At 64.4% G+C, this 455,140-nt stretch carries 425 protein-coding genes, 6 tRNA genes, 1 other RNA gene and 1 riboswitch (2 of these 433 running past the window's edge); of the genes, 254 read left to right on the forward strand and 178 right to left on the reverse strand.

What is annotated here, in order from left to right; all coding sequences use genetic code 11:
• From ftsA to recN, 5 genes are all read left to right on the forward strand, one after another.
• On the forward strand, positions 1-673 hold the 3' portion of the coding sequence (ftsA, locus tag H0S73_RS09410; RefSeq protein ID WP_181051922.1) for a cell division protein FtsA. It extends 650 nt beyond the left edge of the window; 673 of the gene's 1,323 nt are visible here — the last part of the coding sequence; its start codon lies off the left edge, out of view; its stop codon occupies positions 671-673.
• Positions 674-778: 105 nt separating this feature from the next.
• Complete coding sequence (ftsZ, locus tag H0S73_RS09415; protein WP_181051923.1) at positions 779-2,473, forward strand: cell division protein FtsZ; 1,695 nt, start codon at positions 779-781, stop codon at positions 2,471-2,473.
• A 293-nt stretch (positions 2,474-2,766) separates the two neighbouring features.
• A complete protein-coding gene (lpxC, locus tag H0S73_RS09420; protein ID WP_181051924.1) occupies positions 2,767-3,711 on the forward strand; it encodes a UDP-3-O-acyl-N-acetylglucosamine deacetylase in 945 nt (314 codons plus the stop codon).
• 287 nt (positions 3,712-3,998) lie between these two features.
• On the forward strand, positions 3,999-4,895 hold the full coding sequence (locus H0S73_RS09425; RefSeq protein ID WP_181051925.1) for an outer membrane protein assembly factor BamD: 897 nt from the start codon (positions 3,999-4,001) through the stop codon (positions 4,893-4,895).
• Positions 4,896-4,907: 12 nt separating this feature from the next.
• Complete coding sequence (gene recN, locus H0S73_RS09430) at positions 4,908-6,584, forward strand: DNA repair protein RecN (protein WP_181051926.1); 1,677 nt, start codon at positions 4,908-4,910, stop codon at positions 6,582-6,584.
• Positions 6,585-6,701: 117 nt separating this feature from the next.
• Here the strand turns inward: recN and H0S73_RS09435 are convergent, their stop codons facing one another.
• Entirely contained in the window at positions 6,702-7,145 is a 444-nt protein-coding gene (locus tag H0S73_RS09435; protein ID WP_202049789.1) for an ion channel, read from the reverse strand.
• A 417-nt stretch (positions 7,146-7,562) separates the two neighbouring features.
• A complete protein-coding gene (locus tag H0S73_RS09440; RefSeq protein ID WP_181051927.1) occupies positions 7,563-7,787 on the reverse strand; it encodes a hypothetical protein in 225 nt (74 codons plus the stop codon).
• A gap of 182 nt (positions 7,788-7,969) precedes the next feature.
• Here H0S73_RS09440 and H0S73_RS09445 point away from each other — a divergent pair, with 182 nt between their 5' ends.
• Both H0S73_RS09445 and H0S73_RS09450 read left to right on the forward strand, forming a co-directional pair.
• Positions 7,970-8,626, forward strand: coding sequence for a response regulator transcription factor (locus tag H0S73_RS09445; RefSeq protein ID WP_181051928.1), 657 nt, complete (start codon positions 7,970-7,972; stop codon positions 8,624-8,626).
• Positions 8,623-9,942: an ATP-binding protein gene (locus tag H0S73_RS09450; protein ID WP_181051929.1), complete on the forward strand. Its 1,320-nt coding sequence runs from the start codon at positions 8,623-8,625 to the stop codon at positions 9,940-9,942. Before H0S73_RS09445 ends, H0S73_RS09450 begins: the two co-directional genes overlap by 4 nt.
• 55 nt (positions 9,943-9,997) lie before the next feature.
• Here H0S73_RS09450 and H0S73_RS09455 read toward each other — a convergent pair whose 3' ends face one another.
• From H0S73_RS09455 to H0S73_RS09465, 3 genes are read right to left on the reverse strand one after another with little or no spacing between them, the layout of a single operon-like run.
• Complete coding sequence (locus tag H0S73_RS09455; RefSeq protein WP_181051930.1) at positions 9,998-10,654, reverse strand: glutathione S-transferase family protein; 657 nt, start codon at positions 10,652-10,654, stop codon at positions 9,998-10,000.
• 18 nt (positions 10,655-10,672) lie between these two features.
• Positions 10,673-11,449 carry a VOC family protein gene (locus H0S73_RS09460; protein ID WP_181051931.1) on the reverse strand — a complete coding sequence of 259 codons (777 nt, stop codon included), beginning with the start codon at positions 11,447-11,449 and terminating at the stop codon, positions 10,673-10,675.
• Between the two features lie 8 nt (positions 11,450-11,457).
• Entirely contained in the window at positions 11,458-11,811 is a 354-nt protein-coding gene (locus H0S73_RS09465; RefSeq protein ID WP_181051932.1) for a DUF1428 domain-containing protein, read from the reverse strand.
• A 105-nt stretch (positions 11,812-11,916) separates the two neighbouring features.
• On the opposite strand from H0S73_RS09465, the gene H0S73_RS09470 reads away from it, so the two are divergent.
• The 5 genes from H0S73_RS09470 to H0S73_RS09490 all read left to right on the forward strand — a co-directional run bounded on the left by H0S73_RS09470 (position 11,917) and on the right by H0S73_RS09490 (position 17,196).
• Positions 11,917-12,393 carry a MarR family winged helix-turn-helix transcriptional regulator gene (locus tag H0S73_RS09470; protein ID WP_181051933.1) on the forward strand — a complete coding sequence of 159 codons (477 nt, stop codon included), beginning with the start codon at positions 11,917-11,919 and terminating at the stop codon, positions 12,391-12,393.
• Positions 12,394-12,943: 550 nt separating this feature from the next.
• Entirely contained in the window at positions 12,944-15,103 is a 2,160-nt protein-coding gene (gene ligA, locus H0S73_RS09475; protein WP_181051934.1) for an NAD-dependent DNA ligase LigA, read from the forward strand.
• A gap of 46 nt (positions 15,104-15,149) precedes the next feature.
• Entirely contained in the window at positions 15,150-16,016 is an 867-nt protein-coding gene (locus H0S73_RS09480; RefSeq protein WP_181051935.1) for an AraC family transcriptional regulator, read from the forward strand.
• Between the two features lie 173 nt (positions 16,017-16,189).
• Positions 16,190-16,900 (forward strand): AzlC family ABC transporter permease, encoded by a 711-nt coding sequence (locus H0S73_RS09485; RefSeq protein ID WP_181051936.1) that lies wholly within the window; start codon positions 16,190-16,192, stop codon positions 16,898-16,900.
• Positions 16,897-17,196, forward strand: coding sequence for an AzlD family protein (locus H0S73_RS09490; protein WP_181051937.1), 300 nt, complete (start codon positions 16,897-16,899; stop codon positions 17,194-17,196). The genes H0S73_RS09485 and H0S73_RS09490 overlap by 4 nt, the downstream gene beginning before the upstream one ends.
• On the opposite strand, the gene H0S73_RS09495 is transcribed toward H0S73_RS09490, so the two are convergent.
• Positions 17,193-19,013 (reverse strand): aminopeptidase P family protein, encoded by a 1,821-nt coding sequence (locus tag H0S73_RS09495; protein WP_181051938.1) that lies wholly within the window; start codon positions 19,011-19,013, stop codon positions 17,193-17,195. The genes H0S73_RS09490 and H0S73_RS09495 overlap by 4 nt on opposite strands.
• Before the next feature lie 325 nt (positions 19,014-19,338).
• On the opposite strand from H0S73_RS09495, the gene H0S73_RS09500 reads away from it, so the two are divergent.
• Entirely contained in the window at positions 19,339-19,563 is a 225-nt protein-coding gene (locus H0S73_RS09500) for a hypothetical protein (protein WP_181051939.1), read from the forward strand.
• A 141-nt stretch (positions 19,564-19,704) separates the two neighbouring features.
• Here H0S73_RS09500 and H0S73_RS09505 read toward each other — a convergent pair whose 3' ends face one another.
• Positions 19,705-20,625 carry a 50S ribosomal protein L11 methyltransferase gene (locus tag H0S73_RS09505; protein ID WP_181051940.1) on the reverse strand — a complete coding sequence of 307 codons (921 nt, stop codon included), beginning with the start codon at positions 20,623-20,625 and terminating at the stop codon, positions 19,705-19,707.
• Between the two features lie 152 nt (positions 20,626-20,777).
• Here H0S73_RS09505 and H0S73_RS09510 point away from each other — a divergent pair, with 152 nt between their 5' ends.
• A complete protein-coding gene (locus H0S73_RS09510) occupies positions 20,778-21,653 on the forward strand; it encodes an SDR family NAD(P)-dependent oxidoreductase (protein ID WP_181051941.1) in 876 nt (291 codons plus the stop codon).
• A gap of 22 nt (positions 21,654-21,675) precedes the next feature.
• On the opposite strand, the gene H0S73_RS09515 is transcribed toward H0S73_RS09510, so the two are convergent.
• Entirely contained in the window at positions 21,676-22,950 is a 1,275-nt protein-coding gene (locus H0S73_RS09515; RefSeq protein ID WP_181051942.1) for an SAM-dependent methyltransferase, read from the reverse strand.
• A 201-nt stretch (positions 22,951-23,151) separates the two neighbouring features.
• On the opposite strand from H0S73_RS09515, the gene H0S73_RS09520 reads away from it, so the two are divergent.
• Positions 23,152-24,033: a manganese catalase gene (locus H0S73_RS09520; RefSeq protein WP_181051943.1), complete on the forward strand. Its 882-nt coding sequence runs from the start codon at positions 23,152-23,154 to the stop codon at positions 24,031-24,033.
• Positions 24,034-24,159: 126 nt separating this feature from the next.
• Here H0S73_RS09520 and H0S73_RS09525 read toward each other — a convergent pair whose 3' ends face one another.
• Positions 24,160-26,535, reverse strand: coding sequence for an ATP-dependent helicase (locus H0S73_RS09525; protein WP_181051944.1), 2,376 nt, complete (start codon positions 26,533-26,535; stop codon positions 24,160-24,162).
• 147 nt (positions 26,536-26,682) lie between these two features.
• Here H0S73_RS09525 and H0S73_RS09530 point away from each other — a divergent pair, with 147 nt between their 5' ends.
• Entirely contained in the window at positions 26,683-26,964 is a 282-nt protein-coding gene (locus H0S73_RS09530; protein ID WP_181051945.1) for a hypothetical protein, read from the forward strand.
• Here the strand turns inward: H0S73_RS09530 and H0S73_RS09535 are convergent.
• Complete coding sequence (locus tag H0S73_RS09535; RefSeq protein WP_181051946.1) at positions 26,961-27,503, reverse strand: thioesterase family protein; 543 nt, start codon at positions 27,501-27,503, stop codon at positions 26,961-26,963. The genes H0S73_RS09530 and H0S73_RS09535 overlap by 4 nt on opposite strands.
• 183 nt (positions 27,504-27,686) lie before the next feature.
• Between H0S73_RS09535 and H0S73_RS09540 the strand changes: the two genes are divergently transcribed.
• Positions 27,687-29,102, forward strand: a complete 1,416-nt coding sequence (locus tag H0S73_RS09540) for an FAD-binding oxidoreductase (protein WP_181051947.1) — start codon at positions 27,687-27,689, stop codon at positions 29,100-29,102.
• 99 nt (positions 29,103-29,201) lie between these two features.
• On the forward strand, positions 29,202-32,768 hold the full coding sequence (locus tag H0S73_RS09545) for an AsmA family protein (protein WP_181051948.1): 3,567 nt from the start codon (positions 29,202-29,204) through the stop codon (positions 32,766-32,768).
• A 150-nt stretch (positions 32,769-32,918) separates the two neighbouring features.
• Here H0S73_RS09545 and H0S73_RS09550 read toward each other — a convergent pair whose 3' ends face one another.
• From H0S73_RS09550 to fumC, 3 genes are read right to left on the reverse strand one after another with little or no spacing between them, the layout of a single operon-like run.
• Positions 32,919-33,170: a ribbon-helix-helix domain-containing protein gene (locus H0S73_RS09550; RefSeq protein WP_181051949.1), complete on the reverse strand. Its 252-nt coding sequence runs from the start codon at positions 33,168-33,170 to the stop codon at positions 32,919-32,921.
• A gap of 1 nt (position 33,171) precedes the next feature.
• Entirely contained in the window at positions 33,172-33,360 is a 189-nt protein-coding gene (locus H0S73_RS09555; protein ID WP_181051950.1) for a DUF4169 family protein, read from the reverse strand.
• Between the two features lie 15 nt (positions 33,361-33,375).
• Positions 33,376-34,770 carry a class II fumarate hydratase gene (gene fumC, locus H0S73_RS09560; RefSeq protein ID WP_181051951.1) on the reverse strand — a complete coding sequence of 465 codons (1,395 nt, stop codon included), beginning with the start codon at positions 34,768-34,770 and terminating at the stop codon, positions 33,376-33,378.
• 88 nt (positions 34,771-34,858) lie between these two features.
• On the opposite strand from fumC, the gene H0S73_RS09565 reads away from it, so the two are divergent.
• Positions 34,859-36,274 carry a cytochrome P450 gene (locus tag H0S73_RS09565; RefSeq protein WP_181051952.1) on the forward strand — a complete coding sequence of 472 codons (1,416 nt, stop codon included), beginning with the start codon at positions 34,859-34,861 and terminating at the stop codon, positions 36,272-36,274.
• Positions 36,275-36,287: 13 nt separating this feature from the next.
• On the opposite strand, the gene H0S73_RS09570 is transcribed toward H0S73_RS09565, so the two are convergent.
• Both H0S73_RS09570 and ssrA read right to left on the reverse strand, forming a co-directional pair.
• Positions 36,288-36,902 (reverse strand): SspB family protein, encoded by a 615-nt coding sequence (locus tag H0S73_RS09570; protein ID WP_181051953.1) that lies wholly within the window; start codon positions 36,900-36,902, stop codon positions 36,288-36,290.
• 23 nt (positions 36,903-36,925) lie between these two features.
• Positions 36,926-37,282, reverse strand: a transfer-messenger RNA (tmRNA) gene (gene ssrA / locus H0S73_RS09575).
• A gap of 154 nt (positions 37,283-37,436) precedes the next feature.
• Between ssrA and H0S73_RS09580 the strand changes: the two genes are divergently transcribed.
• The 9 genes from H0S73_RS09580 to acs all read left to right on the forward strand — a co-directional run bounded on the left by H0S73_RS09580 (position 37,437) and on the right by acs (position 45,827).
• Positions 37,437-38,231 carry a thymidylate synthase gene (locus H0S73_RS09580; protein ID WP_181051954.1) on the forward strand — a complete coding sequence of 265 codons (795 nt, stop codon included), beginning with the start codon at positions 37,437-37,439 and terminating at the stop codon, positions 38,229-38,231.
• 6 nt (positions 38,232-38,237) lie between these two features.
• Positions 38,238-38,543 (forward strand): DUF2293 domain-containing protein, encoded by a 306-nt coding sequence (locus H0S73_RS09585; RefSeq protein ID WP_181051955.1) that lies wholly within the window; start codon positions 38,238-38,240, stop codon positions 38,541-38,543.
• 37 nt (positions 38,544-38,580) lie between these two features.
• Positions 38,581-39,063, forward strand: a complete 483-nt coding sequence (locus H0S73_RS09590) for a GNAT family N-acetyltransferase (RefSeq protein WP_181051956.1) — start codon at positions 38,581-38,583, stop codon at positions 39,061-39,063.
• The gene (locus H0S73_RS09595; protein ID WP_181051957.1) at positions 39,060-39,572 is read left to right on the forward strand and encodes a dihydrofolate reductase; all 513 of its coding nucleotides are present in this window, start codon (positions 39,060-39,062) and stop codon (positions 39,570-39,572) included. The genes H0S73_RS09590 and H0S73_RS09595 overlap by 4 nt, the downstream gene beginning before the upstream one ends.
• Positions 39,573-39,707: 135 nt before the next feature.
• Positions 39,708-40,853, forward strand: a complete 1,146-nt coding sequence (hflK, locus tag H0S73_RS09600) for an FtsH protease activity modulator HflK (protein WP_181051958.1) — start codon at positions 39,708-39,710, stop codon at positions 40,851-40,853.
• On the forward strand, positions 40,850-41,785 hold the full coding sequence (gene hflC / locus H0S73_RS09605) for a protease modulator HflC (RefSeq protein WP_181051959.1): 936 nt from the start codon (positions 40,850-40,852) through the stop codon (positions 41,783-41,785). The genes hflK and hflC overlap by 4 nt, the downstream gene beginning before the upstream one ends.
• A gap of 7 nt (positions 41,786-41,792) precedes the next feature.
• On the forward strand, positions 41,793-41,984 hold the full coding sequence (locus H0S73_RS09610; RefSeq protein WP_181051960.1) for a DUF2065 domain-containing protein: 192 nt from the start codon (positions 41,793-41,795) through the stop codon (positions 41,982-41,984).
• Between the two features lie 190 nt (positions 41,985-42,174).
• Positions 42,175-43,695 (forward strand): DegQ family serine endoprotease, encoded by a 1,521-nt coding sequence (locus H0S73_RS09615; protein WP_181051961.1) that lies wholly within the window; start codon positions 42,175-42,177, stop codon positions 43,693-43,695.
• Positions 43,696-43,871: 176 nt separating this feature from the next.
• The gene (acs, locus tag H0S73_RS09620) at positions 43,872-45,827 is read left to right on the forward strand and encodes an acetate--CoA ligase (RefSeq protein WP_181051962.1); all 1,956 of its coding nucleotides are present in this window, start codon (positions 43,872-43,874) and stop codon (positions 45,825-45,827) included.
• Here acs and serB read toward each other — a convergent pair.
• A complete protein-coding gene (gene serB / locus H0S73_RS09625) occupies positions 45,797-46,705 on the reverse strand; it encodes a phosphoserine phosphatase SerB (protein ID WP_181051963.1) in 909 nt (302 codons plus the stop codon). The genes acs and serB overlap by 31 nt on opposite strands.
• Positions 46,706-46,719: 14 nt before the next feature.
• Between serB and miaA the strand changes: the two genes are divergently transcribed.
• Positions 46,720-47,670 carry a tRNA (adenosine(37)-N6)-dimethylallyltransferase MiaA gene (miaA, locus tag H0S73_RS09630; RefSeq protein ID WP_181051964.1) on the forward strand — a complete coding sequence of 317 codons (951 nt, stop codon included), beginning with the start codon at positions 46,720-46,722 and terminating at the stop codon, positions 47,668-47,670.
• On the opposite strand, the gene H0S73_RS09635 is transcribed toward miaA, so the two are convergent.
• The gene (locus H0S73_RS09635; protein ID WP_181051965.1) at positions 47,630-48,457 is read right to left on the reverse strand and encodes an RMD1 family protein; all 828 of its coding nucleotides are present in this window, start codon (positions 48,455-48,457) and stop codon (positions 47,630-47,632) included. The genes miaA and H0S73_RS09635 overlap by 41 nt on opposite strands.
• A gap of 276 nt (positions 48,458-48,733) precedes the next feature.
• On the opposite strand from H0S73_RS09635, the gene H0S73_RS09640 reads away from it, so the two are divergent.
• The 3 genes from H0S73_RS09640 to ilvN are packed head-to-tail and all read left to right on the forward strand — an operon-like array spanning position 48,734 to position 51,806.
• Entirely contained in the window at positions 48,734-50,506 is a 1,773-nt protein-coding gene (locus tag H0S73_RS09640; RefSeq protein ID WP_181051966.1) for an acetolactate synthase 3 large subunit, read from the forward strand.
• 44 nt (positions 50,507-50,550) lie between these two features.
• The gene (locus tag H0S73_RS09645) at positions 50,551-51,231 is read left to right on the forward strand and encodes a glutathione S-transferase family protein (RefSeq protein ID WP_181051967.1); all 681 of its coding nucleotides are present in this window, start codon (positions 50,551-50,553) and stop codon (positions 51,229-51,231) included.
• Between the two features lie 29 nt (positions 51,232-51,260).
• Entirely contained in the window at positions 51,261-51,806 is a 546-nt protein-coding gene (ilvN, locus tag H0S73_RS09650; protein WP_181051968.1) for an acetolactate synthase small subunit, read from the forward strand.
• A 2-nt stretch (positions 51,807-51,808) separates the two neighbouring features.
• On the opposite strand, the gene H0S73_RS09655 is transcribed toward ilvN, so the two are convergent.
• Positions 51,809-52,354 (reverse strand): DUF924 family protein, encoded by a 546-nt coding sequence (locus tag H0S73_RS09655; protein WP_181051969.1) that lies wholly within the window; start codon positions 52,352-52,354, stop codon positions 51,809-51,811.
• A 277-nt stretch (positions 52,355-52,631) separates the two neighbouring features.
• Here H0S73_RS09655 and ilvC point away from each other — a divergent pair, with 277 nt between their 5' ends.
• On the forward strand, positions 52,632-53,651 hold the full coding sequence (gene ilvC, locus H0S73_RS09660) for a ketol-acid reductoisomerase (protein WP_181051970.1): 1,020 nt from the start codon (positions 52,632-52,634) through the stop codon (positions 53,649-53,651).
• 185 nt (positions 53,652-53,836) lie between these two features.
• On the opposite strand, the gene H0S73_RS09665 is transcribed toward ilvC, so the two are convergent.
• The 3 genes from H0S73_RS09665 to H0S73_RS09675 form a co-directional block, all read right to left on the reverse strand.
• Positions 53,837-54,067 carry a hypothetical protein gene (locus H0S73_RS09665; protein WP_181051971.1) on the reverse strand — a complete coding sequence of 77 codons (231 nt, stop codon included), beginning with the start codon at positions 54,065-54,067 and terminating at the stop codon, positions 53,837-53,839.
• A 227-nt stretch (positions 54,068-54,294) separates the two neighbouring features.
• A complete protein-coding gene (locus H0S73_RS09670) occupies positions 54,295-54,450 on the reverse strand; it encodes a hypothetical protein (protein ID WP_181051972.1) in 156 nt (51 codons plus the stop codon).
• A gap of 64 nt (positions 54,451-54,514) precedes the next feature.
• Positions 54,515-55,036 (reverse strand): DedA family protein, encoded by a 522-nt coding sequence (locus H0S73_RS09675; RefSeq protein WP_181051973.1) that lies wholly within the window; start codon positions 55,034-55,036, stop codon positions 54,515-54,517.
• 153 nt (positions 55,037-55,189) lie between these two features.
• On the opposite strand from H0S73_RS09675, the gene pdxY reads away from it, so the two are divergent.
• The 3 genes from pdxY (at position 55,190) to H0S73_RS09690 (ending at position 57,796) form a co-directional block, all read left to right on the forward strand.
• Positions 55,190-56,038 carry a pyridoxal kinase PdxY gene (gene pdxY / locus H0S73_RS09680; RefSeq protein ID WP_181051974.1) on the forward strand — a complete coding sequence of 283 codons (849 nt, stop codon included), beginning with the start codon at positions 55,190-55,192 and terminating at the stop codon, positions 56,036-56,038.
• Between the two features lie 139 nt (positions 56,039-56,177).
• Positions 56,178-57,083 carry a PhzF family phenazine biosynthesis protein gene (locus H0S73_RS09685; RefSeq protein WP_181051975.1) on the forward strand — a complete coding sequence of 302 codons (906 nt, stop codon included), beginning with the start codon at positions 56,178-56,180 and terminating at the stop codon, positions 57,081-57,083.
• On the forward strand, positions 57,080-57,796 hold the full coding sequence (locus tag H0S73_RS09690) for an NUDIX hydrolase (RefSeq protein WP_181051976.1): 717 nt from the start codon (positions 57,080-57,082) through the stop codon (positions 57,794-57,796). Before H0S73_RS09685 ends, H0S73_RS09690 begins: the two co-directional genes overlap by 4 nt.
• Positions 57,797-57,832: 36 nt before the next feature.
• Here H0S73_RS09690 and H0S73_RS09695 read toward each other — a convergent pair whose 3' ends face one another.
• Entirely contained in the window at positions 57,833-58,156 is a 324-nt protein-coding gene (locus H0S73_RS09695) for a hypothetical protein (RefSeq protein ID WP_181051977.1), read from the reverse strand.
• 419 nt (positions 58,157-58,575) lie between these two features.
• On the opposite strand from H0S73_RS09695, the gene H0S73_RS09700 reads away from it, so the two are divergent.
• Positions 58,576-60,138: a 2-isopropylmalate synthase gene (locus H0S73_RS09700; RefSeq protein ID WP_181051978.1), complete on the forward strand. Its 1,563-nt coding sequence runs from the start codon at positions 58,576-58,578 to the stop codon at positions 60,136-60,138.
• A 213-nt stretch (positions 60,139-60,351) separates the two neighbouring features.
• On the opposite strand, the gene H0S73_RS09705 is transcribed toward H0S73_RS09700, so the two are convergent.
• Positions 60,352-60,427: transfer RNA gene (locus tag H0S73_RS09705), tRNA-Lys, on the reverse strand.
• A 258-nt stretch (positions 60,428-60,685) separates the two neighbouring features.
• Here H0S73_RS09705 and H0S73_RS09710 point away from each other — a divergent pair.
• The 7 genes from H0S73_RS09710 (at position 60,686) to H0S73_RS09740 (ending at position 70,000) form a co-directional block, all read left to right on the forward strand.
• Positions 60,686-62,998 (forward strand): FdhF/YdeP family oxidoreductase, encoded by a 2,313-nt coding sequence (locus tag H0S73_RS09710; RefSeq protein ID WP_181051979.1) that lies wholly within the window; start codon positions 60,686-60,688, stop codon positions 62,996-62,998.
• A 147-nt stretch (positions 62,999-63,145) separates the two neighbouring features.
• Positions 63,146-63,796, forward strand: coding sequence for a cytochrome c3 family protein (locus H0S73_RS09715; protein WP_181051980.1), 651 nt, complete (start codon positions 63,146-63,148; stop codon positions 63,794-63,796).
• A 5-nt stretch (positions 63,797-63,801) separates the two neighbouring features.
• Positions 63,802-66,714 carry a TAT-variant-translocated molybdopterin oxidoreductase gene (locus H0S73_RS09720; protein ID WP_181051981.1) on the forward strand — a complete coding sequence of 971 codons (2,913 nt, stop codon included), beginning with the start codon at positions 63,802-63,804 and terminating at the stop codon, positions 66,712-66,714.
• Positions 66,715-66,718: 4 nt separating this feature from the next.
• The gene (gene nrfD / locus H0S73_RS09725; protein ID WP_181051982.1) at positions 66,719-68,032 is read left to right on the forward strand and encodes an NrfD/PsrC family molybdoenzyme membrane anchor subunit; all 1,314 of its coding nucleotides are present in this window, start codon (positions 66,719-66,721) and stop codon (positions 68,030-68,032) included.
• Positions 68,029-68,565 (forward strand): DUF3341 domain-containing protein, encoded by a 537-nt coding sequence (locus H0S73_RS09730; protein WP_181051983.1) that lies wholly within the window; start codon positions 68,029-68,031, stop codon positions 68,563-68,565. Before nrfD ends, H0S73_RS09730 begins: the two co-directional genes overlap by 4 nt.
• A complete protein-coding gene (locus H0S73_RS09735) occupies positions 68,556-69,053 on the forward strand; it encodes a c-type cytochrome (protein WP_181051984.1) in 498 nt (165 codons plus the stop codon). Before H0S73_RS09730 ends, H0S73_RS09735 begins: the two co-directional genes overlap by 10 nt.
• Positions 69,050-70,000: a hypothetical protein gene (locus H0S73_RS09740; protein WP_181051985.1), complete on the forward strand. Its 951-nt coding sequence runs from the start codon at positions 69,050-69,052 to the stop codon at positions 69,998-70,000. Before H0S73_RS09735 ends, H0S73_RS09740 begins: the two co-directional genes overlap by 4 nt.
• Here H0S73_RS09740 and H0S73_RS09745 read toward each other — a convergent pair.
• Positions 69,997-70,542, reverse strand: a complete 546-nt coding sequence (locus H0S73_RS09745) for a c-type cytochrome (RefSeq protein WP_181051986.1) — start codon at positions 70,540-70,542, stop codon at positions 69,997-69,999. The two genes, H0S73_RS09740 and H0S73_RS09745, sit on opposite strands and share 4 nt — an antisense overlap.
• A 224-nt stretch (positions 70,543-70,766) precedes the next feature.
• Here H0S73_RS09745 and coxB point away from each other — a divergent pair, with 224 nt between their 5' ends.
• Genes coxB through H0S73_RS09765 form a run of 4 tightly spaced genes read left to right on the forward strand, consistent with a single transcriptional unit; the run spans position 70,767 to position 75,216 of the window.
• A complete protein-coding gene (coxB, locus tag H0S73_RS09750; RefSeq protein WP_246388794.1) occupies positions 70,767-71,741 on the forward strand; it encodes a cytochrome c oxidase subunit II in 975 nt (324 codons plus the stop codon).
• Positions 71,738-74,305, forward strand: coding sequence for a cbb3-type cytochrome c oxidase subunit I (locus tag H0S73_RS09755; RefSeq protein ID WP_181051988.1), 2,568 nt, complete (start codon positions 71,738-71,740; stop codon positions 74,303-74,305). Before coxB ends, H0S73_RS09755 begins: the two co-directional genes overlap by 4 nt.
• A 1-nt stretch (position 74,306) precedes the next feature.
• Positions 74,307-74,663 (forward strand): hypothetical protein, encoded by a 357-nt coding sequence (locus H0S73_RS09760; protein ID WP_181051989.1) that lies wholly within the window; start codon positions 74,307-74,309, stop codon positions 74,661-74,663.
• Between the two features lie 25 nt (positions 74,664-74,688).
• Complete coding sequence (locus H0S73_RS09765; RefSeq protein ID WP_181051990.1) at positions 74,689-75,216, forward strand: DUF421 domain-containing protein; 528 nt, start codon at positions 74,689-74,691, stop codon at positions 75,214-75,216.
• Positions 75,217-75,220: 4 nt separating this feature from the next.
• Here H0S73_RS09765 and rhaI read toward each other — a convergent pair whose 3' ends face one another.
• Together rhaI and H0S73_RS09775 are read right to left on the reverse strand one after the other, a co-directional pair.
• The gene (gene rhaI / locus H0S73_RS09770; protein WP_181051991.1) at positions 75,221-76,516 is read right to left on the reverse strand and encodes an L-rhamnose catabolism isomerase; all 1,296 of its coding nucleotides are present in this window, start codon (positions 76,514-76,516) and stop codon (positions 75,221-75,223) included.
• Between the two features lie 65 nt (positions 76,517-76,581).
• Positions 76,582-78,687 (reverse strand): bifunctional rhamnulose-1-phosphate aldolase/short-chain dehydrogenase, encoded by a 2,106-nt coding sequence (locus H0S73_RS09775; RefSeq protein ID WP_181051992.1) that lies wholly within the window; start codon positions 78,685-78,687, stop codon positions 76,582-76,584.
• A gap of 243 nt (positions 78,688-78,930) precedes the next feature.
• Between H0S73_RS09775 and H0S73_RS09780 the strand changes: the two genes are divergently transcribed.
• The 7 genes from H0S73_RS09780 to H0S73_RS09810 all read left to right on the forward strand — a co-directional run bounded on the left by H0S73_RS09780 (position 78,931) and on the right by H0S73_RS09810 (position 86,143).
• On the forward strand, positions 78,931-79,743 hold the full coding sequence (locus tag H0S73_RS09780; protein ID WP_181051993.1) for a DeoR/GlpR family DNA-binding transcription regulator: 813 nt from the start codon (positions 78,931-78,933) through the stop codon (positions 79,741-79,743).
• A 36-nt stretch (positions 79,744-79,779) separates the two neighbouring features.
• A complete protein-coding gene (rhaS, locus tag H0S73_RS09785) occupies positions 79,780-80,775 on the forward strand; it encodes a rhamnose ABC transporter substrate-binding protein (protein ID WP_181051994.1) in 996 nt (331 codons plus the stop codon).
• 76 nt (positions 80,776-80,851) lie between these two features.
• Positions 80,852-82,369: a sugar ABC transporter ATP-binding protein gene (locus H0S73_RS09790; protein ID WP_181051995.1), complete on the forward strand. Its 1,518-nt coding sequence runs from the start codon at positions 80,852-80,854 to the stop codon at positions 82,367-82,369.
• Positions 82,370-82,388: 19 nt separating this feature from the next.
• On the forward strand, positions 82,389-83,408 hold the full coding sequence (locus tag H0S73_RS09795) for an ABC transporter permease (protein WP_181051996.1): 1,020 nt from the start codon (positions 82,389-82,391) through the stop codon (positions 83,406-83,408).
• Positions 83,405-84,451, forward strand: a complete 1,047-nt coding sequence (locus H0S73_RS09800) for an ABC transporter permease (RefSeq protein WP_181051997.1) — start codon at positions 83,405-83,407, stop codon at positions 84,449-84,451. Before H0S73_RS09795 ends, H0S73_RS09800 begins: the two co-directional genes overlap by 4 nt.
• Positions 84,448-84,771: an L-rhamnose mutarotase gene (gene rhaM / locus H0S73_RS09805; RefSeq protein WP_181051998.1), complete on the forward strand. Its 324-nt coding sequence runs from the start codon at positions 84,448-84,450 to the stop codon at positions 84,769-84,771. The genes H0S73_RS09800 and rhaM overlap by 4 nt, the downstream gene beginning before the upstream one ends.
• A gap of 4 nt (positions 84,772-84,775) precedes the next feature.
• A complete protein-coding gene (locus H0S73_RS09810) occupies positions 84,776-86,143 on the forward strand; it encodes an FGGY-family carbohydrate kinase (RefSeq protein ID WP_181051999.1) in 1,368 nt (455 codons plus the stop codon).
• Between the two features lie 461 nt (positions 86,144-86,604).
• Here the strand turns inward: H0S73_RS09810 and tam are convergent, their stop codons facing one another.
• On the reverse strand, positions 86,605-87,378 hold the full coding sequence (tam, locus tag H0S73_RS09815) for a trans-aconitate 2-methyltransferase (protein WP_181054293.1): 774 nt from the start codon (positions 87,376-87,378) through the stop codon (positions 86,605-86,607).
• A gap of 265 nt (positions 87,379-87,643) precedes the next feature.
• Here tam and H0S73_RS09820 point away from each other — a divergent pair, with 265 nt between their 5' ends.
• Positions 87,644-88,468 carry a DUF2189 domain-containing protein gene (locus H0S73_RS09820; RefSeq protein WP_181052000.1) on the forward strand — a complete coding sequence of 275 codons (825 nt, stop codon included), beginning with the start codon at positions 87,644-87,646 and terminating at the stop codon, positions 88,466-88,468.
• A gap of 57 nt (positions 88,469-88,525) precedes the next feature.
• Here the strand turns inward: H0S73_RS09820 and H0S73_RS09825 are convergent, their stop codons facing one another.
• From H0S73_RS09825 to H0S73_RS09845, 5 genes are read right to left on the reverse strand one after another with little or no spacing between them, the layout of a single operon-like run.
• Positions 88,526-88,861 carry a cytochrome C oxidase subunit IV family protein gene (locus tag H0S73_RS09825; protein ID WP_181052001.1) on the reverse strand — a complete coding sequence of 112 codons (336 nt, stop codon included), beginning with the start codon at positions 88,859-88,861 and terminating at the stop codon, positions 88,526-88,528.
• A gap of 10 nt (positions 88,862-88,871) precedes the next feature.
• Entirely contained in the window at positions 88,872-89,594 is a 723-nt protein-coding gene (locus tag H0S73_RS09830) for a heme-copper oxidase subunit III family protein (RefSeq protein ID WP_181052002.1), read from the reverse strand.
• Between the two features lie 14 nt (positions 89,595-89,608).
• Positions 89,609-90,307, reverse strand: coding sequence for a cytochrome c oxidase subunit 3 (locus tag H0S73_RS09835; RefSeq protein WP_181052003.1), 699 nt, complete (start codon positions 90,305-90,307; stop codon positions 89,609-89,611).
• Positions 90,300-92,081 (reverse strand): cytochrome c oxidase subunit I, encoded by a 1,782-nt coding sequence (ctaD, locus tag H0S73_RS09840; protein WP_181052004.1) that lies wholly within the window; start codon positions 92,079-92,081, stop codon positions 90,300-90,302. Before ctaD ends, H0S73_RS09835 begins: the two co-directional genes overlap by 8 nt.
• Positions 92,082-92,117: 36 nt before the next feature.
• Entirely contained in the window at positions 92,118-92,933 is an 816-nt protein-coding gene (locus H0S73_RS09845; RefSeq protein ID WP_181052005.1) for a cytochrome c oxidase subunit II, read from the reverse strand.
• A 615-nt stretch (positions 92,934-93,548) separates the two neighbouring features.
• Between H0S73_RS09845 and H0S73_RS09850 the strand changes: the two genes are divergently transcribed.
• From H0S73_RS09850 to H0S73_RS09870, 4 genes are all read left to right on the forward strand, one after another.
• Positions 93,549-95,528 (forward strand): autotransporter assembly complex protein TamA, encoded by a 1,980-nt coding sequence (locus H0S73_RS09850; protein ID WP_181054294.1) that lies wholly within the window; start codon positions 93,549-93,551, stop codon positions 95,526-95,528.
• Complete coding sequence (locus H0S73_RS09855; RefSeq protein WP_181052006.1) at positions 95,528-99,826, forward strand: translocation/assembly module TamB domain-containing protein; 4,299 nt, start codon at positions 95,528-95,530, stop codon at positions 99,824-99,826. Before H0S73_RS09850 ends, H0S73_RS09855 begins: the two co-directional genes overlap by 1 nt.
• A 442-nt stretch (positions 99,827-100,268) precedes the next feature.
• On the forward strand, positions 100,269-106,121 hold the full coding sequence (locus H0S73_RS09865) for a HAMP domain-containing protein (RefSeq protein ID WP_181052007.1): 5,853 nt from the start codon (positions 100,269-100,271) through the stop codon (positions 106,119-106,121).
• The gene (locus H0S73_RS09870; RefSeq protein WP_181052008.1) at positions 106,118-108,229 is read left to right on the forward strand and encodes a response regulator; all 2,112 of its coding nucleotides are present in this window, start codon (positions 106,118-106,120) and stop codon (positions 108,227-108,229) included. The genes H0S73_RS09865 and H0S73_RS09870 overlap by 4 nt, the downstream gene beginning before the upstream one ends.
• Before the next feature lie 77 nt (positions 108,230-108,306).
• Here the strand turns inward: H0S73_RS09870 and H0S73_RS09875 are convergent, their stop codons facing one another.
• The 4 genes from H0S73_RS09875 to H0S73_RS09890 all read right to left on the reverse strand — a co-directional run bounded on the left by H0S73_RS09875 (position 108,307) and on the right by H0S73_RS09890 (position 112,146).
• A complete protein-coding gene (locus tag H0S73_RS09875; RefSeq protein ID WP_181052009.1) occupies positions 108,307-108,612 on the reverse strand; it encodes a hypothetical protein in 306 nt (101 codons plus the stop codon).
• 141 nt (positions 108,613-108,753) lie between these two features.
• Complete coding sequence (locus H0S73_RS09880) at positions 108,754-109,530, reverse strand: SDR family oxidoreductase (RefSeq protein ID WP_181052010.1); 777 nt, start codon at positions 109,528-109,530, stop codon at positions 108,754-108,756.
• A 10-nt stretch (positions 109,531-109,540) separates the two neighbouring features.
• The gene (locus tag H0S73_RS09885; protein WP_181052011.1) at positions 109,541-110,917 is read right to left on the reverse strand and encodes an FAD-binding oxidoreductase; all 1,377 of its coding nucleotides are present in this window, start codon (positions 110,915-110,917) and stop codon (positions 109,541-109,543) included.
• A gap of 26 nt (positions 110,918-110,943) precedes the next feature.
• On the reverse strand, positions 110,944-112,146 hold the full coding sequence (locus H0S73_RS09890; protein ID WP_181052012.1) for a mandelate racemase/muconate lactonizing enzyme family protein: 1,203 nt from the start codon (positions 112,144-112,146) through the stop codon (positions 110,944-110,946).
• 442 nt (positions 112,147-112,588) lie between these two features.
• Between H0S73_RS09890 and H0S73_RS09895 the strand changes: the two genes are divergently transcribed.
• From H0S73_RS09895 to denD, 4 genes are all read left to right on the forward strand, one after another.
• A complete protein-coding gene (locus tag H0S73_RS09895; RefSeq protein WP_343058301.1) occupies positions 112,589-113,131 on the forward strand; it encodes a TRAP transporter small permease in 543 nt (180 codons plus the stop codon).
• Positions 113,128-114,411 carry a TRAP transporter large permease subunit gene (locus H0S73_RS09900; RefSeq protein WP_181052013.1) on the forward strand — a complete coding sequence of 428 codons (1,284 nt, stop codon included), beginning with the start codon at positions 113,128-113,130 and terminating at the stop codon, positions 114,409-114,411. Before H0S73_RS09895 ends, H0S73_RS09900 begins: the two co-directional genes overlap by 4 nt.
• 42 nt (positions 114,412-114,453) lie before the next feature.
• A complete protein-coding gene (locus H0S73_RS09905) occupies positions 114,454-115,464 on the forward strand; it encodes a TRAP transporter substrate-binding protein (RefSeq protein ID WP_181052014.1) in 1,011 nt (336 codons plus the stop codon).
• A 128-nt stretch (positions 115,465-115,592) separates the two neighbouring features.
• Positions 115,593-116,573 carry a D-erythronate dehydrogenase gene (gene denD / locus H0S73_RS09910; RefSeq protein ID WP_181052015.1) on the forward strand — a complete coding sequence of 327 codons (981 nt, stop codon included), beginning with the start codon at positions 115,593-115,595 and terminating at the stop codon, positions 116,571-116,573.
• Positions 116,574-116,592: 19 nt separating this feature from the next.
• Here denD and H0S73_RS09915 read toward each other — a convergent pair whose 3' ends face one another.
• The gene (locus tag H0S73_RS09915; protein WP_181052016.1) at positions 116,593-116,919 is read right to left on the reverse strand and encodes a hypothetical protein; all 327 of its coding nucleotides are present in this window, start codon (positions 116,917-116,919) and stop codon (positions 116,593-116,595) included.
• A gap of 98 nt (positions 116,920-117,017) precedes the next feature.
• Positions 117,018-117,317, reverse strand: coding sequence for a hypothetical protein (locus tag H0S73_RS09920; protein ID WP_246388798.1), 300 nt, complete (start codon positions 117,315-117,317; stop codon positions 117,018-117,020).
• 156 nt (positions 117,318-117,473) lie between these two features.
• Here H0S73_RS09920 and H0S73_RS09925 point away from each other — a divergent pair, with 156 nt between their 5' ends.
• From H0S73_RS09925 to H0S73_RS09945, 5 genes are all read left to right on the forward strand, one after another.
• Positions 117,474-118,808 (forward strand): protoglobin domain-containing protein, encoded by a 1,335-nt coding sequence (locus H0S73_RS09925; protein WP_343058302.1) that lies wholly within the window; start codon positions 117,474-117,476, stop codon positions 118,806-118,808.
• 154 nt (positions 118,809-118,962) lie between these two features.
• Complete coding sequence (locus H0S73_RS09930) at positions 118,963-119,175, forward strand: hypothetical protein (RefSeq protein ID WP_181052017.1); 213 nt, start codon at positions 118,963-118,965, stop codon at positions 119,173-119,175.
• A gap of 173 nt (positions 119,176-119,348) precedes the next feature.
• Positions 119,349-120,329, forward strand: a complete 981-nt coding sequence (locus H0S73_RS09935; RefSeq protein WP_181052018.1) for a S1C family serine protease — start codon at positions 119,349-119,351, stop codon at positions 120,327-120,329.
• 95 nt (positions 120,330-120,424) lie between these two features.
• Positions 120,425-121,261 carry an aldo/keto reductase gene (locus H0S73_RS09940; RefSeq protein ID WP_181052019.1) on the forward strand — a complete coding sequence of 279 codons (837 nt, stop codon included), beginning with the start codon at positions 120,425-120,427 and terminating at the stop codon, positions 121,259-121,261.
• Positions 121,262-121,294: 33 nt separating this feature from the next.
• Complete coding sequence (locus H0S73_RS09945; protein WP_181052020.1) at positions 121,295-122,125, forward strand: inositol monophosphatase family protein; 831 nt, start codon at positions 121,295-121,297, stop codon at positions 122,123-122,125.
• Here H0S73_RS09945 and H0S73_RS09950 read toward each other — a convergent pair.
• Together H0S73_RS09950 and H0S73_RS09955 are read right to left on the reverse strand one after the other, a co-directional pair.
• Positions 122,116-122,757, reverse strand: coding sequence for a helix-turn-helix transcriptional regulator (locus tag H0S73_RS09950; protein WP_181052021.1), 642 nt, complete (start codon positions 122,755-122,757; stop codon positions 122,116-122,118). The genes H0S73_RS09945 and H0S73_RS09950 overlap by 10 nt on opposite strands.
• Positions 122,754-123,869 (reverse strand): aminotransferase class I/II-fold pyridoxal phosphate-dependent enzyme, encoded by a 1,116-nt coding sequence (locus H0S73_RS09955; RefSeq protein ID WP_181052022.1) that lies wholly within the window; start codon positions 123,867-123,869, stop codon positions 122,754-122,756. Before H0S73_RS09955 ends, H0S73_RS09950 begins: the two co-directional genes overlap by 4 nt.
• A gap of 188 nt (positions 123,870-124,057) precedes the next feature.
• Between H0S73_RS09955 and H0S73_RS09960 the strand changes: the two genes are divergently transcribed.
• The 4 genes from H0S73_RS09960 to H0S73_RS09975 are packed head-to-tail and all read left to right on the forward strand — an operon-like array spanning position 124,058 to position 128,499.
• A complete protein-coding gene (locus tag H0S73_RS09960) occupies positions 124,058-125,170 on the forward strand; it encodes an aminotransferase class I/II-fold pyridoxal phosphate-dependent enzyme (RefSeq protein ID WP_181052023.1) in 1,113 nt (370 codons plus the stop codon).
• Between the two features lie 12 nt (positions 125,171-125,182).
• Positions 125,183-126,568 (forward strand): M20/M25/M40 family metallo-hydrolase, encoded by a 1,386-nt coding sequence (locus H0S73_RS09965; protein ID WP_181052024.1) that lies wholly within the window; start codon positions 125,183-125,185, stop codon positions 126,566-126,568.
• Positions 126,565-127,527, forward strand: a complete 963-nt coding sequence (locus H0S73_RS09970) for a pyridoxal-phosphate dependent enzyme (protein ID WP_181052025.1) — start codon at positions 126,565-126,567, stop codon at positions 127,525-127,527. Before H0S73_RS09965 ends, H0S73_RS09970 begins: the two co-directional genes overlap by 4 nt.
• 18 nt (positions 127,528-127,545) lie before the next feature.
• Entirely contained in the window at positions 127,546-128,499 is a 954-nt protein-coding gene (locus H0S73_RS09975) for a Rossmann-fold NAD(P)-binding domain-containing protein (protein WP_181052026.1), read from the forward strand.
• Positions 128,500-128,505: 6 nt separating this feature from the next.
• On the opposite strand, the gene H0S73_RS09980 is transcribed toward H0S73_RS09975, so the two are convergent.
• From H0S73_RS09980 to serA, 3 genes are all read right to left on the reverse strand, one after another.
• Complete coding sequence (locus H0S73_RS09980) at positions 128,506-129,108, reverse strand: hypothetical protein (protein ID WP_181052027.1); 603 nt, start codon at positions 129,106-129,108, stop codon at positions 128,506-128,508.
• 160 nt (positions 129,109-129,268) lie between these two features.
• Entirely contained in the window at positions 129,269-129,574 is a 306-nt protein-coding gene (locus H0S73_RS09985) for a hypothetical protein (protein ID WP_181052028.1), read from the reverse strand.
• Positions 129,575-129,963: 389 nt separating this feature from the next.
• Positions 129,964-131,211 (reverse strand): phosphoglycerate dehydrogenase, encoded by a 1,248-nt coding sequence (gene serA, locus H0S73_RS09990; RefSeq protein WP_181052029.1) that lies wholly within the window; start codon positions 131,209-131,211, stop codon positions 129,964-129,966.
• Positions 131,212-131,813: 602 nt separating this feature from the next.
• On the opposite strand from serA, the gene H0S73_RS09995 reads away from it, so the two are divergent.
• From H0S73_RS09995 to H0S73_RS10005, 3 genes are all read left to right on the forward strand, one after another.
• Positions 131,814-133,115 carry an O-antigen ligase family protein gene (locus H0S73_RS09995; protein ID WP_181052030.1) on the forward strand — a complete coding sequence of 434 codons (1,302 nt, stop codon included), beginning with the start codon at positions 131,814-131,816 and terminating at the stop codon, positions 133,113-133,115.
• Between the two features lie 145 nt (positions 133,116-133,260).
• Entirely contained in the window at positions 133,261-134,034 is a 774-nt protein-coding gene (locus H0S73_RS10000) for an endonuclease/exonuclease/phosphatase family protein (RefSeq protein WP_181052031.1), read from the forward strand.
• Positions 134,035-134,139: 105 nt separating this feature from the next.
• Complete coding sequence (locus H0S73_RS10005; RefSeq protein ID WP_181052032.1) at positions 134,140-135,081, forward strand: putative bifunctional lysylphosphatidylglycerol flippase/synthetase; 942 nt, start codon at positions 134,140-134,142, stop codon at positions 135,079-135,081.
• 3 nt (positions 135,082-135,084) lie between these two features.
• Here H0S73_RS10005 and H0S73_RS10010 read toward each other — a convergent pair whose 3' ends face one another.
• Positions 135,085-136,551 (reverse strand): phospholipase D-like domain-containing protein, encoded by a 1,467-nt coding sequence (locus tag H0S73_RS10010; RefSeq protein WP_343058303.1) that lies wholly within the window; start codon positions 136,549-136,551, stop codon positions 135,085-135,087.
• Between the two features lie 189 nt (positions 136,552-136,740).
• On the opposite strand from H0S73_RS10010, the gene H0S73_RS10015 reads away from it, so the two are divergent.
• From H0S73_RS10015 to glgA (H0S73_RS10030), 4 genes are all read left to right on the forward strand, one after another.
• Positions 136,741-137,346, forward strand: a complete 606-nt coding sequence (locus H0S73_RS10015) for a VTT domain-containing protein (protein ID WP_181052034.1) — start codon at positions 136,741-136,743, stop codon at positions 137,344-137,346.
• A 211-nt stretch (positions 137,347-137,557) separates the two neighbouring features.
• Positions 137,558-137,899, forward strand: a complete 342-nt coding sequence (locus H0S73_RS10020; protein ID WP_181052035.1) for a DUF2934 domain-containing protein — start codon at positions 137,558-137,560, stop codon at positions 137,897-137,899.
• A 154-nt stretch (positions 137,900-138,053) separates the two neighbouring features.
• A complete protein-coding gene (gene glgC, locus H0S73_RS10025) occupies positions 138,054-139,337 on the forward strand; it encodes a glucose-1-phosphate adenylyltransferase (protein ID WP_202049792.1) in 1,284 nt (427 codons plus the stop codon).
• Positions 139,334-140,779 (forward strand): glycogen synthase GlgA, encoded by a 1,446-nt coding sequence (gene glgA / locus H0S73_RS10030; protein ID WP_181052036.1) that lies wholly within the window; start codon positions 139,334-139,336, stop codon positions 140,777-140,779. Before glgC ends, glgA (H0S73_RS10030) begins: the two co-directional genes overlap by 4 nt.
• A 668-nt stretch (positions 140,780-141,447) precedes the next feature.
• On the opposite strand, the gene glgX is transcribed toward glgA (H0S73_RS10030), so the two are convergent.
• From glgX to treZ, 4 genes are all read right to left on the reverse strand, one after another.
• The gene (gene glgX, locus H0S73_RS10035) at positions 141,448-143,655 is read right to left on the reverse strand and encodes a glycogen debranching protein GlgX (RefSeq protein WP_181052037.1); all 2,208 of its coding nucleotides are present in this window, start codon (positions 143,653-143,655) and stop codon (positions 141,448-141,450) included.
• An 81-nt stretch (positions 143,656-143,736) separates the two neighbouring features.
• Entirely contained in the window at positions 143,737-146,001 is a 2,265-nt protein-coding gene (glgB, locus tag H0S73_RS10040) for a 1,4-alpha-glucan branching protein GlgB (protein ID WP_425488219.1), read from the reverse strand.
• Between the two features lie 126 nt (positions 146,002-146,127).
• Positions 146,128-150,975, reverse strand: coding sequence for a malto-oligosyltrehalose synthase (locus H0S73_RS10045; RefSeq protein WP_181052039.1), 4,848 nt, complete (start codon positions 150,973-150,975; stop codon positions 146,128-146,130).
• A complete protein-coding gene (gene treZ / locus H0S73_RS10050; RefSeq protein WP_181052040.1) occupies positions 150,972-152,792 on the reverse strand; it encodes a malto-oligosyltrehalose trehalohydrolase in 1,821 nt (606 codons plus the stop codon). The genes H0S73_RS10045 and treZ overlap by 4 nt, the downstream gene beginning before the upstream one ends.
• A 254-nt stretch (positions 152,793-153,046) precedes the next feature.
• Between treZ and glgA (H0S73_RS10055) the strand changes: the two genes are divergently transcribed.
• From glgA (H0S73_RS10055) to H0S73_RS10115, 13 genes are all read left to right on the forward strand, one after another.
• The gene (gene glgA / locus H0S73_RS10055; protein WP_181052041.1) at positions 153,047-154,573 is read left to right on the forward strand and encodes a glycogen synthase GlgA; all 1,527 of its coding nucleotides are present in this window, start codon (positions 153,047-153,049) and stop codon (positions 154,571-154,573) included.
• Between the two features lie 311 nt (positions 154,574-154,884).
• Positions 154,885-156,141 (forward strand): urea ABC transporter substrate-binding protein, encoded by a 1,257-nt coding sequence (gene urtA / locus H0S73_RS10060; protein ID WP_202049941.1) that lies wholly within the window; start codon positions 154,885-154,887, stop codon positions 156,139-156,141.
• Positions 156,142-156,211: 70 nt separating this feature from the next.
• Positions 156,212-157,801 carry an urea ABC transporter permease subunit UrtB gene (gene urtB, locus H0S73_RS10065; protein WP_181052042.1) on the forward strand — a complete coding sequence of 530 codons (1,590 nt, stop codon included), beginning with the start codon at positions 156,212-156,214 and terminating at the stop codon, positions 157,799-157,801.
• Positions 157,798-158,934 (forward strand): urea ABC transporter permease subunit UrtC, encoded by a 1,137-nt coding sequence (gene urtC / locus H0S73_RS10070; protein ID WP_181052043.1) that lies wholly within the window; start codon positions 157,798-157,800, stop codon positions 158,932-158,934. Before urtB ends, urtC begins: the two co-directional genes overlap by 4 nt.
• A gap of 4 nt (positions 158,935-158,938) precedes the next feature.
• Positions 158,939-159,691 carry an urea ABC transporter ATP-binding protein UrtD gene (gene urtD / locus H0S73_RS10075; protein WP_181052044.1) on the forward strand — a complete coding sequence of 251 codons (753 nt, stop codon included), beginning with the start codon at positions 158,939-158,941 and terminating at the stop codon, positions 159,689-159,691.
• A 2-nt stretch (positions 159,692-159,693) separates the two neighbouring features.
• Positions 159,694-160,389 (forward strand): urea ABC transporter ATP-binding subunit UrtE, encoded by a 696-nt coding sequence (urtE, locus tag H0S73_RS10080; protein ID WP_181052045.1) that lies wholly within the window; start codon positions 159,694-159,696, stop codon positions 160,387-160,389.
• Complete coding sequence (locus tag H0S73_RS10085) at positions 160,364-161,221, forward strand: urease accessory protein UreD (RefSeq protein ID WP_181052046.1); 858 nt, start codon at positions 160,364-160,366, stop codon at positions 161,219-161,221. The genes urtE and H0S73_RS10085 overlap by 26 nt, the downstream gene beginning before the upstream one ends.
• A 9-nt stretch (positions 161,222-161,230) precedes the next feature.
• On the forward strand, positions 161,231-161,851 hold the full coding sequence (locus H0S73_RS10090; RefSeq protein ID WP_181052047.1) for an urease subunit gamma: 621 nt from the start codon (positions 161,231-161,233) through the stop codon (positions 161,849-161,851).
• Complete coding sequence (ureC, locus tag H0S73_RS10095) at positions 161,851-163,578, forward strand: urease subunit alpha (protein WP_181052048.1); 1,728 nt, start codon at positions 161,851-161,853, stop codon at positions 163,576-163,578. Before H0S73_RS10090 ends, ureC begins: the two co-directional genes overlap by 1 nt.
• A 1-nt stretch (position 163,579) precedes the next feature.
• Positions 163,580-164,059: an urease accessory protein UreE gene (locus H0S73_RS10100; protein WP_181052049.1), complete on the forward strand. Its 480-nt coding sequence runs from the start codon at positions 163,580-163,582 to the stop codon at positions 164,057-164,059.
• Entirely contained in the window at positions 164,019-164,753 is a 735-nt protein-coding gene (locus H0S73_RS10105) for an urease accessory protein UreF (RefSeq protein WP_425488185.1), read from the forward strand. Before H0S73_RS10100 ends, H0S73_RS10105 begins: the two co-directional genes overlap by 41 nt.
• Entirely contained in the window at positions 164,750-165,373 is a 624-nt protein-coding gene (ureG, locus tag H0S73_RS10110) for an urease accessory protein UreG (protein ID WP_181052050.1), read from the forward strand. Before H0S73_RS10105 ends, ureG begins: the two co-directional genes overlap by 4 nt.
• Before the next feature lie 14 nt (positions 165,374-165,387).
• A complete protein-coding gene (locus H0S73_RS10115; RefSeq protein WP_181052051.1) occupies positions 165,388-165,957 on the forward strand; it encodes a HupE/UreJ family protein in 570 nt (189 codons plus the stop codon).
• A gap of 1,050 nt (positions 165,958-167,007) precedes the next feature.
• Here the strand turns inward: H0S73_RS10115 and H0S73_RS10120 are convergent.
• On the reverse strand, positions 167,008-168,453 hold the full coding sequence (locus H0S73_RS10120) for a protein adenylyltransferase SelO (RefSeq protein WP_181052052.1): 1,446 nt from the start codon (positions 168,451-168,453) through the stop codon (positions 167,008-167,010).
• Between the two features lie 365 nt (positions 168,454-168,818).
• Here H0S73_RS10120 and H0S73_RS10125 point away from each other — a divergent pair, with 365 nt between their 5' ends.
• Complete coding sequence (locus H0S73_RS10125; protein WP_181052053.1) at positions 168,819-169,019, forward strand: hypothetical protein; 201 nt, start codon at positions 168,819-168,821, stop codon at positions 169,017-169,019.
• Positions 169,020-169,158: 139 nt separating this feature from the next.
• Positions 169,159-169,473: a hypothetical protein gene (locus H0S73_RS10130; RefSeq protein ID WP_181052054.1), complete on the forward strand. Its 315-nt coding sequence runs from the start codon at positions 169,159-169,161 to the stop codon at positions 169,471-169,473.
• Positions 169,474-169,603: 130 nt separating this feature from the next.
• Here H0S73_RS10130 and H0S73_RS10135 read toward each other — a convergent pair whose 3' ends face one another.
• Positions 169,604-171,016 carry a L,D-transpeptidase family protein gene (locus H0S73_RS10135; protein ID WP_181052055.1) on the reverse strand — a complete coding sequence of 471 codons (1,413 nt, stop codon included), beginning with the start codon at positions 171,014-171,016 and terminating at the stop codon, positions 169,604-169,606.
• 122 nt (positions 171,017-171,138) lie between these two features.
• On the opposite strand from H0S73_RS10135, the gene H0S73_RS10140 reads away from it, so the two are divergent.
• The gene (locus H0S73_RS10140; protein WP_181052056.1) at positions 171,139-174,471 is read left to right on the forward strand and encodes a transcription-repair coupling factor; all 3,333 of its coding nucleotides are present in this window, start codon (positions 171,139-171,141) and stop codon (positions 174,469-174,471) included.
• A 102-nt stretch (positions 174,472-174,573) separates the two neighbouring features.
• The gene (locus H0S73_RS10145; RefSeq protein ID WP_181052057.1) at positions 174,574-174,801 is read left to right on the forward strand and encodes a hypothetical protein; all 228 of its coding nucleotides are present in this window, start codon (positions 174,574-174,576) and stop codon (positions 174,799-174,801) included.
• 3 nt (positions 174,802-174,804) lie between these two features.
• On the opposite strand, the gene H0S73_RS10150 is transcribed toward H0S73_RS10145, so the two are convergent.
• The 7 genes from H0S73_RS10150 to H0S73_RS10180 all read right to left on the reverse strand — a co-directional run bounded on the left by H0S73_RS10150 (position 174,805) and on the right by H0S73_RS10180 (position 180,647).
• Positions 174,805-175,626, reverse strand: coding sequence for an alpha/beta hydrolase (locus H0S73_RS10150; RefSeq protein WP_181052058.1), 822 nt, complete (start codon positions 175,624-175,626; stop codon positions 174,805-174,807).
• A gap of 11 nt (positions 175,627-175,637) precedes the next feature.
• Complete coding sequence (locus tag H0S73_RS10155) at positions 175,638-176,336, reverse strand: ABC transporter ATP-binding protein (RefSeq protein ID WP_181052059.1); 699 nt, start codon at positions 176,334-176,336, stop codon at positions 175,638-175,640.
• Entirely contained in the window at positions 176,336-177,091 is a 756-nt protein-coding gene (locus H0S73_RS10160) for an ABC transporter ATP-binding protein (protein WP_181052060.1), read from the reverse strand. Before H0S73_RS10160 ends, H0S73_RS10155 begins: the two co-directional genes overlap by 1 nt.
• A complete protein-coding gene (locus tag H0S73_RS10165; protein WP_181052061.1) occupies positions 177,084-178,115 on the reverse strand; it encodes a branched-chain amino acid ABC transporter permease in 1,032 nt (343 codons plus the stop codon). The genes H0S73_RS10160 and H0S73_RS10165 overlap by 8 nt, the downstream gene beginning before the upstream one ends.
• A 7-nt stretch (positions 178,116-178,122) precedes the next feature.
• Positions 178,123-179,043 (reverse strand): branched-chain amino acid ABC transporter permease, encoded by a 921-nt coding sequence (locus tag H0S73_RS10170; RefSeq protein ID WP_181052062.1) that lies wholly within the window; start codon positions 179,041-179,043, stop codon positions 178,123-178,125.
• 119 nt (positions 179,044-179,162) lie between these two features.
• On the reverse strand, positions 179,163-180,338 hold the full coding sequence (locus tag H0S73_RS10175; protein ID WP_181052063.1) for an ABC transporter substrate-binding protein: 1,176 nt from the start codon (positions 180,336-180,338) through the stop codon (positions 179,163-179,165).
• 111 nt (positions 180,339-180,449) lie between these two features.
• Positions 180,450-180,647: a hypothetical protein gene (locus H0S73_RS10180; RefSeq protein WP_181052064.1), complete on the reverse strand. Its 198-nt coding sequence runs from the start codon at positions 180,645-180,647 to the stop codon at positions 180,450-180,452.
• An 89-nt stretch (positions 180,648-180,736) separates the two neighbouring features.
• Between H0S73_RS10180 and H0S73_RS10185 the strand changes: the two genes are divergently transcribed.
• The 8 genes from H0S73_RS10185 to H0S73_RS10220 all read left to right on the forward strand — a co-directional run bounded on the left by H0S73_RS10185 (position 180,737) and on the right by H0S73_RS10220 (position 190,262).
• Positions 180,737-182,386 (forward strand): benzoate-CoA ligase family protein, encoded by a 1,650-nt coding sequence (locus tag H0S73_RS10185; protein ID WP_181052065.1) that lies wholly within the window; start codon positions 180,737-180,739, stop codon positions 182,384-182,386.
• Between the two features lie 71 nt (positions 182,387-182,457).
• Complete coding sequence (locus tag H0S73_RS10190; protein WP_181052066.1) at positions 182,458-184,812, forward strand: bifunctional salicylyl-CoA 5-hydroxylase/oxidoreductase; 2,355 nt, start codon at positions 182,458-182,460, stop codon at positions 184,810-184,812.
• A gap of 1 nt (position 184,813) precedes the next feature.
• Positions 184,814-185,581, forward strand: coding sequence for an SDR family NAD(P)-dependent oxidoreductase (locus tag H0S73_RS10195; protein ID WP_181052067.1), 768 nt, complete (start codon positions 184,814-184,816; stop codon positions 185,579-185,581).
• Between the two features lie 2 nt (positions 185,582-185,583).
• Positions 185,584-186,093, forward strand: a complete 510-nt coding sequence (locus H0S73_RS10200) for a MarR family winged helix-turn-helix transcriptional regulator (protein ID WP_181052068.1) — start codon at positions 185,584-185,586, stop codon at positions 186,091-186,093.
• On the forward strand, positions 186,090-186,926 hold the full coding sequence (locus tag H0S73_RS10205) for an enoyl-CoA hydratase family protein (RefSeq protein WP_181052069.1): 837 nt from the start codon (positions 186,090-186,092) through the stop codon (positions 186,924-186,926). Before H0S73_RS10200 ends, H0S73_RS10205 begins: the two co-directional genes overlap by 4 nt.
• Position 186,927: 1 nt before the next feature.
• Positions 186,928-188,136, forward strand: a complete 1,209-nt coding sequence (locus H0S73_RS10210; RefSeq protein WP_181052070.1) for an acyl-CoA dehydrogenase family protein — start codon at positions 186,928-186,930, stop codon at positions 188,134-188,136.
• Between the two features lie 13 nt (positions 188,137-188,149).
• Complete coding sequence (locus tag H0S73_RS10215; RefSeq protein ID WP_181052071.1) at positions 188,150-188,581, forward strand: RidA family protein; 432 nt, start codon at positions 188,150-188,152, stop codon at positions 188,579-188,581.
• Between the two features lie 205 nt (positions 188,582-188,786).
• A complete protein-coding gene (locus H0S73_RS10220) occupies positions 188,787-190,262 on the forward strand; it encodes a sensor domain-containing diguanylate cyclase (RefSeq protein ID WP_181052072.1) in 1,476 nt (491 codons plus the stop codon).
• A gap of 344 nt (positions 190,263-190,606) precedes the next feature.
• Here H0S73_RS10220 and greA read toward each other — a convergent pair whose 3' ends face one another.
• The 9 genes from greA to H0S73_RS10265 form a co-directional block, all read right to left on the reverse strand.
• Positions 190,607-191,074, reverse strand: a complete 468-nt coding sequence (greA, locus tag H0S73_RS10225; protein ID WP_181052073.1) for a transcription elongation factor GreA — start codon at positions 191,072-191,074, stop codon at positions 190,607-190,609.
• Between the two features lie 63 nt (positions 191,075-191,137).
• Positions 191,138-192,262, reverse strand: coding sequence for a branched-chain amino acid ABC transporter permease (locus H0S73_RS10230; RefSeq protein ID WP_246388812.1), 1,125 nt, complete (start codon positions 192,260-192,262; stop codon positions 191,138-191,140).
• Positions 192,259-193,269, reverse strand: coding sequence for a branched-chain amino acid ABC transporter permease (locus H0S73_RS10235; RefSeq protein ID WP_425488220.1), 1,011 nt, complete (start codon positions 193,267-193,269; stop codon positions 192,259-192,261). The genes H0S73_RS10230 and H0S73_RS10235 overlap by 4 nt, the downstream gene beginning before the upstream one ends.
• An 8-nt stretch (positions 193,270-193,277) precedes the next feature.
• Positions 193,278-194,003: an ATP-binding cassette domain-containing protein gene (locus tag H0S73_RS10240; protein WP_181052075.1), complete on the reverse strand. Its 726-nt coding sequence runs from the start codon at positions 194,001-194,003 to the stop codon at positions 193,278-193,280.
• A complete protein-coding gene (locus H0S73_RS10245) occupies positions 193,996-194,763 on the reverse strand; it encodes an ABC transporter ATP-binding protein (protein ID WP_181052076.1) in 768 nt (255 codons plus the stop codon). The genes H0S73_RS10240 and H0S73_RS10245 overlap by 8 nt, the downstream gene beginning before the upstream one ends.
• A gap of 18 nt (positions 194,764-194,781) precedes the next feature.
• A complete protein-coding gene (locus H0S73_RS10250; RefSeq protein WP_181052077.1) occupies positions 194,782-195,972 on the reverse strand; it encodes a substrate-binding domain-containing protein in 1,191 nt (396 codons plus the stop codon).
• A 110-nt stretch (positions 195,973-196,082) separates the two neighbouring features.
• Positions 196,083-197,018, reverse strand: coding sequence for a DMT family transporter (locus H0S73_RS10255; protein WP_181052078.1), 936 nt, complete (start codon positions 197,016-197,018; stop codon positions 196,083-196,085).
• 372 nt (positions 197,019-197,390) lie between these two features.
• Complete coding sequence (locus H0S73_RS10260) at positions 197,391-198,305, reverse strand: SMP-30/gluconolactonase/LRE family protein (protein WP_181052079.1); 915 nt, start codon at positions 198,303-198,305, stop codon at positions 197,391-197,393.
• A 16-nt stretch (positions 198,306-198,321) separates the two neighbouring features.
• On the reverse strand, positions 198,322-199,158 hold the full coding sequence (locus H0S73_RS10265; RefSeq protein WP_181052080.1) for a universal stress protein: 837 nt from the start codon (positions 199,156-199,158) through the stop codon (positions 198,322-198,324).
• Positions 199,159-199,298: 140 nt separating this feature from the next.
• Between H0S73_RS10265 and H0S73_RS10270 the strand changes: the two genes are divergently transcribed.
• Positions 199,299-200,351, forward strand: coding sequence for a YdcF family protein (locus H0S73_RS10270; RefSeq protein ID WP_181052081.1), 1,053 nt, complete (start codon positions 199,299-199,301; stop codon positions 200,349-200,351).
• A 6-nt stretch (positions 200,352-200,357) separates the two neighbouring features.
• Here the strand turns inward: H0S73_RS10270 and H0S73_RS10275 are convergent, their stop codons facing one another.
• On the reverse strand, positions 200,358-201,182 hold the full coding sequence (locus H0S73_RS10275; protein WP_181052082.1) for a polyphosphate kinase 2 family protein: 825 nt from the start codon (positions 201,180-201,182) through the stop codon (positions 200,358-200,360).
• A gap of 138 nt (positions 201,183-201,320) precedes the next feature.
• Here H0S73_RS10275 and H0S73_RS10280 point away from each other — a divergent pair, with 138 nt between their 5' ends.
• Positions 201,321-201,956 (forward strand): glutathione S-transferase family protein, encoded by a 636-nt coding sequence (locus H0S73_RS10280; protein WP_181052083.1) that lies wholly within the window; start codon positions 201,321-201,323, stop codon positions 201,954-201,956.
• 3 nt (positions 201,957-201,959) lie between these two features.
• On the opposite strand, the gene ligD is transcribed toward H0S73_RS10280, so the two are convergent.
• The 7 genes from ligD to H0S73_RS10315 all read right to left on the reverse strand — a co-directional run bounded on the left by ligD (position 201,960) and on the right by H0S73_RS10315 (position 211,094).
• Positions 201,960-203,525 (reverse strand): non-homologous end-joining DNA ligase, encoded by a 1,566-nt coding sequence (gene ligD, locus H0S73_RS10285; RefSeq protein ID WP_181052084.1) that lies wholly within the window; start codon positions 203,523-203,525, stop codon positions 201,960-201,962.
• 207 nt (positions 203,526-203,732) lie between these two features.
• Positions 203,733-205,367: an ABC transporter ATP-binding protein gene (locus tag H0S73_RS10290; protein WP_181052085.1), complete on the reverse strand. Its 1,635-nt coding sequence runs from the start codon at positions 205,365-205,367 to the stop codon at positions 203,733-203,735.
• Between the two features lies 1 nt (position 205,368).
• Complete coding sequence (locus tag H0S73_RS10295; RefSeq protein ID WP_181052086.1) at positions 205,369-206,511, reverse strand: ABC transporter permease subunit; 1,143 nt, start codon at positions 206,509-206,511, stop codon at positions 205,369-205,371.
• Between the two features lie 8 nt (positions 206,512-206,519).
• A complete protein-coding gene (locus H0S73_RS10300) occupies positions 206,520-207,440 on the reverse strand; it encodes an ABC transporter permease subunit (protein ID WP_181052087.1) in 921 nt (306 codons plus the stop codon).
• An 85-nt stretch (positions 207,441-207,525) separates the two neighbouring features.
• Positions 207,526-209,112 carry a peptide ABC transporter substrate-binding protein gene (locus H0S73_RS10305; RefSeq protein ID WP_181052088.1) on the reverse strand — a complete coding sequence of 529 codons (1,587 nt, stop codon included), beginning with the start codon at positions 209,110-209,112 and terminating at the stop codon, positions 207,526-207,528.
• Positions 209,113-209,284: 172 nt separating this feature from the next.
• Positions 209,285-209,719 carry a heme-binding protein gene (locus H0S73_RS10310; protein ID WP_181052089.1) on the reverse strand — a complete coding sequence of 145 codons (435 nt, stop codon included), beginning with the start codon at positions 209,717-209,719 and terminating at the stop codon, positions 209,285-209,287.
• Positions 209,720-209,867: 148 nt separating this feature from the next.
• On the reverse strand, positions 209,868-211,094 hold the full coding sequence (locus tag H0S73_RS10315; protein ID WP_181052090.1) for a urate hydroxylase PuuD: 1,227 nt from the start codon (positions 211,092-211,094) through the stop codon (positions 209,868-209,870).
• 206 nt (positions 211,095-211,300) lie between these two features.
• On the opposite strand from H0S73_RS10315, the gene uraH reads away from it, so the two are divergent.
• From uraH to H0S73_RS10340, 5 genes are all read left to right on the forward strand, one after another.
• The gene (gene uraH / locus H0S73_RS10320) at positions 211,301-211,654 is read left to right on the forward strand and encodes a hydroxyisourate hydrolase (RefSeq protein ID WP_181052091.1); all 354 of its coding nucleotides are present in this window, start codon (positions 211,301-211,303) and stop codon (positions 211,652-211,654) included.
• A gap of 2 nt (positions 211,655-211,656) precedes the next feature.
• Positions 211,657-213,099, forward strand: a complete 1,443-nt coding sequence (puuE, locus tag H0S73_RS10325) for an allantoinase PuuE (RefSeq protein WP_181052092.1) — start codon at positions 211,657-211,659, stop codon at positions 213,097-213,099.
• Between the two features lie 75 nt (positions 213,100-213,174).
• Positions 213,175-213,621, forward strand: a complete 447-nt coding sequence (gene lysM / locus H0S73_RS10330) for a peptidoglycan-binding protein LysM (RefSeq protein WP_181052093.1) — start codon at positions 213,175-213,177, stop codon at positions 213,619-213,621.
• 66 nt (positions 213,622-213,687) lie between these two features.
• Entirely contained in the window at positions 213,688-214,005 is a 318-nt protein-coding gene (locus H0S73_RS10335; protein WP_181052094.1) for a rhodanese-like domain-containing protein, read from the forward strand.
• A 135-nt stretch (positions 214,006-214,140) separates the two neighbouring features.
• On the forward strand, positions 214,141-214,578 hold the full coding sequence (locus H0S73_RS10340) for a c-type cytochrome (RefSeq protein ID WP_181052095.1): 438 nt from the start codon (positions 214,141-214,143) through the stop codon (positions 214,576-214,578).
• Positions 214,579-214,672: 94 nt separating this feature from the next.
• Here the strand turns inward: H0S73_RS10340 and H0S73_RS10345 are convergent, their stop codons facing one another.
• Positions 214,673-217,348, reverse strand: coding sequence for an AMP-binding protein (locus tag H0S73_RS10345; RefSeq protein ID WP_343058309.1), 2,676 nt, complete (start codon positions 217,346-217,348; stop codon positions 214,673-214,675).
• A gap of 331 nt (positions 217,349-217,679) precedes the next feature.
• Here H0S73_RS10345 and H0S73_RS10350 point away from each other — a divergent pair, with 331 nt between their 5' ends.
• The gene (locus H0S73_RS10350) at positions 217,680-218,648 is read left to right on the forward strand and encodes a c-type cytochrome (RefSeq protein WP_181052097.1); all 969 of its coding nucleotides are present in this window, start codon (positions 217,680-217,682) and stop codon (positions 218,646-218,648) included.
• Between the two features lie 627 nt (positions 218,649-219,275).
• Here the strand turns inward: H0S73_RS10350 and H0S73_RS10355 are convergent.
• Both H0S73_RS10355 and H0S73_RS10360 read right to left on the reverse strand, forming a co-directional pair.
• Positions 219,276-219,893 carry a helix-turn-helix domain-containing protein gene (locus H0S73_RS10355; protein WP_181052098.1) on the reverse strand — a complete coding sequence of 206 codons (618 nt, stop codon included), beginning with the start codon at positions 219,891-219,893 and terminating at the stop codon, positions 219,276-219,278.
• A 106-nt stretch (positions 219,894-219,999) separates the two neighbouring features.
• Positions 220,000-220,932 carry an EamA family transporter gene (locus H0S73_RS10360; RefSeq protein ID WP_181052099.1) on the reverse strand — a complete coding sequence of 311 codons (933 nt, stop codon included), beginning with the start codon at positions 220,930-220,932 and terminating at the stop codon, positions 220,000-220,002.
• Positions 220,933-221,136: 204 nt separating this feature from the next.
• On the opposite strand from H0S73_RS10360, the gene H0S73_RS10365 reads away from it, so the two are divergent.
• Both H0S73_RS10365 and H0S73_RS10370 read left to right on the forward strand, forming a co-directional pair.
• Positions 221,137-221,949, forward strand: a complete 813-nt coding sequence (locus H0S73_RS10365) for a UDP-2,3-diacylglucosamine diphosphatase (protein ID WP_181052100.1) — start codon at positions 221,137-221,139, stop codon at positions 221,947-221,949.
• The gene (locus H0S73_RS10370; protein WP_181052101.1) at positions 221,949-222,956 is read left to right on the forward strand and encodes a glycosyltransferase family 4 protein; all 1,008 of its coding nucleotides are present in this window, start codon (positions 221,949-221,951) and stop codon (positions 222,954-222,956) included. The genes H0S73_RS10365 and H0S73_RS10370 overlap by 1 nt, the downstream gene beginning before the upstream one ends.
• Before the next feature lie 5 nt (positions 222,957-222,961).
• Here H0S73_RS10370 and H0S73_RS10375 read toward each other — a convergent pair whose 3' ends face one another.
• A complete protein-coding gene (locus H0S73_RS10375; RefSeq protein WP_181052102.1) occupies positions 222,962-223,462 on the reverse strand; it encodes a hypothetical protein in 501 nt (166 codons plus the stop codon).
• Positions 223,463-223,617: 155 nt separating this feature from the next.
• Between H0S73_RS10375 and H0S73_RS10380 the strand changes: the two genes are divergently transcribed.
• A complete protein-coding gene (locus H0S73_RS10380) occupies positions 223,618-224,799 on the forward strand; it encodes an MFS transporter (protein ID WP_181052103.1) in 1,182 nt (393 codons plus the stop codon).
• On the opposite strand, the gene dgcA is transcribed toward H0S73_RS10380, so the two are convergent.
• Positions 224,769-225,752: an N-acetyl-D-Glu racemase DgcA gene (gene dgcA / locus H0S73_RS10385; RefSeq protein WP_181052104.1), complete on the reverse strand. Its 984-nt coding sequence runs from the start codon at positions 225,750-225,752 to the stop codon at positions 224,769-224,771. The genes H0S73_RS10380 and dgcA overlap by 31 nt on opposite strands.
• Positions 225,753-225,832: 80 nt before the next feature.
• Between dgcA and H0S73_RS10390 the strand changes: the two genes are divergently transcribed.
• Genes H0S73_RS10390 through H0S73_RS10405 form a run of 4 tightly spaced genes read left to right on the forward strand, consistent with a single transcriptional unit; the run spans position 225,833 to position 229,831 of the window.
• Positions 225,833-226,981, forward strand: coding sequence for an ABC transporter permease (locus tag H0S73_RS10390; protein WP_281369156.1), 1,149 nt, complete (start codon positions 225,833-225,835; stop codon positions 226,979-226,981).
• Positions 226,982-226,985: 4 nt separating this feature from the next.
• Entirely contained in the window at positions 226,986-227,786 is an 801-nt protein-coding gene (locus H0S73_RS10395; RefSeq protein ID WP_181054302.1) for an ABC transporter ATP-binding protein, read from the forward strand.
• 8 nt (positions 227,787-227,794) lie between these two features.
• The gene (locus H0S73_RS10400) at positions 227,795-229,132 is read left to right on the forward strand and encodes an MlaD family protein (protein WP_181052106.1); all 1,338 of its coding nucleotides are present in this window, start codon (positions 227,795-227,797) and stop codon (positions 229,130-229,132) included.
• A 24-nt stretch (positions 229,133-229,156) separates the two neighbouring features.
• Positions 229,157-229,831, forward strand: a complete 675-nt coding sequence (locus tag H0S73_RS10405) for an ABC-type transport auxiliary lipoprotein family protein (protein WP_343058310.1) — start codon at positions 229,157-229,159, stop codon at positions 229,829-229,831.
• A 359-nt stretch (positions 229,832-230,190) separates the two neighbouring features.
• Here H0S73_RS10405 and H0S73_RS26345 read toward each other — a convergent pair whose 3' ends face one another.
• From H0S73_RS26345 to H0S73_RS10425, 5 genes are all read right to left on the reverse strand, one after another.
• Entirely contained in the window at positions 230,191-230,559 is a 369-nt protein-coding gene (locus H0S73_RS26345; RefSeq protein ID WP_425488186.1) for a transposase, read from the reverse strand.
• 154 nt (positions 230,560-230,713) lie between these two features.
• Entirely contained in the window at positions 230,714-230,941 is a 228-nt protein-coding gene (locus H0S73_RS26350) for a transposase (protein ID WP_425488221.1), read from the reverse strand.
• Between the two features lie 205 nt (positions 230,942-231,146).
• Positions 231,147-232,336, reverse strand: a protein-coding gene (locus tag H0S73_RS10415) for an IS3 family transposase (protein ID WP_425488187.1) whose coding sequence is annotated in 2 segments (ribosomal slippage) — positions 231,147-232,084 and positions 232,084-232,336 — 1,191 coding nt in all. Because the reading frame shifts where the segments join, the coding sequence is not laid out codon by codon here.
• 152 nt (positions 232,337-232,488) lie between these two features.
• Positions 232,489-235,116 (reverse strand): hybrid sensor histidine kinase/response regulator, encoded by a 2,628-nt coding sequence (locus tag H0S73_RS10420; RefSeq protein WP_181052109.1) that lies wholly within the window; start codon positions 235,114-235,116, stop codon positions 232,489-232,491.
• A 48-nt stretch (positions 235,117-235,164) separates the two neighbouring features.
• A complete protein-coding gene (locus H0S73_RS10425) occupies positions 235,165-235,848 on the reverse strand; it encodes a response regulator transcription factor (protein WP_181052110.1) in 684 nt (227 codons plus the stop codon).
• Positions 235,849-236,702: 854 nt separating this feature from the next.
• Here H0S73_RS10425 and H0S73_RS10430 point away from each other — a divergent pair.
• On the forward strand, positions 236,703-237,461 hold the full coding sequence (locus tag H0S73_RS10430; RefSeq protein WP_181052111.1) for an outer membrane protein: 759 nt from the start codon (positions 236,703-236,705) through the stop codon (positions 237,459-237,461).
• A 241-nt stretch (positions 237,462-237,702) separates the two neighbouring features.
• On the opposite strand, the gene H0S73_RS10435 is transcribed toward H0S73_RS10430, so the two are convergent.
• From H0S73_RS10435 to H0S73_RS10445, 3 genes are read right to left on the reverse strand one after another with little or no spacing between them, the layout of a single operon-like run.
• On the reverse strand, positions 237,703-238,578 hold the full coding sequence (locus H0S73_RS10435; RefSeq protein WP_181052112.1) for an HpcH/HpaI aldolase/citrate lyase family protein: 876 nt from the start codon (positions 238,576-238,578) through the stop codon (positions 237,703-237,705).
• Complete coding sequence (locus tag H0S73_RS10440; RefSeq protein WP_181052113.1) at positions 238,578-239,057, reverse strand: MaoC family dehydratase; 480 nt, start codon at positions 239,055-239,057, stop codon at positions 238,578-238,580. The genes H0S73_RS10435 and H0S73_RS10440 overlap by 1 nt, the downstream gene beginning before the upstream one ends.
• Before the next feature lie 52 nt (positions 239,058-239,109).
• On the reverse strand, positions 239,110-239,883 hold the full coding sequence (locus H0S73_RS10445; protein WP_181052114.1) for an NAD kinase: 774 nt from the start codon (positions 239,881-239,883) through the stop codon (positions 239,110-239,112).
• 49 nt (positions 239,884-239,932) lie between these two features.
• On the opposite strand from H0S73_RS10445, the gene cutA reads away from it, so the two are divergent.
• Positions 239,933-240,262 (forward strand): divalent-cation tolerance protein CutA, encoded by a 330-nt coding sequence (cutA, locus tag H0S73_RS10450; RefSeq protein ID WP_181052115.1) that lies wholly within the window; start codon positions 239,933-239,935, stop codon positions 240,260-240,262.
• Here cutA and H0S73_RS10455 read toward each other — a convergent pair.
• On the reverse strand, positions 240,259-241,239 hold the full coding sequence (locus H0S73_RS10455; RefSeq protein WP_181052116.1) for an MBL fold metallo-hydrolase: 981 nt from the start codon (positions 241,237-241,239) through the stop codon (positions 240,259-240,261). The genes cutA and H0S73_RS10455 overlap by 4 nt on opposite strands.
• A gap of 77 nt (positions 241,240-241,316) precedes the next feature.
• Positions 241,317-242,129, reverse strand: a complete 813-nt coding sequence (locus H0S73_RS10460; protein ID WP_181052117.1) for a TrmH family RNA methyltransferase — start codon at positions 242,127-242,129, stop codon at positions 241,317-241,319.
• A gap of 161 nt (positions 242,130-242,290) precedes the next feature.
• Between H0S73_RS10460 and H0S73_RS10465 the strand changes: the two genes are divergently transcribed.
• A complete protein-coding gene (locus H0S73_RS10465; RefSeq protein WP_181052118.1) occupies positions 242,291-242,467 on the forward strand; it encodes a hypothetical protein in 177 nt (58 codons plus the stop codon).
• A gap of 392 nt (positions 242,468-242,859) precedes the next feature.
• On the forward strand, positions 242,860-243,129 hold the full coding sequence (locus H0S73_RS10470) for a hypothetical protein (protein WP_181052119.1): 270 nt from the start codon (positions 242,860-242,862) through the stop codon (positions 243,127-243,129).
• Positions 243,130-243,431: 302 nt separating this feature from the next.
• On the opposite strand, the gene H0S73_RS10475 is transcribed toward H0S73_RS10470, so the two are convergent.
• A tRNA-Thr gene (locus H0S73_RS10475) sits at positions 243,432-243,506 on the reverse strand.
• A 175-nt stretch (positions 243,507-243,681) separates the two neighbouring features.
• Here H0S73_RS10475 and H0S73_RS10480 point away from each other — a divergent pair.
• Positions 243,682-243,951 (forward strand): hypothetical protein, encoded by a 270-nt coding sequence (locus H0S73_RS10480; RefSeq protein WP_246388815.1) that lies wholly within the window; start codon positions 243,682-243,684, stop codon positions 243,949-243,951.
• A gap of 80 nt (positions 243,952-244,031) precedes the next feature.
• On the opposite strand, the gene H0S73_RS10485 is transcribed toward H0S73_RS10480, so the two are convergent.
• Both H0S73_RS10485 and H0S73_RS10490 read right to left on the reverse strand, forming a co-directional pair.
• Positions 244,032-245,750: an MFS transporter gene (locus tag H0S73_RS10485; RefSeq protein ID WP_181052121.1), complete on the reverse strand. Its 1,719-nt coding sequence runs from the start codon at positions 245,748-245,750 to the stop codon at positions 244,032-244,034.
• Between the two features lie 235 nt (positions 245,751-245,985).
• Positions 245,986-246,810 (reverse strand): TrmH family RNA methyltransferase, encoded by an 825-nt coding sequence (locus tag H0S73_RS10490; protein WP_181052122.1) that lies wholly within the window; start codon positions 246,808-246,810, stop codon positions 245,986-245,988.
• 190 nt (positions 246,811-247,000) lie between these two features.
• Here H0S73_RS10490 and H0S73_RS10495 point away from each other — a divergent pair.
• From H0S73_RS10495 to ftsH, 58 genes are all read left to right on the forward strand, one after another.
• Positions 247,001-247,085: transfer RNA gene (locus tag H0S73_RS10495), tRNA-Tyr, on the forward strand.
• Between the two features lie 17 nt (positions 247,086-247,102).
• Positions 247,103-247,176 (forward strand) — tRNA-Gly (locus H0S73_RS10500).
• A 230-nt stretch (positions 247,177-247,406) separates the two neighbouring features.
• Positions 247,407-248,597 (forward strand): elongation factor Tu, encoded by a 1,191-nt coding sequence (gene tuf / locus H0S73_RS10505; RefSeq protein ID WP_181052123.1) that lies wholly within the window; start codon positions 247,407-247,409, stop codon positions 248,595-248,597.
• A gap of 43 nt (positions 248,598-248,640) precedes the next feature.
• Positions 248,641-248,717, forward strand: a tRNA-Trp gene (locus H0S73_RS10510).
• Between the two features lie 164 nt (positions 248,718-248,881).
• Complete coding sequence (secE, locus tag H0S73_RS10515) at positions 248,882-249,082, forward strand: preprotein translocase subunit SecE (protein WP_181052124.1); 201 nt, start codon at positions 248,882-248,884, stop codon at positions 249,080-249,082.
• 12 nt (positions 249,083-249,094) lie between these two features.
• Positions 249,095-249,628: a transcription termination/antitermination protein NusG gene (gene nusG / locus H0S73_RS10520; RefSeq protein WP_181052125.1), complete on the forward strand. Its 534-nt coding sequence runs from the start codon at positions 249,095-249,097 to the stop codon at positions 249,626-249,628.
• A 170-nt stretch (positions 249,629-249,798) separates the two neighbouring features.
• The gene (rplK, locus tag H0S73_RS10525) at positions 249,799-250,227 is read left to right on the forward strand and encodes a 50S ribosomal protein L11 (RefSeq protein ID WP_009764285.1); all 429 of its coding nucleotides are present in this window, start codon (positions 249,799-249,801) and stop codon (positions 250,225-250,227) included.
• A 10-nt stretch (positions 250,228-250,237) separates the two neighbouring features.
• Positions 250,238-250,939, forward strand: a complete 702-nt coding sequence (gene rplA / locus H0S73_RS10530; protein ID WP_181052126.1) for a 50S ribosomal protein L1 — start codon at positions 250,238-250,240, stop codon at positions 250,937-250,939.
• Positions 250,940-251,122: 183 nt separating this feature from the next.
• Positions 251,123-251,554, forward strand: coding sequence for a YciI family protein (locus H0S73_RS10535; RefSeq protein WP_181052127.1), 432 nt, complete (start codon positions 251,123-251,125; stop codon positions 251,552-251,554).
• Between the two features lie 30 nt (positions 251,555-251,584).
• Positions 251,585-252,862 (forward strand): sigma-70 family RNA polymerase sigma factor, encoded by a 1,278-nt coding sequence (locus H0S73_RS10540; protein ID WP_181052128.1) that lies wholly within the window; start codon positions 251,585-251,587, stop codon positions 252,860-252,862.
• A 111-nt stretch (positions 252,863-252,973) separates the two neighbouring features.
• A complete protein-coding gene (locus tag H0S73_RS10545; protein WP_181052129.1) occupies positions 252,974-253,114 on the forward strand; it encodes a hypothetical protein in 141 nt (46 codons plus the stop codon).
• Between the two features lie 443 nt (positions 253,115-253,557).
• The gene (gene rplJ / locus H0S73_RS10550) at positions 253,558-254,076 is read left to right on the forward strand and encodes a 50S ribosomal protein L10 (protein WP_181052130.1); all 519 of its coding nucleotides are present in this window, start codon (positions 253,558-253,560) and stop codon (positions 254,074-254,076) included.
• Positions 254,077-254,128: 52 nt separating this feature from the next.
• On the forward strand, positions 254,129-254,506 hold the full coding sequence (gene rplL / locus H0S73_RS10555) for a 50S ribosomal protein L7/L12 (RefSeq protein WP_114947861.1): 378 nt from the start codon (positions 254,129-254,131) through the stop codon (positions 254,504-254,506).
• Between the two features lie 247 nt (positions 254,507-254,753).
• On the forward strand, positions 254,754-258,884 hold the full coding sequence (gene rpoB, locus H0S73_RS10560) for a DNA-directed RNA polymerase subunit beta (protein WP_181052131.1): 4,131 nt from the start codon (positions 254,754-254,756) through the stop codon (positions 258,882-258,884).
• A 110-nt stretch (positions 258,885-258,994) separates the two neighbouring features.
• A complete protein-coding gene (gene rpoC / locus H0S73_RS10565; protein WP_181052132.1) occupies positions 258,995-263,170 on the forward strand; it encodes a DNA-directed RNA polymerase subunit beta' in 4,176 nt (1,391 codons plus the stop codon).
• 214 nt (positions 263,171-263,384) lie between these two features.
• The gene (locus tag H0S73_RS26085; protein ID WP_181052133.1) at positions 263,385-266,450 is read left to right on the forward strand and encodes a hypothetical protein; all 3,066 of its coding nucleotides are present in this window, start codon (positions 263,385-263,387) and stop codon (positions 266,448-266,450) included.
• Between the two features lie 469 nt (positions 266,451-266,919).
• A complete protein-coding gene (gene rpsL / locus H0S73_RS10575; RefSeq protein WP_009764294.1) occupies positions 266,920-267,291 on the forward strand; it encodes a 30S ribosomal protein S12 in 372 nt (123 codons plus the stop codon).
• A gap of 27 nt (positions 267,292-267,318) precedes the next feature.
• Entirely contained in the window at positions 267,319-267,789 is a 471-nt protein-coding gene (gene rpsG / locus H0S73_RS10580) for a 30S ribosomal protein S7 (protein ID WP_036358330.1), read from the forward strand.
• Positions 267,790-267,808: 19 nt separating this feature from the next.
• Complete coding sequence (gene fusA, locus H0S73_RS10585; RefSeq protein ID WP_181052134.1) at positions 267,809-269,884, forward strand: elongation factor G; 2,076 nt, start codon at positions 267,809-267,811, stop codon at positions 269,882-269,884.
• Positions 269,885-269,929: 45 nt separating this feature from the next.
• Positions 269,930-271,120 (forward strand): elongation factor Tu, encoded by a 1,191-nt coding sequence (gene tuf, locus H0S73_RS10590; protein WP_181052123.1) that lies wholly within the window; start codon positions 269,930-269,932, stop codon positions 271,118-271,120.
• 66 nt (positions 271,121-271,186) lie between these two features.
• Entirely contained in the window at positions 271,187-271,495 is a 309-nt protein-coding gene (gene rpsJ, locus H0S73_RS10595; RefSeq protein ID WP_009764298.1) for a 30S ribosomal protein S10, read from the forward strand.
• 47 nt (positions 271,496-271,542) lie between these two features.
• Positions 271,543-272,271, forward strand: a complete 729-nt coding sequence (gene rplC / locus H0S73_RS10600) for a 50S ribosomal protein L3 (protein WP_181052135.1) — start codon at positions 271,543-271,545, stop codon at positions 272,269-272,271.
• Complete coding sequence (gene rplD / locus H0S73_RS10605; RefSeq protein ID WP_181052136.1) at positions 272,271-272,891, forward strand: 50S ribosomal protein L4; 621 nt, start codon at positions 272,271-272,273, stop codon at positions 272,889-272,891. Before rplC ends, rplD begins: the two co-directional genes overlap by 1 nt.
• Positions 272,888-273,184 carry a 50S ribosomal protein L23 gene (locus H0S73_RS10610; protein ID WP_009764301.1) on the forward strand — a complete coding sequence of 99 codons (297 nt, stop codon included), beginning with the start codon at positions 272,888-272,890 and terminating at the stop codon, positions 273,182-273,184. Before rplD ends, H0S73_RS10610 begins: the two co-directional genes overlap by 4 nt.
• A gap of 20 nt (positions 273,185-273,204) precedes the next feature.
• Positions 273,205-274,041, forward strand: coding sequence for a 50S ribosomal protein L2 (rplB, locus tag H0S73_RS10615; RefSeq protein ID WP_181052137.1), 837 nt, complete (start codon positions 273,205-273,207; stop codon positions 274,039-274,041).
• 15 nt (positions 274,042-274,056) lie between these two features.
• Positions 274,057-274,335 carry a 30S ribosomal protein S19 gene (gene rpsS, locus H0S73_RS10620; RefSeq protein ID WP_009764303.1) on the forward strand — a complete coding sequence of 93 codons (279 nt, stop codon included), beginning with the start codon at positions 274,057-274,059 and terminating at the stop codon, positions 274,333-274,335.
• A gap of 1 nt (position 274,336) precedes the next feature.
• A complete protein-coding gene (gene rplV, locus H0S73_RS10625; protein ID WP_009764304.1) occupies positions 274,337-274,717 on the forward strand; it encodes a 50S ribosomal protein L22 in 381 nt (126 codons plus the stop codon).
• An 11-nt stretch (positions 274,718-274,728) separates the two neighbouring features.
• Complete coding sequence (gene rpsC, locus H0S73_RS10630) at positions 274,729-275,433, forward strand: 30S ribosomal protein S3 (RefSeq protein ID WP_009764305.1); 705 nt, start codon at positions 274,729-274,731, stop codon at positions 275,431-275,433.
• Between the two features lie 24 nt (positions 275,434-275,457).
• Positions 275,458-275,871 carry a 50S ribosomal protein L16 gene (gene rplP, locus H0S73_RS10635; RefSeq protein ID WP_009764306.1) on the forward strand — a complete coding sequence of 138 codons (414 nt, stop codon included), beginning with the start codon at positions 275,458-275,460 and terminating at the stop codon, positions 275,869-275,871.
• Positions 275,872-275,882: 11 nt separating this feature from the next.
• Positions 275,883-276,095 (forward strand): 50S ribosomal protein L29, encoded by a 213-nt coding sequence (gene rpmC / locus H0S73_RS10640; RefSeq protein ID WP_036358360.1) that lies wholly within the window; start codon positions 275,883-275,885, stop codon positions 276,093-276,095.
• 12 nt (positions 276,096-276,107) lie between these two features.
• Entirely contained in the window at positions 276,108-276,347 is a 240-nt protein-coding gene (gene rpsQ, locus H0S73_RS10645; RefSeq protein WP_009764308.1) for a 30S ribosomal protein S17, read from the forward strand.
• Positions 276,348-276,509: 162 nt separating this feature from the next.
• On the forward strand, positions 276,510-276,878 hold the full coding sequence (rplN, locus tag H0S73_RS10650; RefSeq protein ID WP_009764309.1) for a 50S ribosomal protein L14: 369 nt from the start codon (positions 276,510-276,512) through the stop codon (positions 276,876-276,878).
• Entirely contained in the window at positions 276,878-277,195 is a 318-nt protein-coding gene (gene rplX / locus H0S73_RS10655) for a 50S ribosomal protein L24 (RefSeq protein ID WP_009764310.1), read from the forward strand. The genes rplN and rplX overlap by 1 nt, the downstream gene beginning before the upstream one ends.
• The gene (gene rplE / locus H0S73_RS10660; RefSeq protein WP_114947416.1) at positions 277,188-277,754 is read left to right on the forward strand and encodes a 50S ribosomal protein L5; all 567 of its coding nucleotides are present in this window, start codon (positions 277,188-277,190) and stop codon (positions 277,752-277,754) included. Before rplX ends, rplE begins: the two co-directional genes overlap by 8 nt.
• 39 nt (positions 277,755-277,793) lie before the next feature.
• A complete protein-coding gene (gene rpsN, locus H0S73_RS10665; RefSeq protein WP_036358373.1) occupies positions 277,794-278,099 on the forward strand; it encodes a 30S ribosomal protein S14 in 306 nt (101 codons plus the stop codon).
• A 14-nt stretch (positions 278,100-278,113) separates the two neighbouring features.
• On the forward strand, positions 278,114-278,509 hold the full coding sequence (rpsH, locus tag H0S73_RS10670; protein WP_009764313.1) for a 30S ribosomal protein S8: 396 nt from the start codon (positions 278,114-278,116) through the stop codon (positions 278,507-278,509).
• A gap of 36 nt (positions 278,510-278,545) precedes the next feature.
• The gene (gene rplF / locus H0S73_RS10675) at positions 278,546-279,079 is read left to right on the forward strand and encodes a 50S ribosomal protein L6 (RefSeq protein WP_181052138.1); all 534 of its coding nucleotides are present in this window, start codon (positions 278,546-278,548) and stop codon (positions 279,077-279,079) included.
• Positions 279,080-279,091: 12 nt separating this feature from the next.
• The gene (rplR, locus tag H0S73_RS10680; protein ID WP_009764315.1) at positions 279,092-279,454 is read left to right on the forward strand and encodes a 50S ribosomal protein L18; all 363 of its coding nucleotides are present in this window, start codon (positions 279,092-279,094) and stop codon (positions 279,452-279,454) included.
• A 64-nt stretch (positions 279,455-279,518) separates the two neighbouring features.
• Complete coding sequence (gene rpsE / locus H0S73_RS10685; protein WP_009764316.1) at positions 279,519-280,088, forward strand: 30S ribosomal protein S5; 570 nt, start codon at positions 279,519-279,521, stop codon at positions 280,086-280,088.
• Between the two features lie 14 nt (positions 280,089-280,102).
• The gene (gene rpmD / locus H0S73_RS10690) at positions 280,103-280,309 is read left to right on the forward strand and encodes a 50S ribosomal protein L30 (protein WP_009764317.1); all 207 of its coding nucleotides are present in this window, start codon (positions 280,103-280,105) and stop codon (positions 280,307-280,309) included.
• Between the two features lie 10 nt (positions 280,310-280,319).
• Complete coding sequence (gene rplO / locus H0S73_RS10695; RefSeq protein ID WP_181052139.1) at positions 280,320-280,793, forward strand: 50S ribosomal protein L15; 474 nt, start codon at positions 280,320-280,322, stop codon at positions 280,791-280,793.
• A 105-nt stretch (positions 280,794-280,898) separates the two neighbouring features.
• Positions 280,899-282,236 (forward strand): preprotein translocase subunit SecY, encoded by a 1,338-nt coding sequence (secY, locus tag H0S73_RS10700; protein WP_181052140.1) that lies wholly within the window; start codon positions 280,899-280,901, stop codon positions 282,234-282,236.
• A 145-nt stretch (positions 282,237-282,381) separates the two neighbouring features.
• Positions 282,382-282,963 carry an adenylate kinase gene (locus tag H0S73_RS10705; RefSeq protein ID WP_181052141.1) on the forward strand — a complete coding sequence of 194 codons (582 nt, stop codon included), beginning with the start codon at positions 282,382-282,384 and terminating at the stop codon, positions 282,961-282,963.
• Positions 282,964-283,155: 192 nt separating this feature from the next.
• Positions 283,156-283,524, forward strand: a complete 369-nt coding sequence (rpsM, locus tag H0S73_RS10710; RefSeq protein ID WP_009764322.1) for a 30S ribosomal protein S13 — start codon at positions 283,156-283,158, stop codon at positions 283,522-283,524.
• Between the two features lie 78 nt (positions 283,525-283,602).
• The gene (gene rpsK / locus H0S73_RS10715; RefSeq protein WP_009764323.1) at positions 283,603-283,992 is read left to right on the forward strand and encodes a 30S ribosomal protein S11; all 390 of its coding nucleotides are present in this window, start codon (positions 283,603-283,605) and stop codon (positions 283,990-283,992) included.
• Positions 283,993-284,081: 89 nt separating this feature from the next.
• Entirely contained in the window at positions 284,082-285,104 is a 1,023-nt protein-coding gene (locus tag H0S73_RS10720) for a DNA-directed RNA polymerase subunit alpha (RefSeq protein ID WP_170316116.1), read from the forward strand.
• 124 nt (positions 285,105-285,228) lie between these two features.
• The gene (gene rplQ / locus H0S73_RS10725) at positions 285,229-285,651 is read left to right on the forward strand and encodes a 50S ribosomal protein L17 (protein WP_181052142.1); all 423 of its coding nucleotides are present in this window, start codon (positions 285,229-285,231) and stop codon (positions 285,649-285,651) included.
• Between the two features lie 175 nt (positions 285,652-285,826).
• Entirely contained in the window at positions 285,827-286,726 is a 900-nt protein-coding gene (locus H0S73_RS10730) for a LysR substrate-binding domain-containing protein (protein ID WP_181052143.1), read from the forward strand.
• An 83-nt stretch (positions 286,727-286,809) separates the two neighbouring features.
• Positions 286,810-287,280, forward strand: a complete 471-nt coding sequence (locus H0S73_RS10735) for a RidA family protein (RefSeq protein ID WP_181052144.1) — start codon at positions 286,810-286,812, stop codon at positions 287,278-287,280.
• Between the two features lie 10 nt (positions 287,281-287,290).
• Positions 287,291-288,469, forward strand: a complete 1,179-nt coding sequence (locus tag H0S73_RS10740) for an aminotransferase class V-fold PLP-dependent enzyme (RefSeq protein WP_202049794.1) — start codon at positions 287,291-287,293, stop codon at positions 288,467-288,469.
• A gap of 114 nt (positions 288,470-288,583) precedes the next feature.
• A complete protein-coding gene (locus tag H0S73_RS10745; protein WP_181052146.1) occupies positions 288,584-289,990 on the forward strand; it encodes a Do family serine endopeptidase in 1,407 nt (468 codons plus the stop codon).
• Positions 289,991-290,053: 63 nt separating this feature from the next.
• Positions 290,054-291,376 carry a replication-associated recombination protein A gene (locus H0S73_RS10750; RefSeq protein WP_181052147.1) on the forward strand — a complete coding sequence of 441 codons (1,323 nt, stop codon included), beginning with the start codon at positions 290,054-290,056 and terminating at the stop codon, positions 291,374-291,376.
• A gap of 3 nt (positions 291,377-291,379) precedes the next feature.
• A complete protein-coding gene (gene crcB / locus H0S73_RS10755; protein WP_181052148.1) occupies positions 291,380-291,766 on the forward strand; it encodes a fluoride efflux transporter CrcB in 387 nt (128 codons plus the stop codon).
• Between the two features lie 145 nt (positions 291,767-291,911).
• Positions 291,912-293,216 (forward strand): RluA family pseudouridine synthase, encoded by a 1,305-nt coding sequence (locus H0S73_RS10760; protein WP_181052149.1) that lies wholly within the window; start codon positions 291,912-291,914, stop codon positions 293,214-293,216.
• A gap of 111 nt (positions 293,217-293,327) precedes the next feature.
• Positions 293,328-293,789, forward strand: coding sequence for a hypothetical protein (locus tag H0S73_RS10765; protein WP_181052150.1), 462 nt, complete (start codon positions 293,328-293,330; stop codon positions 293,787-293,789).
• A gap of 328 nt (positions 293,790-294,117) precedes the next feature.
• Entirely contained in the window at positions 294,118-294,702 is a 585-nt protein-coding gene (locus H0S73_RS10770) for a GNAT family N-acetyltransferase (RefSeq protein WP_181052151.1), read from the forward strand.
• A 240-nt stretch (positions 294,703-294,942) separates the two neighbouring features.
• The gene (locus tag H0S73_RS10775) at positions 294,943-295,218 is read left to right on the forward strand and encodes a GNAT family N-acetyltransferase (protein ID WP_181052152.1); all 276 of its coding nucleotides are present in this window, start codon (positions 294,943-294,945) and stop codon (positions 295,216-295,218) included.
• 160 nt (positions 295,219-295,378) lie between these two features.
• Positions 295,379-297,103, forward strand: a complete 1,725-nt coding sequence (gene ftsH / locus H0S73_RS10780) for an ATP-dependent zinc metalloprotease FtsH (RefSeq protein ID WP_343058317.1) — start codon at positions 295,379-295,381, stop codon at positions 297,101-297,103.
• Positions 297,104-297,115: 12 nt separating this feature from the next.
• On the opposite strand, the gene H0S73_RS10785 is transcribed toward ftsH, so the two are convergent.
• Both H0S73_RS10785 and H0S73_RS10790 read right to left on the reverse strand, forming a co-directional pair.
• Positions 297,116-298,663, reverse strand: a complete 1,548-nt coding sequence (locus H0S73_RS10785; RefSeq protein ID WP_181052153.1) for a sensor histidine kinase — start codon at positions 298,661-298,663, stop codon at positions 297,116-297,118.
• Positions 298,664-298,900 carry a hypothetical protein gene (locus H0S73_RS10790; RefSeq protein WP_181052154.1) on the reverse strand — a complete coding sequence of 79 codons (237 nt, stop codon included), beginning with the start codon at positions 298,898-298,900 and terminating at the stop codon, positions 298,664-298,666.
• A 28-nt stretch (positions 298,901-298,928) separates the two neighbouring features.
• On the opposite strand from H0S73_RS10790, the gene H0S73_RS26090 reads away from it, so the two are divergent.
• Genes H0S73_RS26090 through H0S73_RS10800 form a run of 3 tightly spaced genes read left to right on the forward strand, consistent with a single transcriptional unit; the run spans position 298,929 to position 300,565 of the window.
• Positions 298,929-299,054 (forward strand): hypothetical protein, encoded by a 126-nt coding sequence (locus tag H0S73_RS26090; RefSeq protein WP_262029944.1) that lies wholly within the window; start codon positions 298,929-298,931, stop codon positions 299,052-299,054.
• A gap of 33 nt (positions 299,055-299,087) precedes the next feature.
• Entirely contained in the window at positions 299,088-299,765 is a 678-nt protein-coding gene (locus H0S73_RS10795; protein ID WP_181052155.1) for an HAD-IA family hydrolase, read from the forward strand.
• A gap of 11 nt (positions 299,766-299,776) precedes the next feature.
• Positions 299,777-300,565 (forward strand): ATP12 family chaperone protein, encoded by a 789-nt coding sequence (locus H0S73_RS10800; RefSeq protein WP_425488188.1) that lies wholly within the window; start codon positions 299,777-299,779, stop codon positions 300,563-300,565.
• A 53-nt stretch (positions 300,566-300,618) separates the two neighbouring features.
• Here H0S73_RS10800 and H0S73_RS10805 read toward each other — a convergent pair whose 3' ends face one another.
• Complete coding sequence (locus H0S73_RS10805; protein WP_181052157.1) at positions 300,619-300,996, reverse strand: hypothetical protein; 378 nt, start codon at positions 300,994-300,996, stop codon at positions 300,619-300,621.
• Between the two features lie 155 nt (positions 300,997-301,151).
• Between H0S73_RS10805 and H0S73_RS10810 the strand changes: the two genes are divergently transcribed.
• On the forward strand, positions 301,152-302,684 hold the full coding sequence (locus H0S73_RS10810; RefSeq protein ID WP_181052158.1) for an acyl-CoA carboxylase subunit beta: 1,533 nt from the start codon (positions 301,152-301,154) through the stop codon (positions 302,682-302,684).
• 2 nt (positions 302,685-302,686) lie between these two features.
• Complete coding sequence (locus tag H0S73_RS10815) at positions 302,687-303,766, forward strand: PLP-dependent cysteine synthase family protein (RefSeq protein WP_181052159.1); 1,080 nt, start codon at positions 302,687-302,689, stop codon at positions 303,764-303,766.
• Positions 303,767-303,908: 142 nt separating this feature from the next.
• On the opposite strand, the gene H0S73_RS10820 is transcribed toward H0S73_RS10815, so the two are convergent.
• The gene (locus H0S73_RS10820; protein WP_181052160.1) at positions 303,909-304,526 is read right to left on the reverse strand and encodes an alpha/beta hydrolase; all 618 of its coding nucleotides are present in this window, start codon (positions 304,524-304,526) and stop codon (positions 303,909-303,911) included.
• Positions 304,527-304,793: 267 nt separating this feature from the next.
• Entirely contained in the window at positions 304,794-305,723 is a 930-nt protein-coding gene (locus H0S73_RS10825; protein ID WP_181052161.1) for a ring-cleaving dioxygenase, read from the reverse strand.
• Positions 305,724-306,040: 317 nt separating this feature from the next.
• On the opposite strand from H0S73_RS10825, the gene H0S73_RS10830 reads away from it, so the two are divergent.
• Entirely contained in the window at positions 306,041-306,454 is a 414-nt protein-coding gene (locus H0S73_RS10830; protein WP_181052162.1) for a hypothetical protein, read from the forward strand.
• A gap of 258 nt (positions 306,455-306,712) precedes the next feature.
• On the opposite strand, the gene H0S73_RS10835 is transcribed toward H0S73_RS10830, so the two are convergent.
• The 3 genes from H0S73_RS10835 to H0S73_RS10845 all read right to left on the reverse strand — a co-directional run bounded on the left by H0S73_RS10835 (position 306,713) and on the right by H0S73_RS10845 (position 308,371).
• Positions 306,713-306,928, reverse strand: a complete 216-nt coding sequence (locus tag H0S73_RS10835) for a dodecin (protein ID WP_181052163.1) — start codon at positions 306,926-306,928, stop codon at positions 306,713-306,715.
• Between the two features lie 61 nt (positions 306,929-306,989).
• The gene (locus tag H0S73_RS10840; protein WP_202049795.1) at positions 306,990-307,352 is read right to left on the reverse strand and encodes a VOC family protein; all 363 of its coding nucleotides are present in this window, start codon (positions 307,350-307,352) and stop codon (positions 306,990-306,992) included.
• Positions 307,352-308,371, reverse strand: coding sequence for a fumarylacetoacetate hydrolase family protein (locus tag H0S73_RS10845; RefSeq protein WP_181052164.1), 1,020 nt, complete (start codon positions 308,369-308,371; stop codon positions 307,352-307,354). The genes H0S73_RS10840 and H0S73_RS10845 overlap by 1 nt, the downstream gene beginning before the upstream one ends.
• A gap of 73 nt (positions 308,372-308,444) precedes the next feature.
• Between H0S73_RS10845 and H0S73_RS10850 the strand changes: the two genes are divergently transcribed.
• The 5 genes from H0S73_RS10850 (at position 308,445) to H0S73_RS10870 (ending at position 313,771) form a co-directional block, all read left to right on the forward strand.
• Positions 308,445-309,533 (forward strand): TRAP transporter substrate-binding protein, encoded by a 1,089-nt coding sequence (locus H0S73_RS10850; protein WP_181054305.1) that lies wholly within the window; start codon positions 308,445-308,447, stop codon positions 309,531-309,533.
• A 157-nt stretch (positions 309,534-309,690) separates the two neighbouring features.
• Entirely contained in the window at positions 309,691-310,194 is a 504-nt protein-coding gene (locus H0S73_RS10855) for a MarR family winged helix-turn-helix transcriptional regulator (protein WP_181052165.1), read from the forward strand.
• Positions 310,191-310,817, forward strand: a complete 627-nt coding sequence (maiA, locus tag H0S73_RS10860; protein ID WP_181052166.1) for a maleylacetoacetate isomerase — start codon at positions 310,191-310,193, stop codon at positions 310,815-310,817. Before H0S73_RS10855 ends, maiA begins: the two co-directional genes overlap by 4 nt.
• Positions 310,818-310,903: 86 nt before the next feature.
• Complete coding sequence (gene hppD / locus H0S73_RS10865; RefSeq protein WP_181052167.1) at positions 310,904-312,019, forward strand: 4-hydroxyphenylpyruvate dioxygenase; 1,116 nt, start codon at positions 310,904-310,906, stop codon at positions 312,017-312,019.
• Between the two features lie 498 nt (positions 312,020-312,517).
• Complete coding sequence (locus H0S73_RS10870; RefSeq protein ID WP_181052168.1) at positions 312,518-313,771, forward strand: porin; 1,254 nt, start codon at positions 312,518-312,520, stop codon at positions 313,769-313,771.
• 355 nt (positions 313,772-314,126) lie between these two features.
• Here H0S73_RS10870 and H0S73_RS10875 read toward each other — a convergent pair whose 3' ends face one another.
• A complete protein-coding gene (locus H0S73_RS10875) occupies positions 314,127-315,008 on the reverse strand; it encodes an alpha/beta fold hydrolase (RefSeq protein WP_181052169.1) in 882 nt (293 codons plus the stop codon).
• Between the two features lie 43 nt (positions 315,009-315,051).
• On the reverse strand, positions 315,052-317,094 hold the full coding sequence (locus H0S73_RS10880) for a lytic transglycosylase domain-containing protein (RefSeq protein ID WP_181052170.1): 2,043 nt from the start codon (positions 317,092-317,094) through the stop codon (positions 315,052-315,054).
• 190 nt (positions 317,095-317,284) lie between these two features.
• On the opposite strand from H0S73_RS10880, the gene dapA reads away from it, so the two are divergent.
• Genes dapA through H0S73_RS10895 form a run of 3 tightly spaced genes read left to right on the forward strand, consistent with a single transcriptional unit; the run spans position 317,285 to position 319,231 of the window.
• Complete coding sequence (dapA, locus tag H0S73_RS10885; RefSeq protein WP_181052171.1) at positions 317,285-318,169, forward strand: 4-hydroxy-tetrahydrodipicolinate synthase; 885 nt, start codon at positions 317,285-317,287, stop codon at positions 318,167-318,169.
• An 8-nt stretch (positions 318,170-318,177) separates the two neighbouring features.
• Complete coding sequence (smpB, locus tag H0S73_RS10890; RefSeq protein ID WP_099511742.1) at positions 318,178-318,651, forward strand: SsrA-binding protein SmpB; 474 nt, start codon at positions 318,178-318,180, stop codon at positions 318,649-318,651.
• A gap of 49 nt (positions 318,652-318,700) precedes the next feature.
• Complete coding sequence (locus H0S73_RS10895) at positions 318,701-319,231, forward strand: glycine cleavage system transcriptional repressor (protein WP_181052172.1); 531 nt, start codon at positions 318,701-318,703, stop codon at positions 319,229-319,231.
• 56 nt (positions 319,232-319,287) lie between these two features.
• On the opposite strand, the gene H0S73_RS10900 is transcribed toward H0S73_RS10895, so the two are convergent.
• The 5 genes from H0S73_RS10900 to rpoZ all read right to left on the reverse strand — a co-directional run bounded on the left by H0S73_RS10900 (position 319,288) and on the right by rpoZ (position 324,366).
• Complete coding sequence (locus H0S73_RS10900; RefSeq protein ID WP_181052173.1) at positions 319,288-319,932, reverse strand: LabA-like NYN domain-containing protein; 645 nt, start codon at positions 319,930-319,932, stop codon at positions 319,288-319,290.
• 241 nt (positions 319,933-320,173) lie between these two features.
• Positions 320,174-320,758, reverse strand: coding sequence for an orotate phosphoribosyltransferase (gene pyrE / locus H0S73_RS10905; protein ID WP_181052174.1), 585 nt, complete (start codon positions 320,756-320,758; stop codon positions 320,174-320,176).
• Positions 320,759-320,869: 111 nt separating this feature from the next.
• Positions 320,870-321,562 (reverse strand): gamma-glutamyl-gamma-aminobutyrate hydrolase family protein, encoded by a 693-nt coding sequence (locus tag H0S73_RS10910; protein WP_181052175.1) that lies wholly within the window; start codon positions 321,560-321,562, stop codon positions 320,870-320,872.
• A 42-nt stretch (positions 321,563-321,604) separates the two neighbouring features.
• Complete coding sequence (locus H0S73_RS10915) at positions 321,605-323,776, reverse strand: RelA/SpoT family protein (RefSeq protein WP_181052176.1); 2,172 nt, start codon at positions 323,774-323,776, stop codon at positions 321,605-321,607.
• Positions 323,777-323,958: 182 nt separating this feature from the next.
• Positions 323,959-324,366 carry a DNA-directed RNA polymerase subunit omega gene (gene rpoZ, locus H0S73_RS10920; RefSeq protein ID WP_181052177.1) on the reverse strand — a complete coding sequence of 136 codons (408 nt, stop codon included), beginning with the start codon at positions 324,364-324,366 and terminating at the stop codon, positions 323,959-323,961.
• A 403-nt stretch (positions 324,367-324,769) separates the two neighbouring features.
• Here rpoZ and fabD point away from each other — a divergent pair, with 403 nt between their 5' ends.
• The 7 genes from fabD (at position 324,770) to gmk (ending at position 331,446) form a co-directional block, all read left to right on the forward strand.
• Positions 324,770-325,717, forward strand: a complete 948-nt coding sequence (fabD, locus tag H0S73_RS10925) for an ACP S-malonyltransferase (RefSeq protein WP_181052178.1) — start codon at positions 324,770-324,772, stop codon at positions 325,715-325,717.
• Between the two features lie 10 nt (positions 325,718-325,727).
• Positions 325,728-326,465 carry a 3-oxoacyl-[acyl-carrier-protein] reductase gene (fabG, locus tag H0S73_RS10930; protein ID WP_181052179.1) on the forward strand — a complete coding sequence of 246 codons (738 nt, stop codon included), beginning with the start codon at positions 325,728-325,730 and terminating at the stop codon, positions 326,463-326,465.
• 234 nt (positions 326,466-326,699) lie between these two features.
• Positions 326,700-326,936, forward strand: coding sequence for an acyl carrier protein (locus H0S73_RS10935; RefSeq protein WP_009764365.1), 237 nt, complete (start codon positions 326,700-326,702; stop codon positions 326,934-326,936).
• 69 nt (positions 326,937-327,005) lie between these two features.
• Positions 327,006-328,268, forward strand: a complete 1,263-nt coding sequence (gene fabF, locus H0S73_RS10940) for a beta-ketoacyl-ACP synthase II (protein WP_181052180.1) — start codon at positions 327,006-327,008, stop codon at positions 328,266-328,268.
• A gap of 182 nt (positions 328,269-328,450) precedes the next feature.
• Positions 328,451-329,812 (forward strand): endolytic transglycosylase MltG, encoded by a 1,362-nt coding sequence (gene mltG / locus H0S73_RS10945; RefSeq protein WP_181054306.1) that lies wholly within the window; start codon positions 328,451-328,453, stop codon positions 329,810-329,812.
• A 91-nt stretch (positions 329,813-329,903) separates the two neighbouring features.
• Positions 329,904-330,791 carry a YicC/YloC family endoribonuclease gene (locus H0S73_RS10950; RefSeq protein ID WP_181052181.1) on the forward strand — a complete coding sequence of 296 codons (888 nt, stop codon included), beginning with the start codon at positions 329,904-329,906 and terminating at the stop codon, positions 330,789-330,791.
• On the forward strand, positions 330,781-331,446 hold the full coding sequence (gene gmk / locus H0S73_RS10955; RefSeq protein ID WP_181052182.1) for a guanylate kinase: 666 nt from the start codon (positions 330,781-330,783) through the stop codon (positions 331,444-331,446). The genes H0S73_RS10950 and gmk overlap by 11 nt, the downstream gene beginning before the upstream one ends.
• Positions 331,447-331,457: 11 nt before the next feature.
• Here gmk and H0S73_RS10960 read toward each other — a convergent pair whose 3' ends face one another.
• From H0S73_RS10960 to lptF, 7 genes are all read right to left on the reverse strand, one after another.
• Positions 331,458-332,570 carry a D-alanine--D-alanine ligase family protein gene (locus tag H0S73_RS10960; RefSeq protein WP_181052183.1) on the reverse strand — a complete coding sequence of 371 codons (1,113 nt, stop codon included), beginning with the start codon at positions 332,568-332,570 and terminating at the stop codon, positions 331,458-331,460.
• A 190-nt stretch (positions 332,571-332,760) separates the two neighbouring features.
• On the reverse strand, positions 332,761-333,420 hold the full coding sequence (locus H0S73_RS10965; RefSeq protein ID WP_181052184.1) for a DUF3885 domain-containing protein: 660 nt from the start codon (positions 333,418-333,420) through the stop codon (positions 332,761-332,763).
• A gap of 24 nt (positions 333,421-333,444) precedes the next feature.
• Entirely contained in the window at positions 333,445-334,290 is an 846-nt protein-coding gene (gene rsmA, locus H0S73_RS10970; RefSeq protein WP_181052185.1) for a 16S rRNA (adenine(1518)-N(6)/adenine(1519)-N(6))-dimethyltransferase RsmA, read from the reverse strand.
• Positions 334,287-335,297: a 4-hydroxythreonine-4-phosphate dehydrogenase PdxA gene (gene pdxA, locus H0S73_RS10975; protein ID WP_181052186.1), complete on the reverse strand. Its 1,011-nt coding sequence runs from the start codon at positions 335,295-335,297 to the stop codon at positions 334,287-334,289. The genes rsmA and pdxA overlap by 4 nt, the downstream gene beginning before the upstream one ends.
• The gene (locus H0S73_RS10980) at positions 335,297-337,843 is read right to left on the reverse strand and encodes an LPS-assembly protein LptD (protein WP_181052187.1); all 2,547 of its coding nucleotides are present in this window, start codon (positions 337,841-337,843) and stop codon (positions 335,297-335,299) included. Before H0S73_RS10980 ends, pdxA begins: the two co-directional genes overlap by 1 nt.
• A 35-nt stretch (positions 337,844-337,878) precedes the next feature.
• Positions 337,879-338,964, reverse strand: coding sequence for an LPS export ABC transporter permease LptG (lptG, locus tag H0S73_RS10985; protein WP_181052188.1), 1,086 nt, complete (start codon positions 338,962-338,964; stop codon positions 337,879-337,881).
• 2 nt (positions 338,965-338,966) lie between these two features.
• Positions 338,967-340,127, reverse strand: coding sequence for an LPS export ABC transporter permease LptF (gene lptF, locus H0S73_RS10990; protein ID WP_181052189.1), 1,161 nt, complete (start codon positions 340,125-340,127; stop codon positions 338,967-338,969).
• A 203-nt stretch (positions 340,128-340,330) separates the two neighbouring features.
• Here lptF and H0S73_RS10995 point away from each other — a divergent pair, with 203 nt between their 5' ends.
• From H0S73_RS10995 to H0S73_RS11015, 5 genes are all read left to right on the forward strand, one after another.
• A complete protein-coding gene (locus H0S73_RS10995; protein WP_181052190.1) occupies positions 340,331-341,821 on the forward strand; it encodes a leucyl aminopeptidase in 1,491 nt (496 codons plus the stop codon).
• 67 nt (positions 341,822-341,888) lie between these two features.
• A complete protein-coding gene (locus tag H0S73_RS11000) occupies positions 341,889-342,341 on the forward strand; it encodes a DNA polymerase III subunit chi (protein WP_181052191.1) in 453 nt (150 codons plus the stop codon).
• A 707-nt stretch (positions 342,342-343,048) separates the two neighbouring features.
• Positions 343,049-344,620 carry a S10 family peptidase gene (locus tag H0S73_RS11005; protein WP_181052192.1) on the forward strand — a complete coding sequence of 524 codons (1,572 nt, stop codon included), beginning with the start codon at positions 343,049-343,051 and terminating at the stop codon, positions 344,618-344,620.
• Complete coding sequence (locus H0S73_RS11010; protein ID WP_181052193.1) at positions 344,620-345,006, forward strand: hypothetical protein; 387 nt, start codon at positions 344,620-344,622, stop codon at positions 345,004-345,006. Before H0S73_RS11005 ends, H0S73_RS11010 begins: the two co-directional genes overlap by 1 nt.
• 9 nt (positions 345,007-345,015) lie before the next feature.
• Complete coding sequence (locus H0S73_RS11015) at positions 345,016-345,522, forward strand: hypothetical protein (protein ID WP_181052194.1); 507 nt, start codon at positions 345,016-345,018, stop codon at positions 345,520-345,522.
• Between the two features lie 130 nt (positions 345,523-345,652).
• Here H0S73_RS11015 and H0S73_RS11020 read toward each other — a convergent pair whose 3' ends face one another.
• From H0S73_RS11020 to H0S73_RS11040, 5 genes are all read right to left on the reverse strand, one after another.
• The gene (locus H0S73_RS11020) at positions 345,653-345,790 is read right to left on the reverse strand and encodes a hypothetical protein (RefSeq protein ID WP_181052195.1); all 138 of its coding nucleotides are present in this window, start codon (positions 345,788-345,790) and stop codon (positions 345,653-345,655) included.
• Positions 345,791-345,935: 145 nt separating this feature from the next.
• Positions 345,936-346,223 carry a hypothetical protein gene (locus tag H0S73_RS11025; RefSeq protein ID WP_246388821.1) on the reverse strand — a complete coding sequence of 96 codons (288 nt, stop codon included), beginning with the start codon at positions 346,221-346,223 and terminating at the stop codon, positions 345,936-345,938.
• 153 nt (positions 346,224-346,376) lie between these two features.
• Positions 346,377-346,514 (reverse strand): hypothetical protein, encoded by a 138-nt coding sequence (locus H0S73_RS11030; RefSeq protein WP_181052197.1) that lies wholly within the window; start codon positions 346,512-346,514, stop codon positions 346,377-346,379.
• A 470-nt stretch (positions 346,515-346,984) separates the two neighbouring features.
• On the reverse strand, positions 346,985-347,368 hold the full coding sequence (locus H0S73_RS11035; RefSeq protein ID WP_181052198.1) for a hypothetical protein: 384 nt from the start codon (positions 347,366-347,368) through the stop codon (positions 346,985-346,987).
• A gap of 123 nt (positions 347,369-347,491) precedes the next feature.
• Positions 347,492-349,369 carry an ABC-F family ATP-binding cassette domain-containing protein gene (locus tag H0S73_RS11040; protein ID WP_181052199.1) on the reverse strand — a complete coding sequence of 626 codons (1,878 nt, stop codon included), beginning with the start codon at positions 349,367-349,369 and terminating at the stop codon, positions 347,492-347,494.
• Between the two features lie 174 nt (positions 349,370-349,543).
• On the opposite strand from H0S73_RS11040, the gene H0S73_RS11045 reads away from it, so the two are divergent.
• Positions 349,544-350,230 carry a Crp/Fnr family transcriptional regulator gene (locus H0S73_RS11045; RefSeq protein WP_181052200.1) on the forward strand — a complete coding sequence of 229 codons (687 nt, stop codon included), beginning with the start codon at positions 349,544-349,546 and terminating at the stop codon, positions 350,228-350,230.
• On the opposite strand, the gene H0S73_RS11050 is transcribed toward H0S73_RS11045, so the two are convergent.
• Positions 350,190-350,891, reverse strand: a complete 702-nt coding sequence (locus H0S73_RS11050) for a TetR/AcrR family transcriptional regulator (RefSeq protein WP_181052201.1) — start codon at positions 350,889-350,891, stop codon at positions 350,190-350,192. The genes H0S73_RS11045 and H0S73_RS11050 overlap by 41 nt on opposite strands.
• Positions 350,892-351,040: 149 nt before the next feature.
• Between H0S73_RS11050 and H0S73_RS11055 the strand changes: the two genes are divergently transcribed.
• A complete protein-coding gene (locus tag H0S73_RS11055) occupies positions 351,041-352,237 on the forward strand; it encodes an HlyD family secretion protein (protein ID WP_181052202.1) in 1,197 nt (398 codons plus the stop codon).
• 6 nt (positions 352,238-352,243) lie between these two features.
• Entirely contained in the window at positions 352,244-353,839 is a 1,596-nt protein-coding gene (locus H0S73_RS11060) for a DHA2 family efflux MFS transporter permease subunit (protein WP_181052203.1), read from the forward strand.
• A 230-nt stretch (positions 353,840-354,069) separates the two neighbouring features.
• Here H0S73_RS11060 and H0S73_RS11065 read toward each other — a convergent pair whose 3' ends face one another.
• From H0S73_RS11065 to H0S73_RS11075, 3 genes are all read right to left on the reverse strand, one after another.
• A complete protein-coding gene (locus H0S73_RS11065; RefSeq protein ID WP_181052204.1) occupies positions 354,070-355,185 on the reverse strand; it encodes an HlyD family secretion protein in 1,116 nt (371 codons plus the stop codon).
• A gap of 7 nt (positions 355,186-355,192) precedes the next feature.
• Complete coding sequence (locus H0S73_RS11070) at positions 355,193-356,761, reverse strand: efflux MFS transporter permease (protein ID WP_181054307.1); 1,569 nt, start codon at positions 356,759-356,761, stop codon at positions 355,193-355,195.
• A 143-nt stretch (positions 356,762-356,904) separates the two neighbouring features.
• Entirely contained in the window at positions 356,905-357,336 is a 432-nt protein-coding gene (locus H0S73_RS11075; protein WP_181052205.1) for a MarR family winged helix-turn-helix transcriptional regulator, read from the reverse strand.
• A gap of 230 nt (positions 357,337-357,566) precedes the next feature.
• On the opposite strand from H0S73_RS11075, the gene H0S73_RS11080 reads away from it, so the two are divergent.
• The 3 genes from H0S73_RS11080 to H0S73_RS11090 are packed head-to-tail and all read left to right on the forward strand — an operon-like array spanning position 357,567 to position 360,437.
• Complete coding sequence (locus H0S73_RS11080; protein ID WP_181052206.1) at positions 357,567-358,736, forward strand: ABC transporter ATP-binding protein; 1,170 nt, start codon at positions 357,567-357,569, stop codon at positions 358,734-358,736.
• Positions 358,737-358,740: 4 nt separating this feature from the next.
• Positions 358,741-359,646 (forward strand): ABC transporter permease, encoded by a 906-nt coding sequence (locus H0S73_RS11085; RefSeq protein ID WP_181052207.1) that lies wholly within the window; start codon positions 358,741-358,743, stop codon positions 359,644-359,646.
• Positions 359,643-360,437 (forward strand): ABC transporter permease, encoded by a 795-nt coding sequence (locus H0S73_RS11090; RefSeq protein WP_181052208.1) that lies wholly within the window; start codon positions 359,643-359,645, stop codon positions 360,435-360,437. Before H0S73_RS11085 ends, H0S73_RS11090 begins: the two co-directional genes overlap by 4 nt.
• On the opposite strand, the gene H0S73_RS11095 is transcribed toward H0S73_RS11090, so the two are convergent.
• A complete protein-coding gene (locus H0S73_RS11095; RefSeq protein ID WP_181052209.1) occupies positions 360,431-362,242 on the reverse strand; it encodes an AsmA family protein in 1,812 nt (603 codons plus the stop codon). The genes H0S73_RS11090 and H0S73_RS11095 overlap by 7 nt on opposite strands.
• Before the next feature lie 383 nt (positions 362,243-362,625).
• Here H0S73_RS11095 and H0S73_RS11100 point away from each other — a divergent pair, with 383 nt between their 5' ends.
• The 3 genes from H0S73_RS11100 to H0S73_RS11110 all read left to right on the forward strand — a co-directional run bounded on the left by H0S73_RS11100 (position 362,626) and on the right by H0S73_RS11110 (position 364,753).
• Positions 362,626-363,360 (forward strand): CoA transferase subunit A, encoded by a 735-nt coding sequence (locus H0S73_RS11100; protein WP_181052210.1) that lies wholly within the window; start codon positions 362,626-362,628, stop codon positions 363,358-363,360.
• Positions 363,360-364,040 (forward strand): 3-oxoacid CoA-transferase subunit B, encoded by a 681-nt coding sequence (locus tag H0S73_RS11105; RefSeq protein WP_181052211.1) that lies wholly within the window; start codon positions 363,360-363,362, stop codon positions 364,038-364,040. Before H0S73_RS11100 ends, H0S73_RS11105 begins: the two co-directional genes overlap by 1 nt.
• A 116-nt stretch (positions 364,041-364,156) precedes the next feature.
• Positions 364,157-364,753: a cysteine hydrolase family protein gene (locus H0S73_RS11110; RefSeq protein WP_246389263.1), complete on the forward strand. Its 597-nt coding sequence runs from the start codon at positions 364,157-364,159 to the stop codon at positions 364,751-364,753.
• Positions 364,754-364,763: 10 nt separating this feature from the next.
• Here H0S73_RS11110 and H0S73_RS11115 read toward each other — a convergent pair whose 3' ends face one another.
• The 5 genes from H0S73_RS11115 to H0S73_RS11135 all read right to left on the reverse strand — a co-directional run bounded on the left by H0S73_RS11115 (position 364,764) and on the right by H0S73_RS11135 (position 370,102).
• Complete coding sequence (locus H0S73_RS11115) at positions 364,764-365,900, reverse strand: DJ-1/PfpI family protein (RefSeq protein WP_181052212.1); 1,137 nt, start codon at positions 365,898-365,900, stop codon at positions 364,764-364,766.
• Positions 365,901-366,089: 189 nt separating this feature from the next.
• Positions 366,090-367,814, reverse strand: coding sequence for an ABC transporter permease (locus H0S73_RS11120; RefSeq protein WP_343058322.1), 1,725 nt, complete (start codon positions 367,812-367,814; stop codon positions 366,090-366,092).
• A gap of 81 nt (positions 367,815-367,895) precedes the next feature.
• Complete coding sequence (locus H0S73_RS11125; protein WP_181052213.1) at positions 367,896-368,936, reverse strand: Fe(3+) ABC transporter substrate-binding protein; 1,041 nt, start codon at positions 368,934-368,936, stop codon at positions 367,896-367,898.
• A gap of 148 nt (positions 368,937-369,084) precedes the next feature.
• Positions 369,085-369,747: a Crp/Fnr family transcriptional regulator gene (locus tag H0S73_RS11130; protein ID WP_181052214.1), complete on the reverse strand. Its 663-nt coding sequence runs from the start codon at positions 369,745-369,747 to the stop codon at positions 369,085-369,087.
• Positions 369,748-369,874: 127 nt separating this feature from the next.
• Complete coding sequence (locus H0S73_RS11135; RefSeq protein ID WP_181052215.1) at positions 369,875-370,102, reverse strand: hypothetical protein; 228 nt, start codon at positions 370,100-370,102, stop codon at positions 369,875-369,877.
• Positions 370,103-370,330: 228 nt separating this feature from the next.
• Here H0S73_RS11135 and H0S73_RS11140 point away from each other — a divergent pair, with 228 nt between their 5' ends.
• From H0S73_RS11140 to H0S73_RS11160, 5 genes are all read left to right on the forward strand, one after another.
• Positions 370,331-371,068: a pentapeptide repeat-containing protein gene (locus tag H0S73_RS11140; protein WP_181052216.1), complete on the forward strand. Its 738-nt coding sequence runs from the start codon at positions 370,331-370,333 to the stop codon at positions 371,066-371,068.
• Between the two features lie 105 nt (positions 371,069-371,173).
• A complete protein-coding gene (locus H0S73_RS11145; protein ID WP_181052217.1) occupies positions 371,174-371,623 on the forward strand; it encodes a sigma factor-like helix-turn-helix DNA-binding protein in 450 nt (149 codons plus the stop codon).
• Between the two features lie 361 nt (positions 371,624-371,984).
• Entirely contained in the window at positions 371,985-372,731 is a 747-nt protein-coding gene (locus tag H0S73_RS11150; RefSeq protein WP_343058323.1) for an outer membrane protein, read from the forward strand.
• Between the two features lie 183 nt (positions 372,732-372,914).
• Complete coding sequence (locus tag H0S73_RS11155; protein ID WP_181052219.1) at positions 372,915-374,363, forward strand: DUF1800 domain-containing protein; 1,449 nt, start codon at positions 372,915-372,917, stop codon at positions 374,361-374,363.
• Positions 374,364-374,385: 22 nt separating this feature from the next.
• Positions 374,386-375,612, forward strand: a complete 1,227-nt coding sequence (locus H0S73_RS11160; protein WP_181052220.1) for a DUF1501 domain-containing protein — start codon at positions 374,386-374,388, stop codon at positions 375,610-375,612.
• 459 nt (positions 375,613-376,071) lie between these two features.
• Here H0S73_RS11160 and H0S73_RS11165 read toward each other — a convergent pair whose 3' ends face one another.
• The 11 genes from H0S73_RS11165 to cobA all read right to left on the reverse strand — a co-directional run bounded on the left by H0S73_RS11165 (position 376,072) and on the right by cobA (position 387,915).
• The gene (locus H0S73_RS11165; RefSeq protein WP_181052221.1) at positions 376,072-377,304 is read right to left on the reverse strand and encodes a phenylacetate--CoA ligase family protein; all 1,233 of its coding nucleotides are present in this window, start codon (positions 377,302-377,304) and stop codon (positions 376,072-376,074) included.
• A 115-nt stretch (positions 377,305-377,419) separates the two neighbouring features.
• Entirely contained in the window at positions 377,420-377,821 is a 402-nt protein-coding gene (locus H0S73_RS11170) for a DUF805 domain-containing protein (protein ID WP_181052222.1), read from the reverse strand.
• 118 nt (positions 377,822-377,939) lie between these two features.
• A complete protein-coding gene (locus H0S73_RS11175; RefSeq protein WP_181052223.1) occupies positions 377,940-378,788 on the reverse strand; it encodes an ABC transporter ATP-binding protein in 849 nt (282 codons plus the stop codon).
• Positions 378,789-378,929: 141 nt separating this feature from the next.
• Positions 378,930-380,252, reverse strand: a complete 1,323-nt coding sequence (locus tag H0S73_RS11180) for an ABC transporter substrate-binding protein (protein ID WP_181052224.1) — start codon at positions 380,250-380,252, stop codon at positions 378,930-378,932.
• Positions 380,253-380,328: 76 nt separating this feature from the next.
• Entirely contained in the window at positions 380,329-381,414 is a 1,086-nt protein-coding gene (locus H0S73_RS11185; RefSeq protein WP_181052225.1) for a branched-chain amino acid ABC transporter permease, read from the reverse strand.
• A 12-nt stretch (positions 381,415-381,426) separates the two neighbouring features.
• Positions 381,427-382,383, reverse strand: coding sequence for a branched-chain amino acid ABC transporter permease (locus H0S73_RS11190; RefSeq protein ID WP_202049796.1), 957 nt, complete (start codon positions 382,381-382,383; stop codon positions 381,427-381,429).
• 13 nt (positions 382,384-382,396) lie between these two features.
• Entirely contained in the window at positions 382,397-383,197 is an 801-nt protein-coding gene (locus tag H0S73_RS11195) for an ABC transporter ATP-binding protein (RefSeq protein WP_181052226.1), read from the reverse strand.
• Positions 383,194-385,173 carry an AMP-dependent synthetase/ligase gene (locus H0S73_RS11200; protein WP_425488189.1) on the reverse strand — a complete coding sequence of 660 codons (1,980 nt, stop codon included), beginning with the start codon at positions 385,171-385,173 and terminating at the stop codon, positions 383,194-383,196. The genes H0S73_RS11195 and H0S73_RS11200 overlap by 4 nt, the downstream gene beginning before the upstream one ends.
• Before the next feature lie 229 nt (positions 385,174-385,402).
• Positions 385,403-385,606, reverse strand: a complete 204-nt coding sequence (locus H0S73_RS11205; protein ID WP_181052227.1) for a hypothetical protein — start codon at positions 385,604-385,606, stop codon at positions 385,403-385,405.
• Between the two features lie 195 nt (positions 385,607-385,801).
• The gene (locus H0S73_RS11210; protein WP_181052228.1) at positions 385,802-387,124 is read right to left on the reverse strand and encodes a cobyrinic acid a,c-diamide synthase CobB; all 1,323 of its coding nucleotides are present in this window, start codon (positions 387,122-387,124) and stop codon (positions 385,802-385,804) included.
• Entirely contained in the window at positions 387,121-387,915 is a 795-nt protein-coding gene (gene cobA, locus H0S73_RS11215) for a uroporphyrinogen-III C-methyltransferase (RefSeq protein ID WP_181052229.1), read from the reverse strand. Before cobA ends, H0S73_RS11210 begins: the two co-directional genes overlap by 4 nt.
• Positions 387,916-387,986: 71 nt before the next feature.
• Here cobA and H0S73_RS11220 point away from each other — a divergent pair, with 71 nt between their 5' ends.
• The gene (locus H0S73_RS11220) at positions 387,987-389,090 is read left to right on the forward strand and encodes a cobalt-precorrin-5B (C(1))-methyltransferase (RefSeq protein ID WP_181052230.1); all 1,104 of its coding nucleotides are present in this window, start codon (positions 387,987-387,989) and stop codon (positions 389,088-389,090) included.
• Between the two features lie 11 nt (positions 389,091-389,101).
• Here H0S73_RS11220 and cobM read toward each other — a convergent pair whose 3' ends face one another.
• Genes cobM through cbiE form a run of 3 tightly spaced genes read right to left on the reverse strand, consistent with a single transcriptional unit; the run spans position 389,102 to position 391,469 of the window.
• A complete protein-coding gene (gene cobM, locus H0S73_RS11225) occupies positions 389,102-389,875 on the reverse strand; it encodes a precorrin-4 C(11)-methyltransferase (protein WP_181052231.1) in 774 nt (257 codons plus the stop codon).
• A complete protein-coding gene (locus tag H0S73_RS11230; RefSeq protein ID WP_246388827.1) occupies positions 389,872-390,258 on the reverse strand; it encodes a cobalamin biosynthesis protein in 387 nt (128 codons plus the stop codon). The genes cobM and H0S73_RS11230 overlap by 4 nt, the downstream gene beginning before the upstream one ends.
• A complete protein-coding gene (gene cbiE, locus H0S73_RS11235; RefSeq protein WP_181052233.1) occupies positions 390,255-391,469 on the reverse strand; it encodes a precorrin-6y C5,15-methyltransferase (decarboxylating) subunit CbiE in 1,215 nt (404 codons plus the stop codon). Before cbiE ends, H0S73_RS11230 begins: the two co-directional genes overlap by 4 nt.
• A gap of 37 nt (positions 391,470-391,506) precedes the next feature.
• Between cbiE and H0S73_RS11240 the strand changes: the two genes are divergently transcribed.
• Complete coding sequence (locus H0S73_RS11240; RefSeq protein ID WP_181052234.1) at positions 391,507-392,259, forward strand: cobalt-precorrin-6A reductase; 753 nt, start codon at positions 391,507-391,509, stop codon at positions 392,257-392,259.
• On the opposite strand, the gene cobJ is transcribed toward H0S73_RS11240, so the two are convergent.
• Genes cobJ through H0S73_RS11285 form a run of 9 tightly spaced genes read right to left on the reverse strand, consistent with a single transcriptional unit; the run spans position 392,241 to position 401,593 of the window.
• Entirely contained in the window at positions 392,241-393,005 is a 765-nt protein-coding gene (cobJ, locus tag H0S73_RS11245) for a precorrin-3B C(17)-methyltransferase (protein WP_181052235.1), read from the reverse strand. The two genes, H0S73_RS11240 and cobJ, sit on opposite strands and share 19 nt — an antisense overlap.
• Positions 393,002-393,745 carry a precorrin-2 C(20)-methyltransferase gene (locus H0S73_RS11250; RefSeq protein ID WP_181052236.1) on the reverse strand — a complete coding sequence of 248 codons (744 nt, stop codon included), beginning with the start codon at positions 393,743-393,745 and terminating at the stop codon, positions 393,002-393,004. The genes cobJ and H0S73_RS11250 overlap by 4 nt, the downstream gene beginning before the upstream one ends.
• A 4-nt stretch (positions 393,746-393,749) precedes the next feature.
• Positions 393,750-394,379 (reverse strand): precorrin-8X methylmutase, encoded by a 630-nt coding sequence (locus H0S73_RS11255; protein ID WP_181052237.1) that lies wholly within the window; start codon positions 394,377-394,379, stop codon positions 393,750-393,752.
• A complete protein-coding gene (gene cobG, locus H0S73_RS11260; RefSeq protein WP_181052238.1) occupies positions 394,376-395,671 on the reverse strand; it encodes a precorrin-3B synthase in 1,296 nt (431 codons plus the stop codon). The genes H0S73_RS11255 and cobG overlap by 4 nt, the downstream gene beginning before the upstream one ends.
• On the reverse strand, positions 395,668-399,162 hold the full coding sequence (gene cobN, locus H0S73_RS11265; RefSeq protein WP_181052239.1) for a cobaltochelatase subunit CobN: 3,495 nt from the start codon (positions 399,160-399,162) through the stop codon (positions 395,668-395,670). The genes cobG and cobN overlap by 4 nt, the downstream gene beginning before the upstream one ends.
• A 1-nt stretch (position 399,163) precedes the next feature.
• Positions 399,164-400,201, reverse strand: coding sequence for a cobalamin biosynthesis protein CobW (cobW, locus tag H0S73_RS11270; protein WP_181052240.1), 1,038 nt, complete (start codon positions 400,199-400,201; stop codon positions 399,164-399,166).
• A gap of 27 nt (positions 400,202-400,228) precedes the next feature.
• Entirely contained in the window at positions 400,229-400,624 is a 396-nt protein-coding gene (locus tag H0S73_RS11275; RefSeq protein WP_181052241.1) for a DUF1636 family protein, read from the reverse strand.
• Positions 400,625-400,627: 3 nt separating this feature from the next.
• Positions 400,628-401,404 carry a CbtA family protein gene (locus tag H0S73_RS11280; protein WP_181052242.1) on the reverse strand — a complete coding sequence of 259 codons (777 nt, stop codon included), beginning with the start codon at positions 401,402-401,404 and terminating at the stop codon, positions 400,628-400,630.
• 12 nt (positions 401,405-401,416) lie between these two features.
• A complete protein-coding gene (locus tag H0S73_RS11285) occupies positions 401,417-401,593 on the reverse strand; it encodes a CbtB domain-containing protein (RefSeq protein WP_009764486.1) in 177 nt (58 codons plus the stop codon).
• Between the two features lie 31 nt (positions 401,594-401,624).
• Positions 401,625-401,811: riboswitch (cobalamin riboswitch) on the reverse strand.
• Positions 401,812-401,918: 107 nt separating this feature from the next.
• On the opposite strand from H0S73_RS11285, the gene cobO reads away from it, so the two are divergent.
• Together cobO and H0S73_RS11295 are read left to right on the forward strand one after the other, a co-directional pair.
• Positions 401,919-402,524 carry a cob(I)yrinic acid a,c-diamide adenosyltransferase gene (gene cobO, locus H0S73_RS11290; protein WP_181052243.1) on the forward strand — a complete coding sequence of 202 codons (606 nt, stop codon included), beginning with the start codon at positions 401,919-401,921 and terminating at the stop codon, positions 402,522-402,524.
• A gap of 11 nt (positions 402,525-402,535) precedes the next feature.
• Positions 402,536-403,981 (forward strand): cobyric acid synthase, encoded by a 1,446-nt coding sequence (locus H0S73_RS11295; protein WP_181054312.1) that lies wholly within the window; start codon positions 402,536-402,538, stop codon positions 403,979-403,981.
• Here H0S73_RS11295 and cbiB read toward each other — a convergent pair.
• Positions 403,968-404,954: an adenosylcobinamide-phosphate synthase CbiB gene (gene cbiB, locus H0S73_RS11300; protein ID WP_181052244.1), complete on the reverse strand. Its 987-nt coding sequence runs from the start codon at positions 404,952-404,954 to the stop codon at positions 403,968-403,970. The genes H0S73_RS11295 and cbiB overlap by 14 nt on opposite strands.
• Positions 404,955-404,964: 10 nt before the next feature.
• Between cbiB and cobD the strand changes: the two genes are divergently transcribed.
• On the forward strand, positions 404,965-405,969 hold the full coding sequence (cobD, locus tag H0S73_RS11305; protein WP_181052245.1) for a threonine-phosphate decarboxylase CobD: 1,005 nt from the start codon (positions 404,965-404,967) through the stop codon (positions 405,967-405,969).
• A gap of 226 nt (positions 405,970-406,195) precedes the next feature.
• Here the strand turns inward: cobD and H0S73_RS11310 are convergent, their stop codons facing one another.
• The gene (locus tag H0S73_RS11310; protein WP_181052246.1) at positions 406,196-406,450 is read right to left on the reverse strand and encodes a hypothetical protein; all 255 of its coding nucleotides are present in this window, start codon (positions 406,448-406,450) and stop codon (positions 406,196-406,198) included.
• Positions 406,451-406,622: 172 nt separating this feature from the next.
• Here H0S73_RS11310 and H0S73_RS11315 point away from each other — a divergent pair, with 172 nt between their 5' ends.
• Positions 406,623-406,853 (forward strand): DUF6894 family protein, encoded by a 231-nt coding sequence (locus H0S73_RS11315; RefSeq protein ID WP_181052247.1) that lies wholly within the window; start codon positions 406,623-406,625, stop codon positions 406,851-406,853.
• 259 nt (positions 406,854-407,112) lie between these two features.
• Here the strand turns inward: H0S73_RS11315 and H0S73_RS11320 are convergent, their stop codons facing one another.
• The 4 genes from H0S73_RS11320 to H0S73_RS11335 all read right to left on the reverse strand — a co-directional run bounded on the left by H0S73_RS11320 (position 407,113) and on the right by H0S73_RS11335 (position 410,280).
• Positions 407,113-407,838 carry a Crp/Fnr family transcriptional regulator gene (locus H0S73_RS11320; protein WP_181052248.1) on the reverse strand — a complete coding sequence of 242 codons (726 nt, stop codon included), beginning with the start codon at positions 407,836-407,838 and terminating at the stop codon, positions 407,113-407,115.
• Between the two features lie 102 nt (positions 407,839-407,940).
• Entirely contained in the window at positions 407,941-408,936 is a 996-nt protein-coding gene (locus H0S73_RS11325) for an HAD family hydrolase (RefSeq protein WP_246388830.1), read from the reverse strand.
• Between the two features lie 94 nt (positions 408,937-409,030).
• A complete protein-coding gene (locus H0S73_RS11330; RefSeq protein WP_181052250.1) occupies positions 409,031-409,294 on the reverse strand; it encodes a hypothetical protein in 264 nt (87 codons plus the stop codon).
• An 89-nt stretch (positions 409,295-409,383) separates the two neighbouring features.
• Entirely contained in the window at positions 409,384-410,280 is an 897-nt protein-coding gene (locus H0S73_RS11335; protein WP_181052251.1) for a hypothetical protein, read from the reverse strand.
• 543 nt (positions 410,281-410,823) lie between these two features.
• Between H0S73_RS11335 and H0S73_RS11340 the strand changes: the two genes are divergently transcribed.
• Both H0S73_RS11340 and H0S73_RS11345 read left to right on the forward strand, forming a co-directional pair.
• Positions 410,824-411,258, forward strand: coding sequence for a hypothetical protein (locus H0S73_RS11340; protein ID WP_181052252.1), 435 nt, complete (start codon positions 410,824-410,826; stop codon positions 411,256-411,258).
• A 493-nt stretch (positions 411,259-411,751) separates the two neighbouring features.
• Positions 411,752-412,075 (forward strand): hypothetical protein, encoded by a 324-nt coding sequence (locus H0S73_RS11345; RefSeq protein ID WP_181052253.1) that lies wholly within the window; start codon positions 411,752-411,754, stop codon positions 412,073-412,075.
• A 227-nt stretch (positions 412,076-412,302) separates the two neighbouring features.
• On the opposite strand, the gene H0S73_RS11350 is transcribed toward H0S73_RS11345, so the two are convergent.
• The 9 genes from H0S73_RS11350 to H0S73_RS11390 form a co-directional block, all read right to left on the reverse strand.
• The gene (locus H0S73_RS11350; RefSeq protein ID WP_181052254.1) at positions 412,303-412,872 is read right to left on the reverse strand and encodes a peptidoglycan-binding domain-containing protein; all 570 of its coding nucleotides are present in this window, start codon (positions 412,870-412,872) and stop codon (positions 412,303-412,305) included.
• Between the two features lie 248 nt (positions 412,873-413,120).
• Complete coding sequence (locus tag H0S73_RS11355; RefSeq protein ID WP_181052255.1) at positions 413,121-413,465, reverse strand: VanZ family protein; 345 nt, start codon at positions 413,463-413,465, stop codon at positions 413,121-413,123.
• Between the two features lie 169 nt (positions 413,466-413,634).
• A complete protein-coding gene (locus H0S73_RS11360; RefSeq protein WP_181052256.1) occupies positions 413,635-413,868 on the reverse strand; it encodes a hypothetical protein in 234 nt (77 codons plus the stop codon).
• 324 nt (positions 413,869-414,192) lie between these two features.
• Positions 414,193-414,266: transfer RNA gene (locus H0S73_RS11365), tRNA-Gln, on the reverse strand.
• 146 nt (positions 414,267-414,412) lie between these two features.
• Positions 414,413-414,973: a Holliday junction resolvase RuvX gene (gene ruvX / locus H0S73_RS11370; protein ID WP_181052257.1), complete on the reverse strand. Its 561-nt coding sequence runs from the start codon at positions 414,971-414,973 to the stop codon at positions 414,413-414,415.
• A 192-nt stretch (positions 414,974-415,165) separates the two neighbouring features.
• Complete coding sequence (locus H0S73_RS11375) at positions 415,166-416,299, reverse strand: ABC transporter ATP-binding protein (protein ID WP_181052258.1); 1,134 nt, start codon at positions 416,297-416,299, stop codon at positions 415,166-415,168.
• Positions 416,300-416,316: 17 nt separating this feature from the next.
• On the reverse strand, positions 416,317-417,141 hold the full coding sequence (locus H0S73_RS11380) for a carbohydrate ABC transporter permease (RefSeq protein ID WP_181052259.1): 825 nt from the start codon (positions 417,139-417,141) through the stop codon (positions 416,317-416,319).
• Positions 417,138-418,109 (reverse strand): carbohydrate ABC transporter permease, encoded by a 972-nt coding sequence (locus tag H0S73_RS11385; protein WP_425488190.1) that lies wholly within the window; start codon positions 418,107-418,109, stop codon positions 417,138-417,140. Before H0S73_RS11385 ends, H0S73_RS11380 begins: the two co-directional genes overlap by 4 nt.
• A 2-nt stretch (positions 418,110-418,111) precedes the next feature.
• The gene (locus tag H0S73_RS11390) at positions 418,112-419,377 is read right to left on the reverse strand and encodes an ABC transporter substrate-binding protein (RefSeq protein ID WP_181052261.1); all 1,266 of its coding nucleotides are present in this window, start codon (positions 419,375-419,377) and stop codon (positions 418,112-418,114) included.
• Between the two features lie 131 nt (positions 419,378-419,508).
• Here H0S73_RS11390 and H0S73_RS11395 point away from each other — a divergent pair, with 131 nt between their 5' ends.
• The 4 genes from H0S73_RS11395 (at position 419,509) to H0S73_RS11410 (ending at position 422,641) form a co-directional block, all read left to right on the forward strand.
• Positions 419,509-420,210, forward strand: a complete 702-nt coding sequence (locus tag H0S73_RS11395) for a metal-dependent hydrolase (protein ID WP_181052262.1) — start codon at positions 419,509-419,511, stop codon at positions 420,208-420,210.
• Positions 420,211-420,407: 197 nt separating this feature from the next.
• Positions 420,408-420,695, forward strand: coding sequence for an Asp-tRNA(Asn)/Glu-tRNA(Gln) amidotransferase subunit GatC (gene gatC, locus H0S73_RS11400; protein WP_009764521.1), 288 nt, complete (start codon positions 420,408-420,410; stop codon positions 420,693-420,695).
• Between the two features lie 126 nt (positions 420,696-420,821).
• The gene (gene gatA / locus H0S73_RS11405; RefSeq protein ID WP_181052263.1) at positions 420,822-422,336 is read left to right on the forward strand and encodes an Asp-tRNA(Asn)/Glu-tRNA(Gln) amidotransferase subunit GatA; all 1,515 of its coding nucleotides are present in this window, start codon (positions 420,822-420,824) and stop codon (positions 422,334-422,336) included.
• Entirely contained in the window at positions 422,333-422,641 is a 309-nt protein-coding gene (locus H0S73_RS11410; protein WP_181052264.1) for a hypothetical protein, read from the forward strand. Before gatA ends, H0S73_RS11410 begins: the two co-directional genes overlap by 4 nt.
• 116 nt (positions 422,642-422,757) lie before the next feature.
• On the opposite strand, the gene H0S73_RS11415 is transcribed toward H0S73_RS11410, so the two are convergent.
• Positions 422,758-423,009: a hypothetical protein gene (locus H0S73_RS11415; protein ID WP_181052265.1), complete on the reverse strand. Its 252-nt coding sequence runs from the start codon at positions 423,007-423,009 to the stop codon at positions 422,758-422,760.
• A gap of 184 nt (positions 423,010-423,193) precedes the next feature.
• Between H0S73_RS11415 and H0S73_RS11420 the strand changes: the two genes are divergently transcribed.
• Positions 423,194-423,901: a glutathione S-transferase N-terminal domain-containing protein gene (locus H0S73_RS11420; RefSeq protein WP_181052266.1), complete on the forward strand. Its 708-nt coding sequence runs from the start codon at positions 423,194-423,196 to the stop codon at positions 423,899-423,901.
• A gap of 169 nt (positions 423,902-424,070) precedes the next feature.
• Here the strand turns inward: H0S73_RS11420 and H0S73_RS11425 are convergent, their stop codons facing one another.
• A complete protein-coding gene (locus tag H0S73_RS11425; RefSeq protein ID WP_181052267.1) occupies positions 424,071-424,475 on the reverse strand; it encodes a DUF2147 domain-containing protein in 405 nt (134 codons plus the stop codon).
• A 168-nt stretch (positions 424,476-424,643) separates the two neighbouring features.
• Here H0S73_RS11425 and ndk point away from each other — a divergent pair, with 168 nt between their 5' ends.
• From ndk to H0S73_RS11440, 3 genes are all read left to right on the forward strand, one after another.
• Entirely contained in the window at positions 424,644-425,066 is a 423-nt protein-coding gene (ndk, locus tag H0S73_RS11430) for a nucleoside-diphosphate kinase (RefSeq protein WP_181052268.1), read from the forward strand.
• Positions 425,067-425,150: 84 nt separating this feature from the next.
• The gene (locus tag H0S73_RS11435) at positions 425,151-427,301 is read left to right on the forward strand and encodes a molybdopterin-containing oxidoreductase family protein (RefSeq protein WP_181052269.1); all 2,151 of its coding nucleotides are present in this window, start codon (positions 425,151-425,153) and stop codon (positions 427,299-427,301) included.
• A gap of 263 nt (positions 427,302-427,564) precedes the next feature.
• Complete coding sequence (locus H0S73_RS11440; protein ID WP_181052270.1) at positions 427,565-427,930, forward strand: hypothetical protein; 366 nt, start codon at positions 427,565-427,567, stop codon at positions 427,928-427,930.
• Positions 427,931-427,978: 48 nt separating this feature from the next.
• Here the strand turns inward: H0S73_RS11440 and H0S73_RS11445 are convergent, their stop codons facing one another.
• The 4 genes from H0S73_RS11445 to purM all read right to left on the reverse strand — a co-directional run bounded on the left by H0S73_RS11445 (position 427,979) and on the right by purM (position 430,944).
• Positions 427,979-428,275 (reverse strand): hypothetical protein, encoded by a 297-nt coding sequence (locus H0S73_RS11445; protein WP_181052271.1) that lies wholly within the window; start codon positions 428,273-428,275, stop codon positions 427,979-427,981.
• Between the two features lie 32 nt (positions 428,276-428,307).
• Positions 428,308-428,970, reverse strand: coding sequence for an RNase A-like domain-containing protein (locus H0S73_RS11450; protein ID WP_181052272.1), 663 nt, complete (start codon positions 428,968-428,970; stop codon positions 428,308-428,310).
• 256 nt (positions 428,971-429,226) lie between these two features.
• Positions 429,227-429,874, reverse strand: coding sequence for a phosphoribosylglycinamide formyltransferase (gene purN, locus H0S73_RS11455; RefSeq protein WP_181052273.1), 648 nt, complete (start codon positions 429,872-429,874; stop codon positions 429,227-429,229).
• Positions 429,874-430,944, reverse strand: a complete 1,071-nt coding sequence (purM, locus tag H0S73_RS11460; protein ID WP_181052274.1) for a phosphoribosylformylglycinamidine cyclo-ligase — start codon at positions 430,942-430,944, stop codon at positions 429,874-429,876. Before purM ends, purN begins: the two co-directional genes overlap by 1 nt.
• Positions 430,945-431,157: 213 nt before the next feature.
• On the opposite strand from purM, the gene H0S73_RS11465 reads away from it, so the two are divergent.
• From H0S73_RS11465 to H0S73_RS11500, 8 genes are all read left to right on the forward strand, one after another.
• Positions 431,158-431,688: a CDP-alcohol phosphatidyltransferase family protein gene (locus tag H0S73_RS11465; RefSeq protein ID WP_181052275.1), complete on the forward strand. Its 531-nt coding sequence runs from the start codon at positions 431,158-431,160 to the stop codon at positions 431,686-431,688.
• A gap of 29 nt (positions 431,689-431,717) precedes the next feature.
• The gene (locus tag H0S73_RS11470; RefSeq protein ID WP_181052276.1) at positions 431,718-432,833 is read left to right on the forward strand and encodes an AI-2E family transporter; all 1,116 of its coding nucleotides are present in this window, start codon (positions 431,718-431,720) and stop codon (positions 432,831-432,833) included.
• Complete coding sequence (locus tag H0S73_RS11475) at positions 432,826-433,518, forward strand: P-loop NTPase family protein (protein ID WP_181052277.1); 693 nt, start codon at positions 432,826-432,828, stop codon at positions 433,516-433,518. Before H0S73_RS11470 ends, H0S73_RS11475 begins: the two co-directional genes overlap by 8 nt.
• A 146-nt stretch (positions 433,519-433,664) precedes the next feature.
• Complete coding sequence (locus H0S73_RS11480; protein WP_246389265.1) at positions 433,665-435,833, forward strand: RNA degradosome polyphosphate kinase; 2,169 nt, start codon at positions 433,665-433,667, stop codon at positions 435,831-435,833.
• A gap of 1 nt (position 435,834) precedes the next feature.
• A complete protein-coding gene (gene ppx / locus H0S73_RS11485; RefSeq protein ID WP_181052279.1) occupies positions 435,835-437,355 on the forward strand; it encodes an exopolyphosphatase in 1,521 nt (506 codons plus the stop codon).
• A gap of 129 nt (positions 437,356-437,484) precedes the next feature.
• The gene (locus tag H0S73_RS11490; protein ID WP_181052280.1) at positions 437,485-438,108 is read left to right on the forward strand and encodes a 2OG-Fe(II) oxygenase; all 624 of its coding nucleotides are present in this window, start codon (positions 437,485-437,487) and stop codon (positions 438,106-438,108) included.
• 70 nt (positions 438,109-438,178) lie between these two features.
• Positions 438,179-438,721 carry an NUDIX domain-containing protein gene (locus H0S73_RS11495; RefSeq protein ID WP_181052281.1) on the forward strand — a complete coding sequence of 181 codons (543 nt, stop codon included), beginning with the start codon at positions 438,179-438,181 and terminating at the stop codon, positions 438,719-438,721.
• A 251-nt stretch (positions 438,722-438,972) separates the two neighbouring features.
• A complete protein-coding gene (locus H0S73_RS11500; protein WP_181052282.1) occupies positions 438,973-439,284 on the forward strand; it encodes a hypothetical protein in 312 nt (103 codons plus the stop codon).
• A gap of 17 nt (positions 439,285-439,301) precedes the next feature.
• Here H0S73_RS11500 and rnd read toward each other — a convergent pair whose 3' ends face one another.
• Both rnd and H0S73_RS11510 read right to left on the reverse strand, forming a co-directional pair.
• Complete coding sequence (gene rnd / locus H0S73_RS11505; RefSeq protein WP_181052283.1) at positions 439,302-440,456, reverse strand: ribonuclease D; 1,155 nt, start codon at positions 440,454-440,456, stop codon at positions 439,302-439,304.
• 120 nt (positions 440,457-440,576) lie between these two features.
• Entirely contained in the window at positions 440,577-440,942 is a 366-nt protein-coding gene (locus tag H0S73_RS11510; RefSeq protein ID WP_202049797.1) for a hypothetical protein, read from the reverse strand.
• Positions 440,943-441,967: 1,025 nt separating this feature from the next.
• Between H0S73_RS11510 and aspS the strand changes: the two genes are divergently transcribed.
• From aspS to H0S73_RS11525, 3 genes are all read left to right on the forward strand, one after another.
• On the forward strand, positions 441,968-443,776 hold the full coding sequence (gene aspS, locus H0S73_RS11515) for an aspartate--tRNA ligase (RefSeq protein WP_181054314.1): 1,809 nt from the start codon (positions 441,968-441,970) through the stop codon (positions 443,774-443,776).
• Positions 443,773-444,627, forward strand: a complete 855-nt coding sequence (locus tag H0S73_RS11520) for a glycosyltransferase family 2 protein (RefSeq protein ID WP_181052284.1) — start codon at positions 443,773-443,775, stop codon at positions 444,625-444,627. The genes aspS and H0S73_RS11520 overlap by 4 nt, the downstream gene beginning before the upstream one ends.
• Positions 444,628-444,738: 111 nt before the next feature.
• Positions 444,739-445,833, forward strand: coding sequence for an acyltransferase family protein (locus H0S73_RS11525; protein ID WP_181052285.1), 1,095 nt, complete (start codon positions 444,739-444,741; stop codon positions 445,831-445,833).
• On the opposite strand, the gene H0S73_RS11530 is transcribed toward H0S73_RS11525, so the two are convergent.
• Positions 445,805-446,425, reverse strand: coding sequence for a CatB-related O-acetyltransferase (locus tag H0S73_RS11530; protein ID WP_181052286.1), 621 nt, complete (start codon positions 446,423-446,425; stop codon positions 445,805-445,807). The two genes, H0S73_RS11525 and H0S73_RS11530, sit on opposite strands and share 29 nt — an antisense overlap.
• Before the next feature lie 99 nt (positions 446,426-446,524).
• Here H0S73_RS11530 and H0S73_RS11535 point away from each other — a divergent pair, with 99 nt between their 5' ends.
• Positions 446,525-448,828, forward strand: coding sequence for an NADP-dependent malic enzyme (locus tag H0S73_RS11535; RefSeq protein WP_181052287.1), 2,304 nt, complete (start codon positions 446,525-446,527; stop codon positions 448,826-448,828).
• A gap of 112 nt (positions 448,829-448,940) precedes the next feature.
• Here H0S73_RS11535 and H0S73_RS11540 read toward each other — a convergent pair whose 3' ends face one another.
• Together H0S73_RS11540 and erpA are read right to left on the reverse strand one after the other, a co-directional pair.
• Positions 448,941-450,815, reverse strand: coding sequence for a hypothetical protein (locus tag H0S73_RS11540; RefSeq protein ID WP_181052288.1), 1,875 nt, complete (start codon positions 450,813-450,815; stop codon positions 448,941-448,943).
• Between the two features lie 80 nt (positions 450,816-450,895).
• Positions 450,896-451,222, reverse strand: coding sequence for an iron-sulfur cluster insertion protein ErpA (gene erpA / locus H0S73_RS11545; protein ID WP_181052289.1), 327 nt, complete (start codon positions 451,220-451,222; stop codon positions 450,896-450,898).
• Between the two features lie 88 nt (positions 451,223-451,310).
• Between erpA and H0S73_RS11550 the strand changes: the two genes are divergently transcribed.
• From H0S73_RS11550 to H0S73_RS11560, 3 genes are all read left to right on the forward strand, one after another.
• Positions 451,311-452,525: a deoxyguanosinetriphosphate triphosphohydrolase gene (locus H0S73_RS11550; protein WP_181052290.1), complete on the forward strand. Its 1,215-nt coding sequence runs from the start codon at positions 451,311-451,313 to the stop codon at positions 452,523-452,525.
• 50 nt (positions 452,526-452,575) lie between these two features.
• Positions 452,576-454,336: an arginine--tRNA ligase gene (gene argS / locus H0S73_RS11555; RefSeq protein WP_181052291.1), complete on the forward strand. Its 1,761-nt coding sequence runs from the start codon at positions 452,576-452,578 to the stop codon at positions 454,334-454,336.
• A gap of 106 nt (positions 454,337-454,442) precedes the next feature.
• Positions 454,443-455,140, forward strand: the 5' portion of a protein-coding gene (locus H0S73_RS11560) for an SPOR domain-containing protein (RefSeq protein WP_181052292.1). Its footprint extends 700 nt past the window's final position; the window shows 698 of its 1,398 coding nt (coding positions 1-698); its start codon is at positions 454,443-454,445; the stop codon falls past the right edge of the window.

Consider the following 455,140-nt stretch of genomic DNA (forward strand, 5'->3'; position numbering starts at 1 on the left):
CGCTCTCGTCGACGACGAGGCCGACATGGGCTGCGCCGTGGTCGACATGGGCGGCGGCACCACGAGCGTCGGCATCTTTTCCAACGGGCATCTGGTTCATTCGGATGCCATCGCGGTCGGCGGTCACCACGTGACCATGGATATCGCGCGCGGTCTCACGACCCGCGTGTCCGCGGCCGAACGGCTCAAGACCCTCTACGGCTCCGCCATCACGTCGAGCGCGGATGACCGGGACATGATCGCGGTGCCGCAGGTCGACGAGGACGAACGCGACGTTCCGAATCATCTGCCGAAATCGCACCTCGTTCGCATCATCAAGCCGCGGGTCGAGGAAGTTCTCGAACTCGTGCGCGACCGGTTGAAAGGCGCGGGCTTTGCGGCCCAGGCCGGACGGCGGGTCGTGCTGACGGGCGGCGCGAGCCAGCTCGTCGGGCTGCCGGAAACGGCGCGCCGCATCTTGCAGGGTCAGGTTCGTGTCGGGCGTCCGCTCGGCATCAAGGGCTTGCCTGAAGCGGCAAAGGGCCCTGCCTTTTCGGCAGTGGTCGGCCTCCTGGTTTATCCGCAGGTGGCGCATATCGAGTATTTCGAGCCGCGCTCCAGCGGCTTGTTTCAGAGTACGGGAACCGACGGCTACTTCTCGCGAGTGGGCCGCTGGATTCGCGAGAGTTTTTAAACCGAGTAACGCGTTGGCGCGGCGGGCCATCGTGATGAGTTCAAGTTAACAAGGGTCAGCGTCCGCCAAACGCTCATCAGTACAAGGCCAGAAGAGGCACAGGTCATGGCTATCAATCAGCAAGCTCCGGATATCCGGGAACTCAGGCCGCACATCACGGTTTTCGGCGTCGGCGGTGCCGGCGGCAATGCCGTGAACAACATGATTGAATCCGGTCTGGAGGGCGTCGAGTTCGTGGTGTCGAACACCGACGCGCAGGCACTGGCCTCGTCCAAGGCGCAGCGCGTGGTCCAGATGGGCATTCAGGTGACGGAAGGCCTCGGCGCCGGCTCGCAGCCGGAAGTGGGCCGCGCGGCCGCCGAAGAGGTGATCGACGAGATCCGCGATCAGCTCGCCGGCTCGCACATGGTGTTCATCACCGCCGGCATGGGCGGCGGCACCGGCACGGGCGCTGCTCCCGTCGTGGCACGGGCGGCCCGCGAGCTCGGTATACTGACTGTCGGCGTCGTCACGAAGCCGTTCCAGTTCGAAGGCGTGCGCCGCATGCGTCTGGCCGAGGCCGGCATCAACGAGCTGCAGCAGGCGGTGGACACGCTCATCGTGATCCCGAACCAGAACCTGTTCCGCGTCGCCACCGAGAAGACGACCTTCGCGGATGCCTTCGCCATGGCCGACCAGGTGCTCTATTCCGGCGTCGCCTGCATCACCGACCTGATGGTGAAGGAAGGCCTCATCAACCTCGACTTCGCCGACGTGCGCTCCGTCATGCGCGGCATGGGCAAGGCCATGATGGGCACGGGCGAGGCTTCCGGCGAGAAGCGCGCCATCCGGGCGGCCGAGGCGGCCATCGCCAACCCGCTCCTCGACGACGTGTCGATGAAGGGCGCGCGCGGCCTGCTGATCTCGATCACGGGCGGCAACGACCTCACCCTCTATGAACTCGACGAAGCCGCGACCCGCATCCGCGAGGAAGTGGACCAGGATGCCAACATCATCCTCGGCGCGACCTTCGACGAGAGCCTGGAAGGCATCATCCGCGTGTCCGTCGTGGCGACCGGCATCGACCATGCCATGCTGGAGAACGGCGGCGACCTGACCGCCACCGAGCAGCGCATCTCCGAGGTGGCCGAGCGCCTGCGCGCCGAGGCCCGGGCCCGCGCCACCACCCCCCAGGCCACGCCGACCTTTCGCTCCGCCGCCCAAGCCGAACCGGTGAAGGCGGCTCCGATCCTGAACCAGGGCACGCCCGTCATGGCTTCGACCCCGGCTCCGGCGCCCATCGCCGCCCAGCCGCTCGAGCCCGCGCCGCAGCCCATGATTCGCGACGACGTGGTCCTCACGCCGGCCCAGCCCCGTCAGGCGGTCGCCTACGAGGCTCCGGCCCCGCAGGCCCCGGTCTACGAGGAGCCGATGGACCAGGGCGCCTTCATCCCGCCGCAGGCGGAACGCGCCATGCGTCCGGCCCGGATGCCGCGAATCGACGAGCTGCCGATGCCGGCGCAGAATCAGATCCGCGCCAGCCGTGGGGAGGAGCCCTCCCACGAGCATAAGCCGTCGCTGATCCAGCGCCTCGCGACCATCGGCTTCGGCCGCCGCGAGGAGGCCCAGCACGCTCCCGCCGAGCCGCGCCAGGAAGCGCCGCGCCAGGCCATGTCGTCGGTCCACGCCGAGTACGCCCGTCGGCCTATGCCGGCCCAGGCGCAGCGTCCCCAGCAGGCTCCGATGGCGCCGGCGCCCCGGGGGCACTCGGAAGACGACCAGCTGGAGATTCCCGCCTTCCTGCGTCGTCAGGCCAACTGATTTGACCTGACAGGCCTGTAAGAGCTGTTACAGAAAGGCCCCCAGCCGGATCCGGCTGGGGGCCTTATTCATTAAAAATCCATTAATTTCAACGGGTTGAGAGTTATCCAAATTGTAACACAAAGTAAGAAAGCGTGATTTGGCCTAGCCTGACCGGAGGACTAATGTGCCTCAACGTTTTAAGGGGCAGCGCTAATGAGAAGCCTGCCGGTCGGAAGTCACAAGCAGCAACTGCACCTTCCCCGGCGAAATCGGCTCAGTTTGGCGACAAGGGTAGTTGAGGTTCAGGACTAATGAAGCAAAGCCAGCAAACCACGCTTCGCGCTGCCGTGACCCTCGTTGGAACCGGAGTTCATTCCGGGGATGAAGTGAAGATGATCCTTCACCCGGCTGAAGCGAACCATGGTATTGCTTTCCTGCGCACCGGCTTGGCCGGCGGCCTGGATCGGCTGATCGACGCCCGCCACCTGGCGGTGACCGCAACCGAGCTCTGCACCGTGATCGGTGATCGCGACACGGGCGCGGTGGCCACGATCGAGCACCTGATGGCGGCCCTGTCCGGCCTCGGGATCGACAACGTCCTCGTCGAGATCGACGGGCCGGAAGTTCCGATCCTGGACGGCAGCTCGGCTCCCTTCATCGACGCCATCGACCAGGTCGGCGTCGCGGTTCAAAGCGCCACCCGCCGTTATCTCAAGGTTCTCAAGCCGGTCCGCATCACACAGGGCAAGGCCTTCGCCGAGCTTCTTCCCAACGACCGCGCGTTCCGCCTGGACGTGGAGATCGATTTCCCCACTCCGGTGATCGGCCGCCAGCGCAAGGTCGTCGATCTTTCGCCCTCCGTCTTCCGCCGTGAAATCTCCCGCGCCCGCACCTTCGGCTTCATGCGCGACGTGGAGAAGCTCTGGAGCGCCGGCTTCGCCCTCGGCGCCTCCCTGGAGAATACGGTCGCCATCGGCGACGACGGCGTCATGAACCCCGAGGGCCTGCGCTACTCGGACGAGTTCGTCCGCCACAAGCTGCTCGACGCGGTCGGCGATCTGTCCCTCGCTGGGTTGCCCCTGCTCGGCACCTACCGGTCCTATTGCGGCGGCCATCGCATGAATTTCTCGGTGCTCGAGGCCCTGTTCTCGAACCGCTCCAACTACGCGATCGTGGACGCCGTTCCCCGCCGCGAGCCGGCCTATGCCGATCTCGGCAGCGTGGCGGCTTCCGTTCTCTCCCCCGAGATGCACTGAGCGGCGGTCCCGGAACGGGACTTTCGCCTTTCGACGTCGCTCGATGCTTCCTCCTCCGGCTGGAGCACCGCTCGGCCGCCGGCCTGAAGAATAATCTCAGGCGCCAAGGCGGCTCCCGCCCTGGCCGAATATCCAAGCGCCCATTGGCCGCATGATTTCATGCAGGCTTTCTTAATTCCTATTGGGTAAACCCTCATGTATGGGCTTGGCTCTGGCCCCATGCTTGGGCTAAAGAACCCTGGTGCACCGTTAAAACATCGGGCACGATTTTTGGAGGACCGCGAGGCATGTCGTTCGCGAAGGCTTATTCAGGTATGAAAGGCGCGTCGGCCCGCGCCCTGATCCTCGGCGTTTGCGCCCTGGGGCTCGCGGGCTGCGAATCCCTTTCGTCGCTGAACCCGTTCGACAAGGGCGAAACCTACAAGCCCGAGATCGTGGCGAACGCTCCTGCGGAAGAGATCTACAACGACGGTCTTGCCCGGGTGCAGAAGGGCGATTTCGACGGCGCCGTGAAGAAGTTCGGCAGCCTCGACAAGCAGTATCCCTATTCCGAATGGTCCCGTAAGGGGCTGATCATGGAGGCCTATGCCAATTACGAGGGCGGCTTCTACGAGGAATCGATCACCGCTTCCAGGCGCTATCTGCAGAGCTATCCCAACACGTCGGATGCGGCCTACGCCCAGTACCTGATGGCGTCGTCCTATTACGACCAGATCCCGGACATCACCCGCGATCAGGAGAAGTCCGAGCGCGCCATCCTGGCGCTGCAGGAGCTGATCCAGCGCTACCCGAGTTCAGAATACGTGGCCGATGCCAAGAAGAAGCTCCAGGTCGCCAGCGATCAGCTCGCCGGCAAGGAGCTTGAAGTCGGCCGCTTCTACCTCCAGAAGCGCAACTACGCGGGCGCCATCAACCGCTTCCGCACCGTGGTCTCGCGCTACCAGACGACCCGCCACGTGGAAGAGGCGCTCGAGCGCCTCACCGAAGCCTACATGGCCATGGGCATCGTCAACGAGGCGCAGACCGCCGCAGCCGTTCTCGGTCACAACTTCCCTGACAGTCCTTGGTACAAGGACGCCCATGCTCTGCTGACCAAGGGCGGCGTCGAGCCGCGCGAGGATTCCCAGTCCTGGATCAGCAAGGCCTTCCGTGGCGTTCCGCAGGTCAGTCAGCGTACGGGCTAAGCCTCACCCTCCATGCTCATCCAGCTGACGATCCGCGATATCGTCCTCATCGACAGGCTTGAGCTGCACTTCCATGAGGGGCTGAGCGTCCTCACGGGCGAGACGGGCGCAGGCAAATCCATCCTGCTCGATGCCTTCGCCCTGGCCCTCGGCGGCCGCGGCGACGGCTCTCTCGTGCGCCATGGCGAAGCCCAGGGCCAGGTGACGGCCGTCTTCGACTGCCCCCTCGATCATCCGGCCCGCCGCATCGCGGCCGATGCGGATATCGACGTCGAGGGCGACCTGATCCTGCGCAGGGTCCAGGTGGCGGACGGGCGCACACGCGCCTTCGTCAACGACCAGCCCGTCAGCGTGCAGGTGCTCAAGGCCATCGGCGCGACCCTGGTCGAGATCCACGGCCAGCACGACGACCGCGCCCTGGTCGATCCGGCCACGCACCGGGCGATCCTCGATGCCTTCGGGGGCCTGTCGGATGAAATCCAGGCCGTGGGCGATGCCTCGCGGCGGGTTCGCGAAGCGCGGCATGCCTTGCACGAGCACCGCAACCGGATCGAGAAGGCCCGCAAGGAGGCTGATTTCCTGCGCCACGCGGTGGAGGAGCTGACAAAGCTCAATCCATTGGCCGGGGAGGAGGAGACGCTCGCCGGGCGCCGGGGCGTCATGATGCAGTCGGAGAAGGTGGCCCAGGACCTCAATGAAGCCTATGAGGTCGTCGCCGGCAACACGTCCCCGGTCAGCGAACTCTCGGCGGCCGTGCGCAAGCTGGAGCGCCGCGGGGCCCAGGCGCCGTCGCTCGTGGAGCCCAGCGTCAAGGCCCTGGATGCTGCGCTCGTCGCCATCGACGAGGCGAGGGAAGCCCTGGAGGAGGCCATCCGCGCCACCGAATACGACCCGCGCGAGCTGGAGCAGACGGAGGAACGCCTCTTTGCCTTGCGCGCCGCTGCCCGCAAATACGACGTTCCGGCGGATGAGCTCGCAGCCCTGCGGACGCGTTTCGAGGACGATGTCGCCGCCATCGATGCCGGTGAGGAGCAGCTCGGCGGCCTGGAGAAGGCCCTCAAGGAAGCCGACGCGGCCTATGTGAAGGCCGCGAAGGCGCTCTCCTCGGGCCGGAAGAAGGCCGCGCAGGCGCTCGATACCGCCGTTCAGGCGGAGTTGCCGCCTCTCAAGCTGGAGCGGGCCCGGTTCATCACGGACATCCAAATCGACGAGACCAGCCGCGATCCCAGCGGTTTCGAGCGCGTCGAGTTCTGGGCGCAGACAAATCCCGGCACCCGTCCGGGCCCCCTGATGAAGGTGGCTTCCGGAGGCGAATTGTCCCGCTTCATGCTGGCCCTCAAGGTCGTCCTAGCCGACAAGGGTTCGGCCCCGACCCTGGTCTTCGACGAGATCGACACCGGCGTCGGCGGCGCGGTGGCGGATGCCATCGGCCAACGCCTCGCGCGTCTCGCAGGCAAGGTGCAGGTCATGGCCGTGACCCATGCGCCGCAGGTCGCGGCAAAGGCCGGCAGCCATTTCCTCATCGCCAAGGAGGGCGTGCGCGGCGCCGAGGACCGGGTCGCGACCCGCGTGATCCCGCTCGAAGCCACGCCACGCCGCGAGGAGATCGCCCGGATGCTCGCCGGCGCGACCATCACCGAGGAAGCTCGCGCGGCCGCCGCGCGGCTGCTCGAAGCGGCAACGCGTTAAAGCATCGGACGCAAAAGTGGACACCGGTTTTGCGTGGAAAGATGCGCAAGACCAAAGCATCGGACGCAGAAGTGGACACCGGTTTTGCGAGCGAAGATGCTCGCAGCCTGCCTCGTTTCATTCGAGTGAATTGCCCGCCCAGTAATGGGACATGGTCAGATACGTGAACGACGTCGACCATCCGATGAGAACGATGCCGTTCAGGGATTCAAGGCTGGCGATCAGGCGCATCATCCCGAGTGGGAAGATGTCCCCGATGCCGAGCGTACTGAAGGTTTCCGCTGAAAAGAACAGGTAATCGGCGAAATTGACGGCCCTGTTGCCGCCGAAATCGCCGATGTTCAGGCCTGCATCGGCGATCCAGTATGTCAGCGCATAAATGGTGATTTCCGTGAAATGCGCCGTGATGACGCCGAACACCACGACGAGAACCTTCGGGCGCGATTGGATCGTCGACTTCTGCAATATCCTCGAGAGACCGCTGAGCGCTTCGTAATGGACGACGACGGTCAGCATCAGGGGAGTGAACGTCAGGGCGATCGTGGCAATCATTGTTTCCATGACGATTGCCCACGGAGGTTTGAGCCTTCTTCGGCGACGTGGATCCGGCTCACCGTCAAAATCATGCGACCCGGCAAAGAGCAGAGATGATTCCACGCAAGCGGCAACAGTTCTAGCCAGTAACGGGGTTTATATCCTCACGGGTGAGCACTGAAAAAGGGTGCCCCCGAAGAGGGAGGCTTCAGGGAGCACCATGCGTACACCAGCGGAGGAACGAGACTGGTGACGTTTTCGGCTACGCGTGAGCAACGCTCACTTTTCCTTCGCGCATCGTCCGGCGAACCGGGTCCCTTTCGCCGAAACATGCTTTGAAGCATCGGGCGCCGCAGGCGCTTGCCGCCCTCGGGATCAGCCCGATGCCGCCGACCGGCGCATCGCCTGGGGCCTCGCGATGCGCTCGTAGGCGAACCACCGGTTCTAGCGGACCGAGCCCGTCGATGACGGATGGCAGGCCGGGTTGGTCGATCCGGCCGGGCACGAGACTTTGTTCTTCGCCTGGTTCATATGGCTCTTCTTCGACGCCGTATGATGCCGGACGGTGGAGTGCTTGGGATGGGTCGTCGACGATGTCGCCGCCTGTGCGGCCAGCGGGGCGCCGGCGAGGAAAGCCAGGGTCGACACGGCAATCAGCAGATGTTTCATGGATCTTCTCCATTCAATGGCAGTACCTGCGGGTACCTGTCATGGATCCTACGGCGCTTGAATTAGGGGAGAATGAGGGCCGGAGCGTCCTGCCTCTCCGCGGGCCGCCTCAAGCGGCAAATTGCGTGATTGCCTTTCGCCGCCCGGCGGATTGAACTCGTTCCGCATCGAGATCGGTCATCATGCGGGTTCTGCTGATTGAAGACGATCCCTTGATCGGACGCAGTCTGACACGGGCTTTCGAGGGATCGGGAGCCGCGGTCGACTGGGCGCGGACGGGAGACGACGCGCTCGCCGCCCTGAGCACGAGCCGCTATGCCATCGTCCTGCTCGATCTCGGCTTGCCCGACAAGGCCGGCCTGGACGTGCTGAAGGAGATGCGCGGCGGCAAGGATGCGACGCCGGTGCTGATCGTCACGGCGCGCGACGACATCGAGACCCGCGTGGCCGGCCTGGATCTCGGGGCGGACGATTTCATCGTGAAGCCCTTCGACTTCGACGAGCTTGCGGCGCGGATGCGTGCGGTCATCCGCCGCCATGCGGGGCATGCGACATCGCAGATCAGCTCCTCCGAGATCGTCCTCGATCTCGCGGCCCACGAGGTCACCTACAAGGGCGCCACGCAGCTTCTTCCGGCGCGGGAATTCGCCCTCCTGCAGGCCCTGCTCGAACGGCCGGGAACGATCCTGTCGCGCCAGCAGCTCGAAGATGCGCTCTACGGCTGGGGCGAGGAGGTCGAAAGCAACGCGGTGGACGTGCTGATCCACTACATCCGCCGCAAATTCGGCAACGAGATCATCCGCAACGTCCGGGGCGTCGGGTGGATGGTGATGAGATGAAGCACCGCAATTCGCTCCGCAAGCGCCTCACGGTCTGGTTCACCGCCTTGCTGATCCTCGTCGGACTGCTCGGAGGCCTGGGGGCCTACATGGCGGCCCAGCAGGACCCGGACAGTCTCCTCGACAATCAGATGCGGGAGATCGCGTTCAATGTGGTCAGCTCCGTGGACGACCTGGCGCAGATGCCCGCGCCGCCCCTCGATGCCGACGACATGCTCGTGGTCCAGGCATGGGATACCGACGGGCGTCTGCTCAAATCCTTTCCGTCGGGGCTCGACCTGCCGCGCCAGGAGGAAACCGGATTCGCCAATGTCCATACGCCCAGCGGGCAGTGGCGCAGCTACACCTGGGTGTTGGACGACGGCACCATCCAGGTTTCTCAAAGAACGAGCGTCCGCCGGGGCCTCGCCCTGATGGCAGCGTTGCCCGCGATCGTCACAACGCTGCTCCTCATTCCCATATCGGCCCTGCTGGTGCGCTGGCTCGTGGGCCGGATCCTCGCTCCGGTCGACGAGCTGGCTCGCCAGCTCATGGCCCGTCAACCGGACAGCACGCGGCAGCTCGCCCTATCGGAGGTGCCGGACGAAATCGTCCCGCTGATCCAGGCGATGAACAAGGCGCTCGAGCGGGTCGCGGACATGCTCGCATCGCAGCGGCGCTTCGTCTCCAACGCGGCTCACCAGCTGCGCACGCCTCTCACGGCCCTTCGGATCCAGGCGAGCAATCTGCGTCATGTCGCCAACCCTGCGGCGGCGGCCGAAGTTCTCGACGACATGGATCTCGGGTTCCGGCGGATGTCGGCTCTGACGAGCCAGCTCCTCGCCCTGGCGCGGGCCGAGGCACCCTTGCCGGAGCAGATTCCGCAGCCGGTGGAGCTGGCCGATATCCTGCAGGAGGCTGCGCGCGGCGTCGCGCCACTGGCCGAAAGCAAGTCCATCGCACTCGCGTTCGGGCCTTTGCCGAGGGTGCAGGTGCGCGCCGAGCGGCACGATCTCGAGACGATCTTCTCCAACCTTCTCGACAACGCCATCCGCTACACGCCTCCAGGCGGGCGGATCGTCGTCACGGCGCATGGTGCGGCGGAGCGGGTGCAGGTCGAGATCGCCGATACCGGTCCCGGGCTTCCCGACGAGCTGCTCGAACGGGTGTGCGATCCCTTCGTACGGGGAACTCACGATCAGGAAGGAACGGGCCTCGGTCTTTCCATCGTCAAGGCCCTCGCGTTCCGAGCCGGAGGGCGCCTTTCGCTCAGCAACAGGCCTGATCGCGGCGGCCTCATCGCAAAGGTCGATCTGCCCGCCTTCGCGATGTCCTAGGCATTTGCATCGCATCCTTTCACGCAAAACCGGTTCCCACTTTTGCGTCCGATGCTTAGATCGCCGTCGGTTCGTTCTCCCGGAAGGGCTTCAACTGGGCCTCCAGGGCCCGCCGGAAGGCGGGGCGGTCGGTGCATCGGCGCACATAGGCTCCCAGATTGGCATAGCGCTCCAGCAGTCCCGTATTGGCAAGCTCGCGCAGGACCATGGTCATCATCAGGTCGCCGGCCGTGAAGCGGTCTTCGAGAAACTCCCGCTCGCCCAGCCATGCCCCGAGGGCGGCGAGGTGCTTGCACAGCATGGCCTCGGCCTGCGGTCGGCGTTCCACCGTCCATGCCTCGCCGGCATGGAAGACATCGAGCTGCACCAGGTTCTGCACGAACGGCTCGATCGAGTTCAGGGCGGAGATCACCCAGGTCATCATCCGGGCGCGGCCTGCCTCGTCGGCAGGGGCGAGGGCCTCGGATCGCGCGGCGAGATACAGCACGATCGCTCCGGATTCGAAGATCTCGACCGCGTCGTCCCTGAAGGCGGGCACCTGGCCGAAAGGCTGCCATTCCCGGTAGGCCTCCGAGGCCTGGACGTCCGGGTCGATCAGCGTCGCCTCATAGGGAAGCCCCGCTTCCTCGAGAGCCCATCGCACGCGCAGATCACGGACATAGCCCTGCGCGAAGGGCGGCACCCACCGGAAGGCCGAAACATGGATATTCATGGGAAATCCTCCCGAGATTCACGCCTTGCGCGGGCCGACGAGGCCGAACATGGCCCCCTGCGGATCGCTGGCGACGATGATGAAGACGCTGCCCGGCACTTCGGCCGGTCCGTAATGGATGGTGCCGCCGTTGCCCGTTACGGCCTTCGCGGCAACATCGATGTCCTCGACGCTGAAGTAGAAGGTCCAGGCCGGAGGAGGGCCGTCGGGCACGCGCCTCATCACGGCGCCGATGGTCTGTCCGCGATGGTTGATGAACCTGTATTCGCCCATCTCGCCCATCGGCATCGCGTCGCCCTTCTCCCAGCCGAACTGGGCCTTGTAGAACGCGAGCGCCGCCGCCGGGTCCGAGGTGGCGAGTTCGTTCCAGTTGCAATGGGCGAACTGGCTTTGGTCGAAGGCCGTGCTCGTCCCGTCCCTTGCACCGCGCATCACGTAGAAGGTGACGCCCTGCGGATCCGCGAGCATCGCGAAGCGTCCCACGCCGGGAATGTCGGCGGGCGGCATGTGCTGCTTGCCGCCCGCCCTGACGATTGCGTCCGCCGTCGCGTCGACGTCGTCGACCGCCACATAGCCGAGCCATGTGGGGCGCATGCCCGCACGTTCGGCGCTCGCCGGCAGGGCCATCAGCCCGCCGACGTCCTCGTTGTCGATTCCGAAGATCCTGTAATCGCGATCGGAGCCTTCCGCCGCCCGGGTCTGCCATCCGATCACCGCGCCGTAGAAATGCGCGGCCGCGTCGGCATCGCTCGTCAGGAGTTCATACCAGAGGAAGTCGCCGTGATGATTGGCCATGACGCACCTCAGACGTCGAGGATCGGCATGAAGCCGCCGAAGATCATGCGCTTGCCATCGAAGGGCATCATCTCGCCCATGGCCTGCATGCGCGGATCGCTCATCATTTTCTGGTTGGCCACATCCCGGACGTCCTTCGATGGATACTCGATCCAGCTGAACACCACGGTCTCATTGTCCTTGGCGTCCACGGCGCGGCGGAAATCCGTGACCTTGCCGTTCGGCACGTCGTCGCCCCAGCACTCGACCATGCGGGTCGCGCCGAATTCCTTGAACAGGGGCGCGGCCTCGGCGGAGAGCTTGCGGTATTCGTCCTTCTTGTCCGCCGGCACGGCAAGCACGAAGCCATCGACATACTTCATCGGGTATCTCCCTTGGGGGGTGTTTCAGGTCGGGCGGGCTCGATCGCAGCGCTTGGCGTGCCCGTTCTTCTTGACAATTTAAGTTGATATCAACATAATTAGACCATGTCAAACCCCCGAGACGTTCCCTACGAGACAACCCATCTGGTGCGCGACACCTGCCTGTGCCTGCATGTCCAGCGCGCCGCCCGCACCCTGTCGCGCCTGTTCGACGAGGCGCTGCGGCCGGTGGGGCTCACGTCCGGGCAGTTCTCCCTGCTCAACGCTCTCAACCGTCCCGCGCCGCCCTCCATCGCTCCGGTGGCGCAACTTCTCGCCATGGACCGGACCACCCTGACCGCCGCCCTGAAACCGCTGGAGCGCGACGGCCTGGTGGCCATCGCCAAGGACCCCGACGACCGCCGCAACCGCCTCCTGAGCCTCACCGGGAAAGGCCGGAGAATCCTCGCTTCCGCCATCCCGATCTGGCGCGACCTCCACGGCGCCATCGAGGCCGGAATGGCAGGCCTCGAACCCGACGACCTGCGCGGCGCGCTGACGGGCCTTTCGAAAGCGAAGCCGACGGCTTCGGCTTCGGCGTGAGAAGAGGGCAGGGTGCGAGAAGCGATGTTATGTTCTCACTTTGTTCTTGACAGGGCGAATAACCTTGGCTATATCGTTGCTCTAGATCTGCTCTGACGAGGGGCGCGCTCGCGAGGCGTCGCAAGAGTGAGAGCAGGCACGGTCCCGCCGCAGGCCTCGCACGCCTGTGGTCGCGGGAGGTCGACCTTGGGGGCTCCCCAGCTGGTCCACCTGAAAAGAACCGTGCGTGACGAGCAGTTCGGCTCTCACATTCACCCCTAGAGAGCGAGCCGGGCTGCCCGACGCGCCACCCTCGAACCCGAAAGGCTCGCAGCGCAAGCTGCGGGCCCAAAGGTGCTGGAATTTTGACAAGCGCTACCACACCCGCGGCGTCATGACCGACGAGGCAGACCGCGTCGTCACGCCAGCGGCCTTCCGCCCGGAGTCCAACAGTTCCCGATCCCCACCTGCGCGGAGATGACCGTGGACGAGAGGGGCGAATGGCGGCGCGGGCCCTGGAGAGTCTTTTTCAGAGCGCTATGGTTCAAGCACCCTCAAACACGATTCGACCATGCCCCCACGCAGCACATCCTCCGAGACACCCGTCGACCACCTGACGCCCGACGAGGCGCGGATCGAGCACGAGAGGCTCGGTGCCGAAATCAGGGAGCATGACAGGCGCTATTACGAAGAGGATGCGCCGAGCGTCTCGGATGCCGAGTACGACGCCCTGCGCAAGCGCTACGAGGCGCTGGAGGACCAGTTCCCCGAGCTGAAGACCCCTGAGAGCCTGACCCAGAAGGTCGGCTCCAAGGTGTCGGAGAAGTTCGGGAAGATCCGCCACCGCGTGCCGATGCTCTCGCTCGCCAACGGCTTCGCCGACGAGGAGGTGGAGGAATTCGTCGAGCGCATTCGCCGCTTCCTGCAATGGAAGGCCGATGCGCCGCTCGCCTTCACGGCCGAGCCGAAGATCGACGGCCTGTCCTTGAGCCTGCGCTATGAGGGCGGCAGGCTCGTGTCCGCCGCGACCCGAGGCGACGGCGCGGTGGGCGAGGACGTGACCAACAACGCTCGCACGGTGGGCGACATCCCGCACCGGCTTAAAGGATCGAGCGTTCCCGAGACCTTGGAGGTTCGCGGCGAGGTGTATCTCTCGCACGAGGATTTCGCCGCCATCAACGCGCGCCAGGAGGCCGCCGGAAAGGCGCTCTTCGCCAATCCGCGCAATGCGGCGGCGGGCAGCCTGCGCCAGCTCGATTCCTCGATCACCGCCTCGCGCCCCTTGCGCTTCTTCGCCTATGCCTGGGGCGACGTGAGCGAGATGCCGGCGGATACGCAACACGGCATGATGGAGTGCTTCCGGAGCTTCGGACTCAAGGTCAATCCGCTCACCCGCCGCTGCACGAGCGTCGCGGAGATGCTGGAGCATTATCACGCCATCGAGACCGATCGCGCCAATCTCGGCTACGACATCGACGGCGTCGTCTACAAGGTCGACGACCTGAACCTCCAGCAGCGCCTCGGCTTCGTGTCGCGCTCGCCGCGCTGGGCGCTCGCGCACAAATTCCCGGCGCAGAAAGCCGTCACGGTGCTGGAAGGCATCGAGATCAATGTCGGCCGCACCGGCTCGCTCAATCCCATCGCGCGCCTGAAGCCCGTCACCGTGGGCGGCGTCGTCGTGTCCAACGCGACCCTGCACAATGAGGATTACATCAAGGGCATCGGCGGCAACGGCGAGAAGATCCGCAATGGCGTCGACATCCGCATCGGCGACACGGTGATCATCAACCGGGCCGGCGACGTGATCCCGAAGGTGCTCGACGTGGTGCTGGAGAAGAGGCCCGCCGATGCGAAGCCTTATGAATTTCCGACCACATGTCCGGCCTGCGGCAGCCACGCGGTGCGCGAGGTCAATCCGCGCACGGGCAAGGAGGATGCGGTGCGCCGCTGCACCGGCGGCCTCATCTGCCCGGCCCAGGCCCGCGAGCGCCTGAAGCATTTCGTGTCGCGCAACGCCTTCGACATCGAGGGCATGGGAGAGCAGCGCATCGACGAATTCTACGAGGAAGGTCTCGTCCAGCGCCCGCAGGACATCTTCACCCTGCAGGCGCGCAATGCACGGAGCCTCAAGCGCCTGGAGAACCGGGAAGGGTGGGGCGAGACGAGCGCGAGGAATCTCTTCGCCGCCATCGAGGCACGCCGCTCGATCGCCCTGAACCGCCTCATCTTCGCCCTCGGCATTCCGCATGTCGGCGAGACATCGGCGCGGCTGCTCGCGCGCCATTTCGGCACTTTCGAGCACCTGCGCGAAACCGCGAAGGCGGCCGCCGATCCCGCGTCGGAGGCCCACGCGGAGTTGACCGCCATCGGCGGCATCGGGCCGGTGGTGGCGGAAGCCATCGTCGAGTTCTTCAAGGAACAGCACAACGAGGAGATGCTCGACGCGCTCCTCGCCGAGGTTACGGTCGAGGCGATGGAAGCGCCCGCTGCCGCGAACTCGCCCGTGGCAGGCAAGACCGTCGTGTTCACGGGCTCGCTCGAGCAGATGACCCGCGAGGAGGCGAAGGCCATGGCCGAACGGCTCGGGGCCAAGGTGGCCGGCTCGGTGTCGAAGAAGACGGACATCGTGGTGGCGGGGCCGGGCGCCGGTTCCAAGCTCGCCAAGGCGGCCGAGCTCGGCCTCCAGGTCATGGACGAGGACGGCTGGTTCGCCCTCGTCGGGCGAAAGTGAGACTCCCGTCCAAGACTTGGACGGGAGGGTGTGGCATGGTGGCCCCATGACGGTGATCGCCCCCGAGGTCTCGCTCGATCCGGAACTGGTCGGAGCGGGTGACGTGACGCATTTCTGGCGTGTGCCGCGCTATCGCGGCCTCGACTGCCTGCGCGCGACCTTCCGGCGTCACGCCTATGCCCGGCACAGCCACGACACCTATGCCATCGCGGCGGTTCTGGCGGGCTGCGAGACCTTCTTTCATCGCGGCGAGCAGCATTATGTACCGGCGGGCTGCGTCGCCGTCGTCTGCCCGGACGAGATCCATGACGGCGAGCCCTATGGCGGTGGGTTCGAGTACCGGACGTTCTATCCCTCGCCGGAGCTGATGCAGGAGATCGCCGAGGACGTGGCAGGGCGTCCGCTCTCCCGCCCGCCCTGGTTCCCGCGTTCGGTGATCAACGATCCCGCCTTGTTTCAGGCCCAGGTCCGGCTCCATGCCTGCCTCTGCCGGGACGAAAGCTGGTCCTCCGAGATGGAACAGGACACCCGGCTCATCGATTTCCTGAGCCGCCTGATCGCCCGCTGGGCCGATCTCGATGCCCTGCCGACCCTGCGCTACGGCTCGAAGGGCATCCTGCGGGCGCGGGACTATCTCGACGCCCATATGAGCGAGGAGGCAGACCTGGCCGATCTCGCCACCATGGCCGGGCTGTCCCGCAGCCATTTCATCCGCGCCTTCGCCAAGGAAACGGGACTGACGCCCCATGCCTACCTGCTCGACCGGCGCTTCCGCGCGGCCACGAAACTGCTGAGCCAGGGGCAGGCCCCGGGCGACGTGGCGGCGGCCTGCGGGTTTTTCGACCAGAGCCATCTCAACCGCATCTTCAAGGCCCGCATGGGCGTGACGCCTGGGGCCTACCGCGCGGCCTAGCATCGTGCGGAAAAGTGGATCCGGTTTTCCGACCCGGACGATGCGTTCTTCAACGAGTGGAGCCTCGAACCCAAAAGTGCAAATCCACTTTTGGGTTCGAGGCTCTAGCACAGCACTTTCATCCAAGACGGCTCCGCATCGAGCGCCCATAAGGTGCGGAAAACGAGCATGCCATGGATCAACCGAACCCCTTCACCGCAGATTACCGCCGCGAAATCCGGGCGGGCCTTCGCGACATCGCCCCGGTGGTCGTAGCGGCGATTCCCATCAGCCTGCTCTTCGGCGCGGTGGCCTCGGCCAAGGGGCTGTCGCCGCTGGAGGTCACATTCATGTCGGCCCTGGTGTTCGCCGGCGGGGCCCAGTTCGCCGCCATCGAGACCTGGATCCACCCCGCGCCGATCTTGACGCTGGCCTTCGCGACGCTGCTGATCAATGCGCGCCATGTGCTGATGGGAGCGTCCCTGGCGCCCAAGGTGCAGATGTCGCGGGTCCAGACGTTCCTGTCCTTCTTCTTCCTGACGGACGAGGCCTGGGCTCTGTCCGAGCGCCGGGCCCTGGACCGTCCGGTGACGGGGGCCTATTGGGCCGCCATGGGCATTGCCCTGTGGGCCAACTGGACATTCTTCTCCAGCCTCGGGGCCGTCCTCGGCTCGTTCCTCGGCGACCCGGCGCGCATCGGCGCCGACTTCGCCTTCACGGCCCTGTTCATCGGCCTCGTGGCAGGCTTCGGGCGCAGCCGGGTGACGCTGGTCACCGTGGGCGTCAGCGCCGGTGTCGCGGCCCTCGTTCATCACTTCATCGGTGCGCCCTGGCATGTGGCCTCGGGCGCATTGGCGGGTATCGCCGCCGCCTATCTGGCCGCTCCCGAGGAGGCGCGCTCATGACGCTGGATACGACGACCCTGCTCGCCATCCTGGCCATGGCGGTCGTGACCTATTTCACCCGCATCGCGGGCCTGTTCGTGGCCGACCGCCTCGTGCTCACCGGCCGCGCCAAGGCCGCCTTCGACGCCATTCCCCCGGCCGTGCTGGTCGCCGTCATCGCCCCGACGGCGCTCACGACCGGCTGGGCGGAAGCCCTTGCGGCCGCCATCACGGCGGTGGCGGCCTTCAGGCTGCCGCTGCTCGGAACGGTCGCAGTCGGCGTAGTGTCCGTCGTGGCGCTGCGGAGCGTGCTTTAACCGATCGCCCGCGTGGCGTTCTCCAGCCATGTGCGCGTCTCGGCATCGAGCTTCGGGCCGATTTTTTCGCGCACTGCCGCGTGATAGGCGTCGAGCCACGCGATCTCGTCGGCCGTCATCAGGGCGGGTTCGACGAGGCGCAGATCGATGGGCGTGAAGGTCAGCGTCTCGAAGCCCATCATTTCCCGGTCGCCACCGGGGATGCTGCGCGGTTCCACGAGGATCAGGTTCTCGATGCGGATGCCGTAAGCGCCCGGCTTGTAGAAGCCCGGCTCGTTGGAGAGCATCATGCCCACCTCGAGCGGCGTATGCCCTGTCTTGGCGATGCGCTGCGGTCCTTCGTGCACCGAAAGATAGCTGCCGATGCCGTGGCCCGTGCCGTGGTCGAAATCGAGGCCGGCGTCCCACAACGGCTTGCGCGCGAAGGCGTCGATCTGTGCGCCCGTCGTGCCTTTCGGGAACACGGCCTGCGCGATGGCGATATGGCCCTTGAGAACGCGGGTGAAGCGGTCCTTCATCTCGTCCGTCGGCTTCCCCACGATAATGGTGCGGGTGATATCGGTCGTACCGTCCTCGTATTGCGCGCCGGAATCGATCAGGAAGATCTGGTTCGGCTCGAGGGTGCGGTTGCTCGAACTCGTGACGCGGTAATGGGGCAGGGCGGCATTGGGACCGGCCCCCGAGATGCTCGGGAAGGAGATGTTCTTCAAGGCGCCCGTCTCGGCCCGGAAGGCCTCCAGAGACTCGACGACGTCGATTTCCGTGAGCTTGCCCGAAGGGGCCTCGCGGTCGAGCCACGCAAGAAAGCGGGCGACCGCCACGCCGTCGCGCAGATGCGCCGCATGGGAGCCCTCGATTTCAGCCTCGTTCTTGACGGCCTTCATCAGGGCGATCGGGTCGGCTCCCACATCGACCGTGCCACCCGCCGCCTCGATCCGCCGGATCAGGGCGACCGCGCCGGTGGCGGAATCGATGCGGATCTTGCCGCCTGTCTCGCCCAGGGTGTCGAGAGCACTCTGGAAGGTTGCGATGGGAGCGAAATCGGCGAGATCGCCCACCGCCGCACCGGCCTCGTTCGTCACCTTCGCCGGATCGAAAAAGAGGCTCGCGCGGCCTTCCTTGGGAAGGACCGCATAGCCAAGCGGCAGGGGCGTGTGTCCCACGTCGCCGCCGCGCAGGTTGAAGGCCCAGGCGAGATTGTGCGGATCGGAGATGACCAATGCGTCGAGCTTCGCCTCCGCCATCTTCTTGCGGATACGCTCCAGCTTCTCGGTGGCCGTCTCGCCCGCATATTCGAGCGGGTGCGGCCTGACGGGCGCCTGCGGCGGGGCCGGGCGGTCGATCCAGATCACGTCGACCAGGTTGAGATCGACCGGGCAGAGTTTGCCGCCGGCACGGCTCACGGCCTGCTCGAGCTTCTTCAGCCCGTCGCTAGTATGGAGCCACGGGTCATAGGCCATGATGCCGCCCGGCGGCAGGTGATCGGCGATCCAGTCCTCCGGAGTGAAATCGGCCAGCTGCACCGGCGTGATGACGGAGGTGTCCACCTGCTCGGCGGCCTGGACCGTGTAGCGCCCGTCAACCACCAGGGCTGCCTCGTTCTGGAGGATCACGGCGGTGCCGGCCGAACCTGTGAAGCCGGTGAGCCACGACAGACGCTCTGCGCTCTTCGGCACGTACTCGCCCTGATGCTCGTCGGCGCGGGGAACGATGAATCCGTCGAAGCCGCGACGGGCCATCTCGGTCCGCAGCTTGGCGATGTGCTTCGGTCCTTGAGCGGGGGAGGTCGTGTCGTCGAAGAACTGGAACTGAGCCATGGGAAATGGTCACCGAAAGTCGAGCGTGGAAACGGCGCCACGCTAGAGCATCGGACCAGAAGGGGAAACCACTTTTCGGATCGAACCGTCTGGAATGGCGGCTGTCGATATCAGCGACATATGCCGCTGAACTCCGCAGCAGCCCGCCTAAGAAATATGCGTCGGGCGCCTGGAGATTGAATTTTCATGATGGCGCCCTGCAATGGATGCATGACCCGCATGTGATCCTGTGACTTCAACTAAAGTCGGAGCGAGCTTATCTTCCTGTCAACGATAACAGAGGAACGCTGAAGGGTCTCAGCACCAATCTGTTGGAGATGAGCCCATGATCACAGCCGTTGTATCTTCCGCCCTCGTCGGTCGCGAAAAAGCCCCGTCCAGGCTCTCGCAGCTGGCCACCCGCTTCATGAGCGCGCTCGTCGAGAGCCGCGCCAGAAGCGCCGCCCGGGAACTGCATCGCCACGAGGCGTTCATCAGCAACCTGGGCCGCCGTCAGGACCATTCGGCAGAGTTCCTCGATCAGGCCGACCTGTTGCCCGCCAAAATCTGACCGCCACATTTTTCAAAGCGAGACAATACCATGATCATCATCACCGCCGTGAAGGCTATCCGCGACATCTGGGCCGAAAGCATCGAGCTGCGCCGCGAACTCGCCAAGCGCTATCCTGGCCTCCTGGCCGAGTAAGATCGACTACTGGCGGGGCTGCGGACGTGCGCTGCCCCGCTTCAGGACCAGCGCGGCCCATCCGTCGAGGTCGTAGCGCCGCTGCAGGTACCAGCCCTGATGAGCGTAGGTCGACAACACGCCGGGAACGTCCCGGGCCAGCAGCCCTGACAGAATGATCGTACCGTCCGGGCTTGCCACGCGCGCCAGCGACGGCGCGAGCATCCGCAGGGGCTTCGCCAGGATATTGGCAAAGACCAGGTCGAAATGGCCTGCACGGTCCGCTTCCGCATGACGGATTCCGGGCCCCACATACAGCTTCATGAAGGCCCCGATCCCGTTCAGCCGCGCATTCTCGCGCGCCACGCGCACGGCTTCCGGGTCGATATCGCCCGCCACGACGGGCCGCTTCAGGACCTTCGCGGCCGCGAAGGCCAGGATGCCCGTTCCGGTGCCGACATCGAGCACATGGCGAGGCGTGCGCGTCTTCAACTCGTCCACGAATGCGAGCAGGCAACCCTTCGTCGTGCCATGATGGCCCGTGCCGAAGGCCAAGCCTGCCTCGATCTCGATGGCGACGTCGCTCGTGCGTCGCTCGTGACGGTCGTGCGAGCCGTGGACGAAGATCCGGCCCGCGCGGACGGGCTTGAGACCCTCCAGCGAAGCTTTCACCCAATCTTTCTGCTCGAGGGGCAGGAAGACGCCCTTGTCCGCCTCCGCGCCGACGATGGGGCGCAGCAGGCTGCGGATCGCCGCCTCGTCGGGCTGGTGAGCGAAATAGGCCTCCAGCATCCAGGGCCCGCCATCCTCCGTCTCGAAGGAGGCGACCGCCGTCTCGGCCGGATCGAAGATCTCGCCGATCATGTCGGTCATGGCGCGCGCGGAGCGTTCGTCCGTGGTGATGCGGAACACGTGAGTGGGGCGGTTGGGGTGCAGACCTTCAAGCATGCCGTCGCCTTAGCATTCCTCGTGCCCGAGGTCACCTGTCCGTGAGATCGTGCTTTGCCCGGAACCGCCGTGGATGCGCCCCGTTGTGCCCTCACCTGATACCGGCCGCGATCCAGGACCGGCGGCTGCGATTGCTCTTCCAGGAGATCCCCATGCCCGGACGTCTTTTCGACAAGGTTGCCATCGTGACGGGTGCCGGCACCGGCATCGGCGAAGCCATTGCGCTCAAGTTCGCCCAGGAAGGCGCGCGTCTTCTCCTCGTCGGCCTGCCGGACGATCCGGTCGAGGATGTGGCGCGGACGATCAACGGGGCTGGCGGGTTCGCGGAAATCTACCTCGGCGATATCGCCGAAGAGCGCCATGCCCAGGCGGCCGTCGAAGCCTGCGTGAGCGCCTATGGACGCATCGACGTGCTCGTCAACAACGCGGGCGTGTTTCTCGCCGTCGCCGAGACGCAGGACTATCCCATCGACAAGTTCGACGAGACGTTTCGCTCGAACGTGCGCTCGGTCTTCCTGATGACGAGGTTCGCTTTGCCGCATCTTCAGGAAACGCACGGCAACATCATCGCCACCGGGTCGGAGGCTGGAATTCTCGGCCATCCGAAGAACACACCCTATGGCGGCACGAAGGCCTTCATCCATTCCTTCATCCGGGGTGTCGCGGCGGAGCAGGTGCCTTACGGCGTGCGCGCCAACTGCGTATGTCCCGGCCCCATCGACACCGCCTGGACGCATCAATCCACGGGGCCGATGGATTCGGAACTCGCCACGATGATCACGCAGGCCACGCCCATGGGCCGGCGCGGCACGCCCGAGGAAGTCGCGAACGTGTTCTGCTTCCTGGCCTCGGACGAGGCGAGCTTCGTCACGGGTGCCCTCTATATGGTGGATGGCGGCATCACGATCTCCAAGGGGCCGGTGGGCACGAAGGCTGCATCGAACTTCAAGAAGCAGCCGCAGGGCAAGCTGCCGACGCGCCATTCCCATGACGGCCTGAAGAACAAGGATTACGAGACCCTGACCTGATCGGGCGCTATCGCCAACGGCCTCAGCCGTTCTGCAGGACCTTCTCCGCAGGGGCGAGCACGTTCAGCCTCTCGGATTCCTCGGCCTTGTAGAGGCGCTGGGTATCCGTGATGTAATCGCGCACGATGGGCGCGGCGTCGCGCTTGCGGGCCAGCTGCATATGGAAGACGAGCTGGCTGCCTGTCGTGAACATGGTCTCGGCGCTGATGAGATAGAACTCGAACATGCGGCAGAAGCGTTCGTCGTACATCGCGGCGATCTTCTCCCGGTTCGCCTCGAAGCGCCGATGCCAATGGTTGAGCGTCTTGGCATAGTGCAGGCGCAGGAACTCGAGATCCGTCACCCATAACTGGTTCTGTTCGACGACGGGGAACACCTCCGACAGGGCAGGGGAGTATGCGCCCGGGAAGATGTACTTGCGCAGCCAGGGGCTCGCGGTGCCGGGCGGGCTCATCTTGCCGATGGAGTGCAGCACCATCAATCCGTCATCGTCGAGCAGCGCGTTGACCTTCTTGAAGAACTCGCCGTAATGGTGAACGCCCACATGCTCGAACATGCCAACAGACACGATGCGGTCGAACTTCTTCTCGGCCTTTCGATAATCGAGAAGTTCGAAGCGTACGCGGTTCGAGAGGCCCGCGCGACGGGCCTTTTCGTTGGACAATTCGTACTGCTCCTTCGACAGCGTGACGCCCGTTACGTCCACGTCCTCCATCGCGGCGAGATAGAGGGCGAGATCACCCCAGCCGCTGCCGATGTCGAGAATCTTCAAGCCGGGCTTGAGCTGCAGCTTCGAGGCGATGAGCCGGAGCTTGTTCTGCTGCGCCTCCTCCAGCGTGTCGTCATCATTGATGAAATAGGCGCAGGAATACTGCATGCCCTTGTCGAGGAAGAGTCTGTAGAAGTCGTTCCCAAGGTCGTAATGGTGCGCCACGTTCTGTTGCGCCTTGCCGACGGGGTTCGCCTGCTGGAAGCGTTTCACGGTCCGTGAGATGCGCTTCAGCACATTCTGGAGCGGGTAGTTCGCCAGGGTCGAACGGTTCATCGAAAAGAGATTGAGGAAGTCCCGCAAGGTCGAGCCGTCCTCGAAGCTCATGCGCCCGTCCATATAGGCTTCGCCCGCATGCAGTTCCGGGTTGAGGAAGAGCTTGTGATAAAGCGAGCGGTCCGTCAGGCGCATGGTGACGCTCGGTCCCGGCTTCGTGCCACCGAAGACGTGCACGCCGCCCTCCGCATCGACCACCTTCAGGGTCCCGGTGCGAATGAAGGATTTCAGCATATGGGACAACGGGAACATCGGCACCTCTGGTGATTGTTCGTCGGACCGGATGGTTCCACAGTTGCGCGCGGGTGGCTAGAGGCTAAACGGCCAGATCAGAATGAGTCTAAAGTGCAGGAATGACAGCCGAATTCGGGAACAACCCGGAATCGCTCTTGTTGGAAGGCTGACGCTCGTGGGGTGAGCGTCGCCCCACCATCCATCGAACAGGAGCAGCCGATGTTCTTCCGTCAGAAGCAGATGGCCTATCATGCCAAGCCTGAAAGACCTGATCCGCTCTTCGCCAAGATGCTTCAGGAGCCCCTCGGCGGCCAATGGGGCGAGATGAGCGTGATGATGACCTACCTGTTTCAGGGATGGAATTGCCGCGGTCCGCAGAAGTACAAAGACATGATCATGGATATCGGCACCGAGGAAATCGGCCATGTGGAAATGCTCGCCACCATGATCGCACGCCTGCTCGAAACCTCGCCGATCGAGCAGCAGGAGGAAATGGCCAAGAACTCCGTGGTCGGCGCCGTCATGGGCGGAGCCCGTGTGGAGGATGCGATCGTGGCCGGCATGAATCCCCAGCAATACATCGTGGCGGGCCTCGGCTCCCGCCCGTCGGACAGCGTCGGAAACCCCTGGAACGCGGCCTATACCATCGCGAGCGGCAACCTCCTCGCCGATTTCCGCTTCAACGTCACGGCCGAGAGCCTGGGCCGCCTGCAGGTGGCCCGCCTCTACAACATGACCAACGACACGGGCGTGCGCGACATGCTCTCGTTCATGCTCGCCCGCGATACCATGCACCAGAACCAGTGGCTCGCGGCGATCAAGGAGCTGGAGGAGGACGGCCTGGAAACGACTCCGGTGCCGTCGAACTTCCCGCAGAACCTGGAGAAGACGGAGGTTGCCTACCAATTCCTCAACCATTCGGAAGGTGTGGAGAGCCAGCAGGGCCGTTGGGCGCAGGGTCCCGCGCCGGATGGGAAGGGCACCTTCACTTATGTCGACCGTCCGCCGGCCTACACGGAAGACGAAGGGCAGCTCAGCCCGATCGATCCGCGCACCTACGGCACACCGGCCGCGCCGGTGCCGCCGGCTGCCGCGGAGTGATTACTTGTAAGATCGAGTATTCGACGTCATGCCCGGCCCTGTGCCGGGCATCCACGTCTTGCGAGCCGCAACGGTGCAAAAGACGTAGATGGCCGGGACGAGCCCGGCCATGACGCATAGCGGTTTTTATCCCAAGGCCTCGACGAAGCTGTCCAGCACCATCTTCCGGCCCGCCTTGTCGAACTCGACGGTGAGCTTGTTGCCGTCCACAGCCTCGATGGTTCCCGGGCCGAACTTGGTGTGGAGGACGCGTCCTCCCACGGCGAAGCCCGAGCCGCCGGTGGATTTGGCCACCAACTCGCCCTCGATCAGCATCGGCCCGCGCCTGTCGCCCGAGCGGCGGGCGGAATAGCCGCCGTCTTCGCTTGAGGCGCGATGCGCCTGGGCGCGCTGCCAGCCGGGCGTCTGGTAGGAGGAGCCGCTGAACGGCTGCATGCGGTCGAAGCGGGATCCACCGCCATAGCCGCCATAGGAGAAGTTCGCCGGCGCTTCGACGATCTCCACGTTGGTCTCGGGAAGGTCGTCGACGAAGCGGCTCGGAACGGTCGAGTTCCACAGGCCGTGGATGCGACGGTTGGAGGCGAAGTAGATCTTGGCCCGGCGTCGCGCGCGGGTGAGGCCCACATGTGCGAGGCGACGCTCTTCCTCGAGGCCGGCGCGGCCGCTCTCGTCGAGCGCGCGCTGGTTCGGGAACAGGCCTTCCTCCCATCCGGGCAGGAAGACCGTGTCGAATTCCAGGCCCTTGGCCGCATGAAGCGTCATGAGGCTCACGCGCTCGGCCGTGTCGCTTTCGTTGGCCTCCATGACCAGGGATACATGCTCGAGGAAGCTCTGCAGATCGGGGAACTCCTCCATGGAGCGCACGAGTTCCTTGAGGTTCTCCAGGCGTCCCGCAGCATCGGCCGATTTGTCCTTCTGCCACATGTCGGTGTAGCCGGATTCCTCAAGCACGGTCTGCGCGACCTCCGACTGCGTCATGGTCTCGGAGAGCTTCGACCAGCGGCCGAAGGAGATCAGGAGATCGCGCAGCGTGGCGCGGGGTTTGGGCTTCAGCTCGTCGGTCTCGACGATGAAGCGCGCGGCTTCCGTCAAAGGGACGCGGGCCGCGCGGGCGTGGTTGTGCAGCACCTGGATCGTGGCATCGCCCAGGCCGCGCTTGGGCGTGTTCACGATCCGCTCGAAGGCGAGATCGTCCGCCGGCTGGTTGACGACGCGAAGATAGGCCAGGGCATCGCGGATTTCCGCGCGCTCGTAGAAGCGTGGGCCGCCGATGACGCGGTAGGGCACGCCGAGCGTCACCAGCCGGTCTTCGATCTCGCGCATCTGGGCCGAGATGCGCACCAGGATGGCGATCTCGGAGAGAGGGTGCTTCTTGGCGTGAAAAGCCTCGATCTCCTCGCCGATGAGGCGGGCTTCGTCTTCGGAATCCCAGGCGCCGGTGATCGTCACCTTTTCGCCCGGCTCGTCCTCCGTTCGCAGGGTCTTGCCGAGCCGGCCCTGGTTCTTGGCGATGAGGCCGGAGGCGGCGGAGAGGATGTGACCGGTGGAGCGATAATTGCGCTCCAGGCGGATCACGGTCGCGCCGGGGAAGTCGTGTTCGAAGCGCAGGATGTTGTCGACCTCGGCACCGCGCCAGCCATAGATCGACTGGTCGTCGTCGCCGACGCAGCACAGGTTCTTGCGCGCCTGGGCGAGCAGCCTCAGCCAGAGATACTGGGCGACGTTGGTGTCCTGGTACTCGTCCACCAGCATGTAGCGGAACCGGTTCTGGTACTGTTCCAGGATGTCCGGATGCTCGCGCCACAGGCGCAGGCATTCGAGCAGGAGGTCTCCGAAATCGACCGCGTTGAGGACCTTCAGCCGCTCCTGGTAGGCGCGGTAGAGCCGCCCGCCCTTGCCGTTCGCGAAGGCGCCGGCTTCACCGGCCGGCACCTGGTCGGGTCCCAGCCCCCGGTTCTTCCAGCCGTCGATATGGGATGCGAGCTGGCGCGCGGGCCACCGCTTTTCGTCGATCCCCTCCGCCTCGATCACCTGCTTCATCAGGCGCAGCTGATCGTCCGTGCCGAGAATGGTGAAGTCGGAGCGCAGACCGACCAGCTCCGCATGGCGGCGCAGGATCTTGGTGCCGATGGAGTGGAAGGTGCCGAGCCATTGCATGCCCTCGGCCACCTCACCGATAACATGGCTGATGCGTTCGCGCATTTCCCGCGCCGCCTTGTTCGTGAAGGTCACGGCGAGGATTTGCCACGGCTGGGCCTTACCGGTGGCAATCAGGTGCGCGATCCGGGTGGTCAGCACGCGGGTCTTGCCGGTGCCGGCGCCCGCCAGCACCAGAACGGGTCCTTCCGTGGCTTCGACGGCGGCGCGCTGCTCCGGGTTCAGCCCGTTCAAATAGGGCGATTGCGGCGCGACGGCCGCACGGGCGCGGGCGCTCAAGGAGCCGGCTGCCGGTTCGTGAGCGAGGCTGTCCTGCGGGTCGGGGCGGTTATCGGAGTGATTCATCGGCGGGACCATGGATCAAAAGGCGAACGGCGTCGAGCCTGAAGTCCTGTCGATCCTGCCGCAGGCGCGAACTTCCAGGCTCGGCCTCATTGTCGAAAAGGGCGCTCATCGCCATATGGGGTAAGTAGGCCTGAAGAGGAATGACCCATGCGTTTCATGGTGGCCGTCGCCATCGTCTCGAGCCTTTCCCTGCCTCTGGCCGCATCGGCCTGGGCGCAGACCCGTCTGCCGCGCACGAGCCCGGCGGAGCGGAGCACGGACCAGATCAACCGGCGGATTCAACAGGATCAGCAGATCCTGGGGGTTGAGCAGGACGTCCAGAGCAAAAGCAACCAGATCCGGCAGAATATAGACCGGGACCGTCTTTTCGCTCCCCGGTATGTCCCGCCGATGCCGCGCTCCGGCTGCGGACCCGGCAGAGGGTGCTAATGGCGTGTGCCTGAGGCCGATAGGGCGTCCTGAAACTCGGGTTTGTGCGGGATGCCGATGATGCGGCCCAGGGCCTGAGGCCGTGTCAGCCGGGCATGCGTAGTCTTCATGACGGCGAGATTGGCTGCGATCTCGTCCGGGAAGGGGCAGACCTTCCTGGTTTCCAGATCTACATGGAGAGACAGGCCTTCCATGGCGGCGGCAACCCAGCCCTCGTTGGCGTGACGAATCTCCAGGTAGTAGTGGATCCGCTTTTCGTCGAAATCGACCAGCTGCAGCGTTACCCGCACCTGGTCGTGCAGCTTCAGTTCGCGCTTGTAGGTGGTGTGGATCTCGGCCGCGAAGAAGGATGCCCTGCGCTTCTCCATGTATTCGTGACCCAGGCCGACCAGGCTGAAGCCTTCCTCCACGGCCCGGTCGAAGAGCACATGGTAATAGGCCATGTTCATGTGGCCGTTATAATCGATCCATGCAGGCTCGACCCGCATCGTGGAGGACACGAAGGGTGCGAAGAAAAAGACGGGCGTCCGCTTCTCCATGGTCAGGCTTGTCCTTCAATGCCGCTCAGGTGACTGTCCCTTCCTCCGACAGGAATAAATGTTAGCACGTTCGTTTCGCTTGTGCAGCAGGGGTGCGGCATCTTTCTCATCCGGAGTGTTGCCTTTGCAACGGTTCTGGTAGCTATGAACGGAACAAGCATCATAACCGGATCTGAAGCCTCCATGAATGCCACGCAAGCGAATGCCCGCCTGAAAACGACGGATGCCGCCATTGCCGCCCTGACGAGCGAACTGTCGCAGCATTTCGGCGACCGGGTCGCGACCTCGGCTGCCGTGCGGGAGCAGCATGGGCATACCCTGACCTGGGTGAAGAACCAGCCGCCGGACATCGTGGTCTATCCGCGGACGACGGGAGAAGTGTCGGAGATCGTCAAACTCTGCGCTGCTCATGGGGTTCCGGTCATTCCCTATGGAACCGGCACATCGCTGGAAGGGCATATCAATGCGCCGTACGGTGGAGTTACCATCGATCTCAGCCTGATGAAGCGCATCATCGCCGTCCACGACGAGGATCTGGACTGCGTGGTTGAGGCAGGGGTGACCCGCAAGGAGCTGAACGAGTATCTTCGCGACAAGGGCCTGTTCTTCCCCATCGATCCGGGCGCGGATGCCTCCATCGGCGGCATGGTCGCGACCAGGGCCTCCGGCACCAACGCGGTCCGCTACGGAACCATGAAGGACGTGGTCCTGGCCCTGACCGTCGTGCTGCCCAACGGCGAGATCGTGAAGACGGCGAGCCGAGCCAAGAAGAGCTCGGCGGGTTACGACCTGACCCGGCTTATGATCGGTTCGGAGGGAACGCTCGGGATCGTCACCGAGATCACCCTGAAGCTCCATGGGATCCCGGAGGCGATTTCGGCCGGGATCTGCCCATTCCCCTCGGTTAAGGCAGCCTGCGACGCGGTGATCATGACGATCCAGACCGGCATCCCGGTGGCGCGCATCGAGCTGCTCGACGAAGTCCAAGTGCGGGCGGTCAACCTTCACTCCAAGCTGACCCTGCCGGAGAGCCCGCTGCTGCTGTTGGAATTCCACGGTTCCGAGGCGGGCGTGCAGGAGCAGGCGGAGCGCTTCGGCGAGATCGCGACCGAGTTCGGCGGCGGGCCGTTCGAATGGGCGACGAAGCCCGAGGACCGCTCGCGCCTCTGGCAGGCCCGGCACGATGCCTATTGGGCGGCCAAGGGCCTGCGGCCGGGCGCCCAATCGGTGGCGACCGACGTCTGCGTGCCGATCTCCCGCCTGGCCGAATGCGTTGACGCCACCAAGCAGGACATCCTGGAAAGCGGCCTCGTGGCGCCCATCGTAGGCCATGTGGGCGATGGCAATTTCCACGTCCAGCCGCTGGTGAACGCGGACGATCCGGCCGAGGTCGAAGCCTGCGAGGCCTTCGTCGACCGGCTGGTGCGCCGGGCGGTCGCCATGGAGGGGACCTGCACGGGCGAGCATGGCGTAGGCCAGAAGAAGATGAAGTACCTGGAAGTGGAGCATGGGCCGGCCGCGCTCGACCTCATGCGCGTCTTGAAACAGGCCATCGATCCCCACAACATCATGAACCCGGGCAAGATCGTCGTGCTGTGACGGTGGAACACTTTGACGGTGGAACACACGGATCAGCGCTCCCGGTTCCCATCATCATGGGATAAGGACGTGTCACCGTAACGGAGAGAAGGCGGCCTCTTGCGCGATATCCTGACGATCATCGCCTCCATCGTGATCCTGATCCTGGCGGTCGCCGTGGCGGCGCCTCCCTTTATCAGCTGGGAGGCTTACCGCGACACGATCGACGGGATGATCTCGCGCGCTTCCGGTACGGAGGCCCGGACCGAGGGCGATATCGGCATCCGCCTTCTACCCGCCCCGAAGGTTACCCTCGGGCGCCTGCGGCTCGGCGGCAAAACGCCGGATTCTCCCGTCCTGACAGCCGATGGCGTCCGAGCGGAGGGGGCTCTGACGCCGCTCCTGAAGGGTGACGTGCGCTTTACGGAAACGCGGGTCGCCCGGGCCGATATCCGCATTCCGGTTGCCGGAGACGGCGAATGGCGCTTGCCGCCGGATCTGGTGTCGGGCAGCGGCCGGGCCCGCGAATGGGCCATCGAGAATCTTAGCGTGGCCCAGCTCCTCGTCACGACCCAAAGCGCGAGCACGGGGCGCACGAACCAGGCCTTCGCCGAGAACGTCTCCATCGAAGGCCAGAAGCTGATCGGCCCCTGGCGGGTCGAGGGCACGACCTCCGGCGTTCCCTTCCGCTTGGTCACGGGAGAGCTTGCCGAGGACAAGAGCGTCCAGGTCAAGCTGTCGGGCGGGGGCGACATCTATCCCCGCTTCGATCTCGATGCCCGGCTCGGGCTTGCCGAGGGAACCGGCGAGGCCACGACGCCGCAGGTTTCCGGCAAGGCCAAGGTCCTGTTCGGCCCGCCGGCGCAGATCGCCGCCGCCGGCATTCCGATCCCCATCGTGGTCGAGACCGAGTTCAAGACGGCGCCGGGCGCCGTCGAGCTCGGTCCGGTGAGCCTGGAGGCAGGGGAGGGCGGGGCGGGCCTGCGCATGACCGGCGAGGGACGGATCGGGCTCAACGACCCGCGCATCTCCCTGAAGCTCGAAGGCCGCCGGCTCGATGCGGACAGTTTCATCCTGTCCGGAAACGGACAGGATTTTAAGAGCAGGCTCGCCCAATGGTCGCTCCCCCTGGTCCGAGTGCCGATCGATCTCGACCTCAAGATCGACAGCATCGGCCTCGGCCAGGAGGACCTGTCGAATGCCGCCCTGCGCCTGTCGCTCGACACGGGCCGGGCGATTCTCGACCGGATCGAGTTCAATGCCCCGGGCGAGACGCGGGTCGCCCTCGAGGGCGAGCTCGGCCTGACGACCCAGGGCGGCATCAACGGCAAGGTGGCGCTGGCCTCCAACGCATCCGACCGCCTGGCCCGGTATCTCGACCGCATCGGCATCAAGTCGCCCCTGCTCAGGGCGTTCGACGGACGTCCGCTCGAAGCATCGTCGGAAGTCGCCTTCTCGAACCCCGTGCTCTCCTTCAACCGCCTGCGGCTGAAGACGGGCGAGTCGGTCCTGACCGGGAATGCCCGCTATACCGCGCCCGAGGCCGACGAGCGCGGCAAGCTGGAGGCCCAGGTCGCGATCCAGAGCCTGAATCTCGACGACCTGCCGCAGGTCTCCAGCGTCTTCCAGGCCACCGAGAATCTCGATGTCGGCTTTATCCTCGACGCGCGCGGGGTCAGCGCCGGGAAGAGCCCTCCCACCGGCCGGATCTCGGCCAGGATCCTGTCCGACGGGCCGGCGCTTCTCGTCGAAACCCTCGATATCGTCGATCTCGCCGGGGCCAACGCCCGAGTGAGGGGCCGCATTGCGCCGGACGGCTCGGGACAGATCACCGGCAAGGTAACAGCCCAGCGCGCCAGCCCTCTGGTCGACCTGATGGGACGCGTATGGATCGGCGGGATCTCCAAACTCGTGCCCACGTTCGTGCGCGAGGGCGCGCTCGATCTGGATGTCACGTCGGAGCGGGTCGTGCCGCCTCCGGGCTCGACCGAATTGCGGCTGCGCACGACCGCCAAGGGACGCCTGGCCGGCGGGCCGTTCGAGGGCCAGGTGGAATCCGTCGACGGGCGGACCCAGAGCCTCACCATGGCCTTGTCCGCCGACAATACGGGGCGCTGGGTCAACCGGGCGAACATGGCGGGCCTCAACCGGCTCTCAAGGGTCGATCTGCGCGGGGTCCGCGTCGGTTCCGGCCTGTTCAACGTCACTCTCGCCGGCGACATCGCCGGCGCCAAGGTGGCAACGACGCGCCCCTTTGCCCTGAGTGAGGCGGACGATGTGGTGGACAGCGGCGAGGTCGAGGTGTCGACGCCGGACATCACCCCCTTTCTGCTCCTGTTGGGCGATGGCGCGGGCGTCGCGCCGCCGGTCCCCGTAACCGGACGCGTCTCTCTCGGCCGGGAGCGCGGCGCGACCCTCCTCGACGTCAACGGCAAGGTGTCGAACGACAACGTGCAGGCGCGCCTCGTGATGGCGTCCCGGTCTGACATCAGCGGCGAGGTGTCCCTGGGACGGTTGTCCCTGCCATGGCTCGTGGCGGCCCTGTCGCTGAACGTGCCGGGCGATGCCAACGCCACGGCCATCTGGTCCACGGCCCGCTTCGGCCAGAGCGGACGCCTCGTTACCGGCGGGCAGGTCAATGTCCGGGTTGGAACGCTCGAACTCGGGCGCGGTCTCCAGGCTAGCCGCGCGTCCTTCGTGGTCGGAGCGCAGGCAGACGGCATTTCCATCCGCAACCTCGATGCCGTGATCGGTTCCGGACGGATGACCGGCTCGGCCACCATCACCCGGCAGGAGGGAACGGCAACCATCGTCGGCGACGGCACCCTGGAGAAGGTGCCTCTGTGGACACTCACCGGCGCCTCGCCCTTCGAGGCGGTCCTGTCCGGTCCGCTGCGGTTCGGGTCTGTGGGCACGAGCCTGTCCGAACTCGTAGCCAATCTCGGCGGCGCCGGCGAGTGGCAGGTCACGAATCTTCGCCTTCCCGCAGCCGATCCGTCCGTGTTCGACCGGGCGCTCAAGCGGGCGCTGGCCGAGAACGATCCTCTGGCCGAGGGCAAGACGGAAGCGATTTTCGGGATCGAGCTCGGGCGGGGGCCGCTCAACGCCGCCCCGGTCAAAACTTCGGCGGCGCTCGTCGGCGGCCTGCTGCGCCTCTCGCCTTTCGTGGCCGAGAGCGGGGCGGCCAGCTGGCAGGGCGCGGTCACCTATGACCTGAAGACCCTGCAGCTCGACGCGCGCGGGGCCCTCGTGGCCAAGTCCTCGCCGCCCGAATGGGTTGGGGCGCCGCCCTCTGTCGGCCTCAACTGGCAGGGCTCCCTGTCGGCGCCCGTCCGCCAAATCGATGCGGGACCGTTCCGCAACGGCCTTGCGGCCATCGTGCTCAAGCGCGAGCTGGAAAAGATCGAAGCGTTCGAGCGGGCGGCCGCCGAGCGCCAGCGCCAGCTCGATACGCAGCGGGAGGCCGAGAGGCAGAGGGCCAAGGCGGCCGAGGAGGAGGCGCTTCGCCAGGAGCGGGCCAGGACCGAGGCCGAGCGCGCCCGCCGGGATGCGGAGCGCCTGCAATCCGAGCAGCAGAACCAGCCGGAGGAGGAGCCTGCCCCGTCGCCGACCTCCGCGCCGCCCTTGAACCCGCCGGTCCGGATCGGCCCGCCACCCTCGGTCTACGGGGCTCCGCCGGTCCGGTGAGGGTAACCTCCGTTCGTTCGTTAGGGACGACACCCTCACTGTCATCACCGGCCTTGTGCCGGTGATCTCGATTGTTTGAAGCTCAGCGCTCAACCGTATCAGGATGGCCGGGACGAGCCCGGGCATGACATTGGAGCAGATGACCGGCGCCTAAGCCGACACGGCACGATCCGGGGACGCCGTCTCCAGCCGTTGGCGCAGGTCGGTCAGGACGAAGACCCGGATCGCGGAGGAGAGGTTCTGGTCGCCCCGCTCCGCGTCGATGCGCCCTATCAGCGCCTGGACGGACATCCTGTCCCGCTCGGCGATTTCCCGCAGCGAGGCCCAGAAAGGGTCTTCGAGAGAAATGCTCGTCCGGTGGCCGGCGATGGAGACGGAGCGCTTCACGACGGCGAAGCCCATGTCACGGCTTCTCGGGTTCGTCGCGCCTGTGCTGGTCGAGGCGGCTCTTCGCCAGATCCTGCTCGGCTTTGGTCAGGTTCTTCTCGGCCTTGGTGCGGCCGAACGCGACGCGGTTTTCGTTGGCGCGGACCTCTTTCTCGGTCCGCGCCTTCTGCTTGCGCGCCTGGCGCAGATTGATGATCTCGGCCATGGCGCCTCTTGTCGCTTACTCGCCCGGCTGAAGCATGGTCTCCGGGCGCACGACCGCGTGGAAGTGGTCTTCCGCGACGCCGGCCTTGAGAGCCTCTTCCTTCAGGGTCGTGCCGTTCTTGTGCGCCGACTTGGCGATGGCGGCCGCCTTGTCGTAGCCGATGGACGGAGCCAGCGCCGTCACGAGCATCAGCGAGCGCTGCATCAGCTCGCTGAGGCGCTCCCGGTTCGGCTCGATGCCGACGACGCAGTTGTCGGTGAAGCTGATCGCACCGTCCGCGAGCAGGCGGATCGACTGCAGGACGGCATTCGCCATCACCGGCTTGAACACGTTGAGCTCGAAATGGCCCTGGCTGCCGGCGAAGGTCACCGTGGTCTGGTTGCCTGCCACCTGACAGCACAGCATCGTCAAGGCTTCCGCCTGGGTCGGGTTCACCTTGCCGGGCATGATCGACGAGCCGGGCTCGTTCTCGGGAAGGGAAATCTCACCGATGCCCGAGCGCGGGCCCGAACCCATGAGACGGATGTCGTTGGCGATCTTGAACAGGCCGGCGGCGAGGCTCGACAGGGCACCATGGGTGTAGACGAGCGCATCGTGGGCGGCGAGCGCCTCGAACTTGTTGGCGGCCGAAGTGAAGGGCAGGGCCGTCAGCTCCACCACCTTCGAGGCGAAGCGATCCGCGAATTCCGGATGGGCGTTCAGGCCCGTGCCGACAGCCGTGCCGCCCTGGGCAAGCGCATAGATGCCGGGGAGCGTCTGCTCGATGCGGGCGATGCCGAGCTGCACCTGGGCGGCATAGCCGGAGAATTCCTGGCCGAGGGTGACGGGCGTCGCATCCTGCAGGTGCGTGCGGCCGATCTTCACGATGTCCTTGTAGGCTTCCGCCTTGTCGTTCAGCGCCTTGTGCAGGTGCTTGAGGGCGGGGATCAGCCGGTCGTGAATCTCGCGGGCGACCGCGATGTGCATGGCGGTGGGGAACGAGTCGTTCGACGACTGTCCCATGTTCACGTGATCGTTCGGGTGAACCGGCTTCTTGCTGCCGCGCTCGCCGCCGAGGCGCTCGATGGCGAGGTTCGAGAGAACCTCGTTCATGTTCATGTTGGACTGGGTGCCCGACCCGGTCTGGTAGATCACGAGCGGGAATTCGTCGTCATACTTGCCCTGCACCACGTCGGCGGCGGCGCTCGCGATCGCATCGGCGAGGCGCGGCTCCAGCTTGCCCAGATCCTTGTTCACGAGGGCGGCGGCCTGCTTCACGATGGCCAGCGCATGAACGAGCGGAATCGGCATCCTGTCCGTCCCGATGCGGAAGTTCTGAAGCGAACGCTGCGTCTGGGCACCCCAGAGCTTGTCGGCGGGAACGTCGATGGGGCCGAAGGTATCTGTTTCGATGCGGGTTGAGGGCGACATCCTGACCTCTTTCGATGGAGTTGCGTGTTCTTATCTCAAATGGTGGCGCTCGCAACTGCGAACGCGCATGGAGGCCTTGTAAAATCGCATGAGCGACACCCTGGAAGCCCCCTCGTTCCACCCGCCTCATCCGAGGCCCCGCACCGAGCCACTCGGCACTCTGGCGTTCCTGCGGGCCGTGCGCGAGAACCCCCTGAACACCTGGATGGAGGCCCATTTCGAGGAGCCGATCATCACCGGGGACGGGGCCCTCGGCCGCATGACCGTGGTGAGCGATCCGGCGGCCATCCGCCATATCCTCGTGGACAACGCCGCCAACTACCGGAAGGACGATCTCCAGCTCCGGATTCTCGCGCCCGGCCGGGGGCGCGGTCTCGTCACCGCCGAGGGCGAGGAATGGCGGCTCCAGCGCCGCACCATCGCGCCGCTCTTCACCCCTCGCCATGTGGCGGGCTTCTTCCCGGCCATGGTCGAGGCGGCGGAGCGCCTCACGCGGCGCTGGCAGCGCCGTCCGGCAGGACGGGTGGTCGATGCCTCGCTGGAAATGACCCGGGTGACCCTCGATGTGCTGGAGCGGACGATCTTCACGCAAGGGGTGCCGAAGGACCCCGACGCCCTCGGGCGCGCCATCACCCGCTACTTCAACAGCCTGGGCAGGGTCGATCCACTCGACATCTTCGGGTTCCCCGATTGGATCCCGAGGATCGGGCGCCTGCGTGCGAGGCCGTCCATCCGGTTCTTCGAGGAGACGGTCAACGAGCTGATCGATGCCCGCAGGCGATTGCTCGCCCGGGGCGAGCAGGCGCCCCGCGACCTGCTGACCCTTCTGCTGGAGGCCGCCGACCCCGAGACCGGAAAGGGCCTCAGCGACATCGATGTCCGCACCAACATCGTCACTTTCATCGGCGCCGGCCACGAGACCACGGCCAATGCGCTCTCCTGGTCGCTTTACCTGCTGTCCCAGGACGAGCGGGCCCGCGCCCATGTGGAGCGGGAGGTGGACGAAGTGCTGGGGGAGGGGACGCTCGAGCCGCATCATCTGGAGAAGCTCGTCTACACCCGCGCCGTCATCGACGAGGCGATCCGGCTCTATCCGCCGGCGCCGTACATGAGCCGGGCGGCCATCGACGACGACCGGATCGGCGATCTGGAGATCCCGGCGGGCTCCATGGTGGCGATCGTGCCTTACCTGCTCCACCGCCACCGCAGGCTCTGGGACGAGCCGGACGCCTTCCGGCCGGAACGGTTCCTGCCCGAGAACCGCGGCCGGATCGACCGCTTTGCCTATCTTCCGTTCGGGGCCGGGCCCCGGGTCTGCATCGGGGCGAGCTTCTCCCTTCAGGAGGCCGTGATCGTCTTGGCGACCATCGCCCGCTCCGTGCGGCTCGATCTCGTGGAAGGGCACGCGGTCGCGCCCGTGCAGCGGATCACCCTGCGGCCGCAGGGCGGCCTGCCCATGCGCCTGACGCAACGCGCTCCGAAGGGGGCGTTGGCGACGGCGTGAAAGAGGGAAGGGCTCAGTTCTTCTTGCGGAACGCGTCGAGGCTGACGACCTCGGCGCTGCCGGCAGCGCCTTCGGCCGCATCGGCCTTGTCGTCCTCCGCCGGCTCCTCCGTCTCGGCCTTGGCCGCCGGAGCCTTCTCGGGAGCGGACTTCCGCTCCGGGACGGGCTGGGGCTTGCGGGGCTGCTTCAGCTCGACGGGTTCCGAGGCGTTGCCGCGGATCGGCTGGGGCGCCGGAGGAGCCTCCTCGTCCGCGTCCTCCTCACCCTCGTCCTGGCTGTCGAACTTCAGGCCGAACTGGACGGAGGGGTCGAAGAAGCCGGTCAATGCATCGAAGGGGATGAGCAGCCGCTCGGGAATCCCCGAGAAGGACAGCCCGACCTCGAAGGTATGCTCGGTGACGTTGAGGTCCCAGAACTGGTGCTGGAGGACGATGGTCATCTCCTGCGGGTATTTTTCGCGCAGGCGGTTCGAGAGGCGAACACCGGGAAAATCCGTCTGGAAGGAGATGTAGAAATGGTGCTCGCCCGGCAGCCCGTCCTTGCAATCGATCAGCACCTTGCGCACGACGCCCTTGAGCGCGTCCTGCACCAGAAGATCGTAACGGATCAGGTCTTTACCACCGGCCATAAGCGAGCCCTTGCAGAAACAAAAGTGGAGGCTTCTGTTGCCAGGTGCCTCCGGACCCCGCCTTACGGTGCTACCCGCAAGGGCTTTGATTCGGCTTTAGGGACCGCTTACGCAGCCACTGCAACCGGAGCATAGTTGTCGTTGGCAACTATAGATTCGGCCCGATAACGGCGGAACCATGCCGAGCGAAAGTCCACCCTTTACGCCCTCGTCGATCCTATTTCGCCCCCGCCAAAACCCAAGCGTAGCTTGGGTTTTGGTGGAGGCGCCGGGTACCGCCCCCGGGTCCGATGGGTTTATTCCGATAGCCGTTTATCGCCATAGTCGATCTTGCGACCGACATGGCCAATATAGGTGGCGCGGACGGATTTTGGAAGGGCGGAGGCCGTCCGGATTCCCATGAAAAAGGCCCGGCGTCCGTCTTATCGCCCTGTTCCGATGTGACTTTCGAGCGGTTAACCGATTCACAGGAATGGAGAAGTCGCGACTCGGCTCATCGGGGCGGCTGCCCTATGATGAGGTCAGGAGCACCGCATGCAAGCTTATCACGATCTGATCCGCCGCATCATGGATGAGGGCGTCCGCAAGGACGACCGGACGGGGACCGGGACGATCTCCGTCTTCGGTCACCAGATGCGCTTCGATCTCAGCCAGGGCTTTCCGCTCGTCACCACGAAGAAGCTGCACCTGCGCTCCATCGTCCACGAGCTTCTGTGGTTCCTGAAGGGCGACACCAACATCCGCTATCTCAAGGAGAACGGCGTTTCGATCTGGGACGAGTGGGCCGACGAGAACGGCGACCTCGGCCCCGTCTATGGCAAGCAGTGGCGGTCCTGGGAAAAGCCCGACGGCGGCACCGTGGACCAGATCCGCTGGGTGCTCGACGAGATCCGCCGCAACCCGGACAGCCGCCGCCTGATTGTCTCCGCCTGGAACCCGGCCGATCTCGACAGGATGGCGCTCGCGCCCTGCCACTGCCTGTTTCAGTTCTACGTGGCCGAAGGGCGGCTCTCCTGCCAGCTCTACCAGCGCTCGGCGGACGTTTTTCTCGGCGTTCCGTTCAACATCGCGTCCTATGCGCTGCTCACGCACATGATGGCGCAGGCGACCGGGCTGCAGCCGGGCGACTTCGTCCATTCCTTCGGGGATGCGCACCTCTACCTCAACCACCTGGAGCAGGCGCGCCTTCAGCTGTCGCGCGAGCCGCGCCCGCTGCCGAAGCTGCGGCTCAATCCGGCGGTGCGCTCGCTCTTCGATTTCACCTACGACGACATCGCCATCGAAGATTACGATCCGCATCCGGCCATCAAGGCGCCCGTCGCGGTCTGACGCGGGATGAACAGGCGCGAAGCCATCGAAAGTGCCGTCCGCGTTCTGGCCCCGCGCATCCCGCGGCATGAATTCGAGGCGGTGACCGATCATGCCCTCGGCAGCCGTGGCCTGCACACCGCCTCGCCCGAGACCGCCGCCTGGCTGTCCCTCACGGCGTATATCCGGCACCGGCTGACGGATTACGACGATCTGCTGAATGACGGCTACGACATGGAGAGCGCCCGCTTCTTCGTCCTCGACGACATGAATGGGATTCTCGAGGAATGGGGCTCGCCGCGACGGGTCCAGGCCGAAGACGAGCCTGAATAGGCTCGACAGCAGGGCTTACATCCGACACAAAAGCCGTATGAATCTTGTCATCCGCAAAGCCGAAGAGCGCGACGCTTCGGTGATCTTCAGCTTCATCCGCGAACTCGCCGAGTACGAGCGGCTGGCCCATGAGGTCGATGCCACCGAGCACGATATCGCCAAGGCGCTTTTCGGCGAGAACCCGCGGGTGTTCGCGGATATCGCCGAATGGGACGGTGAGCCCGTCGGCTTCGCTCTCTGGTTCTACAACTTCTCGACCTTCCGCGGGCGGCATGGGATCTACCTGGAAGACCTTTTCGTCACGCCTGCTTTCCGGTCCAAGGGGATCGGTAAAGCCCTGCTGAGGCACCTCGCCCGCCGCTGCCTCGACGAGGGCCTGACCCGCCTCGAATGGTGGGTGCTCGACTGGAACGAACCGGCCCTCGGTGTCTACCGCTCCATCGGCGCCATCCCGATGGACGAATGGACGGTGCAAAGGATGACGGGCGCCGCTCTGGAACAACTGGCGGAGGAGCCATGACCCTACCCCTCATCCTCGTCGTCGCGGTCGCCGAGAACGGCGTCATCGGCCGTGACAACCAGCTGCTTTGGCGCCTCAAGACCGATCTCGGGCGCTTCCGCAGGCTGACCATGGGCAAGCCGATGATCATGGGTCGCAAGACCTTTCAGTCCATTGGCAAGCCCCTGCCGGGACGGGAGACGGTCGTGCTGACCCGCGATTCCGGCTTTGCGGCCGAGGGTGTGCACGTGGTCCATACCTGGGACGAGGCGGTCGCCAAGGGGGAGGAGCTTGCCGGCCGGATAGGAGCCGCTTCCGTTGCCGTCGCAGGCGGGGCGGAAATCTATGCCCTGGCGCTGCCGCATGTCCAAAGCATCTTTATGACGAAGGTTCAGGTTGCCCCGGAGGGCGATGCGGTCTTTCCTGATTTCGACCGGTCACAGTTTCGTGAGACAAAGCGGGAGGATCATTCCAAAGGGCCCGATGACGAGCATCCGTTTACCTTTATTGATCTCGAAAGGCGCCCCTGACCTTGTTCACGGTTGACGAAGGCTCGCACAATCCCCAAGTCGCAGGCTTGACAGGCGGAAGAGACAACACCCACAACCGTCTGATCTCTCTACGGCCGTCCGGGCCGATTATGAAAAAGCGAGGAACGGCGTCTAATGCCTTGGAGTAACCAAAGCGGCGGCGGTGGCCCCTGGGGTCAGCGTGGCGGATCGGGAGGCGGCAAGAGCCCATGGGGCTCCGGTGGCCCACAGGGCAACGGAAATCCCCCCGACCTTGAAGATATCCTGCGCCGCAGCCAGGATCGCCTGAAGGATTTCATTCCCGGCGGTTCCATGGGAGGCAGAGGGCTCATCATCCTCGTCCTGGGCGTCATTGCCGTCTGGCTTCTGACCGGCTTCTACACGGTGCGGCCCAACGAGGTCGGCATCAACATGATCTTCGGCAAGTATACCGGGACCGCCGGCGAAGGCCTGCGCTACAACCTGCCTTACCCGATCGGCCGGGTGATGAAGCCCAACGTCACCGCTCAGCAACGGGTCGAGGTCGGCTATCGTTCCACGCCGACGGGGCAGGGGCGTGCCCGCGACGTGCTCGAGGAAAGCCTGATGCTGACCGCCGACGAGAACATCGTCGACATCGATTTCGATGCGGTCTGGCAGATCAATCCCGCCCGTCCGCAGGATTACGTCTTCAATCTCCAGAACCCCGAAGGCACCATCAAGTCCGTGGCCGAAAGCGCCATGCGCGAGGTGATCGGCCGCCGCAACATCCAGGCGATCCTGACGACCGAACAGGCCAGCATCGCCCAGGAAGTGCGCCAGATCATGCAGGAAGCCCTGGACGCCTACGGCGCTGGCGTCCTGATCAACGTGGTCCAGCTCCAGGCGGCCCAGCCTCCCGCCGATGTCCGCCAGGCCTTCTTCGACGTGAACGCCGCCCAGCAGGATGCGGTCCGCGTCCAGAACGAGGCCGGCGCCTTCGCCAGCCGCGTCGTTCCGGAAGCCCGAGGCGAGGCGGCCCGCACGGTGCAGCAGGCCGAGGCCTATCGCGAGCAGTCGGTCGCCGACGCGACCGGTCAGGCGGCCCGCTTCCGCCAGGTCTATGAGGAATACCGCAAGGCTCCGGCCATCAGCCGCGAGCGCATCTTCCTCGAGACGATGGAGCGCGTCTACGGCGGCGTCGACAAGATCATCGTCGACCAGAACGGCCAGGGTGTCGTGCCCTTCCTGCCACTCACCCAGCAAACCCAGCGCCCGCAGCCGCAGGGCAATGCCGCGAACCCGCAGGGAGCTACGCGATGAACGGTTCGACTCTTCGCACGGGCCTCCTGATCCTCGTCGGTCTGGTCGCCATCGTGCTCTACAGCTCGGTCTTCATCGTCCAGCAGACCCAGTATGCCCTGGTGCTGCGCTTCGGTGCCGTCCAATCCGCCATCTCGGAGCCCGGCCTGAAGTTCAAGATGCCGCTGGTCGACACCGTGACCTACTTCGAGAAGCGCGTGCTCGACCTCGACCTGCCGGTTCAGACCCTTCTGTCCGCGGACCGGCAGAACCTGGAGGTCGATGCCTTCACCCGCTATCGGATCATCGATCCGCTGCGCTTCTATCAGGCGGTCGGCAACATCGCGCTGGCCAACCAGCGCCTGCAGAGCTTCACGAACTCGGTCATGCGTAACACGCTGGCCAGCGCGTCCCGCGATGCCATCGTCCGCACCGAGCGCGCGGATCTGATGAACCGCATCCAGGCCGACGTGAACCGGCAGGCGGCGAGCCTGGGCATCGAGATGATCGACGTGCGCCTCACCCGCGTCGACCTGCCCGCGGCGAACAGCCAGGCGGTCTACCAGCGCATGCGCACCGAGCGTGAGCGCGAGGCGGCGGATCTCCGCGCCAACGGTCAGCAGCAGGCGCAGACCATCCGGGCCAAGGCAGAGCGCGAGGCCACGATCATCCGGGCCGAGGCCAATCAGCGGGCCGAGGAACTGCGCGGTCAGGGGGATGCTGACCGGAACCGCATTCTCGCCGAGGCCTTCGGGCAGGATCCGGAATTCTTCGCCTTCTACCGCTCGATGCAGGCTTACGAATCCGGCCTCAAGGGGGGCGATACCCGCCTCGTGCTGAGCCCGGATTCCGATTTCTTCCGCTATTTCAATGATCCGACGGGTCAAAGAAACCGTGGAACGGCTCCCGCCCAACCTGCTCCAGCGCCGGCTCAACCGGCTCCAGCCCAATAAGCGCCTGATGTTGGATTTGATTGCAGCCCTCGGCCTCGCTCTCGCGGTCGAGGGCATTTTGTTTGCCGCCTTCCCGGACGGCATGCGCCGGGCCATGTACGAGGCGGCCCACAGCCCGAGCGATCAGATGAGGATCGTCGGGATCATCTCCGCGCTGATCGGAGTTGGCGTGATCTGGCTGGTGCGGCACTTCGGCTGACACCGTCTCGTGCGGCCTTCCGGATCCGACCGGACGCTGCTCTCTTCAAGCCATGGCGGGGCGGCCTGGATCCCAAGAGTGCGATCCACTTTTGGGTCCGATGCTCTCCGCCAAGCTTCCGCCGCAATATCCGCTTGAATGGCGCGGCCAGATACCAATCTATATGCGTATTCTCCGAGAGAGGTTTTCGATGAACACAGCCACGAATGCGCTGGAGCCTTCCAAGACGGCGCTGCCCCAGCGTCCCCTGCGCCGCCGGCTGGCCGCGTCCTGCTTCGCGGTCTTCACAATCGTCGCAACAGCCGCCGTGCCGCTGCCGGTCCTGGCCCGTTCCACGCCCGAATCCTTCGCCGATCTGGCCGCGGAGGTCACACCGGCCGTGGTCAACATTTCGGCCTCGACGACCGTCGAGGCCCGCAACCGAACCCTGCCTCAGCTGCCGCCGGGCACTCCGTTCGAGGACCTGTTCGAGGAGTTCTTCAACCGTCGCGGCCAGGGTGGCGGCGGCGGAGATAGCGCGCCTTCGCGGCCGCGCAGCTCGAACTCTCTCGGCTCCGGTTTCGTGATCGATCCGTCGGGTATCGTAGTGACGAACAACCACGTGATCGGCGACGCCAACGACATCAGCGTGATCTTCCCTGACGGCACGCGCCTGAAGGCCGAGATCGTCGGCAAGGATTCGAAGGTCGATCTGGCCGTCCTGAAGGTGAAGTCCGACAAGCCGCTCAAGGCGGTGAAGTTCGGCGATTCCGAGTCCATCCGCCCCGGCGACTGGGTGATGGCCATCGGCAATCCCTTCGGCCTCGGCGGCTCGGTGACGGCCGGTATCGTGTCGGCCCGCGGCCGCAATATCGAGTCCGGTCCCTACGACAACTACATCCAGACCGACGCCTCCATCAACAAGGGCAATTCCGGCGGGCCGTTGTTCAACATGAACGGCGAGGTCATCGGCATCAACACCGCCATCCTGTCGCCCACGGGCGGCTCGGTCGGCATCGGCTTCGCGGTTCCGGCTTCCACGGCCGTCCCGGTCATCGACCAGCTGCGTCAGTTCGGTGAGACCCGCCGCGGATGGCTCGGCGTGCGCATCCAGAACGTGGATGACGCGACAGCGGAGGCCTTGAACCTCGGCACGGCGCGCGGCGCCCTGATCGCCGGCATCGACGACAAGGGCCCGGCCAAGCCGGCCGGCCTCGAAGTCGGAGACGTGATCGTTCGATTCGACGGCAAGGAGGTCAAGGATTCCCGCGACCTGCCGCGTATCGTGGCTTCGTCACCCGTCGGCAAGGCCGTCGACGTGGCCATCGTCCGCAAGGGACAGGAGATGACCAAGCAGGTGACCCTGGGCCGCCTCGAGGATACCGAGAAGCAGGCCAGCCTGCAGCAGCCTTCGACCGAAACACCGACGGCAACCCGTCAGGCCCTCGGCCTCAACATGTCCGGCATGACGGACGAGCTGCGTCGGCGCTTCAGCCTGAAGGACGACTTGAAGGGCGTGGTCATCACCCGGGTGGACCCGAACTCGAACGCCTCCGACAAGCGCATCCAGGCCGGCGAGGTGATCGTCGAGGTCAACCAGGAGCCGGTGACGAGCCCGGCGGACGTGACCAAGAAGATCGACGATCTCAAGTCGCAGGGCCGCAAGTCCGCCCTGCTGCTGGTGGCAAACGCCCAGGGCGAGGTGCGCTTCGTCGCCCTCTCGATCGAGTGAGTCACCCATATGGTTGGCGAGAGGGCGGTCCTTCGGGCCGCCCTTTTCATTTCTGCGTAACGTTCGTTATTAAGAACAATACGGTTGACATAAAGACCTGATCTGGAGGATTGAGGACCTGCACCCTCACGAAGCGGGGTTCCGATGGGGCCTCGCCCCTAAGATCACAGAGCATCATGACCCAGCACGTCTTTCCCATCCCGTCAGCCTTGGCAGCGACAGCCCATGTGGATCGGCAGACCTATCAGGATCTCTACCAGCGCTCTCTCGACGATCCGGATGGCTTCTGGCGCGAGCAGGCGCAGATCCTCGACTGGGTGAAGCCGTTCACGAGCGTGAAGAACACCCGGTATTCGCCCGATGCCGTGACCATCGAGTGGTTCGCGGACGGGACCCTGAACGCCTCCTTCAATTGCCTGGACCGTCATGCCCAGGGCCGGGGCAACGAGGCGGCGATCCTGTGGGAGGGCGACACGCCGGGCGATACGCGCAAGGTCACCTGGAATGACCTTCGACAGCAGGTCATCCGCCTCGCCAATGCCCTGAAGAAGCTCGGGGTCAGGAAGGGCGATTTCGTCAGCATCTACCTTCCCGTAGTGCCGGAGGCCATCGCGGCCATGCTGGCCTGCGCCCGGATCGGCGCGGTGCATTCGGTGGTCTTCAGCGGCTTCTCGGCCGATGCCCTGGCTGGGCGGATCGAGGATTGCCGCTCGCGGGTGCTGATCACGGCCGACGAGGGGCTTCGGGCGGGCAAGCACGTGCCGCTCAAGAAGAACGTGGATGCCGCGTTGGAGAACCTGCCCTTCGTCGAGCACGTCCTCGTCGTGCGCCGCACGGGCCGGGACGTTCCCATGAGGGCTGGCCGCGACCGCTGGTACGACGAGGCCCTGGCCGAGGTGCCGGACGAGTGCGCGCCTGTGGCGGTCGGCGCCGAGGATCCGCTCTTCGTGCTCTATACGTCGGGCTCGACGGGCAAGCCGAAGGGCATGCTCCACACCACCGGCGGCTACCTCGTCCATGCGGCGGCGAGCTTCCGGGCAATGTTCGACTACCGCCCAGGCGACATCCACTTCTGCACGGCGGATGTGGGCTGGGTGACGGCGCACACCTACCTGATCTACGGCCCCCTCGCGAACGGCGCCACCATCGTGCTGTTCGAGGGCGTCCCCACCTGGCCGGATTCCTCGCGCTGGTGGCAGATCGTCGAGACGTACAAGGTCAACATCTTCTACACCGCGCCGACCGCCATCCGGTCGCTGATGCGCGACGGCGAGGGGCCGGTGCGCCAGCACGATCTCTCGTCCCTGCGCGTCCTGGGCTCCGTGGGCGAGCCTATCAACCCGGAGGCCTGGCTCTGGTACCACGAGGTCGTCGGGGGAGGGCGCTGCCCGATCGTCGACACCTATTGGCAGACGGAGACCGGAGCCGTGCTCCTATGCCCGCTGCCCGGCGCCACGAACCTCAAGCCGGGCTCGGCCACGAAGCCGTTCTTCGGCGTGAGGCCCGCCTTGCTCGGCAGCGACGGGACCTTGGTCGAAGGCGAGGGAGCGGGCAACCTGTGCTTCGCCGATTCCTGGCCAGGGCAGGCCCGCACCATCCTGGGCGACCGGGAGCGCTTCCTGAACACCTATTTCAGCACTTTTCCGGGCTACTACTTCACCGGCGACGGCGCGCGGCGGGATGCGGACGGGGATTACTGGATCACCGGGCGCCTGGACGACGTGATCAACGTGTCGGGCCACCGGCTCGGCACCGTGGAGGTCGAGTCCGCCCTGGCCTCGCACCCGTCGGTGGCGGAAGCCGCCGTGGTGGGCATGCCGCACGAGATCAAAGGGCAGGGCATCTTCGCTTTCGTGACGCTGAAAGAGGGCATCGCGGAGAACGACGACCTCCGCCGCGACCTGATCCAGGTCGTGCGCACCCGCATCGGTCCGATCGCCACGCCGGACCGGATCGAATGGGCGCCGCAACTGCCCAAGAACCGCTCAGGTAAGATTCTTCGCCGCATCCTCACGCGTATCGCCGCCGGCGATTACGAGAACCACGGCGATACCTCGACGGTCGCCGATCCGGCGGTGGTGGCAGAGATCGTCAGGCGGGTTCAGGAATCGACGAACTCGTCCGCCCTGTAACCCTGCACGTAGAGCAGCGCCGACAGGTCCGCATGGTCGATGCGGGCGTGGGCGGCCGCCGCGACGGCGGGCTTGGCGTGGAAGGCAACGCCGAGCCCGGCTTCTTCCAGCATGGCGAGGTCGTTGGCGCCATCGCCCACGGCCATCGTCTCATGCGGTGCCAAACCGAAGCGGGCCCGGAGCTCGACCAGGGTCGCGAGCTTCGCCTCTCGGCCGAGGATCGGCTCCTCGACTTGGCCTGCGAGTTTCTCGCCGTCCAGGATCAGGTGGTTGGAGCGGTGCTCGTTGAAGCCGATCTTGGCCGCGACCGGACCGGTGAACAGGGTGAAGCCGCCCGACACGAGGCAGGCATAGGCGCCGTTGGCGCGCATGGTCCGGACCAGGGCCAGCCCCCCGGGCGTCAGGGTGATACGCTTCTCGATGATCTCGTCGACCACGTTGACCGGCAGGTTCCGGAGCAGCGCCACGCGCTCGCGCAGGGCGGGCTCGAAGGCGATCTCGCCGCGCATGGCCCTTTCGGTGATCTCGGAGACCTCCCGTTTCAGGCCCACGTAATCGGCCAGCTCGTCGATGCATTCCTGGCCGATCATGGTGGAATCCATGTCCGCCAGGAACAGGCGCTTGCGGCGGCTGCCTAAGGGCTGCACGACGATGTCGATGGGCTGGCCGGCCAGAGCCTTGCGCAGAGCCGCCTCGACGGACTTGGGCTGAGCCGCCCCTGTGACGATCAGATCGGCGGCGATTCCCCTTGCCAGGACGGAGCGTTCCGTCTCATGTCCGAGCGACGTCGCGGCCATGGCCACGATCTCGTCCGTGAGAACCGGCCGAGACGGGGCGGCGATGAGGGTCGCGACGAGGGAATTTTGGGAAGACGCCATTGGGAGACCGGGCTGTGAAGGAGTTTGGGATCGGCGCGGTTCTCATCGCAGGGCCGACCGCATCAGGCAAGTCCGCATTGGGCATCAGACTGGCCCGGGACCTCGACGGTGTCGTGATCAATGCCGATTCCATGCAGGTCTACCGGGACCTGCGGGTCATCACGGCCCGTCCCACGCCCGAGGAGGAGGGTGAGGCTCCCCATCGGCTCTACGGCCATGTGGATGCCGCCGTGAACTTCTCCGTGGGGCGCTATGTGGCCGATGCGGTCGAGATTTTGCGGGAGCTTCAAGGCCGGAAGCTGCCGATCTTCGTGGGCGGGACCGGGCTCTACTTCAAGGCCCTGACGGAAGGCCTGTCCGACATGCCTTCCGTTCCGGACGAGGTGCGCGAGCAGGTGCGCCGGGACAGCGAAGGACTGGAAACGCCGGAGCTCCATCGCCTCCTGTCAGAGCGCGATCCCGAAACGGCCCGGACCCTGCGCCCCTCCGACCGCCTGCGGGTTCAGCGGGCGCTCGAGATCTTCGCGGCGACCGGCCAGCCGCTCGTTTCCTTCCATGGCGTCCGCCAGCCGGGTCCATTGGCCGATGTGCCCGTCATCAAGCTCTTTCTCGCGCCCGACCGGGATGAGCTGCGCCGGCGGATCGATGCCCGGTTCCTCGCCATGATGGACCGGGGCGCCCTCGACGAGGTGAGGGCCCTTGGCGAGCGGAACCTCGATCCCATGCTCCCGGCCATGCGGGCCCACGGCGTTCCCGGCCTTCTGGCCTACCTGCGGGGCGAGATCCCGCTCGACGAGGCCATCGTCAAGGGGCAGGGCGACACGCGGCGTTATGCCAAGCGCCAGTTCACATGGTTTCGCCACCAGTTGCCCGACTGGCAATGGGTCGCGCCGGAACAGGGCTTCGAGGCCGCCATGGAGCGCCTCAATGCCCCGGCGCTCCCGTCCACATCTGGTAGAAGGTGATGAAGATCTCGAACATGATCAGCAGGACGATGATCAGTTCGAGTCGCTGGGACCGTTCTGTGTCGATGATGTCGGTGAGAGCCTGGGCCGTATCGCCCAGCACCTCGAGCTTGCGGTGGAGGGCCGTGGCCCGCTCCTTCAGCTCATATTCGTCCTCCAGGCGGGCATAGAGGCGTTCCAGGTCCGGGCGGTCCCAAAGGACGTCCGGTTTCTCCTCCACGGCGACGCCGCCCGACATGCGCTGGCGGACCAGGAGGGCCTGGCCGACCTGCTTGAGGATTCGGCGGCGATCCCTTGGGCGCCGGCCATTGGCGGCGAGATGCTGCACGGACGGCTCCACCAGCTCGAAGGCTGCAGAGGCCTCTCGCTCGTCGCGCGCGAGGGTTGCGCTCTTGGACAGGGCATCGGCGATGACGATCAGGCGCTCGGTCGAGAGCTGCTTGATGAAGATCGGCCCCCCCGGCGGGATCTGGTCGTCCCGGTCCGGCGAGATCTCAATGATCGCCGTCTCCTCCTCGTGCCGGGCGAACTCGCCCCGGATTCGCTGGCGCAGACCGCGGATGACCTCGTCCTCTTCGAGCGGGGTGAGCCCCACCAGAACGGCGACGCCGTAACGGAAGAGGGCGACGAATCCGTCCTGGCCGGCCCGGAAGGCGAGGGGTGTCGTGGACAGCACGTCGCTGCGTTCCAGTCCCGCCACGTCGAGCCGGTCGCCGAGGAGCAGGGCTCGGGCGGTGAGGCGCATGTTCTGCATGGGCGCGCCTGTGGAGGCGATGGTATCGGTCATGGTCATACGACTAAAATAGCAGTTTAAAATAGAAGCTGGGCAGATTTCAGCCAAGTTGATCCTGCTTGACCGAGTGAAATGGATCGTCTAGCGTCGACGCAACTTTTGAACCGAGAGCTGCCCCCATGCGCAAGCTTATTCTCGTAGTACGAGCGCCATCGACGGAGCGGGATTGATCCCCGCAGGTCCGGCGATGGCGCACAGGCCCCCTCAGGGGCCTTTTTTATTGCCCGAATTCCAAGACAGTGATGCAAAAAATTCCGAGGAGCAGTTGAGATGAGCGAGACGATGACCGGAGCCGAAATGGTGATCCGAGCCCTGCAGGACCAGGGAGTTGAGCATATCTTCGGTTATCCCGGCGGCGCGGTGCTTCCCATCTACGACGCTCTCTTCCACCAGGATAAGGTCCGTCACGTCCTCGTCCGCCACGAGCAGGGGGCGGTGCATGCGGCCGAAGGCTATGCCCGCTCGTCCGGCAAGCCGGGCGTGGTGCTGGTGACCTCCGGTCCGGGAGCCACCAATGCAATCACCGGGCTTGCCGACGCGATGATGGATTCGATCCCGCTGGTCTGCATCACCGGTCAGGTCCCGACCCATCTCATCGGCTCCGACGCCTTCCAGGAATGCGACACGGTCGGCATCACCCGCCACTGCACCAAGCATAATTACCTGGTCAAATCCATCGAGGACCTGCCGCGGGTCCTGCATGAGGCCTTCTACGTGGCGCAGAACGGGCGACCTGGCCCGGTGGTGGTCGACCTGCCGAAGGACATCCAGTTCAAGTCGGGCTCCTATGCGCGCCCTTTGAGCAACCAGCACAAGACCTATCGTCCGACCGTCAAGGGCGACATGGACCACATCCGTGCGGCCGTGGAGCTGATGGCCAACGCCAAGCGTCCGGTGTTCTACACGGGTGGCGGTGTCATCAATTCGGGGCCTCAGGCCGCGATGCTGCTGCGCGAGCTCGTGCATCTCACGGGCTTCCCCATCACCTCGACCCTGATGGGCCTGGGCGCCTATCCGGCCTCAGACCGGCAGTGGCTCGGCATGCTCGGCATGCACGGCACCTACGAGGCCAATCTCGCGATGCATGAATGCGACGTGATGATCAATCTCGGAGCACGCTTCGACGACCGCATCACGGGCCGCCTCGATGCATTCTCTCCTTTCTCCAAGCGCATCCACGTGGATATCGATCCGTCCTCGATCAACAAGACCGTGAAGGTGGACATTCCCATCGTGGGTGATTGCGCGCATGTGCTGGAGGACATGCTGCGCCTGTGGCGGCAGGGCGCTCATCAGCCCGACAAGACGGCGCTCAAGGATTGGTGGAACAAGATCGAAGGCTGGCGTGCCCGTAACTGCCTCGGATTCCGCAATTCCACCGAGACCATCAAGCCGCAATACGCGATCCAGCGCCTCTATGAGCTGACCAAGGACCGCGAGACCTACATCACCACCGAGGTGGGACAGCACCAGATGTGGGCGGCCCAGTACTTCAAGTTCGAGGAGCCGAACCGCTGGATGACCTCTGGCGGCCACGGCACCATGGGCTACGGATTGCCCGCCGCCGTCGGCGCGCAGCTGGCGCATCCCGATGCGCTCGTGATCGACATCGCCGGCGAAGCCTCGATCCAGATGATGCTGCAGGAGATGTCGACGGCCCTGCAGTACAACCTGCCGATCAAGGTCTTCATCCTCAACAACGAGTACATGGGCATGGTGCGTCAGTGGCAGGAGCTGCTGCATGGCGGACGCTACTCGCAGAGCTACTCGGAATCGCTGCCCGACTTCGTGAAGCTCGCCGAAGCCTATGGCGGCGTCGGCATCCGCTGCGATAAGCCCGGCGATCTCGATGCGAAGATTCTCGAGATGATCAACGTGAACCGCCCGGTCGTCTTCGACTGCATCGTCGACAAGACAGAGAACTGCTTCCCGATGATTCCTTCGGGCAAGGCGCATAACGAGATGCTGCTCAACGATTATCTGGGCGAGACCGGAGCCGATCTCGGGTCCGTGATCGACGAGAAGGGCAAGATGCTGGTGTAACGAGAACCCCTCTCCCGTGTGGGGAGGGGAGAAGGAGACTTGTGATGCCGACCCTCGTCATCGCCAATAAGTGCTACTCGTCCTGGTCGCTGCGTCCCTGGCTGCTGATGAAGCAGTTTGGGATCGCCTTTGACGAAATCCTCATTCCGCTCGATCTGCCGGACACGAAGGCGAAGGTGCTCAGGCACTCGCCGGCCGGCAAGGTGCCGATCCTGATCGATGGTGACGTGACCGTGTGGGAGACCATCGCCATCATGGAATATGTGGGCGAAACCTATCATGTGCCCGTCTGGCCGGCGGACCGGGAGGCGCGTGCCATGGCGCGCTCGGTCGCTGCTGAAATGCATGCCGGATTTTCCGGCTTGCGCTCCGCGTGCCCGATGAATCTCGGCAAGAAATTTTCCAGGAAGGACAGGAGCGAGGCCGTGGCCCGCGATGTCACCCGATTCAGCGAGATCGTCCACCAGGCGCGCGAGCGCTTCGGCGCGGGCGGCCCATTCCTCTTCGGCGCGTTCACGGCGGCCGATGCCATGTATGCGCCGCTCGCGACGCGTCTCGACACCTATTCCATCGCCCTCGATGCGACGACGCGCGCCTATGTGGATGCGATCCTCGCGCTGCCTGCTTTCCAGGAATGGCGCGCCGCCGCCATGACCGAAGAGTGGGTCGTCGCAGCCGACGAGGTCGACGAAGAGGAAATCGAAAATTACCGCAAGGCGGCTTGAGACCACATCAGACTTCGGGAAACCAGACCATGCTCCAGATGAAAACCCATTATCCCGATGCGACCCGCGTCGAGCCGTCGAACCGGCATACGCTCGCCGTCGTGGTCGACAACGAGCCGGGCGTTCTTGCGCGCATCGCGGGCCTGTTCTCGGGCCGAGGCTACAACATCGAGAGCCTGACCGTCACCGAGACTGAGCACGAGGCGCACATTTCGCGCATCACCATCGTGACCACGGGCACCGACAGCATCATCCAGCAGATCAAGAGCCAGCTGGAACGCCTCGTGCCCGTACACCGCGTCGTCGACCTCACGATGACCGGTGAAACGGTCGAGCGCGAGCTCTGCCTGGTGAAGGTCGTGGGCAAGGGCGACCACCGGGTGGAGGCCATGCGCCTCGCGTCGGCTTTCGGCGCCCGGACGCTCGATGCGACGCTCACCTCGTTCGTCTATGAGCTGACCGGCACGACCGACGAGGTCGAACGCTTCATCAAGCTGATGACGGCGGTGGGTCTTGTGGAAGTCTCCCGCACCGGCGTCGCCGCCATGGCGCGGGGCGCACAGGGGATCATGTAAGGCTAGCCCCGGAAGTCGTTCTCCTGCAGGAACGCTTCCTCCTCCGGCGTCGACTCTCGGCCAAGGAGGGCATTGCGGTGCGGAAAGCGGCCGAAGCGGGCGACGATGTCGTGATGGTGGCGGGCCCACTTGCTGGAATCCTCGCCGAGGGCTTCGTTCAAGGTCACCGAGCGCTCCTGATGCCGCAAGGATTCGGAGTGCATGAAGGGCAGGTAGAAGAACCGGCGGAACTCCGGCTCCGCCTTGGTGTCGAAACCGCGCTCGATGGCTCGGTCCGCGACCATCAGGGCGACCGGGTCGGTTTTATAGGTTTCGCGGCGGCCCCGGAACATGTTCCTGGGGAACTGGTCGAGGAGGAGAATGACGGCGAGTGCGCCCTCCGGGGTGAGCTCCCACTCGTTGAGGTCGCCGCGAGCGGCGGCCTCATAGGTGAGCAGGAAACGGTCCCGGCAGAGCTGGTCGAAGGCTTCGTCCTTCGAGAACCACTTCTCCGGTCCGGCCTCGCGCCAGAAATCGAGCACTTCGTCGGGAGTGGCAAGGCGCTGCATGCGGTGTCGTCCTTCTCGGCATAAAAGAGTAAAGCCAATCTAGAGCATGGGAGAGGCGTTTGAACTCTCCGGGCTCGGATCGTTTGTTGACAAAACTCGAGACTCTGCGCCGGATGCAGGAGGGGGTCGCAGTTTTGCTACAAACAACACCTTGTCAGCGCAGTTTTATTCGCTAAAAGCGGCGCCTGATAAAACAAATGTTGCGCAGCCCGCCAGGGGCCGCGCGACGAGACGAGGACGGGGGAAAGCCCCCTTCGATATAAGGGACTTGAGGACCATGCGTGTCTATTATGATCGCGACGCAGACATCAATCTGATCAAGGGCAAGAAGGTTGCCATCGTCGGCTACGGCAGCCAGGGCCACGCCCACACCCTGAACCTGCGCGATTCCGGCGTGAAGGACATCGTCGTGGCCCTCCGCAAGGGCTCCCCTTCCGTGGCCAAGGCCGAGAAGGCCGGCCTCAAGGTCATGGACGTGACCGAGGCGGCCAAGTGGGCCGACGTGGTTATGATGCTGACCCCCGACGAGCTGCAGGCCGATATCTACCGCAACGAGCTGCACGACAACATGAAGCAGGGCGCGGCGCTGCTCTTCGCCCACGGCCTCAACGTTCACTTCAATCTCATCGAGCCCCGCAAGGACCTCGACGTGCTCATGGTCGCCCCGAAGGGCCCCGGCCACACGGTCCGTTCCGAGTACCAGCGCGGCGGCGGCGTGCCGACCCTCATCGCGATCCACCAGGACGCCACGGGCAACGCCCATGACATCGCGCTTTCCTACGCCTCCGCCAATGGCGGTGGACGCGCCGGCATCATCGAGACCACCTTCAAGGAAGAGTGCGAGACCGACCTCTTCGGCGAGCAGGTGGTGCTCTGCGGCGGTCTCGTCGAGCTCATCAAGGCGGGCTTCGAGACCCTTGTCGAGGCGGGCTACGCCCCCGAGATGGCCTATTTCGAGTGCCTCCACGAAGTGAAGCTGATCGTCGACCTCATCTACGAGGGCGGCATCGCCAACATGAACTACTCGATCTCCAACACAGCCGAGTACGGCGAATACGTTACCGGACCGCGCATCATCACGGCCGACACGAAGGCGGAGATGAAGCGCGTCCTGGAGGACATCCAGAGCGGCAAGTTCACCCGCGACTGGATGCTCGAGAACAAGGTCAACCAGACCTCCTTCAAGGCGACCCGTGCCCGCAACGCCGCTCATCCCATCGAGGATGTCGGCGCCCGCCTGCGCGATATGATGCCCTGGATCAAGGAAAAGGCCCTGGTCGACAAGAGCCGGAACTAAGGCAGTCCAGGCGGCGCGGCCGGTTCGCGCTGCCGAACGAGCCAGCCAAAGGCTGAATTATCAGCTTGGCTTGCCCCGATCGGAGCCTCGGAGGAAGATCCCTCCGAGGCTCTTTTGTTTCCCCAAATGCCTGGGCGTGCTCGACGCTTCCAGAAATCTCTTGAGACGCGGATGGGCTATTCGGTTCACATGCGGTGCAACGTCATGGCCGCCGCAGCCGCAAGGATACCGAGGGCGATGCCGATCGCTTCGGAGCGTTCCTTCCAGAACCGGTAGATGCCGTAGGAGCAGAGTAGGGTCATCAGAAGGGCGGCGAGCCCCTGCATCAGATGATTTACCTTTGTCGGGCCCAGCAGGGGCCTCGCTTCCTCCCAGCTTTCCAGCATCCAGAAGACAGCGAAGACCAGAGACGCCATCCTGCCGACGGAAGGCCACCAGACAGCCGGAAGCCCGGCTGTCAGAGGGCTCGACGCATAATCTTCGGAAGGAGCGGGATGGAGTTGTTCAAGAGACCCGGAAGAAGAATGGAACACGACTGAATATCCGCAATGTTGTTTCTATTGCACTAACATTGCGGCAGGCAGCTGCCACCTCTGGAAACAAAGGGGAACGGCAGCTCACTGAGGCGTGAGCTGCCGGAGCTTTACTGCTTGTTGCTCTTCGTATTCTGGGCCTTGTTGTTGTCCTGCTTGCCGGGATCGGTGCGGTTCTTCATGGTGCCGCCCGAGCCGCGGATGTGGTCACCGGGATGCTTCTTGCTCTCGCCGGAATTGTCGCCACTCATCTTGCCTTTGCCCATGGGTAACCTCCTTGGTGATCGAGGTTAATGACCCCTGGGACACCGGGTTCCAGCCTGCGCCTACCTACCACAGCAGGTAATGTGCAAGCCCCGCGCCCGGCGCGAGGATCACAAAGGCCCAGACGGATGCCGAGGCCAGGTTCGCGGCCTGGAACAGGACCTGCGGCATAAGGAAGATGCCGGCGATCAAGGCGATGACGGCGCGGATCGGGCCGAAGAACCGGCCCAGGAAAACCGCCCAGGGGCCGAAGCGCTGGAAGAAGGTCTCGCCGCGTTCGACCAGCTTCGGATGGCGGGACAGAGGCCAGACTTCATAGGCGGTCTCCTTGAAGCGCTGGCCGATGGCATAGGACAGCCAGTTGCCGAGAAAGGCGCCGCAGACTGCACCCGACCAAGCCATCCAGAACGGGATCTCGGCGGCCGCCAGGACGAAGCCCACGGCGATCAGGATCGTCATGGTGGGCAGCAGCAGGGAGATGAAGGCAAGGGACTCGGCGAAGGTCATGAGCCCGAGGACGAAGGGTGCATAGCTCTTATGGTTCTGCACGAATTCCAGGATGCTGGTCTTCAGAAACTCGATATCCATGGTGCCGTCGACTGTCCTGACGTGGTTCCGGTGCCAGGGTCAATATGGCTAGTTCCGGCAAGAACCAATGGCATTTGTGATGAATGTGATCACATCAGGCGATTTGTAGCGAAGCCGCTCTTGCGCTAACGGGAGAGCGAAAGGGCCTGAACCATGAATGTTCTCTCGATTCAATCCCATGTCGCCTATGGCCATGTGGGGAACGCCTCCGCGGTCTTTCCGATGCAGCGCCTCGGCGTCGAGGTCTGGCCCATTCATACGGTGCAGTTCTCCAACCATACCGGCTACGGTTCCTGGAAAGGCCGCGTCTTCGACGGACCGGCCATCGAAGACCTCGTGGAAGGCATCGCGGAGCGGGGCGTGCTCGGCCGCTGCGATGGCGTTCTCTCAGGGTATATGGGCTCTGCCGATATCGGCAACGCGATCCTCTCGGCGGTGGCGCGGGTGCGCGCGCTCAATCCGGAGGCTCTCTATTGCTGCGATCCCGTCATCGGCGACGTGGGCCGAGGCGTGTTCGTGCGGCCGGGTATTCCGGAATTCATGCGCGAGCAGGCCGTGCCCGCCGCCGACATCATCACTCCGAACCAGTTCGAGCTGGATTATCTGTCCGGCATCGTGACCCAGACCCTCGACGACGTGAAGCAGGCGGTCTCGGCCGTGCAGGCATTGGGACCCAGGGTCATGCTCGTGACCTCGGTCGAAGCGAAGGAGACGCCCGCCGACAGCGTCGATCTCGTGGCCGGGGAGGGGGGGCGGTTCTGGCGCGTGCGGACGCCGAAGCTCTCCCTGTCCGTGAACGGAGCAGGGGATGCCATCGCGGCACTCTTCTTCGTTCATTATGCCCGCTCGCGCTCGGCCCCGATGGCCCTCGCAGCGGCCTCGGCATCCGTCTACGGATTGCTCAAGCGCACCGAGGAGGCGGGGTCCCGCGAGATCCTGACCATCGCGGCGCAGGATGAATTCGTCTCACCCTCGCATCTCTTCGACGTTGCAGAGGTTTGAGGGCGCCGACCCGGACATGCGGCACGGCTCTACGGGGCAAATACGCACTCGGTTGACAGGATGTCGCCCGACGATGCCTCATCGTGCTGAAGAATCGCTATTCTCCTTATCCCAAAGCTCCCGAACAGGTTTGATCCGCATGTCCCGTCGCTTTGTCACCCTCGACGTCTTCACGTCCCAGCGCTTTGCCGGGAATCCTCTCGCGGTCGTCCTGGAAGCCGAAGGGTTGGAGACGGCGGACATGCAGCAGATCGCGAAGGAGTTCAATCTCTCCGAGACCGTCTTTGTGCTCCCACCTTCCGAGCCGCGCCAGCGCGCCGATATCCGTATCTTCACTCCGGCGCGCGAACTTCCCTTCGCCGGGCATCCGACGGTGGGAACGGCGGTGCTTTTGGCACTGCTCGACCAGAACGGGCAGTCGGGCGCCGTCGCCTTCGGCCTGAAGGAGCAGGTCGGCATTGTCCCCTGCGCGGTCGAGGTGGAGAACGCGGCGGGCGGCAAGGCGCGGTTTCGCCTGCCGCGCCTGCCCTTCGTCTGGGGCGAGGGCAAGGAGAGCGCCGATTGCGCCTGGGCGCTCGGCCTCGACCCGACGGAGATCGGCTTCGACCAGCATGTCCCGAGCCGTCATTCGGCTGGTGTGGGTTACGATCTCGTTCCGGTCTCGTCCCTGGAGGCGCTGGCCCGCTCCAAGCCGCACGTGGAAGCTTTCGATAAAGCCTTTGGCGACAGCGATCATCCGGCGTCATACGTCTATACCCGTGTTCCCGATGCGGAGGGCTTGAGATTCCGCGCCCGGATGTACGGTCCCGGCATGGGGGTTGCCGAAGACCCTGCGACCGGCTCGGCTGCGGCGGCCTTCGCAGGCGCCCTCATGCAATGCGAGCCCCTGGGCGACGGCGAGCACAACATCGTCATCGAGCAGGGCGTCGAGATGGGACGCCCGAGCGAGATCGCCCTTCAGATGGTGATCAAGGGCGGAGCCCTCGTGTCTGCGGAAATCGGCGGACAGGCCGTGATGGTGAGCCGCGGCGAGATCCTGTCGTGAACCGGGAGCCTCGGATCCGGCGCGTCACCCGCGTCGAGGCGTTCTGCCGTCCGTTCGATTGGGACTGGCCCAAACGGAACCGGGACTTCATCGCCGAAAACTGGAAGCGCCGCACGGCCGGCAAGCCGCAGATGTTCAACGGGCGGGTGCTGCTGCTCCAGGATGTCCAGTTCGAGCAGGATCTGTGCCGCAACGTCTATTTCGAGGTCGATTACGCCGATTTCCTCGGCTGGATCGACCAGGGCTATCCTGACCCCGCCATCGCCAACGGTTTCGCCATGGGAGCGCTGCGCGGCTCCGATGGAGCCTTCATCTGCGGGGTCATGGGGAACGGCACGACCAATGCGGGCCGGGTCTATTTCGCGGCCGGCACGCCGGATCGGACGGACCTGAGACCCGACGGCACGGTCGATCTCGCCACCAGCCTGACACGGGAACTGGCCGAGGAGACAGGCCTCTCGGAGGGCGACTACCATGTGGACGACGAGTGGATCATCGTCCAGCGCTGGCCGACCATCGCGCTCCTGCGGATGGTGACGCTGCCGGTGACGGCGGAGGAGGGCGCGGCGAAGATCCGCGCCAACATCGCCGCCCAGGACGAGCCGGAATTGCAGGACGTGCGGGTTGTCCGCGGGAAGCAGGATATCGACCCGGAACGGATGCCGCTCTTCCTGCAATCCTTCTTCGGCTGGGTTTTCGAGCATCGGACCTGAAGAGAGGTCCGACTTTTAGGGCCTTCGATGCGCTGATCAGCGATAGCCGTGGCGGGTCTTGGTCGCATGGACGATGCGAACGGCTTCCGCATCACGTCCGCCGGCACAGGCGGCTTCCGCAGGCCCGAGCTCGCGCTCGACTTGGTTGTAGACCGACTGGTTCACATGCCCCATGGCGAGGTCGTTGCTCATCACGGCGCGGTACCGGTCGATCTCGCCCTTGCATCCCGTTCCTTCGGGCATGCGGAAGCCGGATGGGGTGGGGCCGGAGCCGGCAGGGGCCGAAGCGGTCTGGTTGCAGGCGGCGAGCGGCAATGCCAGCAAACCCGTCAGGCACAGGAAACGGAACGCAGACTTCATGAGAACACTCCTGGATCGGTCGTAGGGAGGCCAAAGGCCAAGCTTTCTCCGATCTAGGGCGATTTCCGCAGAGACCAGTCCTTACCTGCCCGAAGTCATAAGCCATACGTTAGTCGAGCATTGTCTTTTCATTTGTTTCAACGGCTTGCCATCATGACGAAGCCCCGTTACAAACAGGCCGTTGTTCGCGGCTTCACGCCCGCGGCCGAGGAGGATTGGGTAGCGATGATCATCGGCTCCCACAGCGCATGGACGAACGGACCCGCTCCCGCGGCCGATCGCGCGCGTCTTCTTGGCCTCCTTCTCCTTAGCTGCCCCTGAGGGTCGGCTGGGCGTCGTCGCCTGGGCTCTCAGGGGTTCTGAAACAGCAGGAACAACCTTGAGCGCAAAGGCCGCTCCCTCCGAGAAGGACTAAAATCATGACCGCTTCCGTATCCGGCTCCTCCAAGGACCGCGTTCTGATCTTCGACACGACCCTGCGCGACGGCGAGCAATGCCCCGGCGCCACCATGACCCTGGAGGAGAAGCTCGAGGTTGCGGAACTGCTCGACATCATGGGCGTCGACATCATCGAGGCGGGCTTCCCCATCGCGTCCAACGGCGATTTCGAGGCCGTTTCCCTGATTGCCAAGCAGGTCAAGCGGGCCACCGTCGCCGGCCTTGCTCGCGCCATCTCGGCCGACATCGCCCGTGCCGGCGAAGCGGTACGCCACGCGGCGCGGCCTCGCATCCACACGTTCGTATCCACCTCGCCGATCCATTTGGCGCACCAGATGCGCAAGTCGGAGGAGGAGGTTCTGGAGATCATTACCAAGACGGTGACCCAGGCCAGGAACCTGATCGAGGACATCGAGTGGTCCGCCATGGATGCCACCCGCACGCCCATCGATTACCTGTGTCGCTGCGTGGAGGCCGCCATCAAGGCGGGAGCCACCACCATCAACCTGCCCGATACGGTGGGGTATGCCACGCCCGACGAGTACCGCGCCATGTTCCGGGCCGTCCGGGAGCGCGTGCCGAACGCCGACAAGGCCATCTTCTCGGCCCATTGCCATAACGATCTGGGGCTCGCTGTCGCCAATTCCCTGGCGGCGCTCGAGGGCGGCGCTCGGCAGATCGAGTGCACCCTCAACGGCATCGGCGAGCGGGCGGGCAACGCGGCCCTGGAAGAGATCGTCATGGCGATCAAGACCCGCGCCGACGTGTTGCCTTACGAGACCGGCATCGAGGCCACCATGCTGACCCGAGCCTCGAAGCTCGCCTCGGCAGCCACGTCCTTCCCGGTCCAGTACAACAAGGCCATCGTGGGCCGGAACGCCTTCGCCCACGAGAGCGGCATCCATCAGGACGGCATGCTGAAGAACGCCCAGACCTATGAGATCATGACGCCCGAGAGCGTGGGCGTCAGCAAGACCTCCCTGGTCATGGGCAAGCATTCCGGCCGCGCGGCTTTCCGCAACAAGCTGGAGGAGCTGGGCTACAGCCTCTCGGACAACCAGTTCCAAGATGCCTTCGAGCGGTTCAAGGAACTCGCCGACCGCAAGAAGCACGTCTATGACGAGGACATCGAGGCCCTGGTCGACCAGAACATCGCCACGGCCCATGACCGCATCAAGCTGGTTTCGCTCCATATCGTGGCCGGGACCCGCGGTCCCCAGCGGGCCACCATGCGGCTCCAGGTCGACGACAAGATCGTCGTCGAGGAGCAGGAAGGCAACGGCCCGGTGGATGCCACCTTCAACGCCATCAAGGCGCTCGTCCCCCACGAGGCGGTGCTGGAGCTCTATCAGGTCCATGCAGTGACCGAGGGCACGGACGCCCAGGCCGAGGTTTCGGTGCGCCTTTCCGCCGACAACCGCAGCGTCACCTCCCGGGCGGCCGATCCGGACACCCTGGTCGCCTCGGCCCAGGCCTATCTGGGCGCCCTCAACAAGCTCATGAGCCGCGGCGCGCGCCTGCACGCCCAGCACGCGGCGGAGTAACATCGCTTCACCCTAACGCATCCCCGGCTCACGCCGGGGATGCGCAACCGCGCAATCCTTCGACGGCGCGCGGAGCCCAGGACGCCACGGCCGGAAGCGGAGAAGGTTTCAGGACGGCAGGTTTTGCCGAGGGTTCGACCTGTCGGACGCGGCCCAGCTGTCGCGCAGGCCCGTTACCTTGCGCGCTTTGAATTCGAATTTTCTTGAAGAGATTGGTGGGTGTGCAAGGATTCGAACCTTGGACCCGCTGATTAAGAGTCAGCTGCTCTACCAACTGAGCTACACACCCGTCGCCGAAGCGCTCTTTCGCGGCGCGATGTCCGCTGAAGAGGCCGTGCGTGTAACAAACCGCTTCGCGCCTGTCTAGCCTGTTCGACGAGGTTTTTTGCATCCCGCCGCAGTTTTTGGCGGGGCGCGGTCGCAGGCGGCCCGCCTGTGACTTTTCGTGCCACTCTCCGGCCCGGAGGAACGGTCAGGCTTTCCGATCATTGACATGTGTTGTGTCGAGTGCCGCGCGGAATCGGCGGCAAGCGGGAGGCTGGCCCTCATGAACGATGAGTCGAAGATCCAACCCTATTCCGGTCCCGCAGGTGGATGGGGATCTGTCAAATCCGTCGAGAGTATCCTGACGAAGGAAGGAAGGCTCGTCAGCGGCAATGCGATCCTGCTCAAGCAGAACAAGCCTGACGGTTATGCCTGCGTAAGCTGTGCCTGGGCCAAGCCGGCGAACCCGCATCCTTTCGAGTACTGCGAGAACGGCGCCAAGGCGACGGCATGGGAACTCACCACGAAACGGGTGACACCCGAGTTCTTTGCCGAGCATCCCGTCTCGGAACTCCGGACCTGGACCGACCACGACCTCGAAGAGGCCGGGCGCCTGACGCATCCCATGCGCTTCGATGCAGCCTCGGATACCTATGTGCCCGTGAGCTGGGAGGATGCATTCCACGAGATCGGCCGGGAGCTGAAAGGTTTCGATCCGCGAGAGGTGGTGTTCTACACGTCCGGTCGCGCCTCGCTTGAAACCTCATATATGTGGGCGCTGTTCGCCCGGCTCTATGGCACCAACAACCTGCCGGATTCCTCCAACATGTGCCACGAGAGCACCTCGGTCGCTCTGCCGAAAAGCATCGGCGTTCCCGTGGGGACCGTGATCCTCGACGATTTCGAGAAGACGGACTGCATCCTGTTCTTCGGTCAGAACGTCGGCACCAGCAGCCCGCGCATGCTTCATCCGCTCCAGGAGGCATCGAAGCGGGGTGTTCCCATCATCACCTTCAATCCCCTGAAGGAGCGTGGCCTTGAACGCTTCACCAATCCGCAGGCGCCGACCGAGATGCTGACGGGTTCGGAAACCCGCATCTCGTCGCAATATCATCAGGTGAAGATCGGCGGCGACATAGCGGCGCTCATGGGAATGGCCAAGGCCCTGATCGAGGCCGACGACCGCGCCCGCGAGGCCGGCGGCAAGCCGGTGCTCGATCATGCCTTCATCGCCGAGCATACGCACGGGTTCGAAGAGTTTGCCCGGGCGGCCCGGCAGGCATCGTGGACCGAGCTGGAACGGCGCTCCGGCCTGCCGCAGGAGGCGTTTGAAGCGGCCGCGACCGTCTATTCCCAGGCCAATGCCGCCATGGGCATCTACGGCATGGGGCTGACCCAGCACAAGGCCGGCGTCGAGAACGTGCAGATGCTTGTCAATCTGCTCCTCCTGCGCGGGAATATCGGCAAGCCGGGCGCCGGTATCTGCCCGGTGCGCGGCCATTCCAACGTGCAGGGGCAGCGCACGGTCGGGATCTCGGAGAAGCCCGAGCTTGTGCCCCTCGACAAGCTCAAGGAGCAATACGGCTTCGAACCGCCACGCTGGAAGGGCCTCACGACGGTCGAGACCTGCGAAGCGATCATCAAGGGCGAAGTGAAGGCCTTCGTCGCGCTCGGCGGAAACTTTGTGCGGGCTGTGCCGGAGACTGCCGCCATGGAGGAGGCTTGGACACGCCTGCGCCTGTCCGTGCAGATCTCGACCAAACTCAATCGCAATCACCTCATTCCCGGTGAGATCTCCTACATCCTGCCATGCCTCGGACGCATCGAGATCGACGAGCAGGAAACCGGACCTCAGGCCGTATCCATCGAGGATTCGACCGCTTGCATTCATGGCTCCAAGGGGATTGCCAAGCCGGCAAGTTCCGACCTGCTCTCGGAGCCGCGCATCGTTGCGGAAATTGCTAAGGCAACCCTGCCGGCAAACGACAAGGTCCCCTGGGACGAGTGGGTAGCCGATTATGCCCTCGTGCGCGACGCGATCGAGGAAACCTATCCGGAAGACTTCCGTGGTTTCAACGAGCGCATGTGGCAGCCGGGAGGCTTTCACCGTCCCATCGCGGCCCGCGAGAGAAAATGGAAAACCGAAACGGGCAAGGCGAACTTCACGACCCCCAAGAGCCTGGAAGTGGATCTCGGGATTGCGGAGCAGAATTCCGAGATCCTCAAGCTCATGACGTTGCGCTCCAACGATCAGTTCAACACGACGGTTTACGGCTATCATGACAGGTTCAGGGGCGTGCGCGGCACGCGCATGGTCCTCTTCATGAACAGCAATGACATCGCTCGTTTGAACCTGGCAGAAGGCGATCTCGTGACACTGACGACCGCTGTCGACGACGGTGTGATGCGTCAGGTGCAAGGCTTGCGCGTCACATCCTACGACATTCCCGAGGGTTGCTGCGGCGCCTATTATCCGGAATGCAATCCGCTGATCCCCGTCTGGCATCACGCGGATGAAAGTAAGGTGCCGGCGGCAAAGTCCATTCCGATCCGGATCACCTTGATGCAGCAACAACAGCCGGAGGCGGCGGAATAACTGCCAGTTTCAACCCTGACATTCGTTGCGAACGCATCGAGCGTCGGACGCCCTGAGGGAACGAAGCTGCGCTGAACCGATTGTGTCAACAGCGAAGCTTCATCTCAGGCACATTGCCTGACCAGCAAAGGGTGTGCGGCACAGGCAATGGCGCAGCTCTTCTCACCGGCGGCCACCACTCTGTTTAGGGTAGTGATCGTGCTCCTCGGCCTGGGCGTCGTCGCAGCGGGTGCGATCGCCTTTGTCTGGGCGCGCTCAGACAGCACGTGGAATGTGGGCAAGCCCGCGCCGCAGCCAGTCCCGTTCCGGCACGATCTCCACAGCGGATCGCTCGGCATCGATTGCCGCTACTGCCATTCCACCGTGGAGCGCGCAGCGGATGCGGGCATGCCGTCCGCCCAGACCTGCATGTCGTGCCATTCGCAGGTGTGGGTCGGCGCAAGCGTGCTGGAACCTGTCCGGTCGAGCTTTCTCCTCGGGCAGCCGATCACGTGGACATCCGTCCATCGCCTGCCCGATTACGCGTATTTCAACCACGCCGCTCATGTGACCAAGGGAGTGGCCTGCGAGACCTGCCACGGCCGCGTGGACCAGATGCCGAAGACGGTGAAGACCCAGACCATGTCCATGGGATGGTGTCTCGATTGCCATCGTGATCCGACACCTCATCTTCGGCCGCGTGAAGCGGTGTTCTCGACGGGATACGAGCCGCACGGCAAGGACCTGCCGGAGGATGTGCGGATGTTCTATCAGGAGGCCTCCCGGCGCCTCACCAGCTGCAGCACATGCCACCGGTAGACGCAATGCGTGAGGAAGCATTACTCGATCTCGAAGCCGTGAAGGCCCGTCTCGCAAAAGAGGAAGGGCCACGGCTGTGGCGCAGCCTCGAAGAGCTGGCCGATCTGCCGGAGATCCGCCGTTATGTGGAGGCCGAGTTCCCGGACATCGTGCAGGCCTCCTCCATCGACCGGCGAACCTTGCTCAGGCTCATGGGGGCGTCCTTCGCCCTGGGAGGACTTGCCGCCTGCAACGGCAGCGGGGCTGAAAAGAACGCCCCGCTTCTGTCGCAGAGCCGCGATATGCCAGGCTATACGCCTGGCGTTCCGGTCACCATCGCCACATCGCTGCCATTGAACGGTTACGGCCGGGGCGTCCTGGTGAAGGCCCAGGAGGGGCGGCCGATCAAGATCGAAGGAAACCCGCTGCATCCGGCGAGCCTCGGCGCAACGGACGTGTTCGCCCAGGCCGAGATCCTTTCCCTTTACGATCCCGATCGCTCCGAAGCCCCTCTGCAGAATGGCTCGCCAAGAAGCTGGGAGGAATTCACGCGCTTCATCCGCCCCGTGCGCAACGAGCTCGTCGTCGGTGAGGGGCGGGGCCTGCACATCCTCATGCCGCCGACCTCGTCGCCGACCTTGATCCGGCTGGTGGCGCAGGTGCGGCAACTCTTTCCCTTGGCGCAATGGCACATGTTCTCGCCCGTCGACGACGACAGCAGGCGAACCGCCGCGACGGCCGCATTCGGGCGGGATCTGGACCTCGTCTACGATCTGACCCAGGCGGATGTCGTCGTCACCGTGGGCGGCGATCTCTTCGCCGAGGAGGCGGGGCACCTGCGCTACGCAGCCGATTATCAGGCGCGGCGGAGGATGCAGGATCGGGCGCTGCCTCGTCTCTTCGCCGTCGAGACCAGGCCCAGCCTCGTGGGAGCCCGTGCGGACGAGCGCCTTCCTCTGCGGCCCCGGGATGTCGAAGCCTTCGTACAGACGCTTGCAGTCGCCCTGGGAGCAGGAACTGCGCCGGTCGGCGCGCCGCATCCCGCCGTGACGAAGCTCGCGGACGACCTGCGCCGCGCTGGTTCCGGCGGCTTGGTCGTGGCAGGGCGCGAGCAGCCGGCCCGGATTCATAGGCTCGTCCATGCGATCAATGCCCAGATCGGCGCCTTCGGAACGACGGTCCGCGCCATCGAGCCGGTCAGGCCGGTGGCAGGCGATATGGGCTCATTGGCCGATCTGGCTCGGGCTATTGAAGCCGGTGAGGCCTCGCGTCTTCTGGTTCTCGGGGGGAATCCGGTCTACGCCGCGCCTGCCGATATCGATCTGGCGACGCTCGTCAGGCGGGTGCCCCTGGCGCTGCATCTGGGCCAGCATCGGGACGAGACGGCCATGGTATGCCACTGGCATGTCCCGGAAGCTCATCCTCTCGAGAGCTGGGGCGACCTGCGGGCCTTCGACGGGACGGTGGGCCTGCGGCAGCCTGCAACGATGCCGCTCAAGCCAGGATTGAGCGCCGAGGAGTTCCTCGGCCTCATGGCGGGGCAGAACCTGGACGGGCGGGGGCTCGTTCAGGCCACATGGCGGGAGACCTGGGGAGACGGGTTCGAGGAGCGCTGGGCGCGCGCGCTCGAGGACGGCGTGGTCGAGGGTTCGGCGTCGCCGGCGGTCGCGTTGACCGGGCGGTTCGATGTGACAGCTGAAATGGAAGCTCCTACCACATCGGTTGGCATCGATGTGGTATTCGCTCCCGATCCGTCCGTCTGGGACGGCTCCTATGCCAACAACGGCTGGCTGCAGGAACTGCCGAGGCCTCTGACGAAGCAGGTCTGGGGCAACGCGGTTCTCATCGGACCGGAGACCGCCTCCCTGTTCGGGTTGACGTCGGGGGATGCGGTCGACCTGACGGTCGAGGGGCGGGTGGTCCGCGCGCCGGTCTGGGTCATGCCGGGGCATGCGCCGGGCTCCGTGACCCTGAGCCTCGGCTATGGCCGCCGGCAGGCCGGCAGGATCGGCAACGGCATCGGGTTCGATGCCTATGCGGTGCGGCCCTCCCACCGGCCCTGGATCGCTTCGGGCGAGATCAGGAAGGCTGGTGAAAAAATCCCGGTGATCTCGACGCAGCAGCACCATTCGCTCCAGGGCCGCGACATCGTGCGCGTGGTCGCGTCCGACGAGGAAGCCGTCGAGGCGGCGGCGGAGCAGCCCTCGCTCTATCCGGACTGGTCCTACGAGGGGCATGCCTGGGGCATGGCCATCGATCTCGATGCCTGCATCGGCTGCAACGCCTGCGTCATCGCGTGCCAGGCCGAGAACAACATCGCGGTCGTCGGGCCGGAGGAGGTGGCGCGGGGGCGCGAGATGCATTGGCTGCGGGTCGATCGCTACCACGCCGGGGACCCGGTCAATCCCGATACGTATTTCCAGCCCGTGCCCTGCATGCATTGCGAGAAGGCGCCCTGCGAGGTGGTCTGCCCGGTCAATGCGACGGTGCATTCGGCCGAAGGGCTCAACGACATGGTCTACAACCGCTGCATCGGCACCCGGACCTGCTCGAACAATTGTCCCTACAAGGTCCGTCGCTTCAACTTCCTCGATTACCAGGGCACGGATTACACCGCCTCGCCCGATGCCATGAATCCGCAGGTGACGGTCCGGGATCGCGGCGTCATGGAGAAATGCACCTATTGCGTCCAGCGCATCGGCGCGGCTCGGGCGGACGCGCGGATCGAGGACAGGAGCCTGCGCGACGGCGAAATCGCGACGGCCTGCCAGCAGGCCTGCCCGACGCAGGCCATCGTGTTCGGCGACGTGAACGATCCCGACAGCGCCGTGAGCCGGCTCAAGGGAAGCCCGCGCAACTACGCCCTGCTCGGCACGCTGAACACGCGGCCGCGCACGACCTATCTCGCGCGTATCGAACCGTCCTCCGAGAACGGATAGCCGCATGACCAGCGAGGCCCAGGCCGTCACGAGAACCGTCGCGGAAGTCCCGCTCGCCCGCCGCTTCGGCGTATTCTGGTGGGGCGCCCTCCTGGCCTCGGGTGCGCTCGTGCTGCTGCTCGGCTACACCCTGGTTTCGGTCACGCTCGTGGGCGTCGGAGTCTGGGGCATCAACATCCCGTTCGTCTGGGGCTTCGACCTGATCAACTACGCCTGGTGGATCGGCATCGCCAACGGCGCGAGCCTCTTCGCGGCCATCCTGGTGCTGCGCCGCCACGATCTGCGCACGGCGGTCAATCGATTCGCGGAAGGCGTGGCGTTCTTCGCCGTCATCTGCGCGGGGATCTTCCCGATCATCCATCTCGGGCGCCCCTGGCTGTTCTACTGGGTGTTTCCGTATCCGGCGACCTTCCAGGTCTGGCCGCAGTTCCGCAGCACCCTGACCTGGGACTTCTGGGCGATCAGCACCCATGCAATCGTGACCAGCCTGCTCTGGTATGTGGGCCTCATTCCCGACCTCGCGACCCTGCGCGACCGAGCCCGCAGCAGGACGGTCAAGCGCCTCTACGGCGTCTTCGCACTCGGCTGGCGCGGATCTATCCGCGATTGGGCCTATCATCAGCGCGCCTATCGCCTCGTCGCGATCCTGGTGCTGCCCCTCATCCTCATCATGCAGAGCACGGTGGCGTTCGAGTTCGCCGTGACCCTGGTGCCCGACTGGCACGAGACGCGCCAGCCGCTCCACTTCGTCGCCACGGGCCTCGCACAGGGATTGTCCATCGTGCTCCTGGTCGCCGTGCTGCTGCGCTGGGGCCTACGCCTGGGACCGTATATCGACGAGGGCGACATCGACCTCCTGGGCAGGCTCGTCCTCGCGAGCGCCCTCGTGTCGGCCTATCTCTATGTGGACGAGATCGTCGCGGCGCTCCTCGCGGACGGAAACGCCCAGGAGGCCACCTTCAACCGCCTGACGGGCGATTACGCCGGGCTCTACTGGACGGCCATCGTCTACAGCATCCTGATCCCGCAGCTCCTCTGGTTCAAGGCCGCGCGCCGGAGCACGATCGCGTGCGTCTTCGTCGGTCTCTCCATTGGCGTCGGCATCTGGTTCGACCGCTTCTCGATCATCGTCGGCGGCCTCCAGACCGATTACCTGCCGTCGATCTGGCGCACCTACAGCCTGACTCTCGCGGAGACGGGGCTGTTCCTGGGAACCATCGGGCTGTTCGCGGCGCTCCTGCTGCTCTTCGTGCGCTTCCTGCCCGTGGTCTCGATGTTCGAGACCCGCCATGACGAACACGAGGAGAAATCCTCATGACGCGGCGCCCTTACGGCATTATGGCCGAGTTCCGGACACCGGATGCCCTCATCGACGCCGTCAGGGCGACGAGACGCGCGGGCTTCACACGGATCGATGCGTTCAGTCCCTTTCCGCTCCCGGACCTCGCCGACGAGCTCGGCATCCGCACCAGGATCATCCCGTGGATCGCGTTCGTGGCCGCGCTCATCGGCGCGGGCATCCAATACGGTTCGCAATACTGGATGAACGCCGTCGATTATCCCCTGAACGTCGGCGGGCGCCCCCTCGACAGCTGGCCGACCTTCATCCCCTCGACGCTGATCGTCGCCATCCTCTGGGCCGGGGCAGCGACCCTGCTCGGCCTGCTCGTGATCCTGCGGCTGCCCCGGCTCCATCATCCGGTCTTCTCCGTGCACGGCTTCGAGCGGGTCACCAACGACCGCTTCTTCCTCTGCGTCCGCAGCGAGGATCCATTGTTCGACCTTGGAGCCACACGGACATTCCTGGAAGGGCTGTCGCCGCAGGTGGTGCGGGAGGTTCCATGCGACTAGCGCTCGCTCTCATCGCGGCCGGGCTTCTTGCTGCCTGCGACAGCGGCACCGAGGAGCGCGATGCCGTAGCATCAACCCGCACGGTCCAGCGGCCTTATCTCCCCATTCCTCCGGGCGTCGTCCCGCAGGGAGCGGCGGCACGAGAGGCGGCGCTTGCACCGCCCGGACCGGAGGTGACACGAGAGCTCCTGGCGCGCGGCGAGGAACGTTTCCGCGCCTTCTGCACCCCGTGTCACGGGGCGGGCGGGCGCGGCGACGGAACGATCGTCTCACGCGGTTTCCCGCCGCCGCCCTCCTATCACGAGGAGCGGCTGCGCTCCCTTGCGCCTGCGCAGATCGTCCAGGTGATCACTCACGGAAAGGGGCGGATGTTCCCTTACGCGGATCGCGTTCCGCCCAAGGAAAGATGGGCCATCGCCCACTATGTGAAGGATCTGCAGGCGCGGGGAACGGGAGCGGCTACCGACCAGGGGGCGGCAAGGCCATGAGCACGATGGAGGTCCTCTACATCGTGTTCGTCGGGCTGACGGGATTGGCGATGGGCTCTCTCGTCGTGCTCATGCTCGGCCACCTCATGAGCGAGCATTGGCTGGCCCCGGTGCGGAGCGAGATCGAGGCGGCCGCCCTCACGCTGCCGCTGCTTCTCCTTCTCGGAATCCCGCTCGCCTTCGGGCTCGAACAGGTTTTTCCCTGGGCCGGTGGGTCGGGGGACCTGCCGCCCCTGCGGGCGGCGTTCCTAAGCCCGGCCTTCTATCTGCTGAGAAGCGTGATCTATCTGGCGGTCTGCGTCGCCTTGGCGTTCTGGCTGATCCGGACCCGTGACGTGCGCCGCGCGAGCGCCATCGGGTTGGCCTGCCTGATCCCCATCATGAGCCTGTCGGCCTATGATTGGGTCCTGTCGCGCGAGCCGCATTGGTGGTCGAGCCTGTTCGGATTGGCCTTCGGCCTGAGCGAGGCGCTCGCGGCTCTCTCCATTGCCATTCTCATAGCCCTGCTCAAGGTCGAACCGGCCTCGCCGGTGCGCATGAAGAGCCTGGAGCGGGCGCTGCTGACCCTGGCGCTGCTCTCTGTCTGGACATGGTTCGCGCAATTCCTGATCGTCTGGCTCGCCAACCTACCGCAGGGCGCGGAATGGTATGCCAGGCGCTCGGACCCTCAGAGCCTCGCGCTCGTGGCCGTTTCATATGGCCTGATGCTGGCCGCCATCCTGGTGCTGGTGCCCTCGGGCGTGAGCCGCATCGCCATGATCGTCGGAAGCGCGCTCGCCCTGCTGCATCACGCAACCCATTTCGTCTGGATCCTCCAACCGCAGGTCGATCCGTCCTGGATCGACCTGGGGCTCATGGCGGGTCTCGTGGGCCTCTGGGGCGTCGCTTTCACGATCGTGATGAGGTTCCGGCCCACTTACGCGGAAGAGGCCGCGGCGGAGCCTTAACTTTTTACGTCGGGATTGGCGGCCTGATGCGGAACGATACGGCGCGTGCGGGGCTCCGTCTCCGAAGGCCGAGGCGCCGGTTTCGGGAGATCCGCCGTCGTTTCCCCATGCCCACGGAGCGGGAGCGGCGGATCGGGAGGATAAACCGGGTTCTCGCCAGCCCCGAGGGTGTAGAGGTAGCTCGCGACATGGCGGGCTTCGGCTTCCGTCAGGCCCTGCGCCGGCATGCCCGTTTGCGGCTTGAGCGCCACGGGATCGACCAGCCATGCGATCAGGTTCTGCGGCGTGTTCGGGAGAAAGCCCGCGAGCAGATGCTGCTGCGCATAATCCCTCAGTTCCGGGCCGACCTTGCCACGGGCGCCTCGCACGCCGCCGATCGTGTGGCAGGTGCCGCAGCCATAGGCCTGGATCAGCGCCCGGCCGCGACCGGGATCAGCGCCCACGATGGTCAAAGCGGCCGCATGGTCCTGCTGGTCGCCGCAGGCAGGCAACCCGGCCAGGGCCGGGACAATGGCGATGCGCAAAAGAGCTTTCCTGATCATGAGTTCCGCTTGAGGAGGTCCGACGAGGCAATCGGCGGGCGCGTGCTCCGTTCCTGCTCGGGCGTCACATGATGAGCCGCTTCGCTCGAAGGCCACCTGCGGGATGTTTTGCGGGAACCAAGTCTCACGGCCAAGCTTATCCGTTCAATGCATGCAAGACCCATGTAGGGCGGATGGATCTGGAAACGACACCGCACGGCCTCCCTTGGCGGCGCACGACAACGTTGCGTGCGGCGGTCCTCGCGTGCGCGCTGTCGCTTGCGGGCTGCAGCGGCGTGCAATCGGCCCTCGACCCGGCGGGCGGCGATGCTCTCCGGATCTACTGGCTTACCGTGATCATGACGGTGGGCGGAACGCTGATCTTCCTCCTCGTGACCGGGCTTCTGCTCTATGCGATTTTCGCCCCGCCCGAGCGCCGGGCCTGGCTCGGCGGGCGCAGGACCATCGTGGTCGGCGGGCTCGCCTTTCCGATCGTCGTCCTGTCCGGGCTTCTGCCCTACGGGCTGATCGTCATGCGCGACACGGATGTGCCGATGCCGGGGGCGCTTCAGGTCGAGGTGATCGGCGAGCAATATTGGTGGCGGGTGAGATACCCGGAGGAGGGCGGCAGACCTGAGTTCGCCACGGCCAACGAACTCGTCGTTCCCGTCGGCCAGCCGGTGACGGTGGCGGTGACAGCCGCCGACGTGATCCACAGCTTCTGGATCCCGAACCTCGGCGGCAAGATCGACATGATCCCCGGACGCATCAACCGCCTCAACTTCACGGCGGAGCGGCCCGGCATCTATCGTGGAGTCTGTGCCGAGTTCTGCGGCGACCAACATGCCCGCATGGCCTTCGACGTGGTGGCGTTGGAGCCGGCGGCCTTCGGTGCCTGGAGAGCCGCACAGGCGAAACCCGCGCGGGAGCCCGACATCCCGTTTCTCACGCGCGGCCGCGAGCTGTTCCGCGCGGCAGGCTGCGGATCCTGCCATGTGGTGCGCGGAACCGAGGCCCAGGGGGCGTTCGGGCCCGACCTGACCCATGTGGGAAGCCGCCGCACCATCGGGGCAGGGCAGTTTCCCAACAATGTCGGCACGCTCGCCGGCTGGATCGCCAACACGCAGCACATCAAGCCGGGCGTGCGGATGCCGTCCTATGGCTCGTTCACGGGTGAGGACCTTCGGGCCTTGGCCTCTTATCTGGAGAGCCTGAAATGAACGCGCCCGAGCGCTCCGAAGCCTTCCATGAGCGAGAGCCCGATTTCCCCAATCCGCTGCCGCGTCCCGCGGGCGAGCTCGACGCGCTCGAGAAGGCCTGGAAGGCTCCGCGCGGCCTCAGCTTCATCACGGCCGTGAACAACACCTATGTGGGCTTGTGGTATGTCGGCACGGCGTTCCTGTTCTTCATCCTGGCGGGCATCCTCTCGCTGATCATGCGGGTGCAGCTGGCGGCGCCGGAGAGCGACTTCGTCGGGCACGATCTCTACAACCAGCTCTTCACCATGCACGGCACGGTGATGATGTTCCTCTTCGCCGTGCCGGCCGTGGAGGCGGCGAGCGTCTATCTCCTGCCGAACATGCAGGCGGCCCGCGACCTGCCGTTCCCGCGCCTGTCGGCCTATGCCTTCTGGGCCTATTTCGTCGGCGGCCTCGTGTTCTTCTGCACGATCTTCTTCGGCCTCGCGCCCAATGGCGGCTGGTTCATGTATCCGCCGCTCACGGGCTCCAAGTACTCGCCCGCCGACAATGCGGATTGGTGGCTTCTCGGCATCGGCTTCATCGAGATCTCGGCCATCGCGGGCGCCATCGAGATCATCGTCGGCGTGATGAAGACCCGCGCGGTCGGCATGAGCCTCGACAGGATGCCGGTCTATTCCTGGGCCATGCTCGTCTTCGCCGTCATGATCGTCATCGGCTTCCCGGCAATCATTCTCGGCACCCTGCTGCTCGAGATGGAGCGCGCCTTCGACTGGCCGTTCTTCATCGCCGAGAGGGGCGGAGATCCGCTGTTGTGGCAGCACCTGTTCTGGTTCTTCGGCCACCCGGAGGTCTACATCATCTTCCTGCCTGCGACCGGCATGGTGTCGATGATCGTACCCGCCATGGCGCAGACCCCGCTCATCGGCTACCGCCTTGTCGTGCTCGCCCTTGTGGCCACCGGCTTTCTCTCCTTCGGCCTCTGGGTCCATCACATGTTCGCCACGGGCTTGCCGAAGATGTCCCTGAGCTTCTTCTCCGCCGCCAGCACGGCGGTGGCGGTGCCGAGCGGCATCCAGGTCTTCGCCTGGATCGCCACAATCGCGTCCGGACGCATGAAGCTGACGACGCCGTCGCTCTTCATCATCGGCTTTCTGTTCATCTTCACCCTAGGTGGGCTCACGGGCGTGATGGTCGCCATGGCGCCCTTCGACTGGCAGGCGCACGACAGCTATTTCGTGGTGGCGCACCTCCATTACGTGCTCATCGGCGGCATGGTGTTCCCGCTCTTCGCGGCCTTCTATTACTGGGTGCCCGTGGCGAGCAAACATGCGCTGTCGGAGCGGGTCGGGCGCTGGGTGTTCGGTCTCATGTTCGTCGGCGTCAACGTGACCTTCCTGCCGATGCACGTCACCGGCCTCATCGGCATGCCCCGGCGCGTCTACACCTATCCGGTCGGTATGGGGTGGGACGCGCTCAACCTCGTGTCCACCATCGGGGCCTTCATGATCGCCGCCGGGATCGCGCTCTTCATCGGCGACTTCGCGCGCAGGTTCAGGATCGCGCGGGACGAGAACGCCGGCAACGTGTGGAACGCCGGCACGCTCGAATGGCTGCCGAACGCCAACTACAACACGCGCAGCATCCCCATCGTGACCAGCCGCGAACCGCTCTGGGATCAGCCCGGGCTGTCGCAGGATGTGCAGGACGGACGCTATTATCTGCCCGGAACGGCCACCGGCGGGCGCGAGACGCTCGTGACGAGCCCGTTCGATGCAAGCCCGCAATACATCCTGCAGGTTCCCGGCCCCGGCTGGCAGCCCCTGCTTGCCGCCGTGTTCACGGCCGCGTTCTTCCTGCTCCTCACCGTCAAGATGGTGCTCCTGTCGGCGATATGCGGCGTGCTCGCGATCATCTGCGTGATCTGGTGGCTCTGGGAGACCGATCCGGGTCCTGTCCGTCCGCCCGTCGATATCGGAGGCGGGTTCGTCGTTCCCGTCTATGCGACCGGATCCATGAACCATTCCTGGTGGGCGATGATCGTGCTGATGGTCGTGGCCGGCATGGTCTTCACCTGCCTGATCTTTTCCTATCTGTTCCTATGGCTCGTGAACCCCGCCGCGTGGCCGCCGCAGGGCACCGCATTGCCTGAAGGGTTCAGCTCCCTCGTCTCGGGCGCTCTCTATATCGTCAGCGCCGTCCTGATCGCCTATGCCAGCCGGACGCTGCGGGGCGAGGATCGCCGCAGTCCTCGATCCGTGCCGGTGCTGATCGCCGTGGCGCTGCTGCTCGTCGGCGGAGCCTCCGCGACGGATCTCTGGGCGCAATGGCAAACGGGCCTGAGCCCTTCTGCCCATGCCTACGGGGCGGCCGTCTACGCCATCGTGTCCCTGCAGATCTTCTTCGTGCTGACGACGCTGATCATGGGCCTCTACACCATCGCCCGCTGGTTCGCCGGCAGGCTCGACAGCGTCCGCCGCACGACCTTCGACAACATGATGCTGTTCTGGTTCTACACGATCGGCCAGGGTCTGGTCGGGCTCGCGGTCGTCCACGGATTCCCGCGCCTGACGGGAGGCGTCTAGAATGAGCGGGCGGCGGACGGGACAGGTTCTCCTGATGCTGGCCGGCCTCATCGCCTGGGCGGTCCAGTTCACGATCATTTATGCCGTGACGTCCACGCTATGTGGCCGCGAATGGGCCGATGCGACGATCCTCGGTGTGGGAAGCGTCCACGCCGTTGTCCTGCTCACGACGATCGCGGCCCTTTGCGTCGCGGCCTTGTCGCTGCTCCAGTCACGGCGTGTCCATGGGAGGCTGGGGGAGACGGCTGCCGCCCCCGACCGCTTCATGAGCCAGGCGGGATCGCTGATCAGCGGCCTCTCGCTCGTCGTCATTCTCTGGCAGGGCATTCCTGCCTTCATCCTTCCGGCCTGCGCGTGATGCGCTCGGTAAACGAGGTCCAACCATGATCGACTGGCAGGAGATATTCATACCCTCGCACTCGGTCCTGGAGACCATCGTGCGCGGGACGATGATCTACATCATGCTGTTCCTGATCCTGCGCTTCCTGCTCAAGCGTCAGACCGGCGTGATCGGTGTCGCCGACCTCCTCGTGATCGTCCTCATCGCCGATGCGTCGCAGAACGCGATGGCGAGCGAGTACAAATCGGTCACCGAGGGGATAGTCCTCGTTCTGACCATCGTGTTCTGGAATTACGCCATCGACTGGCTCGGCTTCCACTTCCCCGCCTTCCAGCGCATCACCCGACCGCCGCCGCTCCTGCTGATCGAGAACGGCAAGATGCTGCCCAGGAACATGCGCCAGGAGATGATCACGATCGATGAACTCAAAAGCCAGCTGCGGGAGCAGGGCATCGAGCACTGCTCCGAGGTGAAGCGCGCCTATATCGAGGGCGACGGGACGATCAGCATCATCCGCAAGGATAAGGACGATGTCGGAGGAAAGACCGAGACCATGAAGGGAGTTGTCTGAAGCGTCAGACGATGCCCCCGCCGCCGCCTGTCACGGCGGGACGCTCCTCGGCGACCATCCGGCGGTAGCCGCTGGCTCGGTAGGACGCGAGCGGGTCGACGGCGCCGCCGTCCCGCAGCCGCGCCATCGCCAGGATCGGCTCGACGTCGGTGCGGTAGGCGGCCTTCAGGGTTTCGGATGCCATGAGAGCGTCGTTGTCGTCCTGATAGGCTTCGAGCGCTTTACGGTCCACGAGGAGCGCCTGCGCATAGGCGCGGCGGATCTCGTTGGCGCTGCGGATCAGGCTTTCGATGGGATCGGTCACGTTGTGCGACTGGTCGATCATATGGGCCGGATGGAAGTTCTCGGCCCGGCGGTGCTCCGCATCCACCAGCTCATTGAAGACGAGGAAAAGACGATGCGGATCGATGGCGCCCGCATCGAGATCGTCGTCGCCGTATTTCGAATCGTTGAAATGAAAGCCGCCGAGCTTCTTGAACTGGATCAGGCGGGCGACGATCATCTCGATGTTCACGTTCGGCGCATGGTGGCCGAGATCGACGAGGCAATAGGCCTTGTCGCCGAGTTCCGTGGCGATCAGGTAATTGGTGCCCCAGTCCTGCACGACGGTCGAATAAAAGGCCGGCTCGTACATCTTGTGCTCGGAGAAGATGCGCCAATCCCCCGGCAGGCGCTTGTAGATCGCCTTCATGGAGTCGAGATACCGCTCGAAGCTCCGGGTGAAGTTCGTCTGACCGGGGAAGTTGGAACCGTCGCCGATCCACACCGTGAGCGCCTTGGAGCCGATGGCCTCACCGATCTCGATGCATTCGATATTGTGCTCGACGGCCTGCCGACGCGTCGCGGCATCGGTGTGGCTCAGGGAGCCGAACTTGTAGCTCTTCTCCTGGCCCGGAGCGTCGGAGAAGGTGTTGGAGTTCATGGCGTCGAACCCGAGCCCCAGCGCGTCGCCATGATGCTTGAGACGCCTCGGGTCGTCGACCTTGTCCCAAGGAATGTGCAGCGAAACTGTCGGCGTTGCCCGGGTGAGCTGGTGGATCACCGCGCAATCGTCGAGCTTGTCGAAGATGTTGCGCGGCTCGCCGGGGGCGGGAAAGCGCGCGAACCGGGTGCCGCCCGTGCCGACGCCCCAGGAGGGGACCGCTACGAAGAACTGCCGGACCTTGCCGGTGACGGCCTCGATGTCGATGCCGTCGCGTGCCAGCTTCTCGCCCAAAGCGTCGTAATCCGCCCTCGCAGCGCTCATGCGCTTCTCGTTGTCGGCGGAGACGATGCCTCCCGCAATCCTCTGTTCGGCCATGGCGTCCTCCCTAGAGCATTCTTCTGTGAAGTGGATCCGGCTCACCGTCGGAAGTGCGGTAGAGCTTATCGCGTGAAAGACGTCGCGTTGCCCGCATCCACATTGATGATGTTGCCGGTCGACTTCGCGGACAGGTCGGAGGCGAGGAAGTAGATCGCCTCCGCGATGTCTTCCGGAAAGACGTTCAGCTTCAAGAGCGAGCGCTTGCGGTAATGCTCCTCCAGTTCATCGACGGCGAGCTTGGATGAGGCGGCGCGCTGCTCGCGCCATTCGCCGGTCCAGATCTTAGAGCCGCGCAGCACCGCGTCAGGATTGACCGTGTTGACACGGATGCCGGCTTCCGCGCCTTCCAACGCCAGGCAGCGGGCGAGGTGGATTTCCGCCGCCTTGGCGGTGCAATAGGCCGACGCGTTGGGCGAGGAAGCGAGGCCGTTCTTCGACGACACGAAGACCACGTTGCCGCCGAGCTTCTGGCGTCGGAACAGGCGGAAGGCTTCGCGTGAGACGAGGAAGTAACCCGTCGCGAGGATCTCGATATTGCGATTCCACATGGCCAAGTCGGTGTCCTCCACGGGAGCCGAGGAGGCGATGCCTGCATTGGACACGAGGATGTCGATGCCACCGAACTCGATGCTGGCCTCGACGAAGGAGGACAGGACGTTCGGCTCGCTCGTCACGTCGAGCATCACGCCGCGCACGACGTCCTGGCCGAAGCGGTTGGAGAAGTCCTGTATCGTCGCAGCGAGCGATTCCTCGTCGATATCCGCCAGAACCACGCAGGCGCCTTCGCCGACCAGCCGCTCCGCCGTGGCCCGGCCGATGCCGCCGGCTCCGCCGGTGATGAAGGCCACGCGACCGGCGAGGCTCTTCGGCTTCGGCATGCGCTGGAGCTTGGCTTCCTCGAGCAGCCAGTATTCGATGTCGAAGGCTTCCTGCTCGGGAAGGCCCTGGTACTCGGACACCGAGGAGGCACCGCGCATCACGTTGATGGCGTTGACGTAGAACTCGCTCGCGATGCGCGCCGTCGCCTTGTCGCGGGCGAAGGACAACATGCCGACGCCCGGGATCAGAAAGATCACCGGATTGGGATCACGCATCTTCGGGCTGTTCGGATGCTTCGACTGCTCGTAATAGCGCGTGTAGTCGGCGCGGTAGGCTTCCAATGCCGCATCGAGGCCTGCGAGCATCGCATCGACGTCCGGCGTCTTCGGATCGAAGTCGAGGACGAGCGGACGGATCTTCGTGCGCAGGAAGTGATCGGGGCAGCTGGTGCCGAGCTGGGCGAGGGGCTTCAGGTCAGCCGAGTTGACGAATTCGAGCACCGCGTCCTGATCGTCGAAATGTCCGAGCTTGCGCTCTGCCCGGCCGATCCTGCCGCGGATCTCCGGCATCAGGCGCGCGGCAATCCTGCGGCGCTCGTCCCGCCCGAGGCTCGAGGTCACAGCGCCACCGAAAGCCGCTTTGCCGGCCGTCCGCTCGGCGAACCACTGGATGGCCCGATTGATGATCCGCAGGGTGAGCGTGTAGCATTCCTTGGCGTCGTCGGCCCAGGTGAAGAGGCCATGGCTTTCGAGCACCACGCCCTTCGCGCCGGGATTGGCCTTGGCGAAGGCTTCGAGATCGAGACCCAGCTGGAAGCCCGGGCGGCGCCAGGGCAGCCATCCGATCTCGTCGCCGAAGATCTCCCGGGTCAGTTCGCGGGAGTTCTTGGACGCCGCGATGGCAATGATCGCGTCCGGGTGCATGTGATCCACATGCTTGTAGGGCAGGAAGCCGTGGAGCGGCGTGTCGATGGAGGCCGCGCGCGTGTTGAGGTTGAAGGTGGCATGGGGCAGGAAGCCGACCATGCGGTCTTCGTCCTCGACGCCCTTGTAGAGGTTCTTCAGCGACCGCAGCTTGTCCATGTAAAGGGTTGCGAAGCCGTCGAGCTTGATCGTGCCGACATCGCCGCCCGAGCCCTTGACCCAGAGCACCTCGACCGTCTCAGCCGTGAGCGGATCTGTCTCCATCACCTTGGCCGAGGTATTGCCGCCTCCGTAATTGGTGATGCGCTTGTCGGCGCCTAGCAGATTGGAGCGGTAGAGGAGAAGACCCGGCTCGTCCAAGGTCGCGGCCTTGGCGTCGTCCCATTGATTATCGAGGAGTCTGACGGCTTGGGTCGCGGTGTCCACGGTTTCCTCCTATCCGCTCATGGGACGCAAAGTGCCCCGGATTTGAGCAAAAAGTGGCTGGAGGCATGGGGCTTGTCAACCATATTCGCTCAAATCTGATCAATAACGATCATGATACGAAGGTGGTATGCGGATCTTGATTGACTGTGACCGGTTCGCTGCGCAGTCTAGGGCGATAACTTGCGTGAGCCTGAAAGGTATTTGATCCTTCCGATCATTGTCGATCGACCTTGTTGAGGAACCATGCACGAACGTGAAAGGCACCGGATCATCCTGAGCGCCGTCCAGGAGAAGCCGGTTGCGACAGTTCAGGATCTCGTGGAGCTGACCTCCGCGTCGGAGGCCACGATCCGCCGCGATATCGCGGCCCTGCACGTCCAGGGGCGCCTGCGCCGGGTTCGCGGCGGGGCGGAGGCTCTCCATCCGGCCCAGATCGGCAGCCTCGCGGCCAAGCCGTTCCGGGTGTCCGAGGGCGAGAACCTCGCCAAGAAGCGCGCCATCGCCCGCGAGGCCGTCGCTCTTTGCACGGAAGGGGACGCCATCATCATCAATGGCGGCACCACGACGTTCCAGATGGTGCACTACCTGACGGCCCGCCGACTGCAGGTGTTCACGAACTCCTTCGCCATCGCCGAGCATCTGGTCAAGCATTCGAAGAACCAGGTGATGCTGCCGGGCGGGGCGATCTACCGTGACCAGAGCATTATTCTCTCGCCTTTCGAGAACGACGTGACTCGCAATTTCTATGCGCGCCGGATGTTCATGGGTGCCCAGGGCGTCGGTGCGCTCGGCGTTATGGAGCAGGATGCCCTGATCATCCAGGCCGAGCAGAAGCTGATCAATCAGGCCGACGAGCTGGTCCTGATGGTGGATTCCACCAAGTTCCAGCGCCGCTCCAGCCTCATTCTCTGCCCGCTCGAACGGGTCTCGACGCTGATTACCGACGACGCCATCCCGGATTCGGCCAGGACCATGATCGAGAACGCCGGAATCAAGCTGATCGTCGCCGGAACGACGGCGGCGGATCGGGCTGAAGAATCCTCATCGGCGGCCTGAGAGCCGGCGAGGGGTGTTTAACAAGGGAGGAAGAACATGAAGGCATTAGCAAAGCTTGCTCTCGGCACGGCGTTGGGTCTGGCGCTCTTTGCCGGGTCGGCAAGCGCTCAGAACATCAAGATCGGCCTCGTGGCGAAGTCGCTCGGCAACGGCTTCTTCGAGGCGGCCAACAAGGGCGCCCAGGAAGCCGCGAAGGAGCTCGGCGGCGTCGAGGTGATCTATACCGGGCCGACCAGCACGACCGCCGAAGGGCAGATCGAGGTCATCAATGCGCTCATCGCCCAGCGCGTGGATGCGATTGCCATCTCGGCGAACGATCCCGACGCGGTCGTGCCTGCGCTGAAGCGGGCCGCGCAGCGCGGCATCAAGGTGATCTCCTGGGACTCCGCCGTCGGCAAGGACGGGCGGATCGTGCATCTCAACCCGTCTTCGAACGAGCTGATCGGCAACATGTGCCTCAAGCTCGCGGCGGACCACCTGCCGGACGGCAAGGGCGATTTCGCGATCCTGTCCGCGACCTCCACCTCGACCAACCAGAACACCTGGATCGCCGAGATGAAGAAGCAGCTGCCGAAATATCCCGGGCTGAACCTCGTCACGACCGTCTATGGCGATGACCTGGCCGACAAGAGCTACCGCGAAGCCCAGGGCCTGCTGAAATCGCACCCGAACGTAAAGGTGATCGTCGCTCCGACGACTGTCGGCGTGCTCGCCGCCTCGCAGGTGGTGAAGGATGCCGGCAAGATCGGGCAGGTCTATGTGACGGGCCTCGGGCTTCCCTCCGAGATGGCGGGCGCCGTCCATTCCGGCGCGACGAAGGAATTCGCCATCTGGAACCCGATCGATCTCGGTTATTCCGCCACCCAGATCGCCTATCGTCTGGTGAAGGGTGAAACGGACGGCAAGCCCGGCGCCGAGATCAATGCCGGTCGCATGGGGAAGATCAGGATCGGCGACAACGGCGAGGCCGCCATGGCCGATCCCTTCGTCTACGACAAGAACAACGTGGACGAATTCGCCAAGATCTTCTGATCGCGGGAGACCATTCGGAGAGAGGGCGCGGAGAACCGCGCTCTCCTTGCCCTTATCGGTACTTGGCAGGATTCCCATGTCCGTGGTTCAAGCGATCACAGAGGCCCCGACTCCGCTTCTGGAGATGCGCGGCATTTCCAAATCGTTCCCCGGTGTCATGGCGCTCGATCAGGTGGATGTCGCGCTCCATCCCGGCGCCGTGACAGCGCTGATCGGCGAGAACGGCGCGGGCAAGTCGACGCTCGTCAAGATTCTGACCGGCATCTATCGGCCGGACGAGGGCGAGATCATCATCGATGGCGTCGCCGTGCAATTCGCGAACGCCGAGGCTGCGATCCGCAGCGGCATCACGGCGATCCACCAGGAGACCGTGCTGTTCGATGAACTCTCGGTCGCCGAGAACATCTTTCTCGGCCACGCGCCGAGAACCCGCCTGGGGCTCGTCAACTGGAGCGCCATGAACGCGCGCGCGGCGGCCCTGCTCACCTCCATCGATGCGCCGATCAGTCCTTACACGCGCCTGAAGGACCTCTCGATCGCGCACCGGCATCTCGTCGCCATCGCGCGCGCGCTCTCCGTCGAGGCCCGCGTGGTCATCATGGACGAGCCGACCGCCGCGCTCTCCTACAAGGAGGTGGAGGACCTGTTCCGGATCATCGAGCGGTTGAAGCGGCAGGGCAAGGCGATCCTCTTCATCAGCCATAAGTTCGAGGAGGTCTACCAGATCGCCGAACATTTCGTGGTGTTCCGCGACGGCCGTTCCATCGGGATGGGCCTGCTGTCGCAGACCGGACAGGACGAGATCGTCCGGATGATGGTCGGCCGCTCGGTCGATCACGTCTTCCCGAAAGTGGACGTGGCCATCGGGAATACAGTTCTCAAAGTCTCGGGTTACGCGCATCCGACGGAGTTCGACGGCATCTCCTTCGAGCTGCGGCGCGGCGAGATCCTGGGCCTCTACGGGCTGGTCGGCGCCGGGCGCTCGGAATTCTGCCAGGCCCTCTTCGGCATCACCTGCCCCAGCGCCGGAACCATCGAACTGGAAGGACGGCGGATCGACATTCGCTCTCCGGCGGACGCCATCGCGGCGGGCATCGTCTACGTGCCAGAGGAGCGCGGCCGCCACGGCGCCGTGCTCCAGATGCCGATCTTCCAGAACATCTCCCTGGCCACGCTGGATCGGACCACGAGAGCAGGCTTCCTGCGGCAGGCGGAGGAATTCGCCCTGGCGCGGACTTATGCCGAGCGGCTGGACCTGCGCGCGGCGGCGCTCTCGGTTCCCGTCGCTACCCTGTCGGGCGGGAATCAGCAGAAGGTGGTGATCGGTAAGTGGCTCGCCACGCGGCCGAAGGTCATCATCCTGGACGAGCCCACGAAGGGCATCGACATCGGCTCGAAGGCGGCCGTGCACGCCTTCATGAGCGAACTCGCGGGCGAGGGGCTCAGCGTGATCATGGTCTCGTCCGAGCTGCCCGAGATCCTCGGCATGTCCGACCGCGTCATGGTGATGCGCGAGGGGCGGATAGCGGGATTGTGGGCACGCGACGGTCTCGATGCCGAGGTGCTCGTGCGGGCCGCGACGGGCAATGCATGACAGGAAACAGGGATCCCCGATGAGCCAAATCCTGAAATACCGTGAAATCCTGCTGGCGGCGATCATCGTCGTGCTGATCGCGGTCTTCTCGTCGCGCGCGCCGGGCTTCGCCTCGCCCGAGAACCTTGCCAATATCTTCAACGATACATCGATCCTGATGATCCTGGCGCTCGGCCAGATGGCGGTGATCCTCACCAAGTCCATCGACCTGTCGGTGGCCGCGAACCTGTCCTTCACCGGCATGGCCATTGCCATGATGAACGCGGCCTATCCGCAGATCCCGCTGCCTGTCCTGATCGTCATGGCCATGGGCATCGGCGCGGTCCTCGGCGCCATCAACGGCCTCATGGTCTGGAAGATCGGCATTCCGTCCATCGTCGCGACGCTCGGCACGCTCACGATCTATCGCGGCATGGCCTTCGTGCTCTCGGGCGGAGCCTGGGTCAACCAGACCCAGATGACCGCGACCTTCCTCAACACGCCGCGCATCGTCGTGCTCGGCCTGCCGCTGCTCGGCTGGACGGCGATCCTGGCGATCGCGCTCGTCGCTCTCGTCTTCACGCGCACTGTCTTCGGCCGCGCCCTCTACGCGTCCGGCGGCAATCCGACGGCGGCGCTCTATGCGGGAATCGATGTGGGGCGCACGCGCTTCTTCGCCTTCGTGATGTCGGGCGCGCTCGCGGGCCTCTGCGGCTATCTCTGGGTATCCCGCTATGCGGTCGCCTATGTGGATATCGCAGCCGGCTTCGAGCTCGACACGGTCGCGGCCTGCGTGATCGGCGGGATCTCGACTCTCGGCGGCATCGGGTCCGTGGGCGGCGCGATCCTCGGAGCCCTGTTCCTCGGCGTGATCAAGAACGCGTTGCCGGTGATCAACGTCTCGCCGTTCTGGCAGATGGCGATTTCCGGCCTCGTCATCATCGTGGCGGTTCTCTTCAATGCGCGGCAGGAGAAGCGGAAGGGGCGTCTCATCCTCCGCGACGCCGCGAAGAGCAGGCCGCTCCTGGCCGAGGTTCCGGCCGAAGGAGCCGCCGCATGAGCACGCTGGCTTTCGAGAAGCAGCCGCCGCGCCATATCCCCGACAGGCTCTCGACGCCGGCGGGCCGGATCCTCGGCAGCTGGGAGACCCTGCTCGCGGCTGTCGCCATCGCGATCTTCATCGCGAACTCGTTCGCGTCGCCGCACTTCCTCGATCCGTGGAACCTGTCGGACGCGACCTACAACTTCACCGAGAAGGCGATGATCGCCTTCGCGATGACGCTCCTGATCATCTCCGGAGAGATCGATCTTTCCGTCGCGGCCATCATCGCCCTGGCCTCGACCGCCATGGGAGCGGCCGCGCAGGCCGGCTTCCAGACGCCGGCTCTCGTGGGAGTCGGCCTCGGTGTCGGGCTGCTCTGCGGAGCCTTCAATGGCCTCCTGGTGGCGCGCATCGGGCTTCCGTCCATCGTCGTGACCATCGGCACCATGAGCCTGTTTCGCGGCATCGCCCAGAGCGTGCTCGGCGACCAGGCCTATGGCGGCTATCCTGCGAGCTTCGCCTGGTTCGGCCAAGGCTACATGTCCGACTTTGCCTGGTGGCCGACTCTGCCCGGTTTCGAGGTCGTCACATTCGAGATGGTCGCCTTTGTGGTGCTCGCGCTCATCTTCGGTGTCCTGCTCCACCGGACCGCTTTCGGACGGCGGATCTACGCTATCGGCAACAACGCCTTTGCCGCGCAATTCTCCGGCGTCCCGGTTCGGCGCACGAAGTTCATGCTCTTCCTGCTGACTGGTCTCATGAGCGGCTTCGCGGCCGTGTGCCTCACATCGAGGCTGGGCTCGACCCGTCACACCATCGCGGCGGGATGGGAACTCGAGGTGGTTACCATGGCGGTGCTCGGCGGCGTGAGCATCCTCGGAGGCTCGGGCACCATCCCGGGCGTGGTGCTGGCCGCCATCGTCATGGGCCTCGTCACCTTCGGCCTCGGTCTCCTCAACATCCCGGGCATCGTCATGTCGATCTTCATCGGCCTGCTGCTGATCCTCGTGATCGCGCTGCCGATCCTCATCCGCCGAATCCGCCTAAAGGCCGCCGCATGACTGGAAAAGAGAAACACGCCTTCAAGATGCAGCTCAACCCAGGCATGGAGGATGAGTACCGCCGCCGCCATGACGAGATCTGGCCCGAACTCGTGGAGCTTCTGAAGGAGGCCGGAATCGAGGATTACTCGATCCATCTCGACCGGGAAACCGGCATTCTCTTCGGGGTTCTATGGCGGCGCTCGGATCACCGCATGGCGGATCTGCCGAACCATCCGGTCATGGAGCGCTGGTGGGCTCACATGGCCGACATCATGGCGACGAATCCCGACAATTCGCCGGTCGACACGCCTCTCGTCACCGTCTTCCATATGGCGTGAGCCCATGAAAGTCGCAGTGCTCGATGTCGGCAAGACCAATGTGAAGGCCGTCATCGTCGATGCCGAGGGGCGGCGCGAGATCGCCGCCCGCACGCGTCCCAACCGGGTGCTGACCAGCGAGCCCTATCCGCATTTCGACGTGGATGGGATCTTCGCGTTCTTCCTGCAGTCTTTGAAGGAACTCCACGCCGAACATGGGTTCGACGCCATTTCGATCACGGCCCACGGCGCGAGCGGGGCGCTCCTGGGAGACGGCGGTCTCGCTCTTCCGGTGATCGATTACGAGTTCCGCTATCCGGCGGAGATCGATGCGGCCTATGACGCCATCAGGCCGGATTTCTCGGAGACCTTCTCGCCGCGTCTGCCCGGCGGGCTCAATCTCGGGGCGCAACTGCACTATCAGAAAACGGCGTTCTCCGAAGCCTTCAGCAGAGTGCGGACCATCGTGACCTATCCCCAGTATTGGGGCTGGCGACTGACGGGAGTGGCGGCGACCGACGTCACGTCCCTCGGCTGTCACACCGATCTCTGGAGGCCGAAGGAGGGGCGCTTTTCCTCCCTCGTCGACAGGCTCGACATCGCTGGCAGGCTCGCCCCCGTCGGAAGGCCTTCGGACCTCCTGGGCCATGTAACCGGTGAGATCGGCGCGAGGATCGGGCTTGCACGGCCCGTGCCCGTCTATTGCGGCATTCACGACTCGAACGCTTCGCTCCTGCCTCATCTAGGCCAGCATGAGGCGCCGTTCGCGGTCGTCTCCACGGGAACATGGGTCGTGATCTTCGCGGTCGGCGGCGACCTCGACCACCTCGATCCGACGCGGGACACTCTCGCCAACGTGGACGCTCTCGGGCGCGCGGTGCCGTCCGCGCGTTTCATGGGCGGTCGCGAGTTCGAAATATTGACGAAAGGGAGGGGCGAGGCGACGCCCGAGGCGACCCTCCATGTGGTCGAACGGCGCATTCTCATGACACCGAGCGTCGTGCCCGGATGCGGGCCGTTCCCCGACGCCGTGCATCGTCTCGTCAATGCGTCCGGCAATCTCGATGAAGATGAAATCTATGTTGCGGCTTCGCTCTACACGGCCCTGATGACGCAGGCCTGTCTCGATCTCACCCGCGCGGCGGGGCCGATCATCGTGGAGGGACCTTTCGCACGCAATGCCCTCTATGCAGAGGCCTTGGGAAGCGCGACCGGGCGTCAGGTCATTGCCGTTTCCAGTTCCACCGGAACCAGCGTCGGCGCGGCGCTCCTCGCGCTGATATCGCCCAATCGAGGATCGCATCGGGAAGGACAGAGAACGTCCTCAACTCGGCTGCCGAGCGACTTTCAGCTTTATCGCGCAGAGTGGAATGCTCATTTGAAGATGAGTTGATCGGAGCGACCCGATCTTGCGAAGTATTAAATCGCTATATCGTTTATGGAATGGCAGGTGGTAATACGTTTTTCCATGGATCAATGATCCTCTATTGCTCTCAGCCTGCCACATTGCAGCCGCACTGCGACGCTTAGCTGGGTTACATTCAGTTGTAGTGTTGTAGAGCAAACAGGTTGCCGATGAAGTTGGAACGAAAGAACCTATCACTCCCTGTCGAAACGAATACCATCCTGTCGGAGCTTGAGCGGACAATGGTTGCATCGATCGCTCTGATGAAGCGTCTGAGACGCGAGAGAAGGCGCTCGGTGCGCGTGCAGCGCACGGCGGAAGAGCAGAGAGCCTGATTGAGGATCATCCGGGTAATCTGCCTTCGATCCCCTCTCGAGGCTTATGATTGCCGATAGCGTTGAATCATCGGGCTCAAGCGCAGAACGCACGCTTGGCTCGATCCTCTCGTTTCACCGGCGCTGAGCGACGAAGAAGAGCCGCGGGAAGCGCAGCAGGACCTTTCCATCGGATTGGACCGGATAGGCTTCCGCGACGACCGCTTCGTAGCGGCGCAGAAAATCGGAGCGCTCCTCCGGCGATAGCGGGTCGATATAGGGTTTCAGGCCGGTGCTCTTGAACCATTCGACGATGGAAGCTGCTCCGTCGAGGGGATGAACATAGGTCGTTTGCCAGAGATCGACCGAGCATCCTGCCTGCCGCAGCCAGTTGTAGTAATCCTCGAAGGATCCGATCCTCTCCCTTGCCGTGGCCGCGGCGGACAGCGTTTCCGCCCATGGGCCGTCCTGCGCGACCTGGGCCATGAGGCGGTGCGAAGGCTCGTTCAGGTTGTTCGGCATCTGAACGGCGAGGCATCCGCCATCCGCCAACAAGGAAACGAGACGCTTGAGAAGGGCGGAATGGCCTGGAAGCCATTGCAGCACGGCATTGGCGAAGATCAGATCGAAGCGCTCGCTGGTCTGCCACTGCGCGATGTCCGCTTCCTCGAAGCGCAGACCCGGCAGTCGCGCTTTCGCCTTAGCGAGCATGTCCGGTGACGTGTCGAGGCCGATGATGCGCGCTGCGGGGTAGCGCCGGGCGATCAGCTCCGTGCTGTTCCCGGGGCCGCATCCGAGATCGACACAGCTCGCTGGCGTGTCCAGGGGCACCCGCTTGAGCAGGTCGAGGGAAGGCCGCGTGCGCTCATCCTCGAACTTCAGATATTGTCCCGCATCCCAATCGACCAACGGATCATCTCCCTCGTCTTCGTTGCGCCATGTCGGCATCGGCCATCCTGGAGGATTTCCGGCGCCCCGCGAGGAGCGCTGCGACCGCGTGAAAGTGCTTCGGCGGATCGTATGAACCGACAAATCCTTATCGGCGAAAACCGACGCGACAGCCATATTGTTTCGGCGTATACTTGCATAGACAGGTTGCGGCTATGCGTGACCCCGGACGATGTGCGCAAGGCCGAGAGCCCGACTGCCAAGGTTCAGCCCTGGAGGAGCGATTATGGCCAATTTTCATATTGTCGCCGGCGCAAGCGAAGCTCCGGCGCATCCGGTTGTCAGAAAGATCACGCCTGCCGATTTAAAGGAGGCCCTGGCAAAGGGCTTCGACGATTTCTGGGCCATGCCGTCGCATCTGGTATTCCTGGGATTGATCTATCCCGTCGTCGGCGTCTGTCTGGCCGCGCTCACCTTCAGCAACAATGCGCTGCCGCTTCTCTATCCCTTGGCTTCGGGCTTCGCGCTGATCGGGCCGATTGCAGGCATCGGTCTCTATGAGATCAGCCGGAGGCGCGAACTCGGCTTGTCGACTTCCTGGCAGGATGCGTTCACTGTTCTGAAGTCGCCTTCGATCCCGTCGATTCTCGCGCTCGGCGTCCTGCTGCTGGTGATCTTCCTGACATGGCTGACGACCGCCCGGATGCTTTACCAATCGATTTTCGGCTATGCGGTGCCCGATTCCTATGCGGGGCTGATCAATCAGGTTCTCACGACGTCGGAGGGCATGCGGCTGATCGTCTGGGGCAACATCCTCGGCTTCGTCTTCGCCGTGGCGGTGCTGAGCATCAGCGTGATCTCGTTCCCGCTTCTTCTGGACCGGGATGTGGGGGCGGCCGTTGCCGTCTACACTTCCGTCAAGGCCGTGGCCATGAACCCGCTCACCATGGCCCTGTGGGGCCTTATCGTCGCCGCTGCCCTCCTCATCGGCTCCATTCCGCTCTTCGTGGGGCTCGCCATCGTGATGCCGGTTCTCGGACACGCGACGTGGCATCTCTATCGCCGGGTCGTGGAGCCACCTCATCCCGATGATGTGCACCCGGTGAGATAGGCGCATCTTCAGCAGAATATCGAAGGCGGTCCGGCGATCGGGCCGCCTTCTGAGTGCTCAGGGTCCGGGTCCGAAGAAGATCATCCGTGACAGCAATGTGTAATCCGCCTCGAGCGTCATGATCGCGACGAACACGAGCACGGCGCTGATCGGCACCAGAATGGCATAGACCAGGGACAGGCGCTCCCAGGCCATATGCATGAAGATCGCCACGATGAGGCCGGCCTTCAGTAGCATGAAGAGGACGATCAGGGCGTATCGGAGGAGGCCCTGGACCTGGAAGTAATCGACGAAGTAGGAGCAGGCGCTCAGGACGAACAGCCAGGCCCACACAACCAGATAGAGCTTGATCGGGTGTTGTTGCCCCTGCGCGTGTGCGGTTGCCTGTGCCATGGCGCATCCCTTACCAGAGATAGAAGAAGGCGAAGATGAAGACCCAGACCAGATCGACGAAGTGCCAGTAGAGGCCCATGATCTCGACGGATTCGTAACGCCCCTTCCGGCTCGTGAAGAAGCCCCGCCGCTCATGGTCGAAATCGCCGCGCCACACCTTCCGGGCGATGACGAGAAGAAAGATCACGCCGAAGGTCACATGGGTGCCGTGAAAGCCGGTGATCATGAAGAAGGACGAGCCGAACTGGGCCGCGCCCCACGGGTTGGCCCAGGGGCGGACGCCTTCGTGGATCAGCTTGGTCCACTCGAAGGCCTGCATGCCGACGAAGGTGGCGCCGAGGAGCGCCGTCACCAGCATCAGGATGGCCGTCTTCTTCCGGTCCCGCCGGTAGCCGAAGTTCACCGCCATCGCCATCGTCCCGCTGCTGCTGATCAGGACGAAGGTCATGATGGCGATGAGGATGAGGGGGAGAGACGTGCCTCCGATGGTCAGCGCGAAGACCTCGCTCGTGTTGGGCCACGGCACGGTCGTGGACATGCGCGCCGTCATGTAGGAGATCAGGAAGCAGCTGAAGACGAAGGTGTCGCTGAGGAGGAAGATCCACATCATGGCCTTGCCCCAGGACACGTTCCTGAAGGCCTGCCGGTCCGAGGAGAAGTCGCTCGCGATGCTGCGCAGGCCGGAGGCCTCCGTATAGGTCGCTCGCAAGTCCGTTGCCGCCTGTTCCGCCATGAGCAGAACTCCTATCACGTCAGCAATTGCCGGCAGATGTCCACGAAACCGCCCGCCCAGCCTGTCAGAACGCTTAAGAAAACCAGCCATACAAGAAGAAGGAAGTGCCAGTACGTGGCGCAGAGCTCCACGGACAGGCGCAGCCGTTTCGTTGCATGTTCGCGCCATGCCTTCTCGATGGTCCTGCCCAATGCGGCCAGGCCGCCGAGCAGGTGGAGGCCGTGCAGGCCGGTGAGGATATAGAAAAAGGCATTGGCCGGATTGGCGGCCAGCACATAGCCCTCGTTGCTCAGTTGGCGCCAGGCGAGAAGCTGGCCCGACAGGAAGGCGAGGGCCGATATGCCGCCCGCGAGGAGGCTCGCTCTCAGCTCCGGCATTTCTCCGCGTTCGGCCGCGCGCTTCGCGCCGTGCAGGGCAAGACTGCTCAGGGCGAGCATGGTCGTGTTGAGCCAGAGAATGCGCGGCAGCGGCAAGGTGCGCCAGTCGGGCAGTTGCATCCGCATCGCATAGGCGCTGATGAACAGCGCGAACAGGGAGCCGATCACGGCGAGAAGGATGAGGAGGCCGACCCGGTAGGGAGGCGCGGGCGTTTCTTCCGGCAAGACGCCAGCCGTTCCCTGCTCCAGCCAGGGCTTCGATGCCAGCCCCTGCCGCGAGAGCCACCAGGCGCCGATGACGGTGAGACCGCTCAGGAACAGGAGGATGCTACCCATGGGATGCCCCCGGGACGATGCGGGTGATCCCGGGCTGGTTCTGCGGCAGGAAATCCTGGTCGGCTCCCGGCACGCTGTAATCGTAGGCCCAGCGATAGACCGTCGGAAGGGTCTTGCCCCAATTGCCGTGCGGCGGCGGCGTTTCCGGCGTCTGCCATTCCAGCGTCGTCGCGCGCCAGGGATTGCCGCCGGACAGCCTGCCGTGGCGCAGGCTCCAGAACAGATTGAACACGAAGACCAGCTGCGTCGCGCCGACGATCAGGGCCATGATGGTGATGAAGGCGTTCAGCGTGTGGGCCGATGGCGGGACGAAGGACATGTCGCCGATGTCGTGGTACCGGCGCGGGATGCCCATCAATCCGAGATAGTGCATCGGGAAGAAGATCGCATAGGCGCCAAGGAACGTGACCCAGAAATGGATCCTTCCGAGCGTCTCGTTCAGCATGCGCCCGGTCACCTTCGGATACCAATGATAGATCGCCCCGAAGATCACGAGGATCGGGGCCACGCCCATGACCATGTGGAAATGGGCCACGACGAACATCGTATCGGACAGGGGAACGTCCACCACCACATTGCCGAGGAACAGGCCCGTGAGGCCGCCGTTCACGAAGGTGACGATGAACGCGAGGGCAAACAGCATCGGTAGGGTCAGGTGGATGTTGCCGCGCCAGAGCGTCAGGATCCAGTTGTAGACCTTGATCGCCGTGGGTACGGCGATGATCAGCGTCGTGGTGGCGAAGAAGAATCCGAAATAGGGATTCATGCCGCTCACATACATGTGGTGCGCCCAGACGACGAAGCTTAAGGCGCCGATGGCGAGCAGGGCCCAGACCATCATGCGATAGCCGAAGATGTTGCGCCGCGCATGAGTGCTGATCAGGTCCGACACGATGCCGAAGGCGGGCAGGGCGACGATGTAGACCTCCGGGTGCCCGAAGAACCAGAACAGGTGCTGGAAGAGCAAGGGAGAGCCGCCGCTGCGGTCCAGCGGCTGCCCCATCTCGACGATGGCGGGAACGAAGAAGCTCGTTCCGAAGACGCGGTCGAAAAGCATCATCACGGCACCGACGAACAGGGCCGGGAAGGCGAGCAATGCCATGAAGCTTGCCGTGAAGATCCCCCAGACGGTGAGCGGCATGCGCATCAGCGTCATGCCGCGCGCGCGCGCCTGAAGCACCGTCACCACATAATTCAAGCCGCCCATGGTGAAGCCGATGATGAAGATCATCAGGGAGGAGAGCATCAGGATGATGCCCCAATCCTGCCCGCCGGGCGTGCCGGACAGGATGGCCTGGGGTGGATAGAGGGTCCAGCCGGCGCCCGTGGGGCCGCCCGGCGCGAAGAAGCTCGCGAGGAGAACCAGCACGGCGAGGAAATAAACCCAGAAGCTCAGCATGTTGACATAGGGAAAGACCATGTCGCGCGCGCCGACCATCAGGGGAATGAGGTAATTGCCGAAGCCGCCGAGAAAGAGGGCGGTCAGGACATAGACCACCATCATCATGCCGTGCATGGTGATGAACTGGTAATAGGCATTGGCGTCGATGAAGGCGAAGACGCCCGGAAAACCGAGCTGGAGCCGCATCAGCCACGAAAGAACGAGGGCGATCAGCCCGACCGAGAGGGCGACGAACGCGTACTGGATCGCGATGACCTTTGCATCCTGGCTGAAGACGTATTTCGTCACCCAGCTGTGAGGATGGTAGAGCTCGACATCTTCGACGTCGGACGGTCCGACCGCGCCGGCTGGACCAAGTGGGACATCAACCATCAGGATTCTCTCCCCGGCTGCTTCCTCTATCTCCGTTTAATCGGGCACGTCGCTCGCAGGCGAAAGGTGCGCGAAGCTGCGCGCAGCCTGATGCTGCAACCATGCCTGATAATCGCTCTGCTCCTGGATCACGAGCGTTCCGCGCATCTGCGGGTGGCCGACGCCGCAGAGTTCCGCGCAGAGAATGTCGAAGCTTCCAGTTCTCGTGGGGGTGAACCAGATATAGGAGACCTGTCCCGGCACGAGATCCATCTTGGCGCGCAGCTCCGGCACATAGAAATCGTGGATCACATCGACGGAACGTAGGAGCGCCTTGACGGGCTTGCCGACCGGAAGGTGCAGTTCGCCGCCTTCGATGACGACGTCATCCTGCGATTTCGGATCGTCCTTGTTGATCCCGAGCGGATTGTCGGGGCTGATCAAGCGGGCGTCGGACGTCGCCAGTTTCCCGTCAGGTCCCGGCAGCCGGAAGCTCCATTGCCATTGCTGGCCCACAACTTCGATATCGGTCGCATCGTCCGGAACGGTGATGAACTGTCGCCAGACGAATAGTCCCGGCGTCAGCATGGCGGCGACTCCGACGGCGGTGACGAGGGTCAGCCACCATTCGAGCCTTTTGTTCTCCGGCTCATAATGCGCCTGTCGCCCGGCCTGATGACGGAAGCGGTAGACGCAATAGGCCATGAAGAGCACGACCGCGACGAAGACCGCTCCGGTGATCCAGAAGGTGATGATGATCGTGTTGTCGATATAGCGCCAGTTCGAAGCGATCGGAGTCCACCACCAGGGGCTGACGAGGTGGAAGAGAACCGAGCCGACAGCGACCAGAACCAAGACGAGCGCTACAGCCATTCCTGACCCATCCTTGCCGTGAGAGGCCTCGGATTTGAAGCAGAAGGCAATGACTCTTGTACGCCATTACATCGTTTTTGGCTGGTTCACTTGAAGGGAAGCTTCAACCAAAACACAAAATGCAGGCAATGCCGGCTTGCCACCGGTCGCTCTACATAGGAGCAACTTGGACTGCACCAGTATATGAAGTGAAAAACTACACCCGGTGGCCCGTCAGGTCAATGAGCCTTGGCCATCGGGTCGCCGTTATGCATAGATTAACCCTGCTCCGGTGGAAAGATGGAAAGGTTCTCATTTTCGCCACATTTGGCGCAGGCGAGAAATCGCCAGTCGAGTTAGGCCCGGATGTTCTCGAAAGTAGCAGGCTTGCTGTCGCGATACGCACAAGATGGCCGTTCCGCTCACAACCCGATTCCTTCTATTGGCAGTATATTTTCCTCTCCGCATCCTGTGATCTTCGGTCAACTGTCCGTCAAAATCACATGGTCAGGGTTTTGCCGCTAGGGAAACTGTGGTTAGGTGCCTCTCGACAAACTGAGCCGATCGGGATCCCGGCCGCTGCCGGGCGAGATCGGTGCCATCAGGAACGATGAATCTGTTTCGGCCAGGGAGACCATGCTTCACGTGCGACGGCTGCGTAACAACCGACGGATCGTGTTTCCCGTCGTGGTCGGTGTTCTGTTGAGTGGAATGCCGCTCGCGCCTGCCGTTGCACTCGATCTCTTCGGATGGCTTCGCGGCGATGGCAATGCGCCGCCGCCTCCGAGCCCGCAGGCCCTGCCGTACTCCCTCGATATCGTGCTGAGCGGGGACAACAGCGATCTGAAGCAGGTGCTGAAGGACGCTTCGACCCTTCAAAGCCTTCAATCGGACCCGCCGCCCGACGCGGCGGCGCTCGCCAGCCGCGCCGAGGCCGACTTGCCCCGCCTGATCGATGCCCTCTGGGGCGCTGGCTATTACAATGCCCGGGTCACGATCAACGTGGCCGGCGTCCCGATGGTCCTGCAGGCGTCCCGCAGGGATGCCGCAACCCGCGCAGCTGCGGGCTATCTCGCGCGCGCGCTCGTGCCCGTTCAGATCGTCGCGGATCCGGGCCCACAATTCGCCTTGCGGGATGTTGCGGTCCTCGACGCCAGGACGGGGCGCCCCTTTCCGCCGGGGGAGCTTCCGCCGCGTGTCGTGCAGATCAAGCCCGGAGACCCGGCGCGCTCCGCCGACATCGTCGCCGCCGAGGCGCGGATCGTCGATCATTTCCGGTCCCGGTCGCATCCCTTCGCCAAGATCCGGCGGCAGAATCCCGTGGTCATCCACCCGGCGCAGGCGATGGATGTGAGCCTGAGCGTCGATCCCGGACCTCAGGCGGGCATCGGGGCGATTTCGATTCATGGCGCGGAGAATGTCGACCCGGCCGTCGTGCGCTCCTTCATCTACACGGAGCCGGGCGATCCCTACTCGCCCGCGGAGCTCGCCTCCATGCGCAAGTCGATCTCCCAGATCGAGGCGCTGTCTTCCGTTCGCATCCGCGAGGGCGAAGCCCTGGATGCTTACGGCAACCTTCCTCTCTTCGTGGAACTGACCGAGCGCCCGCCGCGCGTCATCGGAGCCTCGGTGCAATATTCGACGACCGACGGACCGGCGGTGCGGGCCTACTGGGCCCATCGGAACCTGTTCGGCGGTGCCGAGCGGCTGCGGCTCGAGGGCAGCGTCTTCTATCTCACCGAGGATGGCGGGCAGCCCGATCGGAGCCAGGATTTCTCCTGGGACAATCTCGGCGGGCGATTCCGTGCGAGCTTCCTGAAACCCGCTCTCTGGGGAACGCGCAATGACTGGCTGGTCGACGGCCTCGTCGAGCGCGACAGGACGGAAGGCTATACGAGCCGTCTCGCCAATGCGAGCACCGGCATCCGTCATCGTTTCAGCGAGACCTTCTCGATCCAGGGCGGCATCGAGTACGAGAAGGGGCAGGCGACCGACATTCTCGGACAAATCGACTATACCCTCGTGGGCCTGCCTGTTTCCCTCAGCTACGACTCGACCGACAATCCTCTCAATCCCACCAAGGGCATGAGGGTGATCGCCTCCGTGGCGCCTTATCCGGAATTCCTCGGCTCGTCCGTGCCCATGACGGTCGCGAAGGGAACCGCCTCGGCCTATTTCTCCCTCGACGAGGAGGCCCGCTACATTCTCGCCGGGCGCATCGGACTCGGCTCCATCGTCGGCGCGGATCTCGATGAAATTCCCGCCAATCGCCGCTTCTACGCGGGCGGCGGCGGTTCGGTGCGCGGCTACCGCTACCGCTCGCTGAGCCCGACTGTCCTGGGAGACCCGATCGGCGGCCGAAGCCTGCTCGAAGCCTCGCTCGAGGCGCGCATCAAGATCACCAACACCATCGGCATCGTGCCATTCGTGGATGCGGGAACGGCCTTCGATTCGAGCTTCCCGAACTTCGACGAGACCATCCGCGTCGGTGCGGGCCTGGGCCTGCGCTATTACACCTCCATCGGGCCCATCCGCCTGGACGTCGCGATCCCGGTCAATCCGGGACCCGGCGATCCGTCCTACGCTATTTACGTCGGAATTGGGCAGGCCTTCTGATGTTAAAGCCAATCCGCTCCCTCGTCCTCATGTCGATCGTCGTCCTGGCCGTCGCGGCCTTCTGGCTGGCGAGCGACCGCCCGAGCCAGGCCCAGAGCGACCAAGGCATCCTGGCGAGCCTGATCTCGCGTCTTCTCTCGACTCCGACCACCCGCGTCACCATCGGCAGCATCGAGGGGGCGCTGACATCGGACGCCGTGATCCGGGACATCCGCATCGCCGACCGGGACGGCGTGTGGCTCAACCTCGATCGCGCCCGGCTGGTCTGGAGCCGTACGGCGCTGCTGCGCGGGCGCCTGCAGGTCGATGAGCTCACCATCGACAAACTTCGGATTGCGCGCAGGCCGCTGCCTGCCGAGGAAGGTGCTCCGGTCTCCGACGAGCCGATCCTTCCCGAACTGCCGGTCAAGGTGGTTGTGGACCGGTTCGCCCTGCAGGAACTCGCCCTCGGTCAGCCGGTGCTCGGCACGGAGGCACGCCTTTCCGCGGCGGGCTCCGCTCAATTGGGCGACCCGTCCGAAGGGCTCGATGTGAACTTCCAGGCGCAGCGCCTCGATGCCCCGGGCAAGCTTTCGATCGATCTCACCTATGTGCCGCAGACGAAACGGCTCGCCCTCGACCTCACGCACCAGGAGCCCGCGGGCGGCATCGCGGCCCGGCTGATGGACTTGCCCGGCCTCCCGCCTGTCGACCTGAAGGTCACCGGCCAGGGACCCATGAGCGACTTCGCCGCGAGGCTCGATTTCACCGCCGGTCCGACCATCGGCGCAGCCGGGACGGCGACTGTCAGGCGCGCCACGGCCGCCTATGACGTGAACCTGGATCTCGCGGCTCGCATCGAAGGATTGCTGCCTGCGCCGGCCGCACCCGTCTTCAGCGGAACCACCCAGCTCGTCGGGAACGTGACCGTCGGCGACGACAGCAGCCTGCGGTTCCAGCCGGTGCGCATCACGTCGAATGTCGCGCGTTTCGACATGACCGGAACCGTCAGCTCCGGCCAGGTGCTCGATCTCGCCCTCAACGCCCGAGCGCTGCCGACCGACGGAGCGAAAACACGTGCCGGGGCGGCGGAGATCGCCCGGCTCAATTTCGACGGCACGGTGCAGGGACCGTTGACGGCGCCGCGCATCAATGGCTCGCTCGATGCCGCCGAGATCAGGCTGCCGGAGGGCTCCCTGGACACGTTGACGGCGCGCTTGGCCATGAACCCGGCAGACGGCGCGACCCCGCCCAGCCAGTTCTCCTTCTCGATCGACGCCAATGCGGCCGGGATCCGGCCCTCCGACCGGGCGCTCGCCCGGGCGATCGGACCGACGCTTTCCATCGCCTCGCGAGGTTCCTTCGGTCTCGACGGCATCGCCAATGTGGAGACGGCGCGCATCGAGACGTCCACCGCGCAGGCGAGCTTCACCGGACGCCTGGGAGGCACCGTTCTCGACGGCACGCTCGATGCCCGCATTCCAGCGCTGGCCTCCTTCTCCGGCCTCGCAGGCCGGCCGCTGCAGGGGGCAGCGACCCTGACGGCGCAACTGTCGGGCAATCCGCGCCGGTACGACATGGCGGCGGTCATCGATGCCCGCTTGCGGGAACTCTCGACGGGCGCACCGGCGGTCGACGGCCTGCTCGGGCGCAGCGTCACGGCGGCGGGCACCTTGCGGCGCATCCCCAACGGCTACGCGTTCGAGAATCTCCGCGTGGACGGCACCCATCTCGATGCCCGCATCGATGGACGCGCCACGCAGTTCGCGGCCGATCTCGGCCTCGACATCACCATCAACGAGTTGAGGCGCGTGGATCCGCGCATCACCGGAGGCAGGGCGAATGTCACGGCCCGTCTCGGCGGCTCCCTCGAGAAGCCGGACGTGAAGGGCGTGGCGACGCTCACCGATGTGCGCGCCCTCAACCGCTCCATCCCCCGGCTCGCGATCAATGTCGACGCCAAGGATGTCACAGGCGCGCTCGACGCGGCGCTCACCCTCGACGGACGGGTGGACGGGAAGCCCGCGACGGGCTCCCTCCATCTTGCAAGGCCCGCTGACGGCGGATGGCTCCTGGATCGGCTCGCCGTCGATATCGGGTCGGTGGCGTTAAAGGGGGCCCTTCGTCTCGACGCCAACCAGCTGGCGCAGGGCGATATTTCCCTGTCGGGCAGCAATTTCGACGATCTCTCGCCGCTCGTTCTTACCAAGCTCGATGGCGCCCTCGATGCCGTCGTCTCGCTGAGCGCCCGCGATGGCGGCCAGGATGCACGGATAACGGCCAAGGGCGCGCGCTTCGCCGCGGCGGATGTTTCCGTGCGCGACTTCGATGCGAGGCTGACCCTCCAGGATCTCTACCGTCGCCCAATGATCGACGGCACCATCTCCGCCGAGCCGCTGACCGCCGCAGGACAGACCTATCGAGCCGTGCGTTTCGTGGCCAACGGCACGCCTGCTGCGTCGCAATTCACCGCCTCGGCGGTGGGGCAGGGCTTCAACCTCGATGCGCAGGGACGTGTCGTTCCGGGCGATGCGACGCGGATCGAGCTTGCCACCTTCACGGCCCGTCGCGGCAATCGCCGCCTGGCCCTCGCGCAGCCCGCAGCCATCACGCTGCAGAATGGCGCCGTTACCCTGTCCAATCTCGTGATCGCGGCGGACCAGGGGCGCGTCACCGTCAACGGCACCGTCGCCGACAGGCTCGATCTCACCGTCGACGTCCGCAGCCTGCCGCTTCAGGCGGCCGACATCCTGGTGCCCAATCTCGGTCTCGCCGGCACGGTCAACGGAAACGCCACCATCGGCGGTACGGCGGCTAATCCGACCGGAAGCTACCGCGTCGCCGTCTCGGGCCTCGCCACAGCGGAAACTCGCCGGGCGGGGCTGCCCGCGCTCAGCATCGAAGCGCAGGGGCGACTGGCCGATCAGCGTGCCGGCCTCGACGCGAGGATCGCCATCGGACGCGGCGGCACCTTGCAGGTGGCGGGAAGCGTGCCCCTCAGCCCGGCGGAGGAGCTTGCGCTTCGCGTATCGGGCCGCACCGATCTCACCATCGCCAACTCGTTCCTGTCCGCATCCGGTCAACGTCTGACAGGTGCTGCCAATCTTGACCTGTCGATTGCCGGCACCTTTGCGAACCCGCGTGTCGAAGGCAACGTCACGCTCGCCAACGGCAGCTTCACCGATTCCCTGCAGGGCATCCGGCTCAACGGCATCGCCGGCCGGTTTGTCGCGCGCGGGCAGGTGCTCACCATCGAGAACCTGAGTGCACAGACCCCGAGCGGCGGCTCCCTTGCGGCTCGCGGACAGGTAACGATCGATCCCGCCGCCGGACTGCCCGGCGAGATTCGGATTACAGGTAATCGCGCGCAACTCGTCTCCAACGAGACCGTGGACGCGACCGCCGATCTGGACCTGACCCTCTCGGGCCCGCTCATGAGCAGGCCGCGGGCCGCGGGACGCATCAACATCGTGTCGATGAACGTCTCCGTGCCGGACCGCCTTCCGACCACCTTGAGGCCGCTCCCCGGGACGAAGCATGTGCGGCCGACCCCGACCGCCGCCGCGCGGCTCGCCCTCGCCCAAAGGCGACAATCCGCCTCCGCGCGGGGCACGCCGTTCCGGGCGGAGCTCGACCTGACCCTGACGGCGCAGAACCGGATCTTCGTGCGCGGGCGCGGCATCAACGCCGAACTCGGCGGCGACCTGCGGCTTCAGGGCACGACCCAGGATCCCGTCGCCATCGGCGCCTTCGAGCTCCGACGCGGGCGCTTCGACATCCTGGGCAAGAGGCTCGATTTCGTCCGCGGGCGGCTCGACTTTACCGGCGATCTCACCCCGTCGCTCGACTTCCTGGCAGAGACGCAGGCAGGAGACGTGACCGCCCGCATCGGCGTCACGGGCCCGGCTTCGAGCCCGGAATTCACGTTCAGCTCCAGCCCGGATCTGCCTCAGGACGAGGTTCTCTCGCGCATCCTGTTCCAGCGGCCGTCCGGCGGCCTCTCGGCCGGGCAGGCGCTTCAGCTGGCGCAGGCCGTAGCGCAGCTCTCCGGCGGCTCCGGCAACGACGCCTTCGAGCAGCTGCGCCGATCGCTCGGCGTCGACAGCCTCGACATCACGGTCGGCGCCGACGGCGGGCCAGGCGTGGGCGTTTCGCGCTACATCAGCGACAATGTGCGGGTGGGCGTGAAGGCCGGCGCCCAGCCGGAGGAGAGCGGCGTGACCGTCGATATCGACCTGACCCGGCGCCTTAAGGCTCAGGGCGAGATCAACGCCGAGGGCGGAAGCTCCGTGGGGTTGGGCTTCGAGCTGGAATACTGAGAGCCATAATGTTCTTTTTCTACAAGTAGCTGGTCAAGGCAATACCGCTCAAGAGCGTCACCTCCCGCTTCGCCATGGAGCGCATCAAGTCCACCACGGCCTTCGTGCTGCGGTCGTGAGGGTTCCCAGCCCAGCCATGACGGTGGAGAACGGCGTGGAGCACCATGCCGGCTAAATGCACGACTGCTGATCCGAGGTTTAGATCTGTTTCGACATGCAGCCCGATCCATGCGTGTTCCGCTTTCCAGCACGGCGTCAGAGAAGTAACAGAGTTCCGATATCAGGCGACTGTCAGAAAATTCCTTTCGGCCTGGAACTCTGGCGCCTGAAAAGCGTTAAGTAGGGTCGAATTCCATCTGAAGACGAACAAAGTAGCTTTTGGGATGTCGGCAAAAGGGGGCCAGGCGTTGGTTGAGCCTGGGACAGCGTAACGGGGGGCTTTATGTCACAAGTCGAAACCACCACTTCGCAGCTTGATCCCAAGCTGCTCCTCAAGACATTGCGTGCCTTTAGAAAAGGCGATTTCTCCGCCCGTCTTCCGTCGGACCTGACGGGCATCGACGGCGAGATCGCCGAGGCGTTCAACGACATTGCTGACCTGAACCACGGCCTCGCGCAGGAACTGGAACGCGTCGCAAAGGTCGTCGGCAAAGAGGGGCGGATCGAGGAGCGCGGGCGCCTTGCAGGGGCGACCGGCTGCTGGAGCGAGTGCGTCGACTCCGTGAATGCCATGATCGGCGACATCGTTCAGCCGACCATTGAGGTGGCGCGTGTCATCGGCGCGGTGGCGAAGGGCGATTTGAGCCAGACGATCGATCTCGCCACCGACGGGCGTCCCCTGCGTGGCGAATTCCTGCGCATCGGCAAAGTGGTCAACACCATGGTGGGCCAGCTCGGCAGCTTCGCCTCGGAAGTGACCCGCGTGGCGCGCGAGGTGGGCTCGGAAGGCAAGCTCGGCGGCCAGGCGAAGGTGAAGGGCGTGGCCGGCACCTGGAAGGACCTGACCGAGAACGTGAACCTGATGGCGGCGAACCTGACGGGTCAGGTGCGAAACATCGCGGAGGTCACGACGGCGGTCGCGAACGGCGACCTCTCGAAGAAGATCACCGTGGACGTGAAGGGTGAGATCCTCGAGCTGAAGGATACCATCAACACGATGGTGGACCAGCTCAACTCCTTCGCATCCGAAGTCACCCGCGTGGCGAAGGAAGTGGGTACGGAAGGCAAGCTCGGCGGCCAGGCGCAGGTGCGCGGCGTCGCCGGCGTGTGGAAGGACCTCACCGACAACGTCAACATGATGGCCGCGAACCTCACCGGTCAGGTGCGAAACATCGCCGAAGTCACCACCGCGGTGGCCCGGGGCGACCTGTCGAAGAAGATCACCGTCGACGTGAAGGGTGAGATCCTGGCCCTCAAGTCCACCATCAATACGATGGTGGATCAGCTCAACTCCTTCGCGTCCGAAGTCACCCGCGTGGCGAAGGAAGTGGGCTCGGAAGGCAAGCTCGGCGGACAGGCGCAAGTGGAGGGTGTCGGCGGCGTCTGGCGCGACCTCACAGAGAACGTCAACATGATGGGCTCGAACCTCACCGCGCAGGTTCGCAACATCGCCGAGGTGACGACGGCCGTCGCCAACGGCGACCTGTCGAAGAAGATCACCGTGGAGGTGAGGGGCGAGATCCTTGAGCTGAAGAACACCATCAACACCATGGTGGACCAGCTTAACTCCTTCGCATCCGAAGTCACCCGCGTGGCGAAGGAAGTGGGCTCGGAAGGCAAGCTCGGCGGACAGGCCCAGGTGCGCGGCGTCGCCGGCACTTGGAAGGACCTCACCGACAACGTCAACCTGATGGCGGCGAACCTCACCGGGCAGGTGCGAAACATCGCCGAGGTGACGACCGCGGTCGCGAACGGTGACTTGTCGAAGAAGATCACGGTGGAGGTCCGCGGTGAAATCCTCGAGCTGAAATCGACCATCAACACGATGGTGGACCAGTTGAACTCCTTCGCGGGCGAAGTGACCCGTGTGGCCAAGGAGGTGGGTTCCGAAGGCAAGCTCGGCGGACAGGCGCGGGTGGAAGGCGTCGCCGGTATCTGGAAGGACCTCACCGACAACGTGAACCTGATGGCGGCGAACCTCACCGGGCAGGTGCGAAACATCGCCGAGGTGACGACGGCGGTCGCGAACGGCGACCTCTCGAAGAAGATCACCGTGGATGTGCGCGGCGAGATTCTTGAGCTGAAGTCCACGATCAACACCATGGTGGACCAGCTCAATTCGTTTGCCGGCGAGGTCACCCGCGTGGCTCGCGAGGTAGGAACGGAAGGCAAGCTCGGCGGACAGGCCCAGGTGCGCGGCGTCGCCGGCGTGTGGAAGGACCTCACCGACAACGTCAACATGATGGCGGCCAACCTCACCGGCCAGGTGCGAAACATTGCGGAAGTGACGACGGCGGTCGCGAACGGCGACCTCTCGAAGAAAATCACCGTTGCGGTCGAAGGCGAAATTCTCGAGCTGAAATCGACCATCAACACGATGGTGGACCAGCTGAACTCCTTCGCGGGCGAAGTGACCCGCGTGGCGCGCGAGGTGGGCACCGAGGGCAAGCTCGGCGGCCAGGCGCAGGTGCGTGGTGTCGGCGGCGTCTGGAAGGACCTGACCGAGAACGTCAACATGATGGCGGCGAACCTGACCGGTCAGGTGCGAAACATCGCCGAGGTGACGACGGCGGTCGCGAATGGCGATCTCTCGAAGAAGATCACCGTCGACGTGCGCGGCGAGATCCTGGAGCTGAAATCGACCATCAACACGATGGTGGACCAGCTGAACTCCTTCGCGTCCGAAGTGACCCGCGTGGCGCGCGAGGTGGGTATCGAAGGCAAACTGGGCGGTCAGGCGCAGGTGCGCGGCGTCGCCGGCACCTGGAAGGACCTCACCGACAACGTCAATATGATGGCGGACAACCTGACAGGGCAGGTCCGCGGCATCGCCAGCGTGGTGACAGCGGTCGCCGAGGGCGATCTCAAGCGCAAGCTCATCGTGGATGCCAAGGGCGAGATCGCGGCGCTCGCCGAGACCATCAACGAGATGATCGACACGCTTGCGACCTTCGCCGATCAGGTGACGAACGTCGCCCGCGAAGTGGGTGTCGAAGGCAAACTGGGCGGTCAGGCGCGTGTGCCAGGCGCCGCGGGCCTGTGGCGGGACCTCACCGACAACGTGAACCAGCTGGCGGCCAACCTGACCACGCAGGTGCGCGCCATCGCGGACGTGGCCACCGCCGTGACCAAGGGCGACCTCACCCGGTCGATCTCGGTGGAAGCCTCGGGCGAGCTGGCCTCGCTCAAGGACAACGTGAACGAGATGATCCGCAACTTGCGCGATACGACGCTCAAGAACGCGGAGCAGGATTGGCTCAAGACAAACCTCGCCAAGTTCACCCGCATGCTGCAGGGCGAGCGCGATCTCACCACCGTGTCCAACATGATCCTGTCTGAGATCGCCCCGCTCGTGAATGCCCAGCAGGGCGTGTTCTACACGATGGAGAGCGACGGCAACGAGCCGATCCTCGATATGGTGGCGTCGTACGCCTTCACGGAGAGAAAGCATCTCAACAACCGCTTCCGTCTGCGTGAGGGGCTTGTCGGGCAGGTCGCCTACGAGAAAAAGCGGATTCTCCTCACCAACGTTCCGGGCGACTACATTACCATCAGCTCTGCTCTCGGCGAGGCGCCGCCGCTCAACATCATCGTGTTGCCCGTTCTGTTCGAACAGGAGGTGAAGGCGGTCATCGAGCTTGCTTCCTTCAGCCGCTTCTCGGAGACGCACCAGTCCTTCCTTGAGCAGCTCACGGAATCCATCGGCATCGTTCTGAATACCATCGCGGCGAACATGCGGACGGAAGGGCTGCTGAAGCAGTCCCAGCTTCTGACCACCGAGCTGCAGAGCCAGCAGGAAGAGCTGAGAAACACCAACGACCGGCTGGAGCAGCAGGCCGCCAGCCTGCGCCAGTCCGAGGAACTCCTGCGGCAGCAGCAGGAGGCGCTGCAGAAGACGAACGAAGAGCTGGAAGACAAGGCGCGGCTGCTCGAACTCCAGAAGAGGGAAGTCGAGACGAAGAACCAGGAGGTGTCCGTCGCGAAGACCGCCCTCGAGGAGAAAGCCGAGCAGCTCTCGCTCACGTCGCGCTACAAGTCGCAGTTCCTGGCCAATATGAGCCATGAGTTGCGGACGCCGCTGAACTCGCTCCTCATCCTCTCGAAGCTTCTGACCGAGAACTCGGACGGCAACCTGACCGACAAGCAGCGGGAGTTCGCCAAGACCATCCATGCGGCCGGTTCCGACCTGCTCTCGCTCATCAACGACATCCTGGACCTGTCGAAGATCGAGTCCGGCACCGTCAGCCTTGAGGTGTCGAGCGTCGCGTTCAAGGACCTCGTCGACAACATGGAGCGGACGTTCCGCCAAGTGGCGGAGGAGAGAAAGCTCGACTTCAACGTGGAGGTCGATCAGAAGCTGCCGGCGTCGATCAGAACGGATTCCAAGCGGCTACAGCAGGTGCTGCGCAACCTTTTGTCGAACGCCTTCAAGTTCACGGAGCGCGGAGGCGTGACGCTGCAGATCGGTTCGGCCGAGGGGACACCGCTGCGGGCCGGCAGCCAGTGGGTCGCCATATCGGTGACGGATACCGGTATCGGCATTCCGGAGGAGAAGCAGCGCATCATCTTCGAGGCTTTCCAGCAGGCGGACGGCACGACGAGCAGGAAATATGGCGGAACCGGTCTCGGCCTATCGATCAGCCGCGAGATCGCCCGTCTGCCCGGCGGCGAGATCGTGGTATCGAGCACGCCGGGAAGCGGCTCGACCTTCACGCTCTTCGTGCCGGTTGAGCCGCCCGCCAGCCACGGAACGGCCGGTGCGGCCTCCTCCGTTCGGCCGAACGGGGACGGAGCCGGTCAGTTCACTGCCACGACGGACGAGCCCGCGGGAACGATGATCCGCCAGCCATCGGCCGCGATGGCGCTTTCCGCCTCCCTCGATGACCGTCATGCGATCACGAGCGGAGACCGGGTCGTCCTCATCGTCGAGGATGACGCCATGTTCGCCTCGGTGCTGCTGGAGCTCGCCCGCGAGGAGGGCTTCAGGGGATTGATCGCCATGGACGGCGCTTCGGCGCTCGCCCTGGCACATCGCTACAAGCCCCATGCGATCACGCTCGATATAGGGTTGCCCGACATGGACGGCTGGGCGCTGCTCGATCTTCTCAAGCACGATCCGCGCACCCGGCATGTTCCGATCCATGTGATCTCCGTCGATGACCAGAAGAAGCGCGGTCTCAAAGCGGGCGCCTTCGGCTTCTTGGAGAAGCCTGTCGACCGGGATGCGCTCATGGGGGCGCTCAACCGAACCAAGGAGTTCATCGACCGTCCCGTGAAGAAGCTGCTTCTCGTCGAGGATGACGACATCCAGCGCATGAGCCTGTCCGAACTCATGAAGAGCGAGCAGGTCGACGTGACCGCCGTGGGAACGGCCGAGACGGCCCTGGAGGCCATCCAGGTGCGGCAGTTCGACTGCGCCGTCGTCGATTTGGGCCTGCCGGATCTGCCCGGGGCGGAACTCATCGAACGCATCCGCAGAACGAAAGGTGGTGAAGAGCTTCCGATCGTCATCTATACCGGTCAGGACCTGACCAAGGCCGAGGAGCGCCATCTGCAGGGCATGGCGGCCACACTCATCGTGAAGGGCGAGGGCTCGTCCGAGCGTCTTCTCAACGACACGGCTCTGTTCCTTCACCGGGCGATCAGCGCCATCCCCGAAGAGAAGCACATCGTCGTCAATCACCGCACCGATGAGGCGCTCGATGGCCGGAAGGTTCTGATCATCGACGACGACATGCGCAACATCTTCTCGCTGACGAGCGCGCTCGAGCAGCATGGGATCTCGGTGATCTTCGCCGAGAACGGCCTGGAGGGCATCGAGAAGCTCCAGGCGAACCCGGATGTCGACGTTGCCCTGGTCGATATCATGATGCCCGAGATGGACGGCTACGAGACCATGCGCGAGATCCGCAATATCCCGCGCTATCGCGACCTTCCGCTCGTGGCTGTGACGGCGAAGGCCATGAAGGGCGATCGCGAGAAGTGCCTTGAGGCCGGCGCGACCGACTACGTGTCGAAGCCAGTCGATGTGGATCAACTTCTCGCCGTCTTGCGCGTTCAACTCAGTCGGAGCACATATATCCCGGGCGGGACGATGGCTCCCAATGGTGCGGCAGAGACCGGGTTGAACTCATGACGGACGACCTACGGCGCGGGGAGCTGAACCAGAGTCCGGATGACTTTCATCTGGTCCCGGCCCGACCTCCGTCAGATCCGATTCCGGCCAAGATCCTGGTGGTCGACGACGATCCGCGAAACCTGATCGCCGTCGAAGAGGTGCTCCGGTCTCCAGGCGTGGAGATCGTGACCGCCGATTCAGGCGAGGGGGCCCTGCGCCACGTCCTGAAGGATGATTTCGCGGTCATCCTCCTCGACGTGCAGATGCCCCGGCTCGACGGTTACGAGGTTGCAAGCCTGATCAGGAACCGGCCGCGCTCCTCGCGCGTGCCGATCCTCTTCCTGACGGCTTTCAACAAGGACGACATGCATGTCTTCAAGGGATACTCGGCGGGCGCCGTCGACTACGTCTTCAAGCCCATAGAGCCGCTGATCCTCAGATCCAAGGTCGACATCTTCGTCGACCTTTATCGTAAGACGGAAGAGATCCGCCGGCAGGCCGAGCAGGAGCGACGCCTGCTGATGGACAACCTTCATGTCCGCAGCGAGAAGCTGAAGGCGGAGCAGGCCCTGCGCCGCCGCGAGGAACATCAATCGATCGTCTTGAAGTCGCTGCCCATCGCGCTCTATACGGCCTCCGTCGAGGAGGATCACCGGCGCCTACATTTCACCAATGAAAGCATCGAGCGCATCACGGGCTTCCGGCCCGAGGCTTTCCTCGAGCGGCCGGATTTCTGGTCATCCCGCATCAATCCAGATGACCGGGAGCATGTTCTGGCCCAACTGAGGAGGCTGGAGGAGGAAGGCTCCGTCAATCTCGAATACCGCTGGCGCTGCGCCGACGATGTGGAGAGGCACTTTCTCGACCAGACCGTCCTCATGCGCGACGAGAACGGGCGTCCGCGCGAGTTCTTCGGTATGTGGTTCGATATCACGGAGAGCAAGCAGATGGAGCAGAACCTGCTCCATGCCAGCAAGCTGGAAGCGGTCGGCCGTCTGACGGGCGGGATTGCGCACGATTTCAACAACATGCTGAGCGTCGTGATCGGTAACCTCGATCTCCTGAAGAAATCCATTCAGGGAAACGAGAAAGCCGAACGCCGGGTGCGCATGGCGCTGGAAAGCGCCCAGCATTGCGCCGATCTCACCTACAGGCTCCTGACCTTCTCCCGGCGTCAGGCCCTGCAGGTTTCAACCATCGACGTCGCGGGCCTCATGCCGAGCCTTCTGGAGCTGATGCGCAGAACGCTGGGCGAGCACGTCAATGCGAGCCTGCACCTCGAAGACGGCATCTGGCCGATCCAGGTCGACCGCGCCCAATTCGAGGCGGCGCTTCTGAACCTTGCCGTCAATGCCCGCGATGCCATGCCCCATGGGGGCGATCTCACGATCTGCGTCAAGAACCAGGTGGTGGAGGAGGGGAAACCCGTTCCCGGCGGCGAGTTCGTCGTGATCTCCGTGAGCGATACGGGGATCGGCATGCCGCCCGATGTGCTGGAGAAGGTGTTCGAGCCGTTCTTCACCACGAAGGAAAGCGGGAAAGGCACGGGCCTGGGCCTGAGCATGGTCTATGGCTTCGTGCAGCAATGCCATGGCCACGTGGAAGTCGAGAGCGAGCCGAATGTGGGCACGACGATCCGCATCTTCCTGCCTCGCTCGCATGATGCGGCGGAAAGACAGGAGGACGACGATCAATCGGCCATGGCACACCCTTTCGGGGATGGTCGCATGGTGCTCGTCGTCGAGGACAATCCCGCCGTACGACAGGTGGCGCTGTCCACCCTGCATTCCCTCGGATTCAAGGTGATGGAGGCCGAAACCGGCGATGAGGCCGCCCGACTCCTGAAATCGAAGAAGGACATCAAGCTCGTTCTCTCCGACGTGAGGATGCCGGGAGCCCTCAGCGGCATAGATCTGGCCCGCCTCATTCAGAAGGAGCAGCCGGACGTGCAGGTTCTCCTGACCACCGGATATTTCGACGGTGAGGACAAGCTCGAAGATCTCAATCTTCTCTACAAGCCCTACCGGGCGAGCGACCTGGCGGACAGGATCCAATCGCTGATGAGTTCTCCGCAGAATGTCCAGATGGACAAGACGGCTCCACGTCAGGCCGCCGCCGTCGCATAGATCCGCCGTGACATCGGGCCGGGAGGGAATGAGTTTGCCGGAACTTTCCTTCCCGGGCTCCTCTCTGAGGTAAATGCTCAGATTTTGGCCGAGAGACTGTCCCGGTCACCGCGCCAGGCGGTATAGAAATCGCCTGTCCGGTCGAGAACGAAAACCGTCGGATGGTTCGATACGGCCGACCAGCAGGCGGCTTCGACGGCGAATTTCAATGCCTTTGCGCGGAAATAAAACGATCCGAGATCCCGGCCGAATTGAGAAACCGTCCAACGATCGTGCTTAAATGCAACGCAATACGCTCCGTGGGGCATGAAGCACCTCCCAAGTCGCTCTTCCGGCACATCGTGCGGCCCTCCGGGTGTGCCCCGAACGATGCGCTGTTCCAATAGATGAACATCGGATCAATCCCGAAAACGGGTCCCGATGCTTCGCAAAACACAGGTGCCGTTGCTAACCATCCTGAACGGATATGGCAACCGGGAATGACGGTCTACGATCCAAACATTAAGGATGGGTTTCGAAATGCCTCAAAGCGAGGCCGTCACGCCTCCGTCGACGTAGATGATCTGGCCGTTGACGAAGTTTGATGCGTTCGAGGCGAGGAAGATCGCTGCGCCGATCAGGTCCTCCAGTTCGCCCCAGCGGCGAGAGGGCGTGCGGCCGATGAGCCACTCGGAAAAGGCCTCGTCATCGACCAGGGCCTGATTCAGCTCCGTCTTGAAGTAGCCGGGCCCGATGCCGTTCACCTGGAGACCATGCTTGCCCCAATCGATGGCCATGCCCTTCGTGAGCATCTTCACGGCTCCTTTCGTGGCCGTGTAGGGCGCGATCGAGGGACGACCGAGTTCGCTCTGAACCGAGCAGATGTTGATGATCTTCCCCCGTCCGCGCGGGATCATTTTCCTTGCAACGGCCTGGCTCACATAGAAGACGCTGTCCACATTCGTGGTCATCAGCTCGTGCCAGGTTTCTTCCGGATATTCCTCCAGAGGGCCCCGGCGCTGCATGCCCGCATTGTTGATCAGGATGTCGATGGGGCCGATGTCGGCCTCGATCCGGTCGGTGGCCATCCGGACGGCATTGCTGTCCGTCACATCGAAGGGCATCTCGAACACGGATGAGCCTTCATCTCGCAGGATCCGGGCCGCTCCCGCGACCCGGTCCGGCTGGCGTCCGTTGAGGACGACGCGTGAGCCGGCCCGCCCGAGACCTCGGGCGAGCGCAAAGCCGATTCCCGCGCTCGATCCCGTCACGAGGGCGACGCGGCCCGACAGATCGAACAGGTTCGCAATGTTCGTGTTCATGAAACCGCTTCTAGAGAATACGACCGGGATTGAGGATCCCGGCAGGATCGAGCGTCTGCTTCATCTGCCTCATCAAGGCGAGTTCGGGCTCCGTCCGGCTCAGGGGAAGATAGGGACGCTTGATGCGCCCGATTCCGTGTTCCGCCGAGATCGAGCCGCCGAGACGAGAGACAAGATCGTAGACGAGGCCCTGGACGCCTTTCTTGACCGCATCGTCCATGTCGCGGATGGCGACATTGATATGGATGTTGCTGTCGGCCACGTGTCCGAACACGACGTAGACGGCATCGGGCCATCGCTTCGGCATTTCATGTCGAAGATGGGCGACGGCCTCCGTCATGCGGTTGAGCGGTACGCTGACGTCGAAGCGGATTTCCTCCGGCAGGAAGCGGCCGTATTCGTAGGGTGTTTCCCGGTAGGCCCAGAAGCGGTTCCGGTCGGCGCGCGACTGGGCCACCACGGCGTCCTTGAGGAGATCCTGCTCGTAGAACTCTTCAAGGAGGAGGGAAAAGGCCTCCGTTCCTGCCGGATCCGCTCCCATGTCGGCTTCGATCAGGAGCGTCACGTCGTGCTCGGCCTCGAATGCGGGCGCAAGGCCGCAGATCTCGGTCGCGACGGTCATGAATTCCCGCCACATCGCTTCGAAGACCAGCAGGCGTCCCGGATGAGCCTGCTGGAACCGGCGCAGGACCACGAGGGCGTCCTCGAAGCTGGCTACTGCGCAGAGAGCCGTCTGCAACCCTTGAGGCTTGGGATGCAGGCCGATCACGCCCCGGGTCACGACGCCGAGCGTTCCCTCGCTGCCGATGAAGAGCTGCGTCCAGTCGTACCCGGCATTGTTCTTCAGCATCTTGTTGAGCGATCGAACCACCGTGCCGTCCGCCAGGACCACTTCCAGGCCGAGAACGTTGCGCCGGGTCATGCCATAGCGCAGCACTTGGTTGCCTCCCGCATTGGTCGCGATATTGCCGCCGATCGTGCAGGTTCCGCGTGCGCCGAGATCGATCCCGCATAGGAACCCTGCCTCGTCCGCCGCCTGTTGAATGACCGCGAGGGGCGTGCCGGCCAGGGCCGTCAGCGTCGCGCTTGCCGGGTCGATCTCTTCGATCCCGGTCATCCGCTCCAGGGACAGGGCAATCTCTCCCACCTGCGGGTGCGCGCCGCCCGCAAGGCCGGTCAACCCGCCCTGCGTGACGACGGGTTGGCGGTGCTCGTGGCAAATCCGTAGGGCGGTCGAAACATCCTCCGCAGTCTGCGGTAGGATCAACGCCTGGGGTGCAAGGGGTTGCAGGCCGCTGGCATCGGCGTGATTCCGGGAGGGAATGTCACTTCCGACGCGGATCCGGGATCCCAGGGCTGCAACCAGGGCATCGATCACATGGCTCATCGTGTTCTCACTCAAAATCCGCTGCTCTAATCCCCGAGATCCGTCCGCCGTACAATGGCATCAGGACGCTGCCAGAGATCCGGCAGCAGTTCGAGGCCAAGCCCCGGCTTCATGTTCACCGTGACCTCGCCTTTCGTGACGGTTGGCAGTTCCGTCACAAGCTCCGTGTACCAGCCCGTATAGAAGGCCCGGACGCTCTCCTGGATCAGCGCGTTGCGTGCATGGAGGGAGAAGTGGCAGGACGCGGCGTAGACGACCGGGCCCGTGCAGTCATGCGGCGCGACCGGCACATGCCAAGCTTCCGCGAGGGCTGCTATCTTGCGCGCTTCGGTCAGGCCTCCGCACCAGGACAGGTCGAGCATGGCGACACCCGCGACGCCGGTTTCGAGATATTCGCGGAAGGCGTGGGTGTAGGAGAGGGTCTCCGACGCGCAGACCCAGGCTTTCGAGTGCTGCGCGTATTCCTTGAGGTCGCCGATATTGTCGAGGCGGAAGGGGTCCTCGTGCCAGTAGGTATCGAACTCGGCCAGGGCCGCGGCGAGCTTCTTGGCCATCGGCAGGCTCCAAAGGGAGTGGAACTCGACCATGATGTCCATCTTGTCGCCCACCGCCTTGCGGATCTTGGCAAAGGGTTCGAGCGCCGTCCTGAGTTCGTCCGGCGAGATGTCGTAGCCCTGGCTGCGCTCGGCAGCGACATCGAAGGGCCAGATCTTCATGCCCGTGATACCCTGTTCGAGCAGGGAATGGGCGAGATCGTCCGCACGGTGCAGGAACGCGTCCAGGTCCTCGTAGGCGCCCTCCGTTTCGCCGACCCCCCAATTGGCGACTTTCTGCGCGCGGCTGTCGCGAATGTAGCGGTAGCCCGCACAGGTGTTGTAGACTCGGATCCTGTCGCGGGAGCGGCCGCCCAGCATGTCGCAGACGGGCTTGCCGTGCGCCTTGCCGAAGAGATCCCACAAGGCGATGTCGACGGCCGAATTGCCGCGCGTCTCGACTCCGGCCGAGCGCCAGCCCAGATAGTTCTGGAGGTCGCGGTTGATCCCTTCGATCTGCAGGGGATCGCGTCCGATCAGCTTGGCCGCGACGGTCTCGTGGATATACGCTTCGACGGCCGCCGCTCCCATAAAGGTTTCGCCGAGGCCGATGAGTCCTTCGTCCGTGTGCAGGCGGATCCAAACGATATTCGCGAATTCCTGGAGACGGATTGTTTCGACGCCTGTGATCTTCATGGGATCCTCGTTGGGGCTGCACTCTTGCGGCAATCGGAAGAGGTGGATGGTTTGATGCCTCTTGCGGACGGGATGGAAGCTGCCGCTCCTATGATATCCACCGAAATGCTCCACGCGAGCAGGTATTCATAAGTCTAATCTGCAACAAAGATGCAAATCGCAAAGGTTCTCGCTTGTGCGTTGAAGGCGAGTGCCAAGTTTCTGCATGGCACGCTTGGATGCTGCCGCAGGTGAAAGTACGGAGGGAACGCGACGCAACGGAGATTAAGCCGTCGCCCAGTATCGTCGTTTGCCTGCGGGATCGCCCCATCGGCTGAATTGACACCCCAGGCAACTGCGCCTTAGATCGACTGACATGTTTGTCGTTCCCGAGGCTTGAAGGATGCTTCGGGCAGCACAGAATAATGAGCGCTGAAACGGGTGCGCAAGGCAGGGAGAACGTGTGAGCAGGCTAATATCCATCTTTTTCAAAGGCTTGGAAGGGCTGCTGGTTCTTCTGCTGGCCGCCATGGTCGTCATGGTATTCGGCAATGTCGTGTTGCGTTATCTCTTCGATACCGGCATCGACGTTTCGGAAGAGTTGTCTCGTTTCTTCTTCGTCTGGCTGACCTTCATCGGCGCCGTCGTGGTCGGGCGCGAGAATGCGCATCTGGGTGTCGAGACCCTGGTGGCGCGTCTTGGCGACATGGGACGCAAGGTCTGCATGGTCTTGTCCGACCTGTTCATCATCGGCTGCTGCGCAGTCTTCTTTTGGGGAACATGGCGGCAGGCCGAGATCAATGCCACGAATTACGCGCCCATCACCGAGATCTCGATGCTCTGGGTCTACGGCATCGGGTATTTCACGAGCATCGGTCTGGGATTGATGGCGCTCCTTCGGATCATGCGTGTCGCGACCGGACGGATCAGCGAGCATGAACTCAAGACCTTCGCCGGCGACTATAGTGGCGACGAAGCCCATGCCTTGAGGGAGCGTCTCGAGTGACCATTCTCGTCTTCCTCGTCTCGCTTCTGGGGTCCATGGCGCTCGGGATGCCGATCGCCTTCTCCCTGATCGTCTGCGCTCTCGCGCTCATGCTCTGGCTCGGTAACTTCGACAGCCAGATCGTGGCTCAGAACATGATCATCGGGGCCGACAACTTTCAGCTTCTGGCCGTTCCGTTCTTCCTGCTGGCCGGAGAGTTGATGAATGTCGGCGGCCTGTCGAAGCGCATCGTCAATTTCGCCCTGGCCTGCCTCGGGCACATTCATGGCGGCCTCGGTTACGTGGCCATCGTGGCGGCGCTCATCCTCGCCGCCTTGTCCGGTTCGGCGGCTGCGGATACGGCGGCTCTGGCGGCCATTCTGATTCCGATGATGCGGAATGCCGGCTATGACATTCCGCGAGCGGCCGGCCTCATCGCGGCCGGCGGCATCATCGCGCCGGTGATCCCGCCGTCGATCGGCTTCATCGTCTTCGGCGTCGCGGCCAACGTTTCTATCTCGCAGCTCTTTCTCGCGGGTGTCGTCCCCGGTTTGATGATGGGCGTGGCGCTCGTCGTCGCTTGGGCTATCGTCAGCCGAAGAGACAAGATGAAGACAGCGCCGCGGGCCTCCATGCGTGAACGCGGCAAGGCCTTCGTCGATGGATTCTACGCGCTTCTCATGCCCGTGATGATCCTGGGCGGCATCAAGTGGGGGATCGTCACGCCGACCGAGGCGGCGGTCCTCGCTGCCGTCTATGCGCTGATCATCGGGATGTTCGTCTATCGCGAGCTGAAGCCCTCGATGCTCTACGGCGTCTTCCTCACGGCAGCGAAAACGACCGCCGTTGTGATGTTCCTTGTCGCGGCGGCGCTCGTCTCCGCATGGCTCATCACCCAGGCCAACATTCCGGGAGAGATCAGCGGGCTCATCCAGCCGCTCATGGGCAACAAGACGCTGCTCATGTTCGCCCTTATGTTCCTGGTCGTCATCGTCGGAACCGCGTTGGATTTCTCCCCCACGGTTCTGATCCTGACGCCGGTTCTCATGCCGATCGTGAAGCAGGCCGGCATCGACCCGGTCTATTTCGGCGTGCTGTTCATCATCAACAACGCCATCGGGTTGATCACGCCCCCGGTCGGTATCGTGCTGAATGTGGTGAGCGGCGTCGCCCGCGTGCCCATGGGTGCGGTCATCCGCGGCGTGAACCCGTTCCTGATCGCCCAGCTCATCGTGCTTTTCCTGCTCATCATCTTCCCCGACTTGGTCATGGTACCCCTGGCCTGGCTGCGGGGACGCTGAGACGGCAGGTCTGTTGAAAACCAAAAGAGAGAGGAAACGACCATGAAAGCATTCAAATACGCACTTGCCGCCGGTGTCGCCGCGACCGTCATGGCGGCCGTTCCGGCCAGCGCCCAATTCACGGAGCGCAACATCCGCTTGTCCAACGGCGTGAACGAGGATCATCCGAACGGGAAGGGTGTCGAGAAGTTTCGGGCTTGCCTTACCGACAAGTCAGGCGGCAAGATGAAGGTGCAGGGCTTCTGGGGCAACGCCCTCGGGGGCGATCTGCAGGCCACGCAGGCGCTTCGTTCGGGAACGCAGGAGATGGTTGTCACGTCGAGCTCGCCGCTCATCGGCATCCTGCCCGATCTCGGGGTGTTCGATCTGCCGTTCCTGTTCGCCAACAACAAGGAGGCCGATTCCGTCCTCGATGGCGAGTTCGGCAAGTATATCGACGGCAAGCTCGAAACGGTCGGCCTCGTCAATCTGGCCTATTGGGAGAACGGCTTCCGGAACCTCACCAACTCGCGCCGCCCGGTCGAGAAGTGGGAGGACTTCAAAGGTTTGAAGGTTCGCGTCATGCAGAACAACGTGTTCCTCGACACGTTCAAGAACATGGGCGCCAACGCGGTGCCGATGGCGTTCGGCGAAGTCTTCACGGCTCTGGAGACAAAGGCCATCGACGGGCAGGAGAACCCGTTCGTGACCATCGACACGTCGAAGTTCTATGAGGTTCAGAAGTATTTGTCCGTGACGCGTCACGCCTACACGCCGTTCCTCGTTCTCTACTCCAAGAAGCTGTGGGACGGCCTGTCGAAGGACGAGCAGGCCGCCCTGCGGGAATGCGCGGCCGTATCGCGCGACGAGCAGCGCAAGGTTTCCCGCGAGCTGTCGGAAGCCTCGCTGACCAAGATCAAGGGCGCGGGCATCGTGGTCAACGAGCTGAACGAACAGGAGGCCAACCGCATGCGCGAGCAGGCGAAGCCTGTCTGGGAGAAGCACGCCGCGACCATTGGGCCCGAGACGGTGAAGATGATGCAGGCAGAACTGGACAAGGTCCGCAAGAAGTAAACACCGTCGTAAAGTCCGGATCGCCGCCGTTCGGAGCCTTCATGCGCCGGACGGCAGCGGCCATCCCTTTCCTTCCGCCTGGACGACCGCTCCGGTCTTCCGGCACGATTTGAAAAGATTGCCGATCGATGCAGATCCTCATTCTCGGGGCGGCCGGAATGGTCGGCCGCAAGCTCACGGAACGCCTTGTCAAGGAGGGCCGGCTTGGGGGAGAGGCGATCACGCGGCTCGTTCTGCACGATGTGGTCGAGCCCGCGCGCCCTCAGGCGTCCTTTGCCGTCGATACGCTGACGTCCGATTTTTCAATGCCCGGAGAGGCGGGGAAGCTTGTTGCGAGCCGTCCCGACGTGATCTTCCATCTCGCCGCCATCGTGTCCGGCGAGGCCGAGGCCGATTTCGACAAGGGCTATCGGATCAATCTCGACGGCACCCGGTTCCTGTTCGATGCCATTCGCACCATCGGGGACGGCTACAAGCCGCGCCTCGTCTTCACGTCGTCCATCGCGGTGTTCGGTGCTCCGTTCCCGGACGCGATCGGCGATGAGTTCTTCCTGACGCCGCTCACGAGCTATGGGGCGCAGAAGGCGATGGGCGAGCTGCTGCTGGCCGACTACACCCGGCGTGGGTTCTTCGACGGCGTCGGGATTCGCCTTCCTACGATCTGCGTCCGCCCGGGAAAGCCCAACAAGGCGGCGTCGGGCTTTTTCTCGAGCATCATCCGCGAGCCCTTGAACGGTCAGGAAACCGTCCTGCCGGTTTCGCTGGATGTCCGCCACGCCCATGCCTCGCCGCGATCAGCCGTCAATTTTCTCGTCCATGCGGCGAGCATGGATACGTCCAAGATCGGCCCACGGCGCAATCTGACCATGCCGAGTGTATCGGTGACCGTCGGCGATCAGATCGACGCGCTACGGCGCATCGCCGGAGAGCAGGCCGTTGCCCGGATCCGTCACGACCTCGATCCGACCATCATCCGCTTCGTGGAAGGATGGCCCCGCCGCTTCGATGCAAGTCGTGCCGAAAGCCTTGGTTTTCGCGCGGAGTCCAGTTTCGACGAGATCATCTCCATCTATATCGAGGACGAACTCGGCGGCATCGTTCCGACCTGATCGCCGTCCGGGAAGGCAATCAGTTTCGGGGCCGTTCGGGGAAAAATCTCTGCCTGAGCGATGCCCATTTCTGGATCGACCAGAGGGTGAACCGCCCTACGGGCCTCTGCAGGATCGGGACGTCCCGGGCGATCAGCAGAAGGCCCAGGGGCAGCATCCAGATCCCGAGGAACGGCAGGATCGAGAAGATGCCGCCCAGGATGAGGAGCAGGCCTGCGGGAATCCTGACCCACCGCGAGTTCGGGTGGCGAAGGCTGCGAAGCACGCGAGCGACCTTGCCCGGCACCTCATGCTCCAGGCGCCTGAACGCCTGCCTCAGGACGGCTCTTCCGCTTTGGTGTCCCATGCTCTTCGAAATGTCCGCCCAGAGGGAGCTCTCGTGATGCGCCTTTGTGAATCCGGGACTGTGAACGTGGGCTGAAGGCCGAGCCTTCACTGACGGGCCTAGCAGGTGAAGCCCGCGAGGGCTTCGGCCACGGCCTGCGTGCCCTGCTCCCGAACCCGCATGATCCGGAGTGCCCGCTCTTTCTGCTCGAGGCGATAGAGATAGGGATCGAACTCGAGCGGGAGCGCGGGATCGCCGAGATAACGCGGCTTGTCGGCCCGCTCATAATAGTCCGCCCTCAGCAACCGTCCGAGATGCTCCTGGACCGAGTGTGGCAGCGGCGGCACGTTATGGCCGGCAGGCCGCGCCATGGAAGCAGGGAGGGATGAAATGGGATCATTAGCAATGTTATCAAGCATCGTTGAGCCCCGTAAAACTGCCTAGATTAACGCGCGGCGACCCGTCCGGTTTCAGGCGCAGGTGGTGCAAACTGCCGCAGGCTTGGCCGGGAGAGCAAGCTTCGGCCAAGCCTGCCACCTTAGATCTCCGCAGAAGACGAGATTTGGGAAAGAATTGTGCAAAACGACCTGTTTCTTGCCGAGCGGCTCGAATTTTTGGGAATCGACGACGGCATCTGCCGGGAGCTTCGCGGAATCTGGCAGGACATCTCCCCCGAGCTGCCGAAGATCCTCGAAGGCTTTTACGCGCATATGCATCGGCAGCCGCAGCTGTCCCGGCTGATCGGAACGCAGCAATCCCGGCTCGTATCCGCTCAGATGCAGCATTGGGGCCGGCTCTTCAGCGGCAGTTTCGACGGCGCCTACGTGGAAGGCATCCGCCGCATCGGGCTCATCCATAATAAGATCGGCCTCGAGCCGCGCTGGTACATCGGAGGCTATGCCTTCATCCTCAGCGAACTGATCCATGTGCTGTCCAGGAAGCATCGCTTCAGTGGCGGGACTCTCGCCCGCAAGCTGGCGGCGGTGAACCAGGCGGTGATGCTCGACATGGATTTCGCCATTTCCGTCTATCAGGAAGCCTTCGTTCAGGATCGCCAGAAGAAGGGTGAGGACCTGTCGCAGGCCGTCGCGTCCTTCTCCGATGCCGTGCAGGAGAGCCTGGAGATTTCGGGGCAGGCGAGCAGCGCCCTCTCCGAAAGCGCAACGGTTCTCGACGAGGCGACCGGAAGCGCCAGGAGCCTCGCGGTTCAGGTTACGACGGCGGCCGAGCAGACCGCGTCCCACATGCAGTCAGGAGCAGCCGCGACGGAGCAGCTCGCATCGTCCGTTCGCGAGATCGGTGAGCAGGCCAGCCGCTCGGCGGATGTGGCGCGCCATGCCCTGGAGAGCTCCCAGCGGACGAAGGAAACCGTCAACGGTTTGGCCGAACAGGCGAAGGAAATCGGAGACGTTGTCGATCTGATCGAGCGCATCGCGGCTCAGACCAACCTGCTCGCCCTGAACGCCACCATCGAGGCGGCCCGCGCCGGGGAGATGGGCAAGGGCTTTGCCGTCGTGGCGCAGGAGGTCAAGACCCTGGCCAACCAGACCGCCCGGGCGACGACGGAAATCGGCTCGCGCATCGGGGCGATTCAGGAAGCGACGCAGCGGAGCGTGTCTGAGATCGACAATATCGGGCGCATCATGGAAGAGCTGAGCGGTATCGCCACGGCCATCGCGGCCGCCGTCGAGGAGCAGGCTGCGGTCACGTCGGAAATATCCGTCAACGTCAACCAGACGACCGACCATACTCATGCGGTCGTGCGAAGCATCGAGGCGCTGACCGGGTCGACTTCCTCCGCGGCCGCTGCTGCGCAGGAAGTTTCGAGCGCCAAGCACACCCTCGACCAGCAGCTTCAACGCCTGAGACAGGACATCGACCGGTTCCTTGCAACGGCCAGGGCCGCCTGACGAGTGTAAAGCCTGCAACGGCGGTTTGTGGCCGAATCGTGTCTTTTTGGATACAGACATGAATCCGCAAATCAGACACCTTGCCGACAGTTGACGCCGGATTTGTATTCGGCGCATCTGGCGGAGCCGCGAGGGCTCCTGTGTGGGGGCACAGGTGGATCAGACGGACCAGGAAATCGAGCAGATCGCTCGTGCATTCTTTATCGCACGGCATGAAGACGGAATTTGGGAGACCGCGTCACGGCTTCTAAAGCACGAATTTCGTCTTTATGCCCGGCAGGCTTTGAGCATGCTTGAAAAGAAGCAGGAGCAGATTTGGAGCGAGGCTCCTATCTTGGCCCCGGCGGGCATTCTTGAAGCGGCATAACGAAACGTTGCCTTCGGCGGTTCTCCTTGGGGCGCCGGCCACTTGCTTTCCGCCAAACGCGATATCGTATCGCGGCTTTTTGTGCGTCAAATAGGGAAGGGCCGTTGAAGGCGCCGCATGCCCTGCCATTTTTACAGGGTGCAGACTCTCTGCCGAGGGTCTAGGAGCTGTGCATGCAATCACCCGACGAATGGGAAATTCCTCCTGAGTATCAGCCCGATCCGAGAGCGCTCGGCTATGACCTCAAAGATGCTCTGGCTGCCGTTGTTTCGCTAAGGGCGCGGGTTCCCGACGATGCCTTCACGGCGGAAACCCTCGGGACCGAACGGGCCGGGCAGGGCGTCGTGATCAGGGATGACGGGCTTGTCGTCACTATCGGCTATCTGATTGCCGAGGCCGAGGAGGTCTGGCTCACCACCAACAAGGGTCGGGTCGTTCAGGCAGATGTGCTCGCTTACGACTACGAGAGCGGTTTCGGTTTGGTGCAGGCGCTGGAGCCCCTCGGGGTGCCGGTGCTGGCCCTGGGAGATTCCCGCCATCTGAAGCCGGGCGATCAGGTGGTCGTCGGCGGGAGCGGAGGGCCGAGCCATTCCCTTGCGGCGCAAGTGGTCGCCTGCCAAGAATTCGCAGGTTATTGGGAATATCTCATCGACCCCGCCATCTTTACCGCGCCGGCTCATCCCAATTGGGGCGGCACGGCCCTGATCGGGCCTCGTGGCGATTTAGTCGGGATTGGTTCGCTCCAGCTCCAGCATCAGGCCTCCGGCGGGGCTGTGGTACCGCTCAACATGAGCGTGCCGATCGATCTTCTGAAGCCGATCCTGGACGATCTCCTGACCCTCGGGCGGACCAAGAGCAAGCCGCGGCCATGGCTCGGATTCTATGTCGCGGAGGCCGAGGACGATCAGATCACGGTCATCGGTCTCGCCGGTGACACGCCGGCGCAGCGGGCGGGCTTGCGGGCCGGGGACCAGATCCACGCGGTGGCCGGCCAAGCGGTGACGTCGCTGGCGGAATTCTATCGCGCCGTCTGGGCGCTCGGCGCGGCGGGCGTCGATGTCCCGCTCACGCTTGAGCGGGAGGGGGATACGTTCGACGTGACGATCCGGTCCGCCGATCGGGGCCGCTTCATGAAGGGACCGCGCCTGCAGTGATCGCCCGGGCGCCATGGCACCTGCCTGGCGCTGAGTTGTTCCCGCGAGCAGTCGTACAATGTCCAAGCGGAGGACGCTCCGGGCGGAGGTGGAACATGAGCCTTGAAGTGATGCTGCCGGGCGGTGAAGCCGTTCCGGCCCTTGGGCAGGGAACCTGGCAGATGGCCGAGACGGCAAGCCGCCGTGAGCGGGAGATCGATGCGCTCCGCCTCGGCGTCGAGCTCGGCATGACACTCATCGACACGGCTGAGATGTACGGCGAGGGCACGGCAGAGCAACTCGTCGCGGAGGCGCTCGCAGGGCAGCGGGACCGGCTCTTCCTCGTAAGCAAGGTCTATCCCCACAACGCGAGCCGCCAGGGGGTGATGCAGGCCTGTGAACGCAGCCTTAGGCGGTTGAAGACGGAACGGCTCGACCTTTATCTTCTGCACTGGCGCGGCGGCGTGCCCTTGGAGGAAACCGTTGCCGGCTTCGAGGAGCTTCGCCGTGCCGGCAAGATACGCCACTGGGGCGTCAGCAACTTTGATACCGATGACATGGAAGAGCTGTTCGCGATTCCGGAAGGAGCGAACTGCGTCACCAATCAGGTGCTCTACAACGTGAGCCGGAGAGGGCCGGAATTCGATCTCATTCCCTGGATGCAGAACCATCGCATGCCGCTCATGGCCTACAGCCCGATCGAGCAGGGCAGGCTCCCGGACAGCAGCGTCCTGGAGAGGATCGCGAAGAAACATGGGGCGAGCCCGTTCCAGATCGCCTTGGCCTGGGTTCTTCATCAGCCTAACGTGATCGCAATCCCGAAGGCTTCGAGCGCGCATCATGTGCGGGACAATCATCGAGCGCTTGAGATCCGGCTGGAGAGCGATGACCTTGAGGCCATTGATTCAGAGTTTCCGCCGCCGCGCCGCAAGCGCCCGCTCGAAATGATCTGACCCGTTGCCGAGACAGCAGGACACGACAAGGCCATGACCTTCACCCGATCCGATGCCCTCGCCGTTGCGGAGATCCTCAGGACGACGGCCCAAGCCGAGATCCTGCCACGGTTCCGGAACCTGTCGGCCGGCGCGATCCGGACGAAGACCTCGCAGCTCGACCTCGTGACGGATGCGGACGAGGCCGCCGAGCGCGTCATCGAGGCCGAGCTGCTGCGCCGGTTTCCGGGAGCGCTCGTCGTCGGAGAAGAGGGCGTCAGCAGGGATGCGAGCCTGCTCGACGGCATCGGTGATGCCGAACTCGTCTTCATCCTTGATCCCGTCGACGGCACGTTGAACTTCGCTTCGGGCCTTCCGCTCTTCGGTGTGATGGCGGCCGTTCTGGTCAAAGGCGAGATCGTCGGCGGCGTGATCCTGGATCCGATCTCGGACGACTGGGCCATCGCCGTGCGTGGTGAAGGCGCATGGATTCAGCGCACCGACGGCAGCACCAGCCCGCTGCAGGTTGCCGCGAAGGCGCCCCTGTCGCAGATGGCGGGCAATGTCTCATGGCGCTACCTGCCGGAGGAGCTACGCCCCGTGGTGACGGGTAACCTGCCGAAGGTCGCCATGGCGGCCGATCTGCGCTGCGCGGCACATACCTATCGCCAGACGGCCGCCGGCCACCTGCACTTCTCGTTCTCATCGAGCGTGATGCCCTGGGACCATGCGGCCGGCTGGCTGATCCATCGCGAGGCCGGTGGATACACGGCGCATTTCGACGGCTCGCCTTATCGTCCCGTCAATCGGGGCGGCGGTCTCATCAGTGCGCCGGACAAGGAGAGCTGGCAGGCTGTGCGCGATGCGCTGCTGCCTCAGGTCTGATCCTTCTTGAGATAGTTGTAGACCGTGGCGCGCCCAAGGCCCAGCACGCGCGAGATATAGGCTGCCGCGTTGCGCCCGCCGAAAGCGCCGTCGCCGGCGAGATCCGTGACGAGCTGCTGCTTCTGCGCACGGCTCATCTCGGCGATGGTCAGGCCGCGTTCGCGGGTCCACGACTGGATATATTCGTTGATGCGTTCGTGCCAGTCTTCCTTGAACAGCGAAGCCGGCTTCTCGGGCGTTTGCGGAACGGTGACGAGCGCCGTCAACGTCTGCATGACGGCATGGAAATGCGACACGTCCACGTTGATGCAGAGGATGCCGATGGCCCTTTCCTGCACACGCAGGACGGCGCTGACCGATTTGATGCGCCGCCCGTCCCAGTTCACCTTCTCATAGGGGCCGATGATGATGTCGGACGGCTTGAAGTCGATCTCGTGCAGAAGGGACGGCTCGCCGAGTTCGCGCTTGGAGAAGGGGTTGGACAGGTGCACCACGGTCTCGGTCGAAAGATCGTGGAGCACCACTTCCGCATAAGGCTGGAAGAGCAGCGCGATGGCGTCGCAGACGGGCGCATAGCTCGCCAGCTCCGGCGAGAGCGCCGTCTTCGCGCCGGTTTTTCGCGTGCGGCTCATGCCGCCTGCGCGCGCACGAAGGCAGCGAGACGCTCCAGGCCCGCTTCCAGATGGTGAGCGGGGGCGCCGATGCCGATCCGGATGTAACGGTCCATGCCGTAGACGTCGCCCGGCAGCAGCATGACGCCGCGCTCCTCGCGCAGGCGGTGCACCAGCTCGGTCGAGTTCATCGGCATGGCGTAGCGGATGAAGGCCATCCCGCCGGCCTTGGGCGGCACGAAGGAGAAGAGATCGCTGTTGGCGTCGACCCAACCCTGCAGCAGCGCGAGGTTCTCGCGCAGGATGCGCTTGCTGCGGGACAGGATCTCCTGCCGTTTGGCCGGCTGCACGGCGATTTCCGCCACGAACTCGCTGACAGCGCCCGTCGTGATCGAGGTGTAGTCCTTGCGCTGCCAGGACGTGTAGATCTCCTCGACGGGGCCGACGAGCCAGCCGATGCGCAGGCCGGGCAGCGCCATGGCCTTCGACAGCCCGTTCGTGACGATAGCCTTCTCGTAGAGATCCGCGAAGCTCGGAGGCTCGTCCTGGTCGAGTTCCGCGCCCTTGTAGACCTCATCCGCATGAAGGTAGATGCCATGCTCTCGCGCGATCGCCACGAGACCGTCCATCGTCTCGCGCGGCAAGACGGCGCCGGTCGGGTTGTTGGGATTGCAGATCGTCATCATCTTTGTGCGGCTCGTGACCGTCTTGCGCACGTCGTCGAGATCGGGCGTCCACCCGAGTTCCTCTTGGAGCAGGACTTCCTTGACGGTCACGCCGATGGCCCGGGCCCAGCCCCAGATCTGCAGGTAGTTCGGCACGAAGACCATGAGTTCGTCGCCGGGTTCGAGCAGCGACATCACGAGCAGGAAATTCGCCTCGGCCGAGCCGTTGGTGACCATCACGTGGTCAGAGTCGCGGTTGGGATGCAGGTTGGCGATGGCTTGCCGCAATGTCACGCCACCGTTGGTCCAGCCGTAGCCGAGTTCGACGTCGAGAACTTGGCTCTGCTGTTCGGGCGTCAAAAGCTCACGCAGGGAGTAGGGATGCACGCCGCTGTCGGACAGGTTGTACTCGACCGTGTTCTCGTAGAGCGATTGAATGCGTTCGAGCGTGAACTCTTCGATCTTCATGGCAACCCCCGCGATGCAAAATGATTCATCGGCTCTTAGCATCGTGAAAATAGACTTCATAGTCCAAATTGGACTTGACGGTTCAATCTTGGGCCTGCCATGGTCCACCCCAGCCGCGTGCCCGGGTCATTCGTTGGTGCGGCCATTCTCTCCATTTTTCGCGACCCCATTCCAGATCGGAGCCTTTGGTGCAGTTCGATACTTTCCTGATGGAGCGGAACCAGACGCTGTTCGAGAACGGTGTCGAGATCAACCTGACCGAGAGCGGGGTGCATCCCTGCACCATCGAAGAGATCCTGTCCGCCGACGACGCTCAGGCGCTGCTGCGCCAGCCGCTCGGCTACGGCTGGACGGACGGGCGTCCCGATCTCAGGAACGCCATCGCCGGCTGGTATCCGGAGGCGTCCGCTTCCAACGTGCTGGTGACGAACGGCTCCTCCGAGGCGACGATGATCACCCTGATGGCGATGATCGATCCCGGCGATAAGGTTCTCTTCGCGGTTCCCAACTTCATGCAGGTGGACGGTCTCGGGCGCGCACTCGGCATGGACATCCAGCGCCTTCCCCTGCTGGCGGACCAGGGCTGGCAGGTGGATCCGGAAGCCCTCGCGAAGACGATGGACGGCGTGAAGCTGATCGCGGTCACCAATCCCGGCAATCCGACCGGCGCCGTTCTGTCGCGCAGGAGCCGCGAGGCGCTGCTCGATGCCGCGCAAAAGGCCGGTGCCTGGCTTCTGGTCGACGAGATCTATCGCGGCGGCGAGATCGACGGTGCCGAGACGGAGACGTTCTATGGTGAGTATCCACGCGTCATCGTCACGAGCAGCCTGTCGAAATCCTTCGCCTGTCCAGGCCTGCGTCTCGGCTGGATCGTCGGACCGGAAGTGGTGGTCGAAGAGGCGGCCAAGCGGCAGGATTACACGACGATCGGCAGCGGAATCCTGAGCCAGATCCTCGGCGCGGCCGTCATGGAGCCGAAGAACCGCGAGCGCATCCTGGCGCGCGGACGCGCCCTTCTGCGTGAGAACGCCGACATCGTCGAAAGATGGGTCGAGAAGCGGAACCGCTGGTCCTGGCAGCGTCCGGCAGCGGGCGGCATGGCGTTCCTGCATTATGATTTCGACATGTCTTCCGAGGATCTGTCGAACCGGCTGCGGGAAGAGGAGAGCGTGTTCGTCGTTGCCGGAAGCTGGTTCGGAATCGAGAACCACATCCGCATCGGCATCGGCGTGCAGACCGAGCATCTGGTGGAGGGGCTGGCCCGTCTCGATGCCTTCCTGTCCCGTCACGGCCTCGCCTAGAAGGCGCGAGCGATGCTGCCGAAAGAAAACCTTCAGCGGGCGCGAGAGGATCTGAGGCGCCTCGTCGGCATTCCATCCGTGAGTGCGCGCGGAGAGGGGCTTTCCGAGTGCGCCGAGGCAGTGCGCGATCTGCTTGCTGGGGCCGGTTTCGAAACGGAGATCTGTGACGGAGCAATCGGTCCGTTCGTCGTGGGCGAGATCGGTGACGGCCCTCTGACCGTCATCGTATACAACCATTACGACGTGCAGCCCGAGGATCCGGTTTCCTTGTGGCAAAGCTCACCATTCGACCTGAGCGAGCGCGACGGGCGCTGGTATGGACGTGGCGTCGCCGACGACAAGGGCGAGTTCGTCAGCCGACTCGAAGGTTGGCGCCTATTTCGGGAGCAGCATTCGGGTCCCTTGCCCTTCCGGCTTATCTGGCTTGTCGACGGCGAAGAGGAGATCGGCAGCCCGTCGCTCAAGGCGTTCCTGAAGACGCGCTTCTCCGGGGTGAAGGCCGACATCTGCTGGTGGGAATACGGCGAGATCGACTCGAGCGGACGTCCCATCATCCTTTGTGGGTTCAAGGGCGTAATGGCCGTCGAACTGCGCTGCCGGACGGCGAGTGCCGATCTGCATTCGAGCCTGGGTGCAGTGTTCGATAATCCGCTGTGGCGGCTCGCGGCGGCGACCGCCTCCCTGCGCGACGGTTCCGGCCGTGTGCTGATCGACGGGTTCTACGACACGGTCCGGCAGCCCACGCAGCAGGAACGGGATCTTGCCGCCGAGCCGCCGTTCTCGTTCGACAGCCTGGTTCGGGCCACGGGTGGACGGCGGGTTCTGGACTGCATCGACGACACCCGTTTCTACGAGGCGATGAACTTCGCGCCGTGCATGAACGTCAACGGCTTCTCCGGCGGATATGCAGGAGAGGGCGCCAAGACCGTGCTGCCTGCAGAGGGGGCGGTCAAGATCGACTTCCGCCTCGTTCCCGACCAGGATCCGCAGCACATCGTGAGCCTACTTCGCGCCCATCTCAACCGCCACGGTTTCGCCGATATAGACCTCCTTGTTCACGATGCCAACGTGAAGCCTGTCCGGTCATCGACGGACCACTGGTTCATTCAGGATGCGAAGGAACTTCTGGAGCGGCATCTCGGCCAGACTGTCATCGTGCAGCCGAGTTCGCCCGCGTCCGGAACCTCTCACCCCTTCGTCGAACAGCTCGGCGCGAATGTCGTCGGCATCGGCCTCACGCATCATGGAGCCATGCTCCACTCGCCGAACGAGAACATCATCGTTGCGCAATTCGAGGCGATGATCGCCTGTTCGGCGGCCATCTTCCGGAGGCTTTCGGAACGCGCAGGAGAAATCAGATCCCTTAAGACTGCTCCAATGGATGGAGGGACGCCATGAACAGCATCGTTCTCGAGTCTGCAGCGCGGTCGATCCAGGCCCGCCGGCGCATTCGCCCGCATATCTACGAGACGCCTTTGCTGCCATCCCGACGGATCGGCCATGAGATGGGATCATCCGTTTTGTTCAAGGCCGAGAACTTTCAGCTCACCGGCTCCTTCAAGATCCGGGGGGCGGCGAGCAAGATGACGGCGCTCGGGCTCGGCCGTGCGGTCATCACCGCTTCCTCCGGCAACCACGGAATCGCATCGGCGCAGGCGGCGAGCTCGATCGGCCAGGCCTTGACCGTCGTGCTGCCCGAAAGCGTCGCCCAGGCGAAGCTCGACCGGATCCGCTCGTTCAATGTCGATGTAATCCTGCACGGAGCCGAGAGCGGGCTCGCGGAACTCCACGCCCAGCAGGAAGCCGCTTCGCGCGGGCTCGTCTATGTCTCTCCCTACAACGACCCTGAGATCGTAGCCGGGCAGGGGACCATCGGGCTCGAACTGCTGGAGCAGGCCGAGAGCATCGACAATGTCTTCGTCGCCATGGGCGGCGGCGGCCTGATCGGCGGCATAGGTTCAGTACTCAAGAGCTTCAGTCCGCGAACGCGGATCTTCGGTGTGGCGGCTCGAAATTCGGCCGCCCTCGCCGCCGCAATGGCGGCTCGGCGCGTGGTCGAGACGGACCATCTCGATACGCTCGCCGACGGCGTCGCCGGCGGCATGGACGAGGACAGCATGACCCTGCCGCTGGCCCTGTTCGTCATCGACGAGGTCATCACCTGCACGGAAGACGAAATTGCGGCCGCCCTCAAGGATCTCGCTTTCAAAGAAAACCAGATCGTCGAGGGCGCGGCGGCCCTCGCCCTTGCCGGGTTCCTCAAGGTTGCCGCAAGCTGCAAGGGGCAGACGAATGTCGTCGTCCTGTGCGGGGCCAATTACGACCGCGACAAGATCTTCTCCCTTCTGAACGGTTAGGTCGCAAGAGTCATGCTGTTGTCCTCGTCCATCACCTTTCTCGATCTTCCGCAAATCGAAGAACGTCTGAAAGGCGTTGATCCGGTGGCCCTCATGGAGAGCGCTTTCGCGGCTTTCTCCTGCGGCGAGGCCGTGGTGCCGGCGCCGGGCGAACTGCTCCTCGAGGATCCGCCGGGAGAGGTGCACATCAAGTATGGATATCTGACCGGCGGCGACACCTATGTGATCAAGATCGCCTCGGGTTTCTGGAATAATCCGGCGCGAGGCCTCAGCAGCAGCGACGGATTGCTTCTTGTTTTCAGGAAGGACACGGGAGAGCTGGCGGCGGTGCTGAACGATCGCGGACGGTTGACGGATCTCCGCACCGCCGCCGCCGGTGCGGTCGCCGCAAAGCACTTGGCGCCCGAGAAGGTCGATTCCATCGGCGTGCTCGGGTGCGGCATCCAGGCGGAGCTTCAGGCGCAACTGCTGCAATCGGTCAGGTCTTGCCGCACCATCGTCGTCTGGGGGCGCAACGCGGAGCGGGCATCGGCCTATGCGCGACGAATGCAGGAGAAGGATTTTTCCGTCGAGATCGCATCGTCGCCGGCTGAGGTTGCGTCCCGCTGCCGTCTGATCGTCACGGCGACCGCCAGTCCGTCGCCATTGCTGCGATGGAGCGATCTCTACCCGGGAACCCACATCACCGCCATCGGAGCCGACAGCGCCGACAAGCAGGAACTGGAGGCAGCCATCATCCGCAACGCCGATATTGTCGTGACGGACAGCAGGGTCCAGGCCCGGTCGCGCGGCGAGCTGGGGAACGCCTATGGCTCCGATGATTCCGCCATGAATGCGGTGGTCGAAATCGGCGAGATCGTCATGGGAGCGGCAAAGGGCCGTTCGACGGAGGACCAGATCACCGTTTCGACATTCTCGGGACTGGCCGTCCAGGATATCGTGATGGCATCGGCCATCCTGAAACAGCCTTGACTCCGATCAGCACACCCGCTCGATGCGATCGATCAGGACATCGATGTCAGAGATTTTCTTGCGACGGCGCTTGCATGCCCGGTCGAGATACCAGGCTCTGCCGATGCTGAAGCCGAGAAAGGGCAGGGCCCAGAGAAGGCTGACGGCATTCAGGAGAACGAGGCCGAGAAACGACAGGGAGAGAATCCAGGACTCGATGCGCCCGAAGCCTTCGGTGAGTTGGTTCTTCACCAGCAATTGTTGCCGTTCGATCAGCAGCTGGAACCGGGCATGATCCATCCGCGACTTCTGCGAAACGGTCGAGAGTCTGCCGCGCAGGTTTTCGAGAGAGCCTTTGACGTCGCTGAGGTGCGATGAGCGTTCCGGCGAATGGGGCTCCATCGCCACCGGGGTGAACGCGGTGGAGATCCTACGGTAGAACGCCACGAGCGCAGGTGGCCGGTTGTCCTGGTCGGTCTGGATTTCGCCGAGCTGAAAATTATCCGTAATGTGGTTGCGGCTGCGGGCCGCGAGGGTGACATCCGTGCTTCGGCGGCTGCGTTGAAAGGAAATCGCGACATGTCTGGCGATAGCAATCTCAAGCGCCGCTTCGGCCCGTTCCGTCGACATAACTTGGTTCCCTGGCCTCTGGAATAACAGACGCGGCAGCTCCACGCTGGCGGTTTCCTCAACGTGAAGGAACGTGGTTAACGGATCCTTACTCGGCTGGCGGATTCACCTGCCTGTTAAGAAGATCCTCTGAAGCCTCTCTGCTTGTTTTCATAACTTCTCAGCGCTGATCGTCCGGAAGCATCCCGGCGAGATCCTGCAGGAATTTGATGGACGCGGGCGGGCGGCCTTCCTGTTCCGCGATCTTGATGATGTTGTTCAAGATATGGGCGATTTCGCTCAGCTTGGCGACGCGCCCCGCCGACAGGACGTGGAAGAAGGTCGAGAAGGCGACCGCGATAGCCTGATCGTGTTCTTCGAGCCTGCGGCATTGCTCCTTGAGCGCCTTGATGTCCCTTTCCTGGGCCGAGACGATGTCCACGAGGGTCAGCATCTGTTCGGCCAGGGTATCCACGGAAGCATTCATGTCGATTGAGCGTCCCAAGTCTTCGATGCCTGAGCGGGGTGGAGGAGTGAAGTCGTCGGCAACGTGGTGCCGAAGCGACGCGCCGACGGAGTGGAGCGCGGATGATACGCGATCCACCTCGTCCGGGCGAGCATAGACCTTCGTGGAAGCCGGTTGGCCACGAGCGGCGACGGATGCATCACCTCCAGTTCCGGGCCGGTCCTCCATACGAAGGAAGCCGGGCGAAATCCGCCGCAGGAAACCGCGTAACTTTACTCGAACTTCGGAAATCACGGTCTCACGCCTGCTCCGCCAACCTGCACTCTCGCCTTCTGGTGAGGAGGGCCTCCCTGACCGTAGCATGACTTCCGCATGAATGCTTCAGGAAGCTTCCTTCGGATCCGCGCCGTTTATCCTCTGGCGTAGAGCAACCGCGCCCGGATGGTCCCGTCGAGAGCGCGGATCTCGTTGAGGGTCTCGCGGCTTTGACCGGGCAGCCCTTCCGCTTCGATCACGACGTAGCCGATCTCGCCGTCCGTCTGCAGATGCTGGCCCGTGATGTTGAGGCCCCGCTGCGAGAAGACGTTGTTGAGCCGACCGAGAATGCCGGGCACATTCCGGTGCACATGGATATAGCGTGTCCCCGTTGCCCGCGAGGGGAGCTGAACCTGTGGAAAGTTGACCGCTCCGACCGTCGTACCGACATCGGAATATTCGACGAGCTTCTTCGCAACCTCGGCGCCGATGCGTTCCTGCGCCTCTTCCGTCGATCCGCCGATATGCGGTGTCAGAATAACGTTGGGAATACCCTGCAGCGGCGTGACGAACGGCTCATTGTTCGAGGCGGGCTCGACGGGGAACACGTCCACGGCGGCGCCGCGCAGGTGGCCGCTCCGCAGCGCCTCGGCCAGCGCATCGAGGTCCACGACCGTGCCGCGGCTGTTGTTGATGAGATAGGCGCCCTTCTTCATCGCGGCGATCTCAGCCTTGCCGATCATGCCATGCGTCGCCGGCGTCTCGGGAACGTGCAGGCTGACCACGTCGCTCTGGCTCAACAGGGCATGCAGGCTGTCGGCCGGCTCCGTGTTGCCGTGGCGGAGCTTGTCGGTCTGGTCGAAGAAGATCACCCGCATGCCCATGGCTTCGGCCAGGTAGGAAAGCTGCGAGCCGATATTGCCATAGCCGACGATGCCCAGCGTCTTGCCGCGGACCTCGTGGCTGTCGGCGGCGGATTTGTCCCATTGCCCGGCATGGGCGGCGACGGATTTGGGGAACGTCCGCCGCAACAGCATGACGATCTCGCCGATGACGAGTTCGGCGACGCTTCGGGTGTTGGAGAAGGGGGCATTGAAGACCGGAATGCCCGCGTGCCGTGCAGCTTCCAGATCCACCTGATTGGTGCCGACGCTGAAGCAGCCGACGGCGATCAGCCTGTTGGCTGCTTGCAGGACCTTACCCGTCAGCTGCGTCCGGGAGCGAATGCCCAGCAGATGGACACCCTGCAAAGCTTCAATCAACTCGGCTTCGTCAAGGGCTGTCTTGAGATGGGTCAGGTTCGTGTAGCCGGCGCCTCTGATCAGTTCGACAGCACTGTCGTTCACGCCTTCGAGCAGGAGAACGCGGATCTTGTCTTTCTGAAGAGAGAACATCTCGGACATGTCAGCTCCAATTCGCCGTGTGAAGGGCATGGCATACCGCGCGGGAGCAGGGGCGCAAGCCCCTTTCGGCGCATCGCGCCCATGTTCCGGAGGGCAGGGTGCGATGCGCCGAAAAGTGCCCGTACCCCCAATGCACCGTCCCCACCGGGCCGGGCTGGGCTATGATGAGTCAATCCGGGTGCAGCGGCAGCCGGTCGAGGAGACGGGAGCTGATGCCGGATGTACGCATGGCTCCCGTTTCTTTTTACAATGTCACCCGACAGCCTCTAGAACTGATCCTACTCAGCCGGGGAGGCGCCGACGATGACAAGCCCAGAGGCGGGTCCACTTCTGAGCTTGATGTTCTTGGTTTTCACCAGGGGCAATCTCCCGTTGCATCGAACTTAACCGATCGGTTACGATGAAATGTCGCGGATAGAATCTGCCTGAGCCTGGTCGTCGGATCTACCGAGGCAGCGACATTCCGCCGTTCGAGTGGAATACCGATCTGTCTGGGCTATGAATGTTGTTTCGTATGACCTATTCATGCTGCTGTGCACCAGATCGGCGTTCGCGAAAGGTCCGGCTGCCGGATTCCAGGATGTTGAATAACGAGAAGGCGTATGGTCGCGACTGCTAAAGAGGATCATGAGCAAGAGCATGTCGGCGATCTGCAAAAGAATATAAAGTTGAAAGCAACTTCTCCTGGTTTGATTTCTGGCAGCCAGAATAAGCTTAGTATTCGTCTGAACAATATTGGTCATGGATTGATCGTTCTATTGCCTATAGCAATGGTGGCTGCCAATCGGTCCTCCCCTTTGTTTATGGCCTGTGCTGCCTGCTTCGTGCTTGCTTCACGTCTTGCCTCTAGAGCTATCGGCCTCGATAGCTCGCATCTCAAGAATGTACGGGTGGGCGTCCTGATCCTCGTCCTCTGCGGGATTGCCTATCCTCTGGTCTCCCTCGCCTGGGCGATGGATCCTATCATAGGTCTCTTTTCCTGGGGCGAGGCCGTGCTTCCCGCCGTGTCGAGCGCTGTCTTGATCGTGAGCTGGCGCGCCGCCCCTCCACCGCGATGGATGGTCGGGGCGCTCGCATGGACGATGCTGATCGCCGCAGGAATGATAGCGGCCGAGCTTTTGCTCGGTTTTCCATTGAGGCGACTTCTGTCCGATCGCGTCGACGGCTTCATTTACAATCGGCCGGTGGTAACGCTCCTGCTCCTGCTGGCACCGGTTCTCGTCTTGGTCGGGTTTCGCCGACAGCGCGCGCTCTGCTTCGCGCTAGCGTTCTTGGGCGTCGCCACCATCCTTGGATCTGCCAGTGAGGCCGCCAAGCTCGGCCTCCTGGCTGCCATCGGGACTTTCGTGCTGAGCTACGCTCCCTTCCTTTGGGTAAGGCGCCTGCTGACGGTCGTCCTTCTTGGACTGATCTGGATGCAGCCCTTTTTCGGGAGTGTCATGAGGAATATGCCCGAAACTGTGGTCGAAGCCACCAAGGCAGGTCACTCGCGGGAACGCATCGCCCTCTGGCAGGCCTTCAGTGATGTCACGCACCACTTCCCGGTCTTCGGAACGGGCTTCTCATCCTCGCCGCTTCTGGGCGGCCATCCGGTCGCGGCGAACATCGACCCTGCCTACCGCAAGATGCTCAGGATCGGCCATCCTCATAATGCCTTCCTGCAGGTTTGGGTCGAGCTGGGAGCCGTCGGCGCCTTGCTTTTGTCTGCGCTTATCCTTTGGGTTCTGAAATGCCTTTCAGAGGCGCCGGCCGATATCCGCCGCGTGGGCCTGATGACCCTCATGACGGCCAGCGCCATTGCCCTTGTCAGCCATGGCGCCTGGCAAGGATGGTGGATTGCCGCCGTTTCCCTGGCGGCCGCGCTCCTGACTCTCCGTCCTGTCCAGCAGAAACCCATGGACTGACGGCTGGCCGTTGGTCGGGTCTCGCCTGAATTGTCAGGCTTGCCGGGATCCAACGCGCCCGATCCGAGTTTGGCTTGAAACCGGATCGGATGAGCCCTCCCGGATCGGACCCGGTCGCGCAGGGAGGGACGAGACAGGGGGGCAAGTGCCGCGAATCCTGACCTACAACGTGCACCGCTGTCTCGGGACGGACGGGCAGCTTTCCCCTTCGCGGATCGCCGATGTGATCGCCGCCTATGAGCCGGATGTGGTTGCCCTTCAGGAGCTCGATGTGGGGCGCCTCCGCACGGGCGGGATCGACCAGGCTCATGCGATCGCCCAGGCGCTGGGGATGCATGTGCATTTCCATGCCAGCTTGAAGGTCCTCGAGGAGGAGTACGGCAACGCCATCCTGACTCACAGGCCATCGCAGCTCATGAAAGCGGAGGCGCTTCCGGGATGGGCACGAAAGCCCGGGCTGGAGCCGAGAGGGGCTCTCTGGGCCTGCGTCCAGATCGGCGGCACCGACGTTCAGGTGATCAACACCCATCTGGGCCTGCGCCGGCATGAGCGGCTCGCCCAGATCGATGCCCTGCTGGGCCCGCAATGGCTCGGGCATCCGGCCTGCCGGGAGCCGGTGATCCTCGTCGGCGACCTCAATGCCACGCCCCGGTCCAGGGCCTATCGGTGGCTGACCTCGCACCTATGGGACGCGCAGGCGCAGGTGCCGCTTCCCCGGCCCAAGGCGACCTTTCCCTCTCGCCTGCCGATGCTGCGCATCGACCATGCCTTCGTCAGCCGCTCGGTGCGCGTCCTGCGGGTCGAGACCGTGCGGACGCCGCTCGCCCGCGTCGCCTCGGATCACTTGCCGCTCCTGGTCGAATTCCAGGTCGGCCAGGTCAAGGGGCACAGGCCGGCCTTTGCTCATGCACAGGAATAACAGAGTCCTGAGGCGCGCGGAGCGGATCGCACGGCGATCCGCTGCGTTTAGCTCCACGGAGCGGAGCCGTTTCGGAGGCCCGCCGAATAACGTCGAGGAGTGCGGATGCGGAACTGGAAATACGTGATTGCTGCGGCGGCCGTCGGCCTTGCGGCTTTCCTCCTCTACCGCACCCTCAGCCGCTACAGCCTGGACCAGTTGGTCGCCGCCGTAGCGGCCGTGCCGGTGCCACGGCTCCTGGGCGCGATGGGTTTCGCTGCCGCAAGCTACCTGTCCCTGACCTTCTTCGACTATCTCGCTCTGCATTACGTGAAACGGCCGCTGCCTTATCGGAAGGCGGCCCTGGCCTCGTTCACGGCCCTGTCCCTCGGGCACAATATCGGGCTGGCTGCCTTGAGCAGCGGCGCGGTCCGCTATCGCTTCTACAACCGCTGGGGCCTGAAGACCGGCGAGGTCGCCAAGGTCATCGTCTTCTGCGGGATCACGGTCGGGCTGGGTCTTCTCGTGCTCGGAGGAGCTGCCCTCCTGCTGCGCTCCGGGCTGGCCGTGGAGATCACGGGGCTGACCCGGCCCGTCGTCCTTGCTCTTGGAGCCGGCTGCCTGGCGCTTCCCGCCCTGTACCTGATCCTGTCGGCTTTCCTTCGGACACCCCTGACGATCAGGCGCTGGTCGCTTGAAATGCCACCCCTGAAGCTCGCGATCGGGCAGGTGGTGGTCGGCTCCGTCAACTTCGCCTTCGTGGCGGCCTGCTTGCATCAGGCGCTCGCGGCGGTGGCCGATGTGGCCTATCCAGGCGTCGCGTCCGTCTATGTGATCGCCAACGCGACGGCCCTCGTCAGCCATGTCCCCGGCGGCCTCGGGGTCATCGAGAGCGTCGTCATGTATCTGCTGCCGCAGAAAGACCTGATCGGGCCGCTGCTGGTGTTCCGGTTCGTCTATTTCCTCGTGCCGCTGGTTCTCGGCAGCATCCTGTTCGCGGTCACGGAGCTGGTCTACCGCCGCAAGGGCGGCGCCTATGTGGCCGATGGGATCGGCGCAAAGGCATGATGCTTATTCCTTGCGGCGCTTGAACAGGGACAGGGGCTCGAAGGGCTCGAGCGGATCGAGCAGCCCCGTACCTGCCGCCGGGACGGCCGGGCCGTCATCCGTCATGGCTTTGAAAGCGCGAAGGCCGCGAATGTTCGTGTTGAGCTTCTCGACGGCCGCGATAACGGACCCGCCATTCGCATCGAGGGCCACGCCGAACGTTTCCGGGGCCACATCCAGATGTTCCGCGAGGAGGCGGTTGCGAAGCGCCACGATGGTCCGGCGCATTTCCTCCGTCGTGGCCTCGATGGCGGCGTCGCATTCGCTGTCGAGGCCAATGGAGCGGTTGTTCAGGTTCGAGGAGCCGATGCGGAGAAAGACGTCATCCACGATGATGAGCTTGGAATGAATCAGAACCTGGCATTCCCCGCCTTTTCCGTTGGGAATGACCGGATAATAAACCCGAAGGCGGCCATGCCGGTCGCATTGGCGCAGGCGGCGGATCAGCCGGTCCCGGTTGGTGCCCATGACGAGCTCCTCGGCCCAACCATGGGATTCGTGAGTCTGGACGACGACGATCTCGGGTCCGTCGGGATCGGCGAGACGCCGCTCCAATACGTCGCCAATATAGGGCGCCGTCATGTACTGCGCTTCGATGTAGATTGTGTCCTTCGCCGCCGAGAGCGCATCCAGGGTCAGCGCCGCCGCCTCGTTGGCGGCCGGCTGTTCGCCCCAGGCGGGATAGGTGCGCGCGATGGCGACCGGCGCATGACGGAAATCGGGCGCGAGACCATCAGGCCAGGGAGCAGGTCCCGCCTGGGCAGGAGGAGTAAGTTCTTCGCCAGTGGCGAATTTCCAGCGCTCGCGGCCGACCTCGGCAATCGCGCGCGCGGCTTCGCCGTCCACCGCCATCTGGAGATCGTGAACGGGTTCGTAGATGGTTCCGTCATCCTTCAGCCGGATTGGGTCGTCGCAGGCATGGCGGCAGGTGTCCCAGCGCTCGACGGTGAGGTCCATGCCGCCGATGAAGGCCAGGCTGTCGTCGATGCAGACGATCTTCTGGTGATGGGCGGCGTAGAGCGGATGATGCGTGTCGAGCTTGAGCTGCAGGCGCGGGTGGTTCTGCCAATCGGCGCCGAAGATCAGAGGACCCGGCGCGCCCGGCGCATGAACGACCGCGACGCTCCACACGAGAATTCTGACCTCGAGGTCAGGGCGCTCCTCGACGAGCGATCGGAGCAGGGGGCCGAGCGGTGGCGACTCCTCGACGCCGAGATCGGGCCGCAGGCGGATGCTGCCGTCGAAATCCCACCCGACGATGAAGATCGAGCGGCGGGCCTTTCGCAGGGCGGCTTCGAGATTTGCGAAATAGGCGGCGCCGTCGATGAGCACGCTCGCCCGGTCGGCCTTGGCCACGCGCCAACAATTCTGCCCCGGACGCAGGATCGGACCCGGGGGCGGTGTCGTTGCCGCCGGGACCCTGTCGAGCACCTGCCTGCTTGTCGTCTCGTTTAAAACTTGCACGTCAGCCATGACCATGAATGGTGTGAGTCGCCAACTCGGGACTGAAGCCAAGGTTCCGGGTGGAAACCGGCATGGGTTCGTGCGTTGCCCTCCGGCCCGGCAATGGTCGGCCCCACAGGGCGGACCTCGTTTAATCCTCCAATCACGGAAAGACGCGTGTTCGACTGGATCGTCAGCCTCATCGACAGGACCGGGTATCTCGGCATCGCCCTTCTCATGCTGCTGGAAAATCTCTTCCCGCCGATTCCGTCCGAGGTGATCATGCCGCTGGCGGGCTTCTCCGCCGCGAAGGGGACGCTCAGCTTCGCAGGCGTGGTCGCGTCCGGGACGATCGGTTCCCTCGCTGGAGCCTATTTCTGGTTCCTGATCGGCCGCTGGCTCGGCTTGGTGCGCCTGAAGCGTTTCGCCGGCCGGCATGGGTGCTGGCTCACGCTTCATCCTGACGAAATCGATCAGGCCGGAGCCTTCTTCGCGCGCCATAGGGTGCTGGCGCTGTTCCTGGGACGGCTGGTTCCCGCCATCCGTTCCATCATTTCCGTCCCGGCCGGCGTCTACGACATTCCAATCCGCACTTTCTTCTTGTGGAGTTCGCTTGGAACCGCCCTCTGGACGCTCCTGCTGGCGAGCGCCGGATATCTGCTGCAGAGTCAATACGAGCGCGTCTCGGAATGGCTCAATCCAGTCTCGAATGTCGTCTTCGCCGGATTGGCGCTCTGGTACCTGTACCGGGTTGTCCGGTTCAAGACGCCGAAATCCTCCTGATCCCCGGCGCTGAAAACTTCATCCGAATGCGCATCAAGTTCAGGCAAACATTTGCCGCTGATTCAGCGGGCAGCCGTTGCCATTCGCGGAAACTGCCTAATAACTTACACAGTTCAGTTTCCGATGGACGCGCAACCTTGTGACTGGTGGATGATCCCAGTCCGCTTGGCGCGGCATCCGGGTGGGCACGGCATCAGGACGAAGGGCAGTCATGGACAAGCAGATCGAAGAAAGAATCCGCGAAAGAGCATACGAGCTCTGGATGCGGCACGGCAGCATTCACGGGCGCGCCGATGAGTACTGGTATCAGGCCGAGCGCGAGGTTCTCGGCGGTGGCAGCGGGACGGAAGGCATGAAGGCGCCGATCATCGATCCGGCGCCGCTGGGCATGACGAGCATGACGGCCGATGAGGAGCTTGTGAGCCCCGCCGCTCCGAAAACCCGCAAGAAGCGCAGTCCCGCGGCTGCTCCTGCGGCGGCCGCGCCTGTCGCGGACGAAAGCGAGGCGCCCGCAGCCGTGCCGAAGCGCAGGCGCTCGACGCGCGCAACATGAAGACGTGACGTGACACGAGCCTTCGACCGGTGCGGCCGGAGGCTCAAGGGGCAAGAGGAAAACTGAGGCCGGCATCGAAAGCCAAGAACTTGCGGGCGGTTTCAGCGTCTATAAAGCGGGGCAGGTGGCTGCCTTCGATGTGAGGAACCCGGTCTTGCCAATTTCCAGCGTTTCGAATGCCCCTCTCGCCCGCCATGCGATGGCGTACATTCTCGCCGGTGGACGCGGCAGCCGCCTGATGGAGTTGACCGATATCCGCGCCAAGCCCGCCGTCTATTTCGGCGGCAACACGCGGATCATCGACTTCGCCCTGTCCAACGCCCTGAACTCCGGCATCAGGCGCATCGGCGTGGCCACGCAGTACAAGGCGCACAGCCTCATCCGCCATCTCCAGCGCGGCTGGAACTTCTTCCGTGCCGAGCGGAACGAGAGCTTCGACATCCTGCCGGCCAGCCAGCGCGTCTCCGAAACGATGTGGTATGAGGGCACGGCCGACGCGGTGTACCAGAACATCGACATCATCTCGAGCATCGACCCGGAATACATCATCATCCTCGCGGGTGACCATGTCTACAAGATGGACTACGAGATCATGCTGCGGCAGCACGTGGATTCGGGAGCCGATGTCACCGTCGGCTGTCTCGAAGTGCCGCGCATGGAGGCGGTGGGCTTCGGCGTGATGGCCGTCGACGAGACGGACCGCATCATCTCGTTCCTGGAGAAGCCCGCCGATCCTCCCGGCATGCCGGACAAGCCCGACATGGCGCTGGCCAGCATGGGCATCTACGTCTTCAACACCCGGTTCCTCTTCGAGCAATTGCGGCGCGACGCGGAAACGCCCGGCTCGAACCGGGATTTCGGCAAGGACATCATCCCCTATCTGGTCCAGCACGGGAAAGCCGTGGCCCATCGCTTCACCAGTTCCTGCGTCCGTTCGGGCGCCGAGGCCGGCGGGAGCGACGCGGAATCCTATTGGCGCGATGTGGGAACGGTCGATGCCTACTGGGAAGCCAATATCGATCTCACGGCCATCGTCCCGTCCCTCGATCTCTACGACCGTGACTGGCCGATCTCAACCTTCTCGGAGACATGGCCGCCGGCCAAGTTCGTTCACGACGAGGACGGACGGCGCGGGCACGCGATCAACTCGCTCGTTTCCAGCGGCTGCATCGTGTCCGGTGCGGCCCTGCGCCGGTCTCTCGTCTTCACGGCCGTGCATCTGCATTCCCATGCCGACGTGGAGGGCGCGGTCATTCTTCCCTTCGTGGAAATCGGCCGCGGCGCGCGGTTGAAGAACGTGGTCATCGATCGCGGCGTCCGCATTCCCGACGGGCTGGTGGTCGGCGAGGATCCCGAGCTGGATGCCCGCCGCTTCCGCCGCACCGAGAAGGGCGTGTGCCTCATCACCAGGCCGATGATCGAGAGATTGACGGAATGAAGCCTCTGAACGTTCTGTCGGTCGCGTCGGAGGTCTATCCCATCATCAAGACAGGCGGATTGGCCGATGTGGCCGGCGCCCTTCCGTCCGCGCTTGCCGAGGAGGGGGTGACGGTCGTCACGCTCGTTCCGGGCTATCGGGCCGTTTTGAACGCCCTGGAGAACGCGGAAACCTTGCATCACTATTCCGCCTTCTTCGGTGGAGCGGCGCGGCTTCTGTCCGGCCGGGCGGGCGGCCTCGATCTCTTCGTCATCGATGCGCCCCATCTCTTCGAGCGCCCCGGCTCGCCTTATCTTGCGCCGAACGGCCGCGACTGGCCGGACAATGCCCGGCGCTTCGCGGCGCTCGGCCGGGCGGCCGCCGATATCGGACAGGGGCTTGCCCCCGGCTTCATGCCCGATATCGTTCACGCCCATGACTGGCAGGCGGGACTCGCGCCCGTTTATCTGAGTCTCACCGGCCAGCCGCGTCCCGGCACGGTCTTCACCATTCACAACATCGCCTTCCAGGGCATCTTTCCGGCCGACCTCCTGTTCGAACTCGGCCTGCCCGCGAGCGTCTTCACGGTGGATGGCGTCGAGTATTACGGGCAGATCGGATTCCTGAAGGGCGGCCTGCAGCTCGCGGACCGCATCACCACCGTGTCGCCGACCTACGCCAAGGAGATCCAGACGCCGGAGGGCGGGATGGGGCTCGACGGCTTGCTGCGCGCCCGGTCGGGCATCGTGTCGGGCATTCTCAACGGCATCGACGACACGGTGTGGGATCCGGCGACCGACCAGCACCTGGCGCTCACCTACGACCGCGACAGCCTCGAACGGCGTGCGATCAACAAGCGGGCGCTCCAGGAGCGGCTGGGTTTGAACCCCGATCCCGATGCTCTCCTGTTCGGTGTCGTCAGCCGCCTGTCGGAGCAGAAGGGCCTCGACCTCGTTCTCGCTGGTCTCGCGCGCCTGCTCGCAGGCGGCGCCCAGCTGGCTCTGCTGGGGGCAGGGGATCGCGCCTTGGAGGAGAGCTTCCAGACCGCGCGCATCGTCTATCCCGGACAGGTCGGATGCGTCATCGGCTACGACGAAAAGCTGGCTCATCAGATCCAGGGCGGAAGCGACGCGCTTCTCGTGCCGTCGCGTTTCGAGCCCTGCGGCCTGACTCAGCTCTGCGCCATGCGCTACGGGAGCATCCCGGTCGTGTCGCGCGTGGGCGGATTGGCCGACACGATCATCGACGCCAACGAGATGGCCATCGCCACCGGGGCCGCGACAGGCTTCCAGTTCGGCCCCACCACCTTCGGCGCGGCCTTGGATGCCATCGATCGTGTGAAGCATCTGTGGCGTGACAAGGACGCCTGGCATCGCCTGCAGGTGAACGGCATGGGAGCCGACCTGAGCTGGCGTCGCCCGGCGCGGCAATACGCCGATTTGTATCGTGGTCTTCGCGGGTAGCGAGGACGAATCCTGCCAATCGGAGCGTTCCGCCGGTGGCACCGGCCTTGTGCCGAGGATCCCGATACGGTGAGGCACGGCGATTCAGAGCGCCGGGATGGCCATGCCGCGGGTTGGGTGATCCGTTCGTGTCAAAGAGCCAGCACCTTGGGGCCCGCAGCGTGCGCTGCGAGCCTGAAGGTCAGTCGAGGGAGGGTGCGGTGCATCGCCCGGCTCGCTGTGAGAGTGAGAGTGGAAGAGCCGGACGGCGCCTCGCACGCGGTTCTTTTCAGGTGGACCAGCTGGGGAGCCCCCAAGGTCGACCTCCCGCGACCACAGGTGTGCGAGACCTGCGGCGGGACCGCCTCCCGCCCCGCACTGGCTGACGCCTCGCGAGCGCGCCCCTCGGCGGGCGGGAATACGAACGATATAGCCGAGCTTGTCCGCCCTGTCAAGAACAAAGTAAGAACATAACACTCGCCTCGCACCCGGAGCCCTCCTCCTGAGGAGCGAAGCGTCTCGAAGGATCGTCCAGTGCTCTCCAGCTCCTCCTTCGCGACGCCACGGCGGGGCGCCTCAGGATGAGGCCGGAGGAATGTAAGGAAGGCGTGCGCGGCCGCAACAAGTGCGGCCATGACGTCATCGGATCAGTGGGGGAAGAAGCTTTCTCTCATGGCCTGCTTCTCAGATCATGCGCTCTTCTTCCTCTCCGCCTTACGCTGCTTCTCCGGCTTCAGCTGGAAGAGCAGCAGGGAATGGGCGGTCACGGTGTATTCCTTGCCGAACCGGAATTCGGTCGGAGCTTCCAGATCGGGCTGGTTGGTGTCGATGTGGCACATCCAGGCTTCGCCGCCCACCACTTCGGGCAATGTGCATTTCACCACGTCGTGATGCGCGTTGAGGATCAGCAGCAGGGTCACGTCCGTGCCGCGTCGGCGGATACCGGTCGGCTGGGCGCGGCCGTCGAGCAGGATGCTGATGCAGCGGGCGTTCGGATCCTGCCAATGCTCCGGCGTCATCTCGTCCCCGGCGGGCGTGAGCCAGGTCACGTCCTTGACGTCGAGCTCCTCGTTGTAAACGCCCGACAGGAACCGGCCCCGGCGCAGGATCGGCAGGTCCTGGCGCAGCTGGATGAGCTTGCGGGTGAATTCGAGAAGCTCGATGCCGTCGTCGTCGATCCCCTCCCAGTCGATCCAGGAAATCTCGTTATCCTGACAATAGGCGTTGTTGTTGCCCCGCTGGGTGCGGGCGAATTCGTCGCCCGCGAGCAGCATCGGCGTTCCCTGCGAGAAGAGCAGGGTGGCGAGCATATTGCGCATCTGGCGCAGCCGGAGCGAGCGGATCTCCGGATCGTCCGTCGGCCCCTCGACACCGTAATTGAACGACAGGTTGTGATCGTGCCCGTCCTTGTTGTCCTCGCCGTTGGCCTCGTTGTGCTTGTCGTTGTAGGAGACGAGATCGTTCAGCGTGAAGCCGTCATGGGCGGTGATGAAATTGACCGACGCCCACGGCCGGCGCCCGCGCTTGTTGAAGATGTCTGCCGATGCGGTGATACGCGAGGCGAGTTCCGGAAGCTTCCCGTCCTCGCCTTTCCAGTAGGCGCGCACCGTGTCGCGATAGCGGTCGTTCCATTCCGCCCATCCGGGCGAGAAACGCCCGACCTGATAACCGCCAGGTCCGCAATCCCACGGTTCGGCGATGAGCTTGACCTGGCTGAGAGCCGGATCCTGCCGACAGGTGTCGAGGAAGCGGCCGTCCTCCTCGAAGCCGTGCGGCTCCCGGCCCAGGATCGTCGCGAGATCGAAGCGGAAGCCGTCGATCTGCACCTCCTGCGCCCAGTAGCGCAGCGAGTCGGTGACCATCTGCAGCACGCGCGAATGACTGAGATTGACCGTGTTTCCGGTGCCGGTGTCGTTGATGTAGTAGCGCTTGTCGGGCGCGAGCCGGTAATAGGATGCGTTGTCGATGCCCTTGAAGGACAGGGTCGGTCCGAGCTCGTTGCCCTCGGCCGTGTGGTTGTAGACCACGTCGAGGATGACCTCGATCCCGGCATCGTGGAGATGGCTCACCATCTCCTTCACCTCGTTCACGAAGGGCGTCGCGAGATAGCGCGGCTGCGGCGCGAAGAAGCCGATGGAGTTGTAGCCCCAGTAGTTCCGCAATCCCTTGTCGATGAGATAGCTGTCGTCCACGAAGGCATGGATGGGAAGCAGCTCGACGGCGGTGACGCCGAGGTTGCGGATGTACTCGATCACCTCATGCTGCATGAGGCCGGAGAAGGTCCCCCGCAGCTCGCGCGGGACGGCCGGGTGCTGCATGGTGAAGCCGCGCAGATGCGTCTCGTAGACGATCGTGCGCTCCCACGGAATCTGCGGACGGCGCACGCGCCCCCAGGTGAAGGCCGATTCCACGACGCGGCATTTGGGCATGAACCGCGCGCTGTCCCGCTTGTCGAAGGACAGGTCGGCATCCGGCGAGCCGATGGTGTAGCCGAACAGGGCCGGGTCCCAGGTCAGGTCGCCGATGAGCTGGCGGGCGTAGGGGTCGAGCAGGAGCTTGTTCGGGTTGAAACGGTGGCCTTCCTTGGGATCGTACGGACCGTGGACGCGATAGCCGTAGGTCGTGCCGGGCCGCGCATCCGGCAGGTAGCCGTGCCAGACCTCGTCGGTGTATTCGGGCAGTTCCACCCGCTCCAGCTCCGTGACCCCGTCGAGATCGAACAGGCACAGCTCGACCTTGGTGGCGTTGGCGGAGAAGATGGCGAAATTGACCCCCAGGCCATCCCAGGTCGCTCCGAGGGGATAGGGCAGTCCTTCACGCACACGGGACGTGCGCCTCACGTTCGGGGCGACGATCTGAGCTGCGGAGAGCTCACGGGTATCGACTTTGTCGTTCATCGAGGGTCTCGGAAAACAAGCGGAGCAAAAACGTTCATGCCATCAACGCGCGAGCCTGCACGAGGTCCCGCGCAAGCTGAACTATATCTTTGCCTCGGATCCCTCGTGGTCGAGGACGAGAATGACCGTCGCAAGCGGCGGAATCGTGAGGCTCAGGGAGCATGGACGGCCATGGCTCGGAACGGCCTCGGCCGTCACGCCGCCGAGGTTGCCCACGTTGCCGCCACCGTACCGACCGGCATCCGTATTGATGGCCTCGCGGTAGAAGCCCGGAACCGGAACGCCGATGCGATAGGCTTCCCGCACGACCGGCGTGAAGTTCGACACCACGACGGCGATCGAACCCTCGTCGTCGCCGCGCCGCATCCAGGCGATGACGCTGTTGTCGCGGTCGTCGGAGACCAGCCACTCGAAGCCCTTCGCCTCGCAATCGCGCTCGTGCAGGGCGGGAATGGAGCGATAGGCGTGGTTGAGGTCCCTGATCAGCGACTGCACACCCTTGTGGGCGGAGCTGTCGAGGAGATGCCAGTCGAGGCTCACGTCGTGGTTCCATTCCCGCTCCTGCGCGATCTCTCCGCCCATGAACAGGAGCTTCTTGCCGGGATGGCCCCACATGAAGCCGAAATAGGCACGCAGGTTGGCGAAGCGCTGCCACTGATCGCCGGGCATCTTGCCGAGGAGCGATCCCTTGCCGTGAACGACCTCGTCATGGCTCAGGGGCAGAATGAAATTCTCGGAAAAGGCGTAGAGCAGCCCGAAGGTGAGATCGTGATGATGGTATTGGCGGAAGACGGGATCCTTGCTGATGTAGCGCAAGGTGTCGTGCATCCAGCCCATGTTCCATTTGAACCCGAAGCCGAGACCTCCCGTGTAGGTCGGCTGGGACACGCCCGGCCATGCGGTCGATTCCTCCGCGATGGTGATCGCGCCCGGCGAGGTGGCATAGGCGACCTCGTTCATCTTGCGGATGAAGTCGATGGCGCCGAGATTCTCGTTGCCGCCGTAGCGGTTGGGAATCCACTCTCCGGCCTTGCGCGAATAATCGAGGTAGAGCATCGAGGCGACCGCGTCGACGCGCAATCCGTCGAGGTGATACCGCTCCAGCCAGAAGCGGGCATTCGCCACGAGGAAGCTCATCACCTCCCGGCGCTCGAAATTATAGATGTAGGTGCCCCAATCCTGATGGAATCCCAGGCGAGGATCGGCATGCTCGTAGAGATGCGTGCCGTCGAAATAGGACAGCCCGTGCGGGTCGTTCGGGAAATGCGCCGGGACCCAATCGAGGATGATGCCGATGCCGGCCGCGTGCGCCGCCTCGACGAAAGCGGCGAAATCCTCCGGCGTTCCGAAGCGGCTCGTCGGCGCATAAAGCGAGATCGGCTGATAGCCCCATGAGCCGTCGAACGGATATTCCGTGATCGGCAGTAGCTCGATATGCGTGAAGCCGAGATCCTTCACATAAGGAATAAGGCGCACGGCTAATTCGCGATAAGTCAGATAGCGGTTGCCCTCCTCGGGGACGCGCGCCCATGAGCCGAGATGGCACTCGTAGATCGACATCGGCGCCTTGCGGTGGTTCTGCGCCGACCGGGAGGTCATCCACTCCGCATCCTGCCAGTCGAAGCCCGGAGCACTTTTGAGGATGGAGGCCGTTTCCGGCGGATGCTCAGCCGCGAAGGCGATGGGATCGGCCTTCAGGGCGAGCAGATTGCCGTGCAGGCCGATGATCTCGAACTTGTAGCGCTGCTCCGGCGTCACGTCCGGAATGAACAGCTCCCAGATCCCGCCTTCATGGCGGCGGCGCATCAGGTGGCGACGCCCGTCCCAGGAGTTGAAGTCGCCGACCACGCTCACCCGACGCGCATTGGGCGCCCAGACCGTGAACAGGAACCCTTGAATGCCTCCGAGATCCAGAAAATGCGCCCCGAGCTTCGTGTAGACCGCATCGCTCGTCGGATCGCCGATCCGCACCAGATCGTCGTCGGACAGGAAGGTGCCGAAGCTGTAGGGGTCGTGCCGGATTTCCGTGCTGCCGTGCCGCTCGATCCGCAGCCTGTAATCGGGCCGCTCGGCGGCGCTGAACGAGGCGACGAGAAGCCCGTCCGGAGGCATCCGCTCCATCGGGGCGAGGACCGTCTGCCCATCGCGGTCGAGAACCGTCACGGCGTCGACATCCGGCACGATGGCGCGGATCTCCCATCGGCCGGGCGAGACCTCGTGAGGCCCGAGCACGGAGAAGGGATCGCCCGAATTGACGATGTCGGCAACCGATGGCGGTTCGGCCGGGCGCGGCGATGCGCTCTGCGATCCACGACGGTGCTGATCCATTCGGCTATCCCCCTTCATCCGCTGTTCCATAGGCGCTCCTGGACCGGCCTGCCCGGCCGATCCCTCGAGAGATTCCATTATGGAGCAGGTGCTGCCTTGGACCAGAAGCGGCACGGCTCCTAAAGGGTCCTGCGCGAATCTTTGTTAATGCGGGATGCCGTCGCCTCCATGGCGCTTGAGAACGGCAAAGGGCAAAGTGCCCATGAGCGACGCGATCCTCTCCTGATCCGAGCCGATGAGAATATCCTCTCCCGTGAGCACGTCCTGCCAGCGCCCATGAGGCAGGGAGATGGTCGTGTCTCTCCAGGCTGCCTGAAGGGGGGTATGGCCTTCGCTGTCCGTCAAACCGTTCCAGAGGCGCGGCACGACGACGGCAAGAGCCTCCTCGCCGTGTTGCCTGAGATAGCCTAGCAGATGAGCCGAAAGCGCGCCCTCGATCGGCAGAGGCCGATAATCGCCCTCCGCATAAAGATCCGGGGATGCCGCGCGGTCGTGAAGCAGCCGCATGAGGATATGCTGCTTGATCCGGCCGTCTGACCAGTCTTTCACCAGGGCCGCAACCGGCTCGTTCGTGTCGAGCGCCGTGATCCGGGCGCTGTAATCCACCGGCCGCCGGTTGTCCGGATCGACAAGGGAGAAGTCCCAGAACTCGGTGCCCTGGTAGATGTCGGGGACACCCGGAAGAGTCATCTTCAGGACGGTCCGCGAGAGCCCGTTCAACATGCCGAGGCGCGAGAGGCGCCGGGCCAAAGGCTGCAGGCGATCGAGGATGCGGTTCTTCGGATCGAGCACCGCATGCAGGAGCCTGCCGGCGGCTTGCTCATAAGCCTCGTTGGGGGCGACCCAGCTCGTATGCCGCTTGGCTTCCCTGAGAGCCTTGATGAGATATCCGTCCATCCGCTCCTGGAACGCAGGGAGCAGCGTGGCGTCGTCGCCTTCCAGAAGCTCCATCGGCCATGCGCCGAGGAGCGCCTGAAGCAGGATCGCCTGGTCGTTGGCATCCGGCGACGGCGCGCCGTCGACATCGGACAGGTGAGGAGTAACGACGTCCCGCCAAAGATCCAGCGCTTGTGCCCATTCTTCCGGCATCTCCGAGAGCGCGAGAAGGCGCGCTCGCGCATCCTCGCCGCGCTTTGTGTCATGCGTCGCGGTGGCGATCATCGCGTGTGGCCAGGTGCGGGCCCGATCCGCATTCGCCTGGTGGAATGCCTGCGAAGAAAGCCCGAAATGGCCCGGATCGCCGCCGACCTCGTTGAGCGCGATCAGGCGGCCATAGCGATAGAACAGGGTGTCCTCCAGGCTCTTGGCCATGACCGGGCCCGTCAGCTGCTGGAAGCGCCGCCGGAAGCGGCGGATATCTGCCGAATCGGCCTTGGCCTTGCCGAGGAGCGCCGCGGCGATGAAATCGTGCACGCTGCGGTCGGGCAGGGTGCTCTCTTGCTGCGCCTTGTGGATCGTGTCCCCGATCAAACGCACATCCTCCGGCGCCGGCTCACCCTCGCCGAGATAACTGCGATAGACCGGGAAGGCCGCAATGATCTCGACAAGGGCCTGGCGTAACGAGAAAGCCGTGTAATCCCGCGTGCGCCGGTCGGCATCCGCGACGGCCTTGATGTCGGAGACCAGAACCTCCAGCTCGCTGGCGAAATTCTTCTCCGTGATCTCGACCTTGGCCTCTCTCAGAAGATCCTCATAGGAACCCTGAAGGCCCGAAGCGTCCCGGTAGATGCGCTCGAAGGTCTCGCCCGCCTCATCGTTCACGAGAACGCCGTCGATCACGTTGAGCACGTCATAGCCCGACGTTCCCGCAACCGGCCACGGACGCAGCTCCTCGCCGGGCTCCAGGATCTTCTCGACCGCGACGAAGAAGCCCGGCCCCACCTTCCGCTGAAGGGCGCGGGTATATCCCTCAGGATCGGCGAGCCCGTCGATATGGTCGATCCGCAGGCCGTGGACGTGGCCCTCCTCGACCAGACGGACGATGAGTTCGTGCGTCTTCTCGAAGATCTCGGGGATCTCGACCCGGATGCCCGCCAGGGTGTTGATGTCGAAGAAGCGGCGGTAGTTGATGTCGCTCGATGCGACGCGCCAGTACGAGAGGCGGTAGGCCTGGTCCTCCAGGAGGCGGTGCAAGGTGTTGAAGCTCTCCGGCTGACCGGGAGTGCCGTTGACGATTGCAACCGCGCTGTCGATGGCCTTCCTCATGGCTGGCGAAGCCGCGGCGGCTTGGGCGAGCTCGCGCTTCATGGCCTCGGCTTTTTCCGGCGAGGATCCGGTTTCCTCCAGCGCCTTCAGCCGTTCGGTCAAGCCGCGCAATTCACCGGCCTTCGTGGGATCTGCAAGGGCGGCAAGCGCGAGATCGAGCACGACCGGATAGGTCGTCGGGCGGAGCGGGAACCGGTGCTCCCAGTGCCAGACGCTGAGGGAGCCCTCCGTGGGATCGAATTTCAGCTGGAGTTCGCCCTTCTCCAACACCTCTCCGTAGAGACCGCCAAGCGATGGAACGATCAGCTTGCCGCCGGTGCCGGTCCGCTTCCAGTCGATGTCGAAGGCATCGGCGACGGGCGAGAGCCGGCCCCATTCCAGCACCGACAGCCACCAGCCGTTATCCTTCCCCCCCACGCCCATATGGTTCGGAACGATGTCGAGGAGGAGCTTGAGGCCATGCTCCTTCAGCGCGTCCGAGAGGCGGCGGAATCCGTCCTCTCCGCCGAGTTCCGGATTGATCGTGGAATGGTCGACGATGTCATAGCCGTGGGTCGATCCGGGTGCTGCCGTCTGGATCGGCGAGGAATAGACATGGCTGATGCCGAGCTTCGCCAGATACGGCACGATCTTGACCGCGTCGTCGAAGGTGAAGTCCTTGTGGAACTGCAGGCGGTAGGTGGCCCGGGGCGGAGGAGAGGCGAGGGCGTTGCGGCGGGCGCGGACGTCTCGTCCTTCCTCCGCCAGGGCGACGGCGAGCCTGGGCATCAGGCTGCCCGGCGAGGCGATGGCCTCGATGGTGCTCGACAGGCGTCGGCGCCAGTTGGGATGACCCGCATCCATGCCCGGCATGTTGGGCTGGTTCAGCTCGCCCGAGGCGTCTTCGATCTGCAGGGCCGTGAGCACGGATGACGTACGTCCGAGATAGCGCACCGTTTCCTCGAGCGGCGGCTTCTCCGGCGGATGCGACGGCGGAAGGAGGCCCTGCTCGGCCAGGGCTTCCGTCAGGTGCTCCTTGTCGGCGGCCCTGGCGACGCGCTCGTCGGCAGCTTTTGCGGGATCGAAGATGCCGAGCGTCTGGCGCAGGTCGATGTCGAGGCCGCGCCACCAGCCGGTGAAGGTCGGCAGGTCGTGGGTGCTGATGACAGCCATGGCCGAGCGGGGATAGTCCTCCGGCCGCTTGAACGCGGATCCGTCCCGCTCGAAGGGCAGCACCCGGTAGCTGAGGACGCCGGATTTCATGATCGCGTCGGAGAAGCCCTCCGGGGCCGTGCCGAGATCCTCGGCGATCACGAGACATTGTGCGCGGTGGCTCTCCACGCGCAGCACCGCGAGCATCGCGTCGAACGGATAATCCACATAGGCGCCTTGCGACGCGGGAGCGCCGGACGGGATGAGGAAAAGGCGTTGGAGCTGGAACGCATGGTCGATCCGGATCGCCCCGGCATGGCGCATATTGGCCGCGACGAGGTCCCGGAACGCCGCTAGTCCCTGCTCATCGAGGGTGAGCGGGTTGAAGGGCGGCAGGCCCCAATCCTGTCCCTGGGGCCCGAGCGGATCAGGAGGCGCTCCGATGGAAAGCCGCGGGGCATAGCGCTCCGGCGTCGCCCAGATCTCGGAGCCGCCGCCATCGGCCCCGACGGCGAGGTCCCGGTAGAGGCCGATGGGAAGCCCTGCGACGCGCGCCCGTTCCGCCGCCTGCGCGAGCTGCGTATCGGCAAGCCATTGCAGCCAGACATGGAAGGTCACGCGTTCCGCGTGGTCCATGCGGAACCGCCTGACGGCGACCGAATGGACCGAACAATACTCCTCGGGCCAATCGCCGCTCCAGAACCGGCCCTGCTCCCGGAAATGCTCGGCAAGGGCCTCGAAAGCGGCGTGGGCCTCCAGGGCTTCACCGCCGGCCCGCCGGAATGCCTCGAAGATCCTATGGTCGGCCGATTGCCGGAAATGAATCCAGAGTGCATCGAGAAGCGGGCGCTTGAGAGCCCAGACCTCGGCATAATCGATGAGCTGGGCGTTCCGGAGCCGGGCGAGGCGCGCCTGTGCGTCCGCTTCATCGAGAAGCCTTTGGGCGCCGCTCTCGGCAAACCCCGCGACCGCCGTCGGGTCGATATAGATCGACTCGAGGAACAGCCGCGAGGAGGGCGAGTAGGGAGAGATCTTCGAACGATCCGAGGCGAAGAGGGCATGGACCGGGCTGAGGCCCAGGAAGGCTCCGCCGAGCCGGGCGACGCTCTCGGCCGCCAGCGCCACGTCGGAATAGTCGCCGATGCCGAAGTCGCGCTCCGACCGCAGGGAATAGATCTGTGCGACAGCGCCCCAGAGCCTTGCCTCGTTTTGGAACGCGTCCGGCTCCCAGCACCGGGGCGGGGCGGCGATGATGGTCGTCTCCCGGTCTCCAATACGGAGACGGTGATACCCGGTTGGCAGGACGGGAAGGTCCAGTCTGCTCTCGTTTCTGCCGAGGCGTCCCTCATGGACCGCGCCGTTCTCTTCGATCAGGATCCACGCATGCGGGCCGGGAGCCGCGCGAAATTCGATCGTCGAGGGCTTGTCCGCATCGACCGTCACGACGGCTGGGACCAGACCGTTCTTCAGGCGCTCCAGCCGGTCGAGGCTCTCGCGGGCGCCGGCCTCGGACGAGATATCGAGCCCAAGGGCGGTCAGCAGCGCCTGCCGGGTTGCCGGGCTGGTCTCGACGCTGTTCCCGAATGCATCGGTGTAGTCAGACGAAATACCGACAAGGGCGGCCATGCGCTCCAACAGAGCGTCCAGCTTGCTCATGCCGATTGTCCTTTCAAGATGATGCCCGACCAGGGCGTGAGTTGGAGATGTGTTCTGCTCACGTCGATGCCGGGGCTCGCCCAGAGCGCGCGGACACTGTCCTCGACGGGGATGGTCATGGGAGCGCTGCCGAAATTCGCAAAAAGGCGCAGCGTGTTCTCGGCGAAACGCCAGGTCACGTCGAGCGTGTTCTCCGGCGAAACCTTATAGTGGGAGCCGCGATAATCGCGCTTGAGCAGCGGGACGATCTCCGTTCGCCTGATATCGAGGAGATGACGGGTCCGTGACAGAACCTCGCGATGCGGGGAACGCTCCGCTTCCGACCAGTCGATCCGGGAATTGTCGAAAGTTGATCGATCCGTCGGGTCGGGGATCCTTTGCGACATTTCCGGATCCGTGAAGGCCTTGAAGCGCTTGAACTCGCCGCGTCGCCCGTCGCGGACTGCCTTGGCGAGATCCGGCTCGCTCTCGAAATCGACGAAGAACTGGAACGGACTCGACGCCGCCCATTCCTCGCCCATGAACAGCAGCGGGATCTGCGGCGAGAGCAGGAAGATGGCTTGTGCGAGTTCGAGGCGCTCCGACGGAATCAGATGGGCTAGCCGCTCGCCGAAGGCGCGGTTGCCGATCTGGTCGTGGTTCTGGAGGAAGGCCACGAAGGCGCTCGGCGGCAGATGCCCCGATGGCTCGCCGCGCATGAACCCGCCCTTGTGCGGTGACGGATCGCCCTGATAGGCGAAGCCTTCCGCCAGGGAGCGGCCGAGGTGCTGGAGCGGCTTGTTCGCGTAATCCTCGTAATAGCCCTCGTTCTCCCCGGTCAGGAGCGCGTGCCAGGCATTGTGAATGTCGTCCGCCCATTGCGCCGTGTGAAGCTTCGGCCGTCGTGCCTCGTCGCGATTGAGCCAGCGCGCCTGGTTGGCCTCGTTCTCAAGCACCAGGTGAACGTGGCGGTCGGGGATCGCCTGCCTGATGCGGTCCGCCAGCTCCCCGACAAAATGTGTTTCTCCATCGTCGACGATGGCATGGACCGCGTCGAAGCGCAGACCGTCGAAATGGAACTCCTCCAGCCAGTAGAGCGCATTATGGAAGAAGAAATCGCGCACGGTGCGACTGCCTTCGTCATCCACATTGATCCCCGCGCCCCAGGGCGTTGGGTGTCGTTCGGTGAAGAAGGTCTTGGCGTAGGCGTGGAGATAGTTTCCGGACGGCCCGAAATGATTGTAGACCACATCGAGGAACATCATGAGCCCAAGCTCGTGCGCGCGCTCCACGAGGCGCTTGAGATCCTCCGGGCTTCCATAGGCCGCGTCCGGCGCATAGGGCAGCACACCGTCATAGCCCCAGTTGCGGCGCCCTGGGAAGTCGCCGATCGGCATGAGTTCGATCGCCGTGACGCCGAGGTCTCTCAATTGTTCAAGCTTGCCCATCAGCCCCGCATAGGTGCCCTCCGGCGTCGCCGTTCCCACATGGATCTCGTAGAGGACAGTCTCCTCCCAGGGACGGCCCGTCCAGGAGGTGTCCGACCAATCGTAGGATTGCGGATCGATCACGAGGCTGCGCCCGTGGACATCGTCGGGTTGGAAGCGGGATGCCGGATCGGGCACGACGAGGTTGCCGTCGATCCTGTAGCCGTAGCGACTTCCGACCCGCGCTTGTCTGGAGACATGGCGATGCCATCCGTCGGCGTCGGCCTTCAGCGGATGTTCCGTGTCGTCGAGTAAAAGGCTCACCTCGCGTGCTGTCGGCGCCCACAAGGCAAAGCGAATGCCATCGGAGGTTATCTCTGCCCCAAAGGGCATGGAGTGAACGCGCCGCATCGGATCCCCGTAAACTCTTTATGGAAAGCACTTGCGAACGAGCATCTTAAGGCAATGTTCCAGGCGATATCAAAAAAACAGCCAAGCTCGGATTTCATGCAACGCTTCCGTCCGTTCAAGCTCGGCTGTTCTCGCGGTTCGGGGTACCCGAAAATTTTCCGAAATTTCTGCGGAACCCAATCCGGGGTCAGTGAGTTTATCAGCGCGACTGCCTATGGCGCGGGGGTCGCTGGGGATTGCGCCGCTGAGCGAACATGCTGGAATCATTTCAACTGGAAGCCGATGCGGCTTTCCCGACAACGGCGCATGCCGAATTGCAGGACAGCGTCCAGCCGTCCGTTTCCGTTAAACGACGCCAATCCATCCTCTTCGTCACGTCCGAGATCGCCGATTACATCAAGGCCGGGGGGCTCGGCGAGGTTTCCGCAGCGCTTCCGCGCGCTCTTCGGCGCCAATACGACGTGCGCATTCTCATTCCGGGCTATCGTCAGGTTCTGTCGCAGATCGGTCCGGTGGAAGAAATCGCCCGTCTGCCGGCTTCCTTCGGGATTCCCGCCTGCGGCCTGGGGCGCGGCACGACGCAGGACGGCCTGACGGTCTATGTCCTGCTCTGTCCCGAACTCTATGACCGCGACGGCTCGCCTTATGTCGATGGCTTCGGCATGGACTGGAGCGACAACGACATCCGTTTCGCGCGCCTCGGCCTTGCGGCGGCCGACATCGCCTGCGGCAGCGGCGATCCTCTATGGCGCGCCGATCTCATGCATCTCAACGACTGGCCGTCGGGTCTCGCATCGGCTTACCTGGCTTGGCGCGGACAGCACATCCCGACCATCCTGACAATTCACAACCTGGCCTACCAGGGCAACTTCGACAGAAGCCGGCTGTCGTATCTCGGCATTCCCGACGCGGCGTTTCAGATCAACGGCGTCGAGTTCTACGGAAAAGTCTCCTTCCTGAAGGCGGGCATTTACTACTCTTCCCATATCACGACGGTGAGCTCCACCTATGCCCAGGAGATCACGCGGCCGGAATTCGGATGCGGTCTCGACGGCCTGCTGCGGACCTGTGCCGAGCAGGGACGGCTGGACGGCATCATCAACGGCATCGACGAGAGCTGGGATCCGAGCCGGGATCCCTATCTCGTGAGCCCGTTCTCGGCGGAGAACTGGCGCGGCAAACGCATCAATGCCGACAACGTGCGCGAGAATTTCGGGCTCGCCCTGTCGAATGGGCCGCTCTTCGCTGTCGTGTCCCGCCTCGTTCACCAGAAAGGCGTCGATCTCGCCATCTCGGCGGCGGAAACCATCGTCTCGCAGGGCGGGCAGATCGCCGTCATCGGCCAGGGCGAACCGCGTTTCGAATCCGACCTGCAGGCCCTCGCAAACCGTCATCCCGGTTCCGTCGGCGTGAAGATCGGTTACGACGAGGGCGATGCGCGGCGCATGTATGCCGGCAGCGATTTCCTGCTCATGCCGTCCCGCTTCGAGCCCTGCGGCCTGAGCCAGATGTATGCGCAGCGTTTCGGCTCCCTGCCGATTGCGCATCGAACCGGCGGACTTGCGGATACCATCGAAGACGGCATCAACGGATTCCTGTTCGGGGAACCTTCGCTCAACCGCTTCATGGATGCCATCAAGAGAGGCCTGGAAACCTTCCGGTCGGGATCTCGCCTCACAGCCATGCGAAGGGCTGCGATGAGCCGACCGCACGGTTGGGACCGATCCGCGTCGCGCTATCAGGAAGTCTACGAGCGTGCCTGCCGGACGGCGCTTGCGTAACTCCTTCCCACACCGGGACACGGACACGATGGGCTGACCTATGTTCAGCCCATTTTTCGTTCATCCTGATCGACGAATAAATGGCGCCGACATGATGTTGCAGCCTTATTCTTAAGCCTCTGCCGTTTTTTCGGGCATGTGCCGTATGACCGGATTCCCGTCGTCGGCTGTAGAGAAATGCTTCGGACCTGAAGCATAAGGCGTTCTTCGAACTGGCATGGTTCTTGCGTAATCACCCGGCGTTGCACCTGAAACAGGGCGGCCGAGGGAGAGGACCTATGTCGATGTTGAAGATGACCCGTAGACACCTGATGGCGCTGGCCTCCGCCGCGCTGGTCTCCGGCGCTGTCATGGGAACGGCGCAGGCGCAGGAGACCATCAAGGTCGGCGTTCTGCATTCCCTGTCCGGCACGATGGCGATCAGCGAGACGACGCTGAAGGACGTCATGCTGATGCTCATCGAGGAGCAGAACAGGAAGGGCGGCCTGCTCGGCAAAAAGCTCGAGGCCGTGGTCGTCGATCCTGCTTCCAACTGGCCTCTCTTCGCCGAGAAAGCACGCGAGCTGATCAGCCAGAACAAGGTTGCGGCCGTGTTCGGATGCTGGACCTCCGTATCCCGCAAATCCGTTCTCCCGGTGTTCAAGGAACTCAACAGCATCCTCTTCTATCCCGTGCAATACGAGGGCGAGGAAAGCGAGCGGAACGTGTTCTACACGGGCGCCGCGCCGAACCAGCAGGCCATTCCGGCCGTCGATTATCTCGCCAAGGAAGAGAAGGTCGAGCGCTGGGTGCTTGCCGGCACCGACTACGTCTATCCGCGCACGACCAACAAGATCCTCGAAGCCTACCTGAAGTCCAAGGGCGTGAAGTCCGAGGACATCATGATCAACTATACGCCGTTCGGTCATTCCGATTGGCAGACCATCGTGGCCGATATCAAGAAGTTCGGATCGGCCGGCAAGAAGACCGCCGTCGTCTCCACCATCAACGGCGACGCCAACGTGCCGTTCTACAAGGAACTCGCCAACCAGGGCGTGAAGGCGACGGACATTCCGGTCGTGGCCTTCTCCGTCGGCGAGGAGGAACTTGCCGGGATCGACACGAAGCCTCTCGTCGGACACCTCGCCGCGTGGAACTATTTCCAGTCCGTCGACACGCCCGACAACAAGGCCTTCATCGAAAAATGGAAGGCCTTCACCAAGAACGACAAGCGCGTCACCAACGACCCCATGGAGGCTCACGTGATCGGCTTCAACATGTGGGTGAAGGCGGTCGAGAAGGCAGGGAGCACCGATCCCGACAAGGTCATCGACGCCATCGTGGGCGTCGAGGTTCCGAACCTGACCGGCGGCGTTTCCAAGATGCTCCCGAACCATCACATCACCAAGCCGGTTCTCATCGGCGAGATCAAGGAGGATGGGCAATTCGAAACGGTCTCGCAGACGGACGCGCTCGTCCCGGGCGATGCCTGGTCCAAGTACCTCGAAGGCTCGAAGGACATGATCGCCGACTGGAAGGATCTCAAGTGCGGCAACTACAACACCGTCACGAAGAAGTGCGGCGCCTGATCTAGGCGCGCGACGCAACGAGGGCGGCCCTCCAGCCGTCCTCGCCCGATCCTCCGTTCGAAGTGATTGCATGACCAGCTTGCGCAGCATTCTGCAGACCTTCGTTCTGCTCATCGGAACGATGTCGGCCGCCATGGCCGGGCCCTATGAGGACGCCCTGCCCAAATTCGCGACTGACAGCTATTCCGACACGGAGGTCGCCATCGGGGCCGTTGCGGGCAGTGGCCATGCCCAGGCCATGAGCCTCGTCGAAGCCCTGCGCGACGGGCGGCTGATGGCCGTTGCGGGTCAGGTCTATATCCGCGAGGCTGCAGGCGGGTTCGTCGACGCCGCGACAGGACAGGCGGTCGCGCCTCCCGCCGGTGCCAAGCCGGTGCGGGTCAACAATCGCGTCCGTCGCGCCATTGAGGCTGCGCTCGGCAGCATGACCTTGCTCAGCCCCGACGCAGGGATCCGCATGGATGCAGCCCGTGCCGTCTTTCGCTCACGCGATGCTGCGGCGCTTCCGACGCTCGATCGAGCCATCGCTCAGGAGCGCGACATCGGCGTGCGAGAGGCGCTTGCAAGTGCACGCGCTGCAATTCTCCTCGGCAAACCTGATGCCTCATCGGCCGAAAAGATTTCCGCCATCGAAACCCTGCGAGTTCGGGGCGACCAGGATGTGCTGGCGCTCCTGTCCTCTCTGCCGTCCGGAACGCCCGGGGAGGTCTCCGATGCTGCGAGTAAGGCCGCCGACGGCATTCGCTCGCGGCTGGCGCTCTGGAGCGGCGTGCAGAATGTCTGGTATGGGATCTCCCTCGGTTCCGTGCTGCTGCTGGCCGCCATCGGCCTCGCCATAACCTTCGGCACCATGGGCGTCATCAACATGGCCCATGGCGAGATGGTCATGATCGGCGCCTATACAACCTTCCTGGTGCAGGAGGTGATCCGAAACCACGCTCCCGGTCTCTTCGGAGGATCCTTGTTCATCGCGCTGCCGCTCGCCTTCCTGGTGGCAGGATCGATCGGCATCCTCATCGAGCGGACCATCATCCGCTTCCTGTACGGGCGGCCGCTCGAAACGCTTCTCGCCACATGGGGCCTGTCGCTCATCCTGCAGCAGGGCGTGCGCACGATCTTCGGCCCCACCAACCGTGAGGTCGGCACGCCCGCATGGATGAGCGGAGCGCTGGAGATCGGGGGCTTAAGCCTCACTTACAACCGTATCGCCATCGTGATCTTCGCCTTCGCGGTCTTTTCGGCGCTGCTCCTCGTGCTGCGCTACACGCCGCTCGGCCTCCATGTCCGTGCCGTCACGCAGAATCGACGGATGGCGGGCTCCATGGGCATCCGCACCAACCGCATCGACGCGCTGGCCTTCGGGCTCGGATCCAGCGTCGCCGGGATTGCCGGCGTGGCTCTCTCGCAGATCGACAACGTCAGTCCCAATCTCGGCCAGGGCTATATCATCGACAGCTTCATGGTGGTCGTGTTCGGCGGCGTCGGCAACCTCTGGGGCACGCTGGTCGGCGCCATGACGCTCGGCGTCGCCAACAAGCTGCTCGAACCCTATGCGGGCGCGGTGCTCGGCAAGATCGTGCTGCTCGTCGCGATCATTCTCTTCATCCAGAGGCGTCCGCGCGGTCTGTTCGCGCTCAAAGGCAGGGCGGTGGAAGCATGACAACGCAATCCGTGCTCGATCGCCAGAGCATCATCGTTCTTGTCCTGCTGGGAGCGGCCGCCATTCTGGTGCCGGTCCTGAACATGGCGGTCGCTCAAGGATCGCCGCTTCACCTGTCCGACCATCTCGTGCCGCTCATCGGGAAGTATGTCTGCTTCGCCCTGCTGGCGCTCTCGGTCGACCTGATCTGGGGCTTCTGCGGCATTCTCTCGCTCGGCCACGGGGCCTTCTTCGCCCTCGGCGGCTATGCGATGGGCATGCATCTCATGCGCCAGATCGGTCCGCGCGGAGTTTATGCCGATCCGATCCTGCCGGACTTCATGGTCTTCCTGAACTGGAAGGATCTGCCCTGGTTCTGGCATGGCTTCGACTGGTTCCCGTTCGCGGCCCTCATGGTGCCTGTCGTGCCGGGCCTTCTCGCCTTCGTGTTCGGCTGGTTCGCCTTCCGCTCGCGGGTGACCGGCGTCTACCTTTCCATCATCACGCAGGCCATGACCTTCGCGCTGATGCTCGCCTTCTTTCGCAATGACATGGGCTTCGGCGGCAATAACGGATTGACCGACTTCAAGGACATTCTCGGCTTCCCGGTCCAATCCGCGTCCACGCGCATCGTTCTCTTCGTCCTGTCCGTCGCGGCACTCGCCGGGGGCTATCTGCTGTGCCGCTGGGTCGTGAACTCCAAGTTCGGCAAGGTACTCGTGGCTTTACGCGACGCGGAGAGCCGGACACGCTTTCTCGGTTACCGTGTCGAGCACTACAAGCTCGCGGTCTTCACGCTCTCGGCCATGCTGGCTGGCGTGGCGGGCGCGCTCTACGTGCCGCAGGTCGGCATCATCAACCCGAGCGAGTTCGCGCCGGCCAATTCCATCGAGGTCGTGGTCTGGGTGGCAGTCGGCGGCCGCGGGACCCTGGCTGGTCCCATCCTCGGCGCGCTTCTGGTCAATGCGGGCAAGACCTGGTTCACCGGGGTTCTGCCGGAATTCTGGCTCTTCGCCCTCGGTGGCCTCTTCGTCTTCGTCACGCTCCTGATGCCGCGGGGCATCCTCTGCGCGGTCAAGGATTTCTGGACCAACGTCACCCAAAGAATGCAGTCCCGGCCTGTTCCTGAGACCGCCTCGCAGGCGGCGGAGTAGGCACATGACGGCACCCATCACTCCGACTCTGCTTTACCTCGACAATGTCTCCGTATCCTTCGATGGGTTCCGCGCCCTGAACGCCCTATCGCTCGCCGTCGACCATGCGGAGATGCGCGCCATCATCGGCCCCAACGGAGCGGGCAAGACCACGATGATGGACGTGATCACCGGCAAGACCCGCCCGAACGAAGGCACGGCGCTCTTCGAGGGAACGCACGACCTGACGGCACTCGACGAGGCCGCGATCGCGGAACTCGGGATCGGTCGCAAGTTCCAGACGCCGACCGTGTTCGAGATGCACAGCGTCGAGGACAATATCCTGCTCGCCCTCAAGGAGAACCGGTCGCCCATCGCCACGCTCCTGTCGCGGCGCAGCGCCCGGGAGCGCGAGCGGATCGATGTTCTGTTGGAGCGGGTGCGCCTGACGACGCATCGTCGCCGCAAGGCAGGGGAATTGTCGCATGGACAGAAGCAATGGCTGGAGATCGGCATGCTGCTGGCGCAGCAGCCCAAGCTTCTGCTGATCGACGAGCCGGCCGCCGGCATGACCGATCAGGAAACGGCCGAAACGGCCGAGCTTCTGCGCGACATTGCGAAGACGCAGGCCGTCGTCGTGGTGGAGCATGACATGACCTTCGTGCGCGATCTCGACGTGAAGGTCACCTGCCTTCACGAAGGCTCCGTGCTCGCCGAGGGGACGCTCGATGCGGTGAGTGCAAACGAGCGGGTCGTCGAGGTTTATCTGGGACGATGACCATGCTCTCTGTCGAAAACCTCTCCGTCTATTACGGTGCCGCACAGGCCCTGCGCGGCGTCTCCGTCAGCGCCTCCATCGGCGAGGTCACCTGCGTGCTCGGGCGGAACGGCGTCGGCAAGACATCGTTGCTGCGCGCCATCGCCGGGCATCGTCCGATTGTGGGCGGCAGCATCCATTTCGAAGGCCGTGACATCGCACGTCTGAAACCCTTCGAGCGGGCGGCGCTCGGCATCGCCTATGTGCCGCAGGGCCGCGAGATCTTTCCGCTCCTGACGGTCAAGGAGAACCTCGAGACGGGCTTTGCGCCATTGAAGCGCGGCGAGAAGACGATCCCAGAGGAGGTCTTCGAGCTGTTCCCGGTTCTGAAATCCATGCTGGGCCGGCGCGGGGGCGACCTGTCCGGCGGTCAGCAGCAGCAACTGGCCATCGGGCGAGCCCTCGTGACCCGTCCGCGCCTGCTCGTGCTCGACGAGCCCACGGAGGGCATCCAGCCGTCCATCATCAAGGATATCGGTCGGGCCATCGCTTATCTGCGCGGGCGGAAGGACATGGCGATCCTCCTGGTCGAGCAGTATTTCGACTTCGCTCGCGACCTGGCCGACCGGTTCGTGGTGATGGAGCGGGGCGAGGTCGTGCAGCATGGCGACCGCTCGGCACTTGAGGGAGACGATGTCCGTCAGCGCTTGGCCATTTGATGGCGTCTCCCAATCGGTATCTCAACAGCGTCAGAGGGCGGTCGGGCGGGTTGCGTTCGGCGCCGTCGGCTTGGACGGCCGCACCCGTCCCATGCGCATTGAGGAGAGCGGGTCCATGCGGATCAGGCTCCCGAAGGGGCAGGGGAGCGGTCTCGACGCGGTCCTCGTCAACACGGCGGGCGGGATCGCCTGTGGGGATCGCTTTTCCGTTCAGGTCGAAGTGCGTTCCGGTGCCACGGTGACGGTGGCGACACCGGCGGCCGAGAAGGTCTACCGGTCGGATGGTCCGGTTGCCGAGCTCGTGGTTGACCTCAAGGTCGCGGTGGAGGCGCGGCTCGACTGGCTGCCTCAGGAGACCATCCTGTTCGACCGGGCGCGCCTCCGCCGGAGCCTCTCTGTCGAAATGGCCGAGAATGCGAGCCTGACATTGTTCGAGGCCGTCGTGTTCGGGCGCGAAGCGCGGGCGGAGCGCATCGTCGACGGGCTTTTCGAGGATCGTTGGCGCGTCCGGCGGGGAGGGCGTCTCGTCTATGCCGATACGCTGCGGCTCGACGGCCCGATCGACGATCTTCTTCAGAAACCCGTCGTCGGCAGGGGAGCGCGCGTCTTCGCCACAATGATCCATGCCGCGCCCGATGCGGAGGCGCGCCTGGACGCCGCGCGCGAACATCTCTCGTCCGTCGCCGACGGCTGCGATGCCGCGGCCAGCGCGTGGAACGGCCTTCTCGCCGTGCGCTTCTGCGCGATGAAGGTCGAAGCGCTCCGTTCTGCCGCGATACCGTTCCTGCTCGCCTTTCGCGGCGAGCCCCTGCCTCGCGTCTGGCTCAGCTAGGGTCGAACCATGCAACTCACCCCCCGTGAAAAAGACAAGCTCCTCATCGCCATGGCGGCCATGGTCGCACGCCGCAGGCTGGAGCGCGGCGTGAAGCTCAATCATCCGGAGGCCATCGCCCTCATCACCGACACGGTCGTCGAAGGCGCGCGCGACGGGCGATCCGTCGCCGAGCTGATGGAAGCGGGCGCACATGTCATTACCGCCGATCAGGTGATGGAAGGCATCGCCGAGATGATCCACGACGTGCAGGTGGAAGCGACCTTTCCCGATGGCACCAAGCTCGTCACCGTGCATCACCCGATCCGTGGCGCGGCTTCCAGGGACGTTCCCGGGGAGGTGACCGCGCAGGAGGGCGAGATCGTCTTCAACGAAGGCGCCGAGCGCACCGTTCTCACGGTCGCCAATACGGGCGACCGGCCGATTCAGGTCGGCAGCCATTACCACTTCTTCGAAACCAATCCGGCCCTGTCCTTCGACCGCGAGAAGGCGCGCGGCATGCGGCTCGACATCGCGCCCGGCACGGCTGTGCGCTTCGAGCCCGGCGCCACGCGCGAGGTGGTGCTGGTTCCGCTGTCCGGAAAGCGTGAGGTCTATGGATTCCGCCAGGGTGTGATGGGGGCGCTGTGATGTCGAATGCAAGAAAGCCGGCCTCCCTGCCGCGTTCCGGCTATGCGGACATGTTCGGCCCGACCAAAGGCGACCGGGTTCGCCTCGCCGATACGGCTCTCGTGATCGAGGTTGAGAGAGACTTCACCACCTATGGCGAGGAGGTGAAATTCGGCGGCGGCAAGGTGATCCGCGACGGCATGGGACAGGCGCAGACGACCCGCGCCGAGGGCGCGGTCGACACGGTCATCACCAATGCGGTGATCCTCGACCATTGGGGCATCGTGAAGGCCGATATCGGCATCAGGGGAGGGCTGATCGCCGCCATCGGCAAGGCCGGCAACCCGGACGTGCAGCCCAACGTGGACATCATCATCGGACCGGGCACGGAGATCGTCGCCGGCGAAGGCAAGATCATCACGGCCGGCGGCTTCGACTCGCATATCCACTTCATCTGCCCGCAGCAGATCGAAGAGGCGCTCATGTCCGGCATCACCACGATGCTCGGCGGCGGAACCGGGCCTGCCACGGGCACCTTCGCCACCACCTGCACGCCGGGACCATGGCACATCGCCCGGATGGTCGAGGCGGCAGATGCCTTTCCGATGAACCTCGCCTTCACGGGCAAGGGCAATGCCTCGAAGCCTGGCGCCCTGGAGGAGATGATCCAGGCCGGGGCCTGCGCGCTGAAGCTGCACGAGGATTGGGGCACGACCCCGGCGGCCATCGATTGCTGCCTGTCCGTGGCCGATGCCTACGACGTGCAGGTGATGATCCATACAGACACGCTCAACGAATCCGGCTTCGTCGAGGACACCATCGCGGCCTTCAAGGGGCGAACGATCCACGCCTTCCATACGGAGGGCGCGGGCGGCGGCCATGCGCCCGACATCATCAAGGTGGCGGGTCTGCCCAACGTGCTGCCGTCCTCCACGAACCCGACGCGGCCCTATACGGTGAACACCATCGACGAGCATCTCGACATGCTCATGGTCTGCCATCACCTCTCGCCGTCAATCCCGGAGGATCTCGCCTTCGCCGAGAGCCGCATCCGCAAGGAGACCATCGCGGCGGAGGATATCCTGCACGATATCGGGGCGCTCTCGATGATGTCCTCCGACAGTCAGGCCATGGGCCGCGTCGGCGAGGTCATCATCCGCACGTGGCAGACGGCGCACAAGATGAAGGTGCAGCGCGGCGCATTGCCCGGCGAAACCGGAGACAACGATAATTTTCGCGTCCGTCGCTATGTGGCGAAGTACACGATCAATCCTGCCATCGCCCATGGGGTGTCCAGGCATATCGGCTCCGTCGAGGTCGGCAAGCTCGCCGATCTCGTGGTCTGGACGCCGGCCTTCTTCGGCGTGAAGCCCGATCTCGTCCTGAAAGGCGGCGCCATCGCGGCAGCCCTCATGGGCGATCCCAATGCCTCGATCCCGACGCCGCAGCCGGTGCATTACCGCCCGATGTTCGGCGCCTATGGCCGGGCGCTTTCCACGACATCGCTCACCTTCGTGTCGAAGGCAGCCGTGGAGAACGGCCTGGCGGCAACGCTCGGCGTCCAGAAGAAGCTCGTCGCCGTGGAGAACGTGCGTGGCGGGATCGGCAAGAAGGACATGGTTCTCAATGATGCGACGCCCCTGATCGAGGTCGATCCTGAAACCTACGACGTCCGTGCCGACGGCGAATTGCTCGTCTGCGAACCCGCGAAGGTTCTTCCCATGGCCCAACGCTATTTCCTGTTCTGACATGATCCGCGCCACATCCATCATCCGCCGCGATGCCGTCGACCATGATCGCATCGTCGATGTCATCACCCTCGATCACGGCGACAGGCACCGCCGCCGCATCAGGCTCAATGCCGATGGCGGAACCGCTTTCCTGCTCGATCTCGACAGAGCCGATGTGCTGGAAGACGGCGACGCCATTCGGCTGGACAGCGGCTGGCTCGTCGAGGTGAGGGCGGCACCGGAAAAGCTTGTGGAGATCACCACGGAGGATCCGCTCGATCTCCTGACCCTCGCGTGGCATATCGGCAACCGGCACGTGCCGGCGGAGATCAGCCGCGAGGCGATCTACATCGCCTATGACCATGTGCTGGTCGACATGCTGCTTGGACTGGGTGCCAAGGTCGAGATCGTCCATCGACCTTTCCGGCCCGTGCGCGGTGCCTATCACCATCATGAGCATGGCGGACATTCTCACCATCATGGGCACGGCCATGGATGACGGCTCCATGAAAGCGCAGGGGCGGACAGGAGAGGCGCCGATCCTGCCGCTCTTCGCCTGGCTCTCACCGTCCTATCCGGTCGGCTGCTACGCCTATTCGCATACGTTGGAATGGGCCGTGGAAGCGGGCGACGTCACCGATGAGGCCAGTCTCGTCTCATGGCTGACGGACCTGCTCACGTTCGGCCTCGGACGCAACGACGCCATTCTCCTGAGCCATGCCTACGGGGCTGGCGATCAGGGCGACCTTGAGGCTCTCGAGGCCGTCAACGAACTCGCGCTCGCGTTGTCGCCGTCCGCCGAGCTCTATCTCGAGACCAGCCAGCAGGGACGCAGCTTTCTCGATGCGACGCTCGCCGCGTGGCCTTCGCCGCGCCTGCTCCGGATCGACGGCGAGGTGGCCTTTCCGGTGGCGGTCGGCATGGCTGCGGCAGCCCATCGCATCCCGCTGCCGATCACCGCGCAGGGTTATCTGTTCGGTCTCGTTCAGACACTCGTTTCCGCCGCGATCCGTCTCGCACCCATCGGGCAGACGGCGGGCATACGGGTCTCCGCCGCGCTGGCCGGCATCGTGCAGAACATCGCCCGCCAGGCGATGGCGCTCACGCTCGACGATGTCGGCGGCTCGACCTTCCGGGCCGATCTCGGCTCGTTCCATCACGAAAACCAGTATACGAGGCTTTTCCGGTCATGACATCTCACACGGGACCCCTTCGCGTCGGCATCGGCGGGCCGGTCGGCTCGGGCAAGACGGCCTTGATGGAAGCGCTCTGCAAGACATTCCGCGAGCGCTACGACATCTGTGCGATCACCAACGACATCTACACCAAGGAGGACGCGCGCCTCCTGACCGTGGCCGGCGCGCTGCCGGTGGAGCGCATCATGGGCGTGGAAACGGGCGGATGCCCGCACACGGCCATTCGTGAGGATGCATCGATCAACCTCGCGGCCATTGCCACCATGCGCAGGCGCTTTCCGGACCTCGACCTCGTGCTGGTGGAATCCGGCGGCGACAACCTGGCGGCGACGTTCTCGCCCGAACTCGCCGACCTGACGATCTACGTTATCGACGTCGCGGGCGGCGAGAAGATCCCGCGCAAGGGCGGACCCGGAATCACACGCTCCGACCTCCTCGTCGTCAACAAGATCGACCTTGCGCCTCATGTCGGCGCCGATCTGGCGATCATGGAGGAGGACACGAAGCGCATGCGCGGCCAGAGGCCGTACGTGTTCAGCAACATTCGCGACGGCATCGGGATCGATGCCATTGCGTCGTTCATCGAACAGGCCGGCGGTCTGTCGGCAGCAGCCTGAAGGAGAAAATCGTCATGTTCAAACGCTCCATTGCGATCATGCTGTTGCTGGCGACAGCCACGCCTGCCATGGCTCATACGGGCCACGATCCCGCTTCCGGACTTCTCGCCGGAATCGCCCATCCCATGGGAGGCCTCGACCATGTGCTGGCCATGATGAGTGTCGGCCTCTTCGCGGCCATGCTCGGAGGGCGTGCCTTGTGGGCGCTCCCCGCGAGCTTCGTCGGGATGATGCTGGTCGGCGGCGCGCTGGGAATGACCGGCGTCGCGGTCCCCGCGGTCGAGTTCGCGATTGCTGCTTCGGTCGTGGTGCTGGGCGCAGTCGTGACGTTGGCACGCGCGTGGACCGTCGGGGCGGCCATGGCGCTCGTCGGCTTCTTCGCCGTCTTCCATGGATACGCTCATGGTGTGGAGATTCCAGTCGGTGTCGGTGCCGCCCTGTACAGCCTCGGTTTCGTTGTCGCGAGCATGGTGCTGCATGGGCTCGGTATCGTCTTGGGGGCTGTCACGGCCCGTCAGACGCAAGCCAGCCGCTTTACCGGGGCGGCGGTTGCCGTCGCCGGAATTGCTCTCCTGATCGGCTAGAGAGCGGTTTTTCTTTTCGGATCTATGTCTGAAGTGCCGATCATCGAAGACGGTTGGATCAAAGATCTCCCCGGCTACGCAATGCAGCCGGGGAGTTTCCTTATGGAGCTCAGGTTGGGTCAGCGTTTGCCGCCGCCGTTCCCGGCAGGGCCGTCCTGGTCGGTCCCGTCTCCATTGTTGGATCGACCGGGATTGGATGCATCGTTGCCGTCATCATCATTGCCGTGCCCGTTATTGCCATGGCCGCCGGCATTGCCGTTGCCATTCCCCTGACCGTTGTTGCCGCGACTGCCGCTATTATCCATCCCAGGGCTGACGCTTCCGCTTCCGGAACCGAGACTTGCACTTCCGGAGCCGACGGTTCCGCTTCCCGTTCCACCAATTCCGCTGGTGCTGTCGTCGTTCGAGCTGACTGCTCCCGCCCCATTTCCGCTGCTGCGTGCGCCACTCGCCCCCAAGGTGCCGCCACCTCCCAATGCGCCGCTACGTTCCGGACCCAGGTTGCCGCCTATAGCACCGGCGCTGCCTGTTCCAAGAGTGCCGCTGCCGGATGCGCTGGAGACATTGCGGGCTGGGTTTGCCGATCCGGGGGCGGCAGTGGGACCAGCGTTGATGGATCCAGTCACACTGCCATACCGGTCAGAATCCATGGGACGGTCCATGCGGCGCAAAGCTTGTTGAGGCCGAATGGCACAGCGGCAGGTCTCCTGACCTTGCACGATGCGAAGTCGACAATTGTGATACGTGGAGGCATCAGCGACTGCGGGCACACATTGTTGCCCCGTTCCGATAACCTGGGCGCTGGACGGAGTTCCAAGGGCGAGGAGAAGGGCCGCGCTGGACAAAGCGAGAGCGTATGAACGCTTCATTGTTCACCTACATAGAGCCATTTTTGATGATGAGCCGTAGCAAGACGGCTCGCTTGGCTTTAAGACGCGGAACCTCAATATGCGTTCCGTTATAAAGGAAAAAGTTCTTTTCCCAGGAGGCGGAACTTTTTCCAAGCTCGGGCTTAGAAGGCCCGGTGGAATCGGCTGAGCTCGGCTTTACTCAAACACCATCTCTTTCGCCTGGAGCTTCCACGCCGTAGGCATCGGCCATGCTGCGGATTTCAACAAGTTTGGTCTTAAAATCTGACCAGTCGTCTTCGACAGCAATCGGAGCCCAAAGCGCCTCGACCTCGTCGATCAGCATGGTGCAGGGCGCGGGGCGCGCAAAATAAGGGTGATCGAGCCGAGCCCGGGCCACGGGTTCGAAACCGGCAAGAGCCGCGCGGACCGGCTCGAAGGATGGCTGCGCATAAAAATGTGCCGATGGGCTCTTTTCCGCGCGATGTGCGCTCAGGCGACCGCCATGCCAATCGAAGAACGTTTGCTCGAATGGTGCCTTGCTCTCGTGCAGGAATGTCCACAGGGCTTTGGCGAGCATCCCATCCTGCTCGAAGCCTCTCGATTGCAGGCCGAGGCGACGCAGGATGGCGCTCGGGAATTCCCGATGAAGCGCGGGCTCGAAACTGGCGAGGGCCTGCTCGAGGTTGCTCTGCGGAGCCAAGGGCAGCAGGCATTCCGCGAGGCGATACAGATTCCACAAGAGCGTGTCGGGCTGCCGGCCGAAGGCGTAGAGGCCCGTCTCGTCGAAATAGGCGGCTGTAAAGCCGGGCTCGTAGACAGGTAGGAAACGCCATGGCCCATAGTCGAAGCTCTCGCCCGTGACGTTGATATTGTCGGTGTTGAGCACGCCATGCACGAAGCCCGCCGCCATCCATTGTGCGCCCATGCGGGCCACGCGTCGGCATACCTCTTCGAGAAAGGCGACGGCGCGGCCGGGCTCATCCTCGCGCCACATCTGCGGCATGTAGGTCCGGATCGTGTAGTCGAGGAGCTTGCGGAGGTTGTCGGTTTCGTTCAGGTAGAGCAGCCGCTGGAACGTTCCGATGCGAATGTGCGAGTGGCTGAGGCGTACCAGCACCGACGAGCGCGTGGGCGAGGGTTCGTCGCCGCGTTCGAGTTCCTCGCCGGTCTCGATCAGGCTGAAGGATTTGGAGGTTTCGACGCCGAGTGCTTCGAGCATCTCCGTTGCCAGGATTTCGCGCACGCCGCCCTTCAAGGTGAGGCGGCCATCCGCATGGCGCGACCAGGGCGTCTGCCCGCTGCCTTTCGTGGCGAGGTCGAGAAGCCTGCCGTCCTGCGCATCATGGATCTGCGCGAACAGGAAGCCGCGCCCGTCGCCCAGATGCGGATTGTAGGTCCGGAACTGGTGGCCATGGTAGCGCAGGGCGAGGGGTTGTTCGAAGCTGCCCGGAAGCGGCGCGAAGCGTCCGAAATGGTCGATCCATTCTTCATCGCTGAGAGACCCGAGTCCCGCCCGCTCGGCCCAGCGCTGGTTGCGATAGCGCAGGATGTGCTGCGGAAACTCCGCCGGCCGGACGAGGTCGTAAAAATCGGAGCCGAGTTCCCGATGACGTGTCGAGGCGCGATAGATGGCGGAGATGGGCATGTGCGAGATCCGATCAACTCGTGATCAATTCCAGGGTGTCCGAAATGTTCAGAATTGTCAGGATGGATCAAGCCGCAGCCGCTTTCGAGGCTCGGTCAAGGGAAGGCCTCTCGAGCAGTCATACGATTCATCTCAAATAGAACACTATACCACATTATGGTATGGCATGAAGAAGCAGATGCCCTCGAAGCCAGCTAAAATATTACACGGCTTCCTATTCAGAAAAAGCTTTGCTTTTCCTTACGTTCGCGATCGTTGTTCAAACGCCGTCGTGCTGTCGATGCCGCAATTTGTGCTTTGGTCTATTGGCTGCGGCGAAAAGCTCCCCTAGGATTCTTTCGTTAAGGAAGACGGGAGGAAGGTTTATGGCATTCAAGGATATGCTGAGCCTTTGCGGCCGGATCGGTCTGATCGTCGTGGCCTTTGCATTCGTAGCCGGGATCATTGCCGGTCCAGTCCTTGAGAGAATCTGGTCGTCGCGCCTGACGGTGACGCAGAACAACGAGACGCCTCCTCCGATTCCGCCCAGGGTTCCGGCCACGCCTAAGACGGCAGAGCCGGGCTAACACCTTTTTAGAACTCTCCAGTTCATACAACAGCACTGCCGGCGAGGCGGTGACATAAGTCCTATTGCAGGAAGGTGCGATGAGCAGCGAGGTGCTTTTGCGGCAAGAGATTCGCCATTCTCTTGGATATGTCCGCGGCATGATCGATCATTACTCCGGTCTCTATTCCGGCGAGAACCTTGCCCGGGACGTGCTCAGCTTCTGCGATGGAATGATCAAGCCCGAGGAGCCGAACTCCCGGCTTCGGGAGGCGCGGCGACTGGTCGAGGAGCGGTGCCGGCAGCTGGCCGACGCGACAGACCGCTTCGCCCAGCGCGACCCGGCTTCGATTGCGGCCATGCGGGCCCAGGCCGTCGCGGCGATCGATCTGTTCCAGGACGCCGCCTTCGAATGGCACAAATCGCGCGCAACCATTCCGTCGTCCGGACGCCTGTTGCGCAGGAAGAGCCTCTAGAGCATCGGACCCAAAAGTGGCCCCACTTTTGGGATCAATTCCGATGCTCCACTCCTGGAAGAGCGCATCGTTGATGCGGAAAACCGGATCCACTTTTCGCTGACGCGGCCCTCCGGGTCCGCACGATGCGCTAGCGCGTCGTCACCCTTGCGCCGTCGACCAGTGGCTTGGGCTTGATCGAGGCCGTCGCGGGAACATCCACGACCTGCGGATCCGGCAGGGGACTGCTCTTCGGCGTGTCGAGTCCGTAGACATCGTCGCGGAAATGCACCGCGCCATCGGCCGTCGCATAGCCGGTGAGATACACCCAGGCGACCGGGACGGGCTTGTCGAGACGGATATCCTGACGGGTCGAGCCGGCGATGGCCGTGTTGATCCCGTCTCGCGTCCATGCGCCTGCCTGACCGCCGGTCCCGCGCAGAAGCCATTCGGCGAAATCGGTCACATCGGCCACGCGTACGCAGCCCGAGGAATGGAAGCGGGCATCCTGCGCGAAGAGCTGCTTCTTGGGCGTGTCGTGCATGTAGACGGCATGCTTGTTCGGCATGTCGATGCGGATCTGCCCGAGCGAGTTGATCGCGCCGGGATCCTGGCGAAGGGTGTAGTTCACCGCCTTCTCCGTCGACCAGTCGAGGGTCTTGGGATCGACCTCCTGTCCCTTGGCGTCGAGAATGCGAATCTTCATCTTCTCAAGGTAAGCGGGATCCTTCCGCACATGCGGGATGATGTCTTTCTTGATCAGGGAAACCGGCACCGTCCATGTGGGATTGATGTTGACGGCGGTGACCCGCGTCTCAACCGTCGGCGAGGGACGATCCACCTTTCCGGCGATGGCGACGAAGCGGCGGGCCACCTGTCCACGCTCGACCGCTTCGACGGCGGCGGATGGAATATTCACCACCACATAGCGGTCGCCGAAGGCGAAGGTGGAGCCTGCCAGTCTCTGCGCGGAAGCCGTGAGCTGGCGATGGCGCGTGAGCGCCGGGACATTCAAAGCCTCCAGGGTTCGCGCCCGCACCGCGCCGGATTCCGGCAGGCCGTGGCGGGCCTGGAACCGCTTGACCGCGCTGGCCAGTTCCGCGTCGAAGCCCGTGCTTGTCGTGGAATTGTCCGGGAGGTCGCCCTCCAGGGCGAGTCGCTGCCGAAGGGTCGCGACGAGCGGGCCCTTGTCGCCGTTCTTCAGAACCGTGCCCGCGGGGAGGCTCGGCCACCCTCCCGCCTCGGCGATGCGCTTATAGGTCCATGCCGCCCGCATGGTGTTGATGAAAGTGCCGGCGTCCAAGGTCGGGCGGGGATCCTGCGAGATCGCCGCGACAGGCGTGGGCGCCACTTTCTCGGGCGGCTTGGCCGGTGCTGTAGCGGCGCCCTTGGGCGGCGGGGCGACGCTCCCGACCGGAGGCGTCGAGCCGTTCGGCGAAGTCTTTGACGAGGCGTCCGAAGACAGATTTTCGGCAGCCGCGAAGGCGCTCGGAGAACTCCAGATGGTGGAGCCCAAGAGCAGAGCGAGCCCGAAGCAGAGACAGCGTGTATTCCCATAGGTCATGTCCTGACTATGAAGGTTCCTGGTTTACAAAATGCTGTAACGGGAGGGTGACCGTGAGGGCCTGCAACTGGGACAAGGCAAGGACGTTGTCCTCGGTCCCCGTTCCGGCCAACGAGTGTTCCATGCGTGCCAAGCCTCTCCCCCCTCAGGATATCAGGCGGATCGACCTGCCTTTGCCGTCCTCCTTGGGGCTTCATGCCGTGCGGTTGCTCGACCGGGTGAAGGAGGCAGGGCCGGCAGGGGTCGTTTATGTCGCAGGAGGGGAACGCTGGGCCGAGCAGATGGCGCAGGCCATGCGAGGACTGGCGCCCGGTCTCGATATCGACCTTCTGCCGCCATGGGACTGTCTTCCCTACGACAGCGCTTCGCCGTCGCGGGACGCCATGGGGCGCCGCATGGCGGCTCTGCGGCGGATGAGCGAACCGGCGATGGCTCCGCGTGTCCTGATCACGAGCGCGGCTGCGATCGTCCAACGGGTGCCGCCGCGCGACGTGGTGAGGACGTCATTCTTCCCGCTTTGCGCAGGCGAAGAGTTTTCAACCGATGCCCTGAGCGACTATCTGCACCGCACCGGGTACATCCTGGATGAGCGGGTGGATGAACCGGGCGAGGCGGCGATCCGGGGGCAGGTGATCGATCTCTTTCCGGCCGACAGCCCGTTGCCTTACCGGGCCGAGCACGATGGGCGGACCATCGCGGCCATTCGCTCCTACGATCCGATCTCTCAATTGACGGAGGCGGAAGTCGACCATCTCGTGATCGGCCCGGCCTCGGAGGTGGTCCTGCAGGCGGCGGGCGGTGGAGAAGCCACCCTCGAGCGGTCCGACGGCATGGAGCATCGTCTGCCTGAATTCTACCCGCGCCTGGAAACGATCTTCGATTATTGGCCGGATGCGGCCATCGTCCTGGATGCGAAGTTCGAGGAGAGGCGGCAGCTCGTGATGGAGCAGGCTGCCGACGCCTACGACAATCGGATGAAGTTGCGCATGCAGGGCCAGCCGGCAGCATCGCCCGGTGCGCCTGAGCGGATTTTCATCCAGGACGACGAATGGGCGGACATCCTGTCGAGCCGCCGCACCGTCTACATTCATGCCGTAACGCCGGACGATTCCTCTCGGAATGCGGTGCCGAATTTCGCGATCTCGTCCAGGCCTTCGAAAGCGCTTGCGGATTTCCTGCGTGCGCAGACGGAGGCGGGGCGAAAGATCGTCCTGGCTGCGGCGGACCGCTCGGACCTGGCGAGGCTCAGGCGACGGGTCCAATCCGTCGGGCGACCGGACGATGTGGATGGATGGAACGATGTCGTGGAAGGACCTTCCCAGGGATGGTTCGGCTTGCAGGCCGATATCAAGAGGGGCTTCGTCGATGAGCGCGATGGCATCGCGCTCGTCACGGCCTTCGACGTGCTGGGGAGCCGTGCTCGCAGCGCTGCGGAGACAGAGATCGCTTCCGCCGCATTGAGCTTCACGGATACGAGGTTCCAGATCGGCGACGCCGTCGTTCACATCGACCATGGAATCGGCGTGCTCCAGGGCATCGAGACCGTCACGGCCGGCGATGCGGGCGAGGGCGAAGCGGTCAGGCTCGGTTATGCGGCCGACACGACGCTCCTGGTCCCCGCGACGGAGATGGACCGCGTCTGGCGCTACGGTGCGATGTCGGATGCCCTTTCGCTGGACAGGCTGAAAGGCGATGCATGGCAGGTGCGCCGCGAGAAGATCGAAACGGAGATCGCGGAAACCGCCAGGCACCTGATCGGCCTCGTCGATGCTCGCAGGGCAAGACAGCTGGAGCCGCTCGTGCCGCCAGGACGCGAGTATGAACGCTTCGTCGCCCGCTTCCCGTTCTCCGAAACAGCCGACCAGATCTCCGCCATCGAGGCCGTCCTCGGAGATCTTTCATCGGGCCGGGCGATGGACCGGCTGGTCTGCGGCGATGTCGGATTCGGCAAGACGGAGGTCGCCCTGCGCGCCGTCGCCGCCGTTGCGCTGTCGGGCAAGCAGGTGGCCGTCATCGCTCCGACGACCGTGCTGGCGCGCCAGCATGTGCGCAGCTTCGAAAGGCGTTTCGCGGGTTTGGGGATCGAGATCGCGCATCTTTCCCGTCTCGCGCCGCCGGCCCAAGCGCGGGCGGTGAAGAAGGGATTGGCCGACGGGTCGATCCGCGTCGTCATCGGTACGCATGCGCTCGCAGCAAAAGGCGTGACGTTCAAGGATCTCGGGCTCGTCGTGATAGACGAGGAACAGCGGTTCGGAACGGCGCACAAGAACAAGCTCAGGGAATTGTCGGCGCAAGCTCATGTGCTGACGCTGACCGCAACGCCGATTCCCCGGACGATGCAATCCGCGCTGGTCGGATTGCAGGAGCTGAGCATCATCGCGACGCCGCCCGCGCGCCGCCAGCCGATCCGCACGTTCCTGACGCCCTTCGATCCGGCCAGCGTGCGCGATGCGCTCATGCGCGAGCGGCGGCGCAGGGGCCAGAGCTTCGTCGTCTGCTCCCGGGTCGAGGATATCGAGCCCATGCGTGAGCGGCTGGCGAAGCTCGTTCCGGAACTGGACGTCATGGTGGCTCACGGACAGATGCCGCCCGCCGAGACGGACGACGTGATGGTGCGCTTCGCCGACGGGGAGGGGGATGTCCTTCTCTCCACCAATATCATCGAGAGCGGCCTCGATGTCCCCCGCGCCAACACCATGCTGGTGTGGCGCGCGGATCGCTTCGGCATGGCGCAGTTGCATCAGCTTCGGGGGCGCGTCGGAAGAGGGCGCGTCCGGGGAACGGCCTATCTGCTGACGGAGCCCGGCCAGGAGCTTCCGAAAGCGACGGAGAGGCGCCTGAGGACGCTGGCGGCCCTCGACAGGCTGGGAGCGGGTTTCGCCATCAGCGCGCAGGATCTCGATCAGCGCGGCGCAGGGGCGCTGCTCGGCGAGGAGCAGGCCGGCCACGTCAAGCTGATCGGTACAGATCTTTATCAACACATGCTTGCGCACGCTCTGCGCGGGGAGAGCCTGGACGACGACTGGACGCCTGAGCTCAATATCGGGCTGTCCGGCGCCATTCCGGAAACTTATGTCAGCGAGCCTGAGATGCGGATCAATCTCCATGCCCGGCTCGCACGGTTCGACCTATCCGAGAGCATCGACGAGCTCGAGGCCGAGATCGAGGACCGCTTCGGCTCCATCCCGGAACCCGTCCGGAACCTCCTGAGGCTCGCGCATCTGCGCCAAGCGTGCCGGAACCTGGGGATCGCCCGCATCGATGCGGGGCCGCAGGCCATTGCCTTGACCTTCCGGCCCGGATCGGCCGAGAAGCCCTCCCTGAAGGCAAGGATCGCCGCTTCCCGGGGAGGGCTCCGTTGGAGCAAGGAGCGCCTCGTCTGCTCGATCTCAAGCGAGCAGGCCGAGGAGCGCCATGAGAGGATCATCGACCTGCTGGATACGCTGTCGCGATGAGGCGAACTTGGAACAGCCACCATCTCCGTCGCGCCGATGCGGCGTGAACGGATCCGGCCTAAAAAACTTGATACTGATGACAATGTTGATCGTGAGGAGCCTATGACGTCCGAGGAAATCCAGGAGCTGAATGCCGCGCGCGAGAGCCTCGTGAAACGGCGCAGGGAGATGACGCGGCAGATTTCCGAGGCACCACTTCCCTCCGTCGATCTGGCTGAAGAGCTTACGAAGATCCTCATCGCCATCGAGGCCCTCGACCGGGCACTCAACGAAGCGGGCCATCCCTATATGAGCCAGGGCGTGGTCGAACAGTTGAAGCGGGACAGCTGAGATTCAAGCGTCCGCCGACAGTTCCACGAACATGTCCACGAGCGGGTCGTTGGGATTCGCCAGACCGGCGATAACGTCGAAGTGATGCGCTCCCGGCACCTCATGGTAGCGCGTCGCCACGCCTGCCTGTCCCCACCGCTCTACGATGGCGCGGGACTGGCGCAGGAATTCGCTGCTTTCCGCACCGCCGACGACGGCGATGAGATGTCCGCTCGTGGGAGGGGCCCACTCCAACGGACTTAAAGAGCGCGCCTCCTCCAGGGAGAGGCCGAGAGCCTTGTTGATCGAGGTCGGCACCAGCGGCGGCAGGTCGAAAAGTCCGGAGATCGGCATGGCGGCACGGACGGGCCTCCGCAGCGCATCGGGCCGCGCCATGAGGCATGCGGCCAGGTGTCCGCCGGCCGAATGGCCGCTCAGGACGAGGGGGCGGCCCAGACGCTCGATGACGAAATCGGCCGCAGTCTCGATCTCGGCCACGATGGCGGCCAGCGTGGCGGCGGGCGCGAGGGTATAGCTCGGGATCGCGACCGTCAGCCCGCGCTCGTTGGCGCCGCGTGCCAGATGGCTCGACGTGGATTTGTCGAGCGCCTGCCAATAGCCGCCATGGATGAACAGCACCACCGGGCCGCCGGCATCGCCGCCCTGCGGATGGAAGAGGTCCAGCCGGTTCCGTTCGCCCGGCCCGTAGGAAAGATCCAGCTCGCAGCGGGCACTCTCCCGGTAGGCGGCGGAATCCCGCTGCCAGCCTGCGATGTGAACCGGATGTTCGGGCACGCGCGCCCGGTTGTTGTACTCGGCCTCCAGGTCGAGGTCTTCGGCGGCCATCGCGGTTGTCCTTACACGTGGAGGTAACGGTCCTTGAGGCTCGTATCGGTCATGAGCTCCTCGCTCGTTCCCGTCCAGACTGAGCGGCCCTTCTCGATGATCACGTGCCGGTCGGCGAAGCTGGCCAGCGCGCCGATGTTCTTGTCGATCACGAGAATCGACTGGCGCTCGCCCTTGAGGCGCTTGAGGCAGGTCCAGATCTCCGCGCGGATCAGCGGTGCCAGGCCTTCGGTGGCCTCGTCGAGGATCAGCAGCTTCGGGTTGGTCATGAGCGCGCGTCCGACGGCCAGCATCTGCTGCTCGCCGCCGGAGAGCTGCGTGCCCAGGTTGCTGCGGCGCTCCTTGAGACGCGGGAACAGGTCGTAGACCGCATCCAGCGTCCAGCGGCCGGAGCCGGTTCGGTTCGAAGCCGTCGCGACGAGGTTCTCTTCCACGGTCAGGGTCGGAAAGATCTGCCGGCCTTCGGGCACGAGGCCGATGCCCGTCTTCGCGATGCGATAGGGCGCGAGCCCCGTCACGGCCGCTCCGTCGAAGCGCACCTCGCCGCCGCGCGGACGCAGCAGGCCCATGATCGAGCGAATGGTGGTCGTCTTGCCCATCCCGTTGCGGCCGATGAGCGTCACCACCTCGCCTGCCTTGACCTCGAGCGAGACGTCGAAGAGCACCTGCGCAGCGCCGTAGGACGCCTGGAGCTGTCGGACGGAGAGCATCAGACCATCTCCTCTTCGCCGAGATAGGCGGCGCGGACCTCGGGATTCTCCCGGATCCGCTCGGGCGTATCGGTGGCGATCACGCGACCGTAGACGAGCACGGAGACGCGGTCGGCGAGGGAGAAGACCGCATCCATGTCGTGCTCGATCAGTACGATGGTGAGGCGCTCCTTGAGGCGCCGCAGGGTCTCGACGACACGCTGGGATTCCTCGTGGCCGGTGCCGGCCAGCGGCTCGTCGAGGAGAAGCAGCTTCGGTGCGGTCGCAAGGCCGATGGCGAGTTCGAGCTGGCGCTTCTCGCCATGGGACAACAGGCCCGCCGGGACATGCGCGCGCCCCGCGAGGTTGACCTGTGCGAGGCACTCCATGGCAGGCTCGTTCAGGGCCTTCTCGTGCGCGGCCTGGCCGAAGAGGCGGAAGCTTGATCCCGACCGCGCCTGGACGGCCATGGCGACGTTCTCCAATGCGGAGAAACCCGGGAGGATCGACGTGATCTGGAACGACCGCGCAAGCCCGCGCCGGACGCGCTGCGGCATCGAGAGCTGCGTCACGTCCTCGCCGCCGAACAGGACGGATCCGGAATTCGACGCCAGGGTGCCGGAGATCTGGTGGATCAGCGTCGTCTTGCCCGCCCCGTTGGGGCCGATGATCGCGTGCAGCTCGCCGGGTCGAATGGACAGACTGACGTCGTCGGTGACGACGAGGGCGCCGTAGGCCTTGCGCAGGTTGCGGAGTTCGAGAAGCGGCTCAGTCATGGTGCGACCTCCGCAGTAGGCCCATGATCCCGCCCCTGGCGAACAGGACGATCAGGATGAGCAGGGGACCGAACACCATCTTCCAGTTCTCGGCGAGATGGGAGCGGGCTTCCTCGCTCAGGAAGAAGCTTAAGGAATGCAGGATTTCCGGCAGGAACTCCTCCAGGAGCAGGAAGGCGGCCGCGCCGATGATCGCGCCATGCAGGGAGCCGAGGCCGCCGAGCACGACCATGAAGATCAGCTCGCCGGAGCGCTGCCACGTCATGAAGGCCGGGCTGACGAACTCGGCCTGGTTCGCCAGCAGGCAACCGGCGAGCCCCGCGAGCATGCCGCTGATGACATAGGCGGCGAGCTGGAAGCGGAAGGGCTGGAAGCCGATGGCTTCCATGCGGATGGCGTTCTCCCGCGTGCCGCGCAGGACGCGCCCGAACCGGGACGCCACGACGGAGCGCGAGAACGCATAGGCTCCGAGAAGGCAGAGCAGGCAGACCCAGTAGAAGGTGAAGTCGTTCTTCAGGACGTTCGTTCCGGCCAGGAGGCTGCGCGAGGACAGGGTCATGCCGTCGTCGCCGCCATAGGCCGCGAGCGACGTGGCGAGGAAGTAGAGCATCTGCCCGAAAGCCAGGGTAATCATGATGAAATAGACACCCTTGGTCCGCAGCGAGATCGCCCCGGTGATCAAGGCAAAGACAGCCGAGGCGGCAAGTGCCACGGGAACCTGCACGAGGATATCCTCGATGCCGTGGCTCGCCAGGATGCCGACCGTATAGCCGCCGAGCCCCAGGAAGGCCGCGTGGCCGAAGCTCACGAGCGCGCCGTAGCCGAGGATGAGGTCGAGCGCCATGGCGGCGATGCCGAAGATCATCACCCGCGTCAGCAGGGACAGGACATAGCCCTCTGCGCCCGAATAGGTGGCGAGCAATGGCGCCGCCGCGAAGGCGGCGAAGAGAACGACGGGGACGATCTCGAACCGTGTGGAGAGCGATGGCATGGGGGCGGAGGGTGTTTCGGCGAGTTCGGTCATTGGCACCCTAGCGCTTCACGGGGAACAGGCCGGAGGGACGGAAGAACAGCACCGCGGCCATGAAGATGTAGATCAGCATCGGGGCGATGGCGCGGCCGGTCTGACTCGCGGCGGCGGGGTCGAGAAAGAGGCGCAACAGGTTCGGCGCGAAGCTGCGTCCGACCGTGTCCACGAGCCCGATCAGGAGGGCTGCGAGAAACGCCCCGCGGATCGACCCGATGCCGCCGATCACGATCACCACGAAGGCGAGGATCAGAATGTTGTCGCCCATGCCCGGCTCGACCGAGAGGATCGGCGCCACCATCGCGCCCGCGAAGCCCGCCAGCATGGCGCCGAAGCCGAACACGATCATGAACAGCCTCTGGATGTTGACGCCGAGCGCCGACACCATGGCGGCGTTGCTGGCGCCGGCCCGCACCAGCATGCCGACGCGCGTGTGGTTCACCAGGACATAGAGCAGGCCGGCGACCACGAGCCCCGCCGCGATGATCGCGAGGCGATAGACCGGATAGAGCAGCCCGCTCGCGATCTCCACCGAACCCGAGAGCAGGGCGGGAACGGGAACGCTCAGGGGAGCGGCGCCCCAGACGAACTTGACGCCTTGGTTCAAGAACAGGATCACGCCGAATGTGGCGAGGACCTGGTCCAGGTGATCCCGGTCGTAGAGATGCCTGAAGACCAGCATTTCGAGCAGAAGGCCGAAAGCCAGCGCGGAGGGCAGGGCGAGCAGCAGCGCCCACCCGAAACTTCCGGTCCAGGCGCTGAAAGCCGCCACCAGATAGGCGCCAACCATGTACTGCACGCCATGTGCGAGATTGATGAAGTCCATCACCCCGAACACCAGCGTGAGCCCGGCGGCGATGAGAAAAAGGATGAGGCCGAACTGAAGGCCGTTCAGAGCCTGGACGAAGAGGAGTGTTGCGTTCATCGGCACGTCACTGGCGGCAGGCCTGCTCGGGCGCCTTCGTGCGAAGGCACCATGATGATGGCGTCAAGAAAAAGGATCGATCTACCCGATCAGGCGGATCGATCCCACTGCGGAGCGCCTCAGTTCGTGGCGCTGCATTCCTTGGCATAGGCGTCGGTGTAGTCGTCGAACACCTTCTCGACGATCTCCGTCTCCAGCTTGCCGTCGGCGCGCTTGGCCGCCTTCACGAGGTAGAAGTCCTGGATCGGGAAGCCGTTGGCGCCGAACTTGAAGTCGCCGCGCAGCGACTTGAAGTCGGCCTTCTTGATGGCGGCGCGCAGGGCTTCCTTGTCGTCGGTCTTGCCGCCGGTCGCCTTCAGCGCCGAGTCGATCAGCAGGGCCGCGTCGTAGGAATGCATGGCATAGGAGGCGGGGATCGTGTTGTAGGCCGCCTCGTAGGCCGCGACGAACTTCTTGTTCGCCGGATTGTCCATGTTCGGAGCCCAGTTCGAGCCGCTGAGCATGCCGATGGCGGCGTCCTGCTGCGCGGGCAGGTTCGTCTCGTCGACCGTGAAGGCGGACAGGAACGGAATGCGGTCGGCAAGGCCGGCGGCGCGGTATTGCTTGACGAGGTTCACGCCCATGCCGCCCGGCATGAAGGTGAAGATCGCGTCGGGCTGCATGGAGGCGATTTTGGCGAGCTCGGACTGGAAATCGAGCGTGTTGAGCGGAATGTAGGATTCCTCGACGATCTCGCCCTTGTAGTGGCGTTTGAACCCGGCGAGCGCGTCCTTGCCGGCCTGGTAGTTCGGCGCCAGCAGATAGACCTTCTTGTAGCCGCGGTCCTGCGCGACCTTGCCGAGAACCTCGTGGTTCTGGTCGTTCTGGTAGGAGGTGGCGAAGAAGTACGGGCTGCAGCTCTTGCCCGCGAGGTTCGACGGGCCCGCATTCACGCTGATGTAGAAGGTCTTGGCGTCGACGATCGGCTTCTGGGTTGCGACTGCCACGTTTGAGAAGATCGGGCCGACGACGAAGTCGACCTTGTCGCGTTCCAGGAGGCCCTTCACCTTCGTCACCGCCACGTCGGGCTTCAGCTCGTCGTCGACGACGATGACGTCCACATCCCGTCCACCGAGCTTGCCGCCCAAATCCTTCACGGCGAGCTGGAAGCCGTCGCGGGCATGTTGGCCGAGCACGGCCGATGGGCCGGAGAGGGTCAGCAGCAGGCCGACCTTCAGCTTCTCCTGCGCCATGGCCGGAGCCGCGGCCAAGCCGACGGCCGCTGCAAGGCCAAGGGTTTTGATCGTCACCTTCATCATAGTCTCCCGAGTGGCTGTTCCCTGCGCACATTGGCTGTGCTGCGTGATTGTTTCCGGCGGGGCATGCGATGCCTCGACGGACAAGTCGGCGATACTCTGCCGTAAAACTTATGTGCCGAACACTCCCTTTGTCGGAGCTTTCGTCCCGGCATCCCCAGTCTTTGCCCAATCTTTGGGATTGCCAAGGATTATTTTAAGATTAAAATATTTTTCCGGTTCTTCAAGCGGATTGTTACGCAGAGGAAGGCAGGCGAAATGACGAGCGCGTGACTGGCGGTGGACGGGCAGCGATACGAGGTTCGCCATGGCGCGGATCTGCAATGACCTGCTTCCGACCCTGCCAAGCCGACGGCGCTCCGTCTCTCCTGACGCACAATAAAACAGAGGAGCGGACGATGGCGGATACGGCGCATGTGGATACCTTTGCGAGGGACAATCTTCCGCCTCGGGACCAATGGCCGACATTCCAGTTCACCCGTCCCGAGCTTCACTATCCCGAAAGGCTCAACTGCGCCGTGGCCTTCCTCGATCGCTGGGTCGACGAGGGCCGGGGCGATGAGCCCTGCATCATCAGCCCGGCGGAAACCCTGACCTATCGCGCCCTGCAGGAGCGGGTGAACCGCATCTGCAACGTGCTGGTCCACAAGCTCGGCTTCGTGCCGGGCAATCGCGTGCTGCTCCGCTCGGCCAACAACCCCATGATGGTGGCGGCCTATCTGGCGGTCCTCAAGGCCGGCGGCGTCGTCGTCGCGACCATGCCGTTGCTGCGCGCCAAGGAGATCGCCTATCCGCTGAACAAGGCGCAGATCACCATCGCGTTGTGCGACCACCGCCTCGCGGACGAGATGGAGCGCGCCAGGGCGATGGCGCCCGGCCTGCGGCATGTGGTCTATTGGGGCTCGGGCAAGCCCGACAGCCTCGAGACGCTGATGGCCGAGGCTTCGCCGGATTTCACGGCGGTCGACACGGCGGCGGACGATGTCTGCCTGATCGGCTTCACCTCCGGCACGACCGGCGAGCCGAAGGGGACCATGCATTTCCACCGGGACATGCTGGCGATCTGCGACGGCTATGGGCGGAACGTCCTGCGCCCCGAGGCGAGCGATCGCTTCATCGGCTCGCCGCCGCTCGCCTTCACCTTCGGTCTCGGCGGCATCGTGCTGTTCCCCATGCGCGTCGGCGCCTCGACCGTGCTGCTGGAGAAGGCCGGGCCCGACGATCTTCTGCCTGCCATCATGCAGTACAAGGCCACCATCTGCTTCACGGCGCCGACCGCTTACCGCGCCATGCTGTCGAAGCTCGAAGGCTACGACATCTCTTCCTTGCGCAAATGCGTGTCGGCCGGCGAACCGCTGCCCAAGGGCACGTTCGAGGCTTGGAAGGCTGCGACGAGGATCCGGCTCATGGACGGGATAGGCGCCACCGAGATGCTGCACATCTTCATCGCCGCGACGGAGGACGAGATCCGGCCCGGCGCGACCGGCAAGCCCGTTCCAGGCTACGAGGCGAAGGTCGTCGACGAGGAGGGGCGCGACCTCCCGCCCGGCAGCATCGGCCGCCTGGCCGTGCGCGGGCCGACGGGGTGCCGCTATCTCGCGGACGAGCGGCAGCGCAAATACGTGCAGGACGGCTGGAACATCACCGGCGACACCTACCTCATGGATGAGGACGGGTACTTCTGGTACCAGGCCCGCTCCGACGACATGATCATCTCGGCGGGCTACAACATCGCGGGGCCGGAAGTCGAGGCCGCGCTTCTCACCCATCCGGCCGTCGCCGAATGCGGCGTGGTCGGGGCTCCCGACGACGGACGCGGCACGGTGGTCAAGGCTTATGTGGTGCTTCGTTCCGGCCACGCACCGGGACCCGAATTGACGAAGGTGCTGCAGGATCACGTGAAGGCCGAGATCGCGCCCTACAAGTACCCGCGCCTCATCGAATTCGTGGAGGCCCTGCCGCGTACCCAGACCGGCAAGCTGCAGCGCTTCGAGCTGCGGCGGATCGCCCAGGACGTCGACAGCCACCAGGAGGCGATGAGCGCGTGACGCTCTTCCGGCTTGTGTGGAAATTATTTTAAGCTTAAAACAATCGGCGCAGTGCCTCGGGTAGGAATCTCATGAAGACGGCGATCATCGGCGGCGGCCCCGCGGGGCTCTATTTCGCGATCCTGCTGAAGAAGCTTCGGCCGGAATCCGACATCACGGTCTATGAGCGCAACCGGGCCGACGAGACGTTCGGCTTCGGCGTCGTATTCTCCGATGCGACGCTCGACAATTTCGAGAGATACGACCTGCCGAGCTACCAGCGGATCGTGCGGGAATTCGCCTATTGGGACGACATCGCCATCCACTTCCGCGGCACCGAGCATCGGATCGGCGGCAACGGCTTCTGCGGCTGCTCGCGCCGCACGCTGCTCCTGATCCTGCAGGACCGCGCGGAGGAGCTCGGCGTCAGCCTGCGCTACGAAGTCGACGTGGACGACGAGAGCCTTTTCGCCGATGCGGACCTCGTGGTCGTAGCCGACGGCATCAACAGCCGCTTCCGGGAGCGCTATGCGGACCACTTCCAGCCGGAGGTGGATCTGCGCCCCAACAAGTTCACCTGGATGGGCTCCACCAAGCCCCTCGACGCCTTCACCTTCATCTTCCAGGAAACCGAGTGGGGGCCGTTCATCGCCCATGCCTACCAATACGAGGCGAACCGCTCGACCTGGGTGTTCGAGACCGATCCCGAGACGTTCGAGCGGGCGGGGCTGAAGGACAAGAGCGAGGCCGAGTCGGCGGCGCTCATGGAGAAGATCTTCGGCTGGTTCCTCGGCGGCCATCGCATCCTCACCAACCGGTCGATCTGGCGCAACTTCCCGATGATCCGCAACAAGCGCTGGGTCATGGGCAATAAGGTGCTGCTCGGCGACGCCAAGGCGTCGGCGCATTTCTCCATCGGGTCGGGCACGAAGCTCGCGATGGAAGATGCCATCGCGCTCTATGAATCCCTCCGCCGCGATCCGAGCGTCGAGGGCGCGCTGTCGCTCTACGAGACCGGACGGCGCGAGGAGGTCGAGAAGACCCAGCACGCGGCCGACGTGTCCCTGGTCTGGTTCGAGCACGTGGCGCGCTTCTGGGATTTCGACCCGGTGCAGTTCGCCTTCGGGGTCATGACCCGCGCGAAGGCGATCACCTACGACAACCTGCGCCTGCGCGCGCCCGACTTCGTGGCCGATGTGGACAAGACGTTCGCCCGGCAGGTGCGCAAGTCCGGCTTCGACGTTTCGGTCGAGAACCCGAGCGCGCCGATGTTCCAGCCCTTCCGCCTGCGAGAGATGGTGGTTGAAAACCGCGTCGTGGTCTCGCCGATGGACATGTACTCGGCCAAGGACGGCGTGCCGGGCGACTTTCATCTCGTGCATTACGGCGCACGCGCCATGGGCGGCGCGGGGCTCGTCTTCACGGAGATGACCTGCGTGTCGCCGGAAGCGCGCATCACACTCGGCTGCACCGGCCTGTGGAACGACGAGCAGGAAGCCGCCTGGAAGCGGATCGTCGATTACATCCACGCTAATTCGGCCGCGAAGTTCTGCCTGCAGCTCGGACATTCCGGACGCAAGGGCGCGACCAAGCTCATGTGGGAGGGCATGGACCGGCCCCTGGAGGAGGGGGCCTGGGACATCTGCTCCGCGTCGCCCATCCCCTATTTCCCGGACAGCCCCGTGCCGCGCGAGGCGACGCGCGCCGACATGGATCTCATCAAGGCGCAATTCGCCGATGCCGCCCGGCGCGGCGAGCGGGCCGGGTTCGACATGCTCGAACTGCACTGCGCTCACGGCTACCTGATGGCGAGCTTCCTGTCGCCGCTCACCAACCGCCGCACGGACGAATACGGCGGATCCCTGGAGAGCCGCCTGCGCTTCCCGCTCGAAGTGTTCGACGCCATGCGCGAAGCCTGGCCCGCGCACAAGCCCATGTCGGTGCGAATCTCCGCGACCGATTGGGCGGAGGGCGGGATCACGGGCGACAACGCGGTCGAGATCGCCCGGGCGTTCTCCGAGCACGGCGTCGACCTCGTCGACGTCTCGACAGGCCAGACCGTGCGCGAGGCGCGGCCGATCTACGGTCGCATGTTCCAGACGCCCTTCTCCGATCAGGTGCGCAACGAGGCTCAGGTCGCCACCATGTGCGTCGGCAACATCACGGCGGCCGATCAGGTGAACACGATCCTGGCGGCGGGCCGCGCGGATCTCGTGGCGCTCGGCCGTCCGCATCTGGTCGATCCGTTCTTCACCATGAAGGCGGCGGCCTGGTACGGCGCGAAGGACATCCATTGCCCGCCGCAATATCTCATGGGCAAGGACCAGATCTTCCGCAATTCCGTGCGCGACCGGCAGGACCTGGAAGAGCTCAAGGTGAAGGCGAAGCCCAAGACCCGGGCGGAGCTGAAGATGGAGGCCGGAGAGAAGCCTCTCGCGGCGGAATGACATGACCCTGACAAGTCTCAAAGGGCGTCATGCCCTGGTGACCGGCGGCGGTCGCGGGATCGGCCGCGCCATCGCGGCATCGCTCGTAAAGGCCGGCGCCTCCGTCACTGTCGTCGGGCGCAATCCCGCCGCGCTCGAACAGGCGATCGTGCAGGGCGCCGCCCACGCGGCCGCCATCGCGGACGTCACCGATGCATCGGTCGTGCAGCGGGCCGTGCGCGAGGCGGTCGACCGCTATGGTCCCGTCGACCTGATGATCGCCAATGCAGGCGCGGCCGCCTCCGCGCCCTTCATGAAATCGGGGCCCGATGTATTCCGGCAGATGCTGGACGTAAACCTGCTCGGCGTCACCAACATGGCCCAGGCGGTGCTCGGCTCCATGACGGAGCGCGGCTTCGGGCGCATCGTCGCCGTGGCTTCCACGGCGGGGCTCAAGGGCTATCCCTATGTGAGCGCCTATTGCGCGGCCAAACACGCGGTCATCGGCCTCGTTCGCGCGCTCGCGCTCGAAACGGCGAAGACCGGCGTCACGGTCAATGCGGTCTGTCCTGGATTCACCGATACCGATCTCGTGGCCGAGAGCCTGGATCGCATCATGGCGAAAACCAACAGAAGCCGCGACGAGGCGCTCGGCGAACTCGTGAAGCACAACCCGCAGGGGCGCTTGATCGATCCTTCGGAGATTGCCGATGCGGTGCTATGGCTGTGCGGCGATGGCGCGCGCTCCGTGACGGGGCAGGCCATCGTGGTGGCCGGTGGAGAACTCTGACCATGGACGACCAAGCCATTCCCCTCGACGCGGAGACCAAGGCCGTCGAACAGCCCGAGGATCACCGCGAGGAGTTGCGCCTGTGGCTGCGGCTTCTCACCTGCTCGACGCTGATCGAGGGCGAAGTGCGCCGCCGCCTGCGCGAGCGCTTCGACGTGACGCTGCCCCGCTTCGACCTGATGGCGCAGCTCGACAAGGCGACGGACGGCATGATGCTGTCCGATCTCTCGCGGCGGATGATGGTGTCGAACGGCAATCTCACGGGCCTCGTCGACCGGCTCGTCGCCTCCGGCCATGTGGTGAGAACCGTATCGCCCACGGACCGGCGCGCCGTGGTGATCAGCCTGACCGAGGAAGGCCGCACCGAATTCAGGATCATGGCGGGCGAGCACGAGCATTGGATCGCCGATCTCTTCGGCGATCTTACGCCCAAGGACCGCAACGACCTCATGCGGCTTCTCGCCAAGACCAAGCTGTCCGCCCGCCGGGCCATCATGGGAGACGACCAGTGACGCAATTCGCCAATCCCGTCACCCTGCCGCTGTCGGGCTACGAACCGCGCCACTTTCTCCTCTCGGTCGACGGGCCCGTTGCGACGGTCACGCTCAACCGGCCGGAGAAGAAGAACCCGCTCACCTTCGAGAGCTACCGCGAGCTGACGGATTTCTTCCATGCCTGCGCCAAAGACGAAGGCGTCAAGGCCGTGGTCATCACGGGAGCGGGCGGCAATTTCTCGTCCGGCGGCGACGTGTTCGAGATCATCGGTCCGCTCGTCGAGATGGACACCAAGGGCCTCACCGCGTTCACGCGCATGACGGGCGAGCTGGTGAAGGCCATGCGCGCCGCGCCGCAGCCGATCATCGCGGCCGTCGAGGGAATCTGCGCGGGTGCCGGCGCCATCGTGGCCATGGCGTCCGATCTGCGTCTCGCCGCGCCGGGCGCCAAGGTGGCGTTCCTGTTCAACAAGGTCGGGCTCGCCGGTTGCGACATGGGCGCCTGTGCCATCCTCCCGCGCATCATCGGCCAGGGCCGCGCGTCGGAATTGCTCTATACGGGCCGCTTCATGAGCGCCGAGGAGGGCGAGCGCTGGGGCTTCTTCAGTCGCCTCGTCGAGGCCGCCGAACTTACGGCTGAGGCCGGCAAGCTCGCCCGCGCCATCGGCACCGGACCGACCTATGCCAACACCATGACGAAGCGCATGCTCGCCATGGAATGGGCCATGTCGGTGGAGGAGGCCATCGAGGCGGAAGCGGTCGCCCAGGCCCTGTGCATGACCACGGAAGATTTCGCCCGCGCCTATCGCGCCTTCGCGGCGAAAGAGAAGCCGGTCTTCAAAGGAGATTGACGTGATCGATGCGAGCTTTCTCTCCTGGCCGTTCTTCGAGGATCGTCACCGGCGCTTCGCCGAAGACCTGAACGCCTGGGCGAGCCGGGAAGTCGAACCTCTGGTCGATCACCACGACGTCGACGCCTCCTGCCGCCGTCTGGTGCGGCGGCTGGGCGAAGGCGGCTGGCTCAGGGCGGTGGTGCCGCAGGCCTATGGCGGCCTCACCCCGGCCTTCGATGTCCGCACCCTGTGCCTTGCGCGGGAAACCCTGGCCGCTCACGAGGGTCTGGCGGATTTCGCCTTTGCCATGCAGGGCCTCGGCACGGGACCGATCACCCTGTTCGGTTCCGATGCGCTCAAGGAGCAATACCTGCCCGCCGTGGCGCGCGGAGATGCCATTGCGGCCTTCGCGCTCTCTGAGCCGGAGGCGGGTTCCGACGTCGCCGCCATGAGCACCACCGTGACGCCGGACGGGCCCAGTCATGTGCGGATCGACGGCCTGAAGACATGGATCTCCAACGGCGGGATCGCGGACCATTACGTGGTCTTCGCGCGCTCGGGTGAAGCGCCCGGCGCGAAAGGCCTGTCGGCCTATGTGGTCGATGCGCAGACGCCCGGCTTGAGCATCGAGAACCGCATCGACGTCATTGCGCCGCATCCGCTCGCGACCCTGCGGTTCGACGCGTGTCGCGTGCCGCTGGCAAACCGCATCGGCGGACCGGGCGAAGGATTCAAGGTCGCCATGGCGACCCTCGACGTGTTCCGTTCCACGGTCGGCGCTGCGGCGCTCGGGCTGGCGCGCCGCGCCCTGGCCGAGGCGTTGCGGCATGCCTCGTCGCGCAAGCTCTTCGGGGCGCCGCTCGGCGACCTGCAGATGACGCAGGCGGCTCTCGCCGACATGGCGACGGGCGTGGACAGCGCCGCGCTTCTCGTCTATCGCGCCGCCTGGACCAAGGACCAGGGGGCGCCGCGCGTGACGCGTGAGGCCGCCATGGCGAAGATGCACGCGACGGAAACGGCGCAGAGCGTCATCGACAAGGCCGTGCAGATCTTCGGCGGGCTCGGCGTGACCAAGGGCGTAAAGGTCGAAGAGCTCTATCGGGAAATCCGTGCCTTGCGCATCTATGAAGGCGCCACCGAAGTCCAGAAAGTCGTGATCGCGCGCGAACTCCTGAAGATGCTGGAGGCGCAGCGCGCCCGGGATCTCGGCGCCGCGTCCGGTCGATAAGGGAGGAAGAACGATGACAGCCGCACTGGAAGGCACCCCCCTGCCTGACGCCGACGATGGTCCAGAGGTCCTGAACCCGAAGCATTGGAAGGCGCCGAAAGGCTATTCCAACGGCATGATGGGCGAGGGGAGGGTCCTGGTGACCGGTGGCGTCGTCGGCTGGGACGAGAAGGAAGTGTTCGCCGACGGCTTCGTCGCGCAGGCCCGCCAGATCTTCGTGAATATCCGGGCCATTCTGGCCGAGGGAGGCGCCGAGCCCCGGCACCTCGTGCGCCTGACCTGGTATGTGGTCGATATCGACGAATACCTCGCGCATCTGCGCGAGCTGGGCCGGGCCTATCGGGATGTGTTCGGCACCCATTATCCCGCCATGGCGCTCGTTCAGGTCGTACGGCTCGTGGAGAAGGCCGCCCGGATCGAGATCGAAGCGACGGCTATCGTTTAAAGCAAGCGTTAGCTCTTCCCGTCAAGGGACATGTAAGGTTTCATCAAAGTTCCGGAATTCCTGCAACATTTGCAAAAGTGTTGCAGGAAAACCTGCTTCTTTAATAACTTCACGAATGCCTACAAAAACGTCTGTTTTGATCTAGTATTACGTTGTTGCTTTGCGGTGAATGTCCCCTGGAATCAGGTTCACCCGCAGGTCTTCTATGCTGCACTCCAAAACCGACAGGTTCACCGTTCCTTCGTCGAGCGAACTCGCCGATGATGCCGAGATGTTCGAGCTGGCTCCCGTCTCTCTCTGGCTCGAGGATTACAGCGGTCTCAAGGAGCTTCTCTCGCAATGGCGCGAGGCCGGGGTGACGTCGCTGCGGGAATATCTCCTGGAGGACACGGCCCGCGTGGAGGCCTGTTCGAGCCAGATCCGCGTCATCAAGGTGAACCGCAAGACCCTCAGCCTGTTCGAAGCCGAGGACCTGCCGCAGCTCGTGAGCAATCTCGGCCGGATCTTTCGCAATGACATGCTGAAGACCCACATCGAGGAGCTCGTGCAGCTCTGGGAGGGGCGCACGGAATTCTTCGGCAACACGGTGAACTACACCCTGTCGGGCAAGCGGCTCGACATCCAGCTCAGGGGCAGCGTTCTGCCGGGCCATGAAGACCGGTGGGATCGCGTTCTGATCGCCATCGAGGACGTCACCGAGCGCGAGACGGCGCGGCGGCAGCTCGCCGCCAGCGAGATCTACGCCCGCGGCCTGTTCGAGCACTCGCCCGTGTCTCTCTGGGTGGAGGATTTCAGCAGCGTCAAGAACCTCCTCGATGACGTGCGGCGGCAGGGGATCACCGATTTTCGCGTGTTCACCGATGTGCATCCGGAATTCGTCACGCGCTGCATGAGCGAGATCCGCGTGATCGACGTCAACCGGCACACGCTCGAGCTCTTTTCGGCGCCCGACAAGCAGACCCTGCTGATGCGCCTCGGCGATGTGTTCCGCGACGAGATGCGGGAGCACTTCCGGGAGCAGCTGATCGATCTCTGGAACGGCAAGATTTTCCAGCAGCGCGAGGTGGTCAATTATTCCCTGGCTGGCGACGAGCTGCATCTTCACCTGCAGTTCTCCGTGCTGCCGGGCTACGAGACGGACTGGTCGCTGGTCCAAGTGGCGCTGACCGATATCACGGCCCGCAAGCGTGCCGAGGCCTATCTGGAATATCTCGGCAAGCACGACGTCCTGACCAAGCTCTACAACCGCTCTTTCTACGTTGACGAACTCAATCGCCTGGAGCGCAAGGGGCCGTTCCCGGTCTCCGTGGTCATCATCGATCTCAACGGCCTGAAGGCGGCGAACGACCAACTCGGCCACGCGGCCGGCGACGCGTTGCTGCGCCGCGCCGGCGAGGTCCTGAACAAGGCGGTCGACAAGCCCTCTTGTGCGGCGCGGATCGGCGGCGACGAGTTCGCTCTCCTGATGCCTGGAACCGACGAGCGGGATGCCAAGATCGTGACGGACAGCATCGAGAACCTGCTCGAAGTGAACAACCAGTTCTATACCGGCCTGCCCCTCCGCTTCGCCATGGGCGTCGCCACGAGCCAGCCGGGCGAGAGGCTGGAGGCGGTCGTGAAGCGCGCAGACCTGCTGATGTACGAGGCCAAGCGCGCCTATTACGCGGCTGTCGCGGGGTAGAGCTGCGTTGTCATCCCCGTCGAGCCGAAGGCGAGGGAGGGGAGCCACGATCACCCTCTGTCGTCATCACCGGCCTCGTGCCGGTGATCTCGATCATTTGAAGCGCCGAGTCTCGCCGTATCCGAATTGCCGGGACAGGTCTGGCCATCACGCCTCGATTGCCAATGCTCCACCCTCATCCTGAGGAGCAGCCGGATGGCTGCGTCTCGAAGGAGCATCCAGCGTGCACTGGAGGATCCTTCGAGACGGTCGCATGCGCGACCTCCTCAGGATGAGGCGAGAGGGTGCAGGAAGCGAGATCACCGGCACAGGGCCGGTGATGACAGGCGTGGGAAAGCAGACTGCTACAACCCGATCTCGACGATCTCGGCCGTCGTCTGCCCGACGGGGACCACGTCGCCGATTTCCTTGCCCATGAGAGCCTGCGCGAGAGGAGACACGTAGGACAGGCTTCCCTTGGCCGGGTCGGCCTCATCCTCGCCGACGATCCGATAGGTCTGGCGGCGGCCGTCCTCGCGCTCGAAGGTGACGCGGGCGCCGAAGCGGACGTGAGCGGTATCCGTGGGAGGCGGCACCATCTCGGAAGAGGCCCGGCGGGCGGACCAGTAGCGCAGGTCGCGGGTGATGCGCGCCACTTCCGCCTTGTCGCCGGCGGATTGAGCCTCGGCGAGACGTTTCTGCAGGGCCTCGATTTCCGTATCCATCTGGGCCAGCCCCGAGGGCGTCACGAGATGGTGCGGGCTGATCATCCGGTCGGGAAGATCCTCGAAGGCTTCTCCACCCTCGGTCTCACGAACAAAGGCACGGCTCATCACGTCTCCTCCGCTCTTTGGAGGAAAACGGTTCGAGGTTCCGAAGGTTTCCGGAACTCACCTTTATTGCTTGGCTTGTCGCAGACGCCCGACGATGCCGCCCGGGAAGGCATACACACTGACGATGAACAGCGCGCCGAGCCACAGGAGCCAGCGGTCCGGATGGACCAGGTTGGGCAGGAGCGGAATCCCCGCCAGCGCGGCGCTGCCTGCGCCCATCAGCACCTGCAGGTAGCTCTGGGCCAGGACGAAGAGCGCCGCGCCGATGACCGCCCCGTACATGGTGCCCATGCCGCCGATCACGACCATGAGCAGGATGTCGATCATGATCGAGAAGGACAGGGTGGTGTCGGAGCCGTTATAGCGCAGCCACAGGGCCATGAGCGCGCCGGCGATCGTGGCGGCAAGCGCCGAGATGACTGAGGCCGCCGTGCGATAGGCCACGACCCGGTAGCCGAGCGCCTCGGCGCGGAACTCGTTCTCGCGGATCGCCTGCAGCACGCGCCCGAAGGGCGAGTTCACGATGCGCAGGAGAACGAGGAAAACGACCAGTGACACGAAGAACACGAGGTAATAGGCGAGGAGCCGCCCGTTGACCGCCGTGCCGAAGAGAGGTTCCGACAGGAGCCGGAAGGCCGGGCGCAAGGCCGGCGGCAACTGGAACGACAGCCCGTCCTCGCCGCCCGTCACGTCGGAGAGCTGCGAGGCGAGAACGGCGGCCGCCGAGGCGACCGCCAGCGTGATCATCGAGAAGAAGATGGCACGCACCCGCAGCGACAGGAGGCCGATGGCGACGGCGAGCAGAGCGGAGAGCGCCAGCGCTGACACGAGCCCTATGGCGGCCGAGCCCCAGGTCGGACCGAGGCGTTCGAGCGCGATGGCGATGCCGTAGCCGCCGATGCCGAAGAACATGGTGTGGGCGAAGGACACGATGCCGGAATAGCCGAGGAGCAGGTCGTAGCTCGCGACCAGCACGATAAACACGCAGATCTTCGCCGCCGTGCCGACCGGCTGGCTGCCGGAGAACAGGAACGGTGTCGCGGCGAGCAGCACCAGAATGCCGATCAGGATGGCGCTCAGCACTTTCGAGCGCGGCCTGTCGGACGAGAGGAGCGCGTTCAGGAGGCCGCCGCGCCGGCGCGTCTCGTCGAAGGGAAGGGCGAGGGCAGAGGCGGGGGATGTGCTCATCGGCGGGCCACCGGAAACAGGCCCTGCGGACGCCAGATCAGCACCAGGGCCATGACGAGGATGTTGGAGATCAGGGCGAGCTTGGGCTCGATGAAGCCCACATAATTGGCGACGAGCGCCACCAGGATCGAGCCGACGAAGCAGCCGCCGACGGAGCCGAGGCCGCCGATGATGATGACGATGAAGACCAGCACCATCACCTCCATGCCCATGCCGGCGGTGAGCGTCTGGCGGTAGAACGCCCACATGACGCCGCCGAGGCCTGCGAGGGCGGATCCGGCGATGAAGACGCTCACGAAGAGGCGGCGGATGCGGTAGCCCAGCGCCTCGACCATCTCGGGGTTCTCGACCCCGGCCCGGATCAGCAGGCCGATGCGGGTGCGGTTGAGGATCAGCTGCATCCCGACGAATACCACGAGGCCGATGGCGACCGCGACGACCCGGTAGCGCTCCATGATGATGTCGCCGAGCACGAAGGCGCCGCGCAGGGATTGCGGCAGCGGGATCGGGATGGGCGAGGCGCCCCAGATGGCGTGGATGAGCTGCTCGGTCACGATCAGCCCGCCCATGGTGACGAGGATCTGCTTCAGGTGACTGCCATAGACCGGACGCACGATGACGCGCTCGAAGACCGCGCCGGCGATCCCCGTCATGGCCATGGCGGCGAGGATGCACAGGAGCAGCAGGGCGAGGTTGAGCCCGACGGAATCCGCCGTCGCCCAGCCGGCGAGCGGTCCGAGCACGAGGAGCGTCGCATAGGCTCCGAGCGAGATGAACACGCCGTGGCCGAAATTGATGATGTCCATCAGGCCGAAGACCAGGGTCAGCCCCGAGGCCATGAGGAAGATCATCATGCCCATGGCCAGCCCCGCCACGGTGAGCGTGATCCAGGTCGAGGGGCTGCCGACGAAAGGCAGGGCGAGCAGTGCGAGCGCCGGGATCAGGAGGAGCGGCAGCCAATCGGTCTTGGCGCGCGGCAGCTCGGTCGGGGCAGCGGCTTCGGTGATCAGGTCGCTCATTGATGCGCATCCAGGGAAAGGCCGAGCAGGCGCTGCTGCAGGGCCGTGTCGGCGACGAGGTCGCTCATGGCGCCGGAATGCACGATGCGCCCGTCGTCCATGACGACCACGTTGTCGCCGAGCGCCGAGGCGGCATAGAAATTCTGCTCCACAAGCAGGATCGTCTCGCCGGAAGCCTTGAGGGCTTTGAAGGCCTCGATCATGGATCGCACCATCACGGGCGCGAGGCCCTTGGTCGGCTCGTCGATGAGGAGCAGGCGGCGCGGCTCCGCGATGGCGCGGGCGATGGCGAGCATCTGCTTCTGCCCGCCGGAGAGGTTGCCCGCCGGCAGGTTCCAGAACCGCTTGAGGGCGGGGAACAGGCCGAGGATCCAGTCGAGCCGGGTCTTGTCGACCGGCCCGGAGCGGGCGGCGAGCACGATGTTCTCGCGCACGGTCAGGTCGGTGAAGATGCCCATGGATTCCGGCACGTAGGCGATGCCAGAGCGGGCGATGTCGGGCGTGGCGCTCGCCGTGATGTCGCGGCCGTCGAAAAGGATGCGGCCGGACGAGGCCTGCCACAGGCCCATGATCGTGCGCAGGGTCGTGGTCTTGCCCGCGCCGTTGCGGCCGAGCAGCATGGTCAGCTCGCCGGCCGGAACGGCGAAGTCCACCCCGTGCAGGATGTGATAGGGGCCGATATGCGTATGCACGCCCGACAATTGGAGCAGGGGCTCAGGCACGGGTGACCTCCACGCCGAGATAGGCTTCCTGCACCACCGGCGAAGCGATGACCTCGGCGGGCTCGCCGTCGGCGACGAGCGTTCCGTTGTGCAGCACGATGATCCGGTCGGAGAGCGAGCGCACCACGTCCATCTTGTGCTCCACGAGAAGCACCGTCGCGTCGCCGCGCTGCTTGATGTCGTGGATGAGCTCGAGCACGGTCGGCACCTCGTCGACGCTCATGCCGGCGGTCGGCTCGTCGAACATGAAGACTTTCGGCTCCATGGCGATCAGAAGCGCCACTTCGAGCTTGCGCTGGTCGCCGTGCGACAGCGCCTTCGGGGCGATGTGGCGCTTGTCCGCCAAACGCACGCGCTCCAGGATTTCCTCCGCCTTCTCGATCAGGTCGCGGCGCGAGTTCCACACCTTGAACAGGGACCAGCCCGCCTCGGCGCGGCTCTGCACGGCGAGCCGCACGTTCTCCAGCGCGGTCAGTTGCGGAAATAGATTGGTGAGCTGGAAGGCTCGGCCCAGGCCGCGCTTCGCCCGCGCGGACGCGGGAAGCGAGGTGATGTCCTCGCCCTCGACGAGCACTTGGCCCGACGTAGCGCGCAGCTGGCCGGAGATGAGATTGAAATAGGTCGTCTTGCCGGCACCGTTCGGGCCGACGATGGCCGTGAGCGTGCCGGGCGTGAACCGGCACGACACGTCGTTGACGGCCACATGGCCGCCGAAGCGAATGGTAAGCCCGCGCGTTTCGAGCGCGGGCGTGGTTGTCATCGGTCGGGTCACGTGGGCTCAGCGCTTGTTGCGGACCGGGATCGGCATCTTGTCGGCCGGGATGGTGGCGACGAGATCGAGCAGGTCGTTCGCGTCCTTGCCGTTGGCCTTGACCTTGAAGTGATACATGTCCTGCAGAGCCTGATGGTCTTCCTTGCGGAAGGTCATGGGGCCCTTCGGCGTCTCGAAGGTCATGCCTTCCATGGCCGTGATCAGCTTCTCGGTGTCGGTGCCGCCCGCCTTCTGAATGGCCGTGACGGCGGCGGATGCCGCAGCGAAGCCACCCGCGGTGAAGAAGTCCGGCGGCGCGTTGTAGCGCTTCTGGTGCTCGGCCACGAGCCAGTCGTTCATCGCGTTCTTCGGGAAGGCATAATAGTAATACACCGCGCCTTCCATGCCGGGATAGTTCTTGTAGATCTGCATGGCCGGCAGGATGTTGCCGCCGGGCGCGATCTCGATGCCGAAGCGCTCGGGCTTCAGGTCGGCGATCTTCGGCAGCGGGTGCTGGCCGGCCCAGATGATGTTGATGATCTTCTTGCCCGGCTTGTCCTTGAGCGCATCGAAGATGCGCTGGGCCGAGGCCGTGAAGTCCGTGGCGTTCTGCGGCGCATATTCCTCGAACACCACCTTGGCGTTCGGGCGGATCTCGGCGAGCGCATTCTTGAGCGCCGCGACGCCGTCTTTGCCGAAGGCGTAGTCCTGCGCGAGCGTCGCGATGGACACCTCGCCGCTGGCCGGAACGGCGGCCGCGGCCCCATAGGCGTCCTGCGTCGAGTTGCGCGCGGTGCGGAAGATGAAGCGGTTCCACTTCTCGCCCGTGATCGCATCGGCCACGGCGGGCTCCACGATCAGCACCTTGCCGTTCTCTTCCGCCACCGGCAGCATGGCGAGGGCCGCCGCGGACGATGTGGTGCCGACGGCGAGATCGACCTTGTCGTCGTTGTAGGACTGCTCCAGCAGCGTCTTGGCGAGATCGGCCTTGAGCTGGTCGTCCTTCACGATCACGGTGATCTTGCGGCCGTTGACGGCCATCGTGCCCTTGGTGAGATATTCCAGGCCCATCATGAAGCCGGCCTCGGTCTGCTTGGCGTAGGCTTCGAGCGGCCCGGTCTTGCCGGCGATCAGCGCGATCTTAATGTCTTGGGCGAATGCCGTGGAGGCAAAGAGAATGCCTGCCGTGGCGGCAGCAATGGTAAACTTCAGGCGCATCGAACTCCCCGTCGTGTTATATGGGATCATTGACGGCCTTGCCCTCTGCCCTGTCAAGTTCGACTCTCGGACCATCCGCAGGGAAAGCGCCGTAGGAGCTCCCTGCCGGTTCAGGCCTCGGGCAGCACGGGCGTTTCGATGTCCTTCGCCTCGCGTCCGCGCCGGGCAGCTTCGCGCTCCAGGAGGATCAGCGCCACCCCGGCGGCGCAGATGACGGCCGCGCCGACGAGCGTCCAGAACCCGACCACGTCGCCGAAGAACAGGTAGCCCAGGATGATGGCCCACACGATCAGCGTGTATTGATACGGCGCGACGACGGAGGCCGGGGCGATTTTCAGCGAGCGGTTGACGCAGACATGAGCCGCCATGGAGACGATGCCGAGCAGGAACAGGCCCGCCAGGTCGAGCGGCCCCGGCGTCACCCAGGCGAGCGGGGCCGCCACGAGACCGAAGATCAGCGCGCCTAGAATCTGGCCGAACACGAGGGTCGCGTCGTCGGTATCCCGCAGCTTGCGGGTGGTGATCATCAGGAGCGAGTAGAACAGGCTGCCCGCGAGCGCGATGAGGGCCGGCAGGGACAGGGTGGCCGGGGACGGCCGCAGGGCGATGAGAACGCCCACGAAGCCGATTGCAATCGCAAGGATGCGCGGCTTGTCGATCCTCTCGCCGAGCCAGAATGCCGCGAAGGCCGCCACATAGATGGGACCTGCGAGGTAGTAAGTCATCACGTCGGCGAGCGGCAGGTAGGTGACGGCCCAGTAGAAGCAGGCGACCTCGAGCGTCGACAGCGTGATGCGGACCGCATGCAGGCCCGGTTGCAGCGGGATGGCGAAGGGCACCTTGCGCTGCCGCATCAGCGGCAGGAGAACCATGAGAGCCGCGATGCTGCGCAGAAGCAGGACCTGGCCGACCGAATAGGTGGCGACGAGCCATTTCCCCATCACGTCGTTCATGGCGAACATGAACACGCCGAGCAGCATCAGACCGATGCCGACGAGGGTGCCTGAACGAACGATTCGAACGGAGGACGGACCGGAGTGACTCATGGGATGCATACATGAGCGAAGCGAAGATGATGCACAAGCATTGTCGAACACGACCTTAGTCCGACGCTCGCCTCATCGTGATTGACCATAGCCCTCATCCTGAGAAGGTCGCGCAGCGACCGTCTCGAAGGACGAGGGCGTCTCCACGGCTATCTGGTGGATCCTTCGAGACGCCGCTTGCAGCGGCTCCTCAGGATGAGGACTGAGGGTTGGAGTTGAAGATGTTGATGGCCGGCACAAGCCTGGCCATGACGTGGGGTGTCATCCCCGGCGAGCCGCAGGCGAGGGAAAGGAATCCATGATCGCGCTCGGCGCTATGGATCCCATTCCCGGTCCTTAAGGACCGCCGGGGATGACACGAGTTGCGACGTGCTAAAACGTCTTCGCCCCGTTCACGGGCAGCAAGATCGCGTAGAGCGATGTGGTGGCGCAGATGTAGAGACGGTTCCGCTTCGGGCCGCCGAACACCACGTTGGCGACCCCCTCCGGCACCAGGATCTTGCCGATCAGCGTGCCGTCGGGGTCGTAGCAATGGACGCCGTCTCCCGCGCTGGTCCAGATCCGTCCCGCGTCGTCCAGGCGGAAGCCGTCGAACAGGCCCGCCGTGCAGGTGGCGAAGACCTTGCCGTTGGCGAGGCCGCCGTCGGGGCTAACCTCGAAGACGCGGATATGGCGCGGGCCGTCCTTCACATGAGTCGCGCCGGTATCGGCTACGTAGAGAAGCGTCTCGTCGGGTGAAAAGGCGATCCCGTTCGGGCGGACGAAATCGTCGCCGACAATGCGGACATCGTCCGTCTCCGGATCGACGCGATAGACATGGCAGGCGCCGATTTCGCTCTCCGCCTTGTGGCCCTCGTAGTCGGAATCGATGCCGTAGGCCGGGTCCGTGAACCAGATCGAGCCGTCGGACTTCACCACCACGTCGTTGGGGCTGTTGAGGCGCTTGCCCTGGTAATGGCTCGCCAGCACGGTGATGGAGCCGTCATGCTCGGTGCGCGTCACGCGCCGGTTGCCGTGCTCGCAGGTGACGAGGCGTCCCTGGCGGTCGACGGTGTTGCCGTTGGAATAACCGGCCGGATGGCGAAAGACGCTGACAGCCCCGGAGGTTTCGTCGAACCGCATCATGCGGTCATTGGGGATGTCGCTCCAGACGACGTAGCGGCCCGCCGGGAAATAGGCCGGGCCTTCCGACCAGCGGCAGCCCTCCGCCAGTTTCTCCAGACGCGCCGATCCCTTGAACAGGTGCTGGAAGCGTTCGTCGAGAACAACCGCGACATCTCTGAACATGGAGCCCGACACCCTGTCAGTGAGCCATCAGAACGGGAATGGTCGTGTTGCCGAGGATATGGCTGGTCGCGCCGCCGAAGAACATCTGCCTCAAGCGGCTCTGGGTATAGGCTCCCTTCACGAGAAGATCGCATCCGAGAGCGGCGGATTCGGACAGGATCACCTCACCGGGCTTGTTCGAGGGATCGGGTGCCGTAATCGCCTCGGCCGGCATGTCGTGCATGCGCAGATGCCTTGCGAGTTCCGCTCCGGAAGGACCGGGAACGCCCCAATCCTCGAGTTCGAGCACGACGATGCGCCGGGCCTTCTTGAGCAGGGGCATCGCGCCCAGCACCGCGCGGGCGGTCTCGGTGCTGCGGTTCCAGGCGATCACAACCGTCTCGGCGAAGGTTTTGGGGGCCTGGGGCGGCGCGATGAGGACGGGACGGCCCGTCTCGAACAGGGCCGCCTCCACGGTGGAGAGGCGGGTCTGGCCGTTCGACCCGTCCGGCCGTCCGACCACGATGACATCGAACACCCGGCCGTAGGCGCCGAGGAATGCGTCCTCCGTCAGTCCGTCCTGCCGCCAGCCGAAGCCCAGGCCGGGCAGGCCCGCCGACGCGCGCTCGATCTGCTGCACGGTCATGAACGCCTCGAACCGCTCGCGGCAGGCGCGGGCCATTTCGAGCCGGTTCTCCGGGGTGATGGGGGAGGGAACGCCGATGGCGATGTCCACCGGCAGGACGACCGGATAATCGGGGGTGATGGCGATCCCCTCGATATAGCTGTCGAAGATGCGGCCGACCTGCAGGGCGGTCCGCAGTTGGGGCTCGACGATTCCGTGGTCTTCGATCGGGACGAGGATGCTCTTCATAAGGATTATTGTCGCGCTTAAACCACCGCTCGGCAAGACCATCCGAAAGTTCAGCCTGGGCTGTGGATGGCTTAGGGTTTGACATCCGATTGTCGTCGGCTCCAGCTTGAATGCCCCGCCACATCAAGGAGTCCTACGAGATGCGTAAGTTCGCGACCATCGGCGCAGCCACTCTCCTCGCGCTGTCCATCCCCGTGACCGCCCATGCGTTCGATCAGGGCAATACGAGCCGGATCAAGACCTTGGTCGATACGGGCATGCAGTATTATTGGTCCGGCGGGGACGTGAAGAAGGCCGAGGCCGAAATCTTCAAGGGCATCACCCTGCACGGACGCTACGACGTGGTGGAGAAGGCGTTCGCCGAGGCTTCGACCCTGGCGCCCGAGCGCCTCGATTTCCGCTTCGCGGTGGCCTCGTCCCAAATCCTGCAGAAGAACCTTTCCGGCGCGCGCGCAACCTATCAGGACATTCTTGCCAAGAGCCCGGCCTCGTTCGATGCGCAGGCCTGGCTCGCGGCGCTCGCGCGGATCGAGGGACAGGCCGACGAGGTGGCCTTGACCGATCAGGCTCTCGCGGCTCTCGACCGCGATCGGGCGGAGGCCTATCGCCAGCGTTTCGCCCGCGCCGAGTCCATCATGGCCGAGCGCCCGAACGTGGACGTGCCGACCGTCTCCGGCCGGGTGATGATCGTCGCCCTCGGCTATGCGCTGGCAAAGGACGGCACGGCGGAGAAGCCGCTCCTCGACCGCCTCGACGTGGCCTTGAAGGCCGCTAACGCCAACCCGTCGGCCCGGGTCATGGTGACCGGAGGCCAGCCCCAGGCCGGCGTCACCGAGGGCGACGTCATGACCAAATGGCTGGTGGAAAAGGGCGTCGACCGGGACCGCATCCTGATCGAGGACAAGTCGAAGGATACGGTCGGCAACGTGCTCAACGTCGCCAACCTGCTGAAGCGGCACACGGCCGATGCGGTCATCCTGGTGACGAGCTCCAGTCACATGCGCCGCGCCCGCACCCTGCTGGAGGACGCCTTCCGGCAATACGGCCTTACCGCGCCTATCCTGCCGGTCGTGGCCCTCGACGCACCCTCGGTCGAGGAGGCGGCGAAGGTCTCCAAGGACGAACGGATGGTGATCTATCGCGATCTCATGCGCGTCTCGGGGCTGTGGGCCTATCCTGGCATCCAGCAGTAGCCGGCGTCACTCGATCTTGAAGTCTCCCGGGTTCCAGGAGACTTTCGGGTATTGCGGATCCATCTCCTCCAGGGTCGCCTTGACGATGGAGGCGATGGCCGCGTTGCGGACCCATTTCCGGTCGGCGGGGATGATGTGCCAGGGCGCCCAGGGCGTCGAGCAGCGATTGAGCATGATCTCGTAGGCCTCCTGGTACTCGTCCCAGTGCTGCCGGTCCTCCAGGTCGCTCGGGTTGAACTTCCAGTGCTTCGCAGGATCGTCCAGGCGCTCCTGCAGCCTCTCCTTCTGCTCATCCTTCGAGATGTGCAGCATGAACTTGAGAATGGTCGTGCCGTTCTCCGCGAGTATCTTCTCGAACGCGTTGATCTGCTCGTAGCGCTGCTCGATGGCCTTTTCCGGCGCGAGCTTCCTGACCTTGCCGATCAGCACGTCCTCGTAATGCGAGCGGTTGAAGATGCCGATGGTGCCGCGCCTGGGGCAGGCCTCATGAACGCGCCAGAGATAGTCGTGCTGCAGCTCGATCCGCGAAGGCGGGCCGAACGCATGGACCGAGACTCCCAGCGGCCCGGTCGCGTTGAAGACGCCGCGAATCGTGCCGTCCTTGCCCGACGTATCGGTGCCTTGCAGGATCACGAGCAGGGCGCGAGACCCCTCCGCGTAGAGCCGGTCCTGCAGGATGTCGATGTCCTTGGCGAGAGCCGCCGTTGCGGCCTTCGTCTCCTCCTCGTCCTTGAAGAGCGATTTGTCCCGAGGGTTCAGGTCCTTCAGCCGAACCTTCCCGCCGGGTTCGACCCGAAGCTTGTTCATCAAGGTCCGTTCCTGTTCCGCCATGCCCGTTCCTCCATATCCCAGGACGATAGGGCAGGATGGCCGGAAAGGAAGGTTGGGATCGCGGCCGGGCTGCTCTTTACGGGCGTTCCGGCACGACCTACCAAGGATCTGCCAACCACGATGGAAGAAGCTGCCACGATGCTGTCACTCTACTATTATCCCGGCAATGCCAGCCTCCTGCCGCACATGATGCTGCGGGAAATCGGGGCGGAGTTCGAGCTGCGCCTCGTCGATCGCGGCCATAACGCCCAGAAAAGCGCCGAGTATCTCAAGCTCAATCCAAGCGGGCGCATTCCGGTCCTCGTCGACGATGATCTGGTCCTGTTCGAGACGGCCGCCATCGCCCTCCACCTCGCCGACAAGTTCCCGGAAGCGGGCCTTGCGCCGGCGGTCGGAACCGCCGAGCGGGCCACGTTCTACAAGTGGATGATGCACCTCTCGAATACGCCCCAGGCGGAATATCGTGCGTGGTTCTACCCGCACGAGCACGTCATCGACGAGGCCGCCGCGCCGAGTGTCAAGCAGGCCGCAGGTGAGCGCCTCGACCGGATGTTCGACGTAATTTCCGGGCAGCTCGGCGACAAGACCTGGCTCCTCGGCGAGCGCTTCTCCGCCGCCGATCTTTTCCTCTTCATGCTGATCCGCTGGGGCCGCGGCATGCCGCGTCCGCCACGCAGCATCCCGAACCTCAACGCCCTCGCCGAGCGCGTGCTCGCACGGCCAGCCGTTCAGAAGGCGCTCGAGGTGGAGGGGATCAAGGCTCCGTTCTTCTGAGCCTTAGGTCTTGCGCGACGTTCGCTTCGAGGGGCGTCGCGCAGGCAGGACTTGGTCGACCTTGCTGAGATCCGCCCAGGGATCGCGCTTCAGCGAGGCGAGGCGCTCGCTCAGGTTCTTGACGGTGAACCCGTTGGGCTTGAGATCATGAGTCAGCTCCTCCCAGGCAACCGGCGTGGCCACGGGAGCGCCGGCTCGCGAGCGCGTCGAGTAGGGGGCAATCGCCGATGCCTCGCGATTGTTGCGCAGGTAGTCGATGAAGATTCTGCCCTCGCGCTCCTGCTTGACCGAAGTGGTCGTGTAGCGATCCGGCTCGTCGGCCGCCATGGCTTCGGCGAGGTCCCGTGTGAATACGAGAGCATCCTTCCAGGGAGCCTTCGGCTTGAGCGGCACGACCACGTGCAGGCCTTTGCCGCCGGTCGTCTTCACGAAGCTTTCCAACCCGACGGTTTTCAAACGTTCGCGGACGGCCAAAGCCCCTTCGATCACCTCCGGCCACTCCACCCCGTCGCCCGGATCGAAATCGAACACGAGCCGGTCGGGATGTTCGAGGTCGGCCAGAGTCGCGCCCCACACGTGCATTTCCAGCGCGCCCGACTGGACGAGGGCAACGACGCCCTGGATGTCGCGAACCGTCAGGACTTCCGACGTGCTCTTTCCGTCCGGCACCATGTCCTGGTGAATGAAGGAACTCATGCCCGCCCAGGAATGGCGCTGCACGAAGCATTTCTTCTCCGTCCCGCCGGGACAGCGGATGAGCGTGAGAGGGCGGTTGATCAGATGCGGCAGGAGCCAATCCTGGATGCCGAAATAGAACTCCGCCAATTCCAGTTTGGTCAGCCCCTGATCCTCCCACAGCACGCGGTCAGGATGGGTGAGGGAAACGCCTGCGACTTCCGCTGAAACGCTGTCGGATTCCTTGGACTTCGACGATGCCCGCTTCGCAGGCTTGTTCGATTTTGCAGGCGGCGCCTTTTTCTCCGCAGAATTCTTCGCCTTCCGTCCCGGGGCGATTTCCTCCAGCGAGCGGCCCGTCTTCACCGAGAGAGGCGCTTCGTCGAGAATGTCCGGATCGCCCTCGCTGCGAGCATAGCCGTCCTCTGCCTTGATCAGAAGCCAGGATTCCTGCTTCTCGCGCGGACGCTTCGCCATGCGGACCAGATGCCATGTTCCGTGCAGCTTCTCGCCGTCGAGGCGGAAGGTGAGGCGGCCCTTCTCGTAGCCTTCGCGAGGATCGCCTTCCGGTTCCCAGGTCCCCCGATCCCACAGCAGAACGGTGCCGCCGCCATATTGGCCTTCCGGGATCGTGCCTTCGAAGTCGCCGTAATCGAGCGGATGATCCTCCACATGGACCGCGAGGCGCTTCTCGCCCTTGACGAGGCTCGGCCCCTTGGCCACCGCCCAGCTCTTGAGGACCCCGTCGAGTTCGAGGCGGAAATCGTAATGCAGGCGGGAGGCATCGTGCTTCTGCACGACGAAGGAGGCGCCTCGGCGGCGGGAGGTCTTTCCCGCCGGCTCGGAGGTTTTCGCGAAGTCGCGCTTGGCGCGATAGGCTGCGAGCTTTGCCATGACGCGGAGTCAAATCCGCGCCATGGGGTCTGGTTCCAGGATTGGATGTCTGCCCATCGACCTCTGGCCTCATCCTGAGGAGCCGCTGCAAGCGGCGTCTCGAAGGAGCGTCCAGAGTGCGCGGGAGACGCCCTCTTCCTTCGAGACGGTCACTGACGTGACCTCCTCAGGATGAGGGCTCAGGGATGCGCCTGTTGGGGGCGGACCTCAAGAGGCCAGCGGCTGGGTTGCCGCCTCTGCCCTGCCGTGCTCGGTCAGGAACGCCGCCGCGATCAGGTCGCGGGTATAGTCTTCCTGCGGCCTGTCGAAGATCTCCTCGGCCGTGCCGCGTTCCACCACCTTGCCGCTCTTCATGACCATGATCTCGTCCGAGAGGGCGCGCACGACGGCGAGGTCGTGGCTGATGAACACGTAGGCGAGGCCGTGCGCCTTCTGCAGGCCGCGCAGCAGCTCGACGATCTCCTTCTGGACGGAGCGGTCGAGCGCCGAGGTCGGCTCGTCGAGCACCACGAGCTTCGGATGCAGGATCATGGCTCGGGCGATGGCGATGCGCTGGCGCTGGCCGCCCGAGAACTCATGCGGGAAGCGGTTGCGCCAAGCCGGGTCGAGCTGCACCTCCTCGAACGCCTGGGCGGCGCGCCGGTCGCGCTCCTTGCGTGAGATGCTGGGTTCGTGGACGAGCAGGCCCTCGGTCACGATCTCGCCCGCCGTCATGCGCGGAGAGAGGGAGCCGAAGGGATCCTGGAACACCAGCTGAAGATGGCGCCGCAGCGGCCTCATGCCGCCCCGGTCGAGTGGCATCAGGTTGCGGTCCTCGAAGCGGACGAGCCCGGAGGCGGGAAGCAGGCGCAGGATGGCCCGGCCGAGGGTCGATTTGCCCGAACCGGATTCCCCCACCACGCCCACCGTCTCGCCGGCGCGAACCCTCAGGCTCACGTCGTCGACGGCCTTGAGCACATGCGTCGCCTTGCCGAAGAAGCTCTTCTCCAGCGTGAACTGGACCGCCATGTTCCTCGCATCGAGCACGACGGGAGCCGTGGACGCGACCGGCTCCTTGCGGCCGGTCGGCTCGGCATCGATGAGCATCTGCGTGTAAGGGTGCTTCGGGGCCGCGAAGATGGCGTCGGTGTCGCCGCTTTCGACCACCTCGCCGCGCTTCATCACATAGGTGCGGTCGGCGAAGCGGCGCACCACGCCGAGATCGTGGGTGATGAATACGATCGACATGCCGAGCCGCTTCTGCAGGTCCGCGAGAAGCTCCAGGATGCGGGCCTGGACGGTCACGTCGAGAGCCGTCGTCGGCTCGTCGGCGATCAGCACGTCCGGATTGTTGGCGAGCGCCATGGCGATCATCACGCGCTGGCGCTGTCCGCCCGACATCTCGTGCGGATAGGCATCGATGCGTCGTGCCGGGTCCGGGATGCGGACGAGCTCCAGAAGCTCGATGGCGCGCTTGCGGGCCTCGGCCTTGCTCAGGCCGCCATGGGTGGTGAGCGGGAGGGCCAGCTGGTCGCCGATCCGGTAGAGCGGATCGAGGGAGGTCATCGGCTCCTGGAAGATCATGGTGAGCTTGGAGCCGCGGTAGTTGTTGAGCCTGCCGGGGGAAAGTCCCACCAGCTCCTCGCCGCGATACTTGACCGAGCCTTCGGCCCAGCCGTTCGAGGCGAGAAGCCCCATGACGGACATCATGGTCTGGCTCTTGCCCGATCCGGACTCGCCCACGATGGCGACGGTTTCGCCCGGATTGATGTCGAGGTCGATGCCCTTCACCGCGTGGAGGATGCCGTCGCCGGTGCGGAAACGGACGTGAAGGTTGCGGACGGAAAGAACGGGGTCAGCCATCTCAGCGATCCTTCGGGTCGAGAGCATCGCGCAGGCCGTCGCCGATGAAGTTCAGGCAGAACAGGATCGCGACGAGCGTGATGGAGGGATAGATCAGCATCCAGGTGGCGCCCTGGATGTTCTTGGCGCCTTCCGAGATCAGAACGCCCAGGCTGGTATTGGGCTCCTGGACGCCGAGGCCGAGGAAGGAGAGGAAGCTCTCGAGCAGGATCACCTTCGGCACGAGCAGCGTCATGTAGACCACCACCGGACCCAGCGTGTTCGGGATCACGTGGCGGCGGATGATGCCCTTGGTTTCGACACCCAATGCCTCGGCCGCCTGGACGTATTCCTGGCGCTTGATGGACAGGGTCTGGCCCCGGACGATGCGGGCCATGTCGAGCCATTCGACGGCGCCTACCGCGATGAACATCAGCACGAAGTTGCGGCCGAAGAACACCACCAGCATGATCACGAAGAAGATGAAGGGCAGCGAGTAGAGAACGTCGACGATGCGCATCATCACGAGATCGACCCGTCCGCCGAGATAGCCTGACGTCGCGCCGTAGATCACCCCGATGAGGATCGCCACGAAGGTGGCGAGCAGGCCGATGGCGAGCGAGACCTGGCCCGCCTTCATGGTGCGGGTGAGAAGGTCGCGTCCGTTGGTGTCGGTGCCGAAGAAGAAGTACTGCCGCTTCAAGGGAACATCGATAACGAGCCTTTGGCCGTCCAGCTGCTTCTCCACCACGCGGGCGGGGCCGAACAGGTCCGAGCGCTCGAAATAGGCGAGCAGCCGCTCGTCGATCGGCCGGCTGCTCGAACTCACGAGCGTCATGCGGGCGACGTCGTTGTCGATGGCGATGTTCTCCGCCTTCGCGCGGACGCGGGCGCCGATGCGCTCGATGTTCGGCTCGATCTGGTCGGCCTTGGGATAGGCCTCCAGGCTCGCCGGCACCTTCACGTAATCGGGATAGACCCTGTCGAAGGGGTGGCCCGTGAAGAGCGGCCCGAAGATGCAGGCGATCGCGATCAGGCCCAGCACGATGATGCTGGTCAGCGCGGCGCGGTTGCGGATGAGACGTCCGCGGGCCTCGGCCCAGAGGGATCGTCCGGCGATGGGGCCCGTCATGGTCTCGACGGGAAGAACGGCGCCTTCAGCCATGGGAGGTCTCACTCGTAGCGAATGCGCGGATCGATAAGGGCGTAGAGAATATCGACCACGAGGTTGAAGAGCAGAACGAAGATGGCGACCACCACGACCGTGCCCATGACGAGGGTGTAATCGCGGTTGAGCGCTCCTTCGACGAAGTAGCGTCCGATGCCCGGCAGGCCGAAGATGGTCTCCACCACCACGGAACCGGTGAGCAGGGCCGCCGCCGCCGGGCCGAGATAGGATACCACGGGCAGGGCGGCGCCGCGCAGGGCATGGGCCACGATCACCCGCGTGGGCAGGCCCAGCGAGCGCAGGGTGCGGATGTGGTTGGAGCGCAGGTTCTCGATCATGGCGGCGCGGGTCATGCGCGCCACGACGGCGATCTGCGGCAGGGACAGGACCAGCACGGGCATGATCAGGTTTCGGACGTTCCCGTTCGCCCAGCCGGCGACCGGGAGCCACGCGAGGGCCAGGCCGAAGACGATCTGGAAGATCGGCGCCACCACGAAGTTCGGGATGGTGAGGCCGAGCGCGCCCATGCCGGTGACCAGGTAATCGACGGTGCTGTTCTGGCGCAGGGCCGCGATGGAGCCCAGGGTCCCGCCGACGAGGATGGCGAAGGACAGGGCCAGGGCGCCGAGCGTCATCGAGATGGGCAGACCGCGGGCGAAGAGTTCTCCCACGGAGAAGTCACGCAGGATGAAGGAGGGCCCGAAATCGCCCCGCACGACGGCGCCGAGATACAGCAGGTATTGCTGAAAGAGCGGCTTATCGAGCTGATAGATCCGGTTGAGGTTTTCCATCACCTTGGCCTCGAGAGGCCGCTCCAGATCGAATGGCCCGCCTGGCGCGAGCCGGATCAGGAAGAACGAGATGGTGATGATGATGAAGAGGGTGGGGATGGCCGACAGGAAACGGCGAAAGATGAAGGAGAGCACGGGAAGCTCCTCCGGCTGATACAGCGTAACAATAAAAGATTAGGGCGGCCTGACGCGCAGACCGCCCCCCTTAACAGATTTATTTTTACTGCGTCTTCGACAGGAAGCGCGACGGATAGACGCCGCGGGTGTTCTGAACGAAGCCCTTGATCTTCGGCGAGATCAGGTTGCTCTTGCCGTAGTACATGATCGGGATCCAGGGCATGTCCTTCATGAGGATCGCCTCGGCCTTCTTCATCATGTCGGCGCGCTTCTTCAGATCGAGCTCCTTGGCAGCGTCGTCGAGCAGCTTATCGAACTCCGGATTGTTGTACTTGCCGTAGTTGAAGCCCTTGTTGTCGCTCTTGAGCAGGAACAGGAAGTTGTTCGGATCCGAATAGTCGGCGATCCAGCCGTAGCGGGCCACGTCGAAGTCGCCGCCGTCACGCAGGTGGGCGAAGTGGGTCTTGCCGTCCGTGTTGATGAAGGAGGTCTCGATGCCGGCCTGCTTCCACTGCTCGGAAATGGCGATGACCGTGTTCCGGTTGTTGTCCGTGGTGTTGTAGCGGATCTCGACCTTCAGCGGCTTGCCGGGACCGAAGCCCGCTTCCGTGAGGAGCTTCTTGGCGGCTTCCTCGCGGTCGATCGGAGACTGGTCCTTGTAGCTCATGTAGGCCGGCTCGCCGTAATTGCCCACGCCCGGAGGCATGAACGAGTAGCCCGGCTGCATGGTCTGGCCCCAGATCTGCTCGGCGATGAACTCGCGGTCGATCAGCATGGAGAGGGCCTGGCGCACCTTCACGTCGTTGAAGGGAGCCTTGGAGGAGTTCACGACCATGTACCAGGTGCCGAGATACGGACCGAGCTTGACCTGGTCCTTGAAGCGCTCCTTGAGCGACTTCATCTGGTCGGCCGGAACGTCGTCCGTGGTGTCGAGCTCGCCGGCCTCATAGCGGCGGACCATGGCGGCGAAGTCGGGGGTCGGGAAGTAGTTGACCGTATCGATCTGGACGTTCTTGGCGTCGTAGTAGTTCTCGTTCTTGGCGAGCTTGATGTGGGAGTTCGGCACGAACTCGACCAGCTTGTAGGCGCCGTTCGTCACCATGTTGCCCGGCTTCACGAAGTCCTTGCCGAACTTCTCGACCGAGGCCTTGTGCACGGGCTGGCTGGTTTGGTGGGTCAGCAGCTCGATGAAGTAGGGGGTCGCGGACTCGAGGGTGATCTCGACCGTCTTGGGGTCGACCGCCTTCACGCCCAGCTCTTCGGGCTTGCCCTGGCCCTTGTTGATCTTCTCGGCATTCTTGATGGGATAAAGGATGTTGGCGTATTTCGCGCCGGTCGCCGGATCCATGATGCGGCGGTAGGAATAGACGAAGTCCTCGGCCGTGACCGGGTCGCCGTTCGACCACTTCAGGCCATCACGGAGCGTAAAGCGGTAGGTCTTGCCGTCGTCGCTGACTTCCCACTTTGCGGCCTGGCCCGGCACGGCCTCGCCCTTGGCATTGTAGGTCACGAGACCTTCGAGCATGTCGCGCAGGATGTGCGATTCCTGGACGGTCGAGGTCTTGTGGGTGTCGAGCGTCTCCGGCTCGCCCGAATTGGCGCGGTTGTAGACGACTTCAGCCGAAGCGGCGCCCGTGAGGGCGGCCGTGGCGACGGCGGCAAGGGCCGTGCGTTTGATCCATGATGACATCGGTTGGGGTTCCCTTTCTGGTTTATTGCAGAGTTCTTGAATGTCTCGGTCAGAGCCGGTTAGGGCAGTAACCTTGCCCTATTTGTTGATCAATCAACTGTTTATGTCCAGTACTATCCCTCAAGATGCAAAAAGATGAGGGATAGTAAAGGTTTAAAATTGTGAGGCGGCCTCAGGCCCCGGTGTCGAACACCAGTCCGGCGGCTTCGATGCCCCCGGCGGCGGCGATCTCGTCGTTGTCCGACGTGTCGCCCGAGACGCCCACGGCGCCGAGAACCCGGCCTTGGGCATCCTTGATCAGGACACCGCCCGGGACCGGGACGAGCTGTCCGCCGACCGCATGGGTGGCCGAGGCGACGAAGTAGGGCCGGTCGGTCGCCATCTTGTGCAGGGCGCGGGAGCCGACGCCGAGGGCGAGGGCGCCATAGGCCTTGCCCATGGCGATCTCGGCCCGCTTCAGGCTGGTCCCATCCTCCGACAAGAGTACCTTGAGAGCGCCGCGGGCGTCGTAGATGACGACGGACAGCGGCTTGAAGGCCTTCTCACGCGCGGTCTTGAGGGTTGCCGCGGCAATCTTCTGGGCGGTGTCCAGGGTGAGTTCGGTCACTTGGTTTCTCCGATGGATCTCAGGGTTGGGGACAGACGTACAGGGGCCGGATCAGCGGACGTGAATTCGACCTCACGTCCGCTGCTCGCAGGTGTGGTCTTGCCGCACCGTTGCAAGCAAAACCGGTTCCGACTTGCAGTTCGATGCGTCAGCGCGTGGCCGTGTCCTTGGCCGCCAGCCAGGTCGCCACGGCCCTGCGCTCGTCCAGGGTCATCTCGGTGATGTTGTTGGGCGGCATGGCGTGGGTCAGCACGCTCTGGACGCGGATGATCTCCGCATGGCGGGCGATCTCCTCCGGCGTGTCGAGGCGGACGCCCTTCGGGGCCGTCGTAATGCCGTCCCACACGGGCTCGGCCGCATGGCACATGGAGCAACGGGACTGGATGGTGAGCACGGCCTCGTCGAAGGAGGCGGTGACGGCGGCGGGCGTCGCCTTCGCGGGAGCCACCGCCAGATTGGCGTTCCCCGGCTTACCGAGGATCGAGAGCCAGATCGCCGCCCAGATGCAAAGCGCCGCCAGTGCCCAGGTCCACCAGGGCGATCCCTTGCCGGCGTGCTGCGAGTTAAAGAAGTGCCGGATCACGGCGCCCGCGATCACGATCAGACCGATGATGGCCACCGAGTAGCGCGACGACCATGCGAGCGGATAGTGGTTCGACAGCATCAGGAAGATGACCGGAAGCGTCAGGTAGTTGTTGTGCGTCGAGCGCAGCTTGGCTTCCTTGCCCAGTTTGGGGTCCGGCGATCCGCCCGCCAGCAGGGTCGCCACCACCTTGGTCTGGTTCGGGATGATGATGAAGAACACGCTCGCCGACATCCAGGTGGCGATCATAGCGCCCGTATGGAGGAAGGCCGCGCGGCCGTTGAACACCTGGGTGAAGGCGAAGGCGGCCAGCAGGATGTAGACGAAAAGAGCAACCCCGAGGACGATCCCGTTCTTGCCCAGGGGAGAGCGGCACAGGCCCTCATAGACGAACCAGCTCACCACGAGGCCGCCGATGCCGATGACGGGCGCCTGCCAGGGCGCCAGGGCCCGGACGCTGGGATCGATGGTGTAGAGATCGGCGTGGAGATAATAAACCCAGACGATGAGGAAGAAGCCGCTGATCCAGGTGGAGTAGCTCTCCCATTTGAACCAGGTCAGCTCCTTCGGCAGCTCGGGGGGCGCAACGAGATACTTGCGCATGTTGTAGAACCCGCCGCCGTGCACCTGCCAGGCCTCGCCGCCGACGCCTTCCGGCAGCCCCTCGCGCTTCTTGAGGCTGAGATCCAGATGGATGAAATAGAAGGACGAGCCGATCCAGGCTATCGCCGTGATCACGTGGATCCAGCGAATGATCTGGCTGATCCATTCGGAAATCTGCGGGTCGATCATGCAATCACTTGTGCGATAAGGGTACGTTTACCCTATGGCGGCGCCTCCGTTTGCGGAAGGCCCGGCCACGGGCTTTTTCAACAGGAACCCTGTCCCGGAAACCCGCCATTTCCGCAATGAGACTTATGGATGCGGCTTGACGCCGGGGCATAGGGCCGAAAGATGATCCAGGATCAACGGAAGCTGTTCGTCACCCGAGAGGTCACATGGGACGCCTGTCCACCCACGTACTGGATACCGCCAACGGCCGGCCCGCGCGCGGCGTCGCCATCGAGCTTTTCTCCCTCGAGGGTGAGCAACGGCGCTCAATCGCGCGTACGGTTACCAATGCCGACGGACGCACGGACGCGCCCCTGATGACGGGCGAGGCGTTCCGAACGGGAACCTACGAGCTCGTCTTCTCGGTCGGGGCCTATTTCAAGGCGCTCGGCACGGCGACCGCCGATCCGCCGTTCCTGGACACGGTCCCGATCCGATTCAGCCTCGCGGAGCCCGACGGGCATTACCATGTTCCGCTCCTCGTTTCGCCCTGGAGCTATTCCACCTATCGAGGAAGCTGACCTTGCCCGAGACAACCTATCCCCGCGACCTCGTCGGCTACGGCCGCAACCCGCCGCATCCGCGCTGGCCGAACGGAGCGCGGATCTGCGTTCAGTTCGTGATCAATTACGAAGAAGGCGGCGAGAACAGCATCCTCCACGGGGACCGCGCCTCCGAGGCGTTCCTGTCCGAGATCGTGGGCGCACAAGCATGGCTCGGCCAGCGCCACATGAGCATGGAGTCGATCTACGAATACGGCTCCCGCGCGGGCTTCTGGCGCCTGTGGCGGATGTTCACCGAGCGCGACATGCCCGTGACCGTCTATGGCGTCGCCACGGCCCTCATGCGCAACCCGGACGCGGTCGCGGCCATGAAGGAGGCCGATTGGGAGATCGCCAGCCACGGCCTGAAATGGATCGACTACCGCGACTTCTCGGCGGAGGAGGAGCGGGCGCACATGAAGGAGGCGATCCGCATCCACACGGAGGTGACCGGGGAGCGGCCCCTCGGATGGTATACGGGCCGCACCTCGGAGCACACCAACCGCCTCGTGGCGGAGGAGGGCGGGTTCCTCTACAGCGCCGATTCCTACGCCGACGAGCTGCCCTACTGGGAACAGCACGGCGACCGGCGGCAGCTGATCGTGCCCTATACGCTCGACGCCAACGACATGCGCTTCGCCACCCCGCAGGGGTTCAATGCGGGCGACCAGTTCTTCGCCTACCTGAAGGATAGTTTCGACACGCTCTATGCGGAGGGCGAGACGGCGCCGAAGATGCTGTCGGTCGGTCTCCATTGCCGCCTCGTCGGCCGCCCCGGCCGCGCCGCGGCGCTCGCCCGCTTCCTCGACTACGTCGCGTCCCATGAGCATGTCTGGGTGGCCCGGCGCATCGACATCGCCCGCCACTGGATCCGGCATCACCGCCCGGCCGATCTCAAGCCCAGCCGCATGAGCCGGATCCTGTTCGTCGATGTCTTCGGCGACATCTTCGAGCACTCGCCCTGGGTCGCGGAGCGCACCTACGACGCCGGGCTGACCACCGGGCAGGATACGGCCGAAGGGCTCCACGCCGCCATGGTCCAGGCGCTCTCGGAGGGAGCGCGCGAGCAGAAACTGGCCCTGATCAACGCCCACCCGGATCTCGCCGGGCGGCTGAAGCTCGCCGACCTCACGGCCGATTCCCGCAACGAGCAATCCTCCGCCGGCCTCGACAGTCTGACGGAGGAGGAGCGCAGCCGCTTCCTGAAGCTGAACGACGCCTACCGGCAGAAATTCGGCTTCCCCTTCATCATGGCCGTGAAGGGCCGCTCGAAGGACGAGATCCTCGCCGCCTTCGAGGAGCGCCTGGAGCACGACCCCGACCAGGAGTTCGACACGGCCATCGTGCAGATCGAGCTGATCGCCCTGCTCAGGCTGAAGGATCGCCTGCCGTCGCTGGCCGATGTCTTCTCGAACCTGGCCTGATCGGAACCCTGAGGGCAAATGTGCGTCTTCCTCCCAGCTTGGCCATGGTGAGCCGGGCGTCAGGAGGAGGACGACATGGGTCTGTTCAAGTTCATCAAAGAGGCAGGCGCCAAGATCTTCGGTGGAAGCGCCGCCGCGGCGACTCCCGAGAAGCTGCAGCAGGAGGTCCAGGGGCACGGGTTCGACGCCTCCAAGCTCGGGATCCAGGTCGAAGGCGACAAGGTGAAGCTGTCGGGCCAGGCCACCACCCAGGAAGAGGCCGAGAAGATCATCCTGTCCCTCGGCAATACCTATGGGGTGGCTGAGGTCGATACGAGCGAGCTTCAGGTCCAGCAGCCGGCGCAGGTCTCGACCATGTATACGGTCCAGAAGGGCGACACCCTCTGGGAGATCGCCGAGAAGCATTACGGCAAGGGCAAGGGCGCGAAATACACCGAGATCGTCAAGGCCAACTCCCCGCCGGTCAAGGACCCCGACATGATCCAGCCCGGCTGGGTGCTGCGGATTCCGCCATTGGCGTGAGCCGGGATCGGATTGGCTCCTCCCTGAGAAGCCGGTATGAGTGGCCCATCGCAGGGAGGAATGTCCATGAGTGAAGCGCCGAAAATCATCGATCTGGACCGGGAGGCCGTGAAGCAGGGGCTTCGGGACGGCTCTCTCGTTCTGGTCGATGTCCGCGAGCCGCAGGAATTCGCCGCCGGGCATATTCCCGGTGCCGTGTCCCATCCGCTCTCGACCTTCGACCCGTCCTCCCTGCCTGAAGGGAAGCGGATCGTGTTTTCCTGCGCGGCCGGCGTCCGCTCGGTCCGGGCCCTCGAATTCTCCCAGGCTTCCGGCCGCGATATCCGCGAGCACTACAAGGGCGGATTCAAGGACTGGATCGCATCGGGCGAACCCGTGGAGTGAAGAGGCAGGCTGGGCCATTCACAGAGATTTGTTCCAAGGTGGAGTGCTCAAGCTTCACGAGATATGCGCTAATGCCGGCCCGCTGACGGTGGTTCGTAGGGACGCCATCGGTCGCGCCCAACAGGGAAAGACAATATGAAGCGTACGATTTTTGCCGCCGGCCTCGTGGCCCTCGGGGTGAGCGCCGCCATCGCGCAGAGCGATGTCGTCGCGCAGCGCCAGGCGCTCATGAAGGAGATGGGGGCCCAGACCAGGCCCATCGGCGCCATGATGCGCGGCCAGGAGCCATTCGACCTCGCCAAGGTCCAGGCCGGCCTGAAGGTGCTGGCGGAAAACCCCGTGAAGTTCGTGGCCCTGTTCCCCGAGAACTCGAAGGATGCGCCCAAGACCGAGGCCCTCCCGGCCGTTTGGGAGAACAAGGCAAAGTTCGAGTCCTATGGAAAGAAGATGAGCCAGGATGCCCAGACGGCGATGGCTTCGATCAAGGACGAGGCCTCGTTCAAGACGGAGATGCCGAAGGTCCTCCAGAACTGCGGCACCTGCCACAACGAGTTCCGGAAGAAGAGCTCCTAAATCAGAGAGCGTGAAGATGGGCGGCCCTCGGGCCGCCCGTTTCATTCGGAGGTGGTTCGATGCGCAAAGCGCTCGCGAGCCCTTCGGTCAAGCGTCACGGCGACCGTTCCGATCCCTTGCCGAGATAAGTCGACAGGCGTGCGATCCGCTGCTGGAGATCCGACACGATGACCTTGGCGCCTATCGTCAAACAGTGATCGTGCCCGCCGGGAACCTCGACCACTTCGACGTTCGGGCTCATCCGAGACCACGAGCGGCCGTGATGGGTCGCCGCATAGAATACGACCGGTACATCGAGAGGCGCCGGCAGATAGCGTGACATCGCAATCGAATAGGCTTCCCACGTCGTCGAAGGACCAAGCGTGAAGTCCTCCCTGAACAGGCGGACATACGCCCTTTCGAGGATCTTCATGGGCGCCAGACGCCGCATCTTGGCAAGAGCCTGCATGGGCGTGAGAGAGAAGAACCGCTCCAATCTCGCCATCTGGTCATAGGCCCAGCCGACCCTGAGCGGCGACGCCTTAAGCCTCATGATCCTGAGGATCGTGCGCATGACAGGACGGGCGCAGACGGTCGGCGGGTCGACCATCGCAACCATGTCGACCTTGTGGCCCGCGGCCACCAGCAGGCGAGCCGTTTCGAAAGCCACCATCGCGCCGTTGCACTTCCCTCCCAGCAGGAACGGGCCGTTGGCCTGCCGCTCCAGGATCTGCGGCAGGCACGCGGCGGCCATTTCCTCGAAGGATGCCGGAATGGCTTCCCCGTGCAGTCCATGAGGGTTGATGGGGATGATGGGCTGACCGGATCCGAGAAGCCGTACCATTTTCCGGATCTGCAGGGCGCCGTTGTTGAAGTCGCCATGGAAGAAGAAAAGCGGTCGCGGGTCGTCAGCTCGGTGCGACCGAGCGCGGGAGACGGCCGTTTGCTCAGGCTCCGCGGTCAGCGTCGCGACGATCTGGCGGATGGTCGCGGCCTCGAACATGATTGTCTCGGGAATGCGGCGGCCGACGAGTCTTTCGGCCTCGATGAGCATCCCTGTCGCGAGAAGAGAGTCGCCGCCGCTCTCGAAGAAGTCGTCGTCGATCGTCAGCGTCTCGGAGCCGAGCAGCCTCCGCCACAGCTGCAACAGGTCGGCCTCCAGGTTTCGCGGATGCGAGCTCACCGATGTCTTCCCATCGGCCGAGGCAGCCTCCGCGAGCCGTCGCCGCTGAATCTTGCCCGTGACGCCCTTCGGCAACTGATCGCGGATTTCTATGCGGCGCGGGATCTTGAAGGACGTCAGCTTGTCCTGGAGAAACCGGCGCAGGTCCGAGGGTGTTGCGGAGGCCTCGGGACGAAGGACGACGGCAGCCGCGACGTCCTCGCCGAGCCGTGGGTGGGGCACGGCGAAGCTGGCTGCTTCGGCCACGGCCGGGTGGGACAGGAGCGCGGCGTCGATCTCGGCAGGGGCGATCTTTTCGCCGCCGCGGTTGATGACCTCGGCGAGGCGCCCGTGCAGGAGCAGAAAGCCGTCCTTGTCGAGGCTGCCGAGGTCGCCGGTGCGAAACCAACCATCCACGAAAGCGTCCCGATTGATGCCTGGAGCACCGAGATAGCCGGAGGTCAGCGTGGGACCGCGAACCCAGACCTCGCCCTGTTCCCCGGGGGGAAGCTTGTTCCCGTCTTCGCCTGCGATCATGACGGTGCCCGGCCATGGCCGCCCGCATGTACCGGGCCGGTTCAGGCCGGGCGGCGGCAGGTTGGCTGCGATCTGGGCGGCTTCGCTCAAGCCGTAATGTTCGAGGACGGGGATGCCGAGAGCGTTCTGCAACGCCTCCCGCACGCCACCCGGGAGCGGCGCGCCGCCGGAAACGACGAAGCGCAATGTATGCATCGACTGGATGTTGTCCGTACCCTTCGCCTGGTCGAGCACGGCGCGGTGCAGCGCAGGACCGGCCGAGTACCAGGTCGGGCGCAGGCCGTCGAACCATTCGGGCAGATCCACCGCTGTGGGATCGGCCGGGATCGCGATGCTGCCGCCCGAGAGCAAAGGCGTGAAGACGGTCACCTTCAGGCCATGGGAGTAGAAAGGCGGCGATACGCTCAGGCATCGATCGCGGCATGTAAGCCCGAACCAGATTTTCAGGCGCGCCGCCGCTGCCAGCATGTTGGCATGGGTGAAGGGGATCAGCTTCGGCTGCGCGGTCGTGCCGGAGGTCTGCAGGATGAAGGCGGGTGTGTCGGGAGTCGGATCGCCTTCGGGCGCTGGAGACGTCGAGGTCGGGAGCACCAGCGTCAGCCCGAGCCTGCCATCCTCGACGGGGGCGGCCTCGATGATCGTCAGATTCCGTTGCGCGGCGATGGACGACGCTTCGGGGAAGCCGTCGCGCAGCACCAGAAGGGCATCCAGGTGAAGGGCCTCGAGCTTGCCGTTCAGTTCTTCGGGCGTTTGCCGGGGATCGAAGGGGACGGCTGTCGCCGAGCAGGCGACGCCCAGGATGGCAAGAACAGCCTCCGGGCCATTGGGCATGAGCACGCCGATGCGGTCGCCGCAGGTGAAGCCGCCTCGGCGCAACTGACTGCGAAATTCGTCCAGTTGCAGGTGCAGGTCGCCGTATCCGAGAGGCGGAAACCGCGAGGAGATGATGGCCGGCTGCTCAGGATGCAGAGCCGCAACCGTTCGGATCGCGTGTCCTATGGTGAGATGAGTCTCCAGAGGAGTAACGTCGCCGGGTGCGGCTGAGGCAGGGGATTTTCCCAATGCCTGGAGGTTCTGGCTGATGGTTGTCACAGGTGCCCCCACCGTGTTGCTGTGGCACTTGATTGTATTCGCGAACGTTTGAAAAACGTCCTGCCTTAACGATCTAGTCCATCCGGTACCACCAAAGTGCCCGTGAATACCCGGAGGTATGAGTAACAGCATAGGGGACGCGTGGCCGTGGGGGCAGCGGCGGCGGGCATGGCAGCCGGCGGCTGACGGGCCGTTCCGACGCGGCCGCACCGACCAGGGCCGGGAGAGCAAGGATGGGGCCCCTCCGGTTTCACTTCTTCGTGGGCGGAAGAATTCCCATGTGGCTTGAAGCTTGAGCAGCATCTAACCTCTCGGGAGGAGACCTCCCCGCATGAAGCGTATCTTTGTTGCCCTTATCGTGATCGTCGCATTAGCCGGGGCCATCCTCTGGTATCTGACGGACCCCGCCCGGCAGATGGCGAACCTCGGATCGATGCCGACAGGGCAGCCGGATTTGGAGAATGGCCGCAATCTGTTCTTCGTCGGCGGGTGCACGTCCTGCCATGCAAGGCCGAACGACCCTGACAAGCTGAAGCTCGGAGGAGGCTATGCGCTGAAATCGCCCTTCGGCACCTTCCACGTCCCGAATATCTCGCCCCATAAGACCGACGGCATCGGGGCTTGGTCCCTCGAGCAGTTCGTGGCGGCAATGCGATTCGGAATCATCCCCAAGGTTCAGGCTGCAAGCGCCTCCGCGAGCGAGCCGAGGCACACGACCTGTTGCGACAATGCCTACCCGGCCTTTCCCTATACGAGCTATCAGCGGATGAGCCGGGAGGACCTGCGGGACCTCTTCGCCTTCATCATGACGCTTGCGCCTGTCGAAGGTCGTGCTCCCGATCACGAGCTGCCTTTTCCCTATAACATCCGCCGCGGTGTCGGCCTGTGGAAGCTCGCTTTCCTGGACGGGAAGGTCTTCGAGCCGGATCCGTCCAAGCCGGCAATCTGGAACCGGGGCGCCTTTCTGGTGAACGGGCCGGGGCACTGCGCCGAATGCCACAGCGAGCGCAACGCCGCGGGCGCCATCATCGAAGACCGGCGCTTCGCTGGCGGACCCGACCCGGAGGGCAGGGGTATCGTTCCCAACATCACTCCGCATCCGACCGGCATCGGAGGCTGGACGCAAGATGACCTCGCGACCCTGTTGAAGACGGGCGAGACGCCGAATTTCGACACGGTCGGCGGGCCGATGGGCGCCGTGGTGGCCAACACGGCCCATCTGTCCGAGGCGGATCGTCAGGCCATGGCGGAATACCTCCTGTCCCTGCCTCCGAGGCCAGGCTTCAAGAAGCCGGAATAGGGCTTTCCGAGAATCATGCGCGACCACTCCCGCCTTTCTGGAGGTGGACGCTTCAGGTTCTGACACCTTCATCGTCATGGCCGGCCTCGTCCCGGCCTCGCACGTTTTGCTTGCCATCCCTCCGGCCTCATCCTGAGGAGGTCGCAGAGCGACCGTCGCGAAGGAGGGGCTGGAGAGCCCTGGAGGCGCCCTGGACGATCCTTCGAGACGCCGCTGCGCTGCTCCTCAGGATGAGGCCGGAGAATGTCATCGGGGCGATGTTATGTTCTCACTTTGTTCTTGACAGGGCGGATAACCTTGGCTATATCGTTGCCCTAGATCTGCTCTGACGAGGGGCGCGCTCGCGAGGCGTCGCAAGAGTGAGAGCAGGCACGGTCCCGCCGCAGGCCTCGCAATCCTGTGGTCGCGGGAGGTCGACCTTGGGGGCTCCCCAGCTGGTCCACCTGAAAAGAACCGTGCGTGACGAGCAGTTCGGCTCTTCCATCAACACACACGAGCGAGCCGGGCTGCCCGACGCGCCACCCTCGAACCCGAAAGGCTCGCAGCGCAAGCTGCGGGCCCCAAGGGGCTGGCTCTTTGACACGAAATGAATAACGCCGTTTGCAGGGACCGGACCGTATCCGGGTCTTAATCCATCACGGCAGCCTTGAGGATGCACACCATGGTGGCGCGTCCGGGCGCGTTGCCGACGCAGCGTACCGAATGGGGGCGGTCGCAGCGGTAGCGCAGGCTCTCGCCGGCCTTCGCCTGCTGGGTCACGCCGCCGACTTCCACTTCGAATTCTCCCTCCAGGACCGAGAGGCATTCCACCGAGCCGCGCTGGTGGCTGTCGGAATCGAGCACGCCGCCGGGCTCGGACTGCACGTCGTACCATTGCAGCCACTCGATGGTCTTGAGCCAGCCGATGATGGCGAGCCGCATCTTGCCGTCCTCCGACACGAGGATCGGGGTGTCGGCCTTGGAGGACTTCTCGATGAAAGGCTCCTCGTCGCCAGAGGCGAGAACACGCTCGATCGACACGTCCAGGGCCTGGCTCAGACGCCAGATGGTGGCGAGCGTCGGGTTGGTCTCGTTGCGCTCGATCTGGCTGATGATCGACTTCGCGACGCCGGATTGCTCGGCGAGTTCCGACAGGGACAGGTTGTAGGCCTTGCGCAACCGCTGGATGGTCTTTCCCATGTTGCCGGACAGAACCTGTGCGCCTGTTTCCAGCTCCCGGTTCCGCTCTTTGCCCTCGACGCCCATGACTGCCTCTGTTCCGTAAAAGAGAACATTCGTTCCTCAAAACGGTTGTGGGGTAATCGCCGGGATGGGTCAAGCGCCTGCGGCGCCGTAGCGTTTCGTTTTCGGTTCAGACACCCGGCCTTTGGGGCGTGGCCTGCAGCTCTTTCGTTCGCAGGGGCCCGAGCCGGTGTTCGCGCCAGACGATGAACAGGCCGGTCGCGGCCACGATGGTGGCCCCGGTCAGGACGGTGAAGGTCGGCAGGTCGCCGAACATGAACCAGCCGAACAGGAGCGCCCAGATCATCGTCGTATATTCGAACGGCGCGATCACGGACGTATCCGCGTAGCGATAGGATTGCGTCACCAGGATCTGCCCGACGCCGCCCAGGATGCCGATGAGAATGAACAGCGCGAGGTCCGGACCATCGGGCATGCGCCAGCCCAGGGCGATGGTGCAGAGCGAAAGGCCCGACGCCATGATGAAGAAATAGAACACGATGGCGCCGGTCTTCTCCGTCTCGGTCAGACGACGGACCTGGATCATGGCGCCGGCCGAGCAGAAGGCGCCGGCGAAGGCCAGCATCGCGCCGAGGGTCGGCCCCGCATTCAGGTCTCCGCCGAAAGTGCCGACATTCAGATAGGGCGACAGCATGATCAGCACGCCGACGAATCCGATGCCGACGGCGGTCCACCGGTAGGCGCGCACGGTTTCCTTGAGCAGAAGCGCCGCCAGGATGACGGCCATGAGTGGCGAGGCGTAGCCGATGGCAATGGCGTCGTGCAGGGGCAGGTAGGAGAGAGCGGCGAAGCCGAGATACATCGCGCCCGTGCCGATGAAGCCGCGCTTGAAATGGCCGACCACGTTCTTCGTCCGCACCGCATTGATGAGATCCCCCTGCCACTTCAGCCACAGCAGCAGCGGCAGCAGCGCGAAGGCCGAGCGGAAGAAGACGATCTCGCCGACAGGATAGCGGGAGGAGAGGGTCTTGAGGGTCGCCGACATCATCGTGAAGACGACGGCGGAGATGACTTTGAGGGAGATCCCCAGAAGAGGTTTCACAGGAGGAGGATTTTCACGGATGGCGTCGCTTGAAGCTTGCAACCAACCACGGACAAGCTCCTTCGTGAACCCCTAATCGACGCGAAACCCCTGCGCCGGACGCATGGGACATGTCCGCCGTCACAAATTTGCAGGAAATCCGTCATGGGGACGAGATGCGAATCCGGTTTGGCTGCTTGAACAGCAAGCCCGCCGGAGAAGCCCATGGCTCAGGATGTGAATGCTCTGCGCGTACGGACCCTGTTCCTGTCCGATCTCCACCTGGGCACGAAGGGGTGCCAGGCCGGGGCGCTGCTCGAATTTCTCAAGGCCTACGATGCCGATACGATTTATCTCGTCGGCGACATCGTGGACGGCTGGCGCCTGAAATCAGGCTGGTATTGGCCGCAGGCCCATAACGACGTCCTGCAGAAACTGATGCGCAAGGTCCGAAAGGGGGCTCGCCTCGTCTACCTTCCCGGCAACCACGACGAATTCCTGCGCGACTATATCGGGGTCAATCTCGGAGGCATCGAGCTGGCGGATTATGCCTTGCATGAAACGGCGGACGGCAAGCGCTACCTCGTGATCCACGGCGATCAGTTCGACCTGGTGGTCCGGCACGCCCGCTGGATCGCCCTGCTCGGAGACGGAGCCTATGCGGCCGCTCTCTTCGTCAACACCCACCTCAACATCGTGCGGCGACGCCTCGGCCTGACCTATTGGTCGCTGTCGTCCTGGGCCAAGCTGAAGGTGAAGAACGCGGTGAACTACATCAGCCGCTTCGAGGAGCTTCTGGCCGCGGAAGCCCGGCGCCAGGAAGCCGACGGCGTGATCTGCGGCCATATCCACCATGCGATCATGCACGACCAGTTCGGCGTGGCCTACGTGAATACCGGCGACTGGGTCGAGTCCTGCACGGCGGTGGTCGAGCATTACGACGGCTCCTTCGAACTGATCCGGTGGAGCGATGTCCAGCGCGAGGCGGCCAGGGACCAAGGTCTCGTCGAGGTGACGATCAGAGGGAAGGCCGCCTGATGCGCCTGCTGATCGCAACCGATGCTTGGCATCCCCAGATCAACGGGGTGGTGCGTTCGCTGGAATACATGGCGGCCGAGGCGCCGCGCTTCGGCGCCGAGGCCGTGTTCGTCACGCCCGAGCGGTTCCGATCCATTCCCATGCCGACCTATCCGGAAATCCGCCTTTCCCTGGCCGGGCCCGGCTCCCTGGCGGATCTCCTCGATGAGATCCGGCCGACCCATGTCCACATCGCCACGGAAGGGCCCATCGGCCTGGCGACGCGGCTCGCCTGCATCCGCCAGGGACGCGCCTTCACCACGAGCTACCACACGCGGTTTCCGGAATACGTGGCGGCGCGGACCGGAATCCCCGAGGCATGGTCCTACGGAGCCCTGCGGCGCTTCCACCGGGCAGCCCGCGCCATGATGGTGAGCACCCCCTCCCTGGAACGGGAGCTGACGGGGCGCGGCTTCCGGAACATCCTGCGCTGGACCCGGGGTGTCGACACGGTCCTGTTCCGGCCCAGAGGCGAGCGGATCCTGGACGCTTCCGCGCCCGTCTTCCTTTATGTCGGACGGGTCGCGGTCGAGAAGAACCTGGACGCCTTCCTGAGCCTCGATCTGCCCGGCACGAAGGTGGTCGTTGGGGACGGGCCTTCCCGCCTGGAGCTCGAGCGGCGATATTCTGATGTCCGCTTTCTCGGTTCTCTCACGGGCGAAGACTTGGCGCGGGTCTATGCCTCCTCGGACGTCTTCGTCTTTCCGAGCCTCACCGACACCTTCGGCATCGTGCTGATCGAGGCTTTGGCCTCGGGGCTGCCGATCGCCGCCTTTCCGGTCACGGGACCGCTCGACGTGATCGGGTCTTCGGGCTGCGGGGTCCTCAAGGCCGATCTGCGGGAGGCCGCTCTGGCGGCTCTCGCCATTCCGAAGGATCGCTGCCGGGCTTATGGCGAGACCTTTACCTGGCACGAAAGCGCCCGGCAGTTCTTCGCCAATATCGAGAAGGCCCATTCCAGGGCATAGCCTGCCTACATCAGGAAGGCGGGGCGCGGGTGGGAATGCGGGGCCTTCTCAGCCTCGAAAGGGCCGGTTTTTATCGAGACTCCGGTCCGTTCGATTTCGACCCGGGTGAGATCGATCATGCCCTGGATCTCGCGTTCCAGGTCCTGGAGCGTCGACACCATGAGCCGGATGCGCCGTTCGGCCGCTTCCTGAAAGGCGGCCTCCGGGAGAGAGGTCATGGGATCGCCGGTCTCCAGGGCCGGAAAGGAGCGGACCTCCTCCTTGGTCTGCCGGATCGAGGCGGCCATTGTCTCCAGGCAAGCCCTGAACGGCTCGACCGTCCTGGCCTCCAGGGGCAAGGCCTTCAGGCGCTCCACGGCCTCGAGCACGGCCTGCGTATCCGCATTGCGGTTGCGCCGGGCATATTCCTTCAGGAACCACCGGCCACGCGCCGTCTCCATGACGGCCGCTTCAATGGTGTTGAAATCCAGATCGCCGAACGTGACGTGCATGTCTTCATCGGGCATGGTAACACAATCCATGTTTGCCGGGTTTGATTCCTGTCTCCAACAGATGTGTGCAAACTGCCTGCAAGCTCAACCCCTGTAAGGCTTTCAGTGGGAGTCTTGCACCGCGTTCTTTGTTCGGCCCCATTTTTCCATTTCAGAAGATCAGAGCCCTGATGCATCCGTTCAAAGCACTGGAAGTTCGCCTGGGTGCGTTGCAGGCCGCCAGTTTCACCAGTCACGGGATGTACCTCCCGTTCTTCCCGCTCTGGCTTCAGAGCAAGGCTCTGTCGCCGACCGTGATCGGTTTCGTGGTCGCTATCCCCATCGTCATGCGGATCCTGGCGACGGCGCCGCTCATGAGCCTCGCAGACCGGTCTTTCGGGGCACGACGGTTGCTTCTGGCCAGCCATTTCGGTCAGCTGATCGGTTTTCCGCTCTTTCTTCTCGTCGATGCTACCTGGGCCATCATTGCCCTGGTGGCTCTCGTCGCGGTCGCGCAGTCCTGCATCATTCCGGGCAACGATCTCGTCTCCACCAACGCGGTGCAGAAGCATCCCGGCTTGAACTACGGCCGGATCAGGGGCTCAGGCTCCGTGGCGTTCTTCATTACCAACATCGTGGGCGGGTATCTGGTCGGCGCCTTCGGGCCGGATGTCGTGATCATCGCCCTGACCGTCATTCCGATCCTGGGGATCACGGCCACCCTGGTGGCCGTTCCGAACGAGGCTCCCGAGCATTCAAGCCACGGCGACGTGCAGAAAGCGGATGAGCCTGCCAGGCTGTCCAGGATCCTCTGGCTGGTCCTGATCGCCGGGGCGGTGACGCAGGCGAGCCATGGGGCGCTCAATGCCTTCGCCAGCATCTATTGGCGTTCCGTCGGCTTCTCCGATGCCGTCATCGGCTATTTCTGGGCGGCCGGGGTTGTCGCCGAGATCCTGGTCTTCATTTATCTCGGCCGTCATGTGGGCCGGAACTCGGGCATCGGCCTGATCATGCTTGGATCGGCTGCGGCGGCCATCCGCTTCACCATCATGTCCCTGCAGCCGGGAACGGAGGTCATGTTCGTGCTGCAGACCATGCACAGCCTGTCCTTCGCCGCCACCCATATCGGCACCATGGCGGCACTGGCGGCATTCGCGCCCATGACGGCAAAGGGACGGGCGCAGGGGATCTATGGCTCCTTGGCAGCCCTGACGACCGCGGCATCGACGGTCGTCAGCGGCCTCATCTACAGCGAAGCGGGTTCCGGCGTCTTCGCCGCGATGGCTCCCTTGGGAGCCGTAGGGTTCGTCCTGATGCTGATGGCCACCCGCCTTCAGAAGAATCAACCCCAGAGCGCAGGCTCCGGCGGGTAGACGATGCTGCCTTCATAACGCAGGCCCGGCTCCCGGTCCCTGGCGAGGAGGAGAGGGCCGTCGAGGTCCACGAAACGGGCGCGGGGGGCGAGCACGAGGGCCGGCGCCATGGCGAGCGAGGTGCCGACCATGCAGCCGATCATGAGCGAGAAGCCCTTGGCTTCCGCCGCATCGGCCAGGGCCAGCGCTTCCGTCAGGCCGCCGGTCTTGTCGAGCTTGATGTTGATGACCTCGTAGAGTCCGGTCAGCCGGTCGAGGCTTGCCCGGTCGTGCACGCTCTCGTCGGCCAGGATCGGGACAGGGCGCGAGATACGTCTCAGATATTCGTCGGCCTTGGCGGGCAGGGGCTGTTCCACCAGGGCATAGCCCTCGTCCGCGCAGGCGGCGAGGTGCGCTTCCAGGTTATCCTCGGTCCAGCCCTCGTTGGCATCGGCGATCAGGGTTGCCTGGGGGGCGGCGCGGCGGACGGCTCTGATCCGCTCGATGTCGCCGTCGGGAGCACCGAACTTCACCTTGAGGATCGGCCGCTGCGCCGCCCTGGCGGCCGCTTCCGCCATTTCTTCGGGCGTGCCGAGGCTGATCGTGTAGGCCGTGGTTGCCGGCGGCCAGCGGGTCAGCCCCGCGGTCAGATGGGCGCGGATACCGGAACGTTTGGCATCGAGATCCCAGAGGGCGCAGTCGACCGCGTTCCGCGCCGCTCCCGCAGGCATCAGGTTCTGAAGAGCTTCTCGCGTCAGCCCCGCCTCGATCTGGGGGGCAATGGCCTCGATGGCCGCGGCCACGCCCTCGACCGTCTCGCCGTAGCGGGGGTAGGGCACGCACTCGCCATGCCCGACGGTGCCGCCCTCGGAGATCGTTGCCGTCACGACGACCGCCTCGGTCCGGGAGCCGCGGGCGATCGTGAACTTCCCGGCGATGGGGAAACGGTCGATGGAAACGGTGAGCTTACGCATTCTCTTCGGTCTCTGCTTAACTTCGTCTCGACTTGTGGCGCAACGACACGCTATCACCAAGCGGAATCAACGCCGAAGGGATGATCGTGGCGCAGGGCACCTTGGCTCGAGAGCCGGAAGTCACAATCGACCGTGCCGGGAGGCCGATGACGGTCCGGCTCGCCGGTCCATGGACGGCACCGCATGCCCAGAAGGTCGAGGCCCTGGCGGACGAGATCGGTGCCGAGGCCGAGAGCTTTCCCCTCGTCCTCGATCTGAGTGGGGTCGAGCGTCTCGACACTCTCGGCGCCTGGACGCTCAATCGGGCCCGGCACGAGCTGTCCGCCAAGGGGCAGGTGGATTTTGCCAATGCCTCGCCCGAGCAGAAGATCCTCCTCGACGAGGCCTCCTACCGGGACTTTCAGGGCGAGCCGAAGCCAAAGCACTCCCGTTTCGTGGATTTCCTCGTCGATGTGGGCCAGAGCGTCGCCGGAGCCGGCAAGGATATGGTCGGCGGCGTCGGCTTCCTGGGCGAGCTCGTCTCGGCGATGATCCGCGTGATCCTTCATCCCAGCCGTTTCCGGGGCACGGCCGTGATCAATCAGCTGGAGCAGATCGCCTATCGCGGCGTGCCGATCATCGTCCTGATCTCGTTCCTCGTCGGCTGCATCGTGTCGCAGCAGGGCATCTTCCAGCTGGTGAAATTCGGCGCGACGCCCTTCGTCATCGACCTGATCGGCATCCTGGTCCTGCGCGAGCTCGGCGTGCTGCTGACCTCCATCATGGTGGCGGGCCGCTCGGGGTCGGCCTTCACGGCCGAGATCGGCTCCATGAAGATGCGGGAAGAGATCGATGCCCTGCGGGTCATGGGGCTCGATCCCATCGAGGTTCTCATCGTCCCGCGCATCATGGCGCTGGTGATCGGCCTGCCGCTCCTGAGCTTCATCGCGTCCATCGCGGCGCTCGTCGGAGGCGGGCTCACGACCTGGGTCTATGGCGATATCAGTCCGGACATCTTCCTGAACCGCCTCCGTGCTGCCGTGGGGATGAACACCTTCCTGGTGGGCATGATCAAGGCACCGTTCATGGCCCTGGTGATCGGCATCATCGCGACCCTGGAAGGCCTGGCAGTAGCCGGTTCCGCCGAATCCCTGGGCCGCCACGTCACATCCTCGGTGGTGAAGGCCATCTTTATGGTCATCGTGCTCGATGGCCTCTTTGCCATGTTCTTTGCAGCGATAAATTATTGAGATGATGCTCGAACGCCGCCACCCCGATTCCCTGGAGAACCGCGACGTGATCATCCGCGTCCGCGGGGTCGAGGTCGGCTTCGGAGACAGGACGATCCTGAAGGGCCTCGATCTCGACGTCTATCGCGGAGAGATCCTGGGCTTCGTAGGCGGCTCTGGCCAGGGCAAGTCGGTCCTGACCCGGGCCATCCTCGGGCTCGTCCCCAAGCGGGCAGGCACCATCGAGGTGCTGGGCCAGAACCTCGATGAACTCTCCGCCGAGGGGCGCCGCCAGCTGGAGCGGCACTGGGGCGTGTTGTTCCAACAGGGCGCCCTGTTCTCGGCCCTCACCGTGAAGCAGAACATACAGGTTCCGATGCGGGAATACCTGCACCTGTCGGACCGGCTCCTCGACGAACTGGCGATGCTCAAGATCGAGATGGTGGGTCTCAATCCCGACGCGGCCGACAAGCTGCCCTCGGAACTGTCCGGAGGCATGATCAAGCGCGCGGCCCTCGCGCGGGCTCTGGCCCTCGACCCTGAGATCGTTTTCCTCGACGAGCCGACCTCGGGCCTCGATCCTATCGGCGCCGGCGAGTTCGACGACCTTATTGCGACGTTACAGCGGACTTTAGGCCTGACCGTATTCATGGTAACCCATGACTTGGACAGCCTCTATTCGGTTTGCGACCGCATAGCAGCTCTGGGCGAGGGAAAAATTCTCGCGGAGGGTCCCATCGAGGTGATGCTGGAATCGAATCACCCGTGGCTCCGCTCTTACTTTCATGGAAAACGGGCACGCGCGGTCATGGCCGGCGGCGCGTAAGGGCAAAGATGGAAACGCGTGCAAACTACGCCTTGATCGGCCTCTTCACCCTGGCGGTGATCGCAGCCGCCTTCGGCTTCGTCTACTGGTTCTCCGGAGGGGAGCGGGGACAGGCGCGCCAGAACATCCGCATCGTGTTCTCCGGCTCGGTGTCCGGGTTGTCCCAGGGATCGAGCGTGTCCTTCAACGGCCTGCGGGTCGGCGAAGTGACGAGCCTCGACCTCCTGCCGGAAGATCCCCGCCGCGTGGTCGCCATCGCCACGGTCAACAGCAACACGCCGATCCGTTCCGACACGCGGGCCCGCCTGGAGTACCAGGGGCTGACCGGCGTAGCCAATGTCGGCCTGTCGGGCGGCGAGGCGGGCGCTCCGCCCCTGGTGGCCGGCCCGGGCCAGCCCATGCCGACGATCTTCGCCGACCGTTCCGATTTTCAGGACCTCATCGAGACCGCGCGCAACATTGCCCGCCGGGCCGACGACGTGCTCGAGCGCGTGGGGCGGGTTATTGCGGACAACGAGGGATCCATCAACCGCACGGTTCAGAACGTGGAGCGCTTCTCCCAGGCCCTGGGCGAGAATGCCGAGGGCATCGACCGCTTCCTGGCCCAGGTCGGGCAGGCGGCCGAGAAGGTGGGGCCGCTCGCAGAGAAGCTTGAGACCCTGGCGACGAATGTCGATGAGGTGGTCCGCTCCGTCGATCGCCAGCGGGTCGCCCGCATCGTCGAGAATGTCGACAACTTTACCACGGCGCTTGGAGAGAACCGGCAGGTCGTGAGCGACGCCCTCAAGGATGCGGCGAGCCTGATCGGACGGTTGAACGAGACTGCGCCGAAGCTCGATTCGGCCGTGGCCGAGATCGCAGCAGTCACCAAGGCTATCGATCCGGCCAAGATCGGCCGCACGGTCGACAACGTGGATACCTTCACTCAAACTCTGAGCCGTCGCAGCCCGGATATCGATAAGGCCATCCAGGAAGCGCGCTCCATCACCGAGAAGCTCAACAAATCGGCCGACAAGATCGACAGCGTGCTGGCGGGGGCCGAGAAGTTCCTCGGCTCTGCCTCTGGTGAATCCGGCAAGGGAGCCTTCGACGAAATCCGCGCGGCGGCCGTGGCCGTGCGCGAACTCGCCACCGACCTCAACACCCGAACCGAGGGCATTCAAGGCATCCTCGGCGGCGTCAACCGGTTCACGGAGTCGGGTTTGCGGGAGTACGAGGCTCTGGCCGTGGAAGGGCGCAAGACGCTGGGCGACATCAGCCGCGCGGTCCGCAGCATCGAGCGTAATCCACAGCAGTTTATTTTCGGTGGCAGTCCCAATCTCCCCCAATACAATGGACGCCGTTAAGTAACCTTCATGCGTGGATCCCCAGTGTCACCTTCCCAGACTGAACGAGCCGGCCTGCTCCGGGGCCTTGCCCCAGTGCTGGTTCTGGCTGCCTTGACCGGCGCCTGCTCGTCAGGTCCCGCACCGGCGACCTTCGACCTCTCGGCCCCGACCTCCCGGATCCGGGGAGCGGCCGGCGTTCAGGTTCTGGTCAACGAACCCGCAGCCCTCCAGGCGCTCTCGACCCAGCAGATCCTGGTAAAGGATGCGAGCGGCTCCGTATCCTTCATTGGGGGAGGGCAGTGGGCCGATAACCTGCCGCGCCTGATCCAGACACGCCTGATCAATACGTTCGAGAACGCCTCACAGCTCAGGGGCGTGTCCCGCCCGAGCAGCGGCGCCGTGGCCGATGTTCAGCTCATCTCGGAGCTGCGCCGGTTCGAGATCGCGACTCCCGAGAATGAGGCCGTGGCCGAGATCTCCGTGAAGATCGTCGCCGATCAGAATGGCCGCATCGTCAACGGCCGCATCTTCCGCGCCCGGGTCCCCGCCAGCGCCGTGGACGCCCCGAACGCCGCCCGCGCCCTCGACGAGGCTCTGTCGGCCGTCATGCTCGACATCGTGCGCTGGGTGAGCGGAAGCCATCTGCCCCGGCGCGAGGAACCCGGCGATGTCAGCAGCCAATCGCAGATGCCGGCCAGAGAGCAGGCGCCGACCTGACGGGGGTTGGCCAACATTCCAGACCATCTTTCACGCTCCGAGCATGGCGAGACCCGATTGTTTGTGTCTGTTCATCGGCCGCTCCTATATAGACGGCAAGAGTGAGATGGTCCGGTCGAATTGGCTTTTTGAGAACGGCAAGGTTCGGGCGTTCATGAACGCGGTGCTAATTGGGCCAATCCAACCCATCAAATGCAGATTGTGTGCGTGGAGTTCGGCAAAGCGGGGCGTTCGGTCAGGTTGGCTAAGCGGCTTCGCGGAGTAGATTCTCCTTGTGCTCCTTCAGGTCCTCCATATTGAGGCCGCTGTGCGCCTCAAGCCAGTTCTTGTGGGTTGCCACCGCTAGGTGGTGTGGACATTTATCGTAGCCATAAGACAATAGCTGCGAGAGTGACGACGGCTAGGTAGTTCCTGGCCGTTTTCTCGAAGCGTGTGGCGACGCGACGGAACTGCTTGAGCTTTGAGAAGCAACACTCGATGAGGTGGCGCTGAGCATAAAGATGCTTGTCGAGCGGGTGCTTGTGGGCGCGCGACGGATTGTTCGGGAACACGGCGACAGCGCGCTTTGCGGCAAATTTCTGACGCCGGCGATCGAAGTCATAGGCGGCATCGGCCATCACCACTTGGGCGGGCAGTCCCCCCACCAGTAGATCGGCATGGGGCGCGTCACCGGAATGGCCAGCGGGTGAGGCGGAAGCGAACGGGACAGCCCGGCCCCTCACCGCCATGTGGATCTTGGTGCTCAGGCCACCGCGTGAGCACCAAGGGCCTGATCTTCAGGCCCCCTTTTGGTCCCGTCCGCATGCGGGTGAGCGCGCACGGTGGTCAATCGACGATCAAGTATTCGAAGTCCGGATCGTCCGATAGGGCTATGAACATGCGCTACCAGACCCCTTTGGCGCTCCAGCGACTGAACCGATGAAAGGCACTGTTCCACTCGCCGAACACCGCGGGCAGATCGCGCCAAGGCGAGCCGGTACGCACGATCCATAGAACGCCCTGGTCAAACATCCGGTTGTCGCGGCCCGTCAAGCCCTTCTGGTCGGGACGACCGATGATCAGCGGCGCGAGCTGCGCCCAGTGATCATTGTTGAGCCCCAAGCGGTCCATCACACCCAAGAGAGCCTCCAAAAGGCAATCTTGAATTACAGTTAGACTCTCCAGGATAACCTAAGAGCCCACACCGCCCAGCGGAACCGATGCCTCAAAACGAAACGTGCGCGATTTTATGTCTCGCGCACGCTTGATACGTCTGAGTCGTTCTGGCCCTTATCCCTGCTCTGAAACAGGGGGGCATTGACCTGCCACCGAAGCTTCATCCAATGGCGTTTAGAGCCTCGACCGGTGATAGGCCGCATGGCGCGACAGGAGCAAGGGGCCAGCGCGCGGAGCCTGTCCGTTGCGCAGCGCGATGGTCCCTTGCGGTTCGTAGGGCTTTGGAGAACGCCTGCGGCGTCTGATAACCCAAGGAAGAGTGGGGTCTCTCGGTGTTGTAATCCTCGACCCAGGCGGCGATCAGCTCGCGGGCATGATCCAGTCCGAAGAACAGGCTCTCGTTCAACAGTTCATCGCGCATGCGGCCGTTGAACGACTCGATGTAGCCGTTCTGCATCGGCTTGCCTGGGGCAATGTAATGCCACTCGATCCGGTGCTCGGTGCACCAGGCGAGGATGGCATTCGAGGTCAGTTCGGTGCCGTTATCGGACACAATCATCCCCGGCGTGCCGCGTCGCTCAATCAGGGTCGTCAGCTCCCGGGCGACCCGCTTGCCTGAGATCGAGGTGTCGGGGATCGCCGCCAGGCACTCCCGTGTCACGTCATCGACGACGTTCAGAATGCGAAAGCGCCGGCCGTTCGCGAACTGGTCATGGACAAAGTCCAGCGACCAGCGCGCATTGGCCTTCGCCTCCACCAGAATGGGCGCTCGCGTGCCGACCGCCCGCCGACGTGCCTGACGTTTGCGAACGCCCAGACCCTCCTCACGGTAGAGGCGGTAGATCCGGTTGAGACCCGCCGTCTCGCCCTCACGCCGAAGCAGCACGAACAGCCGCCGATAACCAAACCGACGCCGTTCCCGCGCCAGGTCACGCAGGCGGCCGCGCAAGACGGCATCGTCCGGCCGGCATGAGCGGTATCGGATCGTGCTTCGGTCAGCCCCGATCAGGGTACAGGCCCGCCGCTCCGACAGGCCGAAGCCGGCCTGCAGGTGCGCGACGGCTTCGCGCTTCGCGGCGGGCCCTACCACTTTTTTGAGAGGAGATCGCGCAGGGCCGAGGCATCCAGCATGGATTCGGCTAACAGCTTCTTCAGTCTGGCGTTCTCGTCTTCCAGCGCCTTGAGGCGCTTGGCGTCCGAGACGTCCATGCCGCCGTACTTGGCCTTCCAGTTATACAGGGTGGCTTCCGACATGCCGTGCTTGCGGCACAGATCGGCCGCCTTTGCCCCAGCCTCCTGCTCGCGCAGGATCCCGATGATCTGTTCTTCCGTAAACCGTGAACGCTTCATGGTCCGTCCTTATGATGGGCCGGACTCTAACTCCAGTTGGAGGGAAATCTCAGGGGCAGGTCAGAGGAAACCGCCCCCTACTTCATGGGCGTACTCTGTCTCGCCGCGACTCATGACTAGATTAAGATCTAACAGGACGTAGTTCGCAGAGATTATCCTATCCGCATAAGGACAGCCCTAACTTCATTCGCGGCTTGGCATGCGCTTTTGAGGGGACCCGATAGCCTCACGCCGTTGTTGCAGGCTTGCTCGAGTTCGGTGCATTTCCTCGCAAGGTCTGAGAAACCCAGAAGAGCAGCTTGCGAGATAAGTGAGTGAGCCTGTTTGGCGAGCTGCTCGCGGTCCAGAGATTTGCTTTCCTTCGCAATCAGGACCTGCAACTGCTCGTCCAATCGGGCTAGCCACAATCCGACCCGCTCAGGACCCATCATGCTCCGGAATTCCAAGAAGCTTTTCTCGTCGAAGCCGGAACTGGCGATGCTTGCTGTGGTAGTAGCAAGTGGCTTGTCTTGAATGGTTTCAGGTTGCTCGCTGACAGGCAACCACTCGCCAAGTTTTCGGAGCAAGTCCTCTCGCTTCATGGGCTTGCCGATATGATCGTCCATGCCAGCTCGCTTGAACTGCCTGACTTGCTGAGGCAATACGTTCGCTGTCATTGCGATGATCGGAACACTGCTCAGGGGAGGGGGCAATGCACGGATTGCCTGCGTGGCCGCAAGTCCATCCATGCCAGGCATCTGTACGTCCATCAATACAAGGTCATAGGTCTTGCGTCGAACGGCCTCTATGGCTTCGCTCCCGTTCCAGGCGATATCGACCTCGTGGCCCTCGGCTTCGATCAGAAATTTCGCGAGCTCCTGGTTGACTTCTATATCCTCGGCCAAAAGAATTCGAGATGGTTTCGCTTTTGGAGTATTCGCGATGAGGTTCTGTGGGGCGAGAGTATACTCACCACGCGGCAGCGATAGCTCTATCCAGAATATTGATCCGCGACCCTCTTCACTTTCGACGCCGATCTCGCCGCCCATCAGTTCGACCAAACGTTTCGAGATGGCGAGCCCGAGGCCAGTTCCCCCGAACTCGCGACTGATGGAATGGTCGATTTGAGAAAAGCGCTTGAACAGGCGATCGCGCTTCTCAGATGGGATCCCGATCCCGGTATCGATAACGGAGATCTGAAGGGATTCGCCCTGGGGCGATGAACCCTTATACTGCGCGCGAACCGTAATTTGGCCCTCACGGGTGAATTTGACCGCATTGTTTAGAAGATTGAGCAGGATCTGGCGAAGGCGCGTTTCATCGCCGACAAGGATGCTGGGGATGTCGGAATCCCATTCGGTCCGAAGCTCGACTTCTTTTTTCTCAATGATGCTGCTGACGATCGAGACAGTATTGTCGATAAGAGCAATGAGTGAAAATGGCTCTTGTTGAAGGACGATTTGATCGGCCTCGATGCTTGATAAATCCAGGACATCATTGGCGACGGTCAAAAGGGCTGAGGCTGAGATCTGGATCAACTCTGCATATCGACGCTGCTGTACATCGAGATCCCCATCAAGAAGGCGCTCCGTATAGCCAATGATGCCGTTCAGGGGTGTGCGAAACTCATGACTCATGGTCGCCAGGAAGTCGGTCTTCGCATTGTTGGCGAGTCTTGCTTCGTCTAAAGCTCTTTCTGCAATGTTCTTTGCCGCCATGAGCTCATGCTCACGGTCGGATACCACCTTCCCCATGCGGTTGAGGACCCGTCCAAGAAGTCGAACCTCGCCAGCGCCGCCCTCCGGATACACTACGGTGAAATCTCCGTGTTCGAGAGCCCTGGCGGTATAAATCAGGTCGCGCAATGGACGGAGGATAAGCAGTTCCGCTCCAAGGATGCCCAGAATGATGGATCCGCCGATAATAAGCGTGATCAGGCTCAAGCGGAAACGAAGGACGCCATTGATCTCCCCGATAACCGAGTTGTGATTGATGCCGAGTGCAAGGACGGCATTCGTATATGGAAGCGGTCGAAAGACGAACAGGCGAAGTTTTCCACTCAGATCTGGAACTTCGTTCACTCCCTGAGGCTGGGCGATGGCTCTCTGCGCCGCAGGACGATTGCCTATACTTGTTCCAATGAGATCGCCCATGGGCGGATAATGCATGAGAAGCATTCCATCTTGGTCGATCAGGAACATGCTGATGTCCGCAGGGAAGCCATCCTGCGCCGAGGCACCGAGAAAGAGATTTGATGCAATCTCCAAAGAAAGAATGCCGGTTACCTGCCCATCATGGATGATCGGAAATGCGGCCGTCATCGTCAGGGTGCCGGTCTTCTGGTCGGTTCCGAGATCGCCAAGGGCAAAGGCACGCTCCTGAATGGCCCTTTTGTAGGACTCACGGCCGCTCAGGTCGGCGTTCTTGATGGCAGGCGTGTCTGCGCAAATCACATTGCCTGTGAGATCGGAGAGCTGAAGTGAGGTCGCCCATTGATGGATCGTGACGTGACGTGACAGGATCGCGTCACATGCAGAACCGCCAGCTCGAACCTCCGGCATGTCGGCAATGACGCTCAACACGACTTGAGCGTCATCAACGATTTTGCGCTGGTTGGTTACGGCGTAGGAGGCAAAGAACTCAGCACGTTCATGAGTAACACGAATAGCCCAGTCACGTTCGTTGCCGGCAAACTGAACGAGAGCAGCCACCAGGGGGGCAAGAGCAGCAACGCCGATGAGGAGAAACCGCCAAACGAGACTTCTATGATGCAGCCATCCTATCGCGGCTTTCCTGGGCATGTGATTCCTGTCCGTCAGCTCGCGCCCTTATGGATGTTCTCGATCTATTCAATGAGCGTGAGCTGAATGAGAATCGCCCAGGTATGCGCGTGTGGCCGCAACGGCCGCTGCCGCCCGGTTGTTGACGCCGAAATGCCGAAAGATCGCTGCGAGATGGACTTTCACAGTTCCTTCGCCGAGCTTGAGAGCCAATGCGATTTCCTTGTTTGATTTGCCCTTTATGAGCAGTTCAAGAACCTCTTGCTGGCGTCTTGTAAGCATGTAGACGGGATCGGCCTCGTCCGTCTCCACGAGACCACGTTTTTCATGGACCTCTTCCTCCGAGATGGCATCAACGTCCGCTAGCAAGGAGGGGACATACAGATTCCCTTCGAGGACGGCTCGGAGCGCTCCCGTCAATTCCGCAACGCTGAGGCTTTTGGGAACGTATCCGTGAACGCCGGCTTCGAGTGACGAAAGAATATCGCGGCGAGATTGGGAGCCAGAGACGACCGCAACCCTTGCGTTCGGAAAATTCTCACGAACCATGCGCAGGTTCGTCAGCGTGGTCATTCCAGGCATTGAAAGATCGAGCAACGCCACGGAAACGTCAGAGTTGCGATCGAGAAGTTCGAGAGCTTCGTTGAGGGATCCTGCCTCAATAATCTGCGAGAATCCGAGCTGCGTCGTCAGGATCGCACTGACTGCCATTCTAAAGTAACTATCGTCGTCGGCGATAAGACCTATACGCATGGCCTTCTCCAATGCTTGCGCCAAATCACAATCACAGTTGAACCCAAAGTGCGGATTGGGTCATGGGATGCGGGTCCCTTCATCCTTTTAACAGGTCCTATTTCAATAATGATATAATGTTAATTGTCGAGCCCATTTAGGCCGTTTTCTGCCCCTAGCGAGTGAAGGGCAGGTGACGAGAGGTCACTTTATGAAGCTGTGAACCCTGTAACGGGTGTTCCAAGCGCGGCTTGCGAATGAAATTTATCAAGCATATTACACCGAGCTTTTCAATAAAATATAGGAATATCAAATCATTAGTCTGTTTAAGATGCGCATGTCTTTTCTCAACTCGGTGTGATGGTAGTTTTGTTCCGATGAGGTGGGGTGACGATATATAGGGCGCATTAATGCATTATATATTTGCATAATTGCATAATGTTCCAGGTTTCTATTACCCGGTCTCCTTATTTTCAGGAGGAATTTATTTTCAAGTAGTCCTGTGGGGCTGCATGATCTAATATTAGATCTATTAGATCATGATAGTGGTCGAACATATACGATGTTGAAGGAAAGCCTCTCATCGAGGCGATTGCTGGATCAATGAAATTTGTAGATGCCAGTTCAGAACAATAATCCCCTCTCAAATTATTAGATTGTGCTTATTGGCAAGCCTCGACAGGGAGCGAATACCTGTTGCCCGTATATCGACGCGCTCGCCGACGGCTTATTTCGCGACTCGATGGGACCCTTACTGAACGGCCTGATCGGATTAAGTTTTAAGCTTAACGCATTCTTCATCGATCCGGAATATCATTTCAATACTGCCGAGATAACGTGGCAGTGCGTGTTCCGGTGAGTAGAGAAGTGCTTCGATGAAAACGATCAATATTGCGGCCCTGACGTGCCTTTTCGCGGTGACAAGTTCCGCCGCCGTGGCGGCTGATCTTTCGCGTGTATTCGTATCTTCGTCTTCTATGGGGCGTGACTACAGAGAAAGCTCTCGCGGTCTGTATCTACGAGGGACAGTGGGCTACGTCGACTACAAGCACCCCGAGGCGGACTTCGCCAATCAGCCTGCTATCAGCAATATCAGTCACGAGAGCCTGAACAACACTGCTGTCGTTGGGGCCGGCGTCGGGTACCGCTTCAATGCCAATGTCCGCGCGGACGTGACGCTGGATCATGCTTTCGACGCGCGCTTCAAAGGTGTCGTAGCTCCAGCCTCTCTCAATGCGGTATCCATAACGGATCAGGCCCAGTTCCAGTCCTCGACATTCATGGTGAACGGCTATCTCGATTTCAGGCCAGTTATGGGCTTCACCCCGTATGTTGGTGCGGGTGTCGGCATAGCGCACAACATTTTCTCTCGTCAGGTGCTGGCGACCTATGATCCGGCAACAGGGATAGAAACCGCCGTACGCATCGCAGGAGGCGACGATTTCAGTCTCGCCTGGGCGCTGATGGCTGGCGTCGGTTATCAGCTATCGTCGAATTTCTCACTCGATCTTGGATACCGCTACGCCAGTCTGGGCGCCGTGAAAACACGCTCTTATGACACAGGGATCGGAGTTGATATGGAATCGATCGGTGCCCACGAGATGCGATTGGGCGTTCGGTACAGCTTCAATTGAGAGAAGCCTGTATTAGCAATTTCAACGGAGACTTAGAGCATTTTTCGGTGAAGTGGATCCGGTTCACCGCCGAAAAGTGCGGTCAAACAAGAGAGGTGATTCCACGTCAGTGGAAACAGCTCTAGTCTTCTTTCGTTATCCAAGCCTCACGAAGTCACGCGATAGCTCCAGGTCTTCTTGGCATAGCGACTGCAGGCGGAACTTCGCGGAAGGGGTTTCGCAGCCTGAAGGAATTGATGATTTACGCAACCCGGCCCGCGCGCCTCAGAAGGCGCTCGGCACGCAGGAGGTGCGGCCGGTCTAGCATTTCGCCGTTGACCCCCACGACGCCCGCTCCCGGATGGGCCTTGAAGGCCTCTATCACGGACTGCGCTCGCTCGATGGCTTCGGCGGATGGTGTAAAAGCCTCGTTGATCACCGGCACCTGAGCCGGATGGATCGCCATCTTGGCGACGAAGCCATCCCGCCGGGCCGTCAGGCATTCGGCTTCAAGGCCGTCCATGTCGCGGAAATTGGTGAACACGGAATCGATCGCGTCGATGCCTGCCGCCGCAGCCCCGAAAAGGGTGAGCGAGCGGGCGAGTCGGTATGGGTCCGTATAGACGCCGTCATGCGTGCGATTGGCCTCGGCGCCGAGATCGGCCGACAGGTCCTCGCCGCCCCAGGTCAGGCCCATGAGCCGGTGACTCGCGCCTGCGAAGGTGCCGAGCGCAAACACGCCGGCGGCATTCTCCGTGGCGATGGCGAGGATGCGCGTGCCCCCGTCATCCAGGCCGAATTCCGCTTCGCGCACCGCCAGCTTCGCACCGAGATGCGCGACGTCCGGGCCTCCGACCGTCTTGGGTAGAACGATCCCATCGGGCGCGGACTTCATGACGTCGTCGAGATCCTCGTCGATGAGGCCCGTGGTCAGTCCGTTGACGCGCACGAAGAGGCGGGGACGTCGTGCTTCCTGCCGCTGCTCGGCAAGAAAGGCGGCCGTGATGCGCCGGGCCTCCTCCTTGGCATCGAGTGCAACCGAGTCCTCCAGGTCGATGAGGAGCACGTCGGCTCCCGAACCCAAGCCCTTCTCGAGCTTCCTTAGGCTGTCACCCGGCACGAAAAGCAATGAGCGCATCACGCATTCCTCTTGCGCATGAAAGCCTGCCGGCGGCATTCGGCCACGAGCGTCCCGTCCTGCTTGTAGGCACGGTGAATGAAGTCGACGATGCCTGCATCGGCGCGCGATTTCGACTCGCGCTTGGCGACGATCTCCGTCGTCGCATTGATGGTATCGCCTTCGAACAGGGGCGCGGGGAACTTCACGTCCGTCATGCCGAGATTGGCGATGGTCGTGCCCACCGTTGTGTCGTTGACGGAGATCCCGATCAGGAGGCCGAGCGTGAACAGGGAGTTCATGAGCGGCTTACCCCATTCCGTCTCGGTGGCGCAGAAATGCGCGTCGATGTGGAGCGGCTGCGGGTTCAGGGTCATGTTGGAGAACAGCATGTTGTCCATCTGCGTCACCGTTCTCGTGAGACGGTGCCTGATGGTCGTTCCGACGACGAAGTCCTCGAAATAAAGGCCACCCCTCGGGTGTCTGCTCTCATCGCTCATGACGTAACCTCATCGTTTCGAGCGGCATGTTGGTTACCATGCCTTTGCGGCATCAATAGCCGAATTGCTCCCGCAGGATCCGTTCGTCCAGGCTGTGGCCGGGATCGTGGAGCATCACCAGGTCGACGCTGCGGTCCATGGATACATGCACATGGGAAACATTGCGGAATTCCGTGTGGTCGGCCACCGCACTGACGGGGCGGTTCTCGGCTTCCAGAACTTCGATCTGAATCTTGGCGTAGTCCGGCAGGAGCGCACCGCGCCAGCGCCGAGGGCGAAAGGCAGAGATCGGCGTCAGGGCCAAGAGGGGCGCATTGAGCGGCAGGATTGTTCCGCCGACCGAGAGATTATAGGCCGTCGAACCGGCCGGAGTCGCAACCAGGATGCCGTCGGCGATCAGTTCGGCGATGCGGACGTGGGAATCGACGCTGATGCGAAGCTTGCCGGCCTGATAGGTCTGCCGGAACATGGCGACCTCGTTGATGGCCCGCGCCGTGTGAGCGACCCCATGCACGTCCCAGGCTACCATCAGCAGGGGGTGAACAACGCTGCGCTCTGCCTCTTCGAGCCGCTCGAACAGGTCTTCTTCCCGATAATCGTTCATCAGGAAGCCGACTGTGCCTTTGTTCATGCCGTAGATGGGCTTGGAGGTGCCCATGAACCTATGGAGGCTCTGCAGCATCAGCCCGTCGCCGCCGAGGGCCACGATAACATCGGCCTCCTCGGGAACGACGTTGGTATACAGGGCCTGCAGGGTCTTCAGCGCGCTTTGAGCGTCGGGCGCCTCGCTGGCGACGAATGCGATATTGTTGAAACGGCGGGCCATGCCCAGTTACCCTCGTGGCGTCCCATCGGATGCGGAGGACAGGCATAGCATGGATCGCCCACTTCTCGTCTATACGACCTTTCCCGATGTGGACATCGCCCTGTCGACAGGCGAAGGACTCGTCCGGGATCAACTGATCGCCTGCATCAATGTTCTGCCGGGGATGCGATCCGTCTATGCATGGAAGGGCGGCATCGAACGGGGGCAGGAGGCGGTCGCCATCCTGAAGACCGTCAGGGGCCTTCAGGATCAGGTCCATCGCGCGCTCAAGGAGCGACATCCATACGAGACGCCGGTCATCCTCTTCATCGAGCCGACCGGCGCGGATGCCGCCACCTTGGAGTGGCTGATCGGGGAAACGTCCGTGGATCGCCGTTAAACGGCAGGGCTCCACTGCACAGGCACGAAGCGGAAGCCGTTGCCTTCCTTCGCGATGTGGCCCGTGGCCGGGAAAGGTGCGTGATAGAACGCGACCTGCGCCCGCTCGGAAGCGGCCCTGTCGAGCATCTTGCGGCGGGTGGCGCGCGCTTGGTCCGCATCCATGTCGAAAATGGCTGACCAGTCCGGGTTGCGGACGAAGAGCGCGGGGTGGTTCGCCGTGTCCGACAGGATCAGCAGCCGGCCCGAGCCTGAGGAGAGCATGTAGGCCGTATGGCCCGGGGTGTGACCGGGAGCGGCGATGCTCGTCAGTCCAGGCACGACCTCCTTGTCCGTCTCGTATTGCTTCACGTCCCTGGCAATGGGGCCGAAGACGCGCCGGGCGCCCTGGAAGCCGCCCCTTGCGCCTTCCGGAGCCTGGTTCATGCGGGCATCATCCATCCAGAAGGCCCATTCGGCTGCCGGCACCATGACCTCGGCGTTCGGGAACACTGCCGTGCCGTCTTTCAGGCGCAGCCCGTTGATGTGATCGCCATGGAAGTGGCTGATGACGACAGTGTTCACCTGGGCGGGATCGAACCCGGCCGCGCGGAAGTTCGCCATCCAGCGGCCTGTGGTCGGGGCCCCTGAATCCCCGTTGCCCGTATCGATCAAGGTCAGGCGGCCGCCATTGTTCAGGACAAGGGTCGTGAACGTGTTCTGGATCGTGTCCTGCGGCAGGAATGCCTCGCGGGCCGCCTGCTGAACGGCCGGGAGGTCCGCGTTGCGGATGAAACCTTCGAGAGGGCGCGGCGCGACACCGTCATTGATGGCCGTCACCTCGATGTCACCGACCTTGTAGCGATAGAAGCCGGGGGCCTGACGGGGCCCGGCCCCCGGGGTCGAGGCGGGGGAGGTGGACTGAGCCAGGGCTGGTCCTGAGAAGGGAGCGGCCGCGAGGGCGGTGCCGGCGAGAATGGTACGGCGTGTGAGTGTCATGAGAGCATCATCTCCAGGCGTGGGAACGGAAGCCTAGAACGGCCAGGCTTGGAGACAAGGGACAGGATTTTCACAAGTCAGAGAGCAGGACGGGCCGCGGCGCTTGCCAGGTGGTGCAGGGCAATCCCGCTGGTTGTCGCCACGTTCAGCGAATCGAACCCGCCGCTCATGGGGATGGAGACGGTGCGGGTTTGGGCGAGAAGCGCCGGTGGGAGGCCGGGGCCTTCCGCCCCGAGGAGCAGGGCCGTCCGCCGCGAAGGCCGGACCTGCGAGAGGATCTCTTTGCCCGATGGGGACAGGGCCATCACGTCGAAGGAGGCCGCCTGAAGGGCCTTCACCATGGCATCGGCGGACGCTGCTCGCGTGTAGGGCACCACCAGCGCTCCCCCGACCGAAACGCGGATAGCCTTGCGATAAAGCGGATCGCAGGTCTCCCGGTCGAGCAGAACCGCTTCGGCTCCGAAAGCTGCCGCATTGCGGAAAATGCCTCCGACATTGTCATGGTTCGCCAGGCTGACCAGTCCGACGACCAGCGCATTTTCGGGCATCCGCGCGAGCAATTCCTCGACCGGCGGCAGGGGAGCCCTGTGAGCGACGGCCAGGATGCCCCTGTGGATCGGAAAACCCACGATGGCATCCATCACGGTTCTGTTCGCAGTATAGACCGGGATTTCAGGCGAAAGCCCGTCCAGGATATCTCTCAGAGATTCGAGCCGGCTTTCCGCCAGCAGAAGCGATTCGATCCTGAAGCGGAACTGCTTCGAGAGAACCCTGAGGACGACTTCTCCTTCCGCAACGAAACGGTGCTCCCGCCCGGCGAGGTCACGCTCTCGAACGGCCCGATAGGCTTCGATCCGCGGGTCGTCAGGGTCTGAAACAGGAATCGGCATGGGTCTCTATGGGGCTGGCTCGGCCTATGGTCTGGCGACTGTCTAATCCGCGCGGACGCATTTGCCTATGCGCAACCGAGCTGGGAACAACGACTCAGCATTCCTGTTAGCCCGTGAGACGCTGGGACTGTCGCATACAGTCCTCCGCAGGGAGACGATATATGGATTGGGATATCGCGGACGGCTGGGTCTGGGGCCTGGTGATCATCGGCGGACCTTTGCTGATCGGCATCTTCATGGCCGTGTTCGGGAGCCGGCGCCGCAGGCTGAATCGTGTCGAACAGGAAGTATCCGACCGGGCGGCTCACGAGAACTGGGGCAAGGAGCGGATTCGGTGACACCTCGCCGCCCTTGCATCGGCTCGCGATCGGCGGGATCCAGACCGCCCGTCCATAGGATCCCTGGCGCTCGGGCTTAGCCAGAATGCCGATCCATGGGCTACGAACCGGCGAGTTCTCTCGATAGCCGGTTCGCCATGACGGCGGCGACGACTGCAGAGGCTACGGCCGCCGAGCCCATCACGTTCAGCAACAGCACATCCATCTGCGCCTCCGTCACGACATGGAGCGCGTAGCCTAAGCCGCATTCATGTAGGCGCTGCCTGGGCAGGTGGGCTACCCCGGCGGGCAAGCCGGGAGGCGCCGACTGGGTAGAGTGTTGGCGCAGGAGCCACCGCGCCAGCTGAGGTCCGCGGCTTGGCTCTCGGCGACTGACGCGCTATGCCGGGCCTATGCTCAAGCTTGAAGAAGGTTTACCCGGCCAATCCCTCAGGACGAATGGCTCTTCAATCGAACTTCCGGACGAGCTGGGAAGGCTCACGAAGGACATCAACGACCTCAAACGGCGGATCTCCGATCAGATCACACTCATTCAGGAGCTGACTTGGGAGGCTGAGGCTGCAGATGCCGCCAAGGCGGCACTGCAAGAGATGCGGGAGACGCTGGGAGATTGGTATGCCCACAGGAATCTGCTCATGAAACTTCAGGCCGCAGAGATTTAGTCCATACACGCCGGGAATAAGCCGGGGCCATCCATCGTTTACCGAGAAAGTTGTGATGGGGGCGCGTAATGGATGCCGACGACACGAGATCACTTTGGCTGGCCTTGATGGTTGCCCTCGGACTGAGCTTCCTGGCCCTGCTTGTCGCCGTCTATCTGAGCTTCGCCCTCTACTGAGGCGTTCCGCCCATTTCAGAACTGCGACGGTCGAGCCCGCCGACAACGCCGCATAGGCATCCGTCGGGGAGGGCGTATTCACGTTTCATATTATGTTAGAAGAGTTTCGCCACTCGACAGGGGGAGTGGTGCCGGTGGAGAGGATCGAACTCCCGACCTTCGGTTTACAAAACCGCTGCACTACCGCTGTGCTACACCGGCTGACGTCACGGTGCTCAGGTAGCAGTCCGTGGCGTAGGACGCAAGTTCCACACAAACGTAAATATTTAGTGTTCCAGCACACCGAAACCATGAACCGATTCTGGGATTGTCAGGAAAACATGGTCATGGAGTTGGTGTTATGAAGGTCTCAGAGGCTTCTTCTGGGAATAGGATCTTGCCGTCTGCAGCCGTCAGGGCTCTCGCCGTGCTGGCGGTTGCTCTTGGTTTCGGCATCGCTGCGGATCAGGCGCAGGCCACTCACGCGGGTCACGGCGTGGCGGCCAAGCCTGAGAAGCAGGTAACGGCGATGGCCGCAAAGGATGTGGAGACAACGTCGTCCATCGAGACGAATTCCCCGAGCGACAACGCCTGCAGCATTTCCCGCAAGCGCCTTTTCGTGGAGGGCGAAGGTTGGATCGTCCGTCGCGTGACCACCTGCTACTGAAGGGTTCTCCTTCCAGAAAGCCGAAATGAAAAGCCCCGCCGTGAGGCGGGGCTTTCCCTTTTGGTCCGGTCTGTCGAAGGTCAGCGCTTCGCGCCGACGCCTTCGAAGGTCATGATGTCCCGGTCCTTGGTTTCCGGCACGAAGAGCAGGCCGACCACGAAGGTCACCAGGGCAATCACGATCGGGTACCAGAGGCCGTAGTAGATGTCGCCCGTGGCTGCCACCATGGCGAAGGCGGTCGGGGGCAGAAGGCCGCCGAACCAGCCGTTGGCGATGTGGTAAGGCAGGGACATCGCGGTGTAGCGGATGCGGGTGGGGAAGAATTCCACCAGGGCCGCCGCGATGGGGCCGTACACCATCGTGACGTAGATCACGAAGAGCGTCAGGATTCCGATCGCCTTGAGAGCCTGAGCGTTGCCCAGAGCCCCGAAGAAGCCGCTGACCTTCACGATGCTCGGATCGCCCGCCTTCGGGTAACCTGCCCCAACGGCAGCTTCGGTGAAGGCCGTGATGTTGGCCGGAACCGCGGCCGCGAGAGGAGCTTCCGTGCCGTTGAACGTCACCTTGACGGGCGTTCCTGCGGCAGCCGGCACAAGCTCGTACTTGATGGCCGCGCGGGCGAGGGCCACGCGTGCCACGTCGCAGGGAGCCGTGAAGGTGCGGATGCCCACCGGATCGAACACCGAGCCGCATGCGGCGGGGTCGGCTACGACCTGCACCTTGGCGGTCTCGAGCGCCTGAGCCAGCCGCGGGCTGGCTACGTTCGTGAGAGCGCCGAAGAGCGGGAAGTAGGTGATCGCCGCGATCAGGCAGCCGCCGAGAATCACCGGCTTACGGCCGATCTTGTCCGACAGCGCGCCGAAGAACACGAAGCCGCCGGTGCCGAGGATCAGAGACCAGGCGATCAGCACGTTCGAGGTCAGCAGGTCGACCTTCAGGATGCTCTGGATGAAGAACAGGGCGTAGAACTGCCCCGTGTACCACACCACGGCCTGGCCGATGGCGAGGCCGATCAGGGCGATGAGCACCATCTTGAGGTTGCTCCACTGGCCGAACGCCTCCTTCAGGGGAGCCTTCGACTGCGTGCCCTCTTCCTTCATCTTCTTGAAGGCCGGCGATTCCTGCATCTGGAGGCGAATCCAGACTGAAATGGCCAGGAGGACCACGGAGAGCAGGAACGGGATGCGCCAGCCTGCGATCGGCCAGCCTTCACCGGTCTGGAAACCCTGTTCGCCCATCCAGGTGCGGAGCACGAGGATGACGACCAGGGAGAGGAGCAGACCGACCGTCGCCGTGATCTGGATGAAGCTCGTGTAGAAGCCGCGACGGCCCACCGGAGCGTGCTCGGCCACGTAGACCGCCGCGCCGCCATACTCGCCGCCGAGCGCCAGGCCCTGGAGCATGCGCAGGGCGATCAGCACCACGGGGGCGACCCAGCCGATCTGGTTGTAGCTGGGAAGCAGGCCGACCAGGAAGGTCGAGCAGCCCATGATCAGGATGGTAACCAGGAAGGTATATTTCCGGCCGACCAGGTCGCCGATCCGGCCGAACACGATGGCGCCGAACGGGCGCACAAGGAAGCCGGCCGCGAAGGCCAGAAGAGCGAAGACGTTACGGGTCGTCACGTCGAAGGCGGAGAAGAACTGCGCGCCGATGATCGTGGCGAGAGAGCCATAAAGGTAGAAATCGTACCATTCGAAGACGGTACCGAGGGAGGAGGCCAGAATGACCTTCTTTTCCTCCCGCGTCATCGGCCGCGTCGCGGCGGCCGCATGAGGCGTAGTAGCTGCTGTTGCCATAGGGTTCCCTTCCATTCATTCCCGGTTTTCCGGGTTCTGAGCCGCAAGCCATGCGGTGCAGGCCTGGGCCGCGGCATCGTGGCTGCGCTCGGCAACCAAGAATCCAACGAATGGAAGGCTACCTCCGGGCCACCTTTCCACAATTCACAATTGGTATTTGCGACTTCCGTCTAAGAGCCTGTTGAAGAAGAACGATTTCTTAGTCTCGACAGATATTTGGCGACTGGCTCGGCCTTCACTTGAGGGTGTTTTTGGAAGCCCCTTTGACCACAGCGTAAAGGCTGATCGCGGCGGCATTGGACACATTCAGGCTCTTGATGGCTCCGGGCATGTCCAGCCGGCCGATGACGTCGCAGCACTCGCGCGTCCTCTGCCGCAATCCCTTGCCCTCCGAGCCGAGCACCAGGACGACGGGAAGCCTGATCTCGACCTCGTCGAGATCAGCGTCGCCGGAGGAATCGAGTCCGATTCGCTGAAAACCCCGTTCTCCGAGGGCGTTGAGCGTGTCGCCGAGGTTGCGCACGATCATGAAGGGGACATGCTCGAGGCCTCCCGAGGCCGATTTGGCGAGAACGCCGGTCGCGGCGGGGCTGTGCCGGGCCGTGGTGATGATGGCCTCGACATCGAAGGCGGCGGCCGTGCGGACGATGGCGCCCACGTTGTGGGGATCGGTAATCTGGTCGAGGGCGAGCACGACGCGGCTGCCGCTCAAGGTGTCCACCGACGGGGAGGGCAGGGGATCGGCCTCGGCATAGAGGCCCTGATGCACCGCGTCGGGTTCCAGGAGGCGGTTGATCTCGTCCGGGCGGACGATCTCAGGTTCGATGGGCAGGGGAGATCCTAGCTCCTCGCTGAGGCGGCGGGCGGAGTTTTCCGTTGCCAGGAGGCGGCGAATCGTCCGTCGGCCGTTGCGCAGCGCCTCGACGACGGGGTGCCAGCCATAGAGGATCGTCGTGTCGATCTCGAAATTCGGACGTCTGGCGTGGGCATCGCGACGACCGGGTTTCCCGTGGGGGCGTTGGAATCTCGGCTTGCGGGACTGGAGGGGACGGTCGCTCATGCTGTCTGAATCTCGTTTGGTGAAGGTAGCGCCATAGCACAGGGAGTGCCCGTTCACGACCCGTCAGATTCGATGCGCTTTGAGGTTGACACCGGCCATGCAGGTCACCATAAGAGCGCCACGGAGCGCTTGGCCACGTCGGGCGCTTCGCAGAACAGCCTCGGCGTTTTGCGTTCGGGTTGGGTCTAAAGGGGGAATGTCCCGAGCGGCAAAGGGGGCGGACTGTAAATCCGCTGGCTATGCCTTCGTAGGTTCGAGTCCTACTTCCCCCACCACCCAATCAGAAGGGCACGCGGGTGTAGCTCAATGGTAGAGCAGCAGCCTTCCAAGCTGAATACGAGGGTTCGATTCCCTTCACCCGCTCCACCTTCCGCGATCCCAACCGCTCAGCTTGTAATTTGGGTCCCCAGGGCCTTTATACAGGCCGAACCTGCCCGGCGGAGAGGTGTCTGGTGATCCGGCTCCCGCGGGTTCGAGGGGCGGGTTATCCGGCATTACGTTCTGCAATATCGAAATTCGCTCTTGCGCAAAGAGCATAACCGCAATATCGGACGCCCCTGGGTTTTTTGTTCCTGGCCTATGCAAGGTAGAGATCAATGGCGAAGGAAAAGTTTGAGCGGACTAAGCCGCACTGCAACATTGGGACGATTGGTCACGTGGACCATGGCAAGACGTCTCTGACGGCGGCGATCACGAAGGTTCTGGCGGAGTCGGGCGGCGCGACGTTCACGGCATACGACCAGATCGACAAGGCGCCGGAAGAGAAGGCGCGCGGCATCACGATCTCGACGGCGCACGTGGAGTACGAGACCACGAACCGGCACTATGCCCACGTGGACTGCCCCGGCCACGCCGACTACGTGAAGAACATGATCACGGGCGCGGCGCAGATGGACGGCGCGATCCTGGTGGTGTCGTCGGCCGACGGCCCGATGCCGCAGACGCGCGAGCACATCCTGCTGGCCCGCCAGGTGGGCGTGCCGGCCCTGGTGGTGTTCATGAACAAGGTCGACATGGTCGACGATCCGGAGCTTCTGGATCTGGTCGAGCTGGAGGTGCGCGAGCTTCTGTCGAAGTACGACTTCCCCGGCGACGACATTCCGATCGTGAAGGGCTCGGCCCTGTGCGCCCTGGAAGACCGCCAGCCTGAGATCGGCCGCGACCGGGTGCTCGAGCTGATGGCCGAGGTCGACCGCTACATCCCGCAGCCGGAGCGTCCGGTGGACCAGCCGTTCCTGATGCCGATCGAGGACGTGTTCTCGATCTCGGGCCGCGGCACGGTGGTGACGGGCCGCGTCGAGCGCGGCATCATCAAGGTCGGCGAGGAAGTGGAGATCGTGGGTCTGCGCGACACGCAGAAGACGACGGTCACCGGGGTCGAGATGTTCCGCAAGCTGCTCGACCAGGGCCAGGCGGGCGACAACGTGGGCGTTCTCTTGCGCGGCACGAAGCGCGAGGACGTGGAGCGCGGCCAGGTGCTGTGCAAGCCCGGCTCGATCAAGCCGCACACGAAGTTCAAGGCCGAGGCCTACATCCTGACGAAGGAAGAGGGTGGGCGTCACACGCCGTTCTTCGGCAACTACCGTCCGCAGTTCTACTTCCGCACGACGGACGTGACCGGCGTGGTGAAGCTGCCCGAGGGCACCGAGATGGTGATGCCGGGCGACAACATCACGATGGAAGTCGAGCTGATCGCGCCGATCGCCATGGAAGAGAAGCTGCGCTTCGCTATCCGTGAAGGCGGCCGCACCGTCGGTGCCGGCGTCGTCGCTTCCGTGATGGATTAATACCGATCCAGGTGGCGGGTTTCCGCCACCTGTTGACCGCCGGAGGAGTGTAGCTCAATCGGCTAGAGCACCGGTCTCCAAAACCGGGGGTTGGGGGTTCGAGTCCCTCCACTCCTGCCAGCGGTCGACAAAGCGGGCGTTATGCGTTAGAGAAGCGCCCCGTAGATGGTTTGAACAGGTGGCGCGAGGCTCGGAAAGCGGCCTCGCGCCCCTTCAATTTGGGCTCAAGCGTGCCCTTAGAGGACGTTCGCAGCCGCTCTCGCGGTGATGTGGACGCAAGCGACATGGCGAAGACGAACCCGTTCGATTTCATACAGCAGGTCCGCTCGGAAGCTGCGAAGGTCACCTGGCCGACGCGCAAGGAGACGATGATCACGACCGCGATGGTTTTCGTGATGGTAGTGGTCGCCAGCATCTTCTTCCTGGTCGTCGATCAGGCCCTCGGCTGGGGTGTTCGCTCGGTGATCCTCGGGCTTGGCGGTTAAGGGGTGGATGCAATGACGAAGCGTTGGTACATCGTCCACGCCTATTCGAATTTCGAGAACAAGGTCGCGCAGTCGATCAAGGATCAGGCGGCGCAGCGCGGCCTGGAAGACAAGTTCGACGAGGTCATGGTCCCGACCGAGAAGGTCGTCGAGGTGCGCCGTGGCCGTAAGGTCGATACCGAGCGCAAGTTCTTCCCGGGCTACGTCCTGGTGAAATGCGATCTGACCGACGAGGTTTACCACCTCATCAAGAATACGCCGAAGGTGACGGGCTTCCTGGGAGCCGACAAGTCCAAGCCGGTTCCGATCCCGGATCGGGAAGCCGAGCGGATCAAGGGCCAGGTAGCGGAGGGGGTCGATCACCCCAAGCCTTCCGTCAGCTTCGAGATCGGCGAGCAGGTTCGCGTCTCCGACGGACCGTTCGCCTCGTTCAACGGCGTGGTCGAGGAAGTCGACGACGCCCGCGCCCGCCTCAAGGTGGCGGTGTCCATCTTCGGCCGCGCAACGCCGGTCGAGCTCGAATACGGTCAGGTCGAAAAGATCTGACCGGAGGGAAGTGGTGCCTTTCCGGTGGCGCTTTCCAAGTCCCTTGAGAGGGGCTTTCATCCGCGGGAGGTCTGCCCGGTCGCCAGCCGGGACGCACAGGCTGCACCGCGATCTGCAACTGCCATTCCGCTCGGTTGGCGCCGGGCGGTTGGTCCATTGGGAGCAGTCCTATGGCAAAGAAAATCTCGGGCTACGTTAAGCTTCAAGTGCCCGCAGGCGCAGCCAACCCGTCGCCGCCGATCGGTCCGGCGCTCGGTCAGCGCGGCCTGAACATCATGGAATTCTGCAAGGCCTTCAACGCGAAGACCTCGCAGATGGAGAAGGGCACCCCGATCCCGGTGATCATCACCGCCTATCAGGATCGTTCCTTCACCTTCGAGATGAAGCAGCCCCCGGTCTCGTACTGGCTCAAGAAGGCCGCGAAGATCGACAAGGGTTCGCAGACCCCCGGCAAGGGCGGCACCGTCGGTCGCGTCACCCGCGACCAGATCCGCGAGATCGCCGAGAAGAAAATGGTCGATCTCAACTGCGACACCGTTGAATCCGCCATGGCCATGATCGAGGGCTCCGCGCGCTCGATGGGCATGGAAGTGGCGTAAGGAGGGCATGATGGCTGTTAAGGAAGGTAAGCGCATCCGCGCGGCCCGCGAGGGCATCGAGGTCACCAAGCTCTACCCGATCCAGGACGCGGTGAAACTGATCAAGGAACGCGCCAAGGCGAAGTTCGACGAGACGATCGAGATCTCCATGAACCTCGGCGTCGATCCCCGTCACGCCGACCAGATGGTCCGCGGCGTCTGCAACCTGCCGAACGGCTCCGGCCGTACGGTTCGCGTTGCCGTCTTCGCCCGCGGCGCCAAGGCCGACGAGGCCAAGGCCGCCGGTGCCGACATCGTGGGCGCCGAGGAGCTGTTCGAGGCCGTCAACGGCGGCACGATCGACTTCGACCGCTGCATCGCCACCCCGGACATGATGCCGCTCGTCGGCCGTCTCGGTAAGGTTCTCGGCCCGCGCGGCCTGATGCCGAACCCGAAGGTCGGAACGGTCACCATGGACGTGAAGGGTGCCGTCGAGGCCGCCAAGGGCGGCGCCGTCGAGTTCCGCGTCGAGAAGGCCGGTATCGTCCATGCCGGTATCGGCAAGGCCTCCTTCGACGAGGGCAAGCTGGTGGAGAACATCAAGGCGTTCGCCGATGCGGTCTCCAAGGCGAAGCCCTCGGGCGCCAAGGGCACCTACATCCAGCGCGTCGCGATCTCCTCGACGATGGGCCCGGGCGTGAAGGTCGATCCCTCCTCGGTGATCGGCGCCTAAGCGGCTCATTGCCAAGCAATCGGAATAGCCCGGCCCTAGCGCCGGGCTTTTTCTTTTGGCCAATGCCATTTTCATTACTTCTGGTGCAAAAAAACTCCGACGGCCTGTCGATCCGGCCGATACCCGTTCGTCGTAGGAACAGGAGAGCCCATATGGCCTCCCGAAGCACAAGGAGATGAGACGATGCGCGTGATGGTACTGGTGAAGGCGACAGAAGACAGCGAAGCGGGCCTCAAGCCCTCGGCCGAGCTCACCGAGATGTTCGAGGCCATGGGCCGCTACAATGAAGAGCTGGTCAATGCCGGGATCCTCCTGGCCGGCGACGGGCTCAAGCCTTCGTCCCAGGGCAAGAGGGTGGCCTTCGACGGCCCGGGCCGCACCGTCATCGACGGCCCCTTCGCCGAGACCCGGGAACTGGTTGCCGGGTTCTGGCTCTGGGAGGTCAAGGATATGGCCGAGGCGGTCGAATGGGTGAAACGCTGCCCTAATCCCATGCCCGGCCCGAGCGAGATCGAGATCCGCCCGATCTACGAGCTGGCCGATTTCGGCGATATCGTCACGCCGGAACTCGCCGAGCGCGAGAACCGGCTCCGCGCCAAAGTGTCGGGTCAATAAGGCGCTCGGCGCGCATTTCCCGGCAGGACCGTGACGACCGACCTTCACCGTACCATCGAGACGATCTTCAGGATCGAGCGGGCCAGGCTTATCGCCGGGCTGGCCCGGATGGTGCGCGACGTGGGGCTTGCCGAGGAGCTGGCTCAGGATGCGTTCGTCACGGCCCTGTCCGAATGGCCGAGGATCGGGATCCCGGTCAATCCCGGCGCCTGGCTGAATGCCGCCGCCAGGCGCCGGGCCATCGACCTCCTGAGACGCAACAGGATGCTCGCACGCAAGCACGCCGAGATCGGCCGGGATCTCATGGAGGAGGACGAGGCCGGATACGAGGCCATGGAGGCCGCTATGGACGACGATGTCGGGGATGAGCTGCTGGGCCTGATCTTCATCGCCTGCCACTCGATCCTCTCGCCCGAGGCGAGGGTGGCCCTGACCCTGCGCCTGATCGGCGGGCTGACGACCGAGGAGATCGCCAGGGCCTATCTCGCCAGCGAGGCGACCATCGCCCAGCGCATCGTGCGGGCGAAGAGGGCCCTCGGCAAGGCCGGCCTGTCCTTCGAACTGCCGCGGGGCAGGGAGCGGCAGGAGCGTCTCTCCTCCGTGCTCGCGGTCATCTACCTGATCTTCAACGAGGGCTATTCGGCCACATCCGGCGCGGATCTCACCCGCCCGATCCTGTGCGCCGAGGCCCAGCGGCTGGCGCGCATTCTGGTCGGACTTGCCCCCGACGAGCCGGAGGTTCTCGGCCTCCTGGCCCTGGTGGAGATCCAGGCCTCGCGCCTGGCGGCCCGCATCGGCCCGGACGGCATGCCGATCCCCCTGACCGAGCAGAACAGGGCCCGCTGGGATCGGCTCTTGATCCGCCGGGGCCTCGCCGCCCTGGATCGCGCACAGGCCTTGGGTGGCGCGCTCGGGCCCTATGCCCTGCAGGCTGCGCTTGCCGCCTGCCATGCCCGTGCGAACCGGGCGGAAGACACGGATTGGGCGAGGATCGCCGGCCTGTATGACGAGCTCCGTCGCGTCATGCCGTCGCCCGTGGTCGGCCTCAACCGGGCGGTGGCGTACAGCATGGCATTCGGGCCCGAAGCCGGACTGAAGCTTCTGGACGAGATCGATCCGTCGGCCCTGGCCCATTATGCCCCTCTGCCGGCGGCGAGGGGCGACTTCCTGTTCCGGGCCGGCCGTCTTCCCGAGGCCGCGATCCAGTTCGAGCGCGCGGCTTCCCTGAGCCGCAACGAGCGGGAGAAGGTCTATCTCCTCGGCAGGGCAGGGCTCTGCTCGCAGACGACAGGCCGCAGTGCCCCTTAGGGAAGCGCCTCTCGGGGAAGTGACCCTTGGGAATGAGCGGCGCTTTTAGGGCTTGAATATTGCGCTTGCTGCCATCACATTGTTGCAGGTGAGAGCAGGGATATGCATGCCATGATCGAGTTTATCGGCGCCGTCGGGCTGATTTTGACCGGATATCTGGCGCTGCGCGGCTTCACCGGGCCGGCGCTGCCGGCGCCTCAGGCCATTCCCGTCCGGGTGAAGTCCAGGCGCTCCACCCAGGCAAGGTCATAAAAACCTTAAACATATCCTACCCTGCCCCTTGGCAAGAGGGCGAAAAGGGATTATAGGGATTCTTTGAGTTTCCAACATATGCCGAGGCTCCGCTTCTGCGCGTGCCTTAGGCTGCTAATCCGTCCCGGAGACGGGGCGGTGACAAGCCGGCGAGCTAAAGGGTAACCTTTGGCGCGTTCCGGCTATGTCCTGTCCGAGACTGCAGGTGCCGGCTTGCCGGTTTAATTCGTAAGGGCCTGCATAGACGGGGAAGCCGAGTTTTTCACACCTGCATCAACGCAGGTGAAGAGGATCGGTTCGAACCATCTCACCCGGTGCGCCGCCAGGCGTCATTTGGGGGACAGGGCTTGCGAGAGCGTCGTTCAGGGATGCCTCGGATGCAAGTCCGGGCCTTGAACGGCAAATGCAACCGGCGGATATTTCCGCCAACCGGAGAGAGCCCAGTGGAAAGAGCAGCAAAGCGCGAGCTCGTCTCGACTCTCAACGACGTGTTTAACACCACGAGCGTTGTCGTCGTCGCCCACTATGCTGGTCTCACGGTCGCCGACATGCAGAAGCTGCGTTCGCAGATGAAGCAGGCCGGCGCCACCGTGAAGGTCGCAAAAAACAGCCTCGCCAAAATCGCTCTCGAAGGCAAGGACGTCGCGTCCATCTCGGGCCTTATGAAAGGCCCGACCCTGATCGCTTATTCGAGCGATCCGGTCGCGGCGCCCAAGGTCGCTGTCGATTTCGCCAAGGGTAACGACAAGCTCGTGATCCTCGGCGGCGCAATGGGCGCGACCGCCCTGAACGTGGACGGAGTGAAGGCGCTTGCCACTCTGCCGTCCCTCGATGAACTGCGCGGCAAGCTGGTCGGCCTCATCCAGGCCCCGGCTACGAAGATCGCTCAGCTCAGCACTGCGCCGGCGGCGAAGCTCGCCCGCGTGTTCGGGGCCTATGCCAAGACAGGCGAAGCGGCGTGAGGCCGTAACCTCAACCATCAAACCGTTCGAACTGAACTTAAGGAACTAAGAAATGGCTGATCTTGCCAAGCTCGTTGACGATCTTTCGTCGCTGACCGTTCTCGAGGCCGCCGAGCTCTCGAAGATGCTCGAAGAGAAGTGGGGCGTTTCCGCTGCTGCGGCTGTTGCCGTCGCTGCTGCTCCCGGCGCTGGCGCTGGCGCCGCTCCTGCTGAAGAGCAGACCGAGTTCACGGTCGTCCTGGCTTCGGCCGGCGACAAGAAGATCGAGGTCATCAAGGAAGTCCGTGGCATCACGGGCCTGGGCCTGAAGGAAGCTAAGGACCTCGTCGAAGGCGCGCCGAAGCCCGTTAAGGAAGGCGCTTCCAAGGACGAAGCCGAGAAGATCAAGGCGACCCTCGAGAAGGTCGGCGCCAAGGTCGAGCTCAAGTAATTTTGCGGCCCTCCAGGGTCGCAGGGTTACCCCCGAGAAATCGGGGCTCAAAACACACGGTCCCAGGCGTTTTTGCCTGGGGCCGTTGTGTCGTCAAAGAGGCCGGGCTTCTTGACGGCACGTCGACGGGTCTGAAAAACGACCTGAATTCTTGCGGTTAGCGGGCGGATTGAGCCGCCGGGCGGCTAATCGAGGAGCCTGACCTTTCGGGGTTCTCGATTAGCCGTGTATGAGGAACGAGGTCCAGATGGCCAACACACTGATCGGCCGGAAGCGCATTCGCAAGTTCTTCGGGAAAATCAAGGAAGTGGCGGAGATGCCGAACCTGATCGAGGTTCAGAAGGCATCCTACGACCAGTTCCTGATGGTCGAAGAGCCAAAGGGTGGCCGGCCGGAAGAGGGCTTGCAAGCCGTCTTCAAATCGGTTTTCCCGATTTCGGACTTTTCGAATACTGCCCTGCTCGAATTCGTGAAGTATACGTTCGAGCCCCCGAAATACGACGTGGACGAGTGCCGCCAGCGGGGCATGACCTTCGCCGCGCCGCTCAAGGTCACGCTGCGCCTCATCGTGTTCGATGTGGACCCGGATACCGGCGCCCGCTCCGTCAAGGACATCAAGGAGCAGGACGTCTACATGGGCGACATGCCGCTCATGACGGACAACGGCACCTTCATCGTGAATGGCACCGAGCGCGTCATCGTCTCCCAGATGCACCGTTCGCCCGGCGTGTTCTTCGACCACGACAAGGGCAAGACGCACTCCTCGGGCAAGCTGCTATTCGCTGCCCGCATCATCCCCTATCGCGGTTCCTGGCTCGACATCGAATTCGACGCCAAGGACATCGTGTACGCCCGTATCGACCGCAAGCGTAAGATCCCGGCCACGTCGCTGCTCTACGCCCTCGGCCTCGATGGCGAGGAGATCCTCAACACTTTCTACAACCACATCACCTATACCCGTGATGGGGATGCCTGGTCCGTGCCGTTCGACGCGGAGCGCATGAAGGGCTTCAAGGCCTCCGTGGACCTGATCGACGCCAAGTCCGGCGAGATCGTGCTCGAGGCAGGCAAGAAGCTGACGGCGCGCGCCGCACGCCAGCTCGCCGAGAAGGGCCTCAAGAACCTGCGCGCGACGGATGAGGACCTCTACGGCCAGTACATCGGCGAGGACCTCGTGAACCCCAAGACCGGCGAGATCTACGCCGAGGCGGGCGACGAGATCACCGAGAAGCTGCTGAAGGGTCTGGAAGAGGCCGGATTCACCGAGATCCCGGTGCTCGACATCGACCATGTCACGGTCGGCCCGTACATCCGCAACACGCTTGCCATCGACAAGGCTTCCTCCCGCGAGGATGCCCTGTTCGACATCTACCGCGTCATGCGTCCAGGCGAGCCGCCGATCCTCGATACGGCGGAAGCCATGTTCAACTCGCTGTTCTTCGATCCCGAGCGGTACGACCTCTCGGCGGTCGGCCGCGTGAAGATGAACATGCGCCTCGACCTCGACGCCGAGGACACCGTGCGCACCCTTCGCCGCGAGGACATCCTCGCGGTCACGAAGGCGCTCGTGGACCTGCGCGACGGCAAGGGCGAGATCGACGACATCGACCACCTCGGCAACCGCCGCGTGCGTTCGGTCGGCGAGCTCATGGAGAACCAGTACCGCCTCGGACTGCTGCGCATGGAGCGCGCGATCAAGGAGCGCATGTCGTCGGTCGATATCGACACCGTCATGCCGCAGGACCTGATCAACGCGAAGCCTGCCGCCGCCGCCGTGCGCGAGTTCTTCGGTTCCTCGCAGCTGTCGCAGTTCATGGACCAGACGAACCCGCTCTCGGAAGTCACGCACAAGCGTCGCCTCTCGGCCCTCGGCCCGGGCGGTCTGACCCGCGAGCGCGCCGGCTTCGAGGTGCGCGACGTGCACCCGACCCATTACGGCCGCATCTGCCCGATCGAGACGCCGGAAGGCCCGAACATCGGTCTGATCAACTCGCTGGCCACCTTCGCGCGCGTCAACAAGTACGGCTTCATCGAGACGCCGTTCCGCCGCGTGCGCGACAGCCGCGTGACCGACGAGGTGATCTACCTCTCGGCCATGGAAGAGGCGAAGTACAACATCGCCCAGGCGAACTCGCCGCTGGATGCCAACGGCACCCTGACGGAAGAACTCGTGATCTGCCGTCGCGCCGGTGAAAACATCGTCGCGGCTCCCGATCGCGTGGACCTGATGGAAGTGTCGCCGAAGCAGCTCGTGTCGGTCGCGGCCGCGCTGATCCCGTTCCTCGAGAACGACGACGCGAACCGCGCCCTCATGGGCTCGAACATGCAGCGTCAGGCCGTTCCCCTGGTCCAGGCGGACGCTCCGTTCGTCGGCACCGGCATGGAAGCGGTCGTGGCCCGTGACTCGGGCGCCGCGATCGCGGCCCGCCGCACCGGCATCGTCGACCAGGTGGACGCGACCCGTATCGTTATCCGCGCGACGGAGAACACGGATCCGACCCGTCCGGGCGTCGACATCTACCGCCTGCAGAAGTTCCAGCGCTCCAACCAGTCGACCTGCATCACGCAGAAGCCGCTGGTGCGCGCCGGCGACCTCGTGCGCAAGGGCGACATCATCGCCGACGGTCCCTCGACCGAGTACGGCGAGCTGGCGCTCGGCCGGAACGTGCTCGTCGCGTTCATGCCGTGGAACGGCTACAACTTCGAAGACTCGATCCTGCTCTCCGAGCGGATCGTGAAGGAAGACGTCTTCACCTCGATCCACATCGAGGAATTCGAAGTGATGGCCCGCGACACGAAGCTCGGCCCTGAGGAAATCACGCGCGACATTCCGAACGTGTCGGAAGAGGCGCTGAAGAACCTGGACGAAGCCGGCATCGTGTATATCGGCGCCGAGGTCCATGCGGGCGACATCCTCGTCGGCAAGATCACGCCGAAGGGCGAAAGCCCGATGACGCCGGAAGAGAAGCTTCTGCGCGCCATCTTCGGCGAGAAGGCCTCCGACGTCCGCGACACCTCGCTGCGCGTGCCCCCGGGCGTGACCGGCACCATCGTGGAAGTCCGCGTCTTCAACCGTCACGGCGTCGACAAGGACGAGCGCGCCCAGGCCATCGAGCGCGAGGAAATCGAGCGTCTCGCGAAGGACCGCGACGACGAGCAGGCGATCCTCGACCGCAACACCTATGCGCGTCTGGCCGAGATCCTCTCGGGCAGGACCGGCGTTGCGGGCCCGAAGGGCTACAAGAAGGACGCCCCGATCACCCGCGAGCTCCTCGGCGAGTTCCCGCGGTCGCAATGGTGGCAGTTCGCGGTCGAAGACGATGCTCTGATGACCGAGATCGAGGCCATGCAGAAGCAGTACGACGAATCGAAGAAGCGCCTCGAGCAGCGCTTCCTCGACAAGGTCGAGAAGCTGCAGCGCGGCGACGAGCTGCCTCCGGGCGTCATGAAGATGGTCAAGGTCTTCGTGGCCGTGAAGCGCAAGATCCAGCCGGGCGACAAGATGGCCGGCCGTCACGGCAACAAGGGTGTCGTGTCGCGGATCGTGCCCATCGAGGACATGCCGTTCCTCGAGGACGGCACCCACGCGGATATCGTGCTCAACCCGCTGGGCGTGCCGAGCCGCATGAACGTGGGCCAGATCCTCGAGACGCACCTGGGCTGGGCCGCCGCCGGACTCGGCAAGCAGGTCGCGCAGGCCGTCGACGCCTACATGAAGTCGGGCAAGACCACGGCGCTCCGCGAGCAGCTCGTGTCGATCTACGGCAACCTGCCGGAAATCGAGCAGGCTGACGACGAGGAGCTGGTGGAGCTCGGCCGGAAGCTGCGTCGCGGCGTCCCGTTCGCCACGCCCGTCTTCGACGGCGCGAAGGAATCGGACATCGAGGCCATGCTGCAGAAGGCCGGTCTCGACCCGTCGGGTCAGGTGACGCTCTACGACGGCAAGACCGGCGAGGCGTTCGACCGCAAGGTGACGGTGGGCTACATCTACATGCTGAAGCTCCACCACCTCGTGGACGACAAGATCCACGCCCGCTCCATCGGCCCCTACAGCCTCGTCACCCAGCAGCCGCTGGGCGGAAAGGCCCAGTTCGGCGGCCAGCGCTTCGGCGAAATGGAGGTCTGGGCCCTGGAGGCTTACGGTGCCGCCTACACGCTGCAGGAAATGCTCACGGTCAAGTCGGACGACGTGGCCGGCCGTACGAAGGTCTACGAGGCCATCGTGCGCGGCGACGACACCTTCGAGTCGGGCATTCCGGAGAGCTTCAACGTTCTCGTGAAGGAAATGCGCTCGCTCGGCCTCAACGTGGAGCTCACCAACTCCAAGAAGGCCGCCAACGAGGCGGAGCAGCTGCCTCCGTCCGAGGCGGCCGAGTAGGCGCCAAGGCGCTGATGGATTTGACGTTCGGCCGCGGCTTTCGTGCCGCGGCCTCATGCAATTGCCGGTGAGGGTGCTTATGTCAGCGCCCTTCAGCCCAGGAGACGGCGATGAATCAAGAGGTCATGAATCTCTTCAACCAGACGGCCCAGCCGCAGAGCTTCGATCAGATCAAGATCTCGATCGCGAGCCCTGAGAAGATTCTGTCCTGGTCCTACGGCGAGATCAAGAAGCCGGAGACCATCAACTACCGTACGTTCAAGCCCGAGCGCGACGGCTTGTTCTGCGCGCGCATCTTCGGTCCCATCAAGGACTACGAGTGCCTGTGCGGCAAGTACAAGCGCATGAAGTACAAGGGCGTCATCTGCGAGAAGTGCGGCGTCGAGGTGACGCTGGCCCGCGTCCGTCGCGACCGCATGGGCCACATCTCTCTGGCTGCGCCCGTCGCCCACATCTGGTTCCTGAAGTCCCTGCCGAGCCGCATCGGTCTGCTGCTCGACATGACCCTGAAGGATCTGGAGCGCATCCTCTACTTCGAATCCTACATCGTCGTCGATGCGGGCCTGACGCCTATGAAGGACCGTCAGCTCCTCACCGAGGAGGAGTACATCCGCGCTCAGGACGAGTACGGTGAGGATTCCTTCACGGCCATGATCGGCGCGGAAGCGATCCGCCGCATCCTGCAGGAACTCGACCTCGAGAAGACCGCGCAGGAGATCCGCGAGGAAATCGCCGTCACCACGTCCGAGCTGAAGCCCAAGAAGCTCATGAAGCGCCTCAAGATCATCGAGGCCTTCGTTCAGTCGGGCAACAAGCCGGAATGGATGATCCTGACCGAGGTTCCGGTGATCCCGCCGGATCTGCGTCCGCTCGTGCCGCTGGACGGCGGCCGCTTCGCGACCTCGGACCTGAACGATCTTTACCGTCGCGTCATCAACCGCAACAACCGCCTGAAGCGCCTGATGGAGCTGCGTGCGCCGGACATCATCGTCCGTAACGAAAAGCGCATGCTTCAAGAGGCCGTCGACGCGTTGTTCGACAACGGCCGCCGCGGCCGCGTCATCACGGGCGCCAACAAGCGTCCGCTGAAGTCGCTCGCCGACATGCTGAAGGGCAAGCAGGGCCGTTTCCGCCAGAACCTGCTCGGCAAGCGCGTCGACTACTCGGGCCGTTCGGTCATCGTGGTCGGTCCGGAGCTCAAGCTGCACCAGTGCGGCCTGCCGAAGAAGATGGCGCTCGAGCTGTTCAAGCCGTTCATCTACGCCAAGCTCGACGCGCGCGGCCTGTCCGCCACCGTCAAGCAGGCGAAGAAGCTCGTCGAGAAGGAGAAGCCGGAAGTCTGGGATATCCTGGACGAGGTCATTCGCGAGCATCCCGTGCTTCTGAACCGCGCTCCGACGCTCCACCGCCTCGGCATCCAGGCCTTCGAGCCCACCCTGATCGAGGGCAAGGCGATCCAGCTGCACCCGCTCGTCTGCGCCGCGTTCAACGCTGACTTCGACGGCGACCAGATGGCAGTCCACGTGCCGCTCTCGCTCGAGGCTCAGCTTGAAGCCCGCGTGCTGATGATGTCCACGAACAACATCCTGCACCCGGCCAACGGTCAGCCGATCATCGTGCCGTCGCAGGATATCGTTCTTGGCCTCTACTATCTCTCCATCGTCTCCGACGGTCAGCCCGGCCAGGGCAAGGCCTTCGCCGACATGGGCGAGATCGAGCATGCCCTGAACGAGAAGGTCATCACGCTCCACACGAAGATCCGCTATCGCTGGGAGGGCCTGGGCGAGGACGGTCAGCCGGTGTCGAAGATCGTCGACACCACGGCCGGCCGCGTCATGCTCTCGCGCCTCCTGCCGAAGCACCCGATGCTCCCCTTCGACGTCGTGAACAAGCTCATGACGAAGAAGGAGATCTCCAACATGATCGATGCCGTGTACCGGCACTGCGGTCAGAAGGAATCGGTGATCTTCTGCGATCGCATCATGGGCCTCGGGTTCTACAACGCGTTCCGCGCCGGCATTTCGTTCGGCAAGGACGACATGGTGATCCCGGAGAACAAGTGGTCGATCGTCGAGGAGACCCGTGCCCTCGCGAAGGACTACGAGCAGCAGTACCAGGACGGCCTCATCACCCAGGGCGAGAAGTACAACAAGGTTGTCGACGCCTGGGCGAAGTGCTCCGACCGTCTTGCCGCCGAGATGATGAACCGCATCTCGACGGTCCAGAAGGACGACCAGGGTCGCGACAAGCCGGTCAACTCGATCTACATGATGTCCCACTCGGGCGCTCGTGGTTCGCCGGCCCAGATGAAGCAGCTCGCGGCGATGCGCGGCCTCATGGCCAAGCCGTCGGGCGAGATCATCGAGACGCCGATCATCTCGAACTTCAAGGAAGGCCTCGACGTTCTCGAGTACTTCAACTCGACCCACGGCGCCCGTAAGGGCCTGGCCGACACCGCGCTCAAGACGGCGAACTCGGGTTACCTGACCCGTCGTCTCGTCGACGTGGCGCAGGACGCGGTCATCCGTGAGCCGGATTGCGGCACCGAGAAGGGCATCAAGATGCGGGCCATCATCGACGCCGGCCAGGTGGTCGCGTCGCTGGCTTCCCGCATCCTCGGCCGCTCCACGGCGGAGGACCTGGTCGCCCAGGACGGCACCGTCATCGTTCCGAAGGGCACGATGATCGAGGAGCATCATCTCGAGGCCATCGGCGCCGCCGGTATCCAGGAGGTGAAGATCCGCTCCGTGCTGGTCTGCGAGTCGAAGAACGGCGTCTGCGCGACCTGCTACGGCCGCGACCTGGCCCGGGGTACCCCGGTCAACCACGGCGAGGCTGTCGGCGTCATCGCGGCGCAGTCCATCGGCGAGCCGGGCACGCAGCTCACCATGCGTACCTTCCACATCGGCGGCGCTGCCCAGATCGCTGACTCGTCCTTCATCGAGTCCAGCTTCGAAGGCAAGATCGGCTTCCGCAACAAGAACATTGCGCGCAACTCCGACGGCGACCTCGTCGTCATGGGCCGCAACGTGGCAGTCGTCATCATCGGCCATGACGGCACCGAGCGGGCGGTTCACCGCCTGCAGTATGGCTCGCGCCTGAAGGTGGACGAGGGCGACACGATCAAGCGCGGCCAGCGTATCGCCGAGTGGGACCCGTATTCCCGTCCGATCCTCACCGAGATCGATGGTACGGTGGGCTACGAGGACCTGGTCGACGGCGCATCGATGATCGAGTCGATGGACGAGTCGACCGGCATCGCCAAGCGTGTTGTCATCGACTGGCGCGGTTCGCCGCGTACGGCGGACCTGCGTCCGGCGGTGGTCATCCAGGGCGCCGGCGGCAAGGTGGCCAAGGTCGCCCGTGGCGGCGATGCCCGCTACCTGCTGCCCGTGGACGCGATCCTCGCGGCCGATCCGGGCTCCAAGGTCAAGGCCGGCGACATCCTCGCCCGCGTCTCGACCGAGAGCGCCAAGACCCGCGACATCACGGGCGGTCTGCCGCGCGTGGCGGAGCTGTTCGAGGCCCGTCGTCCGAAGGACGCGGCCATCATTGCGGAGAAGTCCGGCACGATCCAGTTCGGCCGCGATTACAAGAGCAAGCGTCGCCTGACGCTGAACCCGCACGATGGCTCGGAGCCGGTGGAGTACCTGATCCCGAAGGGCAAGCACATCCACCTGCAGGACGGCGACGTGGTCGAAGTGGGCGACTTCATCGTGGACGGCAACCCGGCCCCGCACGACATCCTTGCGATCAAGGGCGTCGAGGAGCTGGCCGCCTACCTGGTGAACGAGATCCAGGAGGTCTACCGCCTCCAGGGCGTGCTCATCAACGACAAGCACATCGAGGTGATCGTTCGCCAGATGCTGCAGAAGGTCGAGGTCACCGAGGGCGGCGATTCCGAGCTGCTCACCGGCGAGCAGGTCGATCGCCTCGAGTTCGAGGAGATCAACGAGCGTCTCGTGGCCGAGAAGAAGAAGCCCGCCGAAGGCGTGCCGGTTCTGCTCGGTATCACCAAGGCCTCGCTGCAGACCCGCTCCTTCATCTCGGCGGCGTCCTTCCAGGAGACCACCCGCGTCCTCACCGAGGCGGCGGTCAACGGCAAGGTCGATACCCTCGAGGGCCTCAAGGAGAACGTCATCGTCGGCAGCCTCATCCCGGCCGGCACGGGTGCGCTCACCGCTCAGGTCAAGGCCGTCGCGACCCATCGCGACGAGCTGATCCTGCAGCAGAAGCGCTCCGAGTCCCAGGCTCAGGTCAGCGAGCTGCCCCCGGCGGCCGAATAAGCTGCCAGACATCAGAAAATTGGAAAGGCCGCCTTCGGGCGGCCTTTTCGTTTGCAGCATACATCAGGCGGTCCTCCGGGCTCTCCCGGGCGATGCGCTGCTCTGACGATCGATCTGACGCTCCGACGGCGGGTTTCCCGAACTTTAATGAGATGTTATCTCGTTAAAAACATGGGCCGCTCCCGGTTCGGCTCATGCCCAGGAGATCAGCCCGATGGCACAGACAATCATCAGAGTGGGCGTTGAAGCCCGCGTCAACACCACCGTCATCGGCGAGCAATTTGCCCCGAGAGTCACCGGCTTGGCCAACGGAGGGTGGGTTGTGACCTGGTGGGGGAACGGTACCCAGGCCGGAAACGCCGACGGGACCGGCGTCTTCCAGCAGGTCTATGACCCGGCGGGTAATCCGGTTGGCGGCGAGCTTCGCGTCAACACCACGACCGCACAATCTCAGGCCGAGCCCGCCGTCACGGCGCTCCCGAATGGCGATTGGGTCGTTACCTGGGGCGGCCATGGTGCGGCGGACACAAGCGGTCTCAGTCAGATCTACCAGCAGGTTTACGGCCTGCGGGACAACGCCGTCGCGGCGATAGGCACTGAAACCCCTGTGACGGCCAATGGCGGCTTGCGTGCCGCCACGACGGCCCTGGGCGGCGTCAACACAGGCAAATGGATCGTGACCTGGGATGGAGGCGATCCGCAGGGAACAGGGGTCTTCCTGCAGGCCTTCGCCGCGTCCGGACAGGAAAGCGGGGCCGAAATCAGGATCAACACCACCACGTGGGGCAATCAGCAGAAATCGAGCGTAACCGCGTTGGCGAATGGTGGCTGGGTCGTTACCTGGAATGGCGCGGGCGAGCAGAGCGGCCAAGACGATTTCGACGGCGTTTATCAGCAGATTTACAACGCCCTAGGCCAGCCTGTCGGAGGCGAGATCCGCGTCAATACCACGGTCGAGGGTTATCAAGGCGATCCGGATGTCGTCGCCCTCGCGGATGGACGTTGGGTGGTGGCTTGGCGGGGGAAGGGGACCCAGGCGAACAACGCCGATGACGGCGGTGTTTTCATCCAGGTCTTCGATCAATCCGGCAATCGGTCAGGCGGAGAGCTGCTCGTGAACTCGAACACGGATGGCAGCCGCAGTTCCGTGAGCGTCACGGCCCTGGCCGACGGGGGATGGGTCGTCACCTGGAAGGCCGACGGCGTGTGGGGAAACAGCTACGCCGACGCCGGTCTTTTCCAGCAGGTTTACAACAGCAACGGGCAACGCGTCGGTGGCGAAGTCCGCATAAGCTCCGCGTCCTCCGTGAGCGCGCCTGACGTCACGGCACTGGCGGATGGGAGCTGGATCGTCACATGGGAGGGAAACGACGATACGGGCAGCCGAGGAATCTTCCAGCAGCATTATGCACTCAACGCGGGAGCAGGCCACGATCCGACGGCGGTCAAGGTGGATGGCCTGACCACGCTGACAATCGCCGAAAACGGGAATCCTGGTCGCGACATTGGAGTCCTGTCCGTCGACGATGTGGATCTCATGGAGGGTTACTCATACAGCCTCGTCGAACAGGATGGCTCTTCGGATACCCAATCACCTTTCACGATCGAGCCGTCGGGCGCAGGGTACAAGCTGCGGCTCAAGCCGAACGCGAGTCTTGACCGGGAGGCCTATCAGGCGGGGCAATTCACCATCCGGATCAAGGCCGACGATACCGGCGGCGGCAGCTTTATCCAGGTCCTGACCGTTAATGTGACGAACGAGATCGAGGCGCCCAGCGCCATTCAGGTGGGCGGCCGTACCATGGTCGAGGTCATGGAGAACGGGATTTCTCCCGACCTAGGCGCGATCTCACAGGTCGGAGGTGATGCCGGGGTCTATTCCTATACCCTGGAGCGTCTCGACCCGAACTCGTCCGACCCCAACGAATTCTTCGAGATCGTCGGCGGACGACTCAGGCAGAAAGCCGGGCTGGATCGCGAGGCCCACAGCGACGGCATCTTCGCCTTCAGGGTCAAAGGCCAGATACCGACAATTCCGGGAACGGCATACGCACAGGTGATCGAGGCCCGTATCGGAAACATTGCCGAGGGGCCGGAGAGGATCAGGGTCAATAACCAAACCCATCTGAGCGTCCCCGAGACTCTTCCAGCTGGAGGGATCATCGGTACATTGAGTGCCGTCGACCCGGAAGGGGACGCAATCGTTCGCTTCCAGCTCATCTCGGACAGCCCTTTCGTCGAGGTCTTCCGCGACCCCGCCGACAACGCCTGGAAGCTCAGGCTCAAGGTGGGCATCGATTTCGAAACCATGGGTCAGCGTACGCATGTGATCAAGATCACGGCCACGGACAGCACCGGCATGGCCTCCGCCAGCCAGGACATCGCCCTCTCGGTATCGGATGTGGAAGACAGCCCGACCGACATCATCCTGACCAACAACAGGGTGGATGAGCTGGCGCAGAACGGGACCGTTGTCGGTACGCTCACGGTCACGGAAGACTTCGTTCTGACCTATGCCGGCGAGGATGAACGCTTCGTGATCGCGGGTGACCGGGTCATCGTCAAGAACGGCTACAAGCTCGACTATGAGCAGGCCCGTTCCCATGACTTCGTAGTCCATGTTACCGGGCCTGGCGGGATCACCTTCGACAAGACCCTGGTGATCAATGTCGACGACGTGAATCCGGAATACACGGCAGGCTCGGCTGCAAACGACGTCTTCCATGGAGGGGCACTCGCCGATGCGCTTTCCGGGAATCAGGGCGACGATCGATTGTTCGGGGGCGCGGGCAACGACGTCCTCAAGGGTGACGGGGGGAGCGACATTCTGTCGGGCGGCGCGGGCAAGGACACGCTCTACGGAGGTAAATGGAGCAAGTCCGACCAGAACAGGGACGCGTTCCTGTTCGACTTCAAAGTGACCAAGGGGAACTACAAGAGCCACGTGGACAAGGTGAAGGACTTCCAGGCAAAGTATGACGCGTTCTACTTCGAGGATCTCGCCTTCACCAACAAGACCATCGTCAAGTACCTGAAGGACAAGGGGGCCTCGCTCGATAAGCCCGTCAAGATCAAGAGCGGCTGGTTCGCCCTTGGCGAGGCTAAGCAAGCAGATGACTTTTTCATTGCCAGGAAGGTGAATGCCAAGACCTACAAGCTCTCCTTCGATGCCGACGGCGCCGGCACGAAGCAGAAGGCTCTGGAGATCGCCACCGTGACCTTCGACCCGAACAAGAAGACGGGCGGTGAGATCAGCTATAAGGATTTCTTCATGGTTTAGCCTCAAACTGTGATATTGGGCAAAAGGAAGGTTCCTGTCCGCTGCCGTTATAGGACGTGCCTCCTAGCCGATGACCATGCGGCAGGTATTCCGGGACAAGACGGGGCGGTCATGGCGCCTAAGCTTCGGCCGCCTCTATGAAAAAGAGTTGACTTTCCCCGACTCGGGCGCTAGAGAAACCGGACTTTCCGGCTGGCCGTAGGTTTTCGCCAGTCGAAGCGCCTAGCTTCGACCGATGCCACCTAAACGCTGCCGAACTCAACCTTGACTGACACTTGTCAGATTTAGGGCACGACCGCGGTGCAAGATATCGTGGTCCTCTGCAATCGTACCGCGCCAGGGGCTTACCCAAGTCAATGGCGTGGCTTCGTTTTGTGTACCTGAAAAGGTCCGCACGGCGAAGTGCAGCGTCAACCGTTGAAGACACTTGAAGGCCACCGGGTCGGTGGCTGGTGAAAGAGGGCACAGGATGCCAACGATCTCTCAGCTGATCCGCAAGCCGCGGACGGCGCAAAAGAGCCGGAACAAGGTTCCCGCGCTTGAGGCCTGCCCGCAGAAGCGCGGCGTGTGCACGCGCGTTTATACGACGACCCCGAAGAAGCCGAACTCGGCTCTCCGTAAGGTCGCCAAGGTTCGTCTGACGAACGGGTTCGAAGTCATCGGGTACATCCCGGGTGAGGGCCACAACCTTCAGGAGCACTCCGTGGTCATGATCCGCGGCGGTCGCGTGAAGGACCTTCCGGGTGTCCGCTATCACATCCTCCGCGGTGTTCTCGACACCCAGGGCGTGAAGAATCGTAAGCAGCGTCGTTCGAAGTACGGCGCGAAGCGGCCGAAGTAAGCCGTCAACTGTCATTGAGGTCAGTTCATGTCCCGCCGCCACAGCGCCGAAAAGCGTGAGATCATCCCGGATCCGAAGTTCGGGGATATCGTCGTCACCAAGTTCATGAATTCCATCATGTACGACGGCAAGAAGTCCGCTGCCGAGAGCATCGTATACGGTGCCTTCGACAGCATCGAGAGCCGCGCCAAGGCGAACCCCCTCGAGGTGTTCAAGCAGGCTCTCGACAACGTCGCTCCGGCGATCGAGGTCCGGTCCCGCCGCGTCGGCGGTGCGACCTACCAGGTTCCGGTCGAGGTTCGCGCCGAGCGCCGTCAGGCCCTGGCGATCCGCTGGATCATCCAGGCAGCCCGCGGCCGCAACGACAAGACCATGGTCGAGCGTCTCTCCGCCGAGCTGCTCGATGCCTCCAACAACCGCGGCAACGCCGTGAAAAAGCGCGAAGACACCCACCGTATGGCGGAAGCCAACCGTGCGTTCTCGCATTACCGCTGGTAACGGCCTGAGGAGCTGAGCGATGCCCCGCACGCACGCGATTGAGGACTACCGCAATTTCGGCATCATGGCCCACATCGATGCCGGCAAGACCACCACGACCGAGCGCATCCTGTACTACACCGGTAAGTCCCACAAGATCGGTGAAGTGCACGAGGGTGCCGCCACCATGGACTGGATGGAGCAGGAGCAGGAGCGTGGCATCACGATCACGTCCGCTGCCACCACCTGCTTCTGGAACGGCAAGCGCCTGAACATCATCGACACCCCCGGCCACGTCGACTTCACCATCGAAGTCGAGCGTTCGCTGCGCGTGCTCGATGGCGCCGTCTGCGTTCTCGACGGCAACCAGGGCGTGGAGCCCCAGACGGAAACCGTGTGGCGCCAGGCCGACAAGTATGACGTTCCCCGCGTCGTGTTCGTCAACAAGATGGACAAGACCGGCGCGAACTTCTTCAGCTGCGTCGACGACATCGTGAAGCGCGTTGCCGGCAAGCCTGTCTGCCTTCAGATTCCGATCGGCGCCGAGAGCGACTTCAAGGGCATGGTCGATCTGATCAAGATGAAGGCCTATGTCTGGGAGAGCGACGCGCTCGGCGCGAAGTTCGACGAGGTCGAGATCCCGGCCGACCTGAAGGATCAGGCTGCCGAATATCGCGCCAAGCTCGTCGAGGCTGCCGTCGAGATGGACGACGACGCGCTGGCCGCCTACCTCGACGGTCAGGAGCCCGATGAGACGACCCTGCGTCGTCTGGTCCGCACGGCTGTGCAGCGCCGCGCGTTCCATCCGGTGCTCTGCGGCTCCGCGTTCAAGAACAAGGGCGTTCAGCCCCTGCTCGACGCGGTCGTGGACTTCCTGCCGTCCCCGGCAGACCGTGAGGCTATCCAGGGCATCGACTTCAAGACCGAAGAGCCGACGACCCGTAAGCCGACCGACGAGGAAGGCTTCTCCATGCTCGCCTTCAAGATCATGGACGATCCCTTCGTGGGCACGATCACCTTCTGCCGCGTCTATTCTGGCAAGGTGAACGCCGGCGACACGCTGCTCAACTCGTCTCGCGACAAGAAGGAGCGCGTTGGCCGCATGCTGCTCATGCATGCGAACAACCGTGAGGACATCAAGGAGGCCTATGCCGGTGACATCGTCGCCCTGGCCGGCCTCAAGGAAGTCCGCACCGGCGATACGCTCTGCGACCCGAACAAGGCCGTGATCCTCGAGCGGATGGAGTTCCCTGAGCCCGTCATCGAGATCGCGATCGAGCCGAAGTCGAAGGCCGACCAGGAAAAGCTGGGCCTGGCTCTCTCGAAGCTGGCTGCCGAGGACCCGTCCTTCCGCGTCTCCACCGACCAGGAGTCGGGTCAGACGATCCTGAAGGGCATGGGCGAGCTTCACCTCGACATCAAGGTCGACATTCTCCGTCGTACCTACAAGGTCGATGCGAATATCGGTGCTCCGCAGGTGGCCTATCGTGAGACGATCACGAAGAAGGCCGAGGTGGACTACACCCACAAGAAGCAGACCGGCGGTACCGGCCAGTTCGCTCGCGTGAAGATCGTCGTTCAGCCGAACGAGCAGGGCGCAGGCTTCGCCTTCGAGTCGAAAATCGTCGGCGGTGCTGTTCCGAAGGAATACATCCCGGGCGTTGAAAAGGGCCTCCAGTCGGTTGTGGGCGCTGGCGTCGTTGCCGGCTTCCCCGTGGTCGACCTCAAGGTCGAGCTCATCGACGGTGCCTTCCACGAAGTCGACTCGTCGGCCCTGGCCTTCGAAATCGCTTCTCGCGCCGCTCTCCGTGAGGCCCTCCAGAAGGGCGGATCGGTTCTGCTCGAGCCGGTGATGAAGGTCGAAGTCACGACCCCCGAGGACTACACGGGTTCGGTCATCGGCGACCTGAACTCCCGTCGTGGCCAGATCCAGGGTCAGGACATGCGCGGCAATGCCGTGGTCATCAATGCGATGGTCCCGCTCGCCAACATGTTCGGCTACGTCAACACCCTGCGCGGCATGAGCCAGGGACGTGCGAGCTACACCATGCAGTTCGACCACTACGAGCAGGTGCCGTCGAACGTGGCTGCCGAGGTTCAGGCGAAATACGCCTGAACCCACTAAGCGACTATTTGGAAGATCAAAGGAACGGGTGCCACGATGGCGAAGGAAAAGTTTGAGCGGACTAAGCCGCACTGCAACATTGGGACGATTGGTCACGTGGACCATGGCAAGACGTCTCTGACGGCGGCGATCACGAAGGTTCTGGCGGAGTCGGGCGGCGCGACGTTCACGGCATACGACCAGATCGACAAGGCGCCGGAAGAGAAGGCGCGCGGCATCACGATCTCGACGGCGCACGTGGAGTACGAGACCACGAACCGGCACTATGCCCACGTGGACTGCCCCGGCCACGCCGACTACGTGAAGAACATGATCACGGGCGCGGCGCAGATGGACGGCGCGATCCTGGTGGTGTCGTCGGCCGACGGCCCGATGCCGCAGACGCGCGAGCACATCCTGCTGGCCCGCCAGGTGGGCGTGCCGGCCCTGGTGGTGTTCATGAACAAGGTCGACATGGTCGACGATCCGGAGCTTCTGGATCTGGTCGAGCTGGAGGTGCGCGAGCTTCTGTCGAAGTACGACTTCCCCGGCGACGACATTCCGATCGTGAAGGGCTCGGCCCTGTGCGCCCTGGAAGACCGCCAGCCTGAGATCGGCCGCGACCGGGTGCTCGAGCTGATGGCCGAGGTCGACCGCTACATCCCGCAGCCGGAGCGTCCGGTGGACCAGCCGTTCCTGATGCCGATCGAGGACGTGTTCTCGATCTCGGGCCGCGGCACGGTGGTGACGGGCCGCGTCGAGCGCGGCATCATCAAGGTCGGCGAGGAAGTGGAGATCGTGGGTCTGCGCGACACGCAGAAGACGACGGTCACCGGGGTCGAGATGTTCCGCAAGCTGCTCGACCAGGGCCAGGCGGGCGACAACGTGGGCGTTCTCTTGCGCGGCACGAAGCGCGAGGACGTGGAGCGCGGCCAGGTGCTGTGCAAGCCCGGCTCGATCAAGCCGCACACGAAGTTCAAGGCCGAGGCCTACATCCTGACGAAGGAAGAGGGTGGGCGTCACACGCCGTTCTTCGGCAACTACCGTCCGCAGTTCTACTTCCGCACGACGGACGTGACCGGCGTGGTGAAGCTGCCCGAGGGCACCGAGATGGTGATGCCGGGCGACAACATCACGATGGAAGTCGAGCTGATCGCGCCGATCGCCATGGAAGAGAAGCTGCGCTTCGCCATCCGTGAAGGCGGCCGCACCGTCGGTGCCGGCGTCGTCGCTTCCGTGATGGATTAATTGAGAGGATCAAAGGACAGCGGCCGGGTTTCGGCTCGGTCGCTTCCCTTGTTGAATGGATAAGCCATGAACGGTCAAAACATTCGTATTCGCCTTAAGGCGTTCGACCACAGGATCCTCGACGCTTCGACACGCGAAATCGTGTCGACCGCGAAGCGGACCGGCGCTCAGGTGCGCGGGCCCATCCCGCTGCCGACGCGCATCGAGCGCTTTACGGTGCTTCGCTCGCCGCACATCGACAAGAAGTCGCGCGAGCAGTTCGAGATGCGCACTCACAAGCGTGTTCTCGATATCGTGGACCCCACCCCGCAGACGGTTGACGCTCTGATGAAGCTCGATCTCGCTGCTGGTGTGGACGTGGAAATCAAGCTCTGAGCCTTCGGGTTTGGAGCCTTCGGTAGACACGCCGAGAGGATACGCACATGCGCTCAGGCGTCATTGCACAGAAAGTCGGGATGACCCGCATCTTCACGGATGCAGGCGAGCATGTCCCGGTCACGGTTCTGAAGGTCGACAGCTGCCAGGTCGTCGCCCACCGGACCAAGGAAAAGAACGGCTACACCGCGCTGCAGGTCGGCGTCGGCAAGGCCAAGGTGAAGAACGTTTCGAAGGCCGAGCGCGGCAGTTTTGCCGTCGCCCAGGTCGAGCCGAAGCGCAAGCTCGCGGAGTTCCGCGTCTCCGAGGATGCTGTCATCCCGGTCGGCGCCGAGATCACCGCCGATCACTTCGTTGCTGGTCAGTTCGTGGACGTCACGGGCATCACGACGGGTAAGGGCTTCGCCGGTGGTATGAAGCGCTGGAACTTCGGCGGTCTGCGCGCCTCGCACGGTGTGTCGATCTCCCACCGCTCGATCGGTTCGACCGGCGGCCGCCAGGATCCGGGCAAGACGTTCAAGAACAAGAAGATGCCGGGTCACCTGGGCGTCGAGCGCGTCACCACGCAGAACCTGCGTGTCGTGTCGACGGACGTCGAGCGCGGTCTGATCCTGGTCGAGGGCGCCGTTCCCGGCGTGGCCGGCGGCTGGATCTTCGTCCGCGACGCGGTGAAGCGCAAGCTGCCGAAGGAAGTGCCGATGCCCGGCTCCTTCCGCACGGCCAACGATGCTGCGCCGGCCGCCCCGGCTGATCAGGCCCAAGAGGAGAATGCGTGATGAAGCTTGATATCACCACGCTTGAAGGCGGCAACGCCGGTTCGGTCGACCTGAACGAGACCATCTTCGGTCTCGAGCCGCGCGCCGACCTGCTGGCCCGCTGCGTCCGCTGGCAGCTCGCAAAGCGCCAGGCCGGCACGCACGCCGTCAAGAATCGTTCGGACATCGACCGGACGACGAAGAAGGTCTACAAGCAGAAGGGCACCGGCAGCGCCCGTCACGGCGCCGCGAGCGCTCCCCAGTTCCGGGGCGGCGGTCGTGCCTTCGGCCCGCAGGTCCGCAGCCATGCTCACGACCTGCCCAAGAAGGTTCGCGCTCTCGCCCTGAAGCACGCGCTCTCGTCCAAGGCCAAGGACGCCTCGCTCGTCGTGATCGACGACGTGAAGCTCTCCGAGCCGAAGACGAAGGCTCTCGTCGAGCGCTTCGGCAAGCTCGGCCTCGGCAACGCCCTGATCATCGGCGGCGCTGAGATCGAGACGAACTTCCAGCGGGCTGCTCGCAACATCCCGAACATCGACGTCCTGCCGGTGCAGGGCATCAACGTCTATGACATCCTGCGTCGCGAGAAGCTCGTTCTCACGAAGTCGGCTGTCGATGCGCTGGAGGCGCGTTTCAAATGAGCCTGGACCCGCGCCATTACGATGTGATCGTAAGCCCGGTCATCACCGAGAAGGCCACGACCCTGTCCGAGCAGAACAAGGTCGTCTTCAAGGTGCGTCCGGATGCGACGAAGCCGCAGATCAAGGAAGCGGTGGAGAAGCTGTTCGATGTCAAGGTGAAGAGCGTCAACACGCTCGTCACCAAGGGCAAGGTGAAGATGTTCCGCGGCACCCGCGGCCAGCGGTCGGACGTGAAGAAGGCGGTCGTAACCCTCGTTGAGGGCCAGACCATCGACGTCACGACGGGCCTCTGATCGGTTGAGAGAGTGATCCGATGGCTTTGAAAACATTCAAACCGATCACCCCCGGCCTGCGCCAGCTGGTGATCGTCGACCGCAGCGAGCTCTACAAGGGCAAGCCGGTCAAGAAGCTGACGGAGGGCAAGAGCTCCTCCGGCGGCCGTAACAACCTGGGTCGCGTGACCGTCCGCTTCCGTGGCGGTGGTCACAAGCGCACCCTCCGTCTGGTCGACTTCAAGCGTCGCGCCCGTCTGGGCGATGCGGCGACCGTGGAGCGGATCGAGTACGATCCGAACCGCACCGCCTTCATCGCTCTGATCCGCTACGCCGACGGCGAGCAGTCCTACATCCTGGCCCCGCAGCGTCTGGCTGTCGGCGATCAGGTGTCGGCTGGCGAGCAGGTCGACATTAAGCCGGGCAACGCGATGCCGATCGGCAACATGCCGGTGGGAACGATCATCCACAATGTGGAGCTGAAGATCGGCAAGGGCGGCGCACTCGCCCGTTCCGCCGGCACTTACGCTCAGATCGTGGGTCGTGACCAGGGCTACGTGACGGTCCGCCTGAACTCCGGCGAGCAGCGCCTGGTCCATGGCCTCTGCTTCGCCAGCGTCGGCGCGGTGTCGAACCCGGACCACATGAACACCTCGATCGGTAAGGCTGGTCGTAACCGCTGGCTCGGCAAGCGTCCGCATAACCGCGGCGTCGCCATGAACCCGATCGACCACCCGCACGGTGGTGGTGAGGGTCGCACCTCCGGTGGTCGTCATCCGGTGTCCCCGTGGGGCGTACCGACCAAGGGCAAGAAAACCCGTTCGAACAAGCGGACCGACAAGTTCATCGTGTCGAGCCGTCACGCTCGGAAGAAGTAAGGATAGAGGCACGTCATGGCACGTTCGCTTTGGAAGGGCCCGTTCGTCGACGGCTACCTCCTCAAGAAGGCCGAGGCTGCCCGTTCCTCGGGCCGCAACGAGGTTATCAAGATCTGGAGCCGCCGCTCCACGATCCTCCCGCAGTTCGTGGGCCTCACTTTCGGGGTCTACAACGGTCAGAAGCACATTCCCGTCTCCGTGAACGAGGAAATGGTGGGTCACAAGTTCGGCGAGTTCTCGCCGACCCGCACTTTCCACGGCCACGCGGCGGACAAGAAGGCGAAGAGGAAGTAAGATGGGTAAGGCCGCGACTCCTCGCGCACTGAGCGACACCGAGGCTCAAGCCGTCGCTCGCATGCTGCGCGTCAGCCCCCAGAAGCTCAACCTTGTTGCGGCCCTTATCCGCGGCAAGAAGGTTTCTGCGGCTCTCGCCGATCTCGAGTTCTCCCGCAAGCGCATCGCGCGCGACGTGAAGAAGTGCCTCGAGAGCGCCATTGCCAACGCCGAGAACAACCACAACCTCGATGTGGACGATCTCGTCGTCAGCCAGGCCTATGTCGGCAAGGCGCTCGTCATGAAGCGCTTCCACGCCCGGGCCCGCGGCCGGGGCGCCCGTATCATGAAGCCGTTCTCGAACCTCACGATCGTGGTTCGGGAAGTTGCCGAACAGGCATAAAGGAGAACCAGATGGGTCAGAAAATCAACCCGATCGGTCTTCGGCTCGGCATCAACCGGACCTGGGACTCGCGCTGGTTCGCCGGCAAGGGCGAGTACGCCAAGCTGATGCATGAGGACATGGCGATCCGCGAAGCTCTCATGAAGCAGCTGAAGCAGGCCGCCGTTTCGAAGATCGTGATCGAACGCCCGCACAAGAAGTGCCGCGTCACCATCCACTCGGGTCGTCCGGGCGTGGTGATCGGCAAGAAGGGCGCCGACATCGAGAAGCTGCGCAAGCTGGTTTCGAAGATGACGGACGCCGACGTGGCGATCAACATCGTCGAAGTCCGCAAGCCGGAAGTCGACGCGACGCTGGTGGCCGATTCGATCGCTCAGCAGCTCGAGCGCCGTGTCGCTTTCCGCCGCGCCATGAAGCGCGCCGTTCAGTCGGCGATGCGTCTGGGCGCCGAGGGCATCCGTATCAACTGCTCGGGCCGTCTGGGTGGCGCTGAAATCGCCCGCCTGGAATGGTACCGCGAGGGCCGCGTTCCGCTGCACACCCTGCGTGCGGACGTGGATTATGGAACGTCCACGGCCTTCACGACCTATGGCACCTGCGGCATCAAGGTCTGGATCTTCAAGGGCGAAATCCTCGAGCACGATCCGATGGCCCAGGACAAGCGGATGAACGACGAAGGAGGCCGCTCCGGTGGCCGCCGCGAGCAAGCGGCGTAACCGAGAGGTCAGGAGAGGTTTGCCATGTTGCAACCGAAGAAAACCAAGTTCCGTAAGCAGTTCAAGGGCCGTATCTCCGGCACTGCGAAGGGCGGTACGGACCTCAACTTCGGCCAGTTCGGCCTGAAGGCGATGGAACCCGAGCGCGTCAACGCTCGTCAGATCGAGGCGGCTCGCCGCGCCATCACCCGCGCCATGAAGCGCGCGGGCCGGGTGTGGATCCGCATTTTCCCGGACGTGCCGGTGTCGACGAAGCCGACCGAAGTGCGTATGGGTAAGGGTAAGGGCGCTCCCGAATATTGGGCAGCCAAGGTTAAGCCTGGCCGCATCATGTTCGAGATCGACGGCGTGCCGGAGGATATCGCCCGCGAGGCGCTCCGTCTCGGCGCTGCCAAGCTCCCGATCAAGACGCGCTTCATCCAGCGCATTGCCGAGTAAAGGAGGGGATCATGAAGTCTAAGCAGAGAGCCTCCGACCTCAACGCGATGTCGAAGGACCAGCTGTCTGACGAGTTGCTGAACCTGAAGAAGGAGCAGTTCAACCTCCGCTTTCAGCGTGCGACCGGCCAGCTCGAAAACACCGGACGCGTCCGTGAGGTCCGCCGGGACATCGCCCGCGTCAAGACGCTGCAGCGCCAGAAGGCCGCTGCGGCTAAGGCTTAAGAGGAAATCAAGATGCCGAAGCGCGTTTTGCAGGGCGTCGTTGTCAGCGATAAGCAGGACAAGACGGTCGTCGTGAAGGTGGAGCGTCGTTTCACGCACCCGGTTCTGAAGAAGACCGTGCGTAAGACGAAGAACTACCACGCTCATGACGAGAACAACACTGCCAAGGTGGGCGACACGGTCTTCATCGAAGAGACCAAGCCGTTCTCCAAACTCAAGACCTGGGTGCTCGTCAACGAAGCGAAGGCCTAAAGCTTTCGTTTTGGGGTTGTCTAACGGGGGCGGTTCGTGTATACGGCCGCCTCTCTCGACATTTGAAGGGCAGGGGACGTCAGATCCCCGTCAGGCGTAGTCCGGGGGGCAATCCTGCCTTGGCCCGGAAACCTGTCTGAAACAAAGGAAAGGATCAAAGCCATGATCCAGATGCAGACGAATCTTGACGTCGCCGACAATTCCGGCGCCCGTCGCGTGATGTGCATCAAGGTTCTCGGCGGTTCGAAGCGTAAGTACGCTTCCGTGGGCGATATCATCGTCGTATCCGTGAAAGAAGCTATCCCGCGCGGCCGCGTGAAGAAGGGCGACGTCATGAAGGCGGTCGTCGTGCGCACCGCCAAGGACATCCGCCGCGCTGACGGCTCGGTCATCCGTTTCGACCGCAATGCCGCCGTTCTGATCAACAATCAGAAAGAGCCGGTCGGCACCCGTATCTTCGGCCCCGTTCCGCGTGAACTGCGTGCCAAGAACCACATGAAAATCATTTCGCTTGCGCCGGAGGTGCTCTAATGGCCGCGAAGATCAAGAAGGGCGACAAGGTCGTTGTCCTGACCGGTCGCGACAAGGGCAAGACCGGTGAAGTCGTGCAGGTGCTCCCGAAGGAAGAGCGCGCGGTCGTCCGTGGCGTGAACCTCGTGAAGCGCCACCAGCGCCAGACGGCAAACGCCGAGGGCGGCATCATCTCGAAAGAGGCTGCCATCCACTTGTCGAACCTGGCCTACGCGGACCCGAAGGACGGCAAGCCGACCCGGGTTGGTTTCAAAGTTCTCGAAGACGGCCGCAAGGTCCGTTTCGCCAAGCGTTCGGGAGACCTGATCGATGGCTAAGGCTCAGGTGGACGGCTACACGCCGCGGCTGAAGAAGCACTACGAGGAAGTGGTGCGTCCGAAGCTCATTGAAGAATTTGGCTACAAGAACCCCATGGAAGTCCCGACGATCGAGAAGATCGTCCTCAACATGGGCGTTGGCGAATCGACCGCCGACTCGAAGAAGGCTTCGGTCGCCGCTGCCGATCTCGCGCTCATCGCCGGCCAGAAGCCGGTGATCACGAAGGCCCGCAAGGCTATCTCGCAGTTCAAGGTCCGCGAGGGCATGCCGATCGGTGCCAAGGTTACGCTGCGCAAGGCTCGCATGTACGAGTTCCTTGACCGTCTCGTGACCGTCGCTCTTCCCCGCGTCCGCGACTTCCGGGGCCTCAACCCCAAGTCGTTCGACGGCCGCGGCAACTACGCAATGGGTATCAAGGAGCACCTGGTGTTCCCTGAGATCAATTACGACAGGGTCGAGCAGGTTTGGGGCATGGACGTCGTCATCACCACCACGGCGAAGACCGACGAAGAAGCCCGCGCCCTGCTGCGTCACTTCAACTTCCCGTTCCGGCAGTGAGGATAGCTGTCCTCAAACGCGGACACTGGAGATAAAAGCATGGCTAAGAAAAGCGCTATTGAGAAGAACAAGCATCGTCGTGAGCTGGTGAAGAAGTTCGCCGGTCGCCGCGAGCGCCTCCTGGCGGTCGCCAACGACGAGTCGAAGTCCATGGAGGAGCGCTTCGAGGCGCGCCTCAAGCTGGCTGAGCTGCCGCGCAACGCGAGCAAGACCCGGATCCGCAACCGCTGCGAGATCACGGGCCGCCCGCGCGCCTACTACCGCAAGCTCGGCATGTCGCGTATCGCTCTGCGCGAACTGGGCAACAAGGGCCTGATTCCGGGCCTCGTGAAGTCCAGCTGGTAAGGGGAGGGCATTATATGATCAACGATCCGTTGGGCGATATGCTCACCCGTATCCGTAACGCGCAGATGCGTCGTCGCGGGTCCGTCTCCACCCCCGGCTCGAAGCTTCGCGCCCGTGTCCTCGAGGTTCTGAAGAGCGAGGGCTACATCCGCGATTACTCGCAGACCGAGTTCGGCAACGGCCGGACCGAGTTCTCGATCGAGCTGAAGTACTATGACGGTCAGCCGGTGATCCGCTCGATCGAGCGCGTCTCCAAGCCCGGCCGCCGCGTGTATGCCTCCGTCGACACCATGCCCCGCGTGGCTGACGGCCTCGGCATCACCATCCTCTCCACGCCCCAGGGCGTGATGGCCGATCATGAGGCCCGTGAGAGGAACGTGGGCGGCGAAGTGCTCTGCAAGGTCTTCTAAGGCCAGGCACCCGCACAGAACCACGGAGATTCGAAAATGTCGCGAGTAGGCAAGAAGCCCGTTACGGTTCCGTCAGGTGTGACGGCTACCGTTGACGGTCAGATGGTTAAGGTAAAGGGCTCGAAGGGCGAACTCTCGTTCCTCGTTCCCGAAGAAGTGTCGGTTGGTCTTGAGAACGGCGCCGTGTCGGTGAACCCGCGCGACGAGTCCAAGACGGCCCGTGCGAAGTGGGGCATGTCCCGCGCCCAGGTGGCGAACCTGGTCGAAGGCGTGTCCAAGGGCTTCGAGAAGCGCCTCGAGATCAACGGCGTCGGCTACAAGGCCGCCGTTGCCGGCAAGGTGCTGAAGCTGTCGCTGGGCTACAGCCACGATATCGACTACGCGATCCCGGCCGGTGTCACGATCACGACGCCCAAGCCCACGGAGATCATCGTGGCCGGCATCGACAAGCAGGTCGTCGGTCAGACCGCCGCCGAGATCCGCGAGTACCGCGGTCCGGAGCCTTATAAGGGCAAGGGCGTCAAGTACTCCGACGAGTTCATCTTCCGCAAGGAAGGCAAGAAGAAGTAAGGACGACGTATCATGGCTGAGAAGAAAGGCGCTGAAGATCGCCGCAAGGCTCGTGTGCGCCGTGCGATCAAGAAGGCAGCGAATGGCCGTCCGCGTTTGTCGGTCTTCCGTTCGTCCAAGCAGATCTATGCCCAGGTTATCGATGACGTGCGCGGCCACACGGTCGCGTCGGCTTCGACCCTCGAGGCTGACCTGAAGGGCAAGCTCAAGACCGGCGCCACCGTGGATGCGGCGAAGGAAGTGGGCAAGCTCGTTGCGGAGCGCGCGGTTCAGGCCGGCGTGAAGCAGGTCATCTTCGACCGCTCGGGCTACCTCTATCACGGCCGCGTCAAGGCTCTGGCCGACGCAGCCCGTGAAGGCGGACTGGATTTCTAACGGCGGGTGTAATCCAAGCAACCCTTAGCGAGCGGGCCCGCCGCCCGCGCAAGTGAGAGGTCTCATGGCTAGAGAACCAAGAGAACGTGCTGATCGCGAAGAGCGCGACAGCGAATTCGTGGACCGCCTGGTCCACATCAACCGCGTCGCCAAGGTGGTGAAGGGCGGCCGTCGTTTCGGCTTCGCTGCTCTCGTCGTCGTCGGCGACCAGAAGGGCCGCGTCGGCTTCGGCCACGGCAAGGCCCGTGAAGTGCCGGAAGCCATCCGCAAGGCTACGGACGCTGCCAAGCGTTCCATGATCCGCGTCGCTCTCCGCGAGGGCCGCACGCTTCATCACGACGTGAACGGCCGCCATGGCGCCGGCAAAGTCGTGCTGCGTGCCGCTCCCCAGGGTACCGGCATCATCGCCGGCGGCCCGATGCGCGCCGTCTTCGAAGTGGTGGGCATGCAGGACGTGGTTGCCAAGTCGCTCGGCTCGTCGAACCCGTACAACCTCGTCCGCGCGACTTTCGACGCGCTCAAGAACGAGGACAGCCCGCGTTCGGTCGCCGCTCGCCGTGGCCTGAAGGTCTCGACGCTGCAGGCTCGCCGCCGCGATGCGGATGTCAGCGAAGCCGCTGGCGCTGAAGCGTAAGGGAGGCTTTGACGATGGCAAAGAATCCTGCTTCCGCTGGGAAGACCGTCACCGTTGAGCAGATCGGCTCGCCGATCCGCCGCGAAGCCAAGCAGCGCCAGACGCTGATCGGCCTCAAGCTCAACAAGCTTCACCGTACCTCGACCTTGGAAGACACGCCGGCAGTTCGCGGCATGATCGAGAAGGTCAAGCACCTCGTGCGCGTTGTCGACGGGCAGTGAGGAGAGCGTCATGAAACTCAACGAAATTCGTGACAACGAAGGTTCTACCAAGAACCGCATGCGTGTCGGCCGTGGTATCGGCTCCGGCAAGGGCAAGACCGGTGGACGCGGCGTGAAGGGACAGAAGTCCCGTACCGGCGTGTCGATCAAGGGCTTCGAAGGCGGTCAGATGCCTCTGCACCGTCGTCTGCCGAAGCGCGGCTTCAACAAGCCGAACGCGATCGAGCTGAACGAGGTCAATGTCGGCCGCATTCAGCAGGCCATCGAGGCCGGCAAGCTCGACAAGGCCGCTGCCGTGACCGTCGAGTCGCTGGTCGCCGCCGGTGTGGTGTCCAAGCCCCGCGACGGCGTGAAGATCCTCGGCGTCGGCGAGCTGAAGACGAAGCTTTCCTTCCAGGTCCACGGCGCGTCCAAGTCGGCCGTCGAAGCGATCGAGAAGGCTGGTGGCTCGGTCACCCTCCTGGGTGCCGTTGCGCAGGCGTGAGCCAGCGCCCACATTGACTAAGATCCAAGCGGCGGCCCGCGTCTGATCGCGTGGCCGCCGTTTGCGTGATGACCGTCACGTATCAGGTATTTCGGGGACACCACTATGGCCTCAGCAGCCGAGCAACTTGCGGCAAACATCAATTTCGGCGCCATTGCCAAGGCCGATGAGCTGAAGAAGCGCATCTGGTTCACCTTGGGCGCTCTCATCATCTACCGTCTCGGCACCTATATCCCGCTGCCCGGCATCGATCCGGAGGCGCTCCGGCAGAGTTTCCAGAACGCCAGCGGCGGTGTGCTCGGCCTGTTCAACATGTTCTCGGGCGGCGCCGTGGAGCGCATGGCGATCTTCGCCCTGAACATCATGCCGTACATCTCGGCATCGATCATCGTCCAGCTTCTCACCTCCGTCCTGCCCTCGCTCGAGGCGCTGAAGAAGGAAGGGGAGGCGGGCCGCAAGATCCTGAACCAGTACACCCGCTACCTGACGGTGTTCCTGGCCGTGTTCCAGTCCTGGGGCATCGCGGTCGGCCTGCAGAGCTCAGGCACCATCGTGCAGTCGCCTGGGCCGTTCTTCCTCATCTCGACCGTGATCACGCTCACGGGCGGAACCATGTTCCTCATGTGGCTGGGTGAGCAGATCACCTCGCGGGGCATCGGCAACGGCACGTCGCTGATCATCTTCGCCGGCATCGTGGCGAACCTGCCGAACGCCATCGCGGGGACCCTGGAGCTCGGGCGTCAGGGCGCAATCTCGACTGGCCTGATCCTCGGCGTGATCGTGATGGCCGTGGCGATCATCTACTTCGTCGTGTTCATGGAGCGCGCCCAGCGCCGTCTGCTGATCAATTATCCGAAGCGCCAGGTCGGCAACCGGATCTACGAGGGCCAGACGTCGTTCCTGCCGCTCAAGCTGAACACCTCGGGCGTGATCCCGCCGATCTTCGCCTCGTCGCTGCTGCTGCTGCCCGCCACCATCGGCAGCTTCCAGAGCAACGCCGACGGGACCGGCATCATCTCCATGCTCACGACCTATCTGGGGCATGGACGGCCGGCCTACATGTTCCTGTATGCCGCGCTGATCGTGTTCTTCGCCTTCTTCTATACGGCCATCGTGTTCAACCCGACCGAAACAGCCGACAACCTGAAGAAGCAGGGCGGGTTCATCCCGGGCATCCGTCCCGGCGAGCGCACGGCGGATTTCATCGACCAGGTCCTGACCCGCATCACCGTGCTGGGTGCCGCCTATCTGGTGATCATCTGCCTGATTCCCGAACTGCTGGTGTCCTACGCGGCCCTGCCATTCTACTTTGGCGGCACTTCGCTTCTGATCGTGGTGTCTGTTACCATGGACACCGTCGCCCAGGTGCACGGCCATCTTCTGGCGCATCAGTACGAGGGCCTCGTCAAGAAGGCGAAGCTCAAGGGCGCCCGCAGGCGGTAAGGCGATCTCCGGCGGACCGGGGGCCGGTTCGCCGTCAACAAACACGTGACTGGCAAGGGGAGCCGGTCTCCACCGGGAGAGCGGCTCCGGACCTTGACGATCTCGCCTGAAGGCGGGGACACTCGACGGAGTGAGGGGGGCGTCGATGAGGATGATTCTGCTGGGGCCGCCGGGGGCCGGAAAAGGCACTCAGGCTGTGCGTCTGGTCGAGAGGCTGGGGATTCCGCAGCTGTCGACGGGCGACATGCTCCGCGCAGCCGTGGCGGCCGGTACGCCGGTCGGCCTCAAGGCCAAGGCCGTCATGGACCGGGGCGACCTGGTGTCGGACGATATCGTGGTCGGCATCATCGCCGACCGGATCGAGGAGGCGGACGCCAGGAACGGCTTCATCCTCGATGGATTCCCGCGGACCGTGGCCCAGGCCGAGGCTTTCGACGCCATGCTGGCCGAGAAGGGCCTGCGGCTCGATTCCGTCATCGAGTTCAAGGTGAACGAGGCCGAGCTGGTCGACCGCATCGTCAAGCGGGCCAAGGAAACGGAAGCCCGTGGAGAACCAGTCCGCAAGGACGACAACCCGGAGGTCTTCAAGACCCGTCTCGAAGCCTACCGGAACCAGACGGCCCCGCTTTCGGCCTATTACGAAAGCAAGGGCATGCTGAAGACCGTCGACGGCATGAAGCCCATCGACGACGTGACCGAGGCGATCAAGGGAATCCTTGGACGCTGAAGGGTAGGGGCTTGACGAACCGGTTAATATCCGTTAGGGGCAAGCTCTTGCAAAAGAACCTGCATATCCAGAGGGCTTCATGAGAGGCCGCTCTGGATTGTTGTGTTTGCATAAGCCCGCGCAGGGGCCGGCCTCCACCGGACGCGCGATAACCATAACCCGAAGCATTCGCTTCATACATGGAGACGGACGATGGCCCGTATAGCTGGCGTCAACATCCCGACCGCCAAGCGCGTTGTGATCGCGCTTCAGTACATCCACGGCATTGGGCCCAAGAAGGCCCAGGAGATCATCGAGAAGGTCAACATCCCGGCCGAGCGCCGCGTGAACCAGCTGACCGACGCCGAGGTTCTGGCCATCCGCGAGACGATCGACCGCGACTACATCGTCGAAGGCGATCTGCGCCGCGAAGTGTCCATGAACATCAAGCGCCTGATGGATCTCGCCGCCTATCGTGGCCTGCGCCACCGCCGCAGCCTTCCGACCCGCGGTCAGCGTACCCACACGAACGCCCGCACCCGCAAGGGCAAGGCGAAGCCGATCGCCGGCAAGAAGAAGTAATTTTGATCGGCCGCCCCTGGCGGGCGGCCTTTTCTCCCGAGCGCCTGGAACGACGGGCGCGCTTGAAGGATCTTTGGAATGGCTAAAGAAGCTACCCGCGTCCGCCGCCGCGAACGCAAGAACATCGTTTCCGGCGTGGCGCATGTGAACGCCTCGTTCAACAACACCATGATCACCATCACGGACGCCCAGGGCAACACGATCTCCTGGTCCTCGGCCGGTGCCATGGGTTTCAAGGGCTCGCGTAAGTCGACCCCGTACGCGGCCCAGATCGCCGCTGAAGATGCGGCCCGCAAGGCTGCCGAGCACGGCATGCGCACCCTTGAGGTCGAGGTTTCGGGTCCCGGCTCCGGCCGTGAATCCGCCCTGCGCGCCCTCCAGTCGGCCGGCTTCACCGTCACGTCGATCCGTGACGTCACGCCGATCCCGCACAATGGCTGCCGCCCGCGCAAGCGTCGCCGCGTCTAAGGTTATCCGGCGCGTGGGTCCAAAACCCACGCGCGTTTCGGTTTAAAGGGCGGACTGAGTGCCTCCCTTCAAGCCGTACCTCATGAGGTGTGGTTGTGATCCAAAAGAACTGGCAAGAGCTGATTAAGCCGAACAAGCTCGAAGTCGCCCCCGGCGATGACCCGAAGCGCATTGCGACGGTCGTGGCCGAGCCGCTCGAGCGTGGCTTCGGCACGACGCTCGGCAACTCGTTGCGCCGGGTCCTCCTGTCGTCGCTCCAGGGCGCGGCGGTGACGGCGATCCATATCGATGGCGTGCTGCACGAGTTCTCGTCCATCCCGGGCGTCCGCGAGGACGTGACCGACATCGTCCTCAACGTGAAGACGATCGCCATCAAGATGCAGGGCGAGGGCGCGAAGCGCATGACGCTTCGCAAGACCGGCCCCGGCGCCGTCACGGCTGGCGATATCAACACGGTCGGCGACGTGCAGATCCTGAACCCCGAGCTCGTGCTCTGCACCCTCGACGAGGGCGCCGAGATCCGCATGGAGTTCACGGTCGACACGGGCAAGGGCTACGTTCCGGCCGAGCGCAACCGCACCGAGGACGCCCCGATCGGCCTCATTCCGGTCGATTCGCTCTACAGCCCGGTCAAGAAGGTCTCCTATCGCATCGAGAACACCCGCGAGGGCCAGATTCTCGACTACGACAAGCTGATTATGACGGTCGAGACCAACGGCGCCGTGACGCCTGAGGATGCCGTGGCCTATGCCGCTCGCATCCTGCAGGACCAGCTCCAGGTCTTCGTCAACTTCGAAGAGCCGCGCAAGGAAGAGGCCGCCGCTGCCGCACCGCAGCTGCCGTTCAACCCGGCGCTCCTCAAGAAGGTCGACGAGCTCGAGCTGTCGGTCCGTTCGGCCAACTGCCTGAAGAACGACAACATCGTCTATATCGGCGATCTTATCCAGAAGTCCGAGGCGGAAATGCTCCGCACCCCGAACTTCGGCCGCAAGTCGCTCAACGAGATCAAGGAAGTTCTCGCCGGCATGGGCCTGCACCTCGGCATGGACGTGCCGGGCTGGCCGCCGGAGAACATCGAAGACCTCGCGAAGCGCTTCGAAGAGCATTACTGAGTGTCTTGAAGCCGCCTTTCACCCGAAGGGCGGCTTCATATCTGCCCCTCGTCCTCAAGGGCGGGGATCATAAGAGAGACGGCCGTACCTTGGCACGGCGGCCGTTAGATCAAGGAGAAAGCCAATGCGTCACGGATTTCGTGGTCGTCGCTTCAACCGCACGACCGAACACCGCAAGGCCATGTTCGCCAATATGGCGGCTGCGCTGATCAAGCACGAGCAGATCGTCACGACCCTGCCGAAGGCGAAGGACCTGCGTCCCGTCGTCGAGAAGCTGATCACGCTCGGCAAGCGCGGTGACCTGCACGCCCGCCGTCTCGCCATGTCGAAGCTCCGCGACGAGGCGATGGTCAAGAAGCTGTTCGACGTTCTGGGCAAGCGCTACCAGGACCGCAACGGCGGCTACACCCGCGTCCTGAAGGCAGGCTTCCGCTACGGCGACAACGCTCCTCTGGCCGTGATCGAGTTCGTGGACCGCGACGTGGATGCGCGCGGCCAGGATTCGGGCCCGACCCAGAAGGAAGAGCTGGTCGAAGCCGCCGAGTAAAATCGCGGTTTCAAAGATTTCATCAAGGGCGGTCTTCGGGCCGCCCTTTTTGTTTGTGCTGGTTGTCATTGCGCCTCTACACTTGGCTGCTCCGGGATCTCGTCTCTCCATGTCTTCTTGTGTGCTGAGTGCGGTCGTGTTGTGCTATTGCGTTGATTTCGCTTAGTGTCCCCGAATGAGCACGCGCCGGCACCTGCCAGTCCTGTCGTCCCTACGGGCCGTTGAGGCCGCAGGGCGGCATCTCAGCTTCAGCCGGGCCGCCCAGGAACTCCTCATCACGCAAAGCGCGGTCAGCCATCATGTTCGCAAGGTGGAGGAGGACCTCGGCGTCAGCCTCTTCGTTCGGCAGGCTAGGTCCATCACGCTCACGCCCTACGGCGCGAAACTCCTGCCTTATCTGAGTCAGGCTCTCGACCTGATGGCCAAGGGCGCGGAGGAGATCCGCCGGTCAGGACGTCGGACGCTGCGAGTGAGTCTGCTCGCGTCATTCGCTACTCATTGGCTGATCCCGCGCCTAGCCCGGTTTACGGAACTCCATCCTGATATCGACCTCATTCTGGAGCCGTCCACGCGGACAGTCGATTTCGGTTCGGAGCAGATAGACCTCGCCATCAGGTACGGCCGCGGAGGATGGGGCGGGACGCAGGCTCGGAAGTTCCTGACCGAATCGATTTCTCCGGTTTGTAGTCCCTCGTTTGCCAAGCCGGGCGGTATCCCGGTCGAGCCCAAGGACTTATCGAAATATCCCCTTCTGCTTTCCTTCTCGAACGCACCCTTCGAGTGGCAGATTTGGTCGGAGAGGGCAGGTGTGGACCTGAATGCTGCGCGCAGCCTCATGCTTCACGATTACAACATCGTCATCCAGGCAGCCCTTGATGGCCAGGGGATCGCCATGGGGCGGCACAATCTGATTGCAGATCATCTGAGGCGCGGAGCGTTGGTCGAGTTTTGCAACGATTCCCGCGTCTCCGAGGAGATCGGGTACTGGATCGTCCTGCCGGAACATCCGAAGCATCAGGCCAAGGTTTTCGCTCACTGGCTGACGACCGAGGCCATCGCATCCATGCATGAGTAGGACTCATGGATCTCTGAAGAGTTTGAATTGGTGGCGATAGTTCTGGACTCGTACGCTCCGCACCTGAAATTCGGAGCCTTGACATGTCGACATCCACTGCCGAGCGCCTTCAGGAACTGGGGCTAGCCCTTCCGCAAGTATCCACTCCGGTCGCAAACTATATTCCGTGGACCCGGTCAGGCGATCTGGTCTTTATCTCAGGGCAGATTTCCCAGGAGAACGGGCGACCTGCTTACATCGGCCGACTTGGCGATACGATCTCCATAGAGGATGGGCGGCGTGCGGCAGAGCTCTGTGCGCTCAATCTGCTGGCACATATCAACGCAATCGCCTGTGGCGAGCTTGCGCGGGTGCGGCGTATCGTTCGCCTGGGCGGTTTCGTCAGCTGCGTTGCGGATTTCCATGAGCAGCCTCAGGTCATCAACGGCGCGTCCGATCTCATGTTTGCCGTCTTCGGGGAGAACGGGCGCCACGCCCGCACGGCTGTCGGAGTGATCTCGCTGCCACGCGGGGTCGCCGTGGAAGTGGATGCCACCGTTGAAATCGCCTTCTGAGGAAGCATTCATGTTGATCGATTTCGCTCGTATCCGCGCAGAAACCCCAGGCTGCTCCATGGTGGCTCATTTCAATCATTCGAGTTGCTCGCTTCCGCCGGTTCAAGTGACGCAGGCAATCGTGGAGCATCTCCAGCGAGAGGCTCTTTACGGCCCAGGCGAAATGGGTGTTGCCGTCGCCGAGGACATTCAGGCAACGCGCCGTGCCGCAGCCCGACTGCTCAACGCGTCCGCCGAAGAAGTCGCCCTCGTGGGGAGCGGTTCACAGGGATGGGGGCTTGCTTTCGCGTCTTTGCCGCCCCTGCGTTCGGGAGATCGTGTTCTCGTCGGTCGGCATGAATGGGGCGGCAATCTGAGCACGATCCATCAAGCGGCCGGGCGCGTGGGTGCCAGCGTCGAAATTATCCCCTGCCGGGATGATGGCTGTATCTCGCCTGAAGCCCTGGCGGCAATGATCGATAATCGCGTCCGCCTCATCGCCTTGACGTGGCTGCCCGCGACGAATGGCCTGATCAATCCGGCCGCTGAGATCGGACGCATCGCACGGCGCGCGGGGATCCCGTATTTCGTCGATGCGGGTCAAGCGCTAGGGCAAATCCCCGTGGATGTGGAGGCCATCGGTTGCGATGTGCTCAAGGGGGCGGGAAGAAAGTATCTGAGGGGGCCGCGCGGAACGGCTTTGCTGTACGTGAGACGCTCGTTCCTCAAACAACTGACGCCTCCCTACCTGGATGTTCTCTCGGGACCCTGGGTGAATGGCGCCCCCGTCCCAAGAGATGACGCACGTCTTTTCGAGTCCGGCGAAAACCCATTTGCCCTTCAACTTGGTCTTGGAGCGGCGATCAGGTATACGCTCGATATCGGCGTCGAAACGATCCGACAGCGGATCGATCGTCTTGCGGGAATGCTGAGGGCGCAACTCTCCGATATTCCAGGGGTGCGAGTTCATGATGGAGGGCAAGAGCGCTCCAGCATTGTGGCATTCACGGTCGAAGGGATGGCGCCACAGGATGTGCGCCGTGCTCTGGCCGGCGATAGGATCAACGTCGCAGCCATTGCAGCAGCCTATACGCCTCTGGACATGGCATCCCGTGGCTTGGCCGAAATCGTCCGCGCATCCGTCTCCTACCTCACCTCCGAGGAGGAAATCGAGCGGCTGGTCGGCGCTATCGCCGGTTTGAGGTCATAACGAGCTTCGAACGTCAAACTCATCCAGCCCGCGCAGGCAAGCGCGGGCTTTTATTTGGCATTTCGGCTACCACGTTCTATCCAGTCTGCTACTCGAGGAATGGATTCGAATACCATGCGCTTGTTTCTGCTTCGCTTATCGCTTGTCACTGCAGCCCTCATCTCTGGATTGACGGGAGCACAGGCCCAGACGCAGCGCGTCGTTCCCGAGAGCAAGGCGCAGGTCCAGCTGTCCTTCGCGCCGGTCGTGCGCCAGACCGCCGGGTCCGTCGTCAACGTCTATGCCAGCCGCTCGGAGAAGCGGCAGAACGGCGCCATGGAAGAGTATTTCCGGCGCTTCTTCGGGGACAATGCGCCGGGCGTGCCCCGGGGGCGGTCGCAAAGCTCCCTCGGGTCCGGGGTCATTGTCGATCCGTCTGGCCTCGTGATCACGAACAACCATGTGATCGAGAACATGAACGAGGTGAAGGTCGCACTGGCCGACAGGCGTGAATTCGCCGCCGACATCCTGCTGCGTGACCAGCGGACCGATATCGCCGTGCTGAAGCTCAAGGATGCGACGAACCTTCAGGCGATCGAACTCGGCGATTCCGAGGGTCTGCAGGTCGGCGACATCGTGCTCGCCATCGGCAATCCGTTCGGCGTGGGCCAGACCGTGACCCAGGGCATCGTGTCGGCGCTCGCCCGCACCCAGGTCGGCATCTCGGACTATCAATTCTTCATCCAGACCGACGCCGCCATCAATCCCGGCAATTCGGGCGGTGCCCTCATCGATATGAACGGCCGCGTGGTCGGCATCAACACGGCGATCTATTCCCGCTCCGGCGGCAGCATCGGCATCGGCTTCGCCGTTCCGGCGAGCATGGTCAAGGTGGTGCTGAACTCCGCCAAGGGCGGCGCCAAGAATGTGGTTCGTCCGTGGCTCGGCGCGCGCCTTCAGCCCGTGGACGGCGACATCGCGAACGGGCTCGGCCTGGAGCGTCCGACCGGTGTTCTGGTCACCGCCGTCTACGACAAGGGACCGGCCGCCGAGGCAGGCCTGAAGCGGGGCGACGCGATCCTGATGGTGGACGGCCAGCCGGTCGATAACCCGGATTCCTTCGGCTACCGCTTTACCCTCAAGGGGACGCAGGGCGAGGCTCCCCTCACGGTGCTTCGCGGCGGCAAGCAAACCACCCTCAAGGTCAAGCTGACTCCCCCGCCGGAGAACCCGAAGCGTGAGCCGGTGCAAGGCCGTGCCCGTACGCCGTTCGCCGGCGCGACCCTCGTGAATATGTCGCCTGCCGTCGCCGACGAGTTGCAGGTCGAAGTCGCCGATGACGGTGTGATCGTGGCCGATCTGGAGGATCGCAGCGTCGCGGCCAGCGTAGGCTTCGAGAAGGGCGACCAGATCGTGGCGATCAACGGCGAGCGCCTGACATCCACCAAGGACGCGGACCGGCTGATCAACCGCAACGGCGGCTATTGGGAAATCACCGTCAGCCGGGGTGGGCGCGTCTTCACGACGGTTCTCGGGCGATAAACGGGACGGCGGGATCGAGATCGGGTATGGATGGTGGGCTGTTCTCTTAGTCCCTGACCCATCATGAGCGACCTGTTTTCATCCGCCGGCCTCGACCGTACCGCACCCCGTCCGCTGGCGGACAGGATGCGCCCGACCCAGCTGTCCGAAGTGGTCGGGCAGGATCATCTCGTCGGGCTCGACGGGATCCTGACTCGGCTGATCGCGTCCAAGACCCTGGGGTCCCTGATCTTCTGGGGGCCGCCCGGCACGGGCAAGACCACTGTCGCGCGCCTGCTCGCCCATGAGACGGAGCTTCACTTCGAGCAGATCTCGGCGATCTTTTCCGGCGTGGCGGATCTCAAGAAGGTCTTCGAGGCAGCGCGTCACCGCCGGTCCACCGGCAAGGGCACGCTGCTGTTCGTGGACGAGATCCACCGCTTCAACCGGGCCCAGCTCGACGCCTTCCTGCCCGTCATGGAAGACGGCACCATCACGCTGGTCGGTGCCACGACGGAGAACCCGTCCTTCGAGCTGAACGCCGCGCTCCTGTCCCGTGCCCGGGTGCTGCTCTTCAAGTCTCTCGACGAGGCGGCCATCGAACGGATCCTGGCGCGCGCCGAGGAGGTGACCGGCAAGAGCCTGCCGCTCGACGCGGAGGCGAGGGCGTCCCTTGTGCGCATGGCGGACGGGGACGGACGGGCGTCCCTGACGCTCGCCGAGGAGGTTTGGCGCTCGGCGAAGCCCGGCGAGGTCTTCGACGCGGAGCAGCTGCAGGAGATCATTCAGCGCCGCGCGCCGATCTACGACAAGGGACAGGAGGGGCATTACAACCTCATCTCCGCCCTGCACAAGACCGTCCGCGGCTCCGATCCGGACGCGGCGCTCTACTACCTGACCCGCATGCTCGACGCAGGCGAAGACCGGCTCTTCATCGCCCGCCGCCTGGTCCGCATGGCCGTGGAGGATATCGGGCTCGCCGATCCCCAGGCGCTCGTCGTCGCCAATGCGGCCAAGGACGCGTTCGATTTCCTCGGCTCGCCGGAGGGCGAGCTGGCCCTGGCCCAGGCCGCCGTCTATCTCGCCACCGCGCCGAAATCGAACGCCCTCTACACCGCCTACAAGGCCGCCACCCGGGTGGCGAAGGAGCACGGCTCCCTCATGCCGCCCAAGACGATCCTGAACGCCCCGACCAAGCTCATGAAGCAGATCGGCTACGGCGAGAGCTATGCTTACGACCACGACCAGCCGGACGCCTTCTCGGGGCAGGATTACTGGCCCGAGAAGCTGGGGCGGCAGGAATTCTACGATCCCGTGGATCGTGGCTTCGAGCGTGAGATCAGGAAGCGGCTGGACTGGTGGGAGAAGCTGCGCCGGGAGCGGCGGCGCGACGATGGCGGGGAATAGCCTATGAAATCCTACCTCCTCGTCTTCCTCGGTGCCGGGATCGGCGGCGCGCTCCGGCATGGGGTCAATCTCGGTTGCGCCCGCCTGTGCGGCACTGCCTTTCCCTGGGGAACGCTGACGGTGAACGTGGTCGGCTCGTTTCTCATGGGAGCCATCGCCGGGTGGCTCGCGTTCAAGGCGGGCGAGGGATGGAGCCAACCCCCGCGGCCCTTCCTCACCACCGGAATCCCCGGCGGGTTCACGACGTTCTCGGCATTCTCGCTCGATGCGGTGCTGATCTGGGAGCGGGGGCAGGGCGGGCTCGCGGCGGCCTACGTGGCCGGGTCGGTTCTGCTCTCGATCGTCGGATTGACGGCCGGCCTGGGCCTTGCCCGGACGATTGCGGTGTAAGCTTCGGACGTGAGGTCGAACCGAATCCCGGCGCTTTAAGTTTCTGGTTCATTGCATCTTTTCACGCAAAGCCGGCGACCGCTTTTGCGGTCGATGCACCAAACCTCGATTGCCGCCTCGGCGGCGCTCTGATACCCACAGATCCATGAGAAAAAGCGGTTCAGGACAGAATAACGGTCGTGGCGGGCGGTCCGGCGCCCGGCCGGACTTTCGCTCGCGTGACGATAAACCGGCGCGCAAGGCGTCCTCCAAGTCTTCGTCATCCAAGTCTTCGTCGTCCAAGTCATCGGCGGCGAAGCCGGGCGGTTTGAAATCGGCTGCGGGCAAATCGCGGACGGCATCGGTCCTGCGCGAGAAGCCGGCTGCCCGGCCGAAGCAGGCAAGGCCCGCGGCTGCCGAGGCTCCGCGCGGGCCGACGCGGGCTCAGGCCCGGGCGGAGGCCCAGGAGGTCCTGGCGACGGGCGTGCAGACCCTGGTGGTCGAGCCCGACGAGGCAGACATGCGCGTCGACCGTTTCCTGGTCGCCCGGTTCCCGCAGCTCGCCTTCACGCATATCCAGCGCATCGTCCGCAAGGGCGAGCTGCGCATCGACGGCAAGCGCGCACAGCCGAACGACCGGCTCCTGGCCGGCCAGAAGGTCCGCGTGCCGCCGCTGAAGCTCGACCAGCCGCGTCCGGTCTCCCGTAACGCGGCCAAGGACCAGGACGACCGCGACTTCCTGAAGTCGATCACGCTCTATGAGGACAAGGACGTCCTCATCATCAACAAGCCGATGGGGCTCGCCGTCCAGGGCGGATCGGGCACCAAGCGGCACGTGGACGGCCTGCTCGAGGCGCTCAAGGACGACGAGGGGCAGAAGCCGCGCCTCGTGCACCGGCTCGACAAGGACACCGCCGGCTGCCTCGTCATCGCCAAGACGCGCTTCGCCGCGTCCACCATGGCCAAGTCCTTCCGGGCGCGCACGACGCGCAAGATCTATTGGGCGCTGGTCGCCGGCGTGCCGCGCGTCCGGCAGGGCAGGGTCTCGACGTACCTCGCCAAGGAAGGCGACGAGGGCGATTCCCGCATGCGTGTGGCCAAGCACGGGGACGAGGGCGCCAGCCACGCCCTGACCTATTACGCGGTGGTCGACACGGCCGCGCAGAAGCTCGCCTGGCTGTCGCTGAAGCCCGTCACCGGGCGCACGCACCAGCTGCGCGCCCATGCGGCCCATATCGGCCATCCCATTGTGGGCGATCCGAAGTATTTCGACATCGAGAACTGGGAGCTGCCCGGCGGCATCCAGAACAAGCTGCATCTGCTCGCGCGCCGCATCGTCATCGCTCATCCGAGGACCGGAAAGCCGATCGACGTGACCGCGCCGCTGCCGCCGCACATGCAGCAGAGCTTCAATCTCCTGGGCCTCGATACGAGCCGCTACGACCCCATCGTCGAGGCTCCCGAAGAGTAGCCTTCGCCCCTCCCTTGATCTTCTCCCCTGTCGCACTTTCGCCGCGCATGGCGCGCAGCATCTAGTGTCTCAATCGGCCTTTCGGCTGTCTTGAGTCAGAGGAGGAGATCGATGGAACACAAGCCTCTTGATCAGCTCCGTAGCGTCGCCGATGTCCAGCCGAGACCCCTGTCTCGCGAGGAACGGCTCCAGCGTTGGATCGACCTGCTCGAACGGGACCCGGCGCGCCGCCTGCACTCCCTCGGTGAAATCGAGTACAAGCCGCCGGCGGAGCGGGCCCTGGTCCGCGAGGACGACTCGCCCCTCACGGTCGCCTATGACGATCCGATCCTGCGCGCGGACGGCCTGGCGAGCGACCGGCTCGGCGATGCCATGCGGTATTTCGGGCTGTCCGACGGCCAGGCCCATTACGTGCTTTGCTCCTGCTTGAGCGGACACTCGATGGAAGCCTCGACCTGCGCTCAGAGATTGCGCAACGCGACCGGCAACGTGACCTGGCAATCCGCCATCGGCGCCTGGGTCCTGGCGGGACTTGCGGTGGCGCTGCCGGGCCTCGTCTATCTGCTGAGCTGAAGCGAGCCTGGGAGCGACGCTTTTTTCGGCGGGGATGACACCCTCCGCCGTTATGGCCGGCCTTGTGCCGGTCACACCAGTAGGCCGAGGCTCTCCGCTGTCATCCCCGGCGGTCCGCAGGACCGGGAAGGGGATCCATGGCGTTGCGCCTGAGCGTGGATTCGCTTCCCCTTCGCTGCGCTCCGGCCGGGAATGACACCGAGGGGCTATTCTCGGCGAGGTCCCCGGATCAAGTCCGGGGAGGTGATGACATCGAGGCATATTGCCTTAGCCATTGCGGGCCGCTGCTGAATCGGGGACAAAGCGGCGGACCCCAGAGGCTTTCTCCATGCTGCACATCGAGCCCGTCACCCTCTCCACGGACCGCCTGACCCTGCGCCCCTTGAGCCTCGCCGACGTGCCGGCCCTGGGCGTGGCCGCGAGCGACGGCGAGCTTTGGGAGAAAAAAACCACGACGGTCCCCCGGCCGGAGGACTTCGAGGCCTATGTGCGCAAGGCCCTGAACCTTCAGGCTGCCGTCCTCGCCCTTCCTTTTGCCACCGTGGTGAACGACGGCAACCGGGTCGTCGGCTCGACGCGCTACATGAACATCGATGCCGTCAATCACCGGGTCGAGATCGGCACCACCTGGATCGCAAAGTCATGGCAGCGGACCTTCGTCAACACCCATGCGAAATTCCTCATGCTGCGGCACGCCTTCGAGAACCTGGGCTGTCTCGCGGTCGAGATCCGCACCCATGCCCGCAACGATCAGTCCCGCGCGGCCATCGAGCGCCTGGGCGCCAAGCTCGACGGGATTCTGCGCCAACACATGATCATGCCGGACGGCCATGTCCGCGACACAGCAGTCTACAGCATCCTTCGGGAGGAATGGCCCGCCGTGAAGGCAGGGCTCGAGCAACGGCTCGGGTGAGGGCATTGCTTCTCGTCCCGATTGGACCCTCTCACGTCATCACCGGCCTCGTGCCGGTGATCTCGATCGGAAAACCGCAGCGTTTCACGAAAGCGGGATGGCCGGCACTGGTCCCCGGATCAAGTCCGGGGAGGCCATGACGTGGCCGGTGTGACCCTTCTCCATCCACGATCCCCATGGCGGAACGTGCCCCTCCAGACCACGTTGGTCTCCGACAGGTTCTGCAACGCGAGTTGAGGCATGAGCAGCATGGTTCGCGACAACGCCGAGAGACAGCGCTTCGAGCTTGAGCGGGACGGGTATATCGCCTTCGCCGATTACGACCGGCGCGGGTCCGAACTCGTGATCCGGCACGTGGAAGCGGCCATTCCCCTGCGCGGGACGGGAGCGGCGGGCGAGCTGATGCGTGGCGTGGCCGAGATTGCCCGCTCGGAGGGGCGGACCATCACGCCCCTGTGCGGCTATGCCCGCGCCTGGATCCGCCGTCACAAGGAATACGGCGACCTTCTCGCGTGACGCGCCCCCTCCGTTCGGTGGGTGTGCCTATTCGCCGTACTGCGATCTGCGTCAAAATCGACTAAACAGCGGCACCTCCAAAAAACATACATCGCGCTATGGGGGCGCCGCCGTGACCAACGTTCTCGAAAAAGCCAGAAGGGTTCTGGGCAAGAAAAGCGTGGCTGTCTCAGCCGCCATCCTCATCCTGATCGCCGCGGCGGCCGCGTTCATCGGCCCGCGTCTGCTGGCCGAACCCGCCGCCGAAATCACCTATTCCGACTTCACGCGGGACCTGGCCAACAAGAAGGTTCAGAAGGTCCTGATCGAGAGCGGCGGGCTGTCCGTCACCATGACCGACCGGGACGTCTTCGTGCGCATGCCCAACGGCCTCGTGAGCGCGGACTACATCGAGCGGATCACGGCGGCCGGCGCCGAGGTGGATTTCAAGAAGCCCGGCTTCGATGCCGCCCATGTGGCGAGCATCCTGGTGCCGCTCGTGCTCGTCGCGGCGGTCCTCGTCATGCTGGCGATCCAGACCGACTTCAAGCCGACCTCCCGGTGGCCCCGGGTCATCCGCAGCCTCCCCAACCGGTTCGACGATGTCGCCGGCCAGGAAGAGGCCAAGGGCGAGCTGCAGGAGGTCATCGCGTTCCTGCGCGATTCCGAGGCTTTCACCAAAGTGGGAGCCCGCATTCCCCGTGGCCTCCTGATGGTCGGGCCGCCCGGTACGGGCAAGACCCTGATCGCCAAGGCGCTGGCCGGGGAGGCCGGGGTGTCCTTCATGGCCGTGTCCGGCAGCGACTTCTCCGCGCCCCTGATCGGCATCGCCAAGGGCCGCGTGTCCAAGCTGTTCGAGCAGGCGCGCAAGAAGGCGCCCTGCCTGATCTTCATCGACGAGATCGACGCCATCGGACGCAAGCGCGGCGGCGGCGGATCGGCCGCCGACCGGGAGTTCGAGGCCACCCTGAACCAGCTCCTCGTCGAGATGGACGGCTTCAACACCACCGCCGGGGTGATCGTCATCGGCGCGACGAACCGCGTCGACGTGCTCGATCCGGCGCTCCTGCGCCCCGGCCGCTTCGACCGCCAGGTCCATATCGGCCTGCCCGACATCACCGGCCGCGAGGCGATCCTCAACGTCCACGCCCGCAACGTGAAGCTCGCGGAGGGCGTGAGCCTCGCGTCCATCGCCAAGGGCACCCCTGGCTTCTCGGGCGCAGATCTCGGCAACCTCTTGAACGAGGCTGCGATCTTCGCGGCGCGCGAGGGCCTCGAGGAGGTCACGCGCGACCACCTGGAAGCCGCCCGCAACAAGATCATCATGGGGCTCGAGCGGCGCACCCTCGTCATCTCGGACGAGGAGCGCAGGCTGGTGGCCGTCCACGAGGCGGGTCATGCCCTTTGCGCCTGCCTGCTGCCTGCCTCCGACAAGGTGCACAGCGCCACCATCATCCCGCACGGCCAGGCGCTCGGCCTCGTGATGCGGCTGCCCGAGCACGACCGGTTCTGCATCCCGGTCGAGAAGCTCGAGGCGGACCTGATCGTCGCCATGGGCGGTCGCGCGGCCGAGGAGATCGTGTTCGGAGCCAAGAAGGTCACGACCGGCGCCGCCAGCGACATCGCCCATGCGACCAACATCGTGACCAAGATGGTCACGGAATGGGGCATGAGCCCTGCCATCGGCATGGTCCGGGTGGCCCGCTCCGGCGACAGTCTTCCGCGCGAGGTCGAGCAGGAAATCCGCCGCATCATCGACGAGATGTACGCGGCCGCCAAGACCTGCATCGAGGACAACCGGGATGCGCTCGATGCCCTGACAGAGGCGCTGCTGGAGCATGAGACGATCGAGGGCGACGAAGTCCGCGCCATCGTCGCGCGACAGGAGGCAAGACTGGCGGCCTGAACGGCGGCCGGTTCAGGCGCGAGCCGCTTCCCGGTTCGCGTCGCCTTCGCCATCGTTCAGCAAGGCGTGGACCGTGCAGACGACGCCTTTCGGCGCGAACGCGATGGTGACGTCGCCGTGAAGCTCCTGGGCAAGGCTGCGCTCGATCAGCCGGGTGCCGAAGCCCCGGCGGCTCGGCTCGACGACCGGTGGGCCGTCCGTCTCCGTCCAGACCAGCTCCAAACCGGGCGCGCCGGCCGTCCTCATCATCACCCACTCGATCCCGATGCGTCCCTTCTCGTTGGACAGGGCGCCGTACTTGACCGCATTGGTGCCGAGTTCCTGGATCGCCATGGCGATCGCGAGAGCGATCCGGGGCGGCAGGCGCATGTCGGGGCCGCGGAGATCGAAGCGGCCATGCCCGTCGTCCTGAAAGGGCGCAATGGCTTCCCGGACAACCTCGCGCAGATCGGCCCCGTCCCAGCTTTCGCGGGTCAGCACGTCGTGGGCACGGGAGAGAGCGAACAGGCGCCCTTCGACCGCGTCGCGCGCCTCACTTGCCGTAACGGCATTGCGCAGGCTCTGGGACGCGATGGACTGGACGGTCGCCAGGGTGTTCTTCACGCGATGATTGAGCTCGTTGATGAGAAGCTGCTGATGCTCCTCGGCCTTCTTCATGTCCGTGATGTCGAGCGCCACGCCCAAGGTCCGCGCCGGGATGCCGTTCACCACGTCCTGAAGCTCCGCGCGCAGCAGCAGCCAGTGCAGGGAACCGTCCGGCCAGACGACCCGCAGCTCGGTCTCCACATGGCGATCTCCCCGAGAGAGGGCCTCCCGGGCTACGGCTCGAAGACGCTCATGTTCGCCAGGATAGTAGCGAGCCCTGATGTCTTCAGTGGATAGGGTGATGTCCGGAGGGAGCCCGAGCAGCCGGTTCAGCTCCGGCGAGGCGCTCACCTTGTCCGTGGCGGTCTCGATCTCCCAGACGGCCATGCGCCCGGCATCGATGGCAAGGCGCAGGCGCACCTCGCTTTCCGCCAGGGCTGCCTGTGACTGCTTGGTTTCGGTGAGGTCCGACGCAAGGACGTAAAACCCCACGATGCGGCCGTCCTCGGCGCGGTCGGGGATGTATTCCGATCTGACGTAGCGCATGCCCGTGCGAAAGGGCGCCCACCATTCATGGGCCGTCCGTTGTCCGGCGAGGACGGCCTCGATATAGGATTTCGTCCGCTCGTAGGCCGGTGTGCCGACCGCGTCCCAGAGATGCAGGCCATACAGACTTTCCGGCGTGCGTCCGATCCATGTCTCGTAGGCGCGGTTGTTGAAGCGGTAGCGCTGATCCCTGTCCACATAGGCCACGAGGGCCGGCAGATGATCCGCGATCTGCCGGAGCTTCCTCTCGCTGACATGGGACGGCCCTTCGCTGTCATCCGCCTGGGCGCCGCCCGCCGAACCGGGACGAGCCTCCGCCGGTGTCGCTTCCTGCGCCTGCAGCCGGGACCGAAGCTCGCGATTCTCGCGCTCCAGTTCCGCGAGCCTGTGCAGCAGAGCGCCGGGATCCATGGGCTCGGTGGTTACCATCTACTCTTCTTGGCCCATTGTCGGTATGAACCTTATGTTACGCATGGTCAGCGCGATAATATAGAACGGCTGGGGTAAAAAACCGGAGCGCAGCCGATTGTTTCCCGGCATCGCCTTCTGGCAGCGGCCGGGATAATTGAATAAGGTGCCGGCCGCCTGGAGCATTTTTCGGTGAAGCGGATCCGTTTCACGGCCAAAAAATGCGGCACTGCAAAGAAGAGAGGTGATTCCACGCAAGTGGAAACATCTCTAGGGGGCTCCCATCATGAAGCGCATCATCCGCGTCACTGCCGTCATCGCTCTCGGCCTGCTCGCCACGGCCTGCGACAAGTGCGGCAACTGGAACATCAACACACCCCAATTCTGCCACGCCGACAAACCGCAGAGCTGAATTGTCGGCTCGGCCTTTGAGCGGGAAAGACCTTTGAAGCTCGTTCTCTTCGATGTCGACGGCACCCTGGTCGACAGCCAGAACATCATCGTGGCCGCCCAACGGATGGCCTTCGCCGCCCATGGGCTGGAGCCGCCGAGCCGGGAGCGCTCGCTCTCCATCGTCGGTCTGTCCCTGGCGGAGGCTTTCACGGTCCTTGTGGGTCCCAAAGGGCCTATCGCGGGACTGGTCGAGGCCTACAAGGATTCCTTCCACAGCCTGCGCCAGGATCCGGCGAATGCGGAGCCGCTCTTTCCCGGTGTGGAACGCTGCCTGGAATGGCTCCGTGACCGCGAGGACGCAGTGCTGGGGATCGCGACGGGCAAGTCCCGCCGCGGCGTCGCCCACCTGCTCGAACGGCATGGCTGGCACGATGTCTTCTCGGTGATCCAGACGGCCGACGATGCTCCCTCCAAACCCCATCCGGGCATGATCCTGCAGGCCATGCGGGAGACCGGGACACACCCCCGCGATACGGTCATGGTCGGCGATTCGAGCTTCGACATGGGCATGGCCCGCGCCGCCGGGGTGCTGCCGGTCGGCGTGTCCTGGGGCTTCCAGCCCGTCGCGGCCCTGACCGAGGCCGGGGCCGGGCCCATCGTCCATTCCTATGCGGAGCTAGAGACGGTGCTGCGGGAATTCCTGACCGAACCCTCGAAGATCTCCGCCTGAAACCCCATTTTATGACCATGACAGATTCACGCGACTGGTTCCCGTCCGAAGAGGAACCCAACCCCATGCGCGCGGCCCAGGCCGGCATGAAGCCGACGCTGCCGAAGCGTTTCTACAAGGATGCGGGCGTCGAGGAGCGGGAGGGCTTGTTCCACCTGACCCTGGACGGGCGCACCGCCAAGACGCCCGGCAAGCAGGCGCTCGCCGTGCCGTCGCGCGCCCTGGCCGAGGCCCTGGCCGAGGAATGGCAGGGGCAGGGGGGCGAGATCGATCCCTCGACCATGCCGATCACCCGCATCGTCAATTCCGCTATCGACGGCGTCTCGCCCCGGCAGGCGGAGGTCGTGGACGACCTCGTCCGCTATGCCGGGTCCGACCTGGTCTATTACCGGGCCGGCGAGCCCGAGCGCCTGGCGAAGTCCCAGGACGAGGCCTGGAGCCCGGTTCTCGACTGGGCCAGGGACATCCATGGCGCCCGTTTCGCCCTGGGCGAAGGCGTCATGCATGTTACCCAGCCGGACGAGGCGATCGCCGCCATCCGGGGCGCCATTGAGGGGATCGGGTCTCCCTTCGCGCTCGCCGCGCTGCACGTGATGACCACCCTGTCCGGCTCGGTTCTGATCGCGCTCGCTCATGCGGCGGAGCAGATGGACGTGGACCGGGCCTGGGCCGCCGCCCATGTGGACGAACTCTACCAGGAAAGCGTCTGGGGGGAGGATTACGAAGCCATGGAACGCCGCCGTCGCCGGGAGGCGGATTTCAGGGCGGCTTCGATGGTCTACAGACTGGCGGGAGCGTGACGTCAAAAGGCCGCCGGGTGGGAAGCCCAGCGGCCTTTGCGTCTTAGGAGATCTTACGAGCGGCGGAAGGTGATGCCGCAGCGCTTCTGGATCGAGGCCTCCTCGACGGCCTGCATCTGCCCCTTCAGCCGGGCGAGCTCGGCCGTCTGGGCTCCGTTGCCGCCCACGAAGAAGGCAGCCGGCCAGAAGATGACGACGGCGGCGGTGGTGGCCACCACGTCCTTGGTGCGCGACGAATCCTGGGCGCCGGCCGCGGCCGCGGCGGCGGCGCTGACCCGCTGGGCCTCCACGCTCAGATCACGGCAGCTGTAGCTGGAATAGGCCATGGGGGAGACATAAGCGGCGGCCACATCCTCCGACCGGCTGGCGCAGCCGGCGGCCGTGAGGGAGAGGACGGTCGCGAGGACGGCAGAAGTCTTGAGGGTCTTCATGGGAGGCTCCGTAGAAATAGTATTTCGTTTCACTCCCTAGCGCCTGGAGCCTTGGCCGTAAAGTGCTGTGGAGCACACATCCATAGTGGGATTTTGAGCGCTGCGCGGCTGTGCTAAGCGGGGAGGAACATTCCCCCTTCATCCAGGGATCCCCGATGAAAGACATGCTTGAACGGCTTGAAGAGCGGCGCGCCCAGGCGCGCCTGGGCGGCGGCGAGACGCGCATCGCGGCGCAGCACGGCCGGGGCAAGCTCACCGCCCGGGAGCGCATCGAACTCCTGCTCGACAAGGGCTCGTTCGAGGAGTTCGACATGTTCGTCGAGCACCGCTCGACCGATTTCGGCATGGAGAAGGTCAAGATCCCGGGCGACGGCGTCGTCACCGGCTGGGGCACGGTCAACGGCCGCACGGTCTTCGTCTTCGCCAAGGACTTCACCGTCTTCGGCGGCTCGCTCTCCGAGGCCCATGCCCAGAAGATCATCAAGATCCAGGACATGGCGCTCAAGATGCGCGCCCCCATCGTCGGCCTGTTCGATGCGGGCGGCGCCCGCATCCAGGAGGGCGTGGCGGCGCTCGGCGGCTACGGCGAGGTGTTCAAGCGCAACGTGATCGCCTCGGGCGTCATCCCGCAGATCTCGGTGATCATGGGACCCTGCGCGGGCGGCGACGTCTATTCGCCCGCCATGACCGACTTCATCTTCATGGTGCGAGACCGCTCCTACATGTTCGTCACCGGGCCCGACGTGGTGAAGACCGTCACCAACGAGACCGTGACCTCGGAAGAGCTCGGCGGCGCCAAGGTGCACACCACCAAGTCTTCCGTGGCCGACGGCGCCTACGACAACGACGTCGAGGCGCTGCTGCAGGTGCGCCGCCTCATCGATTTCCTGCCCGCCAACAACCAGGACGGCGTGCCGGAGATCCCGAGCTTCGACGATCCGAACCGGGTGGACGACAGCCTCGACACCCTGATCCCGGACAATCCGAACAAGCCCTACGACATGAAGGAGCTGATCCTGAAGGTCGTGGACGAGGGCGACTTCTTCGAGATCCAGGAAGCCTACGCCAAGAACATCATCACCGGCTTCGGCCGCGTCGAGGGCCGCACGGTCGGCTTCGTGGCCAACCAGCCGATGGTGCTGGCGGGCGTGCTCGATTCCGACGCCTCGCGCAAGGCCGCGCGCTTCGTGCGCTTCTGCGATGCGTTCAACATCCCGATCGTCACCTTCGAGGACGTGCCGGGCTTCCTGCCGGGCACCGCGCAGGAATATGGCGGCCTGATCAAGCACGGCGCCAAGCTGCTCTTCGCCTATTCGGAAGCCACCGTGCCGCTGGTCACCGTCATCACGCGAAAAGCCTTCGGCGGCGCCTACGACGTGATGGCGTCGAAACATATCGGCGGCGACGTCAACTATGCCTGGCCGACCGCGCAGATCGCCGTGATGGGCGCCAAGGGCGCCGTGGAAATCATCTTCCGAGGCGACATCGGCGACGAGGAGAAGATCGCCGCTCGCACCAAGGAATACGAGGACCGCTTCATGTCGCCGTTTGTCGCCGCCGAGCGCGGCTACATCGACGAGGTGATCATGCCGCATTCCACGCGCCGTCGGATCGCCCGCGCGCTCGCGATGCTCCGTCACAAGGAGAGCGAGCGCCCGTGGAAGAAGCACGACAACATTCCGTTGTGATCATGAACACGCATTGTCCCCGCACCTGGGTCTCCACCGCCATCCAGATCATCGAGGCGGACTTCAACCGCTCGTCGGATACGCATCTCCTGCGCGTGCCAATGCCGGCGGTGCCGGGCGTCGAGCTGTACCTGAAGGATGAATCGACCCATCCTTCGGGAAGCCTCAAGCACCGGCTGGCGCGGTCGCTGTTTCTCTACGGTTTGTGCAACGGCTGGATCGGGCCGGAGACGACGATCATCGAGGCGTCGAGCGGATCGACGGCGGTGTCGGAAGCCTATTTCGCCCGGATGCTGGGCCTGCGCTTCATCGCCGTGATGCCGCGCTCCACGTCCGCCGAGAAGATCGCGCAGATCGCCTTCTATGGCGGCGAGAGCCACTTCGTCGACAGCCCCGCCGAAATGTACGCAGAGAGCGCGCGGCTCGCGGAGGACCTCGGCGGCCATTACATGGACCAGTTCACCTATGCCGAGCGGGCGACGGACTGGCGCGGCAACAACAACATCGCCGAATCCATCTTCAGCCAGATGTCCCACGAGGAGCATCCGGTGCCGAGCTGGATCGTGGTCGGAGCGGGAACCGGGGGCACTTCGGCGACGCTCGGGCGCTACATCCGCTACCGCCGCCTGCCGACGAAGCTGTGTCTCGCCGATCCGGAAGCCTCCGTGTTCCACCGGCATCTCGCGGATCGCGCCGTCTGCACCGTGTCGGAGCCGCCCTCCCTGATCGAAGGCATCGGTCGCCCGCGTTGCGAACCGTCCTTCGTGCCGGAACTCATCGACCGTGCCTTCGCCGTGCCGGATGCGGCGAGCATCGCGGCCGCGCGGGTCCTGTCGCGCCGCATCGGCCGCTCCTGCGGCGGTTCCACAGGCACCAATCTCTGGGCGGTTGCGCAGATCATCGGCGAGATGGTGCAGAACGGGGAGCGGGGCTCCGTCGTGACGCTGCTGTGCGATTCAGGCGAGCGTTACCGCAGCACGCATTTCGACGATGCCTGGCTCAAGAGCCGGGGCATCGACATCGGGCCCGCGGAACAGGTGATGGAGCGGTTCTTCGAGACGGGGACGTTGAGCGTCGCTTAAGGCGTGGATGTGTGGGGATGACGCCCTCACACGTCATGGCCGGGCTTGTCCCGGCCATCCCGATACTGAAAGGCGCTGCGCTCTTCAGAAGCGAGATCACCGGCACGAGGCCGGTGATGACGTGGGGAGTGCCGAAAACGGCTCACCGGCCCTGCTCGGCAAACCACTTCACCAGCAGCTGAAGGTCCGTCTGCGACAGGTTGTGCCCGGTGGGCAGCATATGGTGCTGAACCTCCGCGCCCGCTTCCCTCAGCGATGCGGCGAGGCGCTTCGCGTTGTCGGCCGGGATGATCGGGTCGAGGGCACCTGACGTCATCAGCACGCGCTTGCCCGCGAGGTCCACCTTCGGCGTCTCGGAGAGCGGCACCATGGCACGCAGCAGCGCCGCGCCGGACAGAGATTCCGGACGCAGCATCAGCATGGCGGCGGCGATGTTGGCGCCGTTGGAGAAGCCCACCGCGACGGGAGCCTTGAGGCCGTAGGCCTTGCGGGCCTCGGCGACGAAATCCGCGAGCTCGTTCGCACGGAACTTGACGTCCGCCTCGTCGAACACGCCTTCCGCGAGACGGCGGAAGAAGCGGGGCATGCCGTTCTCAAGGATCTTGCCGCGCGGGGAGAGCAGGGCCGAGCCCGGGGAGATCGTGCGGCCGAGCCCGAGCAGATCGTTCTCGTCGCCGCCGGTGCCGTGAAGCAGCAGCAGCGGCGGACGGCTCGGATCCGAGGCGGGCTCGAAGCGGTGGATGAAGGACAGTTCGGTCATGGGATTTCTCTTTCCGTGGGATAGGGGCGCAAAGCGCTCCTTTCGTCCCTTGAGAGGTGCGTGAATGGGTGAGCCCTCGATGTCATGGCCGGCCTTGTGCCGGCCATCCCGACTGCTTTAAGCGCCGCACTCTTCCGATCGGGGTGACCGGCACAAGGCCGGTGATGACGTTGTAGGGGGGCATCGGCGGAACTGGCCGACGCTTCGACTTTTCGACCCCACCCTCGATCCCTCCCCGCAAGGGGGAGGGAAGAAGGTTGGGCCGGCTTATGCCAGTTCCGGCAGATGGGCCTCGATGTCGCCGCGCCGGGGCTCCAGGAAGGCCGGGAGCTTCAGGGTCGCGCCGAGGCTGTCCTGCGGCTCGTCCACGGCGAAGCCGGGCTCGTCGGTGGCGATCTCGAACAGGATGCCGCCCGGCTCGCGGAAGTAGACGGACCGGAAGTAGTTGCGGTCCTTCTGCTCCGTGGTGTGCAGGCCGTGGTTCTCGGCGAGCTTCTTGACCATCTCGGCCTCCTCGGCATCGTCCTTGGCGCGGAACGCCACGTGGTGGACGGAACCGCCGCCCATCCGGCCCGGCAGGAAGCCGCCGGCACTGCGGATGTCGACCGTGCCGCCCATCAGGGCATCCGTCTCGTAGCGCACGAGGGAGCCCTCACGGGCCGTCTCGCGGAAGCCGAACACATCGGTCAGGATGGCCCCGGTCCGCTCGCCGTTCTCGACGAGCAGCGTGACGCCTTCCAGGCCGCGGATGGCATGCTCCGCCGGGATGCCGTCGACATTCCAGGCGGGCTCGCTCTCCGCGTTCGGCGTTCCGACGAGCGCAAGGCTCGTACCGTGCGGATCCTTGAAGGTCAGCACGCTCTGACCGAGCCGCTTCTCCACCGTGCCGTGCTCGACGCCCTGCTCGATGAAGCGGTGCGCCCAGAAGCCGAGGGATGCTTCGGGAACCCGGAAGGAGGTTTCCTGGGTCGAGCCGATGCCGTTGCGCCCGGGTGCCACATGCTCCCACGGGAAGAAGGTCAGGATCGAGCCGGGCTGCCCTGACGCATCGCCGAAATAGAGGTGATACGTGCCGGGATCGTCGAAGTTGACGGTCTTCTTCACCAAGCGCAGGCCGAGCACGCGGGTATAGAAGTCGAGGTTGCGACGGGCCGGGCCGGCAATGGCGGTGACGTGATGAATACCGTGGTGCCGCATGGGACTATTCCTTAACGGGCAAGCGCGGATTGCGCTGCGTTGTCGAGAACATAGGTATCACCGACGGCCGCTGAAGTGCGGAAAGGGCGACCTTGCGGGATTGCAAGGCTCATGGCGCCCATGGACAAATCCGCGTGATTGCTCGGAAATCCGGATCGGCAAGATTCCGGCAACCAAAGTCTCTCAACAACGCTTAACCTCAACGGCGATTCAGCATGTCGCGTTAACGGTTTCGGCCCGTCATCCATGTGAGACTCATCCTCGGACAAGCGATGAACCGGCAGTGAGCCAAAGAAAAGCCGGCGGGAGTCAAAGGGATGATGAAGGATCAACTTCGCGATTTCATCGACAGGATCTCCGAGACCAGGCATGTTTCGGACGATGACGTGACGATGCTTCAGGGCGAGATCCTGGAAAGCGGCATCACGAGCCGGATCGAGGTCGAATCCCTGCTGGCGCTCGACCGGATCGTCGATGCCGCGGAGAGCTGGGGCGCGGCCCTGACCAAACTCGTGGTCGATTTCGTGGTCTGGAGCCGGGCGCCCCACGGTGTGGTCAGCAACGACGATGCGTTCTGGCTCGCGACCCTGCTGGAGATCAGCGGTCCGTCCCCAAACGCCATGAACATCGCCTATGCCATCCTCGACGAGGCGGGCCATGTCGACGTGGCGCTGCTCGACTTCATCATGCGCGGACGGCAGCAGGCGAGACTGTCCCAGATCGCCGCGTGAGAAATTGCCTGCCCCGTGCTGCGAGCCAGCCGGTAATGACGTAATCCGAGATCCGCCACGTCATGGCCGGCCTTGTGCCGGCCATCCCGATATGGTGAGGCGCTTCGCTGTCATCCCCGGCGAGCGAAGCGAGGGAAGGGGATCCACGATGACCCGCTCAGCGATGGATTCCCTTCCCCTTCGCTGCGCTCCGGCCGGGAATGACACTGAGGGTGCTTCCCCATCGCGTACACCGGCACATTGCCGACGAGAAACGCTCTATTCGCCCGCCTCCAGCGTAAACCCGGCCTTGAGCACCACCTGGTAATGGCGCACCTCGCCGTCCTTCACATGACCACGGGTCTGGACGACCTCGAACCAGCGCAGGTTCCTCAAGGTCTGGCTCGCGCGCCGGATCGCCGTCTGGATGGCGTCCTCGATGCTGGTTTCGGATGAGCCGACGAGCTCGACGATCTTGTAGACATGGTCATCCATGGGCCGCTCCATGCTTTGCCGACAGCATGGAGGTAGAGCGGCGCCAGGGTTTGCCCATGACTCATGGGATGGTTCTCCCGATGAACTCGATCCGGTTTCCGACCGGATCCGATACGTAGAACCGCCGGATACCCGGGATGGCGTCATCCCAGACGGGCGTGAAGCCGTTCTTCATGAAGCGGATGGAGTATTGGTCGATCTCCGCAACGGCGAAAGCCGGATGCGCTTTCCGGGCTGGGCGAAAATCGTCCTCGACGCCGAGATGGAGTTGGATCTCGCCGCTTTGCAGCCAAAGGCCACCGCGCCCGGCAAGCGTCTCGGGCTTCGGGATCTCCGTCATTCCGAGCAGATCGACATAGAACAGCCTGCATAGATCTTCAGATCCTTTCGGAATTGCAAGCTGCACATGGTCGATGCGAAGCATCAGCCTTCTTTCCGATACGCCTCGACCGTCTGCTCGATGGCGCCGAAGATCGAATGCCCATGCCGGTCCTTCATCTCGATGCGGACCATGTCGCCGAAGCGCATGAACGGCGTCCTGGCCTCGCCCTGGAGGATGGTCTCCACGGTGCGCAGTTCCGCCAGGCAGGAATAGCCGAGGCCGCCCTGGTCGATGGGCTTGCCGGGCCCGCCGGTCTCATCCTTGTTGGAGACCGTACCTGAGCCGATGATCGTGCCGGCGCCGAGCGGCCGGGTCTTGGCCGCGTGGGCGATCAGGGTCGGGAAGTCGAAGGTCATGTCGATTCCCGCGTTGGGCTTGCCGAAGGGCTTGCCGTTGAGGTGGCTGAGCAGGGGCAGGTGAAGCTTGCCGCCGTCCCAGGCGTCGCCCAGCTCGTCGGGCGTCACGGCGACCGGAGACAGGGTGGAGGAAGGCTTGGCCTGGAAGAAGCCGAAGCCCTTGGCCAGTTCGCCGGGGATGAGGTTTCTCAGGGACACGTCGTTGACAAGGACCACGAGGCGGATGGCGGCCGCGGCCTCGTCCCGCGTGGCCCCCATGGGCACGTCGTCTGTGATCACCGCGACCTCGGCCTCGAAGTCGATCCCATGCGCTTCGTCCATCGCGGGAATCGGATCGCGCGGCCCGAGGAAGGAATCCGACCCGCCCTGGTACATGAGCGGGTCGGTCCAGAACGAGGCCGGCATCTCGGCGCCGCGCGCCTTCCGCACCAGCTCCACATGGTTCACGTAGGCCGAGCCGTCCGCCCATTGATAAGCGCGGGGCAGGGGCGACGCGCAATCGTGCTCGTGAAAGCGGAAGGCGGGCACCGAGCCGTGCTCCAGCTGTTCGGCGAGATCACGGAGCCGGGGCTCTACTTTTTCCCAATTATCCAAGGCTTGCTGAAGCGTCGGAACAATGAAAAAAGCATCCGTCGCGCGGGTCAGGTCTTTCGACACGATGACGAGGCGGCCGTCACGGCCTTGGTTGAGGGAGGAGAGCTTCATTGCCACCGACCGGGTTGTTATGGTCCATTCAACTTGCAACAGAATGCTCTCCGGGGAAACGCCAATGACGACGATGAAGAGAAGAAACTTTCTGAAGGGAGCAGGGCTCGCGGCGGCAGCCGGAACGGTGGCGGCTCCGGCCATCGCGCAGTCGGCGCCCGAGATCCGCTGGCGTCTGACCTCGAGCTTCCCGAAATCCCTGGACACGATCTTCGGCACCGCCCAGACCTTCGCCAAGTACATGGCCGAGGCCACCGACAACAAGTTCCAGATCCAGGTCTTCGCCCCGGGCGAGATCGTGGGCGGCCTGCAGGCCATGGACGCGGTGCAGAACGGCTCGGTCGAATGCGCCCATACCCCGCTCTACTACTACATCGGCAAGGAGCCGGCGCTCGGCATGGGCACGGGCCTGCCCTTCAGCCTCAACGCCCGCCAGCTCCATTCCTGGTGGCACTTCGCCGGCGGCAAGGAGATCATCAACGAGGTGATGGGCAAGTATAACTGCACCTCCCTCGTCTGCGGCAATTCCGGCGCCCAGATGGGCGGCTTCTTCCGCAAGGAGATCAACACGGTCGACGACCTGAAGGGCCTCAAGTTCCGCATCGGCGGTCTCGGCGGACAGGTCCTGGCCAAGCTCGGCGTCGTGCCGCAGCAGATCGCCCCCGGCGACGTCTATCCGGCCCTGGAGCGCGGCACCCTCGATGCGGCCGAGTTCGTCGGTCCCTACGACGACGAGAAGCTCGGCTTCCTGAAAGTCGCGAAATACTACTACGCTCCCGGCTGGTGGGAGGGCGGCGCCATGCTTCACCTGGTGGTCAACCAGGAGAAGTGGAACGAGCTGCCGAAGAACTACCAGGCCATCATGAGCCAGGCGACGGAAGCCGCCAACAACTGGATGCTGGCCAAGTACGACGCCGTCAACGGCCAGGCCCTGCGCCGCATGGTCGGCGCCGGCGCTGAGCTGCGCACTTTCTCTCCGGCCATCATGGAGGCCTCCCTCAAGGCGGCCAATGAGCTCTATGGCGAGCTTTCGGCCAAGAACGCGGACTTCAAGAAGGCCTACGATTCCATGGTGGCTTACCGCAACGATGTCCTGCCCTGGTGGCAGCTCAACGAATATGCCTTCGACACCTTCATGATCCGCACCCGCGGACGGGCGTAAAAGGCGGTAAAGCCTTACAATTTAACCTTCTAACGACGGCGCGGTCGGGCAATCCGGCCGCGCCGTTCGTTTTTGTCGACGTACTATACGGCATAAAATCTGGTTGCTCGTGCAACGAATTGTGCTATCAGTTGCTCGTGCAACGATCGGCGTGGTGATGGCAACTGGATCTGCAGCGAAGAAGCCGGAATCCGAGCCTCTGGTGGTCCTGGAGGAGTTCCTGCCGTACAGGCTCAACGTCCTGGCGGGCCTGACGTCGAGCGCGCTGGCCCAGATCTACGCCGAGCGTTTCGGCCTCTCGATCCCGGCCTGGCGGATCATCGTCACCCTCGGGCAATATGAGCTCCGCACCGCGCGGGACATGGCCCCCGACGGCGTCATGCACAAATCCACGGTTTCACGGGCCGTCTCGGCGCTCGAGAAGCGCGGCCTCGTCGTCCGCCGCCCCAATCTCGACGATCGCCGTGAGGAATGGCTGGCTCTGACCCCGGCAGGGCGGGCGATCTACGAGGCCGTCGCGCCCGAAGCCCTGGCCGTCGAGGAGCGCCTCCTGTCCGTCCTGACGCCGCAGGAGCAGAAGGCGTTGACCGCCCTGATCGACAAGCTCACCGGGCAGGCCCGTTTGCTGGCGCCCCGGAACGTCGAGGAGGATGACGCGTGAAGCTCTATACCTATTTCCGCTCCTCGGCCGCCTATCGGGTCAGGATCGCCCTCAACCTGAAGGGCGTGACGTACGAATCCGTGCCGATCAATCTGTTGAAGGGGGAGCAGCGCGAAGAGGCCTACAGGGCCGTCAATCCGCAGAAGCGCGTACCGTCCCTGGATATCGGCGCCACGACGCTGATCCAGTCCCCCGCCATCCTCGAATACCTCGACGAGGTCTATCCCGAGCCGCCGCTGCTGCCGGTCGGCGCGGTGACGCGAGCCAAGGTGAGGGCCATCGCCAGCCTGATCGCCTGCGATATCCATCCGCTCAACAATTCCGGGACGCTGGCCTATCTCAAGAATCGGCTCGGGCACGACAAGGCGGCGGCCGACGAATGGTACGCCCATTGGGTGCGCGAGGGGTTCGAGGCCATCGAAGCCCTGCTCGGACCCGGTCCTTACGCCTTCGGTTCCAGGATCACCCTGGCCGACATCTATCTCGTGCCGCAGGTCGCCAATGCCCGACGCTTCGACATCCCGCTCGACGCTTTTCCCAAGATCGTCGCCGTGGATGCGGCCTGCGCCGCGCACAAAGCCTTTCAGGATGCCGCGCCGGCCAACCAGCCCGATGCGACCTGACGAAAATCGCACCCGCATCCGGATGCGTGCGTTGTCTTCACAGCCGCCAGCCGCTCGCTCGGCACAGGCATAACAGGAGGAAAGTCATGGGACCGTTCCCGCACGATGCACCGCCAGCCGCAATCTCCGAAGAGAACCCCATGGGGACGGACGGCTTCGAATTCGTGGAATTCTGCCATCCCGATCCGCAGGCCCTGGATCGACTTTTCAAGACGATGGGGTTCAGCCTCGTCGCCAGGCACCGTTCGAAGAACGTGATGCTTTACCGCCAGGGCGACATCAACTTCATCGTCAACGCGCAGCCGGGCTCCTTCGCCGAGCGCTTCGCCGCGCAGCACGGCCCCTCGGCTCCGGCCATGGCGTTCCGCGTGGCCGATGCGAAATACGCCTTTGACCGGGCGCTTTCCATGGGAGCCAAGCCGATCGAGACGCAGATCGGTCCCAACGAGCTCGAGATCCCGGGCATCGAGGGAATTGGCGGATTGCAGATCTATTTCGTCGACCGCTACGGCGCGAAGGGCTCGATCTACGATGTCGATTTCGAATGGCTGGGCGAGCCCGATCCGAAGCCGAAGGGTGTCGGCCTCTATTACATCGATCACCTGACCCACAACGTCTATCGCGGGCGGCTCAACGAATGGGCGGGATTCTACGAGCGCCTCTTCAACTTCCGCCAGATCCGCTACTTCGACATCGAGGGTAAGCTGACGGGCCTGCACTCCCGGGCCATGACGAGCCCGGACGGCAAGATCCGCATCCCGATCAACGAGGATGCGGGCGAGACCGGGCAGATCGAGGAGTACCTGCAGGAATACAAGGGCGAAGGCATCCAGCACGTGGCCCTCGGCTCGCACGATCTCTACGAATCCATCGAGGCGCTCATCGAGGGCGGGCTCGAATTCATGCCGGCCCCGAACGACATCTACTACGCCCGTGTCGACAAGCGCCTGCCGAGCCATGAGGAGCCTCTCGACCGTCTGAAGAGAAATGGGATTCTCATCGACGGGGAGGGCGTGGTCGAGGGCGGTTTCACGAAAGTCCTGCTCCAGCGCTTCGGCAAGACGGCCATCGGGCCGATCTTCTTCGAGTATATCCAGCGCAAGGGTGACGACGGATTCGGCGAGGGCAATTTCAAGGCTCTCTTCGAATCGATCGAGGAGGACCAGATCCGCCGGGGCGTGATCGGTCCGAAGGTTGCGTAGTCTGATATCGCTTCACGATTCGAGAGAGGCCGGGTTCGCCCGGCCTTTTTCATGGAATAAGGCGGAGCGAGCTATCGAGATTGTGAGGAGCGTTATTCACAGGTCGGAGCTATCGTGCGTTGCATCAGGACCTCCAGCGGTGGCGCGGGATGGCAGGCTGAAGCGCTTCAAACCCTTTGTCCTTAAGGCTTTATGAATTTCGGGACGCAGGTCTTAACGACAGGTAAAGAAGTCGGCTTCAAACGTTGCCTTTGTGCAACATGCCCATGAAAAGCCCCGCCTCTTGCCCATTTTGCGCCTTCATTCGGTTGCCTGCGGTCCAGTCATGGATAATGTGGCTCCAGCGACGGGGGCACCCCAGTCGTGATACCGGCGAGTTCGACCGAAAAGGTGGGCCGCCGGGTACTAGGGGAAAAGGGACGTGTTTAGGGCTTCGTTGAAGCACTCGAAGCACAAAAACCCGGCCCCCCAGGGTCTCGAAACTTTGGAGGTTTAACCATGAAGCTCGCTAAGAGCCTCTTCCTCGGATCGGTCGCGGGTCTCGCGGCTGTTGCCGGAGCTCAAGCTGCCGATCTTCCCGCGAAGAAGGCCGCTGCTGTTGAATACGTGCGCGTCTGCTCCACCTACGGCGCAGGCTTCTTCTACATCCCCGGCACCGAAACCTGCCTCCGCGTCGGCGGCCGTGTTCGCGCCGAGTTCCGCTATGTCGAGCCCTTCGACCGCGCTCAGGACGCCATCGGCTTCCGCGCTCGTGGCCGTATCCAGCTCGACGCCCGCACCGCCACCGCCTACGGTCTGCTCCGCACCTTCGTGCGCTTCGAGATGACCCGCGACACCGGCGTGTACGGCTTCAGCTCCACGACGCCTAACGTCGACCAGGCCTTCATCCAGTTCGGCGGCCTCACCGCCGGTCGCGTCGTGTCGTTCTACGACAACAGCGACCTGCCCACCGGCCACTTCGGCACGCTCCGCTTCTCGGACGCTCCGAACGTGAACCTGTTCGCCTACACCTTCTCGTTCGGCAACGGCTTCTCGGCCACGATCTCGGCTGAAGAAGGCCGCTACACCGGCACCTCCGTGTTCGGAACCTCGGTGTTCGCCGAAGCTGGTCAGACGATGCCTGACCTCGTCGGTAACCTGAAGTACGCCGGCACCTGGGGTTCGGCTCAGCTCTCCGGTGCTCTGCACCAGCTGCGCAGCGACAACCTCGTCGCCTATGCTCCTGGCGTGTTTGACTATCCGGACAGCGAGCTCGGCTGGTCGGTTTCGTTCCAGGGCTCTCTGAACCTGCCGGCTCTCGGCGCTGGCGATGCCGCTTGGCTTGCCGTGTCGTATGCTGACGGCGCTCTCGGCTACCTCGGCTTCGGTTCGACCGCAACGGTTGGCACGCTCAGCCAGTCGGTTGTCGACGCCTACATCGGCACGGATGGCGACATCCACACCGGTCAGGGCTGGTCGATCGCCGGTGGTCTGCGTCACTACTGGACCCCGACCATCCGTCAGAACGTGTTCGGTTCGTGGGCTCGCGTCGAGTATGACAACGTTGCTCCGCTCGCCTTCCCGGCTGGCCTGGGCGTCGGTGTTGACTTCACCGAGTGGCGCGCTGGCACGAACGTGATCTGGTCGCCGGTGGCTGGCCTGGATCTCGGTGTCGAGGTTCTCTACGCCAACATCGACCCGCGTGGCCCGAACCCGATCAACTCCCAGAACGACATCTGGGAAGGCCGTATCCGCGTTCAGCGCGACTTCTAATCGGCTTGTCCTGATTGGATAGGAAAACCCCGGTGGCAACACCGGGGTTTTTCTTATTGGACCGTCAAAGAGTTCAGGGACCAGGACCGCTCAACAGGGCACGTCCCGGTGAAGTGATCTGGTTCACGTTAAAAAATGCGGTCAAACAAAGAGGAGAGGTGGTTCCACGTCCGTGGAAACAGCTCTAGCGCATCGTGCGGAAAAGTGGATCCGGTTTTCCGCCCGAACGATGCGCCAGCCAAGAGAAGGAGCATCGGTCATCGTCGAAGCGGCGGCAGATCGGGGATGTGAGAAGTGGCCCGGCCCGGGACAGCGCTGAGAGTTTCTCGCTTCGATCCGAGGGCAGGTGGTGCTTTCAACCCCGGGCATCGATCCTGGCGATGAAATCCTTGATGGACTGAATGAGATCGCCGTCGAGAGAGGGGGCATGACCCTGGTCCGGAACCGTGATCGGTGTGAGATCCGGATGCCGTTCCTTCATCATCCGCAGGGTCTGTGCGGTCAGCAGATCGGAGTTCTCGCCCCGGATCGCGAGAACCGGAAATGGTTTGATGGCCTCGAAGAGCGGCCAAAGGTCCGGCAGCGGCGCTTCGAGATCGAGCCCTTCGAGGGGCATCATCAGGTTGGGATCGTAGTTGAGCACGAACCCGTCTCCGCCCTCACGCCAGGTCGCCCGCGCCATCTTCGTCCATTGCTCATGCGTGTAGCGGGAGAAGTGGATCCCGGATTGCCGGCGCAGGATGTCGGCAGCCTCGTCGATGGTTCGCGGCGTGGGGAGTTTGCCGACATAGCTTCGGATCCGCTTCAGCCCATCGGCTTCAAGCACGGGGCCGACATCGTTCAGGATTACGCCGGCGATGCGTTCGGGGCGGGCCGCTCCCAGTGCCATCGTGATCAAGCCGCCCCGAGACGTGCCGATGAAGATCGCCTTGTCGATCCCGGCTGCGGCCAGGACCTGCAAGGTGTCCGTCATCTCGACCTTGACGTCGTAGTTGCGCCAGTCCTGGTCCCATTCCGATTGCCCGCGCCCCCGATAGTCGAGGGAGAGGAATCGGCGCGGTCGAGAAGGGTCTTGGCTGAGGATTTCCGCAAGGTCATGAAAATCCGCCGATGTCCTGGCGAGGCCGGGCAGGCCTACGATCGGCCATGCAAGGCGGGCCTCGGGTGCATAATCGCGGGCGTAAAGACGCAAGCCGTCGGCGGCGGTTACGAACAGGTCGCGATAGGAAGGGCTCATCTCGGTTCGGTCATGGTGATCTCGGCGCGCCGTGCCATCATCATCAATTGGTGCCTGTCGCGTCCGCCGTGGCCGGTGCCAGCGGAGCGGGTTTGTCGTTCAGGCGCTGGCGGTAGACCCGCAGATTCTCCAGCACGCGCTGGACGTAGTTGCGGGTCTCATAGAACGGGATCCGCTCCACCCAATCGACCTCGTCGACATCGGGTTTCCGAGGATCGCCATAGGTTCTCACCCATTTGATCACATTGCCGCCCCCCGCGTTGTAGGACGCGAAGGCGAGGATGTACGAGCCTTTCCAGTCCTCCATGAGTTCGCCCAGATGGGCCGAGCCGATCTTGGCATTGTAGGACGGGTCTTCGGTCAGCCGGTTGAGATCGAACCCGACTCCGAACCGCTGCGCGGTTCTCTTCGCGGTCGCCGGCATGAGCTGCATGAGCCCGCGCGCGCCCGCGCTCGATACGGCGCGCGGGTTGAAGGCGCTTTCCTGCCGGGCGATGGCATAGACCATCGCCGGTTCCACCTCGTCGCCCACCGGCTGGAAGTCGGGAATGGCCGCCAGCGGATAGGCATGCTGATCGAGCGGGAAGCCCCGCTGCAGGGCCGACTTGCCGACGGCGAGAACGGCGCGGGGATTCTGTTGGGCCGTGGCAAGGCCCGCCAGGGCGTCGAGCTGTCCCGGATCGCTCAGGGTCTGGGCGAGATCGGTGTAGAGGCTGAGGGAAAGATCCTGCTCGCCGATCTGCTGCAGCAGTTTCAAGGCCTGGACGGGAGCCAGGGCATCGAACGCCTTGCGTTCTTCCTCCGAGAGCGGATCGACCTTTCGGAGTGAAATCGCGTGCCCCAGTTTCGCCTGGGCCAATTGGCCGTAATAGGTCGTCGGCTGGTCCGCCGCGCGCCCATAGAAGATCTTGGCGTCCTGGCCCTGGCCGGCCGCTTCCGCCGCGCGGCCCTGCCAATAGGCGACGCGCGAGATGGAGATCGGCGTCGAGGCCGTTTGGGCGACCGTCGCGAAGTGCTTGGAGGCCAGGGCCGGATCGTTCAGGAAGCGGAGCGCGATCCACCCCGCGTGAAACTCCGCCTCGATCTGCTGCACGGGCGATTCCGCTGCGTGATGGCTCGCCACCTCGTAGGCCAGCTTGGAATTGCCCTTGTCGAGCAAGGCTCGGGCGATCAGGCGCTGTTCGGCCCACCATTCATCGCCGTCGACCCGCAGCTCGGGGTCCCGAGGCGCCTGCATGATCATTCCGGCGGCTTCCTCCAGATTGTTGCTGCGGCGCTGAAGCAAAGCCTTGGAGAACAGGTAGGATGGGTCGCTCCTTAAGGAAGCCGGCACGGCGGCGAAGGCTTTATCGGCCTTCTTCTTGCCCTGGAAGACAGCCAGCCGCGCCTTGGCGAGCAACTCGTAATCCTTGCCCGCGTTGGAGGCGGCCCGCTGGGCGCCGCCCCAGTTCTCCTTCAGGAGAAGCCGCTCCATGCGAAAACGATGATCGGCTTTCGTAAGAGCATCCGGAAACCGGTCGAGGATCCGGCGCTCCATGTCGGGGCCGAAATTGTCCTCGCGCCAGATGTGCCGGATCTTGTCGCTTGCCTCCTGCGCGAGACCGTCCGACTGGAGTGCGAAGGCGAGGGCGATCCGGCCCGCAGCCGTTCCGGGAGGCTGCTTGGCGAAAAAGGCGCGGACCTGGGCCGGGGGGCGGCGCTCGGCCAGCAGGGCATCCTCGCTCCGTCGCCGGAATTGGCTGGAAACCGGCCAGTCCGGATAATCCTTCTGGAAGGCGAGGATGCGGTCGAGGCCCGTGGTGAACCCGCTGCGGATCGCAAACCATTCTACGAGGGCCTGGGCGGACGGCTGGGTGAGCTTCGTCTTGAGGATCTGGGCCTCGGTCTGGTCGTTATTCCGGTAGGCCTTGAAGATCGAGGGTAGCTGATCCAGGTCTCCCGGGACCGGCGCGGGCGGCACGAAGCTCTCCAGAGTGGCGGGCTGTGCCGCTGGTGGCGTGACGGGAGCAGCTTCGGTTGCGTGAACGGTGAGGACGGAGAATTGAACGAGCGCGACGGATGTCACAAGACGTATGAGAGGACGCATGTTGAGGCTCACCCGCTAACCCCTTTGCTGCCGCCTTTTATATGATTGTGACGACGTTTCTCTTGAGGAAACACTAAGTGCCGAGCTAGGACAACTCCCCGAACGAACGTTTGCGCGCATGCGCCGCACCCCCTATGAGTAAACCCTTGTGGCCCAAGAGAAGGCCCGGCGCCCATACCAAGGATACCCCATGACCCAATTCAAAGGCTCCATCACGGCTCTGGTGACTCCCTTCAAGGATGGCGCCGTGGATGAGGCGGCGTTCCGGTCCTTCATCAACTGGCAGATCCAGGAGGGCACGAGCGGTCTCGTCCCCGTGGGAACGACGGGCGAGAGCCCCACGCTCAGCCACGCGGAGCATGAGCGGGTGGTCGAGATCTGCGTCCAGGAGACGAAGGGCAGGGTGCCCGTGATCGCCGGCGCGGGCTCGAACAGCACGGCGGAGGCGGTGTCCTTCTCCAGGCACGCGGAAAAGGTCGGCGCCGACGCGGTGCTGATCGTCACGCCCTATTACAACAAGCCGACGCAGGAAGGCCTCTATCAGCACTTCAAGGCCATCAACGATGCCGTCGGCATCCCGATCTTCATCTACAACATCCCGGGCCGCTCGATCATCGACATGTCGGTGGAGACGATGGCACGGCTCTATGAGCTGAAGAACATCGTCGGCGTGAAGGATGCGACGGCCAACATGGCGCGGGTGAGCCTGCAGCGGCAGGTTCTGGGCACGGACTTCATCCAGCTGTCGGGCGAGGATGCGACCGCCCTCGGCTTCATGGCCCATGGCGGACACGGCTGCATCTCGGTGACGTCGAACGTCGCGCCCCGGCTTTGCGCGGAGATGCAGAGCGCCTGCCTGAAGGGCGATTACGCTTCGGCCCTGAAGGTGCAGGATCGCCTCATGCCCCTGCACACCAACCTGTTCATCGAAACGAATCCGACCCCCGTGAAATACGCCGCGTCCCTGCTCGGCCTCATGGAGGACCAGGTGCGCCTGCCGCTGGTGCCCGCCTCCGAGAACGCCAGGCAGGCCGTCCGCTCGGCCATGGTCCATGCGGGGCTGATCAACGCTTAAAAGAGCTCATGTCAAAAGATCCAAAGAGTGCCAACCGCGTCGTTGCCGACAACCGGAAGGCGCGGTTCAATTATGAGATCCTCGACACCTACGAGGCGGGGATCGCGCTGACCGGCACGGAAGTGAAGTCTCTCCGTCAGGGGAAGGCGACCATCGGCGAGGCCTATGCCGGACCGTCGGGCGAGGAGTTCTTCCTCTTCAACGCCTACATTCCGGAGTACCTTCAGGCGAACCGCTTCAACCACGAGACGAAGCGCCCGCGCCGCCTGCTGCTGCACAAGCGCCAGATCGACAAGCTGATCGGCGCCACGCAGCGCGAGGGATTCACGGTGATCCCGCTCAAGATCTATTTCAACGATCGCGGGCGGGCCAAGGTGGAGCTCGGCCTCGGGCGAGGCAAGAAGCTGCACGACAAGCGCGAGACCGAGAAAGAACGCTCCTGGAACCGGGAGAAGGCGCGTCTCATGCGCGACAAGGGCTGACGGAACGCCGGCCTGCGCTAGCTTCTCCTCCATTGCCTGGGAGGGAAGAATGACGTCCGTTGCTCTGGTATCTGTTCTTGGGCCCGATCGGGTCGGACTCGTGGCGGCGATTGCCGAGCACCTGTTCGACGTGGGCGTGAACCTGAGGGACACGACCTTTGCGGCTCTGGGCTCAGGCGCCGAGTTCGTCGCCCTGTGCGAGTTGCCCGCGGATCTGACGGCCGCCGATATCGAAGCCGGCCTCAAGCGGTTGCCCGAGATGGAGGGGGCGGAGGTCAGGGCGGTTCCCTATGCCTTCGATCCGAGCCCCGGTCCCGCCGGCAAGATCACGCACCGCATCACCATCAGCGGCGGCGATCAGCTCGGCCTCGTGGCGCGTCTCTCCGAGGTGTTCAAGCAATACGAGGCCAATATCGTGCGTCTCGAAGCTCGCAAGCTCCCGGATGCCGAAGGAGGTCTCTACGTGACCCGGTTCGCCGTCTCAATTCCCGTCACCCGGACGGACCTATGCCTGGCGACGGTCGGCAATACGGCCGGATCGCTCAGCCTGGATTGCGAGGTCGAAGAGAGTACGCTTTGAACGAAAATGGCCGGGACGAGCCCGGCCATGAACGCATTCCTCGGGGAGCCGACGGCTCAGATGTCGAATTCCTCATCCGGTGACTGCCGGATGCCGTAGCGGCTTTCCAATGCGCCGTTGCGGGGCTGCGGGCGGGTGCGCTCGCCACCTTCGCTCCCGGCGCGCTGCTGGCGGTCGGAAGGGTCGCGGCCGATGCGGGAGGCGAGCTGCGACAGATCGAGGAATTCGTCGGCCTGGCGACGCAGCTCGTCGGCCACCATCGGCGGCTGGGTGGTCACGGTGGAAACGACCGAAACCCGGACGCCGCGGCGCTGCATGGCCTCGACCAGAGAACGGAAGTCGCCGTCGCCCGAGAACAGGACCATATGGTCGATATAGGGGGCCAGCTCGAGCGCATCGATGGCGAGCTCGATATCCATGTTGCCCTTCACCTTCCGGCGACCGGCGGAATCGACGAATTCCTTCGTCGGTTTCGTGACAACCCGGTAGCCGTTGTAATCGAGCCAGTCGATCAGCGGGCGGATGGAGGAATACTCCTGGTCTTCCACAAGCGCAGTGTAGTAGAAAGCCCGAACCAGAACGCCCCGGCCCTGGAACTCCTTCAGCAGGCGCTTGTAATCGATATCGAAACCTAGTGTTTTCGTAGTCGCGTAGAGGTTGGCGCCGTCAATGAAGAGCGCAATCCGCTGCTGGCCTGACATAAGTATTCTCTATTCGTGTCTGCCGGAGCGGCATAACAGCCTTCATTATTCAAGCGGCATCCAATATTTACGCTAGCAATAAAATTGCGCGATAAAATCACGACGCGCCCCAGATCAGGCTGTTATGAACCCTTCGGACGAGTAAAAACGACAAAGTAAAATACTTAATGGCGTCCAAATTCCAAGAGTCAAGTTGGCAGAACCAAGGCAGTCAAGCCTTTGTGTGAAAATTAAACAGCTTTTATGACTTAAGGCTGCGGCTGCCCGGCTTGACCGCCGGGAGAGCGGCCATTTCGGCAGGAATTTGGTCCGGAGCATAGGCCGGAATGTCCAGCTGGACCAGGGACACCAGGGGAACGCCCAGATCCGCCTTGCCGCCGGAGCGATCGATGAGGCAGGCGGCGCCGAGAATCGTACCGGGATGCTCCCGCAGGGCGGCCAGGCATTCGCGGGAGGAGAGACCGGTCGTGACGATGTCTTCCACCATGACGACCCGGGCTCCTTCGGGAATCGTGAAGCCGCGGCGAAGGGCGAAGACCCCGTTCTCGCGCTCGACGAAGATCGCCTTGCATCCCAGATGCCGGGCCGTCTCGTAGCCCGGCACGATGCCGCCGACCGCGGGCGAGACCACGTAATCGACAGCCCCGAAACGCTCCCGGATCTTCTCGGCCAGGGCCCGGCAGACCCGTTCGGTGCGCGCGGGGTCCTGGAACACGAACATCTTCTGCAGGAAGACGGGGCTGTGCAGGCCCGATGAGAGAATGAAGTGCCCCTCCAGCAGCGCGCCTGCCGAGCGGAATTCGTCGAGAACTTCATTCTGGGTCATGGTGCGGTCTCCCTTGGCGTGGACAGGCGCTCTTTGGCAGGCCACCCTTTCGGACGCAAGGGCAATCGTGCCTGCCCGCATGCATCGATCTCCGATCCGGCCCCGGCCTGTTCAGCGGACCGCTTTAACGAAGGCGTCGAACAGCAGGCGGGATGGGTGATCCTGCGCGGCGAGGAGCTCGGGGTGCCACTGGACGCCGACGGCGAAGCGGCGGGAGGGGATTTCGATGGCTTCGATCACGCCGTCATCCGCGCGGGCGGAGATCACGGCTTGATCGGATACCTCGACCACGGCTTCCTGGTGACGGCTGTTCACGTCGAGGCGCGACGTGCCGACGATCCGCGACAGCATCGTGCCCGGCATCACCTCGACGGTGTGCATCGCGCCCCGGCTATCGTGATCGAGAATATGCGGGCCGGTTTTCCGAATCTCATGCACCATGCGCCCGCCATGGAGGCCGGCGAGCATCTGCATGCCGTTGCAGATGCCGAGCACCGGCTTGTCGCGCTCCAGGAATCCGCGCATGAGCGCCTGCTCCACGCCGAGCCGCTCCGAGGAGGGGTACCGCGATCCCTCGCCCGGGGGGTACCATTCTCCGGGAAATCTGATGCGCCCGCCGACGCTGATGAAGCCGTCGAACTCCGCCACGACGGTCTCGACCATGTCGGCGAGATAGGGGATCCCGAAGGGCATTCCACCAGCCCGATGCACGGCCTCGAAATAGGCCTTGGACACGTCGTATGCGTTGCCGCCGGCGGAGCTGTTCTCATCCATGATGACGGCGATGCGGGGCTTGGCTGACATTGAGGTGTCCTGACGCTGAGAGTTCATCCGGGCCTTCTGCCTTCAACCCGTTACGCGGTCCACGCGGCTCACGACGCGCTTGGCGCGGAGTTCCGCGATGATCGCGTTGAGGTGCTTCAGGTCCCACACCGTCAGGTCGATGGTCACGTCGGTGAAGTCCTGGGTGCGCCGCTTCATAGAGACGTTGTCGATGTTGCCGTCATGATCGGCGATGACCTGTGTGATCTGCGCGAGCGAACCGGGCTCGTTGATCGATTGCAGCTTGATGCGCGCCGGGAAACGCTGCGCGGAGCCTGATTCCAGGTCCCAGCGGACGTCGATCCAGCGATCCGGCTCGTTGTCGAAGGCCGCCAGGGACGGTGACTGGATCGGGTAGATCGTGACCCCTTCGCCGGGGGTGAGAATACCGACGATGCGGTCTCCCGGCACGGCGCCGCCTTCCGGGGCGAACCGGATCGGCATGTCCCTGTTGAGGCCGCGGATCGGAATGCCGCCCGGATTCTCGCTCGCGGCTTTCTTGCCTGCGCCGTCAAGCTGTCCGCCGCCCTTGCCGTCGGCGCCGGCACGGCGCTCGTCCAGGTAGTCGGGATAGACGGCCCGCACCACGTCGCCGGAGAACATCTCGCCCCGGCCCACCGCCGCCAGCACGTCCTCGACGGACACACGGGCCAGCCGGGGCAGGGCTCCCTTCAGCTTCTCGTCGGAGAAGGCGCGACCGGCCCGTTCGAAGGCGCGCTCGAGGATCTGATGGCCGAGGCCGGTATATTGCCGGCGCACGGCAGCCCGGGTGGCGCGACGGATCGAGGCGCGGGCCTTGCCGGTGACCACGAGCGATTCCCAAGCCGCCGGAGGCGTCTGCCCTTCGGCTCGTACGATCTCGACCTCGTCGCCGTTCTGCAGCTCCGTCAGGAGCGGCGACATGCGGCCGTTGATCTTGCAGCCGACGGCGGTGTTGCCCACGTCGGTGTGCACCGCGTAGGCGAAGTCGATGGGCGTCGCGCCGCGGGGCAGGGCAATGAGGCGCCCCTTGGGCGTGAAGCAGAAGACCTGGTCGTGGAAGAGCTCGAGCTTCGTGTGCTCGAGAAATTCCTCCGGGTTGTCGCCCTCGGCCAAGAGGTCGATGGTCCGGCGCAGCCATTGATAGGCGCGGCTTTCCGTGGCGAGGCGCGAGTTGTCGTTGACGCCTTCCTTGTAGAGGGCATGGGCGGCGATGCCGTACTCCGCCACCTCGTCCATGTCCTCGGTGCGGATCTGGAGCTCGACGCGCTGGCTGCCGGGGCCGATCACGGTGGTGTGGATCGATCGGTAGTCGTTCTGCTTGGGCGTCGAGATGTAGTCCTTGTAGCGGCCTGGGACCATCGGCCAGCTGGTATGGACGACGCCGAGTGCCCGGTAGCACTCGTCGATGGTGCTTACGATGATCCGGAAGGCGAAGATATCGGACAATTGCTCGAAGGAGACGGACTTCCGCTCCATCTTGCGCCAGATGGAATAGGGCCGCTTCTGACGTCCCGTGACCGCGGCTTCGATTCCCTGCGCCCTTAGCTTAGTCGTCAGCGTGCGCTCGATTTCCTCGACGAGCTTCTCGTTCTTGGCGGACAGCTCGTGCAGGTGGCGCTTGATGGCCTCATAGGCCTCCGGGTCGAGGTTCTGGAAGGACAGCTCCTCCAGCTCCTCGCGCATTTCCTGGATACCCATGCGGCCGGCGAGCGGAGCGTAGATGTCGAGGGTCTCTTCCGCGATGCGCTTGCGCTTCTCCGCCGGCATGAACTGGAGCGTGCGCATGTTGTGCAGACGGTCGGCCAGCTTGACGAGCAGCACCCGCACGTCGTCCGCGATGGCCAGGAGGAGCTTGCGGAAATTCTCGCCCTGGGCGGCCCGCTTGGAGACGAGGTCGAGCCGCTTGATCTTGGTCAGGCCGTCGACGAGAGCGCCGATCTGAGGCCCGAACGTCTTGTTGATCTCCTCCAGGGTCGCCTGGGTGTCCTCGACCGTGTCGTGGAGAACCGCCGCCGCGATGGTGGCGTCATCGAGCTTCAGATCCGTGAGGATCGCCGCGACTTCGAGGGGATGGCCGAAGAACAGGTCGCCGGATGCGCGCTTCTGGTTGCCATGGGCCATCATGGCATACACGTAAGCGCGGTTGAGAAGCGCCTCGTTGGCCGAGGGGTTGTAACGCTTGACCCGCTCGACAAGTTCGTACTGGCGCATCATGCGGCCGTGGTTCCCTTCGGTCCTGTTATCTGGCTGAAATGACGAAGCTATCGAAGATATTGTACAACATCTTCCATCGGCAAGCTGAATAGCTTGCCGCAGGCCGCCTATGCGCAGGCGTGGTTAAGCCGGCCAACAAAAAAGCCCGGCATCGAGCCGGGCTTTTGAAATCGTCGCGAAGCTTATTCGCGGTCGTCGTCGTCCGCGCTGCTGCTCGGGGGCACGAGGCCCTCCAGGCCGCGAAGCAGGTCTTCTTCGCTCATGCGATCGAACTGGACGTCGGCATCGTTGTCGCCGCCGGTCGAGGGCGCGGCAGCCGTGTTGCTGAGCATGGGAACGGCCTCGGCCTCCGGCTCGTCCACCTCGACGTATTTCTGCATCGAGTGGATCAGCTGCTCCTTCAGGTCATCGGGAGCGATCGTCTCCTCGGCGATCTCGCGCAGAGCCACGACGGGGTTCTTGTCGCGGTCGCGATCGATCGTCAGAGGGGAACCCGACGAAATGAGGCGGGCCCGGTGGCTTGCCAGCAGAACGAGCTCAAACCGGTTGTCGACCTTGTCGATGCAGTCTTCGACGGTCACGCGAGCCATGCGGGGCTCCTTCTTCAGTCATGAGAATAGCGGAAGGGGGATCGGATACACCGGTTGGACCGAGAAAACAAGAGGAAGCGTTCTCCGGCAGGGACTTAACCGCAGGTGCGCCCGCACACGCCCGTTCCAGGCACCTGCCGCTACAAGCGGGACCGTTATCGTGTCGGTTCGGGTGTGCGTTGACAAGCTTACGCAAGGGGCGGTTTAGGCCAGTGCATTCCATCGCGTGGCTTCTGATCATGCTTGGCATCCGGCCAGGAGGCGTCGACAGGAGTCTTCTGACCGGCTGGCGGCGCCTTATCTCATAAACAGGCCAATGCCGGCTAACGCGCTCGGCGCCTTGACTCCACGGCGTCCCGGTGCGAGTCCCGCGCGAATTCTATCAAGGAAGGGTCCGCTCCCGATGACGCGCGCATTCATTTTCCCCGGCCAGGGAAGCCAGGCTGTCGGCATGGGCAAGGCCCTGGCCGACGCCTTTCCGCAGGCCAAGGCCGTTTTCGACGAGGTGGACGAGGCTCTCTCCCAGAAGCTCTCCGCCATCATGTGGGAAGGTCCGGCCGAGGAGCTGACCCTCACGGCCAACACCCAGCCGGCCCTGATGGCCGTGAGCCTGGCGGCAATGCGGGTGCTGGAGGCCGAAGCCGGTCTCGACCTGAAGAAACACGCCGCCTTCGTGGCAGGGCACTCGCTGGGCGAGTATTCGGCGCTCGCCGCCGCCGGCAGCCTTTCCATCTCCGACACGGCCCGCCTGCTGCGGATTCGCGGCAACGCCATGCAGAACGCCGTCCCGGTGGGGCAGGGCGCCATGGCGGCGCTTCTCGGCCTGGAATACGACGCGGCCCTCGAAGTTGCCCGCGAGGCGGCCCAGGGCGAAGTCTGCGATGCGGCCAACGACAATGGCGGTGCCCAGGTGGTGGTTTCCGGCCATAAGGCGGCCGTGGAGCGGGCCGTGGCGATCGCCCAGACCAAGGGCGCCAAGCGCGCCGTGATGCTGGCCGTATCCGCCCCCTTCCATTGCGCTCTCATGCAGCCTGCCGCCGACGCCATGCGCGAGGCCCTGGCCGGCGTGACCGTGAAGGCTCCGGTGGTTCCGGTCGTGGCGAACGTGGAAGCCGCTCCGATTACAGACCCGGCGGCGATCCGGGATGCCCTCGTCCGCCAGGTCACCGGCACGGTCCGCTGGCGCGAGAGCGTGGCCGCTATGGCTGCCCAGGGTGTCGATACGTTCTACGAGGTCGGGTCGGGCAAGGTCCTGACCGGGCTCGTGAAGCGCATCGCCGCCGGGTCCACGGCCACGGCCATCGGCACCCCCGAGGATGTCGCCGCCTTCAAAGCCTCCCTGAACGCATAAGGAGCCCTGCATGTTCGATCTCACCGGCCGCAAGGCTCTCGTCACCGGCGCCACGGGCGGTATCGGCGGCGCCATCGCCCGCGCTCTCCACGCCCAGGGCGCCACCGTGACCCTGTCCGGCACCCGGCGCTCCGCCCTCGACGAGCTGGCCTCGTCCCTGGGCGAGCGGGTCCACGTCGTCGAGGCGAACCTCGCGGACAAGGATTCGGTCGAGGCCCTCGTTCCGGCGGCCGAGGCTGCCATGGACGGGCTCGACATCCTGGTCAACAACGCGGGCGTGACCAAGGACAACCTGTTCATGCGCATGAAGGACGAGGAATGGGATACGGTCATCGCCGTGAACCTGACCGCCTCCTTCCGTCTGTCGCGGGCGGCCGTGAAGGGCATGATGCGCCGCCGCTACGGCCGGATCGTCAATATCGGCTCGGTCGTGGGTTCGACCGGCAATCCGGGACAGGGCAATTATGCCGCCTCGAAGGCGGGCCTGATCGGCATGACCAAGGCGCTCGCCGCCGAGGTGGCGAGCCGCAACATCACGGTCAACTGCGTCGCGCCGGGCTTCATCGCATCGCCCATGACCGACGTGTTGAACGAGAAGCAGCGCGAGGGAATCCTCGGCACCATCCCCATGGGAAGGCTTGGCCAGGGCGATGAGATCGCCTCGTCGGTCGTTTATCTCGCCTCCGCCGAGGCCGCCTACGTGACGGGTCAAACCCTGCACGTAAACGGCGGAATGGCCATGTTCTAAAGGAACTTATCGCCTGTTCCGGAATCTGTTTGCAGGTGCCGTTCACCCCTCGCCAGACAGGATAAGCTTGTGTTAAGCATGATCCCGATCAGGTCAAAGGGGTTGACCGGCGCTTAAAAATGCGGCTTTGCACGGCGCAGGGTAGCCGTTTCAGCGTTGTCAGCTGAACAGCTGATCTAATTTGATTTCTTAATCCGCCCAATTCCTGAGGCGGCAGCCACTGAGGAAAAAACGATGAGTGACGTCGCTGATCGCGTGAAGAAGATTGTTGTCGAGCACCTCGGCGTCGAAGCCGACAAGGTGACCGACAACGCCAACTTCATCGACGACCTGGGCGCCGACAGCCTGGATACGGTCGAGCTGGTGATGGCGTTCGAGGAAGAGTTCAACGTCGAGATCCCGGACGACGCGGCTGAGACCATCGTGACGGTCGGCGACGCCATCCGCTTCCTCGAGAAGAACGCAGCCTAATAGGGCTGGAAAGGGCGTCGGGTGACTCATCCGACGCCCGAATTATATTGATCGATAGGGCAGGAATTCATGCGCCGGGTAGTTGTCACAGGTCTTGGCATGGTTACTCCGCTTGGAAGCGGGGTCGATGCCACATGGTCCCGCCTCGTCGAAGGGCAGAGCGGTGCCGGCAAGATTACGGATTTCCAGGTCGACGACCTGGCCTGCCAGATCGCCTGCCAGATCCCGCGCGGCGACGGCTCCAACGGCACCTTCAATGCCGACGAATGGATGGAGCCCAAGGAGCAGCGCAAGGTCGATCCCTTCATCGTGTATTCGATGGCCGCCTCCACCATGGCCCTGCGGGATTCCGGCTGGGAGCCCAAGACCTACGAGGACCAATGCGCGACCGGCGTGCTGATCGGCTCGGGCATCGGCGGCATCGGGGGCATCTACGAGGCTTCCGCAACGCTGATCGAGCGCGGTCCCCGGCGCATCTCGCCCTTCTTCATTCCCGGCCGGCTGATCAATCTGGCCGGCGGCTACGTGTCCATCGAGCACGGCCTCAAGGGTCCGAACCATGCGGTCGTGACGGCCTGCTCCACCGGCGCCCACGCCATCGGCGACGCGGCCCGCCTCATCGCCCTGGGCGATGCGGACGTGATGGTGGCCGGCGGCACGGAATCGCCGATCAACCGGCTTTCCATCGCGGGTTTCGCCGCCTGCCGCGCCCTGTCGACGAATTTCAACGACGATCCGACGCGCGCTTCGCGCCCCTACGACAAGGACCGTGACGGCTTCGTCATGGGCGAGGGCGCCGGCGTCGTGGTTCTGGAAGAATACGAGCACGCCAAGGCACGCGGCGCCAAGATCTATGCCGAGGTCATCGGCTATGGCCTGTCCGGCGATGCCTACCACATCACCTCGCCGTCCGAGGACGGGGACGGGGCCTATCGCTGCATGTCGGCGGCCATCAAGCGGGCCGGCATCCAGGTTTCCGAGATCGACTATGTGAACGCGCACGGCACCTCGACGCCGCTGGGCGACGAGATCGAGCTGAAGGCCATCGAGCGGATCGTCGGCAATGCGGCGGACAAGCTGACCATGTCCTCCACGAAATCGGCCATCGGGCACCTCCTGGGGGCCGCGGGCGCCGTGGAGGCGATCTTCTCGATACTGGCGATCCGGGACGGCATCGTTCCGCCGACCATCAACCTCGACAATCCCTCCGTCGAGACGGCGATCGACCTCGTGCCCAAGCAGGCCAAGCGCAAGGAGATCAACACGGCGCTGTCGAACTCCTTCGGGTTCGGCGGGACTAACGCTTCGCTCATTCTTCGTCGCGTAGCATAGCGCACCGTGCGGACCCGGAGGGCCGCGTCAGCGACGAGCGGGCCCGGTCGTCCGCGCCGACGATGCGCCACTTTCGGGTCCGATGCGAGGGCGGGGAGGCCTGTTACGGCTTTTCGCCATAATCCCTGTTAGGGTGTCGGCGGACCGGCAGGACCGCCGGCCGATACCAGAAAAGCGGCGTGATGTTCGGACGAAAGAAAAAGATCCTTCTCCCTCCTGTAGACGAATCCGATCACGGATCGGCGCAGCCCCGTCTCGCCCCCCGGTCTCCCAACGAAGCCATCAAGCCGTCGATGGCGCCGCCTCCGCCTCCGAAGCTCCGTCGCCGTCGCAGGGGAATGCTGTCCCTCCTGAGCGGCCTGCTGACGCTCTTCGTCGCCCTGGCGATTGCCGGGATCTTCGGCTTCTCCATGCTGCAGCACGAGGTGACGGTCCAGGGGCCCCTGCAGACGGACAAGGTGGTCGTCATCCCCCGCAACACCGGCACGGGCGAAATCGCCAACATCCTCAAGGAGGAGGGCGTCATCAACCAGCCGCTGCTGTTCCAGGTCTATGCCCATATCAACCGGCAGCGCGGCCAGCTGAAGGCCGGCGAATTCCAGTTCAAGGCCGGCACCAGCATCGAGGATGCCATCGACACCCTCATCCAGGGCAAGGCGATCCTGCATGCGGTGACGATTCCCGAGGGGCTGACCAGCGAGCAGATCGTCGCCCGGCTCTACGAGCACGAGATCCTCACCGGCGACGTGGCCGAAACCCCGCGCGAAGGCACGCTCCTGCCCGATACCTACAAGTTCGAGCGCGGCACGACCCGCCAGCAGATCATCGGCACCATGCAGGCGGCCCAGCGTCAGGCCATCGAGCAGATCTGGCAACGCCGCTCCAACGAACTGCCGATCAAGTCCCCGCAGGAACTCGTGATCCTGGCCTCCATCGTCGAGAAGGAGACGGGCCGGGCGGACGAGCGCACCCGTGTGGCGGGCGTCTTCATCAACCGCCTGCAGAAGCGGATGAAGCTCCAGTCGGATCCGACCATCGTCTACGGCCTTGTCGGCGGCAAAGGCACTCTCGGACGCGGCATCCTGCGCAGCGAGATCGAGGCCGCGACGCCCTACAACACCTATGTGGTCGAAGGCCTGCCGCCCGGGCCGATCGCCAATCCGGGCCGCGCCGCCCTCGAGGCCGTGGCCAACCCCTCGCGCACCAAGGATCTCTACTTCGTGGCCGACGGCTCGGGAGGCCATGCCTTCGCCGAATCGTACGAGCAGCACCAGCGCAACGTGGCGCGCTGGCGGCAGATCGAGAAGAGCCGCCCGGCGCCTGACGCCAATGATGTCGACCGGGTGGTGCCCGACGGCGAGCAGACGAACCTGCCCGCCGGTGCCGCACCCGCGCTGCGCGGCTCCGCGAATACGCAGCCCGCATCCGGGGGACGACCGGGACGCGGCTTCGATGCCAGCGAGGGCACCGATAAGGACCCGCTCAAGAACAAGAGCTTCGACCTGAACAGTACGAAGAACGTTCCGCCCCTCCGGCAGCCGTGAATCGCGCAGCCAGGATCGAGATCCTTCGTCGACACTGAGACCGGCGCGCATTATGGTCGCGCCGATTTTTCATTCCGTTCGAGGTTAGCGTATGTCCATTGCGAGCATGACCGGCTTTGCCCGTGAGGCCGGCGTCACCGGATCCTATCAATGGGCCTGGGAGCTCAAGACGGTGAACGGACGCGGGCTCGAGGTGCGCGTCCGCACGCCTTCGGGCCTCGATGCCATCGGCGAGGAAGCGCGAGGCCAGATCCTCAAGGCGCTGACCCGGGGCCAGGGCCAGCTCAACCTGACGCTCAGCAAGGCCTCTTCCGCGGCCAAGCTGCGCGTGAACCAGGATGTGCTGCAATCGCTGCTCTCGGCCATCGGCGGCCTGTCGCTCCCGGCCAACGTGCAGCCCGCCTCCCTCGATGGCCTCCTGTCCGTGCGCGGCGTGGTCGAGATGGACGATGATGCCGCCGATCCGCTGCAGGACGAGGAACTCGTGGCGGCCCTGAGGGCGGGGATCGGTGCGCTGATCGAATCCCTCAAGGCCGTGCGGCTGCAGGAGGGACAGGCGCTCGCCGCCGTTCTGGGCCAGCAGCTCGACATCATTTCCCGTCTGGTCGACGAGGCCGAAGCCGCACCCGCCCGTCAGCCCGAGGCCATTCGCGCCCGCCTGGAGGCGCAGATCGCCGAGCTGCTCGACGGCAAGAGCAGCCTCGAGCCGGCGCGGTTGCATCAGGAGGCGGTGCTCATCGCCGCGCGGGCCGACATCCGCGAGGAGCTCGACCGTCTGCGCGCCCATGTGGATGCCGCGCGCGGCCTGGTGCAGGAGGGCGGATCGGTCGGGCGAAGGCTCGATTTCCTGGCGCAGGAATTCGGCCGCGAGGCGAATACCCTGTGTGCGAAGGCCAACGACGTGTCCCTCTCGCGGATCGGGCTTGAATTGAAGGCCGTAATCGAGCAATTCCGCGAGCAGGTTCAGAATGTGGAGTGATGCGGTGAGCCAGGATTCGAAATCTCCCGTCGGCCGTCGCGGCCTCATTCTCATTCTGTCGTCGCCCTCCGGCGCCGGTAAGACCACGCTGACGCGCAGCCTCGTGGAAGAGCGCGCGGGGGTCCTGTCCGTTTCCGTGACGACCCGTCCCAAGCGCCCCTCCGAGATCGAGGGAAGGCACTATCACTTCATCGACGTGGAAGAGTTCCTGGCGATGCGGGATCGCGACGAGCTCCTGGAATGGGCCGAGGTGCACGGCAACTTCTACGGCACACCGCGCAAGCCGGTGGAGAAGCCCCTGGCCTCCGGCCAGGACATGATCTTCGACATCGACTATCAGGGGCCCCGCCAGGTCCGGCAGAAGCTGCCGGACGACGTGGTGACCGTCTTCGTACTGCCGCCGAGCTTCAAGGAATTGAAGGCGAGGCTCGAACGCCGGGCGGAGGACGCCCCCGAGGTCATCGCCAAGCGGCTCGCCAATGCCCGCGTCGAGATGGAGCGCTGGGTCGAGTACGATTACGTGATCGTCAACGAGGATCTCGGCAAGTCGTTCGAGAGCCTGAAGGCCATTCAGGCGGCCGAGCGCCTCAAGCGCGAGCGCCTCGTCGGCCTATCCGAGTTCGTCGAAGGCTTGCTCGCCGAGAAGATCGACTGAGCGTTTCCCTCTTAAACCAGTGCGAACGCGTTCCGGCGCTCATGGCGGGCGATGGCATGCCCGATCAGCACTTCCATCAGCTCGTTCTGAGGCAGGCCGCCGGCCTCCCAGAGCTTCGGGTACATGCTGATCGCCGTGAAGCCCGGCAGGGTGTTCACCTCGTTGATGAAAAGGCCATAGTCGTTCCTGGGATCCAGGAAGAAGTCGACGCGGGCCAGTCCCTCGCAGGCGAGCGTCCTGAAGGTTGCGACGGCAAGATCCTGAATGCGACCAGCCGCGGCCGATGAGAGCTCCGCCGGGATGCGCAGGAGGGCGCCGTCCGCATCGATATACTTGGCGTCGTAGCTGTAGAACCCGTGGCTGTCGGCCGGCACGATCTCGCCCAGCGGCGAGGCGCGGACCTCGCCGGACGCGTCCTCCAGTACCGAGCACTCGATTTCCCGGGCGCCCGTGACGCTGCGCTCCACGAGCACCTTGCCGTCGTAACGGAAAGCACGCTCGCAGGCCCTGTCGAATTCTTCCGCCGACGAGGCGCGGGACACGCCGACGGACGAGCCCATATTGGCCGGCTTGACGAAGAGATCGGCCGTTCCGAGCGCATCCACGGCAGCCTTGTAATCGACGCGATTGCGCGAAGTCAGCGTCAGGAACGGCACCACCGGAAGGCCGCTGTCGCGGAGCAGCCGCTTGGCGATGTCCTTGTCCATGCCGGCAGCGGAGCCCATGACGCCCGAGCCCACATAGGGAACATTGGCCAGTTCGAGAAAGCCCTGAACCGTCCCGTCCTCGCCGTTGGGTCCATGGAGCACGGGCACGACCGCATCGAGGCTCAGGGATCGCGACGCCTCGGCGCCGTTCAGCACGATCATCTCGCCGGCTCCTCCGGGGAGGAGGGCCACCTGCGGAGCGCCTTCAGGGATTTCCAGGGATTGCGCACCCCTTCCGCCGCCATTGCCGCTGTCGCAGAGAAGCCAGCGCCCATCCCGGCCGATGCCGATGGGGACGATGTCGTAGCGGTCGGGATCGAGAGCGCGCAGGACATTGGCCGCCGACAGCTTGGAGACCTCGTGCTCCGCAGAGCGCCCCCCGAACAGAAGCCCGATCGTCTTGCGCGGCTGCGACATTCCCGCCTTCTCCTCTCGCGGCCGGTTGAGCCGCTCACGATGATCCAATCATGGAAGGGTGCGGTTAAGGTCTCATGAAGAGGAGCCTCCGCGCCGGTCCAGCGGCTTCATATAGGCGGAAATGGCGGGAGGGCGAGCGGTGTGCGGATGCCTCAGCCGTGTCGGTGCTCACCTTATCGAATAAAGCCCATCATGGTCCAAGGGATAGGTGGCCGAAGGTATTCTCCATCTTGGACCTGTCCCATTCCAGCAGCCAACCGTTGAATTGTTCGTAAAGGGCGAGAAGAGCTTCCGGGCGCTTGGCAACAACATCCATGCCACGGTCATCATAGACGTGGAGAATAATACCCTTCGTTAGATCGACGACGTAAATTTTGGTCCAACGAGATTTGGGGGTGACTGCCTGTTCGGCTGAAATCGATGCCCATAGGAGCGTGTCAATATCAGGCGAGAGGGCGACTCGATCTACCCAATGCCAGTAGCGATACAACTCATCGTCGTCTTCAGCAGCGACCTTGTAATAGGGACCAAGGGGGTTTTCGAAGCCAAGATCTAATAGATCTTGGCTCGGCCTGCGTTCGCGCCGCCCTCGATATTTCCCGCCAGAGTACGAGACGATCGCGCTCACATGGTCGGAAGTGTCAAAGAGGAAATGGGCAACGGATCTGGCTCGATCCAGTGCTTGAAGAAAGCGCGGGATTGGCGAGGTTCGAGAGTCATAGATCTCGCCTCCAAGTTCAAAACGGAGAGCGTACTCGAATTCGTAAAACATGGCATGCGGCAACTCCCGCACACCGAATACAGCAGCAAGATTGTCGAAGGGAGAAGCGCTTCCGGCAGATAACTGCATGAGCGTCTAAGAATTATAGAAACGCTATCTCATGTCAAATGCATTCGCCAAGGCCACATATCCCTCGACCGGGATGTTCTCAGCGCGGATCGTTTCGTCGAGGCCTGCCGCTTTGATGAGCGAGGCCGGGTCGGGGGCGATGGACTTCAGGCTCTGGCGCAGCATCTTGCGGCGCTGCCCGAAGGCCGCGCGGGTGACGGCTTCGAGGGCGCCGATGCGGCAGGGCAGCGGGTTGGCCCGTGGGGTGAGGTGCACGATGCTCGACGTGATCTTCGGCGGCGGCACGAAGGCGGAGGGCGGCACGTCGAAGAGGATGCGGGCCTCCGTCCGCCAGCCGCAGAGAACGCCGAGCCTGCCGTAGTTCTTCGGATCGCTTTCGTCCGCGACGATGCGCTCCGCGACCTCGCGCTGGAACATGAGAGTAAGCGAGGACCACCACGGCGGCCAGGCCCCGCCGGTGAGCCACCCGGTCAGGAGGGCCGTGCCGACATTGTAGGGCAGGTTGGCGATGATGCGCACGAGCCCGTCGCCGACCAGGGGGCGTGGGTCGAATGCCAGCGCGTCGGCTTCGATCACCTCCAGCCGCCCCGGATAACGATCGGCGATCTCGGCGAGGGCGGGCAGGCAGCGGCTGTCGCGCTCGATGGCGATGAGCTTCTTCGCGCCCGCCGCCAGGATGGCGCGGGTGAGGCCGCCGGGGCCCGGGCCCACCTCGATGACGGTCGCGTCCTCCAGCGGCCCCGCCGAGCGGGCAATGCGGCTGGTGAGGTTGAGGTCGAACAGGAAGTTCTGGCCGAGCGATTTCTTGGCCATCAGCCCGTGGGTCCGCACGACTTCGCGCAGCGGGGGGAGATCGTCGATCTGGCTCATGGGCTCCCCAGGCGGGCAGCAAGCTTCAGGGCCGCCATGAGGCTGTCGGGGCGGGCGATGCCCTTGCCGGCGATGTCGAAAGCCGTGCCATGATCGGGCGACGTCCGCACGAAGGGAAGCCCGAGCGTCACGTTGACCGCCTCGTCGAACGCGATCGTCTTGATCGGGATCAGGGCCTGGTCGTGATACATGGCAAGGGCTGCGTCGTACCGGCTGCGCGCGCGGGCGTGGAACATGGTGTCCGCCGGCAGCGGGCCTGTCACGTCGATTCCATCCGCCCGAAGGATGTCGATGGCCGGGACGATGACGGTCTCGTCCTCGGTTCCCATGGCTCCGCTTTCGCCCGCGTGGGGATTGAGCCCGGCGAGGGCGAGCCTCGGGTTCTCGATGCCGAACCGCTGCCGCAGCTCCCGAGCGACGATCCGCCCCGTGAGGACGATCAGGTCCGTGGTCAGGGCCGAGGGCACGTCCGCCAAGGGGATATGCACCGTGACGGGGACGACGGCGAGTTCCGCGCTCCACAACATCATCACCGGGTGATAGGCCTCCGGGTCGCCTTCCGAAGCGAGAGCCGCGAGAAACTCCGTGTGGCCCGGGTGCCGGAAGCCTGCCTGGTAGAGCACGTGCTTGGCGATGGGGTTCGTCACGACGGCCGCCGCCGTCCCCGCCCGGACGAACCGAACGGCCGTCTCGATGGATTCGATGACCGATGGAGCATTGGCCCGGTCGGGCTTGCCCGCCTCGGCTGAAACCGGAGCGCTCAGCGGAATGACGGGAAGCGAGCCGGAAAAGGCGGATTGGATCTGGTGTGGTTCGACGGCCGCGATGGGAACGTCCCAGCCATGGCTCTTCGCGACGTGACCGAGATGCCCGGGATCGCCGACGATCCCGAAAGCCGGAAGAGACTCTGCATCTCGTTCCAGCCAGGCTCTCAGGCTCAGTTCGGGTCCGATCCCGGCTGGATCACCCTGCGTCAGGAGGAGAGGAGGGCGCTGATGGAGCCCCATCACTGGGCGGATACACCTTCGTCGGAAGTTAGGCCGCTGAGGTTCTGAGTATAGCCCACTTCGCCGAGCGAGCGGAACTCGAGCGTGAACGCGATGGTTTGATTCTGGCTCTTCTCACCCGAATTCCGCACCACCTCGCGCGGCGTCACGCTGTAGCTGAGCGAGAATGTGGTGCACTCGTCCATATAGCCGATCCCGAGCGACATGCCGCTGACATAGGCGACGTTCTGCCGGTTATAGACGGCCGTTTCGGGGTTGATGGCGAACTGGGTCTGGTAGGTCTCGCGCGCTAGGAGATAGCGGTCGAGATCGAGGAGGACAGAGCCGGACACGTACCAGTTCGGCGTGATGTCCCACCGGGCCGTTCCGAGCAGGCCTTCGCGCCGCAGCGGGAACCCGATGGCGGGCTGGGCCGCATAATTGGCATAGGTCAGCGAGGTCGAGACCGGCAGGTAGGGATTGAAGTTCGCCCTGAAGCCGGCTTCGAGCCGGTTCAGGCCGAAGTCTTCCTGGTCGAAGCGCGCACGGGTCACGAAAGCGAAGTTCGCATTCGGAGAGATCTGGAAGCGGCCCACATAATCGGATGCACGGGAATCGAGCCCCGAATCCAATCCCACATTGGCGAGATCGGGCTGCCGGAACGAGTTGCGGCCGGCGATCTGATAGGACTGCCCGAAGAGAACGTTCGCGTAGAAGTCGTCTGCGCCGGTCACGGTGTACTGGATGCCGACATTGGCGCGCACGCCTCCCTCGACCCGGTCGTAGCCGGAGAACTTGTCCCAGTCGAACAGGGAGGTGTCGTCGAACACGAGGCTCTGGGCGTCCTCGTTGGGGAGATTGCCGATCCTGGTCTCGTTCGGACGGGCGATCACCTGGGCGATCGGCTCGAGGATCTGCTTGCCGGAGCTGCCCAGGCTGGCGATGAAGGGATAGCGATACTCGACGCCGACCGCCGGCATGGCACGGAAGAGATAATCGTCTCCCGTATCGATGAAGTTGGCGAGCTGCGGGTTCTGGTAACCGGCGAAATCCGGCGCAATCCAGAAATTGTCGGCCCGCACATAGGCGAACGGCGTCCAGACCTGACCGATCGGGTCGACGAACTCACGGCGCCAGGAGGCGGTGACCGACGCCCGGGAGGTCGAGCCGCTGATGCCGCGGACGAGGCAGGAGGCGCGATCGAACACGAGGCAGGTCTGAGCCACGCCGAAAGTGGTCGTGTTGGCGACCGACAGCGGATTGTACTGGGCGGCCTCGCGCGAGAGGTGCGTCACGTTCACGTCGAGGGCGAACTCGCCGCCGATGGTCGGAGGCGTGAAGCGCTTGTTGTAGTCCAGGACCGGGGCGACGAGGGGCTGTTGCTTCTGCCAGTCGGCGCTCGACAGGGTCTGGAAGTAATAGCCGCGCATGTCGAAGAACGAGCGGTCTCCCTGACCCTGGAGATACAGGGTCGAGATCGATTCCTTGACGTAGTACGAGCTGAGGCTCTCGCTGTGGATCTTGTAGTTCGACAGGAACCACTTGTCGGAGAGCAGGGCGATGTCCCAGCCCCAGCGCCAGTTCTGGTTGATGTAGAAAAGGCCGGTCGTCTCCAGCGAGCCGCGGAAGTCACGGTCTCCGGCGCCATACGGAGACCGGAGGAAGGCTTCGGGCTCCTGCTGCGAGATCCCGGCGGCCCGGACGGTATAAACGCCGTTGTCGAGCCGGTGGCGCCATTCGGCCTGGGCGAGAAGGCCCTGCCGGCTCAGATAGGTCGGGTTGAGCGTCAGGTCGTAGTTCGGTGCGATCGCCCAGAAGAACGGCACGGAGGCGCCGTAGCCGAGGGAGCTGGAATAGACGTAACGCGGCGACAGGAAGCCCGTCTTGCGCTTGACCGTCGGATCGGGCGTCCAGAAATACGGCATGTAGGCGACCGGGATGCCGAGGAGCTCAAGGGTCGCATCCTCGTAATAGATCGTCCGTTCGCTGTTGTTGTGAATGATCTTGGCGGCTTTGACCTGCCAGAGGGGAGGCCGTTCCGGATTGTCTTTACAGGGTTCGCAGGCGGTATAAGTCCCGCGCTCGAACACCGTCGTCTCGCCCTCGGCGCGCTCGGCCCGGGGGGCGGAGAATCGGGTCGTGAGCGGGCGGCCCTGCTCGACGGTGGTCTGGACCACCCTCAGGGAATCGATGAAGCCGTTCTTGAAGTCGTCCGTCAGCTCGAAGCGGTCGCCCGTGGCGACGGTGCCGGTGGCATCCGTCAGGCGGGCATTGCCTTCGGCGAAGACGCGGCCGGTGTTCCGGTCATAGGTGACCCGGTCGGCCTGGAGGGTGCGGCCCTGGTAATTCATCTGCACGTCGCCCGAGGCGGCGATCGTGTTCTTGTCGTTGTCGTAAACGATTTCCTTAGCGTCAACGAGAAGACGGTCCTGGCCCGCTCCGGACTTGGCACGCCCGGCGATGGCCTCGTTCAGGGTGGCCTGGGCGAGCGCAGGCACAGACCCAGCAGCTAAAAGAGCCGCTGCGATCGCAGACGTTGCGATCGTTGTCTTAAGCCGCTGCCGCATCCCCACTCCTTAACAAACCTTTTTACCGAGGCCGGTCAGCCGTCCTCTTGATGCAATAACGCCAAGGTCCCTAACAGACTGCCTACTACAGCTGGGAACCAGGCTGCAACAAGGGAACTGATGATTCCGGCGGCGCCAAGCTCCGCCATAAGCTCCGTCGCGACATAAAGCATGAAGCCGGCTGCGACGCCACCCAGAACCATCATCGCTACACCACCAAATCGAAAGAATCTTAACGATACGGATGCGGCCACGAAGACCATGGCGATGAACAGCAGCGGACGGGCCAGAAGCAGGTCGTAATGGAGCTGGTAAGCCGTGGTGTTGATATCCGCCTGCGCCATGCGCTGGATGGTGTCCTTGAGGTCCCAGAACGGAACCGCATCGGGATCGATGAAGCTCTGTCGAACCTGCGAGGGCTGGAGGTTCGACGCGATCAGGTAACGGTCATGTGATTGGGGCTCTTCGGTGGCCGAGAGGATACGGACATCCTTCAGCTCCCAGAAGCCCTCGTGCAGGGTCGCTTCCTTGGCCTCGACCCGGTGGGTGAACACGCCCGCCTGATCGAAGGCATAGACCGTCACGCCGTAAAGGGTCGGGCTGTCGGTGGCCGAGCTGTCGCCGCGAAGGATCGCCTGTCCGTCCTGGCTCCTCTGGCGGATCCAGATCGGCTTGTCCCGGCTCTGAGTCGGCCGGGAGAAGGTCTGCGTCTCCAGGGTGGAGGCCCGCTGCTTGAGGATGGCCGAAACCGGGTTGTAGACCGTCACGGACAGGATGCCGATCAGGAGGGCGATCAGGAGTCCCGGCTGGAGGAACTGCCATGCGGAAATGCCGGCCGCCCGCGCCACCACCAGCTCGAGCTTGCGGCTGAGCTGGAGGAGGGCGGCCATGCTGCCGAACAGCACCGCGAAGGGCATGACCTGCTCGGCGATGGCCGGCGTCCGGAACAGGGCGAGCTGGGCGATCACCGCGGGCGTCGCGGCCGGCGCATCGCCCGCCCGGCGCATGAGTTCCACGAAGTCCAGGGTATAGACGAGGGTGAAGACGGTCGCGAAGACGAGGAAGATGGTCTTGATGAACTGTCGCGAGAAATAAGACCCGAGGGTGCGGCCGATCAGCATGGTCAGGCCTTCTGAGCTGCGGGGGAGCGCGACGGAAGCAGGTTGCGGATGGCCGCGTTGAGCTTCGCCTGTGCGGATCGCATGGCCGGTCCCTTGAAGATGAACAGGAGGCCGACGAGAATGCCCGCCAGGGGGACGCCATAGACGGCGAACACCGCCGTCGCGGTCCGCGCGACGGCGCTCGATGCGGCAAAGCCGAGAATTCTCAGCAGCACGATGGCGATGACCGCGCCCGCGATGGCGAGCCCGCGCCCCTGGCGGGTCGTTCTGGCTTCGCCAAGGGCCGCGAAGGCGATGACCATCATGGCGAGCGGATAAAGCCAGGACGACAGGCGGTCATGCAGCTCGGCCCGGAAGCGCCCGCGCTGCTCCTGGTAGATGAACTCGCTCTTGTCGGGGAAGAGGAGCTGGGTCGTGCTTCGCTCGCGCGGCTTGTAGACGACGTCTCCGCCCTCCTTGCTGAAGGCGGAAAGGTCGACCGCATAGCGCTCGAAGGCCACGATCGACGAGTCGCGGCTGTTGGGTTCCTTGCGCTGGACGCTGCCCTTCTGGAGCACGAGATAGGCGTTGCCGTTCTGTTCGACGGTCTGTCCGCGCTCGGCCAGGTAGACGATGGCTTTGTCCTTGTCCCGCAGATCTTCCATGAAGATCCCGAGGAGGGCGTCCCCCGAGCGCTCCCGGTAATGGAACGTGAAGCCGCTCTCCAGGGTGATGAACTGGCCTTCCTTGGCCATGGTGCCCACGAAATCGGCCCTGATCTTCGTGAAAAGCTGGCGCAGCTCCTGGAAGCTCGCGGGCATGAGATAGACCGAGATGACGACCACGACGGCGCACACGAAGGTGGCCAGGGCCAGGAAGGGCCGCAGGAGGCGCTGCGGCGGCATGCCGCCGGCGCTCATGACGATCAGCTCGGAATCGCCGTTCAGCTTGTTCAGGGTGTAGATCGTCGCCAGGAACAGGGCCACGGGCGCGATGACGTTGATCAGGGCGGGCAGGGACAGCCCCGTCACCGTCAGGAAGATTACGATGGTCTGACCCTTGCCGGTCAGCAGGTCGAGCTCGCGCAGAGCCTGCGTGATCCAGATCACGCCCGTCAGGGCGACGAGGCACGCGAGGAAGGCATTGAAGGTGTTCTTCAGAATATAGCGTTCGAGAAGTGTCATAAGGCCCTTCGCCCCCGGGCGGCGGAGCCCTGGGTATCGTGTCGCATCGTCTCAGGCAAGATGGCCCTGTTCAACAACCCGGGATTGCGCCGATTTCACGGCAGCTTCCCCGTGCCTTAGCCCGCCATATGATATATGTCCCCATCGTCAGCGTCGCAGCCGGCCCCAAGACCGGTGATGTGCATCAGAACAACGAGGATTTCATGGCCGACAGCTTCAAGATCGACTTCCAGGCCCACGGCAAGGTCGAGACCGGCGATCTCATCGTCTTCGTCGGGGACGATCTCAAGCCTTCCGGCGCCGTCGCGGCGCAGCTGGGCCAGAAGGCCGTCGACCTCATCGCCAAGGCCGCGGCCGCCGAGACCTTCAAGGGCAAGGCGAAATCCGCCATGTCCATCGTGGTGCCCGCCGACCTGTCGGTCGATCGGCTGATCGTGATCGGATTGGGCGGGGAGAAGGACCGGCCCGCCGTCGATTTCGTCCAGCTCGGCGGCCTGATCGCCGGAAAGGCGAACGGGAAGCTCGCGACGGTCGTGCTGGACCTGCCCGGGATCGAGGTCGCCCCGGAGGCGGCCGCCGAAATCGCGCTCGGCGCTCAGCTGCGCCGCTACAGCTTCGACCGCTACAAGACCAAGAAGGACGACAACGACGCCAAGAAAGGCGGCCGCCTCGTCTTCAGCGTGGCCGATCCCGCCGCGGCCAAGAAGGCCTACGAGGCCCGTGAGGGCATCGAGCAAGGCGTCGTCATCGCCCGCGACCTGGTCAACGAGCCGCCGAACGTGCTCGGTCCCCAGGAATTCGCCGCCCGCGCCCAGGAACTGGGCAAGCTCGGGGTCGAGGTCGAGATCCTCGACGACGAGGCCATGAAGAAGCTCAGCATGAACGCGCTTCTCGGAGTCGCGCAGGGCTCCGTGCGCGGCGGCCGGGTCGCCATCATGCGCTGGAACGGCGGAAAGGCCGACGAGAGCCCCATCGCCTTCATCGGCAAGGGCGTGGTGTTCGATTCGGGCGGCATCTCGATCAAGCCGGGCGCCGGCATGGAGGACATGAAGGGCGACATGGCGGGCGCCGCCTGCGTCGTCGGCCTCATGCATGCGCTTGCGAGCCGCAAGGCGAAGGCCAATGTGGTCGGCGCCATCGGCCTCGTCGAGAACATGCCCGACGGTAATGCCCAGCGTCCCGGCGACATCGTCACCACTATGTCGGGCCAGACCATCGAGATCATCAACACGGACGCCGAGGGCCGGCTCGTGCTGGCGGACGTGCTCTGGTACGTGCAGGACCGCTTCAAGCCGAAGTTCATGGTCGATCTCGCGACCCTCACCGGCGCGATCCTCGTGGCCCTGGCGCAGGAATATGCAGGCCTCTTCTCGAACAACGACGAGCTTGCCGAGCGCCTGACGGCGGCCGGCAAGGCGACGGGCGAGCGGGTTTGGCGCATGCCCCTGGGGCCTGAATTCGACAAGATGATCGAATCCAAGTTCGCCGACATGAAGAACTCCGCAGGCCGCTTCGGCGGGTCGAGCACGGCCGCGGCCCTGCTCCAGCGCTTCGTCAACGACGTGCCCTGGGCCCATCTCGACATTGCCGGTACGGCCATGGGCTCGCCGGCCACCGAGATCAACAAGGGCTGGAGCTCCGGCTGGGGCGTGCGCCTCCTCGACCGTCTGGTCCGCGACCATTACGAGGCCTGAGCACGATGGCGGGAAGGGACCTCTGGCGCGCTGCCGCCGTTGCGGCCGCAAGGAATTGTGATCCGCGATGACCGAGGTCCTCTTCTATCACCTCCAGCATCAGCCGCTCGAGGCCGTGCTGCCCACGCTCCTGCAGAAGACGCTGGAGCGGGGGTGGCGCGCGGTCGTGCAGGCGGTGACCGAGGAGCGCATGTCCGCCCTCGACGATCACCTGTGGACATTCACCGACGAAAGCTTCCTGCCGCACGGCACCGACCGCGAGGCTCATGCGGCGGACCAGCCGATCCTCATCACCCTGTCGGGCGACAATCCCAACGGCGCCTCGATCCGCTTTCTCGTGGAGGGCGCGGATCTGCCGGGCGACATCACGGCTTACGAGCGGCTGGCGATCCTGTTCGATGGAAACGACGTCCAGGCCCTCGCGGTCGCGCGCGACCAATGGCGCGCCGTGAAGGAGGGCGGCCATGCGGCAACCTACTGGCAGCAGGACGAGAACGGACGCTGGCAGCGGAAGGCTTGAGGCAAGGGGAGGATCTCCGAGAGGTTCTCGGGATGAGGGCGAATGTTTCCCTCTTGACCCGTCTGTCATCGCAGGCCTCGTGCCGGTGATGACATGAACCCGCCACGTCATGGTCCGTCCGACGGCATGACACCCTCCACGTCATGGCCGGGCCTTGTGCCTGGCATCCCGCGTCTGTGAGGCGCCCCGCCGTTCCGATCGGGATCACCGGCACGAGGCCGTGTTGACGTCGATGGGATGACCAGGCGATGTTATGTTCTCACTTTGTTCTTGACAGGGCGGACAAGCTCGGCTATATCGTTCGCATCCCCGCCCGCCGAGGGGCGCGCTCGCGAGGCGTCAGCCAGTGCGGGGCGGGAGGCGGTCCCGCCGCAGGTCTCGCACACCTGTGGTCGCGGGAGGTCGACCTTGGGGGCTCCCCAGCTGGTCCACCTGAAAAGAACCGCGTGCGAGGCGCCGTCCGGCTCTTCCACTCTCACACTCACAGCGAGCCGGGCGATGCACCGCACCCTCCCTCGACTGACCTTCAGGCTCGCAGCACACGCTGCGGGCCACAAGGTGCTGGCTCTTTGATACAGATCATCGCTACGTCCGCTCCGTCATGGCCCAAGCAGATGAGGTGGCTGAACACGAAGACTTCATCGCTTCCAAACTTGCAACGGGAGGGATGCTCTCCAGTTTCACGCAGGCCATACAAGGATGTCCCGATGATCCGAGCGACGCGTCTTCCTCTCTATGCCGCCCTTGTCCTCTCCCTGGCGATGCCCCTGGCTGCGGGCGCGCAGGAGCAGTCGGGCAATCGGGACCAGCAGGCGCAAGGCCAGCAGGAGGCTCGCCGGCCGCAGCCGCAGGCGAGGAACGCACAGGCCCTGCCGCCGGAATCGGTGACCCGCCACAGCCTGCAGCTCCCGGGCCGGGCCCTGTCCTTCACCGCGACGGCGGGCCACCTGACCCTCACGGACCAGCAGGGCGCGCCTCAGGCCGAGATCGGTTTCGTGGCCTATACGCGCGACGATGCGGATCCGGCGACGCGGCCGGTGACGTTCGCCGTGAACGGAGGGCCGGGTGCGTCATCGGCCTATCTGCATCTTCTCGCCATCGGCCCCTGGCTCCTGCCGATGGACGGGACGACGATCAGCCCCTCGGCTCCGACGGCCCTCGTGCCCAACGCCGAGACCTGGCTCGATTTCACCGATCTCGTGTTCATCGACCCGCCCGGCACCGGCTACAGCCGCGTGGTCGGTGGCGATCAGGTACGGGATCGGATGTATTCCGTGCAGGGCGATATCGATGCTCTCGCGGCCGTGGTGATGCGCTGGCTGAAGGAGAAGAACCGGCTCACCTCGCCGAAATTCTTCGTCGGCGAGAGCTATGGCGGTTTCCGCGGACCGCTGCTCGCTCAGAAGCTGCAGAGCGACCAGGGCATCGGCTTCAGCGGGCTCGTCCTCGTCTCGCCTGTCTTTGATTTCGACTGGCTCGAGCAGGGACATGCCGGCGCTCCCTGGACCAACGCGGCGCTCCTGCCGTCGCTTGCCGCCGCGAGGCTCGCGCGCAACGGCACCGTGTCTCGCGACGCGCTGAAGGACGCGGAGACTTATGCGTCGGGCGAGTATCTCGTCGATCTGATGCGCGGCTTGCAGGACAAGGATGCCGTGGAACGGATCAGCCGCCGCGTGGCGGAATTCAGCGGGCTCGATCCCGAACTGACGCGCCGTCTCGCGGGGCGTATCGACATGCGCACAATCCAGCGGGAGCTGCGGCGCGGATCGTCGGAAGTGGTCAGCGCCTACGATACCAATGTGGCCGGTGCCGATCCCAACCCGACGTCCCAGTCCTCGCGCTTCGAGGATCCGGTGCTCGATGCAATGACCGCGCCTCTGACGAGCGCGATCATCCATCATCTGACCGGCACGTTGAACTACAAGGCCGAAGGGCGCTACAACCTGCTGAACGGATCGGTCACCGGCGCATGGCGATGGGGCGGCGGCCGCAGCGGTCCTGAAAACCTCGACGAATTGCGCCAGGCCCTCTCCCTCGACGGCAAGCTGCGCGTCCTCGTCGCCCACGGCTTCACCGATCTGGTGACGCCGTATTACGCCTCTCAGCTTCTTCTCAACCAGCTCCCCGAACTTGGTCCTGCGAAGCGTGTGGCTTTGAGTGTTTACGACGGCGGTCACATGTTTTATTCGCGGGAGGCGTCGCGACAGGCCTTCAGGAGCGATGTGCAGCGGCTTTTCGAACAGGCCCTGCAGGCGAGGGCGTCCGATAACGGGGATTGATGGTGATGCATGTAAAGGTTCTCTCGGGCGTCGCTTTCGTGGCGTTGGTTCTGGCCGGCTGCACGAGTACGAGCTCTGCGCCGCCTGCTCCGGCCATGATGGCGTCGGCTCCCGCGCCTTCGGCGTCCCTGGGGCCCAAGATCGACGGCCCCGTGCTCGGGCCGGACGGCCAGTGCACCGTCAGGGCCTGGGGAACGGCCACCGCCATCGAACCCGGCATCACGGAATGCGATCTCGTGCGCCTGAAGGGCAAGCCCGCGACCGATGTGCTCGTCGGCGAGAGCGGCAAGGGACAGCGCGAGGTGCAGGTGCTCTATTCGGAGCCCGGCGGGCGCGAGCTTTATTTCTTCGTGAACAACAGGCTCGACCGGGTGGTGAAGCCGTAAGGGTGGAGCATGGCGAGGCGCATCCGCTCCGCCATCGGCGCCGGCCTGATTCTTCTGCCGACGGTAAGTGTGGGTCAGGACCTAACGCGCGTCGACCATTCCTGGAGCCGCTATCGCAACGGGCGATTCGGAACGTTGGCTGACGTTCCGCGGATCTTCACGATAGCCGAGCCGCAGCCTGCGAATGGCGACGGGCAGACCTTCAGATCAGCCGACGGCGCCGAGCTTCGCGTCTTCGGGAGTCATGGGGCCACGACGGTTGCGGAGAATTTCGCCGCGTATCGGAACTGGTTGCTGGATCGGCTCAGGGAGGACGGCGTGACCATCACATACAAGGCCAAGGGCAAAGAATGGTTTGCCGCCTCCGGCACCCGCGACCGCGACATCGTCTATGTGAAGGCCATCGAGGACTGCGGCGCCATCCATGAAATTCGGGTCACGTATCCGGTCGCGCTCAGGCAAGCCTACGATCCGTTGATGGGACACATGGCACGCTCACTTGGTTGCTTGCCCTGAGGCATCGGCCTCATAAGAGGGAACTGGTTCTGCCTGTAAAGATGCGACAAAACAAAACTCAAGAGCATCCGACATGAGTTCGAATGTGCGTCCGATGCTCTGGAAGCCGACGGCCGAACCACCTCTCGGGTCAGGCGAGGAGCACTGCGGTCCAGCCGAGCATGGCGAGGCCGCAGACCAGCCCGACCCAGCGGAAGGCGCGGGCCCAATTGTCGTGGGCCGGGTTGCCGCGGGCCGGCTCTGAAAAGTCGTCTTCGTCCTCATCCATGGCGGATTTTCGTTTCCTCCGATTTTGGCAGGAATGAGATCTCAAGCCCGAGGAAGAGTCGAGCGTTATTCCATGCATATCCCGTGAAATCCGACGCATAGCTCGTCCGGAGGAACACGAACGCCCCTGAAGGGGCATCGCGCTTTCAGCGATCGGTCGGGCTTGCTCGCCTGCCACGGCAGGCGGCGTCGGAAACGGCGCAATCGTAGAGATGCCTGATGTCGTCGAGGCTCCGGATGGCGGGGCCCGTTTGCCGTTGGATCACGGCGCTCAACTGCCTGAACTTGTCGTCGGACCACTCCTCGATCACGACGGCCACGGCTTTTCGGAGAGGAAGGGTCGCGACTTTCACCGGCATGAGCCCGGCATTGCGCATCGGTCTGCCGATGGCAAACAGATCGACGATCTCTTCAAGATCATGGGCGGCGTTCAAGATCCTCTCCATCCGGGCCGAGTCACGTGGTCGACGGCAGAGGAATGTCGCAGCCGGGGGCACGAGGGTTCAAATGTCCAAAGGAGTTAAGCAACAGCCATCATGGACAACCCGAATGGGTCGGCACGGGTGCCCCAGGTCCGGCGAACCTCGTCATCGCCACAGAGACGGCAGAGGGACCGGAGGGTTGTTGTCGTTGCCCGGTTCGATTTCCCGGGCCCGGAGCGGGGCGAGCGGCACGAGAGCCCGTGAGAAGAGCCGCGCCGTGCAGTAGGACATGACCTGGTTCATCGCAGCCTCCATCAAAGGCAGCCGAACGCTAACTCATGGGTGGTCGGACGGATGTGCTGTGCCGCACTCAATACTTACCTAGCGGCATGTTGCGCGGGGCAAGCCGTGCGTTTCAAATGCAAGCGGATTCTCGGTCTGCTTTGCGAACGGAGACCATTGTCATTGACGGCGAATGCGGAGCCCTCCGTCAGATGCGCCAGCGGCAAGAGACCTTCGGCGAACACCCTGTCGGTGCAGGCGGAAATGTGGATTCTCATGTGTCAGCCTCCCCCATAAGGCTACGCAAGAATACCTTCCTGCCTCGATTCTGCGTGGGCCCCGAGTAGGTAACGCCGAGCCCACAGGGGAGTAGACACGAGGGGGTACGGGTGCGCGGCAACGCGTTCGCTCCCCTGGTTTGCGCATGCTTTGGCCCGGGGCCGCTCGAGCCATCGTACGGCCATCCGGGGTTGCCCCGGACGATACTCTCGTCAGTAGACGTAACGCCGGACAGGGCGGTCGTAACCTTCGTCGTATGGCCTGAAGTCGCGATCATAGCCACGCGGCGGCATGCGATATCCGTCGCCAACCCAACGGTCGTTTCTGTCGTACCGGCGGGCGACATAGGCGCAGCGCTTGGGCGTGCCCGGAGCCGGATCGCCGAAGATGCTGTTCGAGCAAGAGATGCCGCCTCCTCTGACGAAGACCTCGGTCCTTCGTCCCGGAACGCCGTAGATGACGCGCGTAGGGTAGGGGACGCGGCAATATCCGCCCTCCCGCGAGCAGGGCACCAGCCCTTGCGCCTGCGCGTCCGCAGGCGATCCGATAAATGCGCCGGTGGCAATCACCGCCGTGGCCAAGACCGCTCGAAGCATATGCCGTTCTCCCTCATGAGAACGTAAGGCTACGGCCCTCATTATGAAATTTGTAATAACGTTCTAGTTCGCCATTGCGGACCGGAGCCGGCGGCCCTTTTCGCGAATGACGAAGACGATGCGCTAAGCTCCCGCTTCCTCGATCTCACCGCTGAGATTCAGCCATTCCTCTTCGAGGGTGCTCAAGGTGGCCGCCGCCTCGGCGCGCATCTTCGACAGTTCCGTGGCCTTGCCCGGGTCTTTCTGGAAGGCGGTGCCGTCGGCCAGGGCCGAATCGACCTTGCCGATGACCTCGGTGAGCTTGGCCATCCGGCCCTCGAGCGCCTCCAGCTTCTTGCGCAGGGGAGCCAGGGCGGCCCTCCGCTCTGCGGCGGCGCGGCGCTCGTCCGTCTTGGAGGCGATCGGCGCCTGGGGTTTGTCGCTGCGCTTCTGCGGATCGAGATCGCCGGACAGTACCAGCTGGCGGTAATCGTCCATGTCGCCGTCGAACGGCTTCACGCCGCCGTTGCCGACGATCCAGAGCCGGTCGGCGCAGGCCTCGATCAGGAAGCGGTCGTGGCTCACCAGGATCACGGCGCCCGTATAGTCGTTGATCGCCTCCATCAGGGCCGTGCGGCTGTCGATGTCGAGGTGGTTCGTCGGCTCGTCGAGGATGAGCAGGTGAGGGCCGTCGAAGGCGGCGAGCCCCATCAGCAGTCGCGCCTTCTCGCCGCCCGACAGTGCGGAGACCGGCGTGTCGGCCTTGGCGCCCGGGAAGCCGATCTGCGCCGTGCGGGCGCGGATCTTGGCGATGGGCGTGTCGGGCATGCGCTCGGCCACGTGGTCGTAGGCCGTCGCCTTCGGATTCAGCTCGTCGAGCTGGTGCTGGGCGAAATAGGCGACGTCCATGCGGGTCGGCGTGCGCATCTCGCCCTTCATGGGAGCCAGCCTGCCGCCGATGAGCTTGCAGAAGGTGGACTTGCCGTTGCCGTTCGAGCCGAGGAGCGCGATCCGGTCGTCCGGCGCGATCGTCAGGTTGAGGCGGTCGAGCACGATCCGCTCGCCATAGCCCACGGCACCACCCTCGACCGTGATCAGCGGCGGCGCGGCGGGGCGCTCGGGCCCCGGCAGGTTGAAGGGCAGCACATTGTCTTCCACGATGGTGGTGATGGCCTCCATCTTCTCCAGACGCTTCACGCGGGATTGCGCCTGGCGGGCCTTCGAAGCCTTGGCCTTGAAGCGGTCCACGAAGGCCTGGAGATGCTTGCGCTCGGCCTCCTGCTTCGCCGCCATCTTGGCCGTGAGCTCGCGCTTCTCCGCATATTGCTTGGCGAACGAGGTGTAGCCGCCGCGATAGATCGTGAGCTTGCCCCGGTCGAGATGGAGGATGTGGTTGACGCAGGCGTCGAGAAGCTCCCGGTCGTGGCTGATGACCAGCACCGTGTGCGGGTAGCGCCCGAGGTAATCGTAGAGCCAGAGCGTGCCTTCCAGGTCGAGATAGTTGGTCGGCTCGTCGAGGAGGAGCAGGTCGGGCTCGGTGAACAGCACAGCAGCCAGGGCCACGCGCATGCGCCAGCCGCCCGAGAAATCCGCGCAGGGCCGGTTCTGCGCCTCGGCGTCGAAGCCGAGGCCGTGCAGGATCGCGGCTGCTCTTGCAGGGGCGGAATGGGCCCCGATATCGGTGAGCCGCGTCTCGATCTCGGCCCGGCGGATGCCGTCGGCGTGCTCGGCCTCGGCGATCAGGGCGCTGCGCTCCCTGTCGGCCGCGAGCACCACGTCGATCAGGGATTCCGGGCCTCCCGGCGCTTCCTGGGCGACGGCGCCGATCTTCATGCCGCGGGGCAGGGTGACGCTGCCGCTCTCGGTGGCGAGCTCTCCCTGGATGATCTTGAACAGGGTCGTCTTGCCCACGCCGTTGCGCCCGACGAGCCCCACCTTCGCGCCGTCAGGCAGGTTGAAGGAGGCACGGTCGAGGATCAGCCGGTCGCCGATGCGGTAGGTCAGGTCGTTGACGTGAAGCATGCGGTCTTTTGGCGTGGGATACCGGCGCTGGCAAGGTCTTAAGTCGGGAGCCACCTAGCCTGAATTGCCCGTGACAACATTGGCGAAGGCTGAAAGAGGGTGAGGGCACAAGGCCGTACTGGCCATGGAAAATATGTGCTATAGCCAAGGATGGCATACAGGGGGAGTAGACCGATGGCGCGGCTTGCCGGCATCAAGCTGTTCAAGGGGCTGGACATCGACCTCGCACCGATCGAGGCACGGGCCAACTGGCGCCGCTTCGACCCGGAGGAGGTTCTGGTCGATTTCGACGAGCCGTCCACGGACGTCTATTTCCTGCTCTCGGGCGAGGTCCGGGTCCTCATGCGCACAGCCTCCGGCAAGGAGGTCATCCTCCACGAGATGCGGCCGGGCGACTTGTTCGGGGAACTCGCCGCCCTCGACGGCGTCCCCCGCTCCGCCAACGTCACGGCGCTGACTCGTGGGGAGGCCTGCGTGATGCCGGCGGCCGTCTTCAAGGAGCTTCTCTTCGCGCACCAGCCCGTGGCCGAGCGGCTTTTCTGCCTCATGGCGTCGCGCATCCGCGAGTTGAACGCCCGCTTCATGGAGCAGACCGTCCTCGATCTCCGGCACCGGCTCTATTCGGAGCTCCTGCGCCTGTCGTCGCCTCGGCAGGACCGGTCGGGGGAGCGTGTCATCACGCCGCCTCCCTTCCATCACATCGTGGCGGCGCGCATCGGCTGCCGCCGTGAGCAGATCACGCGGGAATTCACCATGCTGACTCAGGAAGGGCTGATCGAACGGACGCGCGGTGCCCTGATCCTGCGCCAGCCCGACGTGCTCAAAGCGCGCGTAGCCGAGGCGATGCAGACGGATCACTAGGGGGATCCTTCGGCCCGTAGGCGGCGAAGAACACCCGGAGCGCGTTCTCCACGTTCCTCTCGATCTCGGTCTCGGTCGGCGGTCCGCCGACCGAGAAGAGCAGGCGGCGCAGCATGCCGGATACGCACAGATCGAGGAAATGCTGGGCGGCGACGCCGGAATCCTCCATGGAGAGGCGTCCCGCCGCGACCTGGCTGTCAAAATAGCCGCTGAGGCGGGCAAGGCCCTGGCACGGACCGGCCTCATAGAAGGCCTGGCCCAGATGGGGGAACTTCTCCGCCGCGCCCATGACCATCCGAATCGAGGAGATGTGCTCGGGCTTTCCCATCCGCCGCAGGTAGCTGAGACCCAATGCCCTCATGACCCCACGAACGTCCGGATCATCGGGGTCGAGCTTGAACAGGACCTCGGCCAAGCCGCGCTTCTCTTCCGTGGTCAGAGCTGTGAAGAGACTCTCCTTGCTGTCGAAATAGACATAGAGCGTGCCCTTGGAGACGCCGGCGACCTTGGCGATCTCGCCCATGCTCGCGCCATCGAAACCCTGTGCAAGGAAAACCTTGCGGGCCCCGTCCAGGATCTGGCGGCGTTTCGTGTTCTCTGGGCTCTCGTCGGCAGCCGGGGATATCTCCTGCTCCCGGATGCGGTCATGCGCGGCGCTCATAGCTTCTATTAGTTCCTTTTACGGTTCGCCTATTGACCGAACGGTTCGGTCAACTCATATATGGCGGGCGATCGATAGAGATCAAGACTGCAACGATAAGCCCGAACCTTTTCGGCTCAAGGGCTTTTAGTTGGCTTGCAGAGGTTCACATGGCTTACCGGGACGAGTTTGAGCAGGGCGCCAAGGAGCGTTCGGAGACGGCGAGGGAAGGGCAGCCCGTCCAGGCTTCCCAGCCGGAGACGGCTGCCCCCGTCGCGGAGCCGCCCAAGGCCAAGAAGAAGGGTTTCGGCAAGAAGCCTGTCATCCTGGTCGTTCTGGCGGCTGCCCTGGGCTTCGGCGGCTACGAGGGCTACCACTGGTGGACCGACGGACGCTTCATGGTTTCGACCGACGACGCCTATGTCCAGGCGGACATCACCATCCTGTCGGCCAAGATCTCGGGCTACGTCGCCTCCGTTGCAGTCACGAACAACCAGAACGTCAAGGCGGGCGACCTGATCGCCAAGATCGACGACGGCGATTACCGTCTCGCCCTGCAATCCGCCAAGGACAAGTTCGCCACCCAGCAGAGCGCCATAGCGCGCATCGGCCGCCAGATCGAGGCCGGCCGCGCCTCCGTGGCGCAGGCCGAAGCCCAGGTGGTCAGCGCCCAGGCCGAGGCCGAGCGGGCCGAGGGCGACTATGCCCGCCAGCAGCAGCTCGCCCGGTCGGACTTCACCAGCCGCGCCGCGCTTGAGAACGCCAAGGCCGCGCGCGACCGCGCCAATGCCGACGTGAAGAGCGCCCAGGCCGCGGTGGCGGCCGCCCAGGCGAACGTGGAGGTCCTCGCGGCCCAACGGACGGAGGGCGAGCGCCTTGCCGCCGAGTACCAGACTGCGGTCGACAAGGCCGAGCGCGACCTGTCCTTCACGGAGATCCGCTCGCCGGTCGATGGCGTCATCGGCAACAAGGCGGTCGAGGTCGGCACCTTCGTGCAGCCCGGCGCCCGTCTGGCGGCCCTCGTGCCCCTGACCAGCGTCCATGTGGATGCGAACTTCAAGGAGACGCAGCTCGCATCCCTGAAGCCGGGCCAGACCGTGCATGTGAAGGTGGACGCGTTCCCCGATTCCGACATCGTCGGCAAGGTCGAGAGCGTGTCGCCCGCATCCGGCTCGGTGTTCAGCCTGCTGCCGCCGGAGAACGCCACGGGCAACTTCACGAAGATCGTTCAGCGCGTCCCCGTCCGCGTCACCGTCAGCCCCGAGGTCGCCCAGCAGGGCCTGCTGCGCCCTGGCCTGTCGGTGGTGGTCGACGTCGACACGCGCACCTCGGCCGAGCCTTCGAAGACGGCCAGCATCAAAGAGTAAAGCACCATGGCCGCATCGGCCGCCATCTCGCCCAGGCCTCAAGGCATGCCCGCCGCGACGCCGGCGCCGCTCGACCGGCGCCGGACTTTCGCGTTCTTCTGCATGGTCTTCGGCATGTTCATGGCGATCCTGGACATCCAGATCGTCTCGGCGTCGCTCGCCGAAATCCAGGCGGGCCTCTCGGCCTCGTCGGAGGAGATCTCCTGGGTTCAGACGAGCTACCTGATCGCCGAAGTGATCATGATCCCGCTCTCGGGCACGCTCTCGCGCGTGCTCTCGACGCGGTGGATGTTCGTGATCGCCTCGGGCGGCTTCACGCTCATGAGCTTCATGTGCGCGACGGCGACGAACATCGAGCAGATGATCGTCTATCGGGCGCTCCAGGGCTTCATCGGCGGCGGCATGATCCCGACCGTTTTCGCCTCCGCCTTCACCATCTTCCCGCCGGAGAAGCGGCCCGTGATCTCGCCGATCATCGGCCTCGTGGCGACGCTCGCGCCGACCATCGGCCCGACGCTCGGCGGCTACCTGACGGACCTTTTCTCCTGGCACTGGCTGTTCCTCGTCAACATCGTGCCGGGCATCTTCGTCACCGTGTCCACCTATCTGCTGGTCGATTTCGACGAGCCCGACTTCAGCCTGTTCAAGTCCTTCGACTGGGCCGGCCTCGGCTTCATGGCGGCCTTCCTCGGCAGCCTGGAATACGTGCTGGAAGAAGGGCCCAACAACGAGTGGTTCCAGGACGAGGCGGTGCTGATCCTCGCCATCGTCTGCGTCGTCGGAGCTTTCGGCTTCTTCTACCGGGCGTTCACGGCCAAGCAGCCCATCGTGGACCTGCGCGCCTTCGCCGACCGCAACTTCCTGGCGGGCTCGTCCTTCAGCTTCGTCATGGGCATCGGACTCTACGGCCTGACCTATCTGTACCCGGTCTATCTGGCGCGGGTGAGGGGCTACTCGTCTCTGCAGATCGGCGAGACCATGTTCGTGTCCGGCGCCTGCATGTTCCTCATGGCGCCCGTGGCGGGCTTTCTCTCCCGCAAGCTCGATCCCCGCATCATGATGGCCATGGGCTTTGCTGCCTTCGCCTTCGGCACGTGGCAGATCACGGGCCTGACCAAGGACTGGGATTTCTGGGAGCTGTTCGTGCCGCAGATCTTCCGCGGCGTCGGTCTCATGATCTGCATGGTGCCGATCAACAACATTGCCCTCGGTACCTTGCATCCAAGCCGGATCAAGAACGCGTCGGGCCTCTACAACCTCACCCGCAATCTCGGCGGCGCGGTGGGACTGGCGGTGATCAACACCCTGCTGAACAATCGGACCGACCTGCACCTCCAGCGCCTGCGCGAGAGCGTCTCGTGGGACAGCTCCCGGGCGATGGAAACTCTCAACGCGCTGACCATGCGGTTTCAGGGACTCGGCACAGACGCGAATGCCGCCGCCATCAAGACCATGTCGAACATGGTCAGGAAGGAGGCGCTGGTGATGGCGTTCGCCGACGTGTTCCTGCTCCTGACCGTGCTGTTCTTAGGCCTGATCTGCGCCTTGCCCTTCATCAAGAAGCCTCGTGCCGCTCCGTCGGGCGGCGGGGGAGGACACTGAGCGGCGGCACTTGGATGAGCGTTTGGTGTCCTCGCTGTATGTCTTCACCGACTTCGTGCCGGTGATCTCGATGGCTTGAAATACAGAGCCTTTCCAATCGGAGCGGCCGGCACAAGGCCGGCCATGACAGGGTGGGTACCATTCCGAGGAGGGTGCTTAGCAGAGGGGAAGGGAAACCACCTTACGTCTCGCGTCTGGTTTTCCTTCCCTCAAGCCTCCCACTGTCGGACCTACCGCCGGTCCGCCTCCGACGTCACGTTCGAGCCCTGGGGTTGCGCGCCGGTTCCTGTGGCCGGGACATTTGATGGGCGGGCGGCGGTGTCCACGCTCACCACCACCGACATGCCGGGCGAGAGACGTTCGGTGAGCGGCTGCCCTGGTGCGATGGCGATGCGCACCGGCACCCGCTGCGCCACTTTGGTGAAGTTGCCGGTGGCATTGTCGGTCCTGATCACGCTGAATTCGGACCCGGCGGCCGGCGAGAAGCGCTCGATGCGACCCTGAAGTGTGGCATGCTCCAGTGCATCGACCGTGAAGGTCACGGGTTGGCCGACCTTCATGCCCGGCAGCTGTGTTTCCTTGAAATTGGCGATGACCCAGATCCGCTCGGGGACGATGGTGAGGAGCTGCGTGCCGGCCGCCACGTATTGGCCGAGGCGGGCGCCGACTTCGCCGAGCTGTCCTTCCTCAGGCGCGACGATCCGGGTGTTCTGCAGGTCGATTTCCGCGAGGCGAACGGCCGCTTCGGCGCCTTGCACCGCCGCTTCGAGAGACTGGCGGTTGACGAGCGTGGAGGCGAGGTCCTGCTGAGAGACGGTCAGGGCGGCCTCCGCCTGGTGCAGGGAGGCGGTTGCCTGGTCGAGCGCGGCGCGGGCCTGATCGGCTTGGCTTTGCGTCGCGACGCCGCGTTCCAGAAGCGGCGCGATCCTGTTCCAGCTCGCGTCCGCGGCGCTCAGAACGGCCCTGGCGCTGTCGACCTGCGCCTTGCTCGATTCGATACGCGCGCGGTCCGAGCGCTCCTTCTGCTCGGAATTGGTCAAAGCCGCCTGCTGGCTTGCCAGGGTGGCCTTCGCCTGTTCGAGCTTCTGGGCGAAGATGCGGTCGTCGATCTTCACCAGAAGCTGCCCGGCCTTCACATGCTGGAAGTCCTGAACGGCCACTTGGGCCACGTAGCCCGCGAGCTGGGGGGCGATGATCGTAATCTGGCCGCGCACATAGGCATTGTCGGTGGTCTGGACCGAGCTGGTGAAGGGCGGAAGCCGCCATGCGTAGAGCACGAGGGCCACGCCGGCGATGCCGATCAACGCGGCGAGGATGGTGGAGGAGGAACGGAGGAGCTTGCTCATGAGAGTGCTAACTGACGGCCGGTTGGGGTTCAGGTGAGGTGCTTTTGCGGATCGCACGGAGCGCGAGGTGCAGGATCATCGCCGCTAGGGCGAAGGCGGCGAGGAGGGCGATGGCCAGGAAGGCGTCGTTGTAGGCGAGCACGGTGGCCTCGCGGGTAACCTGCTGGCCGAGGAGCGCCACGCCTTCCGCATTGAGCAGGGATCTGTCCGTGAGCACACGGCCGTAGGCCCCCGCGAGCTGCGCAAGGCGCTGCGTGACGAGCGGGTCGGTCGAGGCGAGGTGATCGGCCATGTCCTGGAGATGGAAGCGCGCGCGCCAGGTGATGAAGGTGCCGACAAGGGCCGAGCCGATCACGCCGCCGAGGCTCTGAGTCGTCAGGAAGACGACGATGAAGTTGAGGATGAAGGTCGGCCCCCGCTTCAGGGCCAGCGCCAGACCGGTCGCCATGGCGGGTGGAAGGAACAGGACACCGGCCATCGCGATCAAGGCTTGGCTGACATACATCTGCTCGGGCCGCGTCAGGTTCGTTGCGTTGCTGTCCATGAGGGCCCCGACCATGAGCAGGCCCAGGGCGATCATCTGGGCGGCGTTCTCGCGGCCCGGCTTGACGAAGAGGATGTAGGACAGGCCCCCGGCGATCGATGCACCGATGACCACGAGGGACAGGATCGTCATCTGGTCGTTCTGCAGGCCTATCGCCTGGAAGAACGCGAAGGCGCCGGCGGTCTGCTCCGACATGAGGAGGCGGAAGATAAGGAGCGTGCCGGCGAGATGAAGGATCTCCTTGCTGGTGAGCCAGCGAATGTCGAGAAACGGATTCTCCCGGTTGAGCTCGATCACGATCGTGCAGGTGAGGGAGGCAAGGCCGACGGCGAGCATGATTCCGAGCCACGGCGCCTCGAACCACCAATAGACCCGCCCCAGGGTGAAGACCATGGCGATGAGCCCGAAGCCGACGGCGATGAAGAGATAGCTCACCACGTCGAGCCAGTGGATGACCTTGGCCCGTGGCGGCGGCGTGAGGGGCAGGAGGTACACGGCCGCGAAGGCCATCATGGCCAGCGCGATTTCGAAGAGATACAGGCCGTGCCAATCGCCCATCATGAGAAGATCTGGCGAGATCAGGCGGGCCAGGGGAGCGCCGAGCGCAATATTCGTGAGAACGAGGGGCTGGCCGATGCTCAGCTTCTTCGCCGGTGGAAGCGGCTCCAGCATGTAGAGGAAGGCCAGCGTCGAGATGGGCGCGGCCGCGATCCCGCTGAAGAAGCGCACGATGAGCGCCGATTGCAGATCCCGCACGAAGATGTGCAGCAGCATCACGAGCACGAACAGGAGAATGCTCAGCTCCGCGAAATTGCGAAGGCCGTATTGCGCCCTGACCTTCACCAGGATCAGCGAGAGGCTGACATTCGGCGCCATGTAGGCTGCGATCAGCCAGGTCACTTCATTGGTGGTGGCGCCGAGCGGCCCCTGAAGCTGGGGCAAATTCGCGGCGGCGAGATTCATTCCCAGGCCCTGCGTGAGGGACAGGAGGAGGGAAGCCAGCATGTAGAGGGCCGCCCGGGACCACGGCATGGGAGCAGGCGCCGCCGGAGGGGTGGGCGGCGCCTGCTGCACCAGCGGCTCGGAAGGGGTCTCGACCTCGGAGCCGATGGCATGGGAACGCTCGTTCTCGGACGGGCGATTGTGAGATTCTGCGGTCATGGAAGGAACATCAATCAGCTTGAGGCTTCGATGTTCCGGCCCATGGCCTCGCAGACGCGAATGGCGATCCTGAGATCATCCTCGCTGATGTCCCTGAGCACGTCGCTGCGGAATTCCCTTACGAGCAGGTCCATATGGGTCGCCTGCTCCTGTCCTGTTGCGGTCAGGGCGATCTGCTTGGCCCGCCTGTCGCCATCGACCGGCCGGCGCTCGATCAGGCCCTGCTTCTCCAGGCTGTCGAGGAGCGGAACCAGGGTCGGACCCTCGATTTCCAGAGCGTCCGCCAGCTCGGTTTGGGTCATGCCGGCCTTCTTGCCGAGAAAGATCAAAGCGCGGGCCCTCGGCAGGGTCAGCCCCTGGGCCCGGACGCGGGCATCGAACAGGGTGCGCATCTTCCGGCTGATTTTCCAGAGTTCCTCGGAGAAAGCCGCCTTGGCAGGAGTCATGATCTTGCAACCTAGTGGGCGTATTATTAGGGCGCTAATAATATGAGGGCTTGCTACTCCTTTCCTCGCCGCGACGCAAGGTGCCGGGCCGCCCCGATCCGGCAGGGCAGGGTTGCGGGAAATGCGGCCTTCGTTCCGGTGGTCAAAACCGTTTTAAAGTATTGTTCTTGCGAGACGAACATCATAGCTTGCCCGCTCGTTTCCCCGTTCAAGGTCGAAGTCGCACCATCTTGCCTCCTCCGTCTCGCCAACCCACCTCCGTCGGCGCCGTACGCCGTGCCTTTGCACCCTGGTCCAATCCCGATGCCAAGCCGCTCATCCGTTTCGACAACGTCACGAAGCGGTTTGGAGACGCGGTGGCGGTGGACCATCTCTCCCTGAACATCTTCGAAGGCGAGTTCTTCTGCCTGCTCGGCCCGTCCGGTTGCGGCAAGACGACCCTCATGCGCATGCTCGCGGGCTTCGAGACGCCGAGCGAGGGAACGATCACCCTGGGCGACCAAAGCCTTTCCGGGGTGCCGCCCTATCGCCGGCCCGTGAACATGATGTTCCAGTCCTATGCGCTCTTCCCCCACATGAGCGTGGAGAAGAACATCGCCTTCGGCCTGAAGCAGGACGGCATGCCGAAGGACCAGATCGCCGAGCGGGTCGGGGAGATGCTGCGCCTCGTGCAGCTTGAAAAGCTCGCCCGGCGCTATCCGAGCCAGCTCTCCGGCGGCCAGCGCCAGCGCGTGGCGCTCGCCCGCGCGCTGGCCAAGAAACCCAAGGTGCTGCTCCTCGACGAGCCCCTCGGCGCCCTCGACAAGAAGCTGCGCGAGGAGACTCAGTTCGAGTTGATGGACATCCAGCACGAACTCGGCATGACCTTCGTGGTGGTCACGCACGACCAGGAAGAGGCCATGACCATGGCCGACCGGATCGCCGTGATGGATCACGGACGGATCGTCCAGGTGGCGACGCCGGGCGAGATCTACGAGCAGCCCAAGACCCGGTTCATCGCCGAGTTCGTCGGCGACGTGAATATCCTGGAAGGCCATGTGCAGGGGCAGGAAAGCGGCCTCTGGCGCGTGCAGACCGCTTCGGCCCAGGTGCCGCTCACCATCGATGATCCGGACGAGGTTCTCCATTCCAGCCAGGCGGTGGCGATTGCCGTGCGGCCCGAGAAGATGGTAATCCAGCGCGATCCTCCGCGCTCCGATGCGCTCAACGTCCTGACCGGGGAAGTGTGGGATATCGGTTATCTCGGCGACTGGACGGTCTATCGCGTCAAGCTCGCCACCGGCGAGATCCTGCGCGTCACCCGCGCCAACGCATCCCGCTTCGTCGAGAATCCCATCGACTGGGACGAGCAGGTCTATGTCACCTTCGCGCCGGATGCGGCCGTGATCCTGGCGGAATAGGGTCATGACGGAGCGCCCCTTCGCACGACGCCTGATGGCCGGTCTCGTGCCGGCCGTGCCGTATCTCTGGCTCGGCATCTTCTTCCTCGTGCCGTTCCTGATCGTTCTCAAGATCAGCCTGTCGGATCCGGCGGTGGCCCAGCCGCCGTACAAGCCGGTGTTCGACTGGAGCGACATTGCCGGCTTCTTCAGTGGGCTCGACCTGGAGAATTTCGAGCTCCTGACTCAGGACGACCTCTATTTCCGGGCGACGCTCTCGTCGGTGCGCATCGCGGCGATCTCGACGGTGCTTCTCCTGCTCGTGGGCTTTCCGATCGCCTATGGCATGGCCCGTGCGCCCGAACGCTACCGTTCGCTGCTGGTGGCGCTCGTCATCCTGCCGTTCTGGACGAGCTTTCTCATCCGCATTTATGCCTGGGTGGCGATCCTGAAGCCGGAAGGGCTGCTCACCCAGGCGCTGATGGGGCTCGGCCTGATCAGCGAGCCACTCGACATCCTCAACACGGAGACGGCGGTCTATATCGGCATCGTCTATGCCTATCTGCCCTTCATGGTGCTGCCGCTCTACGCGACGCTTGAGAAGATGGACGACACGCTGCTCGAGGCGGCCCTCGATCTCGGCTCGCCGCCCTGGCGGTCGTTCTGGACCATCACCGTGCCGCTCGCCATGCCGGGTATCGTCGCAGGTTCGCTCCTGTGCTTCATTCCGGCGGTCGGCGAGTTCGTCATTCCCGACCTGCTCGGCGGATCGGAAACCCTGATGATCGGCCGGCAGCTCTGGAGCGAGTTCTTCTCCAACCGGGACTGGCCGCTGGCTTCGGCGGTTGCGATCCTGCTCCTCATCATTCTCGTGGTGCCTATCGTGATCTACCGCGATGTCGAGGCCCGGCGCGTGGAGGCACGGCCATGAACCGGCGCCTGAGCGTCTTCAACGTCACCTCCCTCGTGATCGGCTTCGCGTTCCTGTACCTGCCGATCCTGCTTCTGGTGATCTATTCCTTCAACGCGTCCCGCCTCGTGACCGTATGGGGCGGCTTCTCGACCCAGTGGTACGGCGCGCTCTTCCGCAACCAGGCCCTCATGGAGGCGGCCTGGGTGACATTGCGGATCGCGCTCCTCTCGGCGACGCTGGCGACGATCCTCGGAACCCTCGCGGCGCTCGCCTTGACCCGCTACGGACGCTTTCCCGGCCGGACGCTGTTCACAGGCATGGTCTATGCCCCGATGGTCATGCCGGAGGTCATCACCGGCCTGTCGCTGCTCCTGTTCTTCGTCGCCGTCGACCTGGATCGCGGGTTCTGGACGATTACGCTCGCGCATACCACGCTCACCATGTGCTTCGTCACGGTGGTGGTTCAGTCGCGCCTCATGACCTTCGACCGCTCGCTCGAAGAGGCGGCCATGGATCTCGGCGCGCCGCCCCTGCGCACGTTCTTTTCAGTGACCCTGCCGCTCATCGCCCCGTCCATCGTGGCGGGCTTCCTGCTCGCCTTCACCCTGTCCATGGACGATCTGGTGATCGCGAGCTTCAACGCCGGCCCCGGCGCCACGACCCTGCCGATCAAGATCTACAGCCAGGTGAGGCTCGGACTCTCGCCGGAGGTGAATGCGGCCTCCACGCTCCTGATCGGCATCGTGACGCTAGGGGTGATCTCCGCGACCCTGATCAGCAAGCGCTCAGTGTTGCGCAAAGCTCACTGAGCGACCGCCTGGGGGCGCTGTTCGTTGGCGGGTACGCGGTCCGAGGGGAAGAGGGGCTTGGCTGCGCCCGAGCGCTCGATGAGGGAGCGAACCTGCGGGGAAACGGCCACGTTGTCCCAGTCGCCCGCCACGTTGAACACGAGCGAAGGCGATTGGCCCGGCGGGGTGCCTGCGGGCGAAACGTTCGCCGTCATGCTGAGCGTCCGGTCGACCAGGAGCACCTGGCCCTGAAGGTCGGCCTGGACGGTGGGACCCTTCAGATGGGCTTCCGCGATCTCGCCGACGCCGTTCCTGATCAGGATCTGCGCCTGCGCCTTGTCGAACGGCGTTCGGCCGCCCTTCCAGTTGAGGGACGCGAGAAGCGGACGCTTGTCCACCCGGCGAAGGGCGTCGTCGAGAGCGATCCCGACGATTTCTCCGTCTACGACCTCGATGGAGGAGCGGCCTTGAGCCTCACGGATCACGTCGGCGGGGTTCTTGCCCGTTCCCTCGAAACCGAATTGTCCGGAGGCCAGGCCGGTGATCCAGCGCGGCTCTCCCATGGCGACCAGGAAGGGGGCGATCTTCACGCCGGCGAAGGTCCCCTGGCTCTTCAACTCGACCTGACCATCCTGCCGCGCCAGCGACAGGCGGCCTTTCAGGCTGCCGTCCTGGAACCCGGCCCGGCCGATCGAAGCCTCGATCCGCCCGGGCTGCACGAGGACGCTGGCCGCCATGTCGTCGAGGCTGATGCGGCCGAGATTCGCACTCGCTGCCGAGAGGCGCAGGTCGAGATCGGCGCCCGTGGTCCGGGTCAGGTCGATGGTCTCCTCGCTCCAGGCGCCGGAGGATGTCCGGGCCTGGGAGAAGGGTGCAAACAGGTCCGACAGGTTGAGCGTGTCGGCGGCAAGCGTTCCGGTGATGACGGGGCGCTCCGTGTCGAACCGCACGCCGATGGTTCCCTCCAGCTTGTCCTCTCCGAGCGTTACGGAAACAGCGGGCCAGGACAGGCGACGACGGTCCATCGAGAATTCGCCAGCGAGGGAAACCGCGCGCAGCAGCGGCCCGAAGGGCAGCTCCACGCCGCTCCAGCGGGTGAAATCGCGCACGGACTTGGCCTTGATGGCGCTTTCACCGGTGATCCGAGGGGACAGGCCGAGCTGCGCCTCGCCCTCGGCCGTGATCTTGGCGGAATGGGTCGAAAGGGTCAGAGCGAAGGGACTGATCCGGTCCGAGACCAGGAGGTCGGGAAAGACGGAGGCCTGTTCGAGGGCGACGACTTCGTCCCGCCAGAGGGCGGATCCGGACAGCGTCAAGGGCTCGGCCGCGTCGGCCCAGCGGACCACGAGGTTGATCCGGTCGAGGTTGGCTTCCTTCAGGTCTGTCCAGCGCAGGGTGGACTTGCTCACGATGAGACGCCGGGCATAGGTCTCCTTCGTCCGATCCTTGAAGGCCTCCGCCCAATTGACCGATTGGAGCGCCTGGAGCGATGCAGTGATGCGGCTCTCGGTCAGGTCGAAATCCGAGAGTTCGATCCGCCCGAGGATCAAGGGCAGGAGGCGAAGCTCCCCCCTCAGGGTTCCACCGTCGGCCTTCAGCGCCTGACCCGGGAACTGCAACGTCACATCCTCGAACTTGACCCTCGGGATGGGAAGGACCGCGAAGGTGCTGCGGCCCCTGACCGTCAGGTCGAGGCCGTATTTCTCCTTCACATGCTGCGTCAGCTCCGCGGACAGGCCGCCGCCGGGCAATGTCCACGGAGAGGCGGCCGTTCCGAGAACGGCGAGCGAAATCAGCGCAATGAGAAGGACTATGCGGCGGGACATGGGATATGCGTTGTAAACCTTGAGCCCTGCCTAGCAAGCGACCATGAGGAGATGTCCTCAGGCAAGGCTGAAATCTTGGATCGTTTCCATATATCCATAGGAAGGGATTGTCTAAATTGAGGCCAAGTTGCAGGGTGCCGCCATTCGTAGCCGAGTGGCCTGCGGCAAAATTGTCGCAAGCTGCTCCCGAGGTTTATTGTTCGGGCGCTTCTACAGCATCGGACCCACAAGTGGACTTGCACTTTTGGGATTTATCCGGTGCTTCGTCTATAGAGGAGAGCATCGTTCGGGCCGGACCCAGAGGGCCGCGGCAGCGAAAACCGGGCCCACTTTTCCGGACGATGCTCTAACGAGCATGAACATGCCCATGGGGAGAGGTTTTGATGGATAAGGTTTACAGCGACGCGCGGGCAGCGCTGGCCGGGGCGGTCAAGGATGGGATGACCATCATGGCCGGCGGATTCGGCCTGTGCGGCATTCCGGAGACGCTGATCGAGGCTATCCGTGATTCGGGGGCGAAGGGGCTGACCTTCATCTCCAACAATGCGGGCGTGGACGGCATCGGCCTCGGCCGCCTGCTCGAGACCCGCCAGATCCGCAAGATGATCTCTTCTTACGTGGGCGAGAACAAGCTGTTCGCCCAGCAGTTCCTCTCCGGCGAGCTGGAGCTGGAGTTCAATCCGCAGGGCACGCTGGCCGAGCGCATCCGCGCCGGCGGCGCGGGCATCCCGGCCTTCTACACCAAGACCGGCGTCGGCACCCTCATCGCCGAGGGCAAGGAGGTGCGCGAGTTCAACGGCGAGAAATACGTCATGGAGACGGGCCTGTTCGCCGACATCTCCATCGTGCACGCCTATAAGGGCGATACGGAAGGCAACCTCGTCTACCGGAAAACCGCCCGCAACTTCAATCCGATGATGGCGACCGCCTCGCGCCTGACCATCGCTGAGGTCGAGCATCTGGTGCCGGCCGGCGAGATCGATCCGGACTGCATCCACACGCCGGGCATCTTCGTCAAGCGCATGGTCCATGTGCCGAACCCGGTCAAACACATCGAGCAACGCACGACCCGCAAGCGCGCCGAAGCCGCGCCTGCCGGAGCAGGGGAGGAAGTCTGATGGCCTGGACCCGTGAACAGATGGCCGCCCGCGCGGCCAAGGAGCTGCGCGACGGCTTCTACGTGAACCTCGGCATCGGCATCCCGACGCTGGTCTCCAACTTCATCCCCAAGGGCATGCGCGTGCAGCTCCAGTCGGAGAACGGCATGCTCGGCATGGGACCGTTCCCCTACGAGGGCGAGGAGGACGCGGATCTCATCAATGCCGGCAAGCAGACGATCACCGAGCTGCCGACGACGAGCTATTTCTCGTCCGCCGATTCGTTCGGCATGATCCGCGGCGGCCATATCGACCTGTCGATCCTGGGCGCCATGCAGGTGGCGGAGAACGGCGATCTCGCCAACTGGATGATCCCGGGCAAGATGGTCAAGGGCATGGGCGGCGCCATGGACCTGGTGGCCGGCGTCAAGCGCGTCGTCGTCGTCATGGAGCACGTGGCCAAGGCCAAGGACGGCTCGGAGGACCCGAAGCTCCTGACGGCGTGCAACCTTCCCCTGACCGGCACCGGGGTGGTGGATCTGGTGATCACCGATCTCGGCGTGTTCTCCATCGACAAGAAGGGCGGCACCGGCATGACCCTCATCGAGCTCGCCGACGGCGTGAGCGTGGACGAGATCAAGGCCAAGACCCAGGCCGAGTTCAAGGTCGCCCTGAACGGTAATCAGTCCAACGCGGCCTGATCCTCGCTTTCCAAGAACTTTTCAGACGGGTCCCGGGCATCCTCGGGGCCCGTTCGCTTTTCCAGGGAACCCGGGCGGACTCGGGTCCGTTGGCCCGGATCGTCCTCTTGCCCGCTATGGATATGACGCCCCTCGGTCCCGCCACGCTCCACCTGTGCATCGACATGCAGCGCCTCTTCTCGGTCGACGGGCCCTGGCCGACCCCATGGATGGAGCGCGTCCTGCCGACGGTCACGCGGATCGCCGAGCGGGCTCCGGATCGGACGGTCTTCACCCGCTTCATTCCCCCGTTCCGGCCGGAGGACATGCCCGGGACCTGGCGCGGCTATTACGAGCAATGGCGCGAGGTCACCAGGGAACGCCTCGATCCAAGAATGCTGGACCTGATGCCCTCGCTCCAGCGGCTCGCTCCGCCGGCCGTGGTCCTCGACAAGCCGGTCTATTCAGCCTTCGCCGGGCACAAGCTGCGCGATCTCGTGAACGAGCGCGGCATCGATACCCTTCTGATCACCGGCTCCGAGACCGACATGTGCGTTCTCGCCACCGTGCTTGGCGCGGTCGATCTGGGGCTGCGGGTCGTGATCGTCACCGACGGCGTGTGCAGCTCATCGGATGAGGGGCACGATTCACTCCTGACCCTCTATACGAAGCGGTTCAGCTATCAGGTCGAGACGGTCAGCAGCGAGGTCGTGCTCGATCAGTGGCCGTCATAACCGGCGATTCTTACCGCCTGTATTCGAGCTGCATGGCGACGAGATCGGCCGTGGGATTCCCGTAGCGGGCTGCGATGTCCTGGAGCGCCTGATCCAGCGCCTGGGCCGGTCGTTGAGTTCCGATCGCAGGAAGCAGGTGCTCTGCCGACCAGCTCAGAGCGACCTTGTCGGGAATGATGCGGATGCGGCCGCGGGTCTCGAGCGCGTCTTCCGTCCGGGCGAAGGTCACGGCGCGTGATCGGTAGGTCCTCGACCAGGCATCGGCCACCAGGGCCAACGACACCTCGTCGGCGCCGGGGCGAAGGTCGATGCCGAGCTGCTCGCGTTTCCAGAAGGTGAGGGCGTTGCCGATGATCGTCAGGACGAAGGGCTGCGTGAAAGAGAAGGCGTCGCTCCGGTGGCTTGCATCCCACGTGGGAAGGCCGAGGTCCCGGGCAACGGCCTCGGCCCTGCTCCGGCCCGCGATGGCTTCGATCAGGGTGAGCGCCATCGGCATGGAGGCGCTGATCCCGGTCGTCGTAGCAACGCCTCTATCGACGACCATACGCCGGTCCTCCACATAGCGGATGGCGGGATGATCCCTGCGCAGTTCATCGACGTAGTACCAGTGCGTCGTGGCCTGCTTGCCGTCGAGCAGCCCCGCCTCGCCCACGATCTTGGCGCCGGCACAGACGCCGACGATCATCGCGCCCCTGTCGGCTTGCGTCTTGAGCCACCGCAGGACGGCCGGGTCGTCGTCGCGGCTCATGGCGGGGACGATGACGTAGTCGGCGCCGTCCGGGTACTTGGCGTCGAAAGCCGCCACCGTCATGTCCGGCACGATCTTGAACGCCGGGTACAGCGTCACCGGCCCTGGCCCCGTCGCCAGCGCCACCACGTCGGCGACATCGGCGCGCCGGAGGATGCCATAGGGCATGAGATAATCGGTCGTTTCGGTCGCGTCGTTGAGGCCGAGGATCGCGACGAGCGGGCGCTGGCGCTTCGGCGGCTTCAGGGCCGCCAGCATGGCGTCGGCCTCTTCCTTCGCGATCGGTCGCGCGGCGCCGACATTCGGCGCAGGAGGCAGGGAGAGAATCCAAGTCGCGGAGATCGTTGCGAGAAGCGCGGCGACGCCCAAGCTACTCCACCACACAAGCCGCTTCTTCATGCTACTCACGCTCCGATGAGCCTGCCGCACGGCATCCTAAGTCGCGTTTGCGGGGCGGTCCACCTTATCGAAAGGCGATAGCTCCTTAGAGACAGGCCGAGGAAGCGCCGGGCTCTCCTCCCGCAAGGGAGAGGGAAATGCGCGTGAGCCCGTCATGAGCCAAGCACCTCGATGGGCGGCATTGATCTTTCAGGCCGGCGAATCCGACCCGGAACTGCCCGTGCTCTCAACCGCGCGCGGCCGCGCCTCGGCGCTGCGCACGAGCTGGATGACCGGAAGTAGGCCGACGAGGACGATGACGAGGGCCGCGAGCGACCCATCCTCGAAGCGGCCCCGCGAGGCATAGGTGTAGACGAGCGTCGAGAGCGTTTCCGTGTTGAGGGGCCGCAGCAGGAGGGTCGCCGGCAGCTCCTTGATGCAATCGACGAAGATCAGCAGCGCGGCGCTGGCCAGGGCCGGGCGCATGAGGGGGATCTGGATGGCCCAGACCATTTCCCGCCGCGAGGCGCCCAGCGTCCGCGCGGCATCCTCGAGGCTCGGCGACACCCGGTCGAGCCCGGCCGAGAGGGAGCCGGTGGCAATGGACAGGAAGCGGATCACATAGGCGATGACGATGCCCCCGGCGGCTCCCATCAGGAGGAGGCCGATGCGCTCGCCGGTGAGGCTGCGCCAGAGGGTGCCGATCAGGTTGTCGATCCCGACGAGGGGAGTCATCAGGCCGAGCGCCAGGACCGTGCCGGGCAGGGCATAGCCCAGGCCTGCAATGAAGAGCGAGCCCTTGGTCAGGGAGTTCTTGGACAGGCGTGCGGCCGAGACGAGCACCACTGCGAGGACCAGCACCGTGCCGGTCGCCACGACCGAGAGGCCGATGGTGGTCATGAAGTGCGTGAGGAATTCCGCATCGAACTGATCGAAGAGGCTGCCGCGAAGCGTTTCGCGCAGCAGGAACGCCGTCGGAATGACGAAGCCCAGGACGACCGGAACGGCACAGAGAAACGTCGCGATCCAGCCTCGCATGCCGAACAGCGGAACGGGATGCACGGTCCGGTGCCGCTTGGGCGAAGCGGCATAGCGGCGGTCGCGACGGCCGTAGCGTTCGATCAGGATCAGGCCGATCACGAAGGCCAGCATCACGCAGGCGATCTGCGCCGCGCCCGGCAGGCTGCCGCGGTTGAGCCAGGTGTTGTAGACGGAGACGGTAAGCGTCCGCACGCCGAGATACTCGCTGGCGCCGATGTCGTTCAGGGCTTCCAGGAGAGCGAGGGAAACCCCGACCGCGAGGGCCGGACGGGCCAGGGGAAGGGCGATGATGCGGAACAGCTTGATGCGGCTGGCGCCGAGGGTTCGCGCCACCTCCAGCATGCTGGCGCTCTGCGTCAGGAACATCGCCCGGGCCGCGATGTAGATGTAGGGATAGAGCACGGCGGACATCACCAGGATGCAGCCGGGCAGCGAGCGGATCTCGGGAAACCAGTAATCGCTGCGCGATTTCCAGCCCATGAGGCCACGTAGGGCCATCTGGACGAGGCCGGCGGAATCGAAGACTTCGACGTAGATATAGGCGGTGATGTAGGTCGGCACCGCGAGCGGCAGCGGCAGCAGCCACACAAGGATGCCGCGGCCCGGAAAGCGATGGGCCGTGACGAGCCAGGCCGCCGTGATGCCCATCGAGCCCGCCACGATGCCGATTCCGGCGAGGAGCGCCAGGGTGTCGATGGTGCTCGCCGGCAGAACATTCGCAATGAGATGCGGCCAGATCTCCGTGTCGCCCTCGGCGGCGATCTCGATCAGCGCGGCGAGCGGCAGAAGGACGACAAGACCGATGGCCGCCACGGCGGCCGAAAGCCACCAGGGGAGGCGCTTTGCCTTCTGCCGGAACGAAAGTCGGAATGCGGAGTGGGTTTCTGCAATCACGGTCGAATGGAAATGGCGCCGCCGTCACCGGCAGCGCCTCTTGGGAGCGGGAGAGGGCGGCTGGACATGCTGCCCCGTGTCTTATTGGTCGAAGCCGACCTTGTCGACCAGTTCACTGGCCTTCTTGCGCAGCTTCGCGATCTCGGCGATCGGGATGTTGTCGGCCTTGAGCTCGCCGAAGGACGCGATGGTCGGGTGGATCTTGATGCCGGCCTTGATCGGATATTCGGAATTGGCCTCGGCGTGGATCTGCTGGGACGCGTCGGAGACCATGTATTCCATGAACTTCACCGCGTTCGCCTTGTTCGGCGCGTTCTTCGTCAGGGCCAGACCCGAGACGTTCACATGGGTGCCGCCGCCCTCGAAGGTCGGGAGGATCACGTTGATCGCCTCGCCCCACTTCTTCTGCTCGGGATCGTTGCCGTTGAGCATGAGCGAGACATAGTAGGTGTTGCCGACGGCGATGTCGCAGACACCGGCGAGGATGTCCTTGGCCTGCTCGCGGTCGCCGCCCGAGGGCTTCTTCGCGAGGTTGGCCTTCACGCCCTTGAGCCATTCCTCGGCCTTGGCCTCGCCCTTATGGGCGATCATGGCGGCGATCAGGCTGATGTTGTAGAGGTGCTGGCCCGAGCGGATGCAGACCTTGCCCTTCCACTTGGGATCGGCGAGCTCCTCGTAGGTGATCTTGTCCTGCTTCACGCGCTCCTTGGAGGCGTAGACGACGCGGCCGCGCAGGGCGATGCCGAACCAATGGCCTTCCGGATCGCGGTAGGCTGCGGGGATGACCTTCTCGAGCGTCTCGGACTTCACCGGCTGCGTCACGCCGTAATCCTTGGCGGCCGCGAGGCGCCCGATATCGACCGTGATGATCAGGTCGGCGGGGCTGTTCTGGCCCTCGGCGCGGATGCGCTCCTCGAGGCCGTTGGCGATGAAGATCGTGTTGACCCGGATGCCGGTCTCCTTGGTGAACTCGTCAAGGACGGGCTTGATGAGTCCGGGCTCGCGGGTGGTGTAGATGTTCAGCACTTCCTCGGCGGAGGCCGCAAGGCTCGATCCTGCCAGCATGCCGAGAGCCGCAGCACTGAGGAGCAGCCCGCGCGCAAACGAAACCTTCACCTTCATGAAATTCCTCCAGCAATCATGCCAGGGCCGGCGTCGCAGCCGGCCGCGTTGACGCTGAAGAACCATGATAGAGGTTGTGGGTCAACTAAAAAACAAGTGATTTCAATAACTTATAAGAATTCTAAACTGCCGCTTCCTTAAAGGCATTCTAAGCTGACGCAGCCTTCTGAACCGGCGCGACGTCCGGCAGCTCGGCCCGCAGACGCGCGATCTCCTCCTCCATCTTCTCCATGTTCGAGAAGAGGCGCTCGCTGGCGAGGCGCAGGAAGTAGAAGCCGAACTCGGGATTCTGGAAGTAAAGCTGGCGCACCTCGTCATAGGAGATGCTGAGCACCTCGCCGGCCTCCAGGCATTCGAGGGTCTGGGACCGCTTGTTGTGCGGGGACATGAAGCCCATCTCGCCGACGACCTGGCCTTGAAGAAGCTCGATGCCGATTTCCTTCAGGCGGTAGCGCCCGGAGATCGTGAAGTACATGCAATTGGCGGTATCGCCCTTCGCGAAAAGCACTTCGCCGGCCGTGGTCTTGCGGCGGGTCATGAAGGGCTTGAGCCACTCCATGGACAGGTCGCTCTTCGAGGCGTGCTTCACGCGCTTGATCAGGCCCAGCATCTGATAAAGCCGGATGCTGTTCAGCGGCAGCAGGATCAGGTTGACGACGAGGCTTGGATAGTTCCCGGTGAACGACGAGAAGATCAGGGAGCAGATATTGGCGCCGATCCCGATGCAGCGCAGCGGGATGATGGTCTTCATCGCGCTGCCCGTGACAGCGAGAACTGCGCCGAACCAGCCGATTGCCTCAAACCAAGTCATGAATCCTCATCCCGCCTTCTGATTCATCGCAACGGCATATACCATCAGGATAGGAATCGGCGCCAGCTATGCATTGGCGCAGGAAACAAGGCTCTTAAGGAGAGGCGGGGCTTCCTTCCTGGGGAGATCAGGGGCGGGGAGCCGGAACCTGGCCCGGCACGCTCAAGCCCCGGCGCGGGGAGGTCGAGCTGGTCCGCGGAGCGGCGGCAGAGGAGCGCTGGCTGCTCCCGGAGATGGAAGGCGGCGGAGGAACGGGATCGCGCGGCAGGACCCCGACCGGGCCTGTCGAAGCGATGCAGCCGCTCAAGACGAGACCGGCAAGCAGGATGGCGGAAAGGGATACGGAACGACGCATGGCTTTACTCCACTGGGATTGCTGCAGAAGCTAGACCATACGTAAGGGAAGTCGAGTCTCGACGTGATGCTCTGTCCCCGGCCGAGACCTTGCCGGCCACACAATGCAGAAATTCGCTCGTCATATACCGGCCTAGGAAAGTTTCTCCCGAAGGGCTCCTCCAAAGGGCTGCAATGCCTAATTAGTAGAAGATAAGCGAGAGAGGATTGCATGGAGGATTGTTTCCTCGTGAAGACAGCAGGTGCCGTCATCGCCTTGGTCGTCTGTGCCGGCCCTGCCTTGGCCAAGTGTCAGGACGGTCCCGGTCCGGGGGTCGATTGGTCGGGTTGCTCGAAGGCCCGGTTGATGCTGACCAACGAAGACCTGACGGGCACCAACTTCCAGCGCTCTCTTCTGACCTTGAGCGATTTCGCCTCCTCTAAAATGGCCGGGGCGAATTTGAGCGAGACGGAGGTCAGCCGCACCCGCTTCGAGGGGGCGGATCTGTCCAAGGCGAATTTCACCAAGGCGCTGGGCTGGCGCGCCAATTTCGGCCAAGCCAATCTCACGGGTGCCGATTTCGGTTCCGCCGACATGAACCGCTCGAACTTCGCTCAGGTCAAAGCCGCGGGAGCGGATTTCAGCAAATCCGAACTGAACCGTTCCGATTTCAGCGGTGCCGATCTCTCGAACGCCAATATCTCGAAGGCCGAACTCGCGCGGGTGCTCTTCCAGAGCGCGAAGATTACCGGTGTGGACTTCAGCTATTCGAACCTCTCGCGGTCCCGACTGGACGGTCTGGATCTCCAGGGCGTGAACTTCACGGGCTCCTATCTGTACCTGACGCAGATCGGCGGCGCGGATCTGAGCGGGGCTACGGGTCTCACGCAGGCACAGATCGAGATCGCCTGCGGTACGGCGCAGACGAAGCTTCCGTCCGGCCTCAATCCACCGAAAACGTGGCCCTGCAAGGATGAGGAGGAGTGAGGCGAGGCCAGTCCGGTGAAACCAAGCGGCAGCGTGGCCGTTGAACCCGGGAGGCTTAAGCTCAAGACGTTTTCAAGTCCGTTTCTTTGAAGGAGTGCGTTCGCTTTGACCACGCTCAAGGAATTCGAGGATGCCCTGCGCGAGCAGGGAATGAACATGGCGCTCGCCATTCTGGAGAAACTCCGCGAGCGGGATCGCTCCAAGCGCTCGCTGGCGCCCGCGCGCCGCATCACTGGGCGGAAGATGACGCCCGAACTCGCCCGGCGGATCCTGGAGCTGCATGGAACGACGGAGATGACGCAGCAGGAAATCGCCTTCCAACTCGGCGTCAATCAGGGGCGCGTGAACGAGGTGATCAAGCGCGGCAAGTGGCTCCAGGACGATCCGAATGCGCCGGAGGCCATCGCGCGGGACAAGGCCAAGGCACGGATGTCTGGCGCCGATGACAGAAAGCGGCCTGAACGCCGTGCGATGAAGGTCGCATCCTCGTCCCACAAGAAGAGTGAGAAGCCAAAGTCGAGCAACCAGGCTCAGTTGCTTCTGGGTGATCTGTAACGAGCGCTCGCGGCACCGTTGTCGCCCAGAAAAAACCCCGCCCAAAGGGCAGGGTTGAGTGATCTCCTCGCCTTCGGTTGTCAAGCCGAAAACGCGATCATTAGGACATGCCTTCAAAGTAAAGTCAAACGACTTTGAAGGTCGATTCCCCAAGTCCAGTTTCTAAATTTTCGGATAAAATTCTTTCCGCCAAAAGTAGTACTACTTTTGCACCCATTGAATACTGCGCAAATATATAGGTGTTGCACCTTTGCCATAGCTTTCCTGAGGGTAACGAGCGTAAGTTTTCACCGTGAGTCCACATCAAGGGGTTACGGTTATGAGAAAGTGCGTACTAAGCCTCCTCGCAGGGGTTGCAAGCGTGACGCTTGTTGCAGCCGCTGCCTCCGCTGCCGACCTTCCGCGCCAGGCTCCGCCGCCTGCCCCGATCATTGCTGCTCCGATCTTTACGTGGACCGGCTTCTATATCGGTGGCAACCTCGGCTGGGGTTGGCGGAACAGCAACAATGACCCTGTGATCCTGGGCGGACCTGGCGTTCCGGGCGGCCTGGTCGGCGGCACTCTCATCTTCGACAACAATAACGACGGTGCCTTCACTGGCGGTGGCCAGATCGGCTACAACTACCAGATCGGCAACTTCGTGATCGGTGTCGAAACCGACATCCAGGGGATCGACAACGGCAACAACAACGCCGTGTTCATCCCGGGTCCGGGCTTCGCCGGCACCTTCGTGCCCGGCCGGTTCAACAACTCCGCGGATTGGTGGGGTTCGACCCGCGTACGCGCCGGTTTCGCTGTCGATCGCGTCCTGATCTACGCCACCGGTGGCGTGGCCTACACGGACAACGACACTGGCTGGGCTGTCGGCGGCGGCATCGAGTGGGCACTGCCGACCAACTGGAACCTGTTCGGTGGCAACAGCGCCGTCACCCTGGGCCTCGAAGGCCTGTGGGTCAGCATCGACCAGAGCAACGACAACAACGGCATCATCGGAACCTTCACTCCGGTTGGTGGCGCGCCGGTCGATGTGTTCTGGCCCCAGACCAACAACGATCAGGACTTCTTCGTGGCCCGTGCCAAGCTGAACTTCAAGTTCGGCACGTACTGATCCAGTCCATACGACGACGAGAAGGCCCGGGAACCTCCCGGGCCTTTTTGCATGTCCGGCTCTTTGTAAGGGATGGATCCGCAATTCATCAAAAGGGCAGCGCAGCGCCACGATCTCGCCGCGCCTCCGACAAGTTTCCTATGACAATCCTGCGGGGTTATCCTTTTTCCTTGCGGACCGCGCATGAGCGACACGGAAGCTCCATCGAAGGACAGCATTCATCCCGCCCTGGCGCTGGCCCGCTTCGGCCTCGGCGCCAGGGGGAACGACTTGGCCGAAGCCGGCTCGGATGCGAAAGGTTTTCTGGGACAGGACATCGAAACCTGGCGATCCGCCCAGAGCCACCTCCAGAGCACGCCGGAGGTTCTCAGCGCGCTTCAGCAGGAAAATCGCCGGGTGGACTTGGCGCGGGCCTCGCGGATCAATCCCTACGACCGGCGGGATGGTGTGCTCCTGTCGCGCGCGATGGACCAGGCCGATGCCGCCGCCAAGCCGCTTCCGCAGGCCGAGGCGCCGAAGAACGTGATCCCGCAGGATACCTATCGCGACGAGGTGCTGGCCCGCGCCACGCTGGCCCTGGAGGCGAGGAGCGGTTTTGCCGAGCGCATGGTCTGGTTCTGGAGCAACCATTTCGCAATCTCAGCCTCCAAGGGCAACCAGGTTCAAGCCACGGCCGGCGCCTTCGAGCGGGAGGCCATCCGGCCTCATGTGTTCGGGCGCTTCGCCGACATGCTCTTCGCCGCCGAGACGCACCCGGCGATGATCTATTATCTCGACAACAACCAGTCGATCGGCCCCAACTCGAATGCCGGTCTCAGGCAGCGCAAGGGGCTGAACGAGAACCTGGCCCGTGAGATCCTGGAGCTGCACACCCTCGGCGCCTCCGGCGGTTACGGCCAGACCGACGTGACGAGCCTGGCCCGCGTCATCACCGGCTGGACGGTGGCGGGGCCGGAGGGAAAGCTCGGCCGTCCAGGCTCCTCAATCTTCAATGTGGGCTTGCACGAGCCGGGCGAGCATCGCGTGCTCGGCACCTATTATCAGGATTACGGTCCCGACCAGACGAGGGACGTCTTCGATGCCCTCTCGCGTCATCCGTCCACCGCGCAACACATCGCATTCAAGATGGCGCGTCATTTCGTGGCCGACGATCCGCCGCCCGCTCTCGTGGCCCGGCTCCGGGACGTCTTCATCGAAACCGAGGGCGACCTCGCGGAGCTCTCCCGCGCCCTGCTCGATTCACCCGAGGCCTGGACATCGCAGGCGCGCAAGATCCGCACTCCGCAGGAATTCGTCTTCGCGGCGCTCCGCCTCATCGGCGCACCTCCGGAGAACCTGTGGGTGGTGGCCAATCCCCTCAACGCGCTTGGCCAGAAGCTCTGGGATCCGCCCGGTCCCAACGGTTATCCGGACACGGCCGCCCACTGGGCCACGCCCGAGGGCATGAAGACGCGCCTCTACGCCTCCGCGCGACTGGCGCAGCGCGCCGGGCGGCTCGATCCCATGGAGCTGCTGGAGGCGAGCCTTGGCGACTATGCGTCGAAGGAAACGCGCCAGACCGTCGCCCGCGCCGAAAGCCGCCAGCAGGGCGTCGCGCTTCTGCTGATGGCGCCGGAATTCCAGCGGCGCTGAACGCCGGAGCAGGAGAGCGACCATGTCCGACCTTTGCGAGAACAACGTCAGCCGCCGCGCCATCCTGGGAGCCGCCGGGGCTCTCTTCGCCTGGAGTTTCGTGCCGAAATTCGCCTATGCGGCGGCGGGCGCGCGGGACGCGCGCTTCGTATGCATCGTCCTGCGTGGAGCCATGGATGGCCTGTCCGCCGTCGCGCCCGTGGGCGACCCGGATTATGTGGGCCTGCGCGAGAGCATCGCCCTCTCGACGCAGGGCGGCACCCCGGCCCTGCCTCTCGACGGGTTCTTCGCGCTGCATCCGGCCATGCCGAACCTGCTGCGGCTCTACAAGGCCGGGCAAGCGACGGTGATCCATGCGACGTCCACGGGCTATCGCGATCGCTCGCATTTCGACGGTCAGGACGTTCTGGAAAGCGGCCAGCCGGGACCTGGGCGCACGGAATCGGGCTGGATGAACCGCCTGCTCCTGATCCTGCCGGAGGGGGAGCGGATCGCGCAGCACGGGGCGCTGGGCGTCGGCCCGGTGCCGCCGCTGATCGTGCGAGGGCGGGCTCCTGTGACCGGCTGGGCCCCGGCCATCCTGCCCAAGGCCAAGGAGGACCTCGCACAGCGGCTTCTCGATCTCTATGCCGCCCGCGATCCGGAACTGGGCGTGCAGCTGAGGAGCGGTCTCGACACGGAGCGTCTGGCGGGCCGCATGGGCGGCATGGCGGGCCAGCCCACAGCTGGCGCATCCGCCGCCATGCGTCGCGTGGCCGAAGGGGCGGCGCGTCTCGTGAATGCGGATGACGGGCCGCGCATCGCGGCGCTCGCCTTCGACGGGTGGGACACCCACGCCAACGAAGGCGGCGCGACGGGGCAGCTCGCTCAGCTCCTCGGCGGGCTCGACGGAGCCTTCGCGGCCCTCGAGGCCGGGCTTAAGGAGCGCTGGGCGGACACGGTCGTGATGGTGGTCACGGAGTTCGGGCGCACCGCGCGGGTCAACGGCACGGTGGGAACGGACCACGGCAACGGCACCGTCGCCTTTCTCGTGGGCGGGGCCGTCAAGGGCGGGCGGGTCATCGCCGACTGGCCTGGCTTGAGGCCGGAGAACCTCTTCGAGCGCCGGGACCTGCGCCCCACCACCGACATCCGTTCCGTTGCCAAGGGCGTATTGGCCGATCTGTTCGGGATCTCCACCGCCCGGCTCGCCGAGGACGTTTTTCCCGACACGCCTGACCTGAAACCGATCCAGGGTCTCGTCGGATAGATCCGTCGCGATGGTGGAAACGGGGCTTCGTGCCGATGATGCACCTTTGGGCTCGCGCATCGTTCGACGAGGCTGCGGCGCGCCCGGACGGGGTAGCCGCGACCATGTCCTTTGAAGGGGGCATTGGTCGCGGCCCCGGCCCGTGTTTGCCCCCACGGGAAGCTAAGCCCTAGACCCTGAAAACGTGACTTCAATGAGGCGCTGGCCGGGCTATAAAAATTTTAGAAAAAAGTTCGGAACCAAATCCAGCCTTGGGCGTTTATTGACATCTCCGGTCATTTTGCCCCTACGGCCGGACACCTTAAGAGCACCCCTGGGTGCTCTTTCTTTTTGGAACCCTGGTTCTCGCTCGAATCACTGACGAGCTTGAGCTTATGAAGCTCGAATCCCTCGTTCAAGGGCTCCAAGCGTAGCAATGACTGCAATGCTGCAAAGCCGGTTTGCGGCCGAGGTCGGCGCTCAGCCGAACTTGCGGTCGTCCGCGATGGCCTTGCCGTCGTTCGGAAGGCTCTCTGGGCTTACGAACGTGACCAGCCCTTTGAGCTTGAGGATGTTCTGCAGCGTTGTCCCGAGCGAGGTCGCGAGAGCATCGTTGGGGCTGTCCGTTTCCGCCATCAGAGTCATGACGTCCGTCTCTCCCTCGCGGGTGACGACGAGGCGCAGGCGGCCGAGTTCGGGATGGCGCCGGCCGATCTCCGCCACCTGCTCGGGCCGCACGAACATGCCCTTGACCTTGGTGGCCTGGTCGGCGCGACCCATCCATCCCTTGATGCGCATGTTGGTGCGGCCGCAGGGGCTGGAGCCACTCATCGCCGCGGTCAGGTCGCCGAGGGCGAGGCGGACGAAAGGATGGCGTGGATCGAGGGTCGTCACGACGATCTCGCCCACATCGCCTTCCGGCACCGGATCGCCCGTGCCGGGCCGCACGATTTCGACGATGATGTCCTCGTTGACGACAAGCCCTTCCCGGGCTGAAGTTTCATAGGCGATGAAACCAAGGTCCGCCGTGGCATAGGCCTGGTAGGCCTCGATGCCCCTCGCGGAAAACTCCTCCTGCAGCGACTTCGGAAAGGCCGCGCCGGAGACGAGCGCCCGTTTGATGGACGAGACGTCGCGCCCCGACGAGGCCGCGCCGTCGAGCAGGATCTTCAGGAAATCCGGTGTGCCGCAATAGGCGACGGGCCGATAGGCTTCGATGAGCTCGAATTGCTGCTCGGTGTTCCCCGGTCCCGCCGGGATGACGGCGCAGCCGAGGGCGCGCGCGCCGGAATCCATGATGAAGCCGCCCGGCGTCAGGTGGTAGCTGAAGGTGTTGAGCACCACGTCGCCCCGCCTGAACCCGGCGGCGAAGAGGCCGCGCGCGGAGCGCCAGGGATCGGGTGTCTCCGGTTCCGGCTCGAAGATCGGACCGGGCGACGTGAAGAGGCGCCCGAACGAGCCCGGCGTGCCGGACACGAAACCGCCGAAGGGCGGGGCGGCTTTCTGCAGACCCGGCAGCTCGGATTTGCGCAGCACCGGCAGGGCCGCAAGCGCCTCGCGGCTCGTGATGAGGTCGAGGTCGATGCCCTTGAGCCGCTCCGCATAGGCGGGGGCTTTGACGGCCTGGTTCAGGATCTCCGGCAGACGTTTGAAGAGCGAGGCTTCACGCTTGGCATGATCATGGGTTTCGAGATCGTCGTAATGATCCGCCAAGGACTTCCTCCGCTATCCCGCCATCAATGTCGAGGCACACCGTCAGATCCCCGTGGAGCGGTGGACCGACGGCATGCAGTGATGGTGGATGAGCCGCCGCGGGTTGGCAAGCCGGTCAGGCTTGAGCCAGCGCGCCGTAGGAAGCGGAGGACGGTTCGGGCCCGAACTGGTTCGGCCCAGAGGTTCCCGGCTGGCAGCAGAGATAGATGACATAGAGGCCGCCAACGATGGGAATGATGGCGACGAGCAGCCACCAGCCTGGGCGGCCTGTGTCATGCAGGCGGCGCGCACCGGCCGACAGGGTGGGGACGAGGGTTGCGAGCGCAACGACCAGGCTGAGCGCAGACGTTCCGAAAAGGATCGAATCGATGAGATTCGCAACAACCAGAAGGGCGATCACCGGGAGCATGAGATACCAGTATTCCGGTCGGGATGCGCGTCCCGTAAAATCGGCGAACTTGCTGATGCTCGTTCTGACGGCCTGTTCCACGTTTTTCTTCAAGACTTCAAAGTTCATCGTAACCCCCTCGCTTCAAGAATCGCGTGAGCCTGCATAGGACTCCGCTGATTCCGTGCTATGAATGTTATCATGTAAGGTCAAGCTTGGAGATTGAGCGGGTGCGTTCTCCGGCGTCTTAAGCCAGCCAGCGCTTGCGGCGTTTGTAGCTTTTCACCGCGCGGAAGGATTTGCGGTCTCCCTCGGAAACCCCGAGATAGAATTCCTTCACGTCCTCGTTCTCGCGCAGCATCCGGGCGGGGCCGTCCATGACGACGCGGCCGGTTTCGAGGATGTAGCCGTAGGTGGCGTATTTGAGCGCCATGTTGGTGTTCTGCTCGGCGAGCAGGAAGGACACGCCCTCCGACGTGTTGAGGATGCGCACGATCTCGAAGATCTCCTCCACGATCTGCGGCGCGAGGCCCATGGAGGGCTCGTCGAGCAGGATCATGGAGGGACGCGACATCATCGCCCGCCCGATGGCGCACATCTGCTGCTCGCCCCCGGAGGTATAGCCCGCCATGGAGGAACGCCTCTGCTTCAGGCGCGGGAAGTATTCATAGATTGCCTCGAGGTCGCGCCGGATGGCGGCGTTGCCGTCCCGGCGCGTGAAGGCGCCGGTGAGTAGGTTCTCCTCGATGGTCAGATGGCCGAAGCAGTGGCGGCCCTCGAGCACCTGGATGCAGCCGCGCCGCACCAGCTCGTTGGGCGAGAGCTTGTCGACACGCTCGCCCTTGAACTCGATCGACCCCTTCGTGACCTCGCCGCGCTCGGCGTGCAGCAGGTTGGAGATGGCCTTGAGCGTCGTCGTCTTGCCCGCGCCGTTGGCGCCGAGCAGCGCCACGATGCCGCCCTTGGGCACGTTGAGCGAGACGCCTTTCAGCACGAGGATCACGTGGTCGTAGACGACCTCGATGTTGTTGACCGTGAGGACGGTTTCGGCCGCTTCCGGTTGGGGAGGCGCTTGTGTTTGAACAGCACTCGACATCGATGGGGCTCCTCGATTTCCCTCCCCCTTGAGGGGAGGGATTAAGGGTGGGGGTGACGGCGCCACACCTTCATAGGCTATCGCTCACACCCCCACCTCCAGCTCCTCCCCTCAAGGGGGAGGAGGGTATGTCGCGCTTGCTCAGCTCGCCTTGTCGCAGGCTTCCGTGCGCTTGGGCCAGCCGGCGTTCTTCTCGGCATAGTCCTTCGCGGCGGCGTCGAGCTGGCCTTTCACCCGGTCGGTCATGGGCTCGATCGGGTCGGAGATCTTCACCCATTTCGCGCCGTCCCATTCCTGCATGAAGGCCGGGCGGTGGCCGTTGTGATCGGCGCAGCTCAAGGAGAGGGTTTCCGTGAAGCCGTCGAGGCCCAGCTCCTTCAACCGGGCCGGATCGAGCTTGATGTTCTCCATGCCGCGGCGCACGTCCTCGCCGGTCACGGCCTTCTTGCCGGTGATCTTCTGGGCCTGGGCGATGCCTTCCGCGATCAGCAGCGAGTTGTAGACGCCGCGGTTGTAGAGGAGCTCGCCGACCTTGTCCTTCTGGGCCTTGGACATGCCCTTGTCGACCACGTGCTTCTGGATGTCCTGGATGGCCGGGAAGTTGGTGCCGACCGCGTGCCAGTTGAGCATCTTGAAGCCCTTGGCGCCGGCGCCGCCTGAGCGGGCGTCATCCTCGCTTGGCCACCAGACCGAGTAGAACTTGTCCATCGGATAGCCCGAGCGCACCGCTTCCTTTACGGCAGCGCCGTTCATGGAGCCCCAGCCCCACATGATCATGTAGTCGGGCCGGTCGCGACGGGCCGAGAGCCATTGCGAGGACTGGTTCTGCATGTCCTGGGCGGCGACCGGATAGAGCGCCACCTCGAAGCCGATGTCCTTGGCGAGTTCCTGGAGCAGCGGGATCGGCTCCTTGCCGAAGGCGGCGTCGAGATGGATGAAGCCGATCTTCTTGCCCTTCAGCTTTTCAAGGCCTCCTTCCTTCTGGCCGATATACTTGATGATCATCGACAGGCCGTCCCAATAGGTGGCCGGCGGGTTGAACACCCAGGGGAAGATGTCGCCGCGCGCCGAGGCCGAGAGGCCGTAGGCCATGGAGAGGATCGGGATCTTGTCCACGGAGGCGCGCGGGATCAGCGGCAGCGTGATGCCGGTGGACCACGGGTTGACCACGACCGGGTTCTTGCCCTTCACGGCCTCGTAGCATTCCACGCCCTTCTTGGTGTCATAGCCGGTCTCGCATTCCTCCAGGACGAGCTTCACCCCGCCGATGCCGCCGTCGCGCTGGTTCAGCATCTGGAGGTAGTCGTGCATGCCGTCGGCGATGAAGGTGCCGGAGCCGGCGAAGGGGCCGGTGCGATAGGTGAAGAGGGGGACGTAGATCGAATCCTGCGCGAAGGCCGGCAGGGCGGTGCCGGCGAGCATCGTCACGGCGGCGAGTCCAAGGCTTAACTTGCGAAACGACATGGTTGCGTTTCCTCCCATTGCATCGGCCGAGAGGCCGAATTCTTGTTTCGTGTCTCGTCCCCTTCGAGCCCGGCCGTCAGTAGGGGAACGGCCAGACCAGGAGCTTCTGCTTGCCGATCTGCCAGAGCCGCGCGAGGCCGTGCGGTTCGACGATCAGGAAAAAGATGATGAGCGCGCCCACGATCATGAAGCGCAGATGCTCGATGACGTCGGCGCCGACCGAGAGGCCGAAGGGCGCCAGCATGGCCGGAAGCACGATGCCGAGCACGATGGGCAGGATGAAGATCAGCGCCGCGCCGAAGAAGGAGCCGATGAGGCTGCCGAGCCCTCCGATGATCACCATGAACAGGATGAAGAAGGACTGGTTGATGTTGAACACGTCGTATTCCGCGCCGCCGTACCAGAGGAAGACGAGAAGCGCCCCGGCGACGCCGCAGTAATAGGACGAGACCGCGAAGGCGAGGAGCTTCGTCTGGAGTGGCCGGATGCCCATGAGCTCGGCCGCGAGATCCATGTCGCGGATCGCGATCCACATGCGCCCGATGCGGCCATGGACGAGGTTCGAGGCGAGCCAGGTGAGCAGGATCACGATGGTCAGCACCAGGAGATAGCGCGTCTGCGGGGTGGCGTTAGGCCCCATGATCGGAATGCCGAAAAGGGTGCGCAAAGGGGCGTCGAGTGCGCCCGAGACGTTGTAGTTCACGAGCCAGGGGATGCGGATGAAGCACCATTGCAGGAAGAACTGCGCGGCGAGCGTGGCGACCGCCAGGTAAAAGCCCTTGATGCGCAGCGAGGGCAGGCCGAACAGGGCGCCGATTGCTGCGGAGAAGAAGCCCGACACGAAGATCCAGACGATCACGTTCACGCCCGGAAAGGCCGTCATCAGCTTGTAGCAGGCATAGGCGCCCACGCCCATGAAGGCGCCGGTGCCCAGCGACAGGAGGCCCGTATAGCCGGTGAGGATATTGAGGCCGATGGCCGCCAGCGAGAAGACCAGGAACGGGATCAGCACCGCCTGGAGCAGGAAGCTGCTGCCGAAGAAGGCCAGTGCATAGGCGGCGAGGATGATGAGCGCCAGTCCGATCCGGTCTTCCCGCAGGGGGAAGATCGCGCTGTCCGCGACGTAGTTGGTCTTGAACTGTCCGGCCTCGCGGTAGAGCACTGGGGTGTCTCCCTAAATCCGTTCGATGATCTTTTCGCCGAACAGACCCTGCGGCCTGTAGAGCAGGAAGAGGAGGGCGATGACGTAGGCGAGCCACGTCTCGACGCCGCCGCCGACGAGTGGCCCCCAGTAGAATTCCCCGAGCTTCTCGCCGACCCCGACGATGAGGCCGCCGATGATGGCGCCCGGGATCGACGTGAAGCCGCCGAGGATCAGGACCGGGAGCGCCTTGAGGGCGATGATCTGGAGCGAGAACGACACGCCCGAGCGCGCGCCCCACATGATGCCCGCCACCAGCGCCACGATGCCGGCGGCGAACCACACGATGACCCAGATCTGGTTGAGCGAGATGCCCACGGAGAGCGCCGCCTTGTGGCTGTCGGCCACCGCGCGCAGCGCCCGGCCGATGCGCGTCTTGGAGAAGAACACGGCGAGCAGGCCGATCATGATCGACGCGATGACGGCCGCCGCGATATCGAGATGCTGCAGGCGGATGGAGCCGCCGAAGGCAGCGATCTCCGTCGTTCCCTGGGGCAGGAAAAGCTGCTCCGTGATCATCTCGCGCGGGTTGCCGCCGAAGATGAGTTCGCCGAAGCCGATGAGGAAATAGGTCAGCCCGAAGGTCGCCATGAAGAGGATGATGTCGGGCTGGTTGACGAGCGGACGCAGCACCACCCGCTCCACCACCATGGCGAGCACGAGCATGGCGAGGGCGGCCAGGATGAGCGCCAGGAAGGCCGGGACACCTTTCTCGTACAGGCCGACCAGGATCAGGGCCGCGAACACGACCATGATGCCCTGCGCGAAGTTGAACACCCCGGAGGCCTTGAAGATGAGCACGAAGCCGAGGGCGATCAGGGCGTAGAGCACCCCAGAGACCAGGCCTTCCCAAAGGGTCTGGATCAAAAGATCCGGCGCCTCGCCCATGAAGACGAAGGGTTCGATGAAGACCTTGTAGAGCATGTCCATGGTCAGGAACCCTTCAATGCGCCACGCCGAGATAGGCGTCGATGACGCGCTGGTCGCTCTTGACCTCGGACGGCGTGCCGTCGGCGATCTTGCGGCCGTATTCCAGCACCACGACCCGGTCGGAGAGATCCATCACCACGCCCATGTCGTGTTCGATCAGCGCGATGGTGGTGCCGTATTGCTGGTTCACCTCCAGGATGAAGCGCGACATGTCCTCCTTCTCCTCGAGGTTCATGCCTGCCATGGGCTCGTCGAGAAGCAGCAGTTCCGGCTCCATGGCGAGCGCCCGCCCGAGCTCGACCCGCTTCTGAAGGCCGTAGGGCAGTCGCCCGACAGGGACCTTCCGGATGTGCTGGATCTCCAGGAAGTCGATGATCTCCTCGACGAAACGCCGGTGCTCGACCTCCTCCTTCATGGCCGGGCCATGGCGGAAGAGCTGCCAGAAGAAGTTCGAATGCATCTTGATCGAACGGCCGGCCATGATGTTGTCGAGGGTCGACATGCTCTTGAAGAGAGCCACGTTCTGGAAGGTGCGGGCGATGCCGCCGCGCGCGGCCTCGTGAGGCCGCATCTTCGGGCGCTTGATGCCCTTGAAGGTGATGCGGCCTTCCGTGGGATAATAGAAGCCGTTGATGCAGTTGAGCATCGAGGTCTTGCCCGCGCCGTTGGGTCCGATGATGGCGCGGATCTCGCTCTTGCGGATGTCGAACGACACGTCGGTGAGCGCCTTCACGCCGCCGAACCCGAGCGAGACGTTGTCCACGGCGAGCAGCACGTCGCCCTTGCCCAGGACGGGATTGTCGGGTGCTCTCATTCCGCAGCCTCCAGCACGGTGCCGCTCTCGACGGGATACACCTTCATGTCCCTGATCTTCACCCGCGCGGAGATCACGCCCTTGCGACCGTCCTCGAACGTGACCTCGGTCGAGATGTCGGCCTCGGAGGAGCCGTCGTAGAGCGCCGTGATGAGCGGGGCGTAGCGGTCGGCGATGAAGCCGCGGCGCACCTTCTGCGTGCGCGTGAGCTCGCCGTCGTCTGCATCGAGTTCCTTGTGCAGGATGAGGAAGCGCCTGATCTGGGCGCCGCCCATGCGGGGCTCGGTGGCGAGCGACCGGTTCACCTCGTCCACGTGCTTCCCGATCATGTCGTAGACCAGCGGATGGCCGGCGAGTTCCTGGTAGGACGCATAGGTCACGCCGTTCCGCTCGGCCCAGTTGCTCACCGCCACGAGATCGATGTTGATGAAGGCCGCGCAATAGTCGCGCCCGTCGCCGAAGCAGACCGCTTCCTTGATGTTGGGATAGAATTTCAGCTTGTTCTCGACGTATTTCGGCGGGAACAGCGCGCCACCGCGCATCTTGCCCACATCCTTGGCCCGGTCGATGATCTTCAAATGGCCGTTCTGGTCGAAGAAGCCGGCATCGCCCGAATGCACGAAGCCGTCCGGCGTCTTCGTCTCGGCCGTCTTCTCGTCGTCCTTGTAATAGCCGACGAAGATTCCCGGCGAGCGGTAGAGGACCTCGCCGTTGTCGGCGATGCGGATCTCAACCTGCGGAGCGGGGCGGCCCACCGTGTCGGCGCGGATCTCGCCGTTGGGCTGCATGGTGATGTAGACGGAGGCCTCCGTCTGCCCGTAGAGCTGCTTCAGGTTCACCCCGATGGAACGGTAGAAGCGGAAGATCTCCGGCCCGATGGCCTCGCCCGCCGTGTAGCCGACCTTCACCCGGGTCATCCCGAAGCGGTTGCGGAGCGGTGCATAGACCAGCACGTTGCCGACCTGCCAGAGCAGCCGGTCCCAGGCGCCGATTCCCGGCTCCCCGTTCAGGATCCTCTCGCCCACCTTGTTGGCGTGCCGGATGAAGAAGTGGAACATGCGCCGCTTGAGGGCGCCCGCGTCCTCGATCCGCACCATGGTCAGCGTCAGCATGCTCTCGAAGACGCGCGGCGGCGCGAACACGTAGGTGGCGCCGATCTCGCGGCGGTCCTCCGCCACAGTCTCGGGGCTTTCCGGGCAGTTGACGCAGAGGCCGGAGAGGATCGCCTGCGCATAGGAGAAGATGTGGTCGCCGACCCAGGCGATGGGCAGGTAGGCGATGATCTCGTCCGTCTCGTCGAGCTTGTCGAAGTCGCAGCCGATCTCGGCGGCGGCGATCACCGCGTCGGAGGCGAGCATCACGCCCTTCGGTCGGCCGGTCGTGCCGGAGGTGTAGAGGATGATGGCGAGGTCGGAGCCCTTGCCGTCCTGCAGCGCCTGCTCGATGGCCGCCGCCTCCTGCGCATCGGCCAGGCGGGCGCGGCCTTCCGCCACGACGGATTCGATGGAATGAAGCCGGCTGTGGTCATAGTCCCGCAAGCCCTTCTGCTCGTCGTAGAGCACCCGCTCGAGCTGCGGCAGCTGGTCCGACACGGACAGGATCTTGTCGACCTGCTCCTGGTCCTGCACGGCCGCGTGGGTCACCTCCGCATGGGCCAGCACATAGGCCATCTCCTCGGCGACGGAATCCGCATAGACTGGGATCGGGATCGCGCCGAGCCATTGGGCGGCGCAGATGGTCCAGTAGAGATAGGGGCGGTTGTAGCCGATGATGGCGATCTTGCCGCCGCGCTTCAGGCCCAGCGATTGCAGGCCGCAGGCATAGGCCCGGACGATGTCGTGCACCTCGCCCCAGGTCCAGGATTGCCAGATGCCGAGATCCTTGTGCCGAAACGCGGTGCGCGTCGGGCGTACGCGCGCATTGCGCGCCAGCAATTTCGGGAATGTATCCGCGCGCGCATCCGCAGCCGTCGTCAACGACGTCAACCTCCCTGACAGCCGCGCGTCGAGACGCGTGGTATGGCTTCGCTTCCTCTGGCGCACGGGATGTCCCATGCGTTCGCCGATCTGTGCCGGCTTGCCCGTTTCGGGCTTTGTGGGGGGTATTCTGTCGCGCCCGTCTGGGGACGGCAAGGTGCCTGCCACCGCTACCATGGGCTAATACAGCGACGGATCTCAGCGACCTCCGCGAGGGAGGGCGCGCCCGTTACGGCACGGCGGTCAGCGCGGCGGGTTCGATCTCCCGGGACGTGACGACGCGCTCGATGCCGACCGTGTTCTTGATGCGGTAGAGCAGCGCCTCATCCTCGTCCGCCACGAGACAGACGATGCAATAGACCCGCTGATCCGAGCTGCCTGAGAACGACCTGGAGATCCGGACGAGCTGTCCGATGTGGAATGCCTCTTTCATTCGCGCCTCCAATGCCCTGGGATGCGATGAACGGGAGCTTGGCGAATGCCGGGCGACCGGGAATGTCGCCTCGAAACCCATCAAGCCTGCATGTTCTCCCCGACCCCTTCCAGGCTTCGCCCCGGATCAAGACGGATGGCTGAGGCGAAACGATGACGATTTGACACTTCCGGCACACGTTGCGTCACGATGCCGTTATCCGTGAGCGATCACGTGGAAGAAGCTTCCAGTCACGTTTCGGATGCGGTGCCCGGCTATGCCCAGATCGTTGCCCTCCGCATCCGCGATCGTCGCGAAGGCGACCTCCCGCGAAGGATCGCTCTGGGTCACCGAGGCATAATGGAACTCATGGCCGACGAGGCGCTGCCCCGCCCGGCCCATGGCGCCGTCCCCGAGCAGATGCGCCACCCGGTAGCCGAGATGCATCCGGCGCTTGGCATAGCTCGTCTCGACCGGCAGGAGGCCCGCCATGGGATGCGTGATCCCGTCGCCGTCCTCCAGGGATCCGCCCAGCACCATGTAGCCGCCGCATTCGCCGTGGACCGGCCGGGTCTCGGCGAAGCGGCGCAGACCGTCGAGGAAGCGGCTCGCCCCGGCGATGCGCCCCGCGTGAAGCTCGGGGTACCCTCCCGGCAACCAGCAGACGTCGCAATCCTCCGGCGGGGCCTCGTCGGCAAGGGGCGAGAAGGGGACGATCTCCGCTCCGGCGGCGCGCCAGCCCGCGAGCACATGCGGATAGACGAAGGAGAAGGCTTGGTCCGAAGCCAGGGCGATGCGCTGTCCCGGAGGCGGCAGCGGCCTGGCGCTCCCGTCTGATCGAAGCCGGGCCGGACTCGCGAGGGAGATGAGGCGGTCGAGGTTGAGGGATGTTTCAACTGTATCGGCAAGACGTTCCAGTCGTCTGCCAAGCTCGTCGGTCTCACCGGCCTGGACGAGGCCGAGATGACGCTCGGGGAGAACGATCTCGGCATTGCGGGGCACGGCACCGAGGACCGGCAGTCCGATCCGCGCCATGCCGTCCTCGACCAGTTTGCGGTGACGGTCGCTCGCCACCTTGTTCAGCACCACCCCGGCGACCTCGAGCCGCGGGTCGAACCGAGCGCAGCCCAGCGCGACGGCGGCGGCCGATTGCGCATGGCCCGATACGTCGAGGACGAGGATCACCGGCCAGCCGAACAGGGCCGCGATATCGGCACTGGCGCCGGTCCGGCCGGTCTCCTGTCGGATGCCGTCGAAGAGCCCCATTGAGCCTTCCGCAAGGACAATGTCCGCACCGTCCGTCGCCTGGGATGCAAGGGCGTCCAGGAGCGGCGTACTCATGGCGAAGCTGTCGAGGTTGAAGCTCGGCGCGCCCGTGGCGGCGGCGTGGAAGGCCGGATCGATGTAATCGGGCCCGCACTTTATGCCGCGCACCCGCAGGCCCCGGCGGGCCAGGGCGCGCTGCAGCCCGAGCACGATGGTCGTCTTGCCGGAACCGGAGCGCGGCGCCGCGATGAGCAGTCCCGGCGCAAGGCTCATTGGGCGGCCTCGCTGCCGAACTCGAGCAGGTGATTGGCGATGGCCGAGCGGAAGGCCGCGATGGCCCCGATGGCCACGATGGCCGGCGAGCGGATGAGCCCTTTTTCCGCCAGCTTCGGCAGGGTTTCGAGGGTGCCTTCCACGACGCCCTCCTTGGCGGTCGTCGCCCCGTGCACGGCCAGGGCGGGCGTATCGCCGGCAAGGCCGCCTTCCATCAGCCGCTCCACGATGGAGGGGAGGCTCGACACCGCCATGTAGAGCACGATGGGTGCGCCGGTGCGGGCGAGCGAGGCCCACTCGATCTCGGAATCCGGAGCGGCATGGCCGGTTGCGAGGATGACCGCGTGGTTCGACTTGCGCATGGTCGCCGGAACGCCGTGGATGGCGAGAGAGGCGAGGCCGCTCGACACGCCGGGAATGATGCGGAAGGAGATCCCGGCATCCGACAGGGCCAGCGCTTCCTCTCCGCCGCGCCCGAATATGAAGGGATCGCCGCCCTTGAGCCGCAGCACCCGCTTGCCCTCGCGGGCGAGCTGGACCAGCCGCTCGCAGATATCGCGCTGAACGGCCGAGGGCTTGCCGCCGCGCTTGCCGGCGAATTCGAGGCTGGCTCCCTCGCGGGCCAGGGCCAGCACGGCCGGATCGACGAGAGCGTCGTACACGATGGCGTCGGCCGCCGCGAGGGCGTTCAGGGCATGGATCGTGAGCAGGCCGGGATCGCCCGGTCCGGCACCGACGAGCCAGACCGTGCCCGGCGCGAAGGGGGGCGAGAGGCGGGACAGGGAGGTCATGCGGGCCTCCGGACGGGGCCGGGGGCCATGAAGCGGCTGTTGGAATTCATGGGGACGATGTAAGAGGGCGTATGGACGAGAGTAAACCCGCCGGATCGTTGCGCCGTGGCTGGACCACGGGCGCCTGTGCCACGGCGGCGGCCAAGGCGGCGTATCTGGGATGGCGGACGGGCGACTGTCCCGACCCTGTCGAGATCGTGCTTCCGGGCGGAGCGCGGCCGTCCTTCTCCCTGGCCTTGCACGAATTCCAGGAGGGCGGCGCCCGGGTGGGAATCGTCAAGGATGCGGGCGACGATCCGGACGTGACGCATGGCGCCCTGGTGGTCGCGACAATCCGGGCCGGCGCGCCGGGCTCCGGCGTCACGTTCCGCGCCGGCGAGGGCGTCGGGACGGTCACCCGCGCGGGGTTGCCCCTGCCGCCGGGCGAGCCGGCGATCAATCCGGTGCCGCGCCAGATGATCCGCGACAACCTGGAGGAAGCGGCGCGCAGCGTCGGCGGACCCGTGGATATCGAGGTCGAGGTCTCCATTCCGGGCGGGGAGGCGATCGCGCAAAAGACCCTCAACCCACGCCTGGGTATCCTCGGCGGCCTGTCGATCCTCGGCACGACCGGCGTGGTGGTGCCCTATTCCTGCGCGGCTTGGATCCACAGCATTTACCGGGGCATCGATGTGGCCCGCGCAGGTGGTATCGATCATGTGGCGGGCGCCACAGGTTCGACCTCCGAGAAGGCCGTGCAGATCCTGCACGACCTGCCGGACCATGCCCTCATCGACATGGGCGACTTCGCCGGCGGCATGCTGAAATACCTGCGCCGCAACCCGGTCCCGCGCGTGACCATCGCGGGCGGCATCGCCAAGATGACGAAGCTCGGGCAGGGGCTGCTCGACCTGCACTCCCGTTCCGGCGCGGTCGATCTCGACTGGCTGGCCGGGCGTCTGGCCGAGGCTGGTGCCGATCCGGACCTGGTGCAGGCGGCCCGGGGCGCCAATACGGCCCTCGAAGTATTGGACATGGCCAAGCGCCACCGCCTGCCGCTCGGAGACATCGTGGCGCAGCATGCCTGGCGCACGGCTGCCAAGGCCCTGCGCGGGGCCGAGATCGCTCTTGAGATCGCAGTGTTCGATCGTGAAGGACAGCTTGTCGGTCGAATGCCGTTCCACCCGGTCGCCTGACCCCACCCGGTTCATCGCTTGTCCTCGCGGGCGCTCGGGCGGAAGCGGCGGTCGTAACCGGTCGAATAGAGGGCGCTCTCGCGGAAATCTCTTGCGCCCAATGTCCGCCCCACCAGGATCAGCGCAGTGCGCTCCAGCTTCTCGGCGCGGACCATGGCGGCAATGGTGGACAGCGTGCCCTTGATGACCCGCTCGTCCGGCCATGACGCGCGCCAGACCACAGCCGTGGGACAATCGGCCCCGTAGGACGGCAGCAGATCCGCGACCACCTGCTCGATCACATGGATCGACAGGTGAATGGCAAGGGTCGCCTTCGTTTGCGCAAACGTGGCAAGTCGTTCCGTCTCCGGCATGGCGGAGGCACGGCCAGAGGTGCGGGTGAGGACGAGCGACTGGCCGACCTCCGGCACCGTGAGCTCCCGTCCCAGGGCGGCGGCTGCGGCCGCGAAAGCGGGAACGCCGGGCGTGATCGTGTAGGGAATGCCCAGCGCATCGAGGCGGCGCAGCTGCTCCCCCATGGCGCTCCAGATCGACAGATCGCCGGAATGGAGCCGCGCCACGTCCTCGCCGCTCTCGTGAGCCCTCACGTACTCGGCCGTGATGGCATCGAGATCGAGGGGGGCAGTATCGACGAGCCGCGCGCCGGGCGGGCACCAGGAGAGGATCTCCGGCGGCACAATGGAGCCGGCGTAGAGGCATACGGGGCAGCGTTCGACGAGCGAGCGTCCGCGCACGGTGATGAGATCGGCGGCGCCGGGGCCCGCTCCGATGAAGTGAACGGTCATGGAGCAATCTCCAGGCGCGCGAGGGCGCAGGTGGCGGATGCGGCGGCGATGCGCGCCAGAACGAGCGCGGCGCAAGGTCCTGCGGCCGCGAGAGCCGCCGCTTCCGCCACGGAGCCGACCCCGTGCGCCGCGATGGACCGGGCCGATTGCGTCTGCACGCGCGGCGCCGCAGCGGACAGCTCGCCCTCATCGATCACAACCGCAGGAACCGCAAGCCTGCGGGCGGATTCCGCAAATGCGGGCAGATCGGCCAGGGCCTTGATCGTCGCGAGTTTCGCCAGGGAAACCCGCGTGAGCGAAGCACGCTCCAGCGCCTGCTCCACGAGCGCTACGATGTCCTCGGCGGCGGCGATGCGCCTGAATCCGATGCCTGCCACGATCATAGCTTCACCACCACCCATTGCGTGACCGGCATCGCGGCCCGCCAGCCATGCATGCCGCCGACGGGTTCGAGGCGCGAGACCGCCAGGCGCCGCATCGCGCCGCCGTACCGCGCATAGAGCGATCCGAGCAGGGTTTCCGTCTCCAGCGTGACGCCGTTGACGACGAGGCGCCCGCCGGATTTCAGCGCAGCCCAGGCGGTATCGAACACACCGGCCTCCGAAGCGCCGCCGCCGATGAAGATGGCATCCGGAGCAGGCAGGTCGGCCAAGGCTTCCGGCGCCCGTCCGATGCGGATGTCCAGTGCCGTCGCGCCGAGTTCCTGCGCATTGCGGCGGGCGCGCTCGGCACGCTCCGGGCGCTCCTCGATCCCGATGCAGCGGTTGCGGGGATGGCGCAGGCACCATTCGATGCCGACGGAGCCGGCGCCCAGGCCGATATCCCACAAAAGCTCACCGGCTTTCGGCGCGAGCGCCGCGAGGGTGATGGCGCGGATTTCCGCCTTGGTGAGCTGGCCGTCATTCTCGAACAAGACATCGGGCAGGCCCGGCGCGAGGGTGAGGATGCGCGCATCCCGGGCCGCCGCCACGTCGATGGCGACGGTGTTGAGCGGATCGATCTCCGCAAGGGTGAAATCGGCAGCATTCGCGCGGCGGATGCGCTCGCGCGGGCCGCCCAGGGCTTCGCATACGGTGATCGTCGAGGCGCCGAACCCGCGCGCCTTCAGCAATTCCGCGAGCCTTCCAGGCGTCGATCCGTCCCAGGAGAGTGCGAGAATGCGGGCGCCCGGCTGCAGATGGGGAATAATCCGTTCCAGTGCCCTGCCGTGCAGGCTTACGCACTCGCATTCCGGCAATGACCAGCCCAGGCGCGACGCTGCAAGGCTGAAAGCGGACGGTTGCGGAAAGCAGGCGATTTCCTCCGCCGGGATGAGCCGCGCAAGCTCCGCGCCGACACCGTAATGGAACGGGTCGCCGGTCGCCAGAACGCAGGTCGGTTCGCCGCGACGGGCGAGGATCAGCGCATAGGCCTCTGCGAAGGGGCTGGGCCATGGTTGAGACCGGCCGGCGAGGGGCGCGGCCAGCTCCAGATGGCGCGTGCCGCCGATGACGAACTCCGCCTGATCGAGAGCAGACAGAGCCGCTGGGGAAAGGCCGACACGACCGTCCTCGCCGATGCCGATAATGGTGAGCCAGGGACCGTTCGGCGCCATGCTCGACTCCTGCTCAAAATTCGGAGAAAAGGTGCCCATGCGCATCCTCATTCTGGGCGGCACTACGGAGGCCTCCGCGCTCGCGGCGCGGCTCGCGGGCCGATCCGATCTCAGCCCGCTCCTGTCCATGGCCGGGCGAACCAGCGATCCGCGCCCCATGCCGATCCCGACCCGCATCGGCGGCTTCGGCGGTGTGGCCGGGCTTGCCGGTTTCCTGCGCGAGGAGCGGATCGAGGCCGTGATCGACGCGACCCATCCCTTCGCGGCCGTAATGTCCCGCAACGCCGCCGAAGCCTGTGCGCAGGTCCAGGTTACGCTGCTTGCTTTGCACCGCCCGGCCTGGACTCCGCAGGCCGGAGATCATTGGATCGAGGTCCCTTCGATGGAGGCAGCCGTCGAGGCGCTCGGCGAAGCCCCACGGCGGGTATTCCTCACGGTAGGACGTCTCGAACTCGCTCCCTTCGCGGCGGCGGCTCAGCACATCTATCTCGTGCGAACCATCGAGCCCATCGGCGATGCCCTGCCGGTGCCGAACGTCGTCGCCATTCAGGATCGCGCACCGTTCCACGAAGACGCCGAGCGCATGCTGATGCAGCGCGAGCGGGTCGATGTGGTGGTGACCAAGAATTCCGGCGGCGCGGCGACCTATCCGAAGATCGCGGCGGCGCGGGCGCTCGGCGTTCCTGTCGTCATGGTGGCGCGGCCCGAGAAGCCTCGCGGCGTCGAGGAGGTCGCGAGTGTCGACGGGGCGCTCGACTGGCTGAAGAGGCTTCAAGGCCGCACTCCGTAGGAGCGCGGCGTGTAGACGTAAGGCGTCGCACTCTCAGGCCGCTCGATCAGCCGGGTGGTGGACGCGCCGATGATCACGATGGTCGACATGTCGGCCATGGAGGCTTCCACCTCGGCGAGCGGCACGATCCGGATCCGCTCGTCGGTCCGTCCGACCGCGCGGGCCAGGATGATCGGCGTGTCGGGCCCACGCGTTTCGGCGACGATCTCGAATGCCGCGCCGAGCTGCCAGGGCCGGGCAGAGGAGATCGGGTTGTAGAGCGCCACGGTGAAATCGGCCGCAACGGCGGCTCGCAAGCGGGCCTCGACGACCTCCCAGGGCTTCAGGTTGTCCGAGAGCGACATGGCACAGAAGTCGCCGCCGAGCGGCGCGCCGACGCGGGCCGCCGCCGCGAGCATCGCCGTGATGCCGGGCTCCACGCGGATGTCGAGGCCGCGCCAGGACGGATCGCCATTTTCCACCGCCTCGAACACGGCCGCCGCCATGGCGAAGACGCCGGGATCGCCGCCGGACACCACGGCGACGCTGGCGCCTTTCGCCGCGAGATCGAGCGCGAAGCGGGCCCGGTCGAGTTCGACGCGATTGTCGGACGCATGCTTTCGTAGATCCGGCCGCTCCGGCACGCGGTCCACATAGGGACCGTAACCGACGATGTCGGTGGCCGAGGCGAGTGCCTCGGCAGCGGCGGGAGTCAGATAGCGCGGGTCGCCCGGGCCGAGGCCCACGATCGTGAGGACGCCCGTCATACGCGCCTCCCTTGCCCCGGCACGATGATGAGGGAGAAATACGGCGCGTCCCAATCCTCGGGCAGATCGGGCAGGGGAACGATCCGTTCCTCCGCCATGGTGGCGCGTTCCACGTAGATGGCTCGTTCGAACAGGCCAGTCGATTTCAGCGCCGCGCGGACCTTCGGCAGGTGGCTTCCGAGCTTCATCACCACGGCGGCGTCGGTACACGCCAGGCGGCGCATCAGCTCCGGCTCGGGCAGCGTACCGGGCACGACCGTCAGCACGTCATCGCCCCAGGTAATGGGCGCGCCGGCATGGGTCCAGGCTCCCGACATGGCAGTGACAGCGGGTACCACTTCAATTGGCATCCGGTCTTTCAAGCGCCACCAGAGATGCATGAACGATCCGTAGAAGAAGGGGTCGCCCTCGCAGAGGACACCGACGGTGCGGCCCGCCTCGACCTCGGCGAGGAGACGGGCGGCCGCTTCCTCGTAGAAGGGGTTGAGGGCTGCGGCGTAATCCGGATGGTCGGCCGGGATTTCGGTGGTCACCGGGTAGGCCAGGGCGATCTCGCGCTCCGGGTTCTGCCCGACGACGGCGTCCGCGATGGTCCGCGCATTGCCGCGTCGTCCGCGCTTGCAGAAATGGACGAGCCGGTCGGCCGTCTCCAGCAGCTTGCGGGCGCGGACGGTCATATAGTCGGGATCGCCGGGACCGAGGCCGAGGCCGAAGAGGCGGGTGGGTTCCTGTCGGGTCATCGGCTCACTCGACCGAGTTCGCGAGCGCATTGACGGCCGCTGCGGCCATGGCGCTGCCGCCGCGACGCCCATGGACGACAAGGTACGGCACGCGGCCGTCGCGGGCGAGGGCTTCCTTCGATTCCGCCGCGCCGATGAAGCCGACCGGAATGCCGATGACCGCCGCGGGCCTCGGCGCGTCGGCATCGAGCATTTCGAGCAGGTGGAACAGAGCCGTCGGCGCGTTGCCGAAGACCACGAGGGCGCCGTCCATGCGCTCGCGCCACAGCTCCATGGCGGCGGCCGAGCGGGTGTTGCCGAGTTCGGCCGCGAGGCCTGGGACGCGCGGATCGTCGAGGGTGCAGATCACCTCGTTGTTTGCCGGCAGCCGCGCCCGGGTGACGCCGTTCGCGACCATCTTGGCGTCGCACAGGACCGGCGCGCCGCGCTTCAGGGCCGTTTCCGCCGCATCGGCGAAGTCCGAAGAGAGTTCGACATCCTTCGGCAGGTCCGTCATGCCGCAGGCATGGATCATGCGCACCACGACGCGCTCCGCCGTGCCGGAGAAGCGCGACAGATCGGCCTCCGAGCGAATGATCGCGAAGGAGCGGCGATAGATCTCCGCGCCCTCGCGGATATAGGCGCGGTCGCTCATCGGGAGCGCTCCGGGGCGCGGCCAAGGGCGTCGGACGTCTTCGGCAATAAACGGGTCATAATCTCGTCGATGGAAAGGTGGAGAGAGGACATATCCCGGGTGGAGCCGTGGGGCACGACGTCATAGCGGCCATCGGCGCGTCCCACCAGGGTCAGATCGGCCTTTCCGGGATGGGCGCAGCCTTTCGGACAGCCCGAGACATGAACGGACATCCTTTGCGTCAGGACGTCGCCGCAGGTTTCGGCGATCCGCAGGGCGTCCGTAGGGGCAGGCGTCAGGCCGCTCGCGCAATCGGGCTTGCCGGGGCAGGCGATCAGCGACAGGCGAGGGTCGTCGGCGGCGGTGATGAAGCCGGCATCGGCGGCTTCCGCCATCAGCGGCGCGACATGCTCGCCTGCAACGCCCGGCAGCAGAAGGCCACGGGTGAAGGACAGGCGGATCTCGCCGCGGCCGAATCGTTCGCTCCATGCAGCCGTCTGGTCCAGTTGCGCTGTCTGGCAGCGGCCGAAGGGCAGGGCGAGAAGAACGGCCTGCCCGCTTGTCGTGGGAAGCAAGCCCGCCGGGATCGCGGCCGGGCGCTGTTGGGGCACTGCGGCGGGGGCGAGCGCCGCCGATGTGGCGAGTTCTTCGGGAAGGCCGGGCTCGAGGTCGCGCAACCGGCGTGCCCCGGTCCTGCCTGAGAGGCGCATGGCTGCGAAGCCCGCCAGGATGGAGAGCACGGCCTCGGGAGCGCGGCCGCAACCGGCGGTGCCGATCCAATGAAGTCCCTCGGCGGTGGCGAGCCCGAAAGCTATGGCATCGCCTTTGCCTGTCGCCACGAGATGGAGATCGGCCCCGATGGCGTCGAGCGGCATCGCGCCGCCGCCATCGACCGCGACGAAGAACTTCGCCGGAAGTCCGTCGAGGTGGACGGCCTTATCCTCGATGGCCCGTGCCAGGGCGAGTGGATCGCCATGGTCGAACGGGTCGAGACCGGCGAGCGGGGACAATGCGGTGAGGCGGTTCGGACCGTCGCCCTCCGGCTCCACGAGGCCCTCGCGTTCGAGCCGGGCGAGCAGGGCGGGAAAGGTCCCTTCGCTCACGCCCCGGATCTGCAGGTTGCCGCGGGCGGTGATGTCGAGATGGCCGTTGCCGTACGTGCGTGCCGCTTCGGCGATGATGCGTGCCTGACCGGCCGTGAGCCTGCCACTGAGCGGATGCAGGCGCACGAGGAGCCCGTCGCCGGTCGCCATGGGGCGGCGCACGCCCGGGCACCACCCGCGACGCCTCTCGATGATCGGCTGCGCGCTCATTCGGCCGCCTCCTTGCGCTCATCGTCGAAGAAGGCTGCAACGGAATTGAGGCGGCTCGCCCACAAGCCGCGACGGCGCGCATCGGCAAGGCGGTCGCGGATGGCCTGCGCGGCGGCCGGATTGGCGGCTTCGATCCGCGTCCAGGTGGGTTCGTCGGCGATCAGCGCCGTGAAGACGAGATCGAGGGTGTCTGACGGAACGGCATCCGTGGTCGCCGCGAAGGCGAAGAGCGCATCGACCCCTTGGGCGATTTCGGCCGCGCCGCGCCAGCCGTGGCGTAGCTGACCGGCGATCCAGCGCGGGTTCGTCAGGCGCCCGCGCACGAGGCGGTCCATATCTTCCCCGAGCGTTCGGGCCTTCGGTTGCTGCGGACGGCTCGTATCGAGGCTGTAGACAGCCGGCGAAGCGCCGAGCCTCTGTGCCGCTGCCGCGAAGCCGCCGATAGCATCGGCGGCGGAATCGCCGTCCAAGATGTCGCGCTCGGCCACGTCGCTCACATGCACGAAGGCCTCGGCCCGCTCGACCCGCTGAGGGAAGCTCCCATCGGCCCGGGCCTTGCCGCCGGGCCCGAAGGCATGGGACGTGCCGTCGAGATAGGTGCGCCCCAGGTCGTGTCGCGCGGCCCATTCGCCGTCGAGCGCCTGGGCGGACACGCCTGCCCCATAGGTGCCGGGCGCGGAGCCGAAAACGCGGGACAGCGCCTCGCCGCGCCGTCTCGCGGCGGCGAGTTCGTTCCACTCGTCGTCTTCGTCCAGCGCGGCGACCGCGCGGGCGGCCTGATCGAGAAGCGCGATCTGATCCGGGAAGGTATCGCGGAAGGCGCCGGAGACGCGCAGGGTCACGTCGGCGCGGGGCCGGTCCATGAGCGGCTGGGGCACGATCTCGAAGCCCGTCACCCGGGTCGAGGCATGGTCCCAGGTCGGGCGCACGCCCATCAGGGCGAGCGCATGCGCGATGTCCTCGCCGCCGGAGCGCAGCGTCGGAGAGGCCCACAGGTCCATCACGATCCGGCGCGGCCAGTCGCCTTCCTCCTGCAGGTGGCGGCGCACCACTTCCGTCGCCGCGCGATGCCCGAGTTCCGTTGCGGCACGGGTGGGGATCGCCCGTGGGTCGAGGGTCGCGAGGTTGCGGCCGGTGGGCAGCACGTTGGTCTGCCCGCGCGAGGGCGAGCCGGACGGGCCGGGCGCGACGAAGCGGCCGTCGAGAGCCTTCAGCAGGCCTTCGCGCTCACCGGTGGAGCAGGGCTCGAAGCCATCGGGCGCGTGGCCGAACACGTGGAGCCCGTCGCGGATCGTTACTTCCCCGAGGTCGCAGAGATGCGCATCGAGCCGTGTCAGCGCCTCGTCCATCGGCATGCCGTCCTCGACGCCACAGGCCGATGCGAGGCCGCTCGTCCGGGCGCGGTCCAGAATCTCCTTCGCCACGAGTTCGGCCCGGCCGGGATGGAGCACCTGGGCGGAGGAGAATTCCTCGACCAGTTCGCGCAGGGCGCCGGCCTCGCCGTGCAGGCCCGCCTCCGCCGTCAGCGGCGTGAGATGGCCGATGGTGACGGCGCCGATGCGGCGCTTGGCGGGTGCGGCCTCGCCGGGATCGTCGACGATGAACGGATAGATCACCGGGACCGCGCCGATGGCGAGGCGCGGCCAGCAGACATTGGAGAGCGCCACGGCTTTGCCGGGCAGCCATTCCGTGGTGCCGTGGGTGCCGAGATGAACGAGGACGTGGATGCGCTCAAGGACTCTGAGACCGTGATAGAAGGCAAGATAGCCGTGGCTCGGCGGACATTCGGGGTCGTGATAGAAGCCCTTGCGGTCGAGGCCGTGACCCCGATCCGGTTGCAGCGCGACGAGAACGTTTCCGGCGCGAACCGCGCGGAAGTGAAAAGCCTCATCGGCGAATGCGGGATCGTTCTCGGGAGCACCCCAGCGCTCGTCGATGGCGGCGCGGTGTTCCGTCGGCAGCGCGTCGAGCCAGTCGCGGTAGCAGGAGAGCGGAACCTCGAACGGCGCCTCGCCTTCCGTGAGAAGCGGCATGAGGTCTTCTGCCGAAAAACGTCGCCCGGCCGCATATCCGGCTTGTTCGAGATGATCGAGGATCGCGCAGGCGCTCGCCGGGGTGTCGAGCCCGACGGCGAAACCGGCGCGTCCGCCGCGCGCGGGATAATCGGACAGAACCAGCGCAAGCCGCCGCTCGTGACGCGGCGCGCGGGCAAGGCGCACCCATGCGGCGGCCAGGTCCGCGACGGCATCGATGCCGCCCGCGTCCGGCGCCTGGATGCGGCGGGAGAACGCGAGCGACGGATCGGCGGGATCGTCGGCCTTGAACGAGATCGGCCCGGCGGCGATGCGGCCGTCGAATTCAGGGAGCGCGATCTGCATGGCGAGATCGGCGGCGGAGAGCCCGCGCGGCGAGGCCTCCCAGGCCTCCTTGGGGCTGCCGACGGGGATCGCCTGGAGGATCGGGCAATCGGCTCCGTCGAGCACGAAAGCTTCATCGTCGCGGGACGAGAAGGCGGTTGTCGTGACGATGATGTCGGGGCGGCGCGCCTCGATCGCCCGTCGAACGACGGCGACCGCGTCCGGATCCTTCAGGCTCGACACGGCAAGGACGAGCCAGTCGATGCCGCGCTCCTTCAGTGCGGCTGACAGCGCCTCGACGGCCTGCGTGTCGCCGGAGAGAATGGCGGAACGGTAGACGAGGAGATAGGCGAGGGGACGTTTGTCTGAGAAGCGGGAGAGGATGACTTCCGGCTCGACGATGCTGCCGTCAGACTCTCCTCCCCACAAGGGGGAGGGAAAGGCGCCACAGCCCTCATCCTGAGGAGCCTGCGCAGCAGGCGTCTCGAAGGAGGGTCCAGTGTGCGCTGGAAGATCCTTCGAGACGCAGCCTGACGGCTGCTCCTCAGGATGAGGGCTGCGATTGAAATGTCTGTCTGCAGGAGATCCTTCGGGTGCCCATGCAAAAGCGCGAGGCACGATGCGCGGCGGTTCTGCAAAGGCATCGACGTTGCCGATCTCGACTTCGACGCGCGCGAGAAGGCGGCGCATGTTGTCGATGCCGCCGGCCTGGAAATAGGCCTCCAGATCGTCGCATAGCGCCTGGGGGACGGTGGAATAGGCGGTGAGACGGGGATCGGGGCGGTCGTCGCCGGGCAGCACCGCAAGCTTCACCCCATGAGCCCGACAGGCCCGCGAGAGATGCTCGATGCCGTAGCGCCAATAATCGAGGCCGCCGAGGCAGCGCACGAGGACGAAGCGCGCCTTCGATGCGGTCTTCTCGCTATAGAGATCGGCGGAGAGAGGATGGCGCAGGCGGCGAAGCGAGGCGAGGCGGAGCGATGCCCCGCCTGCCTTCAGACGTTGCGCGGCCGCCAGCGCTCCGAGGTCACTGTCCGCGAAGGAGAGGACGACGATGTCCCCCGGCGGCTGCTGGAGGTCCGTGGCCTCCGCGCCTTCGTCGAGGGAGATCGCTGTGACCGGGAGGAGGTGCATGTCACCCCTGGCGCAGGGCGGCTTCGACGGCCTTCAGGTCGAAGCCTTTCAGGCCGATCACGACCATGCGGCCGTCGCGGGCCTCGCCGGCCTTCCACGGCCGGTCGAAGTGATGTGCGACGCGCTGGCCGACACCCTGCACCACGAGGCGCATGGGCTTGCCGTCGACGGGCGCGAAGCCCTTGATCCGCAGCACGCCGGCCGCTTCCGCCGCGCGCTCGACGCGGGCGACGAGCGCCTCCGCGGTGGCGACGGGCGCGACCGGGATCGCGACACTGTCGAAATCGTCGTGGTCGTGATCCTCGGCGGTCTCATGGTGCGAGGGGCGGGATTCGAGATCGGCTTCCGCCGCCGCGCCGAGGCCGAGCAGAACCCTCGGATCCACCTTGCCGTGCGACGTCTCGACGACCTTCACGGCGCGCGGAAGGTGCCCGTTGATCTCCGCGAGGACCTTGTCCTTGTCGCCCGCCGCCATCTGGTCCGTTTTGTTGAGGATGATGAGGTCGGCGCAGAGGAGCTGGTCCTCGAACACTTCCTCCAACGGATTCTCGTGATCGACCGAGGTATCGGTCGCGCGCTGGGCTTCGAGGGCGTCGGGATCCTCCGCGAAGGCGCCCGAGGCGACGGCCGGGCCGTCGACCACCGCGATCACGCCGTCCACGGTCACACGGGAGCGGATATCCGGCCAGTTGAAGGCGCGCACCAGCGGCTTCGGCAGGGCAAGGCCCGAGGTCTCGATCAGGATGTGCTCGGGCGGGTTCGGCCGGTTGAGCAGGGTGTTGAGGGCCGGGACGAAATCGTCCGCCACCGTGCAGCACAGGCAGCCGTTGGGGAGTTCGACGATGTCCTCCTGGGTGCAGCCCTCGATGCCGCAGCCTTCGATGAAGGAGCCGTCGAAGCCGAGATCGCCGAATTCGTTGACGAGGACCGCGAGGCGGCGTCCGCCCGCGTTCTCGAGGAGGTGGCGCACCAGGGTGGTTTTACCGGCTCCGAGGAATCCGGTGACGATGGTGCAGGGGATCTTTGCAAGATCGCTCATGAGTCGAGCCTTTCGGCGGCTCTCTTTTTAAGCCGCGTTGTTCGTCTTAGATGGGGGAATACGGGCGACGACGCCCTTGCGGAAAGCTTCCGGACGCTCGCGCCAGGGCACGAGGCCGTCGGACGTGGCCGCATAGCGGCGCAATCCGTCGAGGATCGTCTCGACCGAAATCTCCGGGTTCAGGTCGCCGTAGATATAGGTCCAGCGTCCTGGACCGGAGACCGCGATGGTGCAGGGCCGCTTGCACACGGACAGGCACTCGACCGGCTCCACGCGCACCTTCGGTGCGTCGGGATGGGCGAGTGCCTCCATAAGCGCCCGGTGGAGGATCGCACCGGGCCGCAGCGCCTTGTCGTCCGGGCCACCCGCCTGACGGCAGGTGACGCAGACATGGAGGCAGATCTCCTCAGGAGGTGAGGTCATGAGCTAAGCGGCCTTGCCGTCGCTGCCGACCGAAGCCACCTGCGAGAGAAAACCTGATCTCGACCGGTCTTCCTGCCGCGTCCAGTACCAGCCGAGGGCAAGTCCGAGGGTCGCCCAGAAAGCGAACGCAACAGCGAGCGAGCGCGCCGCGAATTGCGCGGCCAGGATTGCCGGTACGTCACTCGCGGCAGCCTCCACATGAGGCGCTCCGATCAGGTGCGGCAGCACGATGGCGATGAGCCCGATGCCGATCGCCGCATGATGGCGCACATGCGTGATCAGATACAGGCCGAGGCCCGTTCCGAGCGCGGTGCAGACCCACCAGATCTGCCTCTCGGCGAGCTGCGCCCCGCCCATGCCCGGAAGCTCCGGGGGCAAGCCGACAGCGGGCGCGAGACTGGCGGCGAGAAAGCCGCCGATGGCCCACCGCAATGACGTCTGCAGGTCGAACCTTCGCCCCGCGGCAAGGATCAAGGCCGCGAGGATCGAGGCATAGCCGACGCCGCTGACCAGGGTGGCAAGCGCTGTGAATGCTATCCGGGGAAAGCCCTCGCCAGGTTCCCATGCACTCTCGTCTGCAGCATCCGCTGGGGCGTGAGAGCTATGGGCGAGGTGCAGAAGGCCACCCCATCCGGCGGCCTGTGCCTCCGGTGCCGAGGCCTTTTCGTACGTCTCGGCCTGGAGAATCAGGGGAGATGTCAGGAATGTTTGCAGGGTGGCGGCCACGCAGGCAGCCAGAAACCCAGCGACCAAAGCCGCTTTCAGAACCCTCAGGATCATGGAAACCCCCTGTCAGTGGCAGGGGAAATTGTGCGAGTGACGCCAGTCATGCGCCGCATTGTGGATCGTCTCGGGCGAGGCGAAGCCCGAAATGAACACAAGCGCGAGGCCGAAGGTTGCTGCGGTGAGAATGGCCACGAGCCGTTGAGACGGAGTGGCGGCGTAAGCTTGATTGGTGAGCGTCGACATGAATACCTCTTGGCCACCCCTCCGGCGGCATTTGGGTTGCACGATGACGGCAGGTCTCCTGGCTCGCGGGTCGATGCTTTGCGCTACCGCCTTCCCGGGCTTTCAGCCCAGTGGCATTTGGAGCGAAGGCTCGCCGCTTACAGTTGCGGGGGCAGCCGCGGTGTCTCACCGCATTCCCTTTTCACCCCGTTGCCGGGGCACCGTCCGTTACATGCTTACCGGGGCGAGGAGCATCTTTCAAGCCTTGGCCGTGAAATCGGTTAGTCTTGAAATCGCGTCTGAGCCTGTTCATGGTGCGGCCCACTCATGCGAAGGCAGGTTCGGGATGTCCCAGGACGAAGAGGCGCGCCACCGCGCCAAGATGATCAAGCGCAAGGAAGTCCAGGACCGGGAGGTCGCCTCGAAGACGGTCGAGAAGGGGCTCCTGATCGTCCATACGGGCCCCGGCAAGGGCAAGTCCACGGCCGCCTTCGGCCTCATGCTGCGGGCGCTCGGGCGGGGCTTCCACGTGGGCGTGGTGCAGTTCATCAAGGGCGCCTGGGAAACCGGCGAGCGCCTGGCCCTCGACCGATTCTCCGATCAGGTCGAGTGGCACACGATGGGCGAGGGGTTCACCTGGGAGACGCAGGACCGCTCCCGCGACGTGGCGGCGGCGGAACGCGCCTGGGACAAGGCGAAGGAGCTGATGGCCCGCGAGGACATCCGCCTCCTGGTGCTCGACGAGCTCAACATCGCCCTGCGCTACGAATATCTGCCCCTGGCGGAGGTGGTCGAAACCTTGCGGCAGCGCAGGCCCGGTCTCCACGTGGTCGTCACCGGCCGCAACGCCAAGCCGGAGCTGATCGAGGCCGCCGATCTCGTGACCGAGATGACCCTGGTGAAGCATCATTTCTCCGCCGGCGTGAAGGCCCAGGAAGGCGTCGAGTTCTGATGCGCGCGCTCATGGTGCAGGGCACCGGCTCCAATGTGGGCAAGTCGCTCCTGGTGGCGGGCCTGTGCCGGGTCTTTGCGCGACGAGGCCTGAGAGTCAGGCCCTTCAAGCCGCAGAACATGTCGAACAACGCCGCGGTCACGGAAGACGGCGGCGAGATCGGTCGTGCCCAGGCCCTGCAGGCGCGCGCCGCCGGCGTGGCGCCCAGCGTCCACATGAACCCCGTGCTGCTCAAGCCCCAGAGCGAGATCGGCTCGCAGGTGGTGGTGCAGGGCCGCGTGGCCGGCACCGCCAGGGCGCGCGAGTATCAATCCTGGAAACCGCGCCTCATGGCGGCGGTGCTCGACAGCTTCGGGCGGCTCTCTGCGGAGGCCGATCTCGTGCTCGTCGAAGGCGCGGGCTCGGCCTCCGAGGTGAATTTGAGGGCGGGCGACATCGCCAACATGGGCTTTTCCCGCGCGGCCGGCGTGCCCGTGGTGCTCGTGGGCGATATCGACCGGGGCGGCGTGATCGCCAGCCTCGTCGGCACCAAGGCGGTGCTCGACGAAGAGGACGCGGCCATGGTCCGCGGCTTCATCGTCAACCGCTTCCGGGGCGATCCGGCCCTGTTCGACAGCGGCATGCGGTTCGTGGCCGATCGCACCGGCTGGCCGGCGCTCGGTCTCGTGCCGCATTTTCGCGACGCCGCGCGCCTTCCGGCCGAGGATGGCCTTGGATTGAGGCGCGAGGGGCGCAGAGGCGCGGTCGTCATCGCCGTTCCGGTGACCCCCTGGATCTCCAACTTCGACGACCTCGATCCCCTGCGCGAGGAGCCAGGGGTCGAGGTGGTGCTGGTCGAACCCGACCGTACCCTGCCTGTCGAAGCCGCGCTCGTCCTGCTGCCCGGCTCCAAGACCACCATCGACGATCTGATGTTCATCCGCGCGCAGGGCTGGGACATCGACCTGAAGGCGCATGTGCGCCGGGGAGGGCGGGTTCTCGGTCTCTGCGGCGGCTACCAGATGCTCGGAACGCGCATCGACGACCCGTTCGGCATCGAGGGCGAGGCTGGCCGCTCCGTCGAAGGCCTGGGCCTGCTCGACGTCGCGACGGTTCTCACCACGAACAAGCGGCTCGAGGCCGTCGCCGGGACGACGCTGGCGGACGATGCGCCCTTCTCCGGATACGAGATGCATATCGGCGAGACGTCGGGGCCGGATGCGGCGTCGCGGGCTTTCGCCCGTCTGGCGAACGGGCAGTTGGACGGCGCCGTCTCGGCCGACGGGCGCGTGACGGGCACCTATGTCCACGGCCTCTTCGCTGACGACCGGCAGCGGGCGCGGTGGCTCGCCCTGATCGGCGCGCAGACGAGCGACCTCGCCTATGAGGCCCTCGTCGACGACATTCTCGACCGCTTCGCCGATCACCTGGAGGCGCATCTCGATTGCGACAGGTTGCTTGCCCTCAGCGCACGATGATCCAGGTCAGGAGAGCCGATCCGGTCGCCAGAGCAAAGAGCAGCAGACACGCGGTTCGGTAAAGGGCGAGCGCCCGGTCGATGTCGTCCGCATTCGCCTCGGCGCGCCCGTCGCCCATCCAGCGGTCCTCGACGCGCACGTCGCCGTAGACGCGCGGCCCGGCGAGCCGCAGGCCCAGGGCGCCGGCCATGGCGGCTTCGGGCCAGCCCGCATTGGGCGAGCGGTGATGGGAGGCGTCGCGCCATACCGCGCGCCACGCGCCTCGCGGGGATGCTCCCCGGTGAAGGGCCGCCGCCGCGACGACAAGGAGCGCCGTGAGCCGCGAGGCGGGCAGGTTCACGAGATCGTCGAACCGCGCGGCCGCCCAGCCGAAGGCTTCGTGCCGCGACGTGCGATGGCCGATCATGCTGTCGGCCGTGTTCGTCGCCTTGTAGAGGGCGGCTCCGGTGAGGCCGCCGAGCCCGAGCCAGAAGGCGGGCGCCACGATCCCGTCGGAAAAGTTCTCCGCCAGGCTCTCGATGGCCGCGCGGGACACGCCCGCCTCGTCCAGGCTCCGCGGGTTGCGCCCGACGATCATCGCGACGGCCGAACGCCCTCCGTCGAGCCCGCCCTCGCGCAGGCCTTTCGCCACCGCCGCCACGTGCTCGTGCAGGCTGCGTTGGGCGATGAGGGTGCCGGAGAACAGGGCGAGCAGGACGAGGCCGAGGATACCGAGCGGCAGCAGCAGGAGCTCCAGGGCCCATGCGACAAGTCCCGTCGCCGCCAGAAGGATCAGCAGGGCCAGGATGCCCGCCGCGCGGCGTTCGCCAAAGGACCGGGCTTCCCTGTTCAGGATCCGGTCGAGCCCTTTGATCAGCCGCCCGATCCAGGTGACGGGGTGGCCGATCCCCGTGTAAAGGCGATGCGGATAGCCGAATGCGGCCTCGGCCGCGAGGGCGAGGCTCAGGATCGTGAGGCTATCGGAGAGGGCCATGGGGAATCGGATGAGTGGGGCGCGAATCTGGCATGGGGGCGATCTGGAAGAAGCCCGACGGCTCTTTCCGGACGCGCCGGAGCCGTGGATCGACCTGTCGACGGGGATCAATCCCATAGCCTATCCCATGCCTCCCTTGCCAGCCCGGTTGTTCGAGCGCCTGCCGTCGCCCGCCGACCACCACGATCTCGAGGCCGCCGCCGCCGAGGCCTATGGCGCGGCGGATCCCGCCATGGTGGTGGGCGCACCGGGAACGCAGGTTCTCATCAGCCTCCTGCCGGCCCTGCGGCCCCGGTCGCGCATCGCCATCCTCGGGCCGACCTATGCCGAGCATGCCCACGCCTGGCGAGGGGCAGGGCACGAAGTCGCGGAGGTCGCCTCCGTCGGTGGGGCAGGCGAGGCGGACGTCGTCGTGGTGGTGAACCCCAACAATCCCGATGGCCGCATGCTCCGACGTGGCGCATTGCTTGAACAGGCGGAACATCTTCGGCGCCGGGGCGGCTGGCTTCTGGTCGACGAAGCTTTCGCGGATTTCGACGGCGACGAGACGCTCGTTCCCGTCCTGCCGGACAATGCCATCGCCCTGCGCTCCTTCGGCAAGACATACGGGCTCGCGGGCGTGAGGCTCGGTTTTGCGGTCGCGGCGACCGATGTTGCCGCGATGTTGAGAACGGCGCTAGGCCCCTGGTCGGTCTCGGGGCCCGCCCTGGAGGTCGGGCGGCTGGCCTTGCGCGATCGGGCATGGCGAAAGGCCAACCATGAGGCGAGGGCCGAGGATGCAAGCCGCCTCGATGCGCTGCTTTCTCCGCTGGCTGATCGGGCTCCCGCCGGCACGATCCTTTATCGTCTCATGGAGAGCAGCCGCGCACCGGACCTGTTCTCCCATCTGGGACGCCATGGCATCTGGGTCCGCCGCTTCCAGCACGATCACCGCCTCCTGCGCTTCGGACTGCCGGGCTCGGCTGAGTCCTGGCGGCGTCTTGCAACTGCCCTTGAGGGCTTTTCAAGCCATTGAGCGGTGGTTGAGAAAAGAAAAAACCGCCGTTCCGACCAAATGATCGGAACGGCGGCTTAAATCCGTGCTCTGGCCCCCTCAGGCACAGCAGGTTTGAAATATATCTTTGGTGATTGTTGTCTTTGAATGGCCCGTAACAATGGAAGCAGTCTATAGATGAGTGCTGCCGGGTCGGAAATAGTGGGATATACGTATCGTCTACAGTCAAGCTCGATCGGTGGAGCTCTTACCGCTTCAGGCGCTTCGCATTGGCGCGCACCTTCCGGCGATATCCCCTGACGACCTTATGGGGAGATCCGCCCGTCGCGAGTGTCGCTGCCGCCTCCGCGAAGGCGGTGACCTTCTCCGTCACCATCAGCAGGTTCTCGGCATGCGAGCCTCGCCCCATGGCGGCTTGGGACAGGCGGGTCCAGATCACGAGCTGGGATTCGACGGCCAGCATGGTGGTGTCGGTCGCCAGTTTCATCCAGGGCAAAAGCATCGAAACTCCTGAAGGGTATGATGGATCGGCAGGTCTATACAATCAGAGTGGCGACATAAAGTTTCGCACGACGGGACCTGCCCGGAATAGTGGGCGGGGATTCCGAGGCATTTCGAGGCCCGGCTTCATGGATTAACATAGGTCAATGTCAGCGTTGCCGAGGGTATGCGTCGTGCCCCGCTATTACATTGATGTCAAAAGCCATTTCTGCACGGACGAGGATCCGAGCGGAATCGAGTTGCCGGACCTTCAGGCCGCCAGGGTCGAGGCCACGAAGGTCGCCGAGAGGCTCCTGAAGAGTTGGGCGGGCATGCTGCCGCATTACAGCAGCGAGGTCATGATCGAGATCGTCGGCGAGGATCTGCGTCCGGTCCTGATCATTCCGTGCTCGGAGATCGAGTGACGTTCCATGTACTCCCGAAGCCTCGCCAAGGACAGGGCCTAGGCCGCTATCCGGCGCATCATGGAAGCTGACAGCACAGGAAAAAGGCCGCCAGGGCGGCGGTGACGGCCGTGGCGATCAGCCCCTTGTCGATGACATGGTCGGGCAGGGCGGTGCGATTGGGCATGCGCTTGATCAACTCACGGCTCACTCGGGCACGATCCAGGCTGACTCACCTGTAGCACCCGGTCGGCAAGTCAACTGCCCTCTTTCAATGATGCTATGGAATCGATGGCGGCAGGAGCTGAGAAAATTTTTGGCGAATGACCTCGTAGCATTCGCAGGCCATTTTCTCGATGCCGGTTCTATCGACGATGGTGATGACGCCTCTGCTCTGATTGATGAGGCCGGCTTCGTGGAGACTGCGCGTGATGGCGCTGACGGTGGAGCGTTGAACGCCCAGCATTTCCGAGAGGAACTCGTGCGTCAGGGGCAGCTCGTCTGATGCCCAACGGTCGCGCGTGCTGAGAATCCACCGGCAGCAGCGCGCCTCGACGCTGTGCGTGGCATTGCACGCGACGCTCTGCAGGGTCTGCGCCAGCAGCGCCTCGGTGAAGCGCAGGATGAGCTGCTGGATCTTGGGCCTCGTCCTGAAGGCGTCGTGCATCCGATCGAGATCAATGCGGGACGCCGTTCCGGGGATCTGCACGATATAGCGACCGAACGAGTTGCGGGAGATGAAGGCGCTGACGAGGCCGACCATGGATTCGCACCCGAACGTCGCCATCTCGGCAGACTTCCCGTCGAGCATGACGGTGATGAGAGAGATGACGACATTGTGCGGAAAATAAGTGTAGTCGAGCGCCTGCCCGGCCTCGTACACCACCAGACCTCTCGGTAGATCGACCACGGTCAGATGGGGCTCCAGAAAGGCGAAATCCTCGTCATCCAGAGCAGCCAGGAGCCGATTGCCGCGATGCGGGTTGTTCACCTGAACCTGAGCCATTGCGAAGGTCCTGTCCTGAACGGAGACATTCTACCACAACAGGCATCCGGCGACGTGTCTCCGACGATCGAGAGACGCCGGATTGACGATCCCAGTCCGTCGTCAGCGCTTCTCGGGAGGGAATACGGTTTTCCAGTCCCTCTTCATGTCGACCACGATCCACCGGTCCAGAGCTGCGGCCTCGAGCGCCTTGTCGAGCCCGCCGAAGATCGGTCCCCGGTCATAGGCATATTCGCGGTCCCCGTCCGTGTGATGCACGATGACGCCGAGCCTCCGGTTGCCCGTCTCTGTCGTCCATTGCAGCATCTCGAGATCGCCGTCGGAGTTGCCGAAGGCCGCAACGGGGCGGCGGCCGATCTGCTGTTCGATTCCGACCGGCTTCCCCGGACCGTCATCGACGAAGTCGACCCGGGGCAGACGAAACAGGCTCGGCTGTCCGTTGCGGCGCTCGAACTTCGTGACGATGCGTGAGCCCACGATTTGTTCGGGCGGAATGCCGTAGCGCTCCTCGGCGAAGGCGCGCATGAACTCCGCTCCGCCACCGGAGACGATGAAGGTCTTGAATCCGTTGGCGCGCATAAAGGCCAGTACCTCCAGCATGGGCTGGTACACGAGCTCGTCGTAGCGACGATCGAACCGCGGGTGCTTGGCGGCCGCGAGCCATTCCTTGACGATCTTTCGGAATTCCTCATTCGTCATGCCGGCATGCGTCGCCGCAAGAATTGCGACGGCCCCGTGCTCCCCGGAGGCTGCGAGGGCCGCCATGTCGCCTTCGAGCACGGCCTTGAACGGCTGCTCGTCCTTCCATTCCGGATGCTGCGGCGCCAGCGCCTTGATGCGGTCCAGAGCAAAGGCGAGTTGGACATAGGCAGGCTGCTCGATCCAGAGCGTGCCGTCATTGTCGAAAGTTGCGATCCGCTCCGGCTCCGGAATGAAATCGGGCGATCCCGCGCGGGTCGTGTCCGTCACGAAGGCGATGATCGCCTGTTTCGCGGGGCCGTCGTTCCAGGACGGCAAGGGATCGGTCTGTGCAACGGCGGCCGAGATCCAGGCCACGAACAGGGTGAGAAGTCCGAACCGGTACAGTCGACGCGACATCGCTGCCTCCTTGGCCATGACCTGAAGGAATCCGTGTTCATCTGCATACCCATGAGATGGGAGTTCCGCCTCATGGCGAAGCGTCGATGGTCTCTCACCGACAACCCGTGCAGATGCCTTTCTCAAGCAGCTTGTCGATGCGCTGGTTCTGACGATTCATCTGCTCGGTTGCCGTCGCGTCGTTCGTCGAAAAGTCGTTTCGCGGTTGTGTCGCCGAGTCCCGCTCAAGGGCTTTTTGGGACGGGATCACCACCTCGCCGTTGCGGACCGGCGGCTGGCGGGAATTCTGTCCCTGAGCCGAAACCGACGTCGCCGCTGCCAATCCGGCGAGCGCGATGGGTAAAACGAGACGCCGCATGGTTCTCTCCTGGTTCCAGAGGATTCCAGTCAAGATTGCCACCGGCCGGACGGCGCTGCTTGACAATAGGGGACAGGCTTCGAACGTGATCAGAAACGCGCGCTGATGCCGAGAACCGGTCCGTGCTGGAGCATGTCGAACTGATAGCGCTGCCGGCCCTCGCCCTGGGCGTAATCCACGTAGAGCGCGCGATATCCGATGACGCCGGAGAACGTGATGCTCTGGTAGGTGCCGAGTTCGAAGCCGTAGGCCCCGATGGCCTGCCAGGAGAGATCGCTCCCGAGGCCGAACCCGCCGATATCGCCGCGCAGCAGGAGTTCATGCCCGGGCGCCACGGTGTAGCGGATGCGTCCGCCGATCATGGGATCGAGCCAGTCGACCGACCCCGAATGGGCAATCGCGCGGGCGCCCACCACGTCGAGATCGGCCGTCGAGACGGTGCCCGCGACAGCCAGCGAAAGATCAGCCGACTGGTGCCAGTATCTCGCCCCGGCGAGCAGGTCGAAGGCCAGCGGTCCCGTGCGGTAGACCTCGTAGGCCGCGCCGGCTTCGACGATGGCCATTTCGATGTCGAGGCTCAGGGAGGTGGCGAGCGTTCCCGTCACGCCGGGCGCCAATGTGCGGCTTCTGATGTTGCCGCCGTCGAGGCCGATCTTGCTCCAGACGACGTCGGTAAAAAGAGACAGCGGACCGTTGCGGGCCTCGAAGTCGCCCATCAGGGCGACGAGCGTGTCCGACTTCTCCACGATGTCGGCGAAACTCGCATTGACCTTCGCGGACCGGCCACGAATGGTCTGGGTGCCGTTCAATGCGGTCAGCCAGCCATAGGGCGTGAAGCGGTAGGTCCAGCCGGGAAGGGCAGGGGCTTCGATCACAGGAGCGGGCGGGGGGCTCAGGTCCGCGGCAAGCGCGCTGTCAGCACCTCCGCAGAGGAGCCCGGCCGGAACCATGAGGGCACATGACAACCAGTGCGGAAGATAACGCATCGTTCCCCCTTGGATTCTGATCCTTGTCCCAGCCTCGCCATAGCAGCCGAGGCCATGCCCGGCGTCAAGGCGGGAATCATCGGTGCGGGGGCGGATGCCGCCGAATAGCCCTTTGGAGGTATTTTCGCGCGGGAGCGGTTTCGATTGTCGGGCGTGAATCCGCTCTGTCCTGATTTGGTAAGTGAATGGCTCAACGGATCAAGCAGGGCAGATTGGTCCGGTTAGGATCAATCCCGCGTATTCACCTGACGCTTGATCGATGCGTGCGCCGATCAACTCCCGTGCCCTGTTCTTGACGATCGGATCGGCCCTCGCCGGGCGACCGTCGCGGAGCGGCGCGTTGATGGGCTGACTCATCGTCGGGTTCAGCTGCGAGTCGCGATGCCGTGCATGAGGGCAGGCTTGGCGGGCTTCACCTCGCGTGAAACCCTGGAGCCTGCCCTCGGTCTCGGCGGACGATCATTCGTCGACGTCGTGCAACAGGGGCGAACCGCAGTGCCTCTGCATGCCGCATTTCTTGCCGTCTGCGGAGAGGAGGCCTCCATGAGAACGCTGACGATCCTGTCCGTTGCAGGGATTGTGTCCATTGCCGGGCTCGCGGCCGCGCAGGCTCAGTCGCAGCCCAATCCCATACAAGGGACGCCCGGCTCGCTCTTTCCCTATGCGGCGCCGAACGAGGTCCAGATCATCAACGGCGTGCCCTGCCGGACCGTCCTGATCGGAGGGTCCAACGTCCGCGTTCCCGTCGAATGCGCCGGGCAGGCGCCGACCGGGACGTTCGAGCCTGGGACGACCGGCAGCATCCGCATCGAGGATGGAGGTGCGCGCTCGATCGGTGGCCGGCCGCTGACGGGCAGCCCCGATGCGCTGTTCCCCTATGCCATGCCGAACGAGGTCCAGATCATCAACGGCGTGCCGTGCCGGACCGTCCTGATCGGAGGGTCCAACGTCCGCGTTCCCATCGAATGTATCCGCTAGCCGATACGTCGGAAAAGCGACCCTGTTTTCCGGACCTCCATGATGCGCAAACGCAAGAGTGGAGCACCATGCGGGTTCAAAGCTGTGGCTAATAGGATACAGGAAAAAGAAAAGGCAGCGATGCTGCCCTTTGATGCTTGCCGCTTTTTGCGGCACATAATACTTTATTGCAATGCAGGACGGTGATCGGTGTCACCGTCCTGCTCGCCCTTCTTGGGCGTTTCCTCCCTAAACTTCGGGGTCGCTTTGTTGCGGCCCTTTTTCTTGTGAGGGGAGAGTATTCAGGCTTCGGCAGCCCAGCAACAGAAAAGCTGCGTCCCGACCTTGCACAAAAGTAGTAGTCGATGAGGGGCCCTGTTCCTCTCCTGCCTACGTACGGGGGGCATAGGCCTTCCGCCTCGATCCCGCCCCGCCTGCCGCATCATGTGCAAATGTGCATTCCACTTTCAGGATCGATGCTCTAGGAATTTCCTGCTGATGAGGGGGGAGTTCTATGGGGGGAAGTGATCAACTCGGCGCTGCCGTGACGCTGGGTATCGTCCTGGCGGTCGGGCTGCTCCTGTTCGTCCTGGTCGCTTTGATCGTTCGCGCCATCTGGCGCTGGATTGCCGGCAGCGGCTCGAAGCCGAAGAATCAGGGAGACGAACCGATGCTCGATGTGAAGCCGGCGATCGGGACATCCGGTGTGTCCGCCTCGGACCTGTTCGTCATCAGAACGAACCTCAATGCGGTCGCCAGGCAGGTCGAGGATTTGGAGCGCAGGCTCCGGCTGGCATCCGGCGATCAGGTGAAGGCCGTCGAAAGCTCCCGGCGCTGAAGCATCGGACGCGAGTTCGAATTCGCACTCGCTGCTCTACAGCATCGGACCCACAAGTGGACTTGCACTTTTGGGATTGATCCGATGCTTCGTCTATAGAGGACAGCATCGTTCGGGCCGGACCCAGAGGGCCGCGTCGGCGAAAACCGGGCCCGCTTTTCCGGACGATGCTCTAAGATGTCGCCCTCGGCATAGGCCGAGGGGAATGAACCGCGACGCTCTCGGAATTACGGCTGCGCGGCCGTCTGTCTGCTCTGAAGCGCCCGAAGGGTCGCGCCCTCGAGCTTTCCGGTGACCGGGAGCCCACGGGCCTGTTGGAAGGCCTCGATCGAGCGCCGTGTGCCCGGGCCGAATACCCCGTCGGCTTTCAAGGGACCGAAGCCCAGCGCCGTCAGCGCCTGCTGCGCAAAGCCGATTTCCTCTTTCGAAAGGGCCTCGCCGGCCGCGTCCGGAGGGGCGGGATTCTGGGGTGGGGGCAAGGGTTGAGATGAGGCCTTCGAGGGTTGAGGCCGCATCACGTCGATCTCGCCGCTGATCCTGGACCGGAGATATTCCAGGTGCTTCAACTCCTGAGTGGCGGCGGCAATCCGGTTCTGGACATGCTGCAGGTCCTGGTGTCCCTCCTTGAAATGCTGCAGTTCGGCCGCGAGGGCGTCACGGTCGGCCCCGGCTGCTTCAGCGACCTGGCGCAGCCGTGCGATCTCGGTCTTGGGATCGGCGCCGGTCGGCATCAGGGCCGAGAAGCCGTACAAGGCCCACCCGGCCACGGCTATGGCGATCGTCAGACGGTTCATCATCGCGCACCGGGTTCCTGTCCTGCTTCCTGTCTATCGCCTCCAAGAGGGCGGAAGCATGGCAGGAAGGGTGAAAAGGGAGTTATACGGTTCAGGAGCGTTAAGAAACCATAATGAAGAGGGGGAGCCGCGCCCTGGGCCGTGATCCTTTGAGCATCGAGCGCAAAAGTGGGAACCGGTTTTACGCGGGAAGATGAAAGTGTTCGAAAACCTAAAGCCTCGGATGTGAGTTCGGATCCACGTCCGATGCTTCAGGAGATCCGCTTTCCGCGGGTCAGGAGCATGGCAAAGGCCGCGCCGATCAGGGCGCCCGACACTTTGACCAGGCCATCCGGCAGGCGGCCATGCCGGCTCGGCACATAGTTCTGCGCGACCTCGAGGACGGTGATCATCCCGATCATCAGCACGATGATCTGGAGGCGGTGTCTCGGATAGCCCAGGCAGAAGGCCGTTCCGATCATCGCGAAGGCGGCAAATCGCTCCAGTCCGACCGATGCTCCGGTGACAGGCCGGAACTGTATGGGCGCAACGGTGAAGATCGCGATCGCAAGGACGAGAAGCCATGCGACCCAGCGGAAAAACAGTTTGGGCGTCATGGCGATCTATCTAGTCGATTGCATCGAAGGCGAACATTGCCCTTTTGCGCTCACCCATCCGGCTTGTCCGCGCGGCGGGCGAGACGAAAAAGGGGGCCTGCATGCAGAATGGATGGAGGGCTTGCCCCTGTCCGAGAGGGGGGCTGTAGGTCCCGGCCGCTCTGGGCTCTTATCGGCTTTCCGTCGTCCGCAACGTCCGGGTCGGATCCCTATCACCTGCGCGGTCATGGCTCGTGCCGGCCTCATCCGCGGTTCGCCTGTACACCAGAACCGCGGCGGCGAGGGCCAGCAGGCTCCCGGCAATCGGCATGCTGAGCAGCGCAATGGCCGCCCCGTAGGGCCACAGCAGGACGCAACTGACGAGACCGCCAACCAAAGCCACCATTGGGTAGACGATCGCCATGGCGCTGACCTTCCTCGGGAGTACCTCGGCCGCACTATAGCGCGGTTTTAGGGACCCGCACTAGGCCTGCCGTCGAGGTTTTGTGGAGAGCTTATAGTGGGGAAGGATGAAGAGAGAGTTGTCGTTCTCGGCAATTGTTAGCCGGACCAGTTCATGGTTGAGGCTATCTACAGCTTTCGCAACAGGAAAGCTGATGCAAGCAGTCTTGCTCAGGCCATCCGCGCGGGCAAGAGGGGACGCAATTGTCCAGCTTCGACGGATCGAAATGTCTAACCCGCGAGATCCGTGTCTGAGAAAATACTGCTAAGTGCTTGAAAGAGGGGCTGGCTGGGGGACCTGGATTCGAACCAAGACTAACGGAGTCAGAGTCCGCTGTTCTACCATTAAACTATCCCCCACCGAAGCCATCGAACCCTTGGCCTTTCCGGAGGCTTTGTCTCAAGCATCGGGGGCTGGGATTCGAAACCGGCGTCGCGGTTGGCGGTGAGATAGGGGGCTTTTCATGGCGCGTCAAGCCTCGAAATGGGCGCGCGTGGGTCTCCGGCTAATCGTCGAGCGATCCGCCTTCCGGTGGATTGTCCAGGTCGAGGCCCGACCGGAGGGCGGCTTCGTCCGCCGCGTCCTCGGCATCGGCCGCGATGCGCTCGTAGCGGTCGAGGGCGCCCTGGAGGATGTAGGCAGCGGCCATCTTGTCGACCGCGTCGGCCCGCTTGGCGCGGGACGCGTCCGCATCGAGGAGCGTGCGGGTCACCACCATGGTGGACATGCGCTCGTCCCAGAACAGAATGGGCAGCGGCAGGAGGGGCTTCATGTTGCGCACGAAGGCGCGGGTCGCCTGGGAGCGGGGGCCCTCCGTGCCGTCCATGTTGAGCGGCAGGCCGAAGACGAGGCCGCCGACGTCATAGCGGGAGGCGAGGTCCTTGATGCGGCCGACATCGGGGGTGAACTTCACCCGCTTGATCGTCTCCAGGGGGGTGGCGATGCGCCGCTCCACGTCCGAGAGGGCGAGCCCGATGGTCTTGGTCCCGAGATCGAGGCCCATGAGGCGGGCACGGGGCGGCAGGCCGTCGATGAAGGCGACCAGTTCGTCGTCTCGTGAGATCATGGGCTGCCTCCTCGTCATCCTGCCGGCTCCCAGCCAGTATAGGGGAAGCGGGCCGGCGTCGAGACGGGAGAGTGGTGTTCGCTATGATCCTCGACGTCATCACCGGCCTTGTGCCGGTGATCTCGATTCATGAGGGCGCCGAGCTTTTCCGTATCGGGATGGCCGGCACAAGGCCGGCCATGACGGGGAGTGTCACGCCGCGCTCGTCAGGTCCGGCGAGGACGGAGCCGGGTTCACGGTCCCGGCGCGCGACGGCAGTGCTGCCCCCGAGCGCTTGAACAGGTGGCAGGATTCGCGGTCGATCTCGAGGGTGACGGTGTTTCCCGCCTCGTGGCGCGCGTCGCCCGGCTCGCGGACGGTGAGGCGGCGTCCCTTGCCCATGTCCACGTAGAGAAGGTGGTTCTCGCCGAGCTCCTCCACCAGCTCGACGCGCCCGGTGAGAGAGCCTTGGGGGTTGACCCGCACGTGGTCGGGCCTGACGCCGAGGGTGACGGCCTCGCCCGGATTAACGGCTTCCGGAGCCACCGGGACGGACAGGGTACCGCCGCTGGGAAGGCTCACCAGCACCTCGTCGAGGCCGACGCCGGCGACCTGGCACTCGATGAAATTCATCTGAGGCGAGCCGATGAAGCCAGCGACGAAGAGATTGGCCGGGCGATGATAGAGATCCAGCGGCGTGCCGACCTGCTCGATCCGTCCCCCGTTGAGCACCACGATCCGGTCTGCGAGGGTCATCGCCTCCACCTGGTCATGGGTCACGTAGATCATGGTCGCGCCTGTGTCGTTGTGGAGCTTGGCGATCTCGATGCGGGTCTGCACGCGAAGCGCCGCGTCGAGATTCGAGAGCGGTTCATCGAAGAGGAAGACCTTCGGGTCGCGCACGATGGCACGGCCGATGGCGACGCGCTGGCGCTGGCCGCCGGAGAGCTGCCTGGGCTTGCGGTCGAGGAGATTGTCGATCTGCAGCATGCGCGCGGCCTCACGCACCTTGGCGTCGATCTGGGCTTTCGAGGACTTCGCCAGTTCCAACCCGAAGGCCATGTTGTCGTAGACGTTCATGTGCGGGTAGAGCGCGTAGGACTGGAACACCATGGCGATGCCGCGCTTGGCCGGCACGAGATCGTTCACGCGCTCGCCGCCGATGAGGAGATCGCCCGCCGTGATGTCCTCGAGCCCGGCGATGAGGCGCAGCAGCGTGGATTTTCCGCAGCCCGAGGGACCGACGAAGACCACGAACTCGCCGTCGCGGATATCGAGATCGACGCCGTGGATGATCTTCACCCGGCCGAAGGACTTCTGGACGTTCTTGAGGACGACATCAGCCATTGCGGAAACTTCCTAAACTAGCCCTTCACCGCGCCGGCCGTGAGGCCGGCGACGATCTTGCGTTGGAATACGAGCACCAGGACGATGATCGGAATCGTCACGATGACGGAGCCGGCCATGATCGCGCCCCAGGGCAGCTCATAAGCAGTCGAGCCGCTCATGAGGGCGATGGCGGGCGGCACAGTGCGCTGCTCGTTGGTGAGCGTGAAGGTGAGGGCGAAGAGAAACTCGTTCCACGAGACGATGAAGGCCAGCAGTCCCGTGGTCACCGCCGCGGGGGCCATGAGCGGCAGGAACACGCGCCGCACCACGATCCACGGCGTTGCGCCGTCGACGAAAGCCGCTTCCTCGATCTCCCTCGGCAGCTCGCGCATGAAGGTGGTGAGCACCCAGATCGTGAAGGGCAGGGTGAGCATGAGGTTGGCGAGGATCAGGCCGGGCAGGGTGTTGTAGAGGCCGAAGGAGCGGATCAGCTCGAACATGCCGGCGAGCACCGCCACCTGCGGGAACATCGAGACGGACAGGATCGTCATGAGCAGCAGCGAGCGGCCGCGAAAGGCGATGCGCCCGAAGGCGTAGGCCGCCGTGATGCCTAAGCCCAGCGACAGGACCACCACGGAGCCGGATACGATGACCGAGTTCAGGATGTTGCGGCCGAAGGGCTGGCGTTCGAACACGGCGACGTAGTTCGAGAAATCGAAGGTCTCGGGCAGGTAGGCTACCGAGAACAGGGCGCTCCCCGTGCGGAAGGACGAGATGATCGCGTAATAGAACGGAAACAGCGCGAAGAACGCGATGACGATCACGAGCAGCCAGAAGCCAATGCGGGCCAGCAGCTTCATCGTGGATCCTCCCCGAGGCGCACGCGTCCGGCCGCGAGGGTGATCACGACCACGAGGGCGATGATGAGGAAGATCAGCGTCGATGCGGCCGAGCCGAGGCCCACTTCCTGGAAATCGACGAGCTGCTGGCGCGCATAGACGGACATGGAGGCCGTGTCCTTGGAGTTCGACGTCAGGACATAGATGAGGTCGAAGACCCGCAGGGCGTCGAGGGAGCGGAAGATCACCGCGACCAGCAGCGCCGGCTTGATGAGCGGCAGGGTCACGCGGAAGAACACGCGGACAGGCGAGACGCCGTCCACCTTCGCGGCCTCGTAGATGTCCTGCGGCAGCATCTGGAGGGCGGCCAGGATGAGCAGCGCCATGAACGACGTGTGCTTCCAGACATCCACCATGACGGCAGACCACAGGGCCGTGTCGGCATTGGCCGTCCAGGTGACCGGCGCGGCGATCAGGCCGATGCGCAGGAGGAGGTCGTTGATCACGCCGAACTGGTCGTGCAGCATCCAGCTCCACATCTTGGCGGACACGATGGTCGGGATCGCCCAGGGGATCAGGATCACGGCCCGCATGAGGCCGTGCCCCGGGAACGCCGCGTTCAGGATCAGCGCCACCACGGTGCCGAGCACCGTCTCGAGCGAGACCGACACGAGGGTGAACCACAGGGTGTTCCACACCGAACGCCACCAGTCGGGCTCGATCAGGATCCCGAACCACTCGCCGTCGTACTTGGCGAGATAATTCTCCAGGCCGATGAAGTTATAGTCGCTCAGGTTGTTGAGGCTGGCGTCCGTGAAACTGAACCAGATCGTCCGCGCCAGGGGCCAGCCCGCGATGAGCGCGACGACGATCAGGCTCGGCGCGATGAAGAGCCACGCCGCCCTGACGCGCGAGCGCGTCAGGGACGAGCCGCGTCCCCGCGCCTGCTGCGCGATGGGAGCGCCGGCCTCGGCGACGGCGCTGCTCATGATCATTGCCAGCCGTTGCGCTTGATCCGCTTCAGGTCGCGGTCGAGGCGGCTCAGCGCCTGCGCGGGCTCGGAACGCTTCGAAAGGACCTGATGCACCGCGTTGAAGAACTCGGTCGAGACCTTGTTGTAGTTCTGGCCCGTCACGGTGGCCGGGCGTGCGACCGCGTTGCTGAACACGTCGACCAGATCGCCGATGAAGGGATTGGCCTTGGCGATGTCCGGGTCGCTGTAGAGCGACACGATGGTCGGGTTGAAGGCGCCTTCGACCGCGCGGCGCTTCTGCTCCGCCTCGCTCGTCAGGTACAGGACGAGATCGGTCGCGGCATCGGCGTTCTTCGAATATTTGGAGACGGCAAGCAACTGGCCGCCGAGGGTGCCCGCGTGGCGGCCGTCCGCACCGCCTTTCGGCAGGGGCGCGATGCCGATCTTGTCCTTGATGGTGCTGTCGCCGCCCTGCGCCAGGGCCCAGGCATAGGGCCAGTTGCGCATGAACACGGCATTGCCGGCTTGGAAGATTCCGCGCGCCTCCTCCTCCGTATAGTTGAGCACGCCCTCGGGCGTGATCGTGCCGACCCAGCCGGCGGCGGTCTTCAGGGCCTCGGCGGCCTTGGGGTTCTCGATGGTGACGTCGCCCTTCTCGTCCACGATGGTGCCGCCATTGTTGGAGGCGATCCATTCGAGGGCGTTGGTGGTCAGGCCCTCATAGGCGCGGCCCTGCCAGGTATAGCCCCAGAAGTCGCCCCGGCCCTCCTTGCGCTCGCCCTCCTGGATCAGGCGGGCGGTCTCCGTGAGGTCGGCCCAGGTCTGCGGCACGGGCCGCTTGTACTTGTCCAGCAGGTCCTTGCGGTAATAGAGCAGCCCCGCGTCGGCGAACCACGGCACGGCCATCAGCTTGCCCTCGACACGGCTGGTCTCGACCATCGCGGGGAGGTGGTCGCCGATCGCGCCTTGCGCCTTCGAAGTCAGGTCGAGGAGGTGGTTGCCGAGCGTGCCGGTCCAGACCACGTCGATCTGGAACACGTCGATGTCACCGGCTCCGGCCGCGAGAAGCTGCTGGAACAGGGCGAGGCGCTCGGTGGCGGAGTTCGGGGTCGAGACGATTTTGACCGTGTTGCCGGTCTTCTTCGCCCAGGCGTCGGTGCCCTGCTTGCAGATCTCGTATTCCTTGCCGAGCGCGCTGCACGAGATCGAAATCTCGACGGCCCAGGCGCTGGTGGAGGCCAGGAGCCCGGCGGCTGCGGCAAAACTGGCGATGAGGCGGGACATGGCAATCCTCCTGCAGGCTTGATGTTTATTGCTTAGCTTCTTAAAGCCCGACCTGCGGATTTGTTCCTGGGGGGCGTGGTCGGAAGGGTGCGGCTGCCCCATGTGATGTTGCCGAAAGCGAGGGTATTCCCATGAAAATTACGTGGTTCGGCCATTCCGCCTTCCGGCTCGATTTCGCCGGAAAGGCCGTGCTCATCGATCCGTTCTTCACCGGCAATCCGGCCTTCGAGGGAGACAAGGGCAAGATCGTCCAGGGTGTCTCGCATATCCTCATCACTCACGGGCATGGGGACCACGTGGGCGATACGGTCGACATCGCCAAGGCGACGGGCGCCAAGGTGGTCACCAATTTCGAGCTCTGCATGTATCTCGCCAAGCAGGGCGTCGAGAACATCGATACCATGAACACGGGCGGCACGACGGAGCAGGACGGCTTCACCGTCACCCTGGTGCGGGCGGACCATTCCGCCGGCCTCGTGGAGATGGACGTGAACTTCCCGCTCGGCAACGCCAACGGAATCATCGTGAAGGCCCCGGGCGAGCCGACCGTGTATCACATGGGCGATACCGACATTTTCGGCGACATGGCCCTGATCGCCGAGATCCACCGGCCCGATGTGGTCATCGTGCCCATCGGCGACCGCTTCACCATGGGTCCGGAGGTCGCGGCCCTGGCCGTCGAGCGGTATTTCAGCGGCGCCAAGGCGGCCATCCCGTGCCATTACGCCACTTTCCCGCCCCTCGTCCCCAACGCCGACCGCTTCGTCGCGGCCCTGGACGGCAAGGGGATCCAGGTGGTGGTGCCGCACAAGACCGTGGGGGTGACGGTTTAAAGCTCCACGTCATCACCGGGCTCGTCCCGGTGATCTCGATCGGAAGGGGGCGGCGCTTCAGAGTATCGGGATGGCCGGGACAAGCCCGGCCATGACGTTGAGGGCGTCAGATCGGTCTGCCGCACATCCAGCGTTGCCCCCCGAGGCGGGCGGGTGCTATAGGCCGCCAAGCAGATTTCCAAGAGGTTAGACCATTCATGTCGGTCGATGAGAAAACGGTCCGCCGCATCGCCCATCTGGCGCGCATTGCCGTGACGGATGCGGAGGTGCCTCATCTCCAGGGCGAGCTCAACGCGATTCTCTCCTTCGTCGAGCAGCTCAACGAGGTGGACGTGGAGGGCATCGAGCCGATGACCTCCGTGACCCCCATGGTCATGAAGAAGCGCCAGGACGGCGTGACCGACGGCGGCTACGCGGACAAGATCGTCCGCAACGCCCCCGCCACGGAAGACAACTTCTTCCTCGTGCCCAAGGTGGTCGAGTAAACCGCGGACCGCCGGTTCCTCGACCATCCCCGGGCAAGCGCAGCGCGACCCGGGGATCTCCCGCAGAATAAGGCGTGCATGGCCGGGGCGAGCCCGGCCTGACGTCGAGACAAGAGATCCAGTCCCGTGACCGAACTGACCCATCTCACGATTGCCGAGGCCCGCGACGGCCTGAAGGCCAAGACCTTCTCCGCCACCGAGCTCGCCCAGGCGCATCTCGCCGCCATGGAGAAGGCGAGGGCGCTCAATGCCTATGTGCTCGAGACGCCGGAAAAGGCGCTCGCCATGGCCAAGGCCTCGGATGAGAAGCTGTCCAGGGGCGAGGGCGGGGCGCTCGAGGGCATTCCGCTCGGCATCAAGGACCTGTTCTGCACCGACGGCGTGACCACGACCGCGGGGTCCAGGATCCTGGGCAACTTCAACCCGCCCTACGAATCCACCGTCACCCGGAACCTCTGGAACGACGGCGCCGTGATGCTCGGCAAGCTCAACCTGGACGAGTTCGCCATGGGCTCCTCCAACGAGACCAGCGCCTTCGGGCCGGTGGTGTCGCCCTGGCGGCGCGAGGGCTCGAACGTGAGTGCGGGCGCGGCCGGCGCCATCGAGGGCACCCATCTGGTGCCCGGCGGCTCCTCGGGCGGCTCGGCGGCGGCGGTTGCCGCCCATCTGTGCCTGGGCGCCACCGCGACCGATACGGGCGGTTCCATCCGCCAGCCGGCGGCCTTCACCGGCACGGTCGGCATCAAGCCGACCTATGGGCGCGTCTCCCGCTGGGGCACGGTGGCCTTCGCCTCGTCCCTGGACCAGGCCGGCCCCATCGCCCGCACCGTGCGCGACACGGCCATCATGCTGCGCTCCATGGCGGGGCCCGACGACCGGGACACCACCTGCGTCGATCTTCCGGTGCCGGATTTCGAGGCGGCCATCTCCCGGGGCGTGAAGGGGCTCAAGATCGGCATTCCGAAGGAATACCGGATCGACGGCATGTCGCCCGAGATCGAGAGGCTCTGGCAGCAGGGCACGGAATGGCTGCGCGCCGCCGGTGCCGAGATCGTCGAGGTCTCCCTGCCGCACACCAAATACGCGCTGCCGGCCTATTACATCGTGGCCCCGGCCGAGGCATCGTCGAACCTCGCCCGCTATGACGGCGTGCGCTACGGCCTGCGCGAGAACGGCCGGGACATCGTCGAGCTCTACGAGAAGACCCGTGCGGCCGGGTTCGGCCGCGAGGTCAAGCGCCGCATCATGATCGGCACCTATGTGCTCTCGGCCGGCTATTACGATGCCTATTACGTCCGGGCCCAGAAGCTCCGCACCCTGATCAAGCGCGACTTCGAAGAGGTCTATGCTCAGGGCGTCCATGCCATCCTGACCCCGGCGACGCCGTCCGCCGCCTTCGGCATCGGCGAGAAGGGCTCGGGCGATCCGGTCGAGATGTATCTCAACGACATCTTCACCGTGACGGTGAACATGGCCGGCCTGCCGGGCATCGCCGTTCCGGCCGGGCTCGACGCTCAAGGCCTGCCGCTCGGCCTCCAGCTCATCGGCCGCGCCTTCGACGAGGAGACCCTCTTCGCGGCCGGCCAGGTGATCGAGGATTCCGCCGGTCGGATCAAGCTGCCCCAGGCCTGGTGGGCGTGAGCGACGTGCATCCCACGGTTCCCGTCGTTCATCTCTGGGACTGGCTGCCTGCGGCCTTCGATCCGGTCCTGATCCTCCTCGCGGTGTGGCTCGGCTGGAAGGCCGACCAGTTCGGCAAGGTACTGATCGTCGGCATGGTCGCCTTGGCCGTGTCGGTGCTCGTCTCCTGGGGAATCAGCAGCCTCGGGCTGCCCTGGATTGCCCCGGTGCGCTCTGACGGCCTGACGCTGTTCCCGGTCCGCTTCGTCGCCGCGATGCTCTGGGCGAGCGGCGCCTATGCCGTGCGCCGGGCGATCAGGCGCTAAAGCATCGGACGCAAAAGTGGGAACCGGTTTTGCGTGGAAAGATGCGTCAAACCAGTAAGTTGACGCATCGGATGGGAATACAAATTCACATCCGATGCTTTAGAAGCCGATAGGGCTCAAGCCTTCGTGCCGCCCTTGAGGCGTGTGTTGCACTCGCTCCAGAACTTCGGCCACTTGGCATCCTTGGGGAGCTTGGAGCCAGCCTTGGCTTCCTTCCATTCCGCGCTGCACTTGCTCATGCGCTCGCGTGCGGCAAGCTGGGCGGCGGTCGGCTCCTTCTTCGGCTTCGTTTCAGCGGCGGCCTGGGCGGCACCCGCCATGGACAGGGCCATCAAGGCGACGAGAGTGGAGCTCACGAAACGGTTCATCATAGATCCCCTGGGAACTTTGTCATGCCCGGGCATCTCATGATGAAATACTGAAACATGCAAGGGCCCGGGAGCAGCCACGCATCCTTTCCACGGAATTTCATTGCGCCTGAGGGTGCGCATTCCGATCTAATATCTTAACGTCCCGCACGGACCCGTGCGTCAGGTAAGGAGAGGGAAATCCATGGCGGCTTCCGCGCAGCAACCGATCGATCTCTATTACTGGCCGACCCCGAACGGATGGAAGATCACCATCATGCTCGAGGAATGCGGGCTGCCTTACGCGATCCACCCGATCAATATCGGCAAGGGCGACCAGTTCCAGCCGGAATTCCTGGCGATCTCGCCCAACAACAAGATGCCGGCGATCGTCGACCACGATGGGCCGGACGGGCGGCCGATCTCCGTCTTCGAGTCCGGGGCGATCCTGCAATATCTCGGCCGCAAGACCGGGCAGTTCTATCCGCAGGACGAGCGCGGGCGGGTCGAGGTCGATCAATGGCTGTTCTGGCAGATGGGCGGCTTTGGCCCCATGCTCGGCCAGACCCACCATTTCCGCATCTATGCGCCGGAGAAGGTGCAATATGCCATCGACCGCTATACCAACGAGACCAACCGCCTTTACGGCGTGCTGAACAAGCGCCTTGCGGACCGGGAATTCGTGGCGGGCGAGTATTCCATTGCCGACATGGCCATTGCCCCATGGGCGAAGCTGTGGGAGCGCCAGGGCCAGAACATCGACGACTTCCCGCATGCCAAGCGCTGGCTGGAAACGGTTCTCGCCCGCCCGGCGGTGCAGCGCGGCATCAAGGTCAGCTCCGAGGATCGCGAGAAGACCGACCTGACGGACCCCTCGGTTCAGGCAGTCCTGTTCGGCCAGAGGGCGCGGTAGGGCCCATTGCTTGTCATGGCCGGCCTTGTGCCGGCTATCTGGTTCGAGTGAAGCGCTCCGCTGTCAAGTCCCTGCGCAGGCAGTGAGGGTCGCGGGCCACGGTGCGGAGCGGCGGGTGGAGTCCTTATCCCCTCCGCTGCGCTCCGTCCGGGAATGACAATGGACCGCCTCAATTCGTCTTCGTCCAGGTCTGCGACCGGCAGATCAGGCCGCCGAGGACGCAGCCGGAGAGCTGCAGGGTCGTGGGGCTCATGACCTTGAGCTTGCCCGTATAGGTCTTGCCGTCCTGCGGGTTGTAGAGCTGGCCGCTGTAGCCGTCCCCTTCCGGCTTGGCATCCCAGATCATCCGGACCCCCACGATGTTGCGGCCCCTCAGTTTCGGGTCCGCGTTGTTCGTATCCTTCTCGTAGGTGGACGACACGATGGTGCCGCAATAGGCGCCTCCGCATTGGGCAATCCTTACCCGGGTATCGCCGCTTTGCGTGAGCCATGTCCCGCTCGGATTGGCCTGCTGGGCCTGCGCCGGAACCGCGAGAAGGGCGAGGCCGAAAGCAGCAAAGATCGCGTGTTTCATGGGAAAGTCCCTCTTTTCCGGCCCCCGCCGGACCTATAGGGACAGAAGATTAGGGGAGGCCATTAAGCTTTCCAAGCGGCGGGGGCAAAAGGCGCTTGAGGCGCGGGGGGCGCACCGTTATAAGCGCCGCACTTCATCATTTCCCTTCTCAGATCAAAGCGAGTTGTCATGGCCATCGAGCGCACCTTCTCCATCATCAAGCCCGACGCGACCGAGCGTAACCTCACGGGCGCCATCAATGCCGTCATCGAGAATGCCGGGCTGCGCATCGTGGCGCAGAAGCGCATCCTCATGAGCCGCCGCGAGGCCGAGACCTTCTACGCGGTCCACAAGGAGCGTCCCTTCTTCGGCGAGCTCGTGGACTTCATGATCTCCGCTCCGGTCGTCGTGCAGGTTCTCGAGGGCGAGGGCGCCGTGCTCCGCTACCGCGAGATCATGGGCGCCACCAACCCGGAGAGCGCCGCCGAGGGCACGATCCGCAAGCTCTACGCCAAGTCCATCGGCGAGAACTCGGTCCACGGCTCCGACAGCCTCGACAACGCCAAGGTCGAGATCGCCCAGTTCTTCTCGGGCAACGAGATCGTCGGCTAAGCTCTTAGAGCATAGCCTTCATGTTCAGGCCGCCCTTTGGGCGGCCTTTTCTTTGGCCTCACGCTCCGTCATGATGCGCCCGCCATGAACCAAGCTCCCCGCATCGAACGCCGCTCGTCCGTCTGCCCGCACGATTGCCCCTCCGTGTGCTCCCTCGAGGTCGAGGTGATCGACGGCCGCTCCATCGGGCGCGTGCACGGGGCGAAGAGCAACAGCTACACGGCGGGCGTCATCTGCGCCAAGGTGGCCCGCTATGCGGAGCGCATCCACAATCCGGATCGGCTGCTCTATCCGATGAGGCGCACGGGGCCGAAGGGCTCGGGGCAGTTCGAGCGCATCTCCTGGGACGAGGCCCTCGATATCGTGGCCGAAAAGTTCCTGGAGGCGGAGCGGGACTTCGGCTCGGAATCCGTCTGGCCCTACTACTATGCCGGCACCATGGGCTTCGTCATGCGCGACGGCATCAACCGCCTCCGCCATGTGAAGAAGTATTCCGGGCAGTACTCCACCATCTGCACGGCCATGAGCTGGACGGGCTATGTCGCCGGCACCGGCCACCTGCGTGGCTCCGACCCGCGCGAGATGGCCGTGTCCGACTGCATCGTGATCTGGGGCACCAACCCGGTCCACACCCAGGTCAACGTGATGACCCACGCGATGAAGGCCCGCAAGGAGCGTGGCGCCAAGCTCGTGGTGATCGACATCTACCAGAACGCCACCATGAAGCAGGCCGACATGGCGCTTCTGGTGAAGCCCGGTACCGACGGGGCTCTCGCCTGTGCGGTCATGCATGTGCTCTTCCGCGACGGCCTGGCGGATCGGGAATACCTGGAGCGCTACACCGATCATCCGCAGGGGCTCGAGGAGCACCTCAAGACCCGCGACCCGGCCTGGGCGTCCGCCATCACGGGTCTGTCCGTGGAGGAGATCGAAGCCTTCGCCAGGCTCGTCGGCACGACGAAGCGCACCTTCTTCCGCCTCGGCTACGGCTTTGCCCGCCAGCGCAACGGCGTGGTCAACATGCACGCGGCCGCATCCATCCCGGCCGTGACCGGCGCCTGGCAATACGAGGGCGGCGGCGCGTTCCATTCGAACAGCGGCATCTTCCACTGGAACAAGGCCCTGATCGAGGGCCACGACGCCATCGATCCCGCGATCCGCATTCTCGACCAGTCTCAGATCGGCCGCGTCCTCACGGGCGACGCCGAGGCCCTCCATAACGGCCCGCCCGTCAAGGCGATGCTGATCCAGAACACCAACCCGGTCTCGGTCGCGCCGGAGCAGGAGCTGGTCAAGCGGGGCTTTTCCCGCGAGGACCTGTTCGTCTGCGTCCACGAGCAGTTCATGACCGAGACGGCCCTCATGGCCGACATCGTCCTGCCCGCGACCATGTTCATGGAGCACGACGATCTCTACTCCGGCGGCGGCCACCAGCATTTCCAGGTCGGTCCCAAGCTCATCGACCCGCCGGGGGAATGCCGCTCCAACCATGAGGTGTTCCGCGGTCTCGCCACGCGCCTCGGCGCCGAGCATCGCGGCTTTGCCATGGAGCCGCGCGAAATCATCGATTGGACTCTGCGGAATTCCGGCTGGGGCTCCCTGGAGGAGCTGGAAGCCCGGATCCATTTCGACGCGCAGCCGCCCTTCGAGGAAGCCCATTTCCTGAGAGGCTTCGGCTATCCGGACGGCAAGTTCCGCTTCAGGCCCGATTGGGCCTCGGTTCCGTCCTACAACAACGGCGCCATGGGCCCGTGGGCCGAAATGCCGTCCTTCCCGGACCATTGGGGCGTGATCGAAGCGGCCACCGAGGAGCATCCGTTCCGGCTCGCCACGAGCCCGGCCCGCAACTTCCTCAATTCGAGCTTCACCGAGACGCCGACCTCCCTCGACAAGGAGCGGCGGCCGGAGGTGATGATCCATCCGCTCGACGCCGAGCGGCAGGGGATCACCGACGGCGACTGGGTGAAGCTGAGGAACCATCGCGGCGAGGTTTACCTGCGCGCCCGGCTCTTCGACGGCGTGCGGCGCGGCGTGCTCATCGCCGAGGGCATCTGGCCCAACGCCGCTCACCCGTTCGGTCGGGGCATCAACACGCTCACCGGCGGCGATCAGGTGGCGCCCTATGGCGGCGCGGCCTTCCACGACAACCGGGTCGCGCTGGAAAAAGCCGATCTCGATCCGGCCCTGGAACTGCCGCTCGCCCGGAAGCACCATCGCGCCGAGGCGGTTGTTTAGATTTTCCAGCTTGAGGGAAACTCTGACCTCGTCCTGAGGAGCAGCGACGCTGCGTCTCCAAGGATCGTCCAGTTTGCACTGGAGGCGCCCTCGTCCTTCGAGACGGATTGCTGCGCAATCCCCTCAGGATGAGGGCTCAGGTCAGCGGCAATGACGATGGTTCAGTCACACCTTCTTAAGCCTGTTCGCAGCTCCCCCTTGAACCCGAACGGCCAAGCCTATTCTTAACCACCGAACGTGATTTCATCCCTGGGGAGCCATCCATGAATTCGATCATTCGCGCACTGCTCGTGTCGGCCGCCTTGTCCGTCGGCGCGACCGCGGCCCATGCCGCCGCCTCCAACACGCCGACCCAATACCAGCCCGATCCCGCGCTCAAGACGGAAAGCGTGTCCCAGTTGCGTGCCCGCGTCAGCCAGGCCTGCGCCATCACGCAAGGCAGGGTCCTGACCAGCGTGAGCGAGACGTCCCTCAACCGGTCCTGCGACTGCTATGCCGGCCGCACGATGCGCTCGCTGAGCGCCGATGAACTCCAGGCCTATCGCGACACGGGCGTGTTCAACGAAACCGCCCGCGGCAAGGCGCTTGCCGCCCTCGACGCCTGCAAGCTGCCGCGGCCGCAGATTTGAGTGAAAGAGCAAACGCGATCCCGGAAGCAAGGCGATCCGGGCTCGCGTTCAGAGGGGCTTGTCGCTTTCGGCAAGCCAGTCCTGGACTTTGAGCAGAAAGTTGCGGGCAGCGGCAGGGCGGTGGAACATGACGTCGGTGCCCGTCTTGTCCCACAATGCATTGATCTCCTTGTCGCTCATATGGCCATCGAGGGTTTCCATGAGGTAGAGTTCAAGGCGCTGTCGCTGCTGAGGCTTGAGACCCTTCAATATATGATCGCGGATTCCTTCCAACGAACGGATTCCAAGAATATCGGCTGTGAGGACATCAAAAGCGAGCTTCTTGAACTCGTCAGGATAGTTCATGTCAAAAACCTTATTGATCGTCGTTTCTCGGGTTAGGCGGTGTGAACTCTGAAGCCGTTCGGTGAACGCTTGTCGTGAATGATCAAAACTCCAATCCCGTAAGTTCGACGAAGAATAATCGTTCGCCGCTCCGGAAGAACGATTGCTTCGCGGCCAGTGACAAATCCCAACCGGTGCGTGAAAAATGCTGATGGCTCTCTGCCAGCCGCAACTTCCTCGACGATGGCTCGATTGGCGTCCAGGGCCGCATTCACATACTCGTTCGCCTCGCCAATGGAAAAGAAGGAGCCGGCTCGTTTCCTGCCGAGCTCTATAATCCGCAAATCCCAATATTCACGCTCGACGCGGCCTGTCAGTTCAGCCTCGGTCTTCCCGACATGCTCGCGCATTGCGTGACCGCCACGCACTTCCGCCTCTCTGAGATCAACTGTGTGGCGGCGACCTTCCTCGCGGTAGCCGACTTGCACCGGGGTCGGATCGGTGGAAGCGCCAACCCCGCTGCCGCCGTCTCCGCTCGTCCATTGCCCGCCATTCGGGCTGCCGGCAGGCACGCGAGGCTGCTGCGGGTTGAAACGCTTGAGTGCCCGCAACAGGCGCAGCGTCGTCAGGTCGAGGTGGAGACTGGTCAGGCGACGCTTCAAGGCGAGCCAATCCCGCAGGATCGGCTTGCCGTCGGAGAAGAGAGGAGGAACCATGTACAATCCATTCGTTCTATAATAACATATGATAACAGAACAAAACGAGTACATTTTCAAGCTGGCGATTGATTGCCGCCCGCATCGGCTCAGCGCGAGAGTTGGCAAAAGCGATAGGGGTGAGAGGGCCTGGGCCTATAGCATCGGACCCAAAAGTGGACTTGCACATTTGGGATTCAATCCGATGCTCCTTCTCTTGGCTGGCGCATCGGATGGACCGGAAAACCGGGTCCACTTTTCGTCCGATGCGTTAGCGTCAGTCCGGCGAATGCAGCGCCCCGTAGCCGTCCCAGCCGCGAGAGAACACCACCCGACCGTTCTCAAGCCGGGCCGTCCCATCGCAGATCATGCGCAGGGCGTGCGGATAGAGCTTGTGCTCCTGGACGATCACGCGGGCCGCGAGGCTTTCCTCCGTGTCGCCCGGCACCACGGGAACGACAGCCTGAGCGATGATGGGGCCGGCGTCCAGTTCCGGCACCACGAAGTGCACGGTGCAGCCGTGGACCAGCACACCTTCCTCCAGGGCCCGGCGATGGGTCTGCGTGCCCCGGAACAGGGGCAGGAGGGAGGGGTGGATATTGACCATCCGGCCCGACCAGCGCTCCACGAACCAATCGGTCAGCACCCGCATGAAGCCCGCAAGGCAGATGAACTCGATGCCGTGCGCGGCGAGGGCCGCATCCATCGCCTGCTCGAAATCCTCCCGGGTGGGATGGGCCTTGTGGTCGACCACGCAGGTGGCGATACCGGCTTCCTTCGCCCGGTCGAGACCTGCCGCGTCGGGACGGTTCGACAGGACGAGGGCGATCTCGGCCGGATAATCCCCGGCGCGGGCGGCTTCGATCAGCGAGACCATGTTCGAGCCGCGGCCCGAGATCAGGATGGCGACGCGGCGGCGGGACATCAGAGCTTCAGGGACCCCGAGGTCAGGACGCGCTCGCCGCCCGCATGGGCCACCGTCTCGCCGATGCGGACCGGGTGCTCGCCGGCCTTCGCCAGCCGGTCCATCACGGCATCGGCCCTGTCAGCGCCAGCCACCACGATCATGCCGATCCCGCAATTGAAGGTGCGCAGCATCTCGGCCTCGGCCACGCTGCCGGTCTTAGCGAGCCAGCCGAAGACGGGCGGGGCGGCGATCGCGTCGAGGTCGAGGCGCACGCCGACCCCGTCGGGCAGGACACGCGGGATGTTGTCCGGGAAGCCGCCGCCGGTGATGTGGCAGAGCGCGTTGATCCCGTCCCCCGCCTTCAGCGCCTCCAGGAGCGCCTTCACGTAGATCCGGGTCGGCTCCAGCAGGGCCTGGGCGAGGGTCTTGCCCGCCGCGAAGGGGGCGGGCGCGTCCCAGGCGAGGCCGGAATGCTCGACGATCCGGCGCACCAGCGAGAAGCCGTTCGAATGGACGCCGGAGGAGGGCAGGCCGATGAGCACGTCGCCGATCTTCACGTCCTTCGGCAGCAGGGTGCCGCGCTCGGCCGCGCCGACCGCGAAGCCCGCGAGGTCGTAATCGCCCTTTGCGTAGAGCCCCGGCATCTCGGCGGTTTCGCCGCCGATCAGCGCGCAGCCCGCCTGGAGGCAGCCCTCGGCGATGCCTTTGACGATGTGCACGCCGACCTCGGGGGAGAGCTTCCCGGTGGCGAAATAATCGAGGAAGAACAAGGGCTCTGCGCCCTGGACGATGATGTCGTTCACGCACATGGCCACGAGGTCGATGCCGATGGTGTCGTGGATGCCCGTATCGATGGCGATCTTGACCTTGGTGCCGACGCCGTCATTGGCGGCGACCAGAATGGGATCCTTGAAGCCCGCCGCCTTGAGGTCGAACAGCCCGCCGAACCCGCCGATCTCCGCGTCGGCGCCCGGCCGGCGCGTGGAGCGCACCAGGGGCTTGATCTGGTCGACCATGGCGTTGCCCGCGTCGATGTCGACGCCCGCTTGGGCATAGGTCAGGCCGTTCGTCTGCTTCTCGGTCGTCATGGCTCACCCCGTGTTGGCTCGGGCAGTAAGGCGAGAGGGACCGGGAGGCAAGGGGAGAGTTCGCATTTTGCGGGCCCTGTCGTCCCCTGTCATTCCGGGCTCGGCTGCGCAGCCCCGGAATGACGGTCCCGGGTTCCAGCGAGCCGATCTTATCCCCATGCCCTCGGCTCGGCGATTGAACTCCGTCTTCCGACCCGTCATCATCATGACCCGATGACCATCCCGAACATCATCTCCATCGGCCGCCTCATCCTCGTGCCCATCGTGATCGTCATGATCATGCAGCAGCGGTGGGCCATGGCCTTCGCGCTTTTCGTCGTGGCCGGGGTCTCCGATGCGATCGACGGGTTCATCGCCCGCAAGTTCGACATGAGGAGCGAGTTCGGGGCCTATATCGATCCCCTGGCCGACAAGTCGCTCCTGGTCTCGATCTACGTGACCCTCGCGATCGTGGGGGCGATCCCCGGCTGGCTCGCCATCGTCGTGGTCTCGCGGGATGCCATGATCGTGGCGGCCGTGATCCTGTCCTGGGTCATGAGCCGTCCGGTCGAGATCAAGCCGCTCATCGTCAGCAAGCTCAACACCGGGGCGCAGCTTGGGTTTGCCGCCTATGCGCTCGCGGCCAACGCCTTCGGCGTAGAGCTCGGGGGGCTCGAGGAAATCGTCACGGTGCTGGTGGCGACCTTGACCATAGCCTCTGCCGGTGCCTATCTCGTCGGCTGGCTGCGCCACATGTCCACCTGATGGCCAAAATGATGATGTATGGGGAACCGATGACGGTCCAACGGCAGATCGGATTTTGGATTGCGGCGCTGGTCGTCGCGGTTCTGCTGCTGTTCATCCTGCGCGGCATCCTCCTGCCGTTCGTCGCGGGCTTCGCGCTCGCCTACCTGCTCGACCCCCTGGCCGACCGGCTGCAGAAGGTCGGTCTCGGGCGGTTGGGCGCGAGCCTTCTCATCCTGATCCTCTTCGTTCTGATCTTCATCACCGCCCTCATGATCCTGGTGCCCTTCGCGGCCCAGCAGGTGGGAGCCTTCGTGGAGCGGCTGCCCGGCTACGTGACGAGGCTTCAGGAGCTGGGGGCCCAGCAGCTCGGCCCGCTGATCCACAAGCTCGGCATCGAGGACGCGCTCCCCGCGACGCCTCCCTCCGTGGGCAACCTCATCAGCCAGGGCGTCGCGTGGATCACCGCCTTCATGCAGGGGCTCTGGTCCGGCGGACAGGCCCTCATCGGCATCTTCTCCCTGCTGGTGGTGACGCCGGTCGTGGCCTTCTACATGCTGGTCGACTGGGACCGCATGGTCAGGACCGTGGATTCCTGGATGCCCATGCGGCACCGCGACACGATCCGGTCCATCGCCGGCGATATCGACCGGGCCATTGCCGGCTTCGTCCGGGGTCAGGCCCTGGTCTGCCTCATCCTGGGCACGTTCTACGCGGTCAGCCTCACCATCGTCGGGCTGAATTTCGGCGCCCTCATCGGCATGACGGCCGGGCTCCTGAGCTTCATCCCCTATGTGGGCTCGCTCACGGGCCTCATCCTCTCGGTGGGCGTCGCCATCGTGCAGTTCTGGCCCGACTGGACCATGATCGCCGCGACGCTGGGCATCTTCATCTTCGGCCAGTTCGTGGAGGGCAACATCCTTTCGCCGAAACTGGTGGGGGATTCCGTCGGCCTGCACCCGGTCTGGCTCATGTTCGCCCTCGTGGCCTTCGGCGCCCTCTTCGGCTTCGTCGGGCTGCTGCTGGCCGTGCCGCTCGCCGCGGCCATGGGCGTCATCGCGCGCTTCGCCCTGAGGCAATATCTGGCGAGCCCCCTCTATCGCGGGGCGGAGCCGATGATCCTCAAACCCAGGATCGAGCCCGGGAAGGTCGATCTCGATGCGTGAGATGCCCAAGCAGCTCGCCTTCGACTTACCTCTCGATCCCCGTTTCGGCGCCGAGGACTTCCTCGTCAGTCCTTCGAACGAGCAGGCCTACGGCCTCATCGAGAGCTGGCCCGAATGGCCGGACACGATCCTGCTCCTCGTGGGCCCCCGCGGCAGCGGCAAGAGCCACCTGGCGTCGATCTGGGCGACGAATGCCCGCGCCTGGACCATCGACGCCTCCGGGATCACGCAGGACAAGGTTCCGCACCTCGTCTCGAACGGCGCGCTCGCCATCGAGGACATGGACCGGGGCGAGCGGGACGAGGCGGCCCTGTTCCACCTCCTGAACCTCGCGCGGGAGAGAAAGGCGTCGCTCCTGATCACCTCGGAGACGCCGCCCGACCGCTGGTCCCTGCGCACTCCCGATCTGCTGTCGCGCCTTCGCCTCGCGCCGAGCGTATCCCTCGAGGCGCCGGACGATGCGCTGCTGAAAGCCGTGCTGGTGAAGCTTTTCGTCGACAGGCAACTCGTGGTCGACACCTCCGTTGTCGACTATATTGCCCTTCGGATCGAACGCTCATTGGCGAAGGCCTCCGAACTCGTGGCGCTCCTCGACCGGGAGGCCCTGAGCCGGGGGCGCCGCGTGTCCCGGGCGATCGCGGCGGAGATTCTGGGGGCCGCACAGGAAACGGATGAGAGCGAGTGAAGTCTGACACCAACGCCGCACTGACGAACCGTCGTGAAACCGTCACGAAGCCGAGAGCAAAACGATCTCCGAAGAACGAGAACGCGGAGAACGAAGTGCGCAGCGCGATCGCCCTGAAAGAGGTGGAGACCATCAGCGAGGCTCCGTTGCCGAAGGCGCCGCCGGATATCGAGCTCGACGGGGCGGTGCTGCGGAAGTTCCCCCAGCGTTTCATCAATCGCGAGCTGTCCTGGCTTGAGTTCAACCGCCGGGTCTTCGAGGAGGCATCGAACCGCAACCACCCGCTCCTGGAGCAGCTGCGCTTCCTGTCGATCTCGGCCGACAACCTGGACGAGTTCTTCATGGTCCGCGTCGCGGGCCTGATCGGGCAGGTGCGCTCGGGCGTCGCCACGACCTCGCAGGACGGGCTCACGCCGCAGGAGCAGCTGGCGAAGATCTCCGTGGCCGTCTCCCACCTCGCCTCGGATCAGCAGCGACGCTGGCGCGAGCTGCGCGATGCGCTCCTGGAGGAGGGCATCGTCCTCACCGAGGGGGCGGGGCTGACGAAGGCCGAGGCCTCCTGGCTCGAGGATTACTTCCTCAACCATGTCTTCCCGGTGCTGACGCCGCTCGCCATTGATCCGGCGCATCCCTTTCCGTTCATTCCCAATCTCGGCTCGTCCATCGCCCTCAAACTGGTGCGCCAGAGCGACGGCAAGGTGCTGAACGCGCTGATCCGCCTGCCGTCGCGGGCGGAACGCTTCATCCGCCTGCCCGATTTCGCCGAGACGGGCGCAACCCGCTTCATCGCCCTGGAGCAGATGATCGTGCTCTATACGAGCCGCCTGTTCCCCGGCTACGCGGTGCAGGGGCAGGGCGCCTTCCGGGTCATCCGCGATTCCGACATCGAGGTGGAGGAGGAGGCCGAGGATCTCGTGCGCCTGTTCGAGACGGCGCTCAAGCAGCGCCGTCGGGGCAGCGTGATCCGGCTGGAGGTCGAGGCGGCCATGCCCGAGGATCTGCGCCTCTTCGTGGCCGAGGAAATGGAAGTGTCCAAGGACGAGGTCTTCGTCGTCGAGGGCATGATGGGCCTGCGGGACCTGTCGCAGCTCGTCGCCCTGGAACGGCCCGACCTCAAGTTCAAGCCCTACAATCCGCGCTTCCCGGAGCGCATCCGCGAGCATAGCGGCGATTGCTTCGCGGCGATCCGCGAGAAGGACATCATCGTCCACCATCCCTACGAATCCTTCGACGCGGTGGTGCAGTTCCTGCGTCAGGCCGCGCGCGATCCGAACGTGGTGGCGATCAAGCAGACGCTCTACCGCACCTCGTCGGATTCCCCCATCGTGGCGGCGCTCGCCGAGGCCGCCGAGGCGGGCAAATCCGTCACCGCCCTCGTGGAGCTGAAGGCCCGCTTCGACGAGGAGGCCAATATCCGCTGGGCGCGCGACCTGGAGCGCGCCGGCGCCCAGGTGGTGTTCGGCTTCATCGAGCTGAAGACGCACGCCAAGCTGTCCATGGTCGTGCGCCGCGAAGGCAGCCAGCTCATCACCTATTGCCATGTGGGCACGGGCAACTACCACCCGATCACCGCGCGCATCTACACCGACCTGTCCTATTTCACCGCCGATCCGGTGATCGGCCGGGATGTATCGCGCATCTTCAACTTCGTGACCGGCTACGCGGAACCTGCTGAGCTGGAGCGCATGGCGGTGTCGCCGCTTACCCTCAAGAAGCGGCTGCTGCAGCACATCGAGGAGGAGGTGGCCCATGCCAAGGCGGGGCGGCCGGGGTCGATCTGGGGCAAGTGCAACTCGCTCGTGGACGCCGACATCATCGACGCGCTCTACGATGCAAGCGCCGCGGGCGTGCAGGTGGATCTCATCGTGCGCGGCATCTGCTGCCTCAGGCCGGGCATCAAGGGCCTGTCGGAGAACATCCGGGTCAAGTCCATCGTCGGGCGCTTCCTGGAGCACACCCGCATCTATGCCTTCGGCAACGGGCAGGCGCTGCCGAACAACAAGGCCCATGTCTACATCTCGTCCGCCGACCTCATGTCGCGCAACCTCGACCGTCGCGTCGAGGCCCTGATGCCGATCCTCAACCCGACCGTGCACCAGCAGGTGCTCGACCAGATCATGCTCGCCAACCTCCTCGACAACGAGCAGAGCTGGACCGTGCTGCCCGACGGGTCGAGCCAGCGGGTCGTGCCGGCCAAGGGCGAGGAACCATTCAACGCTCACAAGTATTTCATGACAAATCCGAGTCTGTCGGGCCGTGGCAAATCCCTCAAAACCTCCAGTCCCAAGGCGCTCGCCAAGCGCGGGCAACGCTGACATGCAGGCCGTGAGCCAGGAGGCCCAGGGGCGGCTCAAGATCGGCCGCCCCGTGGCCATCATCGATATCGGGTCGAACTCCGTGCGCCTCGTGGCCTATGAGGGGCTCTCCCGCGCCGTCACGCCGATCTACAACGAGAAGGTCCTCTGCGGCCTCGGCCGCCATGTGGCGACCACCGGCCGCCTGGACGACGAGGCCGTGGACCGGGCCCTGCGGGCCCTCGCCCGGTTCCGCGTCCTGTGCGACACGATGCATGTGTCCGAGGTCTTCGTGCTGGCCACCGCCGCCGCGCGCGACGCCTCCAACGGCCCCGCCTTCCTGGAGGCGGCCGCGGAAGCCTGCGGCCAGCCGATCAGCCTGCTCTCCGGGGCCGAGGAGGCGAGGGCCTCCGCCCTCGGCGTCATCGCGGGCTTCCACGCGCCGGACGGCATGGTCGGCGACATGGGCGGCGGCAGCCTGGAACTGGTCGACGTGCGGGGCTCCCGGGTCGGGCAGGGGATCACCATGCCGCTCGGCGGCCTCGCCCTGCAGGACGTCAGCGGCGGCTCGCTCAAGCGGGCCCAGCGGATCGTGCGCGAGGCCCTGGAACGCGCCCCGGAATACCTGGAAGACCTGCACGGCCGCACCTTCTACGCGGTCGGCGGCACCTGGCGCGCCTTGGCGCGGCTGCACCAGGCGGCACGGGATTACCCGCTCCACGTGATGCACGGCTACATCATCGACCCGGATGACGGCCTCGACTTCCTGCACCTCGTCGAGGAGGCCGATTCCAAGACCCTGAAGGACATCGAGAGCATTTCCGAGGCCCGGCGTCCGCTCCTAGCCTATGGGGCCATCGTGCTGGAGGAGATCATCCGCCTCGGCGAGCCCAAGGAGGTCGCCATCTCGGCCTTCGGCGTGCGCGAAGGCGTTCTGTTCGACAGGCTCGACCCGGAGACGCGCGAGCGCGACCCGCTGCTCGCCGCCGCCAGCGACCTCAACCTCCTGCGCTCCCGCTCGCCCCGCCACGGGGTGGAGCTGTGCCAGTGGACCGAAGCCTTCATCAAAAGCCTGGGCCTGCCGGAGACGGACAACGACACCCGCCTGCGCCAGGCAGCCTGCCTCCTGGCCGATATCGGCTGGCGGGCGCATCCCGACTACCGGGGCGAGCAGAGCCTCAACCTGATCGCCTATGGAGCCTTCGCCGGGCTCGACCACCCGGGCCGGGCCTATCTGGCCCTGTCGATCTTCTTCCGCCACGAGGGGCTTTCGCCCGACAAGGTCTCCTCGCGGATCAAGTCTCTTGCCGGTCCCCGGCTCCTCGAGCGGGCGCGGCTGCTCGCCGCCCTGATGCGCATCGCCTATCCGGTCTCGGTCGCCATGGAGGGGATCCTGCCCCAGGCTCCCCTCACGGCCCGTGGCAGCCAGATCGTGCTCAGCCTGCCCGCCGGCCTGGGGCCGCTCGCCAATGAGCGCCTCTCGGGCCGCCTTCGCGGTCTGGGCAAGCTCCTCAACATGGATCCCGTCGTCGAAATCCACTAGAACGCCATCATCGGTCGCGGGCGAAGCTGATCGACTTCCGACCCGTGCATGATTAAGGCTTTACAGAGCAAGGGACTTCAATACTTTCTCTTCCCAAGTGGGAAGGAAGCTTAGCCTTTGGGGACAACTATGGAATTGATCGACCTTACAGCCGTTCGCAACGCCGAGCGGTCCAGCGAGCCCTACAACTACGTTCTGGCCTCGAACCTTCTGAAGCAGGACAAGATCGACGACCTGCGGCGGGATTTTCCCGACATCAACAAGCCCGGCTACCTGACGGTGGACGAGGTCAAGCTTCACGGCAACTTCAAGAAGCTCATCGAGGAGCTGGAAGGCCCCGAGCTGACCGAGGAGCTGTCCAAGAAATTCGGCCTGGACCTGCACCAGTATCCGCGCCTGACGACCATCATGAAGAAGTCGCAGCCCAAATACGGGTCCATCCACACGGACGGCCCGTCCAAGGTCATGACCATGCTGGTCTACATGAACGACGAGTGGCAGCAGGACGAGGGCGGTCGCCTGCGCGTCCTCTACGACGACAAGAACTACGACAAGTTCAAGCTGGAAGTGCCGCCCGTCATGGGCACCATGTTCGCCTTCCTGCGCTCGGACAATTCCTGGCACGGCCACCTGCCGTTCTCCGGCGAACGCCGCGTGGTCCAGATCGCCTGGGTCAAGAGCCAGGCCGACGTGGACCGCAAGAAGAAGCACAACAAGCTTGCCCAGGTCTTCAAGGGCATTTTCGGACGGTAAGGACGTTTTCCGAACCGATTTCTCTCGTCATGGCCGGGCTTGCCCCGGCCATTTGCGTATTGGAGCCGCCATGCCGCCGGATATCAGAGCCACCGCAACGCGCATCGTCTACGAGAACCGATGGATGCGGGTGCGGGAGGATGCAATCGTCCGTCAGGACGGGTCGCCCGGTATTTATGGCGTCGTCGAGAAGACGGACTTCGCGATCATCGCCCCGGTCGATGACGGCAGGATCCACCTGGTGGAGCAGTACCGCTACCCGGTACAGGGCCGCTATTGGGAATTGCCGCAGGGGTCCTGGGAAGATGCCCCGGGCACAAATCCGCTGGAACTGGCCCGCGCCGAACTGCGCGAGGAGACTGGGCTAACAGCCGAGACCATGCTGTCCGTAGGTCACCTGTTCGAATGCTACGGATATTCGAACCAGGGTTTCCACATTTACCTCGCGCAGGGGCTTCGGCAGGGCGAGGCCCGACGTGAGCGCACCGAGCAGGACATGATCAGCCGTGCCTTCCCGCTCGATCAGGTCACCGCCATGATCACAGAAGGCGTCATCAAGGACGCGGCGACGGTGGCAACCATCGGACTGCTGCGGCTGAAGGGGCTCATTTAATCAAAGTAGTAACTGTCAATCGCGTCGGAGCGTGTTACTTTGTGGCAAAAGTATCAACCGCTCGACGAATGCACAAGGCACCTATGTCCTATCCCTATGCGCGTACCTTGACAGCAGCAGCCTGCCTTTTGGGACTAATGACCTGTGAGGCAATAAGTCGGCCAAGCGTTGGGCTTGCTAAGGACAGCAGGGAAGTAGCAGCGATTCATCCAGCTAACCTCCCCACCAGAGAGGAGGTCAGAGAGCGGATCATGGCCGCAGCAAAGTCATGCTGGCTCAACAATAAGTCTCAGGCTTTCTCAGGATTGGCGCTACGCACCAACGATAAGCATCCGATCGTCCCATATGGTTATTACCTGACTTTTAGCGGTCCTAAGAACTCTCCTCGTTACTTGAATATTCATATCATCCCTGCTGATGATCCTGATGGAGGTTACATGGTTTATGTCGATCAGGAGAGCAGGAATATGGATGCCGTTAACGCAATCAGAGGAGCCATCGAACGGCTTGAGGCGAAATACCAAAAAGGTTGGTTTCAAAATCCAAGCCAGCCCTTGTGCTAGCCCGACGAAGCCAGCCTTCACAGAATCTCGCGCAGCCTTACCCGCCCGCGCTCCAGCACCAGCCCGAGTTCGCCGTTCTTCAGCGCAATCGCCTTCTCGCCGAAGAGCCTGCGGCGCCAGCCGTGCAGGGATGGCACGTCGGCTTCATCGCTGTCGGCGATGGCTTCCAGCTCCTCGACGGTGGCGATGATCTTGGGCGCGACGCCCTCCTGCTCGGATACAGCCTTGAGCAGCACCTTCAGCAGGTCCACGACGGAGCCGGTATTGGAGCGGCCGCGGCTGCGCTCCGGAACCGGGATCGTCGCCATGTCGCGAGAGAGCGCGCGTTCCACCGCGTCCAGGATCTCGCCCCCGGTGCGGGAGCGCTCGAAACCGTTGGGGATGGTGCGCAGGCGGCCCAAAGCCTCCACGCTGCGCGGAGCCGAGGTAGCGATGTCGATCACCGCGTCGTCCTTGAGGATGCGCCCACGGGGCACGTCCCGCCCTTGCGCCTCGCGCTCGCGCCAGGCGGAGACTTCCATGAGCACGGCGATCTCGCGCGGCTTGCGCAGGCGGCCCGCGAGGCGGCGCCAGGCATTGCCGGGATCGGCCTGATAGGTCTCGGGCGAGGTGAGGATCGCCATCTCCTCGGCGAGCCAGTCGAGCCGGCCGTTCGTCTGCAGCTGCTCCATCAGCGCCTCGTAGACCTTCACCAGATGGGTGACGTCCGAGAGGGCGTAGGTGAGCTGCGCATCCGTGAGCGGGCGGCGCGACCAGTCGGTGAAGCGGGAGGATTTGTCGATCTTGGCCTTGGCGAGATCGTTGGCGAGCTGCTCGTAGGATACCGAATCCCCGTAGCCGCACACCATGGCGGCGACCTGGGTGTCGAAGAGGGGCGTGGGCACGATGCCGCCGAGGTTCCAGACGATCTCCAGGTCCTGCCGGGCCGAATGGAAGACTTTTACCACGTTCGGGTCCGACATCAGCGCCATGAACGGGTCGAGGCTGATGCCCTCGGCCAGGGGGTCGATGAGACAGGCATCCGCAGGATCGGGGCCCGCCATCTGGATCAGGCAGAGCTTCGGGTAATAGGTGGTCTCGCGCAGGAACTCCGTGTCGACGGTCACGAACGGATGCTGGCTGAGACGGGCGCAGGCGGCGGCCAGGGCGTCGGTGGAGGTGATCAGGTCCATGGAGCGTTCATAGCCTATCGGAAAGGGGCCCGCGAGTCCGTCCTCGCCGGACCCGCCGATTGTCGGAGGATAAGGTAAAGCTCCGCACGGACGGAAGGGATCAGGGGCAGGGACAGCCGGTCAGGCGCCAGCTTGGCCGCGGACAAGCTGCTTGGCAAGGAACTTGCGCCGTGCCTTCGCCTGCCGCTCGGCGCGCTTCACGAGCCAGTCGAGGATGTTGTGCTCGACCACGAGCCCGGTCTCCGCGTCTTCCAGGCGCTGGATCCGGTCGACCCGGAAGCCGCGATAGCCGTCCTCGGACAGGATGTCGATCCCGCCCAGCAGCATCTTGCCCGGCCCCACCTTCAGCTCGCGCGCCAGCACCCACCGCCGGCTTGGATGGCCGGCCTGGTCCACATAGTCGAGCTCCAGCGCGCCATCCAGCGGATAGACGTGCCAATTGCCCTCGATCCGCTCCTCGACGGGAGCGTTCCGGGCCGGTCTCAACAGGGATGTCGCAAGGGTGCTAACCATAGGAGTAATATGGGAATTCACCCTTTGTTCCGCAAGGATTTAAGTCGGGTGAAGAACGAGAAAGTCGTTGGAAAATAAGGGGCGAGCCGCCGGCGGCGCTGGTGCCGGCGTCTGCCAGTCAGGCATGAGGCCAGCGATGACGAGCGCGTGTCATTTCCGGCCGGAGCGGAGGGGAAGGGAATCCACCCACAGGCGCAACGCCATGGATCCCCTTCCCGCAGGGCGTGCGCCGGGGATGACATCGACCCGTCATGGCCGAGCTTGTTCCGGTCCCACGTCTCAACCCCAGGGCGCGCTCACGGCGTGGATGGCGCGACGAGCCGACCCGCACGGCGAAGTTGGTAGGGTCGATTCACCCTGTCGGCGGAAGAGTCCGTGTTGGCGCGCCGCGCGACGTGCGGACCTATATGTTCACGTTGTGTTCTTGACATCGCTTCTGACGTAAGATATATCGTTGCTTGTCCGGTCTCGCGAGGGACGCGCCCGAGGCGTCGGCGAAGGAGACCGGATACGGTTCTGGCCTCTGGCGGGAAAGACGCTGTTCCGCCATGCCGGGGTCCTGAGTGGAGGATACCGGGCGTCAAGACCTGTTCGGGCAGGATCGGCGCTGGGTCGCCGAAGCCTCGCCGGCACCGGTGCACCCGGGGCTGCGCGACAAGACGCGCCGTAGCGCCCTCTGAGGGTTTGTCCCTGATGGGCTGGAGAGCGAGGCTCAGGTTCGAAAAGCCGTGCGCGGGAGACCGGTTGTCTTCCCGTCCGGGCGGATCTCCCGTCCCGACCCGATTTTCGCGCGCTCCGCTGGAGCGGGTGAAGACATCCAAGTCCCGCGCTTCCCTCAATTGATGAGACGAGCCAGGACCAGCCTAAAAGCCGCCAGCCCCGTCAGGGGAGGGAGCGCTTTTGCGCGGCTTCAATTCGTCCTTCCACCTTGACTTCCCCCGACTCCCATGGATGTTGCGCTTCAAATCGAACCAGCAGGCTTTCCCATGTCCGCCTCCATGCACCGTTACCGTTCCCATACCTGCGGCGCGCTCCGCGAATCCGATGTCGGCCAGGTGGCCCGGCTCTCCGGCTGGTGCCACCGCATCCGCGACCATGGCGGCGTGCTGTTCATCGACCTGCGCGACCATTACGGCATGACGCAATGCGTGATCGATCCGGATTCCCCGGCCTTCAAGCAGGCCGAGGCGGCGCGCTCCGAATGGGTGATCCGGGTCGACGGCAAGGTGCGCAAGCGCCCGGCCGGTACCGAGAACCCGGAGCTGCCGACCGGCATGGTCGAGGTCTACATCACCGACATCGAGGTGCTGGGCCCGGCGGCCGAGCTGCCGATGCCGGTCTTCGGCGACCAGGAATATCCGGAGGAGACCCGTCTCACCTACCGGTATCTCGACCTGCGCCGCGAGAAGCTGCACAACAACATCATGAAGCGCGGCGCGATCATCAACAGCCTGCGCAGCCGCATGCAGCAGAGCGGCTTCTTCGAGTTCACGACGCCGATCCTGACCGCGTCCTCTCCTGAGGGCGCTCGCGACTTCCTCGTGCCGTCGCGCATCCATCCCGGCAAGTTCTATGCGCTGCCGCAGGCGCCGCAGCAGTTCAAGCAGCTCATCATGATCTCCGGCTTCGACCGGTACTTCCAGATGGCGCCCTGCTTCCGCGACGAGGACCCGCGCGCCGACCGCCTGCCGGGCGAGTTCTACCAGCTCGACGTGGAGATGAGCTTCGTCACGCAGGAAGACATCTTCCAGACCATGGAGCCGGTGATCCGCGATACCTTCAAGGAATTCGCCGACGGCAAGCCGGTGACCGAGGTCTTCCCGCGCATCCCGTATTTCGAGTCGATGCTGAAATATGGCAACGACAAGCCGGACCTGCGCAACCCGCTGATCATCGCCGACGTGTCGGAGGTGTTCACTCGGGATGATGTGACCTTCAACGCATTCAAGAACGTGATCAAGTCCGGCGGCGTCGTGCGCGCCATTCCGGCGACCGGCGCCGCCTCGCAGCCGCGCTCCTTCTTCGACAAGCTCAACGACTGGGCCCGCTCGGAAGGCGCGCCGGGCCTGGGCTACATCGTGTTCGAGGAAGAGAACGGCCAGATCCAGGCCAAGGGCCCCATCGCCAAGTTCATCCCGGAAGCCGCGCAGGCCGTCATCCGGGAGAAGGCCGGCATCAAGGCCGGCGACGCGGTGTTCTTCTCGGCCGGCGTCGAGGACAAGGCGGCGTCGCTCGCCGGCAAGGCGCGCACCCGCATCGGCGAGGAGCTCAACCTGATCGACAAGGACCGGTACGAGTTCTGCTGGATCGTCGACTTCCCGCAATACGAGTGGAACGAGGACGAGAAGAAGATCGACTTCTCCCACAACCCGTTCTCCATGGCGGATTTCGACCACGACGCCTTCATGGCCCTCGATCCGAAGGACAAGGACACGATCCTCAAGATCACGGCCTTCCAGTACGACATGGTCTGCAACGGCTACGAGATGGCCTCAGGGAGCATCCGCAACCATCGTCCCGACCGGATGGTGAAGGCCTTCGAGATCGCCGGCTACGGCGAGAAGGAGGTCATGGAGCGGTTCGGCGGCATGTACCGCGCGTTCCAGTACGGCGCGCCGCCCCACGGCGGCATGGCGGCGGGCGTGGACCGGATCGTGATGCTTCTCTGCGGCGCGCATAACCTGCGCGAGATCACGCTGTTCCCCATGAACCAGAAGGCGGAAGACCTGCTGCTCGGCGCCCCCTCCGAGGCGACCCCGAAGCAGCTGCGCGAGCTGCACATCCGGACGAACCTGCCGGAGAAATGAGCCCTCAGGACGTCACCGCCATAGTCGTGACCTTCGACAGCGCCCATGCGCTGCCGGAGTGTCTCGGCGCGCTGCGGGCGGACGGCGTGCCGGCGATCGTCGTGGACAACGCCTCGACCGACGGGACCGCCGCCATGGCCGAGGGGCAGGGCGCCCGCGTCATCGTCAATCCCCGGAACGAGGGCTATGGCCGCGCCAACAACATCGGCGTGCGGGCGGCCGACAGCGAATTCGTGCTGATCGTCAATCCGGACTGCATCGTCGACAGGGGCGCGGTCGCGGCCCTCGTCGATGCGGCGCGGCGCCATCCCGATGCGGCGTTCTTCGCGCCGCAGATCGTGGAGCCGAGCGGGCGGGTGTTCTATCAGCCGCGCTCCCTGCTCGCCGCTTCGCTGACCAATCCCGGCGGCAAGCTCGTCGTGCCGGAAGGCGAGGCCTGCGCGCCGTTCTTCTCGGGCGCCTGCTTCCTCATCCGCCGCGAGGCTTTCCTGCGGCTCGGCGGCTTCGACGAGAACATCTTCCTGTTCTACGAGGACGACGACCTCTGCCGCCGCGTGGCGGATTCCGGCTCTGCTCTGATCTATGTCCCGCAGGCCGTCGTCAGGCATGGACGCGGCCGGTCGAGCGGCGACAAGCCGGGTCGCGTCTTCACCTCCCGCTGGCACCAGGCGTGGTCGCGGGCCTATGTGAGCCGCAAATACGGGCTGCCGAACCCGGCGCCGGGCATGTTCGCCATCAATGCCCTCAAGACCCTGGGCGCGAGCCTGACGTTCCAGCGCAAGCTCGTCGAGCGCTATGGCGGCTCGGCGTCCGGAGCCTGGGCGGCGATGCGGGGACGCAAGGCGTTCTGACCGGGACCGCATGGGGATTGCCCGGGCGTATTGCCGTCCTATCGCGGTTGATTTAATGCCTTCTCCTGACAGGCTCCGACAGCGGAGCGCAGGAGAAGGTAACCCGGCACGATGGCTCCTGCGCGTTCCTGGAACGGTGTAAAGGTCGAGAGCGCGATTGCCGGGCCTCACAACAATCTCACCCTGATCCGCCTGGGCCTCGCCCTCGCCGTCGTGATGTCCCACGCCTTCAGCGTCACCACGGGTGAGCTGTCCGACGAGCCCCTGTTCGCCTCGACCGGGTTCACCCTGGGCGAGCATGCGGTGAACGGCTTCTTCGCCATCTCGGGCTTCCTGGTCACCATGAGCTTCGACCGGCGCGGTTGGCGGGACTATGCCATCGCCCGGACCTTGCGCATCGCGCCCGGGCTGATCGTTGCGGTGCTCGCGGTGGCGCTTCTTCTCGGCTCCGCCATGACCACGCTGCCCCTCGGAGAGTATCTTGGGAGCCCGGCCTTGCGCCGCTTCATCACGGCGACGCTCACGAGCTTCAAGAGCAACACGGAGTTGCCCGGCGTGTTCACCGGCAATCCCCTGGTGCTCCCCATGGGAACCGTCTGGACCCTCAAATACGAGGTCATGTGCTATGCGGCGGTTTTTGTCATAGGGCTCCTGGGGCTGCTGCAATCCCGGACCGCTGCGCTCGTCATCGTGGCCGCGATGGCGCTCGGCTCGGCGGGGCTGAACCTTCTTCAGCCAGACGCGCCCAAAGGCATGGAGACGGCACTCCGCCTGCCGCTGATCTTCGCCTTCGGCGGCGCGCTCTACGTCTGGCGCAGCCGGGTCCGGCTTTCGGGGCTTGTCGTGCTGGTCCTTCTCCTCGCCACGTGGCTGAGCGCCGGATCTTTCCTGTACAAGACGCTGCTGTTCATGGGCTCCACCTACGGCATCCTGTGGCTGGCCTTCACGCCGATGCTGACGCGTTTCGCCTACGAGCCCAAGGTGGACCTGTCCTACGGCACGTATCTCTATGGCTGGCCGATCCAGCAGAGTCTGCACGCGCTTTGGCCGGGCGCGACAGCCGTCGCGCTGCTGCCGCCGTCGCTGGCGATCACCCTCGTGGTCGCGGCCGCGTCATGGATCCTGGTCGAGAAGCCTGCTTTGGGCCTGAAGGCGAGGGCGCTCGGCCGCCGGACGCTCAGGACGATTGAGCCCGCAGCACCCTGACGGCCGCGATCAGCTCGCGGATCCGGTCGCTCTGCAGGAGCGGGATGAGGGTCGCGATCTTCTCCCGCGGCAGCTCCCACCATTGCGCATCGAGCAGGGCCGCGATGGTGTCCTCGTCGAAGCGGTAGCGGATCACGCGGGCCGGATTGCCGCCGACGATGGCGTAGGGCGGCACGTCCCTGGTCACGATGGCATGAGCCGCGACCACGGCGCCATGCCCTATGGTCACACCAGACATGACGATGGCGCCGGAGCCGAGCCAGACGTCGTGGCCGATGACCACGTCGCCCCGGGAGGTATGGTAGTCCTCGCTCTCGGGCGCTCCTGGCCACAGCTCCCGGAACGCGGAGAAGGGATAGGTCGTGCCCCAGTCGGTGCGGTGGTTGCCGCCGAGCAGGATCTCCACCTTGTCGGCAATGGAGCCGTAGCGCCCGATGGTGAGCTTGCGGCCCGACTCTGGGAAACGGACCTTGGGCTTGCCGTAGGTGAATTCGCCGATTTCGTAGCCGTAGCGTCCGGTCATGCGGGCTAAGTGGATTCGGGTCTGGTTGTGCGGGTTGCGCCAGTTCTTCAGGCGATGCCGAAGCTTCATCGCGCGGCCCCGAGGCTTAAGACAAGAACATTGACGGCAGGGTGAAGGGCGCGCACAAGGGCCTCCAAAGTGGTTTGGTCAGTGCAAGGAGTGTCGGGGATGGGAGACAACATCTCGCAGGATCTGAAATCGGGAGCGATGTTCTACCACCAGCATCCGCGCCCCGGAAAGCTCGAGATCCAGCCGACCAAGCCGCTCGGCAACCAGCGCGACCTGGCCCTGGCCTATTCTCCCGGCGTGGCCGCCCCCTGCGAGGCCATCGCGGCCGATCCGGCGGAGGCCGCCAATCTCACGTCGCGCCAGAACTTGGTGGCCGTGATCTCCAACGGCACGGCCGTTCTGGGCCTGGGCGACATCGGCCCGCTCGCCTCCAAGCCGGTGATGGAAGGCAAGGCTGTCCTGTTCAAGAAGTTCTCCGGCATCGACGTGTTCGACATCGAGCTGGCCGAGAAGAACGTGGACAAGATGGTCGAGGTGATCGCCGCCCTCGAGCCGACCTTCGGAGGCATCAACCTCGAGGACATCAAGGCGCCGGAATGCTTCGAGGTCGAGGAGCGGTTGAAGGCCCGCATGGGCATCCCGGTCTTCCACGACGACCAGCACGGCACAGCCATCATCGTGGGCGCGGCGGTGACGAACGCGCTCGAACTCGCGGGCAAGCGCATCGAGGACGTGAAGATCGTCACCTCGGGTGCCGGCGCCGCGGCGCTCGCCTGCCTCAATCTCCTGGTGTCGCTCGGCGCCAAGCGTGAGAACATCTGGGTCACGGACATCGAAGGCGTCGTGCACGAGGGCCGCAACGAGCTCATGGACCGCTGGAAATCGGTCTATGCGCAGAAGACGGATGCGCGCACGCTCGCCGACGTAATCCCCAATGCGGACGTGTTCCTCGGCCTCTCGGCTGGCGGCGTCCTCAAGAAGGAGCTGCTCGCCCAGATGGCGCCGCGCCCGCTGATCATGGCGCTCGCCAATCCCTATCCCGAGATCATGCCGGAGGAGGCGGAAGCCGCCCGGCCCGACGCGATGATCTGCACCGGCCGGTCCGACTATCCGAACCAGGTCAACAACGTCCTGTGCTTCCCCTACATCTTCCGCGGCGCGCTCGACGTGCAGGCGACCACGATCAACGAGGAGATGAAGGCCGCCGCCGTGAAGGCCATCGCCGGGCTGGCCCGCGAGGCCCCGTCCGAGGTGGTGGCGCGCGCCTATGGCGGCGAGGCGCATCCCTTCGGCCGCAAGTCCCTGATCCCGAGCCCGTTCGATCCGCGCCTCATTCTCCGCATCGCCCCGGCGGTCGCCAAGGCGGCGATGGATTCCGGCGTCGCGAAGCGGCCCCTGGCGGATCTGGAAGCCTATGCGGAATCCCTCGGCCGCTTCGTCTTCCGCTCCGGCTTCATCATGAAGCCGCTGTTTTCGCAGGCGAAGGCAGCACCCAAGCGTGTGATCTATGCGGAGGGCGAGGACGAGCGCGTGCTGCGCGCCGTGCAGGTCATCGTCGAGGAAGGCATCGCCAAGCCGATCCTGATCGGGCGCCCGAACGTCGTCGAGGCGCGCATGAAGCGCTTCGGCCTGTCGATGGAGATCGGGCGGCATTTCGAGCTGGTGAACCCGGAGGACGACCCGCGCTACCGCGACTACGTCGCCACTTACGTCGAGGCGGCCGGCCGCAAGGGCATCACGCCCGATGCGGCGCGGACGCTGGTGCGCACCAACAACACCGTCATCGGTGCGCTCGCGGTGAGGCGAGGGGATGCGGATGCGCTGATCTGCGGGCTCGAGGGCCGCTTCCAGTCCCGCCTCAAGCACATCAAGGACATTATCGGGCTCGCGCCCGGCGTGCACGAGATGGCGGCCCTGTCGCTCGTCATCACCTCGAAGGGCGCCTATTTCCTTGCCGACACGCACGTGCAGTTCGATCCGACGGCGGAGGAGATCGCCGACATGACGATCGCCTGCGCCAGCCACGTGCGGCGCTTCGGCATGGAGCCCAAGATCGCGCTCCTGTCACACTCGGATTTCGGCGGGGCGGATAGCCGCTCGGCGTTGAAGATGCGCGAGGCCCTGGCCTGCATCAACGAGCGTGCGCCGGATCTTGAAGTCGACGGCGAGATGCAGGCGGACGCAGCCCTGTCCCAGATGATCCGCGACCGGATCAACCCCAACTCGCGCCTGAAGGGCGAGGCCAACGTGCTGATCATGCCGAACCTGGACGCGGCCAACATCGCGTTCCAGTTCACGAAGGTCCTGGCGGATTCGCTCCCCGTCGGACCCATCCTCATCGGTCCGGCCAAGCCCGCCCATATCCTGACCCCGTCCGTGACGGCTCGCGGCATCGTCAACCTGACGGCCATCGCTGTCGTGGAGGCGCAGGCGGCGGAAGCGGACCAGCCGACGCTGATCTGAGGAGCGGCACGACAGGCGGCCAGCCCCACCACGTCATCACCGGGCTTGTGCCGGTGATCTCGCCGTATCGGTATGGCCGGCGCAAGGCCGGCCATGACGTGAGAGCGGCGGCTTACTCCACCTTCGCCGTGATGTTCAGCTTTTGAATCGCATCGGCAGGTTTCGCTGCCAGGGCAACATCCATGAAGCCAAAGCCGGAAGGGCTTTTCGATGTCGCCTCGATCATGAGCTTCCCGGGCTTTGCGATGAAGCTTGCGATCGCCCTTGCCAAGGTCGAGGTTTGCTCAGAGCTGCCGGCCATGGAGGTGAGGACCAGCGGCGCGGCATCCGCGTAGAGCTTGCGCAGAGTATCCGGCTTGGTCTTCTGCTTCTTGGCGGTTTCGGCGAGATAACGGTCAAACAGCCCATTGTCCTCCACAACGAGACTGGCGGACTTCGCCTTCATGGCGATCAGCGCAGCGGCGGCCGTGGCCTCGTCCGTGCTGAAGAGATCCTTGTTGGCGCTGCCGATCACGCCCGTCAGGGAAAAACGACCCATTCCCTTGGCTTCGCCTGCAACCTGCTTAAGCAGGATTTCATTGGTGCTCTCGTTCCAGCTTGCGTCGAGCAGGAAGGATGAAGTCAGCTTCTCGGAGCCTGGTCCCAGAAGACCGGCGATCAGCTCGTCCGATCCGCCCGAGGGGAGTTTCATCGCAACGTCGCGGGTTTCGAACCTGACATTCGTCGGAAAGCCATTCAAAGGTTTGTCGGCCGTCAGCTCGAGCCCCTTCATCGTGATGACGATGCGCCCAGGCTTGCCGCCTTCTTCATCGCTCGGACCGTCGATATCGACATCGGAAACACGCAGCGTGCCCAAGGTCGGAATCAGAGGCCGCATATCGGCTTGGTCGAGATCGTCGAGAGACTTGTCCTGGAGAGTTTTCAAGCCATTCAGCGTCGACTCGAAAGAAAAGCCCGTCAGACTTATGCCGCCGAATTTGATATGCATGTCCTGATCGCTGACCGCGAACCCCTCCATGCGGACACTGGCGGCCGCGGAGCCTATCGCGCCCGTATAGGCGATCCGCTCGATGCGACCGGCCGCGGAAGGCTGCTTGCTCTTGTCCTTCTTGGGAACTGCAAACTCGATTCCGGCCGCTTCGGCGGATGCGATGTTAAAGGCGCCGAGCAAGTCGGCAATCGACGTCATCAGCTGCTTTTGCTCGGCGTCGGAAAGATCGGCTTTATTCCCGAGCCTCTCCAAGAGAGCCGAGGTGCCGGTCCAGGAATCGAGGGTTGGCCGTGCCATGAAGTCACGGCCGCTGATACGGGCGATCTTGAAGCCGACCTGTTCCTTGGCGGCGCGCAATTCGGTTTTCTCGATGGAGAATTGACCGTGGATCAACGCCATGGGGTCGGACGTGGAGGCGGCCTTGGTTTCGTAGAGGCGTGCGAAGGCCGGCAGATCGAAATCGCTGATCGCGGCACGTCCGAAGCTGCCGACGAGATCAACCTCGGGCCCTTTCTCGTCCATGGCCATGGCCTCGACCGTGGTCGAGGCAATCTTGCCCTTCACGATGTCGCTCAGGGTCACGTTCGAGTACGTGACCGTCACGGTACGTCCATTGGACTGTTGCGTCAGCTTGACCTCAGGAAGCACGATCTTCTTGGCGCTGACCCGCGCCAGACGGCCAGCCAATGGCTCGGATGCACTGCTCGAGAACAGCGCCTCGATGTCCGCTCTCGATGAGGCCGAACCGGAAACTTCGATGCGCTTGGCTTCATACCGAGCTCCACCGAATGAGAAACTCACGTTTTCAAGGGCGAAGCTGTCCGCGCTCTGCGCGAAAGCGGCGCTCCATAGCGGAACCTTGACGGCCCCTACGGAAATGCGGTGTCCGCCATTGTCGACTACGAGGTTCCGGATCACGGTAGGTTCGAACTGCAAAGCCGCAGAACCTGCCACCAAGGCGAGTGCGCAAACGCCTGCGCGATAACGAAGTCCCATGCTGTCTCCCTGGCCGGTCGAATCTGACGCCGGCCATCTCAGAAAAATGCGGAGGCAGAATAGGACATTATGTAACGATTTTACAATGAGAACGAGGTGCCGCAGCCGCAAGAGGCGGTGGCATGGGGATTCTCGATCTTGAAGGACTGGCCGATCAGGTCGTCCACGAAATCGATGACGGAGCCGTCCATGTACTGGATCGATACCTCGTCCACGACCACGGTCGCTCCGTCCCTTTCGATCACGAGGTCGTCGTCCTGCCGGGTGCGATCCACGTCGAAGGCATATTGGAACCCGGAGCAGCCACCGCCGTTCACGCTGATTCTCAGGTGGGAGCCAGCGGGCTCGGACGACATGATCTCGTTGATGCGGCGGGCGGCGCGGGCAGTCAGGGTGATACCGGTCATGGGCACTTCCAGTCCTCAGGAGGACGTAATTCTTGGACAAGGTGTTAAGAGCAAGGTAAGTGCGCCCTGACAAGGCTTCAACCCGGGGATGATTGTGCGGCCCTTTGGCGAGAGATGGCGAGCCCCCTATGCCTGCGACCCCTGGGGAAGCAGAGGCCGGCTGTTCCCGGAGGCGGTCTCGCCGACCCGCAGCGAGTTCCAGCGCGACCGGGACCGGATCATCCATTCCTCGGCCTTTCGGCGCCTGAAGCACAAGACGCAGGTCTTCGTCTATCACGAGGGCGACCACTTCCGGACCCGGCTGACCCACACCATCGAGGTGAGCCAGATCGCCCGGGCGCTCGCCCGCTCCCTCGGCCTTGACGAGGATTTGGCCGAGGCACTGGCGCTGTCCCACGACCTGGGCCATACCCCCTTCGGCCATACGGGCGAGGATACCCTCGATGAATGCATGGCCGGGTTCGGCGGCTTCGACCACAACGCCCAGGCCCTGCGGGTCGTAACCCGCCTGGAGCGCCGTTACGCCGAGTATGACGGGCTCAACCTGACCTGGGAAACCCTGGAGGGGTTGGTCAAGCACAACGGCCCGCTCCTGGATGCCCAGGGCCAGCCGACCCTGCGCTATGCCGCGCGCGGCGTCCCGCTGGCGATCCTCGAATATAACGCCCTGCAGGACCTGGAACTCGCCACCCATGCCGGAGGCGAGGCCCAGGCGGCCGCCATCGCGGACGACATCGCCTACGATGCTCACGACATCGACGACGGCTTGCGGGCCGGGCTGTTCAGGATCGAGGAACTGTGCGAGGTGCCGTTCCTCGACGGCCTCCTGACCGAAATCGGCGCGCGCTATCCAACCCTCGACCTTTCCCGGCGCATCCACGAACTGACCCGGCGCGTCATCACCCGTTTCGTCGAGGACGTGGTCGCGGAGGGCGAGCGCCGGATCTCCGCGCTGTCGCCGCAGAGCGCCGAGGACATCCGGAGGGCGGGCGACACTATGGTTTGTTTCTCGCAGGCCATGAAGGAGGCCGATGCCTCCATCAAGCGTTTCCTCTATGCCCGCATGTACCGGCACCCGGACGTGATGCGGGTCCGCGCCCAGGCGGACGCCGTGCTGCGGGATCTTTTCCGACGCTTCAAGGCAGAGCCGGAGCTGATGCCGGAGGAATGGCAGGCCGATCTGCCGAAAGACGACGAGCCCCGGCTCGCCCGCCGCGTTGCCGATTACATCGCCGGCATGACGGACCGATATGCGATCCTCGAGCACCGGCGCCTGTTTGACGTGACGCCGGACCTGCGCTAGGCGGCACCCAAGGAATTCCGGGGCTAATGGCCCCTCAGAGACAAAGTACCATGAACATTTTCGGGCTGTTTGAGAAGCGGGTTGCGGATGCGCTCGGCCGGTTGGCCGAGGCGGGCAGGATGCCGTCAGGGCTGGATGTCAGCCGCGTCGTGGTCGAGCCGCCGCGCGATTCCTCCCATGGCGACCTCGCCACGAACGCCGCCATGGTCCTGGCCAAGGAGGCGCGGATGAACCCGCGTGCCCTCGCTGAGCTTCTCGTCGCCGACCTCAAGGATGATCCGCGCGTTACCAACGTGGAGATCGCCGGTCCCGGCTTCATCAATATCCGCCTTGCGCCTTCGGTGCTGCACGAGGTCCTGCGCGCCGCCGTCGTCGACAGCGACGGCTTCGGTCGGAGCGGGCAGGGGGCGGGCGCGCCGGTCAATGTCGAGTATGTCTCGGCCAACCCGACCGGCCCGATGCATGTGGGTCATTGCCGGGGCGCGGTCTTCGGCGATGCCCTGGCCGGTCTCCTGGATTTCGCGGGCTACAAGGTCACGCGGGAATACTACATCAACGATGCCGGCGCGCAGGTCGATGTCCTCGCCCGCTCGGCCTATCTCCGTTACAAAGAGGCCCTTGGGCACGAGATCGGAGAGATCCCGGAGGGTCTCTATCCCGGCGATTACCTGAAGCCCGTCGGCGAGCGGATGGCCAAGGAATATGGCACGAGCCTGATCGACAAGCCTGAAGCCGAGTGGCTGCCGCTCGTGCGCGAGACCTCCATCGACGCCATGATGGACATGATCCGGGACGATCTTGCGGTCCTCAACATTCACCACGACGTCTTCTTCTCCGAGCGCTCCCTGCAGCAAGGAAATGGGGGAGAAGTCGCCAGATTGATCGCCGAACTGCGCGGTCGCGATCTGGTCTATATGGGCCGCCTCCCGCCACCGAAGGGCCAGAAGGACGAGGATTGGGAGGACCGGGAGCAGCTTCTGTTCCGCGCCACGGCCTTCGGCGACGAGGTGGATCGTCCGCTGCTGAAGTCCGACGGCTCCTACACCTATTTCGCCTCCGACATCGCCTATCACCGCTCGAAATACGAGCGTGGCTTTGCCTCCATGATCGACGTGTGGGGCGCCGACCACGGCGGCTATGTGAAGCGCATGCAGGCGGCCGTGAAGGCCGTGACCGACGGCAAGGGCGATCTGGATGTAAAGCTCTGCCAGCTCGTGAAGCTTCTGCGCGGCGGCGAGCCGGTGAAGATGTCCAAGCGCTCGGGCGACTTCGTGACCCTGCGGGAAGTGGTCGATGAGGTGGGCCGTGATGCCGCCCGCTTCATGATGATCTTCCGCAAGAATGATGCGACCCTGGATTTCGACCTCGCCAAGGTGGTCGAGCAGTCCAAGGACAACCCGGTCTTCTACGTCCAGTACGCCCATGCCCGCTGTGCCTCGGTCTTCCGTCAGGCGGCGGAAGCGTTCCCGGGGGCTGACTTCACGCCGGCTCAGCTGGAGAAGGCGGATCTGTCGATTTTGAGTGACGAAGCGGAAATGGACGTCATTCACCGCATCGCTCAGTTTCCCCGGATGATCGAAGCCGCGGCCGAGGCTCACGAGCCGCACAGGGTCGCATTCTACCTCTATGACCTGGCCAGTGCGTTCCACAGCTTATGGAATAAGGGCAAAGACTTGCCGCAATTACGCTTTGTTAATCTAACTGATAAAGATTCAACACAAGCGAGGCTCGCTCTCGTGCATGCCCTCAAGGGCGTGCTCGCATCTGGTCTCGCAATCCTGGGCGTCACGGCACCCGAAGAAATGCGATAGTGTTTCTTGAGGCGGATCAACCGCTTACGAAGCATTCGCGTCGGGTCTCGTTACGTCATGCAGGCGGAGCAACGGTGCTCCTGTCGCGTAACTGGAGATCCGGCGCATGAGCGAATCAGTAAAGCCCCGTTTTGCCGTCGACCTCAACGAGATCGAACGGCAACTCGCGCAGGCGGGTACCCCGCAATCCCAGCCGGCCAGCGCCGGGCGGAACGATCCGCTCGCGGAATTGGCCCGGATCGTAGGGCAAGACGACCCATTTCAGGCTCTCTTGGCCAATGACGGATCCGCCCGTCCGCGTCAGCAGGGCTCCTCGATCGACGATCTTTTCGCCGTCCGCGACACCATGCCGCAACCCGCCCGCGAGGTGCCGGTCCGTGCCCCGCAGGGAGGTCACGCCGCGCCGTCGTTCGACCTCGGCGGGTACCCGCAAAGCCATGTCCGCGCCCCTGAACCGGCCTATCCCCGCCAGCCTGCTCACCAGAATCAGGATGCCTACGGCAACGAGGCCTATGCGCAGGACTACTACGCCGATCAGGCCGGGCCTTACGCCGACCAGGATTACGATCAGCCGCAGGATTATGCTCCGATCGAGAAGGGCCGGTCCCGCAAGGGCGTTATCGCCATGGCGGCGGTCGTGGGCGCAGTCGTGCTCGGCGGTGGCGGAGCCTACATGGCTTCGGGCTCATCGGCGATCACCGGGGGCGAGCCGCCGCTGGTGAAGGCGAACAACGAGCCCACCAAGGTCCAGCCGCAGAACCCGGGCGGGGTCGAGATCCCGAACCAGAACAAGCAGATCTACGA

It is taken from the genome of Microvirga mediterraneensis (genome assembly GCF_013520865.1).
In the GTDB taxonomy this organism is placed as follows: Bacteria; Pseudomonadota; Alphaproteobacteria; order Rhizobiales; family Beijerinckiaceae; genus Microvirga; species Microvirga mediterraneensis.

Bases quoted from the DNA above. Each gene is read 5' to 3' on its own strand.
- ftsZ (WP_181051923.1), top strand. From the start codon at position 779: ATGGCTATCAATCAGCAAGCTCCGGATATCCGGGAACTCAGGCCGCAC.
- lpxC (WP_181051924.1), top strand. From the start codon at position 2,767: ATGAAGCAAAGCCAGCAAACCACGCTTCGCGCTGCCGTGACCCTCGTT.
- H0S73_RS09425 (WP_181051925.1), top strand. From the start codon at position 3,999: ATGTCGTTCGCGAAGGCTTATTCAGGTATGAAAGGCGCGTCGGCCCGC.
- recN (WP_181051926.1), top strand. From the start codon at position 4,908: ATGCTCATCCAGCTGACGATCCGCGATATCGTCCTCATCGACAGGCTT.
- H0S73_RS09435 (WP_202049789.1), bottom strand. From the start codon at position 7,145: ATGGAAACAATGATTGCCACGATCGCCCTGACGTTCACTCCCCTGATG.
- H0S73_RS09440 (WP_181051927.1), bottom strand. From the start codon at position 7,787: ATGAAACATCTGCTGATTGCCGTGTCGACCCTGGCTTTCCTCGCCGGC.
- H0S73_RS09445 (WP_181051928.1), top strand. From the start codon at position 7,970: ATGCGGGTTCTGCTGATTGAAGACGATCCCTTGATCGGACGCAGTCTG.
- H0S73_RS09450 (WP_181051929.1), top strand. From the start codon at position 8,623: ATGAAGCACCGCAATTCGCTCCGCAAGCGCCTCACGGTCTGGTTCACC.
- H0S73_RS09455 (WP_181051930.1), bottom strand. From the start codon at position 10,654: ATGAATATCCATGTTTCGGCCTTCCGGTGGGTGCCGCCCTTCGCGCAG.
- H0S73_RS09460 (WP_181051931.1), bottom strand. From the start codon at position 11,449: ATGGCCAATCATCACGGCGACTTCCTCTGGTATGAACTCCTGACGAGC.
- H0S73_RS09465 (WP_181051932.1), bottom strand. From the start codon at position 11,811: ATGAAGTATGTCGATGGCTTCGTGCTTGCCGTGCCGGCGGACAAGAAG.
- H0S73_RS09470 (WP_181051933.1), top strand. From the start codon at position 11,917: ATGTCAAACCCCCGAGACGTTCCCTACGAGACAACCCATCTGGTGCGC.
- ligA (WP_181051934.1), top strand. From the start codon at position 12,944: ATGCCCCCACGCAGCACATCCTCCGAGACACCCGTCGACCACCTGACG.
- H0S73_RS09480 (WP_181051935.1), top strand. From the start codon at position 15,150: ATGACGGTGATCGCCCCCGAGGTCTCGCTCGATCCGGAACTGGTCGGA.
- H0S73_RS09485 (WP_181051936.1), top strand. From the start codon at position 16,190: ATGGATCAACCGAACCCCTTCACCGCAGATTACCGCCGCGAAATCCGG.
- H0S73_RS09490 (WP_181051937.1), top strand. From the start codon at position 16,897: ATGACGCTGGATACGACGACCCTGCTCGCCATCCTGGCCATGGCGGTC.
- H0S73_RS09495 (WP_181051938.1), bottom strand. From the start codon at position 19,013: ATGGCTCAGTTCCAGTTCTTCGACGACACGACCTCCCCCGCTCAAGGA.
- H0S73_RS09500 (WP_181051939.1), top strand. From the start codon at position 19,339: ATGATCACAGCCGTTGTATCTTCCGCCCTCGTCGGTCGCGAAAAAGCC.
- H0S73_RS09505 (WP_181051940.1), bottom strand. From the start codon at position 20,625: ATGCTTGAAGGTCTGCACCCCAACCGCCCCACTCACGTGTTCCGCATC.
- H0S73_RS09510 (WP_181051941.1), top strand. From the start codon at position 20,778: ATGCCCGGACGTCTTTTCGACAAGGTTGCCATCGTGACGGGTGCCGGC.
- H0S73_RS09515 (WP_181051942.1), bottom strand. From the start codon at position 22,950: ATGTTCCCGTTGTCCCATATGCTGAAATCCTTCATTCGCACCGGGACC.
- H0S73_RS09520 (WP_181051943.1), top strand. From the start codon at position 23,152: ATGTTCTTCCGTCAGAAGCAGATGGCCTATCATGCCAAGCCTGAAAGA.
- H0S73_RS09525 (WP_181051944.1), bottom strand. From the start codon at position 26,535: ATGAATCACTCCGATAACCGCCCCGACCCGCAGGACAGCCTCGCTCAC.
- H0S73_RS09530 (WP_181051945.1), top strand. From the start codon at position 26,683: ATGCGTTTCATGGTGGCCGTCGCCATCGTCTCGAGCCTTTCCCTGCCT.
- H0S73_RS09535 (WP_181051946.1), bottom strand. From the start codon at position 27,503: ATGGAGAAGCGGACGCCCGTCTTTTTCTTCGCACCCTTCGTGTCCTCC.
- H0S73_RS09540 (WP_181051947.1), top strand. From the start codon at position 27,687: ATGAATGCCACGCAAGCGAATGCCCGCCTGAAAACGACGGATGCCGCC.
- H0S73_RS09550 (WP_181051949.1), bottom strand. From the start codon at position 33,170: ATGGGCTTCGCCGTCGTGAAGCGCTCCGTCTCCATCGCCGGCCACCGG.
- H0S73_RS09555 (WP_181051950.1), bottom strand. From the start codon at position 33,360: ATGGCCGAGATCATCAATCTGCGCCAGGCGCGCAAGCAGAAGGCGCGG.
- fumC (WP_181051951.1), bottom strand. From the start codon at position 34,770: ATGTCGCCCTCAACCCGCATCGAAACAGATACCTTCGGCCCCATCGAC.
- H0S73_RS09565 (WP_181051952.1), top strand. From the start codon at position 34,859: ATGAGCGACACCCTGGAAGCCCCCTCGTTCCACCCGCCTCATCCGAGG.
- H0S73_RS09570 (WP_181051953.1), bottom strand. From the start codon at position 36,902: ATGGCCGGTGGTAAAGACCTGATCCGTTACGATCTTCTGGTGCAGGAC.
- H0S73_RS09580 (WP_181051954.1), top strand. From the start codon at position 37,437: ATGCAAGCTTATCACGATCTGATCCGCCGCATCATGGATGAGGGCGTC.
- H0S73_RS09585 (WP_181051955.1), top strand. From the start codon at position 38,238: ATGAACAGGCGCGAAGCCATCGAAAGTGCCGTCCGCGTTCTGGCCCCG.
- H0S73_RS09590 (WP_181051956.1), top strand. From the start codon at position 38,581: ATGAATCTTGTCATCCGCAAAGCCGAAGAGCGCGACGCTTCGGTGATC.
- H0S73_RS09595 (WP_181051957.1), top strand. From the start codon at position 39,060: ATGACCCTACCCCTCATCCTCGTCGTCGCGGTCGCCGAGAACGGCGTC.
- hflK (WP_181051958.1), top strand. From the start codon at position 39,708: ATGCCTTGGAGTAACCAAAGCGGCGGCGGTGGCCCCTGGGGTCAGCGT.
- hflC (WP_181051959.1), top strand. From the start codon at position 40,850: ATGAACGGTTCGACTCTTCGCACGGGCCTCCTGATCCTCGTCGGTCTG.
- H0S73_RS09610 (WP_181051960.1), top strand. From the start codon at position 41,793: ATGTTGGATTTGATTGCAGCCCTCGGCCTCGCTCTCGCGGTCGAGGGC.
- H0S73_RS09615 (WP_181051961.1), top strand. From the start codon at position 42,175: ATGAACACAGCCACGAATGCGCTGGAGCCTTCCAAGACGGCGCTGCCC.
- acs (WP_181051962.1), top strand. From the start codon at position 43,872: ATGACCCAGCACGTCTTTCCCATCCCGTCAGCCTTGGCAGCGACAGCC.
- serB (WP_181051963.1), bottom strand. From the start codon at position 46,705: ATGGCGTCTTCCCAAAATTCCCTCGTCGCGACCCTCATCGCCGCCCCG.
- H0S73_RS09635 (WP_181051965.1), bottom strand. From the start codon at position 48,457: ATGACCGATACCATCGCCTCCACAGGCGCGCCCATGCAGAACATGCGC.
- H0S73_RS09640 (WP_181051966.1), top strand. From the start codon at position 48,734: ATGAGCGAGACGATGACCGGAGCCGAAATGGTGATCCGAGCCCTGCAG.
- H0S73_RS09645 (WP_181051967.1), top strand. From the start codon at position 50,551: ATGCCGACCCTCGTCATCGCCAATAAGTGCTACTCGTCCTGGTCGCTG.
- ilvN (WP_181051968.1), top strand. From the start codon at position 51,261: ATGCTCCAGATGAAAACCCATTATCCCGATGCGACCCGCGTCGAGCCG.
- H0S73_RS09655 (WP_181051969.1), bottom strand. From the start codon at position 52,354: ATGCAGCGCCTTGCCACTCCCGACGAAGTGCTCGATTTCTGGCGCGAG.
- ilvC (WP_181051970.1), top strand. From the start codon at position 52,632: ATGCGTGTCTATTATGATCGCGACGCAGACATCAATCTGATCAAGGGC.
- H0S73_RS09665 (WP_181051971.1), bottom strand. From the start codon at position 54,067: ATGGCGTCTCTGGTCTTCGCTGTCTTCTGGATGCTGGAAAGCTGGGAG.
- H0S73_RS09670 (WP_181051972.1), bottom strand. From the start codon at position 54,450: ATGGGCAAAGGCAAGATGAGTGGCGACAATTCCGGCGAGAGCAAGAAG.
- H0S73_RS09675 (WP_181051973.1), bottom strand. From the start codon at position 55,036: ATGGATATCGAGTTTCTGAAGACCAGCATCCTGGAATTCGTGCAGAAC.
- pdxY (WP_181051974.1), top strand. From the start codon at position 55,190: ATGAATGTTCTCTCGATTCAATCCCATGTCGCCTATGGCCATGTGGGG.
- H0S73_RS09685 (WP_181051975.1), top strand. From the start codon at position 56,178: ATGTCCCGTCGCTTTGTCACCCTCGACGTCTTCACGTCCCAGCGCTTT.
- H0S73_RS09695 (WP_181051977.1), bottom strand. From the start codon at position 58,156: ATGAAGTCTGCGTTCCGTTTCCTGTGCCTGACGGGTTTGCTGGCATTG.
- H0S73_RS09700 (WP_181051978.1), top strand. From the start codon at position 58,576: ATGACCGCTTCCGTATCCGGCTCCTCCAAGGACCGCGTTCTGATCTTC.
- H0S73_RS09710 (WP_181051979.1), top strand. From the start codon at position 60,686: ATGAACGATGAGTCGAAGATCCAACCCTATTCCGGTCCCGCAGGTGGA.
- H0S73_RS09715 (WP_181051980.1), top strand. From the start codon at position 63,146: ATGGCGCAGCTCTTCTCACCGGCGGCCACCACTCTGTTTAGGGTAGTG.
- H0S73_RS09720 (WP_181051981.1), top strand. From the start codon at position 63,802: ATGCGTGAGGAAGCATTACTCGATCTCGAAGCCGTGAAGGCCCGTCTC.
- nrfD (WP_181051982.1), top strand. From the start codon at position 66,719: ATGACCAGCGAGGCCCAGGCCGTCACGAGAACCGTCGCGGAAGTCCCG.
- H0S73_RS09730 (WP_181051983.1), top strand. From the start codon at position 68,029: ATGACGCGGCGCCCTTACGGCATTATGGCCGAGTTCCGGACACCGGAT.
- H0S73_RS09735 (WP_181051984.1), top strand. From the start codon at position 68,556: ATGCGACTAGCGCTCGCTCTCATCGCGGCCGGGCTTCTTGCTGCCTGC.
- H0S73_RS09740 (WP_181051985.1), top strand. From the start codon at position 69,050: ATGAGCACGATGGAGGTCCTCTACATCGTGTTCGTCGGGCTGACGGGA.
- H0S73_RS09745 (WP_181051986.1), bottom strand. From the start codon at position 70,542: ATGATCAGGAAAGCTCTTTTGCGCATCGCCATTGTCCCGGCCCTGGCC.
- H0S73_RS09755 (WP_181051988.1), top strand. From the start codon at position 71,738: ATGAACGCGCCCGAGCGCTCCGAAGCCTTCCATGAGCGAGAGCCCGAT.
- H0S73_RS09760 (WP_181051989.1), top strand. From the start codon at position 74,307: ATGAGCGGGCGGCGGACGGGACAGGTTCTCCTGATGCTGGCCGGCCTC.
- H0S73_RS09765 (WP_181051990.1), top strand. From the start codon at position 74,689: ATGATCGACTGGCAGGAGATATTCATACCCTCGCACTCGGTCCTGGAG.
- rhaI (WP_181051991.1), bottom strand. From the start codon at position 76,516: ATGGCCGAACAGAGGATTGCGGGAGGCATCGTCTCCGCCGACAACGAG.
- H0S73_RS09780 (WP_181051993.1), top strand. From the start codon at position 78,931: ATGCACGAACGTGAAAGGCACCGGATCATCCTGAGCGCCGTCCAGGAG.
- rhaS (WP_181051994.1), top strand. From the start codon at position 79,780: ATGAAGGCATTAGCAAAGCTTGCTCTCGGCACGGCGTTGGGTCTGGCG.
- H0S73_RS09790 (WP_181051995.1), top strand. From the start codon at position 80,852: ATGTCCGTGGTTCAAGCGATCACAGAGGCCCCGACTCCGCTTCTGGAG.
- H0S73_RS09795 (WP_181051996.1), top strand. From the start codon at position 82,389: ATGAGCCAAATCCTGAAATACCGTGAAATCCTGCTGGCGGCGATCATC.
- H0S73_RS09800 (WP_181051997.1), top strand. From the start codon at position 83,405: ATGAGCACGCTGGCTTTCGAGAAGCAGCCGCCGCGCCATATCCCCGAC.
- rhaM (WP_181051998.1), top strand. From the start codon at position 84,448: ATGACTGGAAAAGAGAAACACGCCTTCAAGATGCAGCTCAACCCAGGC.
- H0S73_RS09810 (WP_181051999.1), top strand. From the start codon at position 84,776: ATGAAAGTCGCAGTGCTCGATGTCGGCAAGACCAATGTGAAGGCCGTC.
- H0S73_RS09820 (WP_181052000.1), top strand. From the start codon at position 87,644: ATGGCCAATTTTCATATTGTCGCCGGCGCAAGCGAAGCTCCGGCGCAT.
- H0S73_RS09825 (WP_181052001.1), bottom strand. From the start codon at position 88,861: ATGGCACAGGCAACCGCACACGCGCAGGGGCAACAACACCCGATCAAG.
- H0S73_RS09830 (WP_181052002.1), bottom strand. From the start codon at position 89,594: ATGGCGGAACAGGCGGCAACGGACTTGCGAGCGACCTATACGGAGGCC.
- H0S73_RS09835 (WP_181052003.1), bottom strand. From the start codon at position 90,307: ATGGGTAGCATCCTCCTGTTCCTGAGCGGTCTCACCGTCATCGGCGCC.
- ctaD (WP_181052004.1), bottom strand. From the start codon at position 92,081: ATGGTTGATGTCCCACTTGGTCCAGCCGGCGCGGTCGGACCGTCCGAC.
- H0S73_RS09845 (WP_181052005.1), bottom strand. From the start codon at position 92,933: ATGGCTGTAGCGCTCGTCTTGGTTCTGGTCGCTGTCGGCTCGGTTCTC.
- H0S73_RS09850 (WP_181054294.1), top strand. From the start codon at position 93,549: ATGCTTCACGTGCGACGGCTGCGTAACAACCGACGGATCGTGTTTCCC.
- H0S73_RS09855 (WP_181052006.1), top strand. From the start codon at position 95,528: ATGTTAAAGCCAATCCGCTCCCTCGTCCTCATGTCGATCGTCGTCCTG.
- H0S73_RS09865 (WP_181052007.1), top strand. From the start codon at position 100,269: ATGTCACAAGTCGAAACCACCACTTCGCAGCTTGATCCCAAGCTGCTC.
- H0S73_RS09870 (WP_181052008.1), top strand. From the start codon at position 106,118: ATGACGGACGACCTACGGCGCGGGGAGCTGAACCAGAGTCCGGATGAC.
- H0S73_RS09880 (WP_181052010.1), bottom strand. From the start codon at position 109,530: ATGAACACGAACATTGCGAACCTGTTCGATCTGTCGGGCCGCGTCGCC.
- H0S73_RS09885 (WP_181052011.1), bottom strand. From the start codon at position 110,917: ATGAGCCATGTGATCGATGCCCTGGTTGCAGCCCTGGGATCCCGGATC.
- H0S73_RS09890 (WP_181052012.1), bottom strand. From the start codon at position 112,146: ATGAAGATCACAGGCGTCGAAACAATCCGTCTCCAGGAATTCGCGAAT.
- H0S73_RS09905 (WP_181052014.1), top strand. From the start codon at position 114,454: ATGAAAGCATTCAAATACGCACTTGCCGCCGGTGTCGCCGCGACCGTC.
- denD (WP_181052015.1), top strand. From the start codon at position 115,593: ATGCAGATCCTCATTCTCGGGGCGGCCGGAATGGTCGGCCGCAAGCTC.
- H0S73_RS09915 (WP_181052016.1), bottom strand. From the start codon at position 116,919: ATGGGACACCAAAGCGGAAGAGCCGTCCTGAGGCAGGCGTTCAGGCGC.
- H0S73_RS09920 (WP_246388798.1), bottom strand. From the start codon at position 117,317: ATGCTTGATAACATTGCTAATGATCCCATTTCATCCCTCCCTGCTTCC.
- H0S73_RS09935 (WP_181052018.1), top strand. From the start codon at position 119,349: ATGCAATCACCCGACGAATGGGAAATTCCTCCTGAGTATCAGCCCGAT.
- H0S73_RS09940 (WP_181052019.1), top strand. From the start codon at position 120,425: ATGAGCCTTGAAGTGATGCTGCCGGGCGGTGAAGCCGTTCCGGCCCTT.
- H0S73_RS09945 (WP_181052020.1), top strand. From the start codon at position 121,295: ATGACCTTCACCCGATCCGATGCCCTCGCCGTTGCGGAGATCCTCAGG.
- H0S73_RS09950 (WP_181052021.1), bottom strand. From the start codon at position 122,757: ATGAGCCGCACGCGAAAAACCGGCGCGAAGACGGCGCTCTCGCCGGAG.
- H0S73_RS09955 (WP_181052022.1), bottom strand. From the start codon at position 123,869: ATGAAGATCGAAGAGTTCACGCTCGAACGCATTCAATCGCTCTACGAG.
- H0S73_RS09965 (WP_181052024.1), top strand. From the start codon at position 125,183: ATGCTGCCGAAAGAAAACCTTCAGCGGGCGCGAGAGGATCTGAGGCGC.
- H0S73_RS09970 (WP_181052025.1), top strand. From the start codon at position 126,565: ATGAACAGCATCGTTCTCGAGTCTGCAGCGCGGTCGATCCAGGCCCGC.
- H0S73_RS09980 (WP_181052027.1), bottom strand. From the start codon at position 129,108: ATGTCGACGGAACGGGCCGAAGCGGCGCTTGAGATTGCTATCGCCAGA.
- H0S73_RS09985 (WP_181052028.1), bottom strand. From the start codon at position 129,574: ATGAATGCTTCCGTGGATACCCTGGCCGAACAGATGCTGACCCTCGTG.
- serA (WP_181052029.1), bottom strand. From the start codon at position 131,211: ATGTCCGAGATGTTCTCTCTTCAGAAAGACAAGATCCGCGTTCTCCTG.
- H0S73_RS09995 (WP_181052030.1), top strand. From the start codon at position 131,814: ATGGTCGCGACTGCTAAAGAGGATCATGAGCAAGAGCATGTCGGCGAT.
- H0S73_RS10005 (WP_181052032.1), top strand. From the start codon at position 134,140: ATGCGGAACTGGAAATACGTGATTGCTGCGGCGGCCGTCGGCCTTGCG.
- H0S73_RS10020 (WP_181052035.1), top strand. From the start codon at position 137,558: ATGGACAAGCAGATCGAAGAAAGAATCCGCGAAAGAGCATACGAGCTC.
- glgA (WP_181052036.1), top strand. From the start codon at position 139,334: ATGAAGCCTCTGAACGTTCTGTCGGTCGCGTCGGAGGTCTATCCCATC.
- glgX (WP_181052037.1), bottom strand. From the start codon at position 143,655: ATGAACGACAAAGTCGATACCCGTGAGCTCTCCGCAGCTCAGATCGTC.
- glgB (WP_425488219.1), bottom strand. From the start codon at position 146,001: ATGAAGGGGGATAGCCGAATGGATCAGCACCGTCGTGGATCGCAGAGC.
- H0S73_RS10045 (WP_181052039.1), bottom strand. From the start codon at position 150,975: ATGAGCAAGCTGGACGCTCTGTTGGAGCGCATGGCCGCCCTTGTCGGT.
- treZ (WP_181052040.1), bottom strand. From the start codon at position 152,792: ATGCGGCGCGTTCACTCCATGCCCTTTGGGGCAGAGATAACCTCCGAT.
- glgA (WP_181052041.1), top strand. From the start codon at position 153,047: ATGCTGGAATCATTTCAACTGGAAGCCGATGCGGCTTTCCCGACAACG.
- urtA (WP_202049941.1), top strand. From the start codon at position 154,885: ATGGCGCTGGCCTCCGCCGCGCTGGTCTCCGGCGCTGTCATGGGAACG.
- urtB (WP_181052042.1), top strand. From the start codon at position 156,212: ATGACCAGCTTGCGCAGCATTCTGCAGACCTTCGTTCTGCTCATCGGA.
- urtC (WP_181052043.1), top strand. From the start codon at position 157,798: ATGACAACGCAATCCGTGCTCGATCGCCAGAGCATCATCGTTCTTGTC.
- urtD (WP_181052044.1), top strand. From the start codon at position 158,939: ATGACGGCACCCATCACTCCGACTCTGCTTTACCTCGACAATGTCTCC.
- urtE (WP_181052045.1), top strand. From the start codon at position 159,694: ATGCTCTCTGTCGAAAACCTCTCCGTCTATTACGGTGCCGCACAGGCC.
- H0S73_RS10085 (WP_181052046.1), top strand. From the start codon at position 160,364: ATGTCCGTCAGCGCTTGGCCATTTGATGGCGTCTCCCAATCGGTATCT.
- H0S73_RS10090 (WP_181052047.1), top strand. From the start codon at position 161,231: ATGCAACTCACCCCCCGTGAAAAAGACAAGCTCCTCATCGCCATGGCG.
- ureC (WP_181052048.1), top strand. From the start codon at position 161,851: ATGTCGAATGCAAGAAAGCCGGCCTCCCTGCCGCGTTCCGGCTATGCG.
- H0S73_RS10100 (WP_181052049.1), top strand. From the start codon at position 163,580: ATGATCCGCGCCACATCCATCATCCGCCGCGATGCCGTCGACCATGAT.
- H0S73_RS10105 (WP_425488185.1), top strand. From the start codon at position 164,019: ATGGCGGACATTCTCACCATCATGGGCACGGCCATGGATGACGGCTCC.
- ureG (WP_181052050.1), top strand. From the start codon at position 164,750: ATGACATCTCACACGGGACCCCTTCGCGTCGGCATCGGCGGGCCGGTC.
- H0S73_RS10115 (WP_181052051.1), top strand. From the start codon at position 165,388: ATGTTCAAACGCTCCATTGCGATCATGCTGTTGCTGGCGACAGCCACG.
- H0S73_RS10120 (WP_181052052.1), bottom strand. From the start codon at position 168,453: ATGCCCATCTCCGCCATCTATCGCGCCTCGACACGTCATCGGGAACTC.
- H0S73_RS10125 (WP_181052053.1), top strand. From the start codon at position 168,819: ATGGCATTCAAGGATATGCTGAGCCTTTGCGGCCGGATCGGTCTGATC.
- H0S73_RS10130 (WP_181052054.1), top strand. From the start codon at position 169,159: ATGATCGATCATTACTCCGGTCTCTATTCCGGCGAGAACCTTGCCCGG.
- H0S73_RS10135 (WP_181052055.1), bottom strand. From the start codon at position 171,016: ATGACCTATGGGAATACACGCTGTCTCTGCTTCGGGCTCGCTCTGCTC.
- H0S73_RS10140 (WP_181052056.1), top strand. From the start codon at position 171,139: ATGCGTGCCAAGCCTCTCCCCCCTCAGGATATCAGGCGGATCGACCTG.
- H0S73_RS10145 (WP_181052057.1), top strand. From the start codon at position 174,574: ATGACGTCCGAGGAAATCCAGGAGCTGAATGCCGCGCGCGAGAGCCTC.
- H0S73_RS10150 (WP_181052058.1), bottom strand. From the start codon at position 175,626: ATGGCCGCCGAAGACCTCGACCTGGAGGCCGAGTACAACAACCGGGCG.
- H0S73_RS10155 (WP_181052059.1), bottom strand. From the start codon at position 176,336: ATGCTCTCCGTCCGACAGCTCCAGGCGTCCTACGGCGCTGCGCAGGTG.
- H0S73_RS10160 (WP_181052060.1), bottom strand. From the start codon at position 177,091: ATGACTGAGCCGCTTCTCGAACTCCGCAACCTGCGCAAGGCCTACGGC.
- H0S73_RS10165 (WP_181052061.1), bottom strand. From the start codon at position 178,115: ATGACCGAACTCGCCGAAACACCCTCCGCCCCCATGCCATCGCTCTCC.
- H0S73_RS10170 (WP_181052062.1), bottom strand. From the start codon at position 179,043: ATGAACGCAACACTCCTCTTCGTCCAGGCTCTGAACGGCCTTCAGTTC.
- H0S73_RS10175 (WP_181052063.1), bottom strand. From the start codon at position 180,338: ATGAAGGTGACGATCAAAACCCTTGGCCTTGCAGCGGCCGTCGGCTTG.
- H0S73_RS10180 (WP_181052064.1), bottom strand. From the start codon at position 180,647: ATGGCGAACCTCGTATCGCTGCCCGTCCACCGCCAGTCACGCGCTCGT.
- H0S73_RS10185 (WP_181052065.1), top strand. From the start codon at position 180,737: ATGGCGGATACGGCGCATGTGGATACCTTTGCGAGGGACAATCTTCCG.
- H0S73_RS10190 (WP_181052066.1), top strand. From the start codon at position 182,458: ATGAAGACGGCGATCATCGGCGGCGGCCCCGCGGGGCTCTATTTCGCG.
- H0S73_RS10195 (WP_181052067.1), top strand. From the start codon at position 184,814: ATGACCCTGACAAGTCTCAAAGGGCGTCATGCCCTGGTGACCGGCGGC.
- H0S73_RS10200 (WP_181052068.1), top strand. From the start codon at position 185,584: ATGGACGACCAAGCCATTCCCCTCGACGCGGAGACCAAGGCCGTCGAA.
- H0S73_RS10215 (WP_181052071.1), top strand. From the start codon at position 188,150: ATGACAGCCGCACTGGAAGGCACCCCCCTGCCTGACGCCGACGATGGT.
- H0S73_RS10220 (WP_181052072.1), top strand. From the start codon at position 188,787: ATGCTGCACTCCAAAACCGACAGGTTCACCGTTCCTTCGTCGAGCGAA.
- greA (WP_181052073.1), bottom strand. From the start codon at position 191,074: ATGAGCCGTGCCTTTGTTCGTGAGACCGAGGGTGGAGAAGCCTTCGAG.
- H0S73_RS10230 (WP_246388812.1), bottom strand. From the start codon at position 192,262: ATGAGCACATCCCCCGCCTCTGCCCTCGCCCTTCCCTTCGACGAGACG.
- H0S73_RS10245 (WP_181052076.1), bottom strand. From the start codon at position 194,763: ATGACAACCACGCCCGCGCTCGAAACGCGCGGGCTTACCATTCGCTTC.
- H0S73_RS10250 (WP_181052077.1), bottom strand. From the start codon at position 195,972: ATGCGCCTGAAGTTTACCATTGCTGCCGCCACGGCAGGCATTCTCTTT.
- H0S73_RS10255 (WP_181052078.1), bottom strand. From the start codon at position 197,018: ATGAGTCACTCCGGTCCGTCCTCCGTTCGAATCGTTCGTTCAGGCACC.
- H0S73_RS10260 (WP_181052079.1), bottom strand. From the start codon at position 198,305: ATGTTCAGAGATGTCGCGGTTGTTCTCGACGAACGCTTCCAGCACCTG.
- H0S73_RS10265 (WP_181052080.1), bottom strand. From the start codon at position 199,158: ATGAAGAGCATCCTCGTCCCGATCGAAGACCACGGAATCGTCGAGCCC.
- H0S73_RS10270 (WP_181052081.1), top strand. From the start codon at position 199,299: ATGCGTAAGTTCGCGACCATCGGCGCAGCCACTCTCCTCGCGCTGTCC.
- H0S73_RS10275 (WP_181052082.1), bottom strand. From the start codon at position 201,182: ATGGCGGAACAGGAACGGACCTTGATGAACAAGCTTCGGGTCGAACCC.
- H0S73_RS10280 (WP_181052083.1), top strand. From the start codon at position 201,321: ATGCTGTCACTCTACTATTATCCCGGCAATGCCAGCCTCCTGCCGCAC.
- ligD (WP_181052084.1), bottom strand. From the start codon at position 203,525: ATGGCAAAGCTCGCAGCCTATCGCGCCAAGCGCGACTTCGCGAAAACC.
- H0S73_RS10290 (WP_181052085.1), bottom strand. From the start codon at position 205,367: ATGGCTGACCCCGTTCTTTCCGTCCGCAACCTTCACGTCCGTTTCCGC.
- H0S73_RS10295 (WP_181052086.1), bottom strand. From the start codon at position 206,511: ATGGCTGAAGGCGCCGTTCTTCCCGTCGAGACCATGACGGGCCCCATC.
- H0S73_RS10305 (WP_181052088.1), bottom strand. From the start codon at position 209,112: ATGTCATCATGGATCAAACGCACGGCCCTTGCCGCCGTCGCCACGGCC.
- H0S73_RS10315 (WP_181052090.1), bottom strand. From the start codon at position 211,094: ATGATCGACCCGCAGATTTCCGAATGGATCAGCCAGATCATTCGCTGG.
- uraH (WP_181052091.1), top strand. From the start codon at position 211,301: ATGGGACGCCTGTCCACCCACGTACTGGATACCGCCAACGGCCGGCCC.
- lysM (WP_181052093.1), top strand. From the start codon at position 213,175: ATGGGTCTGTTCAAGTTCATCAAAGAGGCAGGCGCCAAGATCTTCGGT.
- H0S73_RS10335 (WP_181052094.1), top strand. From the start codon at position 213,688: ATGAGTGAAGCGCCGAAAATCATCGATCTGGACCGGGAGGCCGTGAAG.
- H0S73_RS10340 (WP_181052095.1), top strand. From the start codon at position 214,141: ATGAAGCGTACGATTTTTGCCGCCGGCCTCGTGGCCCTCGGGGTGAGC.
- H0S73_RS10350 (WP_181052097.1), top strand. From the start codon at position 217,680: ATGAAGCGTATCTTTGTTGCCCTTATCGTGATCGTCGCATTAGCCGGG.
- H0S73_RS10355 (WP_181052098.1), bottom strand. From the start codon at position 219,893: ATGGGCGTCGAGGGCAAAGAGCGGAACCGGGAGCTGGAAACAGGCGCA.
- H0S73_RS10365 (WP_181052100.1), top strand. From the start codon at position 221,137: ATGGCTCAGGATGTGAATGCTCTGCGCGTACGGACCCTGTTCCTGTCC.
- H0S73_RS10370 (WP_181052101.1), top strand. From the start codon at position 221,949: ATGCGCCTGCTGATCGCAACCGATGCTTGGCATCCCCAGATCAACGGG.
- H0S73_RS10375 (WP_181052102.1), bottom strand. From the start codon at position 223,462: ATGCCCGATGAAGACATGCACGTCACGTTCGGCGATCTGGATTTCAAC.
- H0S73_RS10380 (WP_181052103.1), top strand. From the start codon at position 223,618: ATGCATCCGTTCAAAGCACTGGAAGTTCGCCTGGGTGCGTTGCAGGCC.
- dgcA (WP_181052104.1), bottom strand. From the start codon at position 225,752: ATGCGTAAGCTCACCGTTTCCATCGACCGTTTCCCCATCGCCGGGAAG.
- H0S73_RS10390 (WP_281369156.1), top strand. From the start codon at position 225,833: ATGATCGTGGCGCAGGGCACCTTGGCTCGAGAGCCGGAAGTCACAATC.
- H0S73_RS10395 (WP_181054302.1), top strand. From the start codon at position 226,986: ATGCTCGAACGCCGCCACCCCGATTCCCTGGAGAACCGCGACGTGATC.
- H0S73_RS10400 (WP_181052106.1), top strand. From the start codon at position 227,795: ATGGAAACGCGTGCAAACTACGCCTTGATCGGCCTCTTCACCCTGGCG.
- H0S73_RS26345 (WP_425488186.1), bottom strand. From the start codon at position 230,559: ATGGCGGTGAGGGGCCGGGCTGTCCCGTTCGCTTCCGCCTCACCCGCT.
- H0S73_RS26350 (WP_425488221.1), bottom strand. From the start codon at position 230,941: ATGGACCGCTTGGGGCTCAACAATGATCACTGGGCGCAGCTCGCGCCG.
- H0S73_RS10420 (WP_181052109.1), bottom strand. From the start codon at position 235,116: ATGCCCAGGAAAGCCGCGATAGGATGGCTGCATCATAGAAGTCTCGTT.
- H0S73_RS10425 (WP_181052110.1), bottom strand. From the start codon at position 235,848: ATGCGTATAGGTCTTATCGCCGACGACGATAGTTACTTTAGAATGGCA.
- H0S73_RS10430 (WP_181052111.1), top strand. From the start codon at position 236,703: ATGAAAACGATCAATATTGCGGCCCTGACGTGCCTTTTCGCGGTGACA.
- H0S73_RS10435 (WP_181052112.1), bottom strand. From the start codon at position 238,578: ATGCGCTCATTGCTTTTCGTGCCGGGTGACAGCCTAAGGAAGCTCGAG.
- H0S73_RS10440 (WP_181052113.1), bottom strand. From the start codon at position 239,057: ATGAGCGATGAGAGCAGACACCCGAGGGGTGGCCTTTATTTCGAGGAC.
- H0S73_RS10445 (WP_181052114.1), bottom strand. From the start codon at position 239,883: ATGGCCCGCCGTTTCAACAATATCGCATTCGTCGCCAGCGAGGCGCCC.
- cutA (WP_181052115.1), top strand. From the start codon at position 239,933: ATGGATCGCCCACTTCTCGTCTATACGACCTTTCCCGATGTGGACATC.
- H0S73_RS10455 (WP_181052116.1), bottom strand. From the start codon at position 241,239: ATGACACTCACACGCCGTACCATTCTCGCCGGCACCGCCCTCGCGGCC.
- H0S73_RS10460 (WP_181052117.1), bottom strand. From the start codon at position 242,129: ATGCCGATTCCTGTTTCAGACCCTGACGACCCGCGGATCGAAGCCTAT.
- H0S73_RS10465 (WP_181052118.1), top strand. From the start codon at position 242,291: ATGGATTGGGATATCGCGGACGGCTGGGTCTGGGGCCTGGTGATCATC.
- H0S73_RS10470 (WP_181052119.1), top strand. From the start codon at position 242,860: ATGCTCAAGCTTGAAGAAGGTTTACCCGGCCAATCCCTCAGGACGAAT.
- H0S73_RS10485 (WP_181052121.1), bottom strand. From the start codon at position 245,750: ATGGCAACAGCAGCTACTACGCCTCATGCGGCCGCCGCGACGCGGCCG.
- H0S73_RS10490 (WP_181052122.1), bottom strand. From the start codon at position 246,810: ATGAGCGACCGTCCCCTCCAGTCCCGCAAGCCGAGATTCCAACGCCCC.
- tuf (WP_181052123.1), top strand. From the start codon at position 247,407: ATGGCGAAGGAAAAGTTTGAGCGGACTAAGCCGCACTGCAACATTGGG.
- secE (WP_181052124.1), top strand. From the start codon at position 248,882: ATGGCGAAGACGAACCCGTTCGATTTCATACAGCAGGTCCGCTCGGAA.
- nusG (WP_181052125.1), top strand. From the start codon at position 249,095: ATGACGAAGCGTTGGTACATCGTCCACGCCTATTCGAATTTCGAGAAC.
- rplK (WP_009764285.1), top strand. From the start codon at position 249,799: ATGGCAAAGAAAATCTCGGGCTACGTTAAGCTTCAAGTGCCCGCAGGC.
- rplA (WP_181052126.1), top strand. From the start codon at position 250,238: ATGGCTGTTAAGGAAGGTAAGCGCATCCGCGCGGCCCGCGAGGGCATC.
- H0S73_RS10535 (WP_181052127.1), top strand. From the start codon at position 251,123: ATGCGCGTGATGGTACTGGTGAAGGCGACAGAAGACAGCGAAGCGGGC.
- H0S73_RS10545 (WP_181052129.1), top strand. From the start codon at position 252,974: ATGATCGAGTTTATCGGCGCCGTCGGGCTGATTTTGACCGGATATCTG.
- rplL (WP_114947861.1), top strand. From the start codon at position 254,129: ATGGCTGATCTTGCCAAGCTCGTTGACGATCTTTCGTCGCTGACCGTT.
- rpoB (WP_181052131.1), top strand. From the start codon at position 254,754: ATGGCCAACACACTGATCGGCCGGAAGCGCATTCGCAAGTTCTTCGGG.
- rpoC (WP_181052132.1), top strand. From the start codon at position 258,995: ATGAATCAAGAGGTCATGAATCTCTTCAACCAGACGGCCCAGCCGCAG.
- H0S73_RS26085 (WP_181052133.1), top strand. From the start codon at position 263,385: ATGGCACAGACAATCATCAGAGTGGGCGTTGAAGCCCGCGTCAACACC.
- rpsL (WP_009764294.1), top strand. From the start codon at position 266,920: ATGCCAACGATCTCTCAGCTGATCCGCAAGCCGCGGACGGCGCAAAAG.
- rpsG (WP_036358330.1), top strand. From the start codon at position 267,319: ATGTCCCGCCGCCACAGCGCCGAAAAGCGTGAGATCATCCCGGATCCG.
- fusA (WP_181052134.1), top strand. From the start codon at position 267,809: ATGCCCCGCACGCACGCGATTGAGGACTACCGCAATTTCGGCATCATG.
- tuf (WP_181052123.1), top strand. From the start codon at position 269,930: ATGGCGAAGGAAAAGTTTGAGCGGACTAAGCCGCACTGCAACATTGGG.
- rpsJ (WP_009764298.1), top strand. From the start codon at position 271,187: ATGAACGGTCAAAACATTCGTATTCGCCTTAAGGCGTTCGACCACAGG.
- rplC (WP_181052135.1), top strand. From the start codon at position 271,543: ATGCGCTCAGGCGTCATTGCACAGAAAGTCGGGATGACCCGCATCTTC.
- rplD (WP_181052136.1), top strand. From the start codon at position 272,271: ATGAAGCTTGATATCACCACGCTTGAAGGCGGCAACGCCGGTTCGGTC.
- H0S73_RS10610 (WP_009764301.1), top strand. From the start codon at position 272,888: ATGAGCCTGGACCCGCGCCATTACGATGTGATCGTAAGCCCGGTCATC.
- rplB (WP_181052137.1), top strand. From the start codon at position 273,205: ATGGCTTTGAAAACATTCAAACCGATCACCCCCGGCCTGCGCCAGCTG.
- rpsS (WP_009764303.1), top strand. From the start codon at position 274,057: ATGGCACGTTCGCTTTGGAAGGGCCCGTTCGTCGACGGCTACCTCCTC.
- rplV (WP_009764304.1), top strand. From the start codon at position 274,337: ATGGGTAAGGCCGCGACTCCTCGCGCACTGAGCGACACCGAGGCTCAA.
- rpsC (WP_009764305.1), top strand. From the start codon at position 274,729: ATGGGTCAGAAAATCAACCCGATCGGTCTTCGGCTCGGCATCAACCGG.
- rplP (WP_009764306.1), top strand. From the start codon at position 275,458: ATGTTGCAACCGAAGAAAACCAAGTTCCGTAAGCAGTTCAAGGGCCGT.
- rpmC (WP_036358360.1), top strand. From the start codon at position 275,883: ATGAAGTCTAAGCAGAGAGCCTCCGACCTCAACGCGATGTCGAAGGAC.
- rpsQ (WP_009764308.1), top strand. From the start codon at position 276,108: ATGCCGAAGCGCGTTTTGCAGGGCGTCGTTGTCAGCGATAAGCAGGAC.
- rplN (WP_009764309.1), top strand. From the start codon at position 276,510: ATGATCCAGATGCAGACGAATCTTGACGTCGCCGACAATTCCGGCGCC.
- rplX (WP_009764310.1), top strand. From the start codon at position 276,878: ATGGCCGCGAAGATCAAGAAGGGCGACAAGGTCGTTGTCCTGACCGGT.
- rplE (WP_114947416.1), top strand. From the start codon at position 277,188: ATGGCTAAGGCTCAGGTGGACGGCTACACGCCGCGGCTGAAGAAGCAC.
- rpsN (WP_036358373.1), top strand. From the start codon at position 277,794: ATGGCTAAGAAAAGCGCTATTGAGAAGAACAAGCATCGTCGTGAGCTG.
- rpsH (WP_009764313.1), top strand. From the start codon at position 278,114: ATGATCAACGATCCGTTGGGCGATATGCTCACCCGTATCCGTAACGCG.
- rplF (WP_181052138.1), top strand. From the start codon at position 278,546: ATGTCGCGAGTAGGCAAGAAGCCCGTTACGGTTCCGTCAGGTGTGACG.
- rplR (WP_009764315.1), top strand. From the start codon at position 279,092: ATGGCTGAGAAGAAAGGCGCTGAAGATCGCCGCAAGGCTCGTGTGCGC.
- rpsE (WP_009764316.1), top strand. From the start codon at position 279,519: ATGGCTAGAGAACCAAGAGAACGTGCTGATCGCGAAGAGCGCGACAGC.
- rpmD (WP_009764317.1), top strand. From the start codon at position 280,103: ATGGCAAAGAATCCTGCTTCCGCTGGGAAGACCGTCACCGTTGAGCAG.
- rplO (WP_181052139.1), top strand. From the start codon at position 280,320: ATGAAACTCAACGAAATTCGTGACAACGAAGGTTCTACCAAGAACCGC.
- secY (WP_181052140.1), top strand. From the start codon at position 280,899: ATGGCCTCAGCAGCCGAGCAACTTGCGGCAAACATCAATTTCGGCGCC.
- H0S73_RS10705 (WP_181052141.1), top strand. From the start codon at position 282,382: ATGAGGATGATTCTGCTGGGGCCGCCGGGGGCCGGAAAAGGCACTCAG.
- rpsM (WP_009764322.1), top strand. From the start codon at position 283,156: ATGGCCCGTATAGCTGGCGTCAACATCCCGACCGCCAAGCGCGTTGTG.
- rpsK (WP_009764323.1), top strand. From the start codon at position 283,603: ATGGCTAAAGAAGCTACCCGCGTCCGCCGCCGCGAACGCAAGAACATC.
- rplQ (WP_181052142.1), top strand. From the start codon at position 285,229: ATGCGTCACGGATTTCGTGGTCGTCGCTTCAACCGCACGACCGAACAC.
- H0S73_RS10730 (WP_181052143.1), top strand. From the start codon at position 285,827: ATGAGCACGCGCCGGCACCTGCCAGTCCTGTCGTCCCTACGGGCCGTT.
- H0S73_RS10735 (WP_181052144.1), top strand. From the start codon at position 286,810: ATGTCGACATCCACTGCCGAGCGCCTTCAGGAACTGGGGCTAGCCCTT.
- H0S73_RS10740 (WP_202049794.1), top strand. From the start codon at position 287,291: ATGTTGATCGATTTCGCTCGTATCCGCGCAGAAACCCCAGGCTGCTCC.
- H0S73_RS10745 (WP_181052146.1), top strand. From the start codon at position 288,584: ATGCGCTTGTTTCTGCTTCGCTTATCGCTTGTCACTGCAGCCCTCATC.
- H0S73_RS10750 (WP_181052147.1), top strand. From the start codon at position 290,054: ATGAGCGACCTGTTTTCATCCGCCGGCCTCGACCGTACCGCACCCCGT.
- crcB (WP_181052148.1), top strand. From the start codon at position 291,380: ATGAAATCCTACCTCCTCGTCTTCCTCGGTGCCGGGATCGGCGGCGCG.
- H0S73_RS10760 (WP_181052149.1), top strand. From the start codon at position 291,912: ATGAGAAAAAGCGGTTCAGGACAGAATAACGGTCGTGGCGGGCGGTCC.
- H0S73_RS10765 (WP_181052150.1), top strand. From the start codon at position 293,328: ATGGAACACAAGCCTCTTGATCAGCTCCGTAGCGTCGCCGATGTCCAG.
- H0S73_RS10770 (WP_181052151.1), top strand. From the start codon at position 294,118: ATGCTGCACATCGAGCCCGTCACCCTCTCCACGGACCGCCTGACCCTG.
- H0S73_RS10775 (WP_181052152.1), top strand. From the start codon at position 294,943: ATGAGCAGCATGGTTCGCGACAACGCCGAGAGACAGCGCTTCGAGCTT.
- H0S73_RS10785 (WP_181052153.1), bottom strand. From the start codon at position 298,663: ATGGTAACCACCGAGCCCATGGATCCCGGCGCTCTGCTGCACAGGCTC.
- H0S73_RS26090 (WP_262029944.1), top strand. From the start codon at position 298,929: ATGAAGCGCATCATCCGCGTCACTGCCGTCATCGCTCTCGGCCTGCTC.
- H0S73_RS10800 (WP_425488188.1), top strand. From the start codon at position 299,777: ATGACCATGACAGATTCACGCGACTGGTTCCCGTCCGAAGAGGAACCC.
- H0S73_RS10805 (WP_181052157.1), bottom strand. From the start codon at position 300,996: ATGAAGACCCTCAAGACTTCTGCCGTCCTCGCGACCGTCCTCTCCCTC.
- H0S73_RS10810 (WP_181052158.1), top strand. From the start codon at position 301,152: ATGAAAGACATGCTTGAACGGCTTGAAGAGCGGCGCGCCCAGGCGCGC.
- H0S73_RS10815 (WP_181052159.1), top strand. From the start codon at position 302,687: ATGAACACGCATTGTCCCCGCACCTGGGTCTCCACCGCCATCCAGATC.
- H0S73_RS10820 (WP_181052160.1), bottom strand. From the start codon at position 304,526: ATGACCGAACTGTCCTTCATCCACCGCTTCGAGCCCGCCTCGGATCCG.
- H0S73_RS10825 (WP_181052161.1), bottom strand. From the start codon at position 305,723: ATGCGGCACCACGGTATTCATCACGTCACCGCCATTGCCGGCCCGGCC.
- H0S73_RS10830 (WP_181052162.1), top strand. From the start codon at position 306,041: ATGATGAAGGATCAACTTCGCGATTTCATCGACAGGATCTCCGAGACC.
- H0S73_RS10835 (WP_181052163.1), bottom strand. From the start codon at position 306,928: ATGGATGACCATGTCTACAAGATCGTCGAGCTCGTCGGCTCATCCGAA.
- H0S73_RS10840 (WP_202049795.1), bottom strand. From the start codon at position 307,352: ATGCTTCGCATCGACCATGTGCAGCTTGCAATTCCGAAAGGATCTGAA.
- H0S73_RS10845 (WP_181052164.1), bottom strand. From the start codon at position 308,371: ATGAAGCTCTCCTCCCTCAACCAAGGCCGTGACGGCCGCCTCGTCATC.
- H0S73_RS10850 (WP_181054305.1), top strand. From the start codon at position 308,445: ATGAAGAGAAGAAACTTTCTGAAGGGAGCAGGGCTCGCGGCGGCAGCC.
- H0S73_RS10855 (WP_181052165.1), top strand. From the start codon at position 309,691: ATGGCAACTGGATCTGCAGCGAAGAAGCCGGAATCCGAGCCTCTGGTG.
- hppD (WP_181052167.1), top strand. From the start codon at position 310,904: ATGGGACCGTTCCCGCACGATGCACCGCCAGCCGCAATCTCCGAAGAG.
- H0S73_RS10870 (WP_181052168.1), top strand. From the start codon at position 312,518: ATGAAGCTCGCTAAGAGCCTCTTCCTCGGATCGGTCGCGGGTCTCGCG.
- H0S73_RS10875 (WP_181052169.1), bottom strand. From the start codon at position 315,008: ATGAGCCCTTCCTATCGCGACCTGTTCGTAACCGCCGCCGACGGCTTG.
- H0S73_RS10880 (WP_181052170.1), bottom strand. From the start codon at position 317,094: ATGCGTCCTCTCATACGTCTTGTGACATCCGTCGCGCTCGTTCAATTC.
- dapA (WP_181052171.1), top strand. From the start codon at position 317,285: ATGACCCAATTCAAAGGCTCCATCACGGCTCTGGTGACTCCCTTCAAG.
- smpB (WP_099511742.1), top strand. From the start codon at position 318,178: ATGTCAAAAGATCCAAAGAGTGCCAACCGCGTCGTTGCCGACAACCGG.
- H0S73_RS10895 (WP_181052172.1), top strand. From the start codon at position 318,701: ATGACGTCCGTTGCTCTGGTATCTGTTCTTGGGCCCGATCGGGTCGGA.
- H0S73_RS10900 (WP_181052173.1), bottom strand. From the start codon at position 319,932: ATGTCAGGCCAGCAGCGGATTGCGCTCTTCATTGACGGCGCCAACCTC.
- pyrE (WP_181052174.1), bottom strand. From the start codon at position 320,758: ATGACCCAGAATGAAGTTCTCGACGAATTCCGCTCGGCAGGCGCGCTG.
- H0S73_RS10910 (WP_181052175.1), bottom strand. From the start codon at position 321,562: ATGTCAGCCAAGCCCCGCATCGCCGTCATCATGGATGAGAACAGCTCC.
- H0S73_RS10915 (WP_181052176.1), bottom strand. From the start codon at position 323,776: ATGATGCGCCAGTACGAACTTGTCGAGCGGGTCAAGCGTTACAACCCC.
- rpoZ (WP_181052177.1), bottom strand. From the start codon at position 324,366: ATGGCTCGCGTGACCGTCGAAGACTGCATCGACAAGGTCGACAACCGG.
- fabD (WP_181052178.1), top strand. From the start codon at position 324,770: ATGACGCGCGCATTCATTTTCCCCGGCCAGGGAAGCCAGGCTGTCGGC.
- fabG (WP_181052179.1), top strand. From the start codon at position 325,728: ATGTTCGATCTCACCGGCCGCAAGGCTCTCGTCACCGGCGCCACGGGC.
- H0S73_RS10935 (WP_009764365.1), top strand. From the start codon at position 326,700: ATGAGTGACGTCGCTGATCGCGTGAAGAAGATTGTTGTCGAGCACCTC.
- fabF (WP_181052180.1), top strand. From the start codon at position 327,006: ATGCGCCGGGTAGTTGTCACAGGTCTTGGCATGGTTACTCCGCTTGGA.
- mltG (WP_181054306.1), top strand. From the start codon at position 328,451: ATGTTCGGACGAAAGAAAAAGATCCTTCTCCCTCCTGTAGACGAATCC.
- H0S73_RS10950 (WP_181052181.1), top strand. From the start codon at position 329,904: ATGTCCATTGCGAGCATGACCGGCTTTGCCCGTGAGGCCGGCGTCACC.
- gmk (WP_181052182.1), top strand. From the start codon at position 330,781: ATGTGGAGTGATGCGGTGAGCCAGGATTCGAAATCTCCCGTCGGCCGT.
- H0S73_RS10960 (WP_181052183.1), bottom strand. From the start codon at position 332,570: ATGTCGCAGCCGCGCAAGACGATCGGGCTTCTGTTCGGGGGGCGCTCT.
- H0S73_RS10965 (WP_181052184.1), bottom strand. From the start codon at position 333,420: ATGCAGTTATCTGCCGGAAGCGCTTCTCCCTTCGACAATCTTGCTGCT.
- rsmA (WP_181052185.1), bottom strand. From the start codon at position 334,290: ATGAGCCAGATCGACGATCTCCCCCCGCTGCGCGAAGTCGTGCGGACC.
- pdxA (WP_181052186.1), bottom strand. From the start codon at position 335,297: ATGGGGCTCCATCAGCGCCCTCCTCTCCTCCTGACGCAGGGTGATCCA.
- H0S73_RS10980 (WP_181052187.1), bottom strand. From the start codon at position 337,843: ATGCGGCAGCGGCTTAAGACAACGATCGCAACGTCTGCGATCGCAGCG.
- lptG (WP_181052188.1), bottom strand. From the start codon at position 338,964: ATGCTGATCGGCCGCACCCTCGGGTCTTATTTCTCGCGACAGTTCATC.
- lptF (WP_181052189.1), bottom strand. From the start codon at position 340,127: ATGACACTTCTCGAACGCTATATTCTGAAGAACACCTTCAATGCCTTC.
- H0S73_RS10995 (WP_181052190.1), top strand. From the start codon at position 340,331: ATGGCCGACAGCTTCAAGATCGACTTCCAGGCCCACGGCAAGGTCGAG.
- H0S73_RS11000 (WP_181052191.1), top strand. From the start codon at position 341,889: ATGACCGAGGTCCTCTTCTATCACCTCCAGCATCAGCCGCTCGAGGCC.
- H0S73_RS11005 (WP_181052192.1), top strand. From the start codon at position 343,049: ATGATCCGAGCGACGCGTCTTCCTCTCTATGCCGCCCTTGTCCTCTCC.
- H0S73_RS11010 (WP_181052193.1), top strand. From the start codon at position 344,620: ATGGTGATGCATGTAAAGGTTCTCTCGGGCGTCGCTTTCGTGGCGTTG.
- H0S73_RS11015 (WP_181052194.1), top strand. From the start codon at position 345,016: ATGGCGAGGCGCATCCGCTCCGCCATCGGCGCCGGCCTGATTCTTCTG.
- H0S73_RS11020 (WP_181052195.1), bottom strand. From the start codon at position 345,790: ATGGATGAGGACGAAGACGACTTTTCAGAGCCGGCCCGCGGCAACCCG.
- H0S73_RS11030 (WP_181052197.1), bottom strand. From the start codon at position 346,514: ATGAACCAGGTCATGTCCTACTGCACGGCGCGGCTCTTCTCACGGGCT.
- H0S73_RS11035 (WP_181052198.1), bottom strand. From the start codon at position 347,368: ATGCTTCGAGCGGTCTTGGCCACGGCGGTGATTGCCACCGGCGCATTT.
- H0S73_RS11040 (WP_181052199.1), bottom strand. From the start codon at position 349,369: ATGCTTCACGTCAACGACCTGACCTACCGCATCGGCGACCGGCTGATC.
- H0S73_RS11045 (WP_181052200.1), top strand. From the start codon at position 349,544: ATGGCGCGGCTTGCCGGCATCAAGCTGTTCAAGGGGCTGGACATCGAC.
- H0S73_RS11050 (WP_181052201.1), bottom strand. From the start codon at position 350,891: ATGAGCGCCGCGCATGACCGCATCCGGGAGCAGGAGATATCCCCGGCT.
- H0S73_RS11055 (WP_181052202.1), top strand. From the start codon at position 351,041: ATGGCTTACCGGGACGAGTTTGAGCAGGGCGCCAAGGAGCGTTCGGAG.
- H0S73_RS11060 (WP_181052203.1), top strand. From the start codon at position 352,244: ATGGCCGCATCGGCCGCCATCTCGCCCAGGCCTCAAGGCATGCCCGCC.
- H0S73_RS11065 (WP_181052204.1), bottom strand. From the start codon at position 355,185: ATGAGCAAGCTCCTCCGTTCCTCCTCCACCATCCTCGCCGCGTTGATC.
- H0S73_RS11070 (WP_181054307.1), bottom strand. From the start codon at position 356,761: ATGCCGTGGTCCCGGGCGGCCCTCTACATGCTGGCTTCCCTCCTCCTG.
- H0S73_RS11075 (WP_181052205.1), bottom strand. From the start codon at position 357,336: ATGACTCCTGCCAAGGCGGCTTTCTCCGAGGAACTCTGGAAAATCAGC.
- H0S73_RS11085 (WP_181052207.1), top strand. From the start codon at position 358,741: ATGACGGAGCGCCCCTTCGCACGACGCCTGATGGCCGGTCTCGTGCCG.
- H0S73_RS11090 (WP_181052208.1), top strand. From the start codon at position 359,643: ATGAACCGGCGCCTGAGCGTCTTCAACGTCACCTCCCTCGTGATCGGC.
- H0S73_RS11095 (WP_181052209.1), bottom strand. From the start codon at position 362,242: ATGTCCCGCCGCATAGTCCTTCTCATTGCGCTGATTTCGCTCGCCGTT.
- H0S73_RS11100 (WP_181052210.1), top strand. From the start codon at position 362,626: ATGGATAAGGTTTACAGCGACGCGCGGGCAGCGCTGGCCGGGGCGGTC.
- H0S73_RS11105 (WP_181052211.1), top strand. From the start codon at position 363,360: ATGGCCTGGACCCGTGAACAGATGGCCGCCCGCGCGGCCAAGGAGCTG.
- H0S73_RS11110 (WP_246389263.1), top strand. From the start codon at position 364,157: ATGGATATGACGCCCCTCGGTCCCGCCACGCTCCACCTGTGCATCGAC.
- H0S73_RS11115 (WP_181052212.1), bottom strand. From the start codon at position 365,900: ATGAAGAAGCGGCTTGTGTGGTGGAGTAGCTTGGGCGTCGCCGCGCTT.
- H0S73_RS11125 (WP_181052213.1), bottom strand. From the start codon at position 368,936: ATGAAGGTGAAGGTTTCGTTTGCGCGCGGGCTGCTCCTCAGTGCTGCG.
- H0S73_RS11130 (WP_181052214.1), bottom strand. From the start codon at position 369,747: ATGACTTGGTTTGAGGCAATCGGCTGGTTCGGCGCAGTTCTCGCTGTC.
- H0S73_RS11135 (WP_181052215.1), bottom strand. From the start codon at position 370,102: ATGCGTCGTTCCGTATCCCTTTCCGCCATCCTGCTTGCCGGTCTCGTC.
- H0S73_RS11155 (WP_181052219.1), top strand. From the start codon at position 372,915: ATGAGCGACACGGAAGCTCCATCGAAGGACAGCATTCATCCCGCCCTG.
- H0S73_RS11160 (WP_181052220.1), top strand. From the start codon at position 374,386: ATGTCCGACCTTTGCGAGAACAACGTCAGCCGCCGCGCCATCCTGGGA.
- H0S73_RS11170 (WP_181052222.1), bottom strand. From the start codon at position 377,821: ATGAACTTTGAAGTCTTGAAGAAAAACGTGGAACAGGCCGTCAGAACG.
- H0S73_RS11175 (WP_181052223.1), bottom strand. From the start codon at position 378,788: ATGTCGAGTGCTGTTCAAACACAAGCGCCTCCCCAACCGGAAGCGGCC.
- H0S73_RS11180 (WP_181052224.1), bottom strand. From the start codon at position 380,252: ATGTCGTTTCGCAAGTTAAGCCTTGGACTCGCCGCCGTGACGATGCTC.
- H0S73_RS11190 (WP_202049796.1), bottom strand. From the start codon at position 382,383: ATGGACATGCTCTACAAGGTCTTCATCGAACCCTTCGTCTTCATGGGC.
- H0S73_RS11195 (WP_181052226.1), bottom strand. From the start codon at position 383,197: ATGAGAGCACCCGACAATCCCGTCCTGGGCAAGGGCGACGTGCTGCTC.
- H0S73_RS11205 (WP_181052227.1), bottom strand. From the start codon at position 385,606: ATGAAAGAGGCATTCCACATCGGACAGCTCGTCCGGATCTCCAGGTCG.
- H0S73_RS11210 (WP_181052228.1), bottom strand. From the start codon at position 387,124: ATGAGCCTTGCGCCGGGACTGCTCATCGCGGCGCCGCGCTCCGGTTCC.
- cobA (WP_181052229.1), bottom strand. From the start codon at position 387,915: ATGACCTCCCTGTCCCGCCTCTCGCCCCCCTTCGCGCCGGGCACGGTC.
- H0S73_RS11220 (WP_181052230.1), top strand. From the start codon at position 387,987: ATGGACGAGAGTAAACCCGCCGGATCGTTGCGCCGTGGCTGGACCACG.
- cobM (WP_181052231.1), bottom strand. From the start codon at position 389,875: ATGACCGTTCACTTCATCGGAGCGGGCCCCGGCGCCGCCGATCTCATC.
- H0S73_RS11230 (WP_246388827.1), bottom strand. From the start codon at position 390,258: ATGATCGTGGCAGGCATCGGATTCAGGCGCATCGCCGCCGCCGAGGAC.
- cbiE (WP_181052233.1), bottom strand. From the start codon at position 391,469: ATGGCGCCGAACGGTCCCTGGCTCACCATTATCGGCATCGGCGAGGAC.
- H0S73_RS11240 (WP_181052234.1), top strand. From the start codon at position 391,507: ATGCGCATCCTCATTCTGGGCGGCACTACGGAGGCCTCCGCGCTCGCG.
- cobJ (WP_181052235.1), bottom strand. From the start codon at position 393,005: ATGACGGGCGTCCTCACGATCGTGGGCCTCGGCCCGGGCGACCCGCGC.
- H0S73_RS11250 (WP_181052236.1), bottom strand. From the start codon at position 393,745: ATGACCCGACAGGAACCCACCCGCCTCTTCGGCCTCGGCCTCGGTCCC.
- H0S73_RS11255 (WP_181052237.1), bottom strand. From the start codon at position 394,379: ATGAGCGACCGCGCCTATATCCGCGAGGGCGCGGAGATCTATCGCCGC.
- cobG (WP_181052238.1), bottom strand. From the start codon at position 395,671: ATGAGCGCGCAGCCGATCATCGAGAGGCGTCGCGGGTGGTGCCCGGGC.
- cobN (WP_181052239.1), bottom strand. From the start codon at position 399,162: ATGCACCTCCTCCCGGTCACAGCGATCTCCCTCGACGAAGGCGCGGAG.
- cobW (WP_181052240.1), bottom strand. From the start codon at position 400,201: ATGAGCGATCTTGCAAAGATCCCCTGCACCATCGTCACCGGATTCCTC.
- H0S73_RS11275 (WP_181052241.1), bottom strand. From the start codon at position 400,624: ATGACCTCACCTCCTGAGGAGATCTGCCTCCATGTCTGCGTCACCTGC.
- H0S73_RS11280 (WP_181052242.1), bottom strand. From the start codon at position 401,404: ATGATCCTGAGGGTTCTGAAAGCGGCTTTGGTCGCTGGGTTTCTGGCT.
- H0S73_RS11285 (WP_009764486.1), bottom strand. From the start codon at position 401,593: ATGTCGACGCTCACCAATCAAGCTTACGCCGCCACTCCGTCTCAACGG.
- cobO (WP_181052243.1), top strand. From the start codon at position 401,919: ATGTCCCAGGACGAAGAGGCGCGCCACCGCGCCAAGATGATCAAGCGC.
- H0S73_RS11295 (WP_181054312.1), top strand. From the start codon at position 402,536: ATGGTGCAGGGCACCGGCTCCAATGTGGGCAAGTCGCTCCTGGTGGCG.
- cbiB (WP_181052244.1), bottom strand. From the start codon at position 404,954: ATGGCCCTCTCCGATAGCCTCACGATCCTGAGCCTCGCCCTCGCGGCC.
- cobD (WP_181052245.1), top strand. From the start codon at position 404,965: ATGAGTGGGGCGCGAATCTGGCATGGGGGCGATCTGGAAGAAGCCCGA.
- H0S73_RS11310 (WP_181052246.1), bottom strand. From the start codon at position 406,450: ATGCTTTTGCCCTGGATGAAACTGGCGACCGACACCACCATGCTGGCC.
- H0S73_RS11320 (WP_181052248.1), bottom strand. From the start codon at position 407,838: ATGGCTCAGGTTCAGGTGAACAACCCGCATCGCGGCAATCGGCTCCTG.
- H0S73_RS11325 (WP_246388830.1), bottom strand. From the start codon at position 408,936: ATGTCGCGTCGACTGTACCGGTTCGGACTTCTCACCCTGTTCGTGGCC.
- H0S73_RS11330 (WP_181052250.1), bottom strand. From the start codon at position 409,294: ATGCGGCGTCTCGTTTTACCCATCGCGCTCGCCGGATTGGCAGCGGCG.
- H0S73_RS11335 (WP_181052251.1), bottom strand. From the start codon at position 410,280: ATGCGTTATCTTCCGCACTGGTTGTCATGTGCCCTCATGGTTCCGGCC.
- H0S73_RS11340 (WP_181052252.1), top strand. From the start codon at position 410,824: ATGAGAACGCTGACGATCCTGTCCGTTGCAGGGATTGTGTCCATTGCC.
- H0S73_RS11345 (WP_181052253.1), top strand. From the start codon at position 411,752: ATGGGGGGAAGTGATCAACTCGGCGCTGCCGTGACGCTGGGTATCGTC.
- H0S73_RS11350 (WP_181052254.1), bottom strand. From the start codon at position 412,872: ATGATGAACCGTCTGACGATCGCCATAGCCGTGGCCGGGTGGGCCTTG.
- H0S73_RS11355 (WP_181052255.1), bottom strand. From the start codon at position 413,465: ATGACGCCCAAACTGTTTTTCCGCTGGGTCGCATGGCTTCTCGTCCTT.
- H0S73_RS11360 (WP_181052256.1), bottom strand. From the start codon at position 413,868: ATGGCGATCGTCTACCCAATGGTGGCTTTGGTTGGCGGTCTCGTCAGT.
- ruvX (WP_181052257.1), bottom strand. From the start codon at position 414,973: ATGATCTCACGAGACGACGAACTGGTCGCCTTCATCGACGGCCTGCCG.
- H0S73_RS11375 (WP_181052258.1), bottom strand. From the start codon at position 416,299: ATGGCTGATGTCGTCCTCAAGAACGTCCAGAAGTCCTTCGGCCGGGTG.
- H0S73_RS11380 (WP_181052259.1), bottom strand. From the start codon at position 417,141: ATGAAGCTGCTGGCCCGCATTGGCTTCTGGCTGCTCGTGATCGTCATC.
- H0S73_RS11385 (WP_425488190.1), bottom strand. From the start codon at position 418,109: ATGAGCAGCGCCGTCGCCGAGGCCGGCGCTCCCATCGCGCAGCAGGCG.
- H0S73_RS11390 (WP_181052261.1), bottom strand. From the start codon at position 419,377: ATGTCCCGCCTCATCGCCAGTTTTGCCGCAGCCGCCGGGCTCCTGGCC.
- H0S73_RS11395 (WP_181052262.1), top strand. From the start codon at position 419,509: ATGAAAATTACGTGGTTCGGCCATTCCGCCTTCCGGCTCGATTTCGCC.
- gatC (WP_009764521.1), top strand. From the start codon at position 420,408: ATGTCGGTCGATGAGAAAACGGTCCGCCGCATCGCCCATCTGGCGCGC.
- H0S73_RS11415 (WP_181052265.1), bottom strand. From the start codon at position 423,009: ATGAACCGTTTCGTGAGCTCCACTCTCGTCGCCTTGATGGCCCTGTCC.
- H0S73_RS11420 (WP_181052266.1), top strand. From the start codon at position 423,194: ATGGCGGCTTCCGCGCAGCAACCGATCGATCTCTATTACTGGCCGACC.
- H0S73_RS11425 (WP_181052267.1), bottom strand. From the start codon at position 424,475: ATGAAACACGCGATCTTTGCTGCTTTCGGCCTCGCCCTTCTCGCGGTT.
- ndk (WP_181052268.1), top strand. From the start codon at position 424,644: ATGGCCATCGAGCGCACCTTCTCCATCATCAAGCCCGACGCGACCGAG.
- H0S73_RS11435 (WP_181052269.1), top strand. From the start codon at position 425,151: ATGAACCAAGCTCCCCGCATCGAACGCCGCTCGTCCGTCTGCCCGCAC.
- H0S73_RS11440 (WP_181052270.1), top strand. From the start codon at position 427,565: ATGAATTCGATCATTCGCGCACTGCTCGTGTCGGCCGCCTTGTCCGTC.
- H0S73_RS11445 (WP_181052271.1), bottom strand. From the start codon at position 428,275: ATGAACTATCCTGACGAGTTCAAGAAGCTCGCTTTTGATGTCCTCACA.
- H0S73_RS11450 (WP_181052272.1), bottom strand. From the start codon at position 428,970: ATGGTTCCTCCTCTCTTCTCCGACGGCAAGCCGATCCTGCGGGATTGG.
- purN (WP_181052273.1), bottom strand. From the start codon at position 429,874: ATGTCCCGCCGCCGCGTCGCCATCCTGATCTCGGGCCGCGGCTCGAAC.
- purM (WP_181052274.1), bottom strand. From the start codon at position 430,944: ATGACGACCGAGAAGCAGACGAACGGCCTGACCTATGCCCAAGCGGGC.
- H0S73_RS11465 (WP_181052275.1), top strand. From the start codon at position 431,158: ATGACCATCCCGAACATCATCTCCATCGGCCGCCTCATCCTCGTGCCC.
- H0S73_RS11470 (WP_181052276.1), top strand. From the start codon at position 431,718: ATGACGGTCCAACGGCAGATCGGATTTTGGATTGCGGCGCTGGTCGTC.
- H0S73_RS11475 (WP_181052277.1), top strand. From the start codon at position 432,826: ATGCGTGAGATGCCCAAGCAGCTCGCCTTCGACTTACCTCTCGATCCC.
- ppx (WP_181052279.1), top strand. From the start codon at position 435,835: ATGCAGGCCGTGAGCCAGGAGGCCCAGGGGCGGCTCAAGATCGGCCGC.
- H0S73_RS11490 (WP_181052280.1), top strand. From the start codon at position 437,485: ATGGAATTGATCGACCTTACAGCCGTTCGCAACGCCGAGCGGTCCAGC.
- H0S73_RS11495 (WP_181052281.1), top strand. From the start codon at position 438,179: ATGCCGCCGGATATCAGAGCCACCGCAACGCGCATCGTCTACGAGAAC.
- H0S73_RS11500 (WP_181052282.1), top strand. From the start codon at position 438,973: ATGGCCGCAGCAAAGTCATGCTGGCTCAACAATAAGTCTCAGGCTTTC.
- rnd (WP_181052283.1), bottom strand. From the start codon at position 440,456: ATGGACCTGATCACCTCCACCGACGCCCTGGCCGCCGCCTGCGCCCGT.
- aspS (WP_181054314.1), top strand. From the start codon at position 441,968: ATGCACCGTTACCGTTCCCATACCTGCGGCGCGCTCCGCGAATCCGAT.
- H0S73_RS11520 (WP_181052284.1), top strand. From the start codon at position 443,773: ATGAGCCCTCAGGACGTCACCGCCATAGTCGTGACCTTCGACAGCGCC.
- H0S73_RS11525 (WP_181052285.1), top strand. From the start codon at position 444,739: ATGGCTCCTGCGCGTTCCTGGAACGGTGTAAAGGTCGAGAGCGCGATT.
- H0S73_RS11530 (WP_181052286.1), bottom strand. From the start codon at position 446,425: ATGAAGCTTCGGCATCGCCTGAAGAACTGGCGCAACCCGCACAACCAG.
- H0S73_RS11535 (WP_181052287.1), top strand. From the start codon at position 446,525: ATGGGAGACAACATCTCGCAGGATCTGAAATCGGGAGCGATGTTCTAC.
- H0S73_RS11540 (WP_181052288.1), bottom strand. From the start codon at position 450,815: ATGGGACTTCGTTATCGCGCAGGCGTTTGCGCACTCGCCTTGGTGGCA.
- erpA (WP_181052289.1), bottom strand. From the start codon at position 451,222: ATGACCGGTATCACCCTGACTGCCCGCGCCGCCCGCCGCATCAACGAG.
- H0S73_RS11550 (WP_181052290.1), top strand. From the start codon at position 451,311: ATGATTGTGCGGCCCTTTGGCGAGAGATGGCGAGCCCCCTATGCCTGC.
- argS (WP_181052291.1), top strand. From the start codon at position 452,576: ATGAACATTTTCGGGCTGTTTGAGAAGCGGGTTGCGGATGCGCTCGGC.